Source organism: Actinopolyspora lacussalsi subsp. righensis (assembly GCF_900116555.1).
Lineage (GTDB): Bacteria > Actinomycetota > Actinomycetes > Mycobacteriales > Pseudonocardiaceae > Actinopolyspora > Actinopolyspora lacussalsi.
On sequence record NZ_FPAT01000001.1, the window covers coordinates 288,136 to 749,508 of the forward strand.

Below are 461,373 nucleotides of genomic sequence, written 5' to 3' on the forward strand. Positions count from 1 at the left end.
ACAACCATCCAAGCAAATAGGGACAGCACTTTCTCGGGGACAGGAGAATTGGATGCGGGTACTGGCGGCTCCGGACAAGTTCCGCGGCTCGGTGAGCGCGGCCGAGGTGGCAGCCGCCATCGCGGAGGCCGCGAGGTCCTGCGGTTCGGAGTGCGTCGAGCTGCCGCTGGCGGACGGCGGCGAGGGCACGCTCGACGCGTTCGGCGGGGCCAACCGGTGGACCGAGGTGTCCGACCCGTCGGGCGAACGGGTCGAGGCGGGCTGGCGGCTCGATGCCGACGGGCGAGCCGTGGTGGAGATGGCCCGTGCCTCCGGCCTGGCGTTGGTCGGCGGCGCAGCGGGAAACGACCCCGAGAACGCGAGCACGCGAGGCACGGGAGAGCTGATCGCCGCCGCCCTGCGGGAGGGTGCGGAGCGAGTACTGGTCGGCATGGGCGGTTCGGCGACCACCGACGGCGGTTCGGGGGCCGTCGCCGAGCTGGCGGAGTTCGCACCGCTGGACGGGTCGAACGGAAACCCCGAAGTGCTGGTCTGCTGCGATGTGGAGACCGTGTTCTCGGACGCGGCGCGGATCTTCGGGCCGCAGAAAGGCGTCCGGCCGGAACTGATCGAGCACCTGACCGACAGGCTGCGCGAGATCGCCACCGAGTACCGACGTCGATTCGGAGTGGACGTCTCGAGGATTCCGGGCGGCGGCGCGGCCGGTGGACTGGCGGGTGGTCTCGCCGCGCTGGGAGCGCGCCCGGTGTCCGGTTTCGACACGATCGCGACGGAGCTGGGGCTACGGGCCGCGCTGGATACGGCGGACCTGGTGATAACCGGCGAGGGCAAGCTCGATCTCGGTTCGTTCGACGGCAAAGTGGTCGGCGGTGTCGCGCGCGAGGCGCGACGACACGATGTGGCGGTGCTGGCTGTGGTCGGAACCGCCGGCGCCGAGGCCGCGGCCCGGATCGCCACGCGCGACATCACCGCGGAGTTCGGAAGTGCTCGTGCCTGGCACGAGACGACCGAGTGCGTGCGGCGATGTGTGATCGACCGGTTGGGCCCCACCGCGAAGAGCTGACGCGAAGAACCGTCCGGGAGAGCTCACGGCGGAACTCGTTCACCCGGTCGGCAACCGGCCACGACGACGGGTTCCGCCGTGGATTCTCGGTACGCGGTGGGACGGCACCGGCGCCGTCCCACCCACGGCGGCGGAGGAGCGGATCAGGGCGCCTCGTCCGGGGCGATCGCCAACAGTGAGATGATCGCCAGCCCGCGTTGGGCGGCGTCGTTGGTGGCACAGGTGGCGAAGTCGCCGGACTGGTTGTGCGAGCGGCCGGTGGGGATCTCGTCCACCGGGGAGGCCACCGCAGCACCGTCCACCCTGACCGGTTCGGGCCAGGGCTGTCCGTTGGGATCGGAAGTGAAGCGCTGCCAGCCACGACGACGCAACCACGGCTCGTCCAGCTGTTCGCCCGCCCAAGCGGTCACTCGCGAGTAGATCGTCTTGAACACACCGGGATCGAAGTCGAACCCGAACCTGTCGATCTTCTCCTCTGCGGGAGCCTGCACGTAACGGGCGAAGTCGAGCAGGGTCCGCCGGAACTCGGGAACGTCGACGAGGTCGAGCGTCTCCCACAGGATCTGTTCCCCGCAGAAGGCCATCGACAGGTTGTAACTGCTCTGGTAATCCCCCTTGCCGAGGTTGGTCAGGTGTGCCGTCTCCGGATCGAACCCGACGGCCCCACCCGCCTCACCGGTGAACAGCCCGGCGGGAAAGCCCGCGATGTCCCGCATACCGGTGACGATCCGGTCCCGCCAACGGGTCTCGCCGGTGCGTTCCCACTCGGTCAGCCAGTTGCTGACCAGCGCGTACCAGTCCGGGCCGATGCGTAACCGGGTCGGCACCCGGTCCTGCGAGGACAGCACGTTACGCAGCGGCGGGACCCGTACCATGGTCTCGTCCGCCCGCAGCGAGGAACGCATCAGTTCCCCCAGCAGCTCGTCGGCGGTGAGGTAGTAGCAGAACCGCTTGGTGAACGACTCGGACACCCGTGCCTCCTTGGCGCCGTCGCCCCAGTGCGAGACGTTGTGCCGTGAGCCCAACCCGGCGAATCGGCCGGTGTGGTGCGTGTCGACCTCGCTGATGTGCTTGGTCATCGCCCGGGCCAGGCGGAAGGCGTTCGGATCGCCGGAACGCAGGAAGGCGTACCACAGCATCGCGTCGGTGCCGAGCTCGCCGTTGTCCCAGGCGTAACCACCCACGTCGTAGCGCCACTCGTGCCGGTCCGCGTCGTAGGTGTGCATCACGTCGCCGTGGTCCCAGAAGCCGTACCACTGGCGCTGGTCGACCTGTCCCGCGTAGAAGGCGACGTCACGTTCGAGGGAGTCCTCCAGCGCGGACTTCGCACTGCTGCCGCGGTCGGGCAGACTCCACCGGCCGAACACACCGGCACGGTGGTATCGCTCCGGACGGGCGACCAGCTGCGGCGGTGAGTCCACCACTTCGGACAGCTGGACGATCCGTTCCCGCGAGGGAGTGGATTCCAGCGCCCACAACCGCATCTCGGTGGAACGCGCGATCCCCTCCGGGGTGCTGAATCCCTCCTGCACGTCCTCGTAGGCCAGTCCCAGCCCGTGTGCCTCGGTGTCGTAGTGCCGCAGGTCCATGGCCTCGCCGTGCGGCGAGTAGGACCACAGCGTCACGGTAGCCGTGTCCCCCGCGGCACCGCGCACGTCGAGCGAACGGGGAAAACGCCGCCAGAAGTCGTGCATCCCCACCCCGAGCCCGCCCGAAACGCCGCCAACGTAACCGAACCCCGAGGCTCGACCTCCCCTACCGGCGTTCTTGAGCCAGCTCGACTCCGCGGAGGTGCGTTTCCACACCTCGAAGTGCTCGGAGGAGCCCTGGAACAACGCGAAGTCGTTCCACAGCGCCAGATCCCGATAGCCCTCCCGAACCTCCCGGGACCACTCGGCCGGTGGCGGCGTGGCGTCGCCCGCGTGCTGCGCGTGGCGCACCGCCTCGCCGGGATCGCGCCGCAACCCGGTGAGCACCCGCACGGGCTCACCCCACACTCCGCCCGAGGTGGTGCCGAACCGGATGTGCCGGTTGTGCGCGTCGTCGGCCATCGGAACGCCGAGTCGCAGTCCCATACCGCGGACGAAGACGTGCCGACTGTCGGCGTCCCAGTAGAAGTTGTGCACCAGGCTCAGCGACTCGTCGCCTGCCGCGAGATACACCCGCATGGTCCAGGGCAGCATCTTCCGACCTCCCGCGCCACGGTTGCGACCGTGGTCGCGCCGGTAGCGCCCGGAAAGCCTGACCACCGCGCGCACCGGACCGCGCTGCTCGATCTCGGCGTTTTCGACCACCCCGGACCACTCGGTCCGCCGTGGTTCGGCGTGTTCCCCGTCCGGGCGGTCCTGCACCAGCAGCGCCAGCCGACCGTTCTCGGCGGTGACCCGGTCACCGCGTCCGATCGACCGGATCACGTGGGCTCCGTGTCTGCCCACCCCGATCTCGACCGTGCCGTTGCTCAGCCGGATCTCGTCGCGGTCCTCGGACACGCTCACCGCGTTGTCCGGCGCGGCCGGTTCTCCCGGCTTCAACCGGTATCCCTCGGCGACAGCGTTCGCGGCGGCGGTGTGCCCACTCCACTTGAGCGTGCCGTCGGGCCAGTAGGCCAACGGCCAGGACTGCACCGGGACGGGATCGCCGTCGGCCGTGGTCAGGGTGAACGAGGTTTTCGCCGACATCTCGCCGCGGGACCACGGCACACCCCAGGTCGTGTTGACCGGGGCACCGGGTGCCTGGCCGAGCCAGTGCAGCTCGGTCGGTTGGTCGGAGTCCGGACCACCGCGCGGCGTAGCGGCTGCCTCGGAACCACGGACGAACAACGGGGTCGCGGCGGTTACTCCCGCCCCGGCCAGAAATCCACGACGCGCGAACTCGGAACTCGCTGACACGAACAACCTCCGAACGAGGGTCTCGGAACCGTCGCTGAACGCGAAGAACGGGTGTGGCGTCAACCCTTGGAATCCCGGGAGGGTCACCCCGGATCAGTCGAGGTGGAAGGTCTTTTCCAGTACGCCCATCGCCTGATCCGGATCGGCACCGCCGGTGTCCACGAAGAACTCCGCCATACTCTCCGATCTCGTTTCCCGCACGTGTCGAACGGTGCCGCGCGGAACAGTCCGCGGCGGTTCCCTGAACCCGAGTTGATGAAACGTTTTATAAAGCGAGACCGTAGAGCCGAAGTGTGGTCCAGTCAACAGCCGGGAAACACTCCGGTGACGCGGCCGGATCACGGCACCAGTCCCGCGACGACGGGACAGTGCGGCTCAACCGGGGAATGGACGATCTTTGGGCATCGCGAGCAGGCGGGAGCGAGCCCGAGCGGACACACGACGTGAACGCGCCCGGGACCGCCCACCACTACCGTCGCGGCAAAGTGGAACGCCGGACGATGAGTTCGGGGGAATAGATGACACTCTCGTGCTCGTGCGCGGGGTCGCCCTCGGTCTCCCCCAGCAACAGCTCGGCGGCGGTGGACCCCATCCGCTCGGCGGGCTGGCGCACCGAGGTCAGCGGAACGGCGGCGGCCGCCGCGAACTCGATGTCGTCGTAACCGACCAGGGCGACGTCTTCGGGCACCCGCACGCCCGCGTCGAACATCGCCTGCAACAACCCGAGCGCCAGCAGATCGTTGGCGCAGAAGACCGCGGTGGGACGCGGTCGCAGCCCCAGCAGTCTCGCCCCGGCGTCCCGGCCGGAGGCTACGTCGAGTTTGGCCGTTTCCAGCACCGTCAGACTCTCCGGCCCCAGACCGCCCGCCTCGATCGCACGTCGGGCCCCCACGAGCCGGTCGGTGCACTGCGCCAGGTTCGAAGGGCCGCTGATGTAGGCCACCCGCTCGTGGCCGTTCTCGACGAGGTGACGCACGGCCAGCTCTCCCCCGGCGACGTCGTCGACCGAGACCGAGCAGGCGTCGTCGCTGTCGACCACCCGGTCGACGAACACGTAGGGAATCCCGTGGCGCCGGAAGGCCAGCAGGTTCGCCCCGGTGGTGTCGGCGGGGGTCACCAGCACACCACGCACCCGCTGCTCGGCGAACATCGACAGGTAGAGCGACTCGGCCTCCGAGTCCTGGGCACTGTGGCACATCATGACGCCGAGTCCGTGCTCACGCGCGGCGCGCTCCGCGCCGCGGGACATCGCGACGAAGAACGGGTTGCCGATGTCGAGCACCAGCAGCGCGACCATGCGGCTGTCGCCCGAACGCAGTTGGCGAGCCGACTCGCTGCGCACGTAACCGAGTTCGTCGATGACCGCACGGACGCGTGACCGGGTGTCCGCCGATACCCGGTCAGGGCGGTTGAGTGCGTTGGAGACGGTCCCGATGGAGACACCCGCCCGGTGGGCGACGTCCTTGATGCTGACCTCTCCGGTGGTTTTGCGGTTGCTCCCGCCGGTCGACACCACACCTCCCTTGACTCGGATGCCCCCCCATCCTATCCTTCGCCTGAGTGAAACGTTTCACCGCTGTCGCCCACGAACTCGACACTGGCGGAACGGCCCCTCCTCCCCACCGCTCAACCATCGGAGCCACCAGCGATGCCGGACGAGAACGCCGTCAAGGCGGCCTTGAAGCACCAGCGAAGCGAGGCCCCTTCCCGGGTCTACGGGCACCAGGAGAAACCGGCAGTCGAACGACGGAGTGAGCGACAAGCGGGTTGGGGCGCGTGATCGGAGTCTTCCGCTCGCCCTCGGCGAGATGCCCCGTCCGCGGAGAATCCCACCACTCCCCGCCGCGGGCTCCCGACACCGAGCAGGCACACCAGTGAGTCACTCACCAAGTACGAAAGGGCCGATTCGTTGAACGAGCAGCCATCCGAGAACGTGACCGACGAACTGCTGAACCGGTCCCACCGGCTCGGTGCGGATCCGCGCAACACCAACTACGCGGGCGGCAACACCTCGGCCAAGGGCACCGGCCGGGACCCGGTCACCGCCGCACCGGAGCGGTTGATGTGGGTCAAGGGGTCCGGCGGTGACCTGGGCACGCTGTCCGAGTCCGGGCTGGCCGTGCTGCGGCTGGAACGGATGCGCGCGCTGACCGAGGTGTATCCGGGTGTGGAGCGCGAGGACGAGATGGTCGCGGCCCTGGACCACTGCCTGTACGGCAAGGGCGGCGCGGCGCCCTCGATCGACACCGCCATGCACGGGCTCGTCGAGGCCGAACACGTCGACCACCTGCACCCCGACGCGGGGATCGCACTCGCCACCGCGTCCGACGGTCCGAAACTGACCGAGGAGTGCTTCGGCGACAAGGTCGTGTGGGTGCCCTGGCGACGCCCGGGATTCCAACTCGGACTGGACATCGCCGAGGTCCGGAACCGGCACCCGCGGGCGGTCGGAGTGATCCTCGGTGGACACGGCATCACCGCCTGGGGCGAGACGAGTGAGGAGTGCGAACGGAACTCACTGTGGATCATCCGCACCGCGGAGGAGTTCCTCGCCGAGCGGGGAGATCCCGAACCGTTCGGACCTCCGGTCCCGGCCAACGAGGCACTGCCCGAGACCGAGCGGCACGCACGGGCCGCGGCGCTCGCACCGGTGATCCGGGGACTGGTCTCCACCGACAACACGCAGGTCGGCCACTACGACGACAGACGGGAAGTGCTGGACTTCCTGGCACGGGAGAAACACCCCCGACTGGCCGACCTCGGCACCTCGTGCCCCGACCACTTCCTGCGCACCAAGGTGCGCCCGCTGGTGCTGGACCTACCACCCACCGCGCCGCTGGAGGACGTGATCGAGCGATTGCGACAGCTGCACACCTCCTACCGGCAGCGCTACAGCGAGTACTACCACCGCCACGCCGACACCGACTCACCTGCCATGCGCGGAGCCGATCCGGCGATCGTGCTGGTGCCGGGTGTGGGCATGTTCTCCTTCGGCAAGGACAAGCAGACCGCCCGGGTCGCCGGTGAGTTCTACGTCAACGCGATCAACGTGATGCACGGTGCGGAGGCGGTGTCGCGGTACCAGCCGATCGAGGAATCCGAGAAGTTCCGCATCGAGTACTGGGCGCTGGAGGAGGCCAAACTCGCCCGCATGCCCGCCCCGAAACCGCTGGCAGGTCGTGTCGCGCTGGTCACCGGCGGTGGATCGGGCATCGGCAGGGCCACCGCTCGCCGACTCAACGCCGAGGGTGCCTGCGTGGTGTTGGCCGACCGGGACACCGAATCGGCCGAGGAACTGGCCACCGAACTCGGCGGCCCGGACAAGGCCGTGGCGGTCGGCGTCGATGTCACCGACGAGTCCGAGGTCGGCGAGCTGTTCGCGGTGGCGGCCCGTTCCTTCGGCGGGGTGGATCTGGTGGTCAACAACGCCGGGATGTCCATCTCCAAACCGCTGCTGGAAACCACCGTGGCGGACTGGGACCTCCAGCACGACGTGATGGCGCGGGGCTCGTTCCTGGTCTCCCGGGAAGCCGCACGCGGCATGACGGCGGCGGGACAGGGCGGGGACATCGTCTACATCGCCAGCAAGAACTCCGTGTTCGCCGGGCAGAACAACGTGGCCTACGGAGCCACCAAGGCCGACCAGGCGCACCAGGTGCGACTGCTGGCCGCAGAACTGGGTGAACACGGGATCCGGGTCAACGGCGTGAACCCGGACGGCGTGGTGCGTGGTTCGGGAATCTTCGCCGGTGGCTGGGGCGCGCAGCGGGCGGCCCACTACGGGGTGAAGGAAACCGAGCTCGGTGAGTTCTACGCCCAGCGCACGCTGCTCAAGCGGGAGGTGCTGCCCGAGCACGTGGCCGCGGCGGTGTTCGCGCTCGTCGGCGGCGATCTGAACAACACGACGGGAATGCACGTTCCGGTCGACAGTGGAGTGCCCGCCGCTTTCCTGCGGTGACGGCGCTCCTTCCGGTGCGAGCACCGTGTCACGCACCGCCGCCCTGCCCGACCACACGGACCGTCCCGTCGGTCACCCGTCGACACCTTTGGGAACGAGATCGCGATGACGAGCAACGAGTTCAACTGCGCCGCTGTCGACCTGGGCGCCTCCAGCGGCCGTGTGGTGCTGGGCAGGGTGGGCAGCGAACTGCTGGAACTGACCGAACTGCACCGGTTCGGGAACAGTCCCTCCCGGGACGGATCCGGGTGGCGCTGGGACATCGGCACGATCCACCGTGAGGTGTTGACGGGGCTGCGCCGCGCCGCCGAGCACTCCCCCAGCTCGATCGGCATCGACAGCTGGGCAGTGGACTACGGGCTGTTGGACCGGAACGGCACCCTGCTGGCCGATCCACGGCACCATCGCGATCCCCGCAACTCGGGAATGATCGAACGGGTCCGGGAACGGGTCGACGACGCCGAGCTCTACGGCATCACGGGGCTGCAGCAGCTTCCCATCAACACGCTGTACCAACTCGTCGCCTCTCTGGAGGATGACGAGCTGGATTCGGCGGAAACCCTGCTGCTCATCCCCGATCTGCTGACCTACTGGCTCACCGGTGAGATCGGTGCGGAGATCACCAACGCCTCCACCACCCAGTTGTTCGACGTCCGCGGCGAGGACTGGGCGTACGACCTCGCACGGCGGCTGGGGATTCCGAGTCACGTGTTCCCGCCGCTGCGCTCTCCGGGGGAGTTCGCCGGAACGCCGCGGGCCGCGGTCAGCGCTCACACCGGGCTCTCCCCGTCGGTACGGGTGACATCCGTCGCCTCGCACGACACGGCCTCGGCGGTGGTGGCCGTGCCGGCGACCGATCGGCGATTCGCCTACATCTCGTGCGGCACGTGGTCCCTGGTGGGGCTGGAGCTGGACTCACCCGTGCTGACCGAACGCTCCCGCGCGGCGAACGTGACCAACGAACGCGGCATCGACGGCACCACTCGCTACCTGCGCAACACGATGGGACTGTGGCTGTTGCAGGAGTGCCTGCGCTGCTGGCGGGAAGGCGGACTGCGCGCGGATCTCGACGAACTGCTCGAGGGCGCCGCCCGCCAACCGGCGTTCCGCAGCGTGCTCGACACCGACGATCCGGCGTTCATGGCGCCGCAGGACATGCCCACCACCATCGGCGCGGCCTGCGTCGCGGCCGGTGAGCCGGTCCCGGAAAGCCCCGAGGCCACGGTTCGGTGTGTGCTGGAAAGTCTCGCGCTGGCCCACCGCCGGACGGTGCGCGGCGTCGCGGAACTGGCCGACCGGGAGGTCGAGGTCGTCCACCTGGTCGGTGGCGGCAGCCGCAACGAGCTGCTGTGCTCACTGACGGCCGACGCCTGCGGGCTTCCGGTGGTCGCCGGCCCCACCGAGGCGACCGCGTTGGGCAACGTACTGGTCCAGGCACGCGCGCACGGCATGGCCGGTGACCTGTCCGAACTGCGCGCACTCGTGGCGGCCACACAACCGCTGCGGCGTTTCGAACCCGGCGACTCGGCCGACACGTGGGATGCTGTGGACCGCCGCGTCCGTGATCGCACGAGCACCACCACACGTGCGACAGTCGAATGAGGACAGCTCTTCGACGGCGTCTTTCGGATGCTCGGACTGTCGCCGAATTTCCGGAACCGGCGACGGCCCCCTCGTCCGGTTCGGGTGCGCGATCGGGACCCGAGCACGGGCACCAGGGCCGTCGCGGGGGCTTACCAGGAAGGAAACCGCTGTTATGCGAGTAGCGCTGTTCGCGACCTGTCTCGGGGACACGCTCTTTCCGGGGGCCGTGCGCGCCACGCTACGGGTGCTCGAACGACTGGGGTGCACGGTGGACTTCCCACCGGGACAGACCTGCTGCGGCCAGATGCACACCAACACGGGGTATCACGAGCAGGCCGTCCCGGCGGTGCGGAGCTTCGTCGCCGCCTTCGAGGGCTACGATCACGTGGTGGCCCCCTCCGGCTCCTGCGTGGGCTCGATTCGGCACCAGCACGACATCGTGGCCGAGCGCAGCGGGGACCGGAAGCTGTCCGAGGCGGTCGACCGGGTCTCGCCCCACGTCTACGAACTCTCCGAGTTCCTGGTGGACGTGCTCGGAGTGACCGACGTCGGCTCCTATTTCCCGCACCGGGTGACCTACCACCCGACCTGCCACTCGCTGCGGATGCTGCGGGTGGGTGACAAACCGCGGCGGTTGCTGAGCGAGGTCCGCGGTATCCGGTTGCTCGAGCTTCCCGAGGCCGAGCAGTGCTGCGGCTTCGGCGGCACCTTCGCGTTGAAGAACCCGGACGTTTCCGTGGCGATGGGGGCCGACAAGACGAGGCACGTGCGTGAGACGGGCGCCGAGGTCCTGTGCGCGAGCGACAGTTCCTGTCTGATGCACCTGGGTGGGCTGCTCGACAGGCAACGCGAGGGAATTCGCACGATGCACCTGGCCGAGATCCTGGCGGGAACCGAGGAGGACCGATGAGCGGAGTCGATCTGGGGATGCCCACCTTTCCGGACGCGGCGCACCGGGCGGTGCGCGACGCCCAGCTGCGCCACAACCTCGGCAGGGCGACCAGCACGATCCGGAACAAGCGCGCCGCGGTGGTCGACGAACTCGACGACTGGGAACAGCTGCGCGCCTCGGGCGCGGCGATCAAGGCACACACCCTGAGCCGGCTGGACACCTACCTCGAGCGATTCGAGTCCGCCGTCACGGCTGCCGGTGGAACGGTGCACTGGGCGCGCGACGCGGCCGAGGCGAACCGCATCGTCACCGAGCTCGTCCGCGAGACCGGCGAGACCGAGGCGGTCAAGGTGAAGTCGATGGCCACCCAGGAGATCGGGCTCAACGAGGCGCTGGCCTCGGCCGGGATCTCGGCGTGGGAGACGGATCTGGCCGAGCTGATCGTCCAGCTGGACGAGGACCGGCCCAGCCACATCCTGGTGCCGGCCATCCACCGCAACCGCTCCGAGATCCGCGAGATCTTCCGTCGTGAGATGGCGGGTAGCGGCACCCCCGCACCGGCGGACCTCACCGACGACCCGGTACAGCTGGCGGAGGCCGCCCGCCACCACTTGCGGGACAAGTTCCTGCGGGCCAACGTGGCCATCTCCGGGGCGAACTTCGCGGTGGCCGAGACCGGCAGCCTCGTGGTGGTCGAGTCGGAGGGCAACGGGCGGATGTGCCTGACCATGCCGGATAATCTGATCAGCGTGGTCGGCATCGAGAAGCTCGTGCCGAGTTGGCGGGATCTCGAGGTGTTCCTGCAGCTACTTCCCCGATCGAGCACCGGCGAACGGATGAACCCCTACACCTCCGTGCTCAGTGGCGTGACCGAGGGGGACGGGCCGAGCAACTTCCACGTGGTGCTGCTGGACAACGGGCGAAGCGAGGCGCTGGCCGACGAGGTCGGCAGTCAGGCGCTGCGGTGTATCCGCTGTTCGGCCTGTCTCAACGTCTGCCCGGTCTACGAACGCGCCGGGGGCCACGCCTACGGCTCGGTGTATCCGGGACCGATCGGAGCGGTACTGACGCCACAGCTGTACGGCGTGGAGTCCGAGGACACCGCCTCGTTGCCTTACGCGTCCACGCTGTGCGGGGCCTGCTACGACGTCTGCCCGGTGGCCATCGAGATCCCCGAACTGCTGGTGCACCTGCGCAACAGGACGACACGGGAGCGGAAAGGCTGGTTCGATCGGCTGACCGGCACGGCGATGCGAGGCCTGGGGTGGGTCTTCGGCGACAGCAAGCGGCTGGGTCGGGCGCAACGGATCGCCTCGCTGGGCGGAAGGCTGTTCGGCGGACGTGGGATCGGCAGGCTGCCGTGGCCGATGTCGCGCTGGACCGACGCACGCGACGCTCCCGCACCGGCTGCGGAGTCCTTCCGCCAGTGGTGGGAACGAAACCGGACAGGAAGCGGTGACGAGCGTTGAAACGATCCTCTGACGCACGCGAGGCGGTACTCGGGTCCGTGCGTTCCGCTCTCGCCGGGGGTCAACGTGGCTCGGCCGATTCGATACCCCGTGAGTACCGCGGACAGCGCCACGTCGAAGCCCTGCCGGAACTGTTCCGGGAGCGGGTCGCCGAATACCGTGCCGCGGTGCACACCACCGATTCGACGGAGGCACCGGAAACGGTGCTGGGCGTCCTGGAACGGGCCGATGCGCGGCGAGTGGTCGTACCGGAGGGCCTGCCCGCACAGTGGTCGGATCCGGTGGCCGAACACCACGACACGCTCGGGGACCGTCCTCGATTGTCGACGACGACGTTGGAGAACGCGGACGCGGTACTGACCACCTGCACGGTCGGCATCGCCACCACGGGCACGATCGTGCTGGATCACGGCCCCGGCCAGGGGCGAAGGGCACTGACCCTGCTTCCCGACACCCACGTGTGCCTCGTCGCCGCCTCCCGCATCGTCGACGACGTTCCCGCCGCGCTGGCGGAGCTGGATCCGGCCGGACCGATGACCTTCATCAGCGGGCCGTCCGCCACCAGCGACATCGAGCTGGAACGGGTGGAGGGGGTGCACGGCCCCAGGGACCTTCACGTCGTCATCGTAGGCGACGTGTGAACCTTTCCCGCCGAAACCGGCACGGTGTCGCTCCGACGATGCCGTGCCGGTTTCCTGCGTCACCTCCCCGGCGCGAACCGAGGATCCCACTACGCTTTTCGGATTCGTACCGATGGGAAAAACGGTTCACAGAACGCTAATCGTGTTATTCGGGGTTTCATCGAAGCTCTCTTGACATTGTTACCCGTGCTACCTATACACTCGCTGCCTACTTGGTAAGCGCTTACCAAAAGTGGGAGAATCCGATTTTCCTTCCTCGGAAACCGCAAGAAGCCACTCAACGACGAACCCGACTGGAAGATCCGGGCGATTGCTGCCCCAACACAGTGCAGTGAAACTTCCGACAACCACGGGAACGAACAATGAGAATCGGCACCTCACAGGCCGGTGAACGCGGCCGAACCCCGAAGATCCTGGGAATGGCCCTGCTGGCGACACTGACCTTCGCGGCACCGGCATACGCCGACCGCGACGCGAGCACGGCGAGCGAAACCACCGGCGACGTGTCCAACTCGGCCGTGGCAACCGGCACCGCCTCGGTCCAGGCGACCTGCGGCAGCGGGTCCTACGACGCCGAGGTCTACACGAACGACGGCAGCTGGGTCGCCCGCAACGGCTCCACGACGGTCTACAGCGGCGGCAACATGCGCGCGGCTACCCAGGCGGCCGTGAACAGCCTGACCCCGGGCAGGCAGAGCAAGGAACGAGTGGTGCTGTGGAACTCGGGCACCATGAGCGCGAGCAGCTCCATCGACCTGCCCAGCTACACCGTGCTGGACTCCTGCGGCACGATCGACGTGACCGGTGGCGTCTCCGCCGACAACGCCGTGGTCCGAGGCCGCGACGCCGACCACGTCGAGGTGCAGCACCTCAGCGTCACCGGGGCGCCCTACTTCGGGGTGTTCTTCCGCAACGGCAACGACATCCACCTCGGCCAGATCGACCTGCGACTGTCCGGCGGACTCGGCATCCGCATCGACAACCACGGTGACCGCGGCGAACTCACCACCAACGTGCGGATCGACGACGTCTACGTCTCCGGCACCGACAACCACGGCGTGGAGACCTACGGTGTGGATGGACTGACGGTGGGCACCGTGGTGGCTCGCGACGTCGCCTATTCGGGGCTGCTGCTCAACGACACCACCAACGCCACCGTTGGAACGGTCGATGCCCAGAACGCGGGCACCGGCACCGGATACGCCGCCTTCCGGATGGCCAACCGGAACGGACGCGTCAACGGCAGTTATCCGACCAACATCCACGTCGGCGAGGTGATCGCCCGTGGCGGCGGTCGGGGCGTGTTCTGCGTTTCCGAGAGCGGCGGAGCCGTGATCGACAACATCGACATCGCCAACACCGGGAACAACGCGATCCTCGTCGAGAACTGCTACAACGTCGAAATCGCCGCGGAAAGCGGTCAGGTCACCGGGCCGGGAACGATCCGGCTGGCCGCGCGATCGGAATTCCCGGTGACCAGAAACGTGACCCTGCACAATCTCACCGTCACCGATTCGGCCATTGTCGAGAACCCGTGCGGTGACAACATAACCATCACCAACAACACGCTGGACAACTCCTACCGCGACGTGTGCTGATCCACGTCGGACACGGCGATGTCCGGTCGAGACCGATCACTCGTGGGGCTGCCGAGCGGCAGTCCCACGAGTTCGTTTCCCGCCCCTCGACACTGCCACCCACGACAAACCCGCGGCTCCCCACATCAGTCGGTGAACCCGTCGAGCTCCTTCGCGATCTCCTCCATGGCGACCAGGTTGCGCGCCGCTCGCAGCATCAGATCTTCGGCGGTCTTCTCGTCCAGTTCAGCGTGCAGGGGGTGCCCGTTGACGCCGAGAAAGACCATGGCCGCCGCCCACGCGGTGCGCTTGTTGCCGTCCACGAGCGCGTAGTTACTCGCCAAGGAATCCGGACGTCTCCCCCGGGACTCCGCTCCGGCGGGATCACTTCGAGACCAGCTCGCCCGACAGTGGTCTGTCACCGACGAGTACCGCACGTGGGTCACTCCGCTCGGGAGTGTTGGTGCTCCGCACTCTCCTTCGCGATGAACAGGGAGCTGACCAGTGCCAGTACACCGAAACCCAGCGCCGTCAACAGGGCGGCCCGAAACGCGAGCTGAGTCGGCCCATCGGCGGCGAAGGTGGTCACCGCGCCGGAGGCCACGGCGATACCCATGGAAGCGCCGACACCGAAGCACGCTCCGTTGAGCCCGGGCAGTGCTCCCGGTTTGTCGGCGGGCGAGTTGCGCACGGCCAACCCGGTGAGCGTGGTGAGCCCGTAGCCGGTGTAGGTGATCCCGAGCAACGCGAGCACGCCACCGACCAACCACATCGAAGTCGGTCCGATGGCCAGTACCGCGAGCACCGCGGTCGTGCCGACACTGCCGAGCAGTACCGACCTGCGCCACCCGAAGCGCGGAGCGAAATGACCCGCGATGGGGGCCACCACAAGCCCCAGCGCCGAGGCCGGGGTCAAGAACAGCAGTGCCGAAAGGGTGGCGGACATGCCGAACCCGGCATCCGGTGTCTGGGCCAGCAGCGGGATCGTGAAGTTGAGCAGTCCGAACGCCGCGGCCAGGGTGAACGTCGTGGTCAGCAGCAACGGCCAAACCCCGCGGGACGCCAGTGTGGACACGTCGATGACCGCGTCACGGCTGTGCCGCTGGGCGAGCAGAAACCCAACCAGCAGGATCAGACCCGCGAGGAGCAGCCCGAGGGTCGCGGGTGAATCCCATCCCCACTTGCCGCTCTGGTTCAATCCGAGCACGATGCCCGTCAGTCCGGCGGCCAGCAGGGCGACACCTCGCCAATCCATGGTTCCCCTGCTCGCGATCGGCGTTTCCGGAACGGTGCGATACACCGCCCACAACGCGATCAGGCTCAGCACGAGGCTGATCGCGAACACGCCTCGGAAACCGACCAGATCGGCGATACTTCCGCCGATCACGGCGTCGAAGCCCGCGATCCCACCGTTGGTGGCGGTGACGATGCCCAGCGCACGGCCGAAGCGGGCCGGTGAGAAGAACTCGTGCATGATCAGGTATGCCAGCGAGAAGGTCGCCGCGGACACACCCTGGATAAGACGGCCCGCGATGAAGATCCCGATGTTGGGTGCCGTGGCGCAGACGATCTCGCCGACGATCAATACCGACAGCGTGGCCAGCAGCATGCGGCGACGCCCCCAGTAATCGCTCATTCGAGTGAGGGTCACCTGCCCCACGGCGGCCAGCAGGAAAAACAGTGTCTGCGCCAGACCGGCGAGTCCGCTTCCGACGGCCAGCCGTTCCATCAGATCGGGCAACGCGGGCGTCAGCATGGTGGCGTTCACCTGGTATCCCGCCACGGCCAGCACCATGGCGGGCAGCACGGTGGTGCCTCGCGAGGCCGATGTCGATCTCAGATCGCGGACGGTAGTCATCCGCACCTCCGCTCGGGAGTGGGTTCGTATCGGGTAGTGCGCCGGCCTCTTGAGCGGCGTCCTCACACGGATCGGCGGGATCCAGCCAACCCATTGATGTCAGACAAGCTGATTGAGTGGAGTGTCTACTAACTCGGACGTGCGAGTGTCAAGCCCGCGCGCCACACGCTCGCCGGAATCGAGGAAACGAAACGCGACACACAGCACCGAAGCGCATAAAGCCAGGACATCGGCGGATCAATGCCCGATATCTCCGTCCGGACGCGACAACGAGAAGCGGCGTGCCGCACCAGCAGGGCCGAGTTACCTGTTGACGCGCCCCTGAAAACTGGCTAGCTTGTCTGACAACATTGCCGAACAAGGGGGTCTGCCGTTCCGATCCGGGAAACACCAACCCGGTGCTCGGCGGGCGGTTCCACCCAGCGGGGTTCCGGCGATTTCACCGTCGCGATCACGCTGCGAGAACCATCGACATACGTCCACGCCCCGGCCCACGGAAAGCATCCGCATGAACAACGCGCATTCCCTGCTCATCGACTGCGACACGGGGATCGACGACGCCCTGGCACTGCTGTATCTGGCACTCGATCCTTCGGTCGACATCAGGGCGGTAACCACGGTGGGCGGCAACATCGATCCGTTGCGTGCCGCTGACAACAGCGGACGAGTACTTCGGCTGGCCGGCCGAGGTGACGTTCCCGTGCACGTCGGCGCCGAACACACGCTGGGGGCCGCCCGTCACGAATACGCACCGGAAATCCACGGTCACAACGGTTTGGGTGACGTCGAGCTGCCCGAGCTCACGCCGTTCGGTGAGCGGCCCGCCGCTGCGGAAGAACTCGTACGACTGGCACGCCGCTCTCCCGGGCGGCACCACCTGCTCGCGCTGGGACCGTTGACGAACCTCGCCAACGCGCTACGGCTGGAACCGCGCCTCCCGGAACTGCTGGCCGGGATCACGGTGATGGGCGGGGCCATCCGCAGGCAGGGCAACGCGACGCCCCGTGCGGAGGCGAACGTCCACAACGACCCGGAAGCCGCACGGACGGTGCTGCACGCGGGCGGGAATCTCACGCTCGTCCCACTGGACGTGACCATGACCGAAACACTGGACGAGGCCGCACACGCCGAACTGGTCGGTGCGAACTCGCCGGTGACGGACTTCGCGGCAGCGATCCTGGCCTACTACCTGGACTTCTACGAAACCAGGTACGGCAGCAGGCGTGCGGCCTGCCACGATCCGCTGGCCGCCGCCATCGCCGTCGGTGATCTGGCCGAGGTCGGCACCGAGGAACTCGCCCTCGATGTGCGAACACTTCCGGGACCGGAGCGCGGGGCGACGGTGCTCGACACCCGTTCCGAGCACTCGGCGGGCGGGCACTCCCCAACCGTCCGCGTAGTTACCCGAACTTCGGGGACGTTCGGAACCCGGTTGTGCGAACGACTCCGCTCCGCGGACGCACGCACCTACGCGGAACCGGCAGTACACCCCCGCACGACGACAGAAAGGAGATAGTCCCGTGCCGGAAACGGACCGCACGAACGAACCCCGGCCAACCGAACGAGCCGGCGTCACACGTCGTCCGGAGTTGGTGGTGGTCGGCTCACTGAACACGGATCTGAGCGCCCGGGTCTCCCGCCACCCACGCCCCGGCGAAACCGTCGCGGGATCGCCGCTGTCGATGACTCCGGGGGGTAAGGGAGCGAACCAGGCCGTGGCGGCGGCGAGGCTGGGCGCGCGGGTGTCGATCATCGGCCGCGTCGGTGACGACAACCATGCCGGAGAACTGCTGCGGGGGCTGCGTGATGACAACGTGGACACCACACACGTGCGCACGACTCCGGACACATCCACCGGCACCGCGATGATCACGGTCTCCGACGACGGGGAGAACAGCATCGTGGTCTCGGCCGCCGCCAACGACGAGGTGTCGGGGGATGACGTCCGACGCGCGGTCGACCACATCGGCAGCGCTCGCGTCGTGTCGCTGGTTCCCGAGATCCCGGTGGCGGCACTGCACACCGCCGCCCTCATCGCACGGGAGCACGCCACCAGGGTCGTGCTCAACCTCTCCCCCGTGATCGACGTCGACGACGAGCTGTTGCGACTGGCTGATCCGTTGATCGTCAACGAGCACGAGGCGCGACAACTGTGGCGTGGGCCGGACGGGGCCGCGGCGGAAGCATCCACCCTGGCACGAGAGGTGCTGCGGCTCGGCCCCAGGTCCGTGGTGGTCACTCGCGGTGCTCACGGCGCGGTGATCGCCACGCCGGAGGCGACCACCGAGATCCCGGCGGTGCCCACCGAGGCGGTGGACACCACCGGCGCCGGGGACGCTTTCGCGGCGGCGCTGTGCTGGCGTCTGGTCGAGGGCGACACGATGACTACCTCGGCCAGGTGGGCCGCACACGTCAGCGCGCTGACCATCGGGCACCACGGATCGCAGCCCTCCTACCCGGCCCAGGAAGCGTTGTCGGTGCCCGGGTTCGACGAATAACCGTCGCGTGGCACTCCTCGGCTGCTCCGGAACGACGCCGGATTCGCACGAGTCGTCCGGGAGGAACCGTCCCCGCTGTCAGAACGAGCCGGTGCGCACTCCCCCGGCGCGTTCGTAACTCGTGACGAGGACACCGTTGCTCGTCGGCGAGGACTTGGCCAGCCGCAGTCCGGTCGGGACCGTCCCGTGTGCGAACAGTCGTTTCCCGCTGCCGAGCAGCAGCGGGAAAGTCATCAACCGCAGCTCGTCGACCAGGTCGTGTTCCAACAACGTCTGGACGAGACCGTGACTGCCGTGCACCTGCAGCTCACCCCCGTCCCGGTGTTTCAGCTCCTCGACGGCGCCCACGACATCGGTTCCCAGCAGGGACGCCCCCTCCCAGTCGACCCGACGCAGCGTCCGCGAGGCGACGTGCTTGGGGCATGTGTTCAGTGCCCGGGCGACGGTGTCTCCCTCGTCGCGCACGTAGGGCCAGTAGGCGGCGAAGATCTCGTAGGTCCCGCGTCCGAGCAGGAAGTCCTCGGCCCCGGCGAACCACTCGTCGATCTGCCTGCCCAGATCGTCGTCGAAGTAGGGGACGACCCAGCCACCGTGCTCGAAGCCCCCTTCCCCGTCCTCTTCGGGACCACCGGGTGCCTGCATCACACCGTCGAGACTCACGAATGTGGTTACCACCAGTTCACGCATGAGCAGTCCTGGCTCTCGGGATCGGGAACCAACCGGGCCGGCCGCGACGTGGCCCGGTTCGGTCGGTCGATGATTTTCCCTGGACACCCCGATTCTGCCTCCCACCGGCGTTTCTTCGCACACCGAGGAGGTCGCGACGTCATCCGGTCGGGAGCCGTTGGCGAATACGGGCTCGCGTCCTGTCGCGAACCTCCTCCTCGGTGACGCCGGGAGCGATAGCGGCCAGTTCCAGACCGTCCGGGGTCGCGTCGAGCACCGCCAGATCGGTGATGATCCGGTTGACCACCCCCGAACCGGTCAGCGGCAGCGTGCACTCCTCGACGATCTTCGGGGTTCCGTCCTTGGCCACGTGATCGGTGAGCACGACGATCCGCCGGGCACCGACGACGAGATCCATGGCACCGCCCATGCCCTTGACCATGGCGCCCGGGATCGTCCAGTTCGCCAGATCACCGTTCTCACCGACCTGCAGGGCTCCCAGGACGGCGATGTCGATGTGGCCACCGCGCATCATCCCGAACGAGGACGCCGAGTCGAAGTAGCTCGCGCCGGGAGTGACCGTCACGGTCTGCTTTCCCGCGTTGATGAGATCGGCGTCCTCCGCACCCTCCTCCGGGAACGGGCCGAGGCCGAGAATGCCGTTCTCGCTCTGCAGCGTCACACGCACGTCGTCGGGGATGTGGTTGGCGACCAGCGTCGGGATACCGATCCCGAGATTGACGTAGTCGCCGTCGCCGATCTCGGCGGCGGCGAGCTCCGCCATGCGCTCACGGCTCCAGGCCATGGTTACCTCCTGCTCGAAGTTTTCCGGTCGGGTTGTCGGGATGCTCGCTCGGCGGAGCCTCCCACCGGCTCTCGCTCCGGGGATGCGACATCGGGGAGATGGTTCGAACGGGCGTGTGCAGCCCCGCGAGCGCTCCGCGGACCCGGTCAGCGCATCGGAGTCCGCACGGTGCGCTTTTCGATGTCCTTGACGCGCGGTTCGGCGCCAACCAGGCGGTCTACGTAAATCCCGGGAGTTACCACCCGTTCCGGATCCAGGTACCGCTGGTCGAGGTTCTCGGCCTCGACCACGGTGGCTCTTCCGCAGGTCGCCACGACCGGGTTGAAGTTTCGCGCGGCGGCCCGATAGGTGAGATTGCCGGCGGGATCGACGGTGTGGGCGTGCACCAGTGCCACGTCGGCGACGATCCCACGTTCCTGAACATAGGTCCGCCCGTCGAACTCGGCCGAGGGCTTTCCCTCCGCCACCGGGGTGCCCACTCCAGCTCGGGTGTAGAACGCCGCGATCCCGGCCCCGCCCGCCCGCATCCGCTCGGCCAGCGTCCCCTGTGGTGCGAACTCGACTACCAGTGTCCCGTCCAGGTACTGCTGGGCGAACAGCTTGTTCTCACCCACGTATGAGGCGATCACCCTGTCCACCTGGCGGTCCTCCAGCAGCAGCCCGAGGCCCTTGCCGTCGATCCCCATGTTGTTGGACACCACCGTCAGACCGGTGACCCCGCTGTCACGGACGGCCACGATCAGGTCGTTCGGGATGCCGCACAGCCCGAAGCCACCGACCGCGATCGTCATCCCGTCCGTGAGCAACCCGGCCAGTGCCTGTCGCGCATCGGTACACAACTCGGACAACTCGTCACCTCGTGATCTCGGGTCCACTGAACGAACAGACGGCAGTAAAAGGGCCCTCAGCTCTCTGCCGCAAGAATTCACGACGAACGAGCCACGAATCGCTCGCCGATCGACCACAGCACCGACAGTGCGTCCACTCCGCGAACGCTAGGATGGCGGCCGTGAACGACGGTCCGAACGCCCAGCTGGTCCCCCGGATCGGCTCCGTGCTGCGCGCGCTCTCCGCCACCAACGAGGCAGGCGCGGCCACCAGCGAGCTCGCCAGGGCAACCGAACTGCCACGACCGACGGTGCACCGACTGCTCAGCTCGCTGGCCGAAGAGGGATTCGTCGATCGCGACCGTCGAACCGGGCGGTGGTTCCTCGGTCCCGAGCTCTACCTGCTGGGCCAGACCTCGGGCACCCGCTACGACGTGACGCACCACGCCCGTGCCCACGTGCACCGGCTGGCGGCCAGAACCGGCGAGAGCGCGTTCTTCTCGGCATTTCGGGGCGAGGAAACGGTGTGCCTTGTCCGGGAGAACGGCGACTTCCCGATCCGTTCGTTCGTGCTCCACGAGGGAGCCCGGTTCCCGCTGGGAGTCGTCTCGGCGGGGCTGGCCCTGCTCGCTTTTCTCGACGACGCCGAGATCGACGCCTACCTCGGACGCACCGATCTGACCGAGCGGTGGGGCCCGTCGCACTCTGCCGAGGCGATCCGGGAGCGCATCGCCCGCACGCGTCGCGACGGCTACGCCGTCAACCCGGGACTGGTGGTGGAGGGAAGCTGGGGAATGGCCTCGGCCGTCTTCGACCGGTCCGGTCGACCCGCTTGGGCACTGACCCTGACCGGTGTCGAGACCCGGTTCCGTCCGGAGCGCCGCCCCGAACTCGGCGCCCTGCTGCTGCACGAGGCCCACAACCTCGGCCGCACGCTCGACGTCCCGGAGCACCGGACAGCTCACTGACCCGAATCCACCGCTCGCGACACCGGCGAACCTCGTGCACACCGGTTTGTATACTGACCTGTATCCCACTCGAGGAGAGCGATGTCGTCCGGTAAGACCCACGCCGTGTACCTGCGCCTGCGCGAGCTGATCGAGAAGATGGAACTACCGCCCGGGGCGCAGCTGAGCGAGACGAGCCTGGCGGAGCGCCTCGGAGCCTCCCGCACGCCGGTGCGGGAGGCGATTCGACAGCTCTCGCACGAGGGGCTGATCAGTTTCACCCCGGGTTCGGGAGCGCGCGTCGCACCGATCTCGCTGCACGGTGTCCGGACGTTGTTCGAGTTCCGCATGATCCTGGAGCCCGCGGCCGTGCGGATGGTCACCGAGGACGGACGGAACCGCCCCGAGCTGCTCACCGAGTTCACCGAAATGGCCGCCGAACTCGACACCCTGGCCGAACGGATCGAAACGGCACCGCACGCCGAGCTGGCACCGCCCTTCCACCGGCTGACCGAACGGTTCGACCTGGCCATCACCGCCGCATGCCACAACGAGCAGCTCGCCCGGACGATCGCCCACCAGCGTGGCCAGTCCGCACGGCTGCTCGAAGTCGCGCACTCGGCGACCCAGCGGCTGCCCGGATCCGCGCGCGAACACCGGCGGATGTGCCGTGCGGTGCTCGACGGCAACGCCGAGGAGGCCGCGGCCACACTCACCGAGCACCTCTCCCGCACGCGGGAGGCGATCATCGAGCGGCTCACCACCGGGATCAACGCGGGCACCTTCGACGTCGAGATCGGCCCGACCACGTGAGCACGACGAGAACGAAGGGCGTCTCGCTCCCGAAGGGCCTCTCCCCGCGACTGGCACTGCTGCTGGTGTGCGTCGTCTGCACCCAGACCACCCTCAACCTGGCCCGGCCACTGATCTCGTACCGCACCATCTCCCTCGGCGGTGGCGAGGTCGCGGTCGGACTCATCACGGCTGCCTACGCGATGCTGTCACTCGTGGTGGCGTTACCGCTGGGCCGCTACACCGACCGTCACGGCGGAACCGTGCCGGTGCTGCTCACCGGAACCTGTCTGCTCGTCGCGGCGCCGCTGTGGTTGGCGAGTTCGAGCTCACTGCCGGGGGTGACCGTCGGTTCGGCCGTGCTCGGTCTGGGGCACATCGTGTTCATGATGGGTGGTCAGCGCTTCATCACCACGGTCTCCGCCGACGACGCGCTGGACCGTAACTTCGGCCTGTTCACCGCCGCCGTGTCCGTCGGACAGATGCTCGGCCCGTTGGGCTCGGGACTGCTGCTGGGGCAGGCCTCCGGAGATGCGTTGACCGGGGCGACGAGCGAGGCCTTCCTCGTCGGGGCGGTCACTGCCGCCGTCGGTCTGCTGCCCGCGCTGTTGCTGCGTCGCGGCACTTCCGGCACGCCCCGACCCCCTGAGTCCGGCGACCAGCGGGGGACACTCAGCCTGCTGCGCAGGCCGGGGATGGCCACCGGGTTGTTCACCAGCCTCGCGCTGCTCGGCGCGGTCGACCTGCTCACCGCCTATCTGCCGCTGATAGCCGAGAACCGCGGCATCGCTCCCGCCCTGGCCGGTGTGTTGCTGGCGGTGCGGTCGGCGGCCTCGATCCTCTCGCGACTGGGGTTGGGGTATCTGGCGGCGCGGTGGCAGCGACGCACTCTGATCGTCACCAGCTGCCTCGGCGCCGGAACATGCCTGGTACTGGTCACAGCACCGGGGACAGGAGTGGTGGCGATGGCCGCCGCGCTCGTAGTCGGCGGATTCCTGCTGGGAATCGGCCAACCGCTGACCATGACCGCGGTGGTGCGCACGGCGGGCGCGGCCAACCGCGGTTCCGGGCTCGCGCTGCGGCTGTGGACCAACCGCGCCGGTCAGGTGGCGCTGCCCGCCTGCGCGAGCGCGGTGTCCGGTTCGCTGGGAGCGGCGAGCGCCCTGCTGTTCGCCGCGGTGGTGCTGTTGGCCACCGGCGGACTGGCCCGATTCGGCCCGGGCGAATGACAGGGTCCGGCCGGACCGCGTTCGCCGCGGTACGGCGATGACAGCACGTTCGTCCCACAGGAGTGTGGCCGGTTTCGGCAGTGCGGAGGTATGCGATGCGTACACAACACGAGCGGGGCGGCCAGGGTGCGAAGGCCGTGCCACACCATCACGGGAACACGACCTCGCACACCTGGTCCGGCGGTTCCGGCGAGATCAGGAAGAGCCCGCGGGCTGTCGGGTGGCGACATTGATCCGGTTCCAGACGTTGATCGCCGCGATCGACAACAGCAGCGACGAGAGTTCCTCCTCGTCGTAGTGCTCGGCCGCCCTACCCCAAACCTTGTCCGGCACGGCCTCGGAACGGTCGGCGATGCGGGTCACGCACTCGGCGAGTTCCAGTGCCGTACGCTCCGCGTCACTGAAGTACGGCGACTCCCGCCACGCACCGACGCCCCAGATCCGCTCGTCCTTCTCACCGGACTCCTTGAACTCTCTGGAGTGCATGTCGACGCACATGCCGCAACCGTTGATCTGGCTGACGCGGAGGTGGATCAATCTGTGGGTGGTTTCGGGTACGGTGCCCGACTGCGCGACCCTGCCGAGTTCGAGCAGTGCCCGCATGGCGTCGGGCAGCACCATCACGGGGTTGGTCATCCGAGCCTGCATAATGTCCTCCCGGTGTCACATCCGCCCCGTCGGAGCGGGTCACAGGGATGACCCATCGGAACGAGAGGTTGTGACAGTGCGGGACGAGGAATTCTGGGCCGCGAGGTTCGAGGAACACCGCCCACGCCTGCGGGCGATGGCATACCGGATGCTGGGGTCGTTCACCGAGGCCGACGATGCGGTGCAGGAGACCTGGCTGCGAATCTCACGCGCGTCGGGCGACGACGTGGACAACATCGGCGGCTGGTTCACGACTATCGTCTCCCGACAGTGTCTGAACATCCTGCGCGCACGGGCGAACCGACGAGAAGAACCGCTGGACGCACGGGTACCCGATCCGGTCGTTGAGTCCGGCGACACGGCCGACCCGGCCGAGCAGGCTGTCCTCGCCCACTCCGTCGGCCTGGCACTGCTGGTCGTGCTGGACACGCTGGAACCGGCGGAGCGGCTCGCGTTCGTACTGCACGACATGTTCGCCGTGCCCTTCGAGGAGATCGCCCCGATGGTGGACCGGACACCGGCGGCGGCTCGAAAGCTCGCCAGCCGAGCCAGGCAGCGGGTCCAGAGGTCGAACCCCACTGGGCAGCCCGACCGCGCACGCCAGCGCGAGATCATCGATGCGTGGCTCACGGCCGCACGTGGCGGTGACTTCGCCGGGCTGGTCACACTCCTGCACCCGGACGCCCTACTGCGCGTCGACACCGGAGGTGCCGGCTCGAAGCTCGTACGAGGCCCTGCCGAAATCGCCGAACAAGCGACGATGTACCGAGCGGCCGGACTGCACGCGCGCTTCGTGATGGTCAACGGCGATCCCGGCATCCTGGCCACCAGCAACGGACGACCGACAGCGGTACTGGCGTTCACGATCAGTGACGGGTGGATAGTCGAGATCGATATCCTGACCGATCCGCGACGCCTGACGAACCTCACAGCACAAGGCCGCGACCGAAAACCGACCTGAACGTTCTCGTTCCCGACGGACCGGAATCGCCGGAAGCGTGCTTCGCGGCGGTCCGGCCCCGTCGAGCTCTCGCACTCAAACGGCACGGCATGACCGGTTTCACCGCCAGAACTCACATTTCGCCGCTGTGTCCACACGCAGCGCGGAAACAGCGGAATCCGCCGTCCTTCCGGCATTGTCCGGGAACGCGCGGCTCCACCACCGCGCCGACACCCGCTGCCCGCCTGTCCAGTCGATCACGCCGTCCGAGACCGGAGACGCCGTCGGACCGCCCGTAGCGTAGGGAAACCTCCCCGTCCGAGAGTGAAGAGCGCGCAGGCGCTGAGCACGATCGCGGGCCCGGAGGGCAGATCGAACGTGTAGGAGGCGCTCAACCCTCCGAGAGTGACGACCACGCCCACCAGGACGGTGGCTGTCATCATGGTCGCGAGCGTGCGGGTGAACAGTCCCGCCGTCGCGGCCGGGATGGTCAGCAGCGCGATGAGCAGGACCACACCGACCAGTTGGATGAGCACGACCACGGCCAGGGCGATGGCCGCCAGCAGCACCAGTTCCAGCGGGAAGACCGGCAGGTTACGGCTCAGTGCGAAGTCGCGGTCGAAGGAGTGGGCCAGCAGCGGCCGGTAGTACAGCACGACGAAACCGACGAGCACCAGCGCGACCGCGCCGAGCAATGGGAGATCGCCACGGGGGATCGACAGCAGCGAGCCGAACAGGAAGCTGCGAGCGTTGGCGGTGTATCCCGGGGTGAGCTGGACGAAGACGACTCCCAGCGACATACCGACGGCCCACAACATCCCGATCAGGGTGTCGTTGCGTTGCCGGACGTAACGCCGCAGCACACCCATGATCACAGCGGCGAGAACTCCGAAGAGCATGGCCGTCACGGACGGGTCGAGCCCGAGCAGGAAGCCCAGCCCAACTCCGCCGTAGGAGGCGTGCGCGATACCGCCGCCCACCAGGACCTCCCGGTTGACCACCACGAGAGAACCGACCACGCCGAGTACCACACTGGCCAGTACCGCCGCGATGACGGCGTTCTGCATGAACTCCAGGCGCAGCGCCTCGATCACATCGAACCTCCGATCGGACCCGCGTGTTCCGGAACACGGTCACCGGCGTTCGACGGCGGATCCCCGCCTCGCCGCACCGATTCGTGCTGCTCCCCGTTGCCGGACCACGGCGTCAGGCCGTGATCGACCGTGACACCGCACGTCGCCAGGGAGGCGGTGCCTTCGATGTCGTGGGAGGCCACGACGACGGTCATGCTGCCGATCAGCGAGGACAACAGCTTTTGGAGCCGCTCGGCCGACTCGGCGTCGATGCCCGCTTCGGGCTCGTCCAGCACGAGCAGGTCCGGCTCGGTGGCCAGTGCTCTGGCGAGCAGGACACGTCTGCGCTGTCCGGTCGACAGGGCCGCCACGGGACGTGCGGCGAGCTCCGCGAGACCGACCCACCGCAGGAGCTCCGTTACCGCCGCGCGGTCGGCGGCACGCAATCGTTGTGGTAACCAGGTCGAACGGATACGCCCCATCGCGGTGAGGTCGCGGACCGTCATGGGGAACTCGAGGTCGAGCCGCGCTGCCTGGGGCAGGTAGCCGATACGCCCCCGAGCCCGGTGCGGCGACCGACCGTGGATCTCGACCTCCCCGGTGAACGGGCGCAGCAGACCGACGAGCAGTCCGAGCAGGGTGGACTTTCCCCCGCCGTTGGGACCGGTCACCGCGAGGAATTCGCCTGCCGCCAGCGTCAGGTTCACCTCGGACAGCACGGGGGTGGCACCGTATCCCGCACGGACCCCGGTCAGTGTCACGGCGTTCGTCGAACTCATCGGGAGCCGTCCCGCAACGCGTTCGCTAGTTCGGTCGCGACGTGACGCATGTTCTTCTCCCAATCACGTGCCAGCGGGTCCAGCGGTTTCACCGTCGCTCCCACCTGCTTGGCGATGGTGCGCGCGTCGTCCTTCGAGAACTGGGGCTGGACGAACACGGCTCGGATGTCACGGTTCTCGGCCCGCTCGACGATCTCGCGCAACCGCGCGGCGCTGGGCTCCTTGCCACCGGACTCGATGGGGAGCATCTTCAGGTCGTAATCGCCCGCGAAGTAGTTCCACGCCGGGTGGAACGACATGAAAGTACTTCCCGCGACGGGTTCGAGCTCGCGCGTGATGTCGGCGTCGACGGTGTCGACGCGCTCCTGGAACCGCCGCAGGTTGTTCCGGTAGTCCTCCTCATGGGCGGGGTCGACCTGGCTCAGTGCTGCCGCGATCGTCTCGGCCTGGGTCTTGACCCGCTGCGGGGAGAGCCAGATGTGCGGATCCGGCTCGCCACCCGCCAGTTGCCCGCGGTCGACGTTCTTCCAGGTCCGCACCCATCGCATGTCGTCACCACCGGCCGCCTTGATCCGGTCGGTCATGGAGCGCTCGAAGGGCACGTCCACGCCGAAGTAGACATCCGCCTCGGACAGGGACCGCAGTTCGGACGGCTTGGGCTCGTACAGCGCGGGCGAGGCCGCGGGAGGCAGTAGCACGGTGGTGTCGACGTGCTCACCGCCGATGTGCTCCACGAAGTAGCGCTGCGGCGGGATGCTCACGAACGCCCGCAATGGCTCGGCGGCGTCTTCACCGGAGCTCTGATCACTTCCCCCGGTGCCGCAGGCACCGGCCAACACGCCGGACACCGCCAGCACGAGCGCCAGCGACTTCCGTGCGCCGCGGGGCTTTCGCCGTTGTTCGAACAAGTCTCGGTTCACCTCGAATTTGAACACGTTGGGTAATCGCTCGGGCGGGGACTCCCACCCTCCAGCGACTTGAAAATGAAAACCGTTACCAACAGGCCGTGTCAATCACCCAGCGAGACATACGGGTGTGGAAAAGATCACCACCTCGGATGCTTGTGCGAACCGACATCGAAGGCAGTGGGACCCGTTCCCGGAAGACTTCCGGTCATCGAACCGGCCACCGGGTACGAACCGTGGCCGCCCGAAGATGTGTCCGGGCGAAACGGACTCACTCTCCCTCGGAGCCCGGTGAGGCGGCCTCTTCATCCCGACGACTGGTCCGACGCGGTGTGCTCGGCACGTAGAGGTTGAATCGCAGCCCCAGCATTCGGATGACGAAACAAACGGCCGCGGCGACCAGCGCGCTGGCCAGGCCGTAAATCCCCATCCGCTCGGCGAGCACGGTCACCGCAGCTCCGACCATCGCAGGCACGACGTAGAAATCACTGCTCAGCACCGTCGGAACGCGACGGATCAGCACGTCGCGCATCGTTCCGCCACCGACGGCGGTGATCGCACCGAGCAGAACCGCCTGCACCCCGTCCAGTCCGAACTCCAGGGCCTTGCTCGCACCGGTCACGCAGAAAACGCTGAGTCCGACCGCGTCGAAGACCGTGATCAGCGCGGAGAACCGTTCCAGCGGCAGGCTCAGGAAGAACGCGAGCAACGCACCGGCCGCGGCCACTCCGAGATAGCTGAGGGCGTTGAAGGTGGCCGGTGGCAGTGAACCGATGAGAACGTCCCGAACGATACCGCCGCCCAACGCGGTGACTATTCCCAGCGTCAACACACCCACCAGATCCAGCCGCACCGCGCGTACCGCGGTAAGCGCGCCGTTGAGACCGAACGCGAATGTTCCGGTCAGGTCGAGGGCCAGCAGCAACGGTGTCTGGGTCATCGCCCCAGTGTGCCGGGCACCTCGGGAGTTCCCGGTATCGCGGGCGAGGCGATTCCCGGAACGCGAGCGAGAATTCGCACTTTCCGGAATTCGACAACCGCGTTCACTCGCTCGCGGGAAACACCGAAAACCGCGCCGAAACACTCGACACACCGTTTTTACCGGACATTCACCGAATGTCTCGGAGTGACACACGACAAGGTGTGATGTGCGTGGTGAACCGGACTTCGCGTGGGCGAATCGGGCAACAATGGGAGTGAACCACGAGACGCGACGGAAGTCCGAGCGGCGTACTCATGATCATCGGGAGGTGGAGTGTTCTCCGTCGGTGCGGTCACCCGACAACGGCCACGGTGGAGCGGATTACTGTATCTACTGCGAATCGTCGTGCCTTCCTGGCTGCGCAGACCTTCCTGGCTGCGCAGAATGCTGCGTCCGGCCCCGATACCGGTGGACTGGAGCCGGGTCGGTGTGGCCGCACTGGGAATAGCCGGTCCGCAGGCGGTGGGGCTGGCGAGCGGGCGGATCGCCGAGACGATCCTGCTTTCGCTCGGAGCGCTGTGCATCAGCTTCTCCGACCTGACCAGCTCCTACCGGTACCGGCTGCGCCGGGTGGGGCTGACCGTGCTGCTGGGAGGTGTCGGCTTCGCACTCGGTATTCACGCACCCGGACCGTGGGCCGCCGCGGTCGTGGTGGTGACGGTTTCGGTGCTTTCGGTGCTGGCGAGCCGGATGGGCGACCTCTGGGCGGCGGCGGGCACCCAGATGCTGACGTTCTGCATCGTGGCCACCGGCCACCCCGCCGAGACGATGAGCGCTAACGGACAACTGTGGTGGTTCGTGGCGGGTGAGCTGATGGCGTTCGCGCTGATCGCCGCGACCTGGCCGTTCCGTCGCACGGCACCCGCACGGCAAGCGGTGGCGCGGGTCTTCGACACGACCGTTCGGATGCTCACCGCCGAGAGCCCCCGGACCCGCACCGACGCGCGGCAGGCCCTGACCGGAGCACTGGACGAGGCGCACGACACCCTGATCGCGGTCACGGCGGGAGCCACCGCGCGCAGTCGCGTGCACGATCGGCTCCACATGGTGCTCTCACAGGCCACACCGATGGTGGAGGCCTCCGTGGCCCTCGCGCACGCGGGCAGCAGGCCCCCGGAACGCACCCTGACCACGATGCGCACCCTGGCACGGTGCGTGCGCTCCGGCGCGACCCCGTCACCCTCCCGACCGACGACGCACGAGACCGCCACAGCCGTACGAGCACTGGAACAGTCCCTGGCGGGATTGATCGACTCGCTGCGCACCGCGAAGCTCACCGACCCCACAGAGCTGGCCGACAGGCGGGACCGCCGCGCCCGGTTCCGGGCCTGGCGAGAGGGCCTGGCGGTGGGGCGCAGCGGCTGGCTGCTGGCATCACGGATGGCGCTGTGCCTGGCCGTGGCCGAGGTGGTGGGGCTGGCGCTGCCGCTCGAACAACCGTACTGGGTCGCCCTCACCGTGGCGCTGATCCTGAAACCCAATTCGGGATCGGTGTTCGCGCGCGCGATGTTGCGCGGTATCGGCAGCGTGCTCGGCGTGGTCACCGCGGCCGCACTGCTGGCCCTCGTACCGCACGGCTGGTGGCTGCTGCCGTTCATGGTGCTGCTGGCCGCACTGGTGCCCGACTCGTTGAGCCGACACTACGGCCTGTTCACCGGTGTGGTGACGTGCCTGGTACTGCTGAAGATGGTCCAGGTGGAGCCGACACCGGCACTGCCCGCGGTGCGATTGATCGACTCGCTGCTCGGCTGCGCCATTCTGCTGGTGGTCGGCCTCCTCTTCTCCCCGCTGCAGCGTCAGGCGCCACTGGCTCGACGGTTCGCCGCGACTGTGGAGACGGTTTCGGAATACGTGTCGCTGTCGCTGGCCGGATTCGAGCAGGGGCGGTCGACGGCACGCCGTCGTAGCTACCGGCAACTGTCCGAGCTGCGTGCCGCGCTGCGGCAACGCCTGGTGGAGCCCACCTCGGCGAGCACCGCGGAGAGGTGGTGGACCTCGATCATAGTGCTGGAACGACTCGTGGACGGTGCCACCGAACGCGCCATTCACATCGAACGGGGCGAGGAGGCGTTCAGCCTGCAGCACACCCAGCGGATCGTGTCGAGTATGCGATCGACGGCACGCCAGTTGCGAGAGGTCGCCAGCACCGGGGCGGCAGAGCCCCCCGCCACCCTTCCCGACCGACTCGCCGAGCTCGGCGACGAGATCAACGAACGACAGCGGGAACTACCCGCCCGGCAACGGACACGCGCCGAGGCCGCACACCGCTGATTCCCGCGCACCGCCGATCGGATGCCGGCCATGCGACGGCGTCCGGTCCGGTGCTCCGGATGGCGGCTTCGCGAACGACCAGCAAGGATGGGAGTGGAGTTTCCGGAGGTGATGGTGTGCACGATGCGCTCACACTGGGTGTGGAGGAGGAGTTCCACCTCGTCGACACCACCACCGGGCGGTTGTCCGACGCCGGTCCCCGGCTCGCGGGAGAACGTTTGACGGGTGTGGCGCCGGGCCGGGTGGATCCGGAAATGCTGTCCTCGCAGATCGAGTTGTCCACCCCCGTGTGCACCGAACTGGGCGAACTCCACTCGGAACTGCTCCGTCTCCGTGGCGAGCTGGTAACCGCGGCGGACGAGCGGGAGAACAGCCTGATCGCCAGTGGTACGTACCCGGGAACCCAACGGGTAGCGGTGACCCCGAAAGCGCGCTACGAGGAAACGATGGCCAGGTTCGGCGTAGTGGCACGGCAGCAGCTGGTCTGCGGCTGTCACATCCACGTCGGAGTCGACGACCCCGAGGACGCCGTGGCGGTGATGAATCGTGTTCGTCCCTGGATGTCGGTGCTGCTGGCCCTTTCGGCGAACTCACCGTTCTGGCGCGGCGAGGACACCGACTACGCCAGCTACCGGGCGCAGATCTGGTGGCAGTGGCCGAGTGCCGGTATGCCGGGGCTGTTCGACTCCTACGCCGACTACGTGGCCGCGACGCAGCGGCTGGTCGACGTCGGGGTGCTGCGGGACCGCGAGATGCTCTACTGGGACGTGCGCCCCTCGGAGCACGTTTCCACAGTGGAATTCCGGGTGTGCGACGTGGATCCACGTCCGGAACAGACCGTGGTGCTGGCCGGCATCGCCCGAGCACTGACCGAGCGGTGTGTGGCAGAGCGGCGAGACCGAGTACCGCCGCGTGTCCCCAGACCGGAGCTGGAGCACGCGGCTCGCTGGCGGGCCGCCCGTTCCGGACTCTCCGGCGAGCTCGTCGACCCGATCTCGGCGCGTTCCAGGCCGGCCGAACAACAGGTACGACGCATGCTGGACTACTTGGAGGCGTCGTTGCGCGCCCACGGCGACAACGAGAGAGTTCGTGGTTGGATCTCCCGGCTGCTGAGCGGAAGTACGAGCGTGGCCGCGCAGCGAGACGCGTTCCGTAAGCGGGGCGACCTGGACGACGTGCTCACTGCGATGACCGTTACCCACGGTGAGGGCTGAGCGAGCGCTACGGAACCGGTGCCGGAACGTGACGGCCGGAGCGCGAGGGGCCGGACGAACTCCGGCACCCATCGGGACGCCCCACCGACCGGAACGGGATCACCGGGAACCACGAACAAAGCACCGGGTGTTGACGCGGGTTCGGCAGGTAACCGATCATTCCGCCGGATTGATCACGATCGTCCGTAACAAGCCCACAAGGCACGGGAGGATCACCATGAGTCCGGACGGAACGAACGGGACGGATCGGAACGCCGAGGGCGGACTCGGCCGACGGAACTTCCTGAAACTGGGTACCGCGGGAGCCGCGGGACTCGCGCTGGCGGGAACCACCGCGAGCACGGCGATGGCGTCTTCCCGGGCCGCGGCCGTACCCACCTCGGTGAACACCGCCGCGGCGGTGAACACGATGCCCGATCCCGCCCCGGTGGACCTGAAGCAAGGGGGAGGCGTGACCTATCACGCCAGTCCCGGCGACACTCCTGAGTTCCACGTCAACGACTTCAACGGGCTCAAGAACGCGCTGGAGAACGCCGGTGACGGCGACATCATCCGCGTGGCCGACGACGCGGCGATCGACATGACAGGCGCGGAGAACACGCTACCGATCAGCACCGGTGTCATCATCTCCGGCGGCCGCGGCAACAACGGCAGCCTCGGCGGGCTGATCTACACCACCAGGGACCGGAACCCGGTGGCGGACAAGGCGCTGCCAATGTTCAAGACCTACGGGGACCGGGTGCGGTTCACCGGTCTGCGGATCCAGGGCCCTCGGCTGGCGAACTACTGGGACCCGGAGGGCTTCGACGGCGATCTCTCCGACCACACGGCCTACGAGAACTACCTCATCGGTGGTATCCACTTCCTGGGCGAGGACTGCCGGGTGGACAACTGCCAGCTGTACGGCTTCACCCACGCGGCCATCTCGGTCGGCGCCGGTGGCTACCAGGTTTCGTCCCGGATCGATCACAACAGTATCCACAACAACCCGATGGAGCACTTCGGCTACGGCGTGAACCTCTACAACGGCGAGTCCGTGATCGAGTGGAACTACTTCGACTACAACCGGCACTCCATCGCCGGTTACGGCTACGCCACAAACGGCTACACGGCTCGTTACAACCTGGTCGGCGAGCACCCGATCAGTCACGCCTTCGACATGCACGGACGTGCCCAGAACGACGGCAGCGACACCGACGTGGCGGGTGGGACCATCAACATCCACCACAACACCTTCCGGTTCACCACCGACGTCTCCCCCGCCAACCGTGACCAGGAGGCCATCGCGATCCGCGGGGTGCCGGAGAACCGCTGCGACATCGACAACAACTGGTTCTACCACAGCTCGAAACCCGTGGAGGTCAACAAGCAGGGCAACGCTTACCGCCAGGAGAACGACCAGTGGATGCACATGTGGGCCTCCGGTAACCACTTCGGACGGAGCGAGCCTGCGGCCGACATCGGTCATCCCCGCTGATCGAAGTTTTCCGTTCGGGTTGTCGGGATACTCGCTCGGCGGAACCTCCCCGCCGGTTCTCGCGCCGGGTGCCCGACATCGGGTAGCGACCTGAACGAGGTCCCGGTGCCGCGCACGCCGTGGCACCGGGACCTCCGGACGGGTTTCGGAAGCGAAAGCCCACGTGGCCGGTGCCACAGGGACGGAAACGGTCGACAGCCCACGTGCGACGAGAGGCGTTCAGTAGGATTTCACGGGTGACCGACGATCCTTCGCCGCTGAACCCCGAGCCACGACCCACCGGCCCCACCGTGGTGGCCGAACCGTCGTGGACGTACCCGGCGGTCGGAGTCGTGTTCACCGTGCTCGGGGCGGGGTTGGGTTGGTGCGTGCGGTTGCTCGCAGACTGGCTGGTGAGCCTGCCCTGGGCTCCGATGCGGGGCCCGGCGGAACTGGTGAACTCGTTGCCCGAACCGTGGGTGACTCTCGGTCTCGTCGCACTCGGGTCGTTGGGCGGGGCCACGCTCGCGTTGCACGCCTACCACGACAGTCTCACGGTGACGGTGGCCGCCGATCGGGTCGCGCTGCACCGACGGGGCAGCACGCGGGAATGGCCCGGCGGGACCGTGGACGTCGCGTGCCGCGACGGCAAACAGCTCGTGCTGCTGGACGGCGACACGGCGGAACTGGCGCGGGAGGAGTTCGATCTCAAAACCGACAGGCTGGCCACCGCCTTCCGCTCCCACGGATACCGCTGGGCCGACGAGGACCCCTGTGCGGACGAGTTCCGTCGCTGGGTACCCGACACTCCCGGCATGCCGACGGGAGCGGACGCGCTGCTCAAGGCACGTGCGAAAGCCCTGCGTCACAGTGATTCCGGCGAGGACGCCCGCGAACTGCGGGACGAACTCGCCCGGCTCGGCGTGGTGGTGCGGGACTCGGACAAGAAGCAGTACTGGCGACTGTCTCACGGCCGGTGACTCCCGTCCGGATCAGCCGGGCCACCGAATTCCACCTCCGCCGAACCCCGGAAGGCGATCGACTTCCCGCTCCTGACCGCCGACTGCACCGGCGGAAAGTGCTGTCACCCGGATCGCGACCGATCGGTTTCGTCGGTCGCCGTCGTGTCGAGACACCGCAGCTGCTGGTCGTAGTCACGCAGCAGCGCACGGAGCTCTTCCCGCGCCGAGTCGGGTACCTCCGCCGGATTCGCTTCCGCGACACAGCGCGCGGCCGTCATCAGCGTGGCCAGTTCGTGTGCGTGCAGCACCATCCGCAGCACCGTCGGGCGAATCCGTTCCAGACGCATGAGCTCAACCCCGAGAACCGAGGTACTCGCCGATACGGGCCAGTTCCGCTGCGAAGTTGTCGTAGTCCTCCCGAATACCGTTCAGGTAGGCGCTCCAACCCACACTGCTCTTGGCGTAGTGCACCGCCTCCTGGATCTCCTCGTCACTGGCGCCGAAGAGTTTCGCCGCCTCGGTGTGGAACAGGGTGCAGTAGTAGCACTTGGTCTCGGCGTGCAGCGCTACCCCGATCAGTTCCTTGTACTTGTTGGGAATCAGCGTCTGGTCGAGTTCCAGGCGCTTGAAGATCTCCCACTCCGGTGCCAGCAGCTCGTCCGGAATCCGGGAGAAGAACGTGGGCACCAGACCGAGGGTGTCCCTGATGTCGGCCTCCACCTCGGTCCGGGTCAGTGTGGTGGTAGTCATGATTGCCGCACCTGCGCTTTCCGTCACGTGGGCGGACCACGAGCGAACCCCGCCGCGCGATGCCCGTGCCCCGTGAATGTCGCGGCACCGTAGTGGTGGTGAAAGCACTGGACATCGCGGAATACCGATCCGCTCGCTACCGCTTCGACCCTTCCAGCGTGCGACCGGTGCCACCGCCGACACTAGGGTCTTCGGTCTTTCGGTGCCGGACACGATGCTCCCGAAGAGCACCGCCGGTTCGGAGAGCATCACCGGTTTGATCGAGTCCTGTCCCGGGTAAGCGGGAACGGAGAGGAACCGACCAGTTGGGAACGCGATGGGACACACTCGAGTAGTGATCGTCGGGGGCGGATTCGCCGGTTACCACGCGGCCGAACAGCTCGCCAAGAACACCGGCCCGGACGAAACCGAGATCATCCTCGTCAACCCCACCGACTATTTTCTGTACTTGCCGCTGCTGCCCGAGGTCGCCTCCGGGATCCTCGATCCGCGCGCGATCACGGTTTCGCTGGCGGGCACACTGCCCACCGTTCGGCTGGTACTGGGCGAGGTGGACCGGATCGACCCGGAAGCCCGCTACCTCACCTACACCGATCCCGAGGACAACACGGGGTCGGTGAACTTCGACAGGTTGATCCTGGCCGCGGGCAGCGTCAACAAGCTTCTGCCGATCCCCGGGCTGGCCACGCACGGACACGGCTTCCGGGGAGTGCCCGAAGCACTGTACTTCCGGGATCACGTCACCAGGCAGATCGAGCTCGCGGCCGCCACCAACGACCAGGCCGAGCGGGACGCCCGCTGCACGTTCGTGGTGGTCGGAGCCGGCTACACCGGAACCGAGATCGCGGCGCAGGGTCCCGAGTTCACCCGCATCCTTGCGGAACGCCACCCGGAGCTGCGCGACCAGGAGATTCGGTGGAAGCTGCTCGACGTGGCCCCGCGGGTACTTCCCGGGCTCGATCGGCGGCTGTCCAACACCGCCACCGACGTACTCCGGAAACGGGGGGTGGAGCTGCTTACCGAAACCTCGATCAGCGAAGCCACCGAGAACGGTGTCACCCTCGACAGCGGCCAACAGGTGGCGACGCGGTCACTGATCTGGTGCGTCGGTGTCCGTCCCGACCCACTGGTGCAGTCGCTGGGCCTGGATACCACGGAAGGCAGGGTCACGGTCGACGAGACGCTGACGGTGCCCGGGTATCCGCACATCTTCGCCTGCGGCGATGCCGCGGGTGTTCCCGACCGCGCCAACCCCGGCCGACTCACGGCCATGACCGCCCAGCACGCCACGCGGCAGGGCAAACTGGCGGGCAGCAACGTGCTCGCCTCGCTGCGGGGTGAACGGCTCAACGGCTACCACCACCGCGACCTCGGGTTCGTCGTGGACCTCGGGGCACGCGAGGCAGCCGCCAATCCGCTGCGCATCCCGCTCTCCGGTTTCACCGCCAAGGCGGTCACCAGGGGTTATCACCTCATGGCGATGCCGACGAACCGGCTGCGGGTGGCCATCGACTGGCTGCTGGAGGCCACCACCAAACGACAGTGCGTGCAGCTGGGCATGGTCCGTTCCGGCACGGTGCCCCTGGACACCTCCTCACCCGAGCTGCCGAACCTGCGTGGCGAGCAGGAGGCACAGAGTTCGGTCCGTACCTGACCGGAGCCCGTCGACGGGGTTCGTCGAGACGCTCACTCGGCGAGGGTTTCCGCCTGCTCCCGCTCCGGACGGCCCGAACGAGGGAAAGCGCTGTCGAACAGCCAAGTGGCGACGAAGTACCCGACTCCGTAGGGCGCGCTGTAGTCCAGCAGCTCACCGATCGGTGAGCGTTCGGAAGCGGCCCCGGCGAGCACCTGCCAGGCCGGGCGTCCGCCCACCAGCAACCGCTCGGCGGTCTTCGGCCGCAACGCGGCGAGCGCGGTGGTGTCCCCGCAGCGCAGCGCCTCGGCCACGTGGTCGTCGTAGGTGACGGCGTCCGGATCCAGAAACCCAGGCGAGCGTTCCGTGCGACACGCCGAACCGTCCCCCAGCACCAGCAGTGCCACCCGTGCGGCACGGTCGGCGATCCGTTCCCCCAGCCGGAGACACTCGGTCGGGGTGGCGTTCCAGGCCACCGAGCGGAACTCGCGGGCCGCCCGATCGATGTGCGACTCGAGCAGCCAGCGTCCGATCGTCAGCGACAACGGCAGTCGGGCACTTCCGTCGCCGAAGGTCTTGTCCAGTCCGTACGGGGCCAGCGTGCCCGTGACGTCCGAGCCGTGGCACGCGGTGCGATCGTCCCCGCCGAGCACCACGACCAGATCGGGGTCGCTGTCGAACAGCCGGGTGACAGCCAGATCGCAGTTGGCTCGCATCCCGTCGAGATCCGCCGCCCGCTGCCCGGCCACCCCGGGAACCAGCACCGGGGGGTGGGGTAATACTCCGGCCGCTACCAGCATGTTCGCCTCGTCTCACTCGTGCCCATCACTCGTGCGCGTCACTCGTGCTCTGCGGAGATCGTTGCCGTTTTCATCACGTCGAGTTCCGCCGCAGGCTACGCAGCGGTGGACGCTCCGCCGTCGGAATCGGCTGATCGTGCGGCACCCACTCCGAGTCGGACTGGACGAACTGGGTGTAGGAAACCTCCTGGGAGCAGGAGACCTCATCGCGCGAATCGTCGAGAACTCCGTCCGGGAAGGAGCCCCCCTCCGTACGGGACAGGGCGGCGGCCAGAATCTGCCGGGACATCACCCCGAGCTGTAGCAGTCCTCGATTGCGGTGCTTGCGAACTCCGAGATTGACCTGGGCCAGGCCGTCGAGGCCGTGGCGATCGTAGGCGTCGATGAGCAGTCCCGTCTCCACACCGTAGCCCGGGGCGAAGGGGACGGACTCCAGAAACTCGCGGCGGGCCGCGTACTCGCCGCCCAGGGGCTGAACCACGCCCGCCAGGTCGGGGCGCACAGCGGAAAGCACGGGGCGAGCCAGCAGCTCGGTGACGCGCCCGCCTCCCTCGGCCTGCCGCACACCTTCCCGCGGCAACCGCAACGGTCGCCGGTAGAAACCCTTGACCAGTACCGGCTCGTCACCGGTGAGCAGGGGACCGAGCAATGCCGGAACGAACCGGGCGTCGAAATCGACCAGGTCCGAGTCGAGGAACACGAGGAGATCGCCGGAAACGGCAGCCAACGAGCGCCACAGCACCTCTCCCTTGCCTGTTCGTGGCTCGAACTCGGGCAGCACGTCCTCGCGGGCCACCACACGGGCGCCGGCACGCAGGGCGAACTCGCGGGTGTGATCCGTGGAACCGGAGTCGAGCACCACGATCTCGTCGACCAGGGCCTCTCCCGTCCCGTCCGGTTCCGCCAGCGGCAGGAGCTCGGCGATGATGGGTGCGATCGTCTCCTGCTCGTTCAACGCGGGCAGCACGACACTGACCCGACGAGTGCCTTTCAGGCGTGTCAGTTCCTCGACCGACCAGGACGGGTCCTGCCAGCTGCGAGCGGCGAACCACCGCTCGGCCTCGGGTGTCATGTTTCTTGGTCACTGCTCCCAGCAGCTCGGATGCTTCCTGCCGTCCCGAACGCCTCGTCCGCGCGGGAACGGCACAGCGGTCAGGCCAGGCCGCGCACGGTCGATGCGGGTTCTCGCTCCCCTGCGATGCCCGCGACCATGTCCAGCACCTGGCGCGTCTGCCGTACTTCGTGCACCCGGAACGCGGTTGCTCCGTCACGGGCGGCCAGCGCGGTGGCCGCCAAGGTGCCCGTCACACGCTCGGACAGCTCGGTGCCGAGCGTCTCACCGACGAAATCCTTGTTCGAAAGTGCCATCAGCACCGGCCATCCGGTTGCCACCAGTTGATCGGTGTGCCGCAGCAGAGCCAGACTGTGCCTGGTGTTCTTGCCGAAATCGTGGGTCGGGTCGATGAGGATGCCGTCCTCGGGAACACCGATCTCGGCGGCGCGTTCCGCCTGCCGCGTGGTCTCGTCCACCACGGAACGCACCACGTCCTCGTAGCGCACGCGGTGCGGACGGGTGCGCGGCACGGCACCGCCGGTGTGCGAACACACATAACCCGCCCGGAACTCGGCCGCGACCTCGACCAGCTTGGGATCGGCCCCGGCCCAGGTGTCGTTGAGCAGGTCGGCTCCCCGCGCGCACACCGCACGCCCCACCTCGTGTCTCCAGGTGTCCACGCTGATCACCAGGTCGGGGAAGTGCCGCCGCACCTCCGTCACGAACGGAGCGGTACGCTCGATCTCCTCGTCCACATCTACGAGAGTCCCGGGGCCGGCTTTCACGCCACCGATGTCGACGATGTCGGCACCGTCGGCCACGGCTTCGTCGACGGCGGACAACGCGGCGTCGAACTCGAAGGTCCTGCCCCTGTCGTAGAAGGAGTCCGGTGTGCGATTCACGATCGCCATCACCAGTGGCCGCTGAGCACCGAGGTCACGTCCCCGGAAGCGCACGGTCGTCCGCATATCCACCAATCCGCTTCGTCGGGGCCATCACCCCGACCAATGTGCCACATCGAACGGGCCGACCACGGTCTCGCTTGTCGTGCGCCACTCGAAACAGCGGCCCTGGTTACTTCTACACCGAGGCACTGACGTGATCAACACACCTCGTCCAGTCTGCGGACCGCCTGTTGGGTGTAGTACCGCAGCAACAGCGCGTCCTCGGCGCGCACGACCGAGCACAGCCGGAGCCGCCTGTGGGTGTCCTCCGCGAGGTCGCTGACGATGCGCCCCGCACCGGAGCCCGCCAGCATGGGAGAAACGGTCAGGCACACCTCGTCGACGAGACCGTTGCGGACCATTCCGCCGAAAAGCCCGGGTCCACCCTCACAGACGACGTGGCACCAGCCGCGTCTGCCGAACTCGGCGACGGTCCACGACAGGTCCACTTCCCACTCGCCTGCCACGAACACCTCGGCACCCGCCGCGCGGTAAGCCTGGATGCGTTCCCTGCCCGCCGTGGCACAGGTGACCACCACGGTTGGCACCTCGGTGTCGGTGAGCACCCCGGCGTCCGGCGGCAGAGCTCCGCGAGTGACCACGGCGAGCGGTGGCACATCGGAACGTCCCAGCGCACGTCGACGTCGCACACGTTCCGCGGTTCGGGATACACCGCTGTAGCCCTCCGCCACCGCGGTACCGGCACCGACGAGCACCACGTCGGCGAGATCCCGCACCAGTTCGAAGACGACCCCGTCGGCGGGATGCCCCAGTCCGCCACTGCGCCCCTCGACACTGGAAGCACCGTCGACGCTGGTCACGAAATTGACCCTCGTCCACGGGTGAGTCAACGACTCGGGATAGGCATAGCTCGAAGCGAGTTCCTCGACTTCGAGGTCGCGACTGCGTTCCACGTCCCGCACGAACATCGCGGCCCCTTTCATCGGCACGTCCGTGCCGTTCACACCGACACGATCCTACTCGGAGACCGAACGAAAGGGTTCGCTCGCTCGTGCGGTATTCGAGAAAGGGGCATCACCGATGACGATCCCGCTACGGGAAAAGGCCCGCCCGATCACACAGTGGAACCCGATCACACAGTGGAATTCGCACAACACGATTCCCGAACCGATCACCTCTCGGACCGGCCCGGCGGAACGGCACCGGGAACCGCGGCGAACCCGAATCCGGGGGGTCGAACACGTACAGCGGCGCCCACCGGAGGAGCGTGGTCTCCGGTGGGCGCCGCTCGATCGATCACGCGGTCACCGCATCAGTCGACCGAGACCTCGATCCGCTGCGTGTAGTGCGGGTAACCGCTGTAGGGAGTGATGTCGACATCGATGCGCTTCTTGTTGGTGTTCTTGACCACGTGGTAGCCCTTGGTCTCGCTGGTCTTGATCTTCACCCAGCCCACCTTGGCGAAGTTCACCTCGAACGAAGCGGAGCTCTTGGCGCACTCGCCGCTGAGCTTCCGCTCGATGTACTGGCCCGGCCCGGACGTCGGGTAGCTTTCGTTGACTCCGTACCACCCCTCGAAAATGCTGACGTTGGAGCCCTGCTCTCCGTCGTCGTAGAGGCACTTGACGTTGTTGATATCGACGTACTTGGCGCTGTAGCTCTCGTTGTGAACGCTCATCAGCGCGGTGACTCCCCGCTGCGGGGAGGGCGGCCGCTCGGCGGCCTGCACGGCGGCCGGAGCGGTCAGCGTCAGCGCGGCCAGACTCAACGCGCTCAGAGTCTTGGTGGTGATGGACACGAAAACCTCCTGTTGTCCGACTCTTCCCGAGCCACTCACAGACAAACAGAATCCTTCTTTTCCCGCAGCGCGACCCCACATTCTACACACTTTTCGGGGACAACAGGAAAAAACAATTCACTCCCCACCGAGCAGAACGACAAAAATTCGCACCCGTGATCACCCGGAATTCCCGACAACCAGAAAGACACTCGAAACCCAAGAATCTATACCAAACCGAAACACGACAAATCGACAAAATCTTCTCGCGACTCCGAGCGGGACTGAAAACAGTTCGTACGACAAAACGCGGAAACCTCCGACGAACATCGAGCAGGAGCGATCGCCCCCTCGGCCCGGTTCGCACTCGGGGACTCGAGCCGGTCGATCCACCGAGCGGATCCCACAGTGCTGTACTCCTCGAAACCTCCCGGAACGGTTCGTCGAACGGCCAGGAGGTCGGGGACAATCGAACGCATGGAGGACGTGGAGATCGGCGAGGGCACCATCCGGCTCGGGCAGCTGCTGAAGCTGGCGGGGCTGGTCGAGCACGGCGGCGAGGCGAAAAGCCTGATCCAGGACGGTGAGGTGCTGGTCAACGACGAGCCGGAGACACGACGTGGGCGGCAGTTGTCACCGGGTGACGAGGTCAGTGTCGGAGGGGAGACGGTGCGGGTCACCTCGGCCTGAGTCGCGGTGTCGTGACGAAGACGGCGTTGTAACGAAGGCGACATCCCGGAACAACCCGGCCCGCCACCGTGTTTCCGCCGCGAAAACCACCGTGTTTCCACTACGCGAGTCGTTGTCCAAGCGCACCGAGAGGTCGGGATTATGCAGTTCGGAGTCTTCACCGTCGGCGACGTCACGCCGGACCCGACCACCAACCGAACGCCCACCGAGCACGAACGGATCAAGGCGATGGTGACCATCGCCCGCAAGGCCGAGGAGGTCGGGCTGGACGTGTTCGCCACCGGTGAGCACCACAACCCACCGTTCGTGCCCTCCTCCCCCACGACCATGCTGGGGTATGTCGCGGCACGGACCGAACGGCTGATCCTTTCGACCTCGACGACGCTGATCACCACGGACGATCCGGTCAAGATCGCCGAGGACTTCGCCATGCTGCAACACCTGGCCGACGGCCGGGTGGATCTCATGCTGGGGCGGGGCAATCAGGCACAGGTGTATCCGTGGTTCGGGCAGGACATCCGCCAGGGACTCCCGCTGGCGATCGAGAACTACCACCTGCTGCACCGGTTGTGGCACGAGGAGGTGGTGGACTGGCAGGGCGAGTTCCGCACCCCGCTGCAGGGTTTCACCGCCACGCCTCGACCGCTGGACGATCTACCGCCCTTCGTGTGGCACGGTTCCATCCGCAGCCCCGAGATCGCCGAGCAGGCCGCGTACTACGGCAACGGTTTCTTCCACAACCACATCTTCTGGCCACCGGAGCACACCAAGCAGATGGTCGAGCTGTACCGGCAACGGTTCGAGCACTACGGGCACGGCTCGGCCGACCAGGCGATCGTGGGGCTCGGCGGTCAGGTGTTCATGCGCCGCAACTCCCAGGACGCGGTGGCCGAGTTCCGGCCCTACTTCGACGACGCCCCGGTCTACGGCGGCGGGCCTTCGCTGGAGGAGTTCACGTCGCGGACGCCGCTGACGGTCGGCAGTCCGCAACAGGTCATCGACCGCACCCTGTCCTTCCGGGAGTACGTCGGTGACTACCAGCGTCAACTGTTCCTCATCGACCACGCGGGGTTGCCGCTCAAGACCGTGCTGGAGCAGCTGGACATGCTCGGCGAAGAAGTGATCCCGGTACTGCGTAAGGAGTTCGACGCGCTCAAGCCCTCACACGTACCGGAGGCACCCACGCACGAGTCCAGGCTGCGTGCACGGAGCGGCGAGACGGCGCACTGATTGCGCCGCCGGACGGGGAGGCATCCCGCCCTGGCAGGTCACGCGTGGCCGAGCGACCGATCGGAACGGCTGCCCGGTCACGCGGACCAACCGCGAGAACTCGGAGCACCCGGTCGGTTCAGCGCCTCGTCGGTTCAGGAGGCTCCGGTCAGTTTCGAACTCTCGATGTGTCCCAGCTGGGTGAGAATGCTCAGCTGGTCGTAGTAGACCTCGCCACCGATGACCCTGCCCTGCTGGTCGTAGCGCAGCGTCTCGCAGAAGGGAATGTCCATCTGCCGTCGCGTCGCGGGCAGTGACCCCATCGGGCCGTCGTTCTCACCACGGCCGTGGAAGTAGGCCACGGAGACGTACTCGCCCTCGACGAACGACTCACCGAGCACACGAGCGTCGGAGAAGGCGGTGGACCACTCCCTCATCCAGTCCTTGAACTCGTCGAGCGAGTGCATGGTGATTCCCCGAGCGTGGTCGATATAGGCGTACTGCTCACCGACGTAGGCGTCCATGTCGTCGAACCGACGCTCGTTGAACAGTTGGTGCATCTTCAGGTGCGTCTCGGCGTGTGTCATAGGTTTCTCCTGTTCCTGGTGCCCGGCACCGGAGTTCCGGTTCCGCTGTTCCCGCCTTGATTCACACGGTGTCGAAAGCGCCGGGCGCGTCGTCGACGACAGCCCAGGCAACCCCGCCTCCGACTCTGCTCCCCTCGGTCGTCCCCCGCCAGAGTCCAAAGACTCCCACCACTCCCCGTCTCGTCCCACGTGCTGTTCGCGCGGTGGCCTGTCCCGCGGCAGGAGCGGTTCGGGTTCCGTGGGTTGACTCTCAGGTAACCTAGTGACATGGTTACCCACATGACTAATGAACCAACCAACTGGTTCGCACGACGGTGGTGGACGTGATGGACGACGGTCGCCCGCTGTTCCTCCAGATAGCCGAGCAGATCGAGGGCTCGATCATCGACGGCTCACTGCCCGAGGAGACACGGGTTCCCTCCACCAACGAGCTCGCCGCGTTCCACCGGATCAACCCAGCGACCGCGGCGAACGGGATCAACCAGTTGGTCAGTGACGGGGTGCTCTACAAGCGAAGGGGGATCGGAATGTTCGTGGCCGGCGGGGCACGCGAGCAGTTGCTGGAACGACGCAGGCAGGACTTCGGGCGGAAGTTCATCGCACCGCTGCTCGGCGAGGCGCAGAAGCTGGGGATGGACGCCGAGGATCTGAAGAAGATGATCGACGCCTGGAGGGAAGAGGCATGACGGTAGCCGGCATGAGCGGGGCGAGCAAACGCTACGGTGACACCGTCGCGCTCGACGACGTGTCACTGGGATTCACCGAGAACCGGATTCACGGATTGCTCGGCCGCAACGGCGCGGGCAAAACGACAATCATGCAGATTCTCACCGGGCAGAATTTCGAGACCTCCGGAAATGTGGAGGTCTTCGGTGAACACCCCTACGAGAACGACAGAGTGCTGCGCGACGTCTGCTTCATCAAGGAATCGCAGAAGTATCCCGACATGTTCGCGGTCCACCACGCGCTGACCGCGGCGAGCCTGGTCTACGACAACTGGGACGCGGAACTCGCCGAGGAACTGGTCGAGGAGTTCGCGCTGCCGCTCAAACGACGCATCAGGAAACTCTCCCGCGGCCAGATGTCGACGGTGGGCATCATCATCGGACTGGCCTCACGTGCACCGCTGACCTTCTTCGACGAGCCGTACCTGGGGCTGGACGCGGTGGCGCGGCACCGGTTCTACGACCGCCTGCTCGCCGACTACGCCGAGCATCCGCGCACCATCGTGCTCTCCACGCACCTCATCGACGAGATCAGTGACCTGATAGAACACGTCACCCTCATGGACAAGGGCCGGGTACTGCTCGACGAGGACACGGACAAACTTCGTGCCAGCGCTGTCACGGTGACCGGACCGGCACGGGCAGTGGAGGAGTTCGCGGCGAACCACACCGAACTGCACCGGGAACAGCTCGGTGGTTTCCTGCGGGTCACACTCAGCGGCGCACTCCCCGAGCGAATCCCGGAGGATCTGCACGTGGAGCCGGTCTCCCTGCAGCAACTCGTCGTACAGACCACCCGACAGGCGACCGGTGAGCAGACGTTCGTCGGTGCCGCGAACGACAAGGAAACCCGCTCATGAGACGCCTGCTCAACGTCAGCCGGATCCAACTGGTCAACGTTCCCGTCGTGTTCGGCCTGCCACTGCTGGTGCTCGGGTTGGCGTTCCTCGCCAATCTGGCGATCTTCGCGATGATCAGCGACTCGGCTCAGCAGGGCGAACCGGCCAGCGGGGCGATAATGTCGATCTATTTCGTCCTGCTGTCGGTGCACCTGCAGACCATGACCCAGTTCTTTCCGTTCGCCGCCGGTCTCAGCGTCACCCGCCGCACGTTCTTCGGTGCCACGACGCTGGTGGTGCTGGGACAGTCACTGCTCTACGGAATTCTGCTTACCCTGCTGAAGCTGGTCGAGTCCGGCACCGACGGTTGGGGAATGGGGCTGAGGTTCTTCGGGCTCCCCTTCCTCGTTCAGGACAATCCGCTGCTGCAGTTGTTGATCTACACCGCGCCGTTCCTGCTGCTGTCGTTCATCGGCGTCTGGGTCGGCATCGTGTTCAAGCGGTGGGGCCAGCCGGGGGTCTACACGGTCGTGATCAGCGTCGGACTGCTGGCCGTGCTGTTCGCCTTCCTGGTTACCTGGCGGGAATGGTGGGCCTCGGTCGGAGCCTTCTTCGTCGAACAACCACCGCTGGCACTGCTGTTCGCCTACCCGCTGGGGCTGGCAGCGGTGTTCGCCGCTGCCGGATACCTGACGATCCGCCGCGCGATTCCGTAGCGACCGCCGCGGCGGAGACGCACGGCGAAACCACCGGGGACACCCGGTCCCGACCGAACGAGCACGGAAAGACCGGGTGTCACTCGTCCGGAGTGCACGGCCGAACGGCTCGTGGCAGCTTGGCCGAAACCACACATCCGCCGAGGACGGTGACCGTATGACAGCGCCGAACGGGATCAGCGCACGTTACGAGGGTGCGGTACTGATCGACGGCACCGGTGACGAGCCGGTCACCGACGCCGTGCTGCTCGTCGACGAGCAGGGAGTGATCGGCTACGCCGGTGTGGCCGACACGGCCCCGCCACGGGACGCGACACCGGTGGTCGACCTGTCGGGACTCACGCTGCTGCCGGGGTTCTTCGACTGCCACGTGCACTTCGGGCTGGGCGGTGACATGATGTCGTCCCTGCGGGACATGGCGGTACCTCCGAGCCTGCGGAGTTTCGAGACCGCTCACCGGATGCGGGAAACGCTGCACGCGGGGATAACCACCGCACGAGACCTCGGCGGTATCGACGCGGGATATCGACAGGCCCAGCAACGAGGGCTGCTCGAAGGACCACGGCTGCGTGTGGCGGGTCGTATGCTGGGCCCGACCGGTGGGCACTCCGATTTCACCCTCCCCGACGGCTCGTGCCCGGATCCGGGGCTGGGAAGTGTCGTGGACACACCGGAACAGGCCCGGCGGGAATCACGAACACTGCTCCGCGACGGGGTGGACTGGCTCAAGGTGTGCGCGACCGGCGGAATGACGACCCCCTCGGACGACCCGGAGGACGTGGGACTGGACGAGGAAACCATCCGGATCGTGGTCGGCGAGGCCGCTGACCGCCGCCGGGACGGCGTGGCCGCGCACTCGCAGGGAACCGTCGGGATCCACAACGCGCTGCGCGCGGGCGTGACCAGCCTCGAACACGGCTACGGGCTCGACCGGCAGGGCAACGAGCTGATGCTGCGCAACGGGACCGTGCTGGTGCCCACCCTGTCGGCGGCACTGCGGATGCCGGAACGCGGCACCGTGCCGGACTACCTGTGGCAGAAGAAGCACCGTTGGGCCGAGCACTGCAGGTCGAACATCGCCGGAGCCGTGGCGGCCGGTGTCCCGGTCGCGCTGGGAACCGATTCCGGGATCGGCCCGCACGCGAGCAACCTGGACGAGTTGCGACTTCTCGTCGAGATCGGGCTGAGCCCGCTGGCGGCCATCACGGCCGGAACCGGGGAATCGGCACGACTACTGGGGTTGCGAGACCGGTTGGGAACGCTGTGTCCCGGTATGCTCGCGGACTTCGTGGTGACCGACGTCGACCCGCTGCGCGATATCGCGGGGCTGGCCGACCCCGCCGCCGTGGTCCTCGTCGCGCAGGCAGGCGAGATCCGCAAGAACACACTCAACAACAAGGCGGCTGCCACTTCGTAACGAGCGGCGGAGGCGACGCCGAGCGGGGATTCCGGCCAGTTCGGTCGAGTCGTCCGGCCCTGGAATCGCCGCTACCGAAACCATCGAGGACGTACAGCGTGTGGCGAACGAGTTCTTCGGCGGAAAGGGCGGCCTGGCACGAGCTGCGCGCCCGTTGTGACCGCCGGGTGGAAAGCCTGTTGCGCTCGGTCGAGCTGCCGGATCCGTGGAACATCGACGAGTTCATCGACGGGTTGGAGAGACATCGTGGCCGCGATGTCGACCTGTGCGCGGTGTCCTGGCACTTGGGCGACAGCACCGGTGCCTGGCAACGCAACGACGATCACGATGTCATCGCCTACCCGGACAACACCAGCACGATGCACCAGGATTACATCATCCTGCACGAGATCGGGCACATGATCTCCGGCCACCACGGGCAATGTGTACTGTCCGTCCAGGAAGCACAGCGCAGGGCCCCGGATCTCTCCCCGACCGCCTTAGCCCACCTGCTGCACCGGGGCGACGTCACCACCGAGGAGCACGAGGCCGAAACCATAGCCACGTTGATCTTCGCCCGGATCACGCGTCGCACGGGGAGACGTCGTAGCCGCAGGAGGACAGGGGCAGCACCGGACGATCGGACAGCCGCTACGCTTACCAGGTTGACCTCGGCGTTCGATCAACTCTGACGGGAACATGTTGTCCAGCCTGCTGATGTACGGCGTCGGGACGACCGCGTTGCTGGCCGCGGCGTACCGGTTCCGGAACGCTCGCGGGGCGCGCACTCCCGGGGTGGTCCACCTGTGTGGCGCCATTGCCGGTGTGGGGTTGTCCGCCGTGCTCTCGGCACCGAGCACACTGGCAGTGGCGGCACCGATCGAGCCGATACCCAACGTCACACGGTTGTTGGCCAACGATCTCGCGATGGTGGCGGCGTGGTGCGTACAGGGACTGCTGCTGCATCTGGTGCTGCCGCCCGAACGTGCCTCCGCCGCACTCCGCCGTCAAACCGTGGTGCTGGTCATCGGTATCGGCACCATGAGCGCGCTGTTGACAGTGGATCCGGTCCCCTTCGATCCGGACTTCGTGGCCACCTATGCGGACGTTCCCGCGGTACTGGGCTACATCGTGGTTTTCTGCGGCTACATCGGTTGGAGTCAGCTGAATTTCATCCGGTTGATCCGCCGTTACATTCGGCTCAGCGACCGGCCGTGGCTGCGTGCCGGACTGACCGTGATCCAGCTCGGTTGTGCCAGCGCGTTGGGCTGGGCGCTCAGCAAGAGTGCGGCCTCGGTGTTGGTGTTCGCGCGCCACGGCGACTCGACAGGTATCGAGGCGAGCCTGTCCACGCTCTTTTCGGCGACGTGCGTGGGACTGGTCGCGTTCGGGGCCACCATGCCCGGCTGGGGACCGCTGCTCACTGGTTCGCTGTGCCGGATACGACAGCATCACACGCACCGTGCGCTCGCACCGCTGTGGTCCGCGCTGCGTCCGGTGGTCGCCGAGGCGGATAGCTCGTCGAGCAGCTCTCCCGTCCCCGGGTCGCGAAGGATCGAGTGGCGCCTGACCCGACGGGTCGTCGACATTCGCGACGCGCTGTTGTTCCTCGCTCCGTACCGTCCGGCACAAAACGAGGTCACCGGAGATCTCCTAGCTCACCCCGCGGACCCGGAAGCCTCAGCAGAAGCCGTCGGCATCGTCCGAGCCCTGCGCAAATGGCACTCCGGCGAATCCCCGATGGTCCGGGCGCCGCGAGTGCCGGAGCCGACGGAAATCGACGACCTCGACACCGAGATCGCCTGGTTGAAACGAGTGGCCCGTAGTCTTCCGACCGTGCACACGTCCGAACCGGAGGCCCCGGTGAAACCAGTCAGAGTCCAGTCGAGGACGGCCACGATCACCACGACATGCGCTCACCTGTTGACCGAGGTGCTCGCACCGTGGGTGCTGGTTCTACTACTTCCGCTCATGGTTGCCTGGCGAGCCACCGACTCACTGACCGCCACGCTGCTGTGGGGGTTACTCGTGGCACTGACCAGCAGCCTCTTACCGATGGGGGTCATCGTCTGGGGCGCCCGGACCGGTCGCTGGGACGGTCACCACGTCCGGGACCGCGCTGGGAGGCTGATTCCCTTCCTGGTACTGCTCGGCTCCAGCGGGCTGGGGCTCGGGCTGCTGATCGTGTTGCGCAGTCCCTGGCTGCTCATCGCGCTCGACATCACGATGGTACTGACTCTACTGGTCACCGGAATGATCACCATTCGATGGAAAATCTCCATGCACACCGCGGTGGCCGCCGGGGCGGTGGTCATCCTCGCCGTCACGCTCGGCCCCGGCTGGTGGGCCTCCGCCCCGCTGCTCGCCGCGATCGGATGGTCGCGGGTCGCCGTGAACGACCACACGACGGCCCAGGTCACGGCGGGAACGATCGCCGGTCTGCTGGCCGGTGGTGGCTACGCGCTGCTCGTGTGACGCCTTGACTTCCCACAACGGCACAGCTCCAGAAACCGCTGGTCTCGACACCGGAAGAACCGGGGGTCACACCGAACGGACTGTCGAGGGCCTGATTCGGGAACACTTCAGGCTTGCGCGGTCGCTCCCTCGCTCAGTCGAGCGATCGCGGCGGAGAGTTGCTCGGCGACCTCGGGATCGTCGACCGGATGGGTCTCGGCGAACCGCGTCAGTGATCCCGGCACGGAAAGCCTGACGTCGTCGACTACGGTTCCCCCCGCGATACCCGCGGCCCTGCGGGCCTCGTCCTGGGCCCAAACCCCGCCGTACTGGCCGAAGGCGGTACCGACCACGGCGACGGACTTGCCGGTGAGCGCACCCGCACCGAACGGACGGGAGAGCCAGTCGATCGCGTTCTTGAGCACCGCCGGCATGGTCCCGTTGTACTCAGGAGAGATCAACAGGAACCCGTCGGCCTGTCCGGCCGAGTGACGCAGCCGGGCCGCGGCATCGGGCACCTCGCCGTCGAGGTCTATGTCCTCGTTGTAGAAGGGCAGGGCGTCCAGCCCCTCGTGGATCGTGATGGTGGCCCCCTCCGGGGCGAGCTTGACAGCGGCTTCGCCGAACTGACGGTTGTGTGAGCCGGCACGCAGGCTACCGACCAGAACGAGGATGTTGGCAGACACGTCTTGCTCCAGGGTGTAGTACTTCCGATATAAACGGACCGTGGTCCGATTACTGGTTTACCAGTATAATCGGACCACGGTCCACTTAAAGTGACGGAGGCTACGCTGACGCCATGAGTACCGACATCCCGCTACTCCCGGACCCCGAGTCGGAGACCTCCTCGAACGGCCGGGTTACGCTGCCGCTGACCGCCACCGATGAGAGCTCCACTCCACGCGCCGACGCACTCCGCAACCGAACCCGATTGTTGGAGGCGGCCACGCGACTGGTGGCGGAGCACGGTGCCTCGAACCTGACCATGGAAGGCGTCGCCCAGGCGGCCTCGGTGGGCAAGGGAACGGTCTTCCGCCGTTTCGGAGACCGAAACGGCCTGCTTCTCGCGCTGCTCGACCACCAGGAGAAGCAGTTGCAGACGGCTTTCCTCACCGGCCCCCCACCAGTGGGTCCCGGAGCTTCCGCAGTGGAACGGCTACGCGCCTTCGGTCCAGCGGTACTGCGCCACGAGGACGCGCACCGCGATCTCTACCTCGCGGCCGAACCCGCGGCCGAACGCCGTTTCACCGTGCCCGCCCGACGGGTTCGACTCACCCACGTGGCCACCCTGCTGCGCGAGGCCGGCACGGACGGCGACGTCGAACTCCTCGCGCACACACTGCTGGGCTATCTGGACACGGCACTGACGCAGTACCTGCTCGATCAGCTCGAGATGCCCTCGGAGCGGCTCGAGTCCGGCTGGCAGGACCTCGTGGCACGCTTCGTCGCCCGCAGCTCCGACGGATGACTCTTCCGGCCCGCGCCAAGCCACCGGCCGAGGGACATATCGTCTCGCATGGCTTCTCCCGAGGGACGTCGTCTTCTCCGCCGATGAATCCCCATCCGTGGCGAGAAGACAACGTCCGATCGAACACGCATGCCGCCCGTTCAGGACGTTTCGGCGTACTGGGGTTCCTCCACCACCGACTCACCGGAACGTGAGCTGTTCGAGGTGAGCCCGGAAAGAAGTGGAAGCGCGAGAAACCCCGCCGCGGTAACCAGTCCCACCACGAGCACGACCGACCACAGTGTGGTGAACCCGTACGACTGCCCCAACGCCAGTCCCAGCGGCCCACCCACTACGAACGCCGCGTTCCAGGCCAGAAAGTACGAGCCCTGATACGTGGCCACCCGGCCCGCCGGGGCGCGACCAGCGATGAAGGCCGCGGACATCGGCGCCCACACCACCTCACCCAACGTCCATACCACAGTGGCCGCCACGAACATCCCCGTACCCGAGGCGAACCCGTTGAGGCCGAACCCCACCGCTACCAGCACGGCGGCCAGCACCAGCGGAGTGTGCTCCCGCCACCCGCCGAGCACGCGCGGCACGACTCCCACCAGCACGATCGCCAGCACGGCGTTGACAGCCAATATCGCCCCGATACGCGTGGGGTCCAGACCGCTGGCGCGCATGTCCACGGGCAGGGAGGAATTCATCTGCAGGTAGACACACCCCAGCAAAAAGGTCAGCACCAGGAAAAGCACCAGGGCGGGACGCCGAAACGGCTCGACGAGTCCGACCAACGCGGCATACCCCTTCGAGGAACCGGCAGTGCCGGTGGGTTCGTCAGCGGGCAACCACCACACCAAACCCGCATAGATCAGTGCACAACCCGCCCAAACGCCGAACAGCAGCGGCGGCCAGAACGCCAATACGAATCCCGCCACCACAGGCCCCACCGACATGCCCACGTTGAATCCGACCATGTGGATTCCGTATGCCCTGGCGAAACGCTCCGCGGGCACCAACCGTGCGATCGCGCCGGCCGAAGCGGGGCGGTCGATCATCGAGACGAAACCGGCCAACAGCGCCAGCCCACACACCATCCACCCCCGCTGCGCCAGCACGAATCCGACGGCAGTGATCATCGCCACCGGTTGCGCACCGAGGATTACCCGCCGGTTCCCCAACACGTCGGCCAACACGCCGCCCACCACACTCGAGACCAGCACCCCGCCCCCGAACAGCCCCACCATCACCGGGATCACCGACGGTGAGACGACCCCCTCCTGGCGCACGTACAGCACCACGAAGGCCGGAACCAACATCCCGAGCCGATTGACCACCTGGCCCCACCACAACAGCCAGAACGCACCGGGAATCCCCAACCGAGCGGAGAGCCCCATCAGTCACACCTCCAGCAGTCCCGCGTTCATAGATGCCGCACGAATTCCCGGCGATGTCACTTGACTACATCGGCACGCCAGCGCCCGATCTCGGCGAACCAGGAACGTGGCTTCCACGTGGAATCGACCCCGGTGACTGCCGGCTCGGCAACCTCGGCTTCTTCTCGTGCTCGGAACTCGGAAGTAATCGTCTCGTTCTGAACGTCCTGCTCGTGCATCGTCGTCTCACCGCTCTCGGTTCGGTCGCCGCGACCGTCGGATCCCGGCAGAGGTCCGACGGTCACAGCTCGTTGTCCCCTTCAACGATGCGGACGAGATCGCAGTAGAACAAGTGAATATTTCTACAAAACATTTTAGCAAAACTTCAATTTTGATTTCGTGCTGGTCACGCCATAGATACGGACGGACCACCAGTGGCGGGATTCGCCCGGTCGGAGTGCTCGGATGACACGACTCCTGGCTCGCCCACCCGAGCCGGATGCCTCACGAGAGATCGTCCCGGTGCTTCGCACGGGATGCGTCCAGCAACCACGGCACCCCCGAAAACACATGGCGAGAGTGGGAGTCCGAGCGGTAACCGATGCGCGGAGGAATTCGGTTGCGGAATGCGACGGCGCGGATTCGCGACTCCGCTGCCACGACTCCGAGTACCCGGACAGCTGTAGGATTTTCGGTTCAAACACAACCGACAGGAGTAACGATTCAATACCGAAAATATCGTTGCCGGTCTACTGCCCGAGGACCATCACACTGGTCGACACTGCGTTTTCGGGGCGATGCTCAGCTACCTCATTGGCGAGAACGAACCCCGCACCCATTCGTGGAGTACCCGCACCGCACTTGGCGGTATCGAAACCGGTAAACAGCCTCACAGACGAGGTCTCACGACGAGATAAGCAACACTTCCGAGCCCGGAACCACCGAGGACTCCTGTCCCCACCCTCGTATTTTGTCAACTCCTGCGGTGGAGCACCGCTGCGTATCGTCCGACAGTACGCGCGGAACCAATGGCGCCCTACTTAAAACGGCGCCCTACTTAACCTGTCCGACCACGGACACACCTGATCGGCTCACTCCGGCCCGAAGGCCGGAGCTTGCGCCGATTGCCGGTCACGTGCCCAGCACCTCTACGATGCATCACGACTCACGCACCGGAACCACTCGACCGGATCAGGATGAACACGCGAGCCAACACAGTGCCCTCGAAGAGCCTTTGCTCCTGAAAGGAACCCAAGGTGGATGTTCGGCACTTCCGGCACAGGAAGCGCCACGCCAGTCGGCTACACGACGAAAAACATCAGCAGAAAAGAAACGACCGGTGATCGTCATCGCACGCGCCCCCACGCCTGATCCTGACCGATGATGCGCGGTGTCCATCCTGGCGGGAAAGCTTTTCCCTGTAACCAGCGATGCTATAAACCGTGCAACATATGTTCACACCCCCCTTCGCGGAATCACGCTGTTCCATCGCGCCCTCCGGTCAGTCATGCCCCCGCCAACGCCCGTTCCGCCCGAAACGAGGTCGATCCGGCGGCACCAGTCCCGACGGACACTACGGAAAGCTTGCATCGCACTCGGTGATCAAAAGCTTATACACCGAATGTGGACACCGACAAACGCTCACTCCGTGAAACACACGAACGAGGTAATAACACCGCGACGAAGATTTCGAGAACCACCGCCGGGACAACACTCACGAAATTAGTTCACGATACTGCCGAACGCCTTCCCCGTCTCGCAACCGGGCCGAGTGTCCACCTCACGGGTCAGACCGGACTCCGAATCAGCACCGCCGACCACGTGCGGAACGGGTCTTTCCCGGTAACCCGAGTCGGGAGGTCATCGGTGTGCCCGGGCCATACCTGGCCGAGGGATGCGGGGTTGAACCCACAGCCACGTCGCCCCGGGGATAGCAGGGGGTGTTCCCGTTCGAACCAGCAGCGGGACACCCTTCCTTCACGGCGGTCCGCCACGACGAGTCCCGGTCACTGCCCAACACCTCCTTCCACGACACACCTCGAGAGAACTTCGCGGCCGAACCGGGTGAGTCGGGTCATGGCCGCCCCGGTGACATGTGCCCCACCGGAGCGGTTACTGCTATGGTGGGAAGAGGTTGAGCAGTCAGCCGGACCACATCCGGGCTTGGATCACATCCGAGCACGGTGTCGTTGATCCAGGCTCGCAGGACTGCCTTCACGACCGGGCACGGCTTCAGACCTCCTTTCGACCGGTTCCGCATCGGGCTCCCAGCCTGGGTCGACGACACACGTCGATGCAGCTGGAGGAGAACCCCATGACAACGAAACCGTTCGAACGAGACACCGTTTCCCCCGACGCGGACCACCGAACACCTTCGGCCCCCGAACCCGCCTGGCAAGAGCCGCTCGAGGAGTCCGAAAGGCTGCGGCTGCGAATCGCACGACCGGGACCGAACATCATTCTGCTCACCGCCGCCGGCGAGGTGGACTCCACCACCGTGACACGGTTCCGGGACGTGCTCCTTCCTCGGCTGTCGGCCACGGCCCGACTCCTGGTGATCGATCTCGGCGCCGTGGAGTTCCTGAACGTTTCCAGCCTGGAACTATTGCGCTACGCTCACGCCCAGGCCTTCAACCGGGGTATGCTGTTGCGACTGGTCGTGAACACGCACGCGGTTCGGCGAGCGGTGTGGCAAGCGGGTCTGGATGCCGTGGTGGAGAGGCATCCGACGGTGACATCGGCGTTGGGAACCGTCCCGGCCGCACGCGTGCCCGAAGGAGTCGGTTCCACGGGTGCCGCCGATTCCGCCGGAATCCTGTCGAACGGCGAACGGTAGCGGGAACCGCGACCGTGTGACCGGCCGCCGGTTCCGCTGCCACGGAACTCCCGCGTCCGCGTGGAACGTCGTGTGCCGAGAGCACGCGGTTCGCCCGGGGAGCATCATGGCCGCGCGAGTAGGATCTCCTTCGGTTGGCTCACGGTAAGGAAGGCCCGAATGCAGCAGTATCCGACGCAGGACACGGAGTGGCAGGCCCAGCTGGAGGAGATCACCGGGGCCCTGGAAACCGTGACCGACTCCATGGAACGCGAGGAGAAACTCGAGGAACTGCTGAATCGGGTGTGCCGGCAGGTGTTGCGAGCCGTACCGGATGTGGACATGGCCGGAGTCACACTGCACCGGGAGGACGGGCCGGAAACCTTCGTCTGCACCGACGAGACTGTGATCGAGGTCGACGCCGAGCAGTACCGGGTGGGCAACGGACCTTCGCTGCACTCCGCCGAAACCGGGAAAATCGTCCGGGTCGAGCTCACGGAGGCGAAGCAGCGCTGGCCGGAGTTCACCAGCGCGGCCACCGACGCGGGACTCGGCAGCTACCTGTCCGCGCCGCTGTTCATAGACCACGAGTACCAGGGGGCGATGAACCTCTACTCGCGACGGGACCACGGATACAGCGAGTTGGACGCGACCGTGCTGGACCTCTACACCACCGCGATCGAGGGCTATCTGCGCACCTGGCAGCGTTACCTCGCCACTCGAAAACTCACCGAGCAGTTACGGACCGCCCTGGAGTCACGTCCGATGATCGAACAGGCCAAGGGCATTCTCATGGTGCTGCACAACTACAGCGCGGAGAAGGCATTCGCCACCCTGGTCGACTATTCCCAGCACAGCAACACCAAACTGCACGAAGTCGCCGAGCGTATGATCAGTGAGGCGGTCGGTCCCGCGAGCACCGACACGACGAGGTGAACCGCACGCTCGCGCCTTCACGGGCGCTTCGGGTGTGAGGGCCACTCGTCCGTGAGGTGTCGAAGGGTACCGACAGGCCGTGACCGGTTGACGACGATCGAAAGCGACGACGATGAGGGTGCTGCTCGCCGGATGTGGTGATCTGGGCACGGAGGCCGGCCTGCGTTTCGCGGCCGCCGGACACCACGTGCTCGGTCTACGACGCACTCCGGACCTGCTTCCCGAGAACATCGAAGGGCAGGCCGTGGATCTCACCCGAGAGCGTCCAGCCGTGCCCGGCGACACCGACATCGTCGTCATCGTGCTCACCGCCGATCGGCGCACGGCCGCGGGCTACCGTTCGACGTATCTCGACGGTCTGACCAACGTTCTCGACGCGATCGACGAGAAGGGAATCCGGCCACGGATCCTGTTCGTGTCGTCGACGGCGGTCTACGGCGACATCGACGGTGTGGTCGACGAGAACACCCCGACCGCCCCGGCCTCGGCGACGGCCGAGATGCTCGTGGCCGCCGAGGAGAGGCTGCACAGCAGATTTCCCGAGGCGATAGCCCTGCGGCTGGCGGGTATCTACGGTCCCGGCCGTACCTCACTGATCGACCGGGTACGAGACGGCACCGCCACTGTCGATCCCGGCCCGAAGTACACCAATCGCATCCACCGCGACGACGCGGCCTCGGCCATCGTGCATCTCACGACAGCGGTGGAGAGCCCGGCACCGGTCTACATGGGCGTGGACCACGAGCCGGTCGACCGCGCCCGAATACTGCGCTTCCTCGCCGAGGAGCTCGGCACGGCCCCTCCCGCCGTACGTGACTCAGCGGAGCCGGGCGGAGCGGGCAAGCGCTGCCGCAACGGCCGACTCCTCGAATCGGGGTTCCGGTTCACCTATCCCGACTACCGTGCGGGTTACCGGGCTGTGCTGACCGAGCGGGGCGCACGGCACCGTTGAAGCGGGCTCACAGCTCGCGCTCGTAGTACAGCAGCCGCGTCTCCGGACGGCCTTCGCGTTCGAGATTGGTAAAGCCGTACTTCTCGTACAGGTTTCGTGCCGCCGTGTCGTTCTGTGCCGTGCCCAGCTCCATCGTGGCCGCACCACGCTGCCGGGCGAGACGGATCGCATCACCCAGCACCGCGGCTCCGTAACCCCTCCCGCGATATTCGGGCACCACGTAGAACTCTTCGAGCAGACACACCGGCTTCGCGGTGAACAGGTGATCGCGGAACCGGAGTTGAGCCATCCCCACGTGACGTGGCTCGGCGAGCACGAAAACACTGATCTCCGAGGCGACATGAGCACGGATCCGCTCGGCGAGGGGGCCCGTTCCCGGGGTGTACTCGTCGAACTCGCGCTGAAAGCGATCTAGCAGTCCGGCTATCTCATCGGCCTCGGCATCACCACCGAGTCGGCAACCCGTCTCCGAAGGGATCATTCGGTCAGGATACGCGCCGACGAACCGATCCGGGACGCTTGAAACGGACGATTCGGACCACCCCACTGACGAAGCCACGTGCGTCTCGCACGGCACTCGTAGGACGCCCGCCCCCGCGGCAGGGTTGGGCGACCTCCGTGCCCGACGGAACCGAGTGATCAGTAGTTCGGGAACAGATTCTCCACGCACTCCGCGATCGGTCGGCGCGGCGTGGGCGGCGCGGGGAACCGCTCGGTGATCGGCCACCCCAGCCGCAACACGAACCTGGGAATTCCCGTACCGCCGAGCACCTGGTCGCGTACGAACTCTCGAGCGGAGAACACCTCACCGAACTGACTCAGCACGCAGCTGGCCAGCCCCTCACGGGCCACGGACAGTGTCACTTCGCCCAACACCTCACCCGAAAGCAACTCGCTTTCGAGGGTGTCCTCCAGCGTGTACAACAACGCCAGTTCCGCACCGTCGTCGAGCACCGGGATCGACAGCTCACCGGCGCCGAAATCCCGTTCGAAGGCACTCGGCGCGTGAGCCTCGGGGATGTCGCGAGCGGGCATCCCATCCGAACTCACATGACGTGTCGACCACTTCGCGAGCTCGTGGCGGTACTCCGGATCGTCCTCACGTGCCCTGCCCGCCTGGCGAATCGCGTAGGACAGCTGCTGTCTGGCCGGCTCCGACAGCACGAAATCGAGCACGCAATCCTGGGCTGCCGCGGCCTCCCGCAACTCCCGCAACAACTCCGGGGGAACGGGCTCGGGTAGGAAAGGTCTGCGGTCCGTGCGACGTCGAGCGGCCAGCCCCGCCAGCACCACGGCCTCGGAGTCGATGTCGGCGAGTCTGCTGAACTCGATCGAAGCCAGGTGGTCGGGCTGGTCCGGATTGGGCAGGCGATGTACCAGTGCTTTCCACCCCTCGGCGGCGAAACCGATACGAGCCTGGTAAAGCGCCGCACCGCAACCGATCACCGATTGCTCCCCGGTTGGATCGAGCACGGGTGAGACACGGGAACGATCCAGATACAGGTGAACCGAACGGGGCCCGATCACCCAGCGCCAGGGCTGGATGTTGTGCAACGAAGGTGCTCGGCAGGCCACGACCAGCGCGGAACGCATCGTGGCTATCGCGGGCTCACTCTTACCGGTCATACGGCACCCCACCCACACTCTACGGCCCGTGTTGTCCGTCGAACAGCGCTGCGCCATACGCATAGGAAAGAGCCGAAAGCACTCGCGGGTCGGAGGCGACAGCGTCGGGCCCCGGACGCGGCTTCGGCACTGCGATCTGCACGACCGAAGGGCAATCTGGAACAGATGAAGCGTCGACAATCCTGATCCTCGGACAAGGTGCTTGCCATGGACACCTCGCGATACGACATCGTCGTCGGGGTGGACGGCTCGGATTCCGCACGACGGGCAGCCGACTGGGCCACAGCGGAGGCTCAGCGGCGCACCGGGGCCTCCCTGACTCTCGTGCTGATCAACGATGATCCGGCTCGGGAGAGCTACGTCCGAGAGGCCGTCGCCGACATCGCCGGGAGGTGCGGCGAGGCGCGGCCCTCGCTGGAGGTGAGCCACGAGGTCGCCGAGGGACACCCGATCGAGGAACTGGTACGACGTTCCTCGACAGCTGATCTCCTGGTGCTCGGTTCGCGTGGGTACGGCCCGGTGGCGGACGCGCTGCTCGGTTCGGTCAGCGTGGGGGTGGCGCGACGAACCAGGTGCCCGATCGTGGTGGTCCGGGGTGACGAGAGCGAACACCGCGACGAGGTCGTGGTGGGGGTCGACGACTCGGCGCGGAGCGAGGCCGCGTTGGAGTTCGGCTTCACCAGCGCGCGGAATCGGGACTCGGAGCTGCTGGTGATGCGAGCGATGTCCCGGAGCTCGCGGACCCGGCAGCCGACGTCGCGGCGGGAGTCCCCCTCCGAACGAGTCGAGCACGACCTCGCGAAACGACTGGAGCGCTGGGGCGCGTGGTTTCCGGAGGTGACGGCGCGCCGCATCGACGTGGACAAGCATCCGGTGACCGCCCTGCTCGAACTCTCCAAAGGTGCGGGCCTGGTCGTGGTGGGCCGTCGCGGGGGCGGCGGCTTCAGCGGGCTCATGCTGGGCTCGGTGGCCCGTGGCGTGCTGCACCGGGCCTCCTGCCCCGTGGCGATGGTTCCCGAGGCGGGTGAGCAGGAGTGAGGCGACGGAAGCGGTCCACCCGCCGGGAGGTGTGACGGAGATGGCGGAGTTCACACCGACGCTGGGACTGTCCGCCGAACGGGCCGAGGAAGTGGTTCGGATAGCGGGCGAGGCGCCCTCGCTGCACAACCGACAACCGTGGCGATTCCGGCTGCTACCCCGTTCGATCGAACTGCACTACGATCCGGGAGCGCGGCTGCCCGCCACCGATCCGCGGGAACGGGAACTGCGGATCGGCTGTGGCGCGGCGCTGCTGAACCTGCGGCTCGCCCTGGAGCACGAGGGGATCAGCCCGCTCGTGACCCTGCTGCCCAGCACCGGTGCGGAATCGGCCCTGGCCGAGATACGCGGCGAGGGCTCGTCGAACATGTCACCGCAGCAACGGGTGCTGTATCGGGCGATCGCCGATCGGCACACGAACAGACGTCCCTTCCGGGAAACCCCGGTACCCGTGGAGCAACGGAGCTCGCTGCTCGAATCGGTGGAGCGGGAGGGGTGCTGGCCGCACATCGTGGAACGCGGCGAGCTGGGACGACTGGAGGGCATGGTCCACCGCGCGCACCGGGCACAGCTGGCCGATCCGCGATTCCGGGAGGAGCTGGCCGAATGGACCGGACACGCCGCCGAGGTCGGTGAGGGAGTGCCCGCCTCGGCGGCGGGGCCCGAACGGGAACCACAGGACCAGTGGGTGCTGCGGGACTACTCGGCGGGCAAGGCGAAACCGCGCGTGCCCGGCAAGGACTTCGAGTACGATCCGCTGCTGCTGGTGGTCTGTTCCTACCACGAGGGTCGAGCGGCGGAGCTGCGCGCGGGACAGGCACTGCAACGAATGCTGCTGACAGCCACTGCCAACGGCCTGGTGGCCTCCCTGATGTCGCAGGTGATCGAGATCGACGAGACCAGGGAGGAACTGCGGCGGATGCTCGGGGGAAGCCTGCGCCCCCAGGTGTTGCTCCGGGTCGGCCACGGTTCGCGGACCGCACCGACACCGCGGCACGAGCCACGCGAGCTGTTGCTGTAGCACTCAGGGGCCACTACCTCCCCCGGCGAGACTGTCACCGGGACGAGCACGCCCCCCGTCCCGGACGTTGACCGGTGGTCACTTCCTCGCACGCGGCCGGATCCCGACCGGGTGGGAACCGATGCCCGCCGACCCACGAGGATGCTCCGTGGGGACACGATCGTCGCTTCCGACCGGACGCGCAGCACGGGAACAACCGCCCCGCCGACGAGGAATGAGCAGCAGGTGCACCACGACAGGAAACTGACCGAGGAACGGATCGACCGGATGCTGCGCGACCGCGTCCGGCCCGCTCTCCGACCGGAGGCCACGCCGGTCACGCTCGACACCTGGCACGGCACGAGCGCGCCGGTACCGGTCGCGAACAGCGGTTCGTCCGGGGAGTACCGCGGCGCGGAGGTGGGCGACCGCTGGGGCCCGCCGTGGAGCACCACCTGGTTCCGGCTGCGCGGGGAGGTCCCCACCGAATGGGCCGGACGTGCCGTGGAGCTCGTGTTCGACCCGGGGTTCGACCACCGACGGCCGGGTTTCCAGTGCGAAGGACTGGTGTACCGACCGGACGGTTCGATCGTGAAGGGGCTGAACCCACGCAACGAGTGGGTACGCGTGAGCGAGGCCGCCACTGGTGGTGAACCGGTGGAGTTCCACGTGGAAGCGGCGGCGAATCCGGTGATCCTCGGCGTTCACTCGTTCACCCCCACCGAACTGGGCGATCCGGACACCGCGGGCACGGAGCCGCTGTACCGCGTCGAACGTGCCGAGCTGACCGTCTTCGACCACCGCGTCGAGCGGCTGGTCCACGACATCGAAGTACTCGACCAGCTCATGCGGCAGCTCAGCACGGACGATCCGCGGCGTTGGGAGATACTGCGCTCCCTCGACCGCTGCATGGACGCGCTGGACCCGCGCGACGTGAGCGGTAGCGCGGACCGTGCGCGCGAGGTACTGGACCCGGCATTGCGGAAACCGGCGCACGCCAGCGCGCATCGCGTGTCGGCGATCGGCCACGCGCACATCGACTCGGCGTGGCTGTGGCCGTTCCGCGAGACCGTGCGCAAGGTGGCCAGGACGGTGTCGAACGTGCTCGGGTTGCTGGAGGAGCATCCGGAGTTCGTCTTCGCCATGTCCCAGGCGCAGCAGTTCGCCTGGCTCGAGCGGCACTATCCACAACTCCACCGACGGGTTCGGTCCGAGGTGGCCGCGGGGAGGTTCGTCCCCGTCGGCGGCATGTGGGTCGAGGCCGACACGAACATGCCCGGCGGTGAGGCGATGGCGCGGCAGCTGGTGCACGGCAAGCGGTTCTTCCTGGACGAGTTCGGCGTGGAGACCGACGAGGTGTGGCTGCCCGACTCGTTCGGTTACAGCGCGGCACTGCCGCAGCTGATCGCCCTGTCCGGTTCGAGCTGGTTCCTGGGCCAGAAGGTCGCCTGGAACCAGACGAACGAGTTCCCGCATCACACCTTCCACTGGGAGGGGATCGACGGCACCAGAATCCTCACCCACCTGCCGCCGGTGGATGTCTACGACTCCGAGCTGTCCGCGGCCGAACTGGCGCACGCCTCGGCCAACTTCGCCGAGAAGGGCGGGGCCAATCGCTCGCTGGTCCCGTTCGGCTGGGGTGACGGGGGCGGCGGTCCCACCCGCGAGATGCTGGAACGCGCCGGACGACTGTCCGATCTGGAAGGTTCACCACGAGTCACCGTCGAGTCCCCCGCCGAGTTCGTCCGCGAGGCTCGTGCGGAGTACACGGCGCCACCGGTATGGGTCGGGGAGCTGTACCTGGAGTTCCACCGCGGCACCTACACCAGCCAGGCGGGCACCAAACGGGGGAACCGGCGCAACGAGCACCTGCTGCGCGAGGCCGAGCTGTGGGCGGCGACGGCGAACGTGTACCGCGGTCTCCCCTACCCGCACGAGCGACTGGACCGGCTCTGGAAAGCCGTGCTGCGCAACCAGTTCCACGATGTCCTGCCCGGATCGTCCATCGCCCGGGTGCACCACGAGGCGGAGCGGGAGCACGAACTCGTCCACGGCGAACTGGAGGAGGTCATCGATCGGGCCCAGCGAGAATTGGCCGGATCGGGCTCGACACCGCTGGTGTTCAACGGCGCTCCGCACGAGCGCGACGGGGTTCCGGCTGGCGGCGCGGCGTCCTCGGCCCTACCGGCCGCGTTCGTGGAACTCTCCGAAACGGACGACGGATTCGTGCTGCGCGACGAATCGCTGCGAGTCACGATCGACCGACGGGGCACCGTCACATCGCTGTACGACCTGACAGCCGACCGCGAGCTCATCCCGGAAGGTTCGGCGGGCAACGTGCCGCGGGCGCATCCGGACCTGCCGAACCGGTGGGACGCCTGGGACATCGACGCCTTCTACCGCAACAACGTCACCGAACTGCTGGATGCCGAGGAAGTGGCGGTACTGGAGAACGCTGCGGATCATGTCACGGTGCGCGTGGTGCGTTCCTTCTCCGACTCGCGGATCACCCAGGAGTTGACGCTGCGGGGCGGCGCCGCGCGGCTGGAGATCGACACCGAGGTGGACTGGCACGAGTCCGAGACGCTGCTCAAACTCGCTTTCCCGGTGGACGTGCACACCGATCGCATGGCGGCCGAGACCCAGTTCGGACACCTGTACCGGCCGATTCACGAGAACACCAGCTGGGACGCGGCCAAGTTCGAGACGTGTGCCCACCGCTGGGTCCACGTGGGTGAGGCGGGCTACGGCGTAGCCCTTGCCAACGACACCACCTACGGCCACGACGTGACCCGCTGGGCCAAGAACAGTGGCGGTACCGCGACGACGGTGCGTGCCTCGCTGCTGCGTGCTCCCCGGTTTCCCGATCCGGACGCCGACCGGGGGACGCACCGTTTCCGGCACGTCCTCATCCCGGGAGCCGAGATCGGTGACGCGGTTCGGGAGGGCTACCGGCTCAATCTGCCCTCCCGAACCGTGCGGGGCGAGTCACCGGTGGAACCGCTGGTCACCAGTGACAACCCCGCCGTGGTCCTCGAAGCGGTGAAGTTGGCCGAGGACGGCTCCGGAGACGTGGTGATGCGACTGTACGAATCCTCGGGTGGCCGCGCCACGAGCCGGGTCACCACCGGTTTCGCCCCGGTGAGTGTGCGGGCGACCGATCTGCTGGAACGACCGTGGGCCGATGGGGCGCTCGAACACGACCCAACGGGGTTCCGGCTGACGCTGCGCCCGTTCGAGATCCGCACGCTGCGGCTGGAGCGGGCGTGACCGTATCCGAAAGCTCGGCCGCTCGGCGACCTCGAGTCAGGAAGCGCACTCCTTCCAGGCGAAGTGGTAGGTGGTCTCGATACTTCCGTCGGTCGAGTCCATCGTCATGAAGCTGGTCTCGCCGGAGTCCGAGTCCCCCGCGTCCACCCGCAGTTCGGTGTTGATGTTGAAGTTGCGCTGTACACCGCAGGGCTTGTAAACGATGTCGGCGATCTCGGTCTCGTCGGTGACCTGCCAGTTGTCGCTGTAGGATCCCTCGAACGTCTTGCTGGAATGCGTGGTCCGGGAATCCCCCTGGAAGTAGTAGCTGGCTTGCTGGGTACCGGTGGCTCCTTCCGCGAGGTGGGCGAATCCGCGGTAGTCGGCCCGGGCTATCCCGTAGGTGAGCCCCTGAGGAACGTGCACGACCAGATTGAGCTGACAGTTCTTCCGGAAGGCCGTGGGATCCGTGTCGGGCCCCACCTCTGCCAGATAGTCGCTGTAGGTGACGGTGAAGGCCTTGTTGTCGGGCGATACGGCCACGTCCGCCGTGCCTTCGGGACATCCGGAACCGTTCACGGTGGCGACGTCGATGACGATCTCGTCCGAAGGCGGGGAGTCGAACGGGCCCGAGGTCGGCGCGAGAAGAGTGGACAGCGCCATTCCGGACGCGATCAAACCGTTGAGCATCCTGTTTCTCCTGTTCGGGTGGAAAACCACACTGCTGTTCGTTTCCGTTGTTCGGACAACTGGCCGATCCATTTCGAGAAACGACCGGCAACGAGTTTATGGGAGCGCTCCCGAAAACTATAGACACTTTCGGAGCAATTTCCGAACAACCAGGAGTAACGGCCACACGGCAGGGCCAATGATGGGATGAACCGAATTTTCGGACTCACTTTCGAAGCTAAATCGTGTGGAATATTCCCTCCCGAAACCTGTTCACTCGAACGATTTCGAGCTTCTCGACGCCGCAACGAAGTCTCGCCACCCCGGGGGTGTCGCCGGACATCAGGAACGCCACCGAATCCAGGCACCGTGCGAATCGGTCGTGGCCAGCGTCTCGTGCCCGTCCCGCGCCAGAACGAACGAGTTCTCCGGCCCCGCGGATACTTCCGCCGGGCCGATCACCCCGGCGGTTTCATTGGAGAGCCAGACCGCACCGAGCTCCCGCACGGCGGTAGCGAACTCGCGGCGAACGGATTCGGGGACGTAGGCCAGCACCGCCGAGTGATACACCACCAGGGTGGCCCCGCTCGGTGCGCTCGCGGCGATCCGCCCGAGATCGTCGAGGAGGTCACCCCGGTGGACCACCGGACGATGCCGCGCCGCGACGCGCAGCGCCGCGCGCAGCCGGTCACGCCGCTCGGTCTCCCCCGGCCACAGCAGGCATTCCAGCCAGTTCGCGTGCTCGTCCTCCGTCGCGTCGAGCGGGGAGGTGTCGAGACCCGCGCGCCACGCGACGTTCGGAACCCTGCCGGGTAGCGGAACCGGCCCGATAGGACGACAGCGCAACGTCGGTGCTTCGGGATCGGTACCGGTCACGTGGTGCCCGGCGAAATCGTACGAGTAGAGATCGGGAAGCAGGTTCAGCCCGGCCGAAGCACCGACCTCCAGCAACGCCAGCGGTTCCGGGAGCCGAGCCAGCGCGGGAAGCAGTGTGGCGCACCGCCCCGCCTCGTTGGTCTGGGTGCGCCTGGCCAGCAGTACCGAGATCAGTTCCGCGGTACGCTCCCGCACCAGTTCACGCAGCGTCTCGGGATCGGCGGGGCGACCGAGCAGGTACCGGGCGGCGGCGAACAGCAGGTTCGGTTGGCGTTTCTCGCTCGGCAGCGTCTCCAACAGGCCCAGGATCTCCGCGTCGGAGGCGACCGCCTCGGCGAGCGCGCCGTACTGCGGGGACTTCTCGGCCACCGCCACGCCGAACCTCCGGTAGTTCTCGGCGGTGCTCACTCCCGATTCGATCCCGGCCATGCCCCGTTCGCCCGGTTCACTGCCCTTACTTCCGTCGATCATGCCGAAAGTATGCCCGAGAACGGCGAGAACGACGATGACCGATTTCCGTCGCCCGCGGCACCGGAGCAGGATCGGAGGGCGGCGAGCGGAGGAACAGCGGTGCGCAAGATACGAAACCTCACCGGCCCCGGCGTGACCGACGAGTTCGGGATCGGCGGCACCGATCTGGGAGTGATGACCACCGCGCCGGACGGCCGGTTGGTGGCGGTCTTCGGTGACACCTTCGAGCGCGCCGGTGTGGGTGGCAGCGGCTGGCGTTCACCGGTGGTGCTCTTCGGGGATCCGGCCACGGTGCGCACCGGGATCGTCTGGACCGGTTCGACGGGCCGAGGTCGCTACGCCGAGCAGGCGCTGCCCTACCGGCACGACTCGATCATTCGCGGCAGGCGGGTCGGCACCGTGATTCCCACCGACGTCATCACGATCGGCGGAACGATGTATCTGCACGTGATGGTCTGCGCCGGTATCGGCAGGGTGCACTGGACCGAGATACACCGCTCCACCGACAACGGGGAGAGCTGGACCCGCACCGGGGCGAACTGGCCGGGCGATCACCACGGCGGCTTGTTCCAGATGCTGACCTGGGAGCCGGGGGACGACGGCTACGTCTACTGCTTCTCCACCGGTTTCCAGCGTGACAAGGGACTGTTGCTGCACCGCGTTCCGGCCGAGCTGATCACCGAGCCCGGCGCGTGGCGGGGATGGGGTTTTCGGCGGGGCGCGTGGGCCTGGGGCAATCCGCCCACGGTCGCGTTGACCGGGGCTTACGGTGAGCTGTGTCTGCGTCGCGTCGAGAACCGGTGGTTGCTGTGCCTGTTCGACGCGGGCGATTACCGCGTCGACGTGTTGTCGCTCGCCCACCCCACCTCGAATCTCTACGAGGTGCCGCGCACCACGGTGCTGCGTGGCACGGCCTGGCACGAGGAGAACCACGCGACCGGGCGAGTCGCCCAGCTATACGGCTCCTACATCGTCCCGGGATCCACGTTGGACGACCTTCATCTGGTGATAAGCCAGTGGAACACCGGGCGGAACTGGCCCTACCGGGCGATGCAGTTCGCGGGGGCGCTGCCCCGCGAAGCCAGGTAGGGCTTCGGAAGTCGGACGGGACCGAGCCGCCGATCAGGACGCGGGCGCGGCGTGCTCGCTGTCCCGCTGCGCGAGCAGTTTTCGGATCGGTCCGAGTGCGGTGTTCACCCCGACCAGCGCGGTGGCGAAATCCCGGGCGCGGGAGGTCAACCTGCCGCGACGCAGCATCAGGGCCGCCAATTGGCGTGAGTTGCGCTGTGCCGATTCGACTCGGGGCCGTTGGGCACGTTCGTAGTCCCGCAGTGCCCGGGGCACCGTGCTCCTGTCGGCCGGGGCGAGGCGCCGTGCCAGTGCACCCGCGGATTCGATCGCCATGGCCGCGCCCACTCCTGCCGTCGGCAGGAAACCGGCCGCCGCGTCGCCGAGCAACGCGAAGCGACCCGTGGTCCAACCGTCGCACCGCACGTCGGACAGACTCCAGTAGTGGCTCTCGGGGGTGTTCGCCAGCTCGGTCAGCGCGCAGGAGGAGCGGGGGTCGAGGTTGTGCAGCCTGTCGCGGACGAGCCGGGCGAACGCCGCTGGGCCGCGGGTGGTGTCGGTACGGGGCCCGCCGACGAAGACGCCGATCCTGCCGGGAACGGGGTACAGCCCCACGAAGCACCCCGGGCCCCAGGTTTCCTGGTAGGTGTCGGGCCACTCGTCGGGATCGGACCACGTCACCCAACCACCCCAGGTGGTGTCGTGGGTATGCACCCGTTGCGGGTCGAGCACCAGGTCGCGGGTTGTGGAGTGAATCCCGTCCGCGGCGATCACGGCGTCGAACTCCGCCCGTAACTCCGTCCCGTTCTCGGTCAGGTCGACGCGAACCGTCTCCCCGGTCGGTTCGACCGCGTGCGGAGCGGTTCGGAAGGTCACCGGTGCCCCGCCGGTGGCCAGCAGTTCCAGTAACCGGCCCCGTTCGATCCCCCGGTAGTGGCCGAACTCCCCCAGCGCGGTATCCACAGAATAGTTCCGCAGCGCCGCGCCGGTGGCGGAGCACAGCCGGTAGTGACGCACCGCCACGCTCTGCTCGAGGTAGTGTCGTTCGAGACCGAGTTCGGCCAGCACCGGGTCGACGAACGGCATGAGACCCAGCATGTACCCGGAGTCCTGCCGCTGTCCCGCACGCTCGACCAGTACCGGGTGCAGCCCCTTGGCACGCAGCGACCGCGCCAGGGTCAGACCGGCCACCCCGGCGCCGACGATCAGCACTCTCGGTTCGTGCTCACCGACTGCGGCGAGCTGCTCGGTCACGGCCGTTGGGACGAACATTCCCGCTTACCTCCGGATCACGAGTGGACCAGCTGGTCCACTCGTAACGGTAACACCCTGTGGACCGGCTGGTCCAATGATTTAGGGTGCGGTTATGGCACTGCACGACCTCGACGAGGAACGGCGTACGCGCGTGCTGGAGACGGCGACCGGCGAGTTCGTCCGGCGGGGATACGAACACGCCTCGCTGAACTCGATCATCCGGACGTGCGGGATGAGCAAGAGCTCGTTCTACCACTACTTCGACTCGAAGTCGGAGCTGTTCGACACCGTCGTGACCGAAGCGATGCGCGCGCTGGGCAGTGAGCTGGCCGTGCCGGATCCGCGCGAACTGGCGGGGCCCGAGTTCTGGGAGCGAATCACGCGGCTGGCCACCCAGCTGCTGGAACTCGCGGAGCGGGGAACCTGGGCCGCCGAGGCCGGAAAACTGTTCTACGTCTCCGACACGCCGATCGAGCACAGTCCAGCACTGCGTGACGCGATCGCGGCCGTGCGGGACTGGCTCGCTCGGGCGCTCGAAACCGGCCGCGAATGCGGGGCGGTACGGGACGACCTGCCGAGTTCGCTGCAGGCATCGCTGGTGTTCGCGGTGCTGCGGTCCCTGGACGACTGGTCACTGCACCAGCTGCGGGAGTACTCGGCACCGGAACGCGAGCGGCTCGCCCGGGCGCAGCTGCGGACGCTGCACCGGATGCTGGCCCCCGACTCCGTGCTGGCCGGCGACCCCGTGCCGGCCCGTGGTTCGGAGAGCGGGTAGGCCCGCGCCGGCTCATCCCGGCGACGGTACCCACCCGCCGAAAGCGCTACCCGATGCTGCCGACCTTGTCGGCGAGTTTCGCACGCAGCCGCGCCAACGGTCCGTCCGAACCGGACTCCCGGGTGCTCGGCTCCGGCAGCCGACCCGCCACCGCGTCGTCCAGCAGGGTTCCGACCGTCTCCTTGGCACAGCTGCGGTTGGCTCCGATCCCGCCGGAGGGACCACGCTTGATCCAGCCCACCACGTAGGTCCCGGGCCGGTCGGTGACCCGCCCACCGGAGTTCGGCACGGTCGCGGTTCCCTCGTCGAAGGGCAGGCCGGGCAACGGCGCTCCCCGGTAACCAACCGCGCGCACCACCAGTCCGGCGGGGATCTCGACGTCGTCGGCGCTGGCATCGCCGACGCGGATGCCCCGAACCGCGTTCTCTCCCATCAGCTCCAGCGGGGAAGAGTGGAACCGGAACACGACGCGACTCCGCCCGTTCACCGCGGCCTCCCCGGCCGGAGCGGACCAGTCGACGGCTTGCCGGGAGACGTCCCGCAGCAGCCCCGCCTTGTCATCGTCCCCGGCGGCGTCGATGGTGGGCTCGATTCGCGGATCGTGCGTGTCCACCACGAGTTCGATGTCCTCGCGCTGGGTGAGTTCGAGCAGTTCGGGCCTGGTGAAGGCCGCGTGCTCGGGACCACGGCGCCCCAGCAGCACCACTTCACGGACCCTGCTGGAACGAAGCAGGTCCAACGCTCGCGGCGAGATCGAGGTGTCGGCGAGCCGTTCGGGGTCGGTGCTGAGTATGCGTGCCGCGTCCAGCGCGACGTTGCCGTTGCCCACCACGACCACCCGCTCTGCGGACAGATCGACTGTCTCGGCGACGGCGTCGGGATGGCCGTTGTACCAGGAAACCAGGGTGGTGGCGCTGACGCTGCCCGCCAGCTCCTCCCCCGGAACACCGATGTCGCGGGCCGAGGAGGCCCCGACCGCGTAGATCACGGCGTCGTGCCGAGCGCCCAACTGCTCGACGGAAACGTCCTTGCCGACCTCCACGCCGAGTCGCATCCGCAGCCGGGGGTGGGTGTGGAACCGCGCGAAGGTCTCCCCGATCCGCTTCGTCGAGGGGTGATCGGGCGCCACGCCGTATCGCACGAGACCACCCGCCACGGGCAGCCGGTCCAGCAGGGTTACCCGGCAGTTGGTGTGCAGCAGCAGGTCCTCGACGGCGTACATCCCGGCAGGCCCGGTGCCCACGACCGCGATGTCCAGCGGCGCGAGATCACTGGGGATCGAGTGGTCGAACACCGGCGGTCCCCAGGAGTGGAAGTTGGGCGAGGCCCCGGTGGTGCTCGTCTCCGATGCGCTGTTGGACTCCGCGCCGTTCGGCCCTGCCCCTTTCGATGCCGCGCTCTTCGATTCCGCACCGTTCGACTCCGGCAGGCCGTCGGATTCCGAAGTGAGGGCGGGTTCCGAAGCGCCGCTGGACTCCGGTTCGACGGCCGCGTCACGGTCGGCGTAGTACGCGGCGTTGATGTCGGCGTAGGCCCGGAGCGACCCGGTCAGCCGGTCCACCGGGAATATCGCGTCGACCGGGCAGGCGTCGGCACACGCTCCGCAGTCGATGCAGGTGCTCGGATCGACGTAGAGCATCTCGGTGGTGCCGAAGTCCGGCTCGTTCGGGGTGGGATGGATGCAGTTGACCGGGCACGCCGCGATGCAGGAAGCATCGGTGCAGCAGGTCTGGGTGATCGCGTAGGCCATGGCTCAGATCAGGTTCGCTCGCTTGTAGAACCACATGGCGGGCTTGGTGAGCAGTCCGGCCGAGTCGAGGAACTCCATCAGCCCGGCGCAGCTGGAACGCACCAGCGACTTGTAGTGCTGGTTCGCCTTGGCCTCGCGGACGGCTCGGTCCACGTCCAGTCCCGCGTTCTCGTAGACCTTCTTGTTGACCATGCTGGTGACGATGAAGTACGAGGCGGCGGCGACCACCACGGATTGGATCTGCTTGCGCACCGGCCCCACGCCGCGGAGACGCTCCTTGGTCTCCTGTCGGGCGAACTTCATGTGCCGGGACTCCTCGACCACGTGGATGTTGTTGATGGTGCGGACGAAGGGGGCGACCCGTTCGTCGCGCATCCAGTCCCGCTGCATGACGTCGAGGACCTCCTCGGCGACCAGGATCGCGGCGTATGCCGCCTCGCCGAAGGCGAGCGTCTTGAACGCGCGGCCGAGTTCGATCACCGGGCGGGGCGGACGATAAGCGGGTGCGCGCAGCTTCGCGGCGCCGCGACCGAACATGATGGAGTGTCGGCACTCGTCGGCGATCTCGGTCAGCGCCCACTGGAAAGCGGGGTCGGCCGGATCCTTGGCGTAGAAGTCCCGCAGCACCATCTGCTGCAGGATCATCTCGAACCAGATGCCGGTGCTGGCCACGCAGGCCGCTTCCTGCCTGGTGAGCTCGCGTTGCTGCTCCGGACTCATCTCGGACCAGTAGGCGGTGCCGTAGAGCGTGCTCCACTCCGGACTCGCACCGTGGTGGTCGGTGTCGAGCGGTGTCTCCCAGTCGACCTCCTGGGCCGGGTCGTAGGACAGCGTCTCCGAGGAGTCCAGCAACCTGCGGGCGACGTCCTCACGCTCGGACGCCGCCGCGGTGGCGTCGGATCCGGTGATACTGCTGGTCATGGGCACTCCCTACCGAAATGACGACGATATCTCGGTGCCGCCGAAATAGTGTTACTGAAGGTAACAGCTACTTGCGGGTAGCCGCGAGGGTGCGACATACGCTACATCTGTGACTTACACCACAACAGAGAACGCATCGCGCTGTACACAGGAACGCGTCTCTCGTGCCCAACGAGCGAGAACGCCGAAACGAAACTCCCGGCCGAAAGTCCGGACACCTCCGGCACCGAAGCGTCACGCGCTGCGCTAGGTCGAGAACGTGGCGGAAAGGGTGATCACAGCGGAAAACCACCGGCCAGCACACTCCTCAGCCCGACCGGTGGACGTTCCGGAAAGCTCGGCCCGGAGCAATACCGGCGCACCGAGTTTCGGGCTCTCGCCCCGACGGTGCAGAGTGGGGTGGGACCGAGGCGCCACGGCTATCACGCGGAGGCGGAAAAGCCATGCACAGCGACGAGGAGATCCGAGTCGAGACCTCCGGCAAACGGGTGCGCGCGATGCTCGGCGGGCACGTGGTGGCCGACACCAGGCGGCCGGTGCTGGTCTGGGAACACCCCTACTACCCCACCTACTACGTTCCCGAGGCCGACGTGCGGGCCGAGCTGGGCAACACCGGCGAGATGCGGCACTCGCGGCGGCTAGGCGAGGGCACGATCCACGACGTGGTCACCGACTCGACCACGGCCCCGGCGGCCGCGATCGGCTACCGGAACTCCCCGGTCGCGGAACTGCGGGACCTGGTCCGGCTGGACTGGAACTCGATGGACGAGTGGTTCGAGGAGGACGAGCCGGTCTACGTCCACCCGCGCGACCCGTACAAGCGGGTGGACATCCTGGAAAGCTCGCGGCACGTGCAGGTGCGGCTCGACGGCGTCACCGTGGCCGACTCGCACCACCCGCGAATCCTGTTCGAGACCGGCCTGCCGCCCCGCTACTACCTGCCGCTGCCCGACGTGCGGATGGACCTGCTGCGGCCCAGCGACCACGAGACCCAATGCCCGTACAAGGGGACCGCGGGCTACTGGCACGTGCACACCGGTGAGGCCGAGCACCCCGACACCGTGTGGACCTACCGCACCCCGCTGCCGGAGAGCCACAAGATCGCCGGGCTGGCCTGCTTCTACGACGAACGCGTGGACATCCTCCTGGACGGCGAGCCGCAGCGGCGACCGGAGACTCCGTTCTCCTGACGGACGACCCACCACAGTGGCCGGGTGAGGGCGGGGGCGTGCGGCTCTCGGCCAGAGTGGTGCGAAAGCGGGAACGAGCCGAGCTTTCCCGACGAAACCCAGGACATGCCACCGGGTCCGTGGTGTGATCGGGATATGCGACGAGGACGCAACGGGCACCCGTGCGAACCGGACACTTCACGAATGGGATTGTGGCGCTGCGAGGAGTGCGGGCAGCAGTGGGAGATTCACGGCGTGGAAGGTAATCCCCAAGTCCGCAGGGTCAGCCGCGTCGGGTGGTTCATCGCCAAGCTCTTCGGCTGAACCACCGTCGGACGCTGTTCAGCCGAACCTCGGAGGCTTTGCTTCGAGTTCGCAGCGCACCGGCTCCCCGTGGGCTCCAGAGACCTCCCAGGGATCGGGGCTGTTTCCGGTCTCGGACCGCGGCCCCCGACAGCCTCACCCGACCCCGGAACCAGGCCGCCGTCCGTTTTTCTGTTGAGCCGGAGGCGATGCCGGGGCTCGGGTCCCGCGTGGACCCGTAAGGCTGCGAGTCCCCCCTCGATCTCGGGTGTGTCGTGAATTGGACACAGTTTTCCCGAGATCGAGGGGGAGGTGAAGCTTCTCGGTATACCGGAATTGTGACTTCGGAGCTTCACCCCGCGCGGGGTGTTACACCCGCGCCGAGCCGGGGGTTACGCGCAGTGCCGGGATGATGGCCGGGCTGCGCGAGCATGAGCGCCAGGGCTTACCAAGGACACGGCCGGGTTCGCCTAGATCGTGCGTTGCCTGACGCGCGGACTTCACGCCCTCTGACGGCGGTCCGCACGGCTGTGAACCGTGGCCAGGACTTGTAACCCTACCCACACGCTGCCTGGGGTGCGCGTGGCGGGAAGTCTATTCCGTGCTAGACTCAGCACTGTTGTTTTGTCTTCTTGGCGGATACAAAATAACACGGAGTCCCCTGGTCACGATCAGGGGACTCTTTTTCGTCCGTGACCGAGCGTGCACACATAAAAAGCACCCTCGGAGCGAATCCGAGGGTGCGAAACTGTTCGGCTGAGGATCAGTCGAACCGGGGTTCAGTCGAGTTCGCGAATCCGCTGTGTGGCAGCGTCACCCTCCCATCCGGCGAGGGCACGGTGGTCCGCCGCCCACTCGGCGCGGGTCCAGGCTTCCGGCATTGCTTCCAGAGATTCTCGTGCGGTCTGGCAGGCTTGCTCGGTATCTCCGAGGGCGTGGAGCACGAACCCTTTGTGCCCGTTGAGGACAGGCGGTATGTGCCAGTACGAACCGTCCGGTAGTTCTTGGGGATCGGGAGCGTTCTCGATCAGGCGATCGGCTTGGGTGAGCATCCGCGTGGCGGTATGGGCATCCCCGTCGTAGGCCGCGATCTCGGCACCCTGCAAGTGCCCATATGCGCGTAGTCCCGGATCGACCCGGCTGTCACGCATCGCCGCTCGGTTGAGGTTGGCCGCCTGGCCGTAGTTACCGAGCAGCAGCGCGCGATACGCGGCGAAGCTCAGCGCGGTGGCGAGCCGTTGCGGGTCGTCGGCTTCCAGCGCCAGCCGCGCCGCACGGTCCAGGTGGGCTTGCGCGTCGCCGTACTCGTCCCGTGCGATCTTGAGCCAGCCGAGGTACTGGCTGATCTCCGAGACCAGTCCCGCCGCCTCGGTCGTGTGCTTGGACTCGTCGGCCAGGTGGTTCACGAGTCCGGCGTGAGCCGCGACGCTGGGAAGTACGGCGCTCGCGGACGTTTCGTCTTCGAGCCTGCGCACGGCCGAGAGCATGTCGGCTGCTTGGGACAGGGCCGTGGTGTCGGCCCTGCGGGGATGCTGTGCGGCCGGGCGAAGCCGCTCGGTGCGTGGGTCGGGTGCGAACCCGAGGTCGCGGTCGGATGCTCCGAGAACCGCGCGGAAGGCCGCCCGGTAGTCCCGTCCCGGCCGTTGGACCTGCCCGCGCTCAAGCTTGCCGAGGTAGTGCCGGTCCAGCGCCCCCGGCCTGCCGGTGTTGTCGAGTAGCCACGCGTTGACCCGTTCGGCCAACTCGGCACGGCTCATGTGCTCACCGGGCACGCGAGCAGATTCCGCCGCGTGCCGTGCGGCCTTGAGGTGATCGTTGCCGACCATGCTCGCCAGTCTGCCACCGAGCTGGAGAAGGTGAACGAGTGTGGAACCCGTCGAACGAGAGCACTGCTGGCTGCCCGTACCGGAACGGACTGGTTTCAAACCTTCGCTTGCTCGGACTGCACCGAATTCCGGATCACCGAGTATTCGGGCACCAGCAGCGCTGCGGGAAGCGATGACGAAAGCACCACAACTCGCAGCGACCACGCGGGGCTTCCCCGCGTCACTGGACTCAGCACTGCCGCTGCGAATCTCGCCGGATACGAGGTAGCGCGAGTCCCCTGGTCACGATCAGGAGGCTCTTCCTTGTTCGTTACCGAGTGGGCACGCATGAAAAGCACCCCCGGAGCGAATCCGAGGGTGCGAAGCTGTTCGGCTGGGGATCAGTCGAACCGGCTGGTCTTCACAGCATCAAGGAAGGCCGACCACTGCGAGCCGGTAGCGGTGAAGTAACCGGCAGCACGGTCCTTCGTGTCGCGCACGCCGATGGTGTTGGTGGTCACCGCGACTTCGACGCAGTTGTCCGCGCCCTGCGAGCGGCTGGACTTCCGCCAGGTCACGCCGGTCAGATCAGCCATGTTTACCTACTCCGTGGTCTGGTGTCGCAGCTCCTTGATTCGGCGGTCCAGCATCGTCGCGGTCTCGCGCTCGGACGCCGCCGCCGCGCGCAGCCTATCGAATGCCTGCTTATAGGCGTCCGTGTGGGCGGGACGGTCGATATAATCGGCTGACGTAAGCGCTTCCGTGTACACGTAGGTAGCTTCGGGCTCTTCCAGCGTGAACAGCTTCCACCCGCTGCCGAGCGCGACATGCTCGCCGGTCGTGAACGGGATGATCTGGATCGTGACGTTGGAGCGCTTCGCCATCTTACGCAGGTGCTGCAGCTGGTCACGCAACACCTGGTAGTCACCGATCTGCCGGTACAACACGGCTTCACCGAGAACCACCCAGACCCGTGGGCCTTCGTCGTGAAGCGCGCGGTCGGCACGCATCATTCGCTCAGCCACGCCCGGTTCGGGGTCCACGGACTCGTCCAGCGGGTTGGACAGCACCGCCCGCGCGTAGTGCTCGGTCTGCAAGATCGCGGGAATGACTTCGGGATCATAAACTTTGATCTCCGCTGAAGCACCTTCCAGAGCGACACTGGTTGCTGCCCAATCGGTAACCTTGGCCGGTTGATCGCGTCGCCGGGCTTCCTTGCCGAGTGCCCGTAGCCGTTCGGCTTGCTCCTGATCGTCCGCCACGCCGTACATCTCAAGCATGACCTCGATCTCGGCCGCGCTGGCGGTGAGATCGCCGCGCTCCACTTTGGTCAGCTTGCCCGAATACCAGTCGAGCCGTTCGGAAATCTTGGGTGGCGACACCCCTGCCGCGTTGCGCAGGTTTCGCAAGATCAAGCCAACTTGGACACGGCGCACTGCGGGTGGCGTATTGCTCATGCGAGGAAGACTATCGCGAAAGTTCGTCAGACAAGATCCCCTGATTGAGGGATCGTCAATTGCAATTGCAGTTGGATATGTTTCTAGTTGATGAGCGCGCTAAGCAGCTTGCAGGCAGGCCGCGATCTGGGTCGGGCTGCCGTGGAACGGGGGAGCTCTGTGGAGATCAGTGCGGAGACGGAGCGCATCGCGGTGTACTGGTTCACCCCGGAAGGAGATCGCTACCAGCACGCCACGGTGGACGCGTTGCCGACCGAGGGCGGTGGGGTGAGCACGCTCGGCGGGCACGACTACGCCGAAGCTCCCCCGGCCGAAGACCGGCGCATGAACCATATTCGGCCGTGCTGCGAGGACTGCTTCAACGAATACCCGCGGCTGGACCGTGGACAACCGAGCTGGAAAAGGTGAACGAGCGTGGAAACCACCGAGCGACAGCACTACTGGCTACCCGTGCCGGACAGGACAGGGTTCAAATGGCACCGGCACGCCTTCCGGGGCAAACACTGGGACGGCCGAGCCTCCGACACCTCGGTGTGCGGCAAGCCCTGCGCGATGGCCAAACCCAGCGAACTCGACTGGTTCCAAGCCCCCACCTGCCCGGGCTGCACCGAACTCCTGATCACCGAACAGGCAGGCACCGGCAGTACCGAACAGCCGGACACCGCGCATGCGGAACAGCCGGACACCGGCAGCGCCGAACAACCGGACACCGGCAGCGCCGAGGGGGAACACTGACCGGGCGAGACCCCGATCCGCATCGACCACGCGGCTACGTCCCCGCCTTCTCCGGCGAGCTGCACGAACCACCGAGAAAACGAACCACGGTGCCGCACTCGATCCTCGAACGTGTACTCGACGGGCTCCACAAACTCTGAGAACGCCCGCCAGGGAAACGAGCACGCGACAAGCGAGCGTCCTCGTCACCCTGGACACAGCGGCCAACCCAGCGGGTAAGGCACCGTCTTACCCGCTGTGAAACAGCTGTCGGCCATCGCGGTTTTCCAATGGTTCCCACGTGGTGCCGACTCGGTGCTCTGGGCCCGGACCACGATCCCAGACAGCCTTACTCGGCCCCGGAACCAGGCCGCCGTCCGGGACGGTTCTCCACCGCCGACGCGCTGGCCCAACACCCTCAAGCTGCCCGTGCCCCACGACGATGACGCCAACGCCGAGAACTACATCCGCGCGTTCGACAAAATCCGGACCCACCGTCACGAATCGAAAGAAGGCATTCTCGCATGAACACACCCGACTCGGACGAACTCACCAGCGCCGACGCCGTCGACGGCGTCGACCAACACGTCGTCGGCGCCGTCATCGACCACGGCGGCACGCTCCTCCTGCTCAAACGCCCCGCCGACGACTTCCGCGGCGGTACCTGGGAACTGCCCTCCGGCAAAGTCGAACCCACTGATACCGACCTGTACGCCGCGCTGCACCGCGAGGTCACCGAAGAAACCGGCCTGACCATCTCGTCCATCACCGGCTACCTGGGCGCGTTCGACTACACCTCCGGCTCCGGCAAGCACACCCGTCAACACACCTGGACCGTCACCGTGGCCGACCCCGCCGAGGTACGCCTCAGCGAACACGACGAGTCCGCCTGGGTGGTCACCACCGAGCAGCATCCGGTCAGCGCCGAAATACAACAACTCATCGACGCCCACCTCGCCAGCCACGCACACCACCTACACACACTGAACAACCCCGCGAGCACCTACAGCTAGGGTTTGCTCTGCGGTTGGGTACGGTGCGCTATTCGGACACGTTTCCGGCGGATCCGTTGGAGGTTCCCACTGCGGTGGTGGACCTTCTGGCAGGACAGTTGAAGATTGCTGATCCGTCGTGTGTGAAGTCCTACGGGCAGCGTCACGATGCACACTGAACCTCGACACCTACACCATGCTGAGTGAGGCGCCGCAACGCTACACCGAGGAGGAACGCCAGGACCTGGCCGAGTTGGCCGGCGGCCTGCGCGAGCGTATCGACCAGGCGGAGTAATATCCGTCCGCACATCGCCGACGAGTTGAACGACGCCGCTCTGGGCGGCAGACACGAACCCCTTCCCGACCGGGAAAACCCGGAAAGGAAGGGATCGTTTCTGCTGTTCACAGAGCCAGAGATGCTGAGTGTCGCTTTGCGGGCAGCGTAGAACGATCCGGACTGTTTGGGTTCCGGCGCGTGTTCCCGTGAGTGCGGGCTGGCCTAGCCGGTCCCACTGTCCCTTTCGGACGTATCTTGTCTGCACCCGGCTCAGGTCAGTCTTGGGAACACAAGGCCAACTACTGCTGTTGGGACTGGATGCCGTGGTTCTGACGGGGCAGGGATACCCGCAGGAGCAAGGTCGCGGTCACTATACCGATAACTCCGCTGAGCCCGGACCAGACATTCTGTTCAGCGAAGGTGAATATGCCGGTAGCGCCGAACGCGAACAGGACGATCAGCCCACCCAGCCCCGCCAGGCCAACACGCAGCGCATCACTCCCACCCGAGCGGCTCGCGACCCACCCTGTCACGAGGATCGCCTCCACGCCGGTGAATACAGCGGCACACACGAACGCCGACACCCCGGCCCAGCCCAGCGCAATCACCGCGGCCAGTGCCAAAACGACAGCGATCCCCGTGGTGGCCAGGCGTGGCCCGCCGAAGAAGTCCTCGAACTTCGTAGCCACACTCCGGTGTTGTGTATCAGACATATTTCCAGATGATACAACCAGCACAACTCACTGCACCAATAACGCCAAATCGACGTACCAGGAACTTCGTAGCCTTCTGCCATGTGGCGAATTGTTCGACCATAGCCCCTAAGAACTGAGCGCAGCGACAGAAACGCCGAGGCACCCAGCGACGACCTTCTTAATCTCGTGCTTCACCCCCCCATAGGATGGACATCTGATTCTTCAGCAGTCCCATCGTGCCCGTGTCGTGTCTGCGTTGCCCCATCGGAAAGATGGACAATTACAGATACATCCGTACGAAACTCCAGATTCGTGGCATCTTCCGGAAGTGGGTCGTTACCGGCGTCGACCAATTGCTCGTTAAATTTCTCGATTTTTTCCGAATCGAGCTCTTCGACGTACCGGGTTTCCTGCGGCTTTTCGGGATTATCCGCTGCGTACGCAACCTCCTTCCTCTGCGTACCCGCAACACAGATGTGTTCTTGCGTAGCGGGTCGGTCGGTCACGGCCATCCTGAAGGAGGGGGCTTCACTGACTGTCTGATCCGCCCAAGCTGGGGCAAGATACGAGCTGAAGGGAGCCCGCAATGGTGATCAGCGCACTCGTTCATGACCAGTTCCACCACGTGGAGCGCTGGGACGACGTTGACCGTGTGATCGATGCGGCCATCGATCGCTCCCTGTCTGGATCGGCGGAGGCTCCGCTTCCACCCGGTGAGGTGGCCCAGTTCTACTGCGCCACCCAGCCCTGGACCGATGAGATCCTTGAATGGGCGCCGGACAACTTCCTCCAGCTCGCCAGCGACCCATCCGCCGGCTATGCCGCGCTGACCTGGGTAGGTTTCCGCGGAGAAGCCACGATGGAAACGTTCGTCTCCTTCGGCACGGACGCTCCGTTGCGCACCCCACCCCGCCTGGTCATCGATCCTGGCTACCCGCACGACCATGACCCACACAGCGCGCTCCCCCTCGAACAGGCCCGCATCGCCGTCCGAGAGTTCTGCCGCACAGGCGGCGCACGACCGCAGTCGGGGACCTGGGTACGCGGCGATTTCACCGGTGCCATCCTGCAACCGTTGCCGGACGTCGTCGCCTAGGTGTGTCGAGTGGTGCTGGTGGTCAGTGTTCGGAGGAGTTCGCGAGCGGTGTAGCGCTTGCGGAGACGGCGGATTCTCTCGTGCGGCTCTCGCGCGGAAGGCCCGACGTCACGGTAGCTACCCGATGTCGGAGCAATCACAGCGAGACGAGCCGTGAGGTTCCACCACCCGACTCCCGCGCGGCGTCAATTTCTCGCGAAATCGCCGCGCCATTCGGATGTAGTCGTCCCGCGCCTCCTGGTCGTCCAGGAACTTCCGCAGGAACTTGGTGTTGTCCTCGCCGCGTTCGATCACCTTGTACGGCGAGGCAGGTGCCGACCTGGATTTCTGGCTGCAGGGATGTACACGGCGTCGACGCACGCTGGGCATCTGCCCCAGGGTGCGCACGACAGAACCGGAGCCCGAGGTGCGCGAGCTGATCGGGCTGGTCGAACGCGCAGGCCACCACGGCTGACTACCGCGATCCGGCAGGGGCAGGGCTCGGCTGCCATTCCGACGACGGAAACAGCGGCCTCCACCCGGACAACCCGAGGCGACAACCCGGTAACGGGCGGCCGAACCCTACGGCGGCTGCCCGTTCCGCTCGCTCACCCCGGGGCACCCGCCCCGCCCGGAACACCGACAACCCACCTGCCCTGCCGGAACCCGAACGGCGGGTGCTAGAACAGCGGCGGAACACGATACGCCGGAAATCGACGGCTCCCCGTTCGAAAGCCCAGTTCGAAAGCCCAGTTCGAAAGCCCAGTTCGAAAGCACTGTCGTCCCGAGCATCGACGACGCAGCCGCGCGACAGTACGTCGCCCACCCCTTCCGACGACGCGAACCCCGCGAGGAGAACAACTTTGACAATCGGCAGGGAGCAAGCGAACTCCGACTCCCCCGACCAACCGGACACCGAGGAACCGATCATCGAGGGCTCGAACTTCGAGAGCTCGGGAACCGAAGCCCCGAAAACCACGGAACCGAACACCGAAGACGGAGCGCAACCGCCGGTCCGGGAAAACGACCCGCTGGCCGACCGCGCGCGGCGGCTGTTCCAGTTCCTCGGCGAGGCCCAGCGGCTACGCACCACCCCGATCCACACCGTCGAGAAGTACCAGTCGGTTCGCTGGACGAGTGAGATCCCCGAGCACCCGGCTGTCTCGCTCGCGGGACGCGACAGCGACCCCGCCGAGAGCGAGCACGTGCTCAGCGTCGAACGGCTGCCCAAACAGGACCCGCCCCAGCCGTCGACGCGGCTGGCCGAGTGGCTCGACGGCTCGGTCGACGACCCGGCGGAAACGCCCCGATTGCGGGACACGGTTCCGACCACCACCGCACCGACCACCGAACGCGGCAACGACGAGCGCGGTGCGGAACGGCTGCGGCGCGAGGACCACCCGGAGATCGACGAGGATCACGAGGACTGGCTCGCGGACTGGCACTCCTGGGCCGAGCGGGAACTGGCCGACCGACCGGTGCGGGAGCTCTACAACGAGCTGTTCGGCACCTACACCGAGATCGGCAACAACCCGGAGTCGCTGGAACTGGTGCTGGGAATAGGCTGCCTGAGCTGGCAACCCGACAGCCGCACCCGGATCAAACGGCACCTGCTGACCACCGCCGCCGGTATCCACCTCGACGACGACTCCGGCACGCTCAGCGTCGTCCGTTCCGAGGAGGGCGCGGACGAGTTCACCCTCGAACGGGACATGCTCGCACCCGAGCTGCTCACCGACACCGAGAAGCTCAACGAACTGGCCGCCGAGGCCGCCTCGCTGGACGCGCACCCACTCGATCGGGAACAGCTGGCCGGAGTGATCCGCCGGTTCGTGCACACCCTCGACGCCGACGGCCAGTACCGGGACGAGGACGAACCCGCCCGGGCCCAGTCCCACCCCGTCGCCACCTTCGCCCCGGCGATCATCACCCGGAAGCGCTCGCAGCGCGGGATCGTGCGGATCTTCGAGTCCATCGCCGAGCAGCTCGCCGAGGGCGGCGTCGTCCCCTCGGGAGTGCGTCCGCTGGTCGATCCCGATCAGCAGCCCGTCGGCTCCGAGAACCCCGGCTCCGGCGGGTGGGAGAACGTCGACGAGGAGACCTTCCTCCCGCTGCCGGTCAACGAGAAGCAGCTGCGGGTGGTGCGGCACGTCGACTCGAAACCGCAGACCCTGGTGCAGGGCCCGCCCGGCACCGGCAAGACCCACACCACGGCCGCGCTGCTGGCACACCTGCTGGCGCAGGGCAAGCGCGTACTCGTCACCGCGCACACCGATCGCGCGCTGCAGGAGGTGCGCGACAAGCTCCCCGAGGAGATCAAACCGCTGTCGGTGGCGGTGGTGGGAAACTCGCGGCAGGACATGTCGGACCTGCGGGTCGCCGTGGACACGATCGCCGACAACACCGAGGAGTACGACGACGAGCGCGCCACCGAGCTCGTCGCGGAGTGCTCCAACCGGATCGAGGAGGCGCGGCGGGAACGCGCGCGACTGCACCACGAACTGGTCGAGGCCAGGCAGCACGAGACCAGGGAACACTCCGTGGGCGGCTATCAGGGCACGCTGTCGACGATCGCCCAGCGGCACGCCGCCGACGCGGAACGCTACGAGTGGCTGGCCGGGTTCGCCTCGGTCTCGGCCGACAGCGCGCCGCCGCTGGACAACGCCGAGATCAACGAGTGGCGCGGTGCGCTGTACGACAGGGAGATGTCGGCGGAGGAACCGTGGGCACGGCAACGGCTGGCCGACCCGGACGATCTCCCCGCACCGGAGAGTTTCGCCGATCTGGTGACCGGCGAGTCGAAGGCACGCGAGGAGGAACAGCGGCACGAGGAGCTCAAGGAGCACCCCGCGTTCGACGCGGTGAGCGCGCTGGACCAGGGGACGCGGGAATCGCTGCGGCAGCGGCTGCGGAGCCTGGCCGACACCGCCGACGAACTCGCGGGAGGTTCGGAGGCGTGGCTGAGCACCGCCCTGGACGACGTGCTGTCGGGCCGTGGTGAGGTCTGGCGTTCCCGCGCGAGTCGGATCGACGAACTCGCCGAACGCTGCGAAACCGCGTTGCAACAGCTGGACCCGCTGGTCGAGGTGCAGGTCGCGGGCGACATCCCCACGCTGACGAGCCTGGCCACGGGAGCACTCGAACAGCTGAACAACGGTGGGAGGATCAAGACCCGGTCCGACGGCAGCGTCAAGCTCGGGATGTTCACCGCCAAGTGGATCAAGCACGCCGAACCGCTCTTCCGGCAGGTTCGGCTCAACGGCCGCTCCCCCACCACGGTCGAACAACTGCGGGCGTTCCTGCACTGGACGGAGTCCTACCGAGCGCTGATCGCGCTGGACAAAGCATGGCCCGAGGACATGGCGATCACCGCCGAGGACACGTTCCGCGAACGGCTGGACTGGCACGTCGCCCAAGCCAACCAGCTGAAGCGGGTACTGCGCCTCGGAGACGAACTGGCCACCGAGGAACAGCACCTGTCCCGGAAGGGACTGCCGAAACCGGACTGGAGCGACCTCGCGTCGGTGCGGCGCTACGCCACGCTGGTCGATGCCGCGGCAGCGGTGGAAACCACGGCGGCGACGAGCGCACCGCTGCGGGAACTCGAGAACCAACTGGTGAGCGAGACGCGCTGGTCCGACACCGGTGAATGCGTGCACGCGCTGCTGGAGGCCGTGCGGGCACGCGACATCGACAACTACGCCGCGCACCACCGCGGGCTGCTGCACCTGCTGGAGGTAAGGCGACGTGTCCGGCGGCGCGACGAGCTGGAACAGCGGCTGACCGAATCCCTGCCGGAGCTGCGGGCGGAGGTCGAGGCCGCCGATTCCGCGACGGATCTCTGGACCGAGCGGCTGGCGGACTTCGAGGCGGCCTGGCGGTGGCTGGCCGTGCGGGACTGGGTGCTGCGGCAGCACACGGTCGACGAGAACGAACTGCAGGCCAGGATCAACGGGCTGGAGAACGTGATCCGGGAGCAGAGCGAGCGGCTGTGCGCCACGCGGGCGTGGAGCCACGCGGTCGCCCCGGAACGGCTCGGGGGCAGCGCCCGGGCCGACCTGCGGAACTACTCCAACCTGGTCCGGCGGCTGGGCAAGGGCACCGGTACGCACGCCGAGCGGCGACGTTCGGAGATCCGCGAGGCCATGATGCGCTGCAGGCCGTCCGTGCCGGTGTGGATCATGCCGATCTACCGGATCGCCGAGCAGTTCCGGATCCAGCCGGACATGTTCGACGTGGTCGTGGTGGACGAGGCCTCGCAGGCCGGGCTGGAGGCGGTGTTCCTGCAGTACCTGGCGCCGAAGATGGTCGTCATCGGCGACGACAAGCAGGTATCGCCGATGGGCGTGGGCCTGGATCAGGAGGACCTGCGCAAGCTCGCGGGGCAGTACATCGCCGACGATCGCTACCGCAACGCCTGGCAGGACCCGCTGCACAGCCTGTTCGACGACGCCAAGATGCGCTACGGCGGCCAGATCACGCTGACCGAGCACCGGCGGTGCGTGCCGGAGATCATCGAGTTCTCCAACCGGATCGCCTACCGGCCGGACAACATCACGCTGAGCCCGGTGCGCCAGTACGACGCCGACAGGCTCGAACCGTTCCGGGCCCGCCACGTCGTCGAGGGCCACCGGAAGGGCGACCTGAACGAGCCCGAGGCCGAGTCACTGGTCGAGGAGATCGTGCGCTGCGCGGCCGACCCGCGCTACGACGGGAAGACCTTCGGGGTCATCTCGCTGCTCGGGGACGCGCGGCAGGCCCGGCTGATCGAGCGGAAGCTGCTGGACCGGCTCTCGCCGCAGGAAATAGAACGTCGTCAGCTGCGGTGCGGAACCCCGCCCGATTTCCAGGGCGCCGAGCGCGACGTGATCTTCCTGTCCATGGTGGAGGCGAGCAGGGAGGGCAAGCGGATCAGCTCGCTGACCGCGCTGCAACACGTGCAGCGCTACAACGTGGCGGTCTCCCGCGCCAAGGACCAGGTCTGGCTGTTCCACTCGGTGGGGCTTTCCGAGCTGCACAACCAGGAGGACATGCGCTATCAGCTCCTGGAGCACTGCTACGGCATGATCGACGGTGGGTCCCGAACCGACTCGGACGAGTTGGTGGGCGCCGTGTCCGAGGACCAGCGCGACACCAGGTTCGACTCGCTGTTCGAACAGCGGGTGTTCAACCGGCTGGTCTCGCGCGGCTACTCGGTGATCCCGCAGTACTCCGTGGAGCCCTACCGGATCGATCTGGTGGTGATCGGCAGCAAGGCTCGGTTGGCCGTGGAATGCGACGGCGACGCCTGGCACGGGCCGGAAGCCTACGAACGCGACCTCGCCCGGCAGCGCGAGCTGGAGCGCTGCGGCTGGACGTTCCACCGGATCCGGGAGTCGGCGTTCTACGTGGACCAGGGAGGCGAGCTGGAATCGCTGTGGCGAGCGCTGCGCACTGCGGGAATCCAGCCGCGTGGAGCCGAACCGGAAATCGTGGCGTCCGCGAGCACGGAATCACCCGCGAGCGAGGAATCGACTGTCGTCGAACCGGTCGCGGGGTGGTACGTCGAGGACGGTGCCGCGGAGCAGGACATCGCCGGGCGAACGGACGTGCCGCTCGTGGTACCGGACGAGGCCGAGAGCACCGAGCACGAGACCGCGAACGGGGATTCGGAACCCGCCCCGGGCGATGAGGACTCCCGTCCCGTCTACGAGGACACCGGGAAAACCACCGAGGCATCCGGTCCGACCGGTGCGGAGTCGGTTTCCGAGCACGCGGAGTACGTGGAGTACGGCGGCACGCTGCCGCACCCGCAGAACCTCGTGCGCAAGCAGCTCGCCGAGGGACTGGCGGAGATCGTGGCCACCGAGGGGCCGATGCTCGGGGACCGACTGGCCAGGCTCTACGCCCGCGCCTACGGCGGACGGCGCACATCGGAGATCTCCAAAACCCTCAACGAGGGCATCTCCGCCGCTGTTCGCCACGAGATGCTGGTGGAGGACAACCCGCTGGGAGACAACCGGATCGCGCACCGCACGTTCCGGCTGCCCGAACAGCCGTCGGTGCTGGTCCGCACCGCCGGACCGCGCACCATCGACGAGATTCCACCCCGCGAGCTGGCGGCCGTGCTCGGAGAGCAGGCCCTGCAGTGCGGATGGCTGGACGAGAAACGGCTGTTCCGCGCGGTGGTGCGCCGGTTCGGCTGGCGACAGCTCAGTGCGAAGGCGGAGCAGCGGCTGCGTGCCGTCACGCCACTCGTGGACGAGGAGGACGCCTAGCTTCTCGCACCGGATTCGGCGTTCCTCGTCGATGACCGGGTGTGCTGCCGCGAGCGGCCACCGCACGATCGATCGGATGGGACTCGACGCGATCGTGTGGTGGCCGCGAGTACCGATCGAACACCACACGGCAAACCGTCGAGCGGACCGTCCAGCAGGACCGAGCAGGGACGAGGAACCAGGATCACTCCGGCTCGGATCACGGTTCCACAACGGCCGATGATCTTCACCGCGCGGCGTGTCGATGCCTGGTTACCTTGAGACCATGCAGCGATACGTGCCACCCGAGACACAGGTGAAGGTGTCGAGCCGGACAGCGTGGTGGTTCGCGACCGGCTGCGCGTTCAGCTGCGGACTGTGCGTACTGGCCGCGGTACTCCTTCCCGGTCATCTCCTACACTGCCGAGGGCACCGCCTCGGCGGAGTATCCGATGAGTTTCCTGCTGCAGGGCATGATCCTCGGCGTGCTGAGCTACATCTTCCGCATGATCCGCCAGAAAGCACTGCGGCAGGAAGCCGAGCGGGCCGAGAGCTCGACAGGCCGGTGAAACACGACCGCCGCGAGAAGACTCAGCATTTGCCGACCGCGACCCAGAACGCGTTTCGGGCCCCTTCCGGCACCTCGTCAGAATCCGGGTGCCAGTCGACGGCGTGCACCAGACCCGGCTCCACCAGTTCGAGGTCGCCCAGCAGCGCGGCGAACTCGTCCACCGAACGGTGGTTGGCGAGGTGGCTGGTGTCGCGGTACAGCCGTGAGATCTCCTCGACCCGGTCGGGCTCGTCGTAGTGATCGGTGATGTGCGAGACCACCATGAAACTGCCCGGTGCCACCGCACGGCGGTAGGAGTCGACCAGCTCGGCCGGCCCTTCCTCGTCGCCGACGAAGTGCAGCACGGCCGCCGCCAGCACGGCCATCGGCTCGTCGAAGTCGAGCAACCCGGCCACCCCGGGTTCGGCCAGCACCTCGTCCGGCTTACGCAGGTCGGCCCTGCTGATCGTCGCGTTCTCGACACCGTCCAGGAGCTGACCGGTGTGGGACACCGCCACGGGTTCGTTGTCGACGTAGGCCACCCGAACCGAGCTATCCCGTTCGTGGGCGATCTGGTGCACGTGCCCCACGGTGGGAATCCCGGAACCGAGATCCAGGAACTGGCGAATCCCCTGGTCGAGGCAGAACCGCACCGCGCGCTGCAGGAACGCCCGATTGGCGCGCGCACCGGGGATCATGACGGGCGTGATCTCCACCGCGCGCTCCGCGGCCTGCCGGTCCGCGGCGAAGTTGTGCGACCCACCGAGGTAGTAGTCGTACATCCGCGCCGCGTTCGGCGTCCGGACGTCGATACCCTCGCTACCAGCCGGTTCACCGATCGACATACCACGCGCTCCCCACGACCCTGGTCACTGCTCACCCAGCAGCGTACACACGCGGGCACGAACCGCGAAGGGGTGCCGCGCGGTATCGACGAACGGGAGCGGGGCGTTCCGGTGTCGGCTCAGTGCTGTGCCGCGACGTCGACCATTCCGCTGACCTCGGCGAGCAGTTCGAAGGAACGCAGCCAGGCATCCCGCTCCGGAGCCAGCGAGGTGACCATCAGCTCGTCGGCCCGGGCGTGCTCGGCGAAACCGTCCAGGTAGTTCTTCACCTCGTCGGCGGTTCCGACCGCCGAGTAGGTAAGCATCTGCTGCGCCTGCTGTCCGGCTGGTGAGTCCAGGGCGCTGTCGGCTTCCTCGCGGGTGAGGTTGCGGCCGGTGAGCATCCGCAGCCTGCTGCGCTTGGCTGCCTGGAGTTGTTCCCGCGCCTGCTCGGTGGTGTCGGAGGCGACGACGTTTACCCCCGCGATGACGTACGGTTCCGACAGCTGTTCGGAGGGGGTGAACTCACGCCGGTAGACCGACACGGCGTCCTCCAGCGCGTTCGGGGCGAAGTGCGAGGCGAACGAGTACGGCAGCCCGAGCGCGGCCGCGAGTTTGGCACCGAACAACGAAGAGCCGAGGATGTACAGCGGCACGCCGGTCCCCTTGCCGGGCACGGCCTGCACTCCCTGCACCAACGACTTCTCCCCCAGATATCCCTGCAGTTCCTGCACGTCCTGCGGGAAGGTCTCGGCCGCCTTCGGGTCGCGGCGCAACGCCTTCGCGGTGTTCTGGTCACTGCCGGGCGCTCTGCCGAGGCCGAGGTCGATGCGCCCCGGATGCAGCGTCTCCAGGGTGCCGAACTGCTCGGCGATGGTCAGCGGGGCGTGGTTCGGCAGCATGATGCCGCCCGCGCCGAGGCGGATCGAGCTGGTGTTGGCAGCGATGTGCCCGATGATGACGCTGGTCGCCGAGGAGGCGATGCGGGACATGTTGTGGTGTTCGGCGTACCAGATGCGCCGGTACCCCCACCGTTCGGCTCGTTGCGCCAGGTCGATGCTGGCCCGCAGGCTGTCGCCCGGGGTTTCGTCATGACCGATGGTGGCGAGATCGAGGACGGACAGTGGGACACCCATGGCAAACGCATCCTTCCGCGCGGGCACCGTGACGAGCTCGGTCGTAGTTGTTACGACCAACCGTTCGAACGCGTTCACCCACGACGGCTATTCCGGGAATCGCACGGATCACATTCCCGGCCGCTCGGTTCCGCGATTAGCGTTGAGCCGATATGAGTACGCTGCCACGTGCTACGAGGAGCGGTCCCGAGCACCGACCGGGATCGGATCGCCATGTGAGACCACTTCGAAACGAACCACCCAGGTACGGTGAGCCGGCGGTTCGCGAGGTGGTCCGGGATCGGAACGGTTTCCTGGAACCGCCCGGGCGCGCCGGGCGCTGGGCCGCGCCGATGGCGGTCTCCGAGCTCGCCGGATCCTCCGGTGATTTCGTGCTGCTCGCACCGGGCGGAGCGGGTAAGACCACCGTGCTCGAAGCGCTGCGCGAGGCCGAGTCCGGGGCGACGGTCATCGACTTCACCCTGCTGGACGTAACCGAGGCGTGCCGGATACTCGCCGCGGCGGCCGAGTACGAGGACGGTGTCGTTCACCTGGACGGGATCGACGCCGTGGCCGGTGATTTTCCCGGCATCCTCGAACAACTCCGGGACTGGTTGCGCGTTCCCGGGAAACGACGGGCACGACTGCGCCTGGCCTGCCGGACCACCACCTGGAACAGGCCGGAAGCGAGAGTTCTGCGTCGCACCCCGCTCGCGCTCCAAGCGTTCGAGCTTCTCCCCTTGACGCGCGACGCGGCCGATACGATCGCACGCGGGATCGGCGTCTCGGAGGAGCTTTTCACCGAGCTCGCCGAGACCGGTTCATGGCGACCTCCGGCATCGGCGATGTGGTTCGAGACGGTAGCCCGCCATCGGCGGGACACGGGGGAATTACCACCGGATCAACGTGCGGCGATCGAGCACGATACAGACGTCGCGTTGGGTGGGACCGGTTCCACCGGCGCCGCCCTGACACGGCGGCATCAGTGGCAGCGGGCGATGTGGCTGGCCGCGGTGTCGATTTTCGGGCGCGTCAGCCCTGGCGAGGCGACAGGCGGGGGCGAATCCGGCTTCGGAACGCCCGTCGGAGAGTCGCTTGCCGTCGCGCTCCCGGAGGAGGCCGCGCCGAGCGAGCAAGGCGGGCACGAGGAAGTGCTCGACACCGCGTTGTTCGCTCCCGCTCGTGGCGGAGGGATGGAATTCCGCCTGCGACAGCACGCGGATTACCTCGCGGCGTGTTTCGTGGTCTCGCGACAGATCGGGCGGGACCGCTTGGGAGAGCTGCTGGGAGTTCACGACAACGGTCGAGTTCCCGGTTCCCTCGCCGCGGTAACGGCGTGGACAGCGACCATGGATCCCGAGCTGGTCCAGGACCTGATCCCGGCCAACGCCGCCCTCCTGGCTCGAACAGGAGTGGATCCGTCCTCCGATCGTGTTCGGACCGCTATGACCGAGTCACTGCTCACAGCCGCGGCCGAGGGTGAGCTCGAAGCCGAGCAGGAGCTCGACCTCGCCACCCTGGTGCATCCCGGACTGCAGCGCGCACTGCTGGGGTGGCTGCGGGCCGGTATCGAGCATTCCGAACAGCTGTGGTGGATCGCTCGGCTCGCGGAGGAAGGTCGGTGCCGAGGAACGGTGGCGGAGCTTCTCGAAGAGGTGCTGAGCCCACGGTGGAGTTCGGGGGCGCGTCGGGCGGGGGCCATGGCCGTGGTGTCACTGTCGGACGAGAGCGCGCCGGACGAATTGGCCTCGCTACTGCGACTCGAACCGGAGGAGGATCCGGACGAGGAACTGCTGGCCGCCGGGATCGACGCGCTGTACCCGGGAGCACTATCCACTGCCGAACTCCTCGACTCGATACGGCGACGCGGCGATGACCGGTTCGAGGGATCCTACTGGCGGTCGCTGGAAACGCTGGCGGACCGGATTCCCGTACGGGACCTTCCGCGAGCGCTGGCCTGGGGAGCGGAGTGTGTCGGAGCCGGGGAACAAACCTACGGCCGGTTCATCATCGGACTGTTGGACAACGGGTGGCGCGCGGCCGAATCGCTGCCCAGCGTGGTCGAGCTCGCCGACGTGACGGCAGCGGTCATCAACCACAACTGGTCACGCTGGCGCGATCGGGTCACGGTCCCACGGCTGAACGATCCCCGGTTCCGACGCGGGCTGGCCGTGCTCCTCGCGGAGCGGATCAGCCCTGATTTCGTACGGTGGCTGCTCTTGCTGGATCTGGTCAGGGAAACGGATCTCGAGTGGGTATTGGAGGAGCTTCCCCGATTCGGGAAGAACGCTCGATCCGTGCTGGGCGGTTGCGTGCCGCTGCTCGTGGCGGAGCCGGACGCCCGTAGCGCGGATCTGATCCTCTCGCTCCCCGAGGAACACCCGGCGTACCCGCATGTCCGGGAGTTGCGCGAAAACGTCGAGAGCGACTCGGGGCGGGCCGAGATGCTGCGCAAGATGCACAGGACCGATCCGGCCCCTTCCGCCGAGGAAAAACGTGCGAAGCAACGCCGCGAACTCACCGAGGCACTTCAAGCAGCACGCCGAGACGTAGCCGAGTGGTGGCAGGTCTGCCGAAGGCTCGCCGAGGACGGCGGATGGTCCATCGACCACTACTTCACCCAGGACCTGACCGAACGGCCCGGTTGGGAGCTGCTGGTCCCCGAGGAACGACGCGACGTCTTCGACCTCGGTCTCGAATACGTCCGAACGCACCGGGTCACGTCCACCTCGGACGCGGGACTGCGACACATCTCGACCGAGGAGGTGCTGCCCGACTGGTCCGGGGTATACCTGCTGAGCACGCTGCTTCGCCACCAACCACACCGGCTGGACGGGTTGGACACATCGGCCTGGAGCAGGTGGGCTCCCCCGATCATCGCGGCGTGGATCCTCGACGAGGCGGACGAGAACGCCGGACTGCGCGGTCGGCTGATCGATTCCGTGCCGCACGCGGCGCGTCCGGCCCTCGCCGAAGCGGTGCTGCGACGCTTCGACGAACAGCAGAAACAGGGCAAACCTCTCGAGAACCATCACCGCTACGCGTCACTGCTGAGCGAGGTCGACGCGGAACTGCACCGACGGTTCCTGAACCACAGTTATCACGGCGTACTCGGCGAAACACTGCTGCGGCTGTTGGACACGTACTCACCGGAACTCGCCACCCGGATCCGTCGGGAACTTCGCCGCGCTCCGGAGCCGGAACTCGCCACCCTCGCCTACCGGGCGCAGGCTGAATCGGAGCCGAACGTTGTCGTCGGCGACCTGGTCTCCGGCGCCGCCGCGTCCACCCGGGCCGACGAGGTGGTCGCGGCACTGGACCCCGCGAGGTTGCACGACCGGAGACTGGCGGAACTGACAAGATGGCTGCTCGACAGATTCCCGATAACTCGGTTTCCGGAGCGGGCACGTGAGGCCGAGCGGGAAAACCACTGGATCAGCACCGCTCACAGCGTTCGGGACGAATCGTTGGAAGAGCTCACGACCCGCGCACGCAGCGAAACCCTGGCGGAACTACGGGACGGACGAACCGGGTTCGAGCGCAGAGTGCTCACGGCAAGGTTGAGCCGTGCGCGAGCGCACGAGGCGGATCTCGCCCACACTCCACCCAGCGTGGAACGGATTCGGGCGCTGTGCGAAACGGCGGAGGGTTGAACACGGGACAGCGACGCGGGGCCGTGATCGGACTCACCACGTGCTGCGGAGCCCTGCTGTCACGGCCCCACGAGAGCTACTCCCGCGTATCCGGCGGAACCAGACACGGGTCCTGGAAGACCTCCTCGGTGATCACGATCGCCGCTCCGCGCACGGCGGCGGTGAAACCGAACACCGAAGCGGTGACCGGACATATCGCCGACCGGCCCGCGACGGTTCTGCTCCGCAGTTCCCGCAGCGCGGTCGGTACCACGTGGGCGGAGACCGTGGCGAAGTAGCCACCGAGCACCACGGCCCCCGGGTTGAGCATGTTGACCGCGATCGAGATCCCGATGCCGAGCCAGCGGCCTATCTCGTCGAGACCGGCCAGTGTCTGCTGATCACCGGCCTCGGCGCGCTGCAGCAGTATCCGCGCCTGCTCATCCGGGTCCCGAAGGGTTCCGACCAGGTCCGGTGCGGCGGTTCGGACCGCCGCTGCCAACCCGATCTTGGTTTCCAGGCAGCCGTGCTGCCCGCAGCGGCACCTACGTCCGTAGGGGTCCACCGGGAAGTGTCCGATCTCCCCGCTGTAACCGTCCGATCCGCGCAGCAGTCGCCCCGCTGTGATCAGGCCGGAACCGATACCGAGCTCCCCGGTCAGATACACCAGTTCGGAGACAGTGTTGGCCTCGTCGCCGAACTCGGCCAGCGCCGCCAGGTTGGCCTCGTTGTCGACGGTGATCGTGGTTTCCGGGGCGAGATCGAGCCGGCCGCGCAGCCACTCGGTGATCGGCACGTCCTGCCACCCCAGGTTCGGCGCGTGGCGCACGGTGCCGCTGGGCACATCCACGAGCCCCGGCACAGCCACGCCGACGCCGACCAGCCGGATGCCCGAGCTCTGCAGTTCGGCGATCGCCTCCGCCGCGAGTCGCGACAGCTCGTCGACGGTGCGGGAAGGCCCCACTCGGACCGCGTCGAAGCCGACTCGACGATCGAGCAGCACCCGCTCCGCGAGGTCGACCCCGCGCACCGCGAGACAGTTCGCGTTGACCTCCAGTCCCAGAGCCGCCGCCGAGCCACCGTCGAGTTCGAGAATCCGGGACGGGCGGCCGACACTGCCCGACTGCTTCCTTCCGGTCTCGCGGATCAGCCGCCGTCCGATCAGCTCGTTGACGAGGTTGGACACCGTGGCCTTGGTCAGCCCGGTACGGGTGGCCAGCGCGGCACGGGAATACACCCCGGCCGACCGGATCTCGCCGAGGACCCGGGCCAGATTGCCCCTACGAACGGCCGCCTGAGCGACGATTCCACGCCCGTTGTCCCGGTTGACCTCGTTGTCGTAGCCGCGCACCCGGCCCCCTCTCTAACAGGGACAGCCGGAAAACTAACCCATTGTCACCGGAAAACGCCATACCCCACGAACCCGGAAAATCCCGCGGAACTCACGAACGACGAATCGAAGCGACCACCGGATTTTACACGTATGGCGCCTTGACATCGCGGTGTGAAAGCTGGCGGCAGGATGAGCAGCACCGGGACAGCCAAGAATCGTACTGGACACGAATTCTCCCGAAGAACCCGAGGGAGCGCGGACTTCCCCGTGGTTTCACCTCTCGCGTCGAGAACGGGGAAATCAGGCACGGCCGCCGAGAACGCCACTGTTCCGAGCCGGAACGAATCACGGCGGAGCGGCTTTTCCGCTGTGCTCGACTTGTGTTGCCGGTGCCGGTACGCACGCCTCGGAAACGAGGTTCAGCACCCGAGGACGACGGGTTCGCTGGTCACGTCTCGTGGAATTCGGTCTCGGCGTGGACCTCGTGCGAGGTACCGCGCGGCCGTTCGGGCCGGTGTGCACGTGCCGCGCGGCGCCACGGGGAGTTCCGGTGCACGACTTCCGCTCAACCGGAGCGCGCGGGGAGCGTGAATCGCCAACCTTCATCACGCAATCGCGGGATGACTCGGGAGACCGCCCGCACGGTCTGGCCGCGATCGCCACCACCGTCGTGCAGCAGCACGACACCGCCCTGTGAGATACCGCCCATCAGCCGCCGGACCAGCACGTCCGTACCGGGACGGTTCCAGTCCGCCACCGAAAGGCTCCAGCCGAGCGGCTGCATCCCCATGTCCGCGGCCACGCTCGGAGTTTCGCCCCACGCGCCGTAGGGAGCGCGGAAGTAGCGAATCTCGGCTCCCGGCACCGCCTCGTGAATCACCTCGTTCGTGGCCCGCAGGTTCGCCCTGATGTCAGCGGGCGACCACGTGCTCATGTTCTCGTGCCGCATCGTGTGGTTGCACAGGACGTGCCCCTCGGCGACGATCCGCCGCACCAGCTCGGGGTTCTCCCGCACGTGCTGGCCCCACAGGCAGAAGACGGCCTTGACCCGGTGCTCGCCGAGCAGGTCGAGCATGCTCGAGGTCTCTCCCGCGTTGGGGCCGTCGTCGAAGGTGAGCGCCACGGTACGTCCCGGTTGTCCGGTCGAGTCGACCACGGTGGCGTCCGCCGCCGCGCCGAGTCCTGCCCCGCCGGGACCTGCCTGGGCGATGCTCGCCGATCCGAACGACAGCCCGAGGAGCAGCAGTGGCACGAGCAGGCGGTTGGTTGTTCGCCGATGTCTTCCAGGAGTCATGACGGGTCCCTTCGGCGCGTACCGGGCGAGGTTCCGGGAAATAGTACGACAGGAATCTCCGGAGCACGGGAAATATAGAGTCGGCACCGAAGACTGTCAATGCCCTCCAAGGCGAGTCCCGACATCCGGCGGTCATCCTGCCGACTCGTCGTGAACCGAATTCGGAAACATCATTCCACAGTGCACTTGGTTTTATCTGGAAAAATTTTGTATTTCCCACTGGGCAGCACCGCCCACCTGGTAACGAGCGGGTTTCCGGAACATTTACGGAAACCATTGACAGATCGACGTGACCTGGTCGACATTGTTCGGTGTCGACAGACCTCGATCACCGTTGATCCCGGTCATTCGCGCGAATCGCTCCACCGACGGACCGTCGAGTCGTATTACCCGTTCGAAGTCCACCGATCCGAACCGGAGGAAGCATGAACACCGACGATTTCGCACCGAACTCATTCGGCCGCAGGAGTTTTCTCGGAGGCGCCGGAACCCTGGCGCTGGGCGCGTCCGCGCTGATGCTGCCCGGGACCGCTTACGCGGCCAGGACCATCACGCAGAACGAAACCGGCACCCACGACGGGTTCTACTACACGTTCTGGACCGATGGCGGCGGATCGGTTTCGATGACCCTGTCCTCCGGGGGCAGTTACAGCACTTCGTGGACCGACTGCGGCAACTTCGTCTGCGGCAAGGGCTGGAGCTACGGTGGCCGCAGGAACGTGTACTACTCCGGCGGCTTCTACCCCTCCGGCAACGGCTACCTGACGCTCTACGGATGGACGTCGAACCCACTCGTGGAGTACTACATCGTCGAGGACTACGGAACCTACCGTCCCGGAGGAAATGACCACCGGGGAACGGTATACAGCGACGGCAGTACGTACGACATCTACCGGACGATGCGGTACGACGCCCCCTCCGTGGAGGGCACGGCGACCTTCCCGCAGTTCTGGAGCGTTCGGCAGTCCCCGAGGGCGGGTGGAAACATAACCACCGGTAATCACTTCGACGCCTGGGCCCAGCACGGCATGAGTCTGGGAAGCTTCGATTACTACATGGTCCTCGCTACGGAGGGGTACCAGAGCAGCGGGAGCTCCAACCTGACGGTCAGCGGCTGAATCCCCTTTTCGGGAAGATCCTTCTCGAAAGGAACGCTTTCCACGGCGGCATCGCACCACCATCGGACGATGCCGCCGTATCCCCTCCTCGCTCCCAGGCGCACCCCGGAACCGATCGAGCGCTTTCCCGGGGAAGAGCACGTTCTATCTGGGAGCGCTCCAGGCAACGATCCACGAGGAGCGACAGAAATGCTGCGAGCGTTACGCAACCACGGCAGGCTCGGCAGGCTGTGCGCGGTACTGACCGCGAGCGCGGGACTGCTCACCCTGCAGACGGCGCCCGCGCTGGCCACGCCGGACACGGCTGAGGCTTCCGGCGTCGACGCACAGGCTCCGGCACGAACCCCGCTCAAGGACCTGACCGACAACTACGTCGGCAGCGCCGTCGCGGCTTCGGCGCTGGTGAACGAGAACGACTACCGCTCGGTGCTCACCGACGAGTTCAGCAGCGTGACCGCGGAGAACGCCATGAAGTGGTCGGTGCTGGAACCGAATCGCGGACAGTACGACTGGTCCGGCGCCGACGCGATCATGGACTACGCGCGGCAGCACGGCAAGAGCGTGCGCGGGCACACACTGGTCTGGCACAAGCAGCATCCCGGCTGGCTGAACGATCTGTCCGCCTCCGAGCTGCGGTCGGCGGTGAAGAACCACATCACCACGGTGGTCAACCGCTACGAGGGCGAGATCCGGGCGTGGGACGTGGTCAACGAGGTGTTCAACTCGGACGGCACGCGGCGCGACTCGATCTTCCAACGGAAACTCGGTGACGGCTGGATCGCCGACGCGTTCCGCTGGGCGCACCAGGCCGATCCGTCGGCGAAACTCTACATCAACGACTACAACACCGGTTGGGTCAACGACAAGAGCAACGCGATTTACGATCTGGTGCGCTCGTTGCGGCAGCAGGGCGTGCCGGTCCACGGCGTCGGGTTCCAGACGCACCTTTCGATCGACTACAGCTTTCCCGGTGGTTTCCAGTCGAACCTGCAGCGATTCGCAGACCTCGGTGTCGACGTCGCCATCACCGAGGCCGACGTGCGGATGACGCTGCCCGTCACCGACAGCAAGCTCACCACCCAGGCCGACTATTACGAGCGGCTCTGGAACGCCTGCGAGGCGGTCTCGCGCTGCGTGGAGTTCACCACGTGGGGCTACACCGACCGGCACTCCTGGGTGCCGAACACGTTCGACGGCCAGGGAGCGGCCTGCCTGTTCGACGAATCGCTGAACCCGAAGCCCGCCTACAACCGGATCAATCCCACCGCCTGAGCGGTGCGGGTGGGGCGCACGACGGTTTCGCGTCGTGCGCCCCGCGGAATGTTTACTGGTGAACGTGTCGCTGAAGTCCACGGCGGGACGCGGCTGTAACCGTCCCCCGACTCACGCCGCGATGCGCTCACCGGTGACCGCCGAGAAGGCGTGCACGGCCTCCGGCCGGATCCCCAACCGCACCGACTCACCGAGCGCGGGTGCCGAACGTGGTTCCGCGCGCGCAACGACCCCCTGCCCCTCGTCCGGCAGGCTGCAGTGCAGGTACACGTCGGAACCGAGCTCCTCCACGAGGTCGACGGTCGCCGACATCCCCTCCTCGCCCGGCCCCACCACCCGCACGTCCTCGGGCCGGACACCGATCGTGACTCTTCCACCGTCGTGAGCCGCTTCCTCGCGGACGGCACTCGGGACGGGAAGGGCGGTGTCACCGGCGCGAACGGTCTCCCCGTCGAGCCCGCAGTCCAGCAGGTTCATCGGAGGTGAGCCGATGAACCCCGCCACGAACGCGTTGGCGGGCCGCTCGTAGAGCTCCCGTGGGCTCGCGCACTGCTGCAGCACCCCGTCGTGCAGCACCGCCACCCGGTCACCCATGGTCATCGCCTCGACCTGGTCGTGGGTGACGTAAACCGTGCTCACCCCCAGTCGACGCTGCAGTCCCGCGATCTGCGAGCGGGTCGAGACCCGGAGCTTGGCGTCCAGGTTGGACAACGGCTCGTCCATCAGGAACACTCGCGGCTCCCGCACGATGGCCCTTCCCATCGCCACCCGCTGCCGCTGCCCGCCGGACAGCGCCCTGGGCTTGCGGTCCAGGTACTGCTCCAGGTCGAGCAGTTTCGCCGCTTCGCGTACCCGCTGTTCGATCTCCGGTTTCGGGGTCTTGGCGATTCGGAGCGCGAATCCCATGTTGTCGGCGACGCTCATGTGCGGGTACAGCGCGTAGTTCTGGAAGACCATGGCGATGTCGCGGTCCTTCGGGGAAAGACCGGTGACGTCGTGTTCTCCGATGCGGATCGCACCGGAGTCCACCTCTTCCAGCCCGGCGAGCATCCGCAGACTGGTGGACTTGCCGCACCCGGAGGGACCGACGAGCACCAGGAACTCGCCGTCGGCGATGTGCAGGTCGAGACCGTCGACCGCGGGGTGCTCCGATCCCGGATACACCCGAGTGGCCCGGTCATAGGTGATGGTCGCCATCATCGACTCCTTTCCGGCGGCCTGCTGGCTGCCGGGGCCTGCCGCGACGGCGGCCCCGGCCTTCGTGACGAGCGGGAAGTCAACCGGCCAACCACACGGCGGTGTCCGGTGGCAGTGACGAGCCGTCCAGTTCGTCACTGGACAGCAGGACCCGTTGGTGTTCGGGCAGTTCGCACGGTTCGGCGGACAGGTTCACCACACAGCGGAATCCGGGCGTGCGGGAGAACGACAGCACCTCTCGCGGCGAATCGTTCCAGTCGAGGTCACCCTCCCCGAGGGCCGGATGCTCGCGGCGGAGACGCAGCGCGTCACGGTACAGCTCCAGCATCGAGCCGGACCGGCCCCGCTGGTTCTCGACGGTGTACTCGGACCAACCGCCCGGCTGCGGCAACCACGGTTCGGCCTCCTCCGAAGGACTGAACCCGAACGGTGGTCTTGAACCGGACCAGGGCAGCGGGACCCGGCAGCCGTCACGGCCGCGTTCGGCGTGGCCGGTGCGTTCCCAGATCGGGTCCTGCAGGAACCGTTCCGGAATGTCCTCGACCTCGGCCAGCCCGAGTTCCTCGCCCTGGTACACATAGGCGCCCCCGGGAAGGGCCAGCATGAGCAGCGCGGCGGCCCGGGCCCGTCTCGTTCCCAGGCTCAGGTCGAGCGGCCCCTCGGCACGGTAGTTCTCCCCCGACGCCCAGCTGTGCTGCGGCCGTCCGTACCTGCTGACGTGACGCACCACGTCGTGATTGGACAGCACCCAGGTGGCCGGAGCGCCCACCCGCCAGAGGCTCGACGTGGTGGAGTCGATGGTCTCGCGGAGGTCGTGGGCGTCCCACGGGCATCGGAGGAACTCGAAGTTGAAGGCGGTGTGCAGCCCGTCGGGTCGCACGTAGTTGGCCAACCGGTGTGGGCTGTCGGCGCCCGCTTCGGCGACGAACTTGCGCTCGCCCGGATACTCGTCGGCGATCGCGCGCCACCGGCGATAGATCTCGTGCACCCCGTCGCGGTCCCAGTGCGGATGCTGCCCGTCGGAGTAGCCCCGCGTGTTGTCACTGGAGATCACGTCGGGCAGCTCGGCGTCCTTGACCAGCCCGTGGGCCACGTCGATCCGGAACCCGTCGACCCCCCGGTCGAACCAGAACCGCAGGATGTCCTCGAACTCCGCGTGGACCTCGGGGTGATCCCAGTTCAGGTCGGGCTGCTCGGGAGCGAACAGGTGCAGGTACCACTCCCCCGGTGTGCCGTCCTGTTCGATCACCCGGGTCCAGGCCGGTCCGCCGAACCGGGAGATCCAGTTGTTGGGGGGATGTTCACCGTGCTCACCACGGCCGGGCCGGAAGACGTATCGCGCCCGTTCGGCGCTGCCGGGCCCCGCCTTCAGGGCGGCGCGGAACCACTCGTGCTGATCGGAGGTGTGGTTCGGCACGATGTCCGGGAGAACCCGGATGCCGTGCTCGTGCGCCTGGGTGATCAGCCGCTCGGCGTCGGTGAGCGTGCCGAAGCGCGGGTCGATGTCGCGGAAGTCGGCGACGTCGTAACCGGCGTCGGCCTGTGGTGAGACGTACCAGGGAGTGATCCAGATGGCGTCGACTCCCAGATCCCGCAGGTAGGGCAGGCGGGAACGGATCCCCTCGATGTCGCCCATACCGTCGCCGTCCCCGTCGGCGAAACTACGGATGTAGATCTGGTAGATCACCGCGTCCCGCCACCACGGTGTGGTGCCGGGGTCGGAGGAATTCGGCACTGTGCGCTCCTTCGGTAATTCGGGAAGACCCTTCGGTAATTCGGGAAGGTGGGGTCACGCCGGTCCGGCCGTGACCTGGTGGTGTTACTTCAGGCCGCCGGAGGTCAGTCCGGCGATGATCCTTCGCTGGAAGATGAGCACCCCGATGACCAGTGGAATCGTGACGATGACCCCGGCGGCCATCTGGGTGCCGAAGGGTTGGTCGTACTGCGTGGCGCCGGTGAACTTCGAGATCGCCACCGTGACCGTCTGCATGTTCTGCTCGTTGACCATGGACAGCGCGATGATGAACTCGTTCCAGGCGAGGATGAAGGTCAGGATCGCCGTGGTGAACATGCCGGGCGCGGCCAACGGCACGATGATCCTGCGAAACGCCTGCCCGGGCGTGCAGCCGTCGACCATGGCCGCCTGCTCCAGTTCCTGCGGCATCTGCCGGAAGAACATGGTCAGGTTCCACACCGCGAGCGGAAGCGCGAACGACAGGCTGGGCAGGATCATCGCCTGGTAGGTGTTGATCCAACCGATGTCGGTGAACAGCCGGAGCAACGGGACGATCAACGAGATGCCCGGGAACATGCTGGTCGCGATGATCAGCGAGAGCACCAGGTTCTTTCCCCGGAAGGCCAGCCGGGCCAGGGCGTAGGCCGTCGAGGTGCCGATCACCAGCGTCAGGATCGTGGTCGTCGACGCCACGATCAGGCTGTTCAGCAGCGCACGGCCGAAGCCGGTGCCGGGCTCGAACACGGCCCGGAAGTTCTCCACCGACCAGGTGCGCGACAGCGGGCTCAGATCGTACTGGTCGGCGGGTCTGCGGAACGCCGTGACCACCATCCAGTAGAAGGGGGCCAGGCAGTACAGCACGATGCCTGCCACACCCAGTATGGGAAGCCACTTCTTGGCATCGAAACGGCGGCGCGTGGTTCGACGTTCGTTCCCTGTCGCAGTGGTCATCGCGCACTCCCCTTTCCGCGCCGGAAACGAGCTCCACGGCTCTTGGGCGCCTGTGAACGGGCCTCACCGATCACGTCCGCGCCGAGCAACTTGACGAACACGAACGCGATCAGCGCCACGTAGGCGAACAGCAGGGTGGCGTAGGCGGCCGCGGGTCCGTAGTGCACGTTCGTCGCCTCGGAGAAGGCCAGCATGGACAACGTCTCGACCGAGTCCTTCTGCTGTCCGATCAGGATGAACGGCAGGTCGAACATGCGCAGCGCGTCCAGCATCCGGAACAGCACCGCGACCACCAGGGCCGGTTTGACCAGTGGCAGCGTGATGTGCCAGAAGCGCCGCCAGGCGCCCGCGCCGTCCACGGTGGCCGCTTCGTGCACCTCGCGGGAGATGACCTGCAACCCGGCCAGCACCAGCAGCCCCACGAAGGGGGCCGTTTTCCACACTTCCGCAGTGATCACGGCGATCTTCGAGGCGATGGCCTGCGAGCTCCACAGCACCTGCTGGTCCAGGAGCGCGTTCGCGACCCCGTCCGGCGCGAAGATCCACCGCCACAGCAGGGCGGACACGGCGGTGGGGATCGCCCACGGCACGAGCACGCTCGCCCGCACCAGTCCGCGCCCCCGGAACGCCTGATGCATCACCAGGGCCATGGCCATCCCGAGCACGGCCTCCAGCGTGACGGTGACGGCCGTGAAGAAGGTGGTGTTCCAGAATGCGTTCCAGAACCGCTCGGCCGCCGGGCCGAACAGGATGTCGGCATAGGTTCCCAGCCCGACGAACTGGCGTCCCTCGACCACGAATCCCTGCGCGTCGAGCCGCTGCCCGGAGACGAACAGCGACTGGTACAGCGCGGCGATGATCGGGTACATGACCACCACGGCCAGCACCAGCAGCGTCGGCGAAACCAGCGCCGAGGCCAACCTGCCCGTGCCGGTCACGGAACCGGACCTTCGTCTCCTCGGCGATCCCGGGGTCGTGTTCCCCGCATCGACTTCCGTGCCCGTCGGGGTATCGGTCGTCATCGACATGAACTCCCCTTTCCCATCGCCCGGCGAGCGGGTCGGAACCCGCTCGCGGGGCGGAGCGCGAAGGCGTGGATCACTTCTGCTCGATCAGTTTTTCCAGCCTGCGCTGCAGGGCGCTCAATGCCTTGTCGGGTTTCTTGTCGCCGGAGATCGCGGCGTAGACCTCGTCCTGGACGGCGAGCGTGACGTCGCCGTAGTTGACGACGCGGGGACGCGGCTCGGCGCTCTTGATGGATTTCTTGAGGGTGTCCAGGTACGGGTACTTCCGCTGCAGTTCCGGATCGTCGTAGAGCGCGCCGCGCGTGGGGGCCAACGAGCCCTTGATCAACCGCTGCCGCTGCTGCTTCTCCGAGGTGTAGAACTTGATGAAGTCCAACGCGGTGGCCTTGTTCTCCGCGAAGGACGAGATCGCGAGGTTGTGCCCGCCGAGGCTGGACACGCCCTTTCCGGTGATGCCGGGCAGCGGTGCGACGGCGAACTCGCCCGCGACCTTCGACGAACCGTCGTCGGCGTTGGCCTGCGACCACATGAACGGCCAGTTGCGGCTGAAGACGAGCTCGCCGCCGATGAACGCGCGCTTGTTGGGCTGTTCCTTGTAGGCGATCGCCGCGCGCGGGATGGTACCGGAGCCGAATCCCTCGACCATGGTTTCGAGTCCGCGCAGCGCCTCCGGCGAGTCCACGGTGGGCTGCCCCTGATCATTGACGATCTGCCCGCCCGCGCCGTGAACGGCCTCGGCGAAGTTGACCGTCAGCCCTTCGTACTTGGCGTGCTGACCCGCGTAGCAGGACATTCCCTCGGCCGCGGGGAGCTCGAGCACCTTGGCGCAGATCTCGCGCATCTCCTCTCGCGTGGTCGGTGGTTGGGCATCCACCTTGTTCAGCAGGTCCTTCCGGTAGTACAGCAACCCGCCGTCGGAGTAGGCGGGGACCGAGAAGAGCCTGCCCCGGTACCTGGCGGTTTTCATCGCGGATTCCAGGAAGGGCGAGAAGTCGAACTCCTCCTTCGGCAGTTCGACGACCCACCGGTTCGCGGCGAACTCCGCGTTCCACACGTTGTCCAGGTCCAGCACGGTGAACGCGCCGGACTCGGTCTGGGCGTTCTGCACCATCTGCTGCCGCTGCTGGTCGCCGTCGGCGGGCAGTTCGATCAGCCGGACCCGCTGCTCGGGGTGGGACCCGTTCCACGTCTCGACCGCCTGGGTGACGGCGCCGGTCACGTCCTTGCCGGTGGCGAAGGTGATGGGGCCTCGACCGCTGATCTCGCTCGACGCCGACGAATCACCACCGCCACCGCCACAACCGGCGACCACGAAAGCCGCCACCGTCATCAGGGATACGGATCTCCAACGTAATGACTTCATGCCTGTCTCCTCGATTCGACTCGACCAGAACGCGCGACGAATCACGCGTTCGGTTCCGAAAAAATATGTGGTACGACGAATTTTTCAGCCGAACGGCCGAGTTGATTCCGGGAATTCGATCGACATCGGCCACCCGACTACCACCGGGTGATTTCCGTTATCGGCAACGAACTCGACGCCGTCCGGCGCTTCCGGGACGTCTCACATGGAATCGTCGCCGGTGGTCGACGAACGCACCACCAGTTCGGTGGGCAACACCACGTCACGGGTCTCGGCGCTGCCCTGTTCCAGCTGTTCCAGCAGCAGTTTCGCCGCCGTTCCTCCTTCCTGGCGTACCGGCTGCACCACAGTGGACAAGCCGGAGCACTCGGACATCTCGTGCCCGTCGAATCCCACGATCGCCATTTCACGCGGCACGTGGAGTTTGTGATTGCGCAACGCGTGCATCGCTCCGAAAGCCATCTCGTCCGACATGGCGAAAACGGCGGTGGGGCGCAGCTCGTCGGCGAGTATCCGAGTCATGGCTCGCCTTCCTCCCGAAACGGAGAAATCTCCGGCACACAACCAACTCTCCCGAACCGGGACATCCTGTTCGGCCATCGCGTCCCGGAAAGCGGTACAACGCTCGTGCGGGGCGGGCAGGTTCAACGCATCGGGCGTGCCACCGTGGATCATCGCGATGTCGGTGTGCCCCTGGTTGAGCAGATGCCGCACGGCGAGCATGCCCCCGCCGTGATCGTCGATCCACACCGAGTTGAAGCCGTCCATCCTGCCGCCCACGAATCCCAGCGGGACACCCAACTCGCGCAGCCGGCCGGCCTCCTCGGCACGCAGCGAAAGGGTCAGCACCAGAACGGCATCCACGCTGCGCCGCAGTGGGAGCTCCCGGAAGAACCGCTCACGCCCTTCCTGATCCCCGACCACGTAGAGCATCAGGTCGTAACCTGCCGAGCGCAGCGCTTCCTCCGCGCCCGCAAGCACCTGCCCGAAGAACCACCGTGAGACGTAGGGCACCAGCACGCCGATACGCCGGGTCCTTCCGGTTGCCAACCCGGAGGCCGACCTGGAGATAGAGTAGTTCAGGTCCTCGGCCACGGTGCGCACGCGCTGCCGGGTCCGTTCGGACACTCCCGGCTGTTGCCGCAATGCCCGGGAAACCGTCGCGGTGGAGACACCGGCCGCACGAGCGACCTCCTCGATCGTGGCCATTGTGCTCCCTGTCACGTTGCTGCCTCGGTTGATCCGGAAGACTAAATGTGACCCACAACGCAACACAAGCGGTTGCGTAGATCGAACGAACATTTTTTCCGAATAAGCTTGTGCGCTGCTGATATTCAAACGCAAACGCTTGCGTTCGGACGACACAAGAGGGACGTGAACCACGTGGACGGGTAACGAAGTGGTACCGACGACGGTTAAATGCCGTCAATTGGCCGAACGGATGAGATTCAGAGTCGGTGGTCGTCGACCAGCTCACGCGCCGTCGTCAGCACGGACTCGTCGAGGTCCGCCCGCGTGAGGCCGAAACGGTCCTCGTAGGCGTCGAGAATCCCGCGTTCGAAGGTGTCGAGGTCGACCTCGGGTGCCTCGGCTCGAACCGAGCCGACCGAATCGCCGTCGAAGTCGAGCCCCAGTGCTCGATACACCTCGGTGAGCAGCGGACGCAGCACCTCGTCCCCGTCGAAGACCGCCACCGCGCTGAACAACCAGGCACGCCGCAGGATCCGTTGCGCCGTGCCGACGAGCTTGACCCGTCCGCGCGCGTTCACGCTGTGGGCTCCCGGGCAGTACTCGCCCGGCACGGCACCGACCCGCGCGTCCACGCCGTACTCGGCCAGCAGCCCGGCCCACATCCGGGCATAACCGTCGAAGCGCTGCTCCATCCCGGCCAACGAGTCCGCCTCGGCCGCGATGTGATCGACCACCAGCGAATCGGAGGTGTAGGCCACCGCACGTCCACCGGGAGCCCGCACCACCGGCGTGAAACCGGCGTCCCGGACCAGGGCGACCGCCTCGGAAAAACCGGGACGCAACGTGTCGCGTCGCCCGAACGCCACGGTGGGGGTGGTGGGCCGGTACACCCGCAGCGCCGAGCCCGCCGCACCGTCACTCGCCCGCCGGACGAGGGCGTGCGCCAGTGCGACCTCGAAGGACTGGCTCGTGTCCCCACCCAGCGCTCCGTGATACAGCTCCACGTGCCAAGCCTACGCAACGAGCGGAGCGGACACGGCGAGCCCCAGTCGACCACGCCGAGGCGGGGATTCCAGGCGGATCGCACGCCGGAGGAACGGGCATCTCCGGGCGCGGCAGCACGACGATGCGGCGGGGCGCGAAATTCGCACTACCGTCGGTGGTTCAGTTTCGCGCGTTCCCGCCCCGAGTCGACGGGGGCGACGTGATCCAGCCAGTCGAAGAACTCGTTTCCCGCCGTGCGCAACGCGTCGAGGAGCGCGTCTTTCGGTGCGGCAGCTGTTCGCTTCTCCTCACCCGCTCGTACGGACACCACCACGTGCTCCCGGGGAATGTTCCGGAAAGACAGTTCGACGGGCTGATCCGGAAAATACGTGCCGCCGTCCTTCCCATCGACAAGGTCCTCGACAATGTCGGCCAGGTATCCCCACAAGTGATCCACATCGTCCCACAGGGTCGTGTCCAGCACCTCCACGCCCCACACCGTGAGCACGATCGCGCCCTCGACGTACTCACCACGCCGTGTTCGCGCGGTTTCGTCGAGAGCGCCGAAAGTTCCGTCACGCCGCCGAAGCAGGGTTTTCGCCATCACCGGAAGCACCGTCGATCACTCCCAACGGGAAGAGCGTCGTCTTGTGCGGACGGAACTTACGCTCTCACACCGGAACGCTGCCAGTCACTCCAAGCAATTGCCGACACTAACGTGTGTAACCAATCTTAACACGAAAGGGCTAAATTTATGCGTTGATTCCCAACACTCCTAGTGGCTGTCGCAGGATTTCTCCGACGAAAGGAGGAAGTCATGGCACCAGAGTTCCGAAGCCGACCGGACGGCACGAAGTACCCGATCCGGGGCGGGAACGGCAAGGGGAAGGCGACAGTTGTAGCGGGCGGCGTGGCGCTGGCCGTGTGGGCGACCGGAGGTGGCACCGGTGGCGTGACTCTCGGCGGTTCGGGAACGACCACGGCCAGCATGTCCACCGCGGACACGGCCGTGGTCCGTGGTATCGGGAAGAACCTCTCGAAAGCACGACGGGACGTGAAACGAGGTAACCGCGAACGCGCCTGGAAACGGCTCGGACTTCGCCGGGGACGCCGCGTCACCAGGAGTGCCGTGGAATGTGTGACGAGTACCTACGGGCAGGTACGGGAATTCTTCGTCCGGACACCGTGCCGAGATCTGCGACGGTTCCAGTTCCCCGTGGAATACGACAGCGGGACGATCTCGGTGCTCGTCTCACGCGTCCGGATGCGTTCCAGTGCCGCAGCGCGGGATTTCCGCTCCCTGATCGACGAACACGGCACCGGAGACATCCATCCCGTCCTGTCCACGGTGCGCTTCACCGGGCATCACTACGACTCGGCCCCTCGCCGCGACACCGTGTTCGTGGCCGAGACCGAGTCCCGCACCGGCAACGTGCCGGAACCGGTCCTCGACACGACCGCGGAAGCAGCCGCCGCACTGGCCAGAAGTGCTGGATGAACTCCAGCGGGGTCGCCACCGCGACCATCGACATCGCCTTCGCACGGGTGAACGCACCCGTGCGAAGCGACCCGACAACGCTTCGGGCCCCCGGAGAAGCACTCGGTGCGGAACCTCACGCGAGGTGTGCGCCGGTATCTCCGTCCGCCTGCCGTTCGAGGTGTCCCAGTACGGCGGTGTAGACGGTGTTGCTGGACTCCCCGCCGGTGTAGGGGTTGTCGAACGTGACGACGTGCGCCCGAACGGTGTCGAAGACTTCCGAAAGAGCCGCGGTGAACTCCTCCCGCGGCGGATCGTCCGACCAGAGCGCGAAGACCCCGCCCGGTTCGAGATGATCCGCGAGTCGACGCAACCCTTCGGGCTCGTAGCACCAGGCGTGGCTCGGATCCAGCACGTGCGTCGGCGAGTGATCGATGTCGAGCAGCACGGCGTGGAACCGTCGTCGCGGCGCATCGACGTCGAAGCCGGATCCGGCACCCACCATCGCGAAGAAGTCACCGTGCACCAGCCGGGTCCGCGGGTCCGAGGTCAGTTCCGTGCCCAACGGCAGCAGCTCGCGACGGTGCCACTCGATGACCTCGCCGAGGGATTCCACCACGTGCAGCGAGCGCACCCGCGGTTCTTCGAGAGCGGCTCGGGCGGTGTAGCCGAGCCCTAGACCACCCACCACCACGTCGAGCTCGGCCGCGGGCGAGGCGGCCAGTCCGAGCCGCGCGAGTTCGACCTCCGCCACCGTGAACAGGCTGGACATGAGGAACTCCTCGTCCAGTTTGATCTCGTGCACGTCCCGTTCCAGCGAACGGTCCCAACGACGGCGCAGGCTGATCACACCGATCGACGTCTCACGCCAATCCAGTTCCTCGAAGCGGGCACTCACCAGTGGCATCCCTTCCGTGTGATAATTCCGGGTTACCGACCGATGCGGTGGGACGGGCACCACGCTGATGTCGGGTACGTGAGACGGGTACCGCCAAGATCTCGGCAGCAGCATACGCACACCGCCACGTCTTCGTCCGGCCCGGTTCGTCACGGTGGGAAAGTCTCCTACCCGTTCGCCGCGACGTACTCCGTAGTCACCTGCCCGGACGGGCGTGCGAATCCCTGCCTCTGGACATCACCGAAGCCGGGCTCAACGTCAACATCACCGGTGACCTGCCGTCGGGAACAATGCCGCCGCTGAGGATTATCGGCCCGCACCCAACCTTCACTCGGCACACGCCCAGCCACACACCGCACGGTGGTGGTCATGAACGAACCCGAACCGACATACCAGGGGCGCGAGCTGCCCAGGCCGCAGGCGAGGTCGTCGACCAGGGCCCGGGCTTCGACCTCGGTACGCTGCTCAGCCGTAGGGGCACGTTGCGGCTGCTCGGGCTCGGCGCGGCGGGAGCGGCGCTGACCGCCTGCGGCACCGGTTCCGGTGACTCCAACGGTCACTGCTCCCGCAGCAGCCGGGCGAGCCGCGCCCGGGTTCCGGCACGTCGCCAGTCGCCCCGGGCCAACAGGCTCAACAGGTGCTCCAGCACCTCGATGTCGTCCCTGCCGTGCTCGGTGCTCGCATAGCTCCACAGCAGATCGGGGTCCTCGCTGCCCAGCACCGCACCGCGCAAACCCGCCGCGAGTTCCTCCCGCTCCTCCCGAACCACCGGGGCCTCCGAGCCCGGCAACAGCCCGGCCCCGTGGAGAGCCAGCGCCGATCGCAGCGCTCCTTCGCACAGCGCCTGGCGCACGTCGTGGAAATCCGCTTCGATCGAGGCGTCGAGCCGATAGGGCTTCGTTCGCACGACAGCGCACCCGATCTGGTTGCGCAGTCGATGGATCTCGGCGCGAACGGTAACCGGGTTACCCCGCTCACCGTGCACGAGCAGGGCGAGCCGCTCGGAACTCACCCCGGCCGGACGCAGCGCCAACGCGGCGAGCAACTCGGCGTGCCTCGTTCCCAGCTCCAGCCGCTGCCCGTCCGACTCCGCGGTGGGGTATTCGCTCATCAGCCCGAGACGGAGCGTGTGCCGCACCGCCGCGGGAGCGGGGGTACGCGTCACTCCGGTCGTTCCGCCACGGGGTGACCGCTTTCGACGTGGCGCGCGCAGCAAGTAGCCCCCGGAGAGCGGTTCCAGCACGATCCGCCTGTCGTCCCCGACCGCGATCCCCTCTTCGGGCCGAGTCGGCTCGACCCGTTCGGGCAGGTTCAGCTCCCCGGAGGTCGTTTCGATCACATGACCTCGCGGACCGAGCAGCGCACCGGGTTCGCCGCGGAGCGCACGCAACGAGGGAAGGTGTCGCTGCCGGAGGCGTTCGTGCTCGCGGCGCATCCGATCGGTCAACCGGTTCTCCGCCAGCCGAGCCGCGGCCGTCACCAGCGCGGTAAGAGCCGGGTGCATGGTTCGCAGTGGTCCGCTGACGTCGATGGAGCCGAGGACCGCCCCGGTTTCCGGGTCGTGCACCGGGCTGGCCGCGCAGGTCCACGCGTGGTAAGTGCGCACCAGGTGCTCGGCGGAATGAATACGTACCGGTGAATCGGTGGCCAGCGTAGTTCCCATCGCGTTCGTGCCGATGGCGTCCTCGGACCAGCGTGTTCCCTCGCTGAGCAGGACGTCGTCGGCCTTGCGGCAGACCTCCGGATTCCCCTCCCGCCACAGGATGGTCCCCGCCGCATCGGTGACGATCATGATGTGCGGGGTGTCCCCGGCCGCTTCCAACAGTGTTTCCCGCAGCAAGGGGACGCATTCCGCCAGCGGGTGCTCCGCCCGGATCTCGGGGAGTGCGGCGGTTTCGAACTCGACGGGAGGCTGCCACCCGTTCGGGTCGATCCGCGCCGCCAGCGATCGCCGCCAGGACTCCACCACGACCGGACGCGGCGAGCACGTTCCCTTCCGCTTGCCGTCCACGCGCACGTCATCGGCTACATCACCTCCGAGCACGGCGGCGTGCACCTGTTCGAGCAACCGGGCCTGTCGCAACGGATCGCCTGATGATTCGTCGAAGTACCTCATGGAAATGTCGACCACGCGGGGCGCCTCGCGGAATGTTCGGGCACCGGATCCGACACCGGCGCGAGTCAACCCATGCTGCCGTGTGATCCGGACAACGGACAAGATGTCGAACGATCGAGGCAGCCGAGCGGGACGAGCTCGTCCACGCAACGTGTCCGCAACGTGCACGACTCTACGGTGCCGTGCGACGTCCCCGGGCCGTCCCGACGAGGGTGGCCGCTTCTCGGGGACCAACGAGTCACGACGCCGCACGGAGGTACGGACATGGGCCAATACGCAGCGCCGGGAACAGCTGGCTCGGTCGTCGAGTACCGATCTCGGTACGACCACTTCATCGGCGGCGCATACGTGGCGCCCGCCAAGGGGGGATACTTCGAGAATCCCACCCCGATCACCGGCAAACCCTTCACCGAGATGGCACGGGGCACCGCCGAGGACGTGGAGCGGGCGATCGACGCCGCCGAATCCGCGGTGAGTACCTGGGGCGGGAAATCGCCCGCCGAACGCGCGGGAATACTGCTGAGCATCGCCGAGCGAATGGAGCGGAACCTGGAGAAGCTCGCGGTGGCCGAATCCTGGGAGAACGGGAAGCCGGTACGCGAGACGCTGGCCGCCGACATCCCGCTGGCGATCGACCACTTCCGCTACTTCGCCGGTGCGCTGCGTGCGCAGGAGGGCACGCTGTCGCAGGTGGACGAGGACACGGTCGCCTACCACTTCCACGAGCCGCTCGGGGTGGTCGCACAGATCATCCCGTGGAACTTCCCGATCCTGATGGCGACGTGGAAGCTGGCTCCCGCACTGGCGGGCGGCAACGCCGTCGTTCTCAAACCGGCCGAGCAGACACCGGCATCCATCCACGTGCTGCTCGAACTGATCGCCGATCTGCTGCCCGCGGGGACGGTGAACGTGATCAACGGGTTCGGCGTGGAGGCGGGCAAGCCGCTGGCCTCCAACCCGCGGATCCGCAAGGTGGCCTTCACCGGAGAGACCACCACCGGCAGGCTGATCCTGCAGTACGCCAGCGAGAACATCATCCCGGTGACGGTCGAGCTCGGCGGCAAGAGCCCGAACATCTTCTTCAACGACGTCGCCGCCGCCGACGACGCCTTCTACGACAAGGCCCTCGAGGGATTCACCCTCTTCGCGCTGAATCAGGGCGAGGTGTGCACCTGCCCGTCGCGGGCGCTGGTCCAGTCCGGCATCTACCGGGACTTCACGGCCGACGCCGTGGCCCGCACCGAAAACATCACTCCCGGACATCCGCTGGACACCGACACCCAGATCGGCGCCCAGGTCAGCAACGACCAGCTGGAGAAGATCCTGTCCTACATCGACATCGGCAAGCAGGAAGGGGCCCGGATCCTCACCGGAGGTAACCGGGTGGAGCTGGGTGGTGAACTGTCCGGCGGCTACTACGTCGAACCCACCATCTTCGAGGGCCACAACAAGCAGCGGATCTTCCAGGAGGAGATCTTCGGGCCGGTAGTGTCGGTCACCTCGTTCGACGGCTACGAGGACGCGATGAAAACGGCCAACGACACGCTCTACGGTCTGGGCGCGGGCGTGTGGTCACGCAACGGCAACACCGCGTACCGCGCGGGCCGGGACATCCAGGCCGGTCGCGTGTGGGTGAACAACTACCACTCCTATCCCGCCCATGCCGCGTTCGGTGGCTACAAGCAGTCGGGCATCGGCAGGGAAACCCACAAGATGATGCTCGACCACTACCAGCAGACCAAGAACCTGCTGGTCAACTACTCGGAGAGCGCGATGGGGCTGTTCTGATGGACACACCGGCCCCTCAACGGGTGGCCGTGACCGACCAGGCGGCGGAACTCATCCGGCGTCTGGTCGAGCAGCACGGTCACGTCATGTTCCACCAGTCCGGCGGGTGCTGCGACGGCAGTGCACCGATGTGCTATCCCCACGGCGAGTTCCGCACCGGGGTCAACGACGTGCACCTGGGAGACCTCGAGGTCGAAGGTGTCGCCGAGGGCGTCGAGGTGTGGATGTCGGGACCGCAGTTCGAGTACTGGCGGCACACCCACCTGACCATCGACGTGGTCAGTGGTCGGGGTAGCGGCTTCTCGCTGGAGGCACCGGAAGGTGTGCGGTTCCTGCTCCGTTCACGCCTGCTCACCGCGGAGGAATTGGCCGGACTCGAGGTATGAGACCACTCCGGCCGGTCGGCTGGCCTCGCCGCACGGCAGTCGGCCGGCCGGGCGGCCCCGGTCAACTCGGACGCAGGGCTCGGCGAAGGGCTGCGGGGACGTGCCTGCGCGCACGCGGCCTCCACGCGCCTTCCCCGTCCCGAAACGAACTGCGTCACACTCGCGCGGGCCAAACCGGCTCCACTGCTCGGATCAGGTGGGGGGCCGCGAACACGACCCCGCCGAGCGCCCTCACCTCCAAGACTCGCACACGTGGACCGTTATGCTGCGCGACGATGAGCACCCCGTCCTCCTCGTCCGAAACCGATCAGCCCGCCACGGTCGACCAACTGGCCACCGCGCTGCAAGCGCTGGGTCACTATCGCGGGACGAACACCGCCGACGAACACGCGGCCGCGGCCGAACGGATCGGCGGCGAAGCGGTCTACCGCGCCTACCTGGCCAACGCGCTGCTCGGGGCCGCCCAGCTCGAAGCGATCCTGAACGAGTCCGGCGAATTCGACGCCGAACAGCGCACCGCCGTCTATCTGCAGCAGCAGCAAACCGCCGGGGTCGCGGGCGATCAGACCAGCATGCTCGAATTCCTGCGGTGGCAGTTGCTGCGGCTCGCCTCTCCACTGCGGGAGACCGCCCAATCCGAACAGGCGGGGCCGGTCCAGGTGGCCGCCGCGCAGACCGCCGAAGGGCTGGATCGGCTGCTGTCCGTGAGCGCGGCGAGCCAAACCCTCACCGAGCAGGCCGATATCGACTCGGTCGCCGAACAGCTCGACACAGCGCACCAGGCGCTGAGCAGCGCTGCCGAGAACATCGACCAGCTGCGCGCGCTGACCGAGCGGGCCCGCTCCGGATCGGACTCCGGGAGTTCCGAGTCCTGAAGCGGCCGAGGATGTCGCCCGCCTCCGGGACAGCCGCTCACGCGGGGACGAGAGAGCGCGCCAAGCGGCCTCCAGGACGGGGAAGGCGGAAACCACCGGGCGACGGCCGGGTACTCACGGACACGGCCGGAGATCTGAGTATTCGTACTGTTCCCTCCCCGGTGTCGTGCACAGCATTTTGGAGGCATGTCCGAGCCGGAGCACCCCACGCTGGAAGCGGTCGCCGCCGAACTCGCCGAGATGAGTCGACGGCTCGACGTCCTCGCCGGTGCCGTACATCTCCGGGGGAACCGGCCCGCAACACATGATTCCGGGGAACAGCGAATCCCCTACCCGTCCGCTTCGGCACCGCGAGATTCGACACCGCAGGCCCCACCACCTCCGCCGAACGTCGAACCCGCCCCGTTCGATCCGTCGTGGCACGCACAACCGGTACCACCCGCGGCCGTCATCACCGACGACGGGAAGCGGCGAACTCCGGAGTCCCGTTCCGTGGGGCACGGCTGGACTCCGAGCAGGCTGCTGGCCTGGATAGGCGGGGCGGTGACGCTGCTCGGCGTGGTCTTCCTGCTGGTGCTGGCGGTCCAACGTGGTTGGCTCGGCCCTGCCAGCCGCGTGCTCGGTGGTGCCGGTCTGGGAGCGGTGCTGCTGGCGGCGGCTTTCCGAGTACGCGGCAGACCCGGTGGCACGTCCGGCAGTTACGCGCTGGCCGCTACGGGGTTCGCCGTGTTGTACCTGGACACGGTCGCGGCCACCGTGCTGTACGACTACCTGTCGTTATTCGGTGGTCTCACCGCGGGGTTCGTCATCGCGGGCGGCGGATTGCTGTTGTCCGACCGGTGGCGTGCCCAGCCGGTGGCCGTGGGAGTCGTGGTGGGGTGCGCGGTGTGCGCGCCGTTGATCAACGGGGAGCCGAACACGACCCTGGTCGGCTTTCTGGCGTTGTTGCACCTGGCGGCGACCCCGGTGCAGCTCCGACACGGGTGGCGGCAACTGGCCCAGGTCGCCGCGTTGCCCGTGGTGATCGCCGCGATCCTCGCCGACGTCTGGGCGATGCTGACCGCGACCGACCACATCGCCGTGGTACTCGTGGTGAGCACCGCCTCGTTGCTGGGGATCGTGGTGGCCACGCTCACCGCCGTCCTTCGTCCGGACGACAACACCGCGATCGCGGCGTTGGTGGCAGCACCGATACCGGTCCTGCTGGCCACACCGCTGGTGCAGCGTCCGTTCGCGGCCGCGCTCGCGGCGGGCGTGGCGGTGGTGCTGACGATCCTGTGGGGCCTGCGATTCGTTCCGAGCGGGCGTCTCCTCCCGAACCAGCGTGATCGACTCCCGGCGAAGTTCACCACCGCGGCGGGCGGGCTCGCGGCGTTGGCCGCGATGCAGGCAACGATGATCTCGCTCGACTCCTCGGCCTGGGCCACGGCGCTGCTCTGCGAGGCACTGCTGTTGACGCTCGGGGCGCTGTGGCTGCGCGGCCCCGGTGTGCTGCTCGGGGCGTTGAGCTACGCGACACTCGGCACTGTCATGGCGCTGCACCACGACATCCCACCGTGGCTGCTGGTGCTGGTGTCGCGTTCCGCGGGTGTCGCCGGGGTTCTGGTGGGCGTGCTGACCGCACTGGTCGCGGTGGCGATTCCGCTCGCCGGGGTGCGCCTCGGCGTGCTGTCCCGCCCACCCTCGGCGAAGATCCTGTGGATCCTGTCCGGGATCCTGGTGCTGTATGGCACGGCCAGCGCGACGATGGCACTGGTGTCGCTGTTCCAGCAGGACCGTTCCGGGTTCCTCACCGGGCACGTATTGATCACGTTGAGCTGGGTCGTCCTCGCGATCGCGTTGCTGTTGCGCGGCATCACGCTGCCTTCGCTCCGTGTCGCGGGCATGGTGCTGCTTCCGGTGGCGCTGACCAAACTGTTCCTGTTCGATCTGGCCACTCTGGACGGTTTCGCGCGGGTGGTGGCGTTCTTGCTCACCGGCTTGGTGCTGCTGGCGGCCGGAGTGCGTTACGCGCGAGCGTTGAGCGACGACTCGCCGGTCGGATGAACTCGCACCTCGCACTCGGAGCAATATTGATCTTCGCTCCGTGCGGAGAGGTAGGCTGTCGGCATGTCGCACGATGCGGATTTGGCCGGCCAGGTGGAGGGCGCGAACCTCGACCAGCCCAACATCGCGAGGATGTACGACTACCACCTCGGTGGATCCGCGAACTTCGCCATCGACCGGACCGTGGCCGAACAAGCGCTGCGGCTCGTGCCCACGGAACGGGACTACTGCTGGGCCAACCGCGCGTTTCTGGGCCGCGCGGTCCGCCACCTGATCACCGAGCACGGGATCGACCAGTTCCTCGATCTCGGTTCCGGTGTGCCGACGGTGGGCAATGTGCACGAGATCGCCCACCAGCACGAGCCGTCAGCACGCGTGGCCTACGTGGACTGGGAACCCGTCGCCTGTCACCACGCGCGCCAGCTGCTCGGCGCCGACGAGCACCGGGTGACGGTGACCGAGGCGGACGTGTGCGAGCCCGAGACCGTGCTCAACGCTGTCGGAGTGGCCGGACTGTTGGACTTTGCCCGCCCGATCGCGGTGCTGGCGTTCGGGATCCTGGACATTCTTCCCACCACCGACGGGGCGGGACTGGTGTCCCGCTACCGCGAGGCGTGCACGTCCGGCAGCGCGCTGGCGCTGTCCAACAACGCCCAGCTCAGCCGTACCGACGAGGAGGTGGCGGCGCTGCGTTCCCTGCTGGCCGACACCTCCACGCCGAATCTGTACCTGCGCACCAGCGAGGAGGTCGCCGCGCTGCTGCCCGGCTACGAACTGCTGACCCCGGGAGTGGTGCCCGCGTCGCTGTGGCGCCCCGACCGGCACGTCACCGAGCAGGAGGCTCAGCGCGGCAACGTCTACGGCGCCGTCGGAATCCTGCCGTAGCTCCCGGAACCGCGGCCGAACCCGCGCGGGAGCACCACCGGAGATCTCGCTGCGCCTGCCGCTGCCACCGTGGTCATCACCGGCACACCGCTCGACAGCCACCGGCATCGAGCCGTGCGATCATGACCATCATGAGCCCCCGGTGGATCGTGACGCTGTTCCCGCTCGTCATGGCCGTCGTCATGACCGGTTGCGTCGCGCATCCGACACAACCCGCCGAGGAAACGTCGGAGCCCTCGTCGGCCGCGTTCACCTCCACCACCTCGGCCGTCGAGGATTCCGCCGGAACGGGTGTGGGATCAGCGAACGACGGGAGAGCATCCTCACCTTCGAGCGCACCTACGAACTCGTCGGCATCGGACTGCCCGGAAGCGGGTGTGCGTCTCACGACCGACCTGGTGGAAGTGGCGATGGGCCTGCGGCTGATGCACGTCGAACTGGCCAACTGCGGTGACCGGCCCTACAGGCTGAACGGCTACCCGCGTGTGCGCGTGCTGGACGAGCAGCGGCGAGCGTTGGACGTCCGTGTCGAGCGGGGATCGGCGGACATCGCGACCGTCGACGGCTTCGACACGCCGCCGGAAGCGATCACGGTGCGACCGGGCGAGCACGCCGAGGCCCAGCTGATGTGGCGCAACACCCACGCGAGCATGAACGCCCCGCAGGTCGGCGAGTACCTGAAGATCGCTCCGGCGCGGGACCGCCCCTGGCAGTCAGTGGTGCCGGTGGGCCGGGAACGGAACTCGCCAGAGCAGGAACGCGACGAGATCACCATCAACCTCGGCAGTACCGGCGAGCTCGGGGTCCGCGCCTGGTTCCGCTAGAACTCTCCCGGCGACGGAACGAGGTCGTGCGGACGGCCGATCGAGGTCGAGCACCCGGGACCGGCGAGCCGTGCGGGAGGTTCCGCCAGGCGAGCAGCCCCACAACCCTGCCGGAGAACTCCGACGAGCTATTCCCGCGTCGGCTCCCGGTCGAGACGTCGCATCTCGCGCACCCCGTCGGCGAGCGTGCGATCACCGAGCGCGTCGAGCACGGCCCGCTCCACGTCCTCGGTCAGCTCGGCGAAGTAGGCCTGCGCGTTCGCGGCGCCCCGGCAGTCGTGCTCACCGCCCGTGCGGCAGTTCCAGAGCGGTTTGTCGCCGGTCGAGCAGCGGTAGATCTCGGCCAGGGTGATCTCCTCGGCGGCCCGCGCCAACCGGGCTCCCCCCGTGCGCCCCTTGGTGCAGACGACGAGTTCGGAACGGGTCAGCGGGAGGAGCAGCTTGCGAACCAGGCTCGCGTTGGTGTCCATCCGCTCGGCGAGCTGGGCGGAGCTCAGGGTCGGATCCCCCTCCTCGTCGGCGACGGCGAGCAGCAACATCGCCATCAGTGAGCTGGAAAACCTGATGTCCAGCACGCGGGCAACACCTCCCTCCGTCGACCTCGGCCGAGCGCTCCCAGCGATCGACACCCCAGGTTAGCAACGCCACCGAGGTCCCTCACACCAGAAAGTGTATCTTTGTGAAGAACACTTTTCATGTAGAGCAGGAGGAAGATCGCATGTCCGCTCGCGCAGCGCAGGCACTCGCCCGTCCGTTCGCTCTCGGATCGATGGAGCTGCCGAACCGGTTGGTCATGGCACCGATGACCCGTGGTCAGTCACCCGACGGGATTCCCGACGAGAACGTGGCCGCCTACTACGCGCGGCGTGCCGCCGCGGGAACCGGTCTGATCATCACCGAGGGCACCTACATCGACGACCCCTCGGCCGGGGACGGCAAGAACGTGCCGCGGTTTCACGAGGAGGGCCCCTTGGCGGGCTGGCGCGACGTCGTCACAGCGGTGCACGAACAGGGTGGAAAGATCATGCCGCAGCTGTGGCACGTCGGCATCCAGCGCAGGGCGGGCAAGCCACCGGTTCCCGAAGCGCCCTCGGTCGGCCCCTCCGGTATCGCGCTGGACGGCACCCGGCAGGCGGGCGAGGATCTCTCCCTCGCCGACATCGAACGGCTCGTCGAGGCCTTCGCCGAAGCAGCAGGACAGGCCGAGCGCATCGGCTTCGACGGCGTGGAGCTGCACGGAGCGCACGGTTACCTGATCGACCAGTTCCTCTGGGAACGCACCAACCGACGTACCGACGCCTACGGCGGTTCCCCGGTGGAGCGCACCAGGTTCGCCGCCGACATTGTCGCTGCCGTGCGTGAGCGGGTATCGGCGGACTTCCCCGTGGTGCTGCGGTTCTCGCAGTGGAAGGCCGACAACTACGACGCCAAACTCGCCGAGACCCCGGACGAGCTGCAGCGGATACTCGCCCCGCTGAGCGAGGCCGGGCTCGACGCCTTCCACGCCTCCGGACGCCGCTACTGGGAACCCGAGTTCCCGGAATCCGACCCGGACCTCAACATCGGCGGCTGGGCCCGCAAGCTCACCGGCAAGCCGGTCATCACCGTCGGCTCGGTCGGGTTGGACGCGGTGTTCGACCCCGCCACCCTCGGCGAGGGCGCGGGCACCAACGTGGCCAGCGTCGAAGGGCTGGCAGAACGGTTGGAGCGCGAGGAGTTCGACCTCGTCGCGGTCGGCCGCGCCCTGCTGGCCGATCCGGAGTGGAGCCGGAAGGTGCTCGACGGCCGGGAGACGGAACTCGTCCCGTTCACCCGCGAGGCGATGAGCACGCTGTACTGAATCAACGGCCGGGTGAGTGGCGAGCTACGGTCGCGGCCCCATCGCGGGACACAGCGGCGGGCTACTGCCCGGAGGCCTCGTCGGAGCGCCGTGACGACGCTCCGGCGAGGCCTTGTCACACCGGCCGAACAGCCACGCTGACCGGATCAGTCGTCGTCGCTGTCGTCCTGCTCGCTCCGGTCATCACGATCATCTCGGTCGTCTCGGGGGGCGTCACGGGATGAAAACCCCATCGACGCGCGCGTTGGGCGGCCCTTCCGCACGGCCCCAGCACATCCGCGACCAGGGCATCTTGAGCTCCGTGGTGTCGACCGCCGAATGCGGTGCGAGCTCGGCGATGTCCCTCGCCGACTCGGCCCGGGAGAACACCGCCTCGTTGTAGCGGTGCCCGGTGTCGGCGGCGATGAACAGCACCGGCCCCGACGACCGGAAGTACCGCTCCCAGCGTGCTGCCAGGTACGCCGCGCCGCTGGACAACCCCGCGAACACGGCGTGCCTGCGCAGCAGGTCCGTGCTCGCCGACAGCGCGGTGTCGAAGGAGATCCAGTGCAGTGTGTCGTAGGCGGTGTGCTCGACGTTGCCGAACGGGATGGAACTGCCGATCCCGGCGATGATCATCTCGCTGTCGGAGACGTGTTCGGCGCCGAAAGTGATGCTGCCGAACGGTTGAACACCCACCAGTCCGACATCCGTTCCGGTCCCGCGGAGATACCTGGCCAGCGCCCCCGTGGAGGCGCCGGAACCGACGCCGCCGACGATCGTGAGTGCTTCACCGTCCAGTTCGGTGCGGATACGATCCGCGATCGGGCGATAACCGAGACAGTGAATGTCGTCGTGGTACTGCCGCATCCAGTGGTAGTGCGTGTTCTCGTCCAGCAGTTGTCGCACGCGACGCACCCGCAGACTCTGGTCGAGTTTGAGATCCGCCGACGGTTCGACCTGCTCCAGACGGCAGCCCAGCAGGACGAGTTGGTTGTACAGCGTGGAATCGATGGTCGTCGAGCCGACGATGTGGCACCCGAGTCCGTACCTGTGGCAGGCGAGCGCGAGCGCGTAGGCGTAGATACCGCTCGAACTGTCCAGCAGGGTGTCCCCGGGACGCACACGCCCCTGTTCGAGCAATCGCTCGACCGCCGTCAGGGCGGAGACGACTTTCATCGTCTCAAATCGAAGGCATACGAGTCCCCTGTCGAGCCGGATCAGATCGGGGCGTGCGACTGCGTCCGCGATGTGCTCGTCCATGATCACCATCACCGTTTCGGGAACGAGGCCGAGTGCTGAACACTCGCGTGCTGGGAATGTCGTTGCGGTCCAGTTCGAACAGGCATGCCCGGATCCGGTCTCCCGTACCGGGCTGGTTCGGGTCGAAGAGCAGACCCGCGACATTGCCGCTGTGGGCGATCTGCAGGCCGACGGCGCCGACCCGTTCGGCGATCTCCGCGAGTGAGTCCAGTTGGCTCTTGTCGAGGATGCGCTGGTTGTACCGGGCGCTCTCGGTGCTGACCCTGCCGAGTAGGGCGACGTCGGACCGGGCCACGGCTCGGCGCAGCAGTGCGCGCAGTCGTTCACCGACCCGCACGTCCCGGTCACGGATGTGGTGGGTACCCAACTCCAGGGTGTCGACACCGGTGGCGCCTTCGGTGAGGCATCCCACCACCACCGCCGGGGGAAGCCGGTCGCCGAGATCCTCGAGGACCCGCCCCTCCCGTTGCGCGAACAGCAGGGCCCTGTCGTCGAACATCAGCGGATCACTGGCGCGTTCGGCCGACACCGCGATTGTCGACACGGTCTCGGCGGGAAGGTGCACACCGTAGGCATCCACGACGGCGCGGATCGCGGCCAGCACGTCGGCACTCGACGACCCCATCCCGAGACCGTCGGGAACCTCGCTGCTGAGGAACAGTTGTCCGCCACACGGAGTTCGTGCCGTGGTGCTGCCACAGAGTTCGCAGGTCAGGATCGCCGCTCGTCGCGCCTTACTTCGGTCGTTCGGGCTGATGACCACGCTGTCCGCGGTCGTGTCGGGGTCGGGCACGAAGACGGCCCTGCTACGGGGGCCGGCCAGTGGCATGGTCACCAGAGCCCGACAGGCCGCTCCTCGGTCATCGAGGAAGGCTCCTTGCAGGATTTCACCGTGATGGCAGCTGGATTGCCCCGTCCCGGTGGTCGGGGGAGTTTTCCGGTCGGTGGGTGCGTTCATGACGAGTGGGCCGCGCGGTAGCGGTACAGGGTGGTGGGGTTCGAGTCGAACTGGGAGAACGGGAAGGGTTCGGCGGACAGTGCGGTGACGCCGGAACCGAGAAAGGCTCTCACGACCGCGGAACCCGACTGGGCGTAGACGATCAACGGCACGTTCCGCTTCTCGCAGTGGCGCAGAATTCCGTCGAAAGTCCCGTTGCCCAGTGTCATGCCGGTCGCCACGACGGCGTCGGCGGGTTCGAGCACTTCGCTCATGACCGAGGTGACCACTCCACCGTCAGCGGTGGTGTCGAGGTTGTAGTCACAGGGCAGACAGGCGCACCCCCGTTCCCGCAGCGCCGCGACGAGCGGGGTGACGACACCGATGAGCGCCACCTTGCTCCCCGGTGCGAGTTCGAGGAGCCCCGCGATCGCTTCGTCCCGGCTTCGGGCCCGTTGCTCGGGAGTGCCCGCGGGTAGGGTGACGGCTTCCGCGTCGGGACGGTCGCGGTGGTGCTCGGTCTCGGTGAGATATGCGTCGAGCGCGGCGATACGAAGTGGGAGCGGTGCGGCACGGAACAGGGTCGCGAGATCGCTGCCCGAGGCCCCGGAACAAGTGTCCGGATCGAGCTCGCCCGCTTCGAAGGCGCAGGCCCCGTACGACTGCCCGACCCGGACGAGGACGTAGCGGTTGCGGTAGACGGTGGTCGAGCCCGCCAGCCGAGTGCCGTGCTGGATCCAGAACACGCTGGTGGCGATCAGTTCGCTCGGGCGCGGTGACCCGGAACCACCGAGCACCTCGGTGAACAGGGCGTCAAGGGTCGCTGTTTCGGCCATGGTGATGTCTTTTCCTGAATCGGAGGGACAGACGGTGAGAGCCGGCTCGTGGGCTAGCGCCTGATGGAGCGCAGGTAGTCGGCGAACTTCTCGGCGGCGGCGATGTTGCGGGGGCCGCTGACGGCGGCTCCGTAGTCGATGACGTGAAAGCGGTCGTTCTTGATCGCGGGCGTTTGCGCCAACGGGGGGAACGACTTCAGGAACGCGATCTTGTCCTCGACGGGTTTGTCCCCGTAGTCGACGACGGTGATCACTTCGGGATTCGCCTGCACGACCGATTCCCACCCGATCGTGGTCCAGCGCTTGTCGAGGTCGTGCGTGATGTTGCGCCCGCCCGCCAACGAGACGATGGCGTTGGGTGCTGCCTGAGCACCGGAGGTGAAGGGTTTGTCGGTTCCGGAGTCGTAGATGAACACCCTGGGTGGAGTGCCTTGTGCTCGTTCCTCGCGAAGAGCTCGGGCGCGTCGCTTCAGGTCCGAGACCACGCGTTGCGCGCGATCCTCGATGCGGAAGATCTTCCCGATCTGTCGCAGATCGGTGTAGAGGGCCTCCAGCGGTGGCACGCGAACCGGATCCGATCCGTAGTTGAAGCAGCTCTCGGTGTGCTGGTAGCTGCGTATGCCGAGGGAGTCGAGTTCGCTCGGAGTGATGCCCCGGGCCTGGCTGAAACCGGACTCCCAACCGGCGAGGACCCAGTCCGCCTCCGCGTCGAGGACGACCTCGAGGCTGAGCACATCGGTGCTGAGCGTTTCGACGGAGCGATAGTCCTCCCGCCACGGGGAGCGTTTCACCGACGGGTCGGCGGTGCTGGGCATGACGATGCCCCGCATGCGGTCGGCCAGCCCGAGGGCGAACATCTTCTCGGTGCTGCTCATGTCGTAGGCGACCGGGCGTTCCGGTTCGGGGTATTCGATCGTGCGCCCGCAGTTGTCGATGGTGACCGTGCCGGATTCACCGTTCGAGGCGGGCGCGACGTTGGCTCCGCAGCCGGTTGCCAGTAACGAGGTGGTCAGCAGAAGCGTGACGGCGACGCGTGAGGTCATTGCGGATATCTCTCCTGTTCACAACGGTGATCAGATGTCGTAGTGCAGCTGGGGGATTCCGGTGCGCGGATGACGGACGATCGAGGGGGTGACGCCGAACGCCTCGTTGATCAGCTCGGGGGTGAGCACTTCGGCGGGCGTACCGATGTGCAGCACCGTCCCGTTGGCGAGCACGGCGAGCCGGTCGCAGGTGGCGGCCGCGAGGTTGAGGTCGTGCATGGCGATCAGCACGGTGGTCGAGTCCGTGCGCAGCTGGCGAAGCAACTGGATCTGGTGGTGTATGTCGAGGTGGTTGGTCGGCTCGTCGAGGACCAGCACGCGGGGTTGCTGCGCGAAGGCCCTGGCGAGCAGCACCCGCTGGCGTTCCCCACCGGACAGCGACAGCACACCGCGGTCGGCGAGGTGCACGACGTCGGCACGACGCATCGCCTCGTCGCGGACGGCGCGTTCCTCGGTGGTCAGCGGCTGGTTCCCGCGGTGGTGCGGAAACCTGCCGAGTTCGACGATCTCGGTGACGGTGAAGTCGAGATCGTTGCTGCTCTCCTGCGGAACAGCGGCGATGTGCCGGGCTGACTCGCGCGGTGCGAGGGTGGAGATATCGGCACCGTCGAGCAGCACCGCTCCCCTGCTCGGCCGCAGCGCCCGGTAGACGCAGCGCAGCGCGGTGGACTTGCCGCTGCCGTTCGGTCCGACGAGTCCGAGGACTTCCCCTTCCGCCGTTTCGACGTTCAGATCGCGGACGAGCTCGGTTCCCGCGAGGTGCACCGACAGGCCGTCGAGTGTGATCGACATTCACCGACCTCCGAACAGGTAGCCGCGGCGTCGCAGCAGAACGATGAACACCGGAACCCCGATCAGCGCCGTGATCACGCCGAGCGGCAGTTCCCGTGGCGCGAACAGCGTCCGCGAGGCGAGGTCCACCCAGACGAGGAAGATCGCACCGATCAGCGGCGCGATGGTCAGCACTCGGCGGTGGTTGGCACCGACCAGCAGCCGCACGAGGTGGGGGATGACGAGCCCCACGAAGCCGACCGCACCGCTGACCGCGACCAGGCATCCGGTCACGATCGCCGTGAGCAGGAAGAGCTTTTTGCGCACGGCGGTGGCGTCCATGCCCAGTCCCGCGGCCGTCTCGTCACCGAGGGCCAGCACGTCGAGCGCGCGGGAGTTCCACAACAGCAGCACCGTGGCGAGGACGACGGTGGCGGCGGCCAGTGGGAGACCGGACCAGGTGGCACTGCCCAAACTGCCCATCAGCCAGAACAGCACCGTACGGGCGGAGTCGCTGAATGGGGCGAAGAAGACGATCGCGCTCATCATCGACTGGAATCCGTAGGCGAGGGCGACGCCCGTGAGTACGAGGCGAAGCGGAGTGAGCCCGGACTTACCACGCGCGGCGAGGTAAACGAGGGCCGAAGCACCCAGCGCCCCCAGCAGTGCGGCGGTGGACAGCGCGTAGACCCCCAGGCCGGCGAACAGTCCGAACGAGACCACGGCGCTGGCACCGACCGAGGCTCCGGAGGAGACCCCGAGGATGAAGGGGTCGGCGAGCGCGTTGCGCACGGTGGCCTGGATCGCCACGCCGACGACGCTGAGGCCGGCTCCCACCACCGCCGCGAGCAGCACTCGCGGAGTGCGCACCTGCCAGATGATCGAATACCCGCTCGCGTCGGCCGCGTCGATCGTTCCTCCGGTGACTGCGGCGGCGAGGTAGCGCACGGTCTCGGGCAGCGGCACGGGAGCCGGACCGAGGGTGATGCCGACCAGGATCGAGATCGCCAGCACCACCACCAACGGCAGGACCGTCGTGAGCAGGCTCTTTTCCCGGCGGCTCGCCGGGCGGACCGGCTGCGCGTCCGATGTCGGCTGGGCATCCGACGTGTACTGCCTATCCGCTGTGGACTGGGTATCCGATGTGGTCACTGGGTGCGCTCCGTCTTCGAAGCTTCGTGCGGGCGAGTGCGGGGGGTCGAGGTCGGTTTTCGGGGTCGCTTAGGATGCATAATAGAAAACGGTAATCATTTTCGTCTACGGTTGATGTTCATTGGGAGAACAGTCACAGCGAAGACGCTTTCCGCTACCTTCGGTGCTCTCCGAAGTGGCCGATCGGGGACGTCCTCCCGTGTGCGGCCGCCGTAGGCGCGTGTGACGGGAGTCGATCCAGTGACATCCGCCCAGAGGCAACCCGAGGAAACCCGGCCAGGACGGCCGCTGCTTCGTGAGCCGCACTTCCTGCGGTTGTGGGCCGGAACGACCGCTTCCGGACTCGCCACGTGGGCGCTGCCGTTCGTGCTCGGCCTGGCCGTGCTCGACGGGAGCATCAGCGCCGTGATGCTCGGTGTACTGCTCGCGACGCGCACAGCGGGCTTCCTGCTCGCCGTGCCCATCGGCGGCGTGCTGGCCGACCGCTACACCAGTCGAAGGGTCGTGGCGTTGTCGGGACTCACCGCTGCCACGGCCACGTTCGTCATCCCGATCGGGTTGGGGACCTCGCAACCACTGATGGCAACGGCGGCGGCCGTGGTGGGAGCGGGGCAAGGGGCGTGCAGGCCCGCGTTTCAGGCCCTGACCGCCGAGGTCGTCGACTCGGCACGACTGCAGCGGGCCAACGCCGCGCGGACCTTGTCGGTGAGGGTGACGACGCTGGTCGCGCCCGGTCTGACCGCGCTGGCGGCCACCGCCGTCGACACCGGCACACTACTGTTGCTCACTGGTGGCCTCTGGTTGGTGGCGGCGTGGTTGCCTCCCGCCGGACGCAGGAATGCCGGAGGCCCCTCGCGCCAGGGCGGCATACCGTTCGTCTCCGAGTTCACCGAGGGACTGCGCGAGGCGCGCGGGCATCCCTGGTTCCTGGCCGGACTGGCCGCGTTGGCCACCGTCATCACCACCGGTTACTCCGCCACCGGGGTCGTTCTGCCGTTGATCAGTCGTGAGCGCTACGGCACCGAGACGGTCCTGGCCGCCGCGCTGACCGCTTACACGGCGGGAGCACTGCTCGGGGCACTGCTCGTCACGCGGTGGCGACCCCGTTCGCAGGGGTTCTGGGCACTGGCGGGATTGGCCGGTTACGGCTTCGCTCCACTGGGGCTGCTGCTGCCGCTTCCCGCGGCAGTACTGGTCGCGGGCTACGTGCTGGCGGGAATCGGGATCGAGCTGTTCAACGTCCCGTGGTTCACCGCGACCCAGCGTGAGGTGGCACCGGACAAGCTGGCTCGTGTGTCCTCCCTGGACTTCCTGGTCTCCTACGGACTGGCACCACTGGGACTGGCGCTGATCGCACCCGCGGTGACACTCGTCGGGAACTTCTGGGTGCTGGTGGTGTGTGCGGCGGCGTGTTTCGCGGCACCGGCGTTGGCGGCGATGGCACCCGGCGCGCGTCATTTCACCCGCCCATCGACGGCGTCCGAGGCGTCGGGAAAGCGCGATACGGTTCCAACGGTTGAACGCGGCGAGAAGCAGCCACCGGGACCGACCAGGCGTGGGTGACGAGCGAACCGTCGAGCTCACTCGACAAGGCGAGGAGATGGCGGCGAGACTGTCGTCGTGGTCGGTTCTCCCGGAGAGTCCGTGCTCTCGCGCGTGGTACGTATCGTCGAGCCGTTCGGCGCGGACACCCCCGCGCCGCGTGTCTCCGCGATCGCGCGCCGGGCCGATCCGCACATCGCCACAGCCTCGCGCCTGGTCGAGGAGCTCGTCGGCCACGGCTGGCCGCACCGCGACGACGACCGGAGGATCCGGGTCGGCGTGCGGCTGTGGGAACTGGCCTCGTGGGACCACCGCACGCCTACACCCCGGCGACGGTCGTGGATCCGGGCGAGCTCCGGGCGATGCTGGCCGAAGTACGCCGAAGCGGGATCGCGTTGTGCCACGGTTTCATCGACACCCGTGCCACGGGTGTGGCTGTGCCGCTACGGGACCCGAACCACACCGTCGTCGCGGCACTGTCGGTGATCGCGCCCAACGACGAACAGGCACGGATGCACGTGCCCACCCTGCGGGCGGCGGCACGGGGCATCTCCCGCACGATGGCCGGGCACGATCACGAGGCGCATCGCGGTATCGCTCGATGAAAACGGAGAGATGCTGGTCGGCCCTGCTCCGCCGCCGTACGCACCACATATCCGCCCCGCCGCACACGCCGCCGAATCGCTTACCCGGGTACGCGCTCCACCACGGCCCGCTCGCCCCCGGTGCTCAGGCGGAGGTCTCGGGCGAACTCGGGACCACCGCGGGCAGTTCCGCCATCACGGCGCGGAACTCACCGGCCAGCGAGCCCCTGCCCGGCAGAGCGGAACGCCACCTGCGCTGCGCTTCGGCGGAGACGGCCCCGAAAACCTCGACGGCCAGGTGGATCTCGGAAACCCGCTCCGGGGCGTACGCGGGATGCCGCTCGACCGAGGCGGCCAGCCGGTCCCGCATGTCGGCGCTGTGCAGCAACGCACGGGCGCGGACCGACTCCACCCGGTCGATCTGCTCGCTCATCCTGCGGATGGCGTCCTCGCCCACCCGCTCGGACAGTTCCTCGAGCACCTCGGTCATGGCGTCGGCGAACGTGACGAGCAGGGGTCCCTCACCGAGGCGTTCGTCGACCCGTTCGAGGAACGCGTGGTTGCCCTCGATCACCAGCCCGAGCAGCACGTCCTCCTTGCTCGGGAAGTAGCGGTAGATGGTCCGGTAGGACATCCCGATCCGTCCGGCGATGTCGGCCACGCCGACTTCCGAGAAGCCGTACTCGTCGAACAGCTCGAGCGCGGCGTGGATCATCCGCAGTCGACGGTCGTCCTTCTGCCGTTGCCGCAGCGATCCGCTCATGCCGTGCGCCTCGTGAGCCTGCCGGCGTGGAACAGGTGGGTAGCGGGACTACCGGGGCCGCCACCGGAGAACGCGAGAACCTCGTGTGCCCCGAAGAGCCGATCGGTGGCGATCAGACGAGCGTCGTCCAACCGGACGAGCTCGGTCACTCTCGGCTCGGGTTGCAGCTGCCGGGCCTCGGCGGTGAGCGCCTCCGAGCGCGCCACGGCCGAGCCGTCCGGCCGCACGGTCACCTCTAGGGACATCGTCGAGGAGTCGAACCGACCCGCGAACCGGGTGGGGTCGACTTCCTCGGGGTGTTCCGGCGGGGTGGGCAGCTCGGGTGGCCGAAGCCCGACGAGCCGGTCGGCGATCCGCGCGACGACCTCACGGTGGAAGGCGGCGTTCTCCCCGCCGTTGGCGTGCGAGACGAGAGCGATACCGGCCTCGGGAAGCACGCGCAGGCTACAACTCTGTCCGTAGGTGCCGCCGTCGTGCCCGACGACCCGTTGCCCGTCCCAGTCGAAGATCATCCAGCCGAGTCCGAAGTGACCACCGAGCATGCCGATATCCGGGACCGGGACGTGTGGGCGCCACATCCGTTCGACCGTCGCCGGATCGAGCAACTTCCCGCCACCGTCGAGATACGCCCCGGCGAAGGCCAACAGCTCGCGGGGAGCCATCGCCAGCACGGTGCCCGCGGGCGCGAGGGAGGCGGGCAGGTTCCAGAACGGGGCCGGTTCAGGACTTCCGTCCCGGCCGGGCACGTGTCCCACGGCCGTTCGGTGCAGCAACGCCTCCTCCGGCGTGACCGCCCAGTGCCGCAGGTCGAGCGGCATGCCGATGTACTCGCGCAGCAGCCGCTGGAAGGGCTTGACACGCACCGCTTCGGCGATCCTGCCGAGAACGGCGAAGCCGGAGTTGGAGTAGGACATGCCTTCGCCGGAAGGGATGTCCTGGGGGAGCGTGGGCACGACGTCCTCGACGTAGCGCCGCACCGCGTCCTCGTCACGGGTGGTGGGCACGAAGGCGTCGCCGTAGATGCCCGAGGTGTGGGTAAGCAGTTGCCGGACGGTGATGTCCGCGCCCACCCCCTCTTCGGCGAGTCGGAAGTCGGGCAGGTAACGCGTGACCGGGGCGTCGAGCTCGATCATTCCTTCCTCGACCAGCTGCATCACCAGTGTGCTCGTCCACAGCTTGGTCACCGAACCGATCTGGAACAGCGAGTCCGTGGTGGCCGGAACACCGGTGCGCAGATTGAGCTCGCCCGTCGCCGCCTCGGCGACCTGGTCGTCGGTGAGCACTCCGACGGCCGCACCGGGCACGCCGTGCCGCCGTGCTACCTCGGGCAGGGTCTCGTTCAACCAGGTCCGCAGGTCCGACAGATCCGTCATCGCCACTCCTTCCGCTGCCCGACATCTTGTGTCAATTGATGACTAATGTCAATCAGTGACAGTTTTGTGGGATGGGCTCCGCCACCTGGACGCCGGCTCAATAGGTCTTCTCCGAGAGCACCGGCGGAGCGGACAGAACTCGTTGCGTCTTCCTGGCGAGACCGATTCCCAGCACGAAGGCGATTACGACCAGCCACGACGAGACATTGAGCTGCGCGACACCCGAAAGCCCGTGTCCGAGGTTGCAACCACCCGCGAGCAACGCACCGAAACCGAGCAGGAAGCCCCCGAACAGCAACCGCGGATAGCGCACTCGTGTTTCACCGCGTAACCACCATCCTCCCGCCGTCCGGGCAGCGAGGAATCCGCCGAGGACGATTCCGCAGAGGAACGCGACGAGCCACCAATTGACATCGCCCGTCGCGATGCCGCTCACCGCACCCACGGTGCTCGCACCGAAGCCGACTCCCCCCAGACCGGCCAGTAGCCACGAAGCGACGGCGACCACGGCAAGAGCGACGCCCGCGAAGGGCCAGCGCCATTGCCAGGCGTACTGCCGGTGATCACCACCGCGCCATCGCCAACCGAGCACGACCACCAACGCCGCGAACGGTATCGCCACGACCGCACGGGGCACGCCCAGCACACCCGGCAGAGTCCCGTCGATTCCGCCCGGCAGCACCGTCGGCCCCGGTAGCCGTACCCTGCTCGCAGCGAGCTCGCCGAACGTCCACCCGACCAGCCCGACGAGAGCGCCGAGCATCCCTGAGCCGAGCTTGAAGAACAGGCCCGAGACACAACTGGCGGCCACGGCCATACCGACACCGAAGATCAGGCCGCCGAGGATGTTGCCGACCGGACTCAGCGGCAGGCCGGTATTAAGACCTCGCCCCACCGGAGTCGCGTAAAGCACCGTCAGGCCGACCGAGGTCAACGCCACCGCGAGTAGCCAGGCGCGCGCCAGGGCGAACCTTCGTTCGTACATCCCGGCGAAGATCGCGTGGAAGCACAACCGACCTCGCTGCAGCACGTAGCCGAAGAGCACCCCGGCTACGAGCCCCGTGACTACCGCCAGGATCATGCCGCATCACACCCACTACGGTCCGGTGTTGTTCGGCGCCACCATCACATGCGGACTCGACCTCATGCGGAACGGAGCCTGGCTCGGATGAGCACTACGCGGAAGCTACCGGAACTCCGACCTCCCCGCGGTATCGCGGCACCGGACACGGTGTCCGAGTGAATCAGCTCGCCAGAGCCCACTCACTGCCACGGGAAACGCCCTGCCTCGGAATCACCTCACCGGTGTGCCCCGCCGCGCCGACCGCCCGGCCGAGCGCGTCCACGGCCACGTGATCAACGCCCAGGCCGCGACACCCACCGCGAGCTCCACCGCGAGGTACCACGGCCACGGCCCCATCACGTCCAGCAGCGAGGGATTGTTCGGCTTGGCGTTGAGGAAACCGTAGTTCGCCCCGGTGACCAGGTTGAAACCGAACACCACCACACCCCAGGCGACCGTGACGAGGAGGGCCGTCGCCAGGCTGCGCCAGTCGGGGCGCAGCCCCAAACCCCAGGTCAGGTAGATGGCCGCCCAGACCACGAGGATGTGCTGGGTCCAGAAGTCGACGAAGTCGACGTGCGGAAATCCCGGAGCGTCCAGCGCCGGAGTGATCATGGCCTGCGGATTGAGCGTGAGACCCCAGTAGTACGTCAGCGAGTACGCCCACTGTCGCCGCGTCCACAGCGCGTAGACCGCCACGATCCAGGTGAGGTCGGACAGGTGCAGCGGCAGCGAGACGGCGATGTCCCACTGCGACGGCAGGACCCGGTATACCTGCATCGCCACCGCGAACAGCCCCAGCAGCAACGCGAACGCCCTGGCGAACAGCACCCCCGAGCGCGTTCCCCGATGTCGGTGCCCGGCCAGAACGAGCAGCACCGCCCCCACTGCCGCCACCCCGAGGAGAACCCAGTGGGAGAGGCCGTAGGGGGTGAACGTTTCCTGCGCCCACGACGGGTCCACACCGGAAGACTAGTAGCGGAATCGTCCTCCTCGCCCGCTGAACCGCACCGCACACACCGCGCCCCGGCAATCGTCGCTGTTCTTTCCGAAGCGAGAGGTTCCCAGGCCACCACCGTGCGGTCGTGGTCGACCACTTGTGCCGATCGCGGCACACTCCCTAAGCTGTTCCCACAAAATGATAAAAATATTCCACATATTAAGAAAACAATGTGGCGGGCTCCCCAAACCAGAACGGCGGCAGCGCCACGGAAGGAGACGTCCGCAACCGTGTCCGCATCCGACGAGGTCTACAGCCAGGGCCACGCCGAAAGCGTGGTTCGCTCACAGCACTGGCGGAGGGTGGACAACTCCGCCGCTTACCTGGTCGAACGACTCCAACCAGGACAAACCGTGCTCGACGTGGGCTGCGGTCCCGGAACGATCACGGTCGACCTCGCCGGTCGGGTGGCACCGGGCCGGGTCGTGGGGGTGGATCCGGGCGAACCGGTGCTGGCACAGGCGCGGAAGACCGCGACGACGGAACGGGTCGACAACGTGGAGTTCCGGCGCGGCGACGTCCACGAGCTGGACTTCGACGACGACACCTTCGACGTGGTGCACGCACACCAAGTGCTGCTGCACCTGACCGACCCGGTGGGCGGGCTCCGCGAGATGCTGCGGGTGGCCCGGCCCGACGGGGTGATCGCGATCCGCGACACCGACTACGCCGGAGCGTTCTGGTGGCCCGCCGACGACAGGCTGGAACGCTGGCGGGAGGTGTACCGCTCGGTCGCGCGGGCCAACGGCACCGAACCGGACGCCGGACGGCGGCTGCTGGCCTGGGCCCGTGCCGCCGGGGCGGTCGAGGTGACGCCGAACGCGTCGATCTGGTGCCACGCCACCCCGGAGGAGCGCGCATGGTGGGGCGACATGTGGGCGGATCGCATGTTGGGCTCCCGCATCACCGAGCAGGCGGTGGCGGGTGGTCATGCCACCTACGAGGAACTGGCCACGATCTCGGCGGCCTGGAGCGAGTGGGCGCGGCACCCCGACGGCTGGTTCGCCATCCCGCACGGCGAGGTGCTCTGCCGCGCCCCCGGATGAGCGATCCGACACGAGCCCGAACGATCCCGGCGCCGAAACCACACCCACCGCCGCGCCCCTGGCGGCAACCGGCACAGCACCACGGCTCACCGTGGCGTCATGATCGCTCACTGTGGACAATCGGTCCCGCCGGGTGACGCGAAGACTGCCGAGGAGGGAGCCACCGTTGGAGACGGGTACCGGAGAGCAACCACCGCAGGTGGACGAGCAGACACCCAACATCGCGCGGATGTACGACTATTTCCTCGGCGGCTCGGCGCACTTCGAGTCCGACCGGGCCGCGGCGGAGGAGTTCCTGCGGGTCTACCCGGGCAACACGCTGTGGGCCCAGCACAACCGCTCGTTCCTCGGCCGGGCGGTGCGCGAGTTGTGCGAGCTGGGCATCGACCAGTTCCTCGACCTGGGATCGGGCATCCCGACCGTGGGCAACGTGCACGAGATCGCCCACCGGACGAACCCCGATGCCAGGGTGGCCTACGTCGACATCGAACCGGTAGCGGTCAGCCACGCCGAGCACATGCTGCGCGGGACTGAACTGGCGACCATCACCCGGGCCGACATGCGCCGGCCCGAGCAGGTGCTGAACGCTCCCGGGGTGGCCGGACTGCTGGACTTCACCCGTCCCGTGGCGGTGCTGGCCGTGGCGATCCTGGACATCATCTCGGTCCGGGATCCCCACGGGATGCTGGCCACCTACCGCGAGGCGTGCGCGCCCGGAAGCGCGCTGGCCGTCACCAACGGCGCGCAGCTGACCATGACCGACGAAGAACGAGCGGGCATCGACCGGGTCATGTCGGGCACCACCACCCCGCACGTGACGTTCCGCGATCCGGAGGAGGTCAGGGAGCTGTTCGCGGGATACACCCTGCTGGAACCCGGCGTGGTCCCCAGCGCCGCCTGGCGACCGGCCGAGCCCGTCACCGACGAGGCAGCCCGGCACTCCAACGGCTACGCCGCCGTGGGGATTCGCTCCAGCTGACCGGTGGCGGATACGCCCGGCCCACGGCTCGGTACTGGGCGTGGAAGCTGTTGCGGAGTTCCCCGCGCTCCCGGCACCGGACGAGTCCCACCGAGAAGCTCTGCAGCATCGCGCGTTCCGCTTGTTCGGAGTAAAGCTTCCTGCCCTGAGTTCCGCCGTCCGGAGCACACCCGAAACCGAAGAGGTCGCATCACGATGTCGAACTCTCGTTTTCCCTTGGTCTTTTCGGGTGAAAGAACCCGATTCCCCCTCTTCGCGAAGGAACCGTTGCCACGCTGCGAACGGAACACCACTTCAGACGAAGAATCCCGGAGTGGACGTTCCGGATCCGATGATCAGCGTCCTCGCGAGGAGAACGAACATGAGGAAGAAGTTACGCACGATACTTCCAGCGTTGCTGGGAATGGTGCTGGTCTGTGCCACTTTCACGGCGGCACGTCCGGCAGCGGCCGATGCGGGTTTCCTTGACCGGGCGGAGGGGTTCACCAGAGTTCCCGTACACGAGGTGGGGACCTCGAGCTCACGAGCCGGGACGCTGTCCTACACCGAGTCGTGCTTCGGGTACACCGGACGATTCCGGGACGGCACGGACGTCGTCTTCGTCGACTGGGTGACCGACGTGAACGAGTGCTTCGGGATCTCCCCCACGCGAAAGATCTGGCACACCTGGCCGAACGCGGGACGCTGGCACGAGATGCCCGGCAACGGCCGGGCCGACCGGATAACCGGGGTGGGCGAGAACACGAGCACGGGCGTCCGGGTCGTGGAGGTGTACGTGAACAGCAGCGGTCGCTACTGGTGCAGCACCTACGACAACGGCTGGGGTTCGTGGTGGAACTGCACCTGAGCCCGTCGCCGTGCCTCGCGGTGCAGGGGCCGAGCCACGATTTCAGGGGTTTCCGTCTTCTTTGACCATGACTCGCTCCGTCCCGACACCTCGTCACGGAGCCGGTCAGCGGTGACGTCCGAGCGATCGGAATCGGTCCGCTACGTCACGGATCACGCACTCGTGATGTAGCGGACTCCGGATGTCCCGTCCGCCTCGACGACCCACGCGGCGAGCTCTCACGAAACGGGCTCACGCGTCCACTCCTCGAACCACCTGACCACCTGGCCGGAAAACCGATGTTCGGCGGAGGTTCCGCAAGTTTCAGCGACGTAGCAAGCACCCGGCGCACCAGGGCCCGAGAGGCCACGAACTCCCCTCCGGGAATGCCACCGTCGGCTCCGCTGTTTTCCCGCGGGCCATCGTGGAAACCCTGTTGGTCCGACCAACCCACGGCCTGTCCCATCCTTCAGCTGTCCCGCTGAGCGGGCCGACGAAAGTTCCCGGAACGAGGAGTGTTGCGGCATGGCGAGGATCCTGTTCGTGATGACCGGCGCCGACCACTGGACGCTGGCCGACGGGACGCGGCATCCGACCGGCTACTGGGGTGAGGAGTTCGCCGCTCCTTACCGCGTGTTCACGGGAGCGGGGCACCAGGTGGTCGTGGCCACGCCCGGCGGGGTCGTCCCACCGGTCGACCGGTCCAGCCTCGCCCCGGAGGCCAACGGCGGGCAGGAGCGAGCCGATCGGGTCGCCGCGACCCTGGAATCGGCCGAGGAGCTGCGGCGACCGATGCGGCTGGAGGATGTGCGACCGGACGACTACGCGGCGGTGTTCTATCCCGGTGGTCACGGCCCCATGGAGGATCTCTCCGTAAACGCGGATTCGGCTCGGCTGCTGACCGAGGTCCTGAACTCGGGCAAGCCGCTGGGCGTCGTCTGCCACGCGCCGGCCGCCCTGCTGGCCACCGAGGACGGAAGCGGGACCAGCCCGTTCGCCGGATACCGGCTCACCGGGTTCACCAACCTGGAGGAGAAGCAGGCAGGTTTGGCCGACAAGGCGGCGTGGCTGCTACAGGACAGGTTGGTGGCACTCGGGGCCGAGTTCTCCGAGGGACAGCCGTGGGAGCCCAACGTGGTGGTCGACCGCAACCTGCACACCGGCCAGAACCCGGCATCTTCGGAACCGCTGGCGGAGCGGATCCTTCCCTCGGTGAGCTGAACCGGCCCGGAAGGGCCCCGATGAACCGGCTCCTTGGAAACCGCGTGGACACAGAACACGTCCGGCGGCGTCCTCGGTGCGGAAAGGAACGGTACGACATGCGTGTCGTCATAGCGGGCGGACACGGAAAGATCGCGCTGCGGCTGACCGGTCTGCTTCACGAGCGGGAAACCGAGGTCCTCGGACTGATCCGGAAATCGGAGCACGCTCCCGATCTGGAAGCCGCGGGTGCCCAACCGATCGAACTCGATCTGGAGCACAGCTCCCGTGCCGAGATCACCGAGGCCCTGCGGGGTTCCGACGCGGTCGTGTTCGCCGCCGGCGCGGGCAAGGGCAGCGGAGCCGAGCGGAAGTACACGGTGGACCGCGACGGTTCGGTGTCGCTGGCGGCGGCCGCCGAGGACGCCGGGGTGCCGCGTTTCCTGCAGATCTCCACGATGGGCGCCGGACAGTCACCGGACCCCGACTCCGGAGAGGTCTGGAAGGCCTACATCGACGCCAAGACCAGCGCCGAGCAGGATCTTCGCTCCAGAGATCTGGATTGGACCATCCTGCGCCCCGGGGCGTTGACCGACGATCCGGGAAGCGGCCTGGTCGCTCTCTCCTCCCCGCCCGTCCCACGCGGCCGGGTGTCGCGGCAGGACGTGGCCGCCGTGCTGGCGGAGCTGCTCGCCACCCACCGGGGAAGTAGTCACACGCTCGAACTGACCGAGGGGGACACACCGGTTCCGAAGGCGGTCGCCGCCCTCTGAGGCACCTCGGCGGCGGGGTGGCCGGGCCGGTGGGCGGCAGCGCGCTACTAATTGAAGTTTTCCGGTCGGGTTGTCGGGTCGCTCGGTTGGCGGAACCTCCCGCTGGCTCTCGCTCCGGAAGGCCCGACATCGGGTAGGTACTACACAACGTCGGACCTTCCTCGCGAGAGCGCGACGCGGGAGAACTCGCGGGCGGTCGAGCCGGTGACGTGGCTCCCGTGCTTCGGAACCGAAAGAGCCCCGCGTCCCTCGACAACACGACAGGCAAGCATCAGTAAGCTGGCCGCGACAGCCGGAGCGTTTCTTAAGGGGCAGTGATGCGTGCCGTCGTGTTCGACGAGTTCGGGGCCACCCCGGAGGTGCGCACCGTCCCCGAGCCGCGTGTCGCGCCGGACGGGGTGGTCGTCGCGGTCGAGGCAACCGGGTTGTGCCGCAGCGACTGGCACGCCTGGCAGGGCCACGAACCCGACGTCACCCCGCCGCACGTGGCCGGTCACGAGCTGGCCGGACGCCTCGTCGAGGTCGGTTCCTCGGTGCGCGGCTGGCACCCCGGGGACCGGGTCACCGTGCCGTTCGTCTGCGCCTGCGGCACCTGCCACCAGTGCTGCACCGGAAACCAGCAGGTCTGCGAGTACCAGTTCCAGCCCGGCGCCACGCACTGGGGCTCGTTCGCCGAGCGGGTGGCCGTGCCCCGGGCAGAGACGAACCTCGTGGCGCTGCCCGACGAACTGCCCGCCACTTCGGCCGCCGCGCTCGGTTGCCGGTTCGCCACCTCCTTCCGGGCGGTGCTGCGGCAGGGGGCGGTGTGCGCGGGCCAGTGGGTCGCGGTGCACGGCTGCGGCGGCGCGGGCGTCTCGGCGGTGGCGATCGCAGCGGCAGCCGGTGCCCGGGTGGTGGCCGTCGACCTCTCCGATGCGGCACTGCGGCTCGCCGCCGAGCTGGGTGCGGAACACACCGTGAACGGGAACCGGAGCCCCGACACGGCCGAGGCGGTTCGGGAACTCACCGGCGGGGGTGCTCACGTGTCGCTGGACTGCGTGGGGCACCCGGCCAGCTGCGCGGCTTCGATCTCCTCGCTGCGCACGCGGGGAACTCACGTGCAGCTCGGGCTGCTGCCGCCTGAGCGGGGCCTGCCACCGGTACCGATGCACGAGGTGATCGCCCGCGAGCTGCGCGTCCTCGGCACGCACGGCCTGCAGGCTCACGAGTACCCGGAGATGCTGCGGCTGGTCACCGCCTCCCGCATCGACCTCGACCGGCTGATCGGCCGCAGGATCGGGCTGGACGAGATCCCGACAGCGCTGGTCGCGATGAACGAGACGACACCGCCGAGCAGCGGGATCACCGTCGCCGAGCTCGGCTGAACCTGGAGTACCGTCCTGACCGGTTGCCTCGCGGGACCGCGTCGTCGGCCGCACCGATCACGGTGCCAGCCGGAACGGCGGATATCGGTCGGTGACGAGGATCCAGGCGTAGGAGATGACGCGGTTGTGCCACCGCCCCACCCCCACCAGGAAGTCGAACAACCGTCGCGGATGACGACCGGTGAACACGATCGCGAACCACGCGGCCACCACGGCCACGACGGCCGCGATGTCCAGGAAGAACAGCACGACGTAGTGTGGAACGACCAGCAGCCACTTCACCAGCGGAAGCCACCGGTTGAGCGTGCGGTCCTCGGGAGCGTCGAAATCGAGGTGCACCGCCTGGTGCTCGTCGGTGGAGGGGTACCGGTCGTCCAGCAGGGCGACGTAGACGATCACCCGGTTGGTGAAGCGCAGCAGCTCGCGGTTCCAGTCGAACCACCAGCGCGGGTACTTGCGCCGGAACAGGAGCATCAGCAGCGGCGGAACGAAGAGCATCCCACCTGCGCTGGACAGCACCACCTCCGCCGATCCCTCGCCGAGTCGCATCGCCCGACCGCCGACACTGCTCAGCAGGACGAGAATCGGCACGGCCAGAATCAGCCTGAAGGCCGTGCCGACACGGTCGAGCTCCCGATCCGGATACTCGACGTCGAAGCGGACCGGGTGCGGCCGCCGCGTCGAACCGGCTGAACCAGTTTCCGAAGCGTCCCCACTCACCCCGCACCTCCACGGACCGGAGTTCCGCGCTCCACCGAGGCGGCCCCGGAAGCTCCGCACCTCCGTTGGCGGAAGGATCACCGCGTGCCCCGCACGGTGCTGCCCCCATCAGCGAAAATCGGTCCGGTCGACGGCCGCGTGAGCGTGACGGTACCTTCCAGCCCGCTCCTCCGCAGGATTCCGCCGCCTTGGAGAAGGGGCTCCCGATGTTCCTGCTGCCACCCGTCGAGATCGTCCGAGCGGTACTGCCGGAGCGGACCGAACGGGGAGACGGCGCCTTCCTCCAGAGCACCGGAATCACAGCGGTTCACCCAATGCCCGGGATCAGCTCGTTCCCAGCGCTCACAGCCGTTCCAGTCCATCGAGGATCCGTTCCAGCAGTGTGTGCGGCACCGTGGTTCGTTTTCTCGGTGGTTCGTGCAGCTCGCCGGAGAAGGCGGGGACGTAGCCGCGTAAGCGGTTCGGCTCGCGGGGCTGTCTGGTCACTGTTCCCCCTCGGCGCTGCCGGTGTCCGACTGTTCCGCATGCCCGGTGTCCGGTTGCTCGGTGCTGCCGGTGCCTGCCTGTTCGGTGATCAGGAGTTCGGTGCAGCCCGGGCAGGTGGGGGCTTGGAACCAGTCGAGTTCGCTGGGTTTGGCCATCGCGCAGGGCTTGCCGCACACCGAGGTGTCGGAGGCTCGGCCGTCCCAGTGTTTGCCCCGGAAGGCGTGCCGGTGCCATTTGAACCCTGTCCTGTCCGGCACGGGTAGCCAGTAGTGCTGTCGCTCGGTGGTTTCCACGATTATCCCTTCCAGCTCGGCTGGGGCCGGTGGAGATTCAGGTACTCGGTGAAGCAGAGATCGCAGCACGGTCGGATGTGGCGCATCCGGCGGTCCTGGTAGGCGGGGACTTCGGCGTAGTCGTGCCCGCCGAGCGTGCTCACCCCACCGCCCTCGGTCGGCAACGCGTCCAACGTGGCGTGCTGGTGCGTGTCGCCGTCCGGCACGAACCACGACACGACCACCCTCCCGGTCCCCGCACCGATCCCCACAGGATTCCTCCGCTCTACTGCTACGCGTCCGAGCTCACGTCCGGCCCGCAAGGCTTTTACCGCATTCATCACCCAAGTCTTCGACAGTGATCGCTCGATCACACAGGGCAATCGACTGGGCACTTCCGGGCAGCTCGGGGCAGGTGGCACGATCACGGTCGTGCCCCGCAATCACCGTCTTCGACAGGCACGCGAAGCCACTCCGTCCCCGCGCACCCCGGGCGCGGGCATGAGCCGTGCCGAACTGGCCGAGCAGGCGAATCGGTGGCTCGCTGCCAACATGGGCAGTTCGGGCGCCCTGGACGCGCACGCTTTGGCCCGCTACGAGCGCGGAGCGGTGGTGCGGCCGAACAGGGATTACCGCGCGGCGTTGCGCTCCGTTCTCGGGGTGACGGAGGACTCGGAGCTCGGTTTCGACCGAGCGAGCGCTCCCGCTGCTCGGAGGACGCCTTCCGCGCGAGCTCTGCCTGCCGACAACGCGGTTTCCGAGCGGATCGATGCCCCGGCTGACAGTGACACGGTGAGCGAGCTGCGGGTCACGATCGACCGTTTGGTCGCGCTGGACGGCAGCCTCGGTGGCGGCGAGGTAGCCCCGCTGGCACTGCGCGCCTTCCGACGCACTCAACGCATCCTGGACCAGGGCAGCTACCGCGCGTCCGTCGAACGTGATCTCGAAGCGACCGCGGCGGAACTCGCTGAGGTAGCGGGCTGGTGTCTGATCGACGCCGGACGGTTCACCGAGGCGCACCGGGTCAACGCGGAAGCCCTGCGCCTGGCCGTCATAGCGGGTGACACGAGCATGGAGTGGTTCGTGATGTCCAACGACGTCCTGGTCAGCCTGTATCAGGGCAATCCGTACGGAGCACTGCGCATCGTGCGGCGCTTCAGCGAGGCGAACCTCCCCAACCGGGTAAGAGCCTTGTTCGAGATCCGGCAGGCCCGGGCACTGGCCGCCCTCGAATCGCCGGCAGCCCTGGATGTCTTCGACAAGGCACGCTCGGAACTCACCGAGAGCTTCACCCACCGCGATCCCTCGTGGACCTGGTGGGTGGACCAACGAGAACTCGCGGTTCAACGCGGCCACGTCCACGACGGACTGGGGCACTCCCACGACGCGCTGCGCGACATGCTCGAATCCTGGGAACTCTCGCGTGGAAAAGAACACCTGCGATGGGCCACCTACATCACGGCGGCGAACGCCCTACGGTTGAGCCTGCGAGTGGGTGCCTGGCAGGAGGCCGAACGTGTCACCACCGAGATCCTCCCGATGGTGGGAGAGGTTTCCTCGGTACGGACGGAAAGCATCCTTCGGAGAACCGTGGCGGAGATTCCGCGGAATATCTCTTCCACCTTGGCCGGGGAACTCGAACAGATCCGCACCGAACTGGACTGAACACCGGCCGACCGGTGTCACGCCATCGACGGGAATTCGAAATTTCTTTCACATCTGTTTTCTCATTCGAAAAAAGCGGAGCCCCCTGATCGAAACCAGGGAGCCCCGTGCTACTTTGTATCCGCCAAGACTCAAAATAGCAGTGCTGAGCGTAGCACGGAATACGCTTCCCGCCACGCGCACCCCAGGCAGCGTGTGGGTAGGGTTACAAGTCCTGGCCACGGTTCACAGCCGTGCGGCTCCCCGTCAGATGGGGTGAAGTCCGCGCGTCAGGCAACGCACGATCTAGGCGAACCCGGCCGTGTCCTTGGTAAGCCCTGGCGCTCATGCTCGCGTAGCCCGGCCATCATCCCGGCAATGCGCGTAACCCCCGGCTCGGCGAGCCCTTAATCCGGCTCGCGGGGTGAAGCTCCGAAGTCACAATTCCGGTATACCGAGAGCTCTTCACCTCCCCCTCGAACCCGGGAGAAGTGTGTCCAACGCACGACACACCCGAGATCGAGGGGGGACTCGCAGCCTTACGGGTCCACGCGGTACCCGAGCCCCCACCAAAACCCCACGGAAGTTCCCGAATATTCTCGGATTCCCTCGAAAGAATGGACGACGGCCTGGTTCCGGGGTCACCAGAGGCTGTCGGGGGTCGCTGTTCGGAGTTCCCCGATGAAAGCGGCCGGATTTCGTGCTGGAACCATCGGATCTAGGGTCGGAACATGGCGCAGTACTACGAGGTTCACCCACGCAATCCGCAGCGGCGGGCGCTCAACCAGGCGGCCGAGATCCTCCGCTCGGACGGCCTGGTGGTCTACCCCACCGATTCCTGCTTCGCGCTCGGCTGCCGCGTGGGCAACAAGGACGGGCTGGAACGCATCCGCACGATCCGCAAACTCGACCAGCACCACCACTTCACCCTGGTGTGCCGGAACTTCTCCGAGCTGGGCCAGCTCGTCAACATCAACAACGCGACGTTCCGCGCCGTCAAGGCCACCACCCCGGGCAATTACACGTTCATCCTGCCCGCCACCAAGGAGGTCCCCCGCAGGTTGCTGCACCCGAAGAAGAAGACCATCGGCGTGCGCATCCCCGACCACGTCACCGCCCAGGCACTGCTGGACACGCTGGACGAACCCCTGCTGTCGAGCACCCTGCTGCTGCCCGACCAGCAGGAACCGATGACCAACGGGTGGGACATCAAGCAGCGGCTCGACCGCGAGGTGGACGCAGTGATCGACTCCGGCGACTGCGGGACCGAACCCACCACCGTGGTCGACTTCTCCGAGGACGAGCCCGAGATAGCCCGCTACGGCGCGGGTGATCCCACCCCGTTCGAGTAGTTCCTTCGAGTGGTTCCACCACCTTCCCCTCCCGCACCTGGCGAACCAGCACGACGAGCACTGAGCGGTGAGGGATGTCCCTGGGGACATCGGCGGAGCCCGGGCGGGCCGTTGCGCGCGCGAGCACGCGCGGCAGACTGTCGCAGCGGGACCGCTCCCCGATGGATCCGGGCCGGATTCCCGAGCCGGGAGCGTGGCGAGACGAACCACAGGACGGATCGTGCCCGACGAGAGCAGGTTGATGCCCGACCAGGAAGCGAGCAGTACGAGCCGCCCCCACGGCCAGGGTCTCCACGTCGAGAGTCTCGGCGGCAACACCGCGGTGCGCAAGCGGCACGATTCCGACGAGCGGGAACGCGAACTCTTCGCCACGATCCCCTCCTCGCGGGACAGCCGTGCCGTGCTGGCCACGACGGCGGCGATACGCGAGGCAGGCTTCCTCGACGCGCTGTGGCACGCCTGCCGCCGCGCGATGCTTCCCGCCCTGGCACCGGCGTCCACCGCGGCGAGACGCGGAGCACCAAGCCAACTCTGGATCGCGGTAGGGGGACTGACTCGACCCGGTCCCCGAGGCGGTTCGATGGCCGAGGAACTCGCCACCGAACTCGACACGGACGTACTGGTCCCCGACGGGCGGTTGGAGCTGGTACCCGGCGGCTCGCTCTACGTCACCGGCGGGCGATGGCGGTTGTACCGCGCCGGTCACCCACCTCGACCGCACGTCGTGCGGTACCCGACGCCGCTGTGGGAGAAGCAGCTGCCCGCCGGTCCGGTGGCCGACTCCGGGCTGCTCGCCGAACCGGTTCCGGCGGGACTGCGGATCCGCGAGGACGGACAGGAGCCAGGTCCTCGGGAGGAGGATCTCGCGGTGCCGCAGTCCCCGCACCACCCCCGCCTGCTGCTGGGTTCTCCCGGTGCGGCGCCGATCCCCCCGACACGACTGGCGTCCATACTGACCCGGCTGTCCGGGGGACTGCGGAGGCCCTGGGAACTCGTACCGACCACGGTCGAGGAGGCCGCACCGGCACGGCTGCGCGAACTCGCCGAACGGCTGAGCAGCGACGTACTGGCGACCACCGGTCCCGTGCTGCACGACGGTTCGGGCGGCGAACGGTCTGTGGTGCGGGATCCGCACTCCCCCTGGGAACCGTTTCCCGTGTCGCTGTGGCACTCGGCCACCGGCGCCGCACGGGTGGCACTGACCGCGCGGGCGCCGCGCGGCTGGGTGAGGTTCAATCAGCTGGTCTATCGACGCGCCGAGGCCGGACCCGCCGCCCCCGCCCCGGGGGAGATGGTGGCCAGGGTCGTGCCGGGTGGACTGGCGCTGTTGCCGTTCGCCCAGTCCGGGTTCAGGGGCGCCGCGGACGAGATCGCCTTCGAGCAGCACCGGATGACCGTCTCGGTCGGATCGCCCTACGTCCCGGTGCCGCCGGAAGCCCCACACGTGCTGCGACAACTGCTCGACGGGCTCACTCCTCGGCAACGCGGCAGGATCCGGCTGCTGATCCTGGGCATCGCCGACGGACGGACGCGCGGAGAACTCACCGCCATCGCGGGTGAACCGAACGGAGGTGGTCCGGCATACCCGCCGATCTCCACAGCCGACGGTGCTCCGGATGCCACGAGTGCCCCGCTCCCCGAGGCGGACGCCCCTGACGCAACTCCGAACGAAACCACGGCGCACATCCCCGCGGTCGAAAGCGGCACCTCGGCCAACGGTGCACTGACCGACGAAGGCGCGTTGGCTGACGAGGCATCCTCCCGGGACACGGACGACGAGCAGCGGCCGGTGTTCCACAGCACGCCGATGCCGAGCCACCGGCCGCGCACGGTCTCCGAGCCACCTCCGGAACTGCTGTCCGAGCGGGCCGACCGACCTTCCCCGTCCGACACCTCGGGCCACCCCATCCGAGCACCGCACGCGGGAAGTACCGAAGAACCGGCCGACACTCCACCGGAGCCGCTGTCCGACCGGGAGTCGGTTTCCCCTGTACCCGAGGACCCCGAGCGACCGAGGCTCGTGCCCGCGCGGACGGGTGGGACCGGCACACCGCACGACCACCGCAGCACGTCCGAGGAACGCTCGCGCTTCGCCCGGGCGGTGGGTGACGACTTCGACGAGGTGCTGCCCAGTGTGAACACGGTGTTGGCCACCCACCCCGCGCTGCGGGAGAACGAGGCCGACGAGGCCAAGGCCGACTTCGTGGCGGTCATCCTCTACACCGGACGCGGCGCGAACGGGGGAAACGCGGTGAACCGGCTGCTGCGCACCGGAAACACCGAAGCCGCCCGGGACTACGTGGCCTGCCTGCTCTCGGGACTGCGGCGGCTGCCGGTGCACCGCGGCCCGTCCTTCCGCTTCGGTGGTTGCCCGGACGGAGACGTCGAGGGCTACGAGCCGGGCGCGGTGCTGTCCGAACCCGGCTTCCTCAGCGCCACGGCGGCGGACGACCTGACGACCGATGACGAACACGGGGACTCGGTGAACGGGGACGTGGTGATCTGGTCGCACTCGGCACGCCGGGTTTCGCTGTTCGGGCGGAACTCGCTGCCCGAGGAGGTCGTGTTCGCCGTCGACTCCCGGTTCAAGGTCCTCGCCACGGCGGACGGGGAGACCGGTCGGCCCACGCTGCTGCTGCGGGAACTGCGGCCGGACGAGCGGACCGACCACGGTGAACTCGACGAGACCGATCTGGCCGTGCTGCTCAAACTCCGGCGCGCGCTGCGACGTAGGCACAGCACCGAACCACGAGTGCTCTCCGAGCGGGACCAGTTGGACCGGATGAGTTCCCCGGTGGGGCTGGTGCCGACCGAACTCCGCGGCGACGCCGAAGCGCCACCCGCCGCTTCCGGAGCCGAAGCGGCGCGACCGGACCACCCGGCAGGCGCCGTGACCACCGCACGATGAGTCGACGCCGCCCGACACGGTTCTCGACGAGGAGCGCGGCCGCAGCGAAGCCGCGGTAGGGAGAGCAAGCCATGCCCGCTCGCCGCCCAGGCGTGCTCACCGATCTCGTGCTGCTGCTGAGCGCGCTGCTGCTCGCGTGTGCTCCACAGGCGGTCGCAGCTGGTCACACGAGCCCAACGGAGACGGCGAGCGGGTTCGAGCTCGCGGCACGGTCGGCCACCGAGCAGTGCCGTCGCCCACCGGTCAAGACGGCGCGGGCACGTCCCTGGGCACAGGAGACGCTGGCACCGGAGCGGGTCCGGGAACTCACCCGTGGCGCGGGCGTGACGGTGGCGGTCGTCGACTCCGGAGTCGACGCGACGACACCGCAGCTGGCCGGTGCCGTACTCGACGGTGTCGACGTCCTCTCAGACGGTGGGGGAACCGCCGACACCGACTGCCTCGGGCACGGCACGTTCGTCGCCGGGATCATCGCCGCACGCCCCGCCGAGGGAACCGGTTTCACCGGAGTCGCCCCGGCCGCCACGATCCTCCCCGTCCGCGACACCCGGTCCAGGGAGGGCGGCTCGGCCGAGTCCATGGCCCGCGGCATCCGCGCGGCCACCGAGGCGGGCGCGCAGGTCATCAACATCTCGGCCAGCACGAACTACGACGACGCGGCGCTGCGCGACGCCGTCGAGTACGCGCTGTCGCGTGACGTGCTGATCGTCGCGGCGGCGGCCAACGAGGCGCAGCGGGGCAACCCGGTCCCCTACCCCGCTTCCTACCCCGGCGTGCTCGCCGTCGGCGCGATCGACCCCACCGGCGAACGCGCGGAGTTCTCCCAGACCGGGAAGTTCATCGACCTCGTCGCACCAGGTGTCGATGTGGTCAGCGTCGGACCGGGCGGCCCGGGACACTGGCAGGACAGCGGGACCAGCTTCGCCGCACCGTTCGTCTCCGGAACGGCGGCGCTGGTGCGGGCCTACCACCCGGAGCTGACCGCGGCGCAGGTCAGGCACCGTCTGACGAGCACGGCGAGTCATCCCGGCACGGAGGTACCGGACGAGGCGACGGGCTGGGGCGTGGTGGACCCGTACTCCGCTGTCACCAGCGTGCTGCCCTCGGGACAGGGCACCGGATCCGGTGCCGGGACCGTCCGGGTGGCACACCCGGACGTGCCGCGAGACGATCCGACACCGATGCGCGTGGTGCTGATCAGCACCGTGGGGGTGACGCTGCTGATCAGCCTGGCCGCGATCGGGGCTAGGTTGGCACCGGCCGGATGGCGGCGCGGGTGGCGCCGCCGGCGCGTGGCGCGTGTCGTCGACGGCACCGGTGTCGACGGCACTGGCGAGGACCGCCCGCACGTCTCGGCCCGGTGACACCCGGAGCAGTGATACCCGAGCCAGTGACACCCGGTACGGGAGAACTCCGCCGGGAACGGCTCACCGCTCGGTGGTCGCGACGGGATCGAGCAGCGGTGTCTGCACCAGCCGCACCGTGCGCTTGCGGTTGACGAACTGGGCCCTACCCACCGGGAGCGTCTTCGGCGGCAGCTCACCGAGGAACTTTCCCTCGTCCTTGGGGCAGGAGAACAGCAGACCGGGGGTGCCCAACTCCCACATCCGCCGCAGCACCGGATCCATCATGGACCTTCCGGCTCCCGAGGTGCTGCGGGCGATGATCAGGTGGAACCCGATGTCGGCGGCCTGCGGCAGCAGCGAGGCCAGCGCCTGCACCGGGTTGTTCATGCCGGTCTGCACCAGCTCGTGGTCGTCGACGACGATGAACAGCCGCCCGCCGCTCCACCAGTCCCGTTTGGGCAGCCGGTCCGGGGTGATCTCCGGGCCGGGGAGCCGGTCGGTGAGCAGCCCGGCGGTCTCCTCGATGGTGGTGGCGAAGGTGTCGCCGGAGACCGAGTAGCCCAGCTGGTACTCCTGCGGCACCGCGTCGTGCAGTTCGCGGCGCAGGTCGGCGAACATCAGCCGCGCCTGGTCGGGTCGGTAGTGCGCCCGCACCGAACGCGCGATGTGGCGCAGCAGGTTCGTCTTTCCCGTCTCGGTGTCGCCGAAGATCATCAGGTGCGGGGTGACGTCGAAGTCGTGCCACAGCGGCGCGAGATCGACGTCGTCGATCCCCAGCGAGACCTTGGGCAAACCGGTACTGCCCGCCAGCGGTTCCGGCAGCTCGGATGCGTGCACCTCCACAGGCAACAGCCGCACCGGGGGCGCCTGCGGGACGCCGGGCACCGCGACCGCCTCGACCAGGTCGGTCACCGCGTCGGCGAGGTCGTCGGTTCGGGCGCGACCGTCCACCCGGGGCAGGGCGGTGAGGAAGTGCTGCTTGTCGGTGGTCAGACCACGTCCGGGCGAGTCGGGGACCTTGGCCGCGAGCCTGCTGTTGACCTCGGACTCCACCGGATCGCCCAGCCGCAGCTCCAGCCGCGTGCCGAGCACGCCGCGCAGCCACGGGCGCATGTCCGACCAGCGCGCGGCGCCGACGACCAGGTGGATGCCGAAGGTCAGCCCGCGCGCGGCGATCTCGCCGAGTCGGTCCTCCAGCTCGTCGAACTCGTTGCGTACGGTGTACCAGCCGTCGATGAACAGGAAGACGTCGCCGTACGGGTCCTCGTCGACGAACCGCCCCGCGCGCTTGGCACGGCGGTAGGCCGACATCGAGTCCAGGTTGTTGGCCTGGAAGGCGACCTCCCGACGTTCGAGCAGGTTGACGATCTCCTGGACGGTGCGGGTGACCCGATCACGGTCGAGACGACCCGCCACGCTGCCCACGTGCGGCAGGTCCCGCAGCGGGGCCAGCGAGCCACCGCCGAAGTCCAGGCAGTAGAACTGGACCTCGGCGGCCGAGTGGCTCAGCGCCAGCGCGGCGATCATCGTGCGCAGCACGGTGCTCTTGCCGCTCTGCGGGCCACCGACCACGCCGACGTGCCCCTGGGCTCCGGAGAGGTCGGCCGTCAGCAGCTCGCGACGCTGCTGGGCGGGCAGGTCGATCAGCCCCAGCGGCACCCGCAGTCCGTCCTCGGTGGAGCGCTCGGCCGACCGCAGACCGGTGTCCGGGGAGTCCAGCAGCGGCGGCAGCAGATCGTCCAGCGTGGGCGATACCCGCATGGGCGGCAACCAAACCTGGTGCGCCGCCGGACCGTGATCGCTGAGCCGGTCGATGAGCACGTCCACGAGCGAGGTCTGCGGCCCGCTGTCCTCTTCCGGCTCCGGCGGGGCTTCGACGGTGCGCCGAACGCGGGGTTCGACGTAGTCACCGCCGAACGGCACTAGCTGTTCCTCGATGACCTCCTTGCTGCGCTGCCTGCGCGGGGTGCGGTAGACACCCGACACGTAGGCGGCCTTGAACCGGGAGAGGGTCTGGGTGTCCGAACGCAGGTAACCGTTGCCCGGCGTGGTGGGCAGCTCGTAGGCGTCCGGCACACCGATCACGCTGCGGCTCTCCATCGCCGAGAACGTGCGCAGCCCGATGCGGTAGGACAGGTGGGTCTCCACCTTGCTGATGCGGCCCTCGTCGAGCCGCTGCGAGGCCAGCAGCAGGTGCACGCCGAGACTGCGGCCGAGCCTGCCGATCATGGCGAACACGTCGATGAACTCGGGTTTGCTGACCAGCATCTCGCTGAACTCGTCGACCACGACGAACAGGCTCGGCATCGGATCCAGCGGCACCCCGGAACGGCGCGCCTTCTCGTACTCCCGCTGGGAGCTGTAGTTCCCGGCCGAGCGCAGCAGCTCCTGCCGCCGGTTCATCTCCCCGGTGAGCGCGTCCTGCATCCGGTCGACCAGTTCGATCTCGTCGACCAGATTGGTGATCACCGCCGAGGTGTGCGGCAGCCGGTCGAAGCCGAGGAAGGCGGCACCACCCTTGAAGTCCACCAGCACGAGATTGAGCTCGTCCGAGGCGTGCGTGGTCACCAGTGCCAGCACCAGGGTCCGCAGCAGCTCACTCTTGCCGGAGCCGGTGGCACCGACCAGCATCCCGTGCGGCCCCATGCCGTCCTCGGCGGACTCCTTGATGTCCAGTTCGATCGGGGTGCCGTTGCCCGCGATGCCGATCGGCACCCGCATGCGCTGCCAGCCCGAGCGGTCCCGGCGCAGCTGGTCGACGTCGAAGGTGCGCGCGTCGGACACGCCCAGCAGCGAGGTCAGCTCGTAGTCGGTGGTCAGTGGTTCGCCGGAGTCGCCGCTGGTGCCCATCCGGTGCGGCGCGATGTCGCGCGCCAACGCGGAGGCGGTCACCACCCCCACTCCGTCCGGCCCGCACAGCGAGCTCGTGCTCTCCCGGCCCGCGCGGTCGAAGTCGACCGTGCGGATCTCGGCGGAGTCGACCTCCAGGTGCAGCACCGAACGGTCCGCCTGCCAGGTCAGCGCGCTGTCGATGTCGACGATCACGGTGTTGCGGTAGCCACCCCCGGAGAAGCGATGTCCGGCCGGGATGTTCACCCCGTCGACCACGACCACCACGAACGGCTCGCCGCTGGTGATCGGGGTGGAGGGCTCGAAGCGGGGGCGCTCGGTGTAGGAATCTCCCCCGAGCAGCTCCTCCAGGTCGGTGACGTTGTCCGAGATCAACCGCAGCGGCCCGGCCCCGTCGCGACGGCCGTCGTCCTGGGCGTGCGGCAGCCACTTCGTCCAGAGCCACTCCTCGCGCCGCTCGTTCCCGACGCACACGGCGATGGTCAGGTCGGCCGGGGAGTGGAAGGCGACGAGTTGGCACAGCAGCGCCCGCACCAGGGAACGTTGCGACTCGGTCTCGCCGCGCAGCTGGATCCGGGCGAAACCGCGCAGATACACCGCGATCGGGGCGGAGGGCAACGTGGTGTAGGTGCGCAGGAACCGGCGCAGGGCGTAGGCGCTGAGCGGTTCGAGGTCCTCGACCGGTTTGGTCTGCGGTGGAACGAGCTTGACGGCGGAGCGCTGTTGCCCCAGCCCGAGCCGGACCTCCCCGAAGTCCTCGTGCGCCGCGCGGCGTTCCCAGAGGCGGTAACTGCGCACCAGCGACCACAGTGACCGCGGATCCGGGTGCTTCCAGATCGCCGCGCGGTGCTGCTCGCCCAACGCGTCGCGCACCCTGCGCCGCGTCTGCGAGAGATAACGCAGGTAGTCCCGGCGGTCACCGGTGAGCTGGTGCTTGCGGTCGGTGGATGCCCTGGCCAACTGGCCGAGGACCATGGTGACCATGGCGACGCCCATCAGGCCGCCACCGATGTAGGTCATCATGCTCCCGGAACGGGCCGACGAAAGCATCATCATCATCATCGCGCCGGCCATGACCGCCATCGGCAGATACATCAACACCGTGCTCAGGCTGTTGCTCTGCGGCTCCGGCACGCTGGGTGGTTCCTGCAGCTCCATCTGGTCCGCGGGCATCGCAGGCCCCACGCGACGGGCCGGCCTGCGGAACAGCGTCGTGCTCAACGCGCGTCTCCTCGTTGGTGCGGGATTCCCCTTGGTGTTGCGGAGGAGCCATCCGAACGCACCAATCCGCGCGCGCGAGTGACTACCTTCCGCCGTTGTCACGGTCTCGGCCAGCCAGCCAGGAAGGAAACCGGACACCAACGTGGACGACGCCACCAAGGATGTCACAAATCAGCTCTGCCGACTACGCCTGATCGTCAAGGACAGATCGGTCGAGATGGCACTGCCCACCGACGTCGCCCTGATCGACCTGCTGCCCGCCATCCTGCGCCACGCGGGCGGTGAACTCGCCGACGAGGGGGTGGAACACGAGGGGTGGGTGTTGCAGCGGTTCGGCAGGCCCCCCTTCGACGAGGAACGCACCACCGCGGAACTGGGACTGCTCGACGGCGAGACGGTCCATCTGCGGCCGAGGGCGGACAGCCTGCCGCCCATCGACTTCGACGACCTAGTGGACGGCATCGCCGAGCAGGCACGACGCCGCTCCGACCCGTGGTCCCAGCGACTCAGCCGGTGGATGCTGCTCGCCTTCGGCGGGACCGCGCTGCTCGTCGGCCTCGTGGTACTCGGTTCCGGCGGGCCCAGGATCACCGGAACGATCACCGCGGGCGGCACCGCGCTCGTGCTGCTGCTGACGGCCACCGCGCTGGCACGAGGTCGGGCCGACACGATCACCGCCGTCGTGCTGGCCGGTCTGGCGCTGCCCTACGCGGGGTTGTGCGGCTGGTACCTGCCGCTGCTGTCCTCACCCGAGGCGCAGGCACCGGCGAGCATCGCCTGCGCCGCGATGCTGGTGGTGGCGGGGCTGGCCATCGGACTCGTGGGAACGGCCGAGGCCGCGTTGCTGTTCGTCAGCGGGCTGTTCACCGTCGTGCCGCTGGGGATCACCGCGGTCATCGACGCGGCGTCCCCGTTGGACAGCGGCCAGGCCGCGGGGATCGGTCTGATGCTGGTGCTGCTCGCACTCGGTTTCGTGCCCACGTCCTCCTTCCGCCTGGCCGGGTTGAGCCTGCCCCCACTGCCCACCAGTTCGGAGGAGTTCGGCCAGGACACCGACCCCTTCCCGCACGAGGTCGTGGTGGAGCGCTCGGCGGCGGCCGACCGGTACATGACCGGGCTGTACGCGGCGCTGGGGCTGACCGCGGTGGTGCTGTTCACGGCGCTGCTCGTCCCCGGCGGGATGTGGTCGATGATCACCACCGCCGTGGCGGCACTGCTGCTCCTGCTGCGTTCCCGACACGTCGACAGCGCACGCCAGCGTTGGCCGCTACTGATCACGGCGGGTTACGCACTCGCGCTGGACGGTGTGGTGCTGGCGCTGGGGCTGGATCCGTTCGCCCGGCTCTGGTACGGCTTCACCGCAGCTCTGGTGCTCGCACTGCTGCTCGTGGTGGCCAGTAGAGCCCTGCCCGGCCGGAAACTTGCCCCGTACTGGGGGCGGGCGGTCGACCTGCTGGAGACGTTCTCCGCACTGGCGCTGGTCCCGCTGCTGTTGGCAGCGCTCGACGTCTACATGTTCGTACGCGGCCTGGCCGGTTAGCGTTCGCGACCGCCCGGCGAGCGAGAACTTCCGAAGAGATCGGGCACCTCCTCCGAGATCACCGACCGCGAACCACCCCTGGGAGAACCATGCAGTCCAGACGCGACCAGGTGCAGGCATACTTCTTCGTGGTGGGACGCCTCGTATCCGCGCTGATGCGGGCGAGCCCGGACGACCAGACCACGCCGACCCGCCGCTTCGTGATGGGCACGGTCATCGGAACCCTGCTGGGTGCGCTGGTGGTGGCCGGTTTCGGCATCGTGGGGCTGATCTTTCCCGGCGGCAAGACCTCGTGGCAGGCCGAGGGCACGATCGTCGTGGAGAAGGAGACGGGAGCCCGCTACCTGTACCTGAACGGCGCGCTGCGCCCGGTGCTGAACTACTCCTCGGCGCTGCTGGCCCGTGACCAGTCCGGCGGCGACCCGAAGCTGGTCTCGCGGAACTCGCTGCGGGGGACACCGCGCGGCACGCCGATCGGTATTCCCGACGCGCCGGACTCGATCCCGGAACGGAAGAACCTGAGCCGGGCACCGTGGGTGGTGTGCGCGCGGACGGCCACGAAACCGTCCGGCGAGCAGGTGCCGATCACCCACCTCCGGGTGGGTGAAGAACCGAGCCGCGGACTCGCTTCCGACGAGGGAGTCGTGGTGTCCACACCGGATGGCACGGAATACCTGGTGTGGCAGGGCAGGCGACTGAAGCTGACCGGGCGGTCCGTGATCGAGGCGCTGGGCTACGGTGACGTGGTTCCGTTCCCGGTGACCAGCTCCTGGATCAACACCGTCCCGAGCGGGCCCGACCTCGCCGCCCCGGAGATCCCGAACGCGGGATCCCGGGCGCCGGAGGTGGCGGGCGAATCCGCCACGGTGGGGCGAATCTACGAGATGCGCAACCCGGCACTGGACTCGGAGCCCTCGTTCTACGTGATGCGCTCCGACGGTCTCTCCTCGCTGACCCCGTTGGCGGCGAGCCTGCTACTCACCACTCCTGCCTCGGGAGCACAGCCGGTCGGGATCGGGCCCGAGGCCCTGTCCACCACACCGATCTCGGAAACCGACAGCACTCCGGAGGGGTACCCGGCGGTGCCGCCCACGCCGCGGCAGCTCAGCCAGGGCGGGAAAACCCGCCCCTGCGCCTCGTTCCGGCTCGGTTCGGGACAGTCGAACACCCCCACCATCACGGTGGCCCCGCGGGATCACGGCTCCACCACGGCGCGGACCGACAGCGATGCGGTGGCCGAACGGATCGCGATCCCGGCCGGGCAGGGCGTACTGGCCCGTGATCTGCCCGCACCCGGCGTGTCGGGCGGGACGAACTACCTGATCACCGGCCTCGGGGTGAAGTACCCACTGGCCACACCGGACGTGGCGGGAGTACTGGGCTACGGCGGGACGGAGCCGGTGGCTGTCCCCGGATCACTGCTGTCGCTGTTGCCCTCCGGCCCATCACTGGATCCCAGCACCGCGACGGTGACCCGAGAACCGGGAAACACGGGCGACGACGCCCCGTGAAGGATATCCCTGTTTCGAATCGAGCACGGCTGCACAGCGGCCCGCGCGGAGCGAATCGATGATGGACTGACTCCCGCCGCCACGGGGACATCGGCGAAAGCAGGATTCCGCCGGCGGAGGACCGCTCCGTCCGGCGCACACGGAAGAGAGGTCACATGGCCACGCAGCAGACGAGGCTCACGCAGTCCAGCCTGGCCCAGCTCTCCAATCGCCACGAGGAGGTGGCGGGCCAGATCACCAGTCAGCAGACGTCGCTCGCGAGCAGCATCGACATGCTGGCCGGCGCCAACCGCGGCGACATGATGACGAGCCTGAAGAACGTCCACCAGCAGTGGGACCAGGCGTGCAGGGACATCGTGAAGAACCTGGAGCGGATGGCCCAGGAGGTCAACCGCACCGGGCGCGAGACCCAGGATCAGGACTCCGTGACCGCCCAGGAGATCGGCCGGGTACAGACCCCGGGGCTGTCCAGCTTCATGTCCTGACCCCTGTTTTCGAAACCCGCATTCCGCACGTACGAGGAGGCCCTCCCATGGCCGACGAGATCCAGTACCAGTACGCCGCGCTGCAGCAGGGCGTCGACGACATGCAACGGGTCACCCAGCAGATTCAGCAACAGGTCGACGAGCTGCGCCAGCAGACGCAGCACGCCCTGCAGGACTGGGACTCGCAGAGCTCGGAGAACTACAACCAGCTCGCGAGCAGGATTCGCACGGACTTCGAGGCGATGAACCAGATGCTCACCCGACTGCGGATGGCCACCAACCAGGCGCAGGAGGACATGAGTCAGACCGACCGCAAGCTGGCGAGCAACTTCGGCTGATCCCGCCGCGAATCGGTGAACACGCGCGGCACCGGAAGCGGTGACCGCACCGCCCGGTACCGCGCGTCCTCGCACCTTCTCCGAGTGAGCCACGACACCCTCGACCGCACGCAACCGAGGAACCATCCCGAATGAGCACCCAAGGCAGCCAGACCTCACTCGACGCGTCCGAGGTCCGCAAGGCGGGCAATGCCATCGGCGACATCGCCGACGACGTCAACGGTTTCTCCGAACTCAACGACGTGCACCCGAAGGCGGGTGACTTCGCCGTGGGCTCCTGGCTCAACCAGCTCATCGCCGCACGCCGGGACACCCTGCACCAACACTGCAACGACCTGCAGCGGACGTTGCGGGAGGTCTCCGAGCAGCTCAAGAACATCGCCACGGAGATCGAACAAACGGACCGGAACAACGGCGAACAGCTGGACAAGCTCAACGCGGAACTGCAGAGCTCCGTGAACCAGCTGCGAAGCCAGAACCCCACGCTACCGATGGCCCCGAAGGGTCCTGACTCGCAGAACGGCTTCGTCTGAGTCGCCTTCCCGACCGACTGCCTATCCGTCCTCCGAGTTCCCCGAGATCCAGAGCCGTTATTCGTAGTTCCACGGGGACTCCGCCGCATCCGAACCGGAGCAGAACACGCCCATGGTTTCCCTCAATGACACCGACTACGGCCTCGACTACCAGGAGGACAGGGAAGCCCTGAACGAGAACAGGGAGAACCAGGAGGACGAGGCCCCGGAAGAGGAGGGCGAGAACACGGAGGAAGGTGAGGACGACGAGCTCACCGAGGAGGAGAAGAAGCGCAAGGAGGAGCACACCGACGACAACGGCATCCGGCACTTCTACTCCCCCGAAGAGCTCGCCGAGGACGGTGGCGACTACGACAAAGTCTGGATCAATCAGGACTACTTCGACGACAGGGTGGACGGCTCCGAAAGCGTTTCCGAAGACGTCCTGGACCGCGAGGAGAAGTACACCAACGAGGAGTCCGAACACGCGCAGGACTACCTCGACGGTTCCGAGGAGACCATTTCCGATTCCGACGAGAACGTGGAAGTGGCGGGCTCCGAGGGGACCGAGTACTCCGGCGGCGACTCCACCGGAGCACGGGGCTCGACTCCCCCGGCTCCGCTGGAGGACTACACCCAGTTCTCCATGTCCCAGATCGTGCAGGCACTCAGCGGTGACGCGGGCAGCCTGCGCGCGGCAGGCACGGCTTTCGGGAACATGACCGAGAAACTCTCCACCGCGCACGAGTCCTTCCGGAACCAGGTCGACAAGCTGAAGGATTCCTTCGAGGGCGAAGCGGGCAAGGCCTTCCAGCGGTACTCCGAAAAGCTGCTGGAATCGGCCGAAGAAGTGGTCACCTCGTTGCGCGACGGCCGCTACCGGGAAGGCATCACCGAGACGGGGGACATGGCCGCACGAGGGAAGAACGCGGTCATCCCGCTGGTGAAGGCCTATGCCGAGGCCGCTGCCTACGCCGAAGCCTTCGCCTCGCTGGGCTCCTCGGTCAAGGGATCCGCCGCTGCCGCCCGATCCGCCGAGAAGATCGCGAAGGAGATTCTGGACAACGCGCGCGAAGTGGTAGCCACCGTCGCCGAGACCTATCAGGCATCGGGCAGTTCACTGACTCCGCTGACCACTTCCCTCCCCGGCACCGGATCCGGAAACGGCTACGGGAATGGGAATGGCTACGGCAACGGGTACGGGAGCGGGAACCAGTACGGCAGTGGGAACGGCTATGGCAACGGATACGGGACCGGCAACCGGTACGGAAGCGAGAACGGATACGGGAACAACAACGGGTACGGGAACCAGTACGGAAACGGGAACGGATACGGCAACGAGACCGCTGACTCGCTGAACGAAAACGGCACCAACGACAACGGCGAACTCAGCGAGGAGGAGCTGGCCGCTGAGCGGGACCGGCAGGAAGAAATCGCCCGGCAGGCTCGGCAGGACGCCGAAGACCAAGGCGAGGAAGCCGTGTCGAAGCTGGCGAACGGCGGTTCGGGCTACACCGGCACCAACGCTCGGCCCCAGGACGTCGGCTCCGGGGGTGGCAACGGGAGCGGTTCGGGGGATGCCGCACTGAACGCGGCTCGAAACGCGTCCGAGGAGGCCCGAGACGCGGGCCGGGAAGCCATGTCCCGGTTCGAGGGCAGTAACGACACCGGGGGATCAAGCAGCGGGGGCACCGGCCAGAGTGCGGGCGGAGGCGGTGTGCTGGGTGGTACCGGCGGCTCCGGCACCTCGAGGAACAGCAGGAGCAGCGGCAGCAGGAACAACGACAACGGTTCCGAGACCGGCGGCAACGGCGGACAGCAGCAGGAACCGGCCATGGATCAGAACGCCGTCGACGAGGCGCTCGACAACGCCACCGGCGCAGCCCGCCAAGCGGGCCAACAAGCCCTCGAAGACCTCACCGGCAACAGCGGCAACAGCGGCAACAGCGGCAGCGGAGGTGGTGGGAATGGCAGCGGCATACCGACCAGCAGCTTCGATCCGGCCGGAAGCGGCGGGAGTTCCGAGAGCGACCAGGGCTCCGGCAGCGATCAGGCCGCGATCGATCAGAACGCCGTGGACGAGGCGCTCGACAACGCCACCGGCGCAGCCCGCCAAGCGGGCCAACAGGCCCTCGAAGACCTCACCGGCGGCGAGGGGACGGACGAATCCACGAATGGTGGTACGGACGCGGCCGATTCGGGCACCGGCGAGTCCGGACAGGACCGGAACGCGCTCGAACCGAAGCAGCTGGGCAAAGCGCTGGATGCCGCCGACGACGCGGCGAAGCAGTCCGGGCAGGATGCCCTCGAAGCGCTCAGCGCCGATGCCCCGGAGGGTTCCGAGGCTGCCGAGCAGCAGATCGGGCGGGAGCAGGCCGGAGGCGTCGTCGACGACATGGCCAACGCGGCCCGTGCCGCCGGTCAGGAATCCCTGAACGAACTGCTCGGCCCCGAAGCAGCCCAGAGCGAACAGGCCCAGGACATCCTCGACGACGTCACCGAACAAGCCCGCGGCGCCGGGCAGCGAAGTCTGGACGAGCTGGCCTCGAACGGCGGCCCCATCACCGCGGGGGACATGAGCGGAGTGGTCGACGACGTGCTGCAGAAGGGTCGTTCGGCCGGTGAGGACGCGCTGGATGCGCTGGGTTCCTCCGGCGACGGTAGCGCCGCGACCGGGGGTTCTCGGGTGTCGGATGCGTTCGACGAGACCGGTGGATCCGCGGAGAACGCGGAGCGGGGGGCGATCGATGCGCTCAACGAGGAGGGCATCGACACCAGTGGCGGTTCGGTCGAGCAGGGGCGGGTCGACGACATCATCGACGACATGACGGACGAGGCCCGCACGGCCGGTCAGGAATCCCTGAACGAACTGCTCGGCCCCGAAGCAGCCCAGAGCGAACAGGCCCAGGACATCCTCGACGACGTCACCGAACAAGCCCGCGCGGCGGGCGAGGAGAGCCTGCGACAGGCCGCCGCGGACGGTGAGCCGCTGAGCTTCGACGAGGTCGGCGGCGTGATCGACGACGTGGTGGAAACCAGCAGCACCGCCGGGGACGAGGCGATGGCCTCGCTCGACGGCGGAGGCCAGCAGAGCCGGAGCCTCAGCGACTTCCTGGCACCACAGCGGAACGCGGCGAGCGTCGCCTCGGAAGACGTGAACAGCCCGAGCCTGCCCGACCTCGGTTCCGAGACCGGCACGGCGCTCACCGGGGGTGGTAGCGGCGGCATGGGCGGCGTAGGTGGTGGAAGCTCTATCCCGGACAACCCGGGTGGAGGTAACACGCTCGGAACGAACGCCACGACCAGTGGGCTGAGCGCCACGCCGCCGAGCTCGACACAACCCACCGTCGGCCCCGGAGGCGGTTCGGCGGCGACGACTCCGGGCACGCCCGCTTCCGGCGGCCGTGGGATGCCGATGATGCCGCCGATGATGGGCGGCGGAGGGGCCGGAGCCGGGGGTGGCGGCCAACAGGACCGGGAACGGTCGACCTGGTTGACCGAGGACAACGGCGCGTGGTCCACGAACGACGAGGCAATCGCGCCACCAGTTCTGGGCCACGAGACCTAGCACGCCGATTCGGCAGCACGTCTGGAGAGGAATCGTATGAGCACGCCGAACGGTGCCGAGCAATCGGACCGATCCGAGGTGCCGCGGGTGGAAGAACACCACACGCTGGATACCGCCGCCGCGGCGGTGGCCGCCGCGGATCCGCAGCAGTTCTACCGGGACGGACAGCACTTCGAGAACACCGCGCAACGACTGCGCACGGCCAACGATGCGTTCCGACGCGAGCTGCGCAGGGTCGAGGACGCCTGGCAGGGGCCGGGCGCGCAGCGGTTCCAAACCACGGCGCGGCGGATCACGGACACCGTGGAGCAGCTGGTCGAAACGATCTCCGCGCCGAGCTACTCGGCGTTGCACGGTCATCTCGGGGACGCGGCGTCGAACGCCGGAAGGCAGCTGCGGGAGCTGCACTCCCAGCGCGAGAGCGGACGACAGGCCGTGGCCGATGATCCGGCGATGGCCGGAACTCCGGAGGGGCAACAACAGCTCCAGCACCAGGAGCAGGCGCAGAACGAGCACGCCCAACTCGTACTGCGGGATCTGGCGAGGATCTATCAGCAGGTCGGTGGGCAGTTGCGCGAGCCCCCGCCGCACAGCACGCGGGGCAACCAGGTGCGCGACGCGGTTCACCGGGACACCGGGGACGGGGTTGGTTCCGGTGTCGCCGCGGGAACGGATGCGGTCACGAACACCACGACCGGAGCCGGTTTCGTCGGTGCCGCCACCCCCACGAGTACTTACGGGCCCGTCGGAGCGGGAACCACCGATACCCGGTCGGCGTCCTCGGACACCGACCACACGCCGGGAAGCGGCTTGATCGGCGGCGCGGAATCCTTCTCGGAGAGCGCACAGCCCACGACGCACCCGACGAGTTCGGAGAGCTCTTCGGAAACGTTCGTGAAAAGCACCGGAGCACCGACGACATTGGCCGGTGCGGGGCAGGCAGGCGGCGTGCTGGGCCGCGGCGACGTGAACCGGACTTCCGAGACCGCTCCGGACAGCGATGAGCGGGCCGAGGTGAGTTTGGCGAGCACCGAGGTCCCGGGCGTGCTCTCCGCTCCCGGAATGCCCGTCGGCCCCACGAACGCTCGCGGCCGGGAACGCGGCGGGGAGGAGCAGCTCGAACACCGGACCGAGCTCGAATCGGCTTCGGATCTCCCGGGTACCGGGAACGAACCGGAAACCGGTGCCGCGACGTTCGGCACCGCGGTTCCGGTTTCCCGGCCCGAGTACTCCACCCCGAGCGCACCCACCGGCTACACCACACCCACCACGCAGGGCGACGTGGCGAGCGGCAGGATCTCGAAGCCCGTATCCCCCGGTGCCACGGCTCCCTCCCGAGTGTCGACCGTGGTCAGCCCGTCGAGTGCCTACGGAACCAGCGCTGCCTGGATGAGCACCGCGGGCGAGCTCGGTGGCACGACCGCGTACTCGGCCGAGAACGCCAGGGCCGCCACCGGCGGTGCCGCCCCGACCAGCACCGGACGCCTCGCGAACAGTGCCGAAGTTCCCTCCGCCGTCACCACGGGGAACTCCGGAGGCACCGGCCTGCCCGCGAGCCCGGAAAGGCTCGGCGGAGCACCGGGCGGCTCGGTGCCCCCCATGGGAGGCACCGGTGATCGAGACGACCGCGAGCGCGATCGGAACACCCTGCGGTACGAGGACGAGGACGTCTGGGGCGGGGACGGTGACTCCGGCGGCGTGCTCGGCCGTTGACCTACATCCATTCCGACGATCAGGGAGGCCACATGACATCCGAGGGTTTCCGGCGCGAGATGCCCGATCTGAACTCGGCGCTGGAGGTGTTCGAGGAGGAACAACGGAAGCTGGCCGAGTTCCAGCGCAAGCTGGCCGAGACCACCACCGTGGTGGACGCGCCGAAGAAGCTGTTCACGGTCACGTTGGACGGTAACGGCGAACTCACCGAGCTGAAGTTCAACACCACCGGCTACCGCTCGATGCCACCGGCCGAGCTCTCCGCGCTGATCACCGAGACGCTGCAGCAGGCGCGTCGGCAGAGTCTGGAGACCATGCAGGAGCTCATGGGCAGTCCGATGGGCGGCACGGATTTCAACGACCTCGCCTCCGGGCAGGCGGATCTGGCCGACGTACTCGGCAAGGTGATGGAACCGTCGCTGGATCTGGTGCGTGAGGCCAACGGCGATTCGCCGTCGAAGAGTTCCGACAGGACCGAGGACGACGGCTGGGACCGGACCTGAGCCCACCCCCGTGAACCCTTCCCCGACAACACCACGGAGACGGACATGACTTCCGAGACCTACCTCGACGTTCCCGGCACCGAGAACGCGGGGCGACGGCTGTCGCAGGCAGTCGAGGAGTTCAAGGGATCGCTGCGAAGCCTGAACTACGAGCTGGAGCGGGACCACGGTTGCTGGAGCGACGACGAGATCGGCAAACAGTTCGAATCGTCCTACCTGGACGAGGCGAACAAGACGCGGGAAAGCCTGCGGAAGCTGCGGGACTCCCTCACCGAGTTCGCCGACGTGGGGCTGCCCAACGTCATATCGAACGTTCAGGAGCTGGACAGTTCCTACGGTGACGTCATGAAGCAGTACCGGAGCCAGGTCGAGGAATACCGCTCGAAGATGACGGAGCACATGCTTCCCCCGAACGACGAGGAACCCTCGTGATCGCACGGGTCCGGTAACGCTTTTCCGGAACGGCGGTCCCACCGAGCACGGGCCGGTGGAGCCGCCGCGTCACCGGACCCGGCGCGAGCGCCGCTACTCGAGGTGCCCTCCAACGCAGCGAGGCGCCGACTCACGTGACGGCTACCCGGCCAGCTACGCAGTTCCGTTATGAGTTATAAACCGCGCACGCTAAGGAATCGTGTCCCATGCCCACAGAACTCCCGGAGGGACTCCAGAAGGCACTGGAGATCGTCGGCGGGCAACGTTGGCCCGAGGGGGACGAGGACGGGCTGCGCAGGATGAGCGTGGCCTGGTCGGACATCTGCGCGGCGATCGACAAGCTGGAAGCCGCGGTGGAGCGCTCGGCCAACGACATCGGCACCACCATGCACGGCGAGTTCAGCGACGCCTACGGGAAGTACGTCACCGACACGCTGCGGCCGCTGCTGCGGGAGCTGCGCGAAAAGACCACCAAGCACTCGGAGCTGGCGAAGAACACCGCGGCCGACATCCAGTACGTCAAGATCAGCATCATCGTGCAGCTGGTGATCGTGGCCGCGACGCTGGCCTTCTCCTGGCTGCCCGGCATCGGACAGGCGATCACCGCGGCCGCGGCCGCCACGGCACGAGCGGTGATCACGTCGCTCTTCCGCACGGTGCTGCAGAACATCATCGTCGGTGCGGCGGCGGGAGTCACCCTCGAGGTCGGTCTGGACGTTGCGATCCAGGGCATGCAGATGCTCACCGGAGTGCGCACCGACTGGAACGAGGACTTCACGAAGGGCGCGGTGCTCGGCGGCGCGCTCGGCGGCGCGATGGGCGGTGCCGTGTACGGCGTTTTCCAAGGGCTCGGTGGGTTCGTACGGGGCGGTATCGGTGATGTCGGCGGTGCCGGCGTCGACAAGGTAGTCCGCGGTCCGGGCGCGGAGGGAGCCGAGGGCGTCCTCGGGCAGGGCGCGAAGGACTTCCTCGACACCACCGGAGGGAAACTCGGCTTCGACGCGGCCAACATCGTCGGCCAGGGAGGAGCGGGGTTCGCCGCCGACGGGGCGACCAACTCCGCGCTCGGTTCGGAGGAGTGGAACCCCTTCTCATTCACCTCGTCGATGGCCGACGGGTTCGAAAAACGCGGTAACGGTGGGACGAACGGCTCCTACGGCGGAGACGACGGAGGGACGGACACCAGCGGGCTGGACGGGCTGGGGGACCTCGACGTCGCCACCGACCTCCCCGGGACGGAGGGCCTGCCCGGGGCGGAGGACCTGCCGAAGACGATCGGTGCTCCGGGGGAGGCAACGGGCGAAGACGGAGCCGTCGTCGGGAGCGAGTCCACGTGGACCGGCGAGGACAGCGACGGCAGCACCCTCGACGGCAGTTCCTTCAATACGGATGCCCTCGACGACGGGGCAAGTGACAGGAGCTGGTTGAGCGGTACCACGCTCGGTGCGACGGAAACGACCCGAAACACCTCCGGCCTGGGGCCGGACGGCGTGGATCAGTCGAGCTACGAGGCGATCGACGAGAGTACAGCCGGATTCGGAGAGGTAGCGGGCGACGACTCGTCAGTGGTCGGTTCGCGGCACGACAACCCCGCCGAGAACGAGCGAGAGGCTCACGGAACGGGGCCGGACAGCACCGCTGATCGGGTCAGCACCGTTCAGGACAGCACCGAATGGGACAGCACCGGAGCGGACGCTCCGGACGGACGCGAATTCGATGGCCGGGACGAATTCGGGCCGAGGAACGAAACCCCCTCGGACAGCGGGACGCAGCGCGATCCCGAGGACGTCACCCGGCAGGACGACAACGACGGCGCGGACACGAGCGGTTCCACCGTCCTGACGTCCGCCTCGGAGGACCACTCCGCGGAGCAGCCCCCGTCCGCTCGGGAACAGAGCACGGTTCACGACGAAACCGACCCCACCGTCGCGGTCGGAGGACGAATCGACGCGGAGGACACCGCACAGCAGAGCGGCCCGAGCTCCACGCGGTTCCAGGATCAGCACAGCGCTCCCGCAGACCCGCCACCGCAGCCACCCGCACCATCACGAGAGGGTCCCGGCGGCCTCGCAGACGACACGGAAGTACCGACGAGAGCCACCGACACTCCCGGCTCGGGCGGTACGGAGACCACCGGCCGGTCGTCGAGCACCGCCACGGAATCCACCCCGCACAGCGACACCGAACAGCACGACACGTCGAGCACCGAGGCCCGGCAGGACGGCTCGACGAGCGTCGACACCGGGGGCGGAGCGCGGGATTCCAGCGGTTCCCCCGGCACCGGAGACGAGAACACCACCGTTCAGCGGACACCCGACGGACGCACCGACACACGTCCCACGGCGGAGGCGAGCGGCCCACAGCGCGGCGCCGACATCACCGGATCTCCGCAGCAGGACCGCACGAACACGTCCGAACCGGACCGGGACGCGGTTTCTAACCACGTCGGTTCCGATCGCACCGGTTCCGACACGCTTTCCGAGGGGAGAGAGCCATCCACGCAACCGGGGAAACCGACCGACTCCCGGTTCGACCAATGGTCGCGAACACCGACTCACGGACACGACGAGACAACCGACGCCGCCCCGCAGTCGGAACAGGCAAGCGGCGAGCGAACCACCGCTCGGTCGGAAGAGGGCACCCCGAACACCCGGAACACCACCGAGCACGGTCCGACACCCGTGGTCACCCCGCAGGGGGGCAATACCTCGTCCACGCCGTCCGGCACCACGAGTGGGAACGGAACCAACACCGGAAACACCACGCCGGCTCGTCCGGACTCCACCGACCGCACGGCCGGATCTCCCCGCAGCGCCTCTCCGAACGACGACAGCCCGGCGAAGGTACGCACCGAATCCTCGAACTCGACGAGCAGGAACGAGACTCCGCGTTCCACCGGGCGTCCGAGCACCACCTCACAGCCCACACGTCCGACATCCGAGTCGGGGACGACGCGCCAGGCGCCCGTGGACACCACCGGTGACCCCAACCGCACGAGTGAGTCCTCCAGGAACAACGCTGGTCGGGACTCGGCCGACAGCGACTCGGCACCGACACGACCGGCTCCTACGGCGGAGTCGGCCCAACGGGCAGAGGTGCTGTACGGTCTGCTGTCCACCGCCCCGGTAGACACCGACGCGGTTATCCGCGAGCTCCACCAGCTGCGGGGCGATCCCGCCGCGAGCGAGTCGCTGCAGGAGAGCTTCCGGGCGCGCACAAGCGGCATGGACCTGTGGATGCCGTTGGCGTTGAACCTCGACCGGCCCAACTACTTCCGGGCGATGGACCTGCTGGGGCTGCCACGCGACTACGTGACGGGCCCGGCCCAGCCAGGAGCGCCGTCGACCTCCGCACCGCCGGGGATGGGGTATCACCCCGCGTACAACCAGTCGGTGTGGAACTTCGCCGGTCAACTGGTCCAACACAACTCGGCGGGTCGATTCGACGACGCGATGACGATGCTGCACGGAGTCGGCCGCGACATCCGCGCGCTGTGGGCGATCCAGGACGCCTACCGGACGCAGACGGGCAGCGAACTGAGCTCCGATCTGATGAGCGCGGCACCCTGGCGTTACCACGAGGTGTTGCACGCCATGGGCGCCTACTCCACAGATCCGGTGTCGATGGAGCAGGCATCGTACTGGCACGACCAGCTCAAGCGGTCCACTTTCGAGCACCACGCACGGGGTCGCACCACCATCCGCACCGATCACCCCGAGGACGGCTGCTACATCCGCGCCCACCTGTGGGCACTGGACCTGCAGCGCATGGGGGCCGCGCCGAGCAAGATCTTCGTGGCACGCATCGATCCGGACCTGTCGGTGCGAACGCCGTACTCCGCCGACGCGCTCCCCGGTCTGGCCGGACAGGTCAACTGGAGCTACCACGTCGCGCCCTCGGTCATCGTCAGCACCCCGAACGGCCCGAAGCTGCACGTGCTCGACCCCTCCACCAGCGACGTCCCGGTATCGTTCGACAACTGGCTGTCCAACATGAATGTCGAGGTCGGAAGCGAGACGACCCAGATCCTGGGTGGCTCACCGCAACGTATCCAGCAGGTTCTCGACGCCGATTTCATGGGCAATCCCGCCGGATGGGGACTAGCCACCAACAACAGTTGGATGCCGAGCGGACGCGCAATGGTGATCGCCTCCGACCCCAGCGCGCTGTTCTTTCCCGAACCCTGGAACCCGACTCAGAACCCGCAGTCGCTCCAGGACGCCGACGCACAAGTGCGCGAGTACTACGAGGACCTGCTGGTTCGGCACAACGACACGGCCCAGCAACGGGCCGAAAGCCGTGTGCGGTTGGAGAACCTGCTCAACAACGTGGGCGCGATACACCAGAACGATCCCACCGCCTTCTCGATCGATCCGAACGATCCGAACTCGCTGAGCTTCGATCCCACAAACCTGACCGGCAACGGCAACGATCTGTTCGCGTCCGGAACCTTCGCCCCGGACATTCCCAACGAGTTCGACGAGTTGCTCAACGACCCCGTTTTCAACGCGCTGCTCAACGACACCACCGGCGGCTTCGACCCGCACGCGCTCGACATGGGCAACTTCGGCCCGAACGGGGCAGGTGGGAACGGTCCCGTCCCGAACGGCGGCGGTGATCCCAGCGGCAACGGCGCACCCGCGCCCGGTTCGGTGCCACCGGGCGCACCGCCGTCCGACGGGACGATCAACCCCGGCGCGCTGTTCGCCCCCGACTCGTCGAACCCGCACACCTTCAGCGAGTGGAACGACCCGCGCACCTACCGGGACCATTCCGGTGGTTCCGGCAGTCGTCCCGCTCCCCTGGACGTGGACGAGGGCACGAACTCTTCCGACAGATCCGACGACTCGACCCTCCAGGAGGACGATTCGAACGCAGACGGCGGGAAAACCGACCCGTGGGACAGGTCGTGGCAGCACAGCACCGCCCCCACCGCCGCGTGGTTCGAGCCCGACAGCACTCCGGTCCATCCCGAGCAGTGGCGCGAGCAGCGCGAGCACACACCTGCCCACGAGATAGACACCGAGGTCCGCGACGTGCGTATGGACAGCACGCCCGACAACCTGGAGTTCTACGAGGGCCGCATCCGCTACGACCTCCGCCACATGGACGTGGCGGGACAGGGCGTGCAGGAGTACACCTTCCGCGCCCACCTCGCCCCCGACCCCACCATCACCCCGGAACAGCTGCGCGACCTGCGCGACCGGCTCACCGACACCGTCGACACCCTGTTCAACCAGGGGAACCGGCTGCCTTCGGGTGACCAGTTCCACGCCCGCGTCGAGTTCGTCGACACCCCGGCCGAGGCCCACGACACCATCCGCGTCAGCGGTGAGGGGCGCACCGAGCAGAAACACTGGAACGTCCACGCCTCCCCGAACATCCACGCCCACGAGATCGGCCACTACCTCGGCCTCCCGGACGAGTCCCCGGACCCACGAGGCGCACTCGACGGCCCCGACACCCGCCGCGTTTTCAACCGGGGGGATCCACGCCGGGCCACCGACGTGCACACCGGAAACCCCCACCCCTCGCACAACTCCGTTCGACTGGACGACGGCCTGATGGGCCACTCCGTCAACCACGATCCCCACCTCAAACCCCGCCATCTCTGGGCCATCGAGAACACCGCCCACAGCCAGGGCGCCCGGCCCGACATCATCCCCCGGTCCGCCGGTGCCCCCCGGCCCGAGAACAACCTCCCGTCCGAGAACGGCCCGAACACCGCGAATCCCGAGGAACGGGACTCCCCCGAGGAACGGGACTCCCCCGAGGAACGGGACTCCCCCGAGGAACGGGACTCCCCCGAGGAACGGGACAACGAGGACGGCGGCAGGCAGCCGCAGGCACCGAGCGACGTCGATCAGGCGAGCACGCCGGAGAACGACGCGAACCCGACGCCGAGGATCATCCTCACCAAATCGGATCAGACACAGGAACAACTGCTGGCTCCCGGAGACCACGGAGCTGATGCGGGTGAGCCTCGTGGTTCCGAGGAGCGGAACGCGGAAACACTCCCCTCCGAAGACCGTTCCCACTCCCTTCCCACCGATGCGCGCGGCTCGACGGAAAACCGGGACAGCGGTTCCACGACCACGCACGACGAGACGGAAGAATCCACCCCAGAAGTGTCCCGGGACCGATCCTCATCCCGGAACGAGCAGGGCGAACAAGACAGCGACTCCTCGACTCGACCCCGCGAGGAATCGGGAAGCCCCCGCTCCGGACGAGCCGCACGGATCCGGCCGGCAGAAAACGACACCGCCCACACGCCGCACGTAGCCCCGGCACGGGCACGACCGGATCGCCTGCCCCCCATCCCCGAAGAGATCGAGCTGGAGACCTTCCACCAGGAATCAAACCTCGAACAGCCGGACCGGAACACCTCGACCACGAACCGCACCGCGAACGAAACCGTCGAGCAGCGATCGACCACTGGCGAGTTCACCGACGAAGTTCTCGGCGAGTTCGACCGGACACACGAGGCGGCGAACGACCGGACACGGACCACCCTCGACAGCACCGGGCGGCAGGAGACCAGCGAGCGGCCCACCTCGCACACCGCGTCGGCACCACCCCGCCGGGACAACACCACGAGCTCACGCGAGACCCCGCTCGACCGGGTCAGGGCCGACCGCCCCAAAGTGACCGAGGACATCGACGGCGCGTCCGTACGTGAGTCGGTGCTCGAACTGCTCGCCGGCAACAAGCGGCTGCGGGGCAACCCGAGCCTGCGGGACCTCGTCGAGATCGCCTTCTCCGACGAGAACCTGCGGAAGAGGTTCCACGAGTCGGCCGAGGGTAGCTACGAGGTGGATCTGGGCCCCCGGGCAGGCAAGCACGGCGGGCGGATCAGCCTGGACCTGGTCGGGCTGCGCGAGGCGGCGCGGAACGACTCGCGCGAGGGAACCGAGGAGTTCACCAGTTCACGGACGCACGACAAGGCCGAGCACAGCTCCACCAACAAGCGCTCCCCGCTCGGGACCGGGGGGCTCAACATCCGGATACCGTGGCTGCACCTGCTGACGCACCTGCAGGTGGCCGGCCTGGTCAACTCCCGGGACTCCGACCTGACCACGCGGAACTCGCACGAGGAAACCACCACGCTCACCGAGCACGGCAGGCCGAGCCGGACGGCCGAGCACACGGTCGACTACCGGATCACCCTGCGCACCCCGGGCCGGTCCAGCTGGAACGACGAGGTGACCCAGCACGGCTCCGCCGACGCGAAGGTGCACCTGACCTGGCCGGACAACACGGCACGGGATTCGACCGAGCCCTGGCGACACCCGGGCGAGATAGAGCACGTCGAGCTCTCCGGCCTCGGTGACGTCCACCGCGCGGTGTCCGAGGAGTTGGGACTGCGGGTCGGGGATCCAGCGGGCCGGGAGCTGCGCGACTGGCTGCACTCGCTGGGCGAGGAGGTGTTCGAGGGGCCGGTCCGGAAATCCTTCTCCTTCGGCGGGAAGCGGACTCCGACCGAGATCGTGGTGGGCATCGCCGACGGTACGAACGCCCAGCGGCTTCCCGACGTCGAGGGGACGGTCGAACACACCGCCAAGGACACGGCGGAGTCCACCTCCGGGCAGGCGAACACCCGCCAGCGCGGGGGCGGACTGTGGGTGGCCGCGGGCGACATCACCGGCCTGACCGGGGCGCTGGCCGGACCGAGTGTCTCGCACATCCGCAGCACCCGGAACGAGGACACCCTCACCAGTGGTCACGAACACGAGACCACCAGCGACTACCGCGGGCGGCTGCGCAAACAACGCCTCGACACGCGGTACCTGGTGCGGGTGGGCAACGAACAGCGTGAGGTCCCGAACGAGGAACCGCACCACCCGCGATCGGCGAAACGATACGAACCCGAGCGGCTGCTGCGGGTGGACGGTGCGGCGACGGTGTGGACGCGCGACACCGATGACGGGTCGACTCGGGATCCCTTTCCCGCAGGGTTCGACCGCCACCGCGTCCCGGATCAGCTCGACGCCCACCAACGGCTGCCGGAACAGACGGTGCGGGCCATTACCGGACCGGTGCTGAGCGAGCTGCACGCCGACGGGACGCTACCGGGCAAGAACCTTCCCGACCTCGCCGAACGGCTCAACACCTTCGTCCGCAACCATCCCGGGGAAATCACCGGTGGAGACGGGTTGCGCCTGCCCCTGGGTTCGATGCACCCGGGAGCTCCGGACGTGTTCGTACGCGGCGCGATGGACCGCTCCGGGGCCAGATATCTGGGCAGCACTGACGGTGAATCGGCCAAGAGCAGGTTCGGGGGACGCGACGAACACAGTTTCGGTCGTGAGCACGGCAGGACCACCACTGTCGGAATCAGCGGGATCACCCCCGCCTCGATCCCCAACCCGATCGGACCCGACGAACACAACGACTTCTCCGGACTGCAAGCCGCCGTGGAGACCTCGAACAGTCGAGGCGAGACCAGTTCACATCTGAGTGGCTACGAGCGGTCGTCGGAGAGCTCCCCGGTACACGAGTTCGGCTACCCGACCGACTTCGAGGTGCGGATCGGTGGTCGGTGGTCGGACGGGCCGGAACCGGACACCACGAGCAGGATCAGCTCGGAGGTGCGGGTGTCGGCCCCCGAACGCACGGGGACCCGCTTCGACGAGCCGCGTTCCGAATCGGACACCACGAACACCGGCCGGGAAACCCGGAACCCCGCGCGGGAGAACCGGGACACCGGAGCGGAGACCCGTCGGAGCGGAACGACCGGCTCCTGGCAACGGGGCCGGGCACCGCGCCATGACCGGGAAGGGCACCTCCCCGCGGGATTCGAGCTGGAAACGCTCAAACCCGTGCCGGGGCTGCGCCGCACCATGACGGACATGCTCGGTGCGATCACGGGGTCACCATGGCCTGCTCGCCTGATGGCTCCGTTCGTCGGTGGCAGGCCCGCGGCGTTCGACGAGTCCGTCAATCACGGGATGACCAGCAGCCGCGACCGGAGCAGCGGCGCACTCGACGAACGCAACGCCGCGCTCGACGAGATCGAGTCCTTCACCAGCACCGATGCCCGTGCCGCCCGGTTCGAACGAGCCGCGCTGCACCGCGACACCGCGTGGTTGCAGAGCCACAACTCCGGCGGAATGGTGGGCAACCGGGAGTTGACCGCCCGGGCGGATCTGTCCACCATGCTGGACACCCCGCGCGTGGTCGGCAGGGACGACGCGCACCGCTTCGGCGGTACCGACGAGCGCGCGGAGCGGGAGCTGGACTCCAAGACCAAGCGGAACCGTAGTTACCGGCTCGGGCTCGACATCACGCACTACTTCTCGAGCGGGAACCCGGCGGCGCTGATCGGCCCGTCCTTCGAGGCGGGCGGGAAGTACACCACCGAGAACGCGGAGACCTCGAAAGCCGACACCGCGAAGAGCGGTTCTTCGCGCCACCACTCGGACCGGGGCTACCTGGTGCGCTACGACGCGGTGCACGAGGTGCGGACCTCGACGCGGCGATCCTGGCAGGACCCCTTCCGACTGCTGCACCGGGGCGATCCGGTCGAGCAGAGCAAGTGGGTACGGGTACCCGACGCCGTCGAGGTGTGGGTCCCCGCCTCGGAACTGCACCAGGTAGGCAGGCTGAACGACTCCGACATAGCACGTCTGTCCGCTGAGGACGCCGAGCACTACCGGAGCAACATCGAGCGGCCGGGCACCGAACGGCCGGGCACCGACACCGAGAATCAACAGGGCACTGCCTCCGGGCCCACGCCACAGGCGCGGCGGGACAACGACGTCTCCGCACGAGCGACGGACGTGGAGCGTTCCACGGTGCGTCCCCCGGCGAACGTGGGGCGGGGCAGCGGACGGATCGAGCTCTACCGGCTGGGCGCCGCGCGGGAGCTGCTGGAACAGGTGCGGCAGCGGTTGGACGGGTGGTCCCGCGAGCACGGGCGACCCGGTGCCCGCGCTCGGATGCTCGACCTCGCCTACGAGGTGCTGGGCAAACCTCGGGTGGAGCGACAACCGAGCGTGGCGAAGTTCGACGCGATCAACGAACGAGTCGTCGACGATGTGCTGAGTCAGCTGGGCAGCAGGCACGGTTTCAACAACGCCGTCGAGGAGATGCTCAACGGGGGACGGCATGTGCACCTAACCGGGGACACCCCCTTCGGCAAGGTCGAGCAGCTGGTGGTGCTGCACGCACGTCCCGGTGCGGGGCGGTACCAGGAGACGCTGTCCGAACACACCACCACCGACTCGCACGGCGACAGCGGCGCCACCGGACGAAGCGACCAGCGTGGGTGGGACTTCAACACCATGATCGGGGTGTCGCCCTTCTACGGGACCAGCGGAAACCCCGGCAGCGTACACATGCACGGCTTCACCGGTGCCTACGGCAACAAACGCGGCTTCGAGAACACCGCGAGCACCGAGCACTCCGCCACCACCACCGGTGAGGAGGGCGGGGCGCGGTTCCTGCACGACCTGACCATCGACATGGAGGTCTATCCCTACGCCCGGCCGGGCACCTACAGCAACGGGTTCGGCGAGTGGTTCGATCGGCTCGCCCCGCGCCGCTTCGGGGAGCCGTGGCGCAGTAGCTTCGAACTGCGCGGGGCGGCGCGTTCCACCGTCCCCGCCTCCGAGGTGCTGCCCGCCGACGGTCCGGCACCGGAGCCCCTGACCCGGGTCGACGGCTCGTTCCGGTGGAGCCGGGGTAACCGGGCGGATCAGCCCGCCTGGTCGGCGGAGGCGAAGGTGCGGGTGCGGCCGTTCGCCGCACCGGCGTTGCACGAGGAGCTCGGCAAGCTCGCGCACGGTGACCCCGCCCTGGAACCGCCCAGGCCGGGCCTGCGTCCGGGCAACGCCGCCCGGCTGCACACCGCCACCGATGTCGGTCACCTGCGCCCGAACCTGCGGAACGCGCTGTCGACCGGTGGCCACACCGTCGACCTCTCGGGAGGACGCCTGGAATCAGTGCGGATCAACGCCGATCTGAGCCGTCGCGAACTGCTCGGCGAGATCGAGCAGGGCTCGCTGACCCACACCGACACCGAGCGGCGGGAGACGAAGTCGACCTCGCAACGCGGCGGTCAGGTGGGAGCGATGAGTTCGATGGACTTCCGCCAACAGGGACTGGAGGGAGCACCACTGCGACCGCATCAGGGGCTGGTCAGCATCAACCGGACCCTGGGAGATTGGAACAACAGCCAGGAGGCGGAGAACTCCACCAGCGAGGAATCCACGGACAGGAGCGAGGAAACCCGCTATCTGGTGCGGGTGACACCGGAGTGGGAGCTGACTCCGTCCTACCGTGGCGAGAACCCGGCGGAGTGGGAAAAGCCGCTGCGCACCGGGCCGGACGAGCCGATTCTGCTCGAAGTGGACCGGGACGGACTGATCCGGTTGGGGCTGCACGAAACGGAACCGCCCTCCGAAACGGCCGAGGACCGGGTCCGGGAATCACCCGGCGAGCAGGCTCCGGAGTCGACTTCGGATCGGATCGAGCGGACGGGGAACGAGGACGCCCCCTCGGGGGAGATCCGGCCGTTGCAGGGGAACGACGCGGGGGAGGCACCACCCCCGCAGAGCGCGTTGGCGAGCTTCCTCGCCCCATCACCTCCCTCGGGCGGACCGGACGGCGGTTGATCTTCCGGAAAACACGCTGCTCCGACGTCGGTGGGAACGAGCGGGATTCCGACTCCGGTCGGACCCGTCCACCCACCGGCGGCTCGGCACCGGGAACGCGACCGGCGAACACACGGCTTCTCAGGGCGTGTACTCACCGGTGAGCATGGCCGCGGCCAACTCCACCCGAGAACGGTGACCGGTCCGGGCGAACATCCGGGTGAGCCTGCCCTCCACGCTCTTCTCGCTGGTGCCGAGCACCGTCGCCAGTTGTCGGTTTCCCAACCCCTCGGTGACCAGCACCGCGAGCAATCGCTCGTTCTCGGTCGTAACCACCCCGCGCCCCGGCACCGAGATGTCGTGCTCCCGCATGATCCCGCGCGTCCTGGCCCGCCACAGCAGCGCGTCGAGTTCGCCGAAGAGCTCGTAAGCCTCCGGCAGCAACCGCGCCGTGTCCACACCGGACCGAGCGGCCCGGAGGAACGTCCAGGCCATCTCGTCCGGCATCGCGCGTTCGCGGGCCAGCCGCACCGCGGCCCGCCCCGAGTCCCGATCGCCGTGCACCAGGGCGCGGGAGAGCAGCCAGGCGATCTCGGATCGACCGGTACCCAGCGCCTCGGCCACCGAACCGCCCCGACACACGCACTCCTCGGCAGCGCCGGTATCACCACGCCGGTGCTCGCGGACGGCGAGATCCGCCCACATCCAGTCGGTCCCCAGCACGAAGCCTTGCTCGTCGGCCGAGCGCAGCCCGGAACGCAGCAGTTCGTCGGCCTCGGACTCCTCCCCGAGCGCGTACAGCGCCCACGACTCGGCGTGGTCGAGCACGTGACCGAGGTGCCTGCCGCGAACCATCCCGATCAGCTGCCGGGCCCGACTCAGCCAACCACGCCCGGTCAGCACACCGGCAGCACCGTGGGCCATCCTCACCGGCGCCAACGGACGTGCCGAGTAGACACCGTCCGCGATGCTGCGGCGTGCGGCGTCCAGCCCCTTCGAGTGCTCTCCCCGCAGCAGCAGAACCAGCGACTGGTCCGGAGTCTGCAGTTGTTCGAGTGCGAGCTCGCGGTCGTCGAGCACCCGCATCGCCTCGTCCAGCTCGCCGAGTTGGAGCAGCATGTCCACCTCGTAGCGCGCCTGTTCGAAGCGGTGCTGCGGGTACTCCGAAGCGGACCAGATGCCCGGATCCGCCAGGGAGCGGCGCAGTGTGCTCGGATCGCCCAGCAGCACTCCGGCACCACCCCGGAACATGTGACCGAAGTCGGCGGTGATCGGATTCGCCGCCGACCACAACCGCTGGTTCTCGGCCAGCAGCCGGTCGCCCTCGGCCCAGCGTCCCTGCACGATCAGGGCGAAGGCACGGGTGACCAGCTCGTTGGCCGGGCCGCCGGGCACCGGTGGCGGCTCACCCTCTCCCAGCCGGTACAACTCCGACCAGCGCTCGCAGGCGGCGAGACCGGTCACGTACACGATCGCGACTTCCTGCAGCATCTCGACCGGCAACCGGTCGGCGTGCTCGAGCAGCGTGGCCCGAGCACCGTCGGCGGCCTCGGTCATCCGGCCGTGGATCGCGCAGGCGGCGCTGTACGTGAGCACCGCCACGGCGCGCTGTTCCGGATCGCTCGCCCGGTCGAGCACCGCACGCAGCCAGCGGACGGCGTGCAGCCCGTCGGTGAACATCACCTCCACGCCGCGCGTCAGCAACAGCTCGGCGGAACGCCGCGAATCGACCAGTTTGCCCGCGTCGGCCAGTCGGTCCGGCAGGTAGTTCTCGTCGTCCGGTTCGGCGGTGCCGTCCCGGACGGCGGTCGCGGCCAGTGCGCAGAGCCTGCGGCGCTCGTAGGGACCCAGTGAGGACTCGAGCGCGTCCCGAACCGCCGGGATCCGGAACCGCCACCGCTGCCGGGCTCCGCGAGATCCGACCAGCACCCGGTCGGTCACGAGTGAGTCCAGCGCGGCACGCACGGTTTCCGGATCGAGGTCGAGTGCCTCGGCGGCCAGCCCGACCGCGTTTTCGTCCAGCGGGGCCAGCACCGCCATCGCACGGGCCACCGACCAGCGCACCGAACCGGTTTCGTGAATCGGGGCGAGCAACGGGTGCGATTCGGACAGCGACGGCCACTCCACGGCAGGCCGCGTGTAGGCGTGCTGGTCAACGACCCGCAACACCCCTGCCTGCCGGTGCACCTCGATCATCGAACGCAGCGCCGCGGGGTTGCCCCGGCTCGCGGTGTGCAGCCGGTCGACGAGCTCGGCGTCGGGTACCGCCCGGACCGAATCGGCGAGGAAGGCCGCGCTCTGCGCCCGGGTCAGCGGGCGCAGCGGAACGAACCGGGCGAACCCGTCGGCCTCCAGCCGAGCCGGCTCGGCGGCACGCCGCTGTCCGTCCTGGCCGGTGGAGTGCCCGATTCGCCACGTCGCCACGATCGAACACCCCTGCCCGGCGAACAGGCGGGTGAGTCGGTCGAGCAGCGAAGCGGTGGCGGCGTCCGTCCACTGCGCGTCGTCGATCAGCACGGTCAACGGCGCGTACCGGCGCACCGAGGAGAGCACGGTGTTCGCGAGCCGGTCGGAGACGTCTCCGGCCCGACCGGTGTCGGCACTGAGCCTGGCGACGAGACCGAGCACCGAGTCCCGTGTGGAAGTGGGCTCCCGCTCCCGACCTCCGAGCTCCTCCACAGCGGTGAGCAGACGGTAGAGCACCCCGTACGGGGTGGACCGTTCGTGCTCCCCGACGCGTATGGACACCACCCGGGCCCCTGCCGCGACGAGTTCGCCGGCAACGGCGTCGAGCACTGCCGAACGCCCGCTGCCCGCTTCCCCGGTGAGCAGCGTCAGCGGCGGGAAGCCGGACAGCGCGCCGGAGCACAGTCGTTCGACCAGCGCCCGCCTGCCGAACATCGACGTCACCGACCGCTCGCCCTGTTCCGGGGCGGGCGCCGGACGCGGCTCCCACCGCGAGGAGTCAACCACGTCGATCACCGATTTCCGCACGACGACGGTTCTCGGCGGTCACGCCCTCCGAGTTCGCTCGCGCGATGTGGGACGGAACTTCGGACAGGAGGACGTGCCTCGATCTCATGGTGATCCATTGTGCTCCACGCGAGGGATCTCCCTCCATCTAGGGCATCATGATTAGCAACACTGGTGTGACATTCACATCCTCGATAACAACGAGGTGCGGGCGTGGCCCTTCCGACGAACGTGACCGCACATCGGCCCCACCTACACCAGGAAGAAAGGCGAATGGTTCGCGAGCACACCCCCATCCTCGGCCGAGACGAGCAGTGGGCCCGGCTCGACAGCACCGTTCACACCTCCGACGGAACCGGAGCGTTGCTCGTCGTACGTGGACCGAGCGGCTCGGGAAAGAGCGCACTGCTCGATGCCGCCTCGCGGAACTGGCTTCGACACGACGTGCGGGTGCTCTCGGTCTCGGCCGCCGTCCCGGTGCCACGAATGTTCGACGCGCTACTGGAGGCCGTGCGCGAAAGAGTGGGCGACCAACGCGAACCCGAGCTGCTGGAGGCGGTCGCGGCGGCGGCACGGCTGCGTCCCACGAGCGAGAGCCCCACGGGAGAAGGTCCGACGCGTTCCACCCCGCTGCCCCTGGTGCACGAACTGACCCGCGCGCTGACGCGGCTGGCACGCGGGAAACGCACCGTGCTGGTGATCGAGGACGTCGACCACGTGGATCGGGAGTCGGTCTCCGCACTGTCGTCGCTGGCCCAGGGTGTTCGGGCCGTGGGCGGCGTGGTGCTGGCCACGCTCGGCAACGCCTCCCGTGGAGCCCACGAACAACTGGTGGACCTGTCCGACTCCGTGCTGGATCTCCCGCCCTTGTCGGACGACGACATCACGGCGCTGCTGCCGCGGTGGACCGGTGGGCAGGCGGCCGTGGACCCGACCACGACGGAGGCGTTGCGCACGACTTTGGGGCCGCTGTTCGGCAACCCGGCGACGATGCGCTCGCTCGTGCGAGCGCTCCGCCGCGAGGACCGTCTCACGGTGATCGACGAACACCTGTGCCTGCGCTCGTCTTGGGAGCCGATCGCGCTGCCCGGCGACCACGAGCTGCTGCGCCCGGTGCACGAGTGCGGCCCCGAGGGCGGCCGGATCGTGTGGTGCGTCGCGGTGCTCGGCGAGCTCGACGTGAACGACCTGCCGGTGCTAGCCGAAGTAGCCGACGTCGAGCTGCACGCCTGCGGACGCGTGCTGGACCGGCTGGTGCACGACGAAGTGCTGCGCGAGGACAACGGTCGACTGCGACTGTCGGTACCCGCGCTGGGAACGGCGCTGGGCCGTGAGGGGGCGCGGTCGTCCCGGCCCGTGCACGGTGCGTTGGTTCGGCACATGCTCGACCGCCGCGAACGCGGGGGCGCGATGGATGACTCGGCGCTGGCGCATCATCTCGTCGAGGCGGGCCCGGATTTCGGTGGTGAGCGCGGCCTGGAGATCCTGCTACACGAGGCGGGCAGAACCGTGGAAACCGATCCGGAGCGGGCCGCCGAACGGTACCGCGCGGCGGTGCATCGGATGCGGGCATCGGACCGGCGGCTGCCGAGGTCATTGGAAACGATGACCCGGCTGCAGCTGTCCCGAGGGAACTTCAGGGAGCTGGCCGACGACCTCGGGACCGTGCTGCCCACGCTGCTGGAAACACCGCGCCGCGAGGGCGATTCGGCGGGAACCGGTCCGTACGGGCACGACGACGAGCGGATGTTGGCCGAGCTCGCGGTCTGCTGGTTCCTGGTGCAGCTGCACGAGGGGCACACGGTCGGGATCCACGATTCGACGCGGTTGTTCGACCTGATGAGCACGCGGGACGAGAGCACCGAACAGGTGCGCCGGCTCTTCTCCGCGCTGTTTCGCGGGCGAACGCGCGAGGCGGTGACCACACTCGACACTCTGGTCGCGACCTTCCCCGCCGCATGGGAGAAGGCACGGCCGGTGATCGCTTTCGACGAAGTACTGCTGCTGCTCCAAGCGATGGAGGGCGAGCACGAGCGGTTCCTGCGAGCCCTCTCGCGGTGGCAACAGTGTCACCCGGCGGAGCGAGATGCCCCCGACATCGAGCGGCTGCGCGACGCGGGAAGCATGCTCGACCACGCCACGGCGTTGGAACTGCTCCTCGGGCACCGCCCCGGAAGTCGCGGTGGCGGTTCCGCCCACGCCTACCAGCGGGTGCTGCGTGCCTATTACGCCGGTGAGTGGGACGAGGCGCTGTCGGTGGCCCGTTCGCTGGAGGCCGACCGATCGCATCCCCGAGGCTCGCTGGCACTGCACCTGACGCGGGTGGTGGCGGCGGAGATCTGTGCGGCGCGAGGCCACTTCCGGCGGGCCGAGAACTGGTTGGCCCGGCTGCCGCGAAGGTTCGCCTGCGGCCACCTCCTCGCCTGGGTGCGCTGCGGTCTGCGACACCGCCGAGGTCACACCGCCGAGGCGGTCGCGGAGGGATGGCGGGAATACCTGCACCACCGCGACCGTGGCAGTACGGCAGGTCTGGAACGGCTGCTGGAGCGGTTGATCGACTACAGTGTTCGACTCGGTGACCAGGAGGGCGCCGAGCGGATGCTCGAACAGCTGGAAGCCTTCGAGACCCGCCACCGCACCGCCTCGGCCAGGGAGGCGGCGCTGCTCGCGCGGGGGATGGTGGAGGCGGACCCGACGCGCCTGCGCGAGGGAATCGAGTCGGCCAAGCGGCGTGGGGACAACCATCGGGTCGCCCGTGGCTGCGCCGCGATGGGCAGACTGCTCGACGAACCGCGACCGTGGTTACACGAGGGCTACGACCTGGTCAAACAGTTCGGCTCCTCGTACGGGCGCGGAGTGTTCAGCGAGCTGATGCGCAGCCGCGGTATCGCGTTGACGCGCTCACGCGGCCCGCGGGAACCGCTGTCGAGCACCGAGAACCGGATCATCGATCTGGTCAGTGACGGCTACACCAACCGTCAGATCGCGATGGCGGTACAGGCCAGTGAGAAGACCGTGGAAAGCCACCTGACCAAACTGTTCACCCGAACCGGCTGCCGCTCCCGTGTGGAGCTGGCCACCGCACGGCTGGAGGGCCGACTCATGCCCACCTGATCGCGGTGGCACGAGAACGAGCCGCCCGGGACACGCGCGACACCTCGGTACGAGAAGGACACCCTCCACCAAAACCGGTGTGAACACCGGGATCCAGCCAGCAGGAGAGCTGATGATCATCGTCTCGCCGGACGCCCCCGGCTGCCACTCGTCGATCGCCGAAGCGGTGGACTCGGCTCCCGAGGGAGCTACGGTGCACATCGCACCCGGGAAGTACGAGGAGAGCCTGGCGCCGCGCAGGCCGGTCACGCTCGTCGCCGAGGACGGGCCGGGCACCGTCGAGATCAGCGCCGCGCGGGGGCCGGTGGTCTCGGGCGACGTCGCGACGAAGCTCAGCGGACTGACCCTGCGCTCCACGGATCCGGAAACTCCCGTGGCCGTGGCCGGGTCGGATCGGTTGACCATCACCGAGTGCCGGTTGGAGGCGACCGCCTGGGCGGCGGTCCACGGCCACGGTCGGGGCAGCCTGACGATGCGCGACTGCTCGGTGCGCAACTCCGAGGGCGCCGGTGTGGTGATCACCTCGGCCCTCGGAAGTTCGGTCGAGCGGTGCACCTTCCCCGAGCCGGGAACGTCGGGGATCGTGGCCGCCGAACAGGGGGTACTCACGCTGCGCTCGTGCACGGTCGAGCAGGCGGCGGGCAACGGACTGTGCCTGAACGGCAGCGGGCACATCGACGGCGAGAACATCACGATCATCGGCGCGCGCAAGCCCGCGCTGGCCGTGGAGGAGCAGGCATCGGCCACGCTGAGCGGACTGGCGGCGCGCGACAGTCGTGGCGTCGGCTGCTACCTCGCCACCGGTTCGACCGTGGAGCTCACCGATTGTTCCGTCGAGCGATCCGAGGCGGACGGACTGCTGATCGCCTCCACCGGCCGCAGCACGCTGGAGCGGTGCACCGTCGAACACACCAACCACCACGGCATCCGGATCACCGGTGGCTCGGCCGGAATCCTCCGCGACTGCACGATCACGGGGGTGCGCGGGACGGGACTCCTCGTCGAGGCGGAGTCCAGCACCGAGTTCGAGCGGCTCACCGTGACCGAGTGCCAGGGGACGGGACTGAGCGCCACGAGCGGCGCCACTCCCTCGGTCCGGCGGCTGCGGATCACCGGCTCCACGGGAACGGCCGTGGAGGTCACCAAGGGGGCGAAGGCCCGACTGGACAACGTCGAGATCGAACGGGCCGGTGCGGTGGGCGTGCTCGTCGCGGACGACGGTGCGGCGACGGTCAACGGGTGCAGCGTGCTGGAAACGAACGGTTCCGGGATCGCGGTGCTGCGTGCCGCGGACGCCACGTTCACCGACTGCGACGTCCATCGTGCCGGTGGCGACGGGGTGCACACCGGGGAACGGGGCGGGATCGTGCTGAACCGCTGCCGGGCCCGTTCCGGTCGGGCATGTGGCGTGCGGGTGGAGCCCTCGGCCCGTGCCGAGGTGTCCGAATCGGAGTTCGCCGAGAACGAGGCCGACGGTATCAGCGTGCGCTCGACGGAGACCGTGGTGCTGCGCGACTGCACGGCCACCGACAACCGTGGTGCGGGCCTGCGGCGCACGGTTCCCTCGGAGGCGTTGACGGTGGAGGGATTCACCAGCTCCGGAAACGGTTTCCCGGACGCGTACGGCCTCGGGAACGGGAACTCCGACTCCCCCTCCGGCGGGAACCCTGCCGAGGTCGGCGGCCCCGAGACCGGCGCTGCTGAGGTGGGTACTGCCGAGGCGGGCACCGAGCAGAGCAAGCCGATGCGGGAGTTGACCTCGCTGGTGGGACTGGAGGGAGTCAAGCACGACGTCACCACGCTGGTGAACCTGAACAAGATGGCCAAGCGGCGCCAGGAGGCCGGGCTGTCGGCGCCCCCGATGAGCAGGCACCTGGTCTTCGCGGGAGCACCGGGTACCGGCAAGACCACCGTGGCCCGGCTCTACGGCGCGGTGCTGGCCGAGCTGGGGGTGCTCGCCTCCGGGCACCTGGTCGAGGTCTCACGCGCCGATCTGGTCGCCGACATCGTCGGTGGCACCGCGATCAAGACCACCGAGGAGTTCAACAAGGCGCTGGGCGGAGTGCTCTTCGTCGACGAGGCGTACACCCTGAGTTCCTCCTCCGGTGGCTCCGGCCCGGACTTCGGCAAGGAGGCCGTGGACACCCTGGTCAAGCTGATGGAGGACCACCGGGACGAGGTGGTGGTGATCGCGGCGGGCTACTCCGCGGAGATGCGCGAGTTCATGGCCACCAACCCCGGGCTGGAGTCCCGCTTCAGCCGGACCATCGAGTTCACCAACTACACCGCCGAGGAACTGGTCACGATCGTGCGCCAGCAGTGCGCCGAGCACGACTACCAGCTCGACGAGAGCGCCGCCGAAGCACTGGAGGATTACTTCGAGGCGATGCCCAAGGACGGTACCTTCGGCAACGGCAGGACCGCGCGTAAAATTTTCGAGCGAATGGTCGACCACCAGGCATCCCGACTGTCGGTCTCGCCGGACACCTCCACCGCCGATCTGACCCGGCTGCTGGCCGAGGACGTCGAGGCCGTCCGGGAAGGTGTGCCGGGGTGAGTCGGGCAAACCGGTTCGGACCACCGAGGGCGCGATAGTCCGAAGGCCGCACCGCCTCGGACCGGGAACGACTCAGCCCGGGAACAGCTCACCGAGGCGGTGCAACGACTTCTCGATGGCCGCTCTGTTCCGCCGGGGGAACGGGCTCAGCGAGATCAGCAGCGGAATCCGAGCGGTCGACCAGTCGAAGGTTTCGGTCACCTCGGTTCGTTCCCCGACCGGGCGAAGCCGCCAACGCCAGCGGTGACCGTTGAAGTGTCGCCACGCGATCAGGTGGTCCTGCTCGAACTCCACCACCGTGTTCAGGATCTTGTACGAGGTGCCCATCTTCATGTCCATACCGAACTTCGAGCCGAGTTCGAGCCGCTGGGGGCCACCCTGCTGCGCCTGTCGCACCGTGCCCGAACCGTCGAGCAACGAGTGCTGGGTCGGATCGGTGAGCAGCTCGAAGATCCTGTCCGGTGTGGTCGCGACCGTCTTGGTCGCCGACACCTGGCGTCCTACCATCCGGTAACCCTAATTCCCGAGCGACGATCCGGAAGCAGCGGCCCTCGCTCGCATCCCGTGGCGAGCTCACCGGCAGCACGACGGTTACCCAACCGCTTCGCCCGTCGATCGGGTGAGATCCGATCGCGCGGCGGATTCAGCCGCCTCCGGCCACGAAGCGACGATGCAGCTCCCGCACTTCGTCGGCCAGTTCGTCGATCGGCCCTTCCACCACCAGATCGGGCACGACCTGGGTGATCGGCAACACGCGAACCGGTGACTCGGCTGCCCCGAACTCGGCGAGCCAATCGGCCAGTTGTGCGGCCGAGCTCGCGTAAACGATGCGTCCCAGCCCGACCCAACCGTGTGCGGCGGCGCACATCGGACAGTGCTCCCCGGACGTGAACACGGTGGCCGCCGATCGCTCCGCCGGGCTCAGGTTCGTCGCCGCCCACCGCGCCAGGGCGAACTCGGGATGCAGCGTCGCGTCACCGCCGGTGACGACACGGTTGCGGTCCTCGGCGAGACGGCGCCCGTCGGAGGCCACCAGGACCGATCCGAAGGGCTCGTCGCCCGCCCACAACGCCTCCTCCGCCAGCTCCACGCAGCGACGCAGCTCCGATTCGGCCTCACCGATCATGATCCCTCCTCGATCGCACCGGCGTCCGCACACCTGGACCGACGACGCTACCGTGCATGGATCACCCGACGGGACGCGCGTTGACCCGACTGACGGGACTGACTAAACTATCCTTCATGCGGAATCAATATTCCGAATAACGGAATCGATTACCGTGTGGATCACGGTTACCGACGGGAACGACCTCTCCCCGGGGCCCGGGGGGACATCCGTCATGCCAACGGCGCTCCGCACCGGAGGAGCCGACCGGGCACGCGAAGTTCGACAGGGACAGGAGCGGACCTTGAACGCACCGACGTACCACGCACCGCAAGGCGGCCTCCCGTCGCAGGACACGCTGCTCACCGACCGGGCCGTGGTCAAGGAAGCCTACACCGTCATCCCCCGCGGTGTGCTGCGCGACATCGTCACCAGCAACCTGCCCGGCTGGAACCGCACCCGCTCCTGGATCCTGGCCCGGCCCGTGGCCGGATTCGCCACCACGTTCGCCCAGTACGTCGTCGAGGTCTCCCCCTGCGGCGGCAGCGACGAACCGGAACCGGAGCGCGGTGTCGAGTCGGTGCTGTTCCTGCTCTCCGGCGCACTCACCGTCGTGCTCGAGGGCGAGACCCACGTTCTCACCCCCGGCGGCTACGCCTACCTGCCCGCGGGCGCGGACTGGTCGGTGACCAACGACTCCGAGGAGACGGCCAGCTTCCAGTGGGTCCGCAAGGCTTACGAGCCACTACCTGGACACCCGGTTCCCGAGGGGTTCACCGTGCAGGAGCAGGACGTCACCCCCACTCCGATGCCCTACACCGACGGCGCGTGGACGACCACCCGATTCGTCGATCCCGACGACCTGTCCCACGACATGCACGTCAACATCGTCACGTTCGATCCCGGTGCCGTGATCCCCTTCGCCGAGACGCACGTGATGGAGCACGGTATCTACGTCCTGGAGGGCAAGGCGGTCTACCGCCTCAACGACGACTGGGTCGAGGTCGAAGCGGGCGACTTCATGTGGCTACGCGCCTTCTGCCCGCAGGCCTGCTACGCCGGTGGCCCCGGCAAGTTCCGCTACCTGCTCTACAAGGACGTCAACCGTCAGATCAAGCTCACTTGATCCCCCGCAACCGACTTGCCGCGGGGAAGGCTGTGACTTCGTTGTTCACCTCCATCTATGCGGATGGGGCTACCCCGAGTGTCGCGGAGCCGCTCGGTTGTTGCTGGCGTGCCCGGCCGAACCGGAATCAGACTTCGGGGCAACCTCACAGTAGGATCACTCGAACCTGATCACCTTGTGAGAGTGATAAGGGTCCGTTATGTATTCATCGAATACATCGCGCATGGTTCGAGCATCGTTCGGCAATACTTTTTCGAAGTACCCCCACCCAGCAAACGTAATCTCGTCAGGCAGCTCGACCAGTCCGGTTATGGCATCCCAGAAGGCATCCCAATTCATTCCGTACATATCGGGAAAACCAAAATAAATCTTGAGTTTTCTATGTAGTCCAGCGCTGGTGCGCACATCCGACAGATCGACGATCACCGATCACACCACCCGTTTTCTGCTCGTATCCGCCGACGTACTCGACAGTCTCGCAGTATGTGGACGTGATATAAAGCAAACCGTCTTCCGAGCATAAAAGCCTCGTGCCGGGCCGCTTGCCGCGTTTCTGCCCACTGTCCATCCCGATACGGCGTGCCGCTGGTGGAACTGCGTGTCGAGGTTCCCGGAACAGTGCCGGTTCACGAACCCACCACAAGATCACCGAATATCGTCTAGTGATCGCGTCGGGTGACGAGGTGCGCGAGCGCGGTCAGTTCGTGGGTTCGGGCGGTTGGAGCGGCCGCCTCCAGGTGGCCCAGCGCTCGGGCGAGCAGCCGGTCGGTCTGGGCGTGACTCCAGGCGCGGCCGCCCGCCGCGTCGACGAGATCGGCGATGTCGGTCAGCGCGACTTCCGAGGTCGACGGCTGGTGGTAGTGCGTGGCGAGCCGCTGTCCGGCGGTGGTGTCGGAGTTCAGCGCGAACACCACGGGCAGGGTTTTCTTCCGGGCGTGCAGGTCCGAATAGGCGGACTTGCCGGTGGTCTCGGGATCGCCCCAGATGCCGAGCAGGTCGTCGACGTGCTGAAAGGCCAGTCCGAGGTCGTGACCGAAGCGACGCAGGTGCTCGACCCGCCGCGGCTCGGCCCCCGCGAACAGGGCACCGAGTTCGCAGGCGGCCGCCAGCAGCGCGGCGGTTTTGGCTTCGGCCATGCGTTGGCATCCGTCGACGTCGACATCACCGCGCTGTTCGAAGGCCAGATCCGTGGCCTGGCCTTGAACCAGCTCCTGGACAGTGTCGTTGAGCAGTCGCACACCGGCGAGGGCAGCCGGGTTCCCGCTGTCGGCGAGCACCCCGGAAGCCAGCGAGAGCAGGGCATCGCCTGCCAGGATCGCCGCCTCCGACCCGAACACGGTCCAGGCCGTGGGGCGGTGACGGCGGGTGGCGTCGGTGTCGATGAGGTCGTCGTGCAACAGCGAGAAGTTGTGCACGAGCTCGACGGCGACAGCGGCGGGCAGCGCCGCATCGGTGCTGCCACCCACGGCCTCGGCGGCGAGCAGCGTCAGCGCGGGGCGTAACGCCTTTCCGCCCGAGGCGTCGCTGGGAAGGCCGTGTTCATCGGTCCAGCCGAACTGGTACCGAGCGATACGACGCATGTCCTCGGGCAGTGTGTCCACCGCGGACCGCAGCGCGGGATCGACTCGGCCGCGCGCGACGGCCAGGGCCTCGTAAGCCTCCGCTGCCGGAACCGCGTGTGGGAACACATCTGGGGTGGCCATGTGAGTGTTCCTTTCAGCGCCCGATTTCGACGTTTTCCAACACGCCGAGCGCGTCGGGGGTGAGCACAGCGGCGGAGTAGTACGCGCTGACCAGATACGAAGTGACGGCCTTGTCGTTGATGCCCATGAACCGCACGTTGAGGCCGGGTGCGTACTCGTCGGGAATACCGGTCTGGTGCAGCCCGACCACCCCTTGGTGCTCCTGCCCGGTACGCATGACCAGGACCGAGCTGGTGTTGCTCTCGCTGATGGGGATCTTGTCGCAGGGCAGCAGCGGAACGCCGCGCCAGGAGATCACGCGGGTGCCGTCCACGTCGACGCTGTCCGGGTAGACGCCCTGGCGGTTGCACTCGCGGCCGAACGCGGCGATGGTGCGCGGGTGGGCCAGGAAGAACTCCGACTTGCGACGCCGGGACAGCAGTTCGTCGAAATCGCCCGGGGTGGGTGGGCCGCCCGCGGTCTGGATCCGTTGGCGCAGGTCGGCGTTGTGCAGCAGCCCGAACTCGCGGTTGTTGACCAGATCCGATTCCTGCTGCTCGCGCAGTTCCTCGACCGTTAGCCGGAGCTGCTGCTCGAGCTGGTTCATCGGTTGGCTGTAGAGGTCGTTGACCCGGGTGTGCACGCGCAGGATGGTCTGGGCGACGCCGAGTTCGTACTCACGAGGACTGAGATCGTAGTCGACGAAAGTACCGGACAGCTCGGTCTCACCCTCGTGGCCGGACGCCAGTCGCACGGCCGCTTCACCGTGCTTGTTGTGCTCGGGCGGGGTGTGGCCGCGCACCCGATCGAGGTGGGCACGCAGTGGTTCGGAACGGTCGGTGAGCTCGTCCACGTCGCGGCGGGACAGCCGCAGCACGATGCACGGTGTGAGCGCGGTGGCCGTGGCGGGCCAGGTGTCCCGACCGCCGGTGAGCACGTGCTCGCCGAGGTACTCCCCGTCGGCGAGCACGTCCCGCGACACCTCGCCACCGTAGGGCCCCGGAGTACTGGTGTTGACCTTGCCGTGGGCGAGCAATATCAGCTCGTCGGCGGGTTCACCAGCGGTGGTGATGCTCTCGCCCGGGGCGTAGTGGTGCTGGGTGAACCGCTCCGCCAGTGCTTCGAGCACCGTCTCGTCGTCGAGATCACGCAAGGAGGATATTTCGCGGAGCTCCGGTGGCAGAACGCGAACCTGATCGCCGGTGTTGGAAAACGTCAGGCGCCCGTCCCCGAGCTCGTAGGTCAGCCGCCGGTTGACCCGGTAGGAACCGCTGGTGGTTTCGACCCAGGGCAACATGCGCAGCAACCACCGAGGGCTGATCGCCCGCATCTGCGGCGGCGTCTTCGTGGTGGTGGCCAGGTTGCGGGCCGCGCCCGTGCCCAGGCTGAGCTGTCCCTGTCCGTCGGATCCCGGTTCGTCGGACGCGCTCGTAGCGATCTCGGTCATGTTCCTGTCCCCCTCGTGTGTCGGATCGAAAAGCGGGCAGCCGCGGAACCGGTCACCCGGTTTCGGGCCGGCTCCGGCCCGTGGTGCCCTTCGGCGCGGCGATGCGGGCCGCCGTTCCCAGGCCGGTGGGGCCGGCCAGGCGCTGCCGTGTCGTGAGCACCCCCTGCGGGGGTGCGATATCGGAAGCACCGCCGGGCGGTGATGTCCCGATCGCGGTAACCCCCGGCTCGTGACGACGTCGCAGTTCGGCCTCGGTGTAGCGCACGCACCTGCGGTGCCACTCCAGGATTCCGGACATCCAGTCCTGCAGCCCCTCGGCGTGACCGATGAGCACCCGGCGGGCGGACTCGTCGAGTCCGAACTCCTCGAACACCCGAGGTAGCTGCTCGGTGAGGATCAGCTGGAACTGCCGCATCCGGGCGTTCATCACCTCGGCCACGACGTCGCGGGCCTGCCACCGGTCGACGTCGAGGAATCGCTCGACGACCAGGACCAAGTTGTGGACCTCGCCCTCGAACTCGATCTCCTTCTGGTAGGAGAACAAGTCGTTGGTCAGGCAGGCGTAGTCCTGCGCGGCGGTTTCCATCTCCCGGACCACAGTGCTCCGGTACACCTCGGCGGGCACGACGTCGAGATTCGACAGCCGGGACAGGCTCATCGTCATGTCCGAGCCGAACGTCTTGCGACGCATCTCGAGGTAGTCGACCGGGTCCGGCACCCGGTGCTGGGCCTGGTTGTCCAGTTCCCACAACCAGCTGGCGGTCATGTCCTCCACCGCGGTGCGGAACTGACGCCGCGCCGCGGTGGGCATGGGCCCGGCGGTACGTCGCCACAGATCGGCCAGACCCCGCTCGATCGGATTGCTCGGTTCCGGTGTGGACTCGCCGTTCACGGGCATGAACGCCGACAACCGGTCGTTGCACGCCCTGGCCGCCGCCAGATTGCGGGTCGCTCCGAACACGACGGGGAAGTAGTCGTCGCCGTAGGTTCCCCAGGCCAGCCAGTCCGACGACAGGTCGAGCTGTTCCGAGCTCGCGTCGGCATGGATCATCGCCGCGCAGTGGGCGAAGTCGAAGCCGATGAACCGGCGCTCGTCCCACACCCCGTGGGATTCCACCCCGGGCACCGAGTCGAACATGCCCATCCGCCGGGCCCAGTCGACGCCGTGCTCACGGGCGTTGTCCAGGTGTGGGCTCATCCGCACCGAGTACGGCATGTACAGCTCCGGCAGCGTCAGATGCCCCACCTGCTGGAACGGGATGTGGGACTGCTGCTGGGCCCGGCGCCGCACGCCGGGCCGCAGCCGGGTGAACGCCCGGGCCGCCGAGGTACCCAGCCCGCTCGGACCGGTGAGGTCCGTGGCGGTGGGTGTCGTGGTGACGCCTTCGTTCATGTACCGGCTGGACTGGGTGTGCCACTCGTGACCACCGGCCTGCCAGTCCTGCAGCCCCTTGACGTAGGCCAGCACCCTGGCCCGCTCGTCCGGCCCCAGGGCGTGCTCGTCGCACAGCGCGGGCACCTCGGTCAGCGCGGTGTTGTCGAACTGCTCCAGCCGGGAGGTCAGCAGATCGTTGGTGAGCTCGGCGGCCCGTTGCGGACCGGTCCCGAAGAAGGTCTCCATGACCAGCACACCGTTGTTGACCTCGCCTTCCTCCTGCGTCTCGCGCTGATAGGAGAACAGGTCGTTGCGCAGGTGCACCCCGTCGGAGAACGTGTCGGTGAGCACCCGCATCGGCCTGCTCGCGGCGACCGACGCCGGGATCTCGGCGCGAGCGGCGAGCTCGACGAGCCCGGCGGACCAGGGCGCCCCACCCACCTTGCGGCGCATCTCGATGTAGTCGACCGGGTTGGGCACCCGTCCCTGATTGATGTTGGTCAACTCCCACACGCAGTCCTCGAGCAGGTTGCGCGTGGCCTCGGCGAACCGGACGAGCCAGTCGGCCGACATGATCGAGGTCGTGCGGTTCCACAGATCGACCAGGCCCCACTCCACCGGATTCGCCGGTTCCGGCGGACGCTCGGCCAGATCGGTCGGCATGAACGCCGACAGTCCGGCCAGATACCGCCGTGCCCCGGCGAGATCTCCGGTGTACTTGTAGTGCTCCAGGAAGTGGTCGTCGAAGTAGAACACCCACACGTACCAGTCGGTGACCAGATCGAGGTCCTCCGCCGTGGCGTCCGGATGGGTGTAGGCGCACAGCAGCGGGTAGTCGGCCGAGTCGAACGTGGCCTCGTCCCAGGCGAACGCGCCGCTGCTGCCCGCCGCGCCACCGGGGGTGACCATCTCCATCCGACGCGCCCACGCCGTGGAGTGCTCGCGCGCGCTCTGCAGGTGCGAGTTCAACCGGGCGGGCCAGGGCAGGTAGAACTCCGGGAGTTCGAACGGTTGGCTCGCCACGGGCTCAGCCTTCCCTACCGGTCTCGACGTCGTCCAGTACGGCCAGCGCGTCCGGCACGAGCACCGCCGCGGAGTAGTAGGTGGAGACCAGGTACGAGATCAACGCCTTCTCGTTGATGCCCATGAACCGCACGGACAGGCCCGGCTCGTACTCGTCGGGAAGACCGGTCTGGTGCAGCCCGACCACGCCCTGGTTGGCCTCGCCGGTGCGCATCAACATGATCGAGGTGGTCCGGGATCCGCTCATCGGCAACTTGTTGCACGGGAACATCGGCACACCCCGCCAGGCGGGCACCTGGTGCCCACCGATGTCCACGCTGGCCGGGTACAGCCCGCGACGACTGCACTCGCGCCCGAACGCGGCGATGGCTCGCGGGTGGGCCAGGAAGAATCCGGGGTCCTTCCACACCAGCGACAGCAGCTCGTCCATGTCGTCCGGGGTCGGCGGACCGGTGCGGGTGTGGATGCGCTGGCGCAGGTCGGCATTGGGCAGCAACCCGAAATCGGGGTTGGTGACCAGTTCCTTCTCCTGCTCCTCGCGCAGTTCCTGGATGGTCAGCCGCAGCTGCTGCTCGGTCTGGTCCATCGGCTCGTTGTACAGATCCGCGACCCGGCTGTGCACGCGCAACACCGTCTGGGCCACGCTGAGCTCGTACTCGCGGGGCTTGAGCTCGTAGTCGACGAACGTGCCGGGCAGATCCGGTTCACCGGCGTGTCCGGAGGCCACCGCGACCTCGGACTCACCGTCGGCGTTGTGCGCGCCCTGCGAAGCGGTACCGACCCGCGCGAGGTGGGTGCGCAGCGCGTCGGAACGGTCCACCACCTCCCGGGCGGACTGCCGGGACAACGTCAGCACGGTGCACGGGGTCACGGCCTTGGCGGTGAACTCCCATGTGGCCTCACCGTCCGCCAGGAGCTGACCACCGAAGTGCTCACCACCGGCCAGCACTCCCAGCTCCGTCCGCTCCCCGTAGGGCCCGGTACCGAGCTTGTTCACCTTGCCGTGCGCGATGAGTACGATCTCGTCGGTCGGGCTTCCCGCCTCGGCGATCACCTCGCCCGGGGCGTACTCGCGCTGCTCGAATCGCTCGGCCAAGCCCTCCAGCACCGAGGTGTCGTCGAATCCCCGCAGCGCGGGCAGCTCGCACAACTCGCCCGGGATCACTCGCACCGTCGAGCCGGTGTTGGAAAAGGTCACCAGCCCGTCCCCGAGCTGGTAGGTCAGCCGTCGGTTCACCCGGTAGGCACCACCCGTCGCCTGCACCCAGGGGAGCAGGCGCAGCAACCACCTCGAGGTGATCGACTGCATCTGCGGCGGCGTCTTCGTCGTCGTCGACAGATTCCGCGCGGCCGCCGTGCCCAGACTCAGCGGCGACTGCCCGTCATCGTTCTGCTGACCGGAGACCGGGTCCGTACCTGTCACCACACACCACCATTTCGACGCATGTCACACGTTCCTGTCCGCGTCGGATCAGTCAGTGCCCACGCACTGAAATCCCCCAGCGCGGTGCCGAGCATGTTCTTGCCCAGCCGGCGGACGACCACAGCCGATCGCCCGATCAGGCGATCAACGGTCACCCGAAAGGGCAAACTAGTTGATCAAAGCGGCGCAGCACAAGCAGTGTCCACATAGTCGTAGGCACGAGAGGTATCTCGACACGGCGGACCGCCGACCCCACGACGGGCAAGACCTTTTCCGCTCCTCATCGGGGAAACATTCGAAAACGTGTCAGGCGCGGCGGAGACGGGTGCGGACAAGTCCGAGCCGTCACGAGTCGGTGATAATGATCACTACGGGAGGAAGTGCTCGTATCTGCTCGGTCGAAGGAACGGATCCGCCCGGACAAGCGAACGCGGACGGCCCCACGAGGGAGTCACGGCGTGTCGAGCAGCTCGGCGACAGCCGCACGAGCATGACGCGCCGGAGCGGGATCACCACTGATACCCGCCGTGACGACGGCCCCCTCGAACAGCAGGAACACCGGTTCGACCACCGCCACACCCGTGGCCCGAACCCACTCCGCGAGCTGATCGTGAAACGCCCGCTTGTGCGACCGGACCTCGGCCAACACCACCTCGGACGAGGAACCGAGCTCGCCGTGGGCATTGATCCAGGCACACCCTCGGAAACCGGGCTCGACGAACCACTCGGCGAGCCAGTCGAACACCGCGAGCACCCGCTCACACGGATCCGGAACCCGCTCCACGAACGCGGCCAAGCTCTCCCGCCACCGCCGATCACGCCGCCGCAACACCGCCACCACCAGCTCCTCCTTGCTGGGAAAGAACCGGTAGATCCGCTTCAAGGGCAGCGCCGAGACCGTACGCACCTCGTCCATCCCCACCGCCTGGACGCCCCGCTCGTAGAACAACCGCTCCGCCGCGTCGAGCAGCGCAGCACGGTCCAGACGATCGCGTTCCTCGGTGAGCGGGGCAGGCATCCGTGACTCCCATCCGTGTCTCCTTGACGTCGAGAACGAGCGTTCCCTACTTTAGGGTATCATCAATAGAGAACGCACGTTCTCAACACGTGAGGAGATCCGTCATGTCGGAAGATCGCCCGCCGTACCCGCCCTTCACGCGGGAAACGGCCCTGCGGAAAGTCCGGGCCGCCGAGGATGCATGGAACACCCGAGACCCCTACCGAGTGGCGACGGCCTACACGCCGGACTCGACGTGGCGCAACCGGGACACCTTCCTGCGGGGCCACGAGGAGATCATCACCTTCCTCACCCGGAAATGGGAACGCGAACTCGACTACGCGCTACGCAAGAGCCTGTGGGGATTCCACGAGAACCGGATCGCCGTCCGCTTCCAGTACGAGTGCCACGACACGGCAGGACAGTGGTGGCGCAGCTACGGCAACGAAATGTGGGAATTCGACGAACGCGGCCTCATGCGACGCCGCGAGGCCAGCATCAACGACGTCGCCATCACCGAAACCGACCGACGCATCCACGGCCCCCGCACCGAAGACGAACACGAAGTCGAGCTTCCCCTCCGATGAGCTCGGCATTACGCCCTCCGGCGGGGATAGCTCCTGCTGCTTCCCGACTGGAGCACCCGTCCCAGCGACACAGCGGATCGACACGTACGCCGCGTTCACCGGTTCAGACGATTACCGCGTGCCATGCCGGTCATCACGGCCGTCCACGATGGGCAGCACATCGGTGACCTCCTCGTCACCGGCCTCACGTTCTCTGGTGCGTCGCACCCGACGCTGGGCCCGCGTGTTCGGGGACGGCACGGGTTCAGGTTGTCGAGAAACCCGGCGCTGCCTGCGCCACAGCACCACGACGACGATCGAGGCAGGCACGACGAGCACCACGACCAGCAGACCGAGCACGATCCAGTAGAGCATCAGTCACCTCGAAAACGGATGTCGCGGTGTCCGGTTGGTACCCGGTGACCGCAGCGGTGCGAAGCATCAGAACAACGCACGGCCACATTACGATCATGCCTGTCCCGGCGATCCGATGCGAGCGCCACCAGGTGGTCATGCCGTCGCGTCGCACGAATCAAAAACGAACCACCCCGATCGGGCGAAAAGCGGATACCGGCCTCCGGGGCCGAATCACTCACGGTCTCCCAACCCGGTCACGGCCGCCGGATAGTGTGGCCAGCTCAGCCGCCCGGATCGGTTTCGGTATCCACCCACCGCCTGACTCCGACCGTGTGGCCGTGTGGCAACGCAGTAGCGTCGACGTACGGATTGCCCCCGGATCGACGAGGTTGGGACGGTAAAACCCCGGAAAAATCGACCCATCTCGGATTCAGCGACGATCGAGTACCGCGTCCAAGCACGCATGCCGACAAGCTGCTCGGGGCTCTCCCGAACCTCCGGGAAGGAGAGCTCAGCGTCCGCCCCGAGATCTTACTCGCCGATCCCGGCCAGACTGGTCATCGCCGCCACGTGATCGTCCGCTGCCAACGGCGCTCCGGTCCCGTCGGTGGTGATCCCGAGGGTCTCCACCAACCCGGCTCCGTATTCGGCGAGCACGTCGCACTGCTCGGTGAACACCGTGTCCATCAGCTGCTGCCGCTCGTGCGACAACCAGCCGGCGCGGTACAGCTCCTCCCCGTGCCGCCGTGCGTGATCGAGCCCGTTCAGCAGGCACAATCGGTGCAGGGCGTCCCGCCGCTGCCCCGGAGGGAACGAATCGGCCCAAGCCAGGAACTGCTCCAGCACGATCCGGTGGGCGTGGGCGCCCACCAGTTCGTCCGCCAGCTGAGCGTGCCGATCCCAGCGATCCGCTTCCGGCAGGCAGCGGTCGGCGCCCAGGCGGGCGCACAGTCGAGTGCGCAGCAGGTTCTCCCGCACGCGGGCGAGTACGACCAGCGTGTCCGCCTCGTCCGTCCGGCCGAGGCGGGAGGGCACGGGCACCGCGCGGGGATCACCGGCCAGGGCACGAGCCAGATCCATAGTGGTCAGGGTGTTGTCCCCGCCTGCCGAGTGGTAGATCGCCGCCAGTCCCTCATAGGCGTGGATACGGTTCGCGTTCAGCACACCGTGTGCCCCGAGCAGCTTTCGACAATCACCGGTCACCCGCTCCGCGGTCCAGGTGGCGATCACTTTGGTCAGGGCGAGCTCGGAATGCACCGAGGCCCACGGGGACCAGTCGGCTCCGGCCGCGTGTTGCGGATCACCACCGTCGAGGGTGATGCGCAGCGCACGGTTGACCTGCGCGGTGGCGGCCATGGCAGCGGCCAGTGCCGGGAAGAGGATACGCCGCACCCGGGCGTGCCCGGCCAGTGTCGCTCCCGGTGCGAGCGCGCCGGAGGTGGTGCGATGGTGCACGTAGCGAGTGGTCAAGGCACCGGTGGCCCGTGCCACGGCGGCCAGTCCCACCGCACCGGCGGTGGAGGCGTTGCGTGACACCCGAAGCGAACGCACCAGGCGCTGCCGCGGGGAATCCGCCGGGTCGTGGACGACGCCCTCGTGGTCGATGCGCGCTCCGTCGGAGAGCCACTGCTCGTACGGCACTGCCGTCCCGTCGAACCGCACCAGTGTGTAGTCCAGGTCCACCGCGTCGGAACGAACCGCGCGTCCGATGCGTACTCCCTCACCCGTGCGATGCTCATCACGCAGCCGCACCAGAAAGGGGAACACCCCGTGGAGCTCGCCGCCCACACGCAGCTGGGCGTAGACCATGCCCACCTTGGGGACTCCCTCCAAACCGGCGTGGGCCATGAACTTGCACGCCGTTTCGTCGGGTGTGGACAGCTCGAAACATCCGGTTTCCGGATGGTAGTCGGCACGGGTGCGCAGTGCCACGTGGCTGGTGCCGTGGCCGACCTCGGTGATCAGAATGGTTCCGACGGTTCTGGCGGCATCCAGTTCGCCACGGAGGTCGGACAGATCCGAGTCGGGCAGGGCCATCCCGTCGATCCCGGACACGCACACTCCGTAGTGGACCGTGCCGGTCAGGAACAACGCGGGATTGACCACGGCGGCCCACTCCAGCGCGGCGAACAGGAACCGCGGGTCCTGGCGGGAGCTCCGTGGCAGGTCCAGGCTGTGAGTGATGTGGCGTAACTGCTGGTACGTGCGCCGATGTTGCCCGGACGGTGCCTGATCGTCGCGCGGTGCGAACAGACCACCACCGAACACGCTCCGCATGTCCGGGTCGAAGCCACTTCTCCCGTCCCGCACGTCACCACTCATGCCGCGACCCCCTCCAAAGGCGTCGTGTGCCGCACGGTTTTGGCCGCTTGTCCGGCTTCGACGGTGAACACCGCGTTCGGGTCGAAGGCGTTCAACTCGATCTCGCACACGGTGGTCACCCGCTCAGCCTGCTCGATGTCGACCCGGGCGGTCAGCGGCACTCGCTCGTCGGTGGCTTCGCCATCACGAGTGAGCCGGGCACGCAGCACGGCGGGCAACGGAAACACGAAGCGATGAAACTCGGTCCGCAGGTGGTGCATCACCGCGTAGCGCGGTGTGCCGTCGGCGATCGGGGGTACCGTCTCACCCACGGCCCAGGTGATGAGCTGGGTGACCGCCTCGATCAACAACATGCCCGGGATGTGCTGCTGATCGGCGGTGTGATCCCGCAGCATCTCGGTGTCGTTGGGAACCAACAGCGCCCCCGCGACCTCATTTCCCGAGACGTGCGGCTCACCGATGAGGACGTTGTCCTGCTGCTGTTTCAGCACGGTGTGTCGCCCGACCGGTTCGGCCGGGGCACCCTCCGGCAGTACCACCTGCTCCAGTCCCGCACGTGAGACGGTTCGGGCGAGTTCGCGCCACATCGTGCGATCCACTCCGAGCGCCGGGTGCAGCACCACGCCCCGGACATCCGGCTCGGCGTGGGATCGCACCCACCGCGAAACCTCGGACGTCGTCATCACGTTCTCGTTGCCGGTGAACCGTGCGAAGCAATCGCCGACGACCCACACGTGCGTCTCGCCCATCGGTCCTACCTTTCGTCGATCGTGTTATGTGCTCAGCCGATAGCGGGGTGAGCTACGAGTCCCCCGTCGATGACCAGAGTTTGGCCCGTCATGAACGACGCGGCCGGAGATGCCAGGAACAGCGCGGGGCCCACCACCTCGCTCGGATCAGCCCACCGGTGTTGCGGAACCCCTGCCAGTACCGCCTCGGAGGTGTCCTGGTCCTCGTGCACCGAGGAAGTCATGTCGGTGCTCACCCAGCCCGGTGCGAGTGCGTTGACCCGGATTCCGCTCCTTCCCCACGCGGTTCCCAGCGAACGCACCAGCGACATCTGGGCGGCCTTGGCCGCCCCGTACGCCTCCATACCGCCCACACCGACGAGCCCGGCCACCGAGGACATGATCGTCACGCTCGGGTCCGGCGAGACGGCGAGAAACGGGTGAGCACCCCGCAACAGCCGCACCGCGCCCATCAGGTTCACGTCCAGCACTCCGGCCCACTCGTCGTCGGAAGTCCCCAGCACGGGGCGCAGCTGCATCACCCCTTGCTCGTCGGCCACCGGCCCACCAGCGTTGTGCAGCAGCACGTCCAGTCCGCCCAGGGCGGCGACGGCTTCCTCCACCGCGGTAGTGCACCCATCGGCAGTGGACAGATCCCCCGGAACCACCACCGCCTCTCCTCCCACCTCCTCGATGTCGGTGGCCAGCCGCCGCAGCGCGTTCCGCGAGCGGGCGGTGAGCGCGACACGCGCTCCCGCGGCGGCGAAACCTCGCGCTAGCTGAGCACCGATCCCCCGGGATGCCCCGGTGACCAGCACTCGCCGCCCGGTGAGGTCGAACAAGGCTTGCCCGTACACTTCGATCACTCCCCGCGAATCTCATCGAGCGGGCCGCACGGCTGCCTGAACGGCGGAGACCAGCGCAGCAGGCAGGATCCCCAGGTGACCCCTGCCCCGAAGGTCGGAAGCAGCACGTGGTCCCCATCGCCGACCCGGCCCTCCGCGACGGCGTGGGTCAGGGCCACCGGTATGGAAGCGGCACCGACGTTGCCCACGCGGTCCCCCGTGATCACCGTTTTCTCCGCCGGGATTCCGGCCTGCTCGGCCAGGTGGCTCAGCAACAGCGGATTGGGCTGGTGCGGCACGATCACGTCCAGATCGGTCCTGTCGATTCCCGCCGCACGGCACGACTCTTCCAGCACGCGGGGAAACGCGGTGGTGATGAAGTCGCGCACCGCGCGTCCGTTCATGTGGATCGTGTGCGCACCGTTCGTCAGCGACTCGTCGCTGGCGGGAAGACGACTGCCCCCGCCCGGGATGAGCACCTGGTCGGCCTGACTGCCGTCCGAGCCGGTCGCCACGTGCAGCACTCCCCGCTCAGGCGGCACCTCCCCCACCACGGCCGCTCCCGCACCATCGGCGAACAACACCGCGGTACCCCGGTCCGCGGGGTCGAGGAACTTCGAGTACAGCTCCACCCCGATCACCAGCGCGTACCGCCCGCGACCTCGTTGGGCCAGCCAGTCGTGTGCGGTCTGCATACCGAACACGAAGCCCGAACAAGCGGCGTTCACATCGAACGCGACGGCGTTGGTGGCGTTGATCAGGTGCTGCACCCGGCAGGCAGTGGCCGGGCCCAACTCGTCCAGGGTGGATGTCCCCAGAACCACCATCGCCACCTGCTCCGGTGCGACACCGGCCGACGACAGGGCTCGCAGTGCCGCTTGCGCCGCCAGGTCCGAAGCCGCCTGGTCCGGCCGGGCCGTTCGCCTCTCGAGCACCCCGGTTCGCTGCTCGATCCAATCGGCGGTAACCCCGGCGTCGGCGGCCACTTCGCTGTTGCCGCGCACCGTCTCCGGCAGATAAGCGCCCAGCCCGACGATCCCGGTACCGACCCGCCGCAGCACATCCGCTCGCGTCATACGATCAGCTCCGAGACCGAGCTGTGCCCGCCGAGAGCGACGGAGTTCTGGACGCTGCCCCGCACTGAGCGTGCCGCGGCCCTGTACCGTGCGGTTCCAACCGTGAAAGAACCGCAGTACGATGCCCCGGAATCTTCAGCTGTATCCGCTGCTCGAACAGCGAGTTCGAGTTGCGCCGAACCCCCATTGCACAAAGATTTTTCGGCATGTGCGGTGGCGATCTCCCCGAGATCCTGTTCGTGCGTGTCGTCCCGGATGGGAAAGTCCTGTTCTCGCATAAACGAATATCTCCCGGTCGTTTGAGAGTGCTCAGGATTCGGTTTTATCCACTTGGGCTGACACGGCACTGACAACGCGTTGACAACGGTTCCACGACTCGTGGGTTTCCTCGCCGGTTGGCTTCGTCATCCATGACTGCCCCTCGGAATAAAGCTGACATGCTCAGTCGGGCCGACTTGTCGAGCACCGCGCGAGGTTGGGCACGGCCGGGGTGAAGGAGGTGCCAAGCGCGACGGCCAAGCGTGCACCACCCGTTCGGACACATCGGAATGGCCGTGGCACAACGAATGCGTACGCACCAACGCCGACGCTGAGCCGCGTCGTGTGCTTGCCGCGCATACGGCGCGGTGGAACGCTGTTGGTGGACAACACACTCCCCAGGGGATGAGTTGTCGATTCCGCCGAGTTCCCTGCACGCGTTTCAGAACACAGGTAAACACAACAAGCACTCCCCTTTCGACGTGCACGTCTGATCGCCTCTTCCTCCCGTCGGTAAGGGCCTCTCACCGACCCGCGGTGATGGACGAATCCATCCGAGAACGGAAGAAAAACGAACTCACCGGCACGACGAAATAGGTAACGCGATGCACCTCCCGTACCCCGACGACTCCTTCGACGGGATTATGGCGCTGGAATCGAGCACCTGCCGGACAAGGTGCACGTGCTGCGTGAGGTAGTGCGGGCGTTAAGCCCGGGCGGGTGGATGTCGATCGCCGATCCGACCGTGCACGAAGCCTCGACACAAGAACGCTACAACTCCAGTGAGACCTTTTCGACAGAGGTCATGTACATCATGTCGAGAAGTGGATCGAAGAAGCCCGCAAAATGCGGGACTCGCCGGATTTCGGATACGTGCTGGTATCGGCGAAAAACCGGAGTGATCATGATCGATCCACAGCTCGAAGCGTGAGAACACCGCACGAGCTAGTCATGATTACAGCACGCCGAGAGGGTTCGCGTGATCGTGAGATCACGCGAACACATCCCTGTACGAGGACGAACACCGGACCTCGGACATGTCCCACGACGATGCGTGCCGAAGCACGTGCGTCGTCATCCGGTCCCGAGTTGCCGTACGACTCACTCCGGGCGATGCCAATGTTCGAACCACTCGGCAGCGGCACGTAGCGGTACCGGAACGGGATCGATGGAGGGGTACCAGGCACGTTCCCACTCCAGCGAGATCCACCCCGACCACGACCGCAGCAGGGGCCCGCACTCGGCGAGCGGCACGTCCCCCTCGCCCGGCGGGACCGGTGTCCAGGGGTCCGCCCGCCGCGCGTCCTTGAGCTGGAAATAACCGAGATAGTCGCCCAGCAGGTTCCGGGTCTCCGTCGGGGACTCGCCCGTCCGCCACGGGTGCAGCGCGTCCCACAGCACGGCGACGGTCTCGGGCGCACCGAACGGTTCCACCAACCGGCGCGCTAGCCCGCCCGTGGGATGCGAGTCGTGGGTCTCGACGAGCAACGTGACACCCTGCCGCTCCAGATCGGGCAGCACGGCACCGATCCGCTCCCGAGCGGGACCGTCCTCGCCGGGCTCCCCGCCCGGGAAAACCCGTACCGCGGGTGCCCCGATCAACCCGGCCAGCTCGACGAGGGAACGCAGCTCCGCCACCGGAGACTCGTCCGAGCCCGGCGCGCACACCTTGGCGTAGCCCGCCAGACACGCCACCTCGAGCCCCTCGCCCTCGATCAGCCCGCGCGTGTCCGCCGCTTTCCGGGACGACATTCCCAACCGGACTTCCTCGTCCGGATGCACCCGGAGCTCCAAACCGTGACAACCGTGCTCACGCGCTACCCGCGCGGCCTGCCGCACCGGGGTGCCCGGCATACCGAGCGTGCTCACGGCGAACTTCCAGCTCATGGAATCCTTACCTCACTCATTCCGGGTAGCGCCCGCGGGCGCGAGAGAAAACGCGCCTGACGGAACCGCGCACCCCCGGTCAGCTGGTCGTCCCGCTGCCCGGGGCACCTCACCACACTCACACCTCGGCGCGCCGGAACCGCTGCCAGGCGACGCCGGAGCAGGTGTACTGGATGAGATCGGCACCGTCCGCGGTGGACTCGTCGGAGACGTCCAGGCACTTGCCACTGTGGCGGGCGGTGAAGATGACGTGGCCGTCGCCGGAGTCACTCACCCGCCACTGCTGCTCCTGCCCGGAGCCGCACCGCTGCTGGACCACGGCCGCACCGTCCCGCGTGGCGGCCCCCGTCACGGCCAGACACATCGAACTGTGCCGGGTGACCAGCCGAACGTAGTCACCACCGACGTCCTCCAGCCAGAACCGCTGGTTGTCGCCACCGTTGCAGGGGTACTGTGCCAACTGCTCGTCCGCGAGCTGGGAACGCGCGGGAACGTCCACGCACTTGCCGGAGTGCCGGGCGGTCAGGGTCTCGTAGGGTCCGCCGCCGGTCCCGACGGTGCCCGCCGCGGTGTCGACGGTCAGTTCCGGCGCCCAATCCATCCGGATGGTGCGGTCGTCGGGGAACCGCAGCGGCAGCCACACGTAGCGCGAGTCGTTGACCGGCCCGCCCCAGGCTCCCGCCCAGCGGTCACCGAGGTAGAGGTAGGAGGCGCCCCCGGTGCCCCGAATCGGCAGCACCCAGGCGGTCTGGGATCCGTGGGCGGTGGAGTCACCCACGTTCCGCATCCCGCTCCAGCCGCTGGCGAGGCTGGTCGAGGTGGCGTACTGCTGCTGGTTGGGATCCCAGCCCGTGGCCCCGGAGGTGAGCATGAAGTAGACCCCGTCGCGCTTGAAGAGGGCCGGGGCTTCGCGGTGACCACCGGGCCACGGGTTGGCCACCAGGCTCTCCACCGCCGTGTAGTCCTCGTTGAGCCGGTAGATGTGCAGATCCAGGTTCTCGTTGGCGGCCGAGACCATGTAGCCGGTGCCGTCGTCGTCGACGAAGACCGTGATGTCGCGGGACATGTTGCCCAACGGCCGGAAGCTGCCCTGCCAACTGTAGTCCCCGTCGACGGTGTCGGAGACGGCCACGGCCGCGCGGGCCTGGCTGTAGTCCTGGTCGTTCTCCTTGTGCATCCACTTGACGTCCTCCCCATGATTAAAGGCGGGGGATTTCAACCGGCGTTGACGCCGGTTGGGGTTCCTGCTTCGCGGACCGACCAGCGCCGAGGTCTCCACAGGCTGCGACCGCCCGTCCGGCGGCCAACACGTTGACTGCCGCGTTCACGTCCGCGTGTGCGGTGTGGCCGCAACCGGTGCACCGGAAGACCGCTTGGCTGTTGCGGTTGTTCGGGTCCACGTTGCGGCACACCGCGCACGTTTGCGACGTGTACGCGGCAGGCACCTTCACGATCTCGCTACCGGTGTGACGGGCAGCATTGTGCAGTGCGAGTTCGAGCTTGTGCCATCCCTTGCCGAGGATGGCGCGGTTCAGGCCGGACTTCTGGGAGACGTTCCGGCCGGGCTTTTCGGTGGTTCCGCTCGCCGTACGGGTCATGTTCTGCGTGCGCAGGTCTTCCAACGCGACCAGCGCGTTGCGGTCGGTGAGGTCAGCGGCGACCTGTGAGCAGAAGTCGCCGCGCCGATCGCGTTCGCGCCGGTTCGCACTGCCGCACTTCTGCCGTGCCAGCTTTTGCTGCAACCTGCGGTAACGCTCTGCCTCGCCGGGCGTGGTGAATTCGCGGTCGATGAGCTTGCCATCGCTGGTCGCGACAGCAGAAACCACACCTCGGTCGACGCCAACGCTCGTGTTGGGTATGGCGTGCTGCCCAGGGGTCTGCTTGCCGTCATCGACGAGGAACGACACGAACCATTCCCGGCCATCGCGGGACACGGTCGCCGACCGCACGGTGCCGCCGAGCTGGCGGGTCATGCGCAACCGCACCCACCCCAACTTCGGCAGCTTCGCCCGTCCCCACCGCTTGTTCAGCCGCTCGACCTCGATGAGCTTGCCCACCGGGAACCGGAACGACGGGTTCCAACGCTGCTTGCCACGCCACTTCACCCGAAACGTGCCGTGGTCCCTGCAGGCCCGGTCCAGGTCTTTCAACGCCTGCTGGAGGATGTGCGACGGCGCGGTCTTCAACCACTTGTGTTCGGTTTTGGCGTCGGCGAGCTGTCCGGCTTGCTCGTTGTAGTTGATCCACGCACCGCGCTTGCGGTACTGACGACGCTGGTCAAGGGCGGTGTTCCACACCGCGCGACACAGGTTGCCGAACTCCTCGCACTGCGCGACCTGCGCCTCGGTGAGCTTCAAGCGGTAGCGACGTCCCGAAAGCATCGGTTCACCGCGTCTTCTGCTGCTCGACGTAGCGCTTGATGGCCGACAACGGCGCACCGCCGACGGTCGCGACGAAGTAGCTGTTCGTCCACAGCGTCGGAAGCTTCGACCGCAACCACGGGAACTCATCCCGCAGCACACGCGAGGTCCTACCCTTGATGGCCTTCACAAGTTTGTGCACCCCGTACTGCGGATCCACCTCGACAAGGAGGTGAACGTGGTCCGGCATCGTCTCCAGCTCCACCAGCCACGCCCCCTTCTCCTCGACGACTTCCCGGATGAGCTGTTTCAAACGTTCTTCCATGCGCCCACCGATGACGCGGCGACGGTACTTCGGGCACCACACGACGTGGAACGCGCACCGGAACGTGATGTTCGCGTTCGATCGCAGCGTGACGCCCATACCCACACTATACAGCACGAAGCTATCTAAGGTTGGCAAGGTTACCGCTGAGCATGTGAGAATCGGACTTGATGCGCTAACCCCACGGATAAATCCGAGGGTCTGCGCGCTACGTTCCTCAGATCACCTTCGGCCGCTCGATGTTGGCGCTGGCCAGCTCCGGCGCGGAGGAGGCGCTCAGCACGTGGTCGCGGAACTCCCAGTGCTTCAGATCGGTCGAGCGGTACACGGAGACGTACCGGAAGGAGTCGTCCGCGGCGCGGTTCTCCCCGAACCAGTAGTAGTAGCCGTCGACCTCGATGACGCCTCCGCCGTGCGCGTGGATCGGCTCGCCGTTCGGATCGGTGAACTGTGCTCCGTTCCGGACGGTGACGGGATCCGCCTGCGCGGGCGGTACCACGAGTACGGTGGCGCCGAGGCTCAGACACGCGGCCGCCACCAACAACCAGAGGCCGCGCGCCTTCCTTCCGCGCGCTCCGTGCCGTGCTGCCGGGGACATGACGACTCCTTCCGCCGCGGGGTCCGTGGTTCCGCCGGACTGTCCGGCGGAACCGGGTGAAACGACCAGGCGGCCGGGGCGATCGCCCCGGCCGGGAAAACACGCGGAAAGCACCCGTTCCGAGCCCGGGCGAACGATCCGCCGTTCCGTGCTCGTCGGCTCGTCACCGGTCCCGGGGCATCGCCGGAACCGAGGACCGGTGCTCGCCCGCCGCGGGAGCCGCGTGGTCCGCGCCGTCCCAGGCGTAGCGGAGCCGGTCGATCATGCTGTCGTTGCGCACGCGCAACGACAGCTCGGTGCCGCTGCCTTCCAGGGCGTAGAGGGAGTACCAGTCGTAGTCGGGCCGGTAGGTGTGCTTGCCGCCGAGGGCGGGCCAGTAGACCGCACCCATGTCGTGGGAGCGAACGGCATCGGTGGCCGCGCGGATGTAACGGACGAAGTTGTCCGTGCTGTCGGCCTCGCCGTAGTCCCTGCCGTCGTCCATCGGGGCACCGAACTCGTCCAGCACGGTGCGGGAACCGCAGTCGCCGATCCGGGAGTCGAACAGCTCTCGCCACTCCTCGTAGCTCATCGAGTCGAACTGGAACGCGTACAGGTGCAACGACAAGTACGTCCCGGCGAGACGGCTGTCGTCGCACACGGCGGTGACGTCGCCGTTGTAGCCGTGGCCGCTGACGAGGATCCGCTTCCTGGGAACTCCCGGGCGGTCGGCGATCCAGCCGGCGGCGACATCGGCCCACTCGGCGGCGCTGTAGCCGTGGGGCTCGTTCATCGGTTCGAAGTGGACCCGGCTGTCGAACCGCCAGCGGGAGACCACCGCGTCCCACATCGCGTCGAAGGCCTCCGTCTCGACGATCCTGCCGTTCGAGGACGCCCCGTCCTCCCAGTAGGACAGGATCACCTTGAAGCCGTTCTCCGTAGCGGCGTCGACGGCCCCGGCGTAGGCGTCGCCCCACTCCGTGCCGGGAACGGAATGAGTGTTGATCGGCAGCCGAACGGTGTTCGCCCCGCTCGTCTCCCGGAACTCCTCGTAGACGGCACTCGCCTTGGCCTTGACGGTCCCGTAGTCGTCGGAGACGCTCAGCCCCTCGGGAACGACGGGGCCGTCGACGAAGTTGTCCTTGGGCCTGGCCCAGTTCACCCCCTGGAAATCGGCGGCCGAGTGGGCCCGTCCCACTGTCTGCCCCGCGGACTGGTCCGCGGGGCGATCCGCCGTGGTCGCCGAAGCGTACGACAGCGCGGAGAACGGCACGGCGAGACACGCGGAGAGCGTGACCGCCAGAACACGGCGGTGTGCCCGAGCGGGACCGCTGGAACGCCCCCGATCGGGAGTGTGCTTGGCGAGTAACGGAATCATGGTTTCCCCAAGGTCGGTGATATCCGGGACTGTGCCGCGCGGGCTGATGACCAGTTGCCGGAAATTCGGTTCACCGGAACGCTCGCGGTACCGCCGCCGGGAAAGTCTCCCGTGGGTGCCAGAACCAGGAGCGCTCGGTGGACCGGGAACGGTCCGGAAACCGTGGACACCTCGCTTCGCCCATGCGGCCTTCCCATTCCGTATCCGAGTGACGACAGTCACTTCACCGCGCGGCATGGCCCCAAGTCAACACAACCGAACCAGAACGATCACAATCGATCAGAAGCGAAATCACTCCGCCCGGCGTCCGACATGGATCCGCGCCGAGGCCACGGCACGGCCGCCACGCTCCCACCTCCCCGGAAGAAGCACGGCAACACACGAATTCCCGAAGATCGCGACGCGACATCGGTAAAACGTTTTATAGCGAGCGTCGCGGTTCGCGACACGAGCGAGACCAACCACCCCGAACGACGATCCGAGAAAACGCCGAATCTTCTCTTATCCGCACGAAACCAGCACGTCTTGACGGAACGCTGTGACTCACTTAACTTCAGCATATTATAAAACGTTTCAACACAGGAGGGCACATGCGTGCACGCTCGGAAGCCGCCACCGAGTTACCGCACGCAGCGCTGCCGGAAAGGTCCGTCTGACATGCGCAGAGCCGTACTCACGACCCTGCTGATCACCGCGGCGCTCGTGCTGCCCAGCAACGCCGCGGCCGATCCGCCGGACTTCGCCCAGAACCCCGGAAACACCGAGCCCGACGCGGCCCTGCTGTCGGACACGGTGCTCGACCGGTCCGCGTTGTACTTCGTCTCCTACGACGGAATCGTCAACAACAATTCGTTCCAGCAGGACGCCGTTCGTACCTACGCCGGATATCAGTACGCCGCCTGGTACACGGACAGTCGCAACGCCGTCGTCGCTCGCAGGTCGTTGCACGGTAACGGCGGGTGGGAGACCGCGACCTTGCCGCACGAGCTCAGCGTCAACGACTCGCACAACGTCATCTCCCTCGGAGTCTCACCCGAGGACGGACGCCTGCACGTCGCGATGGACACGCACAACAGCCGGATCCACTACGTCAGGTCCATCGAAGGGCTGGTCTCCCGGCCCGCTGCTCACCCCTGGAACTCCGGGATGTTCGGCGAGATCCGACGCACGCTGGGCGACGAGGAACTCGGGGCGATGACCTACCCGCGATTCATCGTGACCCCGCGGGGCAAGCTCCAGTTCAGTTACCGCACCGGGGGTTCGGGCGACGGTGTCAACGAACTGGCCGAGTACGCCAACGGCGCCTGGGACAAGCTCGGAGGCTGGACATCGGCGACCGGGGCGTGGACCGCCCCGAACGGCGCGGTGTCGAACACCCGGAACATGTACCTGCACGGGTTGACCTACGACGACAACGGGCGGCTGCACGCGACCTTCACGTGGCGCGAGGGCAATCGGTCGGTGCTGTGTGATCCGGGCGGACTGACCAACCACGACACCGGCTATGTATACAGCGACGATCAGGGCCGGACCTGGCGCAACGGTGCGGGCGAGACGGTCGGCGTCACCGGCCGGGATCCGGTGGCCGTCGACTCCCCGGGCATCGTGGCCGACCCGCTCGGCCCCAACCACGGGCTCATGAACCAGGAAAGCCAGGCGGTCGATTCCACCGACACGCCGCACGCGGTGATCAGCTACGTGCCCGGCCGGTTCACCCAGTGCGTGACGGACTACTCCGAGCAGCGCACCGAACACGGCCGCACGTTCCACCTCGTCCGCGGCGACGACGGCGACTGGACCAAACGGGAGGTTCCCGTCCCGCCGAACTCCACCCAGCGGACACAGCTGGTGTTCGATCAGGACGACAACGCCTACCTCGTCATGCCGAAAGGCAAGATCGTGGCGGCCAGCGCGGCCAGCGACTGGACCGACTGGACCGTGGTGTTCGACCGCCCCGACATGAACGCCTTCGGCGAGGTCAACGTGGACACCTCCCGCCTGGCGGCCGACGGCGTGCTGTCCGTGCTGTACCAGGAGGCGTCGACGGGAACGAGCCCGTCGCCCATCCACGTCGCCGACTTCCGGCTCGGCTGACGCGCTTCCCGCCGACCGCTCGCGTGTCGTGTGCGGTCGGCGGGCTTCCACACCGCCACCAGGGGGTCGCGTGGTCGTTACCGGGGTTTCTCCAGCACGACCACTCCCCTGGCCGGGATCACGGAGGTGGCACCGCCTCGTTCCGAACGCGCACTCCGAGCGATTTCCGTTCCCGCAACCTCCGCCAGCTCCACGTCCCGCTCCGTACGGTTGATCAGGAACCAGTACTGGCGCCGCGCGTCGTGCCGTATCACCAGCTGCACCCGTCCCCGCAACTCCTCGGGAAGCTCGCTGACCACGCCCGCTCGGTCGAGAATCGTGCGCAGCACGCGCTCCGATCCCACCACGCCCAGCCGGGTGGACACGTAGGAGGCCGAACCGCTCCCTCGTGGATGGCGCGTGATCGCCGGACGTCCCGCGTAGTCGCCGGTCCGGTAGGAGGCCAGCACCTCGACGTCCTCACCGGTGAGCTCGATCCGGTCGGTCCAGAGCGTGCCGGTCGAACCGTCGTCGAGCTCCACCGATTCCGCCTCGAACAAGGGGCCGAACTCCTCGATACGGATGCCCAGCAGCTCACGCAACGCCCCGGGGTAGCCACCGAGCCAGACGTGGTCGTGTTCGTCGACCGTGCCGGAGAAGTACGTGGTCACGAGATGCCCACCGTCCTCGACGAACCGGTGCAACCGCTCGGACAACTCGTTCGGCACGACGTGCAGCACCGGGGCGATGACCACCTCGTACCGTTCGAGGGGGACATCGGTGGGTATCACGTCGACAACCACCCCCAGCTCGATCAAAGCCGAGTACCAGTCCAGAGCCTCCCGCCGGTAGTCCAGCAGCCACGTGGGGCGCGAGTCGAGCTCACCGGCCCACCAAGACTCCCAGTCGAACAGGACGGCGACCCGCGCCCGCGCTCGGGACGAGCCCACCACGGCGGAGAGTTCCGCGAGTACCCCGCCGAGCTCCTTGACCGCGCGGAACGTTTCGGTGTCCTCCCCCGCGTGCGGCAGCATCGCCGAGTGGTACTTCTCCGCCCCGGCGCGGGACTGCCGCCACTGGAAGAAGCACACCGCGTCGGCACCGTGCGCGACGTGGACCAGCGAGTCGCGGCCCAGTTCGCCCTGCTTCTTGGGTTTGTTCACCGGACGCCAGTTGACCGCGCCGGTGGCGTGCTCCATGAGGAACCAGGGTCTTCCACCCGCGAGTCCGCCGGTCAGACCGGCCGAGAAGGACAGCTCGTCCAGCGCCCGCGGCCCCGGGTTCAGGTAGTGGTCGTTGGACACGAAGTCGACCTCGCCCGCCCAGTCCGCGTAGTTCATCCCCTTGGCGTTGCTCATGACCATGAAATTGGTCGTCACCGGAACCGCCGGGGTGACCGAACGCAGCACGTCCCGCTCGGCGCGGAAGTGGTCCTTGAGCGAGTCCGAGCAGAAACGCCGGAAGTCGAGCTGCTGCGTCGGATTCGGGAACGTCGCGGCCAGCCGCGGTGGCAGGATCTCCTCCCAGTCGCCGTAACGCTGCGACCAGAAATCCGTGGCCCACACCTCGTTGAGCCGCTCCAGGGTTCCGTAGCGGGAGCGCAGCCAGCTCCGAAACGCACGCGCGGCGTCCTCGGAGTAGTCGTAGACGTTGTGGCAACCGAGTTCGTTGGAAACGTGCCAGGCGACCAGGGCCGGGTGATCGCGGTACCGCTCGGCGATCACCCGGACGAGGCGCAGCGCGTACTCCCGGAACACCGGCGAGGTGGGCCGCCAGTGCTGACGACCGCCCGGCCACAGGGTCCGTCCCTGCCGGTCCACCGGCAGGATCTCCGGATGGCGAGCGGCCAGCCACGGAGGTGGCGAAGCCGTTGCCGTGGCCAGGTCCACCGCGATCCCGTGCTCGTGCAGCAGGTTCATGACCTCGTCCAACCACCCGAAGTCGTGAACGCCCGGCTCGGGTTCGACACGGGCCCAGGAGAATATCCCCAGCGACACGATGTTCACCCCGGCCTCGTTCATCAGCCGCACGTCCTCGTCCCAGACGGAACGCGACCACTGCTCCGGGTTGTAATCGGCGCCGTAGGCGATCCGTCCCTCCCAACGGGACCCGGTGAACCAGTTCGCCGAAAACGGTCGGTACGACACGACAACTCCTGTTCGATTCGGCCGGATCAGCGTGCTCGCTCGGTAGGGCGAGCGAAAGCGGGCTCACGGAGTTCCGGGCAGCTCGACCGTGGTGCTCACCCCGTCGGGCCATGCCACGGTCACCTCGTGTCCGCCTTCCCCGTCGGGGATCGCCAGCACGGTGGGATCCACCGGTGGCACACCCCCGCGATCGAGGAGGACTCCCCCGGCCAGCACCTCGCCCACCGGAACGCCGTCGGTGGCCAGCCACGGAACGGCCGTCCACGCACCGAGCGGACTCGTGCCGAACTCCGATGCGAGGCCGCCGCCGGTGAAACCACGAACGCCGAACACCAGTGAACGCAGCTCGGAGCTCTCGAACGACACCCGCGTCCGGCGCGTACCGCCCCGAGCCGCGGGGTCGCTGTCGGAAGCGACCGGCCAGCCGCCCATCCGGACGAAACAGCCCGGAACCCGCGCGTCCCATCCGGCGGCGTCCACCCGAACCAACCGCACCTCCACGCCCGCGCGCAGCACCGAAGCGACCGTCAGCAACGGCCCTTCGACCACCGCACCGCGCCTGCCGTAGCCGTGGTCGGCCGTCTCGTCCTCGCGCGCGTCGATCCAGCACGCACGGCCGCGGCTGGCCGCCGTCAGGACCTCGTCTCCGGCTTCACGGACGTACAGCCGTTCGAAGCCGGTCCGGTGCGTGGCGTTGCCGTCCGCGTCGACGATCGCCACCGTGTTGTCCACGGGATCGTCCACTGTTGCCCCGGTCAACGGGGGCACCGTCGCCGTGGAGTAGCCGATCCTGGCGTACAGCGCGGAGTCGGACCTGCGCTCACCGGTCCCGGCGTGGTCGGTGCCGTGGTTGAGCACGATCGCCACACCGTCGGCGCGGCGATGCGAGACCAGCCACCCCGGCGCGGAGATCGCCCGACCGTGGTCGGAACTCTCACTGGGCAGTGGCTCTTCGACCGCGTTCCAGACGGGATGGTGCGCGGGCAGGGCCAGCCCGAGCATCCCCTTGCTCGCCCAGTACGGCGATCCCGCTCCGGAGTAGGCCTGCCGCATTCCCGGCCAGGAGCCGTGCCAGCCCGGATTCAACAAACCGTCCGAATCGGGCACCCCGTGATCCGTGAAGTGCCGCAGAACACCACTGCACGCCCGCCGCACCACTCCCGGGGAGAGGCCGCCGTGTCCGGTGACGGCACCGACCCAGAACGGTGCCGCGGCGGCGAAGCGGTAGATCAGGCTGCGCCCCTGCAGCAGCGGCGAGCCGTCGGCCCCCACGAGGTGAAGGAGGTCGTCCAGGTAACGGGCCAGATCGGCGGTCCACGTGCGGTAGGTTCCGACCGGGCACAACGAGCCGACGACGTCGAACCAGTGCGTCCACAGCATCGGGTACAGGTGCAGCGCCCAGCCGACGTAGTGGTCGAAGGCCCGCTCCTGCCCGTCGCTGTACCAGCCGTCGCCGCGCCGCAGCGAGGCGTGCACGGCGAGGTCCTCCTCGATGTCGGCGGCCGACCAGGGCCCGCCCACCTCACGCAGGAAGGACTCCACCACGACGCGAAACCACACCCAGTTGATGGGCGGGTACGGCTGCCCGACCACCGTGGACAGCCAGTCCACGACCCGCTGCCGCACGCGGTCGTCCAGCTCGTCCCACAACCACCGCCGCGTGATCCGCAGGATCAGCGCGATCGAGGCCGCCTCGACCTTGGCCTGTCCCAACTCGTCCGGCCGGGGCCAGCGTTCCGGGGAAGTCGGATCCGTGCCCGCGTCGAGCCCCTCGGCGTAGCGCTCCAGCAAACCGGTCGGGTCACGTCCCTGCTCTCCGACCACCCGGAAACCCTGCAACAGAAAAGTGCGGGCGAACCCCTCGAGCCCGTCCGCGCGCGACCCGTTCGCGCTGACCGGACCCGGCAGGTCGAAGCGCGCCCCCGACGGGGACCTATACCGCTGGACCGCGTGCAGCAGCCCGTCGGCCGTGCTCGCCCAGTGCTGCCGCGTCCAGCCCGTGTACGGGCTCAGCTCACGGTTCTCCACCGGTGTCACGCCTGTACCTCCAGACTCCGCCGCGTCACGGGGGCCCTCGCCGGAAGCCCCGAGACGTAGCGATGCAGCTCGTCCAGGGCCGCCGCGCTCATGCGCCGGGTCTCCTCGCCCAGCGACCCCGCGACGTGCGGGGTCAGCACCACGTTGGACAAGCCGTGCAACGCGGAGTCCTCGGGCAACGGCTCCGGATCGGTGACGTCGAGAATCGCGTAGATGTCCCGACCACGACACGCCCGCTCCAGAGCGGCGGTGTCCACCAGGGCACCCCGGGCCGTGTTGATGAGCACGGCACCGGGTGGAAGTGCCTCCAATTCGGACTCACCGATCATCCCCCGGGTCCGCTGCAGCAGCGGCGCGTGCAGACTCAGCACGTCGGCCCGCGGCAGCGCCTGCTCCAACGTCGCGGGCGACGCACCGGCCGCGGTGATCTCCGCGGGGTCGGCCACGGGATCGACCACCAGGATCCTGTTCGAGCCGAACTCCCGGAGCAAGCGGACCACGCGCCTGCCGACCCGCGAGAAGCCCACCACCACGACGGTCTGCTCGTCGAGCACGCGCACCTGCCGGTCACCGTCCCAGGAGTGGGAACGGCCGAACAGGAACGGCACCTTCTTGCCCGACCAGAGGACCGCGGCGAGGGTGTAGCGCGCCACCGGCTCCGCGTTGACATCGGCGGCGGTCGTGACCAGCACCTCCCGGTCGAAGACCTCCTCTCCGACGTGTCCCCGCACACTGCCCGCCGCGTGCAGCACCGCCCTCAGTTCGGGAGCCGCCGCCATGACCTCCGCGTCCAGCGGGGGGCATCCCCAGGAGGTGATCAGCACCTCCACTTCGGCCAGCCGCCGACGCACCTCGGTAGAGCTCAGTTCCGCGCTGCTGACGGGGTCTCCCAGCGAGGCCAACTCACGCAGGCGACCCATCTCCTGATCGCCGAACTGGGTGAGCAGGGTTTTCCGGTCCATCACCAGCAGCGCTTCCGGGCGCTCCGAACTCATTTCACACTCCCCGCGGTCAAACCGGACCGCCATTGTCGTTGCAGCACCAGGAACGCGACGATTATCGGGAACACGGCGAGCAGTGACCCCGTGATCACCAGGGGGTTGTACTGCGGGAACTGGGACACTCGAGTGCTCCACTGATACAGCCCCAGACTGAGCGGAAAGAGCCTGGGATCGGTCAACATCACCAGCGGAAGGAAGAAATTGTTCCAAATCTGGACAAATTGGAAGAGGATGATGGTCACGAACCCGGGACGCATCATGGGCAGGGCCACCCTGAAGAAGGTCTTCAGCTCTCCGGAACCGTCGATGCGCGCGGCCTCGAGCACCTCGTCCGGCACCGCGGCCTCGGCGTAGACCCGCGCCAGGTACACCCCGAACGGGTTGGTCAACAGCGGCAGGAACACGGCCCAGAACGTGTCGACCAGTCGGAGTTCGGAGGCCATCAGGTAGAGCGGCAACGCCAGGGCCGTCGTGGGCACCAGCACCCCGGTCAGGGTCACCGCGAACAGCGTGCGCCGTCCCGGGAAATCCAACTTGGCGACCGCGTAGCCGCACGCGGTGCAGATCAACGCTCCGAGCACGGCACCGACACCCGCGTACAGCACGGAATTCCGCGCCCAGGCGAGGAAAACACCGTCCGCCTCGGAGAACAGGGCCCGCAGATTCGCGGGAAGATTCCAATCCGCGAATTCGAACGCCGAGGTCGTGGAGAATGCTCCGAGTGACTTCGTCGAGGAGGTGACCAGCCACACCAGCGGAAGCACGCTGTAAAGCGCGGCGATTCCCAACATGGCGTGGACCACGGTCCGCGAGGTCCACGGTGAGGGTTCCTTCCGACCGCGCCGACCGCTCCGGCCCGGTGGGCCACCGACCGCGGACGTGCCGTTGACCGTCGTTGCCGCACTCATCGTGACCTCCGGGCGGAAATCCGCATCACCACGGCCGATAGCACCGCCGAGACCAAACCGAGCAGCACGGAGGCAGCCGCGGCCCGGCCGTAGTCGCCGGCGACGAAGGCCGAGTCGTAGACGTAGAGGCTGGGTGTCCAGGTACTGGTCACCGCCCCGGTGAAGCTCCGCAGCACGAGCGGTTCGGTGAACAGCTGCAGCGCACCGATGATCGTGAACACCAGCCCCACGAACAGGGTGGGTCTGATGGAGGGCAGCTTCACCGACAAGGCGGTGCGTATCGGTCCCGCACCATCCACCCGGGCCGCTTCCAGCAGCTCACGGGGGACCGTCTGCAACGCGGTGTAAAAAATGATCATGTTGTAGCCCATCCACTGCCAAGTGGCGATGTTGACCACCGACGGCAGGATTCCGTTCGCCCCCAGCGGGTCGATCGGAGCGATGGAACTGATCGGGCCGATGCCGGGGCTGTAGAGATACCCCCAGATCAGCCCGGCGATCACGCCGGGAACCGCGTAGGGCAGGAACACCGCGAGCAACCAGACCTGCTTCAACCGCGCGACCGCTGAGTCGATCAGCAGCGCCACGACCAGCGCACCGCCGAGCATCAGCGGCACCTGGATCACGGCGTACAGCGCGACGTTGCCGACACCGTGCAGAAAATCGGGGTCGGTGACGACATCGGCGTAGTTGCCGAGGGCGACGAAAGCACTACTGGGCCCCGAGAACCCCAACCCGCTCAACCGCTCGGTGAACAGACTCAGGTACAGCGCGTACGTGACCGGGGCCAGCACCGTGCCGAGCAGTAGCAGGGCGAAAGGCGCGCACAACAGCACCGCCGCGCCGCCGAAACGAGGCATCCGCCCCGACGGGGCTCCGCCGAGCACGGCTCTGCCGCCGGAACGCGCACCACCGGGAAGACTCCGGCTCATGTCGAACTCCCCTCGATGACCGACAGCCCCGAACCGCGCATGGACCGCACCGCGTCGCGCTGGACCCGCTCGATCGCCTCCGGGAGCGTGCTCCCTCCGGTCGCGACCGGGCTGAACCGGTTCTCCAGGGTCGAGAAGAGTCCGAGCGCCGTCGGACCCCAGGTCCAGTCGGACACCCGCCGCGTGGCCTCGTCCAGCACGTCGTAGATCGGCTCGCCGAGGAAGTAGCCGCCGCGGTAGCTCTCCCGTGCCACGGCACGGTTGGGAACGTAGGCGGGCAGCAGTGTGGTGAACGAGGCGGCGATCCTGGGCACCTCGGGATCGGTGCCGAGCCAGCGCAGGAAGGTCAACGCCGCCTCGGGCACGTCACTTTCGGCCGAGACCGCGAACGCGCTGCCGCCCTGCATCCCGGTCGAGGGAACTCCGTCCCAGGTCGGCAACGTCGTCACCGCCCACCGTCCCGAATCCCGCGGGATGGACTTGTGCAACGTCCCGGCGCTCCACGCCGCCCCCAGTAGGCTCCACAACCTGCCCTCGTGCATCGCCGCGATCCAGTCCTGGGTGCCGGTTCCCTGGCTGCGCACCAGGTCCGCGTCGATCAGCTCCTGCCAGTAGCGCGCGGTACGCAGGGTTCCCGCGCCGCCGATGTCGACCTCCCAGCTGTTGTCCCGGATCCGCCACCACGGGTCGCGTGCCTGCCAGGCCATCCCGGCGAAGAACGAACCGTCGTTGAGCGGGAACGTGGTGAGCCGAGCCGCCGGATCGATCCGCCGCACCTCTTCGGCGGTCGTGCGGAACCGTTCCCAATCGCTCGGCACGGCGAGCCCGTGGGTGTCGAACAGGTCCTTGCGGTAGTACAGGACCATCGGGGCCACGTCGAAGGGCACCGCCCAGGTCCGGCCGTCCGGCCGGACCGAGCGCCACGCCGCGGCGGAGTAATCCGCGGCGAGATCGGACACGTCCTCGGTGATCTCGCGTAGTCCACCGGTCGTCAGAACCTGCGGAAGCCCCTGGTACTCGACGTGCATGATGTCCGGCGCGTTGTGCGCGCGGATGGCGTTGGTCTGTTGGGCGTAGCCACCGGACAGTCCGCCCGCGAGCACGTTCAGGTCGACGACCACCTCGCGCTGCGACGCGTTGAAGGCTTCCACGTAGCGGTCCATGCCCGTCAACCAGGACCACATCGTGACCCTCGTGGCTCCGGCTGAGGTCTCGCGCGACGCGCATCCGGACAGGGAACCGGCCAACACCGCTCCCGCGCCCGTCGCGCCCGCCGTGCGCAGCAGCGTGCGGCGGGAGACGGTAGCTCGCCGTTCACCGGAACGGGGTTCGCCACCTCTCGCTTCGTCCATGGAACCTCACGCTCTTTCCGTGGCTGGGTGATGACAGTCACTCCACCCGGTGGCATAGTTCCGAGTCAACACAATCGCAATCAAGCGTTCACAATCGATCAGAAACGAAACCGCCTGCTGTGTGTTCGTGTTGGATCCACTCGTTCGATTCGGATGAACGGGTGCCACCGAACGGCCGGTCCGGCCCGATCGGACGGACGTTCGAATCACTCAGCGGTGGTTGGAATCGGAAACGACCATGCCCCTTTCCGCCGAACGGCAGAGACTCATCCTCGCCACCGTTCGTCAGTACGGTTCAGTCCGCATATCCGACCTCGTCGAGCGCTTGGAGGTCACAGCCGTGACCGTCCGCCGCGACGTGAAGGCGCTGGCCGACAGCGGACTGGTCACGCGCGTCCACGGCGGGATCACCCTGCCGCAACGTTCCGAGAGCAACGACCAACCGGGCAACTCGTCAACCGGCTCCACCAGGACCCTGGCCGGCATGGTCACTCCCTCGGTCGAGTACTACTGGCCCGCCGTGATCAAAGGTGCGCAGGCGACGATGGCCTCCTCCAACGGGAGACTGGTGCTGCGCTCCTCCTCCTACGATTCCACAGAGGACAGAAGACAGGTCGCCAAACTGCTGGAGCACGGCGTCCAAGTGATGCTGGCGGCTCCGACGACCACCGGCCACGAAGGAGCCGAGCTGCTCAGGTGGCTCGGCTCGCTACGGGTGCCCGTCGTGTTGCTGGAACGCCTGCCCCCGCCCGAACTGCCCACACTGGCGCTGGACGCGGTCACCTCCGCGCACAACGTGGGAGCGGGCCTGGCGATGCGTCACCTGATCACCCTCGGCCACCGGAAACTGGGAATTCTCACCTCCCGGTCCAGTCCCACCAGCAGAATGCTGCGTCGCGGGTGGAAGGAGGCGATCGACTCATTGGGGGTCCCCGAGACCGACGAACTCGAGGTCGAGGTTCCGACCTACGGCTCAGCGGGGTGGGGCGACGCCTACGACGAGGTGCTGCGCCGCTGCAGCCGGGAGGGCATCACCGGGCTGCTCGTGCACTCCGACCGCGAGGCGGTCGGAGTGGTCGAGCGGGCCCGCGACCTCGGCATCGACGTGCCCGGCGAACTCGCCGTGCTGGCCTACGACGACGAGATCGCGGCGGCCGCGGACCCACCGCTGACGGCGATACGCCCGCCGAAGCACCGCGTCGGAGCGCTCGCGGTCGAACTGGCGCTGACCAGGACCGTGGAGAACGCCGACCGGCCGGTGCACCGCGTGCAGCTCTGGCCCACCCTGCACGTGCGCGAGACCTGTGGGGCCGCCGAGAACACCGAGCCAGGGCGTCGAACACACCGTTTGTCACCGCCACGTGCCGGGTAAATCCGATGTATGCGGGGAAAACTACGGAAGTACCGGAACAGGCGTGACTTCGGCGGCACCACCGAACCGCACGGTGACACTCGCACGAACGAGGGAAACTCCGGTGCCCGATTCGTCGTGCAGAAGCACGACGCCAGCTCGCTGCACTACGACTTCCGTCTGGAAGCGGAGGGGTGCTGAAGTCCTGGGCGCTGCCGAAGGGACCGTCCATCGATCCGCGGGACAACCGACTGGCCATCCGAACGGAGGATCACCCACTCGATTAAGCGGACTTCGAGGGGGTCATTCCCGAAGGGGACTACGGCGCGGGAACCGTCCTGGTTTGGGACAGCGGTTCGTACAGCCCGCGCACCAACGGGGACGAGGACGCCGCCCCGCTGCTCCTTGAGCTCGGCAACCGCGGCAGGGACGTCGTCACCGAGCAGCGTCGAATTGGGCCACGGCAGGGGCTCGGTCAACGTGGTGGAGGAGACGTACTCGCGAGCGCCGTTGAGCGCCTCGTGGAACGGACTCTCCCGGGTGTTCCAGAAACCGAGGACTTCCTCGTACGCACAGCGCCTCAGCAGGAACCCCGCCGCTGCCGCTCATCTCTTCACCCCACGCCCGCCGCAGGACATCGTCCGGGTTCGCTTCGGCCCCCGCCGTGGTGTCCTCTTCCGCCCTGCCGGGCCCCTGCACGACACCGTCCAACGTGACGTGGTTGACGACCACGATCCTCGTGACGCTCCCAGCGAGCCGATGCCCCAACGCAAACTTGTCGTAGTGTTTCCGGCGGTTACCGCCGAAACTGATCTTACAGTCCCGGGGCAACCGGAAATCACATCCGAACACGACTCACGAGCCTCCGAGGACGCGTAACAGCGCTCCGCGGGAAGACCCGCGATCCGGGCACCGGAAATGTCAGCATTTTCCGTCAAGAACGGTTCAGCAACAATGTACCTTCGGCCACCCACCCTGCTGTCCGAAACAACGAATTCTCATCGAAAGGTCACCGCGGAGAGTCAATCGTATCCGAGAATGATGTGGTCCTCGCCGATCTCAGGACCTTCTCGTGACTCCTCGACTTTCTCCGGGCGGTCACGGTGACATCGCCGTTCCCCGCCCGATTCGTCCACGAGGGCAGGAACCGGAGCACACTCCGACATATGAGAACTCCCATCCTACAGCGATTTCTCCTGACCAATAGGTGCAAACGCCGGGAAAATCCGGAAACACACCCCACAGGGTTCGAGTGCTCGCGCACCGGCCTTTGGGGGGCGGTGAACCGGCCGACTACACCGTCGTGTTGTGCGAGCGGTTCGAGCTCGACTCCGCTGCTCCCTCCACTCCGACGACATTTCCGGGTGAACGCACCCTGCGATACTGTCGGCCGAGATACCCTGCGAGCCCCGCGCACACCGCCGCCAGGGCGGAGACCGCCACCAGCACATCCGTGACCGAGGAAACCAGCGCGCCCAAGAGCAGCGGGCCGGACAATCCGCCCAGACGGTTGTAAAGCGACACGGTCCCGGTCATACGGGTACGGCTCGCCGCGTCGGCGAGGTCGGCAACGATGGGAAGGAAGATCGCGGCCATGATGTTGACCGCGAACAACGCAGCGGCCAGGACGAATGCGCTAAGCCAAGTGGACACGGACACCGCACCGCTGGCCGCCAGCCCGAGCAGAAGCACCGCGGTGAAACCCGCTAGTCCAGCCGCGAGGCGCACGGGGCCGAATCTGCGGTATCCCAGCAGGATCAGTAATGAGCAGGGCAACATGATCACCGAGGCCACGGTCAGCAGGAGATTCGCGGTCGGGATCGGCACACCTCCGGATCGGGCGAGTGTGGGCACCCAAGTGGTGAGACCAAACGTAAGTACGCCGACCAACAGTGCGTACAAGCGCTGCAGCCCGCCGGAGAACGCCAAGGTGTGCACCGCTGTCCCGCTTTCGTGCCGCACCTCGTACGAGCGTCGCACCGATCGCTCCGGGATCCACGGCGTCGAGGCTACGAGCAGCATCCCTGTCGGCGCTCCTATCAGCCACAGTACGCGCCAACCGAAGATCGGTTCCAACCACAGCGCCGATCCGGCCGCCACCAGATAACCGGCCGCGGTGGCGATCACCGAGAGGGCGACCACGACCGCTCCCCGGCGTTCCTCCGACGCAGTATCGGACAATACGTTGATCACCAAGGGCGCCAGACCACCGACTGTCACTCCCATCAGTCCACACATGACCACGTTGCCTGCGAAGGTCGGCATCGAGCCACACATGCTGGTCGCTGTGAATCCCAGAGTGGCCAACAGGTAGGAAAGGCGAAGACCGATCCGATCCGTGAAAACCCTGTACAGCACCGCACCAGTGGCCGTACCCATCAGTCCCGATACCGCCAGCAACGAAGCGGTTTCGGCCTCAAGGCCGTACTCGGCTCGCATACCGGGAATGACGAATCCCAGCGTGGATGTCTTACTGATATCGATGGTCAGTGCCGCCGTCCCGAGAACGGCTATCACCGCACGTCCGCGACGCCCCACGTGTGCGACGCTGGCCTGCTGCCGCCCCGATGTGCTCCGGAATGCTCCACCGAGCAGCACGAGAAGCAACCCCACTGGCGCAACGAACATTTCCGGCATCTGTGACAACGGCATGCCGTGCAACGGCTGAGACGCCTGTGACACGATCGACTCCGTTGCCGGCATGTCCATGGTGAAGGCAGCGACGAAACCGATTCCGGAGGAGATCAGCACGATGGCGGTACCGCACAACAACAGTGCGTTGGCTAATTTCGCGGGCATAACCCGTCCGTTTCCGATTCGATGAAGGCTCTTGTCACGCGATCGCGCAACAGGGCAGAAGATGATGTGGTCACCGCCACCCGACGACTCGCTCGGTATGGAACGTCGACAAATCCACTGGAAATCGGGATGCAAACCAGACGAACACGCGGTTTACCGCTCAGGCGATGCGGTAACAGCGGCCGCGCGGCGAGAACGGCGCCCTCGTTGACCGGACAGACCGACGCCATGTCGAACCACTCATGACGCGGAAACCCGTCACGGCGGAGGACCGCGGTGGGCCTCGCACACTGTCACCGGACGCATCTCCCCGAGCAAGTCGTCCTCCTCATCCCCACGAATACGTGGCCCCAACTCGGCCTGCTCCCGAAACAGGGGCTTTCAGCCGTGGTGCCCACGTCGCACGACCCCGACTTCGTCCGGGTGATCGTCACTGTGTCGGAACATTGTCCGCGCTCACAGTGCGGACCTCCTGTCGGGTGCGTCGATCAGGTGGTACTGACCGCCGCAGAACAGCAACGCCCGCGAGTCGTTACCGCGGATCGAGCTCAGCACCTCCCCGAGGAAGATCGAATGGTCACCACCGCCGTACACATCGACCAGCTCGCACTCCAGCCACGCCAACGATCCTTCCAACAGTGGCGCATCGGTGTGCGGGCCGCGACGACAATCGACCCCGTCGAACTGGGCAAGCCCGCGCGGTCGTCCTCGGTCGGCGAAGTACCGGGCGAGATCCCGCTGCTCATCCGCGAGTATCGAGACCGCGAACGACCCCGCCGAGGTGATCGACTCGTGCATTCGCGCCGTCCGGGAAACGCAGCACATCACCAGCGGCGGCTCCAGCGAGACCGAGTTGAATGCGTTGGCGGTCATGCCGTGCCCGTACTCGCCACCCGCTGTGAGCACGGTCACACCGGTTGCGAACCGGGACATGACATCGCGCAGCGAGGTTTGCGCGGAGAACCGCTGATCCCGCCGTGCGGGCGTCGTCGGCGTCTGCACCGCGCGGTCTGTACCACGATCATTAATGTGCACGTTGTCCTCCGTCTAAGTCCTGCCGCTGCGCACTGCGCTCACTGATTGCGGCGCGACCTCGATATACGGTGTCAGCGCTGCGCGCAGCTCCTCAGGCACGCGCGCGGGCACGGTGTTGGTGTTCGGGCCTCGCATACAGGCGATGCGCTGCCGTCCCCGAGCGGCGAGAGTCTCGACCGAACCGTCGAGGTGCACGTAGTCGAAGACGAACTGGACCTGCGTTTGGGTCAGCTCTTCCAGCCGCATTCGGATGGACAGCTCGTCGAACGCGGTGATCTCGGCGAAGAACTCGCACTCGACCCTGAGCGTGAACAGCTTCAGGTCGCCACGCACGTCCGCGAGCACACCCGGAGCCTTCTCCTTGAGGAACATCTCTCGACAACGTCCCTGCCAGCGCAGATAGTTCACGTAATAGACGTTGCCGACCAGATTGGTCTCCTCGAAGCCGACGGTGTGCTGAATCTCGTAGTAGTCCCCCACCTCAGTCCTCCTCTCCCGCGAGTACGGCGAACACCACCGGCTCGCGCCTGTCATTGACGGTCGTCACCCAGGTCGCGATCCGCGAGTCACCGGCCGACAGCGACACCCAACCGTCAGAGTGGACGCGGTCGAGGCTGACGGCCTGGGTCATAGCTCCGGTCTTGCGGAGGCACTCCATGACACTCCAGACCCTGGTGCCTGCCACCGTGACGGAATCACCGCACTCCTCGATCAGCAGATCGCGGACAGCCAGTAGCTCGGGGCCGAGCAGACCCGCCCAGTCCTCGGTCCCACGTTCGACTGCTTCCTGAACATCGCAGGCCAGACGGCTCGAACCGGCTACGACCAGAGTCAGCCCCGCACCGTGCGAGGCCGACACCTCGTGATCGTCGGCTTCCGGTTTTCCGTCCGGGCGGTAGCGCAACCGCAACGGTCTGCCCACAGCCCTACTGACAGCGAGCTCGGTCCGTACCCTCCGATCCGCGGTCGTCCCCCCGTCGCTGTCGTCCGGGTCCGGTTCGACGACCACCGAACGACTGCCGCCGAGCACCCGTTCCAGCTCGCGCTCGAGGTGGGAACCGAGCAGGACAGGAACCCACGGTCCGGCGCCGTCACGCTTGCGGACGGCCCGAAGGGTCAACCCCTCCCAACGCTCCACCAGCGCACCGGACGGATCACGGACATCCAGATCATAGGTATAGCTGTCCCCCTCCTGGGAGCGTTCACGCGCGTCGAGTAGGAGGTGATCGGTGTCCTGATCGGATGATTCGGCCAGATACAGCCTGGCTATACTCTGCGGCAGCAGAGTGGCGTCGGGCACGCAGCACTGGATGGCATGCATCATGGCGTCCCGGATGCCGGGGTCGGCCAGTACCTTTTCCTGTGGCAGGAAGGACGCGAACCAACTTTCCTGTGCTTTCGTCGAGATCTCGGCCACCGCATGCCGCGCGTTGATCCGCCGGTACGCCGCGAGCCGTTGGAATCTCTTGCCCTGGAACAGCACATTGCCGTAGAGCTCGGCGGCCGGATCGATCGGGACGGCGGGCAGTTCAGTACCGGACTCGACACGGGCGCCGAGTGCGTCCGGTTGCGGGAATCGGAGTCTGGCTCTGAAGTGGTCGGCGCTGAAACCGGTCTCGGAACTACGCACCACCACGTCGACAGTCCCGACGTCTTGAGCCAGTGCGGCCAGCCTGATGGTGGTCGTACCATCGGGTGGTACGACCACCGGACGCAGGAATTCCGCATTCTCCAACAACGGCGGCCCCTGTTGACCGGTTACCGCCACGGCGATCTGGGTCATCGCTTCCATCCCCATCACGGCCGGAAACAGAAGCTCGCGGTCCAGCAGGTGATCGGCCAGGTAAGGATCGCTGCCGTCCGACAGCTCCACCTCGGTGACGAGCTCGATACCGGGATAGTGCACAAGAGCGCGGTCCACGAAACGTCGCAACGGCAGTTCGCACCGCTGCTGCGGCAATGTACTCAGTCCCGAAGTTCGACCACTGATCACCAGCACCGGACCGGCGTCCGGATGACCGAGGACCTGCCGCATCACCTCGATACCACTTTCAGTGGAGATCGGCGTGATACCGTCCCGTTTGAGCGTCTCCACAACGCCGAGGCGCTCTCCCATACCGGCTCCGGACCACACCGACCACTCGAGTGCCAACGCCCGAGCTCGCGGATGTTCGTGCTGGAACCTCCGCGTCAACTCGCTCATCCAATCGTTGGCGGTGGCATAGTGCGCCTCACCACTCAGACCAGACCGTCCGATAATGCTGCCGAAGGTCACGAGCAGCTTGATCCGATCCTGATCGACCGCCGACAACACCGTCCGCAATCCGGTCACTTTGGGTTTCAGCGTCGCCCGGAACGCGTCTTCGGTGAGATTGGACAGTGCGGCAGGCTCGTTGCGACCCGCACCGTGCAGCACCGCGGTCACCGGGCCGAGCTCTCCACGAATCCGCTCGACCACAGCGGTTACCTGTTCCGGAGAAGTCACATCGGCGCGCTCGTAACGATAGTCCACACCGGCCTGTGCCACCCGTTTCAGGTTCGCCGCGAGTTCGGAATCCTCCTCGGGGGAGGCGCGGCCCAGCAGCGCCAGTTTCGCGTGCGACTCCTTCGCGATGGTCAGAGCACACTCCGCTGTAATGCCCTTGCCACCTCCGGTCACCAGCAGGACGTCGTCCTCTCCCAACGGGGACGGATCCGGCGAGGAAGAAACGGGCAAAGTGTTGAGCACGGGTACGCGGCGTGTCAACCTCCCATCGTAATGCGCTTCGGCGAAATCGGTGGTGGCGGCGACCTCCTGCACCACCCTCGACACCAGTTCGTCGACCGTTTTCCCGTCATCGGGCTCGACCTCGGCGAACCGCACGATCGTGGTACGAACCGAGGGGTCCTCCAGTCGCAACGTCTTCGCTAGGCCTGCCGCTCCGATCTCCTGCTGGACCACGACGAACCTGGTACCAGCCGGGGCGGCCGCAACGGCGCGACCGGCGTCGAGGAACAATCCCGCGTGACTCTCGTCGCACTCGGCTGGCAGGCACAGCAGCACCCCGTCCCCCACTCCAGCACCTCTCAGAGCCGCGCGAAGTGGTTCGGCCAACGGATGTCCAGGGGTCGCGAAAACCGTCCAGTCGCACACATCCGAACCGCTGCCGATGTCGACCGCCGGGAGTTCCACCTCAAGGTGGTCCAGGGTGAACGGACGGGTCCACGGTGCCACCCCCGGAACCTCGCCACCGACCGAGTCCGCGCCCTGCGTGCCCTCGCCCGCGGTCTCGGCGAGCTCGTCCAGCATCTTCGCGAGCTCACCGAGTTGGACAGTGGCGAAGTTGGGCATCGCCTCCAGAGCTGGACGCCCGAGAGCGCGAGTCGCCTCGTTCACGAGCTGGCCGACCGTGATGGAGCTGAGGTGCAGGTCGTCCAACGGGTTCGTATCGGCGGTGATCGTTTCCAGCGGTAGTTCCACCTTGTCCGCGGCCAGCTTGCGAAGCAGCTCAAGAGTGGCCTCGGAACCGCTGGTGTCCGAGCCGAGAGTCGCGGTGACCGTCTCATCCTCGTCGTGCGTGCTCGCTATCGGACCGGAACTCTCCCCGAGACCCGCCTCGGTCTCCGGAGCGGATTCGCACGGGTTGGCCAGGAAGGTCATGTCGCCGTCCAGGGACAACGGACGAACGACCCTACCGCCGAAAAGTTCCGTGGTGTTCACCGACGCTCCCAACGCGAACGCCGCGCCGAGCACCCCGAGCAGAGGAGTCAGTGATTCACTGTCGGTATCGACCGAGAGCACGGGTTTACCGGGAGCGATCTCGGCCATCAGACCGGCCAGCACCCTGCCGGGACCGGCCTCGATCACCAGGTCGGCCGTCTCCGCGGCACTGGACGCCGCTTCACGGAATCGCACCGGCTGCAACACCTGGTTTTGCAGCAGTGCCCGCAGGTCTTCCGCAGTATGCAGCACATCACCCGTGACGGTCGAAACCACCGGCCGGACCAACTGCTCGAAATCGAATTCGGCCAATCGTTCCGACATCGCCGCCGCAGCCGGTTCAACGGCACTCGAGTGGAACGCGTGCGAAACGTTGATCCGGATCGCCTGGATACCGGCGGAACGCGCTTTCGCGCACACGCGGTCGACCTCGTCGGCAGGCCCTGAGATCACGGTCTGCTTCGGTCCGTTGTAACCGGCGATCACCACATCCTCGTCGGCCATGAATTCGCCGGTGACTTCCGGAGTCGCGGCGATTCCGGCCATAGCGCCACCGCCCCGACTCGCCTCGGCCATGATCGCGCCGCGTATGCCGGCCAGCCGCAGCACTCGTGACTCGTCCATAGCCCCACCCCAGTGCAGGGCGGTGAGCTCTCCGAGACTGTGCCCCACGGCAGTATCGGCCTCGATGCCGAGACCACGCAGTACTCGCAAAGCCGCCAAGGAGCCGGTGACGATGCGCGGCTGCGCGACCTCGGTCGCTACCTGATCACCTTCGGCAGGTAGTCCGGCCGACCGGAAAACCTCCTCCGCGGCGGGAAACCGGCGCCGGATCGCACCGACCACACCGTGCCCTGATCCCTGGCCGGGGAACAAGTAGGCGATCCGCGGGGCCGTCGAACGGTGGTCGAGGAAAATCCCCTCCCCGGGGGAGAACACGCTCTCTTCACCGCTGTCGAGCCGTTGGAGCAATCGGTCGAGTTTACGTTGCGCGTCGTCGGGAGTGCTCACCACGAGCGCGGCGCGCACCGGCTTCCCGGAGAGTTCGCGGGACAGCGTGCCCGCCAGATCAGTCAGCTCGGCCTGCGCCAGTTTCCCGGCAAAACCCATCAACCGTACGAGATCTTCGCGCAGCTGGGCCCTATCGTCGGCGTCCAGCAACAGCAACTCGGCATCCTGACGGCCGTGAACCAACCGCACTGCGCGCGTATCGAGTTCGTTCCTGCGCGTGGTGTTGGGGGCTTCTTCGATAGCGACGTGCGTGTTGATACCACCGAACCCCATGGCCGAGACCCCGGCGCGCATCGGCTCATCACCCGGCCACGGCTCGGCTCGACTCGGCACGTACACGGCCGCCTCGTCGTCGAGCAGCAGCGGATGAGGAGTGTGGTGTCCCGTCGCCGGCGGTATCACCTGGTGGTGCACGGCGAGGGCTGCCTTGATCAAGCCCGCTACACCAGCCGCGGCCTTGGTGTGGCCGAAGTTGCCCTTGACCGTGCTCAGCGCCGCCCGCCGAGACATGGCATCCTCGTCACGGCGAGCCGACGACAACGCTTCGATCTCGGTGGCATCACCGATCGCGGTGCCCGTTCCGTGCCCCTCGAAGTAGGACACCGTCTCCAGGCCGTACCCCGCACGCTCATAGGCGCGCTGTAGCGCGAGTCGGTGCCCGCTCGCCTCCGGACGGGTGATACCGCCCTTGCCGTCGGATGAGACCCCCCAACCGGTAATAGACGTGTAGATGCGGGAACCACTCGCCAGCGCATCCCGCTCACGCATCATCACCAGCATCCCAGATCCCTCACCGGGCCAGAAGCCGTTCGAATCGCGGTCGTAGACCTTCATCTCATCGGTGGCCAACGCACCGGTCTTGGCGAAACCGATGACCTCGAACGGGTCGATCGACAGATCGACCCCTCCGGCGATGGCGACGTCGATGTCGCCCTCCGCCAGGGCGTTGGCCGCTGTGCTCACCGACAACAGCGAGGAGGAGCAGGCACCGTCCACGGTGTAGCCACCTCCGCTGAGGTCGAAGTGATTGCAGATCCTGCCCGCGATGGTGTTGGCGAGCCCCCCTGCGAGCGTGTCTTCGTTGATCTCGGGAAACGGCGCCTTGTACCGCCCTTCGAGATCCCGCAGAAAAGCGGCCGTCTCATCGTCGTCCCATCCGCTATCGGCAAGCGCGGCGGCTACGGTGCGGCGCACGTACGGCCACCGCAGTCGCATCACGTTCGCACGAGAGAACTCACCCGTCAGGCTGTTGCCGAGCACGACGCCGGTGGACCGCCTCGGCAGCCCCTCCCCGTCAGCGAACCCGGCATCGGCCAACGCGGAGGAGGCCACATCGAGTGCGAGCCAGTGTGTCTGGTCCGTCACTCGATAGGTGCTGCCAGCGACCTTGTACTTGACACGATCGAACTCGAAGTCCCGCAGTACCGCCGCCTTCTCCGTGTAGAACCGGTCCGGTGCCTCCGGATCCGGAGACCAGTAGTCCTCACGGTTCATCCGCTCGTCGGGCAATTTCCGGAAAGCTCGACGACCGGCCAGCACGTTCTCCCAGAACTGTTCGGAGGAAGCAGCGTCGGGGTACTTGAGTCCGATACCGATAATTGCTATCCGCTCACTGCTCATACCAACCACCGAATCCCACGGACAGGCACTGAATTACAGTCAATCGTTGCCAAACACGGTTCATAAAGCCACACCCCCGCGTCAAACACCTTTTCGGCATCCCGACAACCTCGGGAGATTTCCAGTCATCACCAATTCCAAGATATTTCACGGCCACACTTCGCCGCCCCCCGATTTTTCGAACCACGGACAAACCACCACCTCGCCGAACCGACGAAGCAGGTGATCGACTTCGTACTCTTGGAACTCGATCCCATCGCCCCCCTCCGCTACTACCACCTCCCCACGTCGCACCACCGATCAACACAAAAAATTTTCTCGACCCCTCCAAGCCAAAATTTAATTTTGAAATCAGAGGCCGTCATCACTCACTCCGAACACCCGAAAATCCCGAAGCCGGAGGATCGCGGCGCCCGCAGTAGAGGTTGACATCCCGCTTTCACGCTCGATCCGACAACGACGCGTCACGGAAGTGTTCGCTTCCGAGTACTGGTACCACTCCCCTGCCGAGAGCGGACGTCTCCCCGTCGGCTACGAGTCGAACTGGCCAGGAACACGCCCCGGCCCCGCCGGCCCGCGATAGGCCTGGGCGATGCTCAGCCAATGATCGGCCTCCTCACCAGAGGCCGTCAGATTGAGGTCGTCCCGGTGCCGCCTACGGGTTGCCAACAGACAAAAGTCCACCGCGGAGCCGCTGATGACCTGTTCCGCCTCAGCATGCCCAAAGGTCCAGCTCTCTCCGGATGGAGCTGTGAGCTCGAAGCGGAACTCGACGTCCGGCGTCACGAGATCACGCGCCTGATACCCGAAATCCCAGGTACGCACGACAAAGGAGACCAAAGGCTTGATCCGGTCGGTGCGCACGCGTCGCACGCCGAGCGCATCGGCGATGTCCTGTCCGTGCGCGAAAAGCTCCATCATGCCCGCGCTGGCGAGCACGGCTGGAGGCAACGGGTTGACGAGCCAAGGCACCATCCGCTCCGCGGGCACACCGGCGAGTGCCTTGATTCCCTCGTCTCGTTCGGCACGCCAACGGGCCAGCAGTTCCTCCGGCGGATCGTCGACGTAGTCGGCCAGCGCCGCGTTCACCGCCGCGTCAAAACCACCGCCACCGCTGATCCGCTCCGTCATCGCCGTGAATTCCTGCGGGCTGGCCGCGGCCATTCCCGCTATTCGGAATATAAATGCGAGGTGACCGATCTGATGAGCGATGGTCCACCCCGGTGCCGGCGTGGGCAGCTTCCAACGATCCTCGTCGATATCAGCCACGAGCCGATCTACCTCTTCCGCTTCCGCGGAAAGCTTTTCGATCACTTCCTGCGCTTCAGACATGTGTCCGCCATCTCCCTGTCCAACAGAAACAATCGCGAATCAATTCCAGGAACCAACAGAGAGCGCACCACTCGCCGAAGGATCCCTACCGCTCAAGTCGAGCACACCAACAAATGCAGGATGCTATTCATAATTACGAACCACACACCCTCGTGCTAGCGAACCTAAAACGAGAGCCTCTTCATCGACCCGAGCAACTCGACTCCTCCATACTCCGTCACGGGAATCGCCCCGTCTTCTCCGATCAGGCTCCACCGCTCAACAACTCACCACTGCGCCTGGCTGCCGCAAGGCTCGCCCAGGCCACACCTTCGACCAGAGTCCGATCCTCCCGATGGGCAAGAGCGAACTCCCGGACCAGGTCGTCGTCGACCTGATAAGGAGCAATAGCCGTCAGCAGAGCCAGTCGTCCAGCAGTCCTGTCGGAACCGCTCACTCCGGACAGCAGCGGTTCCACCCAGCTACGGCTCGGCCCCGGCAGCTGGCCGTCCCAGTCCCACAGGGCATCGAGGACCACTTCACGTACGGGAGCGGACAACGCCCGAACGCCTGCTTTCTCGACCGCAGTGCTGGCACGGGCGAAAGCATCCGCGACGGTGGAGCTTCCCTCCGCCCACGACAGATCCCCGGGTAGCGTGGCGGCCGGCAAGAAATCCAGCGATGCCCCGTTACTCGGCAACGCATCTGCCGATGGGAGGAGGAAACGACCGAGCACCCGGCGCGCGTACTTTCGTGCCACAGCAGGTACTTCCTGCGGCAACGGCGATTCACCCAGAAAGACGTGCACCATGCGATTCAGGTACTGAAACGTCACAGCCACACCGGTTAGCTCTGCGAGTCGCCCGGCATCGCCAGGGGGAATCCCGCCACTTCCCCGCACCCAGTCGGTTACCATGCCGATCTCGACGTTCTCGGCCGCACCGGTGTCATCACGAACCAACGCGTCCAGCGTCGAGCCATGCACCTCGATGCAGTACGGGCAAACGTTACGGCGTGACACCGCAGTCGCCACCGCTTCTCTGAGCTCGCGGCCAGTGTTCCCACCGGTCAACAAGGTCTCCCGCAGCATCATCCAGGCAGCCGCGAGTACGTCGGGGGCTGGCGAGTGCAGGCTCACCGGCGGGGCCAGCATTCCGAAGTCGCGCTCCACCTGATCGTAGACTTCAGCGACCACTCCCCTGGCCTCGTCAGGCCGCACCGGTTCGACATGCCTGATCTGCGACTGAGATCTGCGCAGCGCCGCCCGGATAAGTGTCATTACATTTCTCCTTGGCCCGTTGATAAGTGCTTCTCCAGAGCAAGCGCACGACGGTGTGGCGTGAACAACCGGCGAAGCGGCCGGACGACCGCAAACACCAGCGGCAGGGTCGTGCCTACTCCACCCCCGCGCTCGGCACCATCCGGCCGACTCCACGTCTGCCGCTGGTGGCACCGTCCGGAGCAGGAGCTCCGTAGCGAACATCGACACCGCGTTCCTGTGCGGCCCGCACGATCTCCGGAACAGCGCGCTCAGCCAGGGCAGCTATGGTCATCGCCGGGTTGACGGTCAGTGCACCGGGGACGGCCGAACCGTCGGTGACGAAGAGTCCCGGGTGATCGCGTAACTCGTGCCGATCGTCCAGTGCCGAGGTTCGCGGGTCGTCACCTATGCGGCAGGAGGACAGCGGGTGCACCGTGTAGGCACCGACCACATCGTTGGTCCACGGTGCTACCTCGGCCAAGCCATCACGCTCCAGAATATCGGCGACCTCGGCATCGGCCTGCGCCCACGCACGCAGGGTGTTCTCCGTGGGTTCGTAGCGCAGCGGACCACGACCGAGCATCTGCTGCGATATCCGGTCCGCGTTCCCGGTCGCGGGCGGTGGGCCGAATACGCCCTCGTTGTCGTCCTCGACCATCTGGAAGATGGTCAGCCAGGATCGCCACCGCTTGAGCAACTCCTTCTTGGCGGTACCGAACCAGGCCGGATCATCGCCGCCGGGTACCTGGGCCAGAATCGTTCCCAACCCCGGCGGGAAGTAGAGCTGTTCCAGAGAGTAGCGGGAGTGTTCGGGAAGTGATCCGTCCAAACGGTCCCAGTTCGCGACCGTCGGTCCCTTGCCGATTTGGTTGGCCTCGTAAGCGACCCCGTCTCCACGCTGCAGGCCGAGCACGTCCCGCACGCGTTCCTCGTCGAGCACCGCCGTGTTGAGCCGCTCACCGTTGCCGGAGAAGTACCTGCCGACCGCGGGCGGCATCGAACCGAGAGTGGGCTCGGAACGCTGCAGAATCACGGGGGTGGCCCCCGTACCCGCGGCTAGTACGACGATCTTGGCATCAATCGTGCCGCTTCCGGTGTGCACCCGGTAGTCCTCGTCGTCGACGACGTTGTAGTGCACCCGGTAGCCACCGTCGTCGGTACGTGAGAGCTGTTGCACCTCGTGCAGCGGCCGAATCTCCGCTCCGTACGCGACAGCCGCTGGAAGATAGTTGAGCAGCAGGGAGCGTTTGGCATCGAATCTGCATCCGGACATCATCCAGTTACAGTTCGTGCACGTGTCGTTGTCGATGGCCACCGGCAAAGGATTGGCGGTGCGACCGGCATGGTGGCAGGCCGCCGCCCACAGACCGCCAGCATAACTGGTGTCACTCCAGCTCTGGGTGGTCACGGGCATGGATTCGGCCACTCGGTCGTACCAGGGTTCGAGGCTGTCACGGCTGATGGCGGCGGGCCACATTCGTCTGCCGATACTGCCTCGGCGCTCGAACACGAACCGCGGGGCGCGCGGCATCGCCGCGAAGTACACAACGCTCCCCCCGCCGACGCAGTTCCCCCCGAGCACACTCATCCCGTCCCCGACCACGAAGTCGAAGATCCGCGTGTAGGAGGATCCCAAGAGGAAGTCGTGTTCGAAGTCATCGCTCTCCAGCCAGGGACCGCGTTCCAGGACGGTCACCCTGGCTCCTCCGGCCGCGAGGTGATAAGCGGTGATCGCGCCACCGAATCCGCTTCCGATAACGAGGACGTCGGTATTTTCACTGCTGGTCATGCAGGGCTCCCTGAGGCCGTGGTGTCGGGGTGGACCTCGGCCAGCTTCCGGCCGTAGGAATGCTCGGAGAAACGCCACAGACCGTCGGCGTCCGGGTGTGCGATACCCATGGCCGAGAGGCCTGGGTGCCCCGTCGCGACCGCCTCGGCGGTGTGCAGGTGAGCCGCGCTGTCGAAAGCCATGTTGCTGAACAGGGCAAGCATGACCCAGAATTCCTTCTCCGGATGGCCGGGCGTCAACAATGCCCGCACCAGCTCGGTTCGGTGCTCGAAGGCGAGTCCGACGAACGGGGACAACGACTCATCCAGAGCTGTCCCGTGCTCGGAGGCGTACGCCCTGGCGTGTGCGTCGAGCAGGTCGGCGAGCGAATCGAGCCCCTCGGTCACACCTGTCGCCGGTGTCCGGAGCAACTCCAGTGCCCCGGCCTCGACCGCACCCGGCCCGGTTGAAGCGCCCGCGATCGCGTGATCACCGGTCCAGCGCTTCTCACCGGGAACGATCGTGTCGGCGAATGCCTCGAGAGTGGCGGTGACGGTTTCCTGCTGATCCGCTGTAGAGGATTGCACGGATTTTCCTTCCATCTCACGACGAGTCGTCCTCGTGATCGGCGTAATCGACCGCGACGGCTTCGGGGGAAGTTGGTGCCGGCCGCTCCGGCGACACGTTGCGCACCGTCATCGGCAGTCCTCCCCTCAAGCGCAGCGACAACATCGGTTCCGCAACGATTTCGAAGTTCTCCACTTTGTCCAGGCGCATCTCCCTGGCGACCATGGCGAGCACAAAGGTGGCCTCCATCAGACCCAGGTGATTTCCGACGCAGAACCGAGGTCCGGCACCGAACGGGATGTGCGCGTACCGTGGCCGATCAGCAGTGTTGTCAGAAGCGAAGCGCTCCGGGTCGAATCGGTTCGGTGATTCCCAGAAGTCCGGATGGCGGTGCAGCGTGTACGGACAGACGAGCACGTCCGAGCCCGCAGGCACGTGGTACCCGCCGATCACGTCGTCGCTCACCGACTGGCGGGGGAGAATCCACACCGGAGGGAACAGGCGGATGGATTCCTGCACGACCATCGAGGTGTAGGTAAGCCGATGCAGGTCTTCGTAGGTCGGTAATCGATCACCCAGCACCTCGACCGCCTCGGTGTGCAACCGTGACGCCACCTCCGGATGCTGGTCGAGCAGGGAGAACGTCCACCCCAGCGTGCTCGCCGTGGTCTCGTGCCCGGTCAAGAGCAGAGTGGTCAGCTCATCGTGCAAGCGTCGCCGTCCCACGGCCGAGTCAGTTTCCCGTTCAGTGGAGCGGATCAGGCGGGATAGTGCGTCGTCACCGTCCGAACGGGGATCCGCCAGGCGCTGTACGACCAGTTGCTCGACTATCCGCCGCAGATCCCTGCGAGCGCGCCGGAAGCGCAGTTGTCTCGGCAGCGGTACCCACATCGGTACCAGCCCCATAGACTCCATCTCGAACATGGCCTGGTTCTGAACGGCCTCGAATGAACCACCGATCGACTTGTAAGCCCCGAGGTCGGTGTCGAGTAAGGTGCGTCCGAGCACGCCCAGGCTGAAACCGGTCATCTCCCGAACGACATCGACCGGGCCACCACCCTCATGAGCGCGCAACCTGTCGACCAGCCTCGCCGCCTCGTCGACGATCGCATCGGCCTGTGCCGCGATGCGCTTGTGCTGAAAGGTCGGCTGGACCGTTTTACGCTGGGTACGCCACAGCGCCCCGTCACTGGTGAGTAGGCCGTCCCCAAGCGCGCGCCTGGCCTGGATGTAACCAATCCCCTTGGTGTAATTACCACTGTTGTCGGCCAAGATGTGCTTGGCGTACTCGGGATGGTTGAAGAAATAGAGTGTCTTCGGACCGACGCGCAAGCGCACGGCATCACCGTAGTTCGCCGCGGCCTCACTCAACAGCGAGAGCCGATCCTTCACCAGTTTTCGTAGCAGACCCGGTGTGGCTCGGCGCGGCGGGCCTGGAGGTACGCGCCGAGCTGAGCCGGTCATGCCGCCTTCTCCGATTCGACCGCCGTCGGCATCGGATGTGGATCCGACTTCGGCTCCGCGTCCGACGGGCCTGCCATTTCTCCTTGCCGCAGGCGTTCACGCTCTTCCCATTTCTCGCGTTCCTTGTTCGAGAAGTGCAACGACCACAGGAACCCACCGCGGATCAGGCAGACCATTGTCGTGGCGAAGAAAAGCCCGTAAGCGACGTGAGCGGCCGTCAGCAGACCGTAGACCACCGCGACGCCGGCGCCGAAAGCGAACTGCGAGGCCGGTTTGGACGGGGTCGTGCCGGGATCGGTTACCATGTAGTTGGTGAACAGCACGAACGCCACACCGGTCATGGAGGCCAGCGCACCGAGAATGGCGATGTCGAACACGACACCGCGTACCACCGCCTGCAGGGCGTAAACACCGACCCAACCGGCGATCAACCACATCCGACCGGTGAGCTTGGCGTTGAGCATGGTGCCCGACACAATGATGACTATCGGGATCAGCCAGTCGAACCAGAAACCGGTCGATTCGCTGAAGTGGTAGGGCGGGGCGATGCTGGCCCAGGGGAAGAGCAGCAGAATCACGGATATACCGAGATTCGAGGGGTTCATGAAGTGGCGCATCCGACCACGCACCGGCGCGCGCAGTACCCACTTGGCTCCAACTGCCACCGTGACCCCGAATATCATGGCCCACAGCTGGGTATTGACGTAGATCAACATATTTACCGCGAGCCCGGTGATGTGAGCGGGATACAGGAACTCCACAACACCGCGTACGCCGTTACCAGTAAACCGGGGGATACGTCCCTCAACCCGTGCCGCGACACTCTCGAGTCCGATTTCGACGGTATAGGCGGTGGCCAGTGCGATGAACGGCCACAACCACGGTTGTTCGAACCCGAGGAGAACGTACCCGAGAATATTGAACACGGTGATAGAAATAGCGAACCTGCGCAGTGCCGTGATAAATTTCGGCTCACCACGCTGGGGGGTGGTTTTCTGCTCCGTCATGTCAGCGCTCCTTGGCCTGGGTCCCGAGTCTGAGGTCGTGCCACCCCGGGGACAGCTCCAGCCGGTCCTCGCGCACCTGCCCGGTGCGGTCGCGCCATCTCAGGTGTACCCGTACCGGTCCGGTGTCATCGCCCAGACCGACATGAACTTCGTGGCTACGCTTGCCGGAGTGCCCACTTCCACCGTCGACACGTCCGATGTGCTTACTTCCGTCCGGCGTCGTCACGGTCACTTGCGCACCGACCACTGGGGCTCCCGGAGCGGGCGTGGATCCTGACGACGCTTCTGCTGCACGGGTGAGCCGTAAGCCGAGGAAGGAGCCTGGATCGGGGCTCTCATTTTGGTAGAAGACCGGTTCGTCCCACTGCCTTGCGACAGCGAAGTCGAGGCTGCCGTCACCATCCGCATCGCCGGTGGCGATGCCACGGGTGGGGATCGGAACGTCGAGGCCGAGTTCATCGGCGAGATTGGTGTAGCGTTCGCCGTCGGTCCTGGCGAAGAAGTTCAGCCGCTGGCTCCCCGCTAAGTCGTCACCGGAGGTGACGTGCGGCCAAGAATCGGGGTCAGCGACCAGCTGATCGTTGACGGTAGCCAACTCCTGCAACTGCGGCCAGCGGTTGGTCTCGCCCTTGACGAAACCGTTGGTCTGCACGATCTCCGGATCACCGCTGTTGTCGAAGTCGGCCATCTTGACGTCCCAACACCAACCGCCCCAGGCGGTACCGAGTTCAGCGCTGCGGTCCTTCCATGGAGCGACACCGTTGTTCAGGCTCTTGCGCAAGTCCCCCCGGTCCTCCGCCGTCGAGAGGAACTGGAAGTTGCTCTCCTGGATGCCGAACGAGGTGGTGATGTTGCTGACGAACATGTCGTAGAGGCCGTCGTCGTTGAAATCGGCGAAGTCGATCCCCATGCCCTTGAACGAGTCGGCACCGACCCGTTTGGACTTGGGTGTCATGGGGGGACGTTTCCCCTGTACCGGTTCGAACCTGATTTGACCGGGTTCGGAACGGTTGTGCAGCAATGCGTCCGGACCGTGATCCTGAGCGATGTATAGTTCGGGGAGCTGGTCGCCGTCCAAATCGTTTGCCGAGGAGGCCAGTACCCAGCCCTTTGAGATGTCGGACGGGAGTACGTCTTCCACCTTCTCGTAACGGACAGTGGACTCGGGGCCCTCGGTGACGCCGGCCCACCGGAAGAGGTAGTCCTCTCCACCGTTGGTCGCGTTGGACAGCGAGCGGTTCATTGCCACACCGCCGTCGGCGGTCTCGTCCAGCACAGGGCTGTGCGGAAAGTAGTTCCCCAGGTAGATGTCCTCATGACCATCACCGTCGAAATCGGCGATGGCGATGGAATTGCTGTTCCACTCAGGTCCGGTGTAGCTCTCCTCGGAGGAACCGGGAACCAATTCCGTGGGGCGGTACGCATCCGCACTCAACCCGTTCGCACCAGGACTGGACAAATAGATGATCGGAGTACGACCCCAGTAGTAGACGAGCAGGTCGCGTCTGCCGTCCTCGTTGAAATCGCCGGGTGCACACCCCATCGGAGCCATATTGTCGTTCATCGGCAACGGAGCGGGATCGAGCGCGAAGGACGTATAGCGATCCGACCGTTCTCCGGGGGTCGGTGTCACGACGACCTTGTCGGTACGGGGATCGGTGATACACAGATCATTGGAAAGACCATCACCGTCCAGATCGTTCATCGCCACACCGGCACCGACCGAGGAGATCCAGGCATCGATGTGCTTGTAATCCTGGTTGACCTCGCGAATCTTCTTCTGCTCGAAACCGCTCGGCATGGAGATGGACATCGGCGCGAATTCGAAGTCCTCCGCCAGACGTTCGACTTCGGCCGAGGACGAATCCGGCACGCGCGCGACGACGAACAAAGTGATCATCAACAAAATTGCTACGATTCCCGCAAGCTGCCTACGTAGCCAGAGCAATGTCGCGGTCACGTCTCAATACCTCCCTAGAGATACGAATTCATCTGCGATGCGTCGTCTCCAGATCTCGTAGGCCGGCGAATCACCCACGTCCGAGCGGCCGGGACGCACTTCCCGGGTCAGACTCGCAGCCCGCTCCGTCGTGGTGCCGCAGAGCACCTCAACGGCGAGCTCGGTGTCCGGCACCATCACCCCCCCGTGCAACCGGGCTTCCGCCGCGAAAGCGGCGCCCTGGGCAACCTGGGCGCGGTGTTCCCCCGCACGCTCGCGGAAACGCCGCAGCTCCTCCTCGCTCGCACCGCCCGCGTAAGCGGCCGCGAGCCCCGCACCGCCGTACAGATCGGATCGACGAGACACGGGAAACTTCTCGATCATGGTGGCTACGCGCTCGGCATCGGTACCACCGACGAACCACATCGCCCTCCCGATGCCCTGGTCGACGGCCCGGTTCTGGTAGGAACCGGTTCCGCGAGCGGGCCAGAACAGTTTGTCGTTGCGAAACTGCTCGTACACGTAGCGACGAGTGTGAAAATACGCTTGATGGAATCCGTAGCCATCGAGGACCAACCAACGCAGCAACGGATCGAACGTGTCCACACGCGGCCATCGGAACCTGGGTAACCGTGCCATCGCCCAGCCGATACCGACATAGGCCGTGTAGACATGCCGCTCGCCAACTCCGGCAAGGAATTCCGCGAGATGTCGTCTGCCTCCGACAGGTAGACCATCGAGGACCGTATATCCCATGGCCGCACCTTCGTAGGCGAAACCACGAAACTGTTCGGGAACTTCCTCCAGCCTTTTTTTCAACTCAGCGGTCGAATTCACCTCCACCGCATCCCCGTAACCGGACAGGAATTCCTTCCCCACGGTTTCCAGCAATTCGCAAGAATCCGGATCTTTCTTGTGGAAACCACGCACTTCGAGAGAAGTGGCAGATACGTGAGGCGTCAGCATACGACGTCTGAGCGTGCGCCAACCCTTGCCCACTCGGCCTCCTCGTCGAAAAGGAATCAAATCATCGATCCTCACCCTCCAATCTTCACGATCAGCCGTTACAGATCTACTTCACACTTGCCGACCCCCCCAAAAACGCTTGATCATTTTTTCAGCGCGACGTGAAGCCGGCGCGTATCCTGTCGCGCCATACTTCGTAAGCGGGGAGCCGCGTGGACACGTGCTCTTCGACTACGGTGCTGTCGGCGAGGCCGACCGCCTCCGCCACGGACAGACCGGTAAGGGCCCGCACTCCCTTTGAGGAATGGTCGGGAATGTACTCGGAGTAGCTCCGCGCCTTCGCCGTGAATACCGCACCCAGTGCGAGCTCGACATCGTGCCGTCCTGCGGCGTCGAGCAGGTCTGTCAGATTCTCGGCCCCTCCCGCGAAGGTCGCCGCGAGTCCTACCCCACTCCACAAATCAGCCTGCCTGTGCTCGGCGAACCTTCGCACCGCGGCAACGACGGCGGCTATCCGTCCACCGTGGATGAACCACAACGCACGACCGATTCCCTGGTCCACCGCGCGCAAGAAGTACTCGGGCAGCCCTTCCCAAGCATAAGGCGCGGGCACCCACTGCTGATCCACCCAGCGGTGAGTGTCGAAGTAGGCCCGGTCGAATCCGTAGCCGTCGACGGCGAGCCAGCTCATCGTCGGGTGGTACGGCGATCCATCGAGATCGGGAACGACGTTCTTCCATAATCTCCGCGGCAGACGAGCCATCGCGAAACCGATCCCGATGTAGGTTAGAAACACATGGCGGTGACCCGGTCCTCGAAGCAGCGCCTTCGTCCTGTCGCTACGCCCACCGGGCATAGCATCCAGCAGGGTGTACGCCATCGTCGCACCCTCGTAGGCGAACCCGCGCAACTCGCCGTCCACCATGTTCAACCTGCGCTCGATTTCCCACAGATCCGAGGTCTCAAGAGCCCATTCGAACCCGCAAACGACCGTTTGCGGAACCGCTTCTAACCGTTCGAAGTCACCAGCGGAGGCCACGGGAAAATCACGCCCGCGAAAGGTCACCTCGGCCAGACGCGGAGCCAGCACACTCTTGCGCAGCGCTCCCAGCACTGTTGACATCCGTTTTCTCCTTCCGGGGACTCGGGGCCTCAGCCGCGCATCACCGTCGTCTTCCGGCGTTCCAGTTGCGTCTTACGGCATTCGAACCGCGCCTCAGGCGGCCGAACGCAACGGCCGGTGTCCGGAAATATCGCCATTTGTCGAACCGTGGGAAGCCAAAGTGATCGCGATCGGCGGATCCGACGGGCGCAGAGCTCGCATCCGCAAGGTCACATCGGTGGATCGACCGGAGATTACCTTGACCGGTCGGCCAACGGAGCCGATGAAGAGAGGGGATTCGGCCGACACGTCATCGGCACGTTTGGCAATCGCCATGACGTTCCACTGGCCCGGTGGCACGTTCGGGATCGTCAGCCTGGAGGAGCCCACATTCGCCAGGTACTGGTACGATATCGGACCGCTTTGCGGGATGGCATCGTCGAACACTCCGACCAGGACATTCGCAGGAGCTGCTTCCACCGGCAACTCGATCGCACCGGTAACGTAAGTGCCCACTCCCGTCGCCGAGTCACGACTCCTTCCTCCCGCGTGCGGCTCGTCGAACGACGGTAATCGACGGAAGTCCTGAGCCACAGCCAGGAGCAGCTCATCCACTTCCGGAGCTCGGTACTGGGTGGGGGTCATCCCCACGAGCCTGGTGAACCGGCTCGTGAACGTGCCGACACTGTTGTAGCCGACACTACAGACGATGTCCGATACGGTCGACGAGGTCGTCAGCAAGAGACGTTTGGCTTCGAACAACCGCACTGCCGTCAGGTATCTTCCCGGAGTTACCCCCGTTTCCCGCGAAAACACCCTCGAAAAGTGGAACGGGCTGAAAAAAGCCTCGGACGCCAGGTCTCCCAAGGAGATCGGATCATAATACCTAGTACGAATCATCGAAACAGCTCTCTGAATTCCCAGCTGCATGATCACTCCTTCAATGACACGGCACGCATTTCCTGAACACGCTCGCGAACGATCGGCAAAAATCGCGTGTGCAGCACCGACGACGGACTACCGGGATACCGAAGCGCTATCGGGTGACCGCGCCACCAAGAACACGGTCGCTCCCGACCCCAGCCGTCACCCTGCCCCGAGGTACGCCCCGAGCCTCACAGCGAGATCTACGCTCCACACAGGACGAGCAGCAGCGGAGCCTCGGAGCCTTTGACCTCCATTACCGCACAACCCCACTCGACACGACCTCGACAGCACAGTTCGACGACCACGGCGAACGGGAAAAGCGCTTGTAGTGCCACTCCCGGCGTGTTGCTCGCCGTAGAGCTCCACACGATCCGTTTGCACAGCGCCACCATGCGGTTCGACGCTCGAAACGAGTTCAAAGGAGAGTCGAGACGGGAACGACGACTGTTACCTTCGGCGTTCAGTACATTACTCAAGGTATTTGGATCGCGGACGTGCGAGGGGCGCTGTGTGGCACGTGGCAAGCCCCCACCCCGCACGAGTCGGCATGGTCAACTCGTGACTTGTCAGTAACCTCTACAGGAGTCGGACCTGCGTGTTCACGCCCGCTGTCGAACACTGATTCGAGTTCTCGAACGGTCCCCGGGACAGGCCCACAGGCCCACAGGCCCACAGGCCCACGCCACGATCAACGAAACCGCATCACGTGGGACGAGCTCCGAGATTTCAACGAACTCCTACGCAACGAGACTGAGGTCCCATCACTTTGGGGTAATCATACCGCAAGGTCACTTTACTTTCCGTAACGAACAAACCGTTGTTGATACTCCGCTTGGGGCAATCTCATTCCCGAACAGATGACAAACTAGGTCACAACACACGATTCGAGGATGGAGGACGGACGTTGATCGAGGTACTGCTGGCCGAAGACGTGCACATGGTCCGCGGGGCCTTGGTCACATTGCTGAACCTGGAGCCCGACATCCGAGTCACCGCGGAGATCGCAGCGGGCGATGAGATCCTGCCGGCTGCCTGCAAGCGCCAACCGAACGTCGCCATCCTCGACATCGATCTGCCCGGCAAAGACGGACTGACCGCAGCAACCGAGATCCACGAGACACTGCCGGAGTGCCGCACACTGATCCTGACCAGCCTCGGACATCCGGGCACTGCGCGCCGCGCCCTCGCGGCGCGTGTGCACGGCTTCATCCCCAAAGACTTGCCATCGAACAAGCTCGCCAAGGCGGTCCGCGATGTCGCCGGTGGCCGCAGGGTCGTGGACGGGGACTTGGCCCTAGCAGCCTGGGAGGCAGCAGACTACCCGCTGACCAACAGGGAGCACGAAATCCTCCGACTAGTCGCGAAAGGACACAACGCCGACGGCATCGCCGCTCAACTGTTCCTGTCGACCGGCACTGTCCGCAATTATCTCACTTCGGTGGTGCACAAGCTCAACGCCCGTAACCGGGTGGATGCCATCCGCATCGCCACCGAATCAGGCTGGTTGTGAGACGACCGATCATGACGTCCGCGTCAACGGGACAGTCACGCGCAATCGGTACCAGTCGTCGTGTTCGGCACCGGCGGTGAGCGTACCCCCGAGAGCTCCTACGCGGTGGGAAAGGTTATCGATTCCGTTACCCGTTCCTTCGGATGCCGAATCGACTCGGCTGCGGGGCAACCCGTCGTTGACGATGTCGACACACGCGTTTCCGTCCACCGTTTGGACGGAGATCTCGCACACCTCCGCCTTGCTGTGCCGCAGCACGTTGGCGACACCCTCGCGCAACACGGTGGCCAGCACGGCATCGACCGGACCGGAGAACGCGTTGCCGTCCCGCTCGACACGCACGTCGACTTCGGCGGCGGTCAGGATCGACCGGGCCGATCGACACTCGTCCTCCAGCGAGAGGCTGCTGTATGCGCTGGCCACCGATCGGGTGTCGTTCAACGCCTTCCGGGAGATCTCCAGAACCTCCTCCATTTCCCTCTTCGACGTTTCCGGCTGTTCGGCGAGCGCCTTGATACTGATTTCACTTTTCAGAGTGATCGCGGACAGGTTCGGTCCGAGCAGGTCGTGGAGATCTCGCGCGAATCGAAGACGCTCCTCGGCAACCGCCAACCTGGCAAGCTCTTCCCGGGCCGAATAGAGCTCGCCGACCAGACCCGCTAATCGGGTCAGGCCGTAGACGACCAGTCCCGTAATGACAGCCGAGACAACAAGATGGACGTTCGCGATCAATCCACGTCCGTAGAGCGCACCGAGTACCCCCATACTGGTCACAATCACGACGAACACGGGCACCGCAACCGAAGGACGCAATGTGAGCAGTATGCTACCGGCAAGTAATCCTGGTAAACCGATCCAGGAATCACTGAACTGCAACATCGGCAAGTACACCAGACCGGCCTGCGTCAGCAAAGCCGGATAGCATACTGAGGGACGAAGCCGGACTCCCGGCCAACTGAAGTACCCCAGCTGCAAGCCCAGTAGCACGATCAGATAACCGAGTCCCATCATCACCTGACCAGACCCGTACCCTGCGGCCAACACGCTGATGAACGAAACCAGCCCAATGGCGCAGAACACTGCGACGACAATGCCGTTGGCCAGCCTCGGCGCCAACGAGGTGACAAAACGGCCGAGCACGACGTCCGGTGAGGTGCCCGAGCCCCGCTCCGTACTCGACATCTCCCCTTCGGCTGATGTTCCGAGCGACTCCCACACGAAGTACATTTACATCCCCTTCGCAACGACCCGCCAGACACAAACTGCCCAAAAAGATACATTAATCCCGATGGCTCGGGTTTCAACGAAGAAAATCCATGCCACATGGCACGTGAAACTTTTGGCGCTCATCCGAACGATACATCGCTCGCAAGCACACTCCACACCATCTCAATGGAACGATCACAACGCTCGACCAATATCGCACGCCGCGCTTCGGACCGGACAAAACAATCGAAACGGAGAGATATATCCACCGTACACCAGACGGTGAAATAATCTCCTCACGCTTTCTGCGAACACCCCTCTTAGCGAGCAGGAAAAACACACGATGCAGTTAATCGTGCGCGTCAACGCAGTTGAGCAACTGGCCGTAGCGAACTCTCGTGAAACGCGTTCGACCAAGGATTCAATTGAAAGCCCTGTCCGAACGACTCACCGTGAGCATGACACAGGATTTCATGCTGAAAACACGGCGTAGCGTCCCGTGTGGAGTTCCACTGTCAGCTCCTCGCCGCACCGTCACAGATCGTGAATCGGAGCCAATCACGAGCCGAAAGCAGCCGTCGACACCACAAGCGTAACCGGAATCCGGCGACCCCAGCGGATTTATCGGAATGCGGCACACTCGCAGTACGCTGTAGATTCTCGCCGATCCGGCGTCGAGGTGGTGTTAAACAGCGAACTCGGACCGAGGGATCATCCGTTACAGCGGATCACGCCACCAGACACCAGTCCTGCGGAGTTCGCAGTCGCTCCGTCATGCGACGACGAACACTCCTGCTGTGCTGGTCCGCCATGAGAGATCATCTCTCATTGACCATAACCGCACCCTCAACGGGGCATAACCACTGGATCGGTAGCACAAACAGCTTCTCCACTGAATTCCCGAGGAGAACACCGACTGCGCAGCTCCTCCATCGTCCCGATATGGCTCGCCTCCTCACAGAAAAAGGGGAAACGGGTTAAGCTCCTCGTACGCAGTAGGTTCGGTCAGCCTCCCGAGCTCGACGGGTACTTCGTAGAGTCTCCCATTGCCGAACCTCGCCCAGAAATGACGCATCCCCGGCACGATCATCTTCACCACCGGGAGGTCGATATCGGGCCGTGTCTGATCGAGGACGAGGGTATCGAGCCCCTTCTCGGACAACACAGCGACGACCGATTCGATGTCCTTGGCGAGGTCACGGCGAGGAACGTAGTCGAAGCTCTCCGGTACCCGTAGGGCTTCGTCAGCGTCGGGGATCAGATAGGGCTGGTTCCGCACAGTCGCATACCGCCACCATGCCCACGCGTCCGGATCGTCGACAGCGACCTCTTCTCCCCTCCCGTTCGGGGCAGCGGCGGAAGTGAGCTGGTTGAGCTCGGTCAGTGCGCGGCGCAACGCGATCCGGGGATCGAAATGTGCCCCGAATCCGAACATTATGTGCTCGTCGACAGAATCAATGCGTCTCGACATCGCCACCATCACGGGGATGTTTATATCGGAGGTCACGTCGAGAACCCAGATTTCCCGTCCCATACGGGTGTAGGTCCAACGCAGCTCCTCGATCCACTGCTCGTGAAAGGCATCGAGATCCACACCCGGAACTGGAGTACGGTTGTACCACCAAAGGGCCACAGCATCACGCTCCACCAGCTCTAACAACCCCTGGACGATGGCATCCTCGAGACTGCTTCCAGCAGCGTTGCCGTTCGAATCAGCACGCAGATCGGGGCAGCCCTGCACAGCAGGCGCTCCGTAGTAGAGCATTCCCGTCGGCAGCAACCGTTGTCGCTGCCACGTCAGCGACCAAACAGGAGTCCAGTCCGTAACGGCACATTCGTCGAACGGCTCACACACATGTTGGAAAGGCGCGTGCGCGGCGTTCCATTCGAGTCGCGTCGCATACTGCCGTTGGTGGAACAGCATGCACTCGTTCGGGTGTACGGCGATATCCCCCAGGGATCGCAGAGTCCCCTGGATGCGTTCTTCGTCACCGTGGAACCGTCCACTGTAACGCTCGAGCGCTTCACACAGCGCGCTCGCTTTCGCATCGGTGGCACTCACCCCCTTGCCGCCACTCTCGTCGCGCATGCTCCTTCGCAACGTGTCCATACCGGTGGCCTTCGCACTGAAATTGGGGCCGGAACGAAACGAGTTGAACAGCTCCGGAGCATTCCGATCCCGCTTGATCTCCTTGACCACGCCGGTCACCGGACTGATGAGGTGCTGATACTTGTCCAGTACCTGCTCCGGAGTCGACGAACGATGCCCACTCCCCGAGCCCAGCACCTTCCCGACCGAACGCAATACCACCGGTTCGCGTGTTCGCGCAGCCACGAGCGAGACATCCCCGCACTCCGAACACTGGGGTCTGGCGCGCAGTTCGTGGAGTCTCCCGGAAAGATCGGTGGTGTCAAGAGTCCGAACTCCCCGTTGGCCGGGATGTCGATGGCCGGCGAGCCACTTCGTGGTCTCGAGCGAGACGAGATTGGCCGCCATGGCCGTCGACGCCGGAAGCGAAGCAACCGGATGCGGAGCAGGTCCCTCGCGCCCGAGTGCGGCCTGCGCACACGCCTCGGCGTGACGATGACCCCACAGCCGGGTGGCGAGGCAGTGCCAGCACCCCGTCACTCCGGGTTGGAACACGGGGCCGACCCACACGTGGACGCCCGTCGGTTTCGCGAGCAACCACTGTCGGCCCGAAGAGCGGCAGGCTCGATCGATCTCGGCGAGCGCTGGATTAAGATAATCGTCACAGAGCACCACTGTAAGATCAGCCGTTTCGGAGAGGGCTTCCCAGGGAGCCGCATCGACAGCGAAACCGGCTGTTCGCAGCGCTGTCTCCACCGCCGTGACGTCGACCGCCTCTCCAACAGTCAGGAGGCGAATGCTCATCACACGACTGTGCACGGCCGGGGTGCGCTCGACACCACAGGCATCCCAGTAGGCAAGCGCGCGCTCGTCGGTACCCGGTTCGGGTGCGGGACGAATCGTCAGCAGCCCCGCGTCCACGAGTTGACCGACCATCTCGCTTATCCGCCTCGAATCCAGCCCTCCCGGCTTTGCGTCGACCAGGCTCGCGAAGTCCCTGGTGCCGTCCAACACGGCAGCCAGGGACTCGACGCGCATCCCGCGCAACGCCGTCACGCCGTCTTCCGAGAAGAGGAAAGCTCCGTTCCCCTCGGCGAGTTCGAGACGAAGGTGGCGTTTGAATCCGGCTACGTGAGCACTCGCGGGATCGATCTCCGTCAAGGTAGGATCTCGCCTCCTTCGGACTTGCTCCAAATAGTTCCCCCCACCTGTAATCCATTCGGATTACTCCACTGATCGAAGTGCTCGATCAAGATCCCCTCCGAAGGCTCCGACAGTCGAGACTCCACCGGCTTCCCCGGTCCTTCCGCAAAGCTGGTTTTCTCGTTCACGTCCACCCCTTCACGTTCTCTTGTTCGGCATGCATTAACCTACGAACCCGAAGTGGACGCCACCAGTGATCATGTCATTTCCGAGGCATGTGCCCCTCATAGTCGGCAAGGAAAAAATCAGGGCATCTCACATAGCCACGTCACTCTCGTTCGCGAATTCGATCGAATAGATTTGAACAGCGCTTGTTTCTGGATCGCACCACGGTCGAACCGAGCAGCACTCACTCACGAAGCAAACAGGCCAGGGGGAGAAAATCCTGATGTCTTCAGAATTAGCAGCATGGGATAGAACTCTCGATACTGAACTAACCAGCTTTCGTGACACCTCCGACGACATCCTGAAGTTCACCCTGCTGGGACCGTTGGAAGTACTCAAGCATGGTGAGGATCACGCACCGACCGCGCCGAAACCCCTGCAACTGCTGGCGATGCTGTTGATGCGCCCGGGAAAGGTGGTGCACACCGACTCCATCGTTCACGAACTATGGGGGGACGAACCCCCTCGAAGCGCCCGAACGACCATGCAGACTTACGTCTACCAACTGCGCAGATGGCTCGAAAAGAGCGACCTGACCTCCGAAAACGCAGTTCTGGCCACCAAGCCACCCGGTTATGTGCTCCAGGTGGAACCCGCTCAGACCGATCTGTTCACTTTCCAGCACTTACGCCGTCAAGGGGAGGCGCTGATGGAGTCAGGAAGCTACTCAGAAGCGGTCGACTCGCTCCGATCCGCGTTGTCGCTGTGGTCCGGCCCTCCGCTGGCCAACATCAACTGCGGTCCCGTACTCACGGCCTATGCGGTGAATCTTCAGGAACAGCAGCACAACACGCGCTACCTCCGCATCCAAGCCGAGATCGAGGCGGGCATGCATCGCGATCTGATCGCCGAACTTCGATCCCTCGTCACGATGAACCCCCTGGACGAGGAACTGCACGAGCAGCTGATGCGGGTGCTCAGCCGCAGCGGTCGGAGGCTGGAAGCCCTGGCGATGTACCGCGAACTGCACAGAAAGCTCAACGAGGAGCTGGCGCTGGAACCGAGTGACGAGCTGCAACGACTGCACCGCGAGCTCCTCTCAGTCGGCCAGTGAGGTGTGAACTCGGTCGTGGGTGACCGGTGACCGAGGCGCCAGCTGAGAAGCGGTGATCCCGCGACAGCGGGCGTATCCGCCGGAGGACACCCACGACCAGAGGAGCCTCGTAATCCCCGGTCGTACTCCGAGTCGCCCGCTCACCGCGAGGCCGTTCGGGCCACGGCGCCCTGCCGGCGAACGCTGATCCGGCAGTTCTCCGCCACCGGGGGGAGGTAATCCTGCGCTCGAATTCTCCGCCCGCGACAGCGTCGGCACCCCGGGAGATTCCTCCGGCCGGCCGAAGACCGACGAACGAGATCCGTCCGGTAGCGATCCGACGCTACCGGACTCGACGACAAATCAAGACCGAGCAATCCTCGTGTCACTTTTTTGATCGATCCGAGAAAACCGCGCGAGACAGTCGCAACGTATTGCCCACACCGAATCGAAACCAGCCTTTACCTTTCACTGGTCCGGGTACGATCGACCCGCCAAGGACAACGTTGCGCGCGCTGGATCCCGAACACCCTGGATTCGCCGCGCGTGGCCGAATCTGCCCGAGCGCCGGCGGCTACTGCGCGGCATTCGCAAGCGACCGAGCACGGCCCGACTCAGAATAACGGTCATCAGAGCTTTCCGGCGTTACTCGCAAACAAGACGCAGCCTGCCGGCCATCCACCCTCGGGGGCATCGTCGAGCCCGTTCCAATCGGGATCGACGATGCCTCTCCGGGATTAACTCCAATTCCCCTTTCAAGCGAATCATCATTATACTGATGCGCGCGAACCACGATGGATTCCACACACATTCCACATGATCAAATTTTCGGGATCGCCCTGGGAATGCGACTGACTCAGAATCCGTCGTCGGACGACACCACGCTGCCACTGCCGCAACAACCCGTAAGCGGCCTCCGAGGACCGAGGCGCTCGGGTAAGTCGCGCCGGTGCGCCCCTGCCCGTGCGGCGGCGGGTATCACGCGCTACGCGCGCTGTTGGTCGTTCGGCCGCGATGCCCGCTCTGCGCTTCGTACCGGTGCGCGGCGGGCATTCGTCCGCGACCGGACTAGATATAGTCGGTGTTGGGTTCCAGACCACACAGAATCCGACCGTAGAGCTCGTAGTTGGTGTTCGGGTGCAGGATCGCGTGAAGGTTGATCGTCTGCACGTCGCGCGCGATGCGCTGGATGGGCACGTCCCGATAAATCGACGACCCTCCGCTGGCCATGTTCAGGGTGTCCACCGCCTCCTTGGCGCGTTGGCACGCAGCGCCGAGATCCAGTCGCATCCGAGCACGCTCCTGTAGCGACCACTGCTCCCCGCGGGAGCTCTTTTCATCCAGTAGGTCAGCGGTCCGTCCGACGTGGAACACCGCCTCGTCGGTCTTCACCGAGGCCTCGGCGACCTGGAGGTGAGTCAACGGCGCCTCCTGCTGACTCTCGTAGCTTGTGTAAGTGATCTTCCGCCCGGGCAACCGTTCGAAGAACGCATCGTTGGCCGCCTTCGCCAGTCCCGCCACCGGGGCGCTGATGGTCGCGCAGGCCGTGGGCATGAACGCAGCACCGTAGATCGGCGACCGCGCGTTCACTTGCGACTCGTGCTGTCCCTGGAGCACGGGAACCAACGAGAGCACGCGTTCCTGCGGAACGAACAGATCCTCGGCTACGGTGGTGACACTGGCCGAACCGCGCAAACCGGTCGTGTACCAGTCATCGACAATCTTCAGGTCCTTGAGCGGTACGGCGATCATGACCGGTTCGTGACTGCCATCAGGATGGGCCAGCACAGCCGCGTTGGTGTTCCACGTAGCCTGCGGAGCGCCCGAGTTGAATGCCCACTTGCCGTTCACCACGACACCGCCGTCAGTCGGCACCGCCATGGCGGTCGGGCTCAGGATTCCGGTCACCCGAACGTCTTCCGTGGCGAAGACCTCGTCCTGCACCTCGTCCGGAAACAGGCCCATCATCCAGGTACTGATTGCCCAGACCGCAGCGGTCCAAGCCGCTGCCCCGTCGCCACGCCCCAGCTCGGCGATCACGTCGACCACGGTCCGCATATCCGACTCGTAGCCACCATAACGTGCGGGACTTCGCATCTTCATAATACCGGCGTCGGCCATCGCCTCGATCGTCTCGTCGTGCAACCGCCGGTGCTCATCCCCCCATTGTGCGTGTTTACGCAGCAGTGGAACGAGGTCACTCGCACGGCGAAGCAGCTCGGCGCGCGATGGGCGTGTCTCAGTAGTGTTCAACATTGCCTCCAGGCAACATGCGCAACAGCGCTGATGGGTCGAATCAGTACCGGTCCGGTAGCGATCGCCGGGCGGTTGACGAAGCGGGGCGTTGCCACAACCGTGTCACTCCGTGCGGAACCTGGACGTCTTCCCGAGTGCGCCGCGCCTCCCCCGCTTTCTCAGGTCGCCCATGTGCCATTCGTCCCCTTGCTCACGAGTAAGCTGGAGACGTCCGACCCGATCCAGGTTGACGGCGCGGCCACGACGGGTGCCACTCCATGCCGCCGACCGAAGTCGGCGACCGGGTGGGCACAGCGATCCACGTCGTGCCCACCAACAGCGTTCGCTGGATGGTAGCCGCAGTTCGGACAGAGCCCGTCCACCTCCGTTCCTCCCGATGATCTCCCGGACCGGTTTTCGCCGCGGTGAACAGGCACGGGGCGAAGGCCAGCAGGGCCCACCCCTATCTCCACTGGGAAGAGTTCAGGCCGACTGCTCCGCAGGAGCGTTGTGGTACGCCGCCAGCTGCCAGTCCGACTTACCACGGCGCACCACGACCCAGGTGGCCTTAATTCGCCGCGATACGTCGGGTTCCGTCTCTCCTGGCATCAGCACACCGCCCTCGGTCACAACGATCGTCAAATCGTCACCGATAACGCGGACGTCCACTGGAGTACCGGTCACTCGGGTACCCCGGTACGGTCCCGCGTATCCCTTGCTCATGAACTCCGCGATCGCTTCCCGGCCCTTCACATAGACACCGGGCAGAATCATGGTCGCGTCCTCGGTGAAAACCGAGGCGAAAGCGGAGGCGTCGTTGTTTGCCCATGCCTCCGTGATCCTGGCGATCGCCTGGACAGCCGGGGGGCCGTCGGTTGCCGTGTTCTGCTGCTCGGTCGTACTCATAGCGATCCTTTCTCTCTTCCTTCATTCAAGCCCCGGCAGAGGGTTCTGCTGTGATGCGCAGCGGAGTTACCGTCGCAGAACTGGCCCGGGCGGGAAACGAATTCTCAACCAGTGTTTCAACGGTCGGCCCACTCTCCGAGCAAGAGAATTCGAGGTATTTCCCGAACTCAGCTCGCTCCGCGGATGTCGTCGGCCAAACTGGTGGCCGCTTCGCGGAAGGCGCCACCAAGACGGGGGACCTGGCCAGCCTCGGAGTACTGTGGGGACTTGACCTCGGCGGTCTTGCGGATCACCGTCAGACTGTTCTGCCGCAACTTCTGACTCTCCAACAGGCTCAGGAGCTCGAACTCACCGGCGCGCAATCGCTGCGAGTCCGCCAGGTACTCCAGGATGGCCTCCCCCTCTGGATAGGTCATCAGATAATGCATGACGACCAAACCGCCGTTCGGGTTGATCAGATCCCAGAAATTCTCGAAGAAGTACAGACACTCCCAGGCATCGACCCACGCGAAGTCGATGGGCGCGAAACCGTCGGGGAGTACTTCCCGGCAGTCCCGCAGCTGCCCGTTGACCACGGTGACTTGCTCGGAGAGTCCCAGTTCATCGAGCACCTCGGTTACCTCACCGGCCGAGGATCCCCCATCGGACAGGTCGTCGACCGCTACGAACCGGACATTTCGACGCTCGTTGTAGAAGCCGGGGACCAGCAGCGCTGGCGGAGTATCGATCCATTCCTCGTCGAGGTCACGGCCCTCCCGCAGATACGACTCCGTCTTGTCCACCAGGGCCGCTCGCTCGGCCTCGACCTGCTCCTCAACCTCGGCCAGTGCCTTGGCGAGGAACGGCGTGGTATACCCCATCCCGACTTCGAGAACCCGAGTGGGCCGCACCATGTGGATCAGGTTGGACAACAGCGGCGCCACGACCTCGGTGCCCATTCCGGGAACCCACAACCGCTGGACGGCCGCACCGAATGACTGCTTGGACGTCTCGTCGTCGAACACTTCCCTCTCCCTCGTACCGGCAAAGCCCAAGCGTCACGCGGCGGAGTCTCCCGGTTCCCGCGTGCGTTCAACAGCCTCATACAACGCTTTGATGTTGCCGCTACCGAATCCCCTGGCCCCGAGTCGTTCGATGATCTCCAGGAAAATCGTGTTCCGCGGGTGCACCGACTTCGTGAAGATCTGGAACAGCTGCCCGTCGTGGTCATTGTCGACAAGGATGTTGCGGGCACGTAGTTCGTCTACCGTGTACCGGGCAAGGTCCACTCGCTCCGGCAGGGCAGAATAGTAGGCATCCGGTGTGGACAAGAACTCAACATCGCGCTCACGGATTATGTCCACCGCTCGCACGATATTGTTTGTGTTGAAAGCAATGTGTTGCACACCTGGTCCGCCGTGATTGGTCAGGAACTCATCGATGTGTCCGGACACTCCGGTCGCGACCGGCTCTATCAACGTCAGCGTCACCTTGCCGGAACGGCTTTGCACCACCTTGGTGATCATCGCCTGCTCACCCACCTCCACGTGCTCGGTGAAGATCAGGTCGAAGTCCAGGACGTCCCGATAGAATGCCACGGTGTCGTCAAGATCGCCGGGGTGCACGCACACAGCGAAATGGTCGATTTCATTTATCCCGCTGTCCGGACCGTATGCGAAACCGGAAGTGGCCCAGAGCCCCGTTTGAGGGGGATCTCCCATGTCGGCTCGCCGCTCTACGAAGGTGTGCGTCACATCACCAAAAGCACCGATGGTTGCGGTCATCACACCGTCCCGCTCAACCGGCTCGGCCACCGGGGTCGCACCGCGCCGCACCGCCTCCCTGAAGGCAGTCGTGGTGTCCGCCACTCGTAACGCGATATCCGCGACCCCATCGCCGTGCCGGGCGAGATAACCAACAGCAGAATGCTCGTCCACCAACGGCTGTGTGAGTAGCAGCCGGATCCGGTTCAAACCAAGGCCGATCGAGTGCGCAGTGGCTCCGGTGGCGGGAGTGTCCTCCTTCGCGTACACCGTGAAGCCGTACCCGGAGGAGAACCCCTCCACAGACTTCACGAGATCGTCGACGTAGAACTCGACGTGGTCGACATGCAAATCGTCGAAGGCATGCTTACCAGATACGGACATTGCGCTTCTCCTCCTTATCGGGTGATACTCAGCCCTTCAGCTCGACCACGAGTCGCCGCGGCCGCAAATCGCCCCAGTTCGCATTCACGTACTCGAGGCACTCAGCGCGGCCGGAAGGACCATGCACTACCGACCATCCAGCAGGAACGTCGACGAACTCCGGCCACAACGAGTGCTGTCCCTCCGCGTTGACCAGCACGGAGTACGAGCCGTTCTCGAGATCAAAAGGATTGGTCATCCAGCTTTCCCTTCTGTCGCCGCGCGTTTCTCCAAGTGCGCGTCGAGTTCACCGATGGTGGGTGCGTCAAAGAACTCGGTGATCGTCAAATCGACGCCGAGAGCTGCCCGGACACGACTGATCAGTCGCATTCCCTGCAGCGATTGCCCACCGAGGTCGAAGAAGCTGTCGTTGATACCGACCTGTTCGATGCCGAGCACGGTGGCGAACAGCGAGCAGAGCAGTTCCTGTCGCTCGGTCGACGGTCTCCCACCCCCGGAGCCGCCCTTGAAATCGGGTTTCGGCAATGATTCTCGGTCCAGCTTTCCGTTGGGTGTCAACGGAAGCGCGTCCACTACCAGGAATGTGTTCGGTACCATATAGTCGGGCAATGCCTGCGCGGCGTAAGCGCGCAACGCTTCCACATCGAACTCGTCAGTCTCCGGCACGACGTAACCGACCAGCAGGTTATCGCCCGTAGCAGTAGCCGTCGTCACCACTGCGACGTGTGCCAGACCGGGATGACTCGCCAACACTGCCTCGATCTCGCCCAGCTCAGCCCGGAAACCGTTTATCTTCACCTGGTCATTGACTCGACCAACGAAGTCGACCCGACCATCCGACGTAGCTCGCACCAGATCGCCGGTGCGATACATCCGCTCGCCCGACTTACCGAAGGGATTGGCGACGAACCGTTCCGCGGTCAGGTCGGGGCGGCCGTAATAGCCGCGGGCCAGCCCCCTGCCGGCGACGTAGAGCTCGCCGATCTCTCCGATGTCGACCGGGCGTAGTCGTTCGTCCAATATGTAGGTCCGAACCCCGTCCATCTCGCGTCCGACCGGAATGGCTCTGTCCTCGACGTGGGGGGCGGTCATAGGTTCGTGCGTGGAGAAAAGGGTCAGTTCGGTAGCTCCGTACATGCAGCGCACCACGATGTCCGGATTAGCCCGTAGCACGCGGCGCACCGCTCCGGGTGCGATCACGTCGCCGCCGGTGAGCACCTCGCGCACGCCGCCAAGGACCTCCGGAGCCTCCTCGGCGATCACCCTGAACAGGCCGGCTGTCAGATGCACACCGGTAACCTCGTTTTCCGAGATCAGTAGCTGTAGCGTGGCCACGTCGGGGTCTCCGGGCGGCGCCACGACGATCCGTCCACCGCGCAACAACGGCACCCAGAACTCATAGGTGGACACATTGAACGCGTAGGGCGCAACCATCAGCACACGCTCGTGTCCCCCTCCGTCCCAGATCCGGTCCGATGCGAGGCCGAGCGCGTCGGAGTGGGCAACGGCGACGCCCTTGGGGTGCCCCGTCGAACCGGACGTGTGAATCACGTAAGCAAGCTGGAGCGGGTGGGCAGGCACCGCGGGGTCGGTGACAGGCTGCGCGGCAAGCTCGGCGTCGGTATCGACGAGGACCAGATCGTCGGTCTCCGGTAGGCCGCGATCGGTCGTGGCCGTGTCAGCCAGCAACACAGGCCGGTCGGCATCGTTGATGATCCACTGCATCCGCTCCAACGGATAAGCACTGTGCAACGGCAGGTAACAGGCTCCGGCCTTGAGCACACCGAGCAGCGCGACCACCAACTCGATGGAACGATCCATCAGCACCGCGACAGGTGCTTCCTGACGCACACCCAGCGCCAGCAACCGGTGCGCGAGCTGGTTGGCTCGTTTGTCGAGCTCCCTGTAAGTCAACGTCCGATCACCGAAAGACACCGCCACCCTGTCCGGCGTTCGCTCCACCTGCTCGGCAAAGGTGCCCTGAATGGAATCGGAAACCATCACGCACTCCTAATCCGTACATTCATTCACACAGGTGCCTGACCAACATTCATCTTCACACCGATAAGAGCAGGATCACGTCTTCGAATTTGCGGGCTTACAGCGCAATCGCGGAGATGCTGTCCGCGCGGCCCGTGGGCAGATTTTCCGGTGGGAGATTCCACATCCACCGTCACCGGTTTTCCGGGAGGCCCCATGAAACTTCCGTCGAGTACAGAACTGTTCGGACGGGTCGTGCGCGAGCTCGATCACACCCCCCGGTACACCTGATCGCGATTGTCGAGGACTCTGCCATGAAAAGTCGCTGCCCCGTCGCGCTCGACACGTCCGGCTCGGATATCCATGCTGAGGGCGCAAGCATCCGCGAAAACGGACCAGTGTCCCAGGTGGAGCTCCCTGGCGGGGTACTTGCCTGGTCGGTGGCCGGCCAGCGGGCCGCCCACCAGGTGCTCTCCGACCGGAGGTTCTCCAAGGATCCACGAAAACACTGGGTCGACTACCTGAACGGCAAGGTCGACGAGAATTTCCCACTTATCGGGTGGGTCCTGATGGATAACCTGACCACGTCCTACGGCAATGATCACAGTCGACTGCGCAAGCCGTGCGCCAACGCGTTCACACCGCGGCGGGTGGAGGCACTGCGACCCGCGGTGGAACGCACCGCTACCGGGTTGCTCGACGAGCTAGCCGCACTTCCCCCCACCGAACCGGTCGACCTCAAAGCCAGGTACTCCCACCCGCTGCCGTCCCAGGTGATCTGCGACCTTTTCGGAGTGCCCGAACAGGACCGTATGGAGATGCTCCGCGGGGGCGAGATCAATGTGGACACCAGTATCTCGGCCGAGGAGGCGGCAGCCAACGTCGAACGCTGGCACCAGCAGATGCTCGAGTTCGTCGAGAGCAAACGACAGTTCCCAGGAGCGGACCTCACCAGCGATCTGGTGGCCGCTCAGGAAGAGGACAGCTCCCGGCTGACCGATTCGGAGATGGTCGGCACGTTGCACATCATGCTAGCCACCGGGACCGAGCCGGTGAAAAACTTGATCAGCAACGCCGTGTTCGCCTTGCTGACCCACCCGGAACAGCTCGAGCTGGTCGGTAACGACCGAGCGACCTGGGAGGACGTCATCCAGGAAACGCTGCGAGTGCAGGCGCCGGTGGCTCATCTGCCGTTCCGGTTCGCCGTCGAGGACGTCGAGATCGACGGCGTCGAGATAAAACGGGGCGACCCACTGCTAGTAAACTTCGCCGCCATCGGCCGAGACCCCGAAGTCCACGGCGAGACGGCCGACAGGTTCGACATCACCAGAACGAACAAAGACCACCTCTCCTTCGGTCAGGGCATCTACCGCTGCATCGGGCAGCCACTCGCCCTTCAGGAAGCGGAGATCGCGCTACGCGCGCTATTCGAGCGCTTTCCGCATCTCACGCTCGCGGTACCGCCGGAGGAGATCAATGCGCAGGGCACGTTCATCATGAACGGCTTGGACACACTTCCCGTGCTACTCAAGGAGGATGCATGAAGGCCGCAGTGGTCGCCGAGGCCGGATCCCCGTGGGAGATCCGTGAGGTCCCCACCCCGGAACCGGGCCCCGGTGAGGTGTTGATCAGGGTCCACGCGAGCGGCGTGTGTCACAACGACGTCTGGCTGACCAACGGCGTCCTTCCCTTCCCGTCGATCAATCCGACGATCGCCGGACACGAAGCGGCCGGCGAGGTGGTCGCGGTCGGCGCGGGCGTCACGTCCCGCGTCGTCGGTGACCGGGTCGGCACCACCTGGGTGCAGGGCGGTTGCGGCAGATGCGACTACTGCACGCTGAACCTACCGGTCACCGGGCAGACCGCGATGCACTGCGCTGCTCCGACTCTGACCGGAATGACGGCGCAGGGCGGGCATGCCGAGTACATCGCGGTGCGGGCCAGCAGTACTGTGCCACTTCCGAAGGAAGTGGCCTACGAGCACGCCGCCCCCGTACTGTGCGCCGGTTACACCGCACTCAGCGCGCTGCGGGCGAGCGATCCCCGTCCGGGCGATCGCGTCGCGGTGCTCGGTCTCGGTGGACTCGGGCATTTGGCGGTGCAATTCGCAGCCGCGTTCGGGCACGAGGTGGTCGCGATCACCCAGTCCCCGGACAAGTACGACTCGGCCCGGCGGCTCGGCGCGTCGGTCGTCGTGACGAACGGCGAGGAGCTGCGCGACTCCGGCGGCGCCGATATCATCCTTGTAACCGGCACGTCCTACGCTGCGGGCGCGGATGCGATGCTGGGCCTGCGGGTCAACGGCCGGATCACGCTGGCCTCGATCGATCCATTCGCCCCGTTCACCATCGACCCCAGTGCGCAGTTCTTCGCGCAGGGGCACCGAGTGACCGGAGCCAGTCACGATGGCATGAATCACCTTACCGAAGCGCTGGCCCTCGTAGCGGCAGGCGAAGTGACCCCTTCCATCGAGCTCTTCGACTCCACTCGGATCGCCGACGCCATCGACAGGGTCGACAAGGGCGACGTCCGGTTCCGCGCGGTCATCACCTATTGAGGACGGCTCTCTCATGAAATGGAATACCGATCAGACCGTCATCACGATGTGGATGCCCCATTACCCGGTCATGCCGTGGTTCATGGGCAGGGTGTCGGAGGTCGCGAAAGCCTTCAACGAGGCACATCCCGAATATCGGGTCCAAATAGAGGGATTCGACTGGAACGACCTACCCGAGGCCGTACACCGAGCGACGTCGGAGGGAAATCCGCCCACCATCGCGCAGTACTTCTACACGTCGGCTCAGGAGGCACACGATGCCAGGACTGCCGACGGCACACCGCTGTTCACCTCGGTCGAGCGGGCGATCGACGGCCGCACCGAGATCCTCGGCGAACCGGTCGTACTGGACGACCTGCTGCCAGCTTCCCGAGGTTACTACCTCTACGACGGCGCGACAGCAGCGATGCCACCGCTCACCTCGACGACCCTGTTGTACGCCAATACGACCATGCTCAGGGCCGCCGGCATCACCGAGGTTCCGAGGACTTGGGACGAGATCGACAGGGCCTGCAAAGCGGTCGTCGATATGCCCGGCGGACCTTCACACGCGATCACCTGGCCCAATCACGGTTGGCTGTTCCAGCAGTCAGTAGCCCAGCAGGGCGGCCTGCTCGCTGATCACGACAACGGGCGGTCTGGGCGGGCGGAAACCGTCCACCTGGACTCGGACGAGATGATGGCATACGTCCAGTGGTGGCAACGGCTGTATCGGGAGGGTCACTACCTCTACCTGTACAACGGAACAGAGGTGGACTGGGACAGCAACTTCCAGGCGTTCGCCGACCAACGAGTGGCGTTCGTGCTTACCACCTCGGTCGAGGCCACACGTATGGTGGAGGCGGGTGAACACGGTGGTTTCGACGTCAAGGCATGCAGGATGCCGCACAACGGTGAGGTCCCCTACTCCGGCAACGTCATCGGCGGCGACGCGCTGTGGCTCGCGAACGGCCTCGATGAGTCGACTCGGGACGGCGCCCTGGCGTTCATCCAGTTCCTGAACAACCCGGCCAACGCAGCGAAACGGCATCGGGAGACAAACTTCGTTCCGGTCACCAAGGGCGCCATCGAGTTGCTGAACGACCAAGGCTGGTTCGCCGAGAACCCGCATCACTGGACGGCCGTCGACCAGCTCAGTGCCAATGATGGCACACCAGCAGGCAAGGGCGCTCTGCTCGGCGACTTCGCCGCGATCCAAAAAGCGATGACCAAGGCTATGCACGACGTCCTGGCCGGCGGCGCCGACGCGAACACGCGGTTCCGGCAGGCCACCGGCGAGGCGCAGCGGCTGCTCGACAACTACAACGAGTATTGCCTCGGACAACGGTCACGCGGACCGATCCTGGTCGGCTGACCGGGAGCGGGAAACGAGTGAGCCCCCGGACTCCGCCTCGTGCGGAGTCCGGGGGCTCCTCGACTACGCCGCTCCTGACTTCACCGGTTCAGCGGCGCCTCCGGGTCAGTGACACTCAGGCGCAGCACCGTGAGGTACTCGGACACCATGGCAGCGATCGTGCTCTCGTGGAACAGGTTGCTGTTGAACTGGACGGCCGCCACCACATCTCCCTCTGGATCGAAGTTGAGCGTCCACAGAGCACCGTTCGGCACCTCACTACCGACCGGCTGAGAACGCAGTCGTCGGCGCACTTCGGTGTACACAAGGTCTCCGATCGGTTCACCGTCGAGCAGGAAGGGGAACGGGAAAGCCTGGAACACACAGGCGGCCCGGTCGTCCTCCGCCGCCGGATCCATCAGGTTCGGGGCCTCGTCGAGGATCAGACCGGTCGGCACATGGTCGTGCGAGTAAGCATCCATACAGCTCCGTCTGACCCGGTCGACCAGTTCCCCGAAGTCACGGCAGCCGTCCAGGTCGATCCGCACCGGCAAAAGGTTCAAGAACAACCCGACGGTTTCCTGGAACTCCTCCTCGGAACGTCCCGGAGTGAAGGTGGGCACGACCACATCGTTCGTGTCCGAGATCCGTTGTACGAGGCGCGTGAAACCGGCCAACAGCACCATGAACGGCGTACAGCGCTTGAGCCTCGCGATCTCCAAGACGGCCGTGACCACCTCGGTATCGATCAGGAATCGGTACACTGCGGTGGATTCGGGGATCCCTGCCGACTTCGGGTAGTCCGTCGGCAGGGAGAAGATCCGCCCACCCCGCAGAGCGTCCCGCCAATACTCCCGGGACGACTCCACAGCGGGCTCGGTTACGCTGGCACGTTGCCGGACGGCGTACTCCCGGTACGGCCGCGCGGGAGGCAGCTCACCTACGTCCAATCCACGCCGGACGGCATACCGATGCGCGAAATCCCGAATCACCAGTCGGACCGACCACCCGTCGGCGGCGATGTGGTGCACGATCAGCACAAGGATGTGGTCGTCGTCGTCGAACCGACCGAGCAGCCCCCTGATCGGCGGAAGCTCTCCCGCGCTGATGGTGCCGGACTCCACCTCGGTAATCAGTTCGGTCGCGGCCTCGTCCCGGTCGGCAGGAGTCACGTACGACAGATCACGGGTCTCTAGGGTTACCGGCTGAGGTGGCAGCACCCGCTGGTGACCCGACCCCCCGTACCGAACGATTTCCGTGCGCAGTGCCTCATGCCGGGTCACCACGTCGTCCAGCGCCGCGCGCATCGTATCCACTGCGACCTCACCTCGTAGCCGCCAACCATGCACGACGTGGTGGTGCGGGCCGAACGGACCCGCCTCGTCTCCCTGGTCGAACTCACACATGAATTGCTGGTTGAAAGACAGCGGAATCTGGTCCACTAGGAGCTCCCTCCGGATTCAATTCACGAAAAAGGTAACAGCACCGTGTCGCTACCAGGTCTTTCACATTGCCCGATTCGGGATACCAGAACTACCTGTCGAATCACTCAGCAAGGCGGGAGACGCCCATCCGGAGCGCCATCGGGAAACTTACCCGCGGAGCCAGTCGAGACAAGGGAGCCGCTCAGCGATGACCGTCGCCAACAATATTTCGGACCACGAATTTCCGCTCCCGCCGGAACCGAATCTCACACCCGCCGAAGTGATTGCCAGGGCAGAGGCGATCGCCCCTTCTCTTGTCGAGCGGCAGCGTGAGACCGAGCAGCGCACGTTCTACGCACCTGACACGCACCTGGAGTTCACAAACGCCGGTTTCTACAAAATCCTGGTTCCACGGCGCTACGGCGGTTATGAGTTCGGTATCGACACATTCCTGCGCGTGACCATGGCCCTCGCCAGAGGATGTCCCTCGACCGGCTGGATGTTCTGCCTAGGTGGGACACATGCCCTCCAGGTCGCGACACTGTTCGATGAGCCGGCACAGGCCGAGCTCTTCAGCGGAGGCGATTTCATCTGCCCCGCGACCATCGCGCCGAGCGGCACAGCCGAGCGTGCCGAGAACGGAGACTGGATCCTCAACGGTACTTTCGCCTACTGCTCAGGAGCACCTTACGCCACGCATTTCCTCGGACACACTCCGGTTTCGCTGAACGACGGGGAAGCTCCGGAGCCCATGTTGTTCGTCGCGCCGAGCAGCGAATGGCAGCGCTTGGACGACTGGGGGAACCAGCTCGGCCTGAAGGGCAGTGGTTCGCACAGCATCAAATTCGACAACGGCCGCATCGCCGATCACTTCACCCTGCCCGCTACGCACATGAGCGAAGTCGACGTCACCAGGACGCCGGGCCGCGTGCTGCACGGAAACCCCGAGTACGGCGGCGGCCCGCTGAGCTTCATGCTGCTCGAAATCTCCGCCCTCGCGGTCGGGATGGCGAAGGGCGCACTGGACGCCTACGAGGAGCTGATGCGGACCAGGACCACCCTGTTCCCCCCTCGCGTCACCAGAGCGGAGAACTCGGATTACCAGTGGTGGTACGGCCAGGCAGCCGGTATGATCGCAACGGCCGAGGCTGCCGTGCTCAACGCCATCCGGCAGTGGAGCGACATCTGCGCCCTGGGCGTGGCCGAGTTCACCCGCGAGCAGGATCTGCGCCTCGCCATGATCTGTCGGGAAGCGATCCAGCTATCCTGGCATGCTGTCGAGGCGCACTTGTTCCCCACGGCAGGATCCAGTTCCGTACGCCAGGGCGAGCGGATCGAACGCACCTGGCGCGATATGTCCACTATGCACAGCCATTCGGGTATCGGTGTTCTGCTGGCCTCGGTGGCCACCCGTGAGCTCGCTCAGGCACGGTTCGGCATCAACTGAGGGGAAGAACTGATGACCACGAGGAACGAACCGCACACCGACATCGCCCTGCCCGGCGACGACGCCTTCGAGACGGCCACGCGGGTGTTCAACCTGGCCGCTCCTGCCCGCCCGACAGCCGCAATCACCACACACGACGCCGATCAGGTCCGGGCCGCGCTGCGGTATGCCACAAGGGCAGGACTTAACGCGCGGATCCAGACCACTGGGCATGCCAGTGCTAGTGCTCGCCCCATGAACGGCTCGGTACTGATTCGCACCGAACAGGTCGAGCCAGTGGAGGTCGATGTGGAACGCCGCGTCGCACGTGTCCCCGCAGGAACCCGATGGGGGACCGTTGTTGAGGCGGCCTCCCCGCACGGGCTGGCCGCCCCACACGGATCGTCACCGGATGTTGGCGTGATCGGGTACTTGCTGCGCGGTGGCGTGAGTTTCTACGGTAGGCGGGTCGGCCTCGCTGCCAACAGTGTCCGCGCCATCGAGATGGTGACGGCGGACGGTAAGTCGCGCCGGGTATCCGCGTCGGCCGATCCAGAGCTGTTCTGGGCACTACGCGGCGGTGGTGGAGGGTTCGGCGTGGTGACTGCTGTGGAAGTCGGACTGTTCCCCGCTGCCAAAGTAATCACCGGGATCGCGTTCTGGCCTGTCGAACACGCCGAGCGGCTGATGCGAAGTTGGCTTGCCTGGACTACGACGGCTCCCGAGACGGCAACCACGTCCCTGCGGGTAATGAACCTGCCGAGCATCCCGGCGATCCCTCCGGAGCTGCGCGCCGGCCCGGTGATCTGCGTCGACGGAGCGGTGCTCGCGGAGACCGAAGAGGACTTGCCGACAGCTCGACATCACGCCGCCGACCTGCTTGAACCGATGCGTTCGGTGGCCGAACCACTGCTGGACACGTGGTCACCGGCCCTTCCTTCCGCGGTAACCGAGACTCACATGGATCCGTCCGAACCGGCGACGGTGCACGGGGATCATATGCTGCTGTCCGGCCTTGATGACAGCGGAGCCGAGGCGTTCCTCGGAGTCACCGCTGAACCCTCCGGATCTCCACTGGTCAGTGCCGAGCTCCGACAGCTCGGTGGGGCACTGGCCCGATCTGATCCGGCGGGCGGCGCACTGGATCACTTCGACGCTGACTTCGCCTACATCGGCGCCGGACTACAGACGGCGGACGTGACAGCGGAAAAGATCACCAGCCGCCTTGAGAACGTGCGCACCGCTCTGCGGCCGTGGAACACCGGACGGACCGCACCGACGTTCGTGGAGAGCTTCCGACAACCCCAAGGAGTTCTCGAACCGGACACGGTACGTGCGGTCGACCGGGTACGGGCCAGGGTGGATCCGACCGGGCTGCTCGCAGGCGACATCGCCCGGAACGCCACCGCGAGACGAGATGGCCCGTGACACCCTCGAAATCCGATCGGACCGGACAGTCAAGCCGTCCGAGCACCGGATGCGAAGAGCATCACGGGCATCCAGCGGAAGGACCCGCCCGGTCAAGCGGCGGGTCCCGAGAACACTCCCGTACAGGCGAGCTACTCCGCTCCGGCCTCGAACATCACAGGACGTACCTCGATCCCGGTGTATTTTGCGTCCGGAATCTGCGCGGCCAGTTCGAGCGCCCGGTCCTTGCCCGTCACGTCCACGACGTAGTAGCCGCACATGAACTCGGCCTCCCCCGGTAGGTACGAGCCGTCAGTCGAGAGCGGCGCACCGTTACGCACCCTTACCGTCGTACTGGACGACGGTCCGCCCATCGCCTTGGTCGCGACGAACTCGCCCGAGTCCTTGGCCAGCTTGATGAACTCCTCCTGGCCCTGGATGACCGCGTTCTGGTCCTCCTCCGACAACGAAGCCCAGATCGTCGGGTTCATGTGCAACTGCAGTACGAATTTCATGTTCCACTCCAATGAGTTACGTGACGCCCAGTCGGCGCTTTAACGCACCGGCCGGAAAACACCGCCCGACCTCGACACTTTCGACCGATCGACGACACGGGGTACCGAGTATCCTCGTGACCCACCGACCTTCGATCGTCGGCAGCGCATAACCGACGAAGCCGGACGGAGCAATTCGAAGAAATCGCCGTTCCACTGCATGGCGAAATCATCATAAGATCAAAATCATGAACACCGAGCTGCACACTTGTCAACATCCTAAAACCGACTTCGGTTTGCAGGTGCGTCAGTAGTGTTGGGCCGGAATCCACTGAAGACTTGGCTGGGTTTGTACTATCCGAATTCCTCCGGGATGCGATCGTTGATGTCGTTGCCGCGGCGCGTGATGATGGCGGACAGGTACGCACGCTCGACCACATCGTAAAGTACGCGTGATGTGTCGTCCCTTTCACTCGCTGCCGCACAATGCTGCTTTTCAGCAAGAAGGAAAAGCGTTCCGTCCTCGCTGGCCAGCAGGTAAGCGACACATCCGGCACGCAAGACCGCCATCCAGCACCGGAATCCAAATGCCCCATGCGATACGCCGGACACCGAAGACAGCCACTTTTCCCACACCGAACGACCATCTTCCCGAACCTCTTCTTTCCGCCGACACAGTGTTACCGCGGAGACACCTCGGAGTCAGTCGACCTGCACTCGCTCCTCTTTCTCGTTGTCCTCACCATCTGACTGGGTACCGGTCGGAGGAACGTCGCGCAGCAGACGGACGATCAGCACGGCAACGACAGCGAGGATCGCGGCACTGATCGCGGCGACCAGGTGCAGTCCGCTGACGAACGCCTCCCGCGCCGGCGCGAGCAGTGCCCGGGCCTGATCCGCGGGCAAGTCCTTGGCCGCGACCACGGCGTCGGCGAGGCTCTCCCGCGCGGCATCGGCGGCCTCGGCCGGAACACCGTTCGGCGGGGTGAACAGGTTGTTGTACACAGCCGCACCGATGCTGCCCAGCGCGGCAAGCCCGAACGCGAAACCGAACTGGCCACTGGTCTCGTTCAGCGCCCCGGCGGAGCCGGCCTTCTCCGGCGGAGCGGAGGCCATGATCAGGTGGATGCTCAACGTCACGAGCGGCCCAGCCCCGAGGAAGATCAGCGCGAATCCGGTCACGAGGGTGGTCGGACCGGACGTCGTGTCGGTCTGGGTAAGCACGATCAGACCGGAGACCGAGATTGCCAATCCGGCACCGATCACGTATGCGGGTCGGAACCGGCGGGCAAGGATCGGCGACACGATGAACGACACCGTGTTTGCCACGATGGCGGGCATCATCCACAGCCCTGCCGCGAACGGCGAGAGCCCCTCGACCAGCTGCAGGTCCCGGGTAATGAACAGCATGATGGCGCCCATCAGCAACGTACCGAACATCTGGCCCCCCAGGGCCGTACTGAACGGTCGGCTGGCGAACAGCCGCAGGTCGAGCAGCGGGTGTTCCAGCCGCTGTTGCCTACCGACGAAGAGGACGGCGAAGGCCAGCCCGATCACGATCCCCGCGACCGGCAGCACCTGCCAGCCGTTCTTGGCCAGCTCCTTGAGCCCGTAGATGACAGGCAGTATGGCGGCGAGCGACAGCGCCACGCTGGTCAGGTCCAGCTTCCCGGCGTCCGAAGCTCGGTACTCGGGCAGCAGGAACGGACCGGCCACGAGCAGCAGCACCATCGCGGGGACACCGAGCAGGAAGACCGATCCCCACCAGAACTGCGTCAGCATCGCGCCACCGATCACCGGGCCGATCACGGCGCCCGCCGAGAAACACGTTCCCCAGAGCCCGATCGCCAGCCCCATCTGCTTGGGATCCCGGAAGAGGGTGCGAATCAGCGAGATGGTGGAAGGCGTCAGGATCGCACCGGCCACACCGAGTACGGCGCGGGATGCGATCAGCATCGCCGGGCTGGTCGAGTACGCGGCCACCACGGAAGCGGCGCCGAACGCCGCGGCGCCGATCAACAGCAGTTTCTTCCGACCGATCCGGTCGCCGAGCGTTCCCATGGTGATCAGGAAGCCGGCGAGCAGGAACCCGTAGATGTCGGTGATCCACAGCTGCTCGACGCTGCTCGCGCCCAGGTCAGCCGTCAGTTGGGGAAGCGCGAGGAGGAGAACGTACACGTCGATGGAGACCAGCAGTGTCGGCAGAGCGAGCACCGCGAGCGCGATCCATTCCCTCCACCCGGCTTTCACCGGGATCGTGTCGTTCATGACAGGTCCTTCCAGTACTTCGCAGGGTGCCGGTTGGCCCGCCCGCACACGGGACGAGCCAGTTGTCATGGGGAGGTCGAAGCAGACGAGCGATTCTTGACATCCGGCGCGAAACGGAGCGAGAGGCGATCGCGCCACGTGGGCGCCCCCTCGACGAGTGCCGCACCGTTCCGCGTTCGATTCATCCCGGTTCTCCTCGGCTCATGGTCTGTCGTTCCCGTATGCGGTCGGAGCGGACCGGCTGATCTTGCGCCCTTCCCGCGCCCGTGTTCGCGTTCTCCCGCGGGAAGCCCGCGGGAGGTGTGTCGTCTCCCCGCCCTCGGTGATCCCAGGTAGTGCTGTCACCTCGGGAGGTGACGAAGAACTGAACAGGGCTCCCCGTTCAGGGGATACTCGTGATGAGATACGCCGCCCGCGGACATCGGGATCGGCGACCAGGACGCGACAGGCCGAGGACCACGACCCGAGGACACTGCCAATTACCGGCGTTCGGTTCTACTTGTTCCGTCCGGCCTGCAGCTAGTGTGATCCGCTGAAACCAAGCAGCCCCTGATCAAGGGAACCTTCACCTGTGATCAATGGGAGTACGTCGCGAGTCGCGATCTGAACACTGCTCGCGACTTTGAAGTGGCGGAAATCGACCCCACCGAAAACCTCGCATAAGACCAGTAATCTCTGCGGTGGGTGTCGTCACGGAATCGACCCCGACCTATCAAGGCCGGGGTCGATTCCGTGACGCCGAGAAATCCGAGGGGCCGCCCTGCCGATGCGAGGTCCGGCCATCGTTTCCTTCGGCCCACTGGCTCCTCCGGGCTTTCTTGGCTGAGCGGAGATCAGCGGTGGAACTCGCCGCCGTTGACGTCGAGGCACTGCCCGGTGATCGCGCTCGCTAGGTCCGAGAGAAGGAAAAGCACCGCGTTGGCGACCTCATCGGGGGAGGGCAGCCGGAGCAGATCGAGGTTGGTCGCGGTTTCGTCATAGATGTGCTGTACGGTCGTGCCGCGCTGTTCTGCCATCGACGCGAACCCGGCCTTGAGCGCGTCACCCCAGATGTAACCAGGTGCCACCGTGTTCACCCGCACACCCTGCGGACCGAGCTCCGCCGAGAGAGTCCGGGCCAACGAAAGCAGACCCTCCTTGGTCATCTTGTAGACGCCGAACGGCGATCTCGAATGCCTGATCACCGCCGAATTGATCATCGTTATAGCACCCGAGTGCTCGGCCAGCGTCGGGGCGAACAACCGACTCAGCCGTAGTGCGGCGAACACGTTGGTTTCGAATCCGGAGTGGATGTCCTCGATGTCCACTTCGGTCAACGGCTGTAGCGGTGGGACGGCGAAGGCGTTGTTCACCAGCGCGTCCACGCGACCGAACTCTTCCAACGTGGTCCGTTTTAGCGTCTTCGCCGACACCTCGTCCGTGATGTCGGTCGGCACCACCAGCGCTCGACGACCGACCGCCTCGACTTCGCGCGCGACCTCGGCCAGACGGGTCTCGGTACGGGCCGCCAGCACTACGTCGGCCCCGGAAGCGGCGCTGCGCAGCGCCAGGGACCTCCCCAGACCGGGACCTACCCCGGAGACCACGACAACTTTGTTCTCCAGCACAGTGCACTCCTTTACTTCTGGCGGCTCGGGCACTCAATCCACGAACGGTTTGGTCCGACGCAACTCTTCGAACGACGAGAGATCCGGGACGGTCCAGCCGTTCAGGTCGTACTCGCCCATACATTCGTCCACAAATGCCTTGTAGTTTTCCGTTTCGCCGCTGGCCATCTGGTCAAACAACAGTTCCAAGCGAGTGTTCTCGTGGTTTCCCGCATAGTTGCGCTCATACAGCTCGTGCCGCCCCCCGAACTCGGTTCCAACCGCGTCCCACAACAGCTTCATCAACTTCGTCCGTTCCACAGCTTCGACACCGTCCGAACCGCGCAGGTACTTGTCCAGGTACGGCCGAACATCGGAATTGGCGAAATCGTCCGTGCTGGAGTTGACGTAGATCAACCCGCTCGCCACGTCCTGCAGGATGATCTCGCGAATACGCGGATAACCCAGCTGCATGAACCACCGGTAGGCGAGCCCGTACTGGGAGTTCGGCAGCAGAGCACCGTTCTTCCACTCCACCGGATTGCGCGCGGCGGCGTCGGACAGTGCCCAGAACAGGTTGCGCCAGGCCAAAACCTCGCCGACCCGGGACTGCACACCGCGGAAGTCCTTGGTACCGCCGGTCTCCAACGCCTTGAGTAGCAGACCGGCGAGGAACTCGAGCTTCACCGCGAGCCGAGTGCAACCGTGGAAGGTGAACCGTTCGATGAAACCGGACTGCCCTGCGAATAATCGAACCTTGCCGATGTCGCCGTAGACGAACACGTTCTCCCACGGGATGAGAACCTTGTCCAGCACGAGAATCGTGTCGTTCTCGTCCAACCGGGACGAGAGCGGGTAGTCGAACGGACTTCCCATAACGGCGGACATGGTCGTGTAGGACGGCCGACAGATCAGCTTCATCCCAGGGGCGTCCATTGGCACCGCAGCTACCAGGGCGAACTCTTTCTTCTTGATTGGCAGTCCGTAATGGGCGATGAAGTTGTGATGAGTGAGCGCCGACCCCGTAGCGACCATCTTGGCACCGCTGACGATCAGCCCGGCGTCGGTCTCCTTCTCCACATGTATGAATACGTCCTCCACCTCGTCCGGCGGACGGTTACGATCGACCGGCGGATGCACGATGGCATGATTCCAGTACAGGACCTTCTCCTGAGCCTCGGCATACCAGCGTCGCGCGTTGTCCGAGAACGGCTCGTAGAAATCGGCGTTCGCGCCGAGTGTTCCCAGGAAAGACGCTTTGTAGTCCGGGCTTCGCCCCATCCAGCCGTAGCTCAGCCGGGACCACGCCGCGATCGCCTGCTGGTCACCGACCATGTCATCAACACTGTGCGGTGTAGTGAAGAACCGGTGCGTGTACCCACCGCTACCGGTGTCGGTCGTGGAGGTCAGCACGTCACGGGTCTCGGGGTCGTGCAGAGCATCGTAGAGCCGTGCGGTCATACGGACCGGGTTGGAGAACGCAGGGTGCGACGTGACGTCCTTGACCCGGTCACCGTACAGGTACACCTCACGACCGTCGCGGAGACTTTCGATGTATTCCGCACCTGTGAACGGTCGCGTCCTCATCTCCTGGTGCCCTGTGCTCGTGCCGGGATACCGCTGATCGGCCATCAGGTCTTCTCCTACTTCCGTTGACTCAGACACTCAGGAGGAGCGTCGTCGGAGCCGACGACGTGGACGAGTACCTCACTACACGCTCCAATTCGATTCGCGGTGGTCGTGCATCATCACGAGAATCCTCGTCCGCTCGACCTCGATGCCGCATCTCTCGAATTGCGGAGTTGAGCCCCCGGGGAAGAAAGGCAGGAACCGGACACTCCAGGAACGTTCTACGGCGCCGGGAAACGGCGAACACTTTCTGAACCGCTACCGTGCTGACGAAGACCGTGAACGTGGAGCTTCAGGATATTCTGCATTCGTTCCCCCGTGGAAGTGAGCAAGATAGAGGACGAACGAGTTCGGACCACAGACCTAAATTCGGTTCCTCTGACACGAACATCGTTCGTGGACGGGAGAGGGCCGAAGGAAGAGCTGCCCCACTGTCGCACGCTGAGGGCGTTCAATCGAAATGAAAGGTGCTGTAGCGTGAGTGCACTCGCCGACGATCCGAATAACGTTAAGTTCATTTACTGGGACAATATTACCTATTCACCACCGGGATCACGGGCTCCGGAGGAGTGGGAGGGCAAGCTCGGAGCCGAGCTCTACAAGAGCTACCTCGACCACTGCGTCGACGCAGAACGACTCGGTTACGCGGGCGTCAGCATGCCGGAGCACTTCGGCCCATCGTCACCGATCCCCCACCCGGTCATCATGATGGCCGCGCTCGCCGTAAAGACAAAATCGGCACGGATCATCTCCGGAGCGAACATTCCTCTCTGGCACGAGCCGATGGAACTCGCCGAGCAGCTCGCCATGATCGACGTCCTCTCCGGCGGACGACTGGAAGTCGGTCTGGGCCGACATGGTGATCGCGTGACGCAGGACAACGCGGTCGACCTCATCGACGGTGTTCTCCACAACGTGGACCATCCGGTAGCGAAAGCCGACCTGAGGCCGATGCAGGCTGCGTTCCTCCAGGACGCGGAGATCGCGAACTTCAACGCGTGGCCTCGACCGGTGCAGAAGCGAGTGCCGCTGTGGGCCCCGGCGAGCACGGAGGGTTCCCTTGAGGCTGCGGCACGCCGTGGCATGTCCGTGTTCACCGGTCTGAACACCAATCCGACTGCGGATGGCGTACTCCCGATCACATTGGACGAGGTTGGTACGCGCCTGCAACGCTACATCGAGATCGGACAGGAGACGGGACACGATCTGTCGATGGCAAATGTCGCGGTGACCTGTTACACGGCTGTCGCCGACACCGACAAGGAAGCCGCCGACATCGTTCGCGACGGTTTCATCAACCACGTTCAAGCCGCTTCAGAACACACTGGGAGGCTGGCCGGGACCATCAAGCCCGGTCAGGACTCGTCTTCGCTGGCAGAGCTGGAGAACGAGGACATGAAGGCGATACTCGAGGCACCGGCCGAATCCTATCTCCGAAACCCGTTCGCACTGGTCGGATCAGTCGAGACGGTCAGGGAAAAGTTGGAGGCTCTGATGTCCGCCGGTATGCGACGGTTCGTCGTACTCTGCGGTGGGGTCGGCACGCAGCACGAAATCGGATGGCAAACGGCGAAGGCGTTGGCCGAAGACGTAGCACCTGATCTGTTCGCGAGCGCGAGGGCTGAGATGTCGACGGACTAGTCCCCCATTACCTTTTGGGTGGCCCCGCAAGGGGACTCCCGGCCTTTGGGCCCGGCAGGACTGTTCCCCCTGTTGTTCATGATCCGGGGGTGGTGTCGCCGGGCTCGAAGGCATCGTAAGACCGCTGCTAGCGGCTGGAGCGTCACCCCGAACAGCAAGAAGGTGCTGGACAAACGGCTGCCCAACAACGAGGCGAAGCTACGGGCGATCGTCGACGAGCCGCAGGCCAAGCACGGCACTGTGCTGGTGGTGGTCGACCAGCCCGCCGCCGCCCGCACCATGCCCCATACCTTGCGAGATCTGGACCCCGACGATGACACCGTGGCCGCCCTGTCGATGCTGTGCGGCCACGACGACCTGGCCGCCTACGCCGGACTCGCCCCCACCACCCACAACCCCTCGACCCAACCCATAGAAACACCCCGGAAACCGTTAAGGTGCGGCGGGCGGCCGTTTGGTACGGTCGCCCGCCGCATCTTCAATCTTTTCCGGGGCTCTCAGCGCAGTGGCCGGACGAACGTACGAACGTCGTCGACCAGCGATTCGGGTTGCTCCATGGCGGCGAAGTGGCCGCCCCGGTCGAACTCGCTCCAGTGGGCGAGAGTGGGCAGTAGACGGCGGGCCCACGAACGGATGGGGCGCGCGGCGTCGGCAGGGAACACGGCAACCCCGACCGGTTGGTCCAGCGGCCACGGCCCGCCCCAAGTGTCGGCGAACGCCGCGTCGCCACGCGCCGATTCATAGTAGAGCTGCGCACTCGAACCCGCGGTCGCGGTGAACCAGTAGATCGACACGATAGTGAGCAGCTGGTCCCGGCCGACCGCCTCCTCCGGAGATTTCTCCGAATCAGTCCACTCCTTGAATTTCTCAGTGATCCAGGCGAGCTGTCCGGCCGGCGAGTCGGTCAGCGCGTAGGACAAAGTCTGGGGCCGGGTGGACTGGATCTTTTGCCATCCCATGCCGTCCTGCTGGAACCTGGCTCCGAACTCCAACCGAGCCTGTTCGGTCTCACTCAGTTCGGCGAACGCGGTCGGATCGTCGGGCGGAAAGGTCACGAAAAAGTTGACGTGGACCCCGGCCACGTGCTCGGGATCGGCGAGCCCCAACTCGAGCGAGATAGGTGTCCCCCAGTCACCGCCCTGAACGAAGTAGCGCTCGTAGCCGAGTCGGCTCATCAACTCCGCCCATGCGCGAGCGACCCGCTTGACATCCCAACCGGTCTCGTTGGTCGGCCCGGAAAACCCGTAACCAGGGATGGACGGAATGACGACGTGGAAAGCGTCCGCCGCCTCCCCACCATATGCCTCGGGATCGGTCAACGGCCCGATCACGTCGAGGAACTCGGTGACCGATCCGGGCCAACCGTGTGTGATGATCAGGGGAACAGCCGTGGAAACGGCCGAACGAATGTGCAGGAAGTGCACGTCCGTGCCATCGATCTCCGTGATGAACTGCGGGAACTCGTTCAGCCGACGTTCGGCGGCGCGCCAGTCGTAGCTCTCCCGCCAGTACTCGGCGAGCTCCTTGACGTAGTCCAGGGGGACGCCGCGGTCCCAGCCGATACCGGGAAGCTCCCCAGGCCAGCGGGTATCGGCGAGTCTGCGGTTCAGATCATCGAGGTCATCCTGCGGTATACGGACATGGAACGGGCGCATTACAGGTCCACCTTCCACTATGCGGCTTTGTCGGACGCTTCGGGAGGCTCTGATGCTGGCAACGAGGCCGCGGGGGAGGCGGATCGGCGCCAGGAGTGCCGCAGCACGCGAATAACGTTTCCGGGGCGCAGTAGCGCTTGCGGCGAGTCAACCAGCCCCGCGACCCGGATGAACGCGTTGGTGAGCGTGGAGTCGTGCACGGCGGCGTCTTGTAGCTTGGCCACATAAGCGTTGACCATCCGCACCTTGGGCGAGCGCCTTCCCGCCACCTCGTCGTAGCCGAGATCGGCACCGGCCGAGACGTCCCATGCGGGCGCGATCAACTTGGCTATCGCCTTGAAGTACCCTCGGGCGGTGGGTAACGCCCCGGAACGCAATTGCTCCCGCAGTACCAGAGTCTCCAGCGCGGCCACGGTCATGCCCTGCGCATAAATCGGGTTGAAGCTGCACACAGCATCCCCGAGCACCAATAACCCCTCGGGAAACTCGCTCAGCCGCTCGTAGTGACGCCACACGCTGGCCGGGTACTTGAACGTCACAGGGCTGTCGAGCGGTTCGGCATCCTTGACAGCTTCGTAGATCTCCGGAACGGGCAGTGACTTGACGAAGGCGAGGAACCCGTCGTCGTCTGTCGGCGGGTGATCGCCCAGCAAGCCGGTCAGAGACAGCTCCACGCGGCCGCCCCAACCCGGCAAGTGGTGGAAGAACGCGCCCCGTGGTGTGCGCGGCGTGGCAGCCGGGATGATCGCGAGGTCGGTTCCGAACGGGTCGGACTTGAGTTGGTAGTGCCGCGTCGTGTAAGCGAGGTCGATCTTGACCTTCTGCTCGTCCGGGCGTCGGTATCCCAATTCCTCCAGCCACGCCGGTGTCCGCGACCCCTTGCCACTGGTGTCCACCACCAAGTCGGCTGACAACGTCTCCGCCGCCCCGGTGTCCTGTCCACGGACCTTGGCTCCGAGTACCCTGGTACCGTCCGAACTGGTCTCAAGACCGAGGATGTCGTGCCGTTCAAGGAAAATCACGTTCGGAATGGCCATCGTCCGTCTACGTACGTGATATTCCAACACTGGTCGGATGGACGGCACGCACACCAGCCCGGAAGGGGCCGGTTTCATCCGACGGCCGTTGAAGATCCATCGAACGTCGGAGCTGAAGTCACCGGTCCGCACACCGTCGGCCTCGATATCCTCCTTCAGACCGGGGAAGTAGCTCTCGACGATCTGCTGACCGCGCGCGACCAACCCATGCGCATGACGACCTTGTGGAACGCCTCGCCGGTAGTTCTTCACCTCGGTCAGCTCGTCGCGGTCGACGACGACGACCTCCGCGAAGGACTCCGAGAGCACTCGAGCTGTCAACAGACCAGCCATACTGCCGCCGAGCACCACGGCACGGTCGCCGACGATGTTATCGGACATTGCTGCTCCCTTCTGTCAAGCACAGGAAACGCGAAAGGATCGATGTGACCTTTCCAATGATCACCGAAAAGCGTCCTGCTTTTTGACAGGAATCATTCTTTTTTCACGCACCCTGAACATCTCCAGGAATGTTGAATCAGCTGAAGACCAGCAGTTGCGGTTACAGCTTGGACATGGTTCAGATCAACGTGGTTCGAAAAATCCGATCAAGAGGATCGGCACCGGATGCGGTTCGCCGGGCCGGCGTCGACGAGCTCGTCGACGCCGCGCGGGGCGGGCAGCGAGGTCGATCGGGTAACGTGCTTTCGGATTGACCGGCCCCCTTCGGGGGACCTGAGCACAGGTGGTGCCACCGACCGCACCGGTGTGGCGAATCACCATCACCGGACACAGGGCATCCTGTCGGGAGATGGCCCGTGCTCTCCGCTCTCCCAATACGGATCACTCGGACGGTGACGCAGCCCATTTAGTCGTCGGGCAGTTCCACCGACAGGGCGTGGTGGAAGACGTTCCCCGGGTCGTATGCCTTCTTCACCTGTTGCAGCCTCGGATAATTGTCCTTGTAGTAGAGCGTGTACCACGGGATGCCCGAGGTGTTCCACTCCGGGTCGGCCAGGTCGATGTCCGGATAGCTGATGTAGGAACCATCATGGATGTCATCGGGCGCAGGGACACCACCACTTTCGGCGTACACCTCGTAATAGTATTCGCGTGCCCAGGCAATGTGGCGGTCGTCCTCCTCCTCTGAGAGCCACATGCCGGAACCGTACGAGGCCTTCAGGATCGAGTCACGCTGCGGGATGGCGGTCGCGTCCGGGGCGATCGTGTTGACCCTTCCGCCCACAGCGGTGAGCACCAGGCAAGCTGTCAGGTTGCTGTGATCGGAATCCGCACCGGACAAATACTTGTATACCGTTCTGATCTGTCGCTCGGGCATGGACTTGCGCAGGTAGCCCGCCTTGTTCTTGTAGCGGCCGTTGGGGTCGCTTGGCCAACTGTAGGAGGGCATCCACTTGCTCATCCACGGGAGGACGTCCCGCGTATTCAGGGTCGGTTCGACCCCCACATCCGCGCAGATGGCCTCGAGCTGCGCGTTCAGCAGCTGCTCCGCACCCGGCGTGGCCCCGTCGATCACCGTGGTCAGCCCGAACATGCCGGATGCCCGATGAGTGATGATGAAGTTACTCCACAGATTCACGTACGGTGAATCGGCATCACTGTTGTTCTCGAACCACTCGCAGTAGTTACGAACCAACCGGACGAACGCCTGCTCCGTCATCGATTCCCACGACCACATCACGAGGCCCCGATGGACGTTCGCCGGTGCTTTGGGGAGCAGCTCGGCCGGATCGGTCGAGTCGACTCCTGGTGTGCGCATCCAGAACCTGGTCACCACGCCGAAGTTACCGCCGCCACCACCGGTGTTGGCCCACCACAGATCGTGGTTCGGGTCGTCGGGATCCCGGGTCGCAATCACCGCACGAGCCTTGCCCGTCTCGTCGACCACGACGACTTCGACGGCGTACAGGTGGTCGATCACAAGTCCGTCGCGTCGAGAGAGGTGCCCGTAGCCTCCGCCGGTGATGTGTCCTCCGACTCCGACCTCGAAGCAAGTGCCAGCCGGGATGGTGACTCCCCAACCATTGAACAATGTCCGGTAGACGTCGCCAAGGTTCGCGCCGCTCTCGAGTGCGAACGCACCGCGTGTCTCATCGAAATACACATTGGCCATCGGGGAGAGATCCAGCACCACCTCGACATCGGATGAGGTGGTGAAGTCCTCGAAGCAGTGCCCACCACTACGCACCACGATCCGCTTGCCTGCCGCGACAGCGTTATCCACCGCCTCGACAACTTGCTCGGTACTACCGACCAACTGCACGTAATCCGGTTTGCCGACGAATCGGTGGTTGAAGCCTTCCACCAGGCTTTCGTAGCGCTGATCGCCGGCCGTGACGGTGACCGGCCCGAAAGCAGGTGGGTTGGCCGTCTCGGACATCTTCCTACCTCCCAATCACGGGGTACGGCGTCACCGTTACACGTCTGGCCGAACCTGAGCGTCTTCCCCGTTGCCATTCCACTGCCGGCGGCTCCATACGTAGCCTGCCGCGCACTCGGACGGATCCGTCGGCAGACACCGAGCCGATCTATGCGAGCCGGTCGGCCCGCGCACGCAGATAGCGCTGCTCGGGCAAACCAGTGGCAAGGCGGGAAGCGAGCAGATAGTTCTCCCGTGCAGCCGTCGTATCTCCGGCCAGTTCCAGCAGGTGAGCACGCACAGCCGTGAGCCGATGGTGACGAGCCATCCGGTCATCACTCTCCAGCTCCGAGACCATGGCCAGACCGGCTTCCGGACCGTCGGTCATAGCAACAGCGATCGCGTGATTGAGCGTTGCCACCGGATTCGGCGCGATTCGGCACAATACCTGGTAAAGAAATCTGATCTGCCGCCAATCCGTTTCGTCCACATGGGACGGCTGCACGTGGAGAGAGGCGATCGCCGCTTGCAGCTGATACGCACCGAGCTGCGATCTCAGCATCGCATCGGTGATCAGGCGCGTACCTTCCTCGATCATCTCGCTGTCCCACAGGGATCTGTCCTGCTCGGCCAGCGGGACCAGACCGCCCATGGAATCAGTACGGGCCGCGCGGCGCGCGTCAGTCAGCAACATCAGCGCGAGCAGGCCCGCGACCTCGCCGTCTTCGGGCAACGAACGATGGATGTCCCTCGTGAGTCGGATGGCCTCGGCGGCCAGATCGGGACGCTGCAGGTCAGGCCCAGAGGTGGCAGTGTAGCCCTCATTGAAGCTGAGGTAGAGCACATGCAGAACGGCACCCAACCGCTCGACGTACTCCGACCCCCTGGGCATGCGCAACGTCGTACCTGCGGCCCGGATGCGTTGCTTGGCACGGCTGATCCGCGGCCCCATAGTCGCCTCGGGCACCAGGAAGGCATTGGCGATCTCAGTCGTGGTAAGCCCCCCTACCGCGCGAAGCGTGAGAGCGACCTGCGAAGCCGGGGTCAGTGCGGGGTGGCAGCACATGAACAGCAACGTAAGGGTGTCATCGTTGTCATGGACCCGTTCGTCCGCACCACGAGCGAGCATCGCGTCCGGTGGTTCCCTGCTCGCGCTGGACGTTTCTCGATCACGGCGGGCTTGCTCGCTACGAATCTGGTCAACCACCCTGCGGGACGCGACGGTGGCCAACCAGCCGTGCGGGTTGTCGGGCACTCCCTCACGCGGCCATTGGACGGTCGCCGCCAGCATAGCCTCCTGGAGCGCGTCCTCACAGGTGTCGAATTCGTGATACCGGCGAAGGAGTGCCCCGAGAACCTGAGGGGCCAGCTCCCGCAGCAGGCGGCCGAGGTCCTCGTCACTCACTTCCAATCTCCATGCCGGTGGGCACCATCACCGGTTGCATCTCGCTCGTGCCACAGCACACGGTCGGAATCCTCGCCGCCAGCCCCGAGGGACGATCGCAGTCCCCGTGGTCGACGAAGTAGTAGGCGGCGAATCGAAGCGGTGATTCGAGGGACGGCCGGTCTGCCACCGTGTCCCATCTCCGCGTACACCTACCAACGTACTGTTCGGCTGGTCGGCGAGTACCTGACTGTCGATCAGTTCGCCCGATTCCCGCGCCGTCGCTACGAAATCCGCGTGATTCAGCACGGTCTCCCTCTCATCATCGAGCAGCTCCGCGATGACCACTGGGTCGGGATACACGTCCAACAGGAACTTCATCTCAGCCGCGCCGCTCACGCCTCCGAGCTCGCCTCTGGTCCGGCCGCGAAAACCACGGGACGAACCTCGACACCAAGTCCCTCCACCTTGGCGTCCGGGATCATCGCGGCCAGCTCGATAGCACGGTCCCGTTCCGCGCATTCGACAAGGTAGTAACCGCCCAGGTACTCCTTCGCCTCGAGGTAAGGGCCATCGCTCACCATGGGCGCACCCTCGCGGACGCGAACGACGGCGCTTTCGGCGGGATCGGCCAGCGCATTCGCCGCGAGCAGTTCACCGGATTCGCGGACAGTCTCCATGAACTCGGCTTGACCTTCGACCACCTCGTTGCGCTCTTCCTCGGTGAGGGACTCCCAGATCTGTGGGTTCATATGCATAATCAACAGGAACTTCATTCTTCTCCTCCTCCGCGGCAGACGGGCCGGTCACGCTACACGTCCGGTCGGGCTCGCAATGTAGCAGATCTCGATATCGTCACCCGTGCTGGCCGGGACGAGGACAATCCCGTTGGTAGCCATCCAACGACGTGGTCGCCCCTTCAACACCTCCCTGTCACGAGGGGTCGTTCAGTCATCCGCCGTACACCTGCACCCGGTCAGGCCAACTCCACCGATCACGCGGGCACCGGTCGACGCGCCGAAACGACTCCTTTTCGCCATAATTCGCCCTCAAAAAATGTTCTTCATTTTCGAACACAAAATTCTCCAAGGCGGAAAAATCGGATATCCGTCTCCCTCGGGTGCCGAAAACAGCTTTGCGCTGGAGCACGTTTCGATCCGCTCCGCTTCCCGGCGGTGCCGACGACGCGCCCTCTCCGGGATCAGCTGCTTACAGCGGTGACAAAGATGAAGTTTCCGGGGGTGGACTCGGCGCTCACGGTCAACCCCGCTTGGGCGAGCCAGTTACGGATTTCCTCGAGCCGAAACAGTGGCATACCACCGTCGGGGAAACCGGGGCCTCGGAAGGAGTTCTGGAAGTAGCGGTAGATCGGGTCCTCCGAGCGCCGGAACGTAAGCAGCGTGAACGTGCCACCCGGACGCAAGCAGCGGCCGATCTCGGCGATAGCTCCGGCCGGATCGGGTAGGGCCTGCAGCGTGTTCCAGCAGTTGACCGCGCCGAGCGTGTCGTCACCGAACGGAAGATCGAGTGCGTTCGCCTGCACGGCAGGCACCTCGGGCAGCCGGCCACGTAGCCACGTGAGCATGTACTTGTTCAGATCCAGCGCGATCACGCGTTCGGCACCTACCGCACCGGCCAGCACGGTGGTCCATCTCCCGGCGCCGGCGGCCAGGTCGAGCACTGGCCCGTCCACCGGGCGCGTGCGGTCGACCAGGTAGTCGTCCTCGTCCCGAGGTGTAACCCGGCCACCCCAGTTGCATCCCATGAGCCGCAGGAAACCAGGTCGCAGTACGGTTTCGTAATACAGTCCGATCCGCCGCAGAACTGCGGCGTTCTGCAACACATCGTCCGATTCGTCGCCCTCGGTGACAGCGCCGGTCAGGTCGAGCACACCGTGCGCCGTGGAGAACCGGCTCCCGCAGTCGGCGCATCCCGCCCCATCATCGGCCACGATCGTCCCGAACTGGCAGACCGGGCAACGCAGGGCTGACACGTGTCGGAGCAGCGCTGCCGCGTCGAACGACGCAGGAGCCTCCTGCGCGACGTCTCCAGTCCGGTCCGGATCGGTGACCACCCCCACTTCCCCGTTGCCCAGCTCCCAGTACGCCTTCGCCCCGGAATAGCCGAGCAACATCAGGGTGTCACCGGCATAGGTAGTGGCGATCTGCTCCGAATCGAGCTGGGCGATCCACGCCCGGTCGTGCTCACGCTCGGCCTCGCTCAGCGTCCACTCAGCCGGCGACGGCCAGACTCGACCGAGCACCACGTCGTCGACGTCGAGCGGCCGCAGCACGCGGTCCAGTCTGGATAAATCGTCCTGGTCAAGACAGTGGTCGGACACCGACTCGAGGATCCGCTCCCGTGCTTCCGGGAAGTGCCCGAGCAGGTAGAGCAAAGCGAGGGTCAGCGGCTGCCCACGTGTGTGCCGCTTCAGCAGGTCGAGGTACTGGTCGAGCCCATTTCGCACGGCGCGAACCACTTCACCGTCCGAGGCCGGGTCTGCCTCGGCGAGCAATCCGAGCAGGAGGACCAGGTACCCCTTACGATCATCGGACACATTCTCGAGGCGATCGACGATGACAGATGCCGCTTCAGGGGCAAGCTCGGTCAGCTCTCCATTACGCCATACGGCTTCCACCATCCGCTGGTAATTCTCATAGAATTGTCCCGGCGAGGATGATGTGAAGGAATCCAACAACCCGGTGAAGGTCGATCGACTCATCGATGAGTCCTTTCGTTTGTCCACGCAGATTCTCAGCTGTCCGGTTGGAGAGCTTCACGGGTTCTGTTGACACGGGAACGCCGCTGTAACCACCAGTGCGCGAGCAGCACATTTCCCACCCACAACCAATTCGACATCTCGATGAAGAGCATGGTCTCGATCTTGAACCAGGGGATGGTCTGCATGGCGGTGCTGAGGATGCGTCCCCAGGAGGTACCTAGAGAGATCGCGAAGCTGTACGCCATCCACTTGCGGTGGTCGCGGTAACGGTGCCCGGCCTGCGCCCGGTACCCGGCAATCGTTGTCGCGATCCAGGCGATAGCCATGGAGAACAGGCCGAACTTCCCCGTAGGAGCCAGCGAATACGGCAGCAGGATCAGTGCGAGCAGCGAGGACGGTAACGCTCCACCGTACACGTACACCAGCCCAGACCATCTGTGAAGGCGCACCGAGCGCTTCCGCAGCCACGGCAGGATCTGCAAAAACACCGTAACCATGGCGAGGTTGCCGGTCACCACATGCAGTACGAGGACTGGGTAGTGCAGTGCGAAGTTCGGGTCGATGGCTGTACGCGACAGGGCAGGATCGAAGCTGAGGTACCGCGGCAACGCATGCAGCAGATTGAAGACGACGAGCACCGCGGTTCCGATTACCCAAGGGCTGCGATACCAGGGCCATCGCACGTTCTCGACATTGCGCCGACGAGAAGGTCGCTCCGGCTCTTGTGCCCAGTCCTGTCGAGCACTCTCCAGGTTCTGTGTCACAGCGGGTTCCCTTACCTTTCTCCGCTTGATGACAAAGGTGAAGCGGCACCGTGGTCAGCCGGCGCAGGAACAGCATCACACCACCTGATGTTCCGCCGCGTCTTCGTTATTGCTCTCCGGACCGGATCGGACGCAGTGTTTTCCGAGAAGGCTCCGAAAAGAACTCGGAGCGGACGTTCAGGAGGCAATGACGTAAGTGCTCTTGAAGGCGGGCGGCAGGGCGTACCAGAGTCCGCTTCCACTTCTGTGCACCGACGGGATCGCTCGGAGCACCGAAGCCGTACTGAGGCTGGTGCCGAGAACGGTCATGCCAGGGACCGGGAGAGCCAGGAGCGGCCAGAGGGCACGTCGGGACCGGCGATCTTCCCCGCCCGGTCCTTCTCAGCCGGAGTCCCTGGCAAGGCGAAACTGATGCCATTCCCCACCACACCGAACAGCTGCATGTCTCGACACGCTGTTCGCCACGGCCAGGTGATCGAAGGCGCACTCCGGCGCGGACGACGACCTCGTCAGGAGCCCCGAGTACGCTTGTCGTGCCGGTTCCCGGAGCTACTTGGGTGAAGGGATCAGCGCTGCCCGCGGCGGGGCAGGCTCAATCGGACTCAGTGCAACCTTCCTGCCTCGGATGCCGCCAAAAGCTTCTCTCGACTGCGTCCTGGTGACGTGCTTGGCCGGAAGAACGTGCGACATGGATTCGGCCGCTATGACACACCATCGTGAGAGTCGAAGTCGAATCGCACGTGGCGATCTCACTCGATCGAGTAGCGCCGTGACCGGTTCCGGACCGCCCTCGAATCCCGCCCGGAGCACTGTGATCGGATGGCGGAGTGGCAACTTCGAAGCACACTTCCACGACGCCGCCGATCGGCCTCGAAACCCCGGCTTCGAGGGGCGGTTCGTGGGAACGGTTACGCGCTCTGGTGGCGAGGTACCCGCGTGTACTCGTTGTCGCTTCGCTACCGCTGTTGGCCGTCTCGGTGTGGTTCGTGCTGCTGCCCGCTCTCTTCCGCGGGGAAGGCGGGGAACTCTACCTCCGGGGTGATTTCGAGGTCTACCGCTGGGCCGTACACACCTGGTTGTCCGGCGGCGACATCATCGAGGACTGGGCCCCGCTCCGCGGCGGCAATCTGCTGCCCTGGGTGTATCCCCCGTTCGCGCTGTTACCGCTGAGCGTGTTCGCACTACCGCCGGTCACGGTGGGAGCGTTCCTGATGTGGGCCGCGGACCTGGCTGCCATCGGTATGACGCTCTACCTGATCGTGCGGCACCAGTGGCCCAGTGTGGGGCCTCGCGGCGCGTTGGCCGTCGCGGCCCTCGCGCTCCCGTTGCCCCTGTGGTTGGAGCCCGTCTACGCGTGCTTCGCCCAGGGACAGGTCAATCTCCTGCTGATGGGGCTGGTCGCCGCGGACTGCCTCGTGCGGAACCCGCGATGGCCGCGTGGCCTGCTGGTGGGCATCGCCGCCGCGATCAAGCTCGTGCCAGCGGCCTTCCTGCTGTTCTTCCTGTTCCGCAGGGATTTCCGAGCAGCGGTGACCTGCACCATCACCGCCGTGGTATGCACGCTGACCGGTTTCGCGATCGATTTCGAGGCATCGGTGGACTACTGGTTCCGCTATGGTCCGGCCTCCTCCGTTATGGGTCATGCGGCCGACACCAACCAGTCGATCATGGGTGTGCTCGCCCGGCTGGTATCGCAGCCGGTGGTGGAGTACGGGCTCTGGGCGGTGCTGTGCCTCGCGCTGACCGTCGTGCTCGCACGCACGCTCGGCCGGGTCGAACCGCCGGTGGCGATGACGTTGACCGGGTTGTTCGCGCTACTGGTGTCGCCGACGACCTGGTCGAGTCACTGGGTCTGGGTCATTCCCGGTCTGCTGATCCTGCTCGGCTCCGCGGTGCGGACCCGCAGCATCAGCCGGTTCCTGCTCGCCGTGGCGATCGTCGTCGCGGGCAGGAAGGTAGCGTTCCACGCGCTCGCGGCCGACGTCTCCCCGCTGCTGTATGTGCCGCAGCAGCTCATCGGCAATGCCTACGTCGTCCTCGCGGCGGTGGCGTTGCTGCTGACGGGCTGGCAGGCGAACCGGTCTCGCGCGTACGAACCGGCCGCGACGCACTAACCGGTCCGGGCGCACCCGCGTCAAGGGCAGCGGGCACGGCAACCAGGTCGAACAGACCGAGGCTGCCGATGCCCGCACCAGCCGCACCTACCCGTACTCGGCGGTCGACGACCTCCCCGCATCGCGAGCCCGGTCGCACCGCACGTCTCCTTCGCGGAACAGCGCCGCTCGCACCTGCCCCGGCCGCGGGAGCGAATACCGACGGAACCGATTCACGCACGCACCCCGCTCATCTGAAGAGCATTCCGGATGCACCAGTTTAAAATAAAACGTTTTAAGCTTCTTTGGCCGCCTCGGTCATTCACGCCCAACTCGGCCGTACCGGAACACGCCCACTCGCCGCTTCTCAGCGCACAACGAGCGAGCAGGCACAACCACCCCGCCGATCAGAACAGCTCCATCCCCGGCGACACGCGAAAGAGCGTAACCGCTACCACATCCCGAGCGGGACCCACCCGCACTCGACACCCGCTCCGCATACACGTAACCGGTGCGTAACAGCGAGCCGGCCCGTCCGCACGAATCTCGCGCACGGCCTTGTTCACAGCCCCGAAGGCCGCTATGGTTCGCATCACTTTGAAACGATTTACCTCTACTGCTTCCGCAGTCGGAGCGTGAGAGACCAGGGTCAACGGATGGGAGGGCCAATGGAGGTCCGTTCCAGAAACAACCGCACGACGGGGTGGCGCGCGACGATCGCCGTAGCCATGTCGAACTACATCGAGGCCGGATCGATCATCGCGATCGCCACGAGCCTCAGCCTGTGGCAGGAACGATTCGGCCTGGACAACCTGGCTGTCGGCCTGCTCGCCTCACTCAGCGCCAACGCGTTCGGCGCCGCCGCGGGCGCTGCCATCGGCGGCCCGCTGTGTGACCGGTACGGCAGGAAGTTCATCTACACCTACGACCTGCTGCTGTACATGCTGGGCGTGCTGTTGGCCGTGTTCGCCACGTCCTACGGGATGCTGCTGACCGCCTTCATACTGACCGGCATCGCCGTCGGCGCCGGGGTGACCGCCTCGTGGACCTACATCGCCGAGGAAGCACCGGCGCACGAACGAGCAGCGCACGTGGGCACCGCCCAGCTGGCCTGGTCGATCGGGCCGATGATCGGCTACTTCCTGGCCGTCGTCGTGGCCCCGCTCGACCTGCTCGGCAGTCGACTGATCTTCGCGCACCTGTTCGTCGTCGCCGCCATCACCTGGTGGGTGCGACGCGGCCTGCCGGAATCCGGGATCTGGCGCGACAAGAACAACGCCCCGAACGAGGGCCCCTCCTTCCTGGGCAGCCTGCGCGGCCTGTTCACCAAGAAGGCCAACCTCACAGCGATGCTGTTCCTGTTCGGCGTCTACGCCCTGTGGAACACCGTGGCCGGGCAGTCCGGGATCTTCCAGCCGCGCGTGTACGAAGCGGCGGGCGTTACGTCCGTGACCGAGCAGTACCTGCTGCAGGTGCTCATGTGGGGCTGCACCAGCGCGGCGACCTACCTCGGGTTCATGCGGCTCGCCGACCGGATGAGCCGCCGGTGGCTGTACTGCTCCAGCGCCCTGCTCGGCGTTCTCGCATGGGCCGCGCTGATCTACGTCCCGCCGGGAATGTTCACCCTGCTCTTCTTCGCGATCGGTTGGGGCGTGTCCATGGGCGTCGGCGCGCAGGCCTTCTACGGTCTGTGGACCAGCGAGTTGTTCGCGACGCAATACCGCGCCAGTGCACAGGGCGTGCTGTTCCTGGCCGCCCGAGTGCTCGTCGGCGTGCTCAGCGTCTGGTTCCCGATGCTGCTGGCACAGATCGGGCTGCAGGGGCTCGGCCTGCTCATCCTCGGCCTGCTGGCCGCAGCCCTGCTCATCGGCACACTGTGGACACCCAACACCCAGGGCAAGGATCTGAAGCAGATCGAGCGGGAGCGCTACGGAACAGCGACAGCGGAGGACCCGGTGATGACCTCGTGACCCGCGTGTGCTTCCAGCTGTGGATCGATCCGAACCGCCTCGACGAGTACCGAAGCCGCCACGCGGCCGTGTGGCCCGAGATGCTGCGCGAGCTCGAGGCGTCGGGGCGACGCAACTACTCGCTGTTCCTGCGTCCGGACGGGCTGCTGATCGGCTACTACGAGACGGACTCCGTGTCCGCTTCGGACACCCACCTCGCGGAATCGCGGGTGGCCGCGATCTGGGAGGAGTACATGGCCGATCTCTTCGTCGGTCGGAGCGGACGCGCCGACCAGACCGCGATCACCCTCGAAGAGGTCTTCCACCTCGAGGACCAGCTCGCCGAGCTCGACGAGCACCACCAGCACGCGAGCACTACACCGGTACTCGACAACGCCGATCCGAACGAAGGAGAACGATGACCGTACCGCATCGCTTCGACGAGATCACCGAAACGCTCGCCCGCCAGTCCATCGAACTGCCCAGCTGGGCGTTCGGCAACTCCGGCACCCGCTTCAAGGTGTTCGGCACCCCCGGAACCCCGCGCGACACGCACGAGAAGATCGCCGACGCCGCCAAGGTTCACGAGATGACCGGGCTCGCGCCGACCGTGGCGCTGCACATCCCGTGGGACGACGTCGAGGACTTCACCGAGCTCAAGGCCCACGCCGAGAATCTCGGGGTCGAGCTGGGCACGATCAACGCCAACACGTTCCAGGACGAGGACTACAAGTTCGGCAGCCTCACCCACTCCGACCCCGCGATACGGCGCAAGGCCATCGATCACCACTTCCGGTGCATAGACATCATGCACGCCACCGGATCGACCGATCTCAAGATCTGGCTGGCCGACGGGACGAACTACCCCGGTCAGGACTCGTTGCGGGCGCGTCAGGACCGGCTCGCCGCGTCGCTCGCCGAGATCTACGAGCGGCTCGACGCGCACCAGCGGCTCGTGCTGGAGTACAAGTTCTTCGAACCGGCCTTCTACCACACCGATGTCCCCGACTGGGGGACCTCGTACGCGCAGGTCAGCGCGCTCGGCGACCGGGCGTTGACCTGCCTGGACACCGGCCACCACGCGCCTGGAACCAACATCGAGTTCATCGTCATGCAGCTGATGCGGCTGGGCAAGCTCGGCTCGTTCGACTTCAACTCGCGCTTCTACGCCGACGACGATCTGATCGTAGGCGCGGCCGACCCGTTCCAACTGTTCCGCATCCTGTACGAGGTCATCGCGAACGGTGGGCTCGGCGAGGACTCCCCGGTCCGCTTCATGCTCGACCAGTGCCACAACATCGAGGAGAAGATCCCCGGTCAGATCCGCTCGGTGCTCAACGTGCAGGAAATGACCGCACGCGCACTCCTGGTCGACCGAGCGGCCCTCGACAAGGCCCAGGCCGAGCACGACGTGCTCGGTGCGAACGAAGTGCTGATGGACGCCTTCCAGACCGACGTCCGACCGGCACTGGCGCGGTGGCGCGCCTCGCGCGGGCTGCCCGAGGAACCGATGCGCGCCTACGCCGACTCCGGTCACCAGCGGTACCTGGCCGAGCAACGCGTCGGGGGTGCGCAGGCGGGCTGGGGCTGACGGCCACACCGGCCGAGCGCGCCCCCGCGGACACCGATCAGGTGGGAGCCACTCTTCGGTGGGCGGGAGCGGACACCGCTCCCGCCCACCGAGTGCTGTCAGTCGAGCGGGTGTGGCTCTTGTGGCCGGGCAGGGGACACGCGGGTTCCGCGACCGGGACGCATCACCCCTGGACGGACGAATCCGCTTTCTCCCCGAATCGCATCTCGAAGTCGTGCAGCGCGAGGCTGCGGAAAGGCTCACGACCCCGCAACCACCCCAGCGGCCCGTGCGGATCCGGGTGCCACGAGGAGGTGCGCACGGCAACGCGCCCGCGCGCCCTCACCCGGTTCTCCGCGATTCCGCCTGCCATCGACTGTGCGATCCGGTAGCCCAACGACCACTTCCCCGGCAGCGACACCCGGTCGCTCAGGGACGCCGAGGCGATCCCGTGCGCCTCGATCCGCAACGGCTCCACGGAGTCGACCCCGAACGTGGCCCGCTCCTTGGGAATGCCCCACAACTCACGACCGCCTCGCAGGGAGGCAGCACTGTCCACCCAGATGTGGGTGATGCACGCACGGAGGCGGGCGCCACGCCGCACGAGTACGGCGGCGAGCAGCTCGTTGTACTCCAGCACGCTCCCGGACCGGTAGAGCACCCAGGCGGTACCGACGATGCCCGTGTCACCCAGCAGCACCGGTGACAGTCCCTCCGGGACAGCGGGGAGCAGCCGCTTCGGCAGTCGCCACAGCGAAACGGACATCTCACCGCACAGCCACCAGGGTTGTGGCGGATAGCTCATGTCCGCTCCGGACTCCCGTGTCGGGTTCGAATCGTGGTTCTTCGACGATCTCGTGCGCCCGCAGCCTACCCGCCCCGGGCAAGGTCGGAGAGCGATCGCTCTCCGACCCCGGGACGCGGAGTCCTCACAGCGTTTGGGCGAGCCTGTTGGCCAGCAGACTGGTGAACTGCGCGGGCTCGCGGAGCTCACCGCCCTCGGCCAGCAGCGCCATGCCGTGGACGAGCTCGGCCGTCTCCTTCAGCTCCTCGCTCTCCCCGTTCTTGTCGTAGGAGTCGCGCATCCCACTCACGAGGGGGTGGTCGGGATTGACCTCGAGGATGCGTTTCACCGGCGGCACCTCGTGCCCCATGGCCCGGTACATCTTCTCCAGGGTCGGCCCCATGTCGTTGTTGTCACCGACCACGCAGGCAGGTGACGTGCTCAGGCGCGAGGACAGCCGCACTTCCTTCACGTCCTCGGCGAGCTTGGTCGACATCCAGGACAGCACGTCGGCGAACTCCTGCTGCCGCTCGCTGTCCTTGCCGTCCTCGTCCTGCTCGTCGAGATCGACCTGGCCCTTGGCGATCGACTGGAACCGCTTGCCGTCGAACTCCGGGACCGACTCCACCCACATCTCGTCGACCGGGTCGGTCAGCAGCAGCACCTCCATGCCCTTGTCCCGGAAGGCCTCGATGTGCGGGGAGTTCTCGACCTTGGACCGCGAACCGCCGGTGATGTAGTAGATGCTGTCCTGGCCGTCCTTCATCCGCTCGATGTACTCACGCAGCGTCGTCTTGTTCTCCGCATCGTGCGTGGACTCGAAGGAGGCGATCTCGAGGATCTGCTCGCGGTTGTCGACGTCGTTGAGCAACCCCTCCTTGACTGCCTGGCCGAACTGGTCCCAGAACTTCGCGTAGCGCTCCGGGTCCTGGCTCATCATGTCCTTGACCGTGGACAGGACCTTCTTGACCAGCCGCTTGCGCATCATCTGGATCTGGCGGTCCTGCTGCAGGATCTCCCGCGACACGTTGAGGGAGAGGTCCTGCGCGTCCACCACGCCCTTGACGAAGCGCAGGTACTCCGGCAGGAGCTCCTCGCAGTCGTCCATGATGAACACGCGCTTGACGTAGAGCTGGACGCCGCGCTTGTGATCCCGGGTGAAGAGGTCGAAAGGAGCGACCGAGGGGATGAACAGCAGCGCCTGGTACTCGATCGTGCCCTCGGCCCGCAGGTGGATCGTCTCGAGCGGGTCGTTCCAGTCGTGGCTGATGTGCTTGTAGAACTCGCGGTACTCCTCCTCGGCGACCTCTTCCTTGGGGCGCGCCCAGAGCGCCTTCATCGAGTTGATCGTCTCGATCTGCCGCGTGGTCTCGCCCTCGGAGTCGGTGTGCTCGACCTCCATGCGGATGGGCCACGAGATGAAGTCGGAATAACGCTTGATTATGCCGGTGATCGTCGTGCTGTCGGTGTAGTCGAGCAGGCTGTCTTCCTGATCCTCGGCCTTCAGGTGCAGCGTCACCGCCGTCCCCTGCGGGGCCTCCTCGACCGTCTCGATGGTGTAGGTGCCCTCGCCCGTCGAGTCCCACCGGGTGCCGGTGCTCTCACCAGCCCGACGGGTCAGCAGCGTCACGCGGTCGGCGACCATGAAGCTGGCGTAGAACCCGAGCCCGAACTGGCCGATCAGCTCCTGCGCGGCAGCGCCGTCCTGCGTCTCCTTCAGCTGCTGCAGCAGCTCCGCCGTGCCCGACTTCGCGATCGTGCCGATGAGGTCCTGGACCTCGTCCCGCGACATGCCGATACCGTTGTCGCGCACCGTCAGCGTGCGGTGCTCCTTGTCGGCCTCGATCAGGATGTGCGGGTCGGAGGTGTCCACCTCCAGGTCCTTGTCGCGGAAGGACTCCAGCCGCACCTTGTCGAGCGCGTCCGAGGCGTTGGAAACGAGCTCGCGCAGGAACGTGTCCTTGTTCGAATATATGGCGTGAACCATCAACTGCAACAATTTGCGGGATTCCGCCTGGAATTCGAACGTTTCCGCCTGTGTACTCACTGATCCCCTTTCCCGAAATCATGACTCCCGCGCGTCGCTTCGCACGGCGACACGGGTACGACCCGAATTATAGGAGCCCGTGCGCACGCGGCACTCATCCCGCCGCGAGACCTGTTACATCACGTCGTGGCCGGTCACGGCAGTCACAGCGGACCCGCCGGAACACTCCGAGTGGCCCCGGAGCTCCGCCGAGAGTCCGATACGCGGCTTCTCACCCGCCGGCGAACGCGGCTGTTACGGCTGACGACGGAATATGGTGCACGCTTAGCTCCCGACGTCGCAACGATGCTCGGAGTGGGGTTTCCCAGCGGTCACCGGAGATCCGCTCGGACGCAGCCGTTCACGCCTGGTTCGCTGGTGCCAAAGGCCGCGCTCGCTGACTCCTCTGCCCCACCCGTGGCCACTCAGTGAGAGGTGCGGCGGACGCCGTTGACAGTGCTGTGCACGGCTGTGGTTGCTCCTGTCGGACACGCCCCCTGGTCGTGAGCTCACCCGCTGTTTCGGATCCTGCCCCTCGAACCCGATGGTGATCGACAGTGGCGGGGCGCGGGCAACCGAGCACAAGATTTTCCAGCACAACGGCCCGGGAACCATGATGATCAACGATTTCCGGGTCGAGAACTTCGGCACACTCTACCTGTCCTGCGGCAACCGCACCGGGCGGGAAAACTGAGCGGATCGGCAGCGGCCCCAGGCAGCGGCCTCAGTAGGAATCGCCGCTACGCCCCGTGGGACATCGACTTCGAATGACACCCGGTTTCGTCGAGCACGGCTTCGACTGACCCGATGACGAGCGCACCCGGGGGTCTCCTGGGGAACCGCATCGCGGCTTCTCCGCTCGCCGGAGCGGTGCCGCGGGGCGGTCCTCGGAGGCTCCCGCCCGGGTGACGTGCTCGGCAGCGGTTCCGCCGGGGAACCCCATTTCACGGACACCGTAGAAGTCGTCGGCCAATCCCATAAGACACCCCGCACGACACCGGAAACGAATAGATCCAACCCCTCGGTCCAGTCACAGAACGCGAATCCCTGAGAACTCCGAGCGGAAGAGGCCATCCACGTGACCCGCGAGCGCGCTCTCGCCCAACACCTCGGACAGGGCCTGTGCGGGGGCCAGGTCCCGGCCCCGACGAAAACCGGCGGCGAAGTTCCCGGCATCCGTCCCCAGCCGTGCCGTCAGCGTGATCCGCTCCATGTCCCCCCGCTCACCAGGTGGGAGCGGAGCGCCTGCCGTCTCGCGCGCTGCCTCGGCGGAGCCGAGTAACAACGCGGCGCCTCTCCACTCCTCGGCGACGGCCACCGCACCCGCGACGCCTTCCACCACCAGCGCGATCGCTCGGAGGTCCCTGCCCGCGACGCCGAGCCCCTCCAGGTGATAGCGCAACGCCGTGGGGGCGTCGCCGCGCTGCTCGGCCACGAAGCCGAGTTCGGCGAGGATCAGCGCGACACCCGGATCACCGTCCATGCGGCGGCACCAGTCGAGCCACCGCGATAGGTGCTTCTCCGCGGTATCGAGGTCGTTCTCCCTGCGTGCCCCCATACCCAACCCCACCTCGGCGAACTGCTCCCCGAAGGGAAAACCCTGCTCGGCGGCCGAGCGCATCGCTCGTTCGTGCAGCTCCCGGGCCCGCGGGTAGTCACCTTGCAACAGCGCGACCCGTCCCAGCCCGGACAGTTTCAACGCCACGTCCGTCCATAAACCGAGTGACGTGGCGATGTGCAGTCCCTCGCGGTGCAGCCCGGCCGACCGCTCGTAATCGCCGCTGATCTCAGCGAGCTGAGCCAGCACGTTGCCTGCCTGTAGCTGTCCCCAGGCGTCCCCGAGTGCGTGGTACGCGGCGGCGCTCTCGGCACCATCGCGTTGAGCAGTACTCAGATCGCCGCTGATGAGTGCCTGGGTGGCCCGCGCGCTGAGCGCCGCGGCGACGCCCCACCGATCTCCAGCGGTACGAAGCGCCTCCAGCGCCCGATCGATCCGGGCCTCACTCCGTTGCCGGTCGCCGAAGCCGAGCTGGGCGAATCCCAGGAACCATCGCGCCGTGGCTCTGCGCAGCGGGTCCTCGATCCGTGCGCTCAGCTCCCACGTTCGGTCGCACTCGACCAGCGGGGACTCGCCCTCATCGGCGCGGAACGCGAAACCCGCCCGCCAGCAGAGCGCGGCAAGGCGGTTGTCGGAGGTGCTGTCCCCCGCGATCGTGAGGGCCGCGGAGCAGGACCGACTTCCTTCACCCGATTGGCCACGCAGCAACCAATACCACGCCAACGCGTTCACGAGTCGCAGTCCCAGCTCGGCGAGCTCGTACCGTACGGCGACATCCAGTGCGTTGCGGAGGTTGGCCGCCTCCGCGTCCAAGCGCTCCAACCAGCTTCGCTGGTTCGACCCGCGCAGCTGCGGTACGGCCCGTTCGGCGAGATCGGTGTAGTACCACACGTAACGGGTCTGAACCCGTGCGTGTTCACCGGACTCGCGCAGGCGCTCGGCACAATAGGCCGAAATGGACTCGAGCAAGTGGAACCGCCGTCCATTGGTGCCGTCCGAAGCCGCGACCAGGGACCGGTCCACCAAACGAGCGACCAGATCGAGAATTCGCGAAGTGTCGATCCCCTCATCCGCACATGTTTGTTCGGCCGCACCGAGGGTGAAACCGCCGATGTGGGGGACGAGTCGGCACAGCACGGACCGTTCGGAAGCGCTCAGGAGGCTCCAGCTCCAGTCGATCGTCGCCCGCAGGGTCTGCTGCCGCGCGGGCGCGCCGCGATATCCGACGGTGAGCAGTTCGAACCGATTCGCCAACCGCGCCGCCACCTCGCGGGTGCCCAGTGCCCGTACTCTGGTCGCGGCCAGTTCGAGAGACAGCGGGACCCCGTCCAGTCGCTCGCAGATGGCGAGCACCTCTCGCATGTTGGACCGGTCGAGCCGGAAGTCGGGAGAGGCCGCGCTCGCCTTCGTCACGAACAGCTCGACCGCGCTCGCCTCCTCCATCCTTTCCGGACCGTCCGGGACCACCAGTGGTGGGACGTTGTGCAGCTGTTCGCCGACGACACCGAGCGCGTCCTGACTCGTCGCGAGCACTCGCAGACCGGGTGCCGCCTTCAACAGCTTCTCGACCAGCTTGGCGACCGGTTCGACCAGGTGTTCACAATTGTCCAGGAGGAGAAGCAACCGCTTGGTACGCAGAGCGTCCCTCAACCGCTCGGACAGCGGAGTCGGGAATCCACCACCGGGCCCGCCGCTCGAAGTGGCCTCGTCACGTATCTCGAGGGTGCTCGCGACCTGGTTGACGACGGCGTCGTAGAGTTCGGCCTCGTCCATCTCTCCCGGCGGAGCCAGCGGTGCCAGTTCCACCAGCCAAACCCCGTCCGTAAATGTCTCGGTCAGAGTCGTGGCCAGCTCCAGGGCGAGTCTCGTCTTCCCCACTCCGCCGGTGCCGGTCAGGGTGACCAGTCGGTTTCCGTCCAGCAGCTCACGAAGCTCCGCTACGGCGGCGTCCCGACCGATCAGCGGGGTGAGCACGGAGGGGAGGTTGCCCGGTGTGGAGACCGCCGCCTTGTCCGAGGACGGCGGCACGGGATCGAGACTGGTGGACCGCTGCAGGATCGCCTGACGAAGCGCCACCAGCTCGTTGTTCGGTTCGACCCCGAGATTCTCGCCGAGGTAGCTCCGAAACTCGTCGAAGGTCTGCAACGCCTCGCTCGACCTACCGGCGCGGTGAAGTGCGCTCATGCGCAGCCCTCGCAACCGCTCCCGTAGCGGATACCTGGTAGTCAGGTCCGCCAGGTCACCCACGAGCACTCGGTCCTCACCCAGTTCCAGCAGCACTTCGGCGTGGTCCTCCGCCGCCGCGATCCATTGCTCCTCGAAACGAGTGATCGCCGCACTCGCGAACTCCTCGTCCCTGAAATCCGCGAGTGCCGGGCCGCGCCAGAGTCCGAGGGCGTAGGCGAGCGCGTCGGCGCGCGCCCGGGGGCATTCGGTGCGCCGGGATCCGATGATGAGGTGCTGAAACCGTCTCGCGTCCACCTCGGTGTCCTCGACGCGGAGCAGGTATCCGGGCGCGGAGTACTCGACGAGGGTCGCCGCGCCGGATTCCGCACCGTCCAAGGTCCGCCGCAACTGCCACACCTTCGTCTGAAGGGCGGCCGTGGGATTTCGCGGCAGCTCCTCACCCCAGAGGGCGTCACACAACCGATCGGTGGAGACGAGTTGACCATCATGGACCAACAGGGTTGCCAGTAGCACTCGCACTTTGGACTCGGGGACCGTGACCGGCAGGCCGTCCGCCGTCCACACCGCCAGAGGTCCGAGGATCCCGAATCGCATACCGCCAGACTATCCGCGCGGCCGGATCCTTCCGGAAGGATTCGTGACGGTTCCTGCGGCCTCACTCGTCCGGAGCTGTATACCTCCGTTCGGCACATGGGGTTCCTCCATGTCGTCCTGCCCGGAACGATCCGGCACGTGTGGGCAGTGGACGTGAGCGGATCGAGAGTGACTCCTGAGCGGACTACGCCAGAGTGAGCGGTACAGCATCCTCGAATGGTGCGGACCAAGCGATGGTGGCTGCCGAACAAGACAGAAGAAGCGGAACGACCCTGGGGCGGTCGCCGCGAAGGAGGAACACAGCAATGACTGCGGCCAACCGCGAGCCGGTCACGATCCTTGGGCTCGGTCCGATGGGCCAGGCTCTAGCCGGAGCGTTCCTGAACAACGGCCACCCCACCACGATGTGGAACCGGACGGAGTCGAAAGCGGATGCCCTGGTGACGGAGGGAGCCCACCGGTCGGAGACGGTCGTCGACGCGGTCGCGGCGAGTGATCTCGTCATCGCCTGCGTGATCGACTACGACGCGGTGCAGGCGATCGTCGAGCCTGCTGCCACCGCGCTGAAAGGCAAGACGCTGGTGAACCTGACCGCCGACTCGCCCGCACGGGCCCGCGAGATGGCCGACTGGGCGGCCGAGCACGGCATCGAATACCTGGACGGGGCGATCATGACCCCGGCACCGACCATCGGGGGATCAGCGGCCGTCGTTCTCTACGCCGGTTCACAGGCTCTCTACGAGATCCACGAACCGACGCTGTCCAACCTGGGTGGAACGGCCGCGCACCTGGGCACGGATCCGGGCAGGGCAGCGGCGCACGATGTTTCCCTGCTGGACATGTTCTGGACCGGCATGGCAGGCATGGTGCACGGTTTCGCACTGGCCAAGGCCGAAGGAATCGAGGCGGTCGACCTGGCACCCTACGCCAAGGGCATCGTCAACCTGCTGCCCGACATCATGTCCGACTTCGCCGAACGAATCGACGAGGACCGCTTCACCGGAGACATCTCCAACATACGGTCCGCCGCAGCGGGCATGGACCACATCATCCACGCGGCCCACAACCGCGACATCGAGACCGGTGTGCTCAACGCGGCCACGGCGCTGGCGAAACGGGCCACGGAGTCCGGATACGGTGCGGAGAGCTTCGCTCGACTCTCCCAGGTTCTCCGCGACGCGTAATCAACGGCCGCACGGATGAGTTCCGACCATCCGTCAACCGGGGTCGCCGCCGCGAAATCGTTCTCCGGCGAGTGGTGGGAACAACCACCACTCGCCGGTACTTTACTGCCCTGCCGTGGTATTTTCCACCGGAGAAACCTGTCGATGACGGAGAACAATCGGCTACCCGTGACAGTTCTGGGGATCGGCATGATGGGCACCGCTTTGGCCGGTGCGTTTCTGAATAATGGCAACCGGACGATCGTCTGGGACCGTTCCGCGAATAAAGCCGATTCCCTGATCGCTGAGAGCCCGCTTCGGAACTCAATCTCGATTCTGAGGCGGATCCGCCGATGCCAGAGATCAACGCGCGGCTGTCGTGGGTATCGGCCGCCGAGAATCCACCGACCCAGGGATGCCACCCCGTTCGAACAGCCAAGCAAGGAGTCAGTGCCTTACGATCTTTCTCGCCGTCCCCTGTCCGAGCGGCTCGACCGCTACGGAAGCGGACCGAGTCCGGTGACGGCGAATTTCGACCGCGATGCGTTCGCAGCGAAACAGCCGTAACACTCCGGTGCCACCCCGGAACTACGCCGGGATCTCGCGGGGAAGGACCATTCATCCACAACCGCACCTCCGCGGCCGACGACGAGCGGCGGCGTGCTACGGGGCGCACGACAGGACGCGGTTCCCGACTCTCCCTTGTGAATACGATCCGTGGTTTTACTGCTACGCACCGGACAGAGATGCCTTGGGGCCAGTATAACAATCGGCCACGGGTGACTACCAACACAGCGCCACCGTGCGCACCGACGCCGCGTCCTTGTTCGAATACCTAGCCGACGTGAACCGATTGCCCGACTGCTTCGAGGGAATGGTCTCCGTCGAGTCCACCGGGCAACACACCGTGCACACGGTGGCCCGGGTCGAGGGGCAACGCCGCGAGGGCACTCCGGTTGTCCGCACCGGCTCCTCGCTGCCGCCGTGTCAGGAGAGCTCGCCGCCATTCGGAGTGCGGTCTCACAGCGTGCGGCGCGGCCTGTCGGATACCGGCCACACGGCGGGAAGAACGGGCGGCACCTCGGGAAACCACTTGCCGTAGTAGTCGGGATCCTTGCGCACCAGCGCCGATTGGTGGGCGCGGTGAAACACCGGATCACCGAGCCACGGTGGCAACTCCCCCGCCCCGGCCAGCGACTCCTGCGTGCGCACGCTGTCCAGCCCGAGACCGCTGACCAGGTCCGCTCGCAGCGACGAGGCGCAGGTGTCGGCTCGCCCGGTCGAGCACCAGCCCCGGCAGATCTCGAGACCGTAGCGGGTCAGTGCCTCCTCGTACCCGGCCCACATGCTCGCGGCGGGGTGGTGACGCCAACCGTAGTGGGCGACGGTCAGAGCTCGCAGCACCTGCAACGCCTCCACTCGCTGCTTGCCCAGCCGTCGGGAATCGAGCACTCGCGCGACCGACGCGAACTCCGAGCAGGGAAGGAACGTCTGCACGGCAGTCCTTTCCGGAGAAGGATCCACGAACGAGGCCCCACCGCAAGCTTGCACCAGCGCACGGCAGGAGAACCACGGCTGTCGCTCACACCACGGAGCGCGAACCCCGATGGGGGAGGACGGTGGAGTCATCCGCGTGAGGTCCCGGCGAGGGAGGGCGTGATGCGAGACGAGCGGGCGACCACCACCGTGAGCGAGGCGGTCGCGGAACCCACGGGGTCCCCGCTGACCTCCACGGAACAGTACGCGCTCACCGAAACGTCAGCAGAGCCGGGAACCACCTGTCGTGCGGGCTGCGCCTGGCCGCAGGCCGATGCGTTCCCGACGTCCTGGGAGGTTCCCCGGAACGGTGTCGATGGTGCTCGTCCTCGACTACTTCCGGGCGCACCATCCCGGCCCCGGACTTCTAGACCACTCCCTCGAACCCGGTGCTCACCCGCACACACCCCGCTCACCCACGTAAGTGGCACGGCCACGGACAGGAGCGCTAGGCATGGGCACGCACATCCGCGCAGGGGAGCTCGACATCTGGGCCGAACAGACCGGACAAGGACCGGATATCCTGCTCATCGGTGGACTGGGCGATACCGTCGAGTCCTGGCAGTTCCAGCTCGACGGGCTCTCGGACCGCTATCACCTGATCGCCTTCGACAACCGGGGGGCGGGGCGGACAGCGATGCCCGCCACCCCTGTCTCCGTGGAGACGATGGCCGACGACGCGGCGCACCTCCTCCGTGCGGTCGGGGTTCCTTCCGCCCACGTGGCGGGCTTCTCGGGCGGTAGCATCATCGCCCAGGAGCTGGCCCTGCGCCACCCCGAGCTCGTGCGCAGCCTGGTCCTGCAGAGCACGTGGCCGGTGATGGACCCCTACCTCCGTTCGTGGGCGAGGTTCGTCCGCTGGCTGGTGGAGGTCGCTCCGAGCGAACGGGCGTTCCTGGAGGGATTCTTCCTCGACATCTACACGGCGCGAGCACACAACGACGGAACCGTCGACCAACTCATCGAGGAAGTGCTCGCCTTCCCCCACAAGCAAGCTCCCGAGGACGTGCAGCGGTTCCTCGACAGCTTCATCGAGCACGACACGACCGAGCGCCTCCCCCGGATCTCCGTACCCGCGCTCGTCCTCGCCGGTGGTCTCGACCCGACCGCGCGTCCGGGGCTGTGCCGCGCCGTGGCCGAGAAAATTCCCCACGCGCGGTTCGAAATCATGGAAAAGGAGGCCCATCAACCCTTCCAGGAAATACCGAACGAATGGAACTCCCGCGTCGATGCGTTCTGGCGGGCCGTCGAAGCGGGAAACTGAATTCGTCGAAAGCTGCCCCCCCGCGCAGCGCATCGGCTCGCCCTTGTCCGGAAGTTCCACGGCCGCGCACCGGGGGGACGTTTATACGCACTCCCTGAACGGTATATCGGGTGGTGAACGCGTCAACGCCGAGCGGGAGGTGCTGGGCGTGACTCACCGAGATGACCGGAACGAAGAACCCGCCGCAGGCCGGCCGCGCAGGAATAGGGCGGTGCTGGGCATCGTGACGAGCCTGTCGGCGGCGGCCGCGATCACGGCTGCGGTGCTCGTGCCTTCCGCACCCGATGGCCCGCCCGAAGCCCCGAGCGGAGAAACGGCAGCGCCGGTGATAACGGCCGAACCCGGCACCGTGCGGGAGGAGATCGTCACGGCTGCACGAGCCGAGCTCGGCACCGAAGAGACCGGCAAGAACTGCCACGTGTACTCCGAGCAGTGCGTGCCCTGGTGCGCGCTGTTCGCCATGTCGGCCTGGGAAAGGGCGGGCGTGGACGTCGAACCCGAAGAGTTCTCCTTCACCGGCGACGTCTACACGACCGGTCAAACCGAGGGCACGGCCTACGGCAGCGCGCAGCTGGAGCAAGCCAGACCGGGCGACGTGCTGCTGTTCGGCACCGGCCCGGCGACCCCCGATTCCAGCCACCACATCGGTGTGGTCGAGAAGATCCAGGGCGAGCAGGTCACCCTGATCGAGGGCAACACCGGTGACAACCCCGACAGGGTCATGCGCAAGACGCACGAGCTCGGCGAGAACACCTTCTACGGCGGCGTGCGCCCCTGGTGAAGACCGCCGCGGCCTCCGACTCAGCCGCGCTCGTGGCCCCCGCGCCTCAGGGCCTCGTCTCGCTCAACGCTCCCGCCCGCTGTCCGAGCTCACCGCGCTGAGGAACTCCTCGGGCCGCAGCGCGCGAGCGGTGATCCGGGTGTCGCCCAGCGAGCCGTGGAATCCCTGGCCGTAGCGCCCCGCGCTCTGCTTGGCCCCGAGCGCGAACGGCTCGCCGAGCGTGGTGATCCCCTTCGATCGGGCGGCGGCGTTGCGCGCGATCTTCGACCGGTCCACATACACGGTGGTGTGCCGACCGTCGTTGACCACGGCCACGTGCACCCACTGCCCGACGGGCAGCGCGTGGCTCCAGCACGTGGGATCGTCGTCGCGGTTGTGCGGGTACACCACGTGCTGCAGGAACCGCTCGCCGGACAGGGCCAGGCCGCACGGCGCGTCGTCGGTCGAGTAGCCACCGTCCTTGCCCGCGTCCCCCGCGCGACCCTCCCAGCCGAGGATGCCCATCCAGGCGTGCGAACCCCGGAACGGCTCGGGCAGTTTGAGGAATGTCTCGATCGTGTAGCCCCGGGTGAACCCCGCGCTGTTGATCGGCGAGTCCCGCTTCGCCCGCAGCACCGCTCCCCTGTTCGGATCCTGGCCGCCGTCGAACCGCAGACTCGCGTGGGCGGGTGCGGCGTCGTGGTGCTCACTAGAGAAGGTCAGCAACTCCGGCGGCCCGCCGTGCAGGCGTTCCACGATCAGGTCGTTGCCGTTGCCGCTGAGATCCCGCGCGACCGCACCTGCCGCCACCGGGGCACCGTCGTTCCCGGCGACGAACCCCGAGCGGTCGAACCGCCAGTAGGCGACGGTGTCGCGATGCACCACTTCCGAGGCGGAGCGCTCCGGTGACGAAGTCGGTGGGGCGAATCCCGCGAACCGCCCCTCGAAGTCGATCTCGACGCCGAACCGGTCCGCGTTCGTGGTGAGTTCCACGTTCTCGGCCTCCAACGGCGAGCGCCGTGCGGCGTGCTGCTCGCGCAACCACGGCGAGAACGTCGCTACGTCGATCATGCCGCGCACCGGATCGAACGAGTACAGCCGGATCATCCCGGCACCGCCGTAATAGCGCTCCTGGTAGTTGGCCAGGTGCAGGTGCACGGTGTTGCCCGCGTCGTTGGTCAGCGTGGTGCGACCGCAGGGCCAGTAGTGGCCGCCGATCGCCAGGAAGATTTGGTCGTTGCCGCGGATGAGCCCCTCCCACAGCCATTGCCCGTGGTCGGAGAGGTGGGCCATCCCGTCGTCCTCGGCCCACACCAGGTCGTGGGTGGTCAGTATCGTGGGCAGCTCGGGGTGCTCGTTCAGCACACCCTGCGTCCACCGCACGCCGCGATCGGAAACCCGCCAGTCCAGCGCGAGCAGCAACCAGCGCCTGCCACCGCCCTCGAAGACGTGGTAGCTGTTGTAGCCGTCCGGCGAGGAGCCGCCGTAGGTGTCCATCCGGTTGAATCGGTCCGGCCCGAACGTCCGCAGATAGGGAGTGTCGCCGCGCTGGTCGTCGCCCGACACGTCGTGGTTGCCGCCCAGCACGCTGTAGGGCATCCGGTGTCCGATGCCGCGGAACGCCCGATCGGCGATCCGCATCTCCCGCTCGGTGCCGTGTTCGCTGACATCGCCGAGATGGGCGAGAAAGGCGATGTTTTGCTTTCGACGATTTTCTGCCACCCACCGCAGACCCTCGCGCACCGGTTCGGGGTCGGAACCTCCCTCGTCGATCAGGTACTGCGTGTCGGGCATGACGGCCAGAGTGAAGCGGGTGTCAGCGTCGGAGTGACTGTGCCACGAGTTACGCGAATCGGCCGAAGCGCCGATCGAGGTGGCCGACGAGGCGGCGATCGCGACGGACGTACCAGCGGCGGCGCGGAACAGGCCGCGACGGGTGACGTCACGGTGTTCGGAATCGGTGTCCACAGTGTTCTCCCAACGGGGTCTCCTGGCTGGTCGTGGTGGCTGCCAGCCTGGTCACCACGGTTGGCCTGGCGGTAACGCAGGACCGAATCCCGCGTCACGAACGGATGAGCGCGAGCCGTCGTTCGCCCCGCCGAGACCTCGTGAACACGACGGGTGGACACGTCCTCTCCGGCTGTATCGGAAGGCGCGTCGCTGCCCCGTGAGCCGCGCCCCGTGAGCATCGCTATCCGACGAACGCTGTCTCGCGATGGGGGCGCCAGCTTGAACGATGCCACCTGTCAGGCCGGTAAGCCCCGCAACGCACAGGAGCATCGTGACCGGGCCGGCCGAGATCGGCGCCTTCGTGTGGCTCGATGTCGGCAAGAGCGAACACCACGCACCCACCGTCACTTCAGCGGTACTCCACCAACGGCGCAGGCGGGCCAACGGCGCGGGCGGTTCCGTTCGCGATGTGGTCACGGACGTAACGCGGCCGCGAACCACGGGACACGACCACAGCGCTAACCTCGTTACGAGGCATGAACCAGACCACGAAAAGAGCCTCCGGCTGAATGCGCACACATTACGATCCCACCGAGAACGACGAGTTCGAGGTCGCCAAGAATCTACTGGTGCGCAGGTGCGCCGAGTGGGCCGACCGACAACAATTGACCGCCGACCCGTTCGTACTCGCCGCCGCACTGGATTTCCGACACACAGGTATCGACGGACGCCTGGCGTTCTGGACCACGGAACTCGCCGGAAAGTTCCTGCTGGTCTGGATGCCTCGCACGGTCTCGGCACGCGCGGAGGAAGTCTCCTCAGCACCGAACTCGCTGCGCACGTTGATCCGCTACCTGCACCACACCGAGTTGATCGAGGCAGGAAGCGACCACCTGACCGACATCGAAGCCGCGATCACCGACGCGGCCACCGAGTTCCCCCAAGCCATGTCGGACAACGGCAACTTCGGTCTCGCGAAGTTCTGGGCGATGACGGCGATCGACTCGGGTGTGGATCCCACCGACCACGCCGCGATGAACCGTTTCGTCGAGCGGGTCCGCGAGGACACGGTCGAGTACGACAGCGCCGCTCTCCAGCGCGTCACGGCTCGGCACATCGACGGTGACCACGTGAGTCCCGGGCAGGCACCGATGGTGCCTCCGGTGTCACTGCCACCGGAGGACGAGCTCGCCGAGACCACCGAGAACAGCCCGCTCGTATGGCGTCTGCGTGAACTCGTGGAATGGCTGGGCCGCGACGGTCGCGCACTGACCGATACCGGCCGGCTCAAGCTCGCCGACGCGCGGGAACTGGTGACACGACTGAACACCGGCGACACGATCGACCCCGTCCTCGGTGACCGGACGTATCGTACCCAAAGCAGCGCCGAGCTAACCGAACTCGGACTGATCGTCGCCTGGGCGAAAAAGACCCGTGTGGTGCGTGTGGTCAAGAACCGGTTGGTGCCGATCGCGAAGGCGAGGCCACTGCTGCGCGACAGCAGGGGACTGTGGAACAAGGCGTTCGACGCGATCGTCGAACTGGGCGACGAGATCCTCGAGCCACCTCGATACGGCCCGGCGATGCCCGACATGTTCTTTCGCGAGATCGTTCCGGACATCCTGCGCAGTCTTTACGGCATGCCGGAAGCCTTTCCCGTCGTTCGCCTGCAGGAAAGCGTATGGCTGTCCTGTGGCTTCGACGATCTCGACGAGTCGCGGCGAGGACTGGTGCGGAAACTGACCGACAACGAGGTGTGGCGCATTCTCCGGGCACTGGACCTCCTCGGCGCCGTGGAGCTGACCACCGGCATCGCGGAGCAGACCTTCCTCGCCGACCTTGCCGAGGATCCAACCGTCGACGACGGCATCGGCGCCCTGCAGGCAGCGGAGCGAGGAAACCTCAGCACCACTCCGGACTCCGGGGCCGGTCCAGTCGATCTCGTCCGACTGACCCCGCCCGCGACCGCGCGTGTGCGCATCTGGTTGCTCGACGAAGGTCGATACGCCCCTCTGGTGGGCGAGCTGACCGAGGCAACACCGGCGCAGTTGCTCGGAACGATCGCCGAACGGCATCCACTCGAGGCTGCCCGCGAGGAAATCGATCGCTGGCTCTCGGTCCACGACAGCGACGGCCCGGAGCGGTTGATCGACGCGGTCCGGCTGTGTCCGTTCCGTAGCAGGGCGCCGCCATGCTCGAAGTGCTGGCCACGAACTCAAGCGAGGGCACGACTGTACTGCGGCGGCTGCGTTCGGATCACGTGCTCGGGCCGCTCGCGGTCCAGAACCTGGTGAACAACGGCGCGCTCGATCAAAATGACCTGACCGAACAGGAACAGGCGCTGAGCCTGGCCGAACAGCTGATCCAGGCCCTCGAGACAAGCGGCCCGGAAGCGGTTCTGGAGATGCTGCTCGCGAGCCCACCCCCGAGCGGGGCCATGGAAGTGCTCAGTGTCGCATTGAACTCCGGACACCCGGCCACCATCGGCCTGGAGGAACTACACACCATCGTCGAACCGCTCGAACGGGCAACCGAGAAGTAGTGACCAGCGTGACCACGGTCGACGAGGTGTGGCGATGATCGCCGACCGTGGTCGTCGGCGTGAGCGCCGACGCGGCGACCGACGATGAGCGAGTGGGGTTCGTCATGCGAAGGTCCAATATCGCGCTTCGAACGTGTAGCTTCGGCTTTCGCCGCAGTGCACGGGAAGCCGGTGAGAATCCGGCGTGGTCCTCGCCACTGTGACCGGGGAGCGTCCCGCACCACGACGCCACTGGCCGAAGCGCCGGGAAGGCAGCGCGGACGTGACGATCCGGAAGCCAGGAGACCGGCTGCGGCGCAGGTATCGCTCGACGATGGATTGAGGACCGATGCGCCACCCGGCGAGATGTATCTTCGCCCGGCCCCACGCCGGACGCGACCGACCACGACGCGCCGCCACGGTGCTGGCCGCACTGACACTGACCGCGCTGATCTCCGGATGTGGCACCACCGGCGCGCGAACGAAAGCCGGTGCCCAGGAAGATTCCCCTTCCGGGTTCCCCGTCACGGTCACCAACTGCGGAGAGACCACGACCTACCAACGGCCACCGCGACGTGCGGTGACGATGAACCAGCACACCACCGAGATCATGCTCGCGCTCGGTCTGGCCGACCGCATGGTTGGTACCGCCTATCTGGACGATCGCATCCTCGCGGAGTATCGCGAGGAGTACCGGCGGATTCCGGTGCTGGCAGAGCGGTACCCCTCCTACGAGGCGTTGCTGCGGCAGGCACCCGACTTCGTCTACGGCGGTTACTCCTCCGCCTTCGGCCAGCAGGACGGGCGCTCGCGTAAACGACTGCGCGAGGCGGGAATCAGGACTCACCTCAACATCGCCAACTGCACCGACGGCCCGGTGGGTATCTCCGAGATTCACGAGGAGATCCGCACGATCGCGAGGATCTTCGACGTACCGGAACGGGCGCGGGATCTCATCGACCGTATGAACGCGACGCGGTCGGAAGCTCAGCGCGAGCTGGGCGACGTGAAACCGGTGAGCGTGTTCGTCTACGACAGCGGCACGAAGTCGGCCTACACCGCGGGCGGAGACGGGATCGCCGACGCCATCGTCCGGATGTCCGGCGGTCGCAACATCTTCGCCGATCAGCACGAGGGCTTCGTCGACGTCTCCTGGGAGCAGGTGATCAAGCGGCGACCCGAACGGATCGTGATCCTGGACTACGGATCGACCACGGTCGAGCAGAAGAAACGCCTGCTGCTGCACAAACCTGCGCTGGCGAGCGTTCCCGCCATCGAGCACCGAAGGTTCGCGGTGCTGCCGCTATCCAGCGCGGTGGCCGGAGTGCGTGTCCCCCGCGCCGTAGCGGACCTGAGTGAACAACTGCATCCGGGACGGTTCCGTTGAGCGGTGGCAACGTGCGGAGCTCCGTCGACGCCTTGTCGGAGGACACGAACCAGGCAGTCGAATCGAACCCGGCAGCGGACTCGGCGCGCCCCGCCCCGGAGCGCGTTTCGCCCCGCGAACGCAGGGTTTCCTACCCGGTGGTGTTGGTCCTGCTCGGCGCCGCACTGATGGTGGCCGTCGTCGTCGGCCTCGCCGTCGGGTCGGTCTCGCTACCTCCGACGGACGTGGTCGCCATCCTCGGTCAGCAGGTGTTCCCGGGATGGATCGATCCCGGGTGGCCGGCCACCTACGACACGATCCTGCTGGACGTGCGGCTTCCCAGAGTGCTGCTGGCCGGGATCGTCGGTGCCGGACTCTCGGCCGTGGGGACCGCACTGCAGGCACTGGTTCGCAACCCGCTCGCCGATCCCTTCCTGCTCGGGATCTCCTCGGGAGCATCCCTGGGCGCAGTGACGTTACTGGTCACCGGCGCCACGGTTCTCGGGACGCTCGCCACTCCGATGGTGGCCGCGTTCGCCGGTTCGATGGTCACCCTGGCGGCGGTCTACGCCCTCGCGAGCTCGGGTGGACGGATGACCACCACCCGCCTCGTCCTCGCCGGTGTGGCGTTGTCCTACGTGCTCTCCGCGCTGACCGATCTGTTGCTGAGCACCGCCTCCGATCCGCACCTGATGGCCTCGATCCGGTTCTGGAGGTTGGGCAGCGTCGCCGGAACGGAGTGGCAGACGCTGCCGATACCGGCGATCGTGGTGCTGGTCGGTCTGGCCGTGCTGCTGTGGCAGTCCGGGTCGCTGAACCTGCTGCTCGCGGGCGAGGAGTCGGCAGGAACCCTGGGGCTGGACGTGCACCGGTTCCGCACCGGAATGTTCGTGCTGGTGTCGCTGATGACCGGTGTGATGGTGGCGGTCAGCGGTGCCATCGGGTTCGTCGGCCTGATGGTGCCGCACGCGGTGCGCATGCTGGTCGGGGCGGACCACCGGCGCGTACTGCCGACCGCGACACTGCTGGGAGCGACGTTTCTGATCCTCGCCGACCTCGCCGCCCGAACCGTGGCCGCGCCGCAGGAGATCCAGCTCGGGGTGCTCACGGCGCTGTGCGGTGGCCCGTTCTTCGTGTGGCTGCTGCGTCGCCAGACGCGCCGGGAAAAGGCGGACCGATGAGTCACCACGAAGTGCGACCGGCCGAGTTGGACATCCGGGACGTTTCCTGCAATGCAGGGGGCCGGGAAGTCGTCTCGGGGGTGTCGCTGACGGCGGAACCGGGTGAAGTGGTCGGTGTGGTCGGCCCCAACGGTGCCGGAAAGTCGACGCTGCTGCGCGCGGCATACCGGCAACTGCGGCCCACTGAGGGGCGGGTGTTGCTCGACGGAGCAGACGTGTTCCGGATGCCACGCCGATCGTTGGCACGTCGGCTGGCCGCCCTGCCACAGGAGACTCCCGCCGAGTTCGAGTTGACCGCCCACGACGTGGCCGCGATGGGACGCGCGCCGCACCGACGGAGGATCGGCGGGGATCGCCTCGGCGACGAGCGGATCGTGACCTTGTCGCTGGAGATGGTAGAGATGGCCGAACTGGCCCACCGTCAGTTCGCCCAGCTCTCCGGCGGGGAGAAGCAGCGGGTGCTCATCGCGCGGGCACTGGTACAGGAACCGGGGATGCTGGTGCTCGACGAGCCCACCAACCACCTGGACATGCGGCACCAGTTCGATGTGCTGGCACTCGTGCGCCGACTGAACGTGACGACCCTCGCAGCGCTGCACGACCTGAATCTGGCCGCCCGCTTCTGCGACCGGCTGTGCGTGCTGGCGGCGGGCGAAGCGGTGGCGATCGGCACCCCCGTCGAGGTGCTCACCGAATCGCTGTTGTCCGAGGTGTACGGCGTGCACATCGAGGTCGGCACTCATCCCCGTACGGGTGCTGCGACGGTCCTCTTCGGAGACTGACCAGCCTGTTACCGCGCGGACCGTGATCCGCCCTCGTCCCTAGGAGAAACATGAGCACGCGCGCGAACCAACTGCTCACCCGCACGCTCGACGGGATGGACCCCACCGAGCACGCTCGGCTGCTTCCCGACGAGAACCGCGGGCAACTGCCCGCTTCTCTCATCGAGAATCCCGACTGGATGGCCGAGCAGCTGCGGTTGCGCGGCCGGATCTGGCACACCGACGACGCGCGCGTGCTGGCCACCCTGTGGTGGTTCTCGACGTCGAGCAGACTGATCGCACCATCGGTCGCCTCGTACGTCGTCACCGGTGAGGCGCTGTCTCCCAGGCTGGAGGACCTCCAGTTGCACTGGCAGCCGGACAGCAGGCTGTCCGGGGTCACCTCGGTGAACGTGCTCTCCAGCAGCGACCGGCTGGAACCGCTGGCCGAAGAGCTGCGGCGGACCCTCGAACGGAGCATCGCCTCGGTGGCAGCCACCGCCGGGATACGGCAACGCCCCCTCTGGGCGATCGCGACCGACGCCATCGCCGGGTGTCTGCTCTGGGCAGGACGCGCACGGGGTGCGCCGGGGCGGGCCACCGCGCTGGCCGAACCGCTGGTCGCGGCCATGGACGCCCCGATGCCCGCACCGCGCTACACCGAGATCGACTCGCGGGCGAACGCCTCCCGGCTGTTCACCAAGCGAACCTCGTGCTGCCTGCTCTACCGGGCGCCCGGCGAGGACAAGTGCTCCTCCTGCCCCGGTCGCCCTCCCGAGCAACGACACGCCCTGCTCCGCGAGAACACCCCGCACTGACAGAAGTGAGCCGTACGAAACACGGCCCGATGATCCAACGGACCTGGCCGAGATGCTCGACATCACCAGCCAGACGCATGGTGCGTTAGAGCAACCGGGTCATCGCATCCGGCCGGCTGCGCCACGAGAAAGTCAACAACGATCGGCGGGCCACCGGCGTCAGCCTGACCTCGAAAGGGCAGGCCGTCCACCAACGAACCACCTCGGCCACGCGGCAGGCGAACGAACGCTGACGCACGATATGACGGAAGCCGAGATCACCATCTTCGGGTCCCTGCTCACTCGTGTTCTCGCTAGTCCCTACGCCCCCGCATCGTCGAAACCATTCCGCGAACCAGGTCGCGCGAGACGCAGACAAGAACAACATCGATGAGAGCCTTCATGCACGCGCTGGGGACAGGTTCGCAACCTGCCCCCGATCGCTCGGCTCACTAGTTCCAACAGATCCTAATGGTCGCTTGTTTCACCTGTTCCACGTTCGTCCAATCGAGCAGCCAAGTCCTCCCTGTTGTAATTGATGAACACCTTTCGCAAAGTGGAAATCACACGAAGGTGCACCGTTTCATCAGTGGCTACCAATAGCTTGTCGACGAGCTGGCCCACGGATTCCGATCGCGTCGCAGTGCTCATGACCTCGCGGAGTTCGTGGAACTGCTGCGCGACGGCCACCACTTGCTCGGGTTTGTCCTGGTTGTCGAGGAACCAGGAGGCCGTGGCCCGAAGCGGGTCGAGGAGCACCGAGCACATCCGCTCCTCCTGGTTACTGCGTTGTTGGTTCTGCCACGACAACGCGACGTGTCGACGCGTCGCCTCCTCACGAGCGGCGACCGCCGCGACGAGCTCCGCGTCGGCATCGACCGACGAGCACTGCCCGCGCACGTACACGTTCGTTCCACCCACCCGCCACCACACGACGAGGGCCGCGTTGAGCTCAACCCGCAATCGTTCGGTGGCGGTCAATGCGTGCTGCCTGCTCACTTCCGCAGCTCGATGGATGAGCCCAGCCCAAGCGATGTCCATCAGGGCGGAAGGAGCGGGTACATTCCCGCCCCAATATGCCTCCAGCGAGAGACTCACATCGAAATGCAGTGGCTCGTCCGCGCTGGGCAGTGAAAGGCCGTCCGTGCTGGAGCGGTCCGAACACGGACCTTCAAAGGAATCCTCACCGTTCGAGGAGGACACACCTTCCCGAACTTCCCAGCGGTGCAACAGCAGCCGCTTCCATTGAGACACCGGCACGTTCACTCCCTCCTATCGCCAGACGGGGTCCACTTCGTCCAGCCGTGTCCAAAGCTGGTGCACCACCGAGGTCAACGAGTCGTCTCCGAGAGAACTCAGGTCGAGCGAGGCGCGCTCGATCCGGCTGGCGTGTTCCACTTGCGCGATCCTGATCGAGTCGCAGCTGGTGGCCTGGACGAGCGACTCCACCATGGAATCCCGTTGAGCTGGGGAAACCGCGGATGCTGCTCGGAGCCAGCTTTGGACGATGGTCCGGCTGTCCTCCGGAGGCATGGCTCCGAGGGCTCGCTGCCAGAAGGACGTCGCCAGCTGGGCATCGACCTCACCGTTCTGCTCCCTCAGCACCTCCGCGACAGCCTCCGACAGGAGGCGCAGACGTGCTGGCGAGGCCCCGTCGAACCACTCCGATAGATACCGCAGGAACTGGGAACCACCGAGTTGGATACCGATCTGTTGAACAGCCTCCCGCACTGATTCCCGAACCAAGCCGTTCTCCGCGTTCGCCAGGTGTTTGAGCCGGGTCAACGCCACTCGCGGGAACGAGTGCCCGATACCCGCGCACACCTCCGCTGTCACCAGCTGAAGATCGGCGCTCCCCTCCCTCGACCAGGCCCAGAGCCTCTGCCGAACGCTCTTGCCCAGGAACAGATCCGTGGCTGTGGTGGTCAGCAGGCGCACCGCGATGGAGCGTCGAGAGCGGTCCGAGGCGCTGTTGGACGTCTGGGCTCCACCCGATTCCCTGCCCGCCTTGGTCATCGACCACTTGCGGGCCAGCCTGAGCGGGAGCTCGGCGCCTCCTACACCGGCCAGATCAGCGACCCGGTCGACGAGCAGCTCCAGTTCGTGGCGTTCGAAGTCGCGGATCTCGCCGGGCAGCTTCCCGATCCAGTCCAACATCGGTTTCCGGAGATCCGGATGCTCCCGCCAGAAGTGGCGGAGCACCTGAGCTCCGAATCCCGGAGGTCGGAACTCCCGACTTCCGACGTCGAAGTTCTCGTCGTCGAGGCCGTGCAGCCTGGTGAACGGGCTCAAGCGCAGCAGCGGAACGGATTGTTCCACCTCGGCACGGTTGTACTCGAGCATCCGATCGGAGGCTGCCACGATGTGCTCGGTCGAAGCGCTCTCCAGGGCGGACGCTGCGAGCAGGAGAGCGATCCACTCCGAGTTCCCCGTCACCTGCCGCTGGTGAATCTTGGCCCGCAGTTCGTCAGTTCGACCGTGCAGCTCGTTGTCGAGCAGGTCCCGGAAAACACGTTCCGGATCGTCGCCGTGTTTGCTGCGATTCGAGACGGCTTCCGCGAGTTCCGCGACCTTCGGCGGCCACAGGCTCTCCAGACCCGAAGCCGATTCGGTTCGCTCGACTAGCGCACGAGCGTCCTCCCCCACCAAGTGGCATTCGAACACTTCGACTGAGGAAGGCTTACCCAGCATGTGCATCCGTTCGGGGAGCTGTTTCTCGAACCGGCTCATGTGGTCGGGGGGTACGAGCAGGATCAAGTAACTCCGATAGCGCTCGATCTGCTGGGTGAGCTCGACCAAATCGCGTTGGACTTCCAGGAGATCGTCCTGGCTCGACCTGCGGAGGTCGACGAGCACAACGGCGGGTTCCTGCTCGACAAACAACGAATCGGCCCGCAACCGAAAATCCGGATCACTCAGCTCTTCCCGGACGACGAGCTCCGAATGCCTTTCCTGCAACTCGTAGCCGAGCCGTTGCGCAGCGGCGAACTGGCCGCAGTCGATCTCCTGAGCTCCGATCAGCAGGACCCGACGTCGGCGCAGTGTCTCGAAGGCCGTTTCGCTCTCACCGTCGATCGGCACGTCGAGCAGCCCCGGTGGTGGCACGTAGGTCTCCGCCAGTCGTTGCAGAGCCTCGCGGTCCTGGAGACCACGCCCTTTGCGCTCCTGCACCCCCACCTGGGCGAACTGTTCCGCACCGTCCTTCAGCAAGACGATGGAGTCACGTATCTCGGTCTTGCCGTAGGACTGATCGAGATCGCGACCGATGCCAACCGCTCCCCCTCCGGACGCCGAGGTACTCGTCCGGTAAGTAACCTCCTCTTTCATAACCGGCATCTCGGCAGGAGTCGAATCCTCCTGCGGGTGGGGCGAGTCGAGCACGGCGAAAGCATCGACGTCGTACTGGTCCACGGCACTCACCCTTCCCCCGACTCGTTCTCGCCGCGGCGACCACTCGCCGGTCCGAAGTTCGAGTCGCCGCTCGTGTGGAACTGACCTGAGAACTCCTGCTTCTGCGTTGATTGGTCGAGATCGCGACCGATCGAGATCGAACCGTGGTCGGTGGCCGCGACACCACGGCTGACCTCGCGCACCGAAGTGTCGTGGATCCCGCCCTGCACGTCGCGGGTCTGCACGGCCTTCCCGGCGGTACCGGTGAGCACGTTCGACACGTCGCCGCCGTCGACATCGGTCTCTCGCTCGTCGGAACTCGCGGACTCCAGGTCGGTGGGTTGCCCGTGCAGCAGACCGGAGCTCAACAGCTCACCGGAGAGCACCGGTGCGCGCAAGTACCCCGTTCCCGTGTAATCCTTGGAATCGATCTCCAGCGGTGCCTCCACGAACTCGCTGGGTTGCCGCGTGGTTCGCCCCGCCCTCACGACGTGCTCCATGACGGCTTGGGAGAGCACGGAGGCCACGAGCGTGACGTTCGAGTCCGAGTGATCGAGCAACGAGCGAACCGGGGCCGCGTCGACCATGCGCCCCGTGTCGACCATGACCTTGCCCGACGGGGAGTCAACCACGGAGGAATCGGCCACCAGCGCTTCGAACGACTGCGCGGGGCCGAGATGCAGACTTGTGCGCAGTCGGAGTTCGACCTCCGCCGCCCGAAACTCAGCGGCACGACGACGCAGTTCCGCCTGCAGCGAGTCGAAGAACCTGTCGACCACGGCGGCCACCAGATCCGGAGAGAAGCCGAGGAGGTAGCCGTCGCCGCGGAAGGCTCGGAACCCGCGTCCCCGCCAGAGTTCCGCGATACCGGCACGGCTCGCGGCCTGTTCGAGGACATCGGGCAACCACTGCTCTGCGATCATCTTCTGCTGGACGTCGTTGTGCTTGCTGAAGTGACGAACGTCCACCGCGAGTATGCCGGTGTGCTCACCGATCGAGCGGTTGTCGGTGGGGAGTTCTCGGTCCACCAGTGCTCCTTCTTCGCGTCTTCGCGTGCGACTGACGGAAGTGAGGCTGCCCGGTCATCTCGCGGTGTTCTGTCCAGAACTGGACACATTGGCCTCGCTACAAGCACGAAGCGAGGTGACATCAGTCACGTGAAGCTTTCCCCGGGAGATCCGCACGAGCCCTGCCGCCTTCCACTCGGCGAGCACCGGGGTGACGGCCGACCGCGCCAAACCCAGCCCTGAGGCCAGCTCTTCCTGCGACATCGCGATGGTGGCCGGACAAGGGTGATCAGGCCCCGCGACGTCGATGAGCGCCGCGAGGAAGTCGGCGAGACGCGCCGAGGCGGTGCGGTGAGCCAGCTGCCAAGAATGCGCGGAGCTCTCACGCACTTTGCCCAGTATATAAGCGTCCAGCTTCGACCCCAGGTCGAAACGCTGGAGGAGCTCGCCGAACCGCTCGTCGGGGAGCCTGTAGGTGATGCCGGGTTCGATGGCCTGCACCGTGGCCGACCTCGGACCTCCGTCTCGCCCCGAGAACTCGCCTATCACGTCACCGGGACCGCGGACGGCGAGCGCGAGCTCGCGGCCGTCGGGTTCGGAGTACACGACCTTCAACCGGCCGGACAGGCACAGCAGTACCCACCCGCCTGCTTGACCCTGGTGCAGCACGCGCTCCCGCGCGTGGTGCGTGCTGCGAACACCTTGCTGTACCAGTGCTGCCCAGGCATCGCTCGGTACAAGAGAGCGGAAACCACGTGGGCCCCGGAAGTCGTTGACGGCACTCACGCCCAAACTGTGTAGCTCCTGATCGCCGGGAGGTGGTCCGGGAAAGCCCAAGATCACTCGAACAGCCCTGCCCAGCCTGCCGCCAGCGCGGTGAGGAGCGATGTGCCGAAGGACCAGATGGCCGGTGTGACGGCGCGGAACTTGCGTCGAGCGATCCGGCTGGTCGCCCACACCTGCTGTGTGAGCGACAGCTGCAGTTGTTCACCGTCCTCCAGCAGATCCCGGTATGCCAGCGCGAAACCATCCGATGCCGGAGAGCAACGAGCGATGTTGTCGAAGTGGAGAAGCGACCGTGAGTGCCCAGTGTTCAGCCGAGGTGTGAACACCCACAGCGCGGCGACGATGCTCAGGGTCGCCAAAGCGAGGCTGACGAGCAGCAGGACCGCGTAGAGCCACCTGGCCGCCCAATCATTCGGCGCGGAGAGAGCTCGCACCAGTACACCGCCGAGCACACCATTCGCGGCAAGCACAGCTGCGGCCTTCGTATCCGCGACCTTGATGAGGTCGGTGGTCTGCTGGAGCGTTTTCCACGCGTCTTCGGTGTTGACCATGGCTTCGAGTCTGCTCAGCATCAACCGCCGAGTGCTACCGGCGTGAGGGTGAGACGCGGCCGATCTCAACGTGTTGGAACGGCCTCACACGCAGCCGTTTTCAATGTGGCGGGTGCTTCGAGCGCATGGCCTATAACTATCGGCTACTCAACACGAGGGAACTCAGTACTCCGGAAGATTTCTCCCCGACGGGAGCACAGCGCGCTCGCCGCACTCATCGACAAAACACGATTGGGACGGTTGATCCTCCACCAACGAACGCAGCACGGTTCGCACGTTGCCAACCACGTCCCCAGCGCCGGAAGCCGACGTGTCTACTCGGCCGGGCCGATGATCGCGACGGTTACCAGAACGGGGATGTCCGGTGACTGTCACGGATCTTGCCGAGTAAGCCGAATATTGACCTGCGACCATCGAGCAAGCACAGGTGCGGGCACCATCCAGACCGGCACCGGGGTTACCCCGGCTGATCGAAACCTCCAGCGGAAGTAGCCTCGCACCGAGGTCGTCACGGGGGTGCGGTACATCGAGTCCGAGAATTCGATAATCTCGCCGCCACATTCCGGGTATGGCAGCGGGTTGTCGATATATTCAGCAAGAAGTGCTGCCAGTCGACCGGGACGTCGACGACGAGAGCCGGTTGCCGTCGGTGTCATTCGCGGAGGCACAAAATACCTATAACGAGTTCGTTCCGCTCTGCCTGCTCGCTGGTCTCGCCCACCGGAGTGATTCCTTGTTAAGCGAGGTGACACCACCCTTCCCGTGCGGACAATAGTCGAACGCGAGGACTACCTCGTCCTCGCGTTCGACTCCGGCGTAGGCACGGTGAGCAAACGCATCCGATCGATCCGGAAACCGCGCGACGCGTCGTCGCGCATGCGGCCACGTCGACTACTTCAGGCGGGCCTGGCCGTACGGGACGAGACGAACCGGACCGGCGAGGCCGTAGCGGGAACGGTCGACCGCGCCGTACACGTCCGGGCGGAAGACGCGCATCCGGTTGATCAGCGTCGATGCCGTCTCGATCTCGATCGTGTTGCGCCCCTCGCGGAGAAAACCGCCCACGTCGACGACCGCGGTCTGCTGGTCGGCGGGCGGCAGCTCGTTTCCGTTCACCGAGACGCGGAACGTGTCGGTGACCTCCCCGAGACGCAGGTACGCGCCGTGCCCACCCGTCCAGGCGGGTCCGAGATGCACCGTGGCCGAATACCGCCCCACTCCGGACACGTCCGCCAGGCCGGGCAGTTCCGTCCACGGCACCGGGGAGTCGAGTGCCCTCTCGTGTCTGCGAACGTCCGTCTCGGTCGGTGAGGCACCTGGGCGCCAGTCCTCGACGGTCAACGTCCAGTCCGTGAGGGGGATCTCGTCCGGAACCGAGTCGATCCGCGTCGACACGGTCCGGCCGTTCGCCATCGTCGAGCGGTAGGTCCCGCCCGACGCGGCGCGCACCACCACCCGATCGTCGATCTCCTTCACCGCGTCCGCATCGGTGGACCGTACGCGGCGTCCCGCCGCGACACCGTCACCGAGCCAGTTCGGTCGGGCCAGCACGATCACGGTGGCGGCGCCGGGTTCGAGGCGCACCCGCAACCGGACGGTGCCGCGTTCGGCCTCGTGGACCAAAGCCCGCTCGACGCTGCCGTTCCACAGGTCGAGACGATACGGGATCACCGGCCACACGGTGGTGGCGAAGGTGACGTCGTGATCCACCGCCTCGTCCTCGGAGCCGTTGACGAAGTAGTAGTACTCGGCGTCATCGTCGTGGCGTCGGGCGTGCAGCAGTGGGGAGGACTCGGCGTAGCGCACGTCCGGCCGCAAGCCCAGCGCGGCCACGCCGTCCGGAATCCCCGCGCGGCTGTCGACGCGGCGCACCGACGGCTGCGCGAGCAGCTGCCCCATGACCTCGGTGAGCTTTTCGTTCTCGCCGGGTTCGGGAACCCCCGGAACCGTGGGCGCGTCCCAACCACCGACCGCGAGGATCGGCAGGCCCTCGCGGGCGAACTGGAGCAACCGCCGCGCCGTGGCCAGCGGCATCGTCTCCACCCTCCCGTTGAAGGCGTCGCCCTCGAACACGAGCATCCTGTACCCGGGGCCGTCCGGTGCCAGCCTGCCGCCCGCCACTCGCGCCGACGGAAGTTCGAGCAGGCGCGGGCTGAGGAACTGGTGCGTCCAGCCGAGCGGGATGCCCTCGGGGGTGAACCACGCCGCACCGAAACCGGTGCCCGCATAGCCCTTCTGGCGAAGGAAGGCCACGTCGACCCGCGACGTCCCGGTCTGCAGCACGAACTGCGAACGTGCCATGAATCCCGCGATGTCGGGAGCGTGTCGCCAGATCGGGTGCCGCGGCCCCCACGACTCGCTGTAGCCGACACCGCCGTCGTAGGGGGTGAACGCGGCGAAGCCGGGCCACCGGGCTCCCGGTGCGTTGGCGTAGGAGAACCCGTGCAGCACCGCCTGGTTGACGCCCGCGGCGTATTCACGGGAAACCTTGCGCACGACGTGGTCCCACGTCGTGCTGTAGGAGCCGCCGTAGACAGCGGCGGCCTCGCTGGAGAGTCGTTTGTTGCCGCCCATGTCGCGGCCACCCGCCAGCGAGCGGAAGTCGTCGAGGTTGTTGAACCCCAGCGATTCGCCCTCGGGTGTGTCCATGATGGCGGCGCTCGCCAACGCGTCGGTCTCCAGACCGTAGGGCTGGATGCGCAGCTCGAGCCCGATTCCGTGCAGCCATTCCCGCAGCGGGCGCAGGTGGTGCTCGATGTAGAGCTCGGAGCGGACGTCGTTGAGATCGTCGACCACCCGGCGGTCGGTCACGCCGTCGTAGGAGAACACGCCGTCCTCGTGCATCCGCAGCACGACCGGCAGGTACGGCAGCAGGTCGTATCCCTTGCGCCGCCGGAACTCGTCGAACATGGCCGGTGTCCACAGCGTCGCTTCGGTTTCCAGTTCGATGGAGTCCTCGAACATCGATCCGCCGGTACGCCGGATCAGTTCCCGGAGCCGCGGGTTGAGGATCTCCGTTTCCCAGAAATCGATCACGGCTTGGGTGCCCGCCGCGCTGAAGTGGTCGACGACGTAGGACACCGGTTCGGTGTGCGGACCGGCTTCCGGGCGCTGTCCCGAGCCGCGGAGCCAGGTGGCGATGATCAACCAGGTGCCGTCGTCCGGGGCGGTGAACCCGACGTGCCCGTCGCGCACGGAGTCGGTGAGGTCGGTGACGCTCGCCCGGTCCAGGTGGTACGGCTTCTCCATGGCGGCGCCCTCGGCGAGCCGGACCGCTTGCACCGTGTGCAGCCTGCGTTCGGTGACACCGGAGGCGGGTGCGACCGCCGGCCCGGGGACCTCGCCGTCGTAACCGCCGCCGTCGACCCTCACGAGCCCGTGCGCCAACTCGCTCACGGCTGCCGTGCTCTGCGGAGTCACGGTGGGCAGTGCGGCGGGCCACGACGGTCCGATCGTGATGTCGACGGTCACGTCGCGCTCGGCCGCCCTGCCCAGCGCCGCCTCCACCGCCGCGACCCACGGTCGGGTGCCCCAGCCGTGCTCGGCCGGGTCCAACGGCTCCTCGACGCTGTGGTGCACGTCCGCGATCTCGACACCGCCGAATCCGGCGTCGGCGATCTGGTCGATCTCCCGAGCGATCTCCGTCGGATCGACCAGGCCGTGTGGCCACCACCAGCGGAACCTGCCCTGCACCGTACGGGGCGGGACGGCGAACGCCTCGGCGAAGGCACCCGCGTGGGACCCCTGCGCCGTGGCCGCCTTGCCGCCTCCCGGAAGGCTCCACGGCAGGGCGGCCGCGACGCCCGCCCCGGCAGTCGCCGCGAGAATGGTTCGTCTGGATACCTCGTTCATCGGTGACCTCCACCCTGGTGCAGCTGTGAGCTGAAGCCGTAGCTACCCGGTCCGACCGAGTAAACGGCGCAGCCATCCGTATAGGACTCGAACTTCACTTCCTTGGAAGCGCGGACATGACGACCGTTGAGCCACACCGCCTGCGGACGGATCGTCGGAACGTGGATCTCGCCGATCGAGTTGGCCGGGATGACGACGTCGAGCTCGAAATCCCGACTGCCCTGGCCTTTCAGGCGCCAGGAGCTGCTGATCCGGCCACGCGGGCCGTCGTAGTGCCCCTCGACGTGAGTGAGCGGGTGCTCGTCGGTGCCGACTAGCCGAGGCTTGACGACTGCCTTCCCGTAGGCGACGGAGCCGGGTGCGCGCCGGATGCCGGCCAAGCCCGTGCTGAACCACTCGTCGATCTGCAGCAGGATCATGTGGTTCAGCGACGAACTGTTCTCCGGGGCGTGCCAGTGCTCCGGAACGGTGGTCATGCCGTGGGGGTTCATCTCACTGGGCCGCAGGAAAGCCCCGTAGCTGGGCCTGGTGGTCTCGTGCAGTACGTCCCAGACGACGTCGGCGCGCCCGCCGTCGGTCAGCGCGCGGAAGGTGGGGCCGAGCGAGATCGTTCCGCCGCTGAGGTGCGGTCCCCCACCGGACGGGTGGTAGGCGTGGATCCGCCGGACCAGGTCGTCGAGAACGTGCTTTTCCTGCCCGTCCGGGACCAGTCCCGCGTCCAGCGCCAGCGCGTCGTCGGCCTGGGTGCCGATCGTGCCACCGTTGCCCTCGTTGGTGTAGGCCCGGAGCGTGTCGTTGAAGAAGCAGGCGTTGAACTCGGCCTTGATGTCCGCGGCGAGGTCGCTGTAGCGCCGCGCGTCGGCATTCTTGCCGAGCGCGTCGGCCATCCGCGCCAGCTTGTCGGTCATCCGGTAGTAGGCGTAGGTGCCCGTCAGCAGCTTGGGAGTGCGGTCGTCCGCGGCCACCCAGTCACCCAGCCCGCCACGGACCAGGTTCATACCGCCGTCCGCACCGGCCTGCACCGTGCGGACGAAATCGTGGTAGTCGACCATGTCCGGGTAGTACTCGGCCATCGTCGCGGTGTCACCGTGGTGCTGCCACAGCCACCACGGCAAGACGATCACCGAACTGCCCCAGTTGATGTCGTCGCGATACCCACCGCCGAACACCGGGAACTCCGGGGCGTGTGCGGGAACCATACCCGCGCTGGGTCCCGAGACGAGCTGGGCTTCGCGCATCACCCGCTGCATGTGCGGCAGGTAGGCCGACATCTCGAAGTTGCGGTCGATGGCCTGGATCGAATGCAGCACGTCGGCCAACCAGCCCAGTTTCTCCCGGTTGGGACAGTCGGTGAAGATCGACTGCGTGTTGCTGGCGATCGAGTAGGTGCTCATCCGGTGGATGCGGTTGACCATGTCGCTGGAGGTGGACACGTCACCGGAGACGTCCATCGACGCGCGGATCGGCAGCGCGGTCAGCATCCCGGTCGTCGCCCGGTGGCCCGAGGGAAGTCCGGTGACCTGGACGTACTGGAAGCCGTGGTAAACGAACTGTGGCCGCCACTTCTCGCCCTGCGATGCACCAGCGGTGGTGTAGGTGTCGTAGATGTGCTCGTCGCTGCCCATGCTGGACGCGTCGACGGTGCCGTCGTCGTGCAGCGACTCGGCGGGCCGCATCTTGATCACGGTTCCCGCCGGTACCGAGGCGTCGACGCTGAGGTCGAACAGCGCGGAGAAGTTCTGTCCGAAGTCGAACACCCAGGTTCCGGGTTTCGGTTCGGTGACGGCCACCGGAGCGACGGTGTCGACGATCCTGACCGGATCGCCCTGCCGCCAGGCGAGATCGGTCGCCAGGTTGGGCGGCGGGGCGATTCCCGCCGAGATCCAGCCGGCCGGTTCCCCGTTCCTGCGCGTGGCCGCAGCCGACAGATCGGCACCCGGCCGGTCCCAACCGGGTTGTTCGCGGCGCGCGTCGTAGTCGGTGCCCGCGTACCAGTTGTCGGTGACAGACGGGCCGAGCGCCGTGCGCCACTGCCGGTCGGTGACGATCGTGTCGGTGGATCCGTCCGTGTAGCCGACTTCCAGACGCGCCAGCAACCGCGGAGTGATCGCGGTACGGGTCTCGTTGGCGGTTCCGGAGTGGGTGACGGTGCCACCCGCATCGTGTTCGTGAGCGAGGGGCTCGGTGAAACCGATGCCGCTGCCGTCCGCACCGGCGGTGCCCACCTTCGTGACGACACGGCTTTCGAGAAGGGTGCCGCCGTTGCCGGTGTCGATGTTCACCGTGGCCCCGACGTCGAAACCGTCGACATCGGCCACCTTGATGCTCGTGTCACCGGCTCCGGTCGCCGCGGCGAGCGTCGTCGGCTGCACGATCTCACTGGTGAATTTGTTGTAGGCCTCGGTTCGCCCCACGGCCGGATTGGTGACCTCGACGGCGTTGAAGATGCCGTTGCCGAGTTGGACGCCGAGGACGTTCGGGCCGCTTTCCAACAGCTCGGTGACGTCGTAGGTTCCCACCTCGACCGACCGTTGCGGGTTGGAGTCGCCGGGCAGGTGTACCGCGTCGGTGACTCGCCGACCGTTCAGCGTGGCGTCATAGGCGCCGAGCCCGGCCAGGTGGAGCCGTGCTCGGTCCACGGTTTTGCCCTCGTCGACGGTGAAACCACGAGCGAAGACGGGCAGCGGATCGGTGTTCTCGCGGTCGGGATGCTCGATCCAAGTCGCGGGTGACCAGTCGGACCGGTCCAGCAGTCCGAGCTCCCACGTCGACGGAGCGCTCCACTCCGAAACCGTGCCGTGGGCGTCGGTGATCCGCACCTGCCAGACGACCGGCTGCCGCGAGCAGAGGGGCTTACCGGCATAGGCGACTCCGGTCGAAGTACCGGACCGCACCCAGCCGGTGTCCCACAGATCCGGATCGGGCAGCTTCGCCGTGCTGCTCGCGGCGCGAATCCGGTAAGCGTGCTGGGTTCCCCGTTCCAGCCGCCAGGCGAGCAGCGGCGTGCGGTTGTCCACACCCAGCGGGTGGTCGAACCGTCCCGCGACCGACAAGCCGCGGACCGTCCCTCGGCCCGCGACAGCGGCCTCCGCCGCTTCGGCCCCGAGACCAACCGTTGTGCCGCTGACGGCCAAGCCCGCCGCACCGGCGGCCGTGGACTGGAGGAATCTCCTGCGGGACACACCGTCCGAGTCGGACGACATCTCAGCCATGAGCACGGTTTCCTTCCCGCTCGTCACTTCTTACGGATAGACCCGGAAGCCGGCCGCCATCGCGAACCTCGGCCCGAACAGCCGAATTGAAACGTTCAAATACAACTCGCATCGCCACCACCTCGAATGATCCGGACAACCACAGGCACTACGAGGATCGCGCACAGGACAGTTGACGAAGTTCCGCGGAAAACAGAAACCGGAAGAATCACCCGAGCAGCGAGTTGCCACTGGACACCAAAGGCGGTTTCAACGGAAAGTCACATCTCGCTCAGACGCGCACACCCGCATGATCCTCTACGCGATACGGGAATGAAAAACTCAGCGTTCCGACGCCGCGTGAAAACACGCGGCCGCGGGGCCGAATATCTTCCCGTACATCAAGTCATCGGACAGTTGAAAAGATCTTCTCCGGTTCTTTTCCCGTGTCCGTGCGACCAGCGGCGAATCGCCGAACAAGCGCCGAGCCGCGCCGCACCACTGTCAACGGCCCGTGGAGATGCTCTCGGCAACCGACAACCCGGGGAACGGGACGGACTCCTGACAAACCACCGCGACTCCGACGGCGTTCGGTTCCACGGTGGAGCCGAAGGCCGGGCCGCACCGGGCCGACCTCGACGCGTGACGAGCCCGAGCAGAGCCACACCTCCTTCCCGAACTGCCTGGAGACGCCATGTAGCGCGAGAGCCGCTTCGACTGCCACCGGTACTGACATCGGACCCTCCATTTATGAAACGTTTCACGGACTATGACAGCGATTACTCCTCGAAGCAAGACCTCAGTTCAACAAAGCATCGAAATACCTGTTAAAAGAGGTTTCTTTAGTACTCTCGACCTCGAACGAGGCTGATTCGACTGTTATGACGTTTCATTACTGAGTGTCCTGACAACAACGCGCATCGACAGCGGCGACGGCCGTACGATCAACGTGCGCCCCTTTGCCTGAACTCGTGACCCGTGTATCCACCCTGGACGGACAGTCCTTACGGGGCATCGAATTCGCACTGTGCCGCCGAACGCAGCCTCTCCGGCTCGCGCCGGCTCACGACGAACTCCGTCGCGGTGACGCGGCGTCGGTGCTGTCCTGGGCTGATAACGAGGTCGCGGGTGCTCGGTTCTCCTGCCGGTGCGCCCACTCGGACAGTGACAGGGCGAGGATGGCGATGCCGGCGGCGAGATAGCTCAGGTGGGTAGCGCCGACAAGTCCGATACCCACCGCGCCGATCACTCCGGACAGTGCGATGGCGAGATACAGGAAGGCCGCGTTGAGCGAGACCACGAGCGCGGCCGAGGAGGGGGCAAGAGTGATGAGTCGGTGTTGCTGCGGTGCGGTGACCGCCCACGCGGCGAGTCCGTAGACGACGATCATGACGAGAGCCGAGGTGTAGGTACCGGTGGTCCAGGGCAGGACCAGGAAGCTGACCGCCAGCACCGTCACCGCTGTGGACACGACCCGCCGGGCGCCGATTCGGTCGGCCCGGACCCCGGCCGCGAAATTGCCGAGGGTGCCCACCGTTCCCCAGCCGAACATCAACACGGCCAACCGGGTTCCGCTGCCGCCGGTGGCGGGTTCGAAGACGACGCTGATGTAGGTGTAGACGATGTAGACGGCGGTGAACGCGGCCAGTGTCGTTCCCAGCACGGTGAGGATCCGGCGGTCGGTCAGCGGGGCCAGTCGTTGCCGCACGGTGGTGGGCGACATTCCCTCCAGTACGGGAATCCAGGCCGCGATACAGCCGAGGGCGAGCACGGTCAGGGCCGCGACGAACCATAGGGTGGCGCGCCAGCCGAACAGGGTCCCCACCACGGTGCCGATCGGTGCGCCGAGCGCGGTCGCCGAGGTGAGCCCGATGGTGACCGCGGCGATGGCACGTCCCCGCGACGACGGGGGCACCAGCGCGGAGGCGGTCACGCTGGCGGTCGGGATGAACAGTCCGGCACCTGCGGCCGCGACGGCCATCCCCAGCAGCACGACCGCGAAGCTCGGCGCGAGCGCGGTGAGCAGGACTCCGGCGAGGTACAGGCCGATCGCCAGCAGCAGCGCCGCACGGCGGTGCCACGTCGCGGTTGTGGCGGCCAACAGCGGGGCGAGCACCGCGCAGGTCACCGCGAACACCGTGACGGTCTGCCCGGCCACACCGACCGACACCCCCAACGACCGGCTGAACTCGGGCAACACACCGGCGAGCACGAACTCCAACGTTCCCACGGCGAACGTGGCGAAGGTCAGCACCGCGACCCGAAACCACGCACCGCGGCCGACCGCGGTGCCAACATCGGCGGTAGACATCGAACCCCTTCAGCTGCGAGCTGGTCGGGACTGGATCGGCAAGGTCAGCGCCGGACGGCTTGAAACCGTTCCACTGTGGGTAGGGCTCGGCGAGCCGTCGTGGTCGCGATCCGAGGCGTCGTAGCTTCGCGTAGTTCCGTGGACACGCAAGTACGATCCAACGGCGGAATCGCAGTAACAAGTACTGACTCGAATGTGCCGTAGGGTCACGCTGTATACCGTGCGAGGTGAGCGCCGTGCAGCTCCGGGAACGGGTCGAAGAGATGGCCGGCTACTGCGACGTCGAAGTCGCGCTGGTCGTCATCGGCGGGAAGTGGAAACTTCTCATCCTCAAACATCTCCTGGCCGGCACCCAGCGGTTCGGCCAACTCAAGCGCGCGATGCCCGACATCACCCAGCGGATGCTCACTCGCCAGCTCCGTGAGCTCGAAGAACACGGCCTCGACGACGCACCGTCCACGCCGAGGTCCCGCCGCGTACCGAGTACTCCCTGACCGAGCTCGGCACCAGCCTGCGGGACCTCATCCATCGTCTCGACGACTGGGGCAAGAAGTACCGCGAGCACCTCGAAACCCCGGACACGACCGCACCGCCCACTCCCCCGGAGTGAACCCTTCCCCCGCCCCACGGCTCCCCCGAGCCCGGCGTGTCGGGCAGAAAACACCGTTAGAACTACAGACCCAGACACGTCCACCCCGCCGCGGCTGAGTGGTGGACGCCGGGGTTACGGGTGATCACCGAGCTTTTCCTTCGTCGTTTTCCTGAAAGGAGGCGTCGATCCAGGAGCGGGACTGTCGGGAAAACAGCTCTAGCTCATGTTCGATGGTGACGGTGGGTGATTCGATCGGCCGCGGAGCGTTGTACGAGAGCTGGCCGAGCGTGCCGGGCCAACAACATCGGGCTCGTGTTCACCCAGACCAATGGCTCCTGACTGAACTGGATCGAAAGCGAGTTCGCCGCTCTGCGCTACTTTGCCCTGAACGACACCGACCACCGCGGCCACGTCGAACAGAACGCCACCATCGGCTCCCACATCCGCTGGCACAACCAACGAGCACAGCCGAACAACGAGCACAACCGAAACGCGACTTCACGATCGACTCCACCTGACACACCAATAGCGCGAAGGTTCCACCGCCGACGAACAACGCATCGAGGATCGTCGGCAGGGTGTTGTTCGCCGTGTGGAAATCCGATCGAGGATTCGGGACGGCTGGACCCCTCACAGCGCGGAACCGCGCCTGATTGCTGGACAAGGGGCACCGAGCCCTGGACAGAATCCGTCCTGCTCGTCATGGGCATTATCGCAGCCCTGTGTCACTGATGAGAAGGAGCGATGGTCCAGGGCGTCGGCAAGGTCGGGGTCGGAGGAAGAGCACGGGGGAATCGAACGTTTGCGACTATCGCTGCTGGTAGCCGCATCGGAGACGAGCACGTGACCGGCGTCTGAAGCCGGTCGAGCCAGTCGCCCGACCAGAGGTGACGCTCATCCCCGCCCAGCTCTTCCGCGAAACCCGTTACTGGCGGGACTGGCCACCCTGGGACTGGTCGCCACGCTGCTCGGGTCCCTGTTGCCCGGGGCTTTGCCGACCCTCCTGGTCGCCCTGGGACCGCGTCCCCTGCTTGTCGACGAAATTCCGGACCTGCTCGGAACCCTTACTGATCTTGTCGTGGTACTTGCCGCCGGTCTTCTCGTCCGCGAAGGTCGACGCCTTGTCGATACCCCGCTTGACCTTGTCCGGGCTCTTGCCGGCGAGCCCCTTCAGCTTGTCCATCATGCTCATGTCGGCCTCTCCTTCGCCGAATCGGTACACGGACCACTGAAGGCCCTCAGGCGTGTCATCGCTCTACCCTGATTGCGGCTCGGGTAAACCCGCCTGCCTCTCTTTTTCCATGACCAGCCGCGATTACGCCTCGTTAGGTCAACGATCCGCGGGGGCACGGTGTTCCCGAGGCCCCGAAGGAACACAGATCGGGGTTTGAAGAAGGTGTGGGAACGGATCGAACCAACCGCGGCCGGGTCCATCGACTGGTAGCGGACGGCCGCGGATTCCTCCCGACTCCAGACCAAAAAGTGGGGCTCCGGACAGATCCAAGCCCGGTGGACAGGGGAAAAACGGACTCGAGCACCGCCTGATCACCAATGGCGCGGGCACTCCCGTGGCAGGGGGAGCCTCACCGGAGGCAACAGCAACGACATCGCCCGACTTCCACTGCCCTCGCCGCAGCCCTCACCCGCTACAAAGAACTCACCAAATGAGACACTGCCTCAGTTAGCCACACAGAGTGAATCCACATGGCCGGGATGTGCACCCTGTCCTGCCTGGTCACAAGTTCGTGGTTGCTCCTCGCGGAGGATCCGAGTACGTACACCTGGCTGAGGTACGATCTGCTTTCGCAAGATCACACAGGATAATCCATCCAATGGAGCTGCGAGGAGTGGCGGACATGGTCGGTGGCACCGTGTGCGGATACGTGGAACAGGGTGAGCTGGAGATGCCACGTTCGTCGATTCAAATATGACGCCGTACCACTCGTCCGTTGTACATCCCGTCCGTTGTACATCGCCGCGTTGAGGACCTTGATGTCTGCACTGTTACCTACTGCTCGCTGTCTTGAGGACGATGATCCTGAGGACTGTTCGGATCAAGCCGCCACGGATCTACGGAACCGCATGCTGTGGCTTGCCCTGCTGCCGGTGGTTCCGTTGCTCCTCGTGCTGGGTGCTGTCACGGCTATGCTCGTGACCGTCGATCGTTCGTTCCTGGGAGCCGCACTCGCCCTTTGTGCGTTGGCGATCGCGGCGGCCCTGCTGGTCGGTTTCATCGCCGTCAAGCGAATCAGGAACGGTGTCGAACAACTCCTGCGAAAACACGAGGCGGTCAGAGTTGACACTGCCGCCACCTCTGCTGACACGGCCGCTGTATCCGATGGGCTCTCTTCCCCGTCATACGGCAACGACGCGCTCCAGGCCGCGTTCGCGAAATTGGCGCGGGGCCTGGAGGCCATGGCCGACCGAGCGATCACCGAGATCGACGAGGCCGAACACCAGGTGGAAGACCCCGATCTTCTCTCGCGCCTGTTCCGCGTGGATCACCTCGTCAACCTGTCTCGCCGACAGGCGGAGAGTCTGGCCATTCTCGGCGGCAAGGCACCGCAGCGGCAGACACAGGATGACGTGAGCCTCCAGACAGTGTTGCGTTCCGCTGTGGCCGAGATCGAGCACTACTCCCGAGTGAAGATGACCGCGGTGGAGGGAACGCTGAAAGGTCCTGTCACCGCTGAGGTGATTCACCTGTTGGCGGAACTGCTGGAAAACGCCACCCAATTCTCCAGCGACAAAACTCCCGTAGTAGTGCGGACCGAAACCGTCACGGCCGGCGTCGCCATCGAAATCCAAGACCGTGGTCTTGGTATGACGAGCGAGGAGATCCACCGGTACAACCGCCTGCTCGAGGACGCCGATCGAGTCGACCTCGACGAGCTTCTCGCGGACGGACGCATCGGGCTGTCGGTGGTCCGAGTCCTCGCGCAGCGCTACAACATCAGGGTCCGGCTGCAGACCAGCATCTACGGAGGTATGGAGGCGGTCGTCCTGCTGCCGGACAGCTTGCTCACCACCTCGCCACCGGAACCCGCGCAGCCCGGTCACATCGCCCAAGACCCAACGCCCACGCCACCGCCGTCCGGCGAGCCACCACCGCCGGTTTCCCGTGCTCACTCTCCCAGCCGGATGCAATGGACCGGCGACGTAGCAGAGCCCGCTGCCGTACCTTCGCCCGAGAGACGCGCACCGGCACCGCCCACTTCTGAACCGGCACCGACGTCACAGCCGGCGCGGACCGCTCCCCCATCGGCGGAGACGACGAGCTCACCCGCGGGCGGAGAGCGCCGTCGAGGTGACGCGTCGCAGCTTCCGCAACGCAGGCCCGGCACGGACAACCTTCCGGAAGAGTTGCGGACACGACAGGAGAGCGTCACCCCGATCCCCGGCCACAACACGGGGTTGTTGAGCGCCTTCAGCCAGTCCGAGTCCGATCAGTCAGCTTCGTCAGAAGATCGGCGAGGCCCTTCGACGTCCACCTGAAACGCCCCAAGGAGTCGACCGTGACCCAGCCACAGGATCTGACCTGGCTACTCGCGAACCTGGTCAACCAGATTCCCCACACCCGAAGCGCCCTCTTACTGTCCACCGATGCGATTCCGCGGTTCTACTACGGTCTGGAGCGCGATGACGCGGACCGGCTGGCTTCCCTTGCCAGCCCCCTGTGCTCGCTGGTCCAGGAAGTGGGCAAATGCTTCGGGGGTGGACACGGGATGCGCCAAGCCAATGCCGAACTCGGTGACGGCAGTATCCTGGCGATCACAGCCGCCAGTGCCGGCAGCATCCTCGCTGTTCTGGCCGACAGCACGGTCAACGCCGGGGTCCTCAGCTACGAGATGCAGCAGCTCGGCAAGAAGGTGCCCAGCAGTCTGGCCACCCCGTCACGAAGCTCCTCGGCGGAGGAGAGTCGGTCGGTATGAGCGCATTCGACAGTCACCCGCCTCGCGAGCAGGGGATACGGCCCTACCTGGTCACCAACGGGCGCACCCACCCCAGTGCGCCACTGGACCTGCTGTCCATGGTGTGCAGCACGGGGCAGGTCTCCCACGACGTGCTGGGACCCGAGCACTCCCAGACGTTGCTGCTGTGCCGCTCCCCGACCACGGTCGCCGAGGTGGCAGGACACTTGCGGCAACCCGCGGTGGTCGTCAAAATTCTGCTTTCCGATCTCATCGGCACCGGTGCGGTAGCCACTCACGATCCAACCGCGACCGCTGACGTCACCCCGGACCTGATCGAGAAGGTACTCCATGGGCTTAGAAACCGACTCTGACGCATTCCCCTGGCAGCTCAAAATTCTCGTCGCGGGCGGATTCGGTGCCGGGAAGACAACCTTCGTCGGCGCGTCCAGTGAGATCGAGCCGTTGAACACCGAGGAGCACCTCACCACGGCCAGTGTCGACACGGACAGTCTGGCCGGTGTGGAACGCAAGTCCACCACCACGGTGGCCATGGATTTCGGCCGCATCACCTTCCCCGACGACAACATCGCGTTGTATCTGTTCGGCACTCCGGGCCAGGATCGCTTCTGGTTCATGTGGGACGAGCTGTCCCGCGGCACCGTCGGTGCGATAGTGCTCGCCGACACGCGTCGACTTCAGGACTGTTTCGGAGCGATCGAATTCTTCGAGCAACGGGGGATCTACTTTCTGGTCGCCGTCAACGAATTCGACAACGCGATGTACTACACCCCCGACGAGGTGCGGAACGCTCTCGCACTGCCCCTGAGCGTTCCGCTGGTGATGTGCGATGCCCGCGACTCCCACGCCGCGACACGAACACTCATCACGCTGCTCGAACACGTATCGACGACGTCCTCACCGCACCCCATCGGCTGACCCCAGGGAGAACATGATGTCCGCCAGCAATATGCGCCTCGTAGGCACGCCACCGGATCCGCACGTTCAGCACCGGATGGAACGGTTGCGAGAACTCGGCATCCGGGAAGAACCCGACTCGCAGTTCGATGCCCTCGCGCGCAGGCTCGCCGACGCCGCGGGCGCCCCCTACGCGATGGTGAACATCATCAGCGGCCAGCGGCAGTACTTCACCGGGCTGTACACGCGAGCCGAGTCCCAGACCAGTGCCGCGATGGAAGCGGCACAAACGGCCGTGTCACCGGGACGGGAGATGCCGAAAGACCACGGATTCTGCCCGCACGTGGTGTCCCGCGGACTGCCACTCGTCCTCGGCGACGTCTGCTCCTACCCGCGGTTCACCAGCAATCCCGTGGTGGATCAGATCGGGATCCGGTCCTACATGGGGGCCCCGCTCATCGACCACACCGGCCTCACACTGGGCACGGTCTGCACCGTCGCACCGGAGACCCACTCATGGGGCCGCCGCGAACTGGAGACGATCAAAGGCTTCGCGGCCGAGGTGATGGAGCTGATGCACGGCCGCGAGCGCCCGTGACGACCGAGGAGCACACAACGTAGCGCTCATGCGGGCGTGGCGGGTCCCGCTCCGGGACGCGCCGGTCGATACGTCGCCCCGTTGCGTGCCCGTGTCCGCCGCCGCAGGTACACACTGGCGGACACGGGACCCGACCGCGGCGGCGTCAGCTCGAACGTGGAAAGACACCGAGCTGGGGTGCCAGTCGCTCAGACCACGGGGTACGCGAGTTCCCCAGGGCCGTTTCGGCCAGCCGCAACCGTTGGATGTCGGAGGTGCCGGCGGGGGCGAAGATGTGGTGCGCGTCGCGGAGGTAACGCTCCACCGGGCTGTCGGTGCCGAGCCCGTACCCGGCGTGCACCTCCATCGCGGTCCGGGCCGAGTCGAGCGCGTACTCCACGTTGACGAGTTTGGCGTTGATCAGCTCCGCATCACACGGCATGGCGTTGTCCAGCGAGTGCGCGGCGTGATAGGCGGCCAGCCGGGCCGTCATCAGCTGGGACTGCATCTGCCCCAGTTTCTGCTGCACCGTCGGCAGCTGGGACAACGGTTGGCCGTAGCGGTAGTGCCGCTCCGCGAAGGCGACGGTCTCCTCCACCAGGGCGCGGTGGATCCCCAGCGCGACAGCGGTCAGGTTGGGCCGCCCGTAGAGGATGCTGGAGCTGTAGGCCACCGCCAGGCCCTGTCCTTCCTCGCCGAGCCGGTTCTCGGCCGGGATGCGGCACTCGTCGAAGACGAGTTCGCCGTAGCTGAACCCGTGCAGGCCCATCGATGCCTGGTGCTCCCCGAGGGAGAATCCGGGCCGGTCCGGCTCCACCAGAAACGCCGACAACCCCCGGGAGCCCTCCCCGGTACGAGCGACCACACCGTGTAAGTCGCCCACGTGGCTGTTGCCCACGAAGACCTTGTGCCCGTTGATCACGTACTCGTCACCCTCGCGGCGTGCGGCCGCCGTCATGCCGAGTACGTGGCCGCCGGAGTCGGGCTCGGTGACGGCGATGGTCGGCAAGCAGCGTCCCGCACTGACCTCCGGAAGCCACCGCTGCTGCTGCTCCGCGCTCCCGAAGTGCAGGATCTTCGCCACCCCCAGCTGGGAAGCCTGCACCATCGCGCCCATCGCTCCGCTGACCCGCGAGAGCTCTTCGATGATAATGGACTTCGCCAGATGCCCCAGGCCCATACCACCGTGCTCGGGCCCGATCGTCACCCCGAGCCAGCCCTGTTCGGCGATCAGACGGGAGAGCTTGTACTGGACCGACCGGGACTGCTCCATGTCAGGAATTTGCGGACGCACTTCGGTCTCGGCGAAGTGACGCACCTCGTCACGAAGGCGATCGTGGCTCGCAGTGGTGAACAGGCCGTCCATCTGGACTGCAACGCTCATACTTCTCCAATACCCGATCCGGTCGGTCACTGCCTGCCATCCGGCGTGCACGGATGATCAACAGGCTCGCACGGGCGCTCCAGCCGAAGTACCACCTTCATGGGGATTGACCCGAGAACTCGCACCACGCGACACGCGATCTCCGCGACTGGTCAGCGCGGCACGAGGTGCTGTGCTCCTCCAACATCACGCCGCCGGTGGGGCGCCAGCGGCACGGCTCACCATTCCGGCTCCCCGTCAAGAATCGGTCTCAAGTGGACCGTCCATACAATCCATAACAGCACTTCGCGTAGTTGGCCGGGTAGCCGTCACGTGAGTCGGCGCCTTGCCAGCGTTGGAGGGCACCTCGAGCAGCAGCCCTCCGGCATCGGCCACGGCGGCCGCTGAGCAGCCCGCGGCAGGTACGCGAAGACTGTTCCGCACCACCGGAGGTGACGAGGTCGATCAGCCCCGTCATCGATTTTCCCTCGTAAACCGGGTCGAGGATGGACATCCTCGAGCCTGCCGGTCAGCCGGATCGCGGATGCCTGCCACGCGGGGCATCCCAACCGTTGCCTGGTCAACAGCGCACTGCGCAACTCGTCGTGGCCGTAGCCCTCGTCGGCGCGCAGCCTGCCGGGTTCACCTCGCCGTGCTCCGTGCTGAAAGCGCACCCCTCGGAATCACTCCGCCCCGCCGCCACACCACCCGGGAACCCACCAGACCGCGATCACACCAGCCCACCAATCGTCCACGTGCGACAGAGGCCGAAAGCACGAGGCTCGACGATTTCGACGCGACGACGGTGCACGCGTATCCCATGAACGCCTCGATTTACCAAACACATCAAACTCTCGCAAGAGTTTTCATTTTCACATGGCCGGATCGAGAATTTTCAAGATCAATAGCGCCCAGAACTGCTAGCGTCCCGGGCGCAAGATCACGAACGACGTTTCCGACAGCGATCACGTCGTGAATTCGAAGGGCTCGGGGTGGCTGAAGCACCGAAGGACGACGAAACGACAGAGGTGACGCGCGGGTCGACACTGCGCGATACCGCGGAGGTGGCGGCCGAGTCCGTGTCCGGAGTGGCCACGGCGGGCGAGGCAGCCGCCGAGTCCAAACCGGACGCGGCGACCACCATCGCCGCGGCGGAGCGACTGGCCGCGAACCAGGACTCGTACCTGCGGCGCAAGCAGCTGTGGATGTTCGACGTGCTGGACGACGACGGCGACGGCGCGGTGACGCCCATCGACACGATGCAGTTCGCGCACCGCCTCGCACGGCTGACCGGCCACACCGAGGACTCGCCGCGGGCGCAACAGCTGGAAGCCACGGTGAACCGGATCTGGCACGCGCTGGTGGTCAAACCCGCGTGGGTACCGGACCCGGAACGGCTGGACAGGGAGCAGTTCGTCACGGTGATGGCGAACAGCGTGGCGGAGACGCCGGACAAGACGCTGCAGTACATCGGCGTGGTCACGAACCTGGCTTTCGCGATGGCCGACGAGGACAACGACGGACGGGTCACCCGGGACGACGGACTCCGGCTCGTCACGGAGGTGCTGCGCGTGGAGCGGGAGCACGCCGAGCACGCGTGGTCGGTGATGGACTCCGACGAGAACGGCTACCTCGGCTACCCCGAGAGCCTGATGGCGGTCACCGACTTCATCATCAGCATCGACCCGCAGGCACCGGGCAACCTGGCGCTCGGACGCATCTGACGCCGTGACAGGAGTGTTCGACGGTGCCGGCCTCGTCGAACTCGCCCAGCGGGTGACGAAGCCGGCGCACTTGGTGGCACACGAGCGGGACGGCGCACTGGGACTCTCGGAGCGGTCGATTCCGGGAGCCGTCGGCACGGTGCCGGCCTTGTACCCGGAGTGGCTGGGCGACCAGAGCTTCACCGAGGCGCACGACGTGCGGTTCCCCTACGTCGCGGGCGAGATGGCGCACGGCATCACCGGCGTCGAACTGGTCGAGGCCATGGCGCGGGCGGAGATGCTGGCCTTCTTCGGGGCGGCAGGGCTCGGCCTCGAACGGCTCGACCGGGAACTGGAACGACTGCGGACCCGTCTCGCCGGGCGACGGAACTGGGGTGTCAACCTCATCCACCACCCCGACGACGCGACCATGGAGGACGCGGTCGCGGCGCGCCTGTTACGCGCCGGAGTACCGAAGATCTCCCTGTCGGCGTTCCTGGACATCACCCCCGCGGTGGTGCGCTGTGCGGCCTCCGGGCTGCGCACCGACGCGACGGGCCGGATCATTCGGAAGACCGCGCTGTTCGCCAAGGTCTCACGCCCGGAGACGGCCGAGCTGTTCATGTCGCCGCCCCCTCCCGCGCTGGTTCGTCGGCTCGTGGACACCGGCGAGATCACCGAGGAGGAGGGCCGTCTGGTCAGCCGGATACCGGTGGCGGACGACATCACCGTCGAGGCGGACAGCGGTGGGCACACCGACGGAAGACCGCTGGTGTCGATCCTGCCAGCGATCATGTCCCTGGCGCGGCGGAAGAGCCCGGGAGTGCGGGTGGGCGCGGCGGGCGGACTCGGCGACCCGGCCGCCGTGTCCGCGGCGTTCGCCCTCGGCGCGGCCTACGTGCTCACCGGCTCGGTGAACCAGATGTCGCGCGAGGCCGCGGTCAGCGACGAGGCGAAGGCCATGCTCGCGCAGGCCGGGGTGGCGGACGTGGCGATGGCGCCGGCGGGGGACATGTTCGAACTCGGCGCCAAGGTCCAGGTGCTGCGCCGAGGCACCATGTTCGCCGGCCGGGCGGCCCGGCTGTACCAGCTTTACCTCGAACACCCGTCGCTGGAATCGCTCCCCGCCGAGACCAGGGACTCGTTGGAGCGCGAGGTCCTCGGGGCCGGCCTGGACGAGGTGTGGCAACGCACCGGGGAGTACTGGGCGCAGCGCTGCCCGAGCGAGGTCACCCGGGCGCAGGCGGACCCCAGGCACAGGATGGCGCTGGTCTTCCGCTGGTACCTGGGTAATTCGGTCACCTGGGCGGTCGACGGCACACCCGGCCGCCGCAGCGACTACCAGCTGTGGTGCGGCCCCGCAGCCGGAGCGTTCAACACCTGGACCGCGGGCAGCTTCCTGGCCGAACCCGGCGGACGCACGGTCACGCAGCTCGCCCGCAACCTGCTCCGGGGAGCCGCCGTGCTCACCCGCGTGCACCAGCTGCGCGCCCTCGGGGTCCGCCTCCCCTCCGATGCCTTCGACTTCCGCCCCCGCCCACTGGTTTGAGAAACGGCAGAACGAACATGGACCACCGGATCGCGATCGTCGGCGTCAGCGCGATCATGCCGGGCGCGCCGGACGTGGACGCCTTCTGGCGCAACGTCGTCGAAGGACGCGACCTCATGACCGACGTGCCAGCCGACCGCTGGCTGATCGAGGACTTCTACGACCCCGACCCGGACGCGCAGGACAAGACCTACGCCCACCGCGGGGCCTTCCTGCCCGAGGTCGAGTTCGACCCGATGGCCCTGGGGGTGCCGCCCCGCAACCTGCCCGCCACCGACACCGCCCAACTGCTGGCCCTGGTCGCCGCGGAACGCCTGCTGACCGGGCTCTCCGACGCCGGGCTCGGCCGGATCGACGGCGAACGGGTCAGCGTGTTCCTCGGCTGCGCCTCCCTGCAGCTGCTCGGCGAGATGGCGATGCGGTCCGGACGCCCGCAGTGGCGCCGGACACTGCTGGACAGCGGACTGTCCGAAGCGGACGCCGACGCCGTCTGCGACCGGATCCTCGAGTACTCGCCACCATGGCAGGAAGCGACGTTCCCCGGCATGCTGAGCAACGTGGTCGCCGGGCGGATCGCGAACCGCTTCGACCTGCACGGCACCAACTTCACCGTCGACTCCGCCTGCGCGAGCTCGCTGGCCGCCCTGTCGGTCTCGGTCGACGACCTGCTGCTCGGCCGCTCCGACATGGTGATCACCGGCGGGGTCGACACGCTCAACGACGCGATGACCTTCCAGTGCTTCAGCAAGACCCCGGCCCTGTCGCCCACCGGCGACTGCCGCCCGTTCGACGAGCACGCGGACGGCACCATGCTGGGCGAGGGCCTCGGTCTGTTCGCCCTGAAACGACTCGCCGACGCCGAACGCGACGGCGACCGGGTGCACGCCGTCATCCGCGGCATCGGCTCCTCCTCGGACGGCAGCGGCACCTCGGTGTACGCACCGCTGGACACCGGGCAGGCGCGGGCGCTGCGCCGGGCGTACGAGACCGCCGGCTACGGACCGGACACGGTCGGTCTGGTCGAGGCGCACGGCACCGGCACCGCCCCCGGCGACGCCACCGAAACAGCCGCCCTGCACTCGGTGTTCGAGGCGAGCGGGCGGGCGGACCGTCAGTGGTGCGCGCTCGGGTCCGTCAAATCCCAGATCGGACACACCAAGGCCGCCGCCGGCGCCGCGGGCCTGCTCAAGGTCGCCCTGGCGCTGCGGCACAAGGTGCTACCGCCGACGATCAAGGTCGACCGTCCGAACCCCGCGCTGAACCTGGAGAACAGCCCTCTCTACCTCAACACGCGGGCACGGCCGTGGATCAACACGACCGAGCACCCCAGGCGGGCCTCGGTCTCCAGCTTCGGCTTCGGCGGCTCGAACTTCCACGTCACGCTGGAGGAGTACACCGACGAAACGGCGGGAGCCCGCCCAGCGGTGCGCTGCGAAGCACGGCCGGGAGAACTGGTGGTGCTGTCCGCCGCGACGCCGCAGGAGCTGTTCTCACTCGACCTGTCGGGAAGCCTCACGGCGGTCGCGCGGCGCTCCCAGAACGCCTTCCAGCACACGCGGGAGCACCGGCTGGCGGTGGTCGCCTCGTCCACGGAGGACCTCGAGCAGAAGCTGGAGCAGGCCCGGGGACTGGTCGGCACGAAGCCGTTCTCGACGCCCTCCGGTCTGCACTACGGTGTCGGGCGCACTCCGGGTCGGATAGCGTTCCTCTTCCCCGGCCAGGGAGCCCAGTACGTCGGCATGGGGGCCGACCTGGCGATGCACTTCCCCCAGGCCCACGCGGTGTGGGACCGGCACGAGATCTCCCCGCTGGTCTTCCCGCCACCGGTGTTCACCGACGCCGAGCGGCAGGCGCAGCAGCACGCGCTCACCGACACCGGCGTCGCGCAACCCGCCATCGCCGCGCACAGCCTCGCGCTGCTGAACGTGCTGGAGACCGCGGGGGTGCGGCCGGACTGCGTGGCCGGGCACAGCTTCGGCGAGCTGGTGGGGCTGCACGCGGCACGCGCGTTCGACGAGGACACGTTGATGCGGCTCGCCGCCCGGCGGGGCGAGCTGATGCGGGAGGGCTCCGGCGTCATGATCGCCCTGGACGCGGGCGTGGACGAGGTGACCAACCTCCTCGAACAGCAGAACCTCGAGCAAGCCTGGATCGCCAACCACAACGGCCCGCGCCAGGTCGTGGTGGCCGCGACCGCCGAGGCGGGCGCGCTGGTGCGCAAGCACGCCACCGCGGCCGGAATGACCGCACGGACGCTCGACACCTCGGCTGCCTTCCACAGCCCCCTCGTCGCCCCCGCGACCGAACCGCTGCGGGACTTCCTGTCCGCGGAGACGGTGCGCGCACCGCTGCTGAACGTGTACGGCAACGCCGCGGCAGCCGTGCACCCGGTGCGGCCGACCGAGATCCGGCAGGCGATCGCCGACCACGTCGCCTCACCGGTCCGGTTCGCGGACATGGTGCACGCGATGCACGCCGACGGGGTGCGCATCTTCCTGGAAGTGGGCCCGGGAGGCGCGTTGACCAGCCTGGTCAAGGAGAACCTCTCCGACGGCCACGCGATCGCCCTGGACCGCGCGAGCTCCAACGGGGTGACCGGGCTGCTCGACGCGCTCGGACAGCTCACCGCGCTCGGCGTCCCGCTCGACTTCGCCGGGCTGTGGCACGGCCCGGAGGAGCCCGAGCCCGCACGACCGGCGATGCCCATCATGATCAACGGAGGCAATCACGGCGGGTCCTACCCGCCGACCCCGGAATCCGCTCCGACCACACCGGCCCCTGCGCTGTCCGGGACCGGATCCGGCAGCCAGGACGAAGAGACGCTGCGCGCGGTCGCCGAAGCCCAGCAGGAGGTCGCCCGCGCCCACGCGGCGTACCTGAGCATGGCCGAGAAGTCGATCGACGCGCTCACCTCGCTGGACCCGGCCTCGGGCCACGGCCTCGGACAGCCCTCCGCTCCCTCGCCGACCTTCCGGACCACCACCCCACCACCCGCACCGGCCGAGCCACCCGCGTCCCCCGGACCCCCTGCGACCTCCGAACCGCCCGCCGCCTCCGTCGCCCCGGTGACCGCCACGGCCCCGGAACCCGTGCCGTCACGCGGCATCGAGGAACTGGAACCCCAGGTGCTGGCCGCCGTGGCCGAGAAGACCGGCTACCCGGTGGAGATCCTGGAACCGCACATGGAGCTGGAGGCCGACCTCGGCCTGGACTCGATCACCCGCGCCCAGGTTCTCTCGGCCCTGCGCCCGATGTTCCCGCAGCTGGAGGGAATGGAGCGGGAACGGCTCACCCCGCTGTTGACGCTGCGCACCCTCGGCGAGATCGCCGACCGCTTACGCGAGCTGCTGAACACACCCGCCCAACCCGGCACCACCGCCCCAGACCGTACGATTTACCGGCACGTGCCGACGCTGCGGCGCGCACCCGCACCGGGCAGCGCCATGCAAGGGCTCGGAACCGTCCTGCTCACCGACGACGGAACCGGAGTCGCCGAGGAGACCGCACGACTGCTCACCGAGCGCGGCGTCCACGCGCGGGTCGGCACCGCGGCCGACATCACCACACTGGAGGCCGACGGCCTGGTATTGCTCGGCGGACTGGCCGAGACCGCGTCCGCGGACGAGGCCCTGGCCATCCAACGGGACGCCTTCCGAGCCGCACAGGCGATCGCGCCCCGGCTGCGCGCCGTGGGCGGTGTATTCGTCACCGTGCAGGACACCGGAGGCGGATTCGGTCACCGCGACGCGCAACGGCCCTGGATCGGCGGTCTGGCCGCACTCGCCCGCACCGTCCGCTGGGAATGGCCGCTCGCCGCGGTCAAGGCCATCGACTGCCAGCGTGCGAACCGCTCGGCGACCGAGACCGCCATCGCCCTCGTCGACGAACTGCTCACCGGAGGCCCGGACCTCGACGTCGCGCTCGCCGTGGACGGCACCCGGTGGACGCTCGACACCACCGAGGCCCCGGAACCGGCCGCGGCCGGTGACTGGGCCGGTGGCTGGGAAGCCGACCCGGTGATCGTCGTGTCCGGCGGGACCGGGGCCGTCACGGCGGCGGCCCTGCGAGAGCTCGGATCCCGGCACCGCGCACGCTTCGTCCTGCTCGGCCGCGGCTCCGACCGCGAGGTGGACGGGCTGGACCAGGCCCGCTACATGCGCGTCGACGTCCGGGACGGAAACGCCGTACGGACGGCGCTCGCCGACGTCCGGCAGCAGTGGGGACCGATCACCGGCATCGTCCACGCGGCCGGGGTGCTGAACGACCAGCGGGTGGAGGACAAGACCGCGGGCCAGTTCGAGGCCGTGTTCAGCACCAAGGTCGACGGGCTGCGAGCACTGCTGGACGCCACCCGCGAGGACCCGCTGCGACTGCTGTGCGTGTTCTCCTCGGTCGTCGCCGGGACCGGCAACGCCGGGCAGTGCGACTACGCGATGGCCAACGAAACCCTCAACCACGTGCTCGCCACCGAACAGAACGCTCGGCCGGACGCGGTGGTTCGCTCGCTGCTGTGGGGACCGTGGGAAGGCGGCATGGTCACCCCCGAACTGGCCGAGGTGTTCCGCCTCGGCGGCGTCGATCTGATCCCCCTGCGAGACGGAGCGCGCGTCTTCGCCCGGGAACTGAGCGCCCCTGCCGACGACCCGCGCGTGCTGCTCACCGCCGGCCGCGCGCTGACGCGACTCGGGGAGGTCACCAATGGATGACCAGGACTTCGAGGTCATGCCCCGCCCTCCGCTGTCCCACCAGCCGACACCGGCCCCGAGGAGCGCCGCGGCGCTGATCTCCGAACAGTTGCGGCAGGCCACCGAGCTCCACGAGCGCTTCCTGGCCACGCAGGCGAGCTTTCACCCGCCCACCACCGGAACGGCAACCGGAACGGCCGTCGAGCCCGCCACCGAACCGGCCCGCACGGCCCGGGCCACCGTCGAGCTCGACGGCTGGTACCTCGACCGGGCCGGCCGCATGACGGCCGGAGCCGTACTGGACGAACTGCTGGCGCTGTGGCCACAGCGCGACGGCGCGCTCGACGGCGAACTCACCTTCCACCACGCCCTGCCCACACCGGGCGGTCAGCTGCTCAGCTCGCTGACCGTCACCGAAGCGGCGCTGCGGGGCGAGGTCGACGGCCACCTGTCGTTGCACGGCATCCTCTGGGACGGCTTGGACGTGCCCCTGCCGACGGAGCACCCCGGTGCCGCGTTCGACACCGACGCGGTCACGGCGTTCGCCGAGGGCCGCCCGGCCGACTGCTTCACCGGCCCCGAGTGGGAGCTCACGCGCGCCCACGTCCGAAGCCCCGGAATCGGCTCACGACGCACCCTCCTGCTGCGCGAGGTCACCGCGTTCGATCCCGACCGCGGGCTCACCGCGACCGGCCGCACCCCGCCGACCACGTGGCACTCGCCCGCCGCGCTGCTCGAAGGCGGCCTCCAAGCGATGGCGTTCCACCTCGTCGCGACCGGGAGCACGATCCACCGCGACGGCTGGCGCTTCGAACCACTGCCGGAGGCGTCCACCCGCCTGCGGGTCCTGCTCAACGCTCCGAGCGGAACACCCCGGTACCACCTCACCCTGCGCTCGCTCACCGGCACGACCGCGCACGCGGACGTGGTCGTCACTATCGACGAGCAGGTGGTGCTGTGCGCCGAAGGGCTCGCCGTTCACCTCGTCGCCGACACCCCCCTGCCGCACTGGAAGCTTCTAGGCCCACCCGCGGTCCAGCGCACCGGCGATCCGGTCCCGCTCAGCGCACTGGCAGGCCTGCGCGGCCACGAGGATCCGGCCGCAGCGAGCACGGACCGAATCCGCTACGACCACGCCACGATGCTCACCGCCGCCTGGGGGCCGCGCGCCGAGATCCTCCCCGACGCCAGCGACGACGCGTTACGGCTGCCCGGACCGCCGTACCTGTTCCTCACCCGGGTCACCGAGCTGTCCGTCACCCACGGAGACTTCCGCCCCGGCAGCAGCCTGGTCGCCGAGTACGACGTGCCCCGGCACGTGTGGTTCCGCGAGCAGAGCGGGACGGTGCCGGTCGCCGTGCTGATGGAGATCGCGCTACAGCCCTGCGGCCTCCTGACCGCCCTGATGAACGGCGGCACGGCCGACGAGCAGCTGCGGATCCGCAACCTCGACGGTCGACTCTCGACGGTCCGCGAGGTGCCCCCCGACGTCGGCTCGTTGCGCACCACGGTCGAGCTCACCGACATCGAGCACTGGGACGGCACGACGATCGAAACGTTCCGGGTCCACTGCGAAGCCGACGGCGTCACCGCCCTGGAGGGCACCACGGTCTTCGCCCTGACCTCGGCGGAGCAGTTGACGGCCCAGACCGGTCTGCCGGTGACCGACCACGACCGCTCCCGCCTCACCCAGCCCTGCGAACACCCCGTTGTCGACCTGCGATCCCGCCCCGCCCGCTTCTTCGGGCACTCCGCCCGTCTGCCCGGTCAGATGCTGCTGATGCTCGACCGGCTCACCGGCTACTGGCCCAACGGCGGCCCGGCCGGACTCGGACGGCTACGCGCCGAGTGCGACGTGCGGGCCGAGGCCTGGTACTTCAAAGCGCACTTCTTCAACGACCCGGTCCAACCCGGTTCCCTCGGTGTCGAGGCGATGTGCCAGCTCCTGTCCTGCTACCTGATCCAGCGTGGCGTCGACGACGGCTTCCGCCTCGAGCCCGTCGTGCCCGACTCGTGGAAGTACCGCGGCCAGGTCCTGCCCTCCGACGCGCTCGTCACCGTCGAACTGGACGTGCTGGACGTCGAACTGAGCCCCGACGGCGGGCACGCGGAGGCCGAGGCCTGGCTGTGGGTGGACGGTCGCAAGATCTACCACGTGCCCCGCCTGCGGGTACGCGTGGTGCCCGGCGCACCGGACTCGCCCTCCACGGTCGACACCGTACTCGACCCCAGGGCGGACACGTGGCTGGCGGACCACTGCCCCACCTGGACGGTCCCCGCCGTGCCGCTGATGTCGACCGCCGAGCTCCTCGCCCGGTCCGCCGGGGACCACGCCGGACGCCCGGTGCGGGTGCTGCGCGACCTGAGCATGCAGCGCTGGCTGCCCGTCGCCGACCCGGTCCGGCTTCGTGCCACCTGCACCGACGAGCAGACGCGGCTCGCGGTGTGGCACGAGGCCGGCTCACTCTCCAGATTCGTCCCGGTGGCCACCGCGACGATCGACTTCGAACCCCCACCCCGGCCGGCTCGCTTCACCCCGCTGAAGGACCTCGCGGACGCGCCGGACCCGTACGAGAACGCGAACCTCTTCCACGGACCGAGCTTCCAGTACCTGACGAGGCTGCGGATGGGCTCCACCGGCGCCAGCGGCGTCCTCGACGCCGAACGCGGGTCGGTACCCCGCGGCGCGATGCACCAAGGGTTGCTGGACGCAGCGCTGCACACCATCCCGCACGACGCGCTGCACCGGTGGGACCCGGCGATCGGCTCCGACCGACTGGCGTTCCCGCACCGGCTCAGCCACCTCACCGTGTACGAGCCCCTGCCCGACCACGGCGAGATCGAGGTCGAGGCCCGTTTCGCCGGCACGCTGCCGGACGACCTCGTCGCGATCGACATCCAGATGTGCCGCGGGGAGCACGTGCTGGTCGCCTTCCGGACCGTGGTCATGCACATCCCGATCGGAGCCCTGACCGCGGTTTCCGGCCCGGAACGACGCGCCTACCTGCGCGACGCCACGCCCAACTCCCGCCTCCTGCTGACCGGCTCGGACGGAGTGCTGCGCAGGCGCGACGTGGAGCGGGCCGACACGGTGCCGGGCACCGTCAACGCCGTCTACGGCCTGCCCGCGGACACCCGCGCCGCGGAGTGGCTGCCCCACATCGCCGTCAAGGACCACGTCGCCCGAAACGCCGGCGTCCACCCGAGCACGGTCGAGGTGACCACCCTCGACGACGTCAGCTGGGACGAGGACTCCGCCACCGTGAGGACCCCATGATTCTGATCACCGGAGCCTCCGGGGCCGTCGGCTCCGCCCTGCTGCGCGAGCTGGACGACACCGAGGAGGTCATCGCGCTCACCCACCACAAACCGGTCGATACCACGTCCGTGCGCGGCGACGCGACCCGTCCCTGGCTCGGCCTCCACCCGGCCGAGTACCGCGAGCTCGCGGCCAAGGTCGACGTGGTCGTGCACTGCGCGGCGGCCGTGAACTTCTCGGCCTCGCACGAGCACCTGCACCGGGTCAACGTCGTCGGCACCGGCCACGTCCTGCGGTTCGTCGCGGACGCGGGCGCCCGCCTCGTGCACGGCTCCACGGCGTTCGTCGCCCGCGCGGGCGACGGCACTCCCTTCGACGCGTACGCCGCCACCAAGGCCACGGGCGAGACCCTGGTCCGCGAATCCGGCCTGCCCGCCTGCATCGCCCGCATCTCCACCGTGATCGGCGACGTCCCGCGGCTCCAGGCGTTCCACTACCTGCTCGGCTTCGCGCTGTCCGGCCAGCTCCCCTTCCTGCCCTGCACGCCCGGCACCCGCGTCGACCTCGTTCCCCGGGACGCCGTCGCCGCCGCACTGGCCGCCCTCGCCCACGACCACGACGCGCGCGGTGACCACTGGCTCACCGCCGGCCCGGCCGCCCTTCCGATGGAACGCGTCATCGAGATCGCCATCGACGCCGCTGCCGCCCGCGCCCAGGACGACGAAGAACTGCGCGACATCGACCAGACGATCTTCCACACCCGGCTGATCGACCCCGCGGTGGCCTCCACGGTGCTCACCGCCGTCCTCTCCCGCTCCTCCAGCTCCGCGGCGCCCAGCGTCATCGAGCGTGCCGCCAACCTCATGGCCGCCTACGACAACGCCGAGCCGTTCCCCACCTCCCTGGGCCGGATTCCCTCCGGCCCACCCGCTCCCACCGTCGAATCGAGTGAAACAGCCCTGCGCCACCTGACCGACTACCTCACCGGACTGCCCCGGCAGACCTGGGAACTGTCCTAGACGGACGTTATGCCGCAGACACGTCGGGAAGTCGCCACTTTCGTTCGAAGGCCACCGCGCGGGCGCTGCGAACGAATTCCACGCGGCCCGAGAACGGAAGTGCCCCCATTACCTTCTGGGTGGTCCCGCGATGGAGTTCCCGGCTTGTGAGTCCGGCCGGACTTATCCCCTTGTCATGCATGATCCGGGGGTGTCACCGGGTTCACTAGTGCCGGTTGTGCTGGAACCAGGCCCGTGTCCTGCTCGACGGTCACGTCGCGCTATGCGGTCCTGGTACCGGTTGGAACCCTGCACGAATTTCGCCACTCCGCACTGCCCCGACTCGGTGAGCAGGGCGCTAGCCTGTGGTTGCTGATAGCAGAAATCCCGGCACGAGAAGCCGGAGAACGTCCGCCGCTACTTCAAGCCCTCCGAACGGGCGTTTGTCGAAGTCACCAGCTTGCTGGCACCCGATAACCGCCAGCGCCGAAGCTACGGCGACGAGTACATCAACGTATGGCTCACTCTTCGATCACTGCTTACCTTCGGCCGACGCCGACACGGGGGCACGCTCGACACCGGGGTGCGTTGAATGGTCGGGCACGACTCGGTCGATGAGCCAGATCGCCAGCGCGGCACCGGCGAAGCAGGCACCGGCAACCGAAGCAGCCGTCCACCCCATGCTGTCGTAGAGACTCGACGCTGTGACGGCACCCAGGGCTGATCCCAGGGAGTAGCAGATCATGTAGGCGCCGATGATCCTGCTGCTCGAGTCCGGATCCCGGGCGACGATGAGGTTCTGGTTGGTGACGTGCACGGCTTGGACGGCGAAGTCGAGCAGCACCGCGCCCAGAACCACGAGCCACAACGACCATCCGGCCTGTCCGATGAACCACCACGAAGCGATCAGCACGATCAACGACACCACTGTGACCACACCTGAATACCCGCGATCGGCCCAACGACCGGCCCGTGCCGCACCGAGAGTCCCGGCCAGCCCGGCGAACCCGAACAGACCGATCTGAGCCGGGGAAAGGTGCCAGGGCGCGTTGCTCAGCGGCAAGGCCAGTCCGCTCCAGAGCACACCGAAGGAGGCGAACAGGAAGAACGTGATGAGCGAGCGAGTCCGGAACACCCGGTCGGTGGCTCCGAGAACGAGGATCGAGGCGACCGCGGCCCCGTACGAGCGCGGTGCCCGGCCTGGTTGATCATCGGGCAGAGCCGTCCAGATCAGGACGGCCATGATCACGGCCATGACGGCCGCGGCCGCGTAGACGGCGCGCCAACCGGCAACGTCGGCGATGAAACCGGCGACGGTGCGGGCCAGGATGATCCCGACCACCACTCCGGAGGTAACGATCCCGATGTTGCGGCCGCGGTGTTCGGGAGGGGACTTCGCCGCGGTGTAGGCGACCGCGGTTTGAACGACCACGGCGAAGAGACCGGCGATCGCCACTCCGACGTAGAGAACCGCGGCAGTCGTCGAGAGCGCCGCCACCGTGGCGCCCACCGCGATCAGCAGCAGATGCGCCGGAATGAGCATCCGGCGGTTCAGCCAGTCCCCCAGCGGGACGAGCGCGGCGAGGCCGACCAGGTAACCGGCCTGTCCGAGGGCCACTACCCAGCCCACCTGTCCGGTCGAGATCGACAGATCGGAACCCATGCGTTCGAGCAGGGGCTGGGCGTAGTAGACGTTCGCCACCGACACCCCGCACAACACGGCCAGCAACAGCAGGCGTGCCCGAGTAAGGAGCACGGCGGGCGCGGTAGACGCCGAGGACGGCACCCTCACTCCAATCGGTAGTAGTATGAAACCAATCGGAATGTAGCCGTAAAGGTAGCAATATGCAACCGATCTGTTTGGGGGTCTGCCGTGACCACACCACCCACCGGGTCAGGACACCCAGCCGCGCCCTCCGACGGGTGGTCCGACCCTCCCTGCGCTCTCGCGCGCGCCGTGGACCTCGTCGGGGACAGGTGGAGCCTGCTGATCCTCCGCGACGCCTTCGACGGGACCCGGGCGTTCACCGATTTCCAGCGCAACCTCGGTGTCGCCAAGAACATCCTGAGCGACCGGCTCCGCCGGCTCGTCGCCCACGGCGTCCTCGACCGACAGACCGCCGCGTCGGGCAAGCGGCAGGAATACGTCCTCACCAACTCCGGTGAACAACTGTTCACCGCCATGGTGGCCCTACGGCAATGGGGCGAGTCACACGCTTTCGACACCGGCGAGCCCCACTCGGTACTGGTCGACGACGACACCGGCACACCGGTACCGACACTGCACCTACAACGCCCGGACGGCACCACCCTCACCGCCGGGAACACCCACGTCCAAAAGCTCAGCTGACGACCGGATCTCCCACCGCAGGAGCGTTCAGGGGCACCGACGATGCCAACACCAAGCCGAGCACTGCCACTACCGACAACGCGGCCGTCCTCTATAGATGCCGTTGCAGTATTAAACCACCACGACGATCAGAGGCTCCCAGGAAGTCCCCCGACACATCTCGCCACCTCAGCCGAGGACAGGACAGCTGACTGATTGTTTCTTACGCATCCGGCACGACCCCGAGCTACTGATGACCAACTTCCTGTCTCACGTCGGGCTTGATCATACACAACCATCAACACGACAAGAAAATATAATTTAGTAAAATTTTACTAGCGCCCTGACAACTATTGGTTATGAATTTTAACACGATCGGTTTTACTCCGAACGAGTGCTTCCCCCGGTCCACACTACCGCTCCCATAGAGATGGACCATTTTGAAAAACACCACATTCAATCGGTTGAGCACTGAACGACTTGGGGTTCGCGAGAATTGTCACCGAGTTATTGGCAGTACCAGCTTTTGAAAAGCCACCATAATATGAAATTAACAAAAACCACAACCCCCCAAAAACAACATTCATTGGTCGACAGCGAACGCAGCGATGAGGTCATCGATGGCGGGCTGACTGATGTCGAGTTCGGGATGGGCGCCGAACCTGCGGTTGCCATAAACGAGTGAGGCTGCCCCGGTACTCGCGGCGTGGGTCACCCGTCCCAGCAACAGGAGGTGATCTCCGCCGGAAACGACATCGTGGAGCTCGCACACGACCCAGCTCACCGCGCACGTCAGTTGCGGTACACAGTGGTCTGTCCGCCACTCCATGTCACAGAACTTGTCCGTTTGTGATGCCGCGAAAGTCAGCGCGATGTCCTCGTTTCCGGCACCGAGAACGTTGACGCCGAACCGATGTGTCCGCAGAATTCGGCCCAGTAGCGTCGATCGACGATCCAGCGCGATGCTGACCAACGGCGGACGCAGCGAAAGCGACGCGAACGAGCTGACGGTCGCACCATGCGGTGTGCCGTCGACCATCGCCGTCACGACCGTGCCGGGAGCGCAGACACTTGCCATCAGGTCACGAAATGCTCGTTCGGAGACCATTTTCCCCGCTATCCAGTGCCGTCATGAAAAGTGGGGAATCCATCCGAAAAAACAATTTCCCGATACGGAAAGCAGACTCCCACTCATCGTCGGATCAACTTCGGTGTGACCGTAGCGCGCAGGACGAAGGGGAACCAGGGGATCGGTGCAGGACTACTTGAACACGGCGTCGGGCCTACCCAGAAACGTAGTGATGTTTCAGGAGACGAACTCCGTTTCGGTGAATTCGTGCGCGGGGGCGGGCCCACCGCGCTGTGCGTTGATCAGGTCGAGTTCGGCAAGCGCTTCGGTGATTCCGGCGGTGTAGGACAGCTGGTGACTGCGGGCGAGAGCCTGCCGCAGGTGGGACGCCGCTGAGTCCGGATCGTCATCGTGTCGCGCGATTCGCGCTAGTTCGGTCTTGGCGTGAATCTCTCCGCGGTGGTAGGAGCGCTCGGCGGAGAGATGCAGTGCACGTTCGTGGAATTGCTTGGCTTGGGCGGCATCGCCTTCGGCGAAAGTGGTTCGGCCCAGCCAGGACAGGGTTTCTACCACTTCTGTCCACAGTGATAGCTCTTCGGCGGTCCGCAGCGCTTCGCGGTGCATCCGGGTCGCTCGCACGCGGTCGCCGTCCAGTTCGGCCAAAAGGGCGAGCGAACGGGACGCTCGTAGCTGTCCCCAGCGATCGCCGATCTCGTGCAGCGCGGCTGCGCCCCATTCTGCGTTTGTTCTGGTTGGCGTCACACCGTCTTCGGCTGCGCGGTAGCTGGAACGCTCGACGAGGGCGAGAGCCTCAGTCCAATGGTCCTGGCACTTCCGGGAGGTGACCAGACTTTCTTCCACCAGCGGTCGTCCCCGGTCAGGGATGCCGTCTGCGAGCAGCGCGGACCCGACGAACCACTGAATCCGGGCTCGCAGAACGGGCTCTTCGATACCCACGTTCGGTACGTCGACAGTACGACCATTCCCGGGTGACGTGCGCACTTCGATCCCTGCCAGCCAGCCCTGCGCGGCTGCGCGCACAGCGGGTGACCCACCGTCAACTCCCAAGACCGACCGCAGGGAACGACGACCTTCGGTGAGGCGTCCGCGCAGGAACCAGTACCATGCCATCGCGTTCACCAGGCGAAGCGCTTCGTCGACGATCTTCTCTCCAAGGGCGGTGTCGAGTGCTCGGCGCAGGTTCACCGTCTCCACGTCAAGGATTTCGAGGTATCGGTGTTGTTCGAGACCGCGAAGATTCCGGTCCGCCTCCTCGGCGAGCTCGACGTAGTAGTGCACGAAGCGACTTCGCACGGTGGCCAGTTCTCCCGCTTCTGCCATGCGTTCGACGCAGTAGGCCGCGACCGACTCCAGCATGCGGAACCGGTTTCCATCCCGGACGACGAGAGAGCGATCCACTAGTCGGGACAACACATCCACAACGCAGTGACGCGGGATGTTCTCGTCGGCACAGATCACTTCGGCGGCTCGTACTGTACACCCGTCGGCATGGACGGATAGCCTGCGAAGCACGGCTTTCTCCGTATCGCTGAGCAGGTCCCAGCTCCAGTCGATCATCGCCCTCAGGGTCTGCTGTCGCGCGGCGCGTCCTCGTCCCGCGCCGGTCTGCAATCTGAATCGGTCGTGCAAACACTCGGCGAGCTCACTGGGGCTCAGTGCCCGGAGTCGAGGAGCGACGAGTTCGAGCGCGAGGGGAATGCCGTCCAAGCGCTGGCAGATCGCCGAAACGGCCTGCACGTTCTCGGCATTGAGGGCGAAACCCGGGACTGCGGCGGTCCCCCGCTCCACGAACAGCGCGACCGCGCTGCACTGAGCCGCCGCCGGAACCCGCGCCGCGGTAGTGTTGTCGGGTAGCGCGAGCGGCGGCACCGGCAGAACCATTTCGCCGGGGAGATCGAGCGGCTCTCGGCTGGTCAGCAGCAGGCGCGCGCCCGGAACGGCAGTCAGTAGTGCTTCGGCCAGCGTCGCGACCGCCTCAAGGATGTGCTCGCAGTTGTCCAGCAACACCAGCATCCGCTTGTCGGCCACCGTGTGGCAGAGCCAACTCAGCAGATCGTGCGAATCCGGTTCCACCGAGGCGGTTTCGCAGAGCCCCAGCGTCACCACGATCCGTTCGGCGATATCGTCCGACGTCGCGTCACAGCTCAGCCCCGCCAACTCCACGAGCCACACCCCTTCCGGGAACTGCTCGGTCAGCCCGTCTCCGGCGGCCACGGCGAGCCGGGTTTTGCCTACCCCGCCGGGGCCCGTCAGGGTCACGAGCCGGGCATCCGGGTCAGCGCACAACGGTTCGTGCACCTGCTGAAGCACCTCGTCCCGACCGATCAGACTGGTCAACGGGGTCGGCAGGTTGGTGCGGCCACGGGGCTGAGGCTCGGGCGCGGCCAATTCCGGTTCCTGACGCAGCATCGCTTCGTGCAGCGCGGTGACCTCCGGCCCCGGGTCCACCCCGAGCTCGTCGGCCAACGTGCGCCGCAGCTCGTGAAAGCTGTTCAGCGCTTCGGTCTGTCGCCCAGCCTGATACAGCGCACGCATCTGCGCCATTCGCAGTCGTTCACGCAACGGATACCGGGCGACCAGCTCGACCAGTTCGGTAGCGAGAGCGGCATGTTCCCCCGTGTTCAGGCGTGCCTCAGCATGGTCCTCGACGGCCACCAGCCACAGGTCTTCCAACCGTGTGATCTCACCGCGAGCAAACGAGAGGTCAGCAACGTCGGCGTAGGGATTTCCCCGCCACAAGCCCAGAGCTTCAGAAAACAACCCAGCCCGGCTACACGGATCTCCGGCAGCGCGCGCCCGCTCGACCAAGTTTTCGAACAGCACCGCGTCAACCACCGCATCATCGAGCCGCAGCCGATAGCCCGCCGGCTCGTACACCACACGGTCGCTGCCCAGCGCCCGTCGAAGCTGCGACACCTTGCTCTGCAACGTGTTGAGCGCTCCTCGCGGTGGACAGTCGCCCCACAGGGCCTCGACGAGTCGGTCGGTCGACACCGGTTCACCCCGATGCACCAGGAGCACGGCGAGCAGGGCACGCACCTTCGCTTCGGGGACTCTGGCTTTCTGCCCCTCGTCGTCCCAGACCACCAACGGGCCGAGCACCCCCAAACGCATACCCGCAGTGTATCGCCAGCGAACCGTCAGTGACTCGTGCGTGGAAAGTCGCAGGCTGGATACGGAGCCGAAAGAAGGAACGGAAACGGAACCCATGCCCACATCAGTCGCACACCGAGCCGGTCCGAAGGAATGGGCCGGTCTGGCGATCCTGGCGCTGCCTACGGTGCTGCTCGGTCTCGACGTCACCGTGCTGTACCTAGCCCTGCCCGCCCTCTCGCTCGATCTGCAACCCAGCAGCACCGAAGCTCTGTGGATCATGGACGCCTACGGGTTCCTCATAGCAGGATTCCTCATCACCATGGGCACCTTGGGCGATCGGATCGGCCGACGGAAGCTGCTCATGATCGGTGCCACGGCATTCGCCCTCTCCTCGGTCGTGGCCGCCTACTCCGTCAGCGCGGAGATGCTCATCGCTGCGCGGGCGGTCCTGGGCATCGCAGGCGCCACCCTGATGCCCTCCACACTGTCACTGATCAGCACCATGTTCACCGACGCCAGTCAACGAGCGTTCGCAATCGGTGTCTGGGCGACCATGTTCGCGTTGGGCATGGCTGCGGGGCCCTTGGTAGGCGGAGTTCTGCTCGCCCACTTCTGGTGGGGCTCGGCCTTCCTGGTCGCCGTCCCGCTGGTAGGCATCCTGCTCGTCGCTGCCCCATTCCTGCTACCCGAGTACCGCGCCCCCAGCAGCGGCCGGTTCGACCTAACCAGCGTGGTGTTATCCCTGGCCGCGATCCTGCCGGCGATCTACGCCGTGAAACACTCGGCCAAGGAAGGTATCGATCTCGTCGCTGCCGCCTCGCTGGTGGCCGGGATCGTGTTCGCGGTGGTGTTCGTTCGGCGGCAGCACAGACTGACTGATCCGCTGTTGGACATGACGTTGTTCCACAGTCGTACGTTCAGCGCCGCGCTGGGCGTATTGCTGGTCGGACTGGTCGGAGTCGGCGGCGCGATGTTCCTGGTCACTCAGTACCTGCAGCTCGTCGAGCGGCTCAACCCGTTCGCCGCTGGGCTGTGGATGGGGCCACCCGCCTTGATGATGTTCGCAGCAGGGCTCATAGCTCCCCTCGTCGCGCGCCGCATCCGTCCGGGAATCATCGTGGCGTTCACCCTGGCGCTGTCCACGGTCGGCTACTTCCTGCTCTTCTTGGCCGGCAGCGCCAACGGCATCGGGCTCGTGGTGACCGGTTTCGGCCTGGTGTATCTGGGACTGGGCACTATCGCGGCCCTGGGCACGGACCTGGTGGTCGGGGCGTCCCCGCCGACCAAGTCCGGTTCCGCCGCCGCGATGTCGGAAACCGTGCAGGAGCTCGGTCTGGCCGTGGGCGTCGCGGTACTGGGCAGCCTCACCACAGTCGTCTACCGCACCCAGATCGACAACCACGTTCCCGCGGACCTCGCGAAAGAGGCCGGCAAGGCCGTCAGTGACAGCATGGCGGGTGCCTCGTCGGTGGCGCACCACTTGCCAAAAACTCTACTGCAGCAGGCCGAGAACGCTTTCACCACGGGCATGAACATCGCTGCTCTGGTCGCAGGAATCGGCATCCTGGTACTGGCGCTGGTCTCGGCCACCGTGCTGCGCCACATCGGAACAATCGGCAGTGACAACTACGAGGAGGACACCAAGGCCGAGCTCGATCGCGAGTGAAGCCCCTGACCAGCTCCTTGGGTTCTAGGGGTCGTCGCAACGCCTTAATCGTCGAGGTGGAGCGACGGACTTCGAGCCCCGCGAGAGTCGGGCGCCGCAAGGGTGTAAGAAGCTGATCCGTGAACGGGAGGAATACTTCCGGCTCATGGATCAAGGAATGAGCAGCCGGGATGCGTGCCGGATCGTCGGGATCAACTGGCGGAGCGGCGATCGCTGGCGCAATGGGTGGCATTCACCCAGCAAGGGCCAGAGCCCAAGCCACCGATCCGTCGGGATGAGCGGGCTTCTGGCCCGTCGCGTTTCCTGACCGAGGACGAGCGTGTTCACATCGCCGATCGGCGGCGGGGGAAGGCCGGTATCCGCACCATCGCTGTCGAGTTGGACAGGAGCCCGTCGACGATCAGTCGTGAGCTGCGCCGTAATTGTCACCCCGGCTATGGCGGTTACCGCCCGTACGCGGCCCATTCCCGTGCCTAGGCCCGGAAGCTTCGTCCCAAGACCGGCAAGATCGCCGCCACCCCGCGGTTGGCCGAGGCGTTCCAGGGCAAGCTCCACCGCAAGTGGAGTCCTGAGTAGATCACACGCTGGCTGCGTCGAAGGTTTCCCACACGACCGGAGATGTGGGTGTGCTGGGAAGCGATCTATCAGGCTCTCTACAGCCGCACACGGGGCGATCTGCACCGCAGCCTGGCCCGCAACCCTGCGCACGGGGCGGGCGATACGCAAACCCCATCGTCAGGCACAACAGCGGCGGCCCCGTTTCATCGACCCGATGGTGATGCTCGACCAGCGTCCTGCCGAAGCCGATGAACGGGCCGTCGCCGGTCATTGGGAAGGCGATCTCGTGATCGGACGTGACCACAAGACCGCGATAGCCACCCTGGTCGAGCGCACCACCCGCTACCTGGTGATCGTGGCCCTGCCTCACGGACGGTGGCCCGAGCGCGTGCGCGAGGCTCTAGCCAACCACATGCAGGCTTTTCCGTCTTCGTTGACACGGTCGGCGACCTGGGTCCAAGGCAGCGAGATGAGCGCGCACGCCGCGTTCACCGCCACCACCGGCATCCCGGTCTACTTCTGCCCACCCGCCAGCCCCTGGCGGCGCGGTTCCAACGAGAACACCAACGGGCTGCTACGCCAATACTTCCCCAAAGGCACCGACCTGCCCGTCCACGACCAGGACCGAGTCAACATGGTCGCGGCCGAACTCAACCATCGGCCACGCAAAACGCTCGGCTGGGACAGCCCAGCCGAGCGTTTCACTACACTCACGACCACCAACAACTAGCAGCCGTGTTGCGACAACCCCTCGAGTCCTCCAGTCCGGGCTGGGGCTTTAGAGGACCACGGCGAATTCGATGATCAGCGACGCTCGCAGCACCACCGGCCAATTGGGCGTGCCTGTGACATATCGGCCGTTTCCGCTGCTCACAAACCATTTTGCGTTTTTCGCCCCAAACGATGGTGGTGGTCGTGGCAGGATCCAATGAGTTGATCAAGGATGAGCGCAGTGGTCCGCTTCGAGCGGCGGAACAGCCCACTGGTTCGGAGGGTGCTTGAATGGGTTCTGAAACGTCGTACCTTCCGGTTACGGCGGCGTGGGCGAAGGCGGGCAACGCGTCCGAACCCGTACCGCACCCATTGGTCTGCCATCTCATCGACACGGCAGCGGTCGCCCATGAGCTTTACGAGGTGTTGCTCGGCCCGAGTGTGCGTACCCAGTTGGAAGCGGGATTACGTCCGCTGGGACGGCCACGCTCGGTCGTGGCCGTGCTGTGTGGGTTGCACGACCTCGGCAAGTTATCCCCGGCGTTCCAGGCATTGCGGTACGACATCGCCGTGGCTCGCTTCCCCGAGACGAAGAATTTCCGAAACGCTCTGTTCTACGCGGAAAAGAGACACCGAGCCACCCCGGAACGCACGGACCTCCCCCACGGCGTGGCCACCGCGGCGCACATGGCGAACCGTTTCCGCAGGATGGGTGTCGCGGGTGAGACAGCCGACGAGATCGCTTCGGTGGTCGGCGGACACCACGGGACATTGCCACAACGGGCGGAAATCCGCGCGGCCCAGCGCAAGGCAGGAGACTTGGGAACGGGGCCTTGGCAGGTGGCGCGGGACGAGTTGATGGATACCGTCGCGTCCCTGTGGGACTGTACGTTCCCGGCCACGGGCTGCACCGACGTCGCGTTACCGCATCCGGCGGGTGTCGGCTTGGCCGGCTTGACGACGATCAGCGACTGGATCGCGTCGAACCAGCGGTGGTTCGAGGCGCACCCCGATGTGTCGGACCTCGCCGAGTACCAAGCGAAGGCAGTGGCAACCGCTCAGCAAGCCATCACCGAATTGGGATGGCAACCGTGGCGCCCCACTGACGTGAGCTGTGCGGGCATGTTCCCCGAACCCGCTCCGAACAGTCTGCAACGGACCGTTGAAGAGCTCGTCGCCGACTGCGACTCCCCCGGCATCCTCACGATCGAGGCTCCCACCGGTGAGGGCAAGACGCGGGCGGCTCTGCAGGCAGCCGCCACGCTGGTTCAACGGCTCGGCCTGTCCGGCATGTACATGGGTATGCCGACGAAAGCCACGAGTCGACAGACACGCGGCGAGATCGATGCGCTACTCACACGGCAGGGTTCATCGCTACGGTCGAATCCCGTGTACTCCGGGGCGACGGCCGAGCGGAGTCCCCACGGGCCACGTATCGAGGTGCGCGAGGTCGGTGTTGATGAGCCGTCGCGGGAATCGGACAGCGTATCCGCCGACTCATCGGCAGAGCCCGACTCCGAGACCGGAAGCAACGAAGTCCACGAGTGGTTCGCCAAGAAACGTGGGTTGGCGGCACCGATCGGAGTGGGCACAATCGACCAGGCGCTGCAGGCGGTGATCCGCTCGCGGCACAACTTCCTGCGCATGTCGTGCCTGAGCGGCAAGGTGCTCGTCGTCGACGAAGTGCACTCTTACGAGACGTACACCTCCACGTTGCTGGACCGATTGTTGTGGTGGTGTGGACGGTTGGGCATCACGGTCGTCCTCCTCTCCGCGACTCTGGCATCCACCCGGCGCGACGAACTGATCGGCCGATGGCAGTCCGGTCATAACAATCCCACCTCGGAGCCCGAGGAACTCACCGCGACACAACCTGGCGAATGGCAGGTAACGTGGGCGGACGGCGCCGGTCGCAGACCGCCGAGGGAGTTCGGGGTCAGCGAGCAGAACCCGCTCGTACTGAACTGGATCCACGAGCACTCCGAACCCTCTCGCGACGACTCCGACAACCTCGTGGACTGGTTGCGCGAAAACATCGAGTCGGAAGGCTGCGCCGCGATCATCCACAACACGGTGGCGCGTGCGAAACGGACTTTCGAAACGCTGCAGACCGAGTGCGCCGACTGGGAAGAACCGCCGGAGCTGTTCTTCCTGACAGGTCAGCTCGATGCCGGGGACCGGGCGGAACGCGAGCAGATCCTGCAGGACAGGTTCGGAGCCAAGGGCGAACGTCGCAGTGGCATCGTCGTCGGTACGCAGGTGCTGGAGCAGAGCCTGGATCTCGACTTCGACATCATGATCACCGATCCCTGCCCAATAGACCTGTTGCTGCAACGCGCCGGTCGACTTCATCGGCATTCGCGCTCCGCCCGCCCCGTTCCCGAGCGCATGCTGGGAGTCATCGATCCGCGACCACCGGCGAACGCGAGGCAGAAAGTGGAGCGGAAGTACCGGTTTCCGGAGTCCGCCGTGTACCGGCAGTACCTCAAGATCTCCACCATAGAGGCCGTGAGCGCGAACATGACGCTGGACATGCCCACTGTGGTGCCGAAACTCGTGCAGGAGGTCTACGTCGAGGACGTTCGCCCGAACGAGGAAGCGCGATACGAGCAATGGGACGAGTCCCGGAAGCGCTATGAACGAGCCGACCGCGTCGACATCCACGAAGGAGAGGTCGCCGCGCTGCCGATGTCGATTCCCGGACAGAGCCTGAACGAGTTCACCCGCCACACGACCAACCCCAGCCGAACACGCAAAGAACGCGGCAGGAAAGAGCAGCAGCCATGAGCCAAGCAGGCGCCCCCGAAGCCGACGAAGCCTTCGATCTCCCCGTCGAAGCGGCGATCAACGTCGTCCCCGTGTGGCGCGTCGATTCCGGAGGACTCCGCAGTCGACGAGGAGGAATCGTCGACCCGGAGGCCGAGACACTGGACGAAGAACTGGTGCTCGCACTGGCGGATTCCGTGGTCACCCTCTCGGCTCCGGTGGACCTGTCACCTCGTGCACTGACGGTGCTTCGGGAGCAACTGCCGCTACCGCCTGCGTTCGATCGTTCCGGCTCGCTGCGCGGCCACCAGCTCCTCGAACTCGACGCACAAGGTCGCGCGGTAGTGGACGAGGTGGCCATCCACCACCACACGACCTTCGGTCTGCTGGTCCGGGACCGTGGAGGGGCGCAGGAGTAGCGACGCGGTTCCCGGTCCCACTCAGTGAACATGGCTACACGGCCGCACCCCCGGAGAGCACACCGATGACGAGCCAGACAACGACCACGATGACCGTAGCTTGTGTCAGGGACAGCTTCAGCTGGACACATACTTCAGACCCTCCGTGGGGTCGGGCGCACTCCAGGTATTGCACGCTCACTCCTTCCGATGCCACAGGGAGTCGGCCTTTACCTCGCTGCCGATCTTGGTGGACCAAGCTACCGAGGAATCACAGAGATGGTCAATCAGGTGCGCATAATGTCCCTAAACACGAGCATGGAACGCCTTGGATAGGCTTGCGTCTGTTCCCAAGCAGCCTTGGGGTGACTCACAGGTACGCATCACGTGAGTTATTTCCTCGCTGTAGCGGGGGTGAGGGTGGCGTGCCGTGGCAGTGGTCGACTCGGAGCCACGGCACGCGGCACCCACTCGCGAGGCGCTACTCGCTGAGTCCTGTCGACTCCTTAAGGAACGACCTGTGAAGTTCGATCTGCTTACCGAACCGTGGCTGCCGGTGGTCACGCTCGATGGCACGCACATCGAGGTCAGCATCCGGGATGTACTCACCCGGGCGCACGAGCTGCGCTGGCTGGATGGGGAGACGCCGGTGGTGACCGCGGCGTTGCACCGGATGCTCCTCGCTGTCGCCCATCGCTGCTACGGCCCGGAGAACGCCTCGGTGTGGAAGCGACTGTGGACGGGGTCGTCGCTGCACGAGCACTCGGAGGACGAACAGGCCTTCGAGGATTACCTGGCCTCCGTCTCCGACCGGTTCGACCTGTTCCACACGACGCGTCCGTTCCTGCAAACTCCGGCGCTGAGCGAGAAGGCTTGGGGAAACGTCACCCAGCTATTACCGCACAGGGCGACGGGCAACAACGCGACGCTGTTCGACCATACGACCACCGCTGACCGCGTAACCCTGTCCCCGGCTCAGGCGGCACGGTGGCTGGTGACGCTGCAGGCGTTCGATGTCGGCGGGCTGAAAACCCCGTACCGCGCGGACAAGTCCTCCGAAGCCGGTCTCGCCAACCGGTTCGCCACGGCCCTGCTCGAGGGCTCCACCCTGCACGAGACCCTCCTGTTGAACATGCCGATCTACCATCCTCGTGCGGGTTACCCGCATCCGACTTCCGCTGCGGACTGCCCGGTGTGGGAGTACAAGCATCCGCCGGGACCGGAACCGGACAAACAAGGACGCGCCCCGAACGGCTGGACGGACACGCTCACGTGGCCGTCGCGCCGCGTGCTGCTGCACCCCGCGCACACCGACCAAGAGGTGCGTGTGGACGGTGTGATCATCACGCCGGGCACCAGGCTGCGTACAGAGCTGACGGACTCCGAACTGATGTCCGCCTTCCGGTACAAGACCAAGCGACAGCGCGGCAAGGTCGTCAAAACCGGCCAGGCACAGCCCGTCGTACTCGAGGAGCTGCGCGGCGTCTGGCGCCACGCACGTGAACTGCTCGTCGGCGACTGGGAAAACGCGCACCGCGAGCGCCCCCGCACCATCGAACACGTGGCAGAGATGGCCGCTTCGGACAACATCGCCGCCGATGCGGTGTACACGCTGCGCGTGTTCGGACAACAGCTCAATCCCCAGGGCGGGGCGGTTCATGCTTGGCAGCAGGAGACGCTTCCCGCCCCCGTGGCGCTGCTGCGCGTTGATCTCCGTCACGAGGCCGTGGGGGATCTGCTGGGCCTGTCGGTCGGATTGGCCGACGACGTCGGCGACGCGCTCAAGAGATTGGAACGCGATTTCGCCGCGGCACTGTCCGGAGAGACACCGGCTAAGCGCCAATTGCTGGCGCAGTGGTACTGGCCTCGGTTGTCCGAGCCGTTCGGTGATTTCCTCCGGAACTTGGGTCGGGCGTTGAACAACGATGATGCCGGTACCCAGCAACAGGAACTGCTGGATGCCGCAGGGCGGTGGCAGGAGTGCGTCCGGAGGACGGGAAAAAACGCCGCCGAGCAGTGGGCTGAGGACCTACCACGACGCGGAGCACGCCAGCTCCAGGCACTGGCGAAGCCTTTGAACGACTTCGAAGGCCTTCTCGACTGGCTCTGCCGAACGTTCGACGCGAACACCGCGCGGTACCACGATCCAGAGAAGGAGGAGGATGACTGATCAGGAACTCCAGGAACGACAGGAGCGGTTCATCACCGAGCTGCTACGAGAGGCCGCGAACCTGTCCGCTGCGGAGAATCACCTGGTCCATCAGGCCAGAAAGCGCTTGGCGGAGCTGCGCCGAGGCGTTGGCAGGCCCTACCCCGCGCCAGCCGCGTACGACCTCGTGCTGCAGTACGATCCGCCGGAGGCTCAGGAACAAGCGTGGTTGCTGACCGCAGGGCTTTTCGCGCTCCACCCGATGAAGGAAGCGAGCGGCAGCCGTTCGCTCGGCAGCTCCCTGGGGCAGCTGCACGGTGTGGGGGCCACTGAGGCGCGGTTGCGGCAACTCGCCACAGTCGACCAGGCTCGGCTCCCGCACTACTTGCGACAAGCCGTGCAGTTACTGCGGTCGCACGATGTCGGAATCGACTACCTGAGACTGCTGCGCGATCTCTGCGTGCTCACCAACCCGAAAGTGGACACGCACAAACTGCGGCTGCGTTGGGTGCGAGATTACTACCGCACCGTTCACGCCCGAACCGGTAACTCTTCGGCGAAAGGAAATACAGCGTGATTCTTGAACTGCACCTGTTGCAGTCGTTCCCGACGAGCAACCTCAACCGGGACGACATCGGACAACCTAAATCCGTGACGTTCGGTGGCGCGGTCCGCGGACGTGTCTCCAGCCAGTCGATGAAGCGCTCCGCACGAGGTTTGTTCCAGCGCTACGGCCTGGACAAGCAGGAAACCGGTCTGCGCACCAAACGGCTCGTCGAGGGTGCCGGGAAGATCATCGACGATGCCGAAGAACCCAGCGCAGAAACCCAGACGATCGTCCGTGAAGGTATCCGCAAGCTCGGCTTCGAGGTCGATCAGAAGGACCTGACCGAGTACCTGCTGTTCGTCGGTCAAGGTGCTCGGCAAGAACTGGCCGACTACTGCCAGCGCAACTGGGACACGTTGTCCAAGGCCGCTGCCGGCAGGACGGGTTCGGGCAAAACCGACAAGGTAAAACCGACGCAGTCCGACCTCGCGGAAGGTCGGCGCATCCTCAACGCCGAACGGGTCGCCGACGTCGCGCTGTTCGGCCGGATGGTCGCCGACAACAAGGACTTCAACGTCGACGCGGCCAGCCAGGTCGCGCACGCGATTTCCACACACGCCGTGGCCACCGAATTCGACTTCTACACCGCTGTCGACGATCTCAAGCCAGAGGAAGAGACCGGGGCGGACATGATCGGCACGGTCGACTTCAACGCCGCCTGCTACTACCGCTACGCCAACCTCGACACCGAACAACTCACGAAGAATCTCGGCGACGACACCGAACTCACCACGCGAGCAGCGCGCGCCTGGCTCCACTCGTTCATCGCCGCCCGCCCCGGCGGTAAACAGAACTCGATGGCCGCGCACACCATGCCGGAAACCCTGCTGACCGTGGTGCGCGACCACGGGAGTTGGAACCTCGCCAACGCGTTCCTCAAGCCCGTTCAAGGCACCGAGCTGATGGCGGACTCGACCAAGGCAATGCTCGAGCACTTCGCCAAACTCCGCCGCTTCTACGGGGACGAGGAGATCCGCCGCGTCACCGGCGCCGCGCTCTCCTGCGAACTGTCGACCCTGGACTCCGCTGATCAGGCCGCCTCCGTGGAGGAACTCGCCGAGCGGACCCTCACCGCAGCGACGACATGACGGTTATGACGACAAGGACGCTCGCACTGCGGATCGACGCCCCCATGCAGTCCTGGGGAATCCGGTCCGAATTCATCATCCGCGACACCGAACGAGAACCCACCAAATCGGGCATCGTCGGCCTCCTGGCTGCCGCGCGGGGGAACGCGCGCCACGAAGAAACCGCCATCGCTGAACTCGCAAGCCTGCGCATGGGAGTGCGCGCGGACCGGGAAGGACTGGTGGAGCGCGACTTCCACACCGCGCAGAACGTTCCCAACACCGACGGCAAGGGACACCGCACGGTGATCAGCAACCGGTACTACCTCGCCGACGCGCTGTTCCTCGTCGTGCTGGAGGGAGATCCGGCGCTGCTCACGGAACTCGAGCAGGCTGTTCGTAGACCGCACTGGCCGCTGTTCTTCGGCCGTAAAGCATTCGTACCGGCCAGCCCGCTCGTGGCCGCTCCCGAGGAGCAAGCCAACCGGGGGACGGGGCTCTTCAGCCACTCACTGCCGGACGTGCTGCGCAGCCATCCGTGGCTGGAAACGCGGCGTGGGGCGCGGCAGGAAGCAGCCGGTTCCGACGAACACCTGCGAACTGTGGTCGACACAGAGGTCACCGATCCGGCGGCGGAACCACGTCACGATCACCCCCTCTCGTTCGACAGAGATGATCGGCGATACGCCACGCGTGCCGTCCGCACCGGTGAGGTTCCCGTGCCTCCGGAATCAGCCGATGGAGCTTCCCATGTTTCTGAGTAAGCTTCCCGTCAATGTCGTTTCCAGGAAGTTTCGCCGCGACATAGCGAACGTGCACGATATGCACCGGACCGTGATGGATGCTTTCCCGAGCACCGACCAGTCCGCGGCCCGTAGCGAACACGGCGTGCTGTGGCGCTTGGACCGCACGACCCAGGGGTACGTGCTGTACGTGCAGAGCCGAATCCAGCCGAATTGGGACAGGCTGCCCGAGAACTACCTCTCCGAACGTGGGAAGGTACGGTGTCTGCAGCCCGTGTTGCAAGCCATTCGCGCCGGGACAGCGTTCCGATTCCGCATCGTGGCAAACCCGACGCGGCGATTGAAACCGCAAAACGACCACCGCAACGACGGGAACCGCAGACACAATCGTCGTGTCCCGTTACACCGGCCGGGCGAGCAGACTTCGTGGCTCGTACGGCAAGCAGAACAACGCGGATTCGTACTGCCAGCTGCTTCCACGGGCGAGCCGGATGTCACCGCCACACCGCTCCCGGATCTCAGCGGACGCCAAAAGGACACGCCCGAAGGCATGCAATCCCCACGTCATAACAAGATCACGATTGCCCCGGTCCGATTCGACGGGCGCCTCGTCGTGACCGACCCAGACCAGCTGGTACAAACGATCAGCGACGGCATCGGCCCGGCCAAAGCCTACGGGTGCGGTCTCATGAGCCTCGCCCCTGTGGGCAACGGCGCAGGGAGCGCCTGAACGAGAACGGTTCCCCGCGCGACAAAGTGCGGGGAACCTCGTGTCGGACATGTTAGGATAATTCTGGATTGTATTGACTACGAGGCTGAAGTGGTAATTTCTCCCTGGGCGAGCAGGGTTCGCACGGTCTCGGAGCTGGCAGGTTTGTCGAGAGGGACGAGTCCTGCCTTCCGCCATGTTGCGAGTAGTCGTTCCCGTTCGGGGTGTCGTACCGCCGCGGATGCCGTGCTGGTCGGCGCGGGACTGGATGAGTTCATCGGCCAGGCATTCGGTGCGCACCGGACATCGGGCGCAGATGTTTTTCGCGTGTCGACGTCGCCAGTAGGCCTCGTGGCCGGATTCGGGGCGATCATCGGGGCCGTACCAGAGTTCGATCGGAGTTCCCGCGCACGCGGCGTGCTGTTCCCATCCTGATGTCGAGGAGGAAATGCTGGTCATACGAGTCATCGCCGTGCCGTATCGGTGGGCATGAGACCGGAGGGCTCACCTTCACACGGCGGCGGGCGCAGAACGGCTTTCTGGAACTCGGGCACCGTCTGTGGGGAATGCACACGCCATCCGACGCGGTGGGTTTTCGCCTCGTACATGGCGAGATCGGCACCGTCCAGAGCCTCGTTCAGGTCCGGGGCTGGAGTGGTCACCGTGGTGATGCCCAGTGAGACGCCGACGTGCAGCGGCCTGCCGAGGTCGGGCAGCGTGATCGGCGCGGTCAGCGCGCTCAGCAGTCGATCCAGCTGATCGAGGTCGGACAGTCGGGCAACGAAGGCCAGCTCGTCCCCGCCGAGCCGTCCGGTAACCGCCGCAGTGCCGAGTTCGGCGTCCAAACGCCTGGCGACGGTGCGCAGTACACGGTGGCCGTGGGTGTCGTTGATGGGTTTGAATCCGTCGAGGTCGAGCAGTCCGACAGCATTGGCCTTGGTCAGTGTTCTGACGGCGGCTGCTTCGAATCCTGTCCGCGTCAGCAGTCCGGTGACCGGGTCGCGGTGGGCACGTGCGAGCTGGCGGGTGCGCATTCGTAGGCGGTAGGCGGTAGCGGCCCATCCAGCGGCCGCGGCCACGGTCGCCGTGCCCAAGGTGGCCGCCGAGCGTGACGCTCGGCGGGGCAATGGGGTCGAGGTCGACATCCATTCGCAGAGGTGCATGACGGTTGCCTTTCGACGAGTTAGACGTTGTACTGCTGGGCCTCGTTGTCCCCGGTCGGGATCGTGTCCGTGTCCGTCGCGTCGAGAACCGGTCGGTGCGGGCTGGCGCTCCGCTGTCGCGGTGGCGGCCGTCCAGGCAGTGGGGATGGACCCAGTCGGTCAGTCGCGCGGCGAATCCGGGCCGCCATTGGTGGTGCCAGTACTGGGCGTCGCGGACGTTGGCGGTGGCGCCGATGTTGGCGCGGCGCCAGGTGTAGGCCAGCGTGGCGATCTCCAGCGCCAGGCCTGGATGGTGGCGCCAGCAGGGTGGTATCGGACGGGAGGGTCCGCCTGGGATGCCGACGTAGGTTGTGTTGTGCCAGGCCACGAAGTTCTCCACAGTCCATACAGGACTGTTCTCCTCGTCGCGGTGTTGGCTGTCTTCGGCGGCTGCGGGTGGGGTGTACAGCACCCAGGGGGGGCGGGCTGGTCTTCGACGGGGTCGTTGTCCTCGGTGTTTTCGAGGGCTTCGAGCCGGTTGTCGAGGGCGTTGAGGCATGTGGAGAGGCTGCTGACCACATCGGGGAGGGTGTTGACCTGGGCCTGCAGGTCTCGCAGTGTGCGGTCGGTGTCGGACTGGCGAAAGCGGGCGGGAGTGATGCCCTCGTCCTCGGTCACGGTTTTCCGTCCTCCTCGGCCACGGTGGGTGTGTTGCCGAGTTGTGGCGCGGTGGGCAGGGGGTAGCCACCGGGTGAGACGGGCGGCTGCCCGCGACGGATGGTTTCGATGTCGGCGCGTAGCTGGGTCCAGTCGCGGCGCCGGGTGACATCGAGGGTGTGGGCGAGGATGGGGTCGAGGTGGCGGTGGAACACCAAGACGCGGTCGCGGTCGAGGGTGCGCACGGCGCCGGGGCGGTAGGTGGGCACGGTTTCGGTGCCGATGGAGGTGCGGGAGGTGCCAGCAAGCCGTCGGACTGCTGCTGGTAGCGCCGTCGCTCGTGGTGGCCGGTCAGGGTGGAGGCCCACTCCAGGGTTTGGGGGTCTTTGATTCCTCCCCAGAGGGTGAGTGTGGTGGTGTTGTCGAGTAGTCGCCGCCGCCCGGTTTCCTCGTAGAGGATCTCCAGATGCGCCAGGGATTGGGCGGCCCAGTCGATGCGGACCCCGCGTCCGGCGGAGTCGGCCAGGATCTCGGGCAGTCGTGGGATCGGGGTAGCGTCGAAGAGTTCGTCGAGCACGTTGGTGGCCGGTGGGTCCAACCGCCGGTGCGGGTAGGACAGGGCCACGTCTTGTTCGGTGGTCAGGATGTCTTCGACCAGGGCGGTCAGGATCGGGCGGACCTGGGCGGCCTGGTGTTCGCCGGCGATGAGGAACAGGGAGCCGTGGTTGTCGATGAAGCTGCCGACATCGAATTCCTGACCCGGTTCGGGGGTGCACAGGTGTCGCAGCTGCGGGTCCAGCCAGGGTTCGATGACGCGGCGCACGCTCAACCACACCGCATCAGAGGTTTCGGCGACCATGCCGATCTCGGCTCGTAGGTTGTCGGCCAGTTCGGGGAATCCGTAGTGGCGCAGCAGTTCGACCGGTTCCTGGTCGGGCGGTTTGGTGATGGCCCAGGTGACCAGGTCCCCCACGCTGCGGCCGTCGTGGGCGGCGGCGATGAGATAGCTCTGCACCACGGTTTTGGCGCGTTCACGGAAGACCTTGTCGTTGCCACCGATGTTTTCCAGTCCCACGGCGACGGCGTCGACGAGGGTTTCGGCCCGTCGGCGGGCGACGGTGAACTCGGTGCAGCCGGTGATCGGGGAATAGCGCACCCTCGCGGGCCAGGACACCTCGCCGGTGGTGTCGAACACCAGCACCGGCCCGGCCTGCTCGCGGCGGGTGCGGGCCAGCGCGGCGAATTCGACCAGGTCCGGTTTGGTCGTCGAGCACAACAGTGCGCCCGGGGCGGACAAGGCTTTGTGCACCAGGTCGGTGCGGGATTTGCCCGACTGGGTGGGGGCGAACGCGCCGGTGGGGTTTTCCAGTGGGACGCACAAACGCTGGCGGTTCGGCCCGCGGTGCAGCGGGACGGCCAGCTCCTCCAGCGGGGCGCGGCGTCGCTCGCGGGGGCTGAGTCCGGGGCGGGTCCAGCGGGCGGTTCGGCGGGCGGCCTCCGGTGAGAGTTCGCGGCGGATGTCTTCCCGGGAGGCATGCCCCGGGGTGGAGGGTCCGAATCGGCGCCAAGCCACCACGATCCCTGTGGTTATCGCGGCAGTTCCTGTGGCGAGTATTGTCACGGTGACAATCCAGTACAGGTCGGCCTGACCGGTCAGTGCCGTTTCCCACGGGGCACCGAGTCCGGCGGTCGGCTCGGTGGGGTGGGTGAGCACGCCGAGTGTTCCGTGGACCCACGTGTCGAAGCTAGGAACAGCCCAGGGGCCGCCGCCCAGCGTGGTGGCCACGGCAACACCGGTCATCAAGGCGGCGGCCAGGGCCAGCAGCGCACCGAGCACCGCGACCAGCAATCCCATCAGCGCGAGGTCGCGATCGGTGGCCGGTGGCAGACGACGATGTGTGCTCATGTCCGATTCCCTTGTGGCGCAGTGGGTTCGGCGACGCGGCGGATGGCGACGATGTCGTCGTTCCAGGCGGAGAGTTTCTCGAGGATGACGCCGGTGTCTGTGTCGTAGGCGTTGACGATGAGTCCGTGCCCGGCGTACAGCCCCACGTGTCGGGGGTTGGCCGGAGAGCCGAGCGAGCCGGGGATGAACACGAGATCACCTGGGGCCAGTTGGGCGATGGAGCCGACCGCGCGTCCGTCGTGGACCTGGTTGGTGGTGCCTGCCGAGATGCCCACACCGGCATGTGCCCAGGCGGCCTGGGTGAGCCCGGAGCAGTCGTACGCGTTGGGTCCTTTCGCACCCCACACGTACGGCGCGCCGAGTTTGCTCAGTGCGTATTTCACGGCCGCGCGGCGGCGCGGATCGTCGGGCAGGGTGAAATCGTCCGGGATCTTCTGCGGATCCAGCGGCAGGTCGGAGCCACCTCGGTTGGCGCAGCCCAGCGCGGCCCGGTGCGCCTCACCGGTGTCGCTACCGGTGTCAGGGGAGTCGTGCTGAGGGGTGGGTTGTTCGGCCCTGTCCAGAACCGCCGCATCAGCGCCCGAGCGGGTGGTTCCTGCGGGACGTAGCGGTCGGGGTAGGCGCTGTGCTGCACTGCCTGCTGGGCCCGGCCCCGCGGCATGGAATACCACCCGTCGAGGGCGAGGAGATGGTCGAGGAACTCGTTGGTGGCGTAGACGGGTTGAGGATCTGTTCCGGGCTGCCCCAGTTTTTGAGCTCTTCGTATTGATGTGCGGGTAAGTGGTGTCCCCAGATAGAAGGCACATCGTTGCGATGTCTAGGTTTCTTCAGCTGTTGAGGAACAGGAACCGTAGAGATGAGGCAACGACGTGCCCGCTGCCAGGGTATGGGGTCGGCTGCTGGGCGTGACACCAGCGGTCGTGGAAGCGGTCGAGTTCGACGAGGACGAGCAGGTACTGGTCGCCTCGGTGTGGAGGCGGGATCGGCACCGGTGTGGGGTGTGCCGACGGCAGTGTCCGCGGTATGACGCCGGGCAGGGCCGACATCGATGCCGGACTCGATCGGCTGACTGGGCCGCGCAGGATCGGCATCGATGAATGAGATCAGCTACAAGAAAAACCACAAGTACCTGACCCTCGTCGCCGATCACGACACCGGACGACTCATCTGAGCCGCACCCGGCAACGACGAAGCCACCCTGGCGCGGTTCTTCGAGTTACTCGGGTCGGCGCGGTGCGCGGAGATCACTCATGTGTCCGCTGATGCCGCAGCGTGGATCCCCCGCGTGGTCACCCAGTTCTGCCCGCAGGCGGTGCGCTGTGCCGATCCGTTTCACGTGGTCAAGTGGGCCACCGAAGCCCTGGACCAAGTGCGGCGCCAGACCCGGAATGCCTTGCGTCGTCAGCCCGGTGGGACCGGTCGAGATCGACGCGGGCGCCGTGCCTCGACCGGACCCGCGCAAAGCCTCAAACGAGCACGGTGGGCACTGTGGAAAAACCCGGAGAACCTCACCGAGCTGCAACATCACAAGCTGACTTGGATCGCCAAGACCGAACCCCGCCTCCATAGTCCTACCTATTCAAAGAAGGACTCCGCCACGTCTTCGCCGTTTCCGGCAACGACGGCAAACACGCTCTCGACCAGTTGCTCTCCTGGGCCGCTCGTTGCCGCATGCGGTGAGTTCGTCAAGCTCGGCCGCTTCGATCACCTGGTCATCGGCACCGGAGAGGGGCCGCAACGGCAGACACTGCGGAGCATCACCAGCTTGCCCGAAGTCACCAACAGGCTCAGCGGACGACCACGCCCCTCGCCGAGCAGGTGAATCCTGCTGTTCAATCCTCCTCGAGACCGCCCGAGCGCCTGCGGCCACCTTCTTAGCGGCGTGACCTGCGGCAATAACGATTGCAACAGGTCCCATTCCTGCTCCGACAACTCCCCATATGACACACCCAACCAACAAGTGCAAAATCCATCGGTAACTGCCTAGCCGAGATCAGCCCGAACTGCACGGAACCATGATGCATAGGCCGGTGATCGAAGAAAGTCGGAATGCCCACTAGAGAAGACGTGTCGGGAAAACTCTCCGTGGGTAGCGTGTTCCCACTCACCGACTCCGGTATCCGAGGTCAACGGGTCCGAGTCCCCATGGATCGCCAAAATGGAGCAGTTTACCGGTCTGCACTGCAAGGTAGTGAACTGCCTGAGCAGACGCAGATCATGCATCGCGGTATCGATAATGATCTCTCGCCACTCATCTGACGGCAGGTCGGCTAACATAGCGGGATCAACACTGTCGAGATACGCAGCCGTTCCGGATGGTGTACTCGAAACTGTTTCCGACACCTCGAGCCGCATGGGCGCTGTGGCACCGACAACCACCAACGCGGAGATCTCCATGCCAAGCTCTTCCATCTTCGCTGCAGTCGCATACGCAACGTAAGCACCAAAACTGTGTCCGAACAGCACTGAACGCGCCGATGCTCGACAGCTCGCCTGTGTGGTACATGATTGCACGATCTCCTCGAAGGACTCAGCGGCCGCACCGAAGTCCTTGCCGAAGCGGCCAGGGTACTTGACGAGCCATGCCATTGGTCCAAGCTCTCGAATTATTGGTCGAAGCTCACCACCGAACGAGCCTGCACCTGGAAATAAAATAGTATCGCCAGAAATCTCACCCACTGTTTCCTCCAAAAAACATAAAGTTCACACACGCACATCTTTCTTCTCAATATTCGACGTCCAGCGATTAAGGACGCTAATTCCTATCCAGACCAGAAAGAACAATACCCAGGGAAACCACATAGACGGACCCGCAAGGATAGTCACCAGCAGAACCGTCACAGCACACATCAAGCTGACTACTCGCGCCATGCTCCCACGTGCGAGCTTGGCGAACGATGCAGCACCAACACCGTACAGCACGAAGTAGATTCCGCCAGACAGAACGAACAACAGCTCGAACCGAAAGAGGCCACTGGATCCGAGAAGCGCGATTATTGCCAATATCGATCCGACCACCACTACCGACGTCACTGGGTTAAGATCCCGATCACGCACCTTGCTCAGCAAAGCTGGAAGGTAGCCACTACGCGAAAGACCAAACACCAAACGAGACAATGCCAGCACCGAGGCGAACACATTCGCCGAAATACAAGCGATCACCAACAACAGAGTCGCGGGACGTGCCAAATCACCTAGCGATCTTTCTGCAATGATCAAAAGTGGTGCCGAGTTCAGCGTGCTGTCCGTGGAGTCCGCGGCGGCGAACAGGCTCAACAGCAGAAGAGAGTACAGAACAACCACGATCACATAAGAGGATACGAAAATACGCGGAATAAGATCGGAACGTTTATGCTCCTCGAATGTGAAAGACACCGTCTCCCAACCGGTGAATGCTACATAGACAGCGGTAAGCACACTTCCAAAGCTGCTCAATGAGAGGAGCTCCATGCTCGAATTCGGTGGTTCAATCCCGTGAACACTCAGTACGATCACTGCCGTACAAGCAACCATAACGAACAAACCGAGGATCAAACCTACCTGCAGCTTTCCCGACACGTTCGCACCAGCAGACGCGGCCACAGTAGCACCGACCAGGACCATAATTGGGAACACCCATGCCAAGGCGCTTATACCAGAGAACTCCGCTACGTAACGGCCTCCCGTTATGGCTGTTGCCGGAATTCCGGTGGTCAGCGCAAAAGTCGCGAGCAATCCTGAGGTGCGCCCAGTAGTCCCCCCAAGAGCTACTTCGGAATAATAAGCAACACCCGATGCCGATGGATAGCGCCGACCGAGCCATGCATAGCAATAAAGCAATGGAACAACAGAAACCGCAGCAGCAGCCCAGGGTATCCACGCTGACTTACCAAGCTGGTTATAACTCGTTCCAGGAAGGATCATCATCCCACTTCCCAGAATTGTAGACAACGCTACGAATGTTCCTACGGTGCCACCCATAGTTTTTTGTAGCTTGTCCACACTACACTCCTCGTACAGACGCAATTACTGAACCGACAGTTCTTTCCAGAGTAGCAAACGGCGTCCCATTGAGCATATGACCTCCATGTTCCACTATCAGGTGAAATTCATGCGATGTCCAGTCTCTCCACATGGCGCACCGACTCGTCCCGATAAACCTATCATCGCGCGTCGCCAGGACGTGTAGATCTCCAATAGCGCTGATTGCGCTCACAGACATAGCAAGAAAATCAGCGACAATGGCGTCCGATCGCAAACTAGCAGATACCTCAGAAAGCATTTCTTTGTCACTGATCAAATCTTCTGGAAATCCATCATCGGCGAGTATTTCCCCGATTTCGGAATCTGAACATTCAGACATCGTCGGTATTCGTCCTTCAGCGTCGGGACACGGTGTGTTTATTAACAGCGTCCCGATTGGTCTAGCAAGCCGCGAACCGAGGTCACCGGACAGACAAAGCGCCGACAGTCCCCCCATACTGTGCCCAACCAGGACTACATGCTCTGGGCGTGTTCGATCCACGACTTGCTGAATTTCGTCGAGAGTCCTTTCATACCAGTATCGTGATACGAGAGCGTCAACTGAATCCGCATTCGGCATGCTGACGTATACCGCACCGCGCCGAGCAGCACAGCTTTCCAGCCACTGGAACGTGGTGCTGCCAGCACCAGCGGCCGGGAAGGATACTATCAAGCTTTCGACTTCCCCAAATTCAGTCACGATTTCAGGTCCTCTGCTTTGGTCACCTCGACCTGCAGCTCTGTCAACCCGAGCATAAAATTGGAACGGAGCCGCTGCGGTGGCTCGACCACCACGAACGCCTTATCCCAAGAGGCCAATTCTTCAATGAACGTTTGAATCTCCAGTGTCGCTACAGGAGCACCAATACAACGGTGGATACCAGCACCGAACGCGATTTGTTTATTATTGGGTCGATCGATCAAGAATGATGAGGGCCGCTCGAATGCTGAAGCATCACGGTTCGCTGACATGTTCCACAGAGTCACGAAACTCCCAGCAGGAATGACATGCTCGCCGACTGTAAAATCATCCACCGCCAGACGCTGTACATAACTATTAGTTGAAGTCCACCTCAAGAATTCCTGTGTAGCAACTTCACAAGAAACCTTACCGTCGACAAGCTTTCGCCACTCTGCCCATTCATTGTTGATGGTGTCGACGGTCAGACTGGCCGTGTGGGGCGTGGTCTCGTTTCCACCGACCGCGACATTCAACCCGTTAAGAAGAGCGACATCGCGCGGCATCTCCCCTGTCGCGACACACTGAGCGAGGAAACCGATCATGTCGTCGGACGATTCCATCCTGATACGTTGATCTATTAGCTCGCTCATAAAGTCGAGAACGTCAAGTTGCGAATCCACCAGCGAGTCAAGCGGAGAATTGCCAGCATACACCTCGTCGCGGTAGCCGATCATCGTCCTCGTCGCTTCCAAAAGCCTCAACGCATCGTCCGTACCAATCCCGAAAAGTGCCTCCAGTACCCCCCTCGGCAACTCCGGGGCGACCACCTGACTGAAGTCAAGCTGATCACCGACTGAAAGATCAGCCAGTACACTACGAATGTTCTTACGGACGATGTCACCGATCTTCATGAGCATCGCCCGGTTAAACCCGGCCGACTTGATCGGCTTCTTAATAGCGCTGTGCGCAGGAGGGTCCGCCACAATCAGCATCCGTCCAGAAGCCGAGTCCTTCTCTGGCCGGTACGAACCATCAATCATGGTCCCGTACGAGGAACTCAATCTGGCGTAGTCGACGTAAGCCGAGTACACGTCTTCGTAACGTGTCAGCGCGTAGAACTCATAGCCGTCAGATCGACGATGGATCGAGACAGGATGGTTCTCACGGAGATCCGCCAGGTACGTCCATGGATCGTCGTTTGCGAAAAACTCCGCCGAGTAAAGTGGACTATTCTCAACGATCAGCATTTTCTTCTCCGATCAGATCGACTATACCTGCCGGGGTCCGCCCTCCAAAGAAGACATGACCAGGAACCTTTACACCTGTCCGCTCTTTTAGACGTGCTCGACACCGCAAGATCGCCAAAGAGTCGACCCCCGCAGAGAAGATGTCAGTATCTTCTGCGATTTCTGTTTCCGAGAACTCCTGAACACACTCTATTATTTTTTCGGCTGTAATCTCAACCACTATTCCTGCTCCTCATTTTTGGCGAAACGCGCGATCATCAGAGCAGTTGTGTCAATCTTTCCACTAGCTTTGACCGGAAAGTGATCCACCAGCTCTACCTTGACGGCATTAGAGTACTGTTTGACAACAGATTCGATCCGCGCTCGGGCAGAGAAATCAACTAGCTGCTCTTGGTCAACTCGCACGAAAGCGAAGGTGTGCTTCTCGTTTTGGACGACCCGGCAGTCGGAAACCTCCGGAAGAACCACCACATCGCGCTCCAAGGCAGCCGAGTTGACACGCATCCCATTCACCTTGATCTGGCTGTCCAACCGGCCAGCGAACACGAGACTTCCGTCATTATCGACTTGTACAACATCGCCGGTTCGAAAAGATGCTTCTCCGTCGTCCGCGCTGAATCGGGTGCTGAGACTGCCGTGCTCGATGTATCCAAGACAGACCAACGGCCCGTCGATAAGGAGTTCGTGACAGCCATCCGCACGATCTCCAGGGTCTACCAGTCTCTGCTTGCATCCTTCCAACGGCTTGCCGATCGGAACCGGACCGGTAGTAATTTCGTCGGACAACTCGTACTTGTGCGTGGCGAACGTGGCTTCGGCGGGGCCGTAGAGGTTAATGAACTGATTCGTCAGTTTGGCACGACGAGCCTGCTGATAGGTTGACACTCGGAATCGCTCACCGCCGCTGTACAACCAAGGAACATCCGAGATGCATCCAGGCAGAGACTCGACAACCGTAGCGAGCACGGCAGCGGGTAACAGCATACGATCGATACCATACTTTTTCGACAGTTCTGGCCAGTCGAAGACGTCCTCGTTCACGTTCGGCATGCAGACGACGGCACCTTCCGCTGCCACTGCTTTCCACGTATCGAACCACCAGCCGTCGTAAGTGGGCGTCGCGAAGCTCCCGGAAACCAGTCTACCGCTCGTCGGTACTTCCAGATCACGGCATCTAAAGAGCGCCTGCAGGTTACCCCTGGTTACTCCGACAGCCTTCCGGCTACCCGTGCTTCCAGAAGTGAAGTTCACGGCCACAATTTCGTCTGGTAATCGGCTTGTGGGGAAACGTTCCGCTGCATGCGTTTCGCGTTCAACCTCGGTCGGTCGGTCACCGTCAACAGACACAATGAGGTCTGGACGAACATGCTCGAGCTCGCTCTGTCCGAGATCGCCATCGTCTGCGACTGCAACACAATCCGCTCGCCAGGAGGCCAACTGTCCCGCAAAACATCCCAGTTTCGAGGGAGATCGGACCAGCACGACCCGGACCTCATCCTGACTGCCAATGACTTCCTCGATCGACTGGGTCAGTTCGTCGACCTGCTTCCAGCTGTACTCGGTACCGTTCTCGATCCACAGTGTTTCCGAGGACTTCCAACGGTCACCGTGAATCACGTCGCTCCAGTTATAATTCATACCTTCAGCCCCAGTTCGTCCATCACCATACTGATACTGATCAGACTCAGTCGAGGGTCCCACTTGTCCGGTGTACGGTTTGTATTCAGATCATCTAGACAATCCAGCGAAAAGATGCCACTGGTAGCGACGAGTTCTCGCCAACTTTTCCAGGTAGAGTCGTCGACGACCGTGGACAACTCGTATGCTGTGAATCCTTGCTTGGCACGTTGCAGAACCGATTGAGGAACAATATCTGCATAAGCTGCCTTCAAGCAGGCCTTTCCTTCAAAGTCGGACACCTTATCACTGTCTCTGACCTGCAGCGCCAGGGAAACCACAGAGTTCGCTAGGAACGGATAGCGTCCTTCAACTGAGTTGGCCATGAGCATTGCGTCGCCGTGGTCACCGAGAAGATGACCAGCCAGCTGGACATACACGTCAGCGATCGAACGGAGCTGCATGTGCGACAGCGACCTGGTTTCGTGCTCAGCGAAAGGAATTAGTCGATTCCGCCAAAACTCATTACCTGAAATAGCTTCCCTAGCGGTGGGAGTAAGGCAGCGGTCTCGTCGTAGCGCGACCTTGTTCCAGTCTACCTCCCAGCTAAAATCTGCTCTCCCCCATGCCTGCTCGTTCTCAGCGCAGGCCTCCCGCGGCCTCTTGCGCGCACTATCGAACGCGTAAGAATCATAGCCAAAGAAGAGCTCATCAGCACCCTCTCCGGAAACGACCCCCTTGATCCCGGTCTGCTGAACCTCACGCGACAACATCATCGCCGCGACATTGTACGTCTCGCGCTGCGGGTAACAGCAGTAGCGCACCATCTTCTCGAAATCCGAGGCGATATCAGCCGGGTTGCACTGGATCCGCCGGTGTTCACTTCCGACAGCTTCCGACACCTCACGCTGAAAAGGCCCCTCATCCAACGCAGCATTGTCGAACGCCGCTGAGAATGTCTTGACTGGTTTCTCCAGGACGCGAGCCGCTTCTATGGCAAGAGCGGTGGAGTCGAACCCACCACTCAAGTAAGAACCGATCTCCACATCCGCACACAGGCGGTCACGGACAGACTGCTGTAAGCGGTCTCGTATGTCCTCTCCCGCGACAGCATCCTCCACCGCAGCGAATTCCCCGTATCGCCAATATCGAGTGGTTTCCTGACTGTTCTCACTGAATCGGACCACACATCCTGGTGGGACAGCTTGCACTCCCTCGACCAGTGTCCGCGGCGCGACTATATTCCCCAACGCCAGATATTGGTCGACTGCACCGATATCCAATCGCCACATTTGAGGAACACACTGCACCAACGACTTGAGCTCTGAACAGAAGTGAACACGGTGATCCAGCACCGTGTAGTACATCGGACAGATTCCGAAGCGGTCCCTGGCAAGATACAGCGAGTTCTCCGCACGGTCGTGGATCACAGTTGCGAACTGTCCGTCTATCAACTCGAGACCTTCGAGTCCGTGGCGCGCGACGAGTTCCGGGATGACCGCTACGTCGACACCGTTGGCCCATCGGACGTCCCCGAACCTCCTGCGAAGATCCTCGAAGTTGAACACCTCACCGTTGGTCATGGCTACGAACCGACCACTACGGTCCTCTACGGGTTGCCAGCCGTCCACCAACCCGGTCATACTGAGACGTCCAAGTTTCATCGACAGCGTCGATGTATCCAGAGAATAAGTCTCGTCAGGTCCACGGTGGAGCAGTCGGGAATTCATAGCCGCCGCGACCGTGCGGTCCAAGCGACCGTCCGGAGCGAAGGTCCCGCAAATGCCGCACATTAAGCTATACGCTCCGTTCTTGTAGTTGGTCGGCAAGGGCCTTCAGATTTTCAGCTCGAAGCACGTCTCGCACCCCAGCATCCACCCAACCTAGTTCTTTTATCTTGTTAATCAAGATTACTGCTGATGCCGAGTCCCCACCAAGGTCGAAGAAATTGTCGTGTAGCATAGCGTCGTCTACTCCGGTAAGCTGACGTGCAAGATGCAAAATCTGTTGAGCAGATGACATTTTTTCATCAAAACAGTCGACTTCAAGGCGAATCGTTTGAAGAGCATCGCGGTCAACCTTCCCGTTTGACGTATAGGGAAAGGCGTCAATCTGCTTGATGACTGAGGGGATCTTGTACGAAGCAAGGACATCCTCGAGATGGCGCCGCACCGCGCGAGGTTCCACGTTACCTTGATAGTAACACACCAAAGCATCTGGCTCGAAATTTTTATCGCCCTCGTGAGACTCGACAGTCACCACTGTATCCATAACAGAGCTTATCTCGCACACCGCGATCTCTATCTCACCCGGGTCGAGCCGATAGCCTCGCACTTTCACTTGCCGATCCAATCGCTCAACGAAGTAGAGCTGACCTCCTCGACGTTCGACGATATCGCCGGTATGGTAAATTTTACGTCCTTCTATATCGGTAAACCGTTGCACGCCTTGCGCGGTGAAATAGCCGACTGCGACGCTCTCTCCTGTAATGACGAGTTCACCTCGACTCGCAATTCCCTCCGAGGAACATTGCTCGTCCGCTGGTGCCAATCCCTGGATATAGTAGTCGCAGTCGCCCACGATGTCCCCGAGTGGTACAGATCGAGTGCACTCGCCAGGCATCAGTTCACCGCTTAGGAAATTGCATACTGTAGTCTCAGTTGTCCCGTAAGCGTTGTGGAACTTCGCCACCTCGGACCATTTCTGCACCACGCTGGGCCGGCATGCTCCACCACCGTTGATCACATGGCTGAGGCTCATCGCACTGCTGGTTTCTGTCGCGGTCAGCGCGAAGGGCGTTGTCTTGAGGTGAGTGATCCGAAACTTTTCCAGCGTGTTCTGCAGTACGGTCCCCGGGACCAACTGAGCCTCGTCCAGCACTACGAGACACGCTCCTGCAGTCAATGTCCAGAGAATTTCGGTGATACACCCGTCGAAGGTTAGGCGGGCAAACTGCAGCGTCCTGGATTGCGACCCCACGGACAGGCGATCCATGTGGTATTGGATCACTGAAGTGAGTGGGTCCGTGCGAACCAGAACGCACTTGGGATCACCGGTGGAACCTGACGTATGGATCGCGTAGCCGATCTCGTCCTCGACAGAAGGGAGTCCGAGCGTCTGGTGGGACGCAGCTAGGTGCCATCCCGCCGGAATTTCGGTTAGATACGCCCTGTTTTCACTAGCATGATGTCGGGCAATCACTTTAATACCCAGAGATGCAACTTTCTCTGCGTTTGACGATTCACTATCACGGGTATCGATAAAGACAAACGGACGTCTGATTTTCAACGCACCTATCATCGCAACAATCGCGCCGAATTTTCGATCGGCCTCGATTCCGACGAACTCGCCGGGCGAGGTGCATTTCTCGAGCTGGTGCACGAACTCCCGGAGTTGCTCATCGAACTCTCGATAAGTAATGACGCCTCCGGGTGTATCCATCGCATCGTTGTCTGGATAATTCTTCACGGCATTTTCAATAAGTTCCATGATCGACATCTGTCGAATTCTCACTTTCTCGCCTTCCTTTGAAGAAAAAGCGCCACATGAATAGCACTGCGGTTGTACATGGCGCTATCAACCTCTTGGTCAGATGGATTTCATATATCCTCCATCGCATCGAATTCCGGCGCCGGTGATGTACTCCGCTTTCTCACTCGCAAGAAAAGAAACCAATTCTCCTACGTCTTCTGGATCCCCATAGCGCCTCAAAGGTATCTCTTCTATGGTTCTATTCTTTATCGATTCAACATTTTTACCGGATTTCTCGGCTGCAGCTATATCGATCGAACGTAGGCGATCAGTATCGACCTTTCCTGGAATCACATGATTAACTGTCACACCAAACTGACTCACACTGTTGGCCAGTAGTTTCAGATACGATTGCACCGCTGATCTTGCGATCGTGGAACCAGCAAGACCGTCGGCAGGAGCAGACAAAGAACTAGATGTGATACCGATGAAGCGACCCCAGCGGTTTTTTTTCATCGCCGGCAAAGTTGCTTCGACAGTACGCTGAATCGAGAACAGCATGAGTTCCATCGCTTGCTGGATCTGCAAGCTGGAAAGTTCGTCGACCGTGCCAGGATCGAACCCCGGCGAGTTGAGCAGGACGATATCATATGGTCCCGTATCGGCGACTTTATCACCAACGCCGGCAGAGTTTCGGAAATCGCAAGCAAAAGACCTATTATCGGAGCCAGGAAGGCTCTGTGCGACTTCCTTGGCACGAGCTCGGTCATTGCCAGAAATGGTCACGACGCAGCCGTAACCCGCCAACGACCGCGCGACACCTAACCCAATTCCTCTGGTACCACACAACACGAGCGCTTGTTTTTTATCGAGACAGTACATCGATACCTTCAGTTTCTTGATCGTGTTTATTCAATCTTGTTACCGCACTACATGCGTGAGAGTTCCGACCTGTTCGACAACTGAATTAATCGAGTCTCCGGGATTGATTACCGCAGCTCCTGGTGTTCCGGTACAAATCACCGTTCCCGGCTCAAGCGTCCTACCTGCAGTGAAATACTCAACGAGATAACTAAGATCATATTTCATCTCAGAAGGAGTCGCTGAAGCGATGATCTCTCCGTTCTGAACGGTGGCTATGCAGAGAGAGTCGAGACTTTTCTCGTCGAACTCATCTAGAGTCACCAAGACAGGGCCTATACTACAGAATGTATCAAAACCTTTCGCCCAAGGTATGTAACGCGGGTTCTCGCGTATGACGTCCTCGGCAGTCATGTCCAGGACCGCCGTGATACCCGCGATCACTGATCGCCAGCTTTCGCGTTTTACGTTCTTGCATACAGCGCCGATAACCAGCCCCAGCTCTGCTTCTGCAGTTACTCGACCGGACTGGCTCGGCAACTCGATACACTGGCCATTATCGATGAGACAGCTGGCAGGCCTCAAGTAAGAGCCCGGCCCCGAATCAGGCTGCTCGGATTCCAGGTCATCGGAGTGACGTTGGTAGTTGAGTCCGGCTCCCCAAATATTAGCGTCGCGGTCGGCGATCGTGGCGACCTGTTCCAGGCTGAGGTCTATCGTATCGAGCTCACTCCCGTGAGACTCAACGAGCTTCGTCAGCTCACGCAGCTGCTGATCGGCTACGACATCGCTGAGACGAGTGACGTTCTCATAGCCTGTGAAGTCGCCGAGCGGGAACCATCTGTTATGATGTCCTATTACTAGCTGATTACCGCTGATATCTGATTTGATCCTTGCCAGCTTCACCGCGTTCCTCCTAGAGTGTCGGCTGGCTAGAATGAGAGTTAGATTGCATCTCAGAGCAGTCGGCGATCTGCCGTGCTGCGGCCCGCATATCGGCCTTGCTTGGGCTTTGCGCTGCTAGACTGACCGCGACTTCCATGAGACGGGCAGGGTCGGTGTCGTACTCAGTAGAAAGCTCTTCGACCAGTGAGAAGTACCCCGAGTGGATCCCGATCACACTGCCGAGCACCTGCATTTCTCGATCCTCTGGGATAGCAGCCATGTTGACCCGGCAGAGTTCAGCAAGCTTGGCTAGCTTCTTGTAGTCGAATCTGTCAGTGTCCAGGACAGTCAGGAGACCAGCCAGTGACTCGATCTCCGCGTTTCCAGCACCTCGGCCAATACCGTTAAGCGTGCCGTCGACAATTGTCGCGCCAGATTCAATAGCTGTAACGCTGTTTACGTTGGCCATACCAAGATTGTTGTGACCGTGGAACCCGATCATCGAGAAGTGCTTCCTGACTGCATTGACGTACTCGTGGACGTCTCTGGGAAGCATCGCACCATAAGAGTCTACAATGTACAACCCAGCAATGCTCGGACTGACCCCATCGAGCAAGCTAAGTAGCTCGTTTACTGGAGTAGCGCTTGACTTCATCAAGTTTAGGTAGACTTGTTCGCAGACGTCAGTTGCTTGCTGGATATACTCGAGGTTTTCAGGCACTCTGTCTGGTTCCATACCGACCCGAACAAATGACATGCCACGATCGCACAGTTTCGCCACAGTATCCAGTTGCGTGAATTCTGGCTGCGCGAACATCCCCCAAGATTTGCTAGTCAGAACCGAACAAGCTATTTCACACCACTTATAGTGGTCGATATTGCATGGCTTAATTCCCGATTGTTCCGCCTCAACGCCGAAACCGTGACCAATCTCAACCTTGCATATAGGTGTTTCATTGATTCGCTCGAGAAGGTCTATGACGAAATCTTCTTCGAATTGAAAGTCGACAGAATACGAGCCATCTCGGAGCGTGCAGTCGAGCAACTCGATTTTATCTGTTTTTATCAACTGGTCGGATACAGTGTACATGCTCCAGCACTCCTCGGTCCAAACCGAAAATCCTCACACAGGAAACATCGCTGCTTTTTACGTCGAACCCCAGGATTCAACCCGTCTGTATAGCTTCACGGTGCCAAAATCTTTCCGCCTCAGTTCGACAAAGCAAATCTCTCCAACTTTGTGAATCTGATGCATATTTCTATCGAACCGGAGAAGCTTGGTCAACTCAAGCGGAACAATGTTCACTCGGTTAGACTAGTAGTGCAGCCGTAGCTCTCGATGATCATGGTTCGTTTGTAGATTTTCGCCGGAAGTGAGCTCTGCTACTGCGATATTGGTGACATCGTCGCCAGGTGGACCAGGCCAGAATATGGGTGATCTGCTCGAGTGAGATGCCCAGTAGATCCTAGAACAGGCGGCTGATTTCGGACGGGGGCAAGTGGGTTAAGAGGGTGTCTTAACGGAGGTATTGACAGTAGACGCCCCCAGACTACCGACATTCATGTTCACCCAAGAGGTTTCTCTCGCGATATGACTCAGTCGACATTCGGCCCGCGTGTCCGGAGTGACGTCGGAAACGTGTCACCGCGACACACGCTGGACCAGCCTGCTCCGCTCAGCGGAGTTTGCGCACGATTTCGGCGAGCTACCCAATGTTCGACGACGTCAGCTTTAGAGCCCCTAACATGTTGGTGATGCCAGGATGGGATGATCTTGGTTGATGGCTGCGCCGTGGGTGGTCTCGGACGAGTTGTGGGAGCGGGTCGAGCCGTTGTTGCCGGTGCGGCCAGCGAGCCGGGCAGGTCCGAAACCGTTGCCGGATCGGCAGGTGGTGCAGGGCATCCTGCTCGTGTTGGTCACCGGCATCGGCTGAGAGGACCTGCCGCACCAGCTGGGATTCGGATCCGGGATGACGTGCTGGCGGCGCCTGCGGGACTGGCAGGAAACAGGGGTCGTCGGCCAGCTCCACGAGGTACTACTGGCCGAGCTCAACGCGGCCGGGCAGATCGACTGGTCCCGGGCGTGTGCGGATGCCTCCCACATTCGCGCCAAAAAGAGGCCCCAAGACAGGGCCGAGCCCTCCTCGACCGGAGCAAGACCGGCTCGAAATACCACCTGATCTGCGATGGCGGCGGCATTCCGCTAGCCGTCACGCTCACCAGCGGCAACCGGCACGACATCACCCAACTGTTACCGCTGGTCGAGGCGATCCCGCCAGTACGCGGCCGTCGTGGCCGTCCCCGACACAAGCCCGAGGTCCTCGTCGCTGAACGCGGCTACGATCACGACACGTACCGACATCTGCTGCGGCAACTAGGGATCCGTCCGTTGATCAGCCGTCGTGGCACCCGGGACACCAACCAGCCCGTACGCTGGGTCGTCGAACAAACCCTGGCCCTACTCGCCCTCAGCGACTACCGGCCAGCCCTACCCAACCGCGCCCTCCGGAAAGACCGGAGACAGGAACGTGACTATCTAGCCCGCCAGTACCAGTGGGTGGTCCTCTCCAGTCAGGGCGCTCAACGCCGCGGCGATTTCGGGCAGCCCGGCACGTACGTAGGTGGCCGTCACTCCGCTCTCGCCCGCGCTGTCGGTGTGGCCGGCTTAGGCCCGTGCCACCGCGTAGCCGAAGTGGTGCTCCACCCACGTCAGGGTGGTGTACCGCAACCAATGAGTACTGACCTGCTGGGTGGCCACCCACGACACGTGCTTCCCGAGCCCGGTGCCACAGGTGGTCATACCGGCGATGCGTCAACGCCGCTCCGCTACGGTAGCGCCGCGCCCGACCATCACCGGACACCTGCGCGCCCCGCTGGTCGGCGTGTTCGCGCAGGTGCAGCATCAACGTCGGTGAGACCGGCTGCCACCGCACCGTGTCGTTCTTCTCTCGCAGCAGCACCAGACACTGATCCGGATCCAGATCAGTCACCCTCAGCGTGAGGGCCCCGCCCCGGCGGCAGGCGGTCTCGGTGTGCAGCCGCAGCAGCAGCGTGTCCAATGCGGGATCGTTGCCCGTGGACGCGGCCACCCGGTTCAACTCCGGCACCTCGGCCAGCGGAAACGCACGCGGCGACACCCCACCAGCCACCGAACTCCGGGCGGACTCACCACGCCCGGCACCGGGAACCACCGCGGACACGACCGACTCAGCCATGCCGACCACCACCCCGGCGGCCACAGCACGGCCCACGCACAGCCAGCGCGTCACGACATGAGAAAAAGCGGCACCCACGGTGCCGCGACAACAGACCTTCGAACCTCGCATATCGGGGAAATTTCCCCTGACAGTGTGTCGGAGGGGGGACTTGAACCCCCACGACCATTAATAGGTCACTAGCACCTCAAGCTAGCGCGTCTACCGTTTCCGCCACTCCGACGCGGCAACATCGACTCGGTTTCTTCCGAGCCCCTCATTGCGTTGTGATACTACGATAACCGATCGACACAGCGGCCCGCCAACCACCCCCCTCTTTTGATCCGGAAGTGGTAGAAAGGCCAGGTGAGCGCACATGTTGATCCCGAGAACGACGACCGGTCGAGCACGGATCCGGGACTACGCCGGGCCGAGGACGAGGTCGTCACGCTGGCGAGCGAGCTGATCCGGTTCGACACCACCAACACCGGTGATCCGGCGACCCTGAACCCGGAACGTCCGGCGGCCGAGTACGTGGCCGAGAAACTCGGCGAGGTCGGATTCGAGACCACCTACGTGGAATCCGGGGACACCCCCGGACGTGGCAACGTCATCGCCCGTCTGCCCGGCGCCGACCGACAGCGCGGCGGCCTGCTGGTGCACGGCCACCTGGACGTGGTCCCCGCCGACCCGACCGAATGGTCGGTGCATCCGTTCTCCGGGGCGGTGCAGGACGACTACCTGTGGGGCCGCGGCGCGGTCGACATGAAGGACATGGTCGCCATGACGCTGACCACGGCCCGCCGACTCGGCCGTGACGGCATCACGCCACCACGCGACATCGTGTTCGCCTTCCTCGCCGACGAGGAGGCCGGCGGCCTGCAGGGCGCGCAGTGGCTGGTGGACCACCGCCCGGAGCTGTTCGAGGGCTGCACAGAGGCGATCAGCGAGGTCGGCGGCTACTCGGTGACCTTCGGCGACGGCGTCCGGGCCTATCTGATCCAGACGGCGGAGAAGGGAATCCGCTGGCTCAAGCTGCGGGTCCGCGCCCGCGCGGGGCACGGCTCGATGGTGCACGAGGACAACGCGGTGACCCAGCTCGCCCAGGCCGTCGCGAGACTCGGGCAGCACCGCTTCCCGATCGTGCTCAACGACAGCGTGCGGGAGTTCCTCGACGGTGTCAGCGAGCTCACCGGCTGGAGCTTCCCCGAGGACGACCTCGACGGCGCCATCGCCAAGCTGGGCAATCTATCCCGCATCATCGGAGCCACCGTCCGCGACATCGCCAACCCGACGATGCTCAACGCCGGTTACAAGGCCAACGTGATCCCCTCGGTGGCGGAGGCCTCGGTCGACTGCCGCATTCTTCCCGGTCGCGAGGAGGAGTTCGACCGGGAGCTGGCCGAGGTACTCGGCCCGGACGTCGAACGCGAGTGGGTCGGTCTGCCCCCGGTGGAGACGCGGTTCGAGGGCAAGATCGTCGAGTCCATGAGCCGCTCCCTGCTCACCGAGGACCCGGCGGCCCGCACCCTGCCGTACATGATGTCGGGCGGCACCGACGCGAAGTCGTTCAGCAGGCTGGGCATGAACTGCTTCGGCTTCGCCCCGCTGCGCCTGCCCGCGGATCTGGACTTCTCCGCGCTGTTCCACGGGGTGGACGAACGTGTCCCGGTGGACTCGCTGCGGTTCGGCACCCGGGTACTGGACCACTTCCTGCGCACCTCCTGATCCGGACGCATCTCCCGCCACACGGTGACCGGCGCGAAGCGGTGCCGGTCACCGGGAGATCCGCACGGAACGCGCCGACCGTCGCGCGTTCTCGTATGATCGACTTCGGACGACGACGCCGGATCGTTCCGGCAACCAACCACGTCGGGAGGTGTCACGGTGCCAACGAGTACGCGGGACACGCCGGGCCGGCAGCCCCTCACCGACTGGGTCGAGGCCTATCTGGAGCACCTGCAGGCACGGAAACTGGCCGAGAACTCACTGCGCGCCTACCGGCGCGACCTCGAATCGATCACCGCTGAGCTGGCCGAGACGACGGGAACGGACGGCGAGCGGCTGCCCGTGGATTCCGTGACGGCCCAAACGCTGCGTTCGGCGTTCGCCCGGCACGCCGCCAGTCGTTCGGCTTCGTCGGTCACCCGCGCGTGGTCGAGCTGGAACGGGTTCTTCCGGTTCCTGGTCGTGGAGGGCGCGGCCTCGGGGAACCCGATGCCCGTGGTACCCAAGCCGCGGCTGGCAGCGGCCACCCCGAAACCGCTCAACGGCGAGGAAACCCCGGAGCGGTTGCTGCGGCTGATCGCCCAGGGTGCCCGCAAGGCACGGAACCCCTGGCCGGAGCGGGATCTGGCGATACTGTCCACTCTGCTGTGCACGGGACTGCGCTCGGCGGAACTGCTGGATCTGACCGTCTCGGCGTTGGCGGGCCGAAGCGGCGAACGTCGGCTGCACGTCCGCGGCAAGGGCGGTTCCAACCGGTCGATACCGATCGACGAGTCCCTGGAGGGAGTGCTGGAGGACTACCTGGAAAGCCGCAGGCTGCGGTTCGGGCGGCGACTTCCCGGTGGGGAGCCGTTGTTCGTCAACCATCGGGGTGAGCCGCTGCGGCGCGGCGGGCTGCAGTACCTGGTTCGGCAGTCGCTGCGTGCCGCGGGGGTTTCCGACCGGGTGCAGCGCGGTGCCATGGTGCACGCGCTGCGTCACACCTTCGCGACCCGGCTCGCCGAGGACGGTGCGAACGCCACCGAGATCGCGAAACTGCTGGGGCACGCCTCGATCAATTCGAGCCAGGCCTACATAGACGTGACGGCGCGCGAACAGCGGCTGTCCGTGCGAGCGAACCGAACGCACCGGGTGCTGGGCGAACTGTCCAGGGGTTCCGAGTCCGAGTGACCGCAGCCCGCGGCGAACGGTTCAGCCGCCCCAGCGGGTCGTCTCCCCCACCAGCGCGGAGACGACCCCGTCGGAGTCGGCGATCACGACGGACTCCCCCAGTACGTCGTGCGGCGCGCGTTCCAGTACCGATCCCCCGAGTTCCGTGACGCGTTCGGCTGCCTCGTCCAGTGCGCCCACCACGAAGTAGCACAGCCAACCGGTGCTCTCCGCCGCACCGCGCGGACCGCTCCGGGCCGCCACCGCGCGTTCCCCCACCGTGTAACTCGTCCTCGGCGAGTCCGTCCGCACCGTCCAGATCAACGACTCGCTCCAGAAGCTGTCGGCGGACTCCGCCTGTGCGGTGCGCAGTTCGACCCAGCACGGCTCGCCCTTGCGGGGCGGTGGCGCCCACGGGCCGTGCTGTGCGCGGCCTCTGACCATGCTCGCGCAGGTGTCCTCCGGGCCCGAGAGATCTCCGTCCGTGGTGGCACCCGCGAACACGAGTTGCCACTGCGGGGTTCGTCGGGAACGGCTCGTGCGGAGCGTGGCGCACTTGCGCTCACCGACCCAGCACTCGAAGCCTTCCTCGGATCGCAACACCGTCCAGTCCAGCAGTTTCCGGTAGAAGCCTGCGGTGGCGGCGGGATCGGCAGTACGCAGCTCGGCGCGGCGCAGGCCGCAAACCGCTGAGTTTGGGGGCAACGTTGTAGCTTCCTAGCCGGTACCGGAGTGACCGTGCTGCGACGATCGCGGTGTCGTCGCGGCGATCACTCGCTTGGGGCAGCGTTCGGCGTATCATCTTGGCCAACCACGCCGCTGTTGGCAATGCTCCGTTCGGAGCAACGGAGAGGGCCGTTCATCGTGCTAGCGGATACGTTCCAAGTCACGCGCGCTGTCCAGCAGCTGCTGCGCCAGACTTCGTACCTCCGCCTGTTCCGCACCCTCACCCGCCGCCGTGGCGACGTCCTCGGCGGCGCACCGCAGCTGGAACAGTCTGTCCTGCAGATCGTCGAGTTCCGCCCCGGAAAGCACCACCGCGTCCTCCGGCAGTCCACCGCGCTGTACCGCCGCGCGACGCTCGTAGGCCCGCTGTCTGCAGGACTGCGCGCAGTACATGCGTGGGCGACCGACACTGCCTGCGCCCGGTATCCGACGACCGCACCACGAACAGTGCCGCGGTGTTCGGGTGCGTGGTTCGAGCGATTCGATATCGGATGTTGTCTCCACGGTTGACCACGCTAGTCCGAATCAGGCTCATTTGCGGGTAGGCACGCCGAAAAATCCTTCCGTACCGGCCGACGGGGGGACGACACCGACAGTCATCGGGTACCCCTCGCGGACTCGCCGCGGGACTCGTTGCACAGTGGTGCGATGTACGGCTCGTTCCCGGCTGCCTCCCGGCAGCACCCGTTCCTGAGTCCTGAGCTCCGTCCCCGCGCGTTCGCGCACCGGGGTTGGCACATCGGCGAACTGGCGGGCCTGGAGAACTCGCTCAGTGCCTTCCGGCGTGCGGTTCGAGAGGGGTTTCACTACCTGGAGACGGACGTGCACGCCACTTCGGACGGTGTCGCGGTGGTGCACCACGACGCCGACCTGCGCCGGACCACCGACAGCACCGGTGAGATCCATCGCCGGCGCTGGTCGAGCGTCTCCGAAGCGCGCGTCGGAGGACGTGAACTGGTGTGCTCGTTGGATCAGTTGCTGGAGGAACTGCCAGGGGCGCTGCTCAACATAGACGTCAAGGCGGACTCGGCGGTGGTGGCGACGCTGCGGACGATCCGGCGGCACAACGCCTGGCACCGGGTGTGTCTGGCGGGTTTCTCCGACCGGAGGCTGGGGGTGCTGCGGGCACACGGGGACGCCCGCCTGCTCACCTCCATGGGACCGATGGAGATCGGTGGGCTCTGGTTGGGCTCGCGGGCATCCGCTCTCGCGGGGGCGGTGGGCCGCGCCTCGCTACCCGTCGGAGTCGCGGCCCAGGTGCCGCGCAGGCATCGTGGGTTGCACGTCGTGGACCGGCGGTTCGTCGAACGAGCACACGCCCGAAGCACCGAGGTGCACGTGTGGACCGTGGACGATCCGGGGGAAATGGCCGAGCTGCTGGACGTGGGTGTCGACGGGGTGTTGACCGACCGTCCGGATCTGCTGCGGGACGTCCTGCGCGGGCGGGAGCAGTGGCACGCGGCCCGGTAGCGCATCGTTCTCCGCCGGACGAACCAGGGGGTTCACCACTTCTGAGTGGAACTACGCATTGCCACACCCGGTTCGGACGAGAAAGGTCCTCGAAGTAGTCGACGCGATGACCGATCTCGAGGACGGAGCGCATGGCCGCCACAGACGCGGAGTTCACGCCGGAAACGGCCCGGCGGCGCGAGCACAGCGGTTGGTGCTGGTACGACTGGGCCAACTCGGTGTTTCCTACCTCGATCACGACGGTGTTCCTGTCGCTGTACCTGACCACGGTGGCGACCCGGGCAGCGGAGTCCGACACGGCACGCAACGGCGCGGCGGCCTGCCCGGGAGGTGACGCGCTGCAGCGCTGTGACATCGCCGTGCTGGGTTGGTCGTTCCCGGCCGGTTCGCTGTGGGGTTATCTGCTCGCGTTGGCCGCGGTGATTCAGGTGCTGGTCCTGCCGATCGCGGGAGCTGTCGCCGACCGGACCCGCGACAAGCGGAAAATGCTGGGGATCTTCGCCTTCTGCGGGGCGGGAACCACCGCGTTGCTGGCTTTGGTGGGCGGGCAGAACTGGCTGTTGGGCGCCGTGCTCTTCCTGTTGGCGAACCTGTGTTTCGGGGCGGCCGTGGTGGTCTACTACTCACTGCTGCCGGAGATCGCGCACGCCGACGAACGCGACGGACTGTCGGCGCGTGGCTGGGCGTTCGGCTACCTGGGTGGCGGGGTGGCTCTCGCGCTGCACCTGATGCTCTATGTCGGACACGACGCGCTAGGGATCGGTGAGGACACGGCGGTACGGCTGGTATTCGTCTCCGCCGGGGTGTGGTGGGCCGTGTTCACCGTACTGCCACTGCGGCTACTGCCGGGCAGGCGACCGGGCGCGAGTTCCGAGGGACCGGTGCTGCGTGCCGGTTTCCGGCAGCTGGGTGCCACGCTGCGGCAGGCACGGCGGCTCCCGTTGACCCTGGCCTTTCTCGGCGCGTACATGGTCTTCACCGACGGCATCAGCACGGTGTTCAAGGTGTCGGCGCAGTACGGTGAGCTGGAGCTCGGTCTCGACCGACAGGTTCTGATCACGACGATCCTGATCGTGCAGTTCATAGCGTTTCTCGGTGGGATGCTGCACGGCTGGGTGGCCCGCAGGCTGGGAGCCAAGCGCACGATCATGCTCAGCCTGACGGTTTGGATCGTGGTGCTGTCCGGGGCGTTCTTCACCCAGCAGGGGGAGCCGTTGCAGTTCTACGGGGTCGCGGCCGGGATCGGCCTGGTGCTCGGCGGAACGAACGCGTTGTCGCGTTCGTTGTTCAGCCAGATGATCCCGGCCGGGAAGGAGGCCGAGTACTTCTCGCTGTACCAGATCGGTGAGCGCTCCACTTCGTGGGTGGGACCGCTGCTGTTCGCGGCGGTGGGACAGGCGACCGGTTCGTTCCGACTGGCGATCCTGTCGTTGCTCGGTTTCTTCGTGCTGGGCCTGCTGTTGGTCTCGATGGTGCCGGTACGCCGAGCGATCCGGCAGGCGGGCAACCCCGCTCCCAAAGTGCTCTGATCGAAGTTTTCCGGCCGGGTCGACCGGATGCTCGCACGGAGGGAACCTCCCGCTGGCTCTCGCGCCGGACCTCGCGCCGGGAGACCCGACATCGGGCAACGATGTCGAGTGGCTCCGACGTGGGTCGACGATCGCCCGGAAAGGTATTCGTACGGGTTCCCGGCACGTCGCTGCCGGCAACACTGCTCCAAATCGGTGACACTGTCCCCCCGCTCATCCGTGTGTTGGCATATTCCAGTACCTTGCGTCACTATCGGATTGAGGGCAGCATTAATTACGAAGAGTAACGATACGCTTGCTCATCAACACGAAAGAGGAAGTGAGATCGGTCGCATTCCGAAACATGTCCGGGTTGGTATTTGGTCCGAGTGACGGGTGTTCTGGCACTATCACCCGTTCAGACGCACCTGTGGGTTACGAGAGGGAAAACGCGTCACGAACGCCGCAACCGTGCATCTCACGGGTAGTCGACCTAGTTGACGAGTGAATGTCGTCACCGACGGCAACCAGGAACCTCATACCGGGAACAGACGACGAGGCCCACGTCGTTGCACTCGGTGAGCACAGCCGCCCGGACCCCGGGCCCCGAAGCGAAAGGAACCGTCATGGCCGACCGCGTTCTGCGTGGCAGCCGGCTCGGAGCGGTGAGCTACGAGACGGATCGTAACCACGACCTCGCACCGCGCCGGACGGTGCGCTACGCCTGCTCCAAGGACCACGAGTTCGAGGTGCCCTTCTCCGACGACGCCGAGATCCCGTCGACCTGGGAATGTCGCCTGCACGGCACCGAGTCGAAGATCATCGACGGCAGCCAGCCGGAGCAGAAGAAGGCCAAGCCGCCGCGCACCCACTGGGACATGCTGCTGGAGCGCCGCAGCGTCCCCGAGCTCGAGGAACTGCTCAACGAGCGGCTGGAGGAGTTGCGCGCACGCCGTAACCGGCCCACCGAGAGCACGAACTGACCGTGCGACCGCACACGGGCGCCCGTTCCACCGGGTGAACGGGCGCCCGTTCGGTTTGGGCCCGGGCTCTCCTCGACAGCCCGAACGTGCCCCCGCACGCCGATGTCACCGACCGCGTCGCAGCGGTGCCCTCCCGCCGCTCAACCAGGCAAGCAGCCGACGCCCCCTGCGACGCAGTCCCCACTTGGTCACCCGCAGCAGTGCCTCCCGCACGATCGAGCCGTTCATCTTCGACTCGCCGCTCTCCCGCTCCACGAAGGTGATGGGCACCTCAGCCACGGTGCTGCCCGTCTCCACGACGCGCATCGCCAGATCCACCTGGAAGCAGTAACCCTGCGAAGCCACGGTGTGCAGCTCCAGCTCGCGCAGCACCTCGCCCCGGTAAACCCGGAAGCCACCGGTGAGATCGTTGATCGCCACCCCGAGTGCCCACTTGGAGTAGACGTTGCCGCCCCGCGACAACAGGGATCGGTACCAGGGCCAGTTCAGCACGGTCCCACCCGGGACGTATCGCGACCCCAGCACCATGCCCGCCCGGGGAAGCACTTCGAGCATGGTGGTCAGCTGCTCCGGGGCGTGCGAACCGTCGGCGTCCATCTCCACGATCGCCTCGTAACCGCGCCGGAGCGCCCAGTCGAAGCCCGCGACGTAAGCGGCACCGAGCCCGGCCTTGGCGGCACGGTGCAGCACGTGGATCCGCTCGTCGACCGCGGCGATCTCGTCCGCCAGCGCACCGGTCCCGTCCGGGCTGTTGTCGTCGACGATCAGGACGTGCGTGGTGGGCACGGCCGTGGTCAGCCGCCGCACGATGGTTCGCAGATTCTCCCGCTCGTTGAAGGTCGGAATCACCACGAGCACCGAGGACGCGGTGGAGTTCGCCGACTGCCGCGGATTCGTCATCGCTTTCCCCTCGCACACTCACCGCCGTCGACATCCGGCCGGCCGGCGGCACGTCCTCCGGCCGAAGCGATCGAACGGCCCGCAACGGTAGGTCGTATCACCGGGCCCGCCTCGGCGCACGGTCGCGGTAGCGCCGCAGTGAGGTCGACAGCACAGCCCCCGCGCCGAGGGCGGTCACCAACCAGGTGACGTAGCGGCCCAGGAAGGTGGCCACCGTGTTCGACGAACGCAGCGGCACGTCGGCCACGACCGTCTCGGCGGTGAACTGCTCCGTGCTCCGCCGCACGCTCCCGTCCGGCCGCACCACGGCACTGACCCCGGAGGTGGCTGCCACGAGCGCCGCACGATCGTGTTCGACCGCACGCAACCGGGCCATGGCCAGCTGCTGATAACTCATCTCCGAACGGCCGTACCACGCGTTGTTGGTGGGTAACGCGAACAGATCGGCCCCGGCACGCGCCGCTTCCCGGAACACGTCGTCGTAGGCCACGTCGTAACAAATCCCCACTCCCAGCCGTGCGGGTCCGGCGGCCAGCACCCCCGGATCCTCCCCCGCGGTCATGTCCTGCTGGAACCTCTGAACGAAAGGACTCACCGCACCCGCCACCGAGCGCAGCGGAATCTTCTCGGCGAACGGAACCAGGTGCTGCTTGACGTATTCCCCGGTGGCCCCGTTGTCCGGTCCCCAACGCACGATGCGATTGCTGAACCCACCGTCCGGACCGTAAGCGAGACCACCGACGATCACCGGCGCATCGATCCGCTCGGCGACACGCCGCAACGCCGGATCCCGCCGCTGTGCTCCCCAGGAGCCGACCTGTTCGGGCAGCAGCACGAAGTCGGGGCGTCGAACCCGTCCGGCGGCCACGTCCGCCGCCAACCGGCGAGCGGCCCGGATGTGGTTCGCCTGCAGCTGCTCGTCCCGATACAGCAGATCCAGACCGACGTTGGGGGCATTGCCCTGCACGACGGCCACCGTGACGGTCCCGGATCGACTTCCCGCACCGACGGTGGGAAGCACCGCCAGTCCCGCCATGACGGGCACCAGGACCGCGCAGACCGGCACGACGAACAGCCGAACCGTGCCACGGATCCCCCCTCGGCCGCGCTCGACACCGCCTAGTGGCCACGGCGACCGGCTCACCGACTCGGCCAGTCCCGCCCCGATCAGTGCCACGGCGAAGCCGACCAGCGCGGTGCCCCCGAGCGACGCGAGCGGCAGCAGCACACCATCGGTCTGGGTGAACGCCAGCCGCCCCCACGGGAAGCCGCCGAAAGGCAGCGCGGAACGCAGCACCTCGGCCGCCAGGAAAACAGCCGCCTGCCAGACGGGGGCGGCGGGCAGGCGGGTGACCCGGGCCGCACCCGCTCCGGCGAGGCCGAAGAACAGCGCTTGGACCAGACACACCCCGAGCCACGGCCACGGACCGAACTGCGCACCGAGGAAATCCAGCAGCCAGCCGAGCAGCGGGAGGGTGTAGGCCAGCCCGAACAGCAGCCCGTACCAGAAGCCGGCCCGGGCACGGCCTCCGCGCACGGCGAGCACGAGACCGGCCACCGCTATCGGGGAGAGCCACCACAGCTCACGCGGTGGGCACGACCAGTAAAGCAGGAGCCCGGCGAGCACGGCCGACACGAGCCGCACCGGTATCGAGAAGCGAGCGCGTTTCGAACGGATTCCGGCCCGGAGGCCGGTATACCGTTCGCCTCCCGAACTCACCCTGGGGACAACCAACCGATCAACCTTCGCCGCCAACGAGCAACTCGGCCACCGCCATCGGCGGCACACGGGGCGAATCTACTCCGCCGGTACGCTCCCCCGAACACGCGTGGTGGTGGCGACGCTCACGGCAACAGGGCGGCGGGCTCCCGGCTCCGGTACCGCCCGGTCAGTGATCCCGACGGCTCACTGGTCCTCGTCCCCGGGGTCGCGCTGGTGAATGGTTTCACCGCGCAGCACGGTGCGCAGACAACGCGGCAGTCTCGCCTCGGGGGACACGTCCGGCAGGTCGGGAACGCCGGAACGGGAATCGGTCGACCAGCGACGTACGCGCGAGTCCTGCACCGGTGAGACGAACTCGTCGACGTTCCACACCGCGTAGGTGGCCGTGGCTCCCGGAACAAGGGTTCCGGTCACGCCGTCGTCGACTCCCGCTGCTCGCCAACCGCCCCTGGTGTGCGCGTTGAACGCGGCCCGCGGGGAGATGCCGAAGCCCTCGGTCCGGTGGTGCACGGCGGCTCGGATCGCCTCCCAGGGGCCGAGGGGGGTGACCGGAGCGTCGGAACCGAACGCGAGCACCAGACCACTGGAGGCCAGCTCGGAGAACGGGTTCAACCTCGCACCCCGCCGCGGGCCGAGCCTGCTGGCGTACATCCGCGAGGTGCCACCCCACGAGGAGTCGAAGCAGGGCTGCACCGAGGCCACCACTCCGTAGCCCGCCAATTCGCCGGCGAGCTCACCGTCGATCATCTCCAGGTGTTCCAGTCGATGCCGGCTGCCCGCCAGTTCCGGGGTGCCGACCACTCGGGCGGCACGTCGGAACCCCTCACCCACCTCGGCGACCCCGGCATCGCCTATGACGTGGAAACCGGCCTGCACACCGTTGCGAGTGCAGTCCACGAGGTGCTCGGCGATGGCGTCGGCATCGAGGTAGAGCACTCCCGAGGTGGTGGGCGAGTCGGTGTAGGGCTCCCGCAGCGCCGCGGTGCGCGACCCCAGCGCACCGTCCACGAACAGATCGCCCCCGAGCCCTTTGGCCCCGAGCTCTCGCCCGGTCTCCAGTGCCCCCAGTTCCCCCCAGTAGCCGACGACCTCGGGAACCCCGCCCTGCCTGGAGAGCATCATCAGATCCGCGAGATCGTCGGCACCCGAGATGTCCGGTCCCGCGCATTCGTGAACACTGGCTATGCCCTGCGAGGCCGCGTGACGCAGGAAAGCGGCCTGGGCCTCCCTGCGCTGCAGCGGGCTGAGCGATTCCCGCGCGGCGCTGCGGGCGTGATGGTGCGCGACGCGTGTGAGTGGCCCCTGCTCGTCCCAGCCCTCGGCCCCCTTCGCCAACGGCGCCCGGTCGAGCAGCGCGCTGGAGACGAGCGCCGAGTGCACGTCGATGCGGGACAGGTAGACCGGAGCCCCGCGGGCGGCCTCGTCCACCTCGGCCCTGGTGGGAGGACGTTGTTCGGGCCACCAGCTCTCGTCCCAGCCGTGCCCCCAGACGAGCCTGCCGGGGTGCTCGGCCACGTAGTCCCGCAGCGCGTGCAGGAACTCGGTCAGCGAGGCGCACCCCGTGAGGTCGAGTCCGTTGAGCAACAGACCGCTCGAGGTCGCGTGCACGTGCGAATCCACGAAGGCAGGCGCCACGAACGCGCCGTCCAGCTCGACGATGTCGGCGTCCGGATGCAACGCACGGCCAACCGTGTCGGTGCCAACCCAGGCGATGGTGCCGTCCTTGACGGCCATCGCGGTGGCGTCCGGATTGCCCGGCGAATGGATTCGCCCGCCGAGCAAGAGCGTGGTGTCGGACATGTATCGGACCTGGCCCCTGTAGTTCACCCTCGCGTGTGCAACCTGCGCGAACCGCCCGACCGTCACTCGGCGTGTTCCGAGTCGCGTATCCGGCCGTACCGCCGTGCGGCACTACCGTCACGGCTCGTGGCCGTCGGTCGCGGTCGCCCCCGAGTAGCTTAACCCGCTGCTTGTACTCGCCCGACCACAGCCGACCCACTCAGGACTGTCGCCGGTCCTGGTCGTCTTCCTCGTCGGTTCCACCCCGGCGGAGCGGATTGGAACCGTGATCGTACCGCTCGTGATCGTCGTCCTCCGAGACGGATATGACCTCGCCGTCGATCACGTCCTCGTCACCGCTACCGGTCGACTGCCCACGACCGGCTCCGAAACCGGGGGCGGTGAACGCGTCCGGACCGAACGCCGCGGAGTCGAAACCGGCAGGACCGAAACCGGCCATGCGTTCCCGCATCAACCGCTGCCTGCGTTCGGCGCTGCGCCGCATCCGGGTTCGCAGTACCGCACGGACCGGAGGCAACAGCAACAGCAGACCGAACAGATCGCTGATCAGGCCGGGGATCATGATCAGGAATCCGCTGCCACTCACGAGCACGCCGTCCGAGATCTCACGCTCGGGGGGCCGGCGCGACCGGGCCGCCTCGGAGAACTCGCGCAGCGTCCTGCGCCCCTCACGGCGCAGCAACCAGGATCCGATCAGCGCACCGGCGAGCAGTAACCCGATAGTGGGAAAAACCCCGATGAGCTGACCGACCAGAACAAGTACGCTGACCTCGACGGCGAACCCGACGAGCAGCAGGATCAGTATCGGCACGTCGCGCTGGCACCTCCGCTAACAGAACCTTCTGCAGACAACAACGCGCGAGTAAACCGAATTACTCCCGAGGCCCGGTTCGTCCCACGCCGCCCCACCTCCGGAACCGGCCGGCGGCGAGTCGGGACGGTGGTGTCCGAAACGTTACCCGAACTCGGATCGGGCACCGTGCCACCCACCACCCACGGGGCCATAGACTTCGGGGGTGATGCGAACACGCACAGCCAAACTGATCACCCTGTTCCTGGTCGGAAGCGTGTTCGCACTGGTGCTGCTCGTCAGCGACAGACCGGTGCAGGTACCACAACCACCGGAGCCGGAACTGCCCCGCGCGGTGGTCACCCTGGGCGACAGCACGATCTCCGGCGAGGGTGCGGGCGATTACCTCCCCGGTACCGACGGGCGCGACGGCAACTGGTGTCACCGCTCCTCCGAGGCCATGGTGCACCAACTGCGGCTGCCTACCGATGTGAAACGCTTCAACCTCGCCTGTTCCGGTGCGAAAGCGGGTACCGTCGGCCTCGACTCCGGTTCGGACGACGGCAGGCCCTCGCAGGCGGGCCAGCTCGCACGGCTCGCCGAGCGATACCGCATCACCGACATCGTGGTGGCTGTCGGTGCGAACAACGAACCCGATTTCGTGGGTGTGCTGAACGCCTGCGTCCGCGCGTGGTTCACCAAGAGTTCGGGCGGCTGCTCGCGGCGGCTGCGGGACGAGTGGCCCGACCGCGTGGCGGAGATGCGGCCCAAGGTCGCCGACGCGCTGGCCGACATCAAGAACGTCATGCGCCGCGCCGGCTACTCGCGGGACAGCTACTCGCTGGTGCTGCAGTCCTACGCCTCCCCGGTCGCGCCGGGCATTCGCCCGGATCTGCGAGGACTGTCCGGCTGTCCGTTACGCACCGTCGACGTGCGTTGGGTCCGCGACACTGCCGTCCCGCAACTCTCGGAGGGACTGCGCGAGGTGGCCGAGCAACAGGACGTGCGGTTCCTCGACCTCGCACGCGCCGGGTACGGGCACGAGGCCTGTACCACACCGAGCGAATCGGCGGACACGGAATGGTTCCGCCGCCTCGCAGTCGACTGGCAGGATCTGGAGCACGACGAACGCGCCCCGCACGCGATGCAGGAGTCGTTTCACCCCAACGCGGCCGGATACGAGCGCATAGCGGGTTGCCTCGAGGACTTCCTGCCGTCCGGTAGACAACAGGCGGAGTGCGTCACCACCGGCGACGGAGCCCTGCGCGTGGCTCCGCTCGACGGAAACACCGCCGAACCGCTCCCGGGGGAGAGCTCGGACACCGTCACCCCACCTTGAATGCCTTGACGAACAGGAACACGGGTTTGCTGCTCAGTTCCACGTACGCGTCGGGGGAGAGCTCGTTGAGCTCGGGCAGCGGACGCGGTTCACCGATGGTGTCGACCACGAAGCCGGAGCGGTGCAGTTGCTCGAACACCGCCGAGAGGGGTCTGCGGTAGAAGGACACCGAAACCTCCTGCCCGCCCACCGGCCACGTCTCGGTGACCAGTTCGGTACGCAGGTAGTCGGGACGTCCGAACCACTGCCAGTCGGCGGCGGGGTGATGTACCGAGAACACCAGCTCGCCATCGGCCACCAGGCACCTGTTGAGTTCGGTCAACAACGGTTCCCAGTCCGCCAGGTAGTGCAGCACCAGGGAGGCCACCACCAGGTCGGTGCTGGAATCGGTGACGAGATCGAGCGGTTCGGACAGATCCGCCACGTCGAACTCGGCGCGACCGTCGAGTCTGCGACGGGCGAGTTCGACCATCCTGGGCTCGCGGTCCACTCCGAACACCGCGGCGCCACGTTCGACGAGCTGCTCGGACAGCACACCGGCGGCACATCCGAGTTCGAGCACTCGCTTGCCGGCTACGTCGCCGGCGAGGTCCAGTACGGCCGGACGGTCGTAGTAGGCATTGGCCGGGCTGTGTTCGGAGTGCAGGGCGTAGGCTTCCGCGAACTGATCGTAGATCGTATTGCGTGCCACCCGATTACGGTAGTGGAATTTCCGGCGATCTTCCTACCGTGCGACACGCCGTTCTCCGGCGTGTCGCACTTGTACTCACCCGAACTCGAATTCCGTTAGCTCTTCGCCACCACCAGCGCCGACCCCCAACGCCCCCGCAGGCAGCGTTCCGACCACCCTCGCAGGCCGAACTCCTACCACCCGCGCCACCGGCACCGCCGCGGGTTCTCCCGTGCGGCTCTCGCGAGGAAGGCCCGACGTTGTGTAGTAACTACCCGATGTCGGGTCTCCCGAAGCGAGAGCCGCACGGGAGGTTCCGCCAAGCGCCCATCCCGGCAGACCGGGACGCGAATCCCCCCTAAAGTTCCGGGGCGCGATTCTCGAAGGGGGTGGACAGGACCACGGTGGTCCGGGTGGAAACCTTCGCCGACTCGCGGATCTGCCGCAGCAGATCCTCCAACGCCAGCGGCGAGGCCACCCGAACCTGCAGGATGTAGGATTCGTCACCGGCCACCGAGAAGCAGGACTCGATCTCCGGCAGATGCTCCAACCGCTGTGGATAGTCGTCCGGAGCCGCCGGGTCGATCGGGGTGAGCGAGATGAACGCCGTCAGCGGCAGCCCGATCTGCTCTCCGTCCACCCTGGCCGTGTAACCGCGCAGCGCTCCGCGTTGTTCCAGCCTCCGGACACGTTGGTGCACCGCCGAGACGCTGAGCCCGACCCGCTCGCCGAGATCGGTGAAACTGCACCGCCCGTCCCGGAGCAGTTCGCGGAGAATGGCCCGATCGGTCGCCTCGAGTTCGGAACTCTGCGCGGCATTCCGGTCTGTCACGTCGGCAGCACCACCAACTCGTGCGGCTGGTTGTTCACACTCTCGACACCGTGCTCGGTGACCACGACGATGTCCTCGATCCTGGCACCCCAGTGTCCCTGTTGGTAGATGCCCGGCTCGATGCTGAACGCCATTCCCGGTTCGAGCGCGATCTCGTTGCCCCCCATGATGTAGGGCTCCTCGTGCACGTCCAGACCGATGCCGTGCCCGGTGCGGTGCACGAAGTAGTCACCGAAGCCGGCAGCGGCGATCGGTTCCCTGGCGGCGGCGTCAACCTCGGCGGGCGTGGCTCCGGGGCGCACCCGTTCCACGGCGGCCCGCTGGGCGGCGTGCAGCACCTCGTAGGTGTCACGCACGTCGGAGTCCCGCGGCTCGCCCAGCGAATAGGTGCGGGTGCAGTCCGAGTTGTAGCCGCTGGGCATGGGGCCGCCGATGTCCACCACGACCACGTCGCCCTCCCGGATCACCCGGTCGGAAAGCGCGTGGTGCGGGCTGGCCCCGTTCGGGCCGGAACCGACGATCACGAACTCGGCCTCGGCGTGCCCCTCCTCGAGGATCGCCCTGCTGATGTCGGCGCCCACCTCGGCCTCGGTGCGACCGACTCGCAGGAACTCGCCCATCCGGGCATGTACCCGGTCGATGGCGGCGCCGGCCTCGCGCAGGGCGTCGATCTCGGCGGGGTCCTTGCGCATCCGCAGGGCGCGCAGCACCGGGTTGGCCAGCACCTGCTCGGTCTCCGGCAGGGCGGTGCGCAGCGGCAGGGTGTGCAGGGCGGGCATCACGTCCGCCACACCCACCCGGGAAGGGGTGGCACCGTCACGACGCAGCAGATCCGCCACGATGCCGTGTGGATCCTGCCCGTCCACCCAGGTGACGATCTCCAGCCCGAGTTCCCGCGCGGGCACCTCGGAGTAACCGAGTTCCTCGAGTTTGGGAACGACCAGCACGGGCGAAGCCGTGCTGCCCGCCGCGGGCAGCACCAGGCAGCTGAGGCGTTCGAAGGACTCACCGTCCACCCCGATGAGGTAACCGAGGTCGGAGCCGGGCGAGATCAGCAGCGCGTCGATGTCCGCGCCTGCGGCCTTCTCGGCCGCGTGCTGTAGCCGCGCCGAGAGCACTGTGGGGTCCTGCTTCGTTGCAACGGTGGACATGGCCCAACTCTAAGTGTCCCGGTTACGGGGAGGTCGGCTGGCCGGGGTGCCGAGAAAACCGCACCGGGGCGGAGGCTTCCGGCGACTCGTACCACGGGCGCCACGTCTCCGACGGTACGAGAGCGACGTGACGGTTCCGGAGCGCACAACGGGAGGGAGAGAAGCGCTCCGGAACCGACACGCTCACCATCCCCGGTCCTCGGTCTGCCGACCACAACCCGGAGATGACGAATCCACCAACTCCTGCCCGCCGTGCGGTGTACTTCCCACGACCACCTCCTCGGCCGTCGGCCGAGTTCGAGGACGGTCCATCTCCCGCCAACCACCACCGAGGACCGGTATCGCCAACGCGACCAGATAGAGCAGGGCCGTGCAGGTCAGGGTGGTACGCAGCCCGAGCCCCTCCACCGCCAGTCCGCCGAACAACACCCCGAGCGGTGTACCGCCCTGTGCCACGAGGGTCGTCAGGCTCAGCACGCGTCCGCGCAGCTCGGCCGGGATTCGCTCGTAGCTCACGGCGGCCAGGATCGGGTTGATCATTCCGGCGACCAGTCCGCACCCGACCACCACGCAGAAAAGCACCGCGAATCCGGACCCCGCGGCCATCGCGAGGTGGGGCGGGATCGGTCCCAGCGCGAACGCGAACGTGAACAGCATCCTCCGACGTCGCACCCGCGCGCCGAGCCAGGTGAACAGCAGGTTCCCCGTGAGCGCGGCGCCGCCCAACGCGCCGACCAGCACCCCGAGTGCCAGCGAGTCGTGCAGTATCCGCGCCGAGTAGGTCGGGAGCAGTACTCCCGTCAACGCCAGGTCGAGGGTGTTCGTCAGCAACAGCAGTACCATGATCCAGGTGATCAGCCGGTCGCGACGGAGATAACCGATCCCGGCGGCGAATCGGCGCGCGAACCCCTCGGATGTGTCCTGCCCCGCTGATTCCGATGTGGTCACGCCGCGCGCGGCGTAGGCGACCAGCAGCGCGGAGAGCGTCATCACGGCGGTGGCGATCCACAGCACACCCGGCGGATCGAACAGCGCGAGCGCTCCGCCCGCCAACGGCGCCCCCGACAGGTGTCCCGCCCGCAGTGCGGCGTCCATCCCTCCCGCACCGCGTTCCATCGCCACCCCGGCGTTGCCGACCAGTTCCGGGACAGCGACCCGGCGAGCGGTCTGGCCGGGTTCGCGGAACGCTCCGAACGCACCTGCCAGCGACATCAGCGACCAGAGCGTGAGACCTGTGGTGGTTTCCGCCAGCGGAATCGCGCCGATGCAAAGCGCGGCGGCCAGATCGGCCAGCGGCGCGGTCCGTGCCGGCCCGACGCGGTCGATCAGCGGGCCGCTGAGCGCGGTGGCGAGCAGCATTCCCACGAGTTCGGCCGCGGTGACCATACCCACGTTCGCGGCGCTTCCCGTGGTCATGAGCACGAACCACGGGATAGCCACGAATCCGGCCGCGCTGGCGGCACTGACGGTGCCGGTCGACAGCCACAGCACCAGTAACCGTAAGCGGTTCATTCCCGCCGCTCCCCTCGTGGGAAGGCGCGCAGCTGCACCATTACCGGTTCGTCACCCGCCGCGGGGGCGCGGCGGTAACGTTCCACGAGTCGACCGGCTTCGGCGGTGAACTCGGCCAGTTCGTCCCGTGAGAGGGAAAGCTGCCAGTCCGACAGTTCCGAGGCCTCGATCCACTCCTCGGACCACTCGGGCAGTCTGGCCAGGAATCCGGCGAGTTCGCGGTGGTGGTTGGCGGCTATCTCGTGCAGCAGGGTGCTCAGCGCGGGACCGAGTTCGGCGTCGGCGCTGAACCTCTCGGGGCGCAACGCGGTTTCGGCGTGCGTGGCCCGCCACCAGCGTTCCCTGCGGTTGCCGCGTTCGGTGTCCTGTTCGACGAAGCCGTGTTCGGCGAGTCGCCGCAGGTGCCAACTGGTGGTTCCCGAGCGCTGCTCGAAGCGCTCGGCGAGCTGGGTGGCCGTCGCGGGGCCCTCGGCACGCAGCTCGGCGAGGATCCGGATCCGCAGCGGGTGAGCCAGTGCCCGCAGTCCGGCCGCGTCGAGCTCGTAGCTGTGTCCTTCGGTCACCCGGCACACCGTAAATCACCAAGAAAACTCTGCCAAGTTTTCTTGGTGATTTGATCGTACCGGACGGTGTGCCGCACCGGAGGCGTGCCAAGCTGGGCGCCGTGAAGTCATCGGTGATGCTGCTCGACTCGGCCGGAATCTGGTTCCGCTCCTACTACGCGCTACCGGAGTCGCTGACCTCTCCGGACGGAACTCCGGTGAACGCGGTACGCGGATTCTGCGACATGCTCGCGAAACTGCTCACCGAGCGCGCGCCCGGCCGGATCGTGGCGTGTCTGGACAACGACTGGCGCCCCGACTTCCGGGTGCGTGCACTGCCCTCGTACAAGGCACACCGGGTGGCCGAACCCGCTCCGGAGCCCGGAACAACGGCGGACGGGACGGCGGGGACGGACACATCGGAGGAAGCGGTTCCCGACACGCTGGAACCGCAGGTTCCGGTGATTCTGGACCTGCTCGCCGCGTTGGGCATCGACACCGCCGAGGCCGAGGGCTACGAGGCCGACGACGTGATCGCGACGCTGGTGGCGCGGGAGGACACCGATCCGATCGAGGTGATCACGGGCGACCGCGATCTGTTCCAACTCGTGCGGGAGTCCCCCACCACCTGCCGGGTCGTCTACATCGGTGGCGGACTGGCCAAGGCGCAGGACTACGGTCCGGTGGAGCTGGCAGCGCGGTACGAGCTGCCCACCGAGAACGCGGGGCGGGCCTACGCCGAGATGGCGATGCTGCGCGGAGATCCCTCGGACGGGTTGCCCGGTGTGGCCGGGATCGGGGAGAAGACGGCGGCCAAACTGATCACGCGATTCGGCTCGCTGACCGAACTGCGTGCGGCGGCCGATGCCGGGGATCAGGGGTTGACGAAACGCAACCGGGAGAAGCTGTCGGAGGCCGCGGACTACCTCGACGCCGCACCGACGGTGGTCAACACCGTGTCCGACGCCCCGGTGATCCACAGCCTGCCCTCCGACGCCCTGCCCCACGATACGAGGCCCTCCAGCGCGGGGCCCTCCAACGCGGGGCCCTCCAGCGCTGGACTCGCTACCGCCGTCGACATCGATCGGGTTCGCGGGCTGCAACGGGAATGGGGGCTCGGCAGCACCGTGGACCGGCTGCTCGACGCGTTGCGGGAGTGAGTCCCGCACGGAGCGGGACCGAGCCGACCCGACGACCCGACCGGAAAACTTCGATCAGAAGTGCGTGCCGCACCAGGCGTGCCCCCGCGTGGCGAACAGCGCGTCGGCCACCGGCAGCGCTGCGGGATCGTGCACGGCGAGCAGGTTCGCGTCCGCGAGGGTGGAGGGCTCGACCTCGCCGAACAGCAGCGGCGCCAGCTGGGCGACGTCGAGACTCAGCTGCGTTTCGCGGGTACCGCGTTCGACCCCTTCGGGACCGACCAGGTACCGGCCCTCGTTGTGCGGCAGCGTGGCATCGCGTACCTCGAGCACCACTGCGCCGGATCCGGCGTAGTCACGCGCCCGCAGGGCGGCGTCGACGTCCACCGGACGAACCCACAGATCGTCGTAGACGTCTCGTACCCGGCACTGCCTGCTGTCGGTCAACCACCACTCCAACGGCTCGTCGAGCGGTCGTTCGATCGCCACCACCTCGTCCGCCAGGTCGATGCCGAGCAGGAACCGCCACAGCTCACAGGACGCGGCCGAGTCGGCCGCCCGCATGTCCAGCACCCGTAGCGTGGTGCGTCCGTCACCGAACCTGTAGTCGTTGCTGTGCGTCGTCCAGCGAACGAACCCGTCGTCGTTGCCCGCCGCGTCGCGGTGCACAGCCGTCGAGGTGTGTTCCTCACTCGTACCGTCCCGCCGCAGCTGGGTCTGCCACCATGCCTGCGGACGAGCGATCGCACCCGGCCCGGCGGGCAGGTTCCGGTAGATCTCGGGGAGCAGTCGACCGGCCGTTTCGGAATCGACCAGTCGCACATCGCCACCGCCGGGAGCGCTGGCACGCAGCTTCGCGGCCGTCTTCTCCAGGCGAACCGTGCGTGCCCTGGTGGCGATCCCGTAGCCGAAACGTCCGTAGATGGCCGTCTCCGAGGCGTGCAACATCGCGAACGGCTCACCGAGTCGCCACGTCTCGTGCAGCTGGGCACGCATCAGCTGGGTCAGCACACCCCGCCGGGTCCGGTCCGCTCGCACACCGACGGCCGTCACGGCCGCGGCGGACAACTCGGCCCCACCCGGCAGCACCACCGAAGCGGGAAACGCTATCGCGGTTCCGGCCAGCTCACCGTCGAGGTGATCTCCCCAGACCCGGCCGACCTCGTACGGAGGCGCCATCCGTCGCCAAGCGGCATCGCTCGCGGCGGGCATGTGCAGCGCGGCTCGGAAAAGATCGTGCGCGGCGCGATACTCGGATTCCGCCAACAGCCTGACATCGTGCTCGATCACGCCTTCATGATGCCGCCGATGCTCCACACGGTCGAATGATTTGACGAGGCTCACGGAGTACCGCCCGCTCGTTCGAGGAGCACGCACTCGAACGAGCGGGAACGTGCGGGAACAATCAGTCGGGTCTGCCGACCGCGTAGGTCCCCTTCTCGTCCCGGATCACGACCCGAACGTTCTTGGTGACGCCGCCGACCCGCATTTCGCAGGTGAAACTGTGTCCGGCGCGCACCGGTTCCCCCTTGGGGCAAGTGACCGACTCGATACCGTCCACGCCGTAGGAGTCCCGCGCGATCTGGCGCACCCCCTGCTGCACCGAATCGGCCTCCAGCACGGTGCGGTGGAACCAGCCGGGGGTGACGAATCCCAGTACGGCAACCACCAGCGCGGACAGCAGAATCACGGACCCGAGTAACCAGGGCCACGCGCGGCGTCGGCGCCGCCCCTCGGGGGCACCGGAGCCGATCCCACTGCCCGGGGGACGGTCCCACGGAGAACCCCGCAGGTCCCCGCCGAAGGACCTCGCCGGAGAGGCAGCCCGCTGCTCGAAGCCGACGCCGGGTGAGCCGGACAGCCCGTAGTGATGCCGTTCGTCCGGCTGCCCGTGCGGCGACGAGCCGTAGGGGTTGCTCATGTGCGCCTTTCGACGGAGGTCAGCTCGCATCGGCTCGGCCGACGTCGGGATCCGATCCAACCACAATCGAAGAGGACTGATCAGAGGTGGGCTTCTCCCGGAGCGGAGCGACCCGCTCCGCTCCGGGAGACCGCGGTTCACCGACCACGGAGCCACCCGGTCGCGGATTCCCTTGGCAGGTCACACGGAGCCCGCGGCCACCACGCCCCGCCGAATCCCGTTGATCGCCTTGCTCGCGGCCGAACCGACCGGATCCTCCCGGCCGAGAACCTCGCGGATCTGGTCCAGCAGGTCGATCACCTGCCTGCACCAGCGCACGAAGTCCCCCGCGGAGAGTTCGTGTCCCGCTGAGGCGGACGCGGTCAGCACCTTCTCCAGCGAGTCCCCCCTGGCCCAGCGATACACCGGCCAGGCGAATCCCGCGTCGGGTTCCCGGGTGCGGTCCAGCTTGTGCCTGCGCTCGTCGTCCTCCAGCTCCGCCCAGAGTTCCCAGGTCGCCGAAACGGCTTCGGACACCGCCCCCGGCGGGACCTCCGGAACCATCGGCGCGTCGCCTCTGGACTCGTAGACCAGCGACGAGACCACCGCGGCGAGCTGTGCCGGTTGCAGCGCACGCCACTTGCCCACGCGCAGGCACTCGGCCAGCAGCAGGTCGGACTCGCTGTAGAGCCGCGCCAACCGCTTGCCGTGGTCGGTGACCGGATCGTCCGGACTGTGCGGATCCAGGTAGTGACGCTCCCCGAGCAACGCGGTGATCCGGTCGAAGGAACGCACCAACGAGTTCGTCGTGGCGGCCACCTTGTTCCTGATCTGTTCGGTCTCGCGGCGCAGTCGCTCGTGGCGCTCCGCCCACCTGGCGTGGTTCTCGCGCTCGTCGCAGCCGTGGCAGGGATGCGACCGCATCGCCCGGCGCAGGCTGGCCAGTTCCCGGTCGTCACCGGCCGAGGAGCCCTTGCCGCCACGGCGCTTGCCCACGGGAGCGATCCCGCTCTCCCGCAGCGTGTTCGCGAGCTGGCGCCGCGACTTGGGCGAGCGGACGTCGACGTACTTGGGCAGCTTGATCCTGTCCTGGGGTTCGACGGGATTGGTGAAGTCGGCGACCGAGACCCTTCCGGCCCAACGGTCCTCCGTCACCACCAGCGGTCGTGCCTCGCCCATCGGATCCAGCCCCGGATCGACCACCACGGCCAGCCCGGAGCGCTTGCCGGACGGAATCGTGATCACGTCGCCCTTGCGCAACTTCTCGAGCGACTCGGCCGCCTCGGCACGCTTGGCGGCCTTGTTCTGCTTCGCGAGTTCCTTCTCCCGATCGGAGATACGACGCCGCAGATCGAAGTACTCGGCGAAATCACCCTGGTCGCAGTGCATGGCTTCGGCATAGCCGTCGAGGGCGGCCGTGTTGCGTTCGACCCGCCTGGACTGCCCCACCACGGAACGATCCGCCTGGAACTGGGCGAACGACTGCTCCAGCAGTTCCCGGGCCGACTCGGTCCCGAGGCGTCCGACCAGGTTGACGGCCATGTTGTATCCGGGCCGGAACGAGGAACGCAGTGGATAGGTACGCGTGGAGGCCAGCCCCGCGACCTGCTCGGGATCCATACCCGGCTGCCAGAGCACCACGGCGTGCCCGTCCACGTCGATACCCCGACGCCCGGCACGCCCGGTGAGCTGGGTGTACTCGCCGGGAGTCAGATCGACGTGCGACTCCCCGTTGAACTTCACCAGCCGTTCCAGCACCACGGTGCGGGCGGGCATGTTGATGCCCAGCGCCAGTGTCTCGGTGGCGAACACCGCCTTGACCAGACCGCGGACGAACAGCTCCTCGACGGTTTCCTTGAACGCGGGAAGCAGTCCCGCGTGGTGGGCGGCGACACCCCGTTCGAGGGCCTCCCGCCACTCCCAGTACCCGAGCACGTCCAGATCGCTCTCGGGCAGGGTACTGGTGTACTCGTCGATCACCGCGCGGATCTCGTCCAGCTCCTCCTCGCTGGTCAGCCGCAGACCGGAACGAACGCACTGGCCGACGGCGGCATCGCACCCCGCACGGCTGAAGATGAACACGATGGCGGGCAGCAGCTCGGCCTCGTCGAGCTGGCTGAGCACGTCCACCCGCGAGGGCTGGAAGAACTTCCCACCCCGATTCTGCACGCGCCGCTTACCGTCCCGGCCACGACGCACCTTGCCGGGAGGCTCCCTGGTACGCCCCAGTTCACGGGTGTGCCGCAGCAGATTGGGATTGATCTTGAGTTCGCGGTTCTCGTCCTCGCCGCCGAACAGGTCGAACATGCGGTTGCCCACCAGCATGTGCTGCCACAACGGGACAGGTCGGTGCTCGTCGACGACCACCGTGGTGTCACCGCGCACCTCCACCAGCCACTCACCGAACTCCTCGGCGTTGCTCACCGTGGCCGAGAGGCTGGCGACCTGCACCTGCTGCGGCAGGTGCAGAATCACTTCCTCCCAGACCGCACCCCGGAAACGGTCGGCGAGGTAGTGCACCTCGTCCATGACGACGTAGCCGAGCGCGTCCAGGCTGCTGGAACCCGCGTAGAGCATGTTGCGCAGCACCTCGGTGGTCATCACGACCACCTGGGCGCTGCCGTTGATCGAGGTGTCGCCCGTCAGCAGCCCGACCGAACCCGTGCCGTAACGCTCGCACAGGTCGGTGTACTTCTGGTTGGAAAGCGCCTTGATCGGCGTGGTGTAGAAGCATTTGCGCCCACCGGCGAGGGCGAGGTTGACGGCGAACTCGCCGACAACGGTCTTGCCCGCGCCGGTGGGCGCACAGACGAGCACTCCGTGCCCGTCCTCGAGCGCCTGGCAGGCGGTCCGTTGGAACGGATCCAGCTCGAAGGACAGGTCGATCGAGAAGGCCCGCAGTCTCGGATGCGCACTCCGCGCTTGGTGCGCGGCGTACGCCGCCGCGGGATCAGCGGACCCGGCGCTCGTCTCCGTGGTTTCAATACGGCTGTCAGCCACTCTCCCAGACTTTCATATCTCGGCCGTGAACGTGTCCACCATGCTGACACCGAGGCCGCCCGGGGGAGCGGTCAGGTCGCGTCGTCCTCCTCGACACCGGATCTGGCCGGACCACCGACATCGACCTCGGAGGGCCGGGTATCCAGCTCGGACGGCTGATCGGGGTCGACCTGCTGCGCCGAGGCCTGCTTGCGCGCCTTGGAGTTGTCGTGAGCCCGGCAGATCAGCAGGGCCAATCCGTACAGCGTGCACAGGGCCGCGGCCAGTACCAGCATGGACAGCGGATCCTGCCCCGGGGTGGCGATGGCGGCGAAGACGAACAACGTGAACACGCTGCCACGCCACCAGTTGCGCAGCTTGACGTAGCTCACGACACCGGCCCGGTTCAGCATCACCATGACCAGCGGCAGTTCGAAGCTGATACCGAAGAACAACAGCATCAGCAGCACGAAGTTGATGTACTCCCCGCCGGTCAGCGCGGTGAAGAACGATCCACCGCCGAAGCCCGACATGAAGGCGAGTCCCTTCGGGGCGACGAAGTAGGCCAGCGCGGCCCCCGCCACGAAAAGCAGACTGCCGATGCCCACGAAAACCCTGGCGAACTTGCGTTCCCTGGCATGCAGCCCGGGCGCTATGAACGCCCAGAACTGGTACAACCAGATCGGGCTCAGCAGCACCGCACCCAGCGACAGGCCGACCTTGAGCTGGATCATGAAGACCTCGAAGGGACGGGTCTGCATGAGCTGGCACTTGTCGTTCGGACTCAGCCGCATGTCGGAGGGCAACGAGCAGTACGGTCCGGTCACGAAGTCACCGAGACTCGGCAGCCCGAACAGTTGGTGGGAGAACCACCAGAAACCGAAGATCCCGCCGATGATCACCGCCAGCAGGGCCACCCCGAACCGGTAGCGCAGTTCGTAGAGGTGATCGACCAGTGTCATGGTCCCGTCGGGGTTCCGGCGGCGACTGTACTTGGTGCGATCACGCCCGAACGGGTTGAGGCGGCGAAGCCGACTGCCTTCCACCGTCACAGCCCCCGCGTCAGTTCGTGGCGTCGTTGCGGTGCTTGTCCTCGGCCGGCCGTTCGCCGTTCAACCGCTCCGCGCTGGTCGCCGTGAACCCGGTCGAGTGCTGCTCACCCGTGGTGAGCTGTTGCGGATCGCTCCGTTCGGAATCGCCCTGGGAGGACGCGGCCTGCTCGTCCTGCTTCATACCACGCGTCTCCGCCTTGAAGACCCGTGCGGACTGACCGAGCGACCTGGCCAGCTGCGGCAGTTTGGCGGCTCCGAAGAGCAACACCAACACACCGACGATGAGGACCAGCTCCCAACCACCGGGGAAACTCATGCTTGTACACCTCTTCTCAAGCCTGCTGCAACGGGGATATTACGCCGGACGAGGCCGGTTTCGACAGGTTCGATCGGATCAATGACGCTTCAGGGCGATTCCGATTCCGGCACCGCGTGCCCGCAGCAGACCGAGCCGGTCGGACAGCTCACCGGACACCCGGGTGTATGCGGACCGCGCGCGGCGAACCGAGCGGAGCGTGGTCAGCACCACGGGGATCAGGGCGATCAAGGCCACCAGCACAAGTCCCACCATCAACGCGTACGGCACGGTGACACCGTATCGCCCTCAGGTGGACAGCGGGTGAAGCGACCGTTCCAATGCTTCGTCCGCGCGCTGTCGAACCTCGGTCGCCAGTTCCGCGGGCGCGAGGATCCTTCCTCCCCCGCCCAGTCCGAGCACCAGCCGCACCAACCACGCGCGGTCGGAGTAGCGCAGCGTCACCCTGGTGGAGCCGTCCGGTAGATCGGTGAGCTCGTCGACGGCGTAGTACTCGGCAACCCAGCGGGCCTCGGGACGCAGCTCGAGTTCGACGCTCGGCTGCGGCTCCGCGGGGCGGAACGGTCCTCCCGAGAGGTCGGTGCTGGTCGCCTCGGCCGGGGGACGCGTGGGCTCGTCGAGAACCTCGGCGTCGTCGATCCGGTCCAGCCGGAACAGCCGTACCCCACCCGCGCGCCGGCACCAGGCCTCCAGGTAGCTGTGCCCCTGCACGAGCACCAACCGCATCGGGTCGACCGTACGTTCGGTGATCTCGTCCCTGGAGGCGGTGTAGTACCTGATGTGCAGCGCGTTGCCCAGTCTGGTGCCTTCCTCGACGGTCGAGCCCACCTCGGTGGCCACCGGTCGGGACTCGTCCGCCAACCCGACCACGACACCTTGGCGTCGCGCGGCGCCCACGGCGTTCTCGACCTTCACCAACGCCCTGCGCACCGCGTCGGTGTCGGCGATGTCCGGTGTCTCGGACAGCGCACGCAACGCCACCTGCAGTGAGGTGGCCTCCTGACCGGTCAGGCGCAGCGGTCTGCGCATCCCCGCGTCGTAGACCACCGTGACGGTGTCCCCGCTGAACGACAGATCGATCAGATCCCCGGGGCCGTAGCCCGGCAGGCCGCACATCCAGAGCAGCTCGAGATCCCGACGAATCTGCTGCGCGTTGACCCCGAAATCGGACGCGACCTCGGTCACCTCGATTCCCGGCCTGTTGATCAGGTACGGAATCATCGCGAGCAACCGAGGCAGCCGCTCACTCGTGCTGCTCACCGATCTCCCTCCCGAAGGGTCTGCAACGTCGCCAGGTGTGCCTCGCGGACGGACTTCCGCAGCGTTTCCGGTTCCAGGACCACCACATCGGGGCCGTAGCCCGCGAGCCACCCCGTCGCCGATTCGGGATAGCTCAGTTCGAGACGCAGCTCCTCACCCGCGACGCCGTCCAGCTCACGCTCGGCGACGACTTCCGCGTCCCGCCGCACCCCCTGGGCACGTCCGCTCGCCACCCACAGGAGCACCGGAGTTCGCGGTGGTGGTGTCGACTCGAAACCGGTGACCAGACTCATCAGGTCAACGTCCTCGGGGCGGTTCACCTGCCCCCGCGCGCCGAAGGCGCACACCTCCCCGGTGATGCGGGAGAGCCGAAAACAACGCGCGGCCTGCCGGTCCCTGTCGTGGCCGACCACGTACCACCGGCCGCACCAGGACACCACTCCCCACGGTTCCACGGTTCGCGGCTGCGCGGAACTGCTGGCGGGTCTGCGATAGTCGAAGGTCACCGGCCGTCCTTCGCGTACGGCGAGCAGCAGCGGAGAGAAGGCCGGTTCGTCCGCCCGCACCTTGGGTTCGATCGGTCCGGCGGCGCTGTCGTCGACATCGACACCGGCGGCACGCAGCTTGTGCAGGGCACCGCGCGCGGCGGTGCCGAATTCGGGTGCCTCCCAGAGTCGGGAGGCCAGCGCCACGGCGGCGGCCTCGTCGGACTCGAGCGCGATATCACCGATCTCGTAGTCACGGCGCGCTATCCGGTAGCCGTCGATACCGTCGAAGGCCGAGTTGCGCCCGGTCTCGAGCGGTATGCCCAGGTCGCGGAGTTCGGCCTTGTCACGTTCGAATGTTCGATAGAACGCCTCGTCACTGGCAGCGTCGGAATAACCGGGAACGATCCCCCTGATTCGCTCCGCGGTGAGGTACTGGCGAGTCGACAGCAGACACAGCACCAGGTTGACCAGGCGTTCTGCGCGCGGAATGCCCACTGTCCCGAGTCTAGCGACGGTAACGGCGGTCACGTTCGCGGGCCGACGTCGTGACCTGATGAAACGGTGCGCCCGAACCTCCACCGGGAAATCTGGATGCATTCCAGACTACCCGGCTCGCTCGGGCGACCGAGGCACGTAAGACCCGCCGGTCACAGCGGTGGTTCGCGCCGAGCCCAGGGCCGCGCACGCTCCAGCTGCGCAGCCAGTCGGAACAGCACCCCCTCACCCGCCAACGGCCCCACGAACTGCACACCGAGCGGCAGCCCGTCGGGGTCCCAGTACAGCGGAACGGACATGGCCGGCCTGCCGGTGATGTTGGCCAGCTGGGTGTAGGGCACGTGGCGCAGGTTCTCCCGAGCCACTCGGTCCACCATGCCGCTGGCACGCAGCATTCTCCCCAGCCCCAGCCCGAGCACGGCTTTGCCTGCCGCGCGCAGCGGCCCACCGGTCGCGAGCTCACCCACGCGTACCGGTGGCCCGGCGAGTCCGGGAGTCAACAGCAGGTCGTAGTCGCGGTGGAACTCGGCCAGCTTGCGCGTGTAGCCGTGCCAACGGTCGAGCAGCGCACTGTACTCGGGGCCGCTGATGATGCGCCCCACCGCGGCGAGCAGTCTGCTGTCCAGCTCGAACGAGGTTTCCGACGCCCCGGTGGCAGCCACCGCGTCGTCGATCGAGGCCGCCAGCTTCACCGACCAGGCACGCAGGAAGTCCACGGCCAGCGAGTCGAGATCCACCGGTGAGCTCACCGGTTCCACGTGGTGCCCCAGTGACTCCAACAACCGGGCGGCGTCGCTCAACGCCTCGGTCGCGTGGGGGTGCGGCCGTCCCAGCGCCGACTGCGAGGTGAAACCGACACGTAGCCGAGGGGGTTCGGAGGCGATCTCGGTGGTGAAGTCCCTGTGGGGCACAGCGGGTGAGTACGGACCGGCCGGATCGGCTCCCACGATCGCGTCCAGCGCGGCGGCGCTGTCCCGAACCGTACGCGAGAGCACACCGTCCGAGGCGGCACCGTGAAAGTTCTCCGCACGCACGGGTCCGGCGGGCACCAGGCCACGCCCGGGTTTGAGCCCGAAGACGCCGCAGCACGCGGCCGGGATCCGGATGGACCCGCCCCCGTCACTGGCCCCGGCCACCGGCACGATCCCGGCGGCGACCGCGGCCGCCGAGCCGCCCGAGGAACCACCCGGAGTACGATCCGGCGACCACGGGTTGCGGGAGGGTCCGAAGGCTTCGGGCTCGGTGACCGGTTTGGCGCCGAACTCGGGGGTGTTGGTGCGTCCGAACGGCAGCAGCCCCGCGTTCAGCCAGCGGCGCACCACCTCGGCGGTCTCCGGTGCCGCCACCCGCGCCAGCGCGGCTGTCCCCGCGCTGGAAGTGTGCCCTGCCAACTCCTGGTTCAAATCCTTGAGCAGGAACGGGACCCCCGCGAGCGGACCAACGGCGGGCAACCCGCTCGCCAGTTCACCCGCGGCCACCCGGTCGGTGCGGACCACCGCGTTGATGCGGTCGTTGACCTTCTCATAGCGGTCGAAGGCGGCGTCGAGCAGCTCGGTCGCGGAGACCTCACCGCTGGAGACCAGCTCGGCCAGCCCCACCCCGTCGTGTTCGCGGTACTCCGAATAGTCCATGCCCACCCTTCCGTCGCGGCAGCCTCGACGCGTCCGGCCACGCGGATCGGACACGAACGAATCACAACGAGCTGATCAGACGTTCCACCCTCTCGTCCACCGCACGGAACGGGTCCTTGCACAGCACTGTCCGCTGCGCCTGGTCGTTGAGCTTGAGGTGCACCCAGTCGACGGTGAAGTCCCTGCCCGCCGTCTGGGCCGCCGCGATGAAGTCGCCGCGGAGCTTGGCCCTGGTGCTCTGCGGCGGGGTGTCCTTGGCCGCCTCGATGTCACCGTCGTTGGTGGCACGGTCCACCAGGTCCTTGCGCTGCAACATCTCGAACAGACCCCGGTTGCGTCGCAGATCGTGGTAGGCCAGGTCGAGTTGCGCGATGCGCGGGCTGGACAGCTCCAGTCCGTGCTTGTCGCGGTAGCGCTCCAGCAGGCGATGTTTGATGGCCCAGTCGACCTCCCGGTCGATCAGCGAGTAGTCCTGGTACTCCACGGCGTCCAGCGCCCTGCCCCACAGGTCCATGATCCGGTCCGTCATGGGGTCGGAACCGCGACGGGCCACGTACTCGACCGCGCGGCCGTAGTACTCCCGCTGGATGTCGAGCGCGGACGCCTCGCGGCCACCGGCCAGCCGCACGGGGCGTCTTCCGGTGAGATCGTGGCTGATCTCCCGGATCGCGCGGATCGGGTTGTCCAGACTGAAGTCGTGGAACTGCACGCCCTGCTCGATCATCTCCAGCACCAGGTTGACGGTGCCCACCTTCAGCAGGGTGGTGACCTCGGACATGTTCGAGTCGCCCACGATAACGTGCAGCCTGCGGTAGCGCTCCGCGTCGGCGTGCGGCTCGTCCCTGGTGTTGATGATCGGGCGGGAACGGGTGGTGGCACTGGAAACCCCCTCCCAGATGTGCTCCGCCCGCTGGGACAGGCAGTAGACCGCGCCGCGGGGGGTTTGCAGCACCTTGCCCGCGCCGCAGATCAACTGTCGGGTGACGAGGAAGGGCAACAGCACGTCGGCGATGCGGGAGAACTCCCCCGAACGCCCCACGAGATAGTTCTCGTGGCAACCGTAGGAGTTGCCCGCCGAGTCGGTGTTGTTCTTGAACAGGAAGATGTCCCCGCCGATACCCTCGTCGGCCAGCCTCCGCTCGGCATCGGTGAGCAGATCCTCCAGTATGCGCTCACCCGCCTTGTCATGGGTGACGAGCTGGACGAGATCGTCGCACTCGGCCGTGGCGTACTCGGGGTGCGAACCAACGTCCAGATAGAGTCTCGCGCCGTTGCGCAGGAAAACGTTCGAGGAACGGCCCCACGAAACGACCTTCCGGAACAGGTATCTGGCAACCTCGTCCGGGGAGAGCCTGCGTTGCCCGTGAAAGGTACAGGTCACCCCGAACTCGGTCTCGATGCCGAAGATCCTCCGCTGCATGCCTCCACAGTAGGCGTCTTCGTCGAACTCGGCGGTCCGCCGTTCGGGGTCGGACGCGAGAAAATTCGGTCGAAAACACCACACAACGTGGCCGCACGCGGCCCGGAAGCGGGGCTTCGGCGGTCGGGGACCGAACACCGAAACCACCGGTTCCGCTCGTCACGACACCGCTGTGCCCCCGGCGCGGGCCACCCGGGACCGAGCCGTCACTCGGGTGAGCCGCCGTTTTCCGACTGCTCCGAGTCGGATCCCGAGCCGGTGTCGTCCGCCCCCGCGCCGGACTGCTCGGACTCGTCGGGAAGCAGCTGGCGCAGTGCCGCACCGGTGATGCGACGGAACGTGCGGTGCGGCCTGGACCGTTCCAGTACCGCCACCTCCAACTGCCCGACTCCCAACTGGCGGGATCCCTCGCCGCCGGCCATCAGGGCGCTCACCGCCTCACGAACGGCGGGTTCGAGTTCCATGCCGTCGGTGAAGGAGTCCTTCAACACGGACGTGACGGTCTCGGCCTGCCCGCCCATCGCCACGTACTGCGGTTCGTCGACGATGGAACCGTCGTAGGTCAACCGGTACAGCTGGTCCGCGTCCGGCGTGCTCCCCACCTCGGCGACACAGATCTCCACCTCGAAGGGCTTGACCTGTTCGGTGAAGATGGCCCCCAGCGTCTGCGCGTAGGAGTTGGCCAGTGCCCGACCGGTGACGTCACGCCGGTCGTAGGAGTAACCCTTGACATCGGCCATCCTGATACCGGCCATGCGCAGGTTCTCGAACTCGCTGTACCGCCCCACCGCGGCGAAGCCGATGCGATCGTAGATCTCGGAAATCTTGTGCAGGGTGGTCGAGGGGTTCTCGGCCACGAACAGCACCCCGCCCGTGTACTTGAGCACCACCACGCTGCGACCCCGAGCGATACCCTTGCGGGCGAGCTCGGAGCGTTCGCGCATCAGCTGCTCTGGCGAGGTGTAGAAGGGCATCGTCACGGTTGTGCACTCCTGGCTCGAATCGTGCTGTACCGACTTGGCACATGGCGCTTGCTTCGCGCGCGGCGACGGACACCGGGCCGGCCGGAACGCACCGTGCTCCCGGTCGTGGCGATCCTGCCCCGCGCGGGCTCCCGGCCTCAGCCTCCGGGATTCTGCTGCCTGCCCGCGACGACCTCCTCGGCGACGGCGGCGGTGCGTTCCTCGGACATGCGGACAGCCCCCTCCGCACCGGTGATCGTGACCACCGTGGGATAGATCTTCCTGGCCACGTCCGGCCCACCCGTCGCGCTGTCGTCGTCGGCCGCGTCGTAGAGCGCCTCGATCGCGTTGCGCACGGCCGAGTCGACATCGGCCTCCGGATCGTGGCGTTTCTTCAACGCCGACTTGGCGAACAGCGAGCCCGAGCCGACGGCATTGTACCCCGTGCTCTCGTCGTAGCGTCCGCCGGTGATGTCGTAGGTGACGATGCGACCAGCCCTGTCGGGGTCCTCGGCAGCGGTGTCGAAACCGGCGAACAGTGGAACCACCGCGAGTCCGGCCATCGCACCCTGCAGGTTGCCGCGCAACATGGTCGCGAGCTTGTTGGCCTTACCGTCCAGCGAGAGCGGAACGCCCTCGATCTTCTCGTAGTGCTCGAGTTCGACGGCGTACAGTCGCACCATCTCGAGCGCGATACCGGCGGTACCCGCGATCCCCACCGCGGAGTAGTCGTCGGTCACGTAGAGCTTGTCCATGTCCCGCTGGGCGATGATGTTGCCCATCGTGGAACGACGATCTCCCGCGAGCAGCACACCTCCCCGGAAGGTCAGCGCGACGATGGTCGTCCCGTGCGGCACGTCCATCGATCCCTCGGTGCTGTCCGCGGCCCGCGGCAGCATCTCGGGGGCCGCGGCTCGAAGGAAGTCCGTGAACGAGGAGGATCCGGGAGTGAAGTACTCGGGGGGCAGCGCCTGACCCGGATGGCTCCGAGTCGAGCTGGATTCCATGGGCGACATCGTCTCCTGCTCGAAGTAACTGGCGTCACATGATCGGTTGTGCACACTTTAGGCCGTGCGCGGTCGCGCCGGTCGGCCCGGTGCCGGCCGGCGCTGACCGCGAAGCGGGAGTCCCACCGGACGGTTCGGACGTCTTGTCCCGGCGTCTCAGCCGGGAGCGGCCGGACGAACCGTCCCGAAGGACTCCGTTACTGGCCACCCTTCCGGGTCACTGGGTTACTGGCCACCCTTCTGGACGTAGGCCCGGACGAAGTCCTCGGCGTTCTCCTCCAGGACGTCGTCGATCTCGTCCAGAATGGTGTCCACGTCCTCGCCGAGCTTCTCCCGACGCTCCTGACCAGCGGATTCGGCACCGTTCTGTTCCTCGTCGCCTTCGTCTCCGCCGCCGTGCCGCTCAACCTTTTCCTGGGACATCTCGCCTCCCGGTGGTCTCATCGAGGATGCCTGCCCGAAACCGACACCGCGGCTTCCGCCGGGCGGACCCGACAACGTCCCGGGCCGGACGGGCAACAAAACATCCTGGTGTGAACACTACCTAGTCAATCGGCCGCACGCCCAGATCCAAAGGTGGCCGTTTTGGATCTGTCGCGCTCCGAAGATCCCGCGACCGAGTGGTCATCGAACCGGGCGCCCCGATATCACCCGCCGGTGAGGGAGTCCACCAGCTCCTCGGCGCTGGAGGCGGCCTCCAGCAGTTCACCCACGTGCGCCTTCGTCCCCCGCAGCGGTTCCAGGGTCGGGATACGCACCAGCGACTCGCGCCCCAGGTCGAAGATCACCGAGTCCCAGGAGGCGGCGGCGACCTCGTTCGGGTAGCGCTCCAGACACCGACCGCGGAAGTAGGCCCTGGTGTCCTCCGGCGGTGTCGTGACGGCCTCACGGACTTCCTCCTCGGCGAGGATGCGACGCATCGAACCACGGCTGACCAACCGGTTGTACAGTCCCTTGTCCATGCGAACGTCGGCGTACTGCAGGTCGATCATGTGCAACCGCGGCGAGCCCCAGCCGAGGTTGTCCCGGCTGCGGTAGTTCTCCATCAGCTTCAACTTGGCGGGCCAGTCGAGCCGGTCGGCGCACTCCATCGGATCGCGCGCGAGCAGGTCGAGGACCTCTCCCCAGATACGCACCACCTCGCCCGAGGTGTGGCTGCCGTGCGCCTCGACGTACTCCACCGCCCGCTCGTGATAGGCCCGCTGCAGGTCGAGACCGGTGAAATGTCGCCCGTCGGCGAGTTCGACCTTCTGATTGAGGCTCGGGTCGTGGCTGATCTGGTGCACCGCCTTGACCGGATCGGCCAACCGGAGATCGTCGAAACGACGTCCGGACTCGATCATGTCCAGGACCAGGGCGGTAGTGCCGAGCTTGAGGTAGGTGGCCGTCTCGGCGAGGTTGGCGTCGCCGAGGATCACGTGCAACCTGCGGTACTTGTCGGCATCGGCGTGGGGTTCGTCCCTGGTGTTGATGATGCCACGTTTGAGGGTGGTCTCCAGCCCCACCTCGACCTCGACGTAATCGGCGCGCTGCGAGAGCTGGAAGCCCGGTTTCTCCCCCACCTGGCCGATGCCCACCCGGCCGGAACCGCAGATGATCTGCCTGGAGACGAAGAAGGGCGTGAGTCCGGCGATGACGGCCGTGAACGGGGTGTCACGGGCACACAGGTAGTTCTCGTGGGTGCCGTAGCTGGCGCCCTTGCCGTCGATGTTGTTCTTGTACAGCTGGATCGGGGTCGTCCCCGGTACGCTGGCGGCACGCAGCGCTGCCTCCTCCATCACCCGCTCCCCGGCCTTGTCCCAGAGCACGGCGTCACGCGGATTGGTCACCTCGGGAGCGGAGTACTCCGGGTGGGCGTGGTCGACGTAGAGTCGCGCACCGTTGGTGAGAATGACGTTGGCCGCACCGAGATCGTCACCCTCCGAGCCGTTCGACGGTGCCGTCGAGGCGCCCATGTCGAAGCCGCGGGCATCGCGCAACGGCGATTCCACCTCGTAGTCCCACCGAGCGCGCCGCGCTCGGGGGATGTCGGCCGCCGCCGCGTAGGCCAGCACGATGTGGGTGGAGGTCAGCACCGGGTTCGCGGTCGCGTCTCCCGGCACGGTGATCCCGTACTCCACCTCGGTTCCCATGATCCGACGCATGGTGTTCAGCCTACGGGTTCAACGCGGCGTACGACTCCCTGTAGCGTTCACATTCCGATGCCGTGTGCGGGCAACGACGATGAGCCCGCGCCCACTGTCGACACCGGCTCGCTCACTGCCGCTACCGGCTCGACGCGGCACCGCGCGAGGACATTCACCCGGCGCCGACAACGGAACTGACATCCTCGGGTGGTGACCATCGGAGAGGAACGAGTCGCCGTCTACGACCGAAACGGCTCGGTGGTCGGTTCGGCCCCGCGAGCACGTATGCGCTCCGAGGGACTGTGGCACGCTGCCACCTCGGTACTGGTGCGTTCCACGGACCTGACGAAGGTGTACGTGCACCGACGCACCGCGGACAAGGACGTCTACCCGGCCATGTACGACTGCTGGGCGGGCGGTGTCGTGGCGGCCGGTGAGGCTCCGGACGAGGCAGCCCGGCGGGAGTTGGCCGAGGAGCTGGGAATCCACGCGGAGCCGCGTTTCCTGTTCCGGACCAGCCACGAACGAGGACCGGTGCGATTTCACGCTTTCGTGTACGAGATCCGCTGGGACGGGACCGTGATCCATCAGCCGGAGGAAATAACCGCTGGTTGGTGGATGCCGCTGACCGAGCTGCGGGAACGCGCACGAGATCCGGACTGGCCGTTCGTTCCGGACGGCAGGCAGTTCCTCACCGAGTGGTTCGACCTCCGGGAAAGTTGATTGGAGTTTTCCGGTCGGGTTTCGAACTACTCGCTTGGCGGAACCTCCCGCTCGCTCTCGCTCCGGGAGGTCCGACATCGGGTAGCGACCTTCGAGAACCCACGTCAGACGGCGGACCACCCGTTGTCCACCGGCAGGACGACCCCGCTGACATTGCTGGCGGCATCGGAAGCGAGGAACACGATGGCGGATGCCTGCTCGTCGGCGTCGGCGACGCGACCGATGTTCTTGCCGTAGCTGCCGAGAACGTTGGGGCCGAGCGCCTCGGGATCGGCGTCGACGGTGATGCCGGTCGCGGTACCGCCGGGGGCGATCGCGTTGGCCCGGATGCCGCTGTCGCGGTACATGACGGCCAGCGACTTCGTCAGTCCGACGACGCCGTGCTTGGCGGAGGTGTAGGCAGCCCCCGCCGCGCTGCCCCGCAGGGACGCCTCCGAGGCCGTGTTGACCACGACACCGCTGCCCTTGGCCAGCATGTGCGGCAGCGCCGCGCGGGTGAGCAAGAAGGGAGCGCTCAGGTTGACCCGCAGGACGCGTTCCCACTCGGCGTCGGTCAGATCGGCCACCGCGGCGAAGCTGTCCATGATGCCCGCGTTGTTGACCAGCACGTCCGGCCCGCCGAACCGTTCCACCGCGGTGGAGACGATCTCGTCGACCACGGTCCGCTCGCCCAGATCGCCGATCACGGTGGTCGCGGTGCCCTCCTGTTCCCGGATCAGCTGTTCGGTGGTCGAGGCACCTTCGACATCGAGGTCCGCGATGAGTACCCGCGCCCCCTCGGAGGCGAACCGCAGCGCGGCGGCGCGCCCGATACCCGATCCGGCGCCGGTGACCACGACGCAGCGCCCTTCCAGGCCGGTTCCACTCATCCCGAACTCCTTTTCCGTCCTGTTCCGGGCCCGCCGGACGACCGATGTGACCCGAACCGTTCGATACTTCTAGGCAGAGTATGCCAGATTTACATTATGCGCCAAAAAATGAACGACCTAGAATCGGGTGACCGCCGCCACGAGGAGGAGACCCGGGATGTCGAGCGAGCAGGAGACGTCCAACAGGCGCACCGGACGCCCGCCGCTGACCGAGCGCCGCAAGGCGGCGACGCGCATGGACATCGCACGTGAGGCGGTGCGGCTGTTCACGAGCAAAGGGGTCGCCGAGACCTCGGCCGATGAGATAGCGGAAGCGGCCGGGTTGTCGATCCGGACGTTGTGGCGCTACTGCCCGGGGCCGGGTAAGGAGAGCTTCATACGCCCACTGCTGACCAACGGGATCGACGATGTGGCCCGAGCGTTGGCCGACTGGGCGCCCGGCGAGGCGCTGCCCGACCAGCTGAGCGGGCACGCCGGGGCCGACGAGAACGCGGACGTGGACACCATGCTGGCGCTGGTCCGACTGACCAAGGAGGAGCCGGAGATCAGGACGGTCTGGCTGCAGGCCCACCGGGACGCGGAACCCGCGTTCGCCGCGGGGATCGCCCACCGAACCGGCAGGCGGGCCGACGAGCTGAGCGTGAAGACGGAGGCGGCGATGGTCAACACGGCACTGCGGGTGGCCGTGGAGCACACCGCCGAGCACTCCCCCGCCCCGGAGCAAGCCGGCACCGTGCTGCGTGCGGCGTTGCGCGAGGTCCTCCCGACGATCAGCCGGGATGCCCCCGACCATGCCGCCGGCAACGCTCTTCCCGGCGCGCTCGCTTAGAACCGCTCGGCCACGAGGACCCGCGTCCGCTTCACGAGGGATTTTCCCGGTTCACAGGCCGTGACGGCGTTCGCCCGTCACCGCTTCACAGCCACGGGCCTCGGACTCGGCGGAGAACGGGTCCCGGTGAGCGGCGACCGCACGGGTGGTCTCCTCCTCGACCAGGTCGGCGTTGATGCGTGCCGCCGCGTTGGCTCCCGCCGCGGCAGCGGGACCGACCTGGACCGACGGATCGGTGACATTGCCCGCGACCCACACTCCGTCGACATCGGTGGCACCGGTCGCGTCGGACGGGACGTGCTCCCCGACCCCGGCCGGGTGCTCCACCGCACGCAGCCCGAGCTCGGCCAGGAACGCGGCACGCGCCGTCATCCGCGGCGCGACCGCGAGCACTTCGCGGCCGACCACGGTGCCGCCGACGAGTCGCACCCCGCTGATCCCACGCTCACCGAGCTCCAACGAGTCGACAGCGCCGTCGATCACCTCGATGCCGCGTGCCGCGAGCCGTTCCGCCTCCTCGCCGGTGGGCGCGGGTCGGGTGTGGCAGAAGAACTTGACGTCCAAGCTCCACTGGCGGAACAGCAACGCCTGGTGTACCGACATGGGTCCGGTCGCCAGCACGCCGATGGCCCGGTCCCGAACCTCCCAGCCGTGGCAGTACGGGCAGTGCACCACGTCCCCGCCCCAGCGTTCCCGCAGCCCGGCCACCTCGGGCAGCTCGTCGACCAGGCCCGTGGTCACCAGCAACCGCCGGGCACTGATCCGAGAACCGTCGAGCAGGTTCACGTCGAACCCGGCGTCGTCCCGAGCCACTGAGCCGACCTCGCCCGCGAGCAGGTGCCCACCGTAATCGCGCACCTCCTCCCGTCCGCGTTCCAGGAGCTCCGCCGGAGGGACCCCCTCGCGCCCGAGCAGACCGTGCACCCCGGCTGCCGGGGCGTTGCGCTGCTCGCCCGAGTCGATCACCACCACCGAGCGCCGCGCCCGCGACAGCATCAGCGCCCCGTTCAAACCGGCGGCTCCGCCACCGATCACCGCCACCTCGTAGTGCGTACCCGATTCGTCGGTCATTACCACCACCTCCACTACCACCATGCGAATCCGCAGGCAACATCTGCAACTTTTGTTGCCGCAATGGCAAACTGAGGGCATGGACGACGACCTCGATCAGACACTCGACACGGTCGGTCCCCGGCTGCGAGCGCTCCGCAGGCAGCGCGAAACCACGCTCAACGAGCTGTCGGAGACGACCGGTATATCGGTGAGCACGCTGTCCCGCCTGGAATCAGGCGAGCGCAGACCGGCCCTCGAACTACTGCTCCCGCTGGCGAGGGCGCACGGTGTGACGCTCGACGAACTCGTGGACGCCCCGCCCACCGGCGACCCGCGCGTGCACCTGCGGCCGGTCAACCGGCACGGCATGACCATGCTGCCGCTGACCCGCCGCGCGGGCGGGATCCAGGCGTACAAGCTCGTGATCCCGGCGACTCACCGCCCCGCCGTTCCCGATCCGCGGAGCCACGAGGGCTACGAATGGCTCTACGTGCTCAACGGGCGCCTCCGGCTCGTGCTCGGGGAACACGACCTGGAGCTCTCGCCCGGCGAGGCCGCCGAGTTCGACACCCGCACACCGCACTGGTTCGGCAGCGCCACCGAGGAGTCCGTGGAATTCCTCAGCCTGTTCGGTAAGCAGGGCGAGCGCGCCCACCTGCGGGCCCAACCCCGTAAGAACTCCTCTTGAAGTGACCGGCCAGTAGGCGCAGCCACCTCGGCCCGCGAGAGGTGCGGGTGGCGGAACCTCTCGCACAGCTCTCGCTGCGGGGTCCGGCGACATCGGGTAGGTAGCCCGGTCTTTCAGTCCGCTCGGGGCCTCGGTCGCGGAGCGCGCGTGTCACAACGTGCGGGGGATCCGGTGCGTGAGTCGGATGCATTGCGAGGCAGGGCCGCTCGCCGCGTAGGTCGCTACTCAAGAGCCGGCCCAACGAAGCAAGGCGCCGACTCACGTGCCGGCTACGCAACCAGCCACGCAAACCGCCTCACGATCACTAATGCCAGGGGAGAGCGGAACGCTCACCCCAGTAGGTCGCCGGATCCCCGGCGACGGCCGCCAGTTCGTCGAGATCACGCGTGCTCAGCGATACCGAGCGGGCGGCCAGGTTGCTGCGCAGCTGCCCCACGCTCGCCGCACCGAGCAGCACCGTGTCCGCCCACGGCTGAGCCAGCACATGCGCGAGGGCGACCGCGTCGGCGCCGGCACCGTGCCTGCCCGCCACGGCGGCCAGCGGCTCCGGCGGTCGCGAGGCCAGCCTGCCGTTGGCCAGGGTCTCCTTGACCAGCACCCGCCAACCACCCTCGTGGGCGTGCGACAGTGCCCTGCCCGCCGACGGTTCCAGGGAGTTCCACGTGGCCTGCACGGCACCGAACAGCTGTTCACCGCCCACCCGCAGCTCCCAGGCCGCCTCGATCGCGGCAGCCTGGGCCGCTCCTGTCGTGGAGATTCCCAGCAGCACTCCGCTGTCGCGCAGCCGGGCCAGTTCCCGCTGCAACTCGGCGTCCTCGAACAGTGGGCTGTCGGTGGTCAACGAGTGCACCTGGTACAGCTTCAGGTGCTCCCCCAACGCTTCACGGCTGGCGGGCCACTGCTGCCGGAAGCGCTCCAAGGAGTGTTCCTTGATCTCGTGGACCTCGGTCTCGACACGCCATTCGGCGACGTAGGCGTAGCCCCACTTGCTGGACACGATCACGTCCTCGTGACCGCGGTCGCGCAGCCACTCGGCCAGGAACTGCTCGGCACTGCCGTAGGAACGTGCCGTGTCCACCCGGCGGATCCCAGCGGCATGGGCCTCGTCCAGCACCTGCCTGGTCCGGGTACGCATGGCGTCGACGGTGCGGTCCTCCGGCAGCACGTCGACACGCCCCACGTTGATGTAGGCGGGCCTGCCCAGGGCGGCCAATCCGACACCGAAGCGGTCCACCGGACCGGTCGAGGCATCCGTCATGCGCCGTAACCTATCGAGCCCGCGTCGATGACGACACCGGTGACGCCGACCGCGCCGCGACACAGCTACGGGGCGCCACTCGAACGAGTGACGCCCCGTCTGGTCAATGGCCAGGTTGGTCAATGGCCAGGTTGGTCAAGTGGCCGGCTTGACCAGCGGCCAGGTGTCGAAGACCGGCTCTCCGACACGATGACGCGGCTGACCGTCGACCGCTGGCACTGCCGACTACGGGAACCGGTACGACTACAGGTACTGGCCGGTGTTGGTGGCGGTGTCGATCGCCCTGCCCGACTCCTGGTTCTTACCGCTGACCAGGGTGCGGATGTAGACGATGCGCTCACCCTTCTTCCCCGAGATACGTGCCCAGTCATCCGGGTTGGTGGTGTTGGGCAGGTCCTCGTTCTCGGCGAACTCGTCGACGATGGCGTCCTGCAGGTTCTGCACCCGCAAGCCGGGCTGCCCCGTGTCGATGGCGGACTTGATCGCCGCCTTCTTGGCACGGTCCACGATGTTCTGGATCATGGCGCCGGAGTTGAAGTCCTTGAAGTACAGGATCTCCTTGTCCCCGTTGGCGTAGGTGACCTCCAGGAAGCGGTTCTCGTCGGTCTCGGCGTACATCCGCTCCACTGTGGTCTGGATCATCGCGTCCACGCACGACGGCTGGTCCCCGCCGAACTCCCGCAGATCCTCCTCGTGGATGGGCAGATCGCTGGTGAGGTACTTGGAGAAGATGTCCTTGGCCGACTCGGCGTCGGGCCGCTCGATCTTGATCTTGACGTCGAGCCTGCCGGGGCGCAGGATCGCCGGGTCGATCATGTCCTCCCGGTTGGAGGCGCCGATGACGATGACGTTCTCCAGCCCCTCCACACCGTCGATCTCGCTGAGCAGCTGGGGAACGATGGTGGTCTCCACATCGGAGGAGACTCCACTTCCCCTGGTGCGGAAGATCGAGTCCATCTCGTCGAAGAACACGATCACCGGTGTGCCCTCGGACGCCTTCTCCCGCGCACGCTGGAAGATCAGCCGGATGTGGCGCTCGGTCTCGCCCACGAACTTGTTCAGCAGTTCGGGACCCTTGATGTTGAGGAAGTACGACTTGGCCTGACCGTCCTCGTCGCCTCGGGACGAGGCGACCTTCTTGGCCAACGAGTTGGCCACCGCCTTGGCGATCAGGGTCTTGCCGCAACCGGGTGGTCCGTACAGCAGCACACCCTTGGGAGGTGCCAGCTTGTACTGGATGTAGAGATCCGAATGCAGGAACGGCAGCTCGACGGCGTCCCGGATCTCCTCGATCTGACCACCGAGGCCACCGATGTCCTGGTAACCGACATCGGGCACCTCCTCCAGCGTGAGATCCTCGACATCGGCCTTGGGAACCGTGTCGTAGGCATAGCCGACCTTGCTGTCCACCAGGACCGAATCACCGGACTTCAGGCCGGACTCGACCATGGGCGGCGTCAGCCACACCACGCGTTCCTCGTCGCTGTGCCCGGTGACCAGTGCCCGTCGAGGCTGATCCGTTTCGGCGGTCGGAAGCATCTCACGGAAGGTGCAAACCTCGCCGGTACGTTCGAACGTTCCCTCCTCGACCACCGTCAACGCCTCGTTGAGGCGCACCGACTGGCCGAGTTGCAACTCCTCCACATTCACGTTGGGTGACACGGCCACACGCATCTTCCTGCCGGAAGTGAACACGTCGACCGTGCCGTCCTCGTAACGGCTGAGGAAAACGCCGTACCCACTCGGTGGCTGAGCGAGTCGGTCAACTTCCTCGCGCAGCGCGGTCAGCTGGCTCCGCGCTTCCTTGAGGGTCTCGGTGAGCTTGGCGTTCCGTTCGGTGAGTTGGCTCACTCTCTCGGATGCCTCGGCAAGCCGCTGCTCCAACAACCGCACCTGTTGCGGGGACTCGTTGAGCCTGTCTCGAAGCGAGGCGACCTCGTCCTCCAGCTCGCGGATCTGCTTGTTCGTTTCCGCACTGCCGCGGGCTCCCTGGCCAACGCCCTCTTCAGGCCGGTTGTCGGGACGGTCGTGCTGCATATCGGCACCCTCCTCCCGTGTTCGTACCACCACGGTACCGGCGATCAACGACAACGCGAGGTCGTCGAATCCCGCTAGACGGCCCAGCGTGCCACACGAATCGGCCGCATCACATGAACTGAGCCACTCCGGCATTGTTGCGATTCGTTACGCGGTTCGCCGGATGACCACGGTGCGTTTCGTCCCGTTGGTCCGTTCGGGAGAGACTTTCCTCGTCGACGCCGATCACGTGGCCTGTTCGCACACCTGCTGTCGCGATCACCGCACCGCACGGAGCGCACACGGGCATCCGTGTGGTAACCGATTCGTGATCCCGACACGATCGTGCGGCCAACCACGGGAGTCCCACTGCTCGGGAGGAACGAGCCGCGGACAACCGCCGACCACTACCCGATTCCGAAGCGGCCTGCTCTGATCTACTTGAGTACCGCTGCTGCGCGAACACTCGCCGCAGGAGCCTGTTTCGGAACCGCACGGAAGGGCACGTGCCTCGGGAGGCCCCGATGACCCAGCCGCCACGAAGATCCGGCCCCGGCGGAGAGGCCCGGCGACCGGAGAACGGAACCGGACATCACCGGGCCGATCCGTGGCACGATCCGTCCGCCTCGTGGCAACACTCCACCCCGGGAGAACCACCCGTCGGGCAACCGCTGCCCCCGGGCCGTCGCGGCCCACCTCCCTCGGAACGACACGTTCCCGGCACTCCACCCCCACCACCGGACTGGGGCGATCCCGCGTTCAACCGCGGTCTGCCCCGGAGCGAGTCCCGGGAATCGTTCGAGGCCGCTCCGCCGACCGAACACCGCTCACGACGGCGGTGGGTGCTTCCGGCGCTGCTCGGCGCGCTGCTCGCCGGTGCCGCGACGGGCGGCTACTTCCTGTTCTTCACCGGTCCGGACGACCCCCGACCCGCCGCCACGAACCTGTTGGACAGAATCAACGACGGTCGATTCGAATCGCTCGAACCGGAACTGTGTTCGGCGAACCGCGCGAGACTGCTCCGGCAGCTCGAACAGCTCAGCGCGGGCGAGTTCGACCTGAAACTGGGGGAGATCAGTGCACGAGGCGAGAGCGCGACGGTCCGGGTCACCGGAACCTACTCGGCGGGCAGTGCGTCCTATCGGGTCGATCAACCGCTCGGCCTGCGATGGGAGGACGGCCGATGGCGACTCTGCGACCTGGCCCGTTGACGCGGAACGACGACTGGGACGGCAACGGTGCGACGTTCCCGAAGCGGTGAACAGTGACCGCACTGCTCCACGAGGAGTAACGATTTCGAAAGGCGAGGAGAAATGACCCACCCACCGCAGCACCCCGACCCGAACGACCCCTGGCAGCAGAACCAGGGGCAGCAGGGCGGCTACCACCCCGAGCCCGGCCAGCAACCGGCCTGGGGACAGCAGCCGGGCGGGCAGTACCCGCAGAGCGGCGGGCAACCGGCCTGGGGACAGCAGTACGGCCAGGATCCCTACGGGCAGCAACCGGGTGGCCAGTATCCCCAGACCGGCGGGCAGTATCCCCAGACCGGCGGACAACCCGTGTGGGGTCAACAGCCCGGTGGGCAGTACCCGCAGAGCGGCCCGCAGCAGGCATGGGGGCAGCAACAAGCCTGGGGACAACAGGCGTGGGGACAGCCGCAACAGGGCTTCCCGGGCGACCCCAACGCCTACCCGCCCTACGCACAGCCGGGCGGCCCCTATCCGCCGCAGCAGAAGAAATCCAAACTCCCCTGGATCATCGGCGGTGCCGGGGCGGGCGTCGTCGTCATCGGCGGGATCGTCGCCCTGCTGTTCGTGGTGCTCGGCGGCCCCGGCGACCCGGAGGACGTGGCGCAGGAGTACGTGAACAAGATCAAGGAGAAGGACTTCCCCGCACTGGCCTCGATGACCTGTGAAAATACACTAAGTGATCAGGACAACCCCTTCAACGACGTCAACAGGGAAGACCTGATCGATTCGTTCAAGAATCGGGGGCTCAGCCAGGAGCAAGCGACCCAGGTCTTTAACGAGATGGAGTTCAACGTCGAGCTCGAAAAGGTCACCAGAAAGTCCGACACCACGGCAGTGGCCAGCATGACCGGAAACATGGTGATCAAGGTCGAGGGGCCGACGGGAACGCGGTCGAACGAAGAGAACATCGGCGGTGAGATGGACATGGTGGTCGAGGACGGCGAGTGGAAGATGTGCGACGGCGCCGCCCAGCCCACCGGCTGAAACCACGGCTCAGCTCCGACTTCCCCGCCGGAAAGCCAGGCTCGGGAAGTCGGAGCCACCCCTGTGACCAAGCGAGGGTCACTCGGGCGGCGGGTCAGCCCTTGCTCGGTCTGCGGTGCACCCGCAGCGGCGTGACCCCGTCGGCCAGTCTGCGCGTAACCAGCAGAAACGCGGTGTGGGCGACCATGCGATGTTCGGGACGCACCGCCATGCCCACCGCGTGCCACGGCCGCAGCAGCGTTTCCCAGGACTGCGGCTCGGTCCAGCCCTGCTGCTCGCGCAGCGCCTCGGTGACCGTGGACAGCTGGGTGGTGGTGGCCACGTAGACCACGAGCACACCACCGGGCACGAGAGCGCGGTGCACCGTCTCCAGTGCCTCCCACGGCGAGACCATGTCGAGCACGACCCGGTCCACCTCACCGCCGTCGTACTCGGTGACGTCGCCGACCCGCAGTGTCCAGTTGTCCGGCCGCTCGCCGAAGAACCGCTCGACGTTGCGCTCGGCGTGGTCGGCGTGGTCCTGGCGTACCTCCCAGGAGTCCACGGAGCCGCCGTCGCCCACCGCGCGCAGCAGCGAACAGGTCAACGCGCCCGAACCGGCACCGGCCTCCAGCACCCTGGCTCCGGGCCGGATGTCGCCCCACATCAGGATCTGCGCGGCGTCCTTGGGATAGATGACCTGCGCCCCGCGCGGCATGGACAGCACGTAGTCGGACAGCAACGGGCGGACCGCCAGATAGGAGGTTCCGCCGTTGGAGCTGACGACCGAGCCCTCGTCGCGTCCGATGATCTCGTCGTGCGGCAGCACACCGTGCTGGGTGTGGTACTCGCCGCCGGACTGCAACACGATCGTCTTACGCCGACCCTTGGGGTCGGTCAGTTGGACGCGGTCTCCCGCCTCGAACGGACCGCTGACACTGCTCACCTGTGCGAACCTCCCGCGAATGCGTCCACTGGACCGATGCGGACACGGCGGCTCATCCTGCCAGACGCGCCGTAAACCCCTGCAGCTGCGCCCCTGCCGCTGAGTCCCCACAACTGGACCTCTGCCACTGAGCCGATGCCGTTGTCCCGAGGTGGGACGGTGGAGCAGCACCGGGCCGCGGGTCAGGACTGCGGCCCGTAGCGCCGCGCCGCGTCCCGTACGGCGGTACGGCGCAACACGCCGCAGGGTCTGCCCTCGGAGTCGACCACCAGGAGCTGCTCCGCCGATACGGTGCGCAGCCGGTGCAACACCTGTTCAGGGGACTCGTCGCGCAGCAGCACGGTCTCGGGCAGCACCTCCTCGGACGCCCGTTCGGCGGGCTCTCCGGGAGAAGTCGCGGCCAGCTGGGCGGCACGTGACTGGTCCAGCAGCCCCACCGCGACCCCGTCGGCGCGCACCAGCACCACGCCACGTCCCGCGGCGGCCGACAGCGCGTCGCCCACCGGGCTCTCCGCGGGCAGTTGCAGCACGGGCCGCAACAGGTCCGCCAACACCGCCCCGCTCGGCCAACGCTCTCCCCGCCCGGCGGTGTACTCCGAGTACGCCCCTGCGAGCACGAACCAGGCCATCAGCGCACACACCGCCAGCCGCAACCACCGCCCGGGAGCGTCGCCCAGCGCACCACCGACCGCCCACCCGAGCAGTCCGAGCGCGACGACCACCGCCCCCAGAGCTCCCGCGACGGTTCCGCGGTGCCGGTCGGCGGTCAGCCGCCAGGTGACCGCACGCAGCATCCTGCCGCCGTCCAGCGGCAGCCCGGGAAGCAAGTTGAACACCCCGACCGCGAGGTTGGCCACGCAGGTCTGCGCCACCAGCAGCCACACCGCACCGTGCGGCTGCAGCGCGAACCAGCCGATCCCGGTGAAACCGGCGAGCACCAGCGACACCACGGGGCCCGCCGCCGCGATCAGCCCCTCCCGGAACGCGGTGGGAGGGCTGCGGGCGATCTCGGATATCCCGCCGAGCAGGAACAGCCGTACCCGCCGCACCGGCAGGCCCAGGCGCAGCGCCACGAGACAGTGCCCGAGCTCGTGCAGCAGCACCGAACCGGCCAGGAACACGGTGAACGCGGCCGCGACGAACGCGCTCGCCCATATCCCCGCGTGCGGCAGCAGGCCGCGCACCAGCGGGGTGTAGAGCAGCACGATGAGGACGGCGCCCAACCACCAGGACGGGGACAGCAGTACCGGAACCCCGACGACCCGGCAGAGCCGCAGCCCCGCACCGCCGGAACCCGCTCGCCTCTCCTCGGTGGTGGCCATACGAGCAGCCTAGAACGCCGCGACGACAACGAGCGGATCACGGTGCCGGGAAAGCGGCGTGTCGTGGCTCTCGGTACTCCTCCGAAAGCCGTCTCCGCTGCGAATGCTCCGGTGCGGAAGGACCGGCGTACCGGCCGGATTCCCGGCACGAACCCTGTCCGCGACGGCGATCCCACCGAGTCCCACCACGTGAGCACCTCGGCGAACCGGAACCACGAAGCACTACTAGGGTTGCCGGTCATGGCGGAATCTGCCCGGAACGAGACAGGCGGCGAGCTCGCGAGTTCCGCGCGTGGGGGATCCGGTGGACGCCGTCCGGCGCTCTCACCGTCCCGCGCGAGCGACTTCAAACAGTGCCCGCTGCTGTACCGGTTCCGCGCGGTGGACCGGCTTCCGGAAACCCCCACGAAGGCGCAGGCACGCGGCACCGTGGTGCACTCGGTGTTGGAACGGGTGTTCCAACTGCCCGCCGCGCGGCGGGACCGTGCCACGGCAGCCGAACTCCTCACGCCCGCCTGGCGGGAACTGCGCGCCGAACAGCCCGAACTGGCCGAGCTGTTCGCCGACGAGCACGAGCTGACCGAGTGGTTGGAGTCGACCGGCGAGCTGCTCGAGTCGTACTTCGAACTGGAGGACCCGCGACGACTCGACCCTGAGGCGTGCGAGCTGCGGGTGGAAACCGAACTGGACAGCGGTGTACTGCTGCGGGGGTTCATCGACCGGGTCGATGTCGCCCCCACCGGGGAGGTGCGGTTGGTCGACTACAAGACAGGTGCCGCTCCCCGGCAGCCAGGCGAGAACAAGGCGCTGTTCCAGATGAAGTTCTACGCCCTGGTGCTGTGGCGAAGCCGGGGAGAGCTGCCCCGCCAGCTGCTGCTGATGTATCTGAAGGACCGACAGTCGCTGGCCTACACGCCCGACGAGGCGGAGCTGCGTCGGTTCGAACGGACGCTGGAGGCCATCTGGCAGGCCATCCTGCGCGCGGGACGCAGCGGCGACTTCCGCCCCACACCGTCCCGGTTGTGCGACTTCTGCGACTTCAAACCGCTGTGCCCCGCACACGGCGGGACGGCTCCGCCCTACCCCGGTTGGCCGGAACCGGAACAGCGAACCGCCGCCCCCGCCGAGCACGGCGCCTGAACTCCGACAGCAGTCCGAGCGAGAACGGCCGTGCGGAACCATCACACGGCGGAATGACGAAACGGCGAAGGGAACCGCGTTGGCAGCGACGGAGGAAGTGTTCTACGAACAGCTCGACCACGGTGTTTTCCGCGCCACGGAGCACACCGTCGGGCCGTGGTCGGACAAGGCCCAGCATCTGGGGCCGGTGGCGGCACTGCTGGTACGCGGCATCGAGTGCTGTGAACCCGACGAACGCCGCTCCGTCCGCAGGGTGAGTGTGGACGTGCTCGGGCCGGTGCCGGTGGACGAGGTGACGGTACGGGCGGAGGTCGCGCGTCCGGGACGCTCCGTGGAGCTGGTCACCGCCGAGATAGCGGCCTCGGGACGGACCGCGGCCACGGCACGGGCCTGGCGGATGCTGCGCTCCGACACCGCCGACGTAGCCCGCGACGACGCGCGGCGGCTCACGGATCCGGCCGAGTGCCCCGCGATGCCGTTACCGGCCGGCTGGTCGGGCGGCTACGCAAACGCACTGGAGTGGCGTACGGCGAGCACCGCGACACCGGAACCGGGCCACGCGGAGGTGTGGGCGAGGCAGCGCATGCCGCTGGTGGCGGGCGAGGAGCCGACCCCGTTGCAGCGACTGTTCGCCGTGGCCGACTGCGCCAGCGGCGTATCGAGCAGTCTGCCGTTCGAGCGGTGGGCGTTCGCCAACACCGATCTCACCGTGCACCTGGCCCGGCAACCACACGGCGAGTGGGTGGGGCTCGACGCGCGCATGACACTCGGTCCGGACGGCGCGGGACTGACCCGGACCACGCTGCACGACGCCGCAGGCCCCGTCGGACAAAGTGCGCAGGCCCTGCTACCCACTCGACTCTGAGGTCCCCGTCGAGTCCGACCGGGCCGAGTCCGACCGGGGCCGCGAACGCGACTCCTCCTCGCCCGAGCGGGAAAGTCCGCTCAGTCCTCGTAGGGATCGTAGTTGCCGGGAATCCCGTGGCCGCGTGACGCCTCCGAAGCATCCACCAGCGCGAACCTCGCCCCGGTGGGATCACGCAACACAGCCATTCTGCCCAGGGATGAGTCGTACGGGTTGGCCCGCACCCTGCCGTGCGCGGCGATGGCACGCCGGACCGTCTCGTCGGTGCCGATGTTCGAGTCGACACCGAGATAGATCAACCAGTGCGGCTCGGTCTCGCCGTTGATGTGATCACGGAGCATGCTGACGCGGGCCATAACCGACTCCTCGCCCAGGTACCAGACCGAGTAGTCGAGTTGGTTCTCGGTGCCGAACTGCGTGGCGGTGTAGCCGAACAGCTCCTGGAAGAACAGATCGGCCGTCTGCGCCTTGATGGTGAGCAGCTCAGCCCACATGAGGGTGGCGGGCAGGCCCACGTCGAACTGCCAGGAGTCCTCCGGTTCGAGCAGTCCGAACTCGACGCCGGAGGGATCGGTGAGCACGGCCTTGGTGCCGATACCGCTGAGATGGCCGGGCGGCACGGTCACGGTGGCACCGTTGCTCTCGGCCTGCTCGCAGGCTGTTCGACAGTCCCCTGTGGCCAGGAACAACCGCCATCCGGCCACGTCCTCCCCCGCCACGCACAGGCTCGCGACGGGAAAGTCGTCGTGCGTGGCGATCAGGTGCTCACTGCCGTCCGATGCCCGGCGCTGTTCGTACCGCCAGCCGAACAGTGCCGTGTAGAATTCGCATGCCCGCTCGAGGTCCGGAGTTATCAACTCGATCCAGCAGGGCATCCCCGCGTACAGCTGCCATTTCGGCGGCGCGGAGTCCACCGGGACCACACCCATGGGTCCTCCCGCTAGTACTTGGCGTCTTCCGGACACCATTATCCGCCGCGACACGCGCTGTATGTGCTGTTCGAATCACGATCCGATCACCTCACCGGAACGCACCGCTACCCGATGTCGGGGCACCCACAGCGAGAGCCGTGCGAGAGGTTCCGCCACGCACCCATCCCGGCACGACAAGCGAGGAATCTGAATCACAAATAGCGGTAGACGTCCTCGGGGGAGAGGCCCCGCGCCAGCAGAATCACCTGCAGCCGGTAGAGCAGCTGGGAGGCTTCCTCGGCGAGCTGCTCGTCGGACTCGTGTTCGGCGGCCAACCAGACTTCCCCCGCCTCCTCCAGGACTTTCTTGCCCTGCGAGTGGATCCCCGCGTCGAGGGCGGCAACCGTGGCGGATCCCTCGGGCCGGCTGTGCGCACGCTGCTGAAGCTGACTGAACAGCTCGTCGAAGGTCTTCACGACCGGTGATCCTTGCATCCCGCCACGCTCGGCCGAACACCGCCCGGCGTGCCGGACGCGGCGAGCTCAGCCGCGACGCAGCAACGTACCGAGTTCAGCGGTGTCGAGCCCTTCCAGGGAGTCCCGGATGGTGCACCCGAGTTCGGGCTCCAGCGGGACCTCGCAGCTCACTCCGAGCACCGCGCAACCCGCCGACACGGCAGAACTCACCCCGGTGGGGGAATCCTCGATCGCGACGCAGTCCGCCGGGTCGACGCCCAGCTCGCGACACGCGCGCAGATAGGGCTCCGGATCGGGCTTGTTGCAGCCGTCCACCTCGTCACCGCAGACGGTGGCGTCGAACATCTCGGCACCGATGGTTCGCAGCGCGATGTCGGTCAGCGACCGGATGGTGGAGGTCACCAGCGCGACCGGAACACCGTCGGTACTGACCCGACGCAGTGCCTGTTCGGCGCCGGGACGCCAGGTGAGATCGTTGGCGAGCATCTCGGCCATCCGCTCGATCACCTGTTGCCCCGCCGCCTCGATGTCGGCCGGGCCGGTGGACATGCCGATGTCGGTGAGCAGCAACCGCATGCTGCGGGACATGTTGGAGCCGACCATGCGCGCACGCGCGGCATCGCTGATCTCGGCGCCGTTGGTCGCCGCGTAGTCGTCCATGGCGACCGTCCAGAGCTTCTCGGAGTCGACCAGGGTGCCGTCCATGTCGAAGAGCACGGCGGCGGGGAACTCCGGAACAGCGGACCGCTGGGACTCGGCGGCGCGAGGATCGGTTTCGGTCATCGAAGCGGACCTCCCGCCCGTTCCCGGGACCAGGCTCCGGGACGGCCCGGGCAGGACGACCGTCGAAGATCGTTGCACATGCGTCCAGCTTACTGGCTCGTTCACGGTGCGCAGTACGCGATGTGAGCACAGCCACGAGGGCGGTTACCGAGCGGGTACAGCACTCGGCATCCATCATCTCCGACAGCGCACGAGGTGGGTAGTACCCTCGCCATGTGTCCGTACCTGCCCCACCTGCCGGTTTCACCCTCGAGAACAGCATCATAATCTGTGCTTTCGAGGGCTGGAACGACGGCGGCGACGCCGCCAGTACAGCCGTGGAACACCTCCAGCTCACCTGGGACGCTACCAGCTGGACGGAGATCGATCCGGATCCCTACTACGACTTTCAGGTGTCCCGGCCCACCGTCAAACTGGTCGACGGTGTGACGCGAGAAGTCTCCTGGCCGACCACGAGACTCTCGGTGTGCCGTCCACCCGGTTGCAGCAGGGACGTGGTGTTGATACACGGCATCGAACCGAACATGCGTTGGAACGCGTTCTGTTCCGAACTGCTGTCCCACATCGAGCAGGCGGGCGCCAGCACCGTGGTCAGCCTCGGGGCACTGCTGGCCGACGCCCCGCACACCCGGCCGATCCCGGTGACCGGCAGCGCCTACGACTCCGAGTCGGCGAGCCGGTTCGGCTTGGAACGTTCCCGCTACGAGGGCCCCACCGGCATCCTCGGCATCTTCCAGGACGCCTGCGTACAGGCCGGTATCCCGGCTATCTCGTTCTGGGCCGCGGTTCCGCACTACGTTTCGCAACCACCCTCGCCGAAGGCCACCCTGGCGCTGCTGCACCGCGTGGAGGAGGCGCTGGACCTGGAGGTCCCGCTCAACAATCTGCCCGAGCAGGCGGAGGAGTGGGAGAACACCGTCAGCGAGATGGCCGAGGAGGACGAGGACGTTCGCAACTACGTGCGGGCCCTGGAGGAACGTGGCGACGCCGAGAACACGCTGAGTGAGACCAGCGGTGAGACGATCGCGGCGGAGTTCGAGCGCTACCTGCGCCGCAGGGGCCCCGGTGGCCCCGGGGAAGGTGGAGGACGCGGTAAGGGTCCCGCCGGACCGAGCAAGAACCCGTAGTCGGAACGGGCCCCGTGTGGCTCGGCCGGGTGGGGCCCGGCCGAGCCGTCGCGTCGGGAGCGGGACCGCTCAGCCGTCGACCTCACGCAGGTACTGCTCGGCCAGTTCCGGATCGAGGAACCAGTTGCCGAAATCGGCCGGATCGTCGAAGCCGTTGACGAAGCGCTTGCGGATGGTCGCGTTGCGCTCGGCACGGGAGAAGATGTCGAGCACATGCGCCGGCGGGGGCTGCAACATCGCGTTGGTCCAGGTGGTGGCCGGTTCGACCACGGACCAGTAGCGTTCGAAGGTTCGCCGCATCCAGTCGCTGTCGAACGGTTCGCCGCCCCGCTCCAGGATGCTCTCGAGGTAGGAGGCGGCGCACTTGCTCGCGTTGTTGGAGCCCTGACCGGTGATGGGATCGTTGGCCACCACGACGTCGGCCATACCGAGAACGACGCCTCCCGACGGCAGTTCGCCCACGGGGTTACGCACCACCGGTGCGTAACCTCCGGAAAGGGTCGCCTGCGAATCGGTGAGCTCGGCGTGCTTGAAGCGCTCGTACTCCCACGGGACGTACTGCCGCATCAGCTCCAGCATGCGCTTCCAGTGCTCGCCCGGGGCGGGCCTGTCCGACCAACAGTCCAAGGGGCCACCCGGTATGCCCTCGAAGAACGGGATCTCACACGGCCCGCTCAATGTCAGGCCGGGAATGACGAACAGCTCGCCCACGCCGGGGACCACGTTGAACCGCACCGCGTCCATGTCCGGGTGCTCCGGCCGACGATCCGCACCGTGGACATAGCTGACCGACAGCACTCGCTGCGGGGTGTTGTAGGGCGAGCGGTCGGGATCGCGTCCGAACAGCTGGACGAGTTCGCCCTTGCCCGCCGCGACGAGCACCAGTTCGTAGTGCCTGGTCAGCGAGTCCAGATCCGAGGTCGTCACCCCGTGGAAGATGACCTTGCCGCCGTTGTCCTCGAACAGCTCCAACCAACCTGCCATCTTGACCCGCTGGTCGACCGACTGCCCGTAGTCGTCCAGCATGCCGACCCAGTCCAGCGCCCTGGTGCCGTCCTCGGCCGCGATGGAGACACCCAATCCCTGGATCCGCGGTGCGCGTCCCTCCCACAGGTTGAGCTTGTAGTCCCGTTCGTGCTGTAACGCGGTGTGGAACATGGCCTGTGTCGACATGACACGACCACCACGGATCTCCTCCGGCGTTCGCGCGGACATGATCGTGACGTCATAGCCGTGTTCCAGCAGGCACAGACCGGTCTGCAACCCGGCCTGGCCGGCTCCGACTATGAGGATCTTGCGCATCGCACCCTTCCTTTCACCCGACGAGACCCCTCCACTACGACACCGGTCCCCGCGGGACACGGCGACGAGTCACGCGGCGCCGTGCGTCACGTTCAACCGCATCGTGTGGGTAACCAGCGTCCGTAAAGCATCTACAGTGGACAATGAATCACGTGCGTCGCAGGTGATCAATGGGACGTCCGGAGCGATCGCGAGTGCTTCGCGGATCTCCTCCAGCTCGTGGGTCAACGTTCCCTCGAAGAGGTTGACGGCCACTACGAACGGGATGTCCGAGTCGTGCTCGAAGTAGTTGATCGCGGCGAACGACTCCGCTATCCGTCTGGTGTCGACCAGCACGACCGCGCCCAGCGCGCCTCTGGCCAGGTCGTCCCAGAGGAACCAGAAACGGGACTGTCCGGGGGTCCCGAACAGGTAGAGCATCAGGTCCGGGTGCAGCTGGATACGCCCGAAATCCATCGCCACGGTGGTGGTCGTCTTCTCCCCGGCGGGATCTAGATCGTCCACGCCTTCGCTGGCCTCGGTCATCCACGCCTCGGTGTTCAGGGGAGCGACCTCGGACACCGACGATACGAATGTGGTCTTGCCGACTCCGAATCCACCCGCGACCACGATCTTCGCCGAGAGCATCAGCTCGGAGTGGTCACGCGGAGAGCTTGTTGAGGCCATCGAGAATCCTCTCGAGGATATTGTGATCGTAACTGTAAGCCTGTCCGGTGGGATGAATGACGATCGCCCCTTCCGTCGCCAAGTCGCTGACCAGCACTCGTATCACCCCGAGCGGGATGTTCAGCGAGGCGGAGAGTTCGGCCAGCGATATCGGCCGTCGGGCGTGCTCGTAAACCGACCGGGATTCCGGAAGCAGCTTTTCGGCGAGTTCGGTGTCGTAATCCGACACCGAAACCATCGTCTCCACGAGAAGCTGGTGCCGGGTTCGGGTCCGTCCGTGCGTGAGCGCGTAGGGCCGCACCCGGCTACTGCGGCTTTCCCGCTGGTTCTGTGAGTGTGTGACCATGGGTCTTCCTTTAACCGATCAGTCACGCGGCCTTCGCGCTGTTACGACGCGCCTTAAGTCGGCACGGACCTCCGGTGTCAACGCGTGCCCGGTGTTTTCCACGAACTGGGTCATCTCGTAGGCGACTACGCGCATCTGCGCCTCGGCCGAGGTCAGTACGGCGAGTCCGGCGCCGGAACCGATACCCATGAACAGAAAGTATCCGTGCCGCAGCCGGAGAATGATCTGTTCGCAATCACCCTTCTCGAACAACGAGGAACCGTGGTGCGCCAGGCTGAGCATGCCGCTGGAGATCGCCGCGAGCTGCTCGGACTCATCGGAGGTGACCGATGAGGAAGCAGCCAGTGGCAAGCCATCCGCCGACAGAATCAACGCGTGGGTGGCGCCGTGCACCCGGTGCACGAAATCGTCGACCAGCCAGTCGAAATTCGCGGACTGGGCATTGTTTTCTGCAGCCGTCACTGCTGTGGCCTCTCGGCATCGTCGTTTTCGTTGTGCTGCCTGGCTTCCAACTCGCCCTCGGCGAAATCTCCCAGGTCCGCGAGCAACTGCTGATGGCTCTCGCGGATGTCGCGTTCCGTGTCGTCGGAGTGGGGTTCCGGCGCGGGCACGGCGGAGCCGCTGCTCCCGCCGGAGGATCCCTTCAGACTCTGCGAAACCCTGCGTGGTAACCCGTTGGCCGTGGTGGCGGGCTGCGACTGGTCCTGCTGCGCCGCGGCCTGCTCCTCGGAGGGCCAAACGGGCTCGGCCGCCACCGCGGGAGTATCCACACCGGCCTCCGTGGTTTCGGACGGGGTTTCCGACGGGGTTTCGGCGGCCGCGTTCGCCCAGGGTTCCGTGGTCGCCCGCGCGGAACGCATGTTCGGGATCGCCGGTTCCTCGGACACCGGAACCTGTCGTGACACGCCCCCGTTGGGAGCCGCGTTCTCGTGCACCAGGGAGTGCGGCAGCAGCACCGAGGCGGTCGTTCCGTGTGGCGCACGACGCGCCAACCAGACCCGAATACCGTGTTTGCCAGAGATTCTGCGCACCACGGCCAGCCCCATGTGGCGCACCGCGTTGCGATCGAGCACCGGGGCACTCGCGAGCCGTTCGTTGAGCGCGGAGAGCCTCGCCGCGGGGAGGCCGATACCGGCGTCCTCGACACGCACCATCATGCTGCCCTGTTCGGTCAGATGCGCGCTGATGGTCACGGACGAATTCGGCGGGGAATGCGCCGTGGCATTGTCCAGCAGTTCCGCCAGCAGCCTGCTGACGTCGTCCGCGGCGAACCCGACCACGCCGAGTTCGGTCACCCTGCCGAGTTCCACCCTGTTGTAGTGCTCGATGGAGGACATACCCGCACGGATCACGTCGACCAGTGAAGCCGTCTCCGGCTTAGCACCACCGGCGTCCCGCCCGGCCAGCACACGGAGGTTCTCACCGTTGCGCCGCAGCCGGGTGGCCAGGTGGTCGAGCCGATAGAGGCGATCCAACGACTCCGGGTCGTCCTCTTCGGACTCCATCTGTTCCAGTTGTTCGAGCAGTGAGTCCACAAGGTTCAGATCACGCAGGGCGACACTGGAGCAGACCCCTGCCAACACATCCTGTGAACTCGGCTCACGCGAAGGCGAAGGACCGATAATCTGCGCCACGGTGTCCCGTGAACGCTGCAACAGTTGTCTGGTCGATCCCTCCAACCGCTGTCTCGCCGCACCGTCCCGTAACGATCTGCGCGAGCGTTCGAGCATCTCCCATACCCGACTCACCATCCCACCTCGCAACCAAAGCACCTATTACCGATCCGGGCTTCGTGCGGACTCGTGTCACGAGATCCAATCAGATCGGTCGGCGGAAGTCTACGTTGTGTTCCTATTGGCCGGTCGGGGTGGCCGGTGGTTGTCGCATATTACCGAAAATTCGACCGTCGAGAGCATTTTCCCAGCTCACCGGAACAAAAACCCGAGTCGAATGTCGCGACCACCATCTCTTCGCCCGGCCCGACCCGGCCCGTAGGGAGAAGCACCGGCGTGAGCGGCGAAAACATCGCGCGCCCCCACCACGACACGCGGTATCGTCGCAGTACAGGGCAGCGGGGGCGAGGCCGAGGAAACTCTCGGAAACGTGTCGCACAGGCCGAAGTCGACAACCGCGGAATACCGCGAGAATCGCCGGAAGGGTTCACGGCGCGCGGGGTTCCTATTGCCTCCGGAAACGGAGAATGCCGTCCCGGCCACGAAAATCCGCCACTCGGGATATCCGATCCTGCCACCGCGACCGACGGGATTTCCGAACCGGAAGTGGCGCCCCTGCGGCGGGGGCGCCGAACGTGCTTCCGTTCCCCGGTTCCGAGGACGGCGGGGGTTACAGGGCCACGCCGAGCAGGGCGTCCACCGCGCGGCGAATCGTCGAGGGTGCGGTCGTGTCCTCGCCCCCCTCGTACAGCGCCTCGTCGACCCAGGCGTCCACGGCTCGCAGCGCCCCTTCGGTGTCGAGGTCGTCGCTGAGCCGCTCCCGCAACCGGTCGAGAGTCGAGTCGGCGGCGGGCCCCTCCGACAGCTCCACCGCCTGCTTCCAGCGGGAGAGCCTCGCGGCACCGGTGGTGAGCAGATCGGCGTTCCACGAACGATCGGCACGGTAGTGACCGCTCAACAACGCCAACCTGATGGCCATCGGATCCACTCGATCGCCACGCAGCCGGGAGACGAACACGAGGTTGCCCTTGGACTTGGACATCTTCTGCCCGTCCAGTCCCACCATCCCGGCGTGCGAGTAGTGGCCCGCGAAGGGGTGTTGCCCGGTCAGCGCTTCCGCGTGCGCGGCGCTGAACTCGTGGTGCGGAAAGGCCAGGTCCGAACCGCCGCCCTGCAGGTCGAACCCGATCCCGAGCCTGTTCAACGCGATCACCGAGCACTCCAGGTGCCAGCCGGGACGACCCGCACCGAGCTCGGAGTCCCAGGAGGGTTCGTCCGGGCGAGCCATGCGCCACAGCAGGGCGTCGAGCTGGTGCTCCTTGCCCGGACGATCCGGATCGCCACCTCTGTCCGGGAACACCTCCGTCATCTCGGCTCTGCTGTAACGGGACTCGTACCCGAGCTTACCGGTGGCGTCGTGCCGGAAGTAGACATCCGGAAACTCGTCGTCGACCCGGTAGGCCGCACCGGAGGAAAGCAGTTTGGTCACGGCTTGCTCGATCTCCGGGATCGACTCCACCGCTCCGACGAAGTCCCGCGGTGGCAGTACGCGCAGGGCGGCCATGTCCTCGCGGAACAGCGCGGTCTCGCGCATCCCGAGCACGACCCAGTCCTCGTTGTCGTGCGTGGCACGCTCCAGCAGCGGATCGTCGATGTCTGTGACGTTCTGCACGTAGTGCACATCGCTGCCGTTGTCCAACCAGATGCGGTGCACCAGGTCGTAGGCGATGTATGTGGCGGCGTGACCGAGGTGGGTCGCATCGTAGGGAGTGATGCCGCAGACGTACATCCGCACCCCAGAACCGGTACCGACCGGTCTTACTTCGCCGGTGGCGGTATCGAACAGTCGCAACGGATGCGCAGTACCGGGCAGGCTGGGCACGGAAACCGATGACCAGGGTTGCATGTGTCCGACCCTAGCCGCCACGGTTGAGTGACCCGTGACGGGCCGGAGCTTTCCCGCCCCGGAGTCTCCGGCGTCGATTTCTCGCGAAATCGCCGGGCGGTGAGGCAGCACAGGGCCGCACTCCCACCACCCACGCAACCCGCACCGTCGCGGGTTCTCCGGTGCGGCTCTCGCGAGGACGGCCCCGACGTTGTGTGGTCGCTACCCGATGTCGGGGCACCCGCAGCGAGAGCCGTGCCAGAGGTTCCGCCAACCCAATGCCCTGGACAACCGAGCGGAAAAAGGTTCACATCAGAAGGGGGGCCAGGGTATGGCGGGCCACTCGCCGGAGGGCGCCGGGAACACCCCGCCCCGCAGCAACCGGTCGATCCGGTCCCGCAGGGCCTGAACTTCCTTCGGGGTTATGTGCTCGACCAATCCGGCGGCGAACTCGCCGTCCAGCTCAGCGCGCAACCGTTCCAGGGAGCGGACCTCCGTCCCGTGGAGGGCTTGCCCGAGCCAACCCCACAACACGGTGCGCAGCTTGTCATCGGCGTTGAGACTCACACCGTGATCGATCCCGAGCACCCGCCCCCGCGAGGTACACAACACGTGACCGCCCTTGCGGTCCGCGTTGTTGAGCACCACGTCGAACAGGGTCAGCTTACGCAGCTCGTCGTGGTCGGAGTGGGCGAGCACAACCGGCTCCCCCTGATCGTCCCGCGCGTGCAGCACGGTCAGCCAGTTCGAGGGCACGTCCTCGGGAGTGCGGATGTCGACCAGTTCGGAGTCCTGCTCGGTGTCCACCCACAGTTGCACCATGCCCGGACCGTGGGGGCCGTTCCGTAACAGTGTCGGCGGCACCAGATGCCATCCGAGCGCTTCGGAAAGCAGATAGGCGGCGACCTCACGACCGGCCAGTGTGCCGTCCGGAAAGTCCCACAGCGGCCGTTCACCACGCACCGGCTTGTAGACGCAATCGGCCCGCAACCCGTCGTTCTCCACCGTGCACAGCAGGGTGGCGTTGGAGGCCTCGACGAGACGTCCCCGGACCTCCAGACTCCCCTCGCGCAACAGCTCGACAGCGACGTCGTCGGCGAGCACGAGCCGCTACTCCTCTTCCGAACGGCGGTAACCGTTCTGCCGTGGGCAGATGTGGCCCTCCGGATCGAGCGGCTCCGAGCAGAGCGGGCACGGTTTCCGGCCCGCCTCGATCACTCGCTGCGCGCGCTCCGCGAAGGCGCGCGCGTGCGCCGCGCTGAGGAACACCCGAACCGCGTCCGGTCCTTCGTCGGTGTCGTCGAGCACGACGGACTCGTCGACCTCCTCCTCGGTGACCGCGAGCAGTTCCACGACGACCGCCTCGGTCTCGGCATCCCAACCGAGCCCCATGGTGCCGACCCGGAACTCCTCCTCTACCGGCACCTCCAACGGACCGGAGTCGACCAGTTCGTCCGGTGGTTCGGAGGGCAGTTCGGTGTCGAACCGGCGCTGCACTTCTTCCAGCAGGGCGTCGATGCGTTCTGTCAGCACCGAGACCTGCTGTTTTTCCAGTTGAACGCTCACCGTCCGCAAGTCCTCGGTGGCCTGCAGATAGAAGGTGCGATCGCCGGGCTCACCGACCGTTCCCACGATGAAACGGTCGGGCTGACGGAATACGTGGATGACACGAGCCATGACACCCTCGACACTAAGTCACAGCGCTGCTGATCATGCAGCCCCTTCCCCTCGCGCACGAAAGGGGATCGTCCCTGGCAGCGTCGATGTCGATCTCACCCTCCGGGCGGATCGGCCCGCGACCACCCCACCGGGACGATGTTCGCCACCCGCGAACAACAGTCACCGTTCCGCACCGCCACGAACCGAACGGAACTCGGACACACTCCCGAGAGGAACCTGTCACCAAACGTAGCAAAACCGGAACCGAAAGTGACCACTGCCGTGCGCGCTTCGGCACGCCCCGAGCGGTGCACCATGAGGTCATGCCGACGATCACAGCAGCACGCACCATTCCTCCCCCGCTCCGCGTGGGGGACACGGTCGCGGTGGTCGCCCCCGCGGGCCCCGTGCCGGAGGAGCAACTGCGAACCGGTGTCGGGCTGCTCGAATCGTGGGGGCTGCGGGTCAGAGTCGGCGATCACGTGAGGGATCGGCATCCCCGGCTGGCCTACCTGGCCGGTTCGGACGCCGATCGGGCAGCGGACCTGGAACGAGCGTGGTGCGACCCCGAGGTCAGCGCGGTGTTGTGCGCACGCGGTGGCTACGGCAGTGTGCGGATCCTGCCACGGCTCGACTGGCGAGCCATGGAACGGGCCCCGGGCAAGCTTCTGGTGGGCTCCAGCGACACGACGGCACTGCACGAAGCGATCGGCCGACGGCTGGGACTGGCCGGCCTGTTCGGGCCGATGATCGCCACGAAAGCCTTCACCGAGGACGTCACCGCCCGCGAGCACCTGCGTCGCGCCCTGTTCGAACCGACGGGGACGCGCCTGAGCAGCCCGCACTCGGCCGCGCTGCGGAGTGGGCGCGCGGCGGGGATCACCCACGGCGGCAACCTGAGCGTGCTGGCCGGGCTGCTCGGCTCCGGGGAGCTGCCCGAACCACCGAATCCCGGTCTGGCGCTGCTGGAGGACGTGACCGAGCAGCCCTACCAGCTGGACCGGTACCTCACCCAGCTGAAACGGGCGGGGTGGTTCGAGACGGCCACCGGGGTGGTGTTGGGTTCCTGGCAGGACTGCGGGCCACTCGAGGGCGTACGTGCGACGCTGCTCGACATCCTGGGTGATCTCGGGGTACCGGTGTTGTGGGAACTGGGATTCGGTCACTGCGACGGCCAGCTCACGGTGCCGCTCGGGGTGGCCGCCGAGCTCGACGCCGAGGCGGGCACTCTCACATTCGGCGCGACCGGACACGGCTGAATCGTGGTCCGCCACGACGGGCCATCTCGCGAGGGGCGGCGGTACGAGGGATGCGGGTACGTTCCACCAGTCGGGAGCTGTTGGCCGTCGAGCTGAGCGAGGTGCTGCACGAGGGCACCGGACAACCGTGGTGCAGGGTGGCACTCGACGGACATCCCCTCACCGGTACGAATGAGCTGGCCGATTCGCTCGCCGAACAGCTGCGACTGCGGGGGAGGCACGTACTGCGGGTACGCCTGTGGGACTACGTCCGTCCGGCCTCGCTTCGACTGGAGCGGGGGCGCGGGGACCCGGACTCCTTCCGGTTCGACTGGTTCGACTTCGGCGCCCTGACCAGGGAGGTCCTCGCGCCGTTGCGGCCGGCAGGCAGCGGTCTCGTACTTCCGGCGCTGTGGGATGCGGAACTGGACCGTTCCCCGCGCATGGAGCGCGTGCGCCTCACCGAGGGCGGTGTGGTGGTCGTCGACGGCCCGTTCCTGCTCGGCGGCGGGCTCGAAACGGATTTCGCGGTACACCTGTGGATGTCCGAGAAGGTACTGCTGCGGCGGGTCGCCGCCGAGAACGAGTGGCAGCTACCCGCCTTCGACGACTACCAGCGGGAGATCCGCCCCGACCTGCTGGCGGACCGACTGGTCCGGATGGACCGTCCGGAACGTCCCGCGATAGTGGACTCGTTGTGCTGAGAGCACACGACGGACACGCTCACCCGCTCGCCCTTCGGTCGAGCGTTCCGGGGAATCGAGCATCCCGGGGAGAGGTACACCGCGATCATCGGGACCGCCGGAAGCGACCGTTCAGAAAACACTTCGTTCGAACGAGGGAACCGCCGCGAGCAGTTCCGTGGTGTACTCGTGCTCGGGATCGATCAGGACCCGCTCGACCGGTCCCGTCTCCACTATCGCGCCTGCCCGCATCACCGCCACCCGATCGGCTATGTTCCACGCCAGCCCGAGATCGTGCGTGATGACCAGGCTGGACACACCTCGCTCGCGCCGCAGCCGCAGCAGCAGCGCCAGGATCTCACCGCGCACCGTGGCGTCCAACGAGGCGACCGGCTCGTCGGCGACCAGCACCCGCGGGCACAGCACCAACGCACCCGCGATGACGACACGTTGCCGTTGCCCACCGGACAGCTCGTGCGGGAACCGCCCGGCGAACTCCTCGGCGGGCCGCAGCTCGGCCGCTTCCAGCGCCTCGTGCACACGGGCCGTCTCGTCGGTCGCTCCGCCGTGCACCCGCAGTCCCTCCGCCACCGCCTCGTAAACGGTGTGGCGGGGGTTCAGCGCGCCCGTGGGATCCTGCAGCACCAGCTGCACGTTGCCCCGAAAGTCGCGCAGTCGCCGCCCGGAAGTGGGAATCGGGCGCCCGTCGTAGTGGACCACCCCGGTATCGGGGTGCCGCAGTCCGAGCAGGGTGCGGGCCAGCGTGGTCTTCCCGGAACCGGACTGACCGACCAGTGCGAGTATCTCGTCACCGGTGACGTCCAGATCGACCTCGCGCACCGCCGACACCCGGTTGCGGTGGCGGTCCGTGAACTCCACGCTCACCCCTTCGGCCGACAGCAGCGGTCGCCGGGTGGAACCGGCCGCCCCGGCGGGCTCACCGGCCCCCGGATAGCGGGAAGCGGTATCACCGATCGTGGGAAACGCCGCCGCCAGCTCTCGGGTGTGCTCGTGCTCCGGAGCGCTCGCGAGTCTGTGAGCGGGACCTTCCTCCACCAGCCGTCCCCGATACATCACCGCCAGCCGCCGACAGCTCGCCGCCAGCACCGAGAGGTCGTGACTGATCATCAACAACGCGATACCGCGCTCGGCGACCAGGCGCCGCAACAGGGACAGCACCTGCGACTGGACCACCACGTCCAGCGCGGTCGTGGGCTCGTCCGCGATGATCAGGCGCGGCTCGCAGGCAAGGGCCATCGCGATCATCACACGCTGCCGCTGTCCACCGGACAGCTCGTGCGGATAGGCGTCGCGACGCCGAGCGGGAATCTCGACCCGCTCCAACAGCTCGACCACCCTGGCACGCGACACCGCCGCCGAGAGACGCTCGGAGGAGTGCAACCGGATCGGTTCGGCTATCTGGTCGGCGATCGTGCGGACCGGATTGAGCGCGTGCATGGCCCCCTGGAAAACCACCGAGGCGCTCGCCCACCGTGCGGCGCGCAACCCGCCCCAGGTGAGTCGCTCGATGTCCTGACCGTCGAGCAGAATCGTGCCGTCGACGTCGGCCGAACGCGGCAACAGTCGCAGCACCGCCAGAGCGAGGCTCGTCTTGCCGCAGCCGGACTCGCCCGCCAGTCCCAGCGTCGCGCCGGGTTCCAACGTCAGGTTCGCGTCGATCACGGCCTGTCGCGGCCGCGCCGAACCGCCATAGGTGACCGAAACCCCGTCCATACGCAGTATCGGATTCATCGGCGTGTTCCCCGCAATTTCGGATTCAGCACGGTTTCCAGCGCACGGCCGCACAACGTGAAGCTCAGCACCACGATCGCGATGCCCAGACCGGGCGGTAGCAGGTACCACCAGGCACCCGCCGTCACGGCTCCGGTGTCCATGGCGGACTTGAGCATCGATCCCCACGAGATCATGGACGGGTCCCCCAGCCCGAGGAAGGAGAGCGTCGACTCGGCGATGATCGCGCTGGCCACGGTGAGCGTGGTGGTGGCGAACACCAGCGGCAGCACAGCGGGCAGCACGTGCTTTCCGAGCAGATGCCGATGCCCCCCGCCGAGTGCTCTGGCTCGCTCGATGTAGGGACGCGTTTCCACCGTGAGCGTCTGTGCCCGCACCAGTCGGGCTGTCTGCGGCCAGGATGTCACCCCGATGGCGAGCACGATGGTGAACACGCCTCTCGACAGCACGGTGGACAGGGCTATGGCCAGCACCAGCGCGGGCAGCACCAGGAAGAAATCGGTCACCCGCAGCAGCAGGGTGGAGACCCAACCACCGAAGTGGGCGGCCAGCAACCCCACCACTGTTCCGATCACCATCGACAGCACCGCCGCGGACAACCCGACCAGCAGCGACATGCGGGCTCCCCACCAGGTCAGCAGCAGCACCGAACGCCCCGACTCGTCGGTTCCCAACCAGTTCGTCGCGCTCGGTGGTCGCAGCGGCTCCCCCCGCACCCTGGTGACGTCGAGCTCGTCGGACCGGGTGAGCACCGGCGCCAGCAGAGCCAGCCCCACGACCACCAGCAGCACGGCCAGGCCGAACAGCCCGCCCCGATCGGCGCGGTAGACACGCCATCCCTCGGCCAGGGCGGCTACCCGCCGCCCCGTCACTCCGGTGAGGTTCGGCGGGGCGCTCACGAGTCACGCACCCTCGGGTCGAGGAATCGGTAGATCAGCTCGGCCAGCACGTTCATCACGATCACGCTCCCTGCCAGCACAATGAACGTTCCCTGCAACAACGGCAGATCGGGCACCCGCAGCGCCTCGTAGGTCAGCAACCCGAGTCCGGGCCAGGAGAAGACGGTCTCCACAGTGATCGCCCCGGCAACCACCAGCCCGAGGTGCAGAAAGATCAGCGTCACGGTGGGAAGCAGGGCGTTCGGCACGGCGTGCCTGCGCCGCACCAGATCCTCGCGCAGCCCCTTGGCGCGGGCGGTGGTCAGGTACTCGGCCCCCATCTCCTCGAGCAGCGAGGTGCGCATGACCATCATGAACTGCGCGTAGATCACCGCCACGAGCGTCACGCACGGCAGCACCAGGTGGTGGGCCACGTCCAGCACCCGGGCGACCAGGCCCGCCGGAACGTCGGGAGAGGACATGCCGGCCACGGGAAACAACCCGGGAAGCGGACCGACGCCGACCCCGAAGGCCATCAGCAGCAACAGTCCGAGCCAGAAGGTGGGTACCGACCACAACGTCAACCCCACCGAGGTGAACCACCGGTCCACCGCACCGCCCTGCCGCCAGGCGGCACGGGTTCCCATCCAGAGCCCGACCAGCACCGCCAGCACGGTGGCGGTGCCCACCAGCAGCACGGTGGGACCGATCCGTTCGACGATCAGTTCCGCGACGGGGCGGTTGTAGATGTAGGACGTCCCCAGATCGCCGTGCAGCAGGTTCAGCAGAAAGTCGCGGAACTGCAGGTACAACGGCTGGTCCAGGCCGAACCGATGCCGCAGCGCAGCCAGCTGTTCGGCGCTGACCGGTGTGGACCTGGTCATGGTGCGCGCAGGATCGCCCGGCAGCACCCGGAACAGGAAGAAACCGAGCACTGCCACCAGGAACAGGCTCACCATGCCCCCGCCGACCTTCGCGGCCACGAACCGCAGCAGTGGTGGCGGCCCGCTCGCGGGGCCGCGGGTCTCGAGTTCGTCACGAGTGTTCGTCATGGCCTATTCCCGGTGTTCCGCCGTGTGTCGACGACGCGCCGCCACGGACGCGACCACGATCGCGCCGAGCAGTAGGACTCCGACGACGACGAAGGCCGCCGAGCGGTATCCGGCGCCGCCCGAGGCCGTTCGAGCCTGCTCGGTGGGACGGGCTCCGTAGTAGCCCCAGTAGCCCTGTTGCGCGGTGATGACCCCGTCCTCGGACGGTTGCGACTCGAATCCCTCGAAACGATCGGACCGGTACGCCTCCAGCGTGTTGGGGTAGAACAGGATCAGCCCGGTGGCCATCCGGTGGAACCGGTGCTGTGCCTCTCGGATCAGGTCGACCCGTTTGGAGTGGTCGAACTCGGCGAGCTGTCGGGCGTAGAGCTCGTCGTAGCGCCGGTCGCAGAGGAAACTGTCGGGCAGACCGCCCCCACCTGGTTTGGGTCTGGCACCGCAGGTCTGCAGTCGCAGCACGTAGTCCGGGTCCGGATTGACCGACCACCCGCTGACCACCATGTCGAAGTCACCGGCCGTGGTGCGCTGGTTGACCTGGTTGTCCGAAACCGGTTGCGGCCTTACCCGGATTCCCAACCGGGACAGCCACTCCTTGACGAACTTCCCGACCAGCGCGTCGGTGGGCGAATCACCGTGCAGCACGAACTCGAAGTCCAGGGCCCTGCCGGAGGGGCCGCGGCGAACTCCGTCGGGACCGCGGGGATAGCCCGCCTCGTTCAGCGCCCGGTTGGCCGCTTCGATCGAGAACGGGCGCCTCGCCTCCGGCGGAGGCGTCCAGTAGTAGTCCTCGAATATGGGGGGCAGGTATCCCGCGCCGACCGTTCCGTAACCGCCGAGCACCCGCTCGACGAGGCGTTCACGGTCGATGGCCCGATCGATGGCCCTGCGTACGCGTGCGTCGCGCAACGCGGGATGCCCGGTCCCGATGGGATCGCCCGCGCTGTTGGCGGCACCCGGGTTGAGCACGATCTCGAAGAACCGCCGCCCCTTGCCGCGTACCCGGCGGATGTCGTCGGTGCCGCGCAGCGCGTCGAACTGGGTGGGAGTGAGATCGCGGACCACGTCGATGTCACCCTTGCGCAGCGCCTGCACGGCGGCGTCGCTGTTCTCGAAGTTGACGAACCGCAGCCGGTCGATCGTGGGAGCGCCACGCCAGAAGTCCTCGTTGGCGCGCAGCGTCAGATACTGCTGGGGACGGTACTCGGTGGCCACGAACGGACCGCTGCCCACGACGGGCATCCGCTGGTTGGCGAACTCGGCCACGTTGTCGACCCTCGACCAGACGTGGCGGGGGACTATCGGCGCGGCGATGGAGCGCATGGTGGCCTGTGGGCTCTCGGTGCGGATCACCACGGTGCGATCGTCGGGAGCGCTCACCGAGCTGAAGTTGTCCACGTAGTTGCCGTTGGCCGTGGCCGCTGCGGGGTCGTTCATCATCCGCTTGAAGGTGTAGGCCACGTCGTGGGCGGTCACGGGTCTTCCGTCGGACCAGTTCACTCCCTGCCTGATGTGGAACGTCCAGGTGAGCTTGTCCTCGGAGGACTTCCAGTCGGTGGCGAGTTCCGGTACGACCGAGAAGTCCTCGGCGCTGTAGGTGGTCAGGGTGGGGTAGATCAACCGGAACACGTCGGTCGAGGCGAGGCTGAACCCGAGGAACGGGTTGAGCGAGTCGAATTCCTGCTGGATACCGACCCGAAGGGTGACCCCTCCCCCGTTCGGGGAATCAGCGGCGGTAGCGGGCTCGTGCTTCCCGAGGGCGGGCACCAGCGCCGCGAGAAGCAGCGTGAGGATCAGCAGCAGGGCGCGTGGGGCCGCTCTCCGAACCCCTGAAGATCTCACACCCACTGTGATCACCCCTTCGCTCTTCGTGACGAACGAACCACTCGAAACGGTTCCCGGTCAATGATTCACCGGTTCGGCGTGGCGAGCACGCCGAAACGCCACGCGCGCTTCGGGACTGCCCGGGACGGCGCCGGGCGTCTAGGGTGGACGACCGTGCGGATCCTGATCTCTGCGGACATGGAAGGCGCCACCGGTGTCACCGGTACGGACGACGTGGTGGCGGGCACCGAAGCCTGGCAACGGTTCCGAGAGCTGTTCACCGGCGACGTCAACGCCTGCGTGGCCGGGCTCGCGGCCGGTGGTGCGAACGCGACGCTGGTCAACGAGGCGCACTCGATCCAACGGCACCTGCTGCTGGAGCGACTCGACACGCGTGCGCGCATGCTGACCGGACGCCACAAACCACTGTCGATGATGGAAGGTATCGACTCGGGGGTGGACGGAGTGGTGTTCCTCGGCTACCACACCGGCGCGGGTGCCGACGGCGTCCTGTCACACACCTACATGGAGAACGGACTGCTCGGGGTGTGGCTGGACGGCGCGCACGCGAGCGAGGGCAGGCTCAACGCGGCGCTGGCCGCCGAGTACGGGGTACCGGTACTACTGGTCACCGGTGATGATCTGACCTGTTCGGACGCGCGGGACTACACTCCGGGCAGCCACACGGTCGCGGTCAAGGAATGCGTGAGCAGGTACGCCGCGGTCTGCTCGCCGCCGGAACGCACCGCATCCGACATCGGCTCCGCCGCCGAGCTGTCCATGCGGCAGGCGGGACGCGGCACCCCGAGAACCTCGACCCACCGGATCGAACTCGAGTTCACCGGTACGCACCTCGCCGATGCCGTCGAACTGATTCCCACGGTGGAACGAACCGGCGCTCGTGCGGTGGAGTTCGAGGCAGCCGACATGACCACGACGATGAAAACGTTCAAGGTGATCACGACCGTGGCATCCCGAGCCGTGCAGGAGCTCTACGGCTGATCGAAGTCTTCCGGTCGGGTTGTCGAGCTACTCGCTCGGCGGAACCTCCCGCGGGCTCGCGCTCCGGGAGGTCCGACAACGGGTAGCGACGACCGGAGCCCACTACCGTCCCCAGCGGGCCTGTTGCCAGTGGACCGACTCGGGACGGGCACCGGTGCGGACGAACTCGTCCAGCGCCGCGCGGAGCTCGGCGAACCCCAGCACCGAGTCGGCGGGAAAGGCCAGCGGGCTACCGAGGTCGAAACGCAGCACGGGGGCCTGTGGATCGGGATCACCGCTACGGGTCTGCCAGGAGGAGAGCTGCCCCTCCTCGTCCTCCTCGGTGTAGTTGAGCACTCCCATCTCGTCATCGGCCGAGGTCACGACCCGAATCCCGCTGTAGGGGCCGGGCTCCTCCTCGTTCTCGTACGGACGGTCCCAGACGTAGAGCTGGCAGGCTCGGCCCTGTCGCGGCGGCCGAAGCAACTTCTCCACCAGTTCACGCTTGCGCTCGTCGCGTTCGGCGTACTCCCGTTCGTCACCGATCACACCGGTGGCGACCGTGATCCCGAGTTCGGTGTTGCGCGCTCCGACGGCTTCGGCACGGAAGGCGTCGAGCTCGGCCCGGGCCTCGCGCAATGCCCGCAGCGCGGCCCCCTGGTGGAACACCAGGTCCGCCCAGTACGGGTGTTCCATCACCCTGTTGAGGTCCGCGTAGACGGACTCGGTGGTGTCGAGCAGCTTGTCCACGTGGTCCAACGGCACATCCGTCAAGCGGGCGAAGATCTCCGAGAGATTCCCCGGCGCGGTCGGCTCGTCGTGTGACGGCGGATTCGACATGCCTTCCGTGTTCCAATCCGTGTACCCGTTTCCCTGGTGGCACCCGTTAGAACCCACCAAGCTGTTGCGATCATGCTGCCAGCCTCGGGGTGCGACCGAACGGGCCGGTGATCGGAAGCGAGGTCGGTCGACTCCGGGGCCGCTCGAGAGATTACCGTGGGTACACGTAGTGATCCGATACGGCACCGGCGGAAATCACCGGACGGTGGACAACGCCGCGCACGGCTCGGCTACCGGTTTCCGACGACCGGCGCCGGGTTCGCGGCACACGTCCCGGAACGCCCAGCGAGGAGTGATCTGTCACACATGGCACAGCCTCGGGGATTCCGCTGCGATTATCGGCTCACGACACCAGAATCCAGCCGAGAGGACGGCATGACGGACGGTTCGCACGCACGCAAGCACGCCGAACGGAGCCTGCAGGACCTGGATCGAGCGGCCGAGCACAACAGGGCCGCACTGGGTGAGGCGGCGAAAACGCTGATCGACTGCGTCGAGGCAGACGGTCTCGTGTTCACCGCGGGTGCGGGGCACTCCCTCGCCGGTGTACTGGAAAGCTTCTACCGGGCAGGAGGGCTGGCCGCGGTTCGCCCGCTGTACCACCCCGATCTGCTCCCGCTGCACGGCGCGGCGACCAGCACGGCCACCGAACGGCGCGAGGGACTCGCCGCAGACGTGCTCCGGGAATCGGGGCTGCGCGGCGGTACCGATGTGCTCGTGGTGTTTTCCAACTCGGGGATCAATCCCTATCCGGTGGAACTGGCGGCCACGGCACGCCGCGAGGGGTCACAGGTCATCGCGGTGACCTCACCCGCCGCGGCGGCGGGAGCCCCGCGCCGCACGGAGGCGGGCACGCTGGCGGATCAGGCCACGGTCGTGCTGGACACCATGGTGCCGGCGGGCGACATCACACACCCCGAACAGCGACCGGCTACGGCACCGGGGTCGTCACTGGCCAATGTGTTCCTGTGGAATCTGCTCATGGTCGAGACGTACGAACGTGCCGGTGAGGTCGGCATCTCGCTGCCGTGGTGGCGCAGTTCCAACGTCCCCGGCGGTGACGAGGCCAACGCCGAGCGGCTGGAGCACTACGGCAAGCGCGTACCGCGGCTGCGCTGAACCGGCGAGCACGCCGGGAGTGACCATGAATCGACTCCCCGCCGGCGTCGCGACTGGTCTAGACCGAAGCGGGTCAGAACCGTCGCGAGCCGGCGCCACCCCGGTGGACCCGGCCACCGCTGTGGGCGCGCTCGTCCCGAGGCGTGGCCCGGTGCGGCCCGTGCCCGACTCCCTTTCCACGGCCCGCACCGTCCGAACAGGTGGTTCCGACGGAGCTCTACTCGCCGCCGGAACCACCCATCAGCTCCCGCAGCCTGCGCAGCTGGGCCGCTCGTTCCGCGGCGAACTGCTGCTCGGGGTCCTCGGCCTCCTCCGCCTGGGACAACAGCGCGAGAGTCTCGCGTACCGCCCCGGTGGGCGACCGGGTGATCGCCTCGACGAGCTGGTCGGTCGCGTCCTCCAGCCGCTCGGGTTCGACCACCGAGTTGGCCAACCCGACCCGGGAGGCCTCATCGGCGTCCACTTCCCGCCCGGTCAGGCACATCTCGACGGCTCTGGAGTAACCGACGGCCCGAACCAGCGGCAACGTCCCCCCGAGGTCGGGAACCAGACCGAGACTGGTCTCGGCCATGCGCAACTTGGCGTCGGTGGCCAGCACACGCATGTCACAGGCCAGTGCCAGTTGGAAACCCGCGCCGATGGCGTGGCCCCGAACCGCCGCGATCGTCACCCGCTCGGGATCACGCAACCAACTGAATCCCTGTTGGAACGCGGCTATGTCGGCGTCACCCTGCTCTACCGGGCTGGAGGCCAGCGACAACAGCCCGGGCGCACCGTCGACCTGTTCGGATTCGAACAGTCGCCGATCCAACCCGGCGGAGAACGCCCTCCCCTCCCCCCGGACGACGACGACGCGCACCTCGGGTGCGAGGTTCTGTCCGATTTCGCGCAACGCCTTCCACGTGTCCGGCGTCTGCGCGTTGAGTTGATCCGGTCGATCGAGAACGATCGTCGCGCGGGAACCGCGCAACATCAGTCGAACGTGCCCACGATCCAGTACACCGGGATCAATTGCCGATTCCGTCAAACGGGTCCTCCGTCGCTACACACCAGCGGTCGGGATGGCAACCACCCTAGAAGACCGATCATGGTGCCGCGATCGGAGGCCGCGCGGTACGGACCGTTCGGACACGGCGTGCCCGGTGCCGACAGCGTGCCGGGCACGCCGCAGCCGTGGATACCTATTTCTTCTTGGAGCGGGTCGCACCACCGCGCCCCCGCAATTGCACTCCGGACTCGACCAGTACGCGGTGCACGAAACCGTATGAACGACCGGTCGCCTCCGCCAGGGAACGAATGCTCGCCCCCTTCTCGTACTTCTTCTTGAGGTCACTGGCCAGTTTGTCTCGTGCGCTTCCGGTGATTCGCGCACCCTTCTTCAGATCAACCACTGTGTCCCCGCCTTCCCCGTAGAACAGGTCGGGCCGCTCGCGACCCCTGTCAGGCCAATGATCGAACAGGAAAGCCGGAAACGCCAGACGACCTTGCCAACAGATCCCGCCCAACGGGCAGATATATTCCTATTGATCATGGAAATCAGGTATTGCGGGACACAAAACAAGATCAACATTTCGTTTCCGGTACACGCGCTTCCGTTCAGTGAGAGCGCGGACACGAGAATGAACCGCGTCAAGTCCGGCATTCACCGAACCGAATCGGTACAGCCCGAATGATCGAACGGGACGATGCGTGAGCGAACCACCGGTCGAGCCCGACTCGCGGCGGATGGCCCCGAACCATGACCGGCCTCGTGCGTGCGCCCGGGGCGGAACGGCAGAGCCCCTCCGCCCCTCTCCGGAGACGCGACCGGAAAACCGCGCTCAGGCGAGTTGCACGAAGTCCATGTACTCCTCGGACCAGTGGTCCTCACTGCCGTCGGGAAGCAGGATCACCCGCTCCGGCTCCAGCGCCTGCACGGCTCCCGGATCGTGTGTGACCAGCACCACCGATCCGGTGAAGCTACGCAGCGCGTCGAGCACCTGCTCCCGACTGGCCGGATCGAGGTTGTTGGTCGGCTCGTCCAGCAGCAGCACGTTGGCGGCGCTGGAGACCAGCCCGGCGAGCGCGAGCCGCGTCTTCTCCCCGCCGGAGAGGGTTCCGGCCGGCTGCTGCAGCTGTTCACCCGCGAACAGGAACGCGCCGAGCAAGGTGCGCAGCTCCTGTTCGGAGGTGTCGGGCGCGACCGTGCGGATGTTCTCCCAGACGGTCGCGTTCGTGTCCAGCGTCTCGTGCTCCTGCGCGTAGTAGCCGATCCGCAGACCGTAGCCGGGTTGCACCTCGCCCGCGTCCGGCGCCTCCATGCCTGCCAGCAGCCGCAGCAGCGTGGTCTTGCCCGCACCGTTGAACCCGAGCACCACCACCTTGGACCCGCGGTCCACCGCGAGATCGACACCGCTGAAGATCTCCAACGAGCCGTACGACTTGGACAGTCCCCGCGCCGTCATCGGTGTACTGCCGCAGGGTGCGGGCGAAGGGAACCTGATCTTGGCGGTCCGCTCGGTGGGCTGCTCCTCGTCCAACTCGGCGATCATCTGGTCGGCACGCCGCGCCATGTTCTTCGCGGCCACGGCCTTGGTCGCCTTGGCGCCCAGTTTGTCCGCCTGCGCCTTGAGGGTGGCCGCCTTCTTCTCGGCGTTGGCCCGTTCCCGACGCCTGCGCTTCTCGTCGTCGGCGCGGGCCTCCTGGTAGCGCTGCCAGTTCATGTTGTAGACATCGGCGACGCCGCGCGCCGCGTCCAGGTACCAGACCTTGTTGACCACGGCGTCGATGAGCTCGACGTCGTGGCTGATGACCACCAGACCACCGTCGTGGACCTTGAGGAAGTCCCGCAGCCAGTTGATCGAGTCCGCGTCGAGGTGGTTGGTGGGCTCGTCGAGCAGCAGAGTGGTGTTGGACGCACCGCCGGGACCGGTTTCCGAAGCGGCGAACAGGATTCTGGCCAGTTCGACACGCCTGCGCTGCCCACCGGACAAGGTGCTCAACGGCTGTTGCAGCACACCGTCGGGCAAGCCGAGATTGCTGCAGATGCGCCCGGCCTCACCCTCCGCGGCGTAACCACCACGGGCGGCGAACCGCTCCTCCAGCTTGCCGTACTTGCGGATGGCCTTGTCCCGCGCGGAGTCGTCGACGAACTCGGCCATCTCGGACTGCGTCTTCTCCATGTCGCGCAGGATCCGGTCCAGCCCGCGGGCGGAGAGCACCCGATCCTTGGCCGTGACCGACAGGTCTCCCTCCCGGGGATCCTGCGGCAGATAACCGATCTCGCCGTGGCTGGTGATCTCGCCGCCGTAGGGCTCGCCCTCACCTGCCAGCACGCGCAACGTGGTCGTTTTGCCCGCGCCGTTCCGCCCGACCAGACCGACTCGATCACCGGGCTGAACACGCAGTGAGGTGTCCGCGAGGAGGATACGGGAACCGGCCCTGAGTTCGAGGCCACTGGCAGAGATCAACGCAAACTCCGGATCGAGACATATCGGCGTACGTGCTTGTCAGTGGGCACCGTCGTCCGGCGGCCCCGCGACCGTGAACCTCGTCGGCCGCGTCCGCACGGGACGACTCCCCACGACAGCGGAAAACTTCACGGTGCGAACGGCACGCGGCAGCGCCCACGTACTGTGGGACGCACCACGGGCAAGCCACGGCCCACGGGACCGTAACCATCCGGTCGCGCGGCGGGAACTCCCCATCGACCTCGGCACACCGGGCACGACGACCGACGTCCGTCCACCACACGCGCCGCGACGGAAAGCGATCACAAACCACCGCAATCATACCGGTCGGGCGACGGGTTTTCGACAGCTGCTCTGGTTGTTCACCCGGGTTGCCGAGTCGGCCCGGTGACGGAAGCGGCGAAAACCCGCTACCGCGGTTCCCGAACCTCCACCTCGACCGAGACCGCACGGCCGGCGGCCTCCCGCAACACCGCCAGCCTCGGCTCGGGGACGTCCAGCACGCGCGGCTCGGCCGCGGCCAGCATCCCGGCCAGGCGGGGGTCCGCCGTCAGCTCGTCCAGTGCCGCGCGGTCGCCCCCCAGAACGACGCCGTCCAGCTCCCGGCGCACCGGAAGCAGCAGTTCCGCGGCGGCCTCGGCGGCCGAACTCACCGCCTTGCGCGACTGCCCGGCCCGTCTGCGCGCGTAGCGCTTCTGCGACCAGCCACCGGCCTTGTTCCGCCCCTGCACGTAGTGGCGATCGGTCGTCGAGGACACGACCTCGCCGTCCCGCACCACACCGATGCTGTGAGCCCCGTGCCGCACCAGGACCAGGCCGAGCCGTCGTGAACGCGAGACGTGTTCGAGCAGCCCGGATATCGCGAGCCCCTCGGCCTCACCACCCGGCTCGGCCAGTCCGCCGAACGGAACCCGTACCACGGCTTCCGCGCCGTCGACGGCACTCACTCGTACGACGTCGGCCGCTTCCGAGGTCCGGGCCACCCCCTCGTGGCGCCGCCCGAACCGCTCGAACCAACCGGCCAGCCGATTCGGTTCCACCTCCACCGCTCTACCGCCGCCGGGTAGTTGCCGCACCCTGCTGCTCACGGTTCGGGGATCATACTGTCCGCTCGGGCCTTCCCGGAACCGAGGCGTCCGGGAACGGGCCGCTCAGAGCACGAAGGTGTCGGACCACAGCTGCGTGGTGCGGCCGGACAGCGATTCCAGCAGGGCGGCTGCCTGCTCGTCGGTGAGCGAGGCGACGAAGTCGATGACGGCCCTCCCCCGGGCCATGCGTTCGAGCTGCTCCCGGTCGGGGGATTCGGCCGAGGAGCGCTCGGAGCGCGGAAGCAGCGAGGTGGGATCGTCGCGTCGGACCGCGTCGAGTTCGACGGCTGCGTGCTCGAACAGATCGCGCAACCGGTGCGGCAGCCTGGCGGACTCGCTACGGTCGATCAGCCACTCGTCCAACGCCTGCACCAGTTTGCTCAACAACCGATCCTGACCGCGCTGGTGCAGCGCGAGATCGGGGCGCTGCAGCACGAACCGGCGGTGCACGAACTTGAGTATCTGCACCTCGTGCCACTGCTCGCGGTCCAGCACGACGTGGCCGGAACGGGTGGTCGGGTCGAGCTCTACCCGCACACCACGCACCAGTCGACGCGTCCAGGTTCCGGAGAAGGCCGCGACGGCACGCTCGGCCTGCTTCGAACGGTCGAACGGCTGTTCCAGCAATTTGGTGACCAGGTCGGACTGCACCTTCTTGACCGCCCCGACGAAGGCGTCGTCGGCGGCGATCCAGGAGTCCTTGACATGCAGGCGCCTGCGCAGGCTCTCCAGCGAGTACCCCGGGGCTTCGGATCGGCTTCGCAGCTCGGCGTCGTCGAACCTCGCCAGTTCCGCCGCCCTGCCGAGCCATTCGGTCAGTTCGGTGGAGACCGTCGCGTGCTGCAGGATCCCCACCCGGTGAAAGTCCTCCAGATCGTGGATGGCGTAGGCGATGTCGTCGGCGGTGTCCATGACCGATGCCTCGACGGTCTGCTGCCAGCCCGCCAGCGCCGCTGCGAACGGGGACCGGCAGTCCAGCATGTCGTCGAGCTCGGTGATGTAGGCGGAGAACTTGGCGGCACCGGTACCGGGGGCGTCCTCCGGTTCGGACGCGCCACGGGGCGGCAACGGCAGCGAACGCGGATCGGGTGCCGCGAGCCGGGTCCAGGGGTACTTCAGCAGCGCCGCTCGCACCGCGGCTGTCAGGTCGAGACCGTCCCCGCCGCCACCGCGCACGTCGATGCTGCTGACGATCCGGAAGGTCTGCGCGTTGCCCTCGAAACCGTCGACGAGCCCGAAGCGCTCCCGCGCGATCCGATCCAGCACCCGCTCGCCGAGATGGCCGAACGGCGGATGCCCCAGATCGTGCGCCAGACCCGCGCTTTCCACCACGTCGAGATCACATCCGCCGAGCCGCGTCACGGCGGCCCGACTTTCGGGATCGCCCAGCAGGCTCTCCCCGACGGCCCTGGCCACCTGGGCGACCTTGAGACTGTGCGTCAACCTGTTGTGCAGCAACAGTCCGGATCCGCTCGGGCTGACGACCTGGGTGACGCCGCCGAGACGGGCGAAGAACGCCGAGCCGGATATGCGGTCCCGGTCGGCCCGGAACGGGCTCGCCGCGAGATCGTACGGCTGGGCGACGTGAGCGGGCTCCGCCGCGGTGCGAACGAGGTGGCCGCGCCGCGCGGTTCGCCCGGACGGCGGCTGGGGATCCATACCGCAACGCTAGCGCGTCCACCACCGGCTGCCCTCCCGCGAATCGCCGTGATCTGATGGACGCATGGTGGACGTGCTGGTGGTTGGAGGCGGCCCGGCGGGCAGAGCGCTGGCCGCGGCTTGTACCGACACCGGACTGCGGGTCACCCTCGTCGACCCCGCGCCGCGGCGACCGTGGCCGAACACCTATGCCTGCTGGCGGGACGAGCTGCCCACCGCGGTAGCGGAAACAGCCGTGGCGCGCACCACGAGCAGGACGACCGCGGTGGGAACGCGACCGCATCTGCTGCACGGCGAGTACTGCGTGCTGGACAACCCGGCACTGCGGCGGCTGCTGCACCGCGACGGGATCCGCGAGGTCACCGGCACGGTCCGCGAGGCCGAACACGACACGGCCGGACGCACGGTGCGGCTGCGGGACGGGCGCGAACTGCGCGCGGCGGTACTGGTGGACGCGTCGGGCAGCAACCGGGTCCTCTCGGGTGGGCGCGTCGACCGGGTGGCCAGCGAACAGACCGCCGTGGGGGCGGTACTTCCCAACGAGCACGCCGAGCGGCTGGTCGGCGCGGGCCGGAGCGTGTTCATGGACTGGCGACAGCCACCCTCCAACGACGATCCGTGGCCGAGCTTCCTCTACGCCGTCCCGCTGCCGGGTGACCGAACGCTGCTGGAGGAGACCGCCCTGGCACGTCGTCCGGGGCTTCCGTTGGCGACGCTGCGTCGACGGCTGTGGGCCCGGCTGCGGGCTGCGGGGGTGACCGCACCAGGCCGGCCCCCCGAGGAGCGAGTGCGGTTCCGACTGGACGATCCGGTTCCCGAGCGGCAGCGCACCGTCCCGTTCGCGACGGTGCCGTTCGGCGCCGCCGCCGGCCTGATACACCCGACCACGGGTTTCAGTGTCGCCGGTGTGCTGCAGCTGGCGCCGCTCGTGGCCGCGGCCCTGAGTGACGGTCTGGAGCGGGATCCGGTCACGGCGGCTCGTGACGCCCGCTCGGTGTTGTGGCCACTTCCGGCACTGACCACGCGACGGCTGCGGTTGTGCGCGGCCGAGGGACTGTTGGCGATGCCGCCGCGAATGGTTCCGGACTTCTTCGACGTGTTCTTCGACATGCCGCCCCGGAAACAGCGGGCGTTCCTGACGCCACTGGCCTCACCCCGGGAGTGCCGCGAGGCCATGACCGAGCTGTTCAACCGGTCCCCCTGGTGGCTGCGACGCCGACTGGTCGTGGGCGGGCTGGTCGGTCCGGCTTCCTGACGGGACCAGGCAGGGCCCGGAGCGGTGTGGAGCGGTGTTCGGCACCACCCGGCGGGCGCGCGGAATCGGCCGCGTCGCTTGTCCCGAGGCACGGAACCTCACCAGCGGCCCCGCCACGAAACTCCCCGACCTCGACCACGCGGCACCGCACCGGGTGGACACGTACCGCCACCCGAACGAGGATTTCACTACGAACAGTGTCCAACCGCGGCCGTCGTGCTGTGCCGGTTACCACATTCTCAGCTCGCGGTTGCTGCCACGGCACGAGCGAACGCGCTATGTTGTCGAAGGACAACGGACAGGAGCGTTTACATGTCATTGAACAGCTGGTGAACGGGCTCGCCGAGACGACATGAACCCCGGCAACATCGATCACGTGCTAGGACCGGCCAACGATGTGCGGTTCGCCTTCCAGCCGCTGATCAACATCCGTACGGGGGCGGTGGTCGCCGTGGAGGCGCTCGCCCGCCCCGCCGACGGACACATCACGGACTTCTTCCGGGAGGCCGCCCGGCAGAAACGGGTCGGAGAGCTGGACGCGGACCTGGCGGTCTCCGCCGTGGACCGTGCGCACGAGCAGCAGTCGCTGCTGCCGCTGCATCTGAACCTCTTCGGCGGAACCGTGACGCACGAGTCGCACCGACTGCGCGCGCTGCACGACAAACTGGCCGAGGTGGGGCGACGCGCCACGGAGATCACGCTTGAGCTCGCGCCGCCGTTCTCCCGACTCGACGGGCGGAAACTGCGTTCGGAGGTGGCGAACCTGCGTTCGCACGGCTACCGGATAGCGGTGGACGGGGTCGGCGACGGCGACATACCGCTGACGCTGCTGGCCGAGCTGGCACCGGACGCGATCAAACTCGACAAGGGGGTCATCGAGGGGATTCCCGACAACGCGGGGCAGGCCGCGCTGCTGGAATCGTTGCAGGGACTGTGCAACGCCACCGGCGCCATCCTGATCGCCGAGGGAGCGGAGCGGGAGGAGCAGCTGGCAGCGCTGCGCGCCGCGGGTGTGCGAGTGGTCCAGGGCAACCTGCTGGCATCGGCGGCACGGCGTCCACCGACCTCACTGCAGATCCCCGAGGCCGTGGCCGAGACCGACGACCCGTACGGCGGCTCGAAACCGACCCCCGCGGGCCCCCGGGTGACCGAATTCCTGTCCCCCGCGACGATGCTCTCCCGGGACGCCACGGCGGACTCGGTACGCGGCGTGCTGGCGGACCATCCCGAGATCAGCGGGGTGGTGCTGGTGGACGAGCACAACCGCCCCGAGTACTCGATAGACCGCAACCGGTTCCTGCTGGCGGTAACCGGCCCCTACGGTCACGCGCTGCACGCGCAACGCCCGGCGGCACGCCTGGCCGACGAACCCAGGCTGGTGAACACGGCCACCACGGCGATGGAGGCACTGACCCTGGTCAGCGGGGCCGACCACACCCGGGTACACGACGACGCGATCGTGGTTGACGAGGCGGGCAGGTGCCTGGGAACCGTGCGTGCGGTGCATCTGATCCGCGGCATGGCGGAGTTCAAGGCGGAGCAGGCGGCGGCGCTGAATCCACTGACCAGACTTCCGGGCAGCGACGCGATCCAGCGCGACGTGGACGGCCGCATCGCCGCGGGCGAGGTGTTCGCACTGAGCTGGCTGGACATCGACGGGTTCAAGACGGTCAACGACACCGCCGGGTTCTCCGCCGGTGACGAGCTGATCCGCTCGGTCGGCAGAACACTCACCGACGCGGCGACCTCATTGGGCTCGGTGCGGGTGGGGCACGTGGGAGGGGACGACTTCCTGCTGGTAGCCGATCTGGACGATCTGGTGAACCTGGCACGGATGGTGCTGGACCCGCCCAGACGCGCCGGAGGCATCGATGTCACCCTCTCGCTTTCCACACTGGTTTGCACGCAGACCGGAACCACCTCCTACCAGGACGCCTCACGGCTGCTGGTCCCGCTGAAGAAGCACGCGAAGTCGCTGACCGGCTCCAGCTGGGTGATGTCGCGGATCGGTTCGGACCGGGTCGACGTGCTGCGCGGTTCCCACGAGGACATCCCCGAGCAGGGCGATCCGGGATTTCCCACCCGTGATCCGGACCCACCTCCACCACGTCCGGGTGCCCCCGGGGCCCGTCACCAGGACGGCCGGTGATCAGCTCCGCGCGGTCGGAGAACGACTTCCCCACCGCTTCCGGTCGAGTGACCGCCACAACCGCAGCGGCAGCAGCCCGATCAACGGAGTGCGTGCCGAACGCTCCAGCCTGGAGAACCTGGCCAAGCCACTGACGGCCCACGAGGCGGAAGGCACCGGCTCGTCCGCCCAGTAGGACCGCTTCCCCCGAACCCCGCGGCGGGTCGTGGCGGAGTCCCGCCCGACTCCCGCTGCCGACCCCGGCGACCACGGGAACGAAGGCCGGCCACACGAGAGAAGGACGCCGGTTCGACGGGATCCGACCCGTGAACCGACGTCCCCGATGTACGTCCGCGGGACCACTACCGTGCGCCTTCGTGAAGCGCTACCGCTCCGGATCATCCCGGAGCGCTCGGGTCCCGGAACGAGAGCCAGCGGGAGGTTCCGCCAAGCGAGCACCCCGACCGGAGAACCTCGGTCAGAGGGTGAAGCCCAGTGCCCTGAGCTGCTCACGCCCCTCCTCGGTGATCTTTTCCGGCCCCCACGGCGGGATCCACACCCAGTTGATCCGGAAATCGTTGACGAGACCACCGTTGGGACCGCCGGTCAGCACCGAACGCGCCTGCTCCTCGATCACGTCGGTGAGCGGGCACGCCGGCGAGGTCAACGTCATGTCGATCGAAGCCGAGTTGTCCTGCTCGACCTGGACACCGTAGACCAGGCCGAGATCGACCACGTTGATCCCCAACTCGGGGTCGACCACGTCCCGCATGGCCTCTTCGACGTCCTCGACAGCAGCCAGTTCGGCCGTGGCGGCCGGGGGCTCCGGCATACCCTCGACTCCACGCACCACTTCGGTACCGTCCTCGGGGGCGGCGGTGCCCCGCTGCTCCTGCGTCTGATTCTCGGTACTGGTCATGACGCTCCCACCTCATCGACAACACGCGATACGGCGTCCCGGAATGCCATCCAACCCAGCAGCGCACACTTGACCCGCATCGGGTATTTGGCGACCCCTGCGAAGGCGACTCCGTCCTCCAGGACGTCCTCGTCGGGTTCGACCTGGCCGCGGCCTTCCATCAACTCTGTGAAGACCGCCTGCTTGTCCAGTGCCTCTTGCAACGGACGGCCCACCACCAGGTCGGTCAGCACCGAGGTGGCAGCCTGACTGATCGAGCAGCCCTGTCCGGCGTAGGAGACGTCGGCCACCGTCGCCTCCGTACCACTGCCGACCAACCGCACCCGCAACGTCACCTCGTCACCACAGGTCGGGTTGACCTGGAACGACTCGGCGTCGAACGGTTCCCGCAGGCCGTGCCGGTGCGGATTCCGGTAGTGATCCAGGATTATCTCCTGGTACATCTGTTCGAGCTGCATCACCACATCCTCAGCCTGCCGTCGGTGTCACCGCGAAGAAACGCTGGGCCTCGCGGACAGCATCCACCAGAGCGGTCACCTCGTCCAACTCGTTGTAGAGGTAGAAACTGGCCCTGATCGTGGCAGGCACACCCATCCTGCGGTGCAGCGGCCAAGCGCAGTGATGGCCCACTCGTATCTCCACGCCCTGGTCGTCCATCACCTGGCTGGCGTCGTGCGGATGCACCCCGTCGATCACGAAGGACACGGCACCACCACGGTTCTCGGTGCTCTCGGGGCCGATGATGCGTACCCCTTCCACGGCGGACAGCTCGCGCAGCGCCCGCTCGACCAGCCGGTGCTCGTGCGCGGAGACCCGCTGCATTCCCACCACGGACAGATAGTCCACGGCAGCGCCGAGACCGACCACCTGCGAGGTCATCGGAACGCCCGCCTCGAAACGCTGCGGCGGTTCGGCGAAGGTCGAACGGTCGATGTGCACGAGTTCGATCATGGATCCGCCGGTGAGAAACGGCGGCATGGCCCGAAGCAGCTCGTGCCTGCCGTAGAGCACCCCGATGCCCGACGGGCCGAGCATCTTGTGCCCGGAGAACACCGCGAAGTCGACACCGGCCGCGGCGAAGTCGACCGGCCCGTGCGGGACGGACTGGCACGCGTCGAGCACCACGAACGCGCCGACGCGGTGCGCCCGATCCACGATGGCTTCCAGGGGGTTGACCGTGCCGAGCACGTTCGACTGGTGGGTCACCGCCACCACCCTGGTGCGCTCGTTGATCAGGGTGTCCAGCTCCGACAGGTCCAATCGGCCCTCGTCGGTGACGCCGAACCAGCGCAGCGTGGCACCGGTCCGTTGGCACAGCTGCTGCCACGGCACGAGGTTGGCGTGGTGCTCCATCTCGCTGACCACGACCTCGTCACCGGGGCCGATCCGGAACCGTTCGGCCTCCGGACCGGCGGTCGCCGCGTTGCTCATGGCGTAGGCGACGAGGTTGACACCCTCCGTGGCGTTCTTGGTGAACACGATCTCGTTCGTCGCCACACCGACGAACCTGGCGATCTTGGCACGCGCACCCTCGTAGGCGTCCGTGGCCTCCTCGGCCAGCTGGTGAGCACCACGATGCACCGCCGCGTTGGAGGTCTCCACGAAGGAGCGCTCCGCGTCGAGCACCTGGGTGGGGCGTTGCGACGTCGCCCCGGAGTCCAGATACACCAGGGGACGCTCGTCGCGCACCGTGCGCCGCAGGATCGGGAAGTCGGCGCGCAGCGCCGCCACGTCCAGCGGTGCCGGTGCGGTGCCCGCACCTGTCTGCGTGGTGTCCGACCCCCGGACACCGGGAGGCTCAACGGTCATGACTGCGCGGCTGCCTCCTTCTTCTCCGTGAAGCGGACATAGCCGGACTCCTCGAGCTCGTCGGCCAGCTCAGGACCGCCGGACTCGGCGACCTGGCCCTTGACGAACACGTGCACGTAGTCGGGCTTGATGTGCTTGAGGATGCGCGTGTAGTGGGTGATGAGCAAGACACCTTTGTCACCGCTCTCGGTGTAGCGGTTGATGCCGTCGGAAACCACGCGCAGCGCGTCCACGTCCAGACCGGAGTCGGTCTCGTCGAGGATCGCGAACTTCGGCTTGAGCAGGTCGAGCTGCAGGATCTCGTGACGCTTCTTCTCACCGCCGGAGAAGCCCTCGTTGACGCTGCGCTCCGAGAACGACTCGTCGATCTCGAGGTCGCTCATCGCCTGCTTGACCTCCTTGACCCAGTGCCGAACCTGCGGGGCCTCACCCCGGGTGGCGGTGGCGGCACTGCGCAGGAAGTTCGACATGGAAACGCCCGGAACCTCGACCGGGTACTGCATGGCGAGGAACAGGCCCGCGCGAGCGCGCTCGTCGACGCTCATCTCCAGGACCTCCTCA

Annotated in this window: 363 protein-coding genes, 1 tRNA gene, 14 pseudogenes and 1 riboswitch (1 of these 379 only partly in view); of the genes and pseudogenes, 157 read left to right on the forward strand and 221 right to left on the reverse strand. The window is 66.5% G+C overall.

The window, feature by feature from the left end:
* Positions 1-52: 52 nt before the first annotated feature.
* On the forward strand, positions 53-1,063 hold the full coding sequence (locus BM394_RS01330; protein WP_092972905.1) for a glycerate kinase family protein: 1,011 nt from the start codon (positions 53-55) through the stop codon (positions 1,061-1,063).
* 143 nt (positions 1,064-1,206) lie between these two features.
* Here the strand turns inward: BM394_RS01330 and BM394_RS01335 are convergent, their stop codons facing one another.
* Positions 1,207-3,951 carry an exo-rhamnogalacturonan lyase family protein gene (locus BM394_RS01335; RefSeq protein WP_092973620.1) on the reverse strand — a complete coding sequence of 915 codons (2,745 nt, stop codon included), beginning with the start codon at positions 3,949-3,951 and terminating at the stop codon, positions 1,207-1,209.
* 469 nt (positions 3,952-4,420) lie between these two features.
* Positions 4,421-5,467 carry a substrate-binding domain-containing protein gene (locus BM394_RS01340; protein WP_092972907.1) on the reverse strand — a complete coding sequence of 349 codons (1,047 nt, stop codon included), beginning with the start codon at positions 5,465-5,467 and terminating at the stop codon, positions 4,421-4,423.
* Between the two features lie 393 nt (positions 5,468-5,860).
* Between BM394_RS01340 and BM394_RS01345 the strand changes: the two genes are divergently transcribed.
* The 6 genes from BM394_RS01345 (at position 5,861) to BM394_RS01370 (ending at position 14,093) form a co-directional block, all read left to right on the forward strand.
* Positions 5,861-7,909 (forward strand): bifunctional aldolase/short-chain dehydrogenase, encoded by a 2,049-nt coding sequence (locus BM394_RS01345; RefSeq protein ID WP_175529910.1) that lies wholly within the window; start codon positions 5,861-5,863, stop codon positions 7,907-7,909.
* A 105-nt stretch (positions 7,910-8,014) separates the two neighbouring features.
* Positions 8,015-9,511: a rhamnulokinase gene (locus tag BM394_RS01350; RefSeq protein ID WP_092972908.1), complete on the forward strand. Its 1,497-nt coding sequence runs from the start codon at positions 8,015-8,017 to the stop codon at positions 9,509-9,511.
* Between the two features lie 154 nt (positions 9,512-9,665).
* Positions 9,666-10,403, forward strand: a complete 738-nt coding sequence (locus tag BM394_RS01355; RefSeq protein WP_092972910.1) for a (Fe-S)-binding protein — start codon at positions 9,666-9,668, stop codon at positions 10,401-10,403.
* The gene (locus BM394_RS01360; RefSeq protein ID WP_092972912.1) at positions 10,400-11,854 is read left to right on the forward strand and encodes a LutB/LldF family L-lactate oxidation iron-sulfur protein; all 1,455 of its coding nucleotides are present in this window, start codon (positions 10,400-10,402) and stop codon (positions 11,852-11,854) included. Before BM394_RS01355 ends, BM394_RS01360 begins: the two co-directional genes overlap by 4 nt.
* Positions 11,851-12,495 (forward strand): LutC/YkgG family protein, encoded by a 645-nt coding sequence (locus BM394_RS01365; protein ID WP_092972914.1) that lies wholly within the window; start codon positions 11,851-11,853, stop codon positions 12,493-12,495. The genes BM394_RS01360 and BM394_RS01365 overlap by 4 nt, the downstream gene beginning before the upstream one ends.
* Before the next feature lie 362 nt (positions 12,496-12,857).
* Positions 12,858-14,093, forward strand: a complete 1,236-nt coding sequence (locus tag BM394_RS01370; protein WP_092972916.1) for a hypothetical protein — start codon at positions 12,858-12,860, stop codon at positions 14,091-14,093.
* A gap of 125 nt (positions 14,094-14,218) precedes the next feature.
* Here BM394_RS01370 and BM394_RS22620 read toward each other — a convergent pair whose 3' ends face one another.
* Together BM394_RS22620 and BM394_RS01380 are read right to left on the reverse strand one after the other, a co-directional pair.
* Entirely contained in the window at positions 14,219-14,416 is a 198-nt protein-coding gene (locus tag BM394_RS22620) for a hypothetical protein (protein ID WP_175529911.1), read from the reverse strand.
* Positions 14,417-14,514: 98 nt separating this feature from the next.
* The gene (locus BM394_RS01380; RefSeq protein ID WP_092972918.1) at positions 14,515-15,930 is read right to left on the reverse strand and encodes an MFS transporter; all 1,416 of its coding nucleotides are present in this window, start codon (positions 15,928-15,930) and stop codon (positions 14,515-14,517) included.
* A 508-nt stretch (positions 15,931-16,438) separates the two neighbouring features.
* On the opposite strand from BM394_RS01380, the gene BM394_RS01385 reads away from it, so the two are divergent.
* Both BM394_RS01385 and BM394_RS01390 read left to right on the forward strand, forming a co-directional pair.
* Positions 16,439-17,446, forward strand: coding sequence for a nucleoside hydrolase (locus tag BM394_RS01385; RefSeq protein WP_092972920.1), 1,008 nt, complete (start codon positions 16,439-16,441; stop codon positions 17,444-17,446).
* Between the two features lie 79 nt (positions 17,447-17,525).
* A complete protein-coding gene (locus tag BM394_RS01390) occupies positions 17,526-18,428 on the forward strand; it encodes a ribokinase (RefSeq protein WP_245779940.1) in 903 nt (300 codons plus the stop codon).
* Positions 18,429-18,506: 78 nt separating this feature from the next.
* Here BM394_RS01390 and BM394_RS01395 read toward each other — a convergent pair whose 3' ends face one another.
* From BM394_RS01395 to BM394_RS01405, 3 genes are all read right to left on the reverse strand, one after another.
* A complete protein-coding gene (locus BM394_RS01395) occupies positions 18,507-19,115 on the reverse strand; it encodes a dihydrofolate reductase family protein (protein ID WP_092972924.1) in 609 nt (202 codons plus the stop codon).
* A 139-nt stretch (positions 19,116-19,254) separates the two neighbouring features.
* Complete coding sequence (locus tag BM394_RS01400; protein ID WP_092972926.1) at positions 19,255-19,899, reverse strand: 3-oxoacid CoA-transferase subunit B; 645 nt, start codon at positions 19,897-19,899, stop codon at positions 19,255-19,257.
* Positions 19,900-20,045: 146 nt separating this feature from the next.
* The gene (locus BM394_RS01405) at positions 20,046-20,747 is read right to left on the reverse strand and encodes a CoA transferase subunit A (RefSeq protein ID WP_092972928.1); all 702 of its coding nucleotides are present in this window, start codon (positions 20,745-20,747) and stop codon (positions 20,046-20,048) included.
* A gap of 152 nt (positions 20,748-20,899) precedes the next feature.
* Between BM394_RS01405 and BM394_RS01410 the strand changes: the two genes are divergently transcribed.
* From BM394_RS01410 to BM394_RS01420, 3 genes are all read left to right on the forward strand, one after another.
* A complete protein-coding gene (locus BM394_RS01410; RefSeq protein WP_092972930.1) occupies positions 20,900-21,694 on the forward strand; it encodes an IclR family transcriptional regulator in 795 nt (264 codons plus the stop codon).
* Between the two features lie 81 nt (positions 21,695-21,775).
* Positions 21,776-22,486: a GntR family transcriptional regulator gene (locus tag BM394_RS01415; protein WP_092972932.1), complete on the forward strand. Its 711-nt coding sequence runs from the start codon at positions 21,776-21,778 to the stop codon at positions 22,484-22,486.
* Positions 22,483-23,694: an MFS transporter gene (locus BM394_RS01420; RefSeq protein WP_217643275.1), complete on the forward strand. Its 1,212-nt coding sequence runs from the start codon at positions 22,483-22,485 to the stop codon at positions 23,692-23,694. Before BM394_RS01415 ends, BM394_RS01420 begins: the two co-directional genes overlap by 4 nt.
* Before the next feature lie 195 nt (positions 23,695-23,889).
* Here the strand turns inward: BM394_RS01420 and BM394_RS01425 are convergent, their stop codons facing one another.
* Positions 23,890-24,342, reverse strand: a complete 453-nt coding sequence (locus BM394_RS01425) for a carboxymuconolactone decarboxylase family protein (protein WP_092972934.1) — start codon at positions 24,340-24,342, stop codon at positions 23,890-23,892.
* A gap of 76 nt (positions 24,343-24,418) precedes the next feature.
* Between BM394_RS01425 and BM394_RS01430 the strand changes: the two genes are divergently transcribed.
* Positions 24,419-25,303: a sigma-70 family RNA polymerase sigma factor gene (locus BM394_RS01430; RefSeq protein ID WP_092973626.1), complete on the forward strand. Its 885-nt coding sequence runs from the start codon at positions 24,419-24,421 to the stop codon at positions 25,301-25,303.
* A gap of 236 nt (positions 25,304-25,539) precedes the next feature.
* Here the strand turns inward: BM394_RS01430 and BM394_RS01435 are convergent, their stop codons facing one another.
* The 4 genes from BM394_RS01435 to BM394_RS01450 form a co-directional block, all read right to left on the reverse strand.
* Positions 25,540-26,376 (reverse strand): metal ABC transporter permease, encoded by an 837-nt coding sequence (locus tag BM394_RS01435; RefSeq protein ID WP_207227305.1) that lies wholly within the window; start codon positions 26,374-26,376, stop codon positions 25,540-25,542.
* Positions 26,373-27,134, reverse strand: a complete 762-nt coding sequence (locus BM394_RS01440) for a metal ABC transporter ATP-binding protein (RefSeq protein WP_092972936.1) — start codon at positions 27,132-27,134, stop codon at positions 26,373-26,375. Before BM394_RS01440 ends, BM394_RS01435 begins: the two co-directional genes overlap by 4 nt.
* The gene (locus BM394_RS01445; RefSeq protein WP_217643277.1) at positions 27,131-28,042 is read right to left on the reverse strand and encodes a metal ABC transporter solute-binding protein, Zn/Mn family; all 912 of its coding nucleotides are present in this window, start codon (positions 28,040-28,042) and stop codon (positions 27,131-27,133) included. The genes BM394_RS01440 and BM394_RS01445 overlap by 4 nt, the downstream gene beginning before the upstream one ends.
* Before the next feature lie 268 nt (positions 28,043-28,310).
* Positions 28,311-28,979: a trimeric intracellular cation channel family protein gene (locus tag BM394_RS01450; protein WP_092972940.1), complete on the reverse strand. Its 669-nt coding sequence runs from the start codon at positions 28,977-28,979 to the stop codon at positions 28,311-28,313.
* A gap of 315 nt (positions 28,980-29,294) precedes the next feature.
* On the opposite strand from BM394_RS01450, the gene BM394_RS01455 reads away from it, so the two are divergent.
* From BM394_RS01455 to BM394_RS01470, 4 genes are all read left to right on the forward strand, one after another.
* Positions 29,295-31,292, forward strand: a complete 1,998-nt coding sequence (locus BM394_RS01455) for an FUSC family protein (protein WP_245779902.1) — start codon at positions 29,295-29,297, stop codon at positions 31,290-31,292.
* 116 nt (positions 31,293-31,408) lie between these two features.
* Positions 31,409-32,506 (forward strand): carboxylate-amine ligase, encoded by a 1,098-nt coding sequence (locus BM394_RS01460; RefSeq protein ID WP_092973632.1) that lies wholly within the window; start codon positions 31,409-31,411, stop codon positions 32,504-32,506.
* Positions 32,507-32,723: 217 nt separating this feature from the next.
* Positions 32,724-33,983, forward strand: a complete 1,260-nt coding sequence (locus tag BM394_RS01465) for a polysaccharide lyase domain-containing protein (protein WP_092973634.1) — start codon at positions 32,724-32,726, stop codon at positions 33,981-33,983.
* A gap of 236 nt (positions 33,984-34,219) precedes the next feature.
* Positions 34,220-34,942, forward strand: coding sequence for a YqeB family protein (locus BM394_RS01470; RefSeq protein ID WP_217643278.1), 723 nt, complete (start codon positions 34,220-34,222; stop codon positions 34,940-34,942).
* A gap of 104 nt (positions 34,943-35,046) precedes the next feature.
* Here the strand turns inward: BM394_RS01470 and BM394_RS01475 are convergent, their stop codons facing one another.
* On the reverse strand, positions 35,047-35,271 hold the full coding sequence (locus BM394_RS01475; protein ID WP_092972942.1) for a hypothetical protein: 225 nt from the start codon (positions 35,269-35,271) through the stop codon (positions 35,047-35,049).
* A gap of 4 nt (positions 35,272-35,275) precedes the next feature.
* Positions 35,276-35,674: a carboxymuconolactone decarboxylase family protein gene (locus BM394_RS22625; protein ID WP_165400628.1), complete on the reverse strand. Its 399-nt coding sequence runs from the start codon at positions 35,672-35,674 to the stop codon at positions 35,276-35,278.
* A gap of 316 nt (positions 35,675-35,990) precedes the next feature.
* Here BM394_RS22625 and BM394_RS01485 point away from each other — a divergent pair, with 316 nt between their 5' ends.
* Positions 35,991-37,328, forward strand: coding sequence for an NAD(P)/FAD-dependent oxidoreductase (locus BM394_RS01485; protein ID WP_092972946.1), 1,338 nt, complete (start codon positions 35,991-35,993; stop codon positions 37,326-37,328).
* A 32-nt stretch (positions 37,329-37,360) separates the two neighbouring features.
* Here BM394_RS01485 and BM394_RS01490 read toward each other — a convergent pair whose 3' ends face one another.
* From BM394_RS01490 to BM394_RS01510, 5 genes are all read right to left on the reverse strand, one after another.
* Positions 37,361-38,107, reverse strand: a complete 747-nt coding sequence (locus tag BM394_RS01490; protein ID WP_092972948.1) for a class III extradiol dioxygenase subunit B-like domain-containing protein — start codon at positions 38,105-38,107, stop codon at positions 37,361-37,363.
* Positions 38,108-38,180: 73 nt separating this feature from the next.
* A complete protein-coding gene (locus tag BM394_RS01495; RefSeq protein ID WP_092972950.1) occupies positions 38,181-39,179 on the reverse strand; it encodes a glucosyl-3-phosphoglycerate synthase in 999 nt (332 codons plus the stop codon).
* Positions 39,180-39,259: 80 nt separating this feature from the next.
* Positions 39,260-40,129 (reverse strand): dihydropteroate synthase, encoded by an 870-nt coding sequence (gene folP / locus BM394_RS01500; RefSeq protein WP_092972952.1) that lies wholly within the window; start codon positions 40,127-40,129, stop codon positions 39,260-39,262.
* A gap of 134 nt (positions 40,130-40,263) precedes the next feature.
* Positions 40,264-41,070, reverse strand: coding sequence for a pyrimidine reductase family protein (locus BM394_RS01505; RefSeq protein ID WP_245779904.1), 807 nt, complete (start codon positions 41,068-41,070; stop codon positions 40,264-40,266).
* Between the two features lie 308 nt (positions 41,071-41,378).
* Positions 41,379-41,864: a hypothetical protein gene (locus tag BM394_RS01510; RefSeq protein ID WP_092972954.1), complete on the reverse strand. Its 486-nt coding sequence runs from the start codon at positions 41,862-41,864 to the stop codon at positions 41,379-41,381.
* Between the two features lie 456 nt (positions 41,865-42,320).
* Between BM394_RS01510 and BM394_RS01515 the strand changes: the two genes are divergently transcribed.
* Both BM394_RS01515 and BM394_RS01520 read left to right on the forward strand, forming a co-directional pair.
* Entirely contained in the window at positions 42,321-42,533 is a 213-nt protein-coding gene (locus BM394_RS01515; RefSeq protein ID WP_092972956.1) for an RNA-binding S4 domain-containing protein, read from the forward strand.
* Between the two features lie 141 nt (positions 42,534-42,674).
* On the forward strand, positions 42,675-43,763 hold the full coding sequence (locus tag BM394_RS01520; RefSeq protein ID WP_092972958.1) for an LLM class flavin-dependent oxidoreductase: 1,089 nt from the start codon (positions 42,675-42,677) through the stop codon (positions 43,761-43,763).
* A gap of 134 nt (positions 43,764-43,897) precedes the next feature.
* Here the strand turns inward: BM394_RS01520 and BM394_RS01525 are convergent, their stop codons facing one another.
* Positions 43,898-44,329, reverse strand: coding sequence for an ester cyclase (locus BM394_RS01525; RefSeq protein WP_092972960.1), 432 nt, complete (start codon positions 44,327-44,329; stop codon positions 43,898-43,900).
* A 326-nt stretch (positions 44,330-44,655) separates the two neighbouring features.
* Here BM394_RS01525 and BM394_RS01530 point away from each other — a divergent pair, with 326 nt between their 5' ends.
* From BM394_RS01530 to BM394_RS23175, 6 genes are all read left to right on the forward strand, one after another.
* Complete coding sequence (locus BM394_RS01530; RefSeq protein ID WP_092973640.1) at positions 44,656-45,015, forward strand: GntR family transcriptional regulator; 360 nt, start codon at positions 44,656-44,658, stop codon at positions 45,013-45,015.
* Positions 45,012-45,914 (forward strand): ATP-binding cassette domain-containing protein, encoded by a 903-nt coding sequence (locus BM394_RS01535; protein WP_092972962.1) that lies wholly within the window; start codon positions 45,012-45,014, stop codon positions 45,912-45,914. The genes BM394_RS01530 and BM394_RS01535 overlap by 4 nt, the downstream gene beginning before the upstream one ends.
* On the forward strand, positions 45,911-46,609 hold the full coding sequence (locus BM394_RS01540) for a hypothetical protein (RefSeq protein ID WP_092972964.1): 699 nt from the start codon (positions 45,911-45,913) through the stop codon (positions 46,607-46,609). Before BM394_RS01535 ends, BM394_RS01540 begins: the two co-directional genes overlap by 4 nt.
* Before the next feature lie 157 nt (positions 46,610-46,766).
* Complete coding sequence (locus tag BM394_RS01545) at positions 46,767-48,026, forward strand: metal-dependent hydrolase family protein (protein WP_092972966.1); 1,260 nt, start codon at positions 46,767-46,769, stop codon at positions 48,024-48,026.
* A gap of 98 nt (positions 48,027-48,124) precedes the next feature.
* Entirely contained in the window at positions 48,125-48,697 is a 573-nt protein-coding gene (locus BM394_RS01550) for a hypothetical protein (RefSeq protein ID WP_245779905.1), read from the forward strand.
* 7 nt (positions 48,698-48,704) lie between these two features.
* A complete protein-coding gene (locus BM394_RS23175; protein ID WP_245779906.1) occupies positions 48,705-50,480 on the forward strand; it encodes an MAB_1171c family putative transporter in 1,776 nt (591 codons plus the stop codon).
* Between the two features lie 107 nt (positions 50,481-50,587).
* Here BM394_RS23175 and BM394_RS01560 read toward each other — a convergent pair whose 3' ends face one another.
* On the reverse strand, positions 50,588-51,145 hold the full coding sequence (locus BM394_RS01560) for an NADPH-dependent FMN reductase (RefSeq protein WP_092972968.1): 558 nt from the start codon (positions 51,143-51,145) through the stop codon (positions 50,588-50,590).
* 113 nt (positions 51,146-51,258) lie between these two features.
* Between BM394_RS01560 and BM394_RS01565 the strand changes: the two genes are divergently transcribed.
* Positions 51,259-51,927, forward strand: a complete 669-nt coding sequence (locus BM394_RS01565; protein ID WP_092972970.1) for a TetR/AcrR family transcriptional regulator — start codon at positions 51,259-51,261, stop codon at positions 51,925-51,927.
* Positions 51,928-52,067: 140 nt separating this feature from the next.
* Here the strand turns inward: BM394_RS01565 and BM394_RS01570 are convergent, their stop codons facing one another.
* Positions 52,068-53,309, reverse strand: a complete 1,242-nt coding sequence (locus BM394_RS01570; RefSeq protein WP_092972972.1) for an MFS transporter — start codon at positions 53,307-53,309, stop codon at positions 52,068-52,070.
* Between the two features lie 56 nt (positions 53,310-53,365).
* Entirely contained in the window at positions 53,366-53,593 is a 228-nt protein-coding gene (locus BM394_RS01575) for a hypothetical protein (protein WP_092972974.1), read from the reverse strand.
* Positions 53,594-53,858: 265 nt separating this feature from the next.
* On the opposite strand from BM394_RS01575, the gene BM394_RS23600 reads away from it, so the two are divergent.
* From BM394_RS23600 to BM394_RS01595, 4 genes are all read left to right on the forward strand, one after another.
* On the forward strand, positions 53,859-54,332 hold the full coding sequence (locus tag BM394_RS23600; protein WP_342752613.1) for a transposase: 474 nt from the start codon (positions 53,859-53,861) through the stop codon (positions 54,330-54,332).
* A 1,270-nt stretch (positions 54,333-55,602) separates the two neighbouring features.
* Positions 55,603-56,124 carry an STAS domain-containing protein gene (locus tag BM394_RS01585; RefSeq protein ID WP_175529914.1) on the forward strand — a complete coding sequence of 174 codons (522 nt, stop codon included), beginning with the start codon at positions 55,603-55,605 and terminating at the stop codon, positions 56,122-56,124.
* A 159-nt stretch (positions 56,125-56,283) separates the two neighbouring features.
* On the forward strand, positions 56,284-57,039 hold the full coding sequence (locus BM394_RS01590) for a GAF and ANTAR domain-containing protein (RefSeq protein WP_092972978.1): 756 nt from the start codon (positions 56,284-56,286) through the stop codon (positions 57,037-57,039).
* Positions 57,040-57,151: 112 nt separating this feature from the next.
* Positions 57,152-57,991 (forward strand): SDR family oxidoreductase, encoded by an 840-nt coding sequence (locus tag BM394_RS01595; protein ID WP_092972980.1) that lies wholly within the window; start codon positions 57,152-57,154, stop codon positions 57,989-57,991.
* Positions 57,992-57,998: 7 nt separating this feature from the next.
* On the opposite strand, the gene BM394_RS01600 is transcribed toward BM394_RS01595, so the two are convergent.
* Both BM394_RS01600 and BM394_RS01605 read right to left on the reverse strand, forming a co-directional pair.
* A complete protein-coding gene (locus tag BM394_RS01600; protein WP_092972982.1) occupies positions 57,999-58,472 on the reverse strand; it encodes a GNAT family N-acetyltransferase in 474 nt (157 codons plus the stop codon).
* 158 nt (positions 58,473-58,630) lie between these two features.
* The gene (locus tag BM394_RS01605) at positions 58,631-59,617 is read right to left on the reverse strand and encodes an Acg family FMN-binding oxidoreductase (protein WP_217643279.1); all 987 of its coding nucleotides are present in this window, start codon (positions 59,615-59,617) and stop codon (positions 58,631-58,633) included.
* A 207-nt stretch (positions 59,618-59,824) separates the two neighbouring features.
* Here BM394_RS01605 and BM394_RS01610 point away from each other — a divergent pair, with 207 nt between their 5' ends.
* From BM394_RS01610 to BM394_RS01620, 3 genes are all read left to right on the forward strand, one after another.
* A complete protein-coding gene (locus BM394_RS01610; protein ID WP_092972985.1) occupies positions 59,825-60,655 on the forward strand; it encodes a universal stress protein in 831 nt (276 codons plus the stop codon).
* 40 nt (positions 60,656-60,695) lie between these two features.
* The gene (locus tag BM394_RS01615; protein WP_092973647.1) at positions 60,696-61,676 is read left to right on the forward strand and encodes an Acg family FMN-binding oxidoreductase; all 981 of its coding nucleotides are present in this window, start codon (positions 60,696-60,698) and stop codon (positions 61,674-61,676) included.
* 225 nt (positions 61,677-61,901) lie between these two features.
* The gene (locus BM394_RS01620; RefSeq protein ID WP_092973649.1) at positions 61,902-64,925 is read left to right on the forward strand and encodes an alpha-mannosidase; all 3,024 of its coding nucleotides are present in this window, start codon (positions 61,902-61,904) and stop codon (positions 64,923-64,925) included.
* A gap of 36 nt (positions 64,926-64,961) precedes the next feature.
* Here BM394_RS01620 and BM394_RS01625 read toward each other — a convergent pair whose 3' ends face one another.
* Together BM394_RS01625 and BM394_RS01630 are read right to left on the reverse strand one after the other, a co-directional pair.
* Positions 64,962-65,594: a DUF4360 domain-containing protein gene (locus BM394_RS01625; protein ID WP_092972987.1), complete on the reverse strand. Its 633-nt coding sequence runs from the start codon at positions 65,592-65,594 to the stop codon at positions 64,962-64,964.
* Positions 65,595-65,915: 321 nt separating this feature from the next.
* Positions 65,916-66,920: a DUF2332 domain-containing protein gene (locus BM394_RS01630; protein WP_217643280.1), complete on the reverse strand. Its 1,005-nt coding sequence runs from the start codon at positions 66,918-66,920 to the stop codon at positions 65,916-65,918.
* A 99-nt stretch (positions 66,921-67,019) separates the two neighbouring features.
* Between BM394_RS01630 and BM394_RS01635 the strand changes: the two genes are divergently transcribed.
* On the forward strand, positions 67,020-68,009 hold the full coding sequence (locus tag BM394_RS01635) for a glycoside hydrolase family 183 protein (RefSeq protein WP_245779907.1): 990 nt from the start codon (positions 67,020-67,022) through the stop codon (positions 68,007-68,009).
* Between the two features lie 33 nt (positions 68,010-68,042).
* Here BM394_RS01635 and BM394_RS01640 read toward each other — a convergent pair whose 3' ends face one another.
* Positions 68,043-69,260 (reverse strand): FAD-dependent oxidoreductase, encoded by a 1,218-nt coding sequence (locus tag BM394_RS01640; RefSeq protein ID WP_092972991.1) that lies wholly within the window; start codon positions 69,258-69,260, stop codon positions 68,043-68,045.
* Between the two features lie 94 nt (positions 69,261-69,354).
* Between BM394_RS01640 and BM394_RS01645 the strand changes: the two genes are divergently transcribed.
* Positions 69,355-70,017 carry a TetR/AcrR family transcriptional regulator gene (locus tag BM394_RS01645; protein ID WP_092972993.1) on the forward strand — a complete coding sequence of 221 codons (663 nt, stop codon included), beginning with the start codon at positions 69,355-69,357 and terminating at the stop codon, positions 70,015-70,017.
* Between the two features lie 46 nt (positions 70,018-70,063).
* On the opposite strand, the gene BM394_RS01650 is transcribed toward BM394_RS01645, so the two are convergent.
* Both BM394_RS01650 and BM394_RS01655 read right to left on the reverse strand, forming a co-directional pair.
* The gene (locus tag BM394_RS01650) at positions 70,064-71,767 is read right to left on the reverse strand and encodes an FAD-dependent oxidoreductase (RefSeq protein WP_092972995.1); all 1,704 of its coding nucleotides are present in this window, start codon (positions 71,765-71,767) and stop codon (positions 70,064-70,066) included.
* Positions 71,768-71,770: 3 nt separating this feature from the next.
* Entirely contained in the window at positions 71,771-72,688 is a 918-nt protein-coding gene (locus tag BM394_RS01655; protein ID WP_092972997.1) for an AurF N-oxygenase family protein, read from the reverse strand.
* 443 nt (positions 72,689-73,131) lie between these two features.
* On the opposite strand from BM394_RS01655, the gene BM394_RS01660 reads away from it, so the two are divergent.
* Positions 73,132-73,878: a DUF427 domain-containing protein gene (locus BM394_RS01660; protein WP_092972999.1), complete on the forward strand. Its 747-nt coding sequence runs from the start codon at positions 73,132-73,134 to the stop codon at positions 73,876-73,878.
* A 1,061-nt stretch (positions 73,879-74,939) separates the two neighbouring features.
* On the opposite strand, the gene BM394_RS01665 is transcribed toward BM394_RS01660, so the two are convergent.
* The 3 genes from BM394_RS01665 to BM394_RS01675 form a co-directional block, all read right to left on the reverse strand.
* On the reverse strand, positions 74,940-75,986 hold the full coding sequence (locus BM394_RS01665) for an NsdA family TPR-like regulatory protein (protein WP_092973001.1): 1,047 nt from the start codon (positions 75,984-75,986) through the stop codon (positions 74,940-74,942).
* Between the two features lie 380 nt (positions 75,987-76,366).
* Entirely contained in the window at positions 76,367-76,561 is a 195-nt protein-coding gene (locus BM394_RS01670) for a DUF397 domain-containing protein (protein WP_092973003.1), read from the reverse strand.
* A 6-nt stretch (positions 76,562-76,567) separates the two neighbouring features.
* On the reverse strand, positions 76,568-77,422 hold the full coding sequence (locus BM394_RS01675; RefSeq protein WP_245779908.1) for a helix-turn-helix domain-containing protein: 855 nt from the start codon (positions 77,420-77,422) through the stop codon (positions 76,568-76,570).
* Positions 77,423-77,512: 90 nt separating this feature from the next.
* On the opposite strand from BM394_RS01675, the gene BM394_RS01680 reads away from it, so the two are divergent.
* The 5 genes from BM394_RS01680 (at position 77,513) to BM394_RS23605 (ending at position 79,307) form a co-directional block, all read left to right on the forward strand.
* Positions 77,513-77,830 carry a hypothetical protein gene (locus tag BM394_RS01680; RefSeq protein WP_245779909.1) on the forward strand — a complete coding sequence of 106 codons (318 nt, stop codon included), beginning with the start codon at positions 77,513-77,515 and terminating at the stop codon, positions 77,828-77,830.
* 6 nt (positions 77,831-77,836) lie between these two features.
* Positions 77,837-78,157 (forward strand): hypothetical protein, encoded by a 321-nt coding sequence (locus BM394_RS01685; RefSeq protein WP_092973009.1) that lies wholly within the window; start codon positions 77,837-77,839, stop codon positions 78,155-78,157.
* 237 nt (positions 78,158-78,394) lie between these two features.
* Positions 78,395-78,664 carry a hypothetical protein gene (locus BM394_RS01690; RefSeq protein WP_092973011.1) on the forward strand — a complete coding sequence of 90 codons (270 nt, stop codon included), beginning with the start codon at positions 78,395-78,397 and terminating at the stop codon, positions 78,662-78,664.
* Complete coding sequence (locus tag BM394_RS01695; protein ID WP_092973013.1) at positions 78,661-79,149, forward strand: NUDIX hydrolase; 489 nt, start codon at positions 78,661-78,663, stop codon at positions 79,147-79,149. The genes BM394_RS01690 and BM394_RS01695 overlap by 4 nt, the downstream gene beginning before the upstream one ends.
* A gap of 23 nt (positions 79,150-79,172) precedes the next feature.
* Complete coding sequence (locus tag BM394_RS23605; RefSeq protein ID WP_425427637.1) at positions 79,173-79,307, forward strand: DUF4158 domain-containing protein; 135 nt, start codon at positions 79,173-79,175, stop codon at positions 79,305-79,307.
* 397 nt (positions 79,308-79,704) lie between these two features.
* Here the strand turns inward: BM394_RS23605 and BM394_RS01705 are convergent, their stop codons facing one another.
* A complete protein-coding gene (locus BM394_RS01705; protein WP_245779910.1) occupies positions 79,705-80,118 on the reverse strand; it encodes a hypothetical protein in 414 nt (137 codons plus the stop codon).
* A 173-nt stretch (positions 80,119-80,291) separates the two neighbouring features.
* Entirely contained in the window at positions 80,292-80,606 is a 315-nt protein-coding gene (locus BM394_RS22225; protein WP_139235108.1) for a hypothetical protein, read from the reverse strand.
* A gap of 80 nt (positions 80,607-80,686) precedes the next feature.
* On the opposite strand from BM394_RS22225, the gene BM394_RS01715 reads away from it, so the two are divergent.
* The 3 genes from BM394_RS01715 (at position 80,687) to BM394_RS01720 (ending at position 87,432) form a co-directional block, all read left to right on the forward strand.
* A complete protein-coding gene (locus BM394_RS01715; RefSeq protein WP_092973021.1) occupies positions 80,687-81,196 on the forward strand; it encodes an Imm1 family immunity protein in 510 nt (169 codons plus the stop codon).
* 271 nt (positions 81,197-81,467) lie between these two features.
* Positions 81,468-81,650: a hypothetical protein gene (locus BM394_RS22230; RefSeq protein ID WP_139235109.1), complete on the forward strand. Its 183-nt coding sequence runs from the start codon at positions 81,468-81,470 to the stop codon at positions 81,648-81,650.
* Between the two features lie 388 nt (positions 81,651-82,038).
* A complete protein-coding gene (locus BM394_RS01720) occupies positions 82,039-87,432 on the forward strand; it encodes an AAA domain-containing protein (protein WP_245779911.1) in 5,394 nt (1,797 codons plus the stop codon).
* Positions 87,433-88,002: 570 nt separating this feature from the next.
* Here BM394_RS01720 and BM394_RS01725 read toward each other — a convergent pair.
* The gene (locus BM394_RS01725) at positions 88,003-88,806 is read right to left on the reverse strand and encodes an SAM-dependent methyltransferase (protein WP_092973023.1); all 804 of its coding nucleotides are present in this window, start codon (positions 88,804-88,806) and stop codon (positions 88,003-88,005) included.
* Positions 88,807-88,925: 119 nt separating this feature from the next.
* Entirely contained in the window at positions 88,926-89,921 is a 996-nt protein-coding gene (locus BM394_RS01730; RefSeq protein ID WP_092973655.1) for an LLM class flavin-dependent oxidoreductase, read from the reverse strand.
* Between the two features lie 269 nt (positions 89,922-90,190).
* On the opposite strand from BM394_RS01730, the gene BM394_RS01735 reads away from it, so the two are divergent.
* Positions 90,191-93,553: a hypothetical protein gene (locus BM394_RS01735; RefSeq protein ID WP_092973025.1), complete on the forward strand. Its 3,363-nt coding sequence runs from the start codon at positions 90,191-90,193 to the stop codon at positions 93,551-93,553.
* A gap of 76 nt (positions 93,554-93,629) precedes the next feature.
* On the opposite strand, the gene BM394_RS01740 is transcribed toward BM394_RS01735, so the two are convergent.
* Both BM394_RS01740 and BM394_RS01745 read right to left on the reverse strand, forming a co-directional pair.
* On the reverse strand, positions 93,630-94,883 hold the full coding sequence (locus BM394_RS01740) for an ROK family transcriptional regulator (RefSeq protein ID WP_092973027.1): 1,254 nt from the start codon (positions 94,881-94,883) through the stop codon (positions 93,630-93,632).
* Between the two features lie 547 nt (positions 94,884-95,430).
* Positions 95,431-96,159 (reverse strand): polysaccharide deacetylase family protein, encoded by a 729-nt coding sequence (locus tag BM394_RS01745; RefSeq protein WP_092973029.1) that lies wholly within the window; start codon positions 96,157-96,159, stop codon positions 95,431-95,433.
* 425 nt (positions 96,160-96,584) lie between these two features.
* Here BM394_RS01745 and BM394_RS01750 point away from each other — a divergent pair, with 425 nt between their 5' ends.
* Together BM394_RS01750 and BM394_RS01755 are read left to right on the forward strand one after the other, a co-directional pair.
* Complete coding sequence (locus BM394_RS01750; protein WP_092973030.1) at positions 96,585-97,277, forward strand: glycoside hydrolase family 11 protein; 693 nt, start codon at positions 96,585-96,587, stop codon at positions 97,275-97,277.
* A gap of 189 nt (positions 97,278-97,466) precedes the next feature.
* On the forward strand, positions 97,467-98,549 hold the full coding sequence (locus BM394_RS01755) for an endo-1,4-beta-xylanase (protein ID WP_092973032.1): 1,083 nt from the start codon (positions 97,467-97,469) through the stop codon (positions 98,547-98,549).
* Between the two features lie 111 nt (positions 98,550-98,660).
* Here the strand turns inward: BM394_RS01755 and BM394_RS01760 are convergent, their stop codons facing one another.
* The 8 genes from BM394_RS01760 to BM394_RS01795 form a co-directional block, all read right to left on the reverse strand.
* Positions 98,661-99,746, reverse strand: coding sequence for an ABC transporter ATP-binding protein (locus BM394_RS01760; protein WP_092973657.1), 1,086 nt, complete (start codon positions 99,744-99,746; stop codon positions 98,661-98,663).
* Between the two features lie 79 nt (positions 99,747-99,825).
* The gene (locus BM394_RS01765) at positions 99,826-101,481 is read right to left on the reverse strand and encodes a glycoside hydrolase family 13 protein (protein WP_217643281.1); all 1,656 of its coding nucleotides are present in this window, start codon (positions 101,479-101,481) and stop codon (positions 99,826-99,828) included.
* Between the two features lie 84 nt (positions 101,482-101,565).
* A complete protein-coding gene (locus BM394_RS01770) occupies positions 101,566-102,432 on the reverse strand; it encodes a carbohydrate ABC transporter permease (RefSeq protein WP_092973034.1) in 867 nt (288 codons plus the stop codon).
* Entirely contained in the window at positions 102,429-103,454 is a 1,026-nt protein-coding gene (locus BM394_RS01775; protein ID WP_092973660.1) for a carbohydrate ABC transporter permease, read from the reverse strand. Before BM394_RS01775 ends, BM394_RS01770 begins: the two co-directional genes overlap by 4 nt.
* Before the next feature lie 76 nt (positions 103,455-103,530).
* Positions 103,531-104,820, reverse strand: coding sequence for an ABC transporter substrate-binding protein (locus BM394_RS01780; RefSeq protein WP_092973036.1), 1,290 nt, complete (start codon positions 104,818-104,820; stop codon positions 103,531-103,533).
* Between the two features lie 201 nt (positions 104,821-105,021).
* Positions 105,022-106,029: a LacI family DNA-binding transcriptional regulator gene (locus tag BM394_RS01785; RefSeq protein ID WP_092973037.1), complete on the reverse strand. Its 1,008-nt coding sequence runs from the start codon at positions 106,027-106,029 to the stop codon at positions 105,022-105,024.
* Between the two features lie 239 nt (positions 106,030-106,268).
* Positions 106,269-107,015: a lipoate--protein ligase family protein gene (locus BM394_RS01790; protein ID WP_092973038.1), complete on the reverse strand. Its 747-nt coding sequence runs from the start codon at positions 107,013-107,015 to the stop codon at positions 106,269-106,271.
* Positions 107,016-107,161: 146 nt separating this feature from the next.
* The gene (locus BM394_RS01795) at positions 107,162-107,602 is read right to left on the reverse strand and encodes a hypothetical protein (protein WP_139235110.1); all 441 of its coding nucleotides are present in this window, start codon (positions 107,600-107,602) and stop codon (positions 107,162-107,164) included.
* A 210-nt stretch (positions 107,603-107,812) separates the two neighbouring features.
* Between BM394_RS01795 and BM394_RS01800 the strand changes: the two genes are divergently transcribed.
* Complete coding sequence (locus BM394_RS01800) at positions 107,813-108,493, forward strand: hypothetical protein (RefSeq protein ID WP_092973042.1); 681 nt, start codon at positions 107,813-107,815, stop codon at positions 108,491-108,493.
* A gap of 115 nt (positions 108,494-108,608) precedes the next feature.
* Here the strand turns inward: BM394_RS01800 and BM394_RS01805 are convergent, their stop codons facing one another.
* Together BM394_RS01805 and BM394_RS01815 are read right to left on the reverse strand one after the other, a co-directional pair.
* Positions 108,609-109,370, reverse strand: a complete 762-nt coding sequence (locus BM394_RS01805) for a spermidine synthase (protein WP_092973662.1) — start codon at positions 109,368-109,370, stop codon at positions 108,609-108,611.
* Positions 109,371-109,926: 556 nt separating this feature from the next.
* On the reverse strand, positions 109,927-111,501 hold the full coding sequence (locus BM394_RS01815) for a GAF domain-containing protein (RefSeq protein WP_245779912.1): 1,575 nt from the start codon (positions 111,499-111,501) through the stop codon (positions 109,927-109,929).
* A gap of 249 nt (positions 111,502-111,750) precedes the next feature.
* Here BM394_RS01815 and exaC point away from each other — a divergent pair, with 249 nt between their 5' ends.
* From exaC to BM394_RS01840, 5 genes are all read left to right on the forward strand, one after another.
* Positions 111,751-113,274, forward strand: a complete 1,524-nt coding sequence (gene exaC, locus BM394_RS01820; RefSeq protein ID WP_092973044.1) for an acetaldehyde dehydrogenase ExaC — start codon at positions 111,751-111,753, stop codon at positions 113,272-113,274.
* Entirely contained in the window at positions 113,274-113,660 is a 387-nt protein-coding gene (locus tag BM394_RS01825; protein WP_092973046.1) for a DUF779 domain-containing protein, read from the forward strand. Before exaC ends, BM394_RS01825 begins: the two co-directional genes overlap by 1 nt.
* Before the next feature lie 275 nt (positions 113,661-113,935).
* Positions 113,936-114,535 carry a DUF6245 family protein gene (locus BM394_RS01830; RefSeq protein WP_092973048.1) on the forward strand — a complete coding sequence of 200 codons (600 nt, stop codon included), beginning with the start codon at positions 113,936-113,938 and terminating at the stop codon, positions 114,533-114,535.
* 186 nt (positions 114,536-114,721) lie between these two features.
* Positions 114,722-116,581: a DUF2339 domain-containing protein gene (locus BM394_RS01835; RefSeq protein WP_092973050.1), complete on the forward strand. Its 1,860-nt coding sequence runs from the start codon at positions 114,722-114,724 to the stop codon at positions 116,579-116,581.
* Positions 116,582-116,644: 63 nt separating this feature from the next.
* Positions 116,645-117,466, forward strand: a complete 822-nt coding sequence (locus tag BM394_RS01840) for an SAM-dependent methyltransferase (RefSeq protein ID WP_092973052.1) — start codon at positions 116,645-116,647, stop codon at positions 117,464-117,466.
* A gap of 76 nt (positions 117,467-117,542) precedes the next feature.
* Here BM394_RS01840 and BM394_RS22235 read toward each other — a convergent pair whose 3' ends face one another.
* Positions 117,543-117,854, reverse strand: a complete 312-nt coding sequence (locus tag BM394_RS22235) for a hypothetical protein (protein WP_139235111.1) — start codon at positions 117,852-117,854, stop codon at positions 117,543-117,545.
* Here BM394_RS22235 and BM394_RS01845 point away from each other — a divergent pair.
* Entirely contained in the window at positions 117,844-118,290 is a 447-nt protein-coding gene (locus BM394_RS01845) for a DUF4232 domain-containing protein (RefSeq protein ID WP_092973666.1), read from the forward strand. The two genes, BM394_RS22235 and BM394_RS01845, sit on opposite strands and share 11 nt — an antisense overlap.
* A gap of 128 nt (positions 118,291-118,418) precedes the next feature.
* Here BM394_RS01845 and BM394_RS01850 read toward each other — a convergent pair whose 3' ends face one another.
* The gene (locus BM394_RS01850; protein ID WP_092973054.1) at positions 118,419-118,865 is read right to left on the reverse strand and encodes an RrF2 family transcriptional regulator; all 447 of its coding nucleotides are present in this window, start codon (positions 118,863-118,865) and stop codon (positions 118,419-118,421) included.
* Positions 118,866-119,008: 143 nt separating this feature from the next.
* Here BM394_RS01850 and BM394_RS01855 point away from each other — a divergent pair, with 143 nt between their 5' ends.
* Positions 119,009-120,130, forward strand: a complete 1,122-nt coding sequence (locus BM394_RS01855; RefSeq protein ID WP_092973056.1) for an NADH:flavin oxidoreductase — start codon at positions 119,009-119,011, stop codon at positions 120,128-120,130.
* A 213-nt stretch (positions 120,131-120,343) separates the two neighbouring features.
* Here BM394_RS01855 and BM394_RS01860 read toward each other — a convergent pair whose 3' ends face one another.
* The 6 genes from BM394_RS01860 to BM394_RS01885 all read right to left on the reverse strand — a co-directional run bounded on the left by BM394_RS01860 (position 120,344) and on the right by BM394_RS01885 (position 126,003).
* The gene (locus BM394_RS01860) at positions 120,344-121,372 is read right to left on the reverse strand and encodes a pyridoxal-phosphate dependent enzyme (RefSeq protein ID WP_092973058.1); all 1,029 of its coding nucleotides are present in this window, start codon (positions 121,370-121,372) and stop codon (positions 120,344-120,346) included.
* The gene (locus BM394_RS01865) at positions 121,293-122,201 is read right to left on the reverse strand and encodes a GHMP family kinase ATP-binding protein (RefSeq protein ID WP_207227312.1); all 909 of its coding nucleotides are present in this window, start codon (positions 122,199-122,201) and stop codon (positions 121,293-121,295) included. The genes BM394_RS01860 and BM394_RS01865 overlap by 80 nt, the downstream gene beginning before the upstream one ends.
* 125 nt (positions 122,202-122,326) lie before the next feature.
* On the reverse strand, positions 122,327-123,145 hold the full coding sequence (locus BM394_RS01870) for a Rossmann-like domain-containing protein (RefSeq protein ID WP_092973061.1): 819 nt from the start codon (positions 123,143-123,145) through the stop codon (positions 122,327-122,329).
* A gap of 53 nt (positions 123,146-123,198) precedes the next feature.
* Complete coding sequence (locus BM394_RS01875; protein ID WP_092973063.1) at positions 123,199-124,188, reverse strand: ABC transporter substrate-binding protein; 990 nt, start codon at positions 124,186-124,188, stop codon at positions 123,199-123,201.
* Between the two features lie 30 nt (positions 124,189-124,218).
* Positions 124,219-124,980 (reverse strand): ABC transporter ATP-binding protein, encoded by a 762-nt coding sequence (locus tag BM394_RS01880; RefSeq protein WP_092973065.1) that lies wholly within the window; start codon positions 124,978-124,980, stop codon positions 124,219-124,221.
* Entirely contained in the window at positions 124,981-126,003 is a 1,023-nt protein-coding gene (locus BM394_RS01885; protein WP_092973668.1) for an iron chelate uptake ABC transporter family permease subunit, read from the reverse strand.
* Between the two features lie 348 nt (positions 126,004-126,351).
* Here BM394_RS01885 and BM394_RS01890 point away from each other — a divergent pair, with 348 nt between their 5' ends.
* Positions 126,352-127,674, forward strand: coding sequence for an MFS transporter (locus tag BM394_RS01890; RefSeq protein ID WP_245779915.1), 1,323 nt, complete (start codon positions 126,352-126,354; stop codon positions 127,672-127,674).
* Positions 127,675-127,731: 57 nt separating this feature from the next.
* Positions 127,732-128,258 (forward strand): annotated as a pseudogene (locus tag BM394_RS23610) (IclR family transcriptional regulator domain-containing protein).
* 124 nt (positions 128,259-128,382) lie between these two features.
* Here the strand turns inward: BM394_RS23610 and BM394_RS01900 are convergent.
* The 4 genes from BM394_RS01900 to BM394_RS01915 all read right to left on the reverse strand — a co-directional run bounded on the left by BM394_RS01900 (position 128,383) and on the right by BM394_RS01915 (position 132,399).
* Positions 128,383-129,000 (reverse strand): TetR/AcrR family transcriptional regulator, encoded by a 618-nt coding sequence (locus BM394_RS01900; RefSeq protein ID WP_092973067.1) that lies wholly within the window; start codon positions 128,998-129,000, stop codon positions 128,383-128,385.
* On the reverse strand, positions 128,997-130,373 hold the full coding sequence (locus BM394_RS01905; RefSeq protein ID WP_092973069.1) for a serine hydrolase domain-containing protein: 1,377 nt from the start codon (positions 130,371-130,373) through the stop codon (positions 128,997-128,999). Before BM394_RS01905 ends, BM394_RS01900 begins: the two co-directional genes overlap by 4 nt.
* A gap of 97 nt (positions 130,374-130,470) precedes the next feature.
* Positions 130,471-131,454 carry a YeeE/YedE thiosulfate transporter family protein gene (locus BM394_RS01910; RefSeq protein ID WP_092973071.1) on the reverse strand — a complete coding sequence of 328 codons (984 nt, stop codon included), beginning with the start codon at positions 131,452-131,454 and terminating at the stop codon, positions 130,471-130,473.
* 213 nt (positions 131,455-131,667) lie between these two features.
* Positions 131,668-132,399, reverse strand: coding sequence for a YwaF family protein (locus BM394_RS01915; protein WP_092973073.1), 732 nt, complete (start codon positions 132,397-132,399; stop codon positions 131,668-131,670).
* A 267-nt stretch (positions 132,400-132,666) separates the two neighbouring features.
* On the opposite strand from BM394_RS01915, the gene BM394_RS01920 reads away from it, so the two are divergent.
* From BM394_RS01920 to BM394_RS01945, 6 genes are all read left to right on the forward strand, one after another.
* Complete coding sequence (locus tag BM394_RS01920) at positions 132,667-133,482, forward strand: methyltransferase domain-containing protein (protein ID WP_217643284.1); 816 nt, start codon at positions 132,667-132,669, stop codon at positions 133,480-133,482.
* 166 nt (positions 133,483-133,648) lie between these two features.
* Positions 133,649-134,461 (forward strand): SAM-dependent methyltransferase, encoded by an 813-nt coding sequence (locus BM394_RS01925; RefSeq protein WP_245779917.1) that lies wholly within the window; start codon positions 133,649-133,651, stop codon positions 134,459-134,461.
* Positions 134,462-134,822: 361 nt separating this feature from the next.
* Positions 134,823-135,308 (forward strand): hypothetical protein, encoded by a 486-nt coding sequence (locus BM394_RS01930; RefSeq protein WP_139235112.1) that lies wholly within the window; start codon positions 134,823-134,825, stop codon positions 135,306-135,308.
* Positions 135,309-135,812: 504 nt separating this feature from the next.
* Positions 135,813-136,508, forward strand: coding sequence for a type 1 glutamine amidotransferase domain-containing protein (locus tag BM394_RS01935; protein WP_092973081.1), 696 nt, complete (start codon positions 135,813-135,815; stop codon positions 136,506-136,508).
* A gap of 98 nt (positions 136,509-136,606) precedes the next feature.
* Positions 136,607-137,260 carry an SDR family oxidoreductase gene (locus tag BM394_RS01940; RefSeq protein ID WP_092973083.1) on the forward strand — a complete coding sequence of 218 codons (654 nt, stop codon included), beginning with the start codon at positions 136,607-136,609 and terminating at the stop codon, positions 137,258-137,260.
* A gap of 317 nt (positions 137,261-137,577) precedes the next feature.
* The gene (locus tag BM394_RS01945) at positions 137,578-138,624 is read left to right on the forward strand and encodes a zinc-dependent alcohol dehydrogenase family protein (RefSeq protein WP_092973085.1); all 1,047 of its coding nucleotides are present in this window, start codon (positions 137,578-137,580) and stop codon (positions 138,622-138,624) included.
* A gap of 57 nt (positions 138,625-138,681) precedes the next feature.
* Here the strand turns inward: BM394_RS01945 and BM394_RS01950 are convergent, their stop codons facing one another.
* The 4 genes from BM394_RS01950 to BM394_RS01965 form a co-directional block, all read right to left on the reverse strand.
* A complete protein-coding gene (locus BM394_RS01950) occupies positions 138,682-139,344 on the reverse strand; it encodes a DUF4389 domain-containing protein (RefSeq protein WP_092973087.1) in 663 nt (220 codons plus the stop codon).
* A 342-nt stretch (positions 139,345-139,686) separates the two neighbouring features.
* The gene (locus tag BM394_RS22635; protein ID WP_175529916.1) at positions 139,687-139,830 is read right to left on the reverse strand and encodes a hypothetical protein; all 144 of its coding nucleotides are present in this window, start codon (positions 139,828-139,830) and stop codon (positions 139,687-139,689) included.
* Positions 139,827-140,123 (reverse strand): hypothetical protein, encoded by a 297-nt coding sequence (locus tag BM394_RS01960; RefSeq protein WP_092973089.1) that lies wholly within the window; start codon positions 140,121-140,123, stop codon positions 139,827-139,829. Before BM394_RS01960 ends, BM394_RS22635 begins: the two co-directional genes overlap by 4 nt.
* 2 nt (positions 140,124-140,125) lie before the next feature.
* Entirely contained in the window at positions 140,126-140,341 is a 216-nt protein-coding gene (locus BM394_RS01965) for a hypothetical protein (protein ID WP_245779918.1), read from the reverse strand.
* 193 nt (positions 140,342-140,534) lie between these two features.
* On the opposite strand from BM394_RS01965, the gene BM394_RS01970 reads away from it, so the two are divergent.
* The 4 genes from BM394_RS01970 (at position 140,535) to mycP (ending at position 147,370) form a co-directional block, all read left to right on the forward strand.
* Complete coding sequence (locus BM394_RS01970; RefSeq protein WP_139235113.1) at positions 140,535-141,767, forward strand: helix-turn-helix domain-containing protein; 1,233 nt, start codon at positions 140,535-140,537, stop codon at positions 141,765-141,767.
* A 710-nt stretch (positions 141,768-142,477) separates the two neighbouring features.
* Positions 142,478-143,098, forward strand: coding sequence for an L-threonylcarbamoyladenylate synthase (locus BM394_RS01975; protein ID WP_092973094.1), 621 nt, complete (start codon positions 142,478-142,480; stop codon positions 143,096-143,098).
* A 220-nt stretch (positions 143,099-143,318) separates the two neighbouring features.
* Complete coding sequence (locus BM394_RS01980; protein ID WP_092973096.1) at positions 143,319-146,006, forward strand: hypothetical protein; 2,688 nt, start codon at positions 143,319-143,321, stop codon at positions 146,004-146,006.
* 71 nt (positions 146,007-146,077) lie between these two features.
* Positions 146,078-147,370, forward strand: a complete 1,293-nt coding sequence (gene mycP / locus BM394_RS01985; RefSeq protein WP_245779919.1) for a type VII secretion-associated serine protease mycosin — start codon at positions 146,078-146,080, stop codon at positions 147,368-147,370.
* A 63-nt stretch (positions 147,371-147,433) separates the two neighbouring features.
* On the opposite strand, the gene eccCa is transcribed toward mycP, so the two are convergent.
* Positions 147,434-151,423 carry a type VII secretion protein EccCa gene (eccCa, locus tag BM394_RS01990; RefSeq protein WP_245779920.1) on the reverse strand — a complete coding sequence of 1,330 codons (3,990 nt, stop codon included), beginning with the start codon at positions 151,421-151,423 and terminating at the stop codon, positions 147,434-147,436.
* A gap of 142 nt (positions 151,424-151,565) precedes the next feature.
* Between eccCa and eccD the strand changes: the two genes are divergently transcribed.
* From eccD to BM394_RS02035, 10 genes are all read left to right on the forward strand, one after another.
* On the forward strand, positions 151,566-152,963 hold the full coding sequence (gene eccD, locus BM394_RS01995; protein ID WP_092973100.1) for a type VII secretion integral membrane protein EccD: 1,398 nt from the start codon (positions 151,566-151,568) through the stop codon (positions 152,961-152,963).
* An 89-nt stretch (positions 152,964-153,052) separates the two neighbouring features.
* Positions 153,053-154,474, forward strand: a complete 1,422-nt coding sequence (gene eccB, locus BM394_RS02000) for a type VII secretion protein EccB (RefSeq protein ID WP_092973102.1) — start codon at positions 153,053-153,055, stop codon at positions 154,472-154,474.
* Between the two features lie 155 nt (positions 154,475-154,629).
* Entirely contained in the window at positions 154,630-154,959 is a 330-nt protein-coding gene (locus BM394_RS02005; protein ID WP_092973104.1) for a WXG100 family type VII secretion target, read from the forward strand.
* A 47-nt stretch (positions 154,960-155,006) separates the two neighbouring features.
* On the forward strand, positions 155,007-155,297 hold the full coding sequence (locus tag BM394_RS02010) for a WXG100 family type VII secretion target (RefSeq protein WP_092973106.1): 291 nt from the start codon (positions 155,007-155,009) through the stop codon (positions 155,295-155,297).
* A 131-nt stretch (positions 155,298-155,428) separates the two neighbouring features.
* Complete coding sequence (locus BM394_RS02015) at positions 155,429-155,830, forward strand: type VII secretion target (protein ID WP_092973108.1); 402 nt, start codon at positions 155,429-155,431, stop codon at positions 155,828-155,830.
* A 112-nt stretch (positions 155,831-155,942) separates the two neighbouring features.
* Positions 155,943-159,377, forward strand: a complete 3,435-nt coding sequence (locus BM394_RS22640; RefSeq protein WP_175529917.1) for a WXG100 family type VII secretion target — start codon at positions 155,943-155,945, stop codon at positions 159,375-159,377.
* Between the two features lie 36 nt (positions 159,378-159,413).
* Complete coding sequence (locus tag BM394_RS02020) at positions 159,414-161,090, forward strand: WXG100 family type VII secretion target (RefSeq protein ID WP_092973110.1); 1,677 nt, start codon at positions 159,414-159,416, stop codon at positions 161,088-161,090.
* A gap of 32 nt (positions 161,091-161,122) precedes the next feature.
* Positions 161,123-161,593 (forward strand): YbaB/EbfC family nucleoid-associated protein, encoded by a 471-nt coding sequence (locus BM394_RS02025; RefSeq protein ID WP_092973112.1) that lies wholly within the window; start codon positions 161,123-161,125, stop codon positions 161,591-161,593.
* 45 nt (positions 161,594-161,638) lie between these two features.
* Entirely contained in the window at positions 161,639-162,025 is a 387-nt protein-coding gene (locus tag BM394_RS02030; protein WP_092973114.1) for a hypothetical protein, read from the forward strand.
* 206 nt (positions 162,026-162,231) lie between these two features.
* Complete coding sequence (locus BM394_RS02035; protein ID WP_092973116.1) at positions 162,232-173,640, forward strand: protein-glutamine glutaminase family protein; 11,409 nt, start codon at positions 162,232-162,234, stop codon at positions 173,638-173,640.
* 120 nt (positions 173,641-173,760) lie between these two features.
* On the opposite strand, the gene BM394_RS02040 is transcribed toward BM394_RS02035, so the two are convergent.
* Complete coding sequence (locus tag BM394_RS02040) at positions 173,761-176,601, reverse strand: AAA family ATPase (RefSeq protein ID WP_139235114.1); 2,841 nt, start codon at positions 176,599-176,601, stop codon at positions 173,761-173,763.
* Between the two features lie 264 nt (positions 176,602-176,865).
* Between BM394_RS02040 and BM394_RS02045 the strand changes: the two genes are divergently transcribed.
* Together BM394_RS02045 and BM394_RS02050 are read left to right on the forward strand one after the other, a co-directional pair.
* Entirely contained in the window at positions 176,866-179,706 is a 2,841-nt protein-coding gene (locus tag BM394_RS02045; RefSeq protein WP_092973120.1) for an AAA family ATPase, read from the forward strand.
* Positions 179,707-179,818: 112 nt separating this feature from the next.
* Positions 179,819-182,263 (forward strand): right-handed parallel beta-helix repeat-containing protein, encoded by a 2,445-nt coding sequence (locus BM394_RS02050; protein WP_092973122.1) that lies wholly within the window; start codon positions 179,819-179,821, stop codon positions 182,261-182,263.
* A gap of 72 nt (positions 182,264-182,335) precedes the next feature.
* Here BM394_RS02050 and BM394_RS02055 read toward each other — a convergent pair whose 3' ends face one another.
* Both BM394_RS02055 and BM394_RS02060 read right to left on the reverse strand, forming a co-directional pair.
* A complete protein-coding gene (locus BM394_RS02055) occupies positions 182,336-182,770 on the reverse strand; it encodes an SRPBCC family protein (protein ID WP_092973124.1) in 435 nt (144 codons plus the stop codon).
* Between the two features lie 136 nt (positions 182,771-182,906).
* Positions 182,907-183,389 carry a nucleoside deaminase gene (locus tag BM394_RS02060; RefSeq protein ID WP_092973126.1) on the reverse strand — a complete coding sequence of 161 codons (483 nt, stop codon included), beginning with the start codon at positions 183,387-183,389 and terminating at the stop codon, positions 182,907-182,909.
* Between the two features lie 283 nt (positions 183,390-183,672).
* On the opposite strand from BM394_RS02060, the gene BM394_RS02065 reads away from it, so the two are divergent.
* Positions 183,673-184,494: a bifunctional allantoicase/(S)-ureidoglycine aminohydrolase gene (locus BM394_RS02065; protein ID WP_092973674.1), complete on the forward strand. Its 822-nt coding sequence runs from the start codon at positions 183,673-183,675 to the stop codon at positions 184,492-184,494.
* Positions 184,495-184,650: 156 nt separating this feature from the next.
* Here BM394_RS02065 and BM394_RS02070 read toward each other — a convergent pair whose 3' ends face one another.
* From BM394_RS02070 to BM394_RS02095, 6 genes are all read right to left on the reverse strand, one after another.
* Positions 184,651-184,920 (reverse strand): barstar family protein, encoded by a 270-nt coding sequence (locus BM394_RS02070; protein WP_217643285.1) that lies wholly within the window; start codon positions 184,918-184,920, stop codon positions 184,651-184,653.
* 233 nt (positions 184,921-185,153) lie between these two features.
* Complete coding sequence (locus BM394_RS02075) at positions 185,154-186,197, reverse strand: family 2 encapsulin nanocompartment cargo protein polyprenyl transferase (RefSeq protein ID WP_092973127.1); 1,044 nt, start codon at positions 186,195-186,197, stop codon at positions 185,154-185,156.
* 13 nt (positions 186,198-186,210) lie between these two features.
* Positions 186,211-187,623 (reverse strand): family 2B encapsulin nanocompartment shell protein, encoded by a 1,413-nt coding sequence (locus tag BM394_RS02080; RefSeq protein WP_092973129.1) that lies wholly within the window; start codon positions 187,621-187,623, stop codon positions 186,211-186,213.
* Positions 187,624-187,675: 52 nt separating this feature from the next.
* Entirely contained in the window at positions 187,676-190,021 is a 2,346-nt protein-coding gene (locus BM394_RS02085) for a family 2 encapsulin nanocompartment cargo protein terpene cyclase (protein ID WP_092973131.1), read from the reverse strand.
* Positions 190,022-190,025: 4 nt separating this feature from the next.
* Complete coding sequence (locus BM394_RS02090) at positions 190,026-191,330, reverse strand: family 2B encapsulin nanocompartment shell protein (RefSeq protein ID WP_425427644.1); 1,305 nt, start codon at positions 191,328-191,330, stop codon at positions 190,026-190,028.
* 565 nt (positions 191,331-191,895) lie between these two features.
* Entirely contained in the window at positions 191,896-192,462 is a 567-nt protein-coding gene (locus BM394_RS02095) for a TetR/AcrR family transcriptional regulator (protein WP_092973135.1), read from the reverse strand.
* 104 nt (positions 192,463-192,566) lie between these two features.
* On the opposite strand from BM394_RS02095, the gene BM394_RS02100 reads away from it, so the two are divergent.
* Positions 192,567-193,028, forward strand: a complete 462-nt coding sequence (locus tag BM394_RS02100; RefSeq protein WP_092973137.1) for a nuclear transport factor 2 family protein — start codon at positions 192,567-192,569, stop codon at positions 193,026-193,028.
* Between the two features lie 111 nt (positions 193,029-193,139).
* Here BM394_RS02100 and BM394_RS02105 read toward each other — a convergent pair whose 3' ends face one another.
* The 5 genes from BM394_RS02105 to BM394_RS02125 form a co-directional block, all read right to left on the reverse strand.
* Entirely contained in the window at positions 193,140-193,382 is a 243-nt protein-coding gene (locus tag BM394_RS02105; RefSeq protein WP_092973139.1) for a hypothetical protein, read from the reverse strand.
* Between the two features lie 513 nt (positions 193,383-193,895).
* Complete coding sequence (locus tag BM394_RS02110; protein WP_092973141.1) at positions 193,896-195,686, reverse strand: acyl-CoA dehydrogenase family protein; 1,791 nt, start codon at positions 195,684-195,686, stop codon at positions 193,896-193,898.
* Positions 195,683-196,435 (reverse strand): AfsA-related hotdog domain-containing protein, encoded by a 753-nt coding sequence (locus BM394_RS02115; RefSeq protein WP_092973143.1) that lies wholly within the window; start codon positions 196,433-196,435, stop codon positions 195,683-195,685. Before BM394_RS02115 ends, BM394_RS02110 begins: the two co-directional genes overlap by 4 nt.
* 32 nt (positions 196,436-196,467) lie before the next feature.
* On the reverse strand, positions 196,468-197,271 hold the full coding sequence (locus BM394_RS02120) for an SDR family NAD(P)-dependent oxidoreductase (protein ID WP_245779922.1): 804 nt from the start codon (positions 197,269-197,271) through the stop codon (positions 196,468-196,470).
* 5 nt (positions 197,272-197,276) lie between these two features.
* The gene (locus tag BM394_RS02125) at positions 197,277-198,335 is read right to left on the reverse strand and encodes a 3-oxoacyl-ACP synthase III family protein (protein ID WP_139235115.1); all 1,059 of its coding nucleotides are present in this window, start codon (positions 198,333-198,335) and stop codon (positions 197,277-197,279) included.
* 940 nt (positions 198,336-199,275) lie between these two features.
* Between BM394_RS02125 and BM394_RS22250 the strand changes: the two genes are divergently transcribed.
* Positions 199,276-199,524 (forward strand): hypothetical protein, encoded by a 249-nt coding sequence (locus BM394_RS22250; RefSeq protein WP_139235116.1) that lies wholly within the window; start codon positions 199,276-199,278, stop codon positions 199,522-199,524.
* 170 nt (positions 199,525-199,694) lie between these two features.
* Here the strand turns inward: BM394_RS22250 and BM394_RS02130 are convergent, their stop codons facing one another.
* The 6 genes and pseudogenes from BM394_RS02130 to BM394_RS02155 all read right to left on the reverse strand — a co-directional run bounded on the left by BM394_RS02130 (position 199,695) and on the right by BM394_RS02155 (position 205,120).
* A complete protein-coding gene (locus tag BM394_RS02130) occupies positions 199,695-200,480 on the reverse strand; it encodes a sugar phosphate isomerase/epimerase family protein (protein WP_092973145.1) in 786 nt (261 codons plus the stop codon).
* 118 nt (positions 200,481-200,598) lie between these two features.
* A pseudogene (locus BM394_RS02135) lies at positions 200,599-201,675 on the reverse strand (RICIN domain-containing protein); the annotation flags it as partial.
* A gap of 4 nt (positions 201,676-201,679) precedes the next feature.
* The gene (locus tag BM394_RS02140) at positions 201,680-202,861 is read right to left on the reverse strand and encodes an RNA-guided endonuclease InsQ/TnpB family protein (protein WP_092973147.1); all 1,182 of its coding nucleotides are present in this window, start codon (positions 202,859-202,861) and stop codon (positions 201,680-201,682) included.
* A gap of 4 nt (positions 202,862-202,865) precedes the next feature.
* The gene (tnpA, locus tag BM394_RS02145; protein WP_092973149.1) at positions 202,866-203,264 is read right to left on the reverse strand and encodes an IS200/IS605 family transposase; all 399 of its coding nucleotides are present in this window, start codon (positions 203,262-203,264) and stop codon (positions 202,866-202,868) included.
* Positions 203,265-203,385: 121 nt separating this feature from the next.
* A pseudogene (locus BM394_RS02150) lies at positions 203,386-203,763 on the reverse strand (beta-xylosidase); the annotation flags it as partial.
* Positions 203,764-203,926: 163 nt separating this feature from the next.
* Positions 203,927-205,120: a glycoside hydrolase family 5 protein gene (locus tag BM394_RS02155; protein ID WP_092973151.1), complete on the reverse strand. Its 1,194-nt coding sequence runs from the start codon at positions 205,118-205,120 to the stop codon at positions 203,927-203,929.
* Between the two features lie 657 nt (positions 205,121-205,777).
* Here BM394_RS02155 and BM394_RS02160 point away from each other — a divergent pair.
* Positions 205,778-207,214 carry a BNR repeat-containing protein gene (locus tag BM394_RS02160; protein ID WP_092973153.1) on the forward strand — a complete coding sequence of 479 codons (1,437 nt, stop codon included), beginning with the start codon at positions 205,778-205,780 and terminating at the stop codon, positions 207,212-207,214.
* A gap of 77 nt (positions 207,215-207,291) precedes the next feature.
* Here BM394_RS02160 and BM394_RS02165 read toward each other — a convergent pair whose 3' ends face one another.
* The 6 genes from BM394_RS02165 to BM394_RS02190 all read right to left on the reverse strand — a co-directional run bounded on the left by BM394_RS02165 (position 207,292) and on the right by BM394_RS02190 (position 215,570).
* Positions 207,292-209,340, reverse strand: a complete 2,049-nt coding sequence (locus BM394_RS02165; protein WP_092973155.1) for a beta-galactosidase — start codon at positions 209,338-209,340, stop codon at positions 207,292-207,294.
* Between the two features lie 63 nt (positions 209,341-209,403).
* The gene (locus tag BM394_RS02170; protein WP_092973157.1) at positions 209,404-211,377 is read right to left on the reverse strand and encodes a DUF2264 domain-containing protein; all 1,974 of its coding nucleotides are present in this window, start codon (positions 211,375-211,377) and stop codon (positions 209,404-209,406) included.
* Complete coding sequence (locus BM394_RS02175; RefSeq protein ID WP_092973159.1) at positions 211,374-212,372, reverse strand: hydroxyacid dehydrogenase; 999 nt, start codon at positions 212,370-212,372, stop codon at positions 211,374-211,376. Before BM394_RS02175 ends, BM394_RS02170 begins: the two co-directional genes overlap by 4 nt.
* Entirely contained in the window at positions 212,369-213,169 is an 801-nt protein-coding gene (locus BM394_RS02180) for an ABC transporter permease subunit (RefSeq protein WP_092973678.1), read from the reverse strand. The genes BM394_RS02175 and BM394_RS02180 overlap by 4 nt, the downstream gene beginning before the upstream one ends.
* Positions 213,170-213,282: 113 nt before the next feature.
* A complete protein-coding gene (locus tag BM394_RS02185) occupies positions 213,283-214,218 on the reverse strand; it encodes a carbohydrate ABC transporter permease (protein ID WP_092973161.1) in 936 nt (311 codons plus the stop codon).
* Complete coding sequence (locus tag BM394_RS02190) at positions 214,215-215,570, reverse strand: ABC transporter substrate-binding protein (RefSeq protein ID WP_092973163.1); 1,356 nt, start codon at positions 215,568-215,570, stop codon at positions 214,215-214,217. Before BM394_RS02190 ends, BM394_RS02185 begins: the two co-directional genes overlap by 4 nt.
* Positions 215,571-215,808: 238 nt before the next feature.
* On the opposite strand from BM394_RS02190, the gene BM394_RS02195 reads away from it, so the two are divergent.
* Complete coding sequence (locus BM394_RS02195; protein WP_092973165.1) at positions 215,809-216,942, forward strand: substrate-binding domain-containing protein; 1,134 nt, start codon at positions 215,809-215,811, stop codon at positions 216,940-216,942.
* A gap of 9 nt (positions 216,943-216,951) precedes the next feature.
* Positions 216,952-217,289, forward strand: a pseudogene (locus tag BM394_RS23615) (DNA polymerase ligase N-terminal domain-containing protein); the annotation flags it as partial.
* Between the two features lie 925 nt (positions 217,290-218,214).
* Here the strand turns inward: BM394_RS23615 and BM394_RS02205 are convergent.
* From BM394_RS02205 to BM394_RS02270, 14 genes are all read right to left on the reverse strand, one after another.
* Positions 218,215-219,720 (reverse strand): MFS transporter, encoded by a 1,506-nt coding sequence (locus tag BM394_RS02205; RefSeq protein WP_092973167.1) that lies wholly within the window; start codon positions 219,718-219,720, stop codon positions 218,215-218,217.
* A gap of 456 nt (positions 219,721-220,176) precedes the next feature.
* Complete coding sequence (locus BM394_RS02210) at positions 220,177-220,653, reverse strand: flavin reductase (RefSeq protein WP_092973680.1); 477 nt, start codon at positions 220,651-220,653, stop codon at positions 220,177-220,179.
* A gap of 114 nt (positions 220,654-220,767) precedes the next feature.
* Positions 220,768-221,235, reverse strand: coding sequence for an acyl-CoA thioesterase (locus tag BM394_RS02215; RefSeq protein WP_092973169.1), 468 nt, complete (start codon positions 221,233-221,235; stop codon positions 220,768-220,770).
* Between the two features lies 1 nt (position 221,236).
* Positions 221,237-227,086: a type I polyketide synthase gene (locus BM394_RS02220; protein WP_092973171.1), complete on the reverse strand. Its 5,850-nt coding sequence runs from the start codon at positions 227,084-227,086 to the stop codon at positions 221,237-221,239.
* 531 nt (positions 227,087-227,617) lie between these two features.
* Entirely contained in the window at positions 227,618-228,418 is an 801-nt protein-coding gene (locus BM394_RS02225; RefSeq protein WP_092973174.1) for a TIGR03084 family metal-binding protein, read from the reverse strand.
* A gap of 244 nt (positions 228,419-228,662) precedes the next feature.
* Complete coding sequence (locus tag BM394_RS02230; RefSeq protein WP_092973176.1) at positions 228,663-229,676, reverse strand: carboxymuconolactone decarboxylase family protein; 1,014 nt, start codon at positions 229,674-229,676, stop codon at positions 228,663-228,665.
* A gap of 115 nt (positions 229,677-229,791) precedes the next feature.
* On the reverse strand, positions 229,792-231,447 hold the full coding sequence (locus tag BM394_RS02235) for an FAD-dependent oxidoreductase (protein WP_092973178.1): 1,656 nt from the start codon (positions 231,445-231,447) through the stop codon (positions 229,792-229,794).
* Complete coding sequence (locus tag BM394_RS02240; protein ID WP_217643291.1) at positions 231,444-232,013, reverse strand: DUF5987 family protein; 570 nt, start codon at positions 232,011-232,013, stop codon at positions 231,444-231,446. The genes BM394_RS02235 and BM394_RS02240 overlap by 4 nt, the downstream gene beginning before the upstream one ends.
* A 16-nt stretch (positions 232,014-232,029) precedes the next feature.
* Positions 232,030-233,457 carry a cytochrome P450 gene (locus BM394_RS02245; RefSeq protein ID WP_092973182.1) on the reverse strand — a complete coding sequence of 476 codons (1,428 nt, stop codon included), beginning with the start codon at positions 233,455-233,457 and terminating at the stop codon, positions 232,030-232,032.
* A complete protein-coding gene (locus tag BM394_RS02250) occupies positions 233,454-234,464 on the reverse strand; it encodes an enediyne biosynthesis protein (protein ID WP_092973184.1) in 1,011 nt (336 codons plus the stop codon). The genes BM394_RS02245 and BM394_RS02250 overlap by 4 nt, the downstream gene beginning before the upstream one ends.
* A 1-nt stretch (position 234,465) precedes the next feature.
* The gene (locus BM394_RS02255; protein ID WP_175529918.1) at positions 234,466-236,364 is read right to left on the reverse strand and encodes a CRTAC1 family protein; all 1,899 of its coding nucleotides are present in this window, start codon (positions 236,362-236,364) and stop codon (positions 234,466-234,468) included.
* A gap of 63 nt (positions 236,365-236,427) precedes the next feature.
* The gene (locus BM394_RS02260; protein WP_092973188.1) at positions 236,428-237,402 is read right to left on the reverse strand and encodes a DUF1702 family protein; all 975 of its coding nucleotides are present in this window, start codon (positions 237,400-237,402) and stop codon (positions 236,428-236,430) included.
* A gap of 118 nt (positions 237,403-237,520) precedes the next feature.
* The gene (locus BM394_RS02265) at positions 237,521-238,492 is read right to left on the reverse strand and encodes a DUF1702 family protein (protein WP_092973190.1); all 972 of its coding nucleotides are present in this window, start codon (positions 238,490-238,492) and stop codon (positions 237,521-237,523) included.
* Positions 238,493-238,585: 93 nt separating this feature from the next.
* On the reverse strand, positions 238,586-239,401 hold the full coding sequence (locus tag BM394_RS02270; RefSeq protein ID WP_092973682.1) for a helix-turn-helix transcriptional regulator: 816 nt from the start codon (positions 239,399-239,401) through the stop codon (positions 238,586-238,588).
* A 901-nt stretch (positions 239,402-240,302) separates the two neighbouring features.
* On the opposite strand from BM394_RS02270, the gene BM394_RS02280 reads away from it, so the two are divergent.
* On the forward strand, positions 240,303-240,908 hold the full coding sequence (locus BM394_RS02280; RefSeq protein ID WP_092973194.1) for a response regulator transcription factor: 606 nt from the start codon (positions 240,303-240,305) through the stop codon (positions 240,906-240,908).
* Positions 240,909-240,917: 9 nt separating this feature from the next.
* Here the strand turns inward: BM394_RS02280 and BM394_RS02285 are convergent, their stop codons facing one another.
* Positions 240,918-242,135 (reverse strand): sensor histidine kinase, encoded by a 1,218-nt coding sequence (locus BM394_RS02285; protein WP_092973196.1) that lies wholly within the window; start codon positions 242,133-242,135, stop codon positions 240,918-240,920.
* 934 nt (positions 242,136-243,069) lie between these two features.
* Positions 243,070-245,124 carry a TOMM precursor leader peptide-binding protein gene (locus BM394_RS02290; protein ID WP_217643293.1) on the reverse strand — a complete coding sequence of 685 codons (2,055 nt, stop codon included), beginning with the start codon at positions 245,122-245,124 and terminating at the stop codon, positions 243,070-243,072.
* A gap of 670 nt (positions 245,125-245,794) precedes the next feature.
* Here BM394_RS02290 and BM394_RS02295 point away from each other — a divergent pair.
* Positions 245,795-246,625 carry an AfsR/SARP family transcriptional regulator gene (locus tag BM394_RS02295; RefSeq protein ID WP_092973198.1) on the forward strand — a complete coding sequence of 277 codons (831 nt, stop codon included), beginning with the start codon at positions 245,795-245,797 and terminating at the stop codon, positions 246,623-246,625.
* 1,047 nt (positions 246,626-247,672) lie between these two features.
* Here the strand turns inward: BM394_RS02295 and BM394_RS02300 are convergent.
* The 6 genes from BM394_RS02300 to BM394_RS02325 all read right to left on the reverse strand — a co-directional run bounded on the left by BM394_RS02300 (position 247,673) and on the right by BM394_RS02325 (position 253,872).
* Positions 247,673-248,860: an acyl-CoA dehydrogenase family protein gene (locus tag BM394_RS02300; RefSeq protein WP_092973200.1), complete on the reverse strand. Its 1,188-nt coding sequence runs from the start codon at positions 248,858-248,860 to the stop codon at positions 247,673-247,675.
* Between the two features lie 462 nt (positions 248,861-249,322).
* Positions 249,323-249,745: an SgcJ/EcaC family oxidoreductase gene (locus BM394_RS02305; RefSeq protein ID WP_092973203.1), complete on the reverse strand. Its 423-nt coding sequence runs from the start codon at positions 249,743-249,745 to the stop codon at positions 249,323-249,325.
* A 167-nt stretch (positions 249,746-249,912) separates the two neighbouring features.
* Positions 249,913-250,749, reverse strand: a complete 837-nt coding sequence (locus BM394_RS02310; RefSeq protein ID WP_217643295.1) for an O-methyltransferase — start codon at positions 250,747-250,749, stop codon at positions 249,913-249,915.
* Positions 250,750-250,782: 33 nt separating this feature from the next.
* Positions 250,783-251,871 (reverse strand): 4-hydroxyphenylpyruvate dioxygenase, encoded by a 1,089-nt coding sequence (gene hppD, locus BM394_RS02315; protein WP_092973205.1) that lies wholly within the window; start codon positions 251,869-251,871, stop codon positions 250,783-250,785.
* A gap of 28 nt (positions 251,872-251,899) precedes the next feature.
* Complete coding sequence (locus tag BM394_RS02320) at positions 251,900-252,109, reverse strand: MbtH family protein (RefSeq protein ID WP_092973206.1); 210 nt, start codon at positions 252,107-252,109, stop codon at positions 251,900-251,902.
* Entirely contained in the window at positions 252,106-253,872 is a 1,767-nt protein-coding gene (locus BM394_RS02325; RefSeq protein ID WP_092973208.1) for a non-ribosomal peptide synthetase, read from the reverse strand. Before BM394_RS02325 ends, BM394_RS02320 begins: the two co-directional genes overlap by 4 nt.
* 293 nt (positions 253,873-254,165) lie before the next feature.
* Here BM394_RS02325 and BM394_RS02330 point away from each other — a divergent pair, with 293 nt between their 5' ends.
* From BM394_RS02330 to BM394_RS02340, 3 genes are read left to right on the forward strand one after another with little or no spacing between them, the layout of a single operon-like run.
* Entirely contained in the window at positions 254,166-255,395 is a 1,230-nt protein-coding gene (locus tag BM394_RS02330) for a cytochrome P450 family protein (protein ID WP_092973210.1), read from the forward strand.
* On the forward strand, positions 255,392-256,408 hold the full coding sequence (locus BM394_RS02335) for an alcohol dehydrogenase catalytic domain-containing protein (RefSeq protein ID WP_092973212.1): 1,017 nt from the start codon (positions 255,392-255,394) through the stop codon (positions 256,406-256,408). The genes BM394_RS02330 and BM394_RS02335 overlap by 4 nt, the downstream gene beginning before the upstream one ends.
* Before the next feature lie 13 nt (positions 256,409-256,421).
* On the forward strand, positions 256,422-257,762 hold the full coding sequence (locus BM394_RS02340) for an extracellular solute-binding protein (RefSeq protein WP_092973214.1): 1,341 nt from the start codon (positions 256,422-256,424) through the stop codon (positions 257,760-257,762).
* A gap of 80 nt (positions 257,763-257,842) precedes the next feature.
* Here the strand turns inward: BM394_RS02340 and BM394_RS02345 are convergent, their stop codons facing one another.
* Positions 257,843-259,183, reverse strand: coding sequence for a condensation domain-containing protein (locus BM394_RS02345; protein WP_092973216.1), 1,341 nt, complete (start codon positions 259,181-259,183; stop codon positions 257,843-257,845).
* A gap of 190 nt (positions 259,184-259,373) precedes the next feature.
* Here BM394_RS02345 and BM394_RS02350 point away from each other — a divergent pair, with 190 nt between their 5' ends.
* Positions 259,374-260,612 (forward strand): acyl-CoA dehydrogenase family protein, encoded by a 1,239-nt coding sequence (locus BM394_RS02350; protein ID WP_092973218.1) that lies wholly within the window; start codon positions 259,374-259,376, stop codon positions 260,610-260,612.
* Between the two features lie 12 nt (positions 260,613-260,624).
* The gene (locus BM394_RS02355; RefSeq protein WP_092973220.1) at positions 260,625-262,019 is read left to right on the forward strand and encodes an FAD-binding oxidoreductase; all 1,395 of its coding nucleotides are present in this window, start codon (positions 260,625-260,627) and stop codon (positions 262,017-262,019) included.
* A gap of 131 nt (positions 262,020-262,150) precedes the next feature.
* Here BM394_RS02355 and BM394_RS02360 read toward each other — a convergent pair whose 3' ends face one another.
* The 5 genes from BM394_RS02360 to BM394_RS02375 all read right to left on the reverse strand — a co-directional run bounded on the left by BM394_RS02360 (position 262,151) and on the right by BM394_RS02375 (position 267,978).
* Positions 262,151-262,513: a YciI family protein gene (locus tag BM394_RS02360; protein WP_092973222.1), complete on the reverse strand. Its 363-nt coding sequence runs from the start codon at positions 262,511-262,513 to the stop codon at positions 262,151-262,153.
* A 333-nt stretch (positions 262,514-262,846) separates the two neighbouring features.
* The gene (locus tag BM394_RS22255) at positions 262,847-263,062 is read right to left on the reverse strand and encodes a hypothetical protein (protein WP_139235117.1); all 216 of its coding nucleotides are present in this window, start codon (positions 263,060-263,062) and stop codon (positions 262,847-262,849) included.
* A 132-nt stretch (positions 263,063-263,194) separates the two neighbouring features.
* Positions 263,195-264,760, reverse strand: a complete 1,566-nt coding sequence (locus BM394_RS02365; RefSeq protein WP_092973224.1) for an MFS transporter — start codon at positions 264,758-264,760, stop codon at positions 263,195-263,197.
* A gap of 833 nt (positions 264,761-265,593) precedes the next feature.
* Positions 265,594-266,367 carry an SDR family oxidoreductase gene (locus tag BM394_RS02370; protein ID WP_092973226.1) on the reverse strand — a complete coding sequence of 258 codons (774 nt, stop codon included), beginning with the start codon at positions 266,365-266,367 and terminating at the stop codon, positions 265,594-265,596.
* 33 nt (positions 266,368-266,400) lie between these two features.
* Complete coding sequence (locus tag BM394_RS02375; protein WP_217643297.1) at positions 266,401-267,978, reverse strand: 4-hydroxyphenylacetate 3-hydroxylase family protein; 1,578 nt, start codon at positions 267,976-267,978, stop codon at positions 266,401-266,403.
* Positions 267,979-268,452: 474 nt separating this feature from the next.
* On the opposite strand from BM394_RS02375, the gene BM394_RS02380 reads away from it, so the two are divergent.
* Together BM394_RS02380 and BM394_RS23185 are read left to right on the forward strand one after the other, a co-directional pair.
* Positions 268,453-269,616 carry an LLM class flavin-dependent oxidoreductase gene (locus BM394_RS02380; RefSeq protein ID WP_092973228.1) on the forward strand — a complete coding sequence of 388 codons (1,164 nt, stop codon included), beginning with the start codon at positions 268,453-268,455 and terminating at the stop codon, positions 269,614-269,616.
* Positions 269,617-269,694: 78 nt separating this feature from the next.
* Positions 269,695-269,973, forward strand: a pseudogene (locus tag BM394_RS23185) (IS110 family transposase); the annotation flags it as partial.
* Between the two features lie 140 nt (positions 269,974-270,113).
* Here BM394_RS23185 and BM394_RS02390 read toward each other — a convergent pair.
* The 7 genes from BM394_RS02390 to BM394_RS02420 all read right to left on the reverse strand — a co-directional run bounded on the left by BM394_RS02390 (position 270,114) and on the right by BM394_RS02420 (position 279,537).
* Positions 270,114-271,271: an epoxide hydrolase family protein gene (locus BM394_RS02390; RefSeq protein WP_092973230.1), complete on the reverse strand. Its 1,158-nt coding sequence runs from the start codon at positions 271,269-271,271 to the stop codon at positions 270,114-270,116.
* 17 nt (positions 271,272-271,288) lie between these two features.
* A complete protein-coding gene (locus BM394_RS02395; protein WP_092973232.1) occupies positions 271,289-272,689 on the reverse strand; it encodes an FAD-dependent oxidoreductase in 1,401 nt (466 codons plus the stop codon).
* Positions 272,690-273,155: 466 nt separating this feature from the next.
* Positions 273,156-274,688, reverse strand: a complete 1,533-nt coding sequence (locus BM394_RS02400) for an FAD-binding oxidoreductase (protein ID WP_092973234.1) — start codon at positions 274,686-274,688, stop codon at positions 273,156-273,158.
* 148 nt (positions 274,689-274,836) lie between these two features.
* Positions 274,837-276,072, reverse strand: a complete 1,236-nt coding sequence (locus BM394_RS02405; protein WP_245779941.1) for an RNA polymerase sigma factor — start codon at positions 276,070-276,072, stop codon at positions 274,837-274,839.
* A gap of 374 nt (positions 276,073-276,446) precedes the next feature.
* Complete coding sequence (locus BM394_RS02410; RefSeq protein WP_092973238.1) at positions 276,447-276,827, reverse strand: YciI family protein; 381 nt, start codon at positions 276,825-276,827, stop codon at positions 276,447-276,449.
* A gap of 425 nt (positions 276,828-277,252) precedes the next feature.
* Positions 277,253-278,773, reverse strand: a complete 1,521-nt coding sequence (locus BM394_RS02415; RefSeq protein ID WP_092973240.1) for a class I SAM-dependent methyltransferase — start codon at positions 278,771-278,773, stop codon at positions 277,253-277,255.
* A 32-nt stretch (positions 278,774-278,805) separates the two neighbouring features.
* Positions 278,806-279,537, reverse strand: a complete 732-nt coding sequence (locus BM394_RS02420; RefSeq protein ID WP_092973242.1) for a DUF2306 domain-containing protein — start codon at positions 279,535-279,537, stop codon at positions 278,806-278,808.
* Between the two features lie 827 nt (positions 279,538-280,364).
* Between BM394_RS02420 and BM394_RS02425 the strand changes: the two genes are divergently transcribed.
* From BM394_RS02425 to rhaI, 4 genes are all read left to right on the forward strand, one after another.
* Complete coding sequence (locus tag BM394_RS02425; protein WP_245779925.1) at positions 280,365-281,651, forward strand: glycosyltransferase family 87 protein; 1,287 nt, start codon at positions 280,365-280,367, stop codon at positions 281,649-281,651.
* A 647-nt stretch (positions 281,652-282,298) separates the two neighbouring features.
* Complete coding sequence (locus tag BM394_RS02430; protein WP_092973246.1) at positions 282,299-283,600, forward strand: MFS transporter; 1,302 nt, start codon at positions 282,299-282,301, stop codon at positions 283,598-283,600.
* On the forward strand, positions 283,597-284,001 hold the full coding sequence (locus BM394_RS02435; protein WP_092973248.1) for an L-rhamnose mutarotase: 405 nt from the start codon (positions 283,597-283,599) through the stop codon (positions 283,999-284,001). Before BM394_RS02430 ends, BM394_RS02435 begins: the two co-directional genes overlap by 4 nt.
* Positions 283,998-285,170, forward strand: coding sequence for an L-rhamnose isomerase (rhaI, locus tag BM394_RS02440; RefSeq protein WP_092973249.1), 1,173 nt, complete (start codon positions 283,998-284,000; stop codon positions 285,168-285,170). The genes BM394_RS02435 and rhaI overlap by 4 nt, the downstream gene beginning before the upstream one ends.
* A gap of 163 nt (positions 285,171-285,333) precedes the next feature.
* Here the strand turns inward: rhaI and BM394_RS02445 are convergent, their stop codons facing one another.
* On the reverse strand, positions 285,334-285,954 hold the full coding sequence (locus BM394_RS02445; protein WP_092973251.1) for an acetoacetate decarboxylase family protein: 621 nt from the start codon (positions 285,952-285,954) through the stop codon (positions 285,334-285,336).
* A gap of 124 nt (positions 285,955-286,078) precedes the next feature.
* Positions 286,079-287,980, reverse strand: coding sequence for a molecular chaperone HtpG (htpG, locus tag BM394_RS02450; RefSeq protein WP_092973253.1), 1,902 nt, complete (start codon positions 287,978-287,980; stop codon positions 286,079-286,081).
* A gap of 523 nt (positions 287,981-288,503) precedes the next feature.
* On the opposite strand from htpG, the gene BM394_RS02455 reads away from it, so the two are divergent.
* Positions 288,504-288,653: a pectate lyase gene (locus tag BM394_RS02455; protein ID WP_092973255.1), complete on the forward strand. Its 150-nt coding sequence runs from the start codon at positions 288,504-288,506 to the stop codon at positions 288,651-288,653.
* A gap of 336 nt (positions 288,654-288,989) precedes the next feature.
* Here BM394_RS02455 and BM394_RS02460 read toward each other — a convergent pair whose 3' ends face one another.
* Positions 288,990-292,298, reverse strand: a complete 3,309-nt coding sequence (locus BM394_RS02460; protein WP_092973257.1) for an AfsR/SARP family transcriptional regulator — start codon at positions 292,296-292,298, stop codon at positions 288,990-288,992.
* Between the two features lie 305 nt (positions 292,299-292,603).
* Between BM394_RS02460 and BM394_RS02465 the strand changes: the two genes are divergently transcribed.
* Both BM394_RS02465 and BM394_RS23620 read left to right on the forward strand, forming a co-directional pair.
* The gene (locus BM394_RS02465; RefSeq protein ID WP_092973259.1) at positions 292,604-293,482 is read left to right on the forward strand and encodes an NAD(P)-dependent oxidoreductase; all 879 of its coding nucleotides are present in this window, start codon (positions 292,604-292,606) and stop codon (positions 293,480-293,482) included.
* A 144-nt stretch (positions 293,483-293,626) separates the two neighbouring features.
* Positions 293,627-294,028, forward strand: a complete 402-nt coding sequence (locus tag BM394_RS23620; RefSeq protein WP_092973261.1) for an NAD(P)-binding domain-containing protein — start codon at positions 293,627-293,629, stop codon at positions 294,026-294,028.
* A 453-nt stretch (positions 294,029-294,481) separates the two neighbouring features.
* On the opposite strand, the gene BM394_RS02475 is transcribed toward BM394_RS23620, so the two are convergent.
* On the reverse strand, positions 294,482-294,958 hold the full coding sequence (locus tag BM394_RS02475; protein ID WP_092973263.1) for an MSMEG_6728 family protein: 477 nt from the start codon (positions 294,956-294,958) through the stop codon (positions 294,482-294,484).
* Between the two features lie 493 nt (positions 294,959-295,451).
* Between BM394_RS02475 and BM394_RS02480 the strand changes: the two genes are divergently transcribed.
* Together BM394_RS02480 and BM394_RS02485 are read left to right on the forward strand one after the other, a co-directional pair.
* Positions 295,452-296,261, forward strand: coding sequence for an alpha/beta fold hydrolase (locus BM394_RS02480; protein WP_092973265.1), 810 nt, complete (start codon positions 295,452-295,454; stop codon positions 296,259-296,261).
* Positions 296,262-296,472: 211 nt separating this feature from the next.
* Positions 296,473-297,042 carry a CHAP domain-containing protein gene (locus BM394_RS02485; RefSeq protein WP_245779926.1) on the forward strand — a complete coding sequence of 190 codons (570 nt, stop codon included), beginning with the start codon at positions 296,473-296,475 and terminating at the stop codon, positions 297,040-297,042.
* Between the two features lie 63 nt (positions 297,043-297,105).
* On the opposite strand, the gene BM394_RS02490 is transcribed toward BM394_RS02485, so the two are convergent.
* Positions 297,106-298,989, reverse strand: a complete 1,884-nt coding sequence (locus BM394_RS02490) for a LamG-like jellyroll fold domain-containing protein (protein WP_175529920.1) — start codon at positions 298,987-298,989, stop codon at positions 297,106-297,108.
* A 551-nt stretch (positions 298,990-299,540) separates the two neighbouring features.
* Here BM394_RS02490 and BM394_RS02495 point away from each other — a divergent pair.
* The 6 genes from BM394_RS02495 (at position 299,541) to BM394_RS02520 (ending at position 305,618) form a co-directional block, all read left to right on the forward strand.
* On the forward strand, positions 299,541-301,265 hold the full coding sequence (locus tag BM394_RS02495) for a hypothetical protein (RefSeq protein WP_092973267.1): 1,725 nt from the start codon (positions 299,541-299,543) through the stop codon (positions 301,263-301,265).
* The gene (locus BM394_RS02500) at positions 301,232-301,513 is read left to right on the forward strand and encodes a hypothetical protein (RefSeq protein WP_092973270.1); all 282 of its coding nucleotides are present in this window, start codon (positions 301,232-301,234) and stop codon (positions 301,511-301,513) included. Before BM394_RS02495 ends, BM394_RS02500 begins: the two co-directional genes overlap by 34 nt.
* Before the next feature lie 137 nt (positions 301,514-301,650).
* A riboswitch (cobalamin riboswitch) is annotated at positions 301,651-301,821 on the forward strand.
* Between the two features lie 20 nt (positions 301,822-301,841).
* On the forward strand, positions 301,842-302,879 hold the full coding sequence (locus tag BM394_RS02505; protein WP_092973273.1) for an ABC transporter substrate-binding protein: 1,038 nt from the start codon (positions 301,842-301,844) through the stop codon (positions 302,877-302,879).
* 11 nt (positions 302,880-302,890) lie between these two features.
* Positions 302,891-304,039, forward strand: a complete 1,149-nt coding sequence (locus BM394_RS02510; protein WP_245779927.1) for a FecCD family ABC transporter permease — start codon at positions 302,891-302,893, stop codon at positions 304,037-304,039.
* Positions 304,036-304,821 (forward strand): ABC transporter ATP-binding protein, encoded by a 786-nt coding sequence (locus tag BM394_RS02515; RefSeq protein ID WP_092973275.1) that lies wholly within the window; start codon positions 304,036-304,038, stop codon positions 304,819-304,821. The genes BM394_RS02510 and BM394_RS02515 overlap by 4 nt, the downstream gene beginning before the upstream one ends.
* Before the next feature lie 50 nt (positions 304,822-304,871).
* Entirely contained in the window at positions 304,872-305,618 is a 747-nt protein-coding gene (locus BM394_RS02520; protein WP_092973277.1) for a (2Fe-2S)-binding protein, read from the forward strand.
* A gap of 447 nt (positions 305,619-306,065) precedes the next feature.
* On the opposite strand, the gene BM394_RS02525 is transcribed toward BM394_RS02520, so the two are convergent.
* The 8 genes from BM394_RS02525 to BM394_RS02560 form a co-directional block, all read right to left on the reverse strand.
* On the reverse strand, positions 306,066-306,863 hold the full coding sequence (locus BM394_RS02525; protein WP_245779928.1) for a hypothetical protein: 798 nt from the start codon (positions 306,861-306,863) through the stop codon (positions 306,066-306,068).
* Between the two features lie 6 nt (positions 306,864-306,869).
* Positions 306,870-309,008 carry a hypothetical protein gene (locus BM394_RS02530; RefSeq protein ID WP_092973698.1) on the reverse strand — a complete coding sequence of 713 codons (2,139 nt, stop codon included), beginning with the start codon at positions 309,006-309,008 and terminating at the stop codon, positions 306,870-306,872.
* Positions 309,009-309,013: 5 nt separating this feature from the next.
* Entirely contained in the window at positions 309,014-310,015 is a 1,002-nt protein-coding gene (locus tag BM394_RS02535) for a hypothetical protein (RefSeq protein ID WP_092973279.1), read from the reverse strand.
* A gap of 54 nt (positions 310,016-310,069) precedes the next feature.
* On the reverse strand, positions 310,070-310,780 hold the full coding sequence (locus BM394_RS02540) for a Crp/Fnr family transcriptional regulator (RefSeq protein WP_092973700.1): 711 nt from the start codon (positions 310,778-310,780) through the stop codon (positions 310,070-310,072).
* Positions 310,781-310,833: 53 nt separating this feature from the next.
* The gene (locus BM394_RS02545) at positions 310,834-311,331 is read right to left on the reverse strand and encodes a Pycsar system effector family protein (protein WP_092973702.1); all 498 of its coding nucleotides are present in this window, start codon (positions 311,329-311,331) and stop codon (positions 310,834-310,836) included.
* A gap of 891 nt (positions 311,332-312,222) precedes the next feature.
* Positions 312,223-315,183 carry a glycosyl hydrolase gene (locus BM394_RS02550; RefSeq protein WP_092973281.1) on the reverse strand — a complete coding sequence of 987 codons (2,961 nt, stop codon included), beginning with the start codon at positions 315,181-315,183 and terminating at the stop codon, positions 312,223-312,225.
* Positions 315,180-318,395, reverse strand: a complete 3,216-nt coding sequence (locus tag BM394_RS02555) for an alpha-L-rhamnosidase (RefSeq protein ID WP_092973283.1) — start codon at positions 318,393-318,395, stop codon at positions 315,180-315,182. The genes BM394_RS02550 and BM394_RS02555 overlap by 4 nt, the downstream gene beginning before the upstream one ends.
* A gap of 1,042 nt (positions 318,396-319,437) precedes the next feature.
* Positions 319,438-320,685, reverse strand: coding sequence for an MFS transporter (locus BM394_RS02560; protein WP_092973285.1), 1,248 nt, complete (start codon positions 320,683-320,685; stop codon positions 319,438-319,440).
* A gap of 263 nt (positions 320,686-320,948) precedes the next feature.
* On the opposite strand from BM394_RS02560, the pseudogene BM394_RS02565 reads away from it, so the two are divergent.
* A pseudogene (locus BM394_RS02565) lies at positions 320,949-321,295 on the forward strand (winged helix-turn-helix transcriptional regulator).
* 907 nt (positions 321,296-322,202) lie between these two features.
* On the opposite strand, the gene BM394_RS02575 reads toward BM394_RS02565, so the two are convergent.
* On the reverse strand, positions 322,203-322,469 hold the full coding sequence (locus BM394_RS02575) for an antitoxin (RefSeq protein ID WP_092973287.1): 267 nt from the start codon (positions 322,467-322,469) through the stop codon (positions 322,203-322,205).
* A gap of 773 nt (positions 322,470-323,242) precedes the next feature.
* Here BM394_RS02575 and BM394_RS02580 point away from each other — a divergent pair.
* From BM394_RS02580 to BM394_RS02600, 5 genes are read left to right on the forward strand one after another with little or no spacing between them, the layout of a single operon-like run.
* Entirely contained in the window at positions 323,243-324,772 is a 1,530-nt protein-coding gene (locus tag BM394_RS02580; protein WP_092973289.1) for a sensor histidine kinase, read from the forward strand.
* A 20-nt stretch (positions 324,773-324,792) separates the two neighbouring features.
* Entirely contained in the window at positions 324,793-325,209 is a 417-nt protein-coding gene (locus BM394_RS02585; RefSeq protein ID WP_092973291.1) for a roadblock/LC7 domain-containing protein, read from the forward strand.
* Entirely contained in the window at positions 325,206-325,562 is a 357-nt protein-coding gene (locus tag BM394_RS02590; RefSeq protein ID WP_092973293.1) for a DUF742 domain-containing protein, read from the forward strand. The genes BM394_RS02585 and BM394_RS02590 overlap by 4 nt, the downstream gene beginning before the upstream one ends.
* Positions 325,540-326,127, forward strand: coding sequence for a GTP-binding protein (locus BM394_RS02595; RefSeq protein ID WP_092973295.1), 588 nt, complete (start codon positions 325,540-325,542; stop codon positions 326,125-326,127). Before BM394_RS02590 ends, BM394_RS02595 begins: the two co-directional genes overlap by 23 nt.
* A 16-nt stretch (positions 326,128-326,143) precedes the next feature.
* Positions 326,144-326,704: a GAF domain-containing protein gene (locus tag BM394_RS02600; protein ID WP_092973297.1), complete on the forward strand. Its 561-nt coding sequence runs from the start codon at positions 326,144-326,146 to the stop codon at positions 326,702-326,704.
* 145 nt (positions 326,705-326,849) lie between these two features.
* Here the strand turns inward: BM394_RS02600 and BM394_RS02605 are convergent, their stop codons facing one another.
* Both BM394_RS02605 and BM394_RS23870 read right to left on the reverse strand, forming a co-directional pair.
* Complete coding sequence (locus BM394_RS02605; protein ID WP_092973299.1) at positions 326,850-328,049, reverse strand: acyl-CoA dehydrogenase family protein; 1,200 nt, start codon at positions 328,047-328,049, stop codon at positions 326,850-326,852.
* A 394-nt stretch (positions 328,050-328,443) separates the two neighbouring features.
* Positions 328,444-328,588, reverse strand: a pseudogene (locus BM394_RS23870) (1-aminocyclopropane-1-carboxylate deaminase); the annotation flags it as partial.
* A 450-nt stretch (positions 328,589-329,038) separates the two neighbouring features.
* On the opposite strand from BM394_RS23870, the gene BM394_RS02610 reads away from it, so the two are divergent.
* From BM394_RS02610 to BM394_RS23625, 6 genes and pseudogenes are all read left to right on the forward strand, one after another.
* A complete protein-coding gene (locus BM394_RS02610; protein ID WP_139235118.1) occupies positions 329,039-329,770 on the forward strand; it encodes an EF-hand domain-containing protein in 732 nt (243 codons plus the stop codon).
* Positions 329,771-329,783: 13 nt separating this feature from the next.
* Positions 329,784-331,298 carry a PfaD family polyunsaturated fatty acid/polyketide biosynthesis protein gene (locus BM394_RS02615; RefSeq protein WP_092973303.1) on the forward strand — a complete coding sequence of 505 codons (1,515 nt, stop codon included), beginning with the start codon at positions 329,784-329,786 and terminating at the stop codon, positions 331,296-331,298.
* A 17-nt stretch (positions 331,299-331,315) separates the two neighbouring features.
* Positions 331,316-336,004 carry a type I polyketide synthase gene (locus BM394_RS02620; RefSeq protein ID WP_092973305.1) on the forward strand — a complete coding sequence of 1,563 codons (4,689 nt, stop codon included), beginning with the start codon at positions 331,316-331,318 and terminating at the stop codon, positions 336,002-336,004.
* Positions 335,997-339,260 carry a polyketide synthase dehydratase domain-containing protein gene (locus BM394_RS02625; protein WP_092973307.1) on the forward strand — a complete coding sequence of 1,088 codons (3,264 nt, stop codon included), beginning with the start codon at positions 335,997-335,999 and terminating at the stop codon, positions 339,258-339,260. Before BM394_RS02620 ends, BM394_RS02625 begins: the two co-directional genes overlap by 8 nt.
* A complete protein-coding gene (locus BM394_RS02630; protein WP_092973309.1) occupies positions 339,257-340,261 on the forward strand; it encodes an SDR family oxidoreductase in 1,005 nt (334 codons plus the stop codon). The genes BM394_RS02625 and BM394_RS02630 overlap by 4 nt, the downstream gene beginning before the upstream one ends.
* Before the next feature lie 212 nt (positions 340,262-340,473).
* Positions 340,474-340,727: pseudogene (locus BM394_RS23625) on the forward strand (site-specific integrase); the annotation flags it as partial.
* A gap of 45 nt (positions 340,728-340,772) precedes the next feature.
* On the opposite strand, the gene BM394_RS02635 reads toward BM394_RS23625, so the two are convergent.
* Positions 340,773-341,996 carry an MFS transporter gene (locus BM394_RS02635; RefSeq protein WP_217643301.1) on the reverse strand — a complete coding sequence of 408 codons (1,224 nt, stop codon included), beginning with the start codon at positions 341,994-341,996 and terminating at the stop codon, positions 340,773-340,775.
* Between the two features lie 201 nt (positions 341,997-342,197).
* Between BM394_RS02635 and BM394_RS02640 the strand changes: the two genes are divergently transcribed.
* Complete coding sequence (locus BM394_RS02640) at positions 342,198-342,590, forward strand: winged helix-turn-helix transcriptional regulator (RefSeq protein ID WP_217643302.1); 393 nt, start codon at positions 342,198-342,200, stop codon at positions 342,588-342,590.
* Between the two features lie 562 nt (positions 342,591-343,152).
* On the opposite strand, the gene BM394_RS02645 is transcribed toward BM394_RS02640, so the two are convergent.
* Positions 343,153-343,647: a flavin reductase family protein gene (locus BM394_RS02645; protein WP_217643303.1), complete on the reverse strand. Its 495-nt coding sequence runs from the start codon at positions 343,645-343,647 to the stop codon at positions 343,153-343,155.
* Between the two features lie 228 nt (positions 343,648-343,875).
* The gene (locus BM394_RS02650; protein WP_092973315.1) at positions 343,876-346,773 is read right to left on the reverse strand and encodes an AfsR/SARP family transcriptional regulator; all 2,898 of its coding nucleotides are present in this window, start codon (positions 346,771-346,773) and stop codon (positions 343,876-343,878) included.
* Positions 346,774-346,867: 94 nt separating this feature from the next.
* On the opposite strand from BM394_RS02650, the gene BM394_RS02655 reads away from it, so the two are divergent.
* The 9 genes and pseudogenes from BM394_RS02655 to cas6e all read left to right on the forward strand — a co-directional run bounded on the left by BM394_RS02655 (position 346,868) and on the right by cas6e (position 358,150).
* Complete coding sequence (locus BM394_RS02655; RefSeq protein ID WP_092973317.1) at positions 346,868-348,421, forward strand: MFS transporter; 1,554 nt, start codon at positions 346,868-346,870, stop codon at positions 348,419-348,421.
* 112 nt (positions 348,422-348,533) lie between these two features.
* Positions 348,534-349,709, forward strand: a pseudogene (locus tag BM394_RS02660) (IS30 family transposase).
* 272 nt (positions 349,710-349,981) lie between these two features.
* Positions 349,982-352,477, forward strand: coding sequence for a CRISPR-associated helicase/endonuclease Cas3 (locus BM394_RS02665; protein ID WP_092973319.1), 2,496 nt, complete (start codon positions 349,982-349,984; stop codon positions 352,475-352,477).
* Complete coding sequence (locus BM394_RS02670) at positions 352,474-352,875, forward strand: hypothetical protein (protein WP_092973321.1); 402 nt, start codon at positions 352,474-352,476, stop codon at positions 352,873-352,875. The genes BM394_RS02665 and BM394_RS02670 overlap by 4 nt, the downstream gene beginning before the upstream one ends.
* 499 nt (positions 352,876-353,374) lie before the next feature.
* Entirely contained in the window at positions 353,375-355,024 is a 1,650-nt protein-coding gene (gene casA / locus BM394_RS02675) for a type I-E CRISPR-associated protein Cse1/CasA (protein ID WP_175529921.1), read from the forward strand.
* Positions 355,017-355,580 carry a type I-E CRISPR-associated protein Cse2/CasB gene (casB, locus tag BM394_RS02680; protein ID WP_092973325.1) on the forward strand — a complete coding sequence of 188 codons (564 nt, stop codon included), beginning with the start codon at positions 355,017-355,019 and terminating at the stop codon, positions 355,578-355,580. Before casA ends, casB begins: the two co-directional genes overlap by 8 nt.
* The gene (gene cas7e, locus BM394_RS02685; protein WP_092973327.1) at positions 355,577-356,698 is read left to right on the forward strand and encodes a type I-E CRISPR-associated protein Cas7/Cse4/CasC; all 1,122 of its coding nucleotides are present in this window, start codon (positions 355,577-355,579) and stop codon (positions 356,696-356,698) included. Before casB ends, cas7e begins: the two co-directional genes overlap by 4 nt.
* Before the next feature lie 5 nt (positions 356,699-356,703).
* Entirely contained in the window at positions 356,704-357,441 is a 738-nt protein-coding gene (gene cas5e, locus BM394_RS02690) for a type I-E CRISPR-associated protein Cas5/CasD (RefSeq protein ID WP_092973329.1), read from the forward strand.
* Positions 357,428-358,150 (forward strand): type I-E CRISPR-associated protein Cas6/Cse3/CasE, encoded by a 723-nt coding sequence (gene cas6e / locus BM394_RS02695; RefSeq protein ID WP_092973706.1) that lies wholly within the window; start codon positions 357,428-357,430, stop codon positions 358,148-358,150. The genes cas5e and cas6e overlap by 14 nt, the downstream gene beginning before the upstream one ends.
* Before the next feature lie 210 nt (positions 358,151-358,360).
* Here the strand turns inward: cas6e and BM394_RS23630 are convergent.
* From BM394_RS23630 to BM394_RS02715, 5 genes and pseudogenes are all read right to left on the reverse strand, one after another.
* Positions 358,361-358,597, reverse strand: a pseudogene (locus BM394_RS23630) (WhiB family transcriptional regulator); the annotation flags it as partial.
* Complete coding sequence (locus BM394_RS02705; RefSeq protein WP_217643306.1) at positions 358,594-359,223, reverse strand: GGDEF domain-containing protein; 630 nt, start codon at positions 359,221-359,223, stop codon at positions 358,594-358,596. The gene BM394_RS02705 and the pseudogene BM394_RS23630, both read right to left, overlap by 4 nt.
* Positions 359,224-359,945: 722 nt before the next feature.
* A complete protein-coding gene (locus tag BM394_RS22960; protein ID WP_217643307.1) occupies positions 359,946-360,197 on the reverse strand; it encodes a hypothetical protein in 252 nt (83 codons plus the stop codon).
* A gap of 104 nt (positions 360,198-360,301) precedes the next feature.
* A pseudogene (locus BM394_RS02710) lies at positions 360,302-361,834 on the reverse strand (type IV secretory system conjugative DNA transfer family protein); the annotation flags it as partial.
* Positions 361,831-362,505 carry a C40 family peptidase gene (locus BM394_RS02715; protein ID WP_217643308.1) on the reverse strand — a complete coding sequence of 225 codons (675 nt, stop codon included), beginning with the start codon at positions 362,503-362,505 and terminating at the stop codon, positions 361,831-361,833. The gene BM394_RS02715 and the pseudogene BM394_RS02710, both read right to left, overlap by 4 nt.
* Before the next feature lie 198 nt (positions 362,506-362,703).
* On the opposite strand from BM394_RS02715, the pseudogene BM394_RS23190 reads away from it, so the two are divergent.
* Positions 362,704-363,508 (forward strand): annotated as a pseudogene (locus BM394_RS23190) (ISL3 family transposase); the annotation flags it as partial.
* A 61-nt stretch (positions 363,509-363,569) separates the two neighbouring features.
* Here the strand turns inward: BM394_RS23190 and BM394_RS23195 are convergent.
* The 12 genes and pseudogenes from BM394_RS23195 to BM394_RS02775 form a co-directional block, all read right to left on the reverse strand.
* Positions 363,570-363,694, reverse strand: a pseudogene (locus BM394_RS23195) (IS5/IS1182 family transposase); the annotation flags it as partial.
* Positions 363,695-363,817: 123 nt separating this feature from the next.
* The gene (locus BM394_RS02725; RefSeq protein ID WP_175529923.1) at positions 363,818-364,513 is read right to left on the reverse strand and encodes a thioesterase II family protein; all 696 of its coding nucleotides are present in this window, start codon (positions 364,511-364,513) and stop codon (positions 363,818-363,820) included.
* 24 nt (positions 364,514-364,537) lie between these two features.
* A complete protein-coding gene (locus BM394_RS02730; RefSeq protein WP_217643309.1) occupies positions 364,538-365,815 on the reverse strand; it encodes an APC family permease in 1,278 nt (425 codons plus the stop codon).
* Between the two features lies 1 nt (position 365,816).
* The gene (locus BM394_RS23875; RefSeq protein ID WP_175529924.1) at positions 365,817-366,536 is read right to left on the reverse strand and encodes a thioesterase II family protein; all 720 of its coding nucleotides are present in this window, start codon (positions 366,534-366,536) and stop codon (positions 365,817-365,819) included.
* A complete protein-coding gene (locus BM394_RS02740; RefSeq protein ID WP_092973341.1) occupies positions 366,533-367,765 on the reverse strand; it encodes a cytochrome P450 in 1,233 nt (410 codons plus the stop codon). The genes BM394_RS23875 and BM394_RS02740 overlap by 4 nt, the downstream gene beginning before the upstream one ends.
* Positions 367,752-367,985 (reverse strand): acyl carrier protein, encoded by a 234-nt coding sequence (locus BM394_RS02745; protein WP_175529925.1) that lies wholly within the window; start codon positions 367,983-367,985, stop codon positions 367,752-367,754. The genes BM394_RS02740 and BM394_RS02745 overlap by 14 nt, the downstream gene beginning before the upstream one ends.
* On the reverse strand, positions 367,985-369,403 hold the full coding sequence (locus BM394_RS02750) for an AMP-binding protein (RefSeq protein WP_092973345.1): 1,419 nt from the start codon (positions 369,401-369,403) through the stop codon (positions 367,985-367,987). Before BM394_RS02750 ends, BM394_RS02745 begins: the two co-directional genes overlap by 1 nt.
* Positions 369,400-371,175 carry an asparagine synthase (glutamine-hydrolyzing) gene (asnB, locus tag BM394_RS02755; RefSeq protein ID WP_092973347.1) on the reverse strand — a complete coding sequence of 592 codons (1,776 nt, stop codon included), beginning with the start codon at positions 371,173-371,175 and terminating at the stop codon, positions 369,400-369,402. The genes BM394_RS02750 and asnB overlap by 4 nt, the downstream gene beginning before the upstream one ends.
* A gap of 4 nt (positions 371,176-371,179) precedes the next feature.
* On the reverse strand, positions 371,180-372,880 hold the full coding sequence (locus BM394_RS02760; protein ID WP_092973349.1) for a non-ribosomal peptide synthetase: 1,701 nt from the start codon (positions 372,878-372,880) through the stop codon (positions 371,180-371,182).
* Between the two features lie 90 nt (positions 372,881-372,970).
* Positions 372,971-373,735 (reverse strand): SDR family oxidoreductase, encoded by a 765-nt coding sequence (locus BM394_RS02765; RefSeq protein ID WP_092973351.1) that lies wholly within the window; start codon positions 373,733-373,735, stop codon positions 372,971-372,973.
* A 39-nt stretch (positions 373,736-373,774) separates the two neighbouring features.
* The gene (locus BM394_RS02770) at positions 373,775-374,620 is read right to left on the reverse strand and encodes a fumarylacetoacetate hydrolase family protein (protein ID WP_092973353.1); all 846 of its coding nucleotides are present in this window, start codon (positions 374,618-374,620) and stop codon (positions 373,775-373,777) included.
* Between the two features lie 10 nt (positions 374,621-374,630).
* On the reverse strand, positions 374,631-375,689 hold the full coding sequence (locus tag BM394_RS02775; protein ID WP_092973355.1) for a beta/alpha barrel domain-containing protein: 1,059 nt from the start codon (positions 375,687-375,689) through the stop codon (positions 374,631-374,633).
* 691 nt (positions 375,690-376,380) lie between these two features.
* Between BM394_RS02775 and BM394_RS22650 the strand changes: the two are divergent.
* Positions 376,381-377,063, forward strand: a pseudogene (locus BM394_RS22650) (IS5 family transposase); the annotation flags it as partial.
* Between the two features lie 201 nt (positions 377,064-377,264).
* On the opposite strand, the gene BM394_RS23880 reads toward BM394_RS22650, so the two are convergent.
* Complete coding sequence (locus BM394_RS23880) at positions 377,265-377,399, reverse strand: hypothetical protein (protein WP_281246416.1); 135 nt, start codon at positions 377,397-377,399, stop codon at positions 377,265-377,267.
* A 197-nt stretch (positions 377,400-377,596) separates the two neighbouring features.
* Here BM394_RS23880 and BM394_RS22965 point away from each other — a divergent pair, with 197 nt between their 5' ends.
* A complete protein-coding gene (locus BM394_RS22965) occupies positions 377,597-377,875 on the forward strand; it encodes a hypothetical protein (RefSeq protein ID WP_217643337.1) in 279 nt (92 codons plus the stop codon).
* Between the two features lie 75 nt (positions 377,876-377,950).
* Here BM394_RS22965 and BM394_RS02795 read toward each other — a convergent pair.
* A tRNA-Leu gene (locus BM394_RS02795) sits at positions 377,951-378,037 on the reverse strand.
* Positions 378,038-378,159: 122 nt separating this feature from the next.
* On the opposite strand from BM394_RS02795, the gene BM394_RS02800 reads away from it, so the two are divergent.
* Both BM394_RS02800 and BM394_RS02805 read left to right on the forward strand, forming a co-directional pair.
* Positions 378,160-379,521 (forward strand): M20/M25/M40 family metallo-hydrolase, encoded by a 1,362-nt coding sequence (locus tag BM394_RS02800; protein ID WP_092973359.1) that lies wholly within the window; start codon positions 378,160-378,162, stop codon positions 379,519-379,521.
* Positions 379,522-379,680: 159 nt separating this feature from the next.
* Entirely contained in the window at positions 379,681-380,691 is a 1,011-nt protein-coding gene (locus BM394_RS02805; protein WP_092973361.1) for a tyrosine-type recombinase/integrase, read from the forward strand.
* Positions 380,692-380,712: 21 nt separating this feature from the next.
* Here BM394_RS02805 and BM394_RS02810 read toward each other — a convergent pair whose 3' ends face one another.
* Positions 380,713-381,375 carry a VOC family protein gene (locus BM394_RS02810; protein ID WP_092973363.1) on the reverse strand — a complete coding sequence of 221 codons (663 nt, stop codon included), beginning with the start codon at positions 381,373-381,375 and terminating at the stop codon, positions 380,713-380,715.
* Positions 381,376-381,537: 162 nt separating this feature from the next.
* Positions 381,538-381,900: a hypothetical protein gene (locus BM394_RS02815; protein WP_342752583.1), complete on the reverse strand. Its 363-nt coding sequence runs from the start codon at positions 381,898-381,900 to the stop codon at positions 381,538-381,540.
* 144 nt (positions 381,901-382,044) lie between these two features.
* Between BM394_RS02815 and BM394_RS02820 the strand changes: the two genes are divergently transcribed.
* From BM394_RS02820 to BM394_RS02830, 3 genes are all read left to right on the forward strand, one after another.
* On the forward strand, positions 382,045-382,866 hold the full coding sequence (locus BM394_RS02820) for a glycerophosphodiester phosphodiesterase family protein (protein WP_092973365.1): 822 nt from the start codon (positions 382,045-382,047) through the stop codon (positions 382,864-382,866).
* A gap of 131 nt (positions 382,867-382,997) precedes the next feature.
* Positions 382,998-384,395 (forward strand): MFS transporter, encoded by a 1,398-nt coding sequence (locus tag BM394_RS02825; RefSeq protein WP_092973367.1) that lies wholly within the window; start codon positions 382,998-383,000, stop codon positions 384,393-384,395.
* 605 nt (positions 384,396-385,000) lie between these two features.
* Positions 385,001-385,357, forward strand: coding sequence for an RNA polymerase-binding protein RbpA (locus BM394_RS02830; protein WP_092927937.1), 357 nt, complete (start codon positions 385,001-385,003; stop codon positions 385,355-385,357).
* Between the two features lie 105 nt (positions 385,358-385,462).
* Here BM394_RS02830 and BM394_RS02835 read toward each other — a convergent pair whose 3' ends face one another.
* The 4 genes from BM394_RS02835 to BM394_RS02850 form a co-directional block, all read right to left on the reverse strand.
* Complete coding sequence (locus BM394_RS02835) at positions 385,463-386,257, reverse strand: polyprenol monophosphomannose synthase (protein WP_092973369.1); 795 nt, start codon at positions 386,255-386,257, stop codon at positions 385,463-385,465.
* A gap of 97 nt (positions 386,258-386,354) precedes the next feature.
* Positions 386,355-387,893, reverse strand: a complete 1,539-nt coding sequence (lnt, locus tag BM394_RS02840; protein ID WP_245779930.1) for an apolipoprotein N-acyltransferase — start codon at positions 387,891-387,893, stop codon at positions 386,355-386,357.
* Positions 387,894-388,163: 270 nt separating this feature from the next.
* The gene (locus BM394_RS02845) at positions 388,164-389,780 is read right to left on the reverse strand and encodes an amidohydrolase (RefSeq protein ID WP_092973710.1); all 1,617 of its coding nucleotides are present in this window, start codon (positions 389,778-389,780) and stop codon (positions 388,164-388,166) included.
* A 199-nt stretch (positions 389,781-389,979) separates the two neighbouring features.
* A complete protein-coding gene (locus BM394_RS02850; RefSeq protein WP_092973373.1) occupies positions 389,980-390,591 on the reverse strand; it encodes an FxsA family protein in 612 nt (203 codons plus the stop codon).
* 208 nt (positions 390,592-390,799) lie between these two features.
* Here BM394_RS02850 and BM394_RS02855 point away from each other — a divergent pair, with 208 nt between their 5' ends.
* Positions 390,800-391,909 carry a GDSL-type esterase/lipase family protein gene (locus tag BM394_RS02855; RefSeq protein WP_092973712.1) on the forward strand — a complete coding sequence of 370 codons (1,110 nt, stop codon included), beginning with the start codon at positions 390,800-390,802 and terminating at the stop codon, positions 391,907-391,909.
* Here the strand turns inward: BM394_RS02855 and BM394_RS02860 are convergent.
* The 5 genes from BM394_RS02860 to BM394_RS02880 all read right to left on the reverse strand — a co-directional run bounded on the left by BM394_RS02860 (position 391,896) and on the right by BM394_RS02880 (position 396,637).
* Positions 391,896-392,600 carry a class I SAM-dependent DNA methyltransferase gene (locus BM394_RS02860; protein ID WP_175529927.1) on the reverse strand — a complete coding sequence of 235 codons (705 nt, stop codon included), beginning with the start codon at positions 392,598-392,600 and terminating at the stop codon, positions 391,896-391,898. The genes BM394_RS02855 and BM394_RS02860 overlap by 14 nt on opposite strands.
* Positions 392,601-392,937: 337 nt before the next feature.
* Positions 392,938-393,411 (reverse strand): Lrp/AsnC family transcriptional regulator, encoded by a 474-nt coding sequence (locus BM394_RS02865; RefSeq protein ID WP_092973375.1) that lies wholly within the window; start codon positions 393,409-393,411, stop codon positions 392,938-392,940.
* Entirely contained in the window at positions 393,408-394,562 is a 1,155-nt protein-coding gene (locus BM394_RS02870; protein ID WP_092973377.1) for a M24 family metallopeptidase, read from the reverse strand. Before BM394_RS02870 ends, BM394_RS02865 begins: the two co-directional genes overlap by 4 nt.
* A 183-nt stretch (positions 394,563-394,745) precedes the next feature.
* Positions 394,746-396,074: an MFS transporter gene (locus BM394_RS02875; protein WP_092973379.1), complete on the reverse strand. Its 1,329-nt coding sequence runs from the start codon at positions 396,072-396,074 to the stop codon at positions 394,746-394,748.
* Positions 396,071-396,637, reverse strand: coding sequence for an ArsR/SmtB family transcription factor (locus BM394_RS02880; protein WP_092973381.1), 567 nt, complete (start codon positions 396,635-396,637; stop codon positions 396,071-396,073). The genes BM394_RS02875 and BM394_RS02880 overlap by 4 nt, the downstream gene beginning before the upstream one ends.
* Before the next feature lie 116 nt (positions 396,638-396,753).
* Here BM394_RS02880 and BM394_RS02885 point away from each other — a divergent pair, with 116 nt between their 5' ends.
* Positions 396,754-397,776: a 5'-3' exonuclease H3TH domain-containing protein gene (locus BM394_RS02885; RefSeq protein WP_092973718.1), complete on the forward strand. Its 1,023-nt coding sequence runs from the start codon at positions 396,754-396,756 to the stop codon at positions 397,774-397,776.
* Positions 397,777-397,830: 54 nt separating this feature from the next.
* Here the strand turns inward: BM394_RS02885 and BM394_RS02890 are convergent, their stop codons facing one another.
* The 14 genes from BM394_RS02890 to dop form a co-directional block, all read right to left on the reverse strand.
* Entirely contained in the window at positions 397,831-399,045 is a 1,215-nt protein-coding gene (locus BM394_RS02890) for a GNAT family N-acetyltransferase (protein ID WP_092973383.1), read from the reverse strand.
* Positions 399,046-399,160: 115 nt separating this feature from the next.
* Complete coding sequence (locus BM394_RS02895) at positions 399,161-399,676, reverse strand: DUF4333 domain-containing protein (RefSeq protein WP_165400653.1); 516 nt, start codon at positions 399,674-399,676, stop codon at positions 399,161-399,163.
* 180 nt (positions 399,677-399,856) lie between these two features.
* On the reverse strand, positions 399,857-402,655 hold the full coding sequence (locus BM394_RS02900; protein WP_175529928.1) for a DEAD/DEAH box helicase: 2,799 nt from the start codon (positions 402,653-402,655) through the stop codon (positions 399,857-399,859).
* Between the two features lie 71 nt (positions 402,656-402,726).
* Positions 402,727-403,596 (reverse strand): twin-arginine translocase subunit TatC, encoded by an 870-nt coding sequence (tatC, locus tag BM394_RS02905; RefSeq protein ID WP_175529929.1) that lies wholly within the window; start codon positions 403,594-403,596, stop codon positions 402,727-402,729.
* A gap of 100 nt (positions 403,597-403,696) precedes the next feature.
* A complete protein-coding gene (gene tatA / locus BM394_RS02910; RefSeq protein ID WP_092973387.1) occupies positions 403,697-404,002 on the reverse strand; it encodes a Sec-independent protein translocase subunit TatA in 306 nt (101 codons plus the stop codon).
* A 78-nt stretch (positions 404,003-404,080) separates the two neighbouring features.
* On the reverse strand, positions 404,081-404,272 hold the full coding sequence (locus tag BM394_RS02915) for a bacteriophage holin (RefSeq protein ID WP_092973389.1): 192 nt from the start codon (positions 404,270-404,272) through the stop codon (positions 404,081-404,083).
* 18 nt (positions 404,273-404,290) lie between these two features.
* Positions 404,291-405,262, reverse strand: a complete 972-nt coding sequence (locus tag BM394_RS02920; RefSeq protein WP_092973391.1) for a helix-turn-helix transcriptional regulator — start codon at positions 405,260-405,262, stop codon at positions 404,291-404,293.
* Positions 405,259-406,245, reverse strand: a complete 987-nt coding sequence (locus BM394_RS02925; RefSeq protein ID WP_092973393.1) for a helix-turn-helix transcriptional regulator — start codon at positions 406,243-406,245, stop codon at positions 405,259-405,261. Before BM394_RS02925 ends, BM394_RS02920 begins: the two co-directional genes overlap by 4 nt.
* A gap of 152 nt (positions 406,246-406,397) precedes the next feature.
* Positions 406,398-407,876: an amidase gene (locus BM394_RS02930; RefSeq protein ID WP_092973395.1), complete on the reverse strand. Its 1,479-nt coding sequence runs from the start codon at positions 407,874-407,876 to the stop codon at positions 406,398-406,400.
* Positions 407,877-407,937: 61 nt separating this feature from the next.
* Positions 407,938-409,296 (reverse strand): Pup--protein ligase, encoded by a 1,359-nt coding sequence (pafA, locus tag BM394_RS02935; RefSeq protein ID WP_043574844.1) that lies wholly within the window; start codon positions 409,294-409,296, stop codon positions 407,938-407,940.
* Positions 409,297-409,502: 206 nt separating this feature from the next.
* A complete protein-coding gene (gene prcA / locus BM394_RS02940; protein WP_092973397.1) occupies positions 409,503-410,276 on the reverse strand; it encodes a proteasome subunit alpha in 774 nt (257 codons plus the stop codon).
* 140 nt (positions 410,277-410,416) lie between these two features.
* On the reverse strand, positions 410,417-411,265 hold the full coding sequence (gene prcB, locus BM394_RS02945) for a proteasome subunit beta (RefSeq protein ID WP_092973399.1): 849 nt from the start codon (positions 411,263-411,265) through the stop codon (positions 410,417-410,419).
* Between the two features lie 225 nt (positions 411,266-411,490).
* Positions 411,491-411,688, reverse strand: a complete 198-nt coding sequence (locus BM394_RS02950) for a ubiquitin-like protein Pup (RefSeq protein ID WP_092927919.1) — start codon at positions 411,686-411,688, stop codon at positions 411,491-411,493.
* A 224-nt stretch (positions 411,689-411,912) separates the two neighbouring features.
* Entirely contained in the window at positions 411,913-413,409 is a 1,497-nt protein-coding gene (dop, locus tag BM394_RS02955) for a depupylase/deamidase Dop (protein ID WP_092973401.1), read from the reverse strand.
* A gap of 192 nt (positions 413,410-413,601) precedes the next feature.
* Here dop and BM394_RS02960 point away from each other — a divergent pair, with 192 nt between their 5' ends.
* Positions 413,602-414,114, forward strand: a complete 513-nt coding sequence (locus BM394_RS02960) for an NUDIX hydrolase (protein WP_245779931.1) — start codon at positions 413,602-413,604, stop codon at positions 414,112-414,114.
* A gap of 104 nt (positions 414,115-414,218) precedes the next feature.
* On the opposite strand, the gene BM394_RS02965 is transcribed toward BM394_RS02960, so the two are convergent.
* The gene (locus BM394_RS02965) at positions 414,219-414,983 is read right to left on the reverse strand and encodes an SDR family NAD(P)-dependent oxidoreductase (protein WP_092973403.1); all 765 of its coding nucleotides are present in this window, start codon (positions 414,981-414,983) and stop codon (positions 414,219-414,221) included.
* 157 nt (positions 414,984-415,140) lie between these two features.
* Between BM394_RS02965 and BM394_RS02970 the strand changes: the two genes are divergently transcribed.
* Positions 415,141-415,812, forward strand: a complete 672-nt coding sequence (locus BM394_RS02970) for a TetR/AcrR family transcriptional regulator (RefSeq protein WP_092973405.1) — start codon at positions 415,141-415,143, stop codon at positions 415,810-415,812.
* A gap of 51 nt (positions 415,813-415,863) precedes the next feature.
* On the opposite strand, the gene BM394_RS02975 is transcribed toward BM394_RS02970, so the two are convergent.
* Positions 415,864-416,883, reverse strand: coding sequence for an NAD(P)/FAD-dependent oxidoreductase (locus BM394_RS02975; protein ID WP_217643312.1), 1,020 nt, complete (start codon positions 416,881-416,883; stop codon positions 415,864-415,866).
* 79 nt (positions 416,884-416,962) lie between these two features.
* On the opposite strand from BM394_RS02975, the gene BM394_RS02980 reads away from it, so the two are divergent.
* A complete protein-coding gene (locus BM394_RS02980) occupies positions 416,963-417,553 on the forward strand; it encodes a helix-turn-helix domain-containing protein (protein WP_092973407.1) in 591 nt (196 codons plus the stop codon).
* A gap of 304 nt (positions 417,554-417,857) precedes the next feature.
* Here the strand turns inward: BM394_RS02980 and BM394_RS02985 are convergent, their stop codons facing one another.
* Both BM394_RS02985 and arc read right to left on the reverse strand, forming a co-directional pair.
* On the reverse strand, positions 417,858-418,811 hold the full coding sequence (locus tag BM394_RS02985; protein ID WP_092973409.1) for an aldo/keto reductase: 954 nt from the start codon (positions 418,809-418,811) through the stop codon (positions 417,858-417,860).
* Between the two features lie 243 nt (positions 418,812-419,054).
* Positions 419,055-420,848 (reverse strand): proteasome ATPase, encoded by a 1,794-nt coding sequence (arc, locus tag BM394_RS02990; RefSeq protein WP_092973733.1) that lies wholly within the window; start codon positions 420,846-420,848, stop codon positions 419,055-419,057.
* A 503-nt stretch (positions 420,849-421,351) separates the two neighbouring features.
* Between arc and BM394_RS02995 the strand changes: the two genes are divergently transcribed.
* Positions 421,352-422,038 carry a hypothetical protein gene (locus BM394_RS02995; RefSeq protein ID WP_092973411.1) on the forward strand — a complete coding sequence of 229 codons (687 nt, stop codon included), beginning with the start codon at positions 421,352-421,354 and terminating at the stop codon, positions 422,036-422,038.
* 102 nt (positions 422,039-422,140) lie between these two features.
* Positions 422,141-423,061: an Rv0361 family membrane protein gene (locus BM394_RS03000; protein WP_092973413.1), complete on the forward strand. Its 921-nt coding sequence runs from the start codon at positions 422,141-422,143 to the stop codon at positions 423,059-423,061.
* Positions 423,062-423,155: 94 nt separating this feature from the next.
* On the opposite strand, the gene BM394_RS03005 is transcribed toward BM394_RS03000, so the two are convergent.
* Together BM394_RS03005 and BM394_RS03010 are read right to left on the reverse strand one after the other, a co-directional pair.
* On the reverse strand, positions 423,156-423,986 hold the full coding sequence (locus BM394_RS03005) for a tRNA (adenine-N1)-methyltransferase (RefSeq protein WP_092927910.1): 831 nt from the start codon (positions 423,984-423,986) through the stop codon (positions 423,156-423,158).
* Positions 423,987-424,168: 182 nt separating this feature from the next.
* Positions 424,169-425,308, reverse strand: coding sequence for a site-2 protease family protein (locus BM394_RS03010; RefSeq protein ID WP_092973415.1), 1,140 nt, complete (start codon positions 425,306-425,308; stop codon positions 424,169-424,171).
* A gap of 240 nt (positions 425,309-425,548) precedes the next feature.
* Between BM394_RS03010 and BM394_RS03015 the strand changes: the two genes are divergently transcribed.
* Both BM394_RS03015 and BM394_RS03020 read left to right on the forward strand, forming a co-directional pair.
* On the forward strand, positions 425,549-426,448 hold the full coding sequence (locus BM394_RS03015) for a RecB family exonuclease (RefSeq protein WP_092973736.1): 900 nt from the start codon (positions 425,549-425,551) through the stop codon (positions 426,446-426,448).
* A gap of 79 nt (positions 426,449-426,527) precedes the next feature.
* On the forward strand, positions 426,528-427,313 hold the full coding sequence (locus BM394_RS03020; RefSeq protein ID WP_092973417.1) for a thioesterase family protein: 786 nt from the start codon (positions 426,528-426,530) through the stop codon (positions 427,311-427,313).
* 80 nt (positions 427,314-427,393) lie between these two features.
* On the opposite strand, the gene BM394_RS03025 is transcribed toward BM394_RS03020, so the two are convergent.
* From BM394_RS03025 to BM394_RS03035, 3 genes are all read right to left on the reverse strand, one after another.
* The gene (locus tag BM394_RS03025) at positions 427,394-428,242 is read right to left on the reverse strand and encodes a VOC family protein (protein ID WP_092973419.1); all 849 of its coding nucleotides are present in this window, start codon (positions 428,240-428,242) and stop codon (positions 427,394-427,396) included.
* Positions 428,243-428,436: 194 nt separating this feature from the next.
* A complete protein-coding gene (locus BM394_RS03030; RefSeq protein WP_092928048.1) occupies positions 428,437-428,700 on the reverse strand; it encodes a phosphoribosyl-ATP diphosphatase in 264 nt (87 codons plus the stop codon).
* Positions 428,701-428,766: 66 nt separating this feature from the next.
* Positions 428,767-429,483, reverse strand: coding sequence for an HAD family hydrolase (locus BM394_RS03035; protein WP_245779932.1), 717 nt, complete (start codon positions 429,481-429,483; stop codon positions 428,767-428,769).
* Between the two features lie 215 nt (positions 429,484-429,698).
* On the opposite strand from BM394_RS03035, the gene BM394_RS03040 reads away from it, so the two are divergent.
* Positions 429,699-430,610, forward strand: a complete 912-nt coding sequence (locus tag BM394_RS03040; RefSeq protein ID WP_092973421.1) for a PAC2 family protein — start codon at positions 429,699-429,701, stop codon at positions 430,608-430,610.
* 69 nt (positions 430,611-430,679) lie between these two features.
* On the opposite strand, the gene BM394_RS03045 is transcribed toward BM394_RS03040, so the two are convergent.
* From BM394_RS03045 to BM394_RS03080, 8 genes are all read right to left on the reverse strand, one after another.
* Positions 430,680-431,912: a styrene monooxygenase/indole monooxygenase family protein gene (locus tag BM394_RS03045; RefSeq protein WP_092973423.1), complete on the reverse strand. Its 1,233-nt coding sequence runs from the start codon at positions 431,910-431,912 to the stop codon at positions 430,680-430,682.
* A 69-nt stretch (positions 431,913-431,981) separates the two neighbouring features.
* Positions 431,982-432,578 carry a GTP-binding protein gene (locus BM394_RS03050; protein WP_175496843.1) on the reverse strand — a complete coding sequence of 199 codons (597 nt, stop codon included), beginning with the start codon at positions 432,576-432,578 and terminating at the stop codon, positions 431,982-431,984.
* A complete protein-coding gene (locus BM394_RS03055) occupies positions 432,553-432,924 on the reverse strand; it encodes a DUF742 domain-containing protein (RefSeq protein WP_092973425.1) in 372 nt (123 codons plus the stop codon). The genes BM394_RS03050 and BM394_RS03055 overlap by 26 nt, the downstream gene beginning before the upstream one ends.
* Positions 432,925-432,942: 18 nt before the next feature.
* Positions 432,943-433,386 (reverse strand): roadblock/LC7 domain-containing protein, encoded by a 444-nt coding sequence (locus tag BM394_RS03060; RefSeq protein WP_092973427.1) that lies wholly within the window; start codon positions 433,384-433,386, stop codon positions 432,943-432,945.
* Entirely contained in the window at positions 433,383-434,675 is a 1,293-nt protein-coding gene (locus BM394_RS03065; RefSeq protein WP_092973429.1) for a sensor histidine kinase, read from the reverse strand. Before BM394_RS03065 ends, BM394_RS03060 begins: the two co-directional genes overlap by 4 nt.
* 592 nt (positions 434,676-435,267) lie before the next feature.
* Entirely contained in the window at positions 435,268-436,503 is a 1,236-nt protein-coding gene (gene mshC, locus BM394_RS03070) for a cysteine--1-D-myo-inosityl 2-amino-2-deoxy-alpha-D-glucopyranoside ligase (RefSeq protein WP_092973431.1), read from the reverse strand.
* A 291-nt stretch (positions 436,504-436,794) separates the two neighbouring features.
* Positions 436,795-437,586: an SCO1664 family protein gene (locus tag BM394_RS03075; protein WP_092973433.1), complete on the reverse strand. Its 792-nt coding sequence runs from the start codon at positions 437,584-437,586 to the stop codon at positions 436,795-436,797.
* A 6-nt stretch (positions 437,587-437,592) separates the two neighbouring features.
* Positions 437,593-438,159 carry a DUF3090 domain-containing protein gene (locus BM394_RS03080; protein WP_092927898.1) on the reverse strand — a complete coding sequence of 189 codons (567 nt, stop codon included), beginning with the start codon at positions 438,157-438,159 and terminating at the stop codon, positions 437,593-437,595.
* Positions 438,160-438,464: 305 nt separating this feature from the next.
* Here BM394_RS03080 and BM394_RS03085 point away from each other — a divergent pair, with 305 nt between their 5' ends.
* Together BM394_RS03085 and BM394_RS03090 are read left to right on the forward strand one after the other, a co-directional pair.
* The gene (locus tag BM394_RS03085) at positions 438,465-439,400 is read left to right on the forward strand and encodes a S66 peptidase family protein (protein ID WP_092973435.1); all 936 of its coding nucleotides are present in this window, start codon (positions 438,465-438,467) and stop codon (positions 439,398-439,400) included.
* A gap of 50 nt (positions 439,401-439,450) precedes the next feature.
* Complete coding sequence (locus BM394_RS03090) at positions 439,451-440,083, forward strand: nucleoside/nucleotide kinase family protein (protein ID WP_092973437.1); 633 nt, start codon at positions 439,451-439,453, stop codon at positions 440,081-440,083.
* A 111-nt stretch (positions 440,084-440,194) separates the two neighbouring features.
* Here the strand turns inward: BM394_RS03090 and nikE are convergent, their stop codons facing one another.
* Genes nikE through BM394_RS03110 form a run of 4 tightly spaced genes read right to left on the reverse strand, consistent with a single transcriptional unit; the run spans position 440,195 to position 445,583 of the window.
* Positions 440,195-441,814 (reverse strand): nickel ABC transporter ATP-binding protein NikE, encoded by a 1,620-nt coding sequence (gene nikE / locus BM394_RS03095; protein WP_092973439.1) that lies wholly within the window; start codon positions 441,812-441,814, stop codon positions 440,195-440,197.
* Entirely contained in the window at positions 441,811-442,713 is a 903-nt protein-coding gene (locus BM394_RS03100) for an ABC transporter permease (RefSeq protein WP_207227349.1), read from the reverse strand. Before BM394_RS03100 ends, nikE begins: the two co-directional genes overlap by 4 nt.
* Entirely contained in the window at positions 442,710-443,744 is a 1,035-nt protein-coding gene (locus BM394_RS03105) for an ABC transporter permease (RefSeq protein ID WP_092973441.1), read from the reverse strand. The genes BM394_RS03100 and BM394_RS03105 overlap by 4 nt, the downstream gene beginning before the upstream one ends.
* 3 nt (positions 443,745-443,747) lie before the next feature.
* Positions 443,748-445,583 (reverse strand): ABC transporter substrate-binding protein, encoded by a 1,836-nt coding sequence (locus tag BM394_RS03110; RefSeq protein ID WP_245779933.1) that lies wholly within the window; start codon positions 445,581-445,583, stop codon positions 443,748-443,750.
* A 156-nt stretch (positions 445,584-445,739) separates the two neighbouring features.
* On the opposite strand from BM394_RS03110, the gene BM394_RS03115 reads away from it, so the two are divergent.
* Positions 445,740-446,567, forward strand: coding sequence for a M55 family metallopeptidase (locus BM394_RS03115; RefSeq protein WP_175529931.1), 828 nt, complete (start codon positions 445,740-445,742; stop codon positions 446,565-446,567).
* Between the two features lie 102 nt (positions 446,568-446,669).
* Here the strand turns inward: BM394_RS03115 and BM394_RS03120 are convergent, their stop codons facing one another.
* Complete coding sequence (locus BM394_RS03120) at positions 446,670-447,386, reverse strand: Imm1 family immunity protein (RefSeq protein WP_092973444.1); 717 nt, start codon at positions 447,384-447,386, stop codon at positions 446,670-446,672.
* Between the two features lie 375 nt (positions 447,387-447,761).
* Between BM394_RS03120 and BM394_RS03125 the strand changes: the two genes are divergently transcribed.
* Entirely contained in the window at positions 447,762-448,505 is a 744-nt protein-coding gene (locus tag BM394_RS03125) for a sugar isomerase domain-containing protein (RefSeq protein ID WP_092973446.1), read from the forward strand.
* Positions 448,506-448,722: 217 nt separating this feature from the next.
* Here the strand turns inward: BM394_RS03125 and BM394_RS03130 are convergent, their stop codons facing one another.
* The 5 genes from BM394_RS03130 to BM394_RS03150 form a co-directional block, all read right to left on the reverse strand.
* A complete protein-coding gene (locus BM394_RS03130; protein WP_092973448.1) occupies positions 448,723-449,532 on the reverse strand; it encodes an enoyl-CoA hydratase/isomerase family protein in 810 nt (269 codons plus the stop codon).
* A gap of 154 nt (positions 449,533-449,686) precedes the next feature.
* Positions 449,687-449,896 (reverse strand): helix-turn-helix domain-containing protein, encoded by a 210-nt coding sequence (locus BM394_RS03135; RefSeq protein ID WP_017975887.1) that lies wholly within the window; start codon positions 449,894-449,896, stop codon positions 449,687-449,689.
* Positions 449,897-450,325: 429 nt separating this feature from the next.
* Entirely contained in the window at positions 450,326-451,954 is a 1,629-nt protein-coding gene (locus tag BM394_RS03140) for an ABC-F family ATP-binding cassette domain-containing protein (protein WP_092973450.1), read from the reverse strand.
* A gap of 410 nt (positions 451,955-452,364) precedes the next feature.
* Entirely contained in the window at positions 452,365-453,042 is a 678-nt protein-coding gene (locus BM394_RS03145; RefSeq protein ID WP_092973452.1) for an acVLRF1 family peptidyl-tRNA hydrolase, read from the reverse strand.
* 63 nt (positions 453,043-453,105) lie between these two features.
* Positions 453,106-454,701 (reverse strand): deoxyguanosinetriphosphate triphosphohydrolase family protein, encoded by a 1,596-nt coding sequence (locus BM394_RS03150; protein ID WP_092973454.1) that lies wholly within the window; start codon positions 454,699-454,701, stop codon positions 453,106-453,108.
* A 64-nt stretch (positions 454,702-454,765) separates the two neighbouring features.
* Here BM394_RS03150 and BM394_RS03155 point away from each other — a divergent pair, with 64 nt between their 5' ends.
* From BM394_RS03155 to BM394_RS03165, 3 genes are all read left to right on the forward strand, one after another.
* Entirely contained in the window at positions 454,766-455,956 is a 1,191-nt protein-coding gene (locus BM394_RS03155; RefSeq protein WP_092973456.1) for a lycopene cyclase family protein, read from the forward strand.
* A gap of 352 nt (positions 455,957-456,308) precedes the next feature.
* A complete protein-coding gene (locus tag BM394_RS03160) occupies positions 456,309-458,105 on the forward strand; it encodes a GGDEF domain-containing protein (RefSeq protein ID WP_092973458.1) in 1,797 nt (598 codons plus the stop codon).
* Entirely contained in the window at positions 458,071-458,280 is a 210-nt protein-coding gene (locus BM394_RS03165) for a hypothetical protein (RefSeq protein ID WP_092973460.1), read from the forward strand. The genes BM394_RS03160 and BM394_RS03165 overlap by 35 nt, the downstream gene beginning before the upstream one ends.
* Before the next feature lie 282 nt (positions 458,281-458,562).
* On the opposite strand, the gene BM394_RS03170 is transcribed toward BM394_RS03165, so the two are convergent.
* The 4 genes from BM394_RS03170 to sufC all read right to left on the reverse strand — a co-directional run.
* Positions 458,563-458,916, reverse strand: a complete 354-nt coding sequence (locus BM394_RS03170; RefSeq protein ID WP_207227649.1) for a metal-sulfur cluster assembly factor — start codon at positions 458,914-458,916, stop codon at positions 458,563-458,565.
* Between the two features lie 83 nt (positions 458,917-458,999).
* On the reverse strand, positions 459,000-459,461 hold the full coding sequence (gene sufU, locus BM394_RS03175) for a Fe-S cluster assembly sulfur transfer protein SufU (protein ID WP_092927881.1): 462 nt from the start codon (positions 459,459-459,461) through the stop codon (positions 459,000-459,002).
* Positions 459,462-459,471: 10 nt separating this feature from the next.
* Positions 459,472-460,812, reverse strand: a complete 1,341-nt coding sequence (locus BM394_RS03180; RefSeq protein WP_217643314.1) for a cysteine desulfurase — start codon at positions 460,810-460,812, stop codon at positions 459,472-459,474.
* Positions 460,809-461,373: the 3' portion of a Fe-S cluster assembly ATPase SufC gene (gene sufC / locus BM394_RS03185; RefSeq protein WP_092973464.1), read on the reverse strand. It continues 209 nt past the right edge of the window; only the last 565 of its 774 coding nucleotides appear in the window; its start codon lies beyond the right edge, outside the window; its stop codon occupies positions 460,809-460,811. The genes BM394_RS03180 and sufC overlap by 4 nt, the downstream gene beginning before the upstream one ends.

Excerpts from the sequence above, each read along its gene's own strand:
- BM394_RS01330 (WP_092972905.1), top strand. The coding sequence starts at position 53 with ATGCGGGTACTGGCGGCTCCGGACAAGTTCCGCGGCTCGGTGAGCGCG.
- BM394_RS01350 (WP_092972908.1), top strand. The coding sequence starts at position 8,015 with ATGACGAGCAACGAGTTCAACTGCGCCGCTGTCGACCTGGGCGCCTCC.
- BM394_RS01355 (WP_092972910.1), top strand. The coding sequence starts at position 9,666 with ATGCGAGTAGCGCTGTTCGCGACCTGTCTCGGGGACACGCTCTTTCCG.
- BM394_RS01360 (WP_092972912.1), top strand. The coding sequence starts at position 10,400 with ATGAGCGGAGTCGATCTGGGGATGCCCACCTTTCCGGACGCGGCGCAC.
- BM394_RS01370 (WP_092972916.1), top strand. The coding sequence starts at position 12,858 with ATGAGAATCGGCACCTCACAGGCCGGTGAACGCGGCCGAACCCCGAAG.
- BM394_RS01380 (WP_092972918.1), bottom strand. The coding sequence starts at position 15,930 with ATGACTACCGTCCGCGATCTGAGATCGACATCGGCCTCGCGAGGCACC.
- BM394_RS01385 (WP_092972920.1), top strand. The coding sequence starts at position 16,439 with ATGAACAACGCGCATTCCCTGCTCATCGACTGCGACACGGGGATCGAC.
- BM394_RS01395 (WP_092972924.1), bottom strand. The coding sequence starts at position 19,115 with ATGCGTGAACTGGTGGTAACCACATTCGTGAGTCTCGACGGTGTGATG.
- BM394_RS01400 (WP_092972926.1), bottom strand. The coding sequence starts at position 19,899 with ATGGCCTGGAGCCGTGAGCGCATGGCGGAGCTCGCCGCCGCCGAGATC.
- BM394_RS01410 (WP_092972930.1), top strand. The coding sequence starts at position 20,900 with ATGGCGGCCGTGAACGACGGTCCGAACGCCCAGCTGGTCCCCCGGATC.
- BM394_RS01415 (WP_092972932.1), top strand. The coding sequence starts at position 21,776 with ATGTCGTCCGGTAAGACCCACGCCGTGTACCTGCGCCTGCGCGAGCTG.
- BM394_RS01425 (WP_092972934.1), bottom strand. The coding sequence starts at position 24,342 with ATGCAGGCTCGGATGACCAACCCCGTGATGGTGCTGCCCGACGCCATG.
- BM394_RS01440 (WP_092972936.1), bottom strand. The coding sequence starts at position 27,134 with ATGAGTTCGACGAACGCCGTGACACTGACCGGGGTCCGTGCGGGATAC.
- BM394_RS01450 (WP_092972940.1), bottom strand. The coding sequence starts at position 28,979 with ATGACCCAGACACCGTTGCTGCTGGCCCTCGACCTGACCGGAACATTC.
- BM394_RS01465 (WP_092973634.1), top strand. The coding sequence starts at position 32,724 with ATGAGTCCGGACGGAACGAACGGGACGGATCGGAACGCCGAGGGCGGA.
- BM394_RS01475 (WP_092972942.1), bottom strand. The coding sequence starts at position 35,271 with ATGCGTCTGGAACGGATTCGCCCGACGGTGCTGCGGATGGTGCTGCAC.
- BM394_RS22625 (WP_165400628.1), bottom strand. The coding sequence starts at position 35,674 with ATGACTACCACCACACTGACCCGGACCGAGGTGGAGGCCGACATCAGG.
- BM394_RS01485 (WP_092972946.1), top strand. The coding sequence starts at position 35,991 with ATGGGACACACTCGAGTAGTGATCGTCGGGGGCGGATTCGCCGGTTAC.
- BM394_RS01490 (WP_092972948.1), bottom strand. The coding sequence starts at position 38,107 with ATGCTGGTAGCGGCCGGAGTATTACCCCACCCCCCGGTGCTGGTTCCC.
- BM394_RS01495 (WP_092972950.1), bottom strand. The coding sequence starts at position 39,179 with ATGACACCCGAGGCCGAGCGGTGGTTCGCCGCTCGCAGCTGGCAGGAC.
- folP (WP_092972952.1), bottom strand. The coding sequence starts at position 40,129 with ATGCGGACGACCGTGCGCTTCCGGGGACGTGACCTCGGTGCTCAGCGG.
- BM394_RS01515 (WP_092972956.1), top strand. The coding sequence starts at position 42,321 with ATGGAGGACGTGGAGATCGGCGAGGGCACCATCCGGCTCGGGCAGCTG.
- BM394_RS01520 (WP_092972958.1), top strand. The coding sequence starts at position 42,675 with ATGCAGTTCGGAGTCTTCACCGTCGGCGACGTCACGCCGGACCCGACC.
- BM394_RS01525 (WP_092972960.1), bottom strand. The coding sequence starts at position 44,329 with ATGACACACGCCGAGACGCACCTGAAGATGCACCAACTGTTCAACGAG.
- BM394_RS01530 (WP_092973640.1), top strand. The coding sequence starts at position 44,656 with ATGGACGACGGTCGCCCGCTGTTCCTCCAGATAGCCGAGCAGATCGAG.
- BM394_RS01535 (WP_092972962.1), top strand. The coding sequence starts at position 45,012 with ATGACGGTAGCCGGCATGAGCGGGGCGAGCAAACGCTACGGTGACACC.
- BM394_RS01540 (WP_092972964.1), top strand. The coding sequence starts at position 45,911 with ATGAGACGCCTGCTCAACGTCAGCCGGATCCAACTGGTCAACGTTCCC.
- BM394_RS01545 (WP_092972966.1), top strand. The coding sequence starts at position 46,767 with ATGACAGCGCCGAACGGGATCAGCGCACGTTACGAGGGTGCGGTACTG.
- BM394_RS23175 (WP_245779906.1), top strand. The coding sequence starts at position 48,705 with ATGTTGTCCAGCCTGCTGATGTACGGCGTCGGGACGACCGCGTTGCTG.
- BM394_RS01565 (WP_092972970.1), top strand. The coding sequence starts at position 51,259 with ATGAGTACCGACATCCCGCTACTCCCGGACCCCGAGTCGGAGACCTCC.
- BM394_RS01570 (WP_092972972.1), bottom strand. The coding sequence starts at position 53,309 with ATGGGGCTCTCCGCTCGGTTGGGGATTCCCGGTGCGTTCTGGCTGTTG.
- BM394_RS23600 (WP_342752613.1), top strand. The coding sequence starts at position 53,859 with ATGGCGAGAGTGGGAGTCCGAGCGGTAACCGATGCGCGGAGGAATTCG.
- BM394_RS01585 (WP_175529914.1), top strand. The coding sequence starts at position 55,603 with ATGACAACGAAACCGTTCGAACGAGACACCGTTTCCCCCGACGCGGAC.
- BM394_RS01590 (WP_092972978.1), top strand. The coding sequence starts at position 56,284 with ATGCAGCAGTATCCGACGCAGGACACGGAGTGGCAGGCCCAGCTGGAG.
- BM394_RS01595 (WP_092972980.1), top strand. The coding sequence starts at position 57,152 with ATGAGGGTGCTGCTCGCCGGATGTGGTGATCTGGGCACGGAGGCCGGC.
- BM394_RS01600 (WP_092972982.1), bottom strand. The coding sequence starts at position 58,472 with ATGATCCCTTCGGAGACGGGTTGCCGACTCGGTGGTGATGCCGAGGCC.
- BM394_RS01605 (WP_217643279.1), bottom strand. The coding sequence starts at position 59,617 with ATGACCGGTAAGAGTGAGCCCGCGATAGCCACGATGCGTTCCGCGCTG.
- BM394_RS01610 (WP_092972985.1), top strand. The coding sequence starts at position 59,825 with ATGGACACCTCGCGATACGACATCGTCGTCGGGGTGGACGGCTCGGAT.
- BM394_RS01615 (WP_092973647.1), top strand. The coding sequence starts at position 60,696 with ATGGCGGAGTTCACACCGACGCTGGGACTGTCCGCCGAACGGGCCGAG.
- BM394_RS01625 (WP_092972987.1), bottom strand. The coding sequence starts at position 65,594 with ATGCTCAACGGTTTGATCGCGTCCGGAATGGCGCTGTCCACTCTTCTC.
- BM394_RS01630 (WP_217643280.1), bottom strand. The coding sequence starts at position 66,920 with ATGATCGACGGAAGTAAGGGCAGTGAACCGGGCGAACGGGGCATGGCC.
- BM394_RS01640 (WP_092972991.1), bottom strand. The coding sequence starts at position 69,260 with ATGTTCGTCCCAACGGCCGTGACCGAGCAGCTCGCCGCAGTCGGTGAG.
- BM394_RS01645 (WP_092972993.1), top strand. The coding sequence starts at position 69,355 with ATGGCACTGCACGACCTCGACGAGGAACGGCGTACGCGCGTGCTGGAG.
- BM394_RS01650 (WP_092972995.1), bottom strand. The coding sequence starts at position 71,767 with ATGGCCTACGCGATCACCCAGACCTGCTGCACCGATGCTTCCTGCATC.
- BM394_RS01655 (WP_092972997.1), bottom strand. The coding sequence starts at position 72,688 with ATGACCAGCAGTATCACCGGATCCGACGCCACCGCGGCGGCGTCCGAG.
- BM394_RS01660 (WP_092972999.1), top strand. The coding sequence starts at position 73,132 with ATGCACAGCGACGAGGAGATCCGAGTCGAGACCTCCGGCAAACGGGTG.
- BM394_RS01665 (WP_092973001.1), bottom strand. The coding sequence starts at position 75,986 with ATGGTCGGCAACGATCACCTCAAGGCCGCACGGCACGCGGCGGAATCT.
- BM394_RS01670 (WP_092973003.1), bottom strand. The coding sequence starts at position 76,561 with ATGGCTGATCTGACCGGCGTGACCTGGCGGAAGTCCAGCCGCTCGCAG.
- BM394_RS01675 (WP_245779908.1), bottom strand. The coding sequence starts at position 77,422 with ATGAGCAATACGCCACCCGCAGTGCGCCGTGTCCAAGTTGGCTTGATC.
- BM394_RS01680 (WP_245779909.1), top strand. The coding sequence starts at position 77,513 with ATGAGCGCGCTAAGCAGCTTGCAGGCAGGCCGCGATCTGGGTCGGGCT.
- BM394_RS01695 (WP_092973013.1), top strand. The coding sequence starts at position 78,661 with ATGAACACACCCGACTCGGACGAACTCACCAGCGCCGACGCCGTCGAC.
- BM394_RS01705 (WP_245779910.1), bottom strand. The coding sequence starts at position 80,118 with ATGTCTGATACACAACACCGGAGTGTGGCTACGAAGTTCGAGGACTTC.
- BM394_RS01715 (WP_092973021.1), top strand. The coding sequence starts at position 80,687 with ATGGTGATCAGCGCACTCGTTCATGACCAGTTCCACCACGTGGAGCGC.
- BM394_RS01725 (WP_092973023.1), bottom strand. The coding sequence starts at position 88,806 with ATGTCGATCGGTGAACCGGCTGGTAGCGAGGGTATCGACGTCCGGACG.
- BM394_RS01730 (WP_092973655.1), bottom strand. The coding sequence starts at position 89,921 with ATGGGTGTCCCACTGTCCGTCCTCGATCTCGCCACCATCGGTCATGAC.
- BM394_RS01745 (WP_092973029.1), bottom strand. The coding sequence starts at position 96,159 with ATGACTCCTGGAAGACATCGGCGAACAACCAACCGCCTGCTCGTGCCA.
- BM394_RS01750 (WP_092973030.1), top strand. The coding sequence starts at position 96,585 with ATGAACACCGACGATTTCGCACCGAACTCATTCGGCCGCAGGAGTTTT.
- BM394_RS01755 (WP_092973032.1), top strand. The coding sequence starts at position 97,467 with ATGCTGCGAGCGTTACGCAACCACGGCAGGCTCGGCAGGCTGTGCGCG.
- BM394_RS01760 (WP_092973657.1), bottom strand. The coding sequence starts at position 99,746 with ATGGCGACCATCACCTATGACCGGGCCACTCGGGTGTATCCGGGATCG.
- BM394_RS01770 (WP_092973034.1), bottom strand. The coding sequence starts at position 102,432 with ATGACCACTGCGACAGGGAACGAACGTCGAACCACGCGCCGCCGTTTC.
- BM394_RS01775 (WP_092973660.1), bottom strand. The coding sequence starts at position 103,454 with ATGACGACCGATACCCCGACGGGCACGGAAGTCGATGCGGGGAACACG.
- BM394_RS01780 (WP_092973036.1), bottom strand. The coding sequence starts at position 104,820 with ATGAAGTCATTACGTTGGAGATCCGTATCCCTGATGACGGTGGCGGCT.
- BM394_RS01785 (WP_092973037.1), bottom strand. The coding sequence starts at position 106,029 with ATGGCCACGATCGAGGAGGTCGCTCGTGCGGCCGGTGTCTCCACCGCG.
- BM394_RS01800 (WP_092973042.1), top strand. The coding sequence starts at position 107,813 with ATGGCACCAGAGTTCCGAAGCCGACCGGACGGCACGAAGTACCCGATC.
- exaC (WP_092973044.1), top strand. The coding sequence starts at position 111,751 with ATGGGCCAATACGCAGCGCCGGGAACAGCTGGCTCGGTCGTCGAGTAC.
- BM394_RS01825 (WP_092973046.1), top strand. The coding sequence starts at position 113,274 with ATGGACACACCGGCCCCTCAACGGGTGGCCGTGACCGACCAGGCGGCG.
- BM394_RS01830 (WP_092973048.1), top strand. The coding sequence starts at position 113,936 with ATGAGCACCCCGTCCTCCTCGTCCGAAACCGATCAGCCCGCCACGGTC.
- BM394_RS01835 (WP_092973050.1), top strand. The coding sequence starts at position 114,722 with ATGTCCGAGCCGGAGCACCCCACGCTGGAAGCGGTCGCCGCCGAACTC.
- BM394_RS01840 (WP_092973052.1), top strand. The coding sequence starts at position 116,645 with ATGTCGCACGATGCGGATTTGGCCGGCCAGGTGGAGGGCGCGAACCTC.
- BM394_RS01855 (WP_092973056.1), top strand. The coding sequence starts at position 119,009 with ATGTCCGCTCGCGCAGCGCAGGCACTCGCCCGTCCGTTCGCTCTCGGA.
- BM394_RS01860 (WP_092973058.1), bottom strand. The coding sequence starts at position 121,372 with ATGGACGAGCACATCGCGGACGCAGTCGCACGCCCCGATCTGATCCGG.
- BM394_RS01865 (WP_207227312.1), bottom strand. The coding sequence starts at position 122,201 with ATGCCACTGGCCGGCCCCCGTAGCAGGGCCGTCTTCGTGCCCGACCCC.
- BM394_RS01870 (WP_092973061.1), bottom strand. The coding sequence starts at position 123,145 with ATGGCCGAAACAGCGACCCTTGACGCCCTGTTCACCGAGGTGCTCGGT.
- BM394_RS01875 (WP_092973063.1), bottom strand. The coding sequence starts at position 124,188 with ATGACCTCACGCGTCGCCGTCACGCTTCTGCTGACCACCTCGTTACTG.
- BM394_RS01880 (WP_092973065.1), bottom strand. The coding sequence starts at position 124,980 with ATGTCGATCACACTCGACGGCCTGTCGGTGCACCTCGCGGGAACCGAG.
- BM394_RS01900 (WP_092973067.1), bottom strand. The coding sequence starts at position 129,000 with ATGAGCGGATCGCTGCGGCAACGGCAGAAGGACGACCGTCGACTGCGG.
- BM394_RS01905 (WP_092973069.1), bottom strand. The coding sequence starts at position 130,373 with ATGACGGATCTGTCGGACCTGCGGACCTGGTTGAACGAGACCCTGCCC.
- BM394_RS01910 (WP_092973071.1), bottom strand. The coding sequence starts at position 131,454 with ATGATCCTGGCGGTAGTCACGGGGCTCGTAGCCGGGGTGCTCTTCGGC.
- BM394_RS01930 (WP_139235112.1), top strand. The coding sequence starts at position 134,823 with ATGAGGAAGAAGTTACGCACGATACTTCCAGCGTTGCTGGGAATGGTG.
- BM394_RS01935 (WP_092973081.1), top strand. The coding sequence starts at position 135,813 with ATGGCGAGGATCCTGTTCGTGATGACCGGCGCCGACCACTGGACGCTG.
- BM394_RS01940 (WP_092973083.1), top strand. The coding sequence starts at position 136,607 with ATGCGTGTCGTCATAGCGGGCGGACACGGAAAGATCGCGCTGCGGCTG.
- BM394_RS01945 (WP_092973085.1), top strand. The coding sequence starts at position 137,578 with ATGCGTGCCGTCGTGTTCGACGAGTTCGGGGCCACCCCGGAGGTGCGC.
- BM394_RS01975 (WP_092973094.1), top strand. The coding sequence starts at position 142,478 with ATGGCGCAGTACTACGAGGTTCACCCACGCAATCCGCAGCGGCGGGCG.
- mycP (WP_245779919.1), top strand. The coding sequence starts at position 146,078 with ATGCCCGCTCGCCGCCCAGGCGTGCTCACCGATCTCGTGCTGCTGCTG.
- eccB (WP_092973102.1), top strand. The coding sequence starts at position 153,053 with ATGCAGTCCAGACGCGACCAGGTGCAGGCATACTTCTTCGTGGTGGGA.
- BM394_RS02005 (WP_092973104.1), top strand. The coding sequence starts at position 154,630 with ATGGCCACGCAGCAGACGAGGCTCACGCAGTCCAGCCTGGCCCAGCTC.
- BM394_RS02010 (WP_092973106.1), top strand. The coding sequence starts at position 155,007 with ATGGCCGACGAGATCCAGTACCAGTACGCCGCGCTGCAGCAGGGCGTC.
- BM394_RS02015 (WP_092973108.1), top strand. The coding sequence starts at position 155,429 with ATGAGCACCCAAGGCAGCCAGACCTCACTCGACGCGTCCGAGGTCCGC.
- BM394_RS22640 (WP_175529917.1), top strand. The coding sequence starts at position 155,943 with ATGGTTTCCCTCAATGACACCGACTACGGCCTCGACTACCAGGAGGAC.
- BM394_RS02020 (WP_092973110.1), top strand. The coding sequence starts at position 159,414 with ATGAGCACGCCGAACGGTGCCGAGCAATCGGACCGATCCGAGGTGCCG.
- BM394_RS02025 (WP_092973112.1), top strand. The coding sequence starts at position 161,123 with ATGACATCCGAGGGTTTCCGGCGCGAGATGCCCGATCTGAACTCGGCG.
- BM394_RS02030 (WP_092973114.1), top strand. The coding sequence starts at position 161,639 with ATGACTTCCGAGACCTACCTCGACGTTCCCGGCACCGAGAACGCGGGG.
- BM394_RS02035 (WP_092973116.1), top strand. The coding sequence starts at position 162,232 with ATGCCCACAGAACTCCCGGAGGGACTCCAGAAGGCACTGGAGATCGTC.
- BM394_RS02045 (WP_092973120.1), top strand. The coding sequence starts at position 176,866 with ATGGTTCGCGAGCACACCCCCATCCTCGGCCGAGACGAGCAGTGGGCC.
- BM394_RS02050 (WP_092973122.1), top strand. The coding sequence starts at position 179,819 with ATGATCATCGTCTCGCCGGACGCCCCCGGCTGCCACTCGTCGATCGCC.
- BM394_RS02055 (WP_092973124.1), bottom strand. The coding sequence starts at position 182,770 with ATGGTAGGACGCCAGGTGTCGGCGACCAAGACGGTCGCGACCACACCG.
- BM394_RS02060 (WP_092973126.1), bottom strand. The coding sequence starts at position 183,389 with ATGATCGGTGAGGCCGAATCGGAGCTGCGTCGCTGCGTGGAGCTGGCG.
- BM394_RS02075 (WP_092973127.1), bottom strand. The coding sequence starts at position 186,197 with ATGGCCACCCCAGATGTGTTCCCACACGCGGTTCCGGCAGCGGAGGCT.
- BM394_RS02080 (WP_092973129.1), bottom strand. The coding sequence starts at position 187,623 with ATGACCGAGATCGCTACGAGCGCGTCCGACGAACCGGGATCCGACGGA.
- BM394_RS02090 (WP_425427644.1), bottom strand. The coding sequence starts at position 191,330 with ATGCAGTCGATCACCTCGAGGTGGTTGCTGCGCCTGCTCCCCTGGGTG.
- BM394_RS02095 (WP_092973135.1), bottom strand. The coding sequence starts at position 192,462 with ATGCCTGCCCCGCTCACCGAGGAACGCGATCGTCTGGACCGTGCTGCG.
- BM394_RS02100 (WP_092973137.1), top strand. The coding sequence starts at position 192,567 with ATGTCGGAAGATCGCCCGCCGTACCCGCCCTTCACGCGGGAAACGGCC.
- BM394_RS02105 (WP_092973139.1), bottom strand. The coding sequence starts at position 193,382 with ATGCTCTACTGGATCGTGCTCGGTCTGCTGGTCGTGGTGCTCGTCGTG.
- BM394_RS02110 (WP_092973141.1), bottom strand. The coding sequence starts at position 195,686 with ATGAGTGGTGACGTGCGGGACGGGAGAAGTGGCTTCGACCCGGACATG.
- BM394_RS02115 (WP_092973143.1), bottom strand. The coding sequence starts at position 196,435 with ATGGGCGAGACGCACGTGTGGGTCGTCGGCGATTGCTTCGCACGGTTC.
- BM394_RS02125 (WP_139235115.1), bottom strand. The coding sequence starts at position 198,335 with ATGACGCGAGCGGATGTGCTGCGGCGGGTCGGTACCGGGATCGTCGGG.
- BM394_RS02130 (WP_092973145.1), bottom strand. The coding sequence starts at position 200,480 with ATGAGCTGGAAGTTCGCCGTGAGCACGCTCGGTATGCCGGGCACCCCG.
- BM394_RS02140 (WP_092973147.1), bottom strand. The coding sequence starts at position 202,861 with ATGCTTTCGGGACGTCGCTACCGCTTGAAGCTCACCGAGGCGCAGGTC.
- tnpA (WP_092973149.1), bottom strand. The coding sequence starts at position 203,264 with ATGGGCGTCACGCTGCGATCGAACGCGAACATCACGTTCCGGTGCGCG.
- BM394_RS02155 (WP_092973151.1), bottom strand. The coding sequence starts at position 205,120 with ATGATTCCGTTACTCGCCAAGCACACTCCCGATCGGGGGCGTTCCAGC.
- BM394_RS02160 (WP_092973153.1), top strand. The coding sequence starts at position 205,778 with ATGCGCAGAGCCGTACTCACGACCCTGCTGATCACCGCGGCGCTCGTG.
- BM394_RS02175 (WP_092973159.1), bottom strand. The coding sequence starts at position 212,372 with ATGAGTTCGGAGCGCCCGGAAGCGCTGCTGGTGATGGACCGGAAAACC.
- BM394_RS02180 (WP_092973678.1), bottom strand. The coding sequence starts at position 213,169 with ATGTTGGGAATCGCCGCGCTTTACAGCGTGCTTCCGCTGGTGTGGCTG.
- BM394_RS02185 (WP_092973161.1), bottom strand. The coding sequence starts at position 214,218 with ATGAGCCGGAGTCTTCCCGGTGGTGCGCGTTCCGGCGGCAGAGCCGTG.
- BM394_RS02190 (WP_092973163.1), bottom strand. The coding sequence starts at position 215,570 with ATGGACGAAGCGAGAGGTGGCGAACCCCGTTCCGGTGAACGGCGAGCT.
- BM394_RS02195 (WP_092973165.1), top strand. The coding sequence starts at position 215,809 with ATGCCCCTTTCCGCCGAACGGCAGAGACTCATCCTCGCCACCGTTCGT.
- BM394_RS02205 (WP_092973167.1), bottom strand. The coding sequence starts at position 219,720 with ATGCCCGCGAAATTAGCCAACGCACTGTTGTTGTGCGGTACCGCCATC.
- BM394_RS02210 (WP_092973680.1), bottom strand. The coding sequence starts at position 220,653 with ATGTCCCGGTTCGCAACCGGTGTGACCGTGCTCACAGCGGGTGGCGAG.
- BM394_RS02220 (WP_092973171.1), bottom strand. The coding sequence starts at position 227,086 with ATGAGCAGTGAGCGGATAGCAATTATCGGTATCGGACTCAAGTACCCC.
- BM394_RS02225 (WP_092973174.1), bottom strand. The coding sequence starts at position 228,418 with ATGTCTGAAGCGCAGGAAGTGATCGAAAAGCTTTCCGCGGAAGCGGAA.
- BM394_RS02230 (WP_092973176.1), bottom strand. The coding sequence starts at position 229,676 with ATGACACTTATCCGGGCGGCGCTGCGCAGATCTCAGTCGCAGATCAGG.
- BM394_RS02235 (WP_092973178.1), bottom strand. The coding sequence starts at position 231,447 with ATGACCAGCAGTGAAAATACCGACGTCCTCGTTATCGGAAGCGGATTC.
- BM394_RS02245 (WP_092973182.1), bottom strand. The coding sequence starts at position 233,457 with ATGACCGGCTCAGCTCGGCGCGTACCTCCAGGCCCGCCGCGCCGAGCC.
- BM394_RS02250 (WP_092973184.1), bottom strand. The coding sequence starts at position 234,464 with ATGACGGAGCAGAAAACCACCCCCCAGCGTGGTGAGCCGAAATTTATC.
- BM394_RS02255 (WP_175529918.1), bottom strand. The coding sequence starts at position 236,364 with ATGATCACTTTGTTCGTCGTCGCGCGCGTGCCGGATTCGTCCTCGGCC.
- BM394_RS02265 (WP_092973190.1), bottom strand. The coding sequence starts at position 238,492 with ATGTCAACAGTGCTGGGAGCGCTGCGCAAGAGTGTGCTGGCTCCGCGT.
- BM394_RS02270 (WP_092973682.1), bottom strand. The coding sequence starts at position 239,401 with ATGCAGCTGGGAATTCAGAGAGCTGTTTCGATGATTCGTACTAGGTAT.
- BM394_RS02285 (WP_092973196.1), bottom strand. The coding sequence starts at position 242,135 with ATGTACTTCGTGTGGGAGTCGCTCGGAACATCAGCCGAAGGGGAGATG.
- BM394_RS02295 (WP_092973198.1), top strand. The coding sequence starts at position 245,795 with ATGTCTTCAGAATTAGCAGCATGGGATAGAACTCTCGATACTGAACTA.
- BM394_RS02300 (WP_092973200.1), bottom strand. The coding sequence starts at position 248,860 with ATGTTGAACACTACTGAGACACGCCCATCGCGCGCCGAGCTGCTTCGC.
- BM394_RS02305 (WP_092973203.1), bottom strand. The coding sequence starts at position 249,745 with ATGAGTACGACCGAGCAGCAGAACACGGCAACCGACGGCCCCCCGGCT.
- hppD (WP_092973205.1), bottom strand. The coding sequence starts at position 251,871 with ATGTCCGTATCTGGTAAGCATGCCTTCGACGATTTGCATGTCGACCAC.
- BM394_RS02320 (WP_092973206.1), bottom strand. The coding sequence starts at position 252,109 with ATGACCAATCCTTTTGATCTCGAGAACGGCTCGTACTCCGTGCTGGTC.
- BM394_RS02325 (WP_092973208.1), bottom strand. The coding sequence starts at position 253,872 with ATGGTTTCCGATTCCATTCAGGGCACCTTTGCCGAGCAGGTGGAGCGA.
- BM394_RS02330 (WP_092973210.1), top strand. The coding sequence starts at position 254,166 with ATGAAAAGTCGCTGCCCCGTCGCGCTCGACACGTCCGGCTCGGATATC.
- BM394_RS02335 (WP_092973212.1), top strand. The coding sequence starts at position 255,392 with ATGAAGGCCGCAGTGGTCGCCGAGGCCGGATCCCCGTGGGAGATCCGT.
- BM394_RS02340 (WP_092973214.1), top strand. The coding sequence starts at position 256,422 with ATGAAATGGAATACCGATCAGACCGTCATCACGATGTGGATGCCCCAT.
- BM394_RS02350 (WP_092973218.1), top strand. The coding sequence starts at position 259,374 with ATGACCGTCGCCAACAATATTTCGGACCACGAATTTCCGCTCCCGCCG.
- BM394_RS02355 (WP_092973220.1), top strand. The coding sequence starts at position 260,625 with ATGACCACGAGGAACGAACCGCACACCGACATCGCCCTGCCCGGCGAC.
- BM394_RS02360 (WP_092973222.1), bottom strand. The coding sequence starts at position 262,513 with ATGAAATTCGTACTGCAGTTGCACATGAACCCGACGATCTGGGCTTCG.
- BM394_RS22255 (WP_139235117.1), bottom strand. The coding sequence starts at position 263,062 with ATGGCGGTCTTGCGTGCCGGATGTGTCGCTTACCTGCTGGCCAGCGAG.
- BM394_RS02365 (WP_092973224.1), bottom strand. The coding sequence starts at position 264,760 with ATGAACGACACGATCCCGGTGAAAGCCGGGTGGAGGGAATGGATCGCG.
- BM394_RS02375 (WP_217643297.1), bottom strand. The coding sequence starts at position 267,978 with ATGGCCGATCAGCGGTATCCCGGCACGAGCACAGGGCACCAGGAGATG.
- BM394_RS02390 (WP_092973230.1), bottom strand. The coding sequence starts at position 271,271 with ATGCGCCCGTTCCATGTCCGTATACCGCAGGATGACCTCGATGATCTG.
- BM394_RS02395 (WP_092973232.1), bottom strand. The coding sequence starts at position 272,689 with ATGTCCGATAACATCGTCGGCGACCGTGCCGTGGTGCTCGGCGGCAGT.
- BM394_RS02400 (WP_092973234.1), bottom strand. The coding sequence starts at position 274,688 with ATGTCCGAGACGGCCAACCCACCTGCTTTCGGGCCGGTCACCGTCACG.
- BM394_RS02410 (WP_092973238.1), bottom strand. The coding sequence starts at position 276,827 with ATGAAGTTCCTGTTGATTATGCATATGAACCCACAGATCTGGGAGTCC.
- BM394_RS02415 (WP_092973240.1), bottom strand. The coding sequence starts at position 278,773 with ATGAGTCGATCGACCTTCACCGGGTTGTTGGATTCCTTCACATCATCC.
- BM394_RS02430 (WP_092973246.1), top strand. The coding sequence starts at position 282,299 with ATGGAGGTCCGTTCCAGAAACAACCGCACGACGGGGTGGCGCGCGACG.
- rhaI (WP_092973249.1), top strand. The coding sequence starts at position 283,998 with ATGACCGTACCGCATCGCTTCGACGAGATCACCGAAACGCTCGCCCGC.
- BM394_RS02445 (WP_092973251.1), bottom strand. The coding sequence starts at position 285,954 with ATGAGCTATCCGCCACAACCCTGGTGGCTGTGCGGTGAGATGTCCGTT.
- BM394_RS02455 (WP_092973255.1), top strand. The coding sequence starts at position 288,504 with ATGGTGATCGACAGTGGCGGGGCGCGGGCAACCGAGCACAAGATTTTC.
- BM394_RS02460 (WP_092973257.1), bottom strand. The coding sequence starts at position 292,298 with ATGCGATTCGGGATCCTCGGACCTCTGGCGGTGTGGACGGCGGACGGC.
- BM394_RS02465 (WP_092973259.1), top strand. The coding sequence starts at position 292,604 with ATGACTGCGGCCAACCGCGAGCCGGTCACGATCCTTGGGCTCGGTCCG.
- BM394_RS23620 (WP_092973261.1), top strand. The coding sequence starts at position 293,627 with ATGACGGAGAACAATCGGCTACCCGTGACAGTTCTGGGGATCGGCATG.
- BM394_RS02480 (WP_092973265.1), top strand. The coding sequence starts at position 295,452 with ATGGGCACGCACATCCGCGCAGGGGAGCTCGACATCTGGGCCGAACAG.
- BM394_RS02495 (WP_092973267.1), top strand. The coding sequence starts at position 299,541 with ATGCGCACACATTACGATCCCACCGAGAACGACGAGTTCGAGGTCGCC.
- BM394_RS02505 (WP_092973273.1), top strand. The coding sequence starts at position 301,842 with ATGCGCCACCCGGCGAGATGTATCTTCGCCCGGCCCCACGCCGGACGC.
- BM394_RS02515 (WP_092973275.1), top strand. The coding sequence starts at position 304,036 with ATGAGTCACCACGAAGTGCGACCGGCCGAGTTGGACATCCGGGACGTT.
- BM394_RS02520 (WP_092973277.1), top strand. The coding sequence starts at position 304,872 with ATGAGCACGCGCGCGAACCAACTGCTCACCCGCACGCTCGACGGGATG.
- BM394_RS02545 (WP_092973702.1), bottom strand. The coding sequence starts at position 311,331 with ATGGTCAACACCGAAGACGCGTGGAAAACGCTCCAGCAGACCACCGAC.
- BM394_RS02550 (WP_092973281.1), bottom strand. The coding sequence starts at position 315,183 with ATGAACGAGGTATCCAGACGAACCATTCTCGCGGCGACTGCCGGGGCG.
- BM394_RS02555 (WP_092973283.1), bottom strand. The coding sequence starts at position 318,395 with ATGGCTGAGATGTCGTCCGACTCGGACGGTGTGTCCCGCAGGAGATTC.
- BM394_RS02560 (WP_092973285.1), bottom strand. The coding sequence starts at position 320,685 with ATGTCTACCGCCGATGTTGGCACCGCGGTCGGCCGCGGTGCGTGGTTT.
- BM394_RS02575 (WP_092973287.1), bottom strand. The coding sequence starts at position 322,469 with ATGAGCATGATGGACAAGCTGAAGGGGCTCGCCGGCAAGAGCCCGGAC.
- BM394_RS02590 (WP_092973293.1), top strand. The coding sequence starts at position 325,206 with ATGAGCGCATTCGACAGTCACCCGCCTCGCGAGCAGGGGATACGGCCC.
- BM394_RS02595 (WP_092973295.1), top strand. The coding sequence starts at position 325,540 with ATGGGCTTAGAAACCGACTCTGACGCATTCCCCTGGCAGCTCAAAATT.
- BM394_RS02600 (WP_092973297.1), top strand. The coding sequence starts at position 326,144 with ATGTCCGCCAGCAATATGCGCCTCGTAGGCACGCCACCGGATCCGCAC.
- BM394_RS02605 (WP_092973299.1), bottom strand. The coding sequence starts at position 328,049 with ATGGACGGCCTGTTCACCACTGCGAGCCACGATCGCCTTCGTGACGAG.
- BM394_RS02620 (WP_092973305.1), top strand. The coding sequence starts at position 331,316 with ATGGACCACCGGATCGCGATCGTCGGCGTCAGCGCGATCATGCCGGGC.
- BM394_RS02625 (WP_092973307.1), top strand. The coding sequence starts at position 335,997 with ATGGATGACCAGGACTTCGAGGTCATGCCCCGCCCTCCGCTGTCCCAC.
- BM394_RS02630 (WP_092973309.1), top strand. The coding sequence starts at position 339,257 with ATGATTCTGATCACCGGAGCCTCCGGGGCCGTCGGCTCCGCCCTGCTG.
- BM394_RS02645 (WP_217643303.1), bottom strand. The coding sequence starts at position 343,647 with ATGGCAAGTGTCTGCGCTCCCGGCACGGTCGTGACGGCGATGGTCGAC.
- BM394_RS02650 (WP_092973315.1), bottom strand. The coding sequence starts at position 346,773 with ATGCGTTTGGGGGTGCTCGGCCCGTTGGTGGTCTGGGACGACGAGGGG.
- BM394_RS02655 (WP_092973317.1), top strand. The coding sequence starts at position 346,868 with ATGCCCACATCAGTCGCACACCGAGCCGGTCCGAAGGAATGGGCCGGT.
- BM394_RS02665 (WP_092973319.1), top strand. The coding sequence starts at position 349,982 with ATGGGTTCTGAAACGTCGTACCTTCCGGTTACGGCGGCGTGGGCGAAG.
- BM394_RS02670 (WP_092973321.1), top strand. The coding sequence starts at position 352,474 with ATGAGCCAAGCAGGCGCCCCCGAAGCCGACGAAGCCTTCGATCTCCCC.
- casB (WP_092973325.1), top strand. The coding sequence starts at position 355,017 with ATGACTGATCAGGAACTCCAGGAACGACAGGAGCGGTTCATCACCGAG.
- cas5e (WP_092973329.1), top strand. The coding sequence starts at position 356,704 with ATGACGACAAGGACGCTCGCACTGCGGATCGACGCCCCCATGCAGTCC.
- cas6e (WP_092973706.1), top strand. The coding sequence starts at position 357,428 with ATGTTTCTGAGTAAGCTTCCCGTCAATGTCGTTTCCAGGAAGTTTCGC.
- BM394_RS02740 (WP_092973341.1), bottom strand. The coding sequence starts at position 367,765 with ATGCTGATCGTTGAGAATAGTCCACTTTACTCGGCGGAGTTTTTCGCA.
- BM394_RS02750 (WP_092973345.1), bottom strand. The coding sequence starts at position 369,403 with ATGAATTATAACTGGAGCGACGTGATTCACGGTGACCGTTGGAAGTCC.
- asnB (WP_092973347.1), bottom strand. The coding sequence starts at position 371,175 with ATGTGCGGCATTTGCGGGACCTTCGCTCCGGACGGTCGCTTGGACCGC.
- BM394_RS02760 (WP_092973349.1), bottom strand. The coding sequence starts at position 372,880 with ATGTCGATCATGGAACTTATTGAAAATGCCGTGAAGAATTATCCAGAC.
- BM394_RS02765 (WP_092973351.1), bottom strand. The coding sequence starts at position 373,735 with ATGTACTGTCTCGATAAAAAACAAGCGCTCGTGTTGTGTGGTACCAGA.
- BM394_RS02775 (WP_092973355.1), bottom strand. The coding sequence starts at position 375,689 with ATGTACACTGTATCCGACCAGTTGATAAAAACAGATAAAATCGAGTTG.
- BM394_RS23880 (WP_281246416.1), bottom strand. The coding sequence starts at position 377,399 with ATGACCACCTGTGGCACCGGGCTCGGGAAGCACGTGTCGTGGGTGGCC.
- BM394_RS02820 (WP_092973365.1), top strand. The coding sequence starts at position 382,045 with ATGTACGGCTCGTTCCCGGCTGCCTCCCGGCAGCACCCGTTCCTGAGT.
- BM394_RS02825 (WP_092973367.1), top strand. The coding sequence starts at position 382,998 with ATGGCCGCCACAGACGCGGAGTTCACGCCGGAAACGGCCCGGCGGCGC.
- BM394_RS02830 (WP_092927937.1), top strand. The coding sequence starts at position 385,001 with ATGGCCGACCGCGTTCTGCGTGGCAGCCGGCTCGGAGCGGTGAGCTAC.
- BM394_RS02835 (WP_092973369.1), bottom strand. The coding sequence starts at position 386,257 with ATGACGAATCCGCGGCAGTCGGCGAACTCCACCGCGTCCTCGGTGCTC.
- BM394_RS02845 (WP_092973710.1), bottom strand. The coding sequence starts at position 389,780 with ATGTCCGACACCACGCTCTTGCTCGGCGGGCGAATCCATTCGCCGGGC.
- BM394_RS02855 (WP_092973712.1), top strand. The coding sequence starts at position 390,800 with ATGCGAACACGCACAGCCAAACTGATCACCCTGTTCCTGGTCGGAAGC.
- BM394_RS02870 (WP_092973377.1), bottom strand. The coding sequence starts at position 394,562 with ATGTCCACCGTTGCAACGAAGCAGGACCCCACAGTGCTCTCGGCGCGG.
- BM394_RS02875 (WP_092973379.1), bottom strand. The coding sequence starts at position 396,074 with ATGAACCGCTTACGGTTACTGGTGCTGTGGCTGTCGACCGGCACCGTC.
- BM394_RS02885 (WP_092973718.1), top strand. The coding sequence starts at position 396,754 with ATGCTGCTCGACTCGGCCGGAATCTGGTTCCGCTCCTACTACGCGCTA.
- BM394_RS02895 (WP_165400653.1), bottom strand. The coding sequence starts at position 399,676 with ATGAGCAACCCCTACGGCTCGTCGCCGCACGGGCAGCCGGACGAACGG.
- tatC (WP_175529929.1), bottom strand. The coding sequence starts at position 403,596 with ATGACACTGGTCGATCACCTCTACGAACTGCGCTACCGGTTCGGGGTG.
- tatA (WP_092973387.1), bottom strand. The coding sequence starts at position 404,002 with ATGAGTTTCCCCGGTGGTTGGGAGCTGGTCCTCATCGTCGGTGTGTTG.
- BM394_RS02930 (WP_092973395.1), bottom strand. The coding sequence starts at position 407,876 with ATGGACTATTCGGAGTACCGCGAACACGACGGGGTGGGGCTGGCCGAG.
- pafA (WP_043574844.1), bottom strand. The coding sequence starts at position 409,296 with ATGCAGCGGAGGATCTTCGGCATCGAGACCGAGTTCGGGGTGACCTGT.
- prcB (WP_092973399.1), bottom strand. The coding sequence starts at position 411,265 with ATGGAATCCAGCTCGACTCGGAGCCATCCGGGTCAGGCGCTGCCCCCC.
- BM394_RS02950 (WP_092927919.1), bottom strand. The coding sequence starts at position 411,688 with ATGTCCCAGGAAAAGGTTGAGCGGCACGGCGGCGGAGACGAAGGCGAC.
- dop (WP_092973401.1), bottom strand. The coding sequence starts at position 413,409 with ATGCGTCGGATCATGGGAACCGAGGTGGAGTACGGGATCACCGTGCCG.
- BM394_RS02965 (WP_092973403.1), bottom strand. The coding sequence starts at position 414,983 with ATGAGTGGAACCGGCCTGGAAGGGCGCTGCGTCGTGGTCACCGGCGCC.
- BM394_RS02970 (WP_092973405.1), top strand. The coding sequence starts at position 415,141 with ATGTCGAGCGAGCAGGAGACGTCCAACAGGCGCACCGGACGCCCGCCG.
- BM394_RS02975 (WP_217643312.1), bottom strand. The coding sequence starts at position 416,883 with ATGACCGACGAATCGGGTACGCACTACGAGGTGGCGGTGATCGGTGGC.
- BM394_RS02980 (WP_092973407.1), top strand. The coding sequence starts at position 416,963 with ATGGACGACGACCTCGATCAGACACTCGACACGGTCGGTCCCCGGCTG.
- BM394_RS02985 (WP_092973409.1), bottom strand. The coding sequence starts at position 418,811 with ATGACGGATGCCTCGACCGGTCCGGTGGACCGCTTCGGTGTCGGATTG.
- arc (WP_092973733.1), bottom strand. The coding sequence starts at position 420,848 with ATGCAGCACGACCGTCCCGACAACCGGCCTGAAGAGGGCGTTGGCCAG.
- BM394_RS02995 (WP_092973411.1), top strand. The coding sequence starts at position 421,352 with ATGACCCAGCCGCCACGAAGATCCGGCCCCGGCGGAGAGGCCCGGCGA.
- BM394_RS03000 (WP_092973413.1), top strand. The coding sequence starts at position 422,141 with ATGACCCACCCACCGCAGCACCCCGACCCGAACGACCCCTGGCAGCAG.
- BM394_RS03010 (WP_092973415.1), bottom strand. The coding sequence starts at position 425,308 with ATGGCCACCACCGAGGAGAGGCGAGCGGGTTCCGGCGGTGCGGGGCTG.
- BM394_RS03015 (WP_092973736.1), top strand. The coding sequence starts at position 425,549 with ATGGCGGAATCTGCCCGGAACGAGACAGGCGGCGAGCTCGCGAGTTCC.
- BM394_RS03025 (WP_092973419.1), bottom strand. The coding sequence starts at position 428,242 with ATGGGTGTGGTCCCGGTGGACTCCGCGCCGCCGAAATGGCAGCTGTAC.
- BM394_RS03035 (WP_245779932.1), bottom strand. The coding sequence starts at position 429,483 with ATGACCGAAACCGATCCTCGCGCCGCCGAGTCCCAGCGGTCCGCTGTT.
- BM394_RS03045 (WP_092973423.1), bottom strand. The coding sequence starts at position 431,912 with ATGCGCAAGATCCTCATAGTCGGAGCCGGCCAGGCCGGGTTGCAGACC.
- BM394_RS03050 (WP_175496843.1), bottom strand. The coding sequence starts at position 432,578 with ATGGCCTCAACAAGCTCTCCGCGTGACCACTCCGAGCTGATGCTCTCG.
- BM394_RS03055 (WP_092973425.1), bottom strand. The coding sequence starts at position 432,924 with ATGGTCACACACTCACAGAACCAGCGGGAAAGCCGCAGTAGCCGGGTG.
- BM394_RS03065 (WP_092973429.1), bottom strand. The coding sequence starts at position 434,675 with ATGGTGAGTCGGGTATGGGAGATGCTCGAACGCTCGCGCAGATCGTTA.
- mshC (WP_092973431.1), bottom strand. The coding sequence starts at position 436,503 with ATGCAACCCTGGTCATCGGTTTCCGTGCCCAGCCTGCCCGGTACTGCG.
- BM394_RS03080 (WP_092927898.1), bottom strand. The coding sequence starts at position 438,159 with ATGGCTCGTGTCATCCACGTATTCCGTCAGCCCGACCGTTTCATCGTG.
- BM394_RS03085 (WP_092973435.1), top strand. The coding sequence starts at position 438,465 with ATGCCGACGATCACAGCAGCACGCACCATTCCTCCCCCGCTCCGCGTG.
- BM394_RS03090 (WP_092973437.1), top strand. The coding sequence starts at position 439,451 with ATGCGGGTACGTTCCACCAGTCGGGAGCTGTTGGCCGTCGAGCTGAGC.
- nikE (WP_092973439.1), bottom strand. The coding sequence starts at position 441,814 with ATGAATCCGATACTGCGTATGGACGGGGTTTCGGTCACCTATGGCGGT.
- BM394_RS03105 (WP_092973441.1), bottom strand. The coding sequence starts at position 443,744 with ATGACGAACACTCGTGACGAACTCGAGACCCGCGGCCCCGCGAGCGGG.
- BM394_RS03120 (WP_092973444.1), bottom strand. The coding sequence starts at position 447,386 with ATGTCGAATCCGCCGTCACACGACGAGCCGACCGCGCCGGGGAATCTC.
- BM394_RS03125 (WP_092973446.1), top strand. The coding sequence starts at position 447,762 with ATGACGGACGGTTCGCACGCACGCAAGCACGCCGAACGGAGCCTGCAG.
- BM394_RS03150 (WP_092973454.1), bottom strand. The coding sequence starts at position 454,701 with ATGGATCCCCAGCCGCCGTCCGGGCGAACCGCGCGGCGCGGCCACCTC.
- BM394_RS03155 (WP_092973456.1), top strand. The coding sequence starts at position 454,766 with ATGGTGGACGTGCTGGTGGTTGGAGGCGGCCCGGCGGGCAGAGCGCTG.
- BM394_RS03160 (WP_092973458.1), top strand. The coding sequence starts at position 456,309 with ATGAACCCCGGCAACATCGATCACGTGCTAGGACCGGCCAACGATGTG.
- BM394_RS03170 (WP_207227649.1), bottom strand. The coding sequence starts at position 458,916 with ATGCCGGAGCCCCCGGCCGCCACGGCCGAACTGGCTGCTGTCGAGGAC.
- sufU (WP_092927881.1), bottom strand. The coding sequence starts at position 459,461 with ATGCAGCTCGAACAGATGTACCAGGAGATAATCCTGGATCACTACCGG.
- BM394_RS03180 (WP_217643314.1), bottom strand. The coding sequence starts at position 460,812 with ATGACCGTTGAGCCTCCCGGTGTCCGGGGGTCGGACACCACGCAGACA.